The organism is Austwickia sp., assembly GCA_016699675.1.
In the GTDB taxonomy this organism is placed as follows: Bacteria; Actinomycetota; Actinomycetes; order Actinomycetales; family Dermatophilaceae; genus Austwickia.
In genome coordinates this window covers 1,899,300-2,360,672 of the sequence record CP064985.1, presented here as the reverse complement: position 1 = coordinate 2,360,672, position 461,373 = coordinate 1,899,300, and the positions used below count along the sequence as shown (strand labels likewise).

At 72.0% G+C, this 461,373-nt stretch carries 408 protein-coding genes, 17 pseudogenes and 2 riboswitches (1 of these 427 cut by a window edge); of the genes and pseudogenes, 218 read left to right on the top strand and 207 right to left on the bottom strand.

The window, feature by feature from the left end; all coding sequences use genetic code 11:
* The 11 genes and pseudogenes from IPK37_10805 to IPK37_10755 form a co-directional block, all read left to right on the top strand.
* Window positions 1-590, top strand: partial view of a flagellar assembly protein FliH gene (locus tag IPK37_10805; protein ID QQR99525.1) — the 3' portion only. Its footprint begins 58 nt before the window's first position; 590 of the gene's 648 nt are visible here — the last part of the coding sequence; its start codon lies off the left edge, out of view; its stop codon occupies window positions 588-590.
* An 8-nt stretch (window positions 591-598) separates the two neighbouring features.
* A complete protein-coding gene (locus tag IPK37_10800) occupies window positions 599-1,885 on the top strand; it encodes a FliI/YscN family ATPase (GenBank protein QQS02818.1) in 1,287 nt (428 codons plus the stop codon).
* Window positions 1,886-1,898: 13 nt separating this feature from the next.
* Window positions 1,899-2,336: a hypothetical protein gene (locus IPK37_10795; protein QQR99524.1), complete on the top strand. Its 438-nt coding sequence runs from the start codon at window positions 1,899-1,901 to the stop codon at window positions 2,334-2,336.
* Between the two features lie 272 nt (window positions 2,337-2,608).
* Window positions 2,609-3,469 carry a transglycosylase SLT domain-containing protein gene (locus IPK37_10790; protein QQS02817.1) on the top strand — a complete coding sequence of 287 codons (861 nt, stop codon included), beginning with the start codon at window positions 2,609-2,611 and terminating at the stop codon, window positions 3,467-3,469.
* The gene (locus IPK37_10785) at window positions 3,466-5,508 is read left to right on the top strand and encodes a flagellar hook-length control protein FliK (GenBank protein QQR99523.1); all 2,043 of its coding nucleotides are present in this window, start codon (window positions 3,466-3,468) and stop codon (window positions 5,506-5,508) included. The genes IPK37_10790 and IPK37_10785 overlap by 4 nt, the downstream gene beginning before the upstream one ends.
* A gap of 57 nt (window positions 5,509-5,565) precedes the next feature.
* Complete coding sequence (locus IPK37_10780; protein QQR99522.1) at window positions 5,566-6,213, top strand: hypothetical protein; 648 nt, start codon at window positions 5,566-5,568, stop codon at window positions 6,211-6,213.
* A gap of 95 nt (window positions 6,214-6,308) precedes the next feature.
* Window positions 6,309-7,361, top strand: a complete 1,053-nt coding sequence (locus tag IPK37_10775; protein ID QQR99521.1) for a flagellar hook-basal body complex protein — start codon at window positions 6,309-6,311, stop codon at window positions 7,359-7,361.
* 162 nt (window positions 7,362-7,523) lie between these two features.
* Window positions 7,524-7,775 carry a flagellar FlbD family protein gene (locus IPK37_10770; protein QQR99520.1) on the top strand — a complete coding sequence of 84 codons (252 nt, stop codon included), beginning with the start codon at window positions 7,524-7,526 and terminating at the stop codon, window positions 7,773-7,775.
* A gap of 1 nt (window position 7,776) precedes the next feature.
* Window positions 7,777-8,553 (top strand): motility protein A, encoded by a 777-nt coding sequence (locus tag IPK37_10765; GenBank protein ID QQR99519.1) that lies wholly within the window; start codon window positions 7,777-7,779, stop codon window positions 8,551-8,553.
* 1 nt (window position 8,554) lies between these two features.
* Window positions 8,555-9,421 carry an OmpA family protein gene (locus IPK37_10760; protein ID QQR99518.1) on the top strand — a complete coding sequence of 289 codons (867 nt, stop codon included), beginning with the start codon at window positions 8,555-8,557 and terminating at the stop codon, window positions 9,419-9,421.
* 110 nt (window positions 9,422-9,531) lie between these two features.
* A pseudogene (locus IPK37_10755) lies at window positions 9,532-10,935 on the top strand (IS1380 family transposase).
* 173 nt (window positions 10,936-11,108) lie between these two features.
* Here the strand turns inward: IPK37_10755 and IPK37_10750 are convergent.
* Together IPK37_10750 and IPK37_10745 are read right to left on the bottom strand one after the other, a co-directional pair.
* Entirely contained in the window at window positions 11,109-12,518 is a 1,410-nt protein-coding gene (locus tag IPK37_10750) for a hypothetical protein (protein ID QQR99517.1), read from the bottom strand.
* Window positions 12,519-13,168: 650 nt separating this feature from the next.
* The gene (locus IPK37_10745; GenBank protein QQS02816.1) at window positions 13,169-13,432 is read right to left on the bottom strand and encodes a type II toxin-antitoxin system Phd/YefM family antitoxin; all 264 of its coding nucleotides are present in this window, start codon (window positions 13,430-13,432) and stop codon (window positions 13,169-13,171) included.
* A 275-nt stretch (window positions 13,433-13,707) separates the two neighbouring features.
* Between IPK37_10745 and IPK37_10740 the strand changes: the two genes are divergently transcribed.
* Window positions 13,708-14,283, top strand: a complete 576-nt coding sequence (locus IPK37_10740) for a Uma2 family endonuclease (GenBank protein QQR99516.1) — start codon at window positions 13,708-13,710, stop codon at window positions 14,281-14,283.
* A gap of 291 nt (window positions 14,284-14,574) precedes the next feature.
* On the opposite strand, the gene IPK37_10735 is transcribed toward IPK37_10740, so the two are convergent.
* Both IPK37_10735 and IPK37_10730 read right to left on the bottom strand, forming a co-directional pair.
* Window positions 14,575-15,426, bottom strand: a complete 852-nt coding sequence (locus IPK37_10735) for a sigma-70 family RNA polymerase sigma factor (GenBank protein QQS02815.1) — start codon at window positions 15,424-15,426, stop codon at window positions 14,575-14,577.
* A gap of 908 nt (window positions 15,427-16,334) precedes the next feature.
* On the bottom strand, window positions 16,335-17,162 hold the full coding sequence (locus tag IPK37_10730; GenBank protein ID QQS02814.1) for a sigma-70 family RNA polymerase sigma factor: 828 nt from the start codon (window positions 17,160-17,162) through the stop codon (window positions 16,335-16,337).
* 351 nt (window positions 17,163-17,513) lie between these two features.
* On the opposite strand from IPK37_10730, the gene IPK37_10725 reads away from it, so the two are divergent.
* The 5 genes from IPK37_10725 (at window position 17,514) to csrA (ending at window position 20,489) form a co-directional block, all read left to right on the top strand.
* The gene (locus tag IPK37_10725) at window positions 17,514-17,927 is read left to right on the top strand and encodes a hypothetical protein (GenBank protein ID QQR99515.1); all 414 of its coding nucleotides are present in this window, start codon (window positions 17,514-17,516) and stop codon (window positions 17,925-17,927) included.
* Entirely contained in the window at window positions 17,924-18,925 is a 1,002-nt protein-coding gene (locus tag IPK37_10720; protein ID QQR99514.1) for an IS3 family transposase, read from the top strand. Before IPK37_10725 ends, IPK37_10720 begins: the two co-directional genes overlap by 4 nt.
* Window positions 18,926-19,118: 193 nt before the next feature.
* On the top strand, window positions 19,119-19,634 hold the full coding sequence (locus tag IPK37_10715) for a flagellar protein FlgN (protein QQR99513.1): 516 nt from the start codon (window positions 19,119-19,121) through the stop codon (window positions 19,632-19,634).
* Window positions 19,635-19,709: 75 nt separating this feature from the next.
* Window positions 19,710-20,114: a flagellar assembly protein FliW gene (locus IPK37_10710; protein ID QQR99512.1), complete on the top strand. Its 405-nt coding sequence runs from the start codon at window positions 19,710-19,712 to the stop codon at window positions 20,112-20,114.
* A 69-nt stretch (window positions 20,115-20,183) separates the two neighbouring features.
* On the top strand, window positions 20,184-20,489 hold the full coding sequence (gene csrA, locus IPK37_10705; GenBank protein QQR99511.1) for a carbon storage regulator CsrA: 306 nt from the start codon (window positions 20,184-20,186) through the stop codon (window positions 20,487-20,489).
* 98 nt (window positions 20,490-20,587) lie between these two features.
* On the opposite strand, the gene IPK37_10700 is transcribed toward csrA, so the two are convergent.
* Window positions 20,588-20,803 carry a helix-turn-helix domain-containing protein gene (locus IPK37_10700; protein QQS02813.1) on the bottom strand — a complete coding sequence of 72 codons (216 nt, stop codon included), beginning with the start codon at window positions 20,801-20,803 and terminating at the stop codon, window positions 20,588-20,590.
* A 309-nt stretch (window positions 20,804-21,112) separates the two neighbouring features.
* On the opposite strand from IPK37_10700, the gene IPK37_10695 reads away from it, so the two are divergent.
* The gene (locus tag IPK37_10695; GenBank protein QQS02812.1) at window positions 21,113-21,310 is read left to right on the top strand and encodes a DUF3073 domain-containing protein; all 198 of its coding nucleotides are present in this window, start codon (window positions 21,113-21,115) and stop codon (window positions 21,308-21,310) included.
* A gap of 121 nt (window positions 21,311-21,431) precedes the next feature.
* Here IPK37_10695 and IPK37_10690 read toward each other — a convergent pair whose 3' ends face one another.
* From IPK37_10690 to IPK37_10670, 5 genes are read right to left on the bottom strand one after another with little or no spacing between them, the layout of a single operon-like run.
* Entirely contained in the window at window positions 21,432-22,565 is a 1,134-nt protein-coding gene (locus tag IPK37_10690; GenBank protein QQR99510.1) for a phosphoribosylformylglycinamidine cyclo-ligase, read from the bottom strand.
* Window positions 22,562-24,166: an amidophosphoribosyltransferase gene (locus IPK37_10685; GenBank protein QQR99509.1), complete on the bottom strand. Its 1,605-nt coding sequence runs from the start codon at window positions 24,164-24,166 to the stop codon at window positions 22,562-22,564. The genes IPK37_10690 and IPK37_10685 overlap by 4 nt, the downstream gene beginning before the upstream one ends.
* Before the next feature lie 57 nt (window positions 24,167-24,223).
* Window positions 24,224-24,526 carry a hypothetical protein gene (locus IPK37_10680; protein QQR99508.1) on the bottom strand — a complete coding sequence of 101 codons (303 nt, stop codon included), beginning with the start codon at window positions 24,524-24,526 and terminating at the stop codon, window positions 24,224-24,226.
* A 4-nt stretch (window positions 24,527-24,530) separates the two neighbouring features.
* Window positions 24,531-25,424 carry an LLM class flavin-dependent oxidoreductase gene (locus tag IPK37_10675; protein ID QQR99507.1) on the bottom strand — a complete coding sequence of 298 codons (894 nt, stop codon included), beginning with the start codon at window positions 25,422-25,424 and terminating at the stop codon, window positions 24,531-24,533.
* A gap of 10 nt (window positions 25,425-25,434) precedes the next feature.
* Complete coding sequence (locus IPK37_10670) at window positions 25,435-25,803, bottom strand: hypothetical protein (GenBank protein ID QQS02811.1); 369 nt, start codon at window positions 25,801-25,803, stop codon at window positions 25,435-25,437.
* Between the two features lie 257 nt (window positions 25,804-26,060).
* Between IPK37_10670 and IPK37_10665 the strand changes: the two genes are divergently transcribed.
* The 8 genes and pseudogenes from IPK37_10665 to efeB all read left to right on the top strand — a co-directional run bounded on the left by IPK37_10665 (window position 26,061) and on the right by efeB (window position 36,433).
* Window positions 26,061-26,246, top strand: a complete 186-nt coding sequence (locus tag IPK37_10665; protein QQR99506.1) for a hypothetical protein — start codon at window positions 26,061-26,063, stop codon at window positions 26,244-26,246.
* Window positions 26,247-26,389: 143 nt separating this feature from the next.
* Window positions 26,390-27,439, top strand: coding sequence for a zinc-dependent alcohol dehydrogenase family protein (locus IPK37_10660; GenBank protein ID QQR99505.1), 1,050 nt, complete (start codon window positions 26,390-26,392; stop codon window positions 27,437-27,439).
* Window positions 27,440-27,443: 4 nt separating this feature from the next.
* Window positions 27,444-29,855 (top strand): molybdopterin-dependent oxidoreductase, encoded by a 2,412-nt coding sequence (locus tag IPK37_10655; protein QQR99504.1) that lies wholly within the window; start codon window positions 27,444-27,446, stop codon window positions 29,853-29,855.
* Window positions 29,856-30,003: 148 nt separating this feature from the next.
* Window positions 30,004-32,031, top strand: a pseudogene (locus IPK37_10650) (oligopeptide transporter, OPT family).
* 24 nt (window positions 32,032-32,055) lie between these two features.
* Window positions 32,056-32,868 carry a fused MFS/spermidine synthase gene (locus IPK37_10645; protein QQR99503.1) on the top strand — a complete coding sequence of 271 codons (813 nt, stop codon included), beginning with the start codon at window positions 32,056-32,058 and terminating at the stop codon, window positions 32,866-32,868.
* Between the two features lie 117 nt (window positions 32,869-32,985).
* On the top strand, window positions 32,986-33,858 hold the full coding sequence (locus IPK37_10640; protein QQR99502.1) for an FTR1 family protein: 873 nt from the start codon (window positions 32,986-32,988) through the stop codon (window positions 33,856-33,858).
* 32 nt (window positions 33,859-33,890) lie between these two features.
* On the top strand, window positions 33,891-35,099 hold the full coding sequence (locus IPK37_10635; protein ID QQS02810.1) for a peptidase M75 family protein: 1,209 nt from the start codon (window positions 33,891-33,893) through the stop codon (window positions 35,097-35,099).
* Window positions 35,096-36,433, top strand: a complete 1,338-nt coding sequence (gene efeB, locus IPK37_10630; GenBank protein QQR99501.1) for a deferrochelatase/peroxidase EfeB — start codon at window positions 35,096-35,098, stop codon at window positions 36,431-36,433. The genes IPK37_10635 and efeB overlap by 4 nt, the downstream gene beginning before the upstream one ends.
* 116 nt (window positions 36,434-36,549) lie before the next feature.
* Here the strand turns inward: efeB and IPK37_10625 are convergent, their stop codons facing one another.
* Window positions 36,550-38,709 carry a hypothetical protein gene (locus IPK37_10625; GenBank protein ID QQR99500.1) on the bottom strand — a complete coding sequence of 720 codons (2,160 nt, stop codon included), beginning with the start codon at window positions 38,707-38,709 and terminating at the stop codon, window positions 36,550-36,552.
* Between the two features lie 1,894 nt (window positions 38,710-40,603).
* Between IPK37_10625 and IPK37_10620 the strand changes: the two genes are divergently transcribed.
* The gene (locus tag IPK37_10620; protein ID QQR99499.1) at window positions 40,604-41,362 is read left to right on the top strand and encodes a TetR/AcrR family transcriptional regulator C-terminal domain-containing protein; all 759 of its coding nucleotides are present in this window, start codon (window positions 40,604-40,606) and stop codon (window positions 41,360-41,362) included.
* An 845-nt stretch (window positions 41,363-42,207) separates the two neighbouring features.
* Here IPK37_10620 and purL read toward each other — a convergent pair.
* From purL to purS, 3 genes are all read right to left on the bottom strand, one after another.
* Window positions 42,208-44,520: a phosphoribosylformylglycinamidine synthase subunit PurL gene (purL, locus tag IPK37_10615; protein ID QQS02809.1), complete on the bottom strand. Its 2,313-nt coding sequence runs from the start codon at window positions 44,518-44,520 to the stop codon at window positions 42,208-42,210.
* A gap of 114 nt (window positions 44,521-44,634) precedes the next feature.
* Window positions 44,635-45,306, bottom strand: coding sequence for a phosphoribosylformylglycinamidine synthase subunit PurQ (gene purQ / locus IPK37_10610; protein QQR99498.1), 672 nt, complete (start codon window positions 45,304-45,306; stop codon window positions 44,635-44,637).
* Window positions 45,306-45,767: a phosphoribosylformylglycinamidine synthase subunit PurS gene (purS, locus tag IPK37_10605; protein ID QQR99497.1), complete on the bottom strand. Its 462-nt coding sequence runs from the start codon at window positions 45,765-45,767 to the stop codon at window positions 45,306-45,308. The genes purQ and purS overlap by 1 nt, the downstream gene beginning before the upstream one ends.
* A gap of 110 nt (window positions 45,768-45,877) precedes the next feature.
* Between purS and IPK37_10600 the strand changes: the two are divergent.
* Window positions 45,878-47,838 (top strand): annotated as a pseudogene (locus IPK37_10600) (potassium transporter Kup).
* A 16-nt stretch (window positions 47,839-47,854) separates the two neighbouring features.
* Here the strand turns inward: IPK37_10600 and IPK37_10595 are convergent.
* Both IPK37_10595 and purD read right to left on the bottom strand, forming a co-directional pair.
* A complete protein-coding gene (locus tag IPK37_10595) occupies window positions 47,855-48,787 on the bottom strand; it encodes a phosphoribosylaminoimidazolesuccinocarboxamide synthase (GenBank protein QQR99496.1) in 933 nt (310 codons plus the stop codon).
* Window positions 48,784-50,073, bottom strand: coding sequence for a phosphoribosylamine--glycine ligase (purD, locus tag IPK37_10590; GenBank protein ID QQR99495.1), 1,290 nt, complete (start codon window positions 50,071-50,073; stop codon window positions 48,784-48,786). Before purD ends, IPK37_10595 begins: the two co-directional genes overlap by 4 nt.
* Before the next feature lie 593 nt (window positions 50,074-50,666).
* On the opposite strand from purD, the gene IPK37_10585 reads away from it, so the two are divergent.
* A complete protein-coding gene (locus IPK37_10585) occupies window positions 50,667-52,958 on the top strand; it encodes a UvrD-helicase domain-containing protein (GenBank protein ID QQR99494.1) in 2,292 nt (763 codons plus the stop codon).
* A 217-nt stretch (window positions 52,959-53,175) separates the two neighbouring features.
* On the top strand, window positions 53,176-54,807 hold the full coding sequence (locus IPK37_10580) for a long-chain-fatty-acid--CoA ligase (GenBank protein QQR99493.1): 1,632 nt from the start codon (window positions 53,176-53,178) through the stop codon (window positions 54,805-54,807).
* Window positions 54,808-54,915: 108 nt separating this feature from the next.
* Here the strand turns inward: IPK37_10580 and IPK37_10575 are convergent, their stop codons facing one another.
* The 3 genes from IPK37_10575 to IPK37_10565 all read right to left on the bottom strand — a co-directional run bounded on the left by IPK37_10575 (window position 54,916) and on the right by IPK37_10565 (window position 59,152).
* On the bottom strand, window positions 54,916-55,809 hold the full coding sequence (locus IPK37_10575; GenBank protein QQR99492.1) for a hypothetical protein: 894 nt from the start codon (window positions 55,807-55,809) through the stop codon (window positions 54,916-54,918).
* A gap of 215 nt (window positions 55,810-56,024) precedes the next feature.
* Entirely contained in the window at window positions 56,025-57,815 is a 1,791-nt protein-coding gene (locus tag IPK37_10570; GenBank protein QQR99491.1) for a lysine--tRNA ligase, read from the bottom strand.
* A 41-nt stretch (window positions 57,816-57,856) separates the two neighbouring features.
* A complete protein-coding gene (locus tag IPK37_10565) occupies window positions 57,857-59,152 on the bottom strand; it encodes an adenylosuccinate synthase (GenBank protein ID QQR99490.1) in 1,296 nt (431 codons plus the stop codon).
* Window positions 59,153-59,409: 257 nt separating this feature from the next.
* Here IPK37_10565 and IPK37_10560 point away from each other — a divergent pair, with 257 nt between their 5' ends.
* The 5 genes and pseudogenes from IPK37_10560 to IPK37_10540 all read left to right on the top strand — a co-directional run bounded on the left by IPK37_10560 (window position 59,410) and on the right by IPK37_10540 (window position 64,764).
* Entirely contained in the window at window positions 59,410-60,786 is a 1,377-nt protein-coding gene (locus IPK37_10560) for an extracellular solute-binding protein (protein ID QQR99489.1), read from the top strand.
* A gap of 4 nt (window positions 60,787-60,790) precedes the next feature.
* A complete protein-coding gene (locus IPK37_10555) occupies window positions 60,791-61,078 on the top strand; it encodes a hypothetical protein (GenBank protein QQR99488.1) in 288 nt (95 codons plus the stop codon).
* Window positions 61,079-61,430: 352 nt separating this feature from the next.
* Window positions 61,431-62,009 carry a transposase gene (locus IPK37_10550; protein QQR99487.1) on the top strand — a complete coding sequence of 193 codons (579 nt, stop codon included), beginning with the start codon at window positions 61,431-61,433 and terminating at the stop codon, window positions 62,007-62,009.
* Window positions 62,010-62,057: 48 nt separating this feature from the next.
* Window positions 62,058-63,329, top strand: a pseudogene (locus IPK37_10545) (IS3 family transposase).
* 187 nt (window positions 63,330-63,516) lie between these two features.
* Window positions 63,517-64,764: a glycoside hydrolase family 32 protein gene (locus tag IPK37_10540; GenBank protein ID QQR99486.1), complete on the top strand. Its 1,248-nt coding sequence runs from the start codon at window positions 63,517-63,519 to the stop codon at window positions 64,762-64,764.
* Here the strand turns inward: IPK37_10540 and IPK37_10535 are convergent.
* Window positions 64,724-65,767: pseudogene (locus IPK37_10535) on the bottom strand (LacI family DNA-binding transcriptional regulator). The gene IPK37_10540 and the pseudogene IPK37_10535 sit on opposite strands and share 41 nt — an antisense overlap.
* Here IPK37_10535 and IPK37_10530 point away from each other — a divergent pair.
* A complete protein-coding gene (locus IPK37_10530; protein QQR99485.1) occupies window positions 65,724-66,374 on the top strand; it encodes a DUF1905 domain-containing protein in 651 nt (216 codons plus the stop codon). The pseudogene IPK37_10535 and the gene IPK37_10530 overlap by 44 nt on opposite strands.
* A gap of 41 nt (window positions 66,375-66,415) precedes the next feature.
* Here IPK37_10530 and IPK37_10525 read toward each other — a convergent pair whose 3' ends face one another.
* The 7 genes and pseudogenes from IPK37_10525 to IPK37_10495 form a co-directional block, all read right to left on the bottom strand.
* Window positions 66,416-66,850, bottom strand: coding sequence for a DUF3151 domain-containing protein (locus IPK37_10525; GenBank protein ID QQR99484.1), 435 nt, complete (start codon window positions 66,848-66,850; stop codon window positions 66,416-66,418).
* Window positions 66,851-66,854: 4 nt separating this feature from the next.
* Window positions 66,855-67,877, bottom strand: a complete 1,023-nt coding sequence (gene fbaA, locus IPK37_10520) for a class II fructose-bisphosphate aldolase (protein ID QQR99483.1) — start codon at window positions 67,875-67,877, stop codon at window positions 66,855-66,857.
* Window positions 67,878-68,045: 168 nt separating this feature from the next.
* Window positions 68,046-68,830: pseudogene (locus IPK37_10515) on the bottom strand (hypothetical protein).
* 166 nt (window positions 68,831-68,996) lie between these two features.
* Window positions 68,997-69,365, bottom strand: coding sequence for a transcription initiation protein (locus IPK37_10510; protein ID QQR99482.1), 369 nt, complete (start codon window positions 69,363-69,365; stop codon window positions 68,997-68,999).
* Window positions 69,366-69,542: 177 nt separating this feature from the next.
* Window positions 69,543-69,950 (bottom strand): annotated as a pseudogene (locus IPK37_10505) (VOC family protein).
* 100 nt (window positions 69,951-70,050) lie between these two features.
* A complete protein-coding gene (locus IPK37_10500; GenBank protein ID QQR99481.1) occupies window positions 70,051-70,416 on the bottom strand; it encodes an MGMT family protein in 366 nt (121 codons plus the stop codon).
* A gap of 25 nt (window positions 70,417-70,441) precedes the next feature.
* Window positions 70,442-71,113 (bottom strand): RNA methyltransferase, encoded by a 672-nt coding sequence (locus IPK37_10495; GenBank protein QQR99480.1) that lies wholly within the window; start codon window positions 71,111-71,113, stop codon window positions 70,442-70,444.
* 84 nt (window positions 71,114-71,197) lie between these two features.
* Between IPK37_10495 and IPK37_10490 the strand changes: the two genes are divergently transcribed.
* Window positions 71,198-71,650, top strand: coding sequence for a hypothetical protein (locus IPK37_10490; GenBank protein QQR99479.1), 453 nt, complete (start codon window positions 71,198-71,200; stop codon window positions 71,648-71,650).
* 45 nt (window positions 71,651-71,695) lie between these two features.
* Window positions 71,696-72,376: a VTT domain-containing protein gene (locus IPK37_10485; protein QQS02808.1), complete on the top strand. Its 681-nt coding sequence runs from the start codon at window positions 71,696-71,698 to the stop codon at window positions 72,374-72,376.
* A gap of 4 nt (window positions 72,377-72,380) precedes the next feature.
* Here the strand turns inward: IPK37_10485 and IPK37_10480 are convergent, their stop codons facing one another.
* The gene (locus IPK37_10480) at window positions 72,381-72,650 is read right to left on the bottom strand and encodes a hypothetical protein (protein QQR99478.1); all 270 of its coding nucleotides are present in this window, start codon (window positions 72,648-72,650) and stop codon (window positions 72,381-72,383) included.
* Window positions 72,647-72,895, bottom strand: coding sequence for a hypothetical protein (locus IPK37_10475; GenBank protein ID QQR99477.1), 249 nt, complete (start codon window positions 72,893-72,895; stop codon window positions 72,647-72,649). Before IPK37_10475 ends, IPK37_10480 begins: the two co-directional genes overlap by 4 nt.
* 125 nt (window positions 72,896-73,020) lie before the next feature.
* Here IPK37_10475 and IPK37_10470 point away from each other — a divergent pair, with 125 nt between their 5' ends.
* Window positions 73,021-73,713, top strand: a complete 693-nt coding sequence (locus tag IPK37_10470; GenBank protein QQR99476.1) for a TetR/AcrR family transcriptional regulator — start codon at window positions 73,021-73,023, stop codon at window positions 73,711-73,713.
* Between the two features lie 45 nt (window positions 73,714-73,758).
* Here the strand turns inward: IPK37_10470 and IPK37_10465 are convergent, their stop codons facing one another.
* Together IPK37_10465 and IPK37_10460 are read right to left on the bottom strand one after the other, a co-directional pair.
* Window positions 73,759-74,304, bottom strand: a complete 546-nt coding sequence (locus tag IPK37_10465) for an orotate phosphoribosyltransferase (protein ID QQS02807.1) — start codon at window positions 74,302-74,304, stop codon at window positions 73,759-73,761.
* A gap of 316 nt (window positions 74,305-74,620) precedes the next feature.
* Window positions 74,621-75,415, bottom strand: coding sequence for an SDR family oxidoreductase (locus IPK37_10460; protein QQR99475.1), 795 nt, complete (start codon window positions 75,413-75,415; stop codon window positions 74,621-74,623).
* Between the two features lie 189 nt (window positions 75,416-75,604).
* Between IPK37_10460 and xth the strand changes: the two genes are divergently transcribed.
* The 7 genes from xth (at window position 75,605) to IPK37_10425 (ending at window position 81,666) form a co-directional block, all read left to right on the top strand.
* Complete coding sequence (xth, locus tag IPK37_10455) at window positions 75,605-76,396, top strand: exodeoxyribonuclease III (protein QQR99474.1); 792 nt, start codon at window positions 75,605-75,607, stop codon at window positions 76,394-76,396.
* Window positions 76,397-76,429: 33 nt separating this feature from the next.
* A riboswitch (TPP riboswitch) is annotated at window positions 76,430-76,534 on the top strand.
* On the top strand, window positions 76,523-77,353 hold the full coding sequence (gene thiM / locus IPK37_10450; GenBank protein QQR99473.1) for a hydroxyethylthiazole kinase: 831 nt from the start codon (window positions 76,523-76,525) through the stop codon (window positions 77,351-77,353). Its footprint overlaps the riboswitch before it by 12 nt.
* Complete coding sequence (gene thiE, locus IPK37_10445; GenBank protein QQR99472.1) at window positions 77,350-78,177, top strand: thiamine phosphate synthase; 828 nt, start codon at window positions 77,350-77,352, stop codon at window positions 78,175-78,177. The genes thiM and thiE overlap by 4 nt, the downstream gene beginning before the upstream one ends.
* Window positions 78,178-78,187: 10 nt before the next feature.
* On the top strand, window positions 78,188-79,015 hold the full coding sequence (gene thiD / locus IPK37_10440; protein QQR99471.1) for a bifunctional hydroxymethylpyrimidine kinase/phosphomethylpyrimidine kinase: 828 nt from the start codon (window positions 78,188-78,190) through the stop codon (window positions 79,013-79,015).
* On the top strand, window positions 79,012-79,671 hold the full coding sequence (locus IPK37_10435) for a TenA family protein (GenBank protein QQR99470.1): 660 nt from the start codon (window positions 79,012-79,014) through the stop codon (window positions 79,669-79,671). Before thiD ends, IPK37_10435 begins: the two co-directional genes overlap by 4 nt.
* An 88-nt stretch (window positions 79,672-79,759) precedes the next feature.
* On the top strand, window positions 79,760-80,083 hold the full coding sequence (locus IPK37_10430; protein ID QQS02806.1) for a hypothetical protein: 324 nt from the start codon (window positions 79,760-79,762) through the stop codon (window positions 80,081-80,083).
* Between the two features lie 17 nt (window positions 80,084-80,100).
* Window positions 80,101-81,666, top strand: a complete 1,566-nt coding sequence (locus tag IPK37_10425; protein ID QQS02805.1) for a DHA2 family efflux MFS transporter permease subunit — start codon at window positions 80,101-80,103, stop codon at window positions 81,664-81,666.
* Between the two features lie 3 nt (window positions 81,667-81,669).
* Here the strand turns inward: IPK37_10425 and clpB are convergent, their stop codons facing one another.
* The 7 genes from clpB to IPK37_10390 all read right to left on the bottom strand — a co-directional run bounded on the left by clpB (window position 81,670) and on the right by IPK37_10390 (window position 89,877).
* Window positions 81,670-84,303 carry an ATP-dependent chaperone ClpB gene (clpB, locus tag IPK37_10420; GenBank protein QQR99469.1) on the bottom strand — a complete coding sequence of 878 codons (2,634 nt, stop codon included), beginning with the start codon at window positions 84,301-84,303 and terminating at the stop codon, window positions 81,670-81,672.
* Between the two features lie 254 nt (window positions 84,304-84,557).
* Window positions 84,558-85,829 (bottom strand): MFS transporter, encoded by a 1,272-nt coding sequence (locus IPK37_10415; GenBank protein ID QQS02804.1) that lies wholly within the window; start codon window positions 85,827-85,829, stop codon window positions 84,558-84,560.
* Between the two features lie 240 nt (window positions 85,830-86,069).
* Window positions 86,070-87,485 carry an MFS transporter gene (locus IPK37_10410; GenBank protein QQR99468.1) on the bottom strand — a complete coding sequence of 472 codons (1,416 nt, stop codon included), beginning with the start codon at window positions 87,483-87,485 and terminating at the stop codon, window positions 86,070-86,072.
* Entirely contained in the window at window positions 87,482-88,090 is a 609-nt protein-coding gene (locus IPK37_10405) for a helix-turn-helix transcriptional regulator (protein ID QQR99467.1), read from the bottom strand. Before IPK37_10405 ends, IPK37_10410 begins: the two co-directional genes overlap by 4 nt.
* Window positions 88,091-88,232: 142 nt before the next feature.
* Window positions 88,233-88,949: a hypothetical protein gene (locus IPK37_10400; GenBank protein ID QQR99466.1), complete on the bottom strand. Its 717-nt coding sequence runs from the start codon at window positions 88,947-88,949 to the stop codon at window positions 88,233-88,235.
* Between the two features lie 250 nt (window positions 88,950-89,199).
* Window positions 89,200-89,652 carry a hypothetical protein gene (locus IPK37_10395; GenBank protein ID QQR99465.1) on the bottom strand — a complete coding sequence of 151 codons (453 nt, stop codon included), beginning with the start codon at window positions 89,650-89,652 and terminating at the stop codon, window positions 89,200-89,202.
* 75 nt (window positions 89,653-89,727) lie between these two features.
* Complete coding sequence (locus tag IPK37_10390; protein QQR99464.1) at window positions 89,728-89,877, bottom strand: hypothetical protein; 150 nt, start codon at window positions 89,875-89,877, stop codon at window positions 89,728-89,730.
* 46 nt (window positions 89,878-89,923) lie between these two features.
* On the opposite strand from IPK37_10390, the gene IPK37_10385 reads away from it, so the two are divergent.
* Window positions 89,924-91,285, top strand: coding sequence for a cache domain-containing protein (locus IPK37_10385; protein ID QQR99463.1), 1,362 nt, complete (start codon window positions 89,924-89,926; stop codon window positions 91,283-91,285).
* Here the strand turns inward: IPK37_10385 and IPK37_10380 are convergent.
* The 4 genes from IPK37_10380 to IPK37_10365 all read right to left on the bottom strand — a co-directional run bounded on the left by IPK37_10380 (window position 91,222) and on the right by IPK37_10365 (window position 95,848).
* Window positions 91,222-91,899, bottom strand: coding sequence for a hypothetical protein (locus IPK37_10380; protein QQR99462.1), 678 nt, complete (start codon window positions 91,897-91,899; stop codon window positions 91,222-91,224). The two genes, IPK37_10385 and IPK37_10380, sit on opposite strands and share 64 nt — an antisense overlap.
* Window positions 91,900-91,939: 40 nt before the next feature.
* Window positions 91,940-92,758 (bottom strand): hypothetical protein, encoded by an 819-nt coding sequence (locus IPK37_10375; protein ID QQR99461.1) that lies wholly within the window; start codon window positions 92,756-92,758, stop codon window positions 91,940-91,942.
* Window positions 92,759-92,877: 119 nt separating this feature from the next.
* Window positions 92,878-95,037 (bottom strand): hypothetical protein, encoded by a 2,160-nt coding sequence (locus IPK37_10370; protein QQR99460.1) that lies wholly within the window; start codon window positions 95,035-95,037, stop codon window positions 92,878-92,880.
* Between the two features lie 103 nt (window positions 95,038-95,140).
* Window positions 95,141-95,848 (bottom strand): DUF2848 family protein, encoded by a 708-nt coding sequence (locus IPK37_10365; GenBank protein ID QQR99459.1) that lies wholly within the window; start codon window positions 95,846-95,848, stop codon window positions 95,141-95,143.
* A gap of 120 nt (window positions 95,849-95,968) precedes the next feature.
* Here IPK37_10365 and IPK37_10360 point away from each other — a divergent pair, with 120 nt between their 5' ends.
* On the top strand, window positions 95,969-97,327 hold the full coding sequence (locus IPK37_10360) for an MHS family MFS transporter (GenBank protein QQR99458.1): 1,359 nt from the start codon (window positions 95,969-95,971) through the stop codon (window positions 97,325-97,327).
* A gap of 23 nt (window positions 97,328-97,350) precedes the next feature.
* On the opposite strand, the gene IPK37_10355 is transcribed toward IPK37_10360, so the two are convergent.
* A complete protein-coding gene (locus tag IPK37_10355; protein ID QQR99457.1) occupies window positions 97,351-97,980 on the bottom strand; it encodes a GntR family transcriptional regulator in 630 nt (209 codons plus the stop codon).
* Window positions 97,981-98,006: 26 nt separating this feature from the next.
* Here IPK37_10355 and IPK37_10350 point away from each other — a divergent pair, with 26 nt between their 5' ends.
* The 3 genes from IPK37_10350 to IPK37_10340 all read left to right on the top strand — a co-directional run bounded on the left by IPK37_10350 (window position 98,007) and on the right by IPK37_10340 (window position 100,140).
* On the top strand, window positions 98,007-98,783 hold the full coding sequence (locus IPK37_10350; GenBank protein ID QQR99456.1) for a carbon-nitrogen hydrolase family protein: 777 nt from the start codon (window positions 98,007-98,009) through the stop codon (window positions 98,781-98,783).
* A 102-nt stretch (window positions 98,784-98,885) separates the two neighbouring features.
* Window positions 98,886-99,677: a GntR family transcriptional regulator gene (locus tag IPK37_10345; protein QQR99455.1), complete on the top strand. Its 792-nt coding sequence runs from the start codon at window positions 98,886-98,888 to the stop codon at window positions 99,675-99,677.
* A complete protein-coding gene (locus IPK37_10340) occupies window positions 99,670-100,140 on the top strand; it encodes a polyketide cyclase (GenBank protein ID QQR99454.1) in 471 nt (156 codons plus the stop codon). The genes IPK37_10345 and IPK37_10340 overlap by 8 nt, the downstream gene beginning before the upstream one ends.
* Before the next feature lie 69 nt (window positions 100,141-100,209).
* On the opposite strand, the gene sulP is transcribed toward IPK37_10340, so the two are convergent.
* Together sulP and gdhA are read right to left on the bottom strand one after the other, a co-directional pair.
* A complete protein-coding gene (sulP, locus tag IPK37_10335) occupies window positions 100,210-102,054 on the bottom strand; it encodes a sulfate permease (GenBank protein ID QQR99453.1) in 1,845 nt (614 codons plus the stop codon).
* A gap of 36 nt (window positions 102,055-102,090) precedes the next feature.
* Window positions 102,091-103,434: an NADP-specific glutamate dehydrogenase gene (gdhA, locus tag IPK37_10330; GenBank protein QQR99452.1), complete on the bottom strand. Its 1,344-nt coding sequence runs from the start codon at window positions 103,432-103,434 to the stop codon at window positions 102,091-102,093.
* Window positions 103,435-103,685: 251 nt separating this feature from the next.
* Here gdhA and IPK37_10325 point away from each other — a divergent pair, with 251 nt between their 5' ends.
* Together IPK37_10325 and IPK37_10320 are read left to right on the top strand one after the other, a co-directional pair.
* Window positions 103,686-104,882, top strand: a complete 1,197-nt coding sequence (locus tag IPK37_10325; protein ID QQR99451.1) for an aminotransferase class I/II-fold pyridoxal phosphate-dependent enzyme — start codon at window positions 103,686-103,688, stop codon at window positions 104,880-104,882.
* On the top strand, window positions 104,879-105,856 hold the full coding sequence (locus IPK37_10320) for a D-glycerate dehydrogenase (protein ID QQR99450.1): 978 nt from the start codon (window positions 104,879-104,881) through the stop codon (window positions 105,854-105,856). Before IPK37_10325 ends, IPK37_10320 begins: the two co-directional genes overlap by 4 nt.
* Before the next feature lie 193 nt (window positions 105,857-106,049).
* Here the strand turns inward: IPK37_10320 and IPK37_10315 are convergent, their stop codons facing one another.
* The 6 genes from IPK37_10315 to dnaK all read right to left on the bottom strand — a co-directional run bounded on the left by IPK37_10315 (window position 106,050) and on the right by dnaK (window position 113,226).
* The gene (locus IPK37_10315; GenBank protein ID QQR99449.1) at window positions 106,050-107,735 is read right to left on the bottom strand and encodes a polysaccharide biosynthesis C-terminal domain-containing protein; all 1,686 of its coding nucleotides are present in this window, start codon (window positions 107,733-107,735) and stop codon (window positions 106,050-106,052) included.
* A gap of 57 nt (window positions 107,736-107,792) precedes the next feature.
* Window positions 107,793-108,467, bottom strand: coding sequence for a class II aldolase/adducin family protein (locus IPK37_10310; GenBank protein QQR99448.1), 675 nt, complete (start codon window positions 108,465-108,467; stop codon window positions 107,793-107,795).
* Window positions 108,468-108,682: 215 nt separating this feature from the next.
* On the bottom strand, window positions 108,683-109,204 hold the full coding sequence (locus IPK37_10305) for a helix-turn-helix transcriptional regulator (GenBank protein QQR99447.1): 522 nt from the start codon (window positions 109,202-109,204) through the stop codon (window positions 108,683-108,685).
* A 1-nt stretch (window position 109,205) separates the two neighbouring features.
* Window positions 109,206-110,294 carry a DnaJ domain-containing protein gene (locus IPK37_10300; GenBank protein QQR99446.1) on the bottom strand — a complete coding sequence of 363 codons (1,089 nt, stop codon included), beginning with the start codon at window positions 110,292-110,294 and terminating at the stop codon, window positions 109,206-109,208.
* Window positions 110,295-110,440: 146 nt separating this feature from the next.
* On the bottom strand, window positions 110,441-111,172 hold the full coding sequence (gene grpE / locus IPK37_10295) for a nucleotide exchange factor GrpE (protein QQR99445.1): 732 nt from the start codon (window positions 111,170-111,172) through the stop codon (window positions 110,441-110,443).
* A 119-nt stretch (window positions 111,173-111,291) separates the two neighbouring features.
* Complete coding sequence (gene dnaK, locus IPK37_10290; GenBank protein ID QQR99444.1) at window positions 111,292-113,226, bottom strand: molecular chaperone DnaK; 1,935 nt, start codon at window positions 113,224-113,226, stop codon at window positions 111,292-111,294.
* Window positions 113,227-113,686: 460 nt separating this feature from the next.
* Here dnaK and IPK37_10285 point away from each other — a divergent pair, with 460 nt between their 5' ends.
* Window positions 113,687-114,082, top strand: coding sequence for an NUDIX domain-containing protein (locus IPK37_10285; protein QQR99443.1), 396 nt, complete (start codon window positions 113,687-113,689; stop codon window positions 114,080-114,082).
* On the opposite strand, the gene IPK37_10280 is transcribed toward IPK37_10285, so the two are convergent.
* Entirely contained in the window at window positions 114,079-115,467 is a 1,389-nt protein-coding gene (locus tag IPK37_10280) for a glycosyltransferase family 1 protein (GenBank protein ID QQR99442.1), read from the bottom strand. The genes IPK37_10285 and IPK37_10280 overlap by 4 nt on opposite strands.
* A gap of 28 nt (window positions 115,468-115,495) precedes the next feature.
* Here IPK37_10280 and IPK37_10275 point away from each other — a divergent pair, with 28 nt between their 5' ends.
* Both IPK37_10275 and IPK37_10270 read left to right on the top strand, forming a co-directional pair.
* Window positions 115,496-116,845 (top strand): IS256 family transposase, encoded by a 1,350-nt coding sequence (locus IPK37_10275; GenBank protein ID QQS02803.1) that lies wholly within the window; start codon window positions 115,496-115,498, stop codon window positions 116,843-116,845.
* 23 nt (window positions 116,846-116,868) lie between these two features.
* Window positions 116,869-118,031 (top strand): annotated as a pseudogene (locus IPK37_10270) (IS3 family transposase).
* A gap of 83 nt (window positions 118,032-118,114) precedes the next feature.
* Here the strand turns inward: IPK37_10270 and IPK37_10265 are convergent.
* The 4 genes from IPK37_10265 to IPK37_10250 all read right to left on the bottom strand — a co-directional run bounded on the left by IPK37_10265 (window position 118,115) and on the right by IPK37_10250 (window position 121,715).
* Window positions 118,115-118,846, bottom strand: coding sequence for a MerR family transcriptional regulator (locus IPK37_10265; protein ID QQR99441.1), 732 nt, complete (start codon window positions 118,844-118,846; stop codon window positions 118,115-118,117).
* A gap of 125 nt (window positions 118,847-118,971) precedes the next feature.
* Window positions 118,972-119,202 carry an XRE family transcriptional regulator gene (locus IPK37_10260; protein QQS02802.1) on the bottom strand — a complete coding sequence of 77 codons (231 nt, stop codon included), beginning with the start codon at window positions 119,200-119,202 and terminating at the stop codon, window positions 118,972-118,974.
* 189 nt (window positions 119,203-119,391) lie between these two features.
* Entirely contained in the window at window positions 119,392-120,174 is a 783-nt protein-coding gene (locus IPK37_10255) for an ATP-binding protein (protein QQR99440.1), read from the bottom strand.
* Entirely contained in the window at window positions 120,171-121,715 is a 1,545-nt protein-coding gene (locus IPK37_10250) for an IS21 family transposase (GenBank protein ID QQS02801.1), read from the bottom strand. Before IPK37_10250 ends, IPK37_10255 begins: the two co-directional genes overlap by 4 nt.
* A gap of 359 nt (window positions 121,716-122,074) precedes the next feature.
* Between IPK37_10250 and IPK37_10245 the strand changes: the two genes are divergently transcribed.
* Complete coding sequence (locus tag IPK37_10245; GenBank protein QQR99439.1) at window positions 122,075-123,361, top strand: IS256 family transposase; 1,287 nt, start codon at window positions 122,075-122,077, stop codon at window positions 123,359-123,361.
* Window positions 123,362-123,383: 22 nt separating this feature from the next.
* Here the strand turns inward: IPK37_10245 and IPK37_10240 are convergent.
* Window positions 123,384-123,628, bottom strand: a pseudogene (locus IPK37_10240) (type II toxin-antitoxin system RelE/ParE family toxin).
* Between the two features lie 124 nt (window positions 123,629-123,752).
* Complete coding sequence (locus tag IPK37_10235; protein QQR99438.1) at window positions 123,753-124,376, bottom strand: thioredoxin domain-containing protein; 624 nt, start codon at window positions 124,374-124,376, stop codon at window positions 123,753-123,755.
* Between the two features lie 140 nt (window positions 124,377-124,516).
* On the opposite strand from IPK37_10235, the gene IPK37_10230 reads away from it, so the two are divergent.
* From IPK37_10230 to IPK37_10220, 3 genes are all read left to right on the top strand, one after another.
* A complete protein-coding gene (locus tag IPK37_10230; protein ID QQR99437.1) occupies window positions 124,517-124,741 on the top strand; it encodes a hypothetical protein in 225 nt (74 codons plus the stop codon).
* A 70-nt stretch (window positions 124,742-124,811) separates the two neighbouring features.
* On the top strand, window positions 124,812-125,387 hold the full coding sequence (locus IPK37_10225) for a hypothetical protein (protein QQS02800.1): 576 nt from the start codon (window positions 124,812-124,814) through the stop codon (window positions 125,385-125,387).
* Entirely contained in the window at window positions 125,384-126,376 is a 993-nt protein-coding gene (locus IPK37_10220) for a nucleotidyl transferase AbiEii/AbiGii toxin family protein (protein QQR99436.1), read from the top strand. The genes IPK37_10225 and IPK37_10220 overlap by 4 nt, the downstream gene beginning before the upstream one ends.
* A 362-nt stretch (window positions 126,377-126,738) precedes the next feature.
* Here IPK37_10220 and IPK37_10215 read toward each other — a convergent pair whose 3' ends face one another.
* The 6 genes and pseudogenes from IPK37_10215 to IPK37_10190 all read right to left on the bottom strand — a co-directional run bounded on the left by IPK37_10215 (window position 126,739) and on the right by IPK37_10190 (window position 131,065).
* Window positions 126,739-127,074 (bottom strand): DUF3703 domain-containing protein, encoded by a 336-nt coding sequence (locus tag IPK37_10215; GenBank protein ID QQS02799.1) that lies wholly within the window; start codon window positions 127,072-127,074, stop codon window positions 126,739-126,741.
* A gap of 8 nt (window positions 127,075-127,082) precedes the next feature.
* Complete coding sequence (locus tag IPK37_10210) at window positions 127,083-127,790, bottom strand: cation transporter (GenBank protein QQS02798.1); 708 nt, start codon at window positions 127,788-127,790, stop codon at window positions 127,083-127,085.
* Between the two features lie 44 nt (window positions 127,791-127,834).
* Entirely contained in the window at window positions 127,835-128,743 is a 909-nt protein-coding gene (locus tag IPK37_10205) for a cation transporter (protein ID QQR99435.1), read from the bottom strand.
* The gene (locus IPK37_10200; protein ID QQS02797.1) at window positions 128,740-129,090 is read right to left on the bottom strand and encodes a winged helix-turn-helix transcriptional regulator; all 351 of its coding nucleotides are present in this window, start codon (window positions 129,088-129,090) and stop codon (window positions 128,740-128,742) included. Before IPK37_10200 ends, IPK37_10205 begins: the two co-directional genes overlap by 4 nt.
* 160 nt (window positions 129,091-129,250) lie before the next feature.
* Window positions 129,251-129,667: a winged helix-turn-helix domain-containing protein gene (locus IPK37_10195; GenBank protein QQR99434.1), complete on the bottom strand. Its 417-nt coding sequence runs from the start codon at window positions 129,665-129,667 to the stop codon at window positions 129,251-129,253.
* Window positions 129,668-129,791: 124 nt separating this feature from the next.
* Window positions 129,792-131,065 (bottom strand): annotated as a pseudogene (locus IPK37_10190) (IS256 family transposase).
* A gap of 194 nt (window positions 131,066-131,259) precedes the next feature.
* Here IPK37_10190 and IPK37_10185 point away from each other — a divergent pair.
* Window positions 131,260-132,374, top strand: a protein-coding gene (locus tag IPK37_10185; GenBank protein ID QQS02796.1) for an IS3 family transposase whose coding sequence is annotated in 2 segments (ribosomal slippage) — window positions 131,260-131,533 and window positions 131,533-132,374 — 1,116 coding nt in all. Because the reading frame shifts where the segments join, the coding sequence is not laid out codon by codon here.
* A gap of 245 nt (window positions 132,375-132,619) precedes the next feature.
* Here IPK37_10185 and IPK37_10180 read toward each other — a convergent pair.
* Window positions 132,620-132,796 carry a TetR/AcrR family transcriptional regulator gene (locus IPK37_10180; GenBank protein QQR99433.1) on the bottom strand — a complete coding sequence of 59 codons (177 nt, stop codon included), beginning with the start codon at window positions 132,794-132,796 and terminating at the stop codon, window positions 132,620-132,622.
* Window positions 132,797-133,240: 444 nt separating this feature from the next.
* On the opposite strand from IPK37_10180, the gene IPK37_10175 reads away from it, so the two are divergent.
* From IPK37_10175 to IPK37_10145, 7 genes are all read left to right on the top strand, one after another.
* The gene (locus IPK37_10175) at window positions 133,241-133,507 is read left to right on the top strand and encodes an antitoxin (protein QQR99432.1); all 267 of its coding nucleotides are present in this window, start codon (window positions 133,241-133,243) and stop codon (window positions 133,505-133,507) included.
* Window positions 133,504-133,950 (top strand): PIN domain-containing protein, encoded by a 447-nt coding sequence (locus IPK37_10170; GenBank protein ID QQR99431.1) that lies wholly within the window; start codon window positions 133,504-133,506, stop codon window positions 133,948-133,950. Before IPK37_10175 ends, IPK37_10170 begins: the two co-directional genes overlap by 4 nt.
* 43 nt (window positions 133,951-133,993) lie before the next feature.
* Entirely contained in the window at window positions 133,994-134,587 is a 594-nt protein-coding gene (locus tag IPK37_10165) for a helix-turn-helix transcriptional regulator (GenBank protein ID QQR99430.1), read from the top strand.
* Window positions 134,580-135,398 carry an SRPBCC domain-containing protein gene (locus IPK37_10160; protein ID QQR99429.1) on the top strand — a complete coding sequence of 273 codons (819 nt, stop codon included), beginning with the start codon at window positions 134,580-134,582 and terminating at the stop codon, window positions 135,396-135,398. Before IPK37_10165 ends, IPK37_10160 begins: the two co-directional genes overlap by 8 nt.
* Before the next feature lie 164 nt (window positions 135,399-135,562).
* The gene (locus tag IPK37_10155) at window positions 135,563-135,808 is read left to right on the top strand and encodes an AbrB/MazE/SpoVT family DNA-binding domain-containing protein (GenBank protein QQR99428.1); all 246 of its coding nucleotides are present in this window, start codon (window positions 135,563-135,565) and stop codon (window positions 135,806-135,808) included.
* Window positions 135,795-136,217 (top strand): type II toxin-antitoxin system VapC family toxin, encoded by a 423-nt coding sequence (locus IPK37_10150; protein ID QQR99427.1) that lies wholly within the window; start codon window positions 135,795-135,797, stop codon window positions 136,215-136,217. The genes IPK37_10155 and IPK37_10150 overlap by 14 nt, the downstream gene beginning before the upstream one ends.
* Before the next feature lie 157 nt (window positions 136,218-136,374).
* Window positions 136,375-137,211, top strand: a complete 837-nt coding sequence (locus IPK37_10145; protein QQR99426.1) for a hypothetical protein — start codon at window positions 136,375-136,377, stop codon at window positions 137,209-137,211.
* Between the two features lie 152 nt (window positions 137,212-137,363).
* Here IPK37_10145 and IPK37_10140 read toward each other — a convergent pair whose 3' ends face one another.
* From IPK37_10140 to IPK37_10125, 4 genes are all read right to left on the bottom strand, one after another.
* Window positions 137,364-137,879 (bottom strand): SRPBCC family protein, encoded by a 516-nt coding sequence (locus IPK37_10140; GenBank protein QQR99425.1) that lies wholly within the window; start codon window positions 137,877-137,879, stop codon window positions 137,364-137,366.
* Window positions 137,880-138,183: 304 nt separating this feature from the next.
* Window positions 138,184-139,365, bottom strand: coding sequence for an MFS transporter (locus IPK37_10135; protein ID QQS02795.1), 1,182 nt, complete (start codon window positions 139,363-139,365; stop codon window positions 138,184-138,186).
* Window positions 139,366-139,486: 121 nt separating this feature from the next.
* Window positions 139,487-140,017, bottom strand: coding sequence for a hypothetical protein (locus tag IPK37_10130; GenBank protein ID QQR99424.1), 531 nt, complete (start codon window positions 140,015-140,017; stop codon window positions 139,487-139,489).
* A 426-nt stretch (window positions 140,018-140,443) separates the two neighbouring features.
* A complete protein-coding gene (locus IPK37_10125) occupies window positions 140,444-141,478 on the bottom strand; it encodes a hypothetical protein (GenBank protein ID QQR99423.1) in 1,035 nt (344 codons plus the stop codon).
* Window positions 141,479-141,825: 347 nt separating this feature from the next.
* Between IPK37_10125 and IPK37_10120 the strand changes: the two are divergent.
* Window positions 141,826-141,996: pseudogene (locus IPK37_10120) on the top strand (DUF2200 family protein).
* Window positions 141,997-142,014: 18 nt separating this feature from the next.
* On the opposite strand, the gene IPK37_10115 reads toward IPK37_10120, so the two are convergent.
* Window positions 142,015-143,562, bottom strand: coding sequence for an IS1634 family transposase (locus IPK37_10115; GenBank protein ID QQR99422.1), 1,548 nt, complete (start codon window positions 143,560-143,562; stop codon window positions 142,015-142,017).
* Between the two features lie 134 nt (window positions 143,563-143,696).
* Between IPK37_10115 and IPK37_10110 the strand changes: the two genes are divergently transcribed.
* Complete coding sequence (locus IPK37_10110) at window positions 143,697-144,062, top strand: DUF2200 domain-containing protein (GenBank protein QQR99421.1); 366 nt, start codon at window positions 143,697-143,699, stop codon at window positions 144,060-144,062.
* Here IPK37_10110 and yaaA read toward each other — a convergent pair.
* The 6 genes from yaaA to IPK37_10080 form a co-directional block, all read right to left on the bottom strand.
* Window positions 144,044-144,832, bottom strand: coding sequence for a peroxide stress protein YaaA (yaaA, locus tag IPK37_10105; protein QQR99420.1), 789 nt, complete (start codon window positions 144,830-144,832; stop codon window positions 144,044-144,046). The two genes, IPK37_10110 and yaaA, sit on opposite strands and share 19 nt — an antisense overlap.
* A 143-nt stretch (window positions 144,833-144,975) precedes the next feature.
* Window positions 144,976-146,727: a pyruvate dehydrogenase gene (locus tag IPK37_10100; protein QQR99419.1), complete on the bottom strand. Its 1,752-nt coding sequence runs from the start codon at window positions 146,725-146,727 to the stop codon at window positions 144,976-144,978.
* A 141-nt stretch (window positions 146,728-146,868) separates the two neighbouring features.
* Window positions 146,869-147,945: an alkene reductase gene (locus IPK37_10095; protein QQR99418.1), complete on the bottom strand. Its 1,077-nt coding sequence runs from the start codon at window positions 147,943-147,945 to the stop codon at window positions 146,869-146,871.
* A gap of 144 nt (window positions 147,946-148,089) precedes the next feature.
* Window positions 148,090-149,097: an NADP-dependent oxidoreductase gene (locus IPK37_10090; protein ID QQR99417.1), complete on the bottom strand. Its 1,008-nt coding sequence runs from the start codon at window positions 149,095-149,097 to the stop codon at window positions 148,090-148,092.
* Window positions 149,098-149,101: 4 nt separating this feature from the next.
* Window positions 149,102-149,524 carry an organic hydroperoxide resistance protein gene (locus IPK37_10085; GenBank protein ID QQR99416.1) on the bottom strand — a complete coding sequence of 141 codons (423 nt, stop codon included), beginning with the start codon at window positions 149,522-149,524 and terminating at the stop codon, window positions 149,102-149,104.
* 154 nt (window positions 149,525-149,678) lie between these two features.
* A complete protein-coding gene (locus tag IPK37_10080; protein ID QQR99415.1) occupies window positions 149,679-150,107 on the bottom strand; it encodes a MarR family transcriptional regulator in 429 nt (142 codons plus the stop codon).
* Between IPK37_10080 and IPK37_10075 the strand changes: the two genes are divergently transcribed.
* Together IPK37_10075 and IPK37_10070 are read left to right on the top strand one after the other, a co-directional pair.
* Window positions 150,106-150,636: an ankyrin repeat domain-containing protein gene (locus IPK37_10075; GenBank protein ID QQR99414.1), complete on the top strand. Its 531-nt coding sequence runs from the start codon at window positions 150,106-150,108 to the stop codon at window positions 150,634-150,636. The two genes, IPK37_10080 and IPK37_10075, sit on opposite strands and share 2 nt — an antisense overlap.
* A 121-nt stretch (window positions 150,637-150,757) precedes the next feature.
* On the top strand, window positions 150,758-152,932 hold the full coding sequence (locus IPK37_10070; GenBank protein QQR99413.1) for a catalase: 2,175 nt from the start codon (window positions 150,758-150,760) through the stop codon (window positions 152,930-152,932).
* Window positions 152,933-153,008: 76 nt separating this feature from the next.
* Here IPK37_10070 and IPK37_10065 read toward each other — a convergent pair whose 3' ends face one another.
* The 5 genes and pseudogenes from IPK37_10065 to IPK37_10045 form a co-directional block, all read right to left on the bottom strand.
* The gene (locus tag IPK37_10065; protein ID QQR99412.1) at window positions 153,009-154,676 is read right to left on the bottom strand and encodes an acyltransferase; all 1,668 of its coding nucleotides are present in this window, start codon (window positions 154,674-154,676) and stop codon (window positions 153,009-153,011) included.
* A 136-nt stretch (window positions 154,677-154,812) separates the two neighbouring features.
* Window positions 154,813-155,151: pseudogene (locus tag IPK37_10060) on the bottom strand (acyltransferase).
* Window positions 155,152-155,336: 185 nt separating this feature from the next.
* Window positions 155,337-156,182: an endonuclease/exonuclease/phosphatase family protein gene (locus IPK37_10055; GenBank protein ID QQR99411.1), complete on the bottom strand. Its 846-nt coding sequence runs from the start codon at window positions 156,180-156,182 to the stop codon at window positions 155,337-155,339.
* A gap of 75 nt (window positions 156,183-156,257) precedes the next feature.
* A complete protein-coding gene (locus IPK37_10050; protein ID QQR99410.1) occupies window positions 156,258-157,988 on the bottom strand; it encodes a tannase/feruloyl esterase family alpha/beta hydrolase in 1,731 nt (576 codons plus the stop codon).
* A 121-nt stretch (window positions 157,989-158,109) separates the two neighbouring features.
* The gene (locus IPK37_10045; GenBank protein QQS02794.1) at window positions 158,110-158,862 is read right to left on the bottom strand and encodes an alpha/beta hydrolase; all 753 of its coding nucleotides are present in this window, start codon (window positions 158,860-158,862) and stop codon (window positions 158,110-158,112) included.
* A gap of 264 nt (window positions 158,863-159,126) precedes the next feature.
* Between IPK37_10045 and IPK37_10040 the strand changes: the two genes are divergently transcribed.
* The 5 genes from IPK37_10040 to IPK37_10020 all read left to right on the top strand — a co-directional run bounded on the left by IPK37_10040 (window position 159,127) and on the right by IPK37_10020 (window position 164,039).
* Window positions 159,127-159,396: a metal-sensitive transcriptional regulator gene (locus IPK37_10040; GenBank protein QQS02793.1), complete on the top strand. Its 270-nt coding sequence runs from the start codon at window positions 159,127-159,129 to the stop codon at window positions 159,394-159,396.
* Window positions 159,393-161,726: a copper-translocating P-type ATPase gene (locus IPK37_10035; protein QQR99409.1), complete on the top strand. Its 2,334-nt coding sequence runs from the start codon at window positions 159,393-159,395 to the stop codon at window positions 161,724-161,726. Before IPK37_10040 ends, IPK37_10035 begins: the two co-directional genes overlap by 4 nt.
* Before the next feature lie 54 nt (window positions 161,727-161,780).
* A complete protein-coding gene (locus IPK37_10030) occupies window positions 161,781-162,053 on the top strand; it encodes an antitoxin (protein QQR99408.1) in 273 nt (90 codons plus the stop codon).
* Complete coding sequence (locus tag IPK37_10025; protein ID QQR99407.1) at window positions 162,050-162,481, top strand: PIN domain-containing protein; 432 nt, start codon at window positions 162,050-162,052, stop codon at window positions 162,479-162,481. Before IPK37_10030 ends, IPK37_10025 begins: the two co-directional genes overlap by 4 nt.
* Before the next feature lie 178 nt (window positions 162,482-162,659).
* On the top strand, window positions 162,660-164,039 hold the full coding sequence (locus tag IPK37_10020) for a tryptophanase (protein QQR99406.1): 1,380 nt from the start codon (window positions 162,660-162,662) through the stop codon (window positions 164,037-164,039).
* 56 nt (window positions 164,040-164,095) lie between these two features.
* On the opposite strand, the gene IPK37_10015 is transcribed toward IPK37_10020, so the two are convergent.
* The 5 genes from IPK37_10015 to IPK37_09995 all read right to left on the bottom strand — a co-directional run bounded on the left by IPK37_10015 (window position 164,096) and on the right by IPK37_09995 (window position 168,279).
* Window positions 164,096-164,356: a type II toxin-antitoxin system RelE/ParE family toxin gene (locus IPK37_10015; GenBank protein ID QQR99405.1), complete on the bottom strand. Its 261-nt coding sequence runs from the start codon at window positions 164,354-164,356 to the stop codon at window positions 164,096-164,098.
* A gap of 1 nt (window position 164,357) precedes the next feature.
* Window positions 164,358-164,636, bottom strand: a complete 279-nt coding sequence (locus tag IPK37_10010) for a type II toxin-antitoxin system Phd/YefM family antitoxin (protein QQR99404.1) — start codon at window positions 164,634-164,636, stop codon at window positions 164,358-164,360.
* A gap of 73 nt (window positions 164,637-164,709) precedes the next feature.
* Window positions 164,710-165,894 (bottom strand): phosphoglycerate dehydrogenase, encoded by a 1,185-nt coding sequence (locus tag IPK37_10005; GenBank protein ID QQR99403.1) that lies wholly within the window; start codon window positions 165,892-165,894, stop codon window positions 164,710-164,712.
* A gap of 31 nt (window positions 165,895-165,925) precedes the next feature.
* Window positions 165,926-167,008 (bottom strand): 3-phosphoserine/phosphohydroxythreonine transaminase, encoded by a 1,083-nt coding sequence (gene serC / locus IPK37_10000; protein ID QQR99402.1) that lies wholly within the window; start codon window positions 167,006-167,008, stop codon window positions 165,926-165,928.
* An 83-nt stretch (window positions 167,009-167,091) separates the two neighbouring features.
* Window positions 167,092-168,279 (bottom strand): helix-turn-helix domain-containing protein, encoded by a 1,188-nt coding sequence (locus IPK37_09995; protein QQR99401.1) that lies wholly within the window; start codon window positions 168,277-168,279, stop codon window positions 167,092-167,094.
* 179 nt (window positions 168,280-168,458) lie between these two features.
* Between IPK37_09995 and IPK37_09990 the strand changes: the two genes are divergently transcribed.
* From IPK37_09990 to IPK37_09980, 3 genes and pseudogenes are all read left to right on the top strand, one after another.
* Window positions 168,459-169,940, top strand: coding sequence for a nitronate monooxygenase (locus IPK37_09990; protein ID QQR99400.1), 1,482 nt, complete (start codon window positions 168,459-168,461; stop codon window positions 169,938-169,940).
* Window positions 169,941-169,995: 55 nt separating this feature from the next.
* A pseudogene (locus IPK37_09985) lies at window positions 169,996-171,283 on the top strand (low temperature requirement protein A).
* A gap of 48 nt (window positions 171,284-171,331) precedes the next feature.
* Window positions 171,332-171,991, top strand: coding sequence for a GNAT family N-acetyltransferase (locus IPK37_09980; GenBank protein QQR99399.1), 660 nt, complete (start codon window positions 171,332-171,334; stop codon window positions 171,989-171,991).
* Window positions 171,992-172,066: 75 nt separating this feature from the next.
* On the opposite strand, the gene IPK37_09975 is transcribed toward IPK37_09980, so the two are convergent.
* The 8 genes from IPK37_09975 to IPK37_09940 all read right to left on the bottom strand — a co-directional run bounded on the left by IPK37_09975 (window position 172,067) and on the right by IPK37_09940 (window position 180,764).
* A complete protein-coding gene (locus IPK37_09975) occupies window positions 172,067-173,413 on the bottom strand; it encodes a TrpB-like pyridoxal phosphate-dependent enzyme (protein QQR99398.1) in 1,347 nt (448 codons plus the stop codon).
* A 359-nt stretch (window positions 173,414-173,772) separates the two neighbouring features.
* Window positions 173,773-176,151 (bottom strand): FtsX-like permease family protein, encoded by a 2,379-nt coding sequence (locus IPK37_09970; GenBank protein QQR99397.1) that lies wholly within the window; start codon window positions 176,149-176,151, stop codon window positions 173,773-173,775.
* A gap of 7 nt (window positions 176,152-176,158) precedes the next feature.
* Window positions 176,159-176,965, bottom strand: a complete 807-nt coding sequence (locus IPK37_09965; GenBank protein QQR99396.1) for an ABC transporter ATP-binding protein — start codon at window positions 176,963-176,965, stop codon at window positions 176,159-176,161.
* A 202-nt stretch (window positions 176,966-177,167) separates the two neighbouring features.
* Window positions 177,168-178,520 (bottom strand): HAMP domain-containing histidine kinase, encoded by a 1,353-nt coding sequence (locus tag IPK37_09960; protein QQR99395.1) that lies wholly within the window; start codon window positions 178,518-178,520, stop codon window positions 177,168-177,170.
* On the bottom strand, window positions 178,517-179,215 hold the full coding sequence (locus IPK37_09955; GenBank protein ID QQR99394.1) for a response regulator transcription factor: 699 nt from the start codon (window positions 179,213-179,215) through the stop codon (window positions 178,517-178,519). The genes IPK37_09960 and IPK37_09955 overlap by 4 nt, the downstream gene beginning before the upstream one ends.
* Window positions 179,216-179,290: 75 nt before the next feature.
* Window positions 179,291-179,857, bottom strand: a complete 567-nt coding sequence (locus tag IPK37_09950) for a TIGR03086 family protein (GenBank protein QQR99393.1) — start codon at window positions 179,855-179,857, stop codon at window positions 179,291-179,293.
* Window positions 179,854-180,372, bottom strand: coding sequence for an SRPBCC family protein (locus IPK37_09945; GenBank protein QQR99392.1), 519 nt, complete (start codon window positions 180,370-180,372; stop codon window positions 179,854-179,856). The genes IPK37_09950 and IPK37_09945 overlap by 4 nt, the downstream gene beginning before the upstream one ends.
* A gap of 68 nt (window positions 180,373-180,440) precedes the next feature.
* Complete coding sequence (locus IPK37_09940; GenBank protein QQR99391.1) at window positions 180,441-180,764, bottom strand: winged helix-turn-helix transcriptional regulator; 324 nt, start codon at window positions 180,762-180,764, stop codon at window positions 180,441-180,443.
* Window positions 180,765-180,883: 119 nt separating this feature from the next.
* Here IPK37_09940 and IPK37_09935 point away from each other — a divergent pair, with 119 nt between their 5' ends.
* The 3 genes from IPK37_09935 to IPK37_09925 all read left to right on the top strand — a co-directional run bounded on the left by IPK37_09935 (window position 180,884) and on the right by IPK37_09925 (window position 183,220).
* Window positions 180,884-182,164 (top strand): methyltransferase domain-containing protein, encoded by a 1,281-nt coding sequence (locus IPK37_09935; GenBank protein ID QQR99390.1) that lies wholly within the window; start codon window positions 180,884-180,886, stop codon window positions 182,162-182,164.
* Window positions 182,165-182,231: 67 nt separating this feature from the next.
* Window positions 182,232-182,630 carry a PadR family transcriptional regulator gene (locus tag IPK37_09930; protein QQR99389.1) on the top strand — a complete coding sequence of 133 codons (399 nt, stop codon included), beginning with the start codon at window positions 182,232-182,234 and terminating at the stop codon, window positions 182,628-182,630.
* Window positions 182,627-183,220, top strand: coding sequence for a hypothetical protein (locus IPK37_09925; GenBank protein ID QQR99388.1), 594 nt, complete (start codon window positions 182,627-182,629; stop codon window positions 183,218-183,220). Before IPK37_09930 ends, IPK37_09925 begins: the two co-directional genes overlap by 4 nt.
* Here IPK37_09925 and IPK37_09920 read toward each other — a convergent pair.
* On the bottom strand, window positions 183,177-183,476 hold the full coding sequence (locus tag IPK37_09920; protein ID QQR99387.1) for a hypothetical protein: 300 nt from the start codon (window positions 183,474-183,476) through the stop codon (window positions 183,177-183,179). The genes IPK37_09925 and IPK37_09920 overlap by 44 nt on opposite strands.
* Window positions 183,477-183,706: 230 nt before the next feature.
* On the opposite strand from IPK37_09920, the gene metA reads away from it, so the two are divergent.
* A complete protein-coding gene (metA, locus tag IPK37_09915; GenBank protein QQR99386.1) occupies window positions 183,707-184,645 on the top strand; it encodes a homoserine O-succinyltransferase in 939 nt (312 codons plus the stop codon).
* Between the two features lie 101 nt (window positions 184,646-184,746).
* Window positions 184,747-185,997 (top strand): PLP-dependent transferase, encoded by a 1,251-nt coding sequence (locus IPK37_09910; GenBank protein QQR99385.1) that lies wholly within the window; start codon window positions 184,747-184,749, stop codon window positions 185,995-185,997.
* Here the strand turns inward: IPK37_09910 and IPK37_09905 are convergent.
* From IPK37_09905 to IPK37_09895, 3 genes are read right to left on the bottom strand one after another with little or no spacing between them, the layout of a single operon-like run.
* Window positions 185,987-186,901: an ABC transporter permease gene (locus IPK37_09905; protein ID QQR99384.1), complete on the bottom strand. Its 915-nt coding sequence runs from the start codon at window positions 186,899-186,901 to the stop codon at window positions 185,987-185,989. The genes IPK37_09910 and IPK37_09905 overlap by 11 nt on opposite strands.
* Window positions 186,888-187,820 carry an ATP-binding cassette domain-containing protein gene (locus IPK37_09900; protein QQR99383.1) on the bottom strand — a complete coding sequence of 311 codons (933 nt, stop codon included), beginning with the start codon at window positions 187,818-187,820 and terminating at the stop codon, window positions 186,888-186,890. The genes IPK37_09905 and IPK37_09900 overlap by 14 nt, the downstream gene beginning before the upstream one ends.
* Window positions 187,817-189,037, bottom strand: coding sequence for a hypothetical protein (locus tag IPK37_09895; GenBank protein ID QQR99382.1), 1,221 nt, complete (start codon window positions 189,035-189,037; stop codon window positions 187,817-187,819). The genes IPK37_09900 and IPK37_09895 overlap by 4 nt, the downstream gene beginning before the upstream one ends.
* 126 nt (window positions 189,038-189,163) lie before the next feature.
* Between IPK37_09895 and IPK37_09890 the strand changes: the two genes are divergently transcribed.
* Entirely contained in the window at window positions 189,164-189,820 is a 657-nt protein-coding gene (locus IPK37_09890) for a response regulator transcription factor (GenBank protein QQR99381.1), read from the top strand.
* Window positions 189,817-191,256 carry a HAMP domain-containing histidine kinase gene (locus IPK37_09885; protein QQR99380.1) on the top strand — a complete coding sequence of 480 codons (1,440 nt, stop codon included), beginning with the start codon at window positions 189,817-189,819 and terminating at the stop codon, window positions 191,254-191,256. Before IPK37_09890 ends, IPK37_09885 begins: the two co-directional genes overlap by 4 nt.
* 76 nt (window positions 191,257-191,332) lie before the next feature.
* Here IPK37_09885 and IPK37_09880 read toward each other — a convergent pair whose 3' ends face one another.
* Window positions 191,333-191,974 (bottom strand): macro domain-containing protein, encoded by a 642-nt coding sequence (locus IPK37_09880; protein ID QQR99379.1) that lies wholly within the window; start codon window positions 191,972-191,974, stop codon window positions 191,333-191,335.
* A gap of 126 nt (window positions 191,975-192,100) precedes the next feature.
* On the opposite strand from IPK37_09880, the gene IPK37_09875 reads away from it, so the two are divergent.
* On the top strand, window positions 192,101-193,519 hold the full coding sequence (locus IPK37_09875; GenBank protein ID QQR99378.1) for an NAD-dependent malic enzyme: 1,419 nt from the start codon (window positions 192,101-192,103) through the stop codon (window positions 193,517-193,519).
* A gap of 42 nt (window positions 193,520-193,561) precedes the next feature.
* Here IPK37_09875 and IPK37_09870 read toward each other — a convergent pair whose 3' ends face one another.
* Window positions 193,562-194,032 carry an SRPBCC family protein gene (locus tag IPK37_09870; GenBank protein ID QQR99377.1) on the bottom strand — a complete coding sequence of 157 codons (471 nt, stop codon included), beginning with the start codon at window positions 194,030-194,032 and terminating at the stop codon, window positions 193,562-193,564.
* A 71-nt stretch (window positions 194,033-194,103) separates the two neighbouring features.
* Here IPK37_09870 and IPK37_09865 point away from each other — a divergent pair, with 71 nt between their 5' ends.
* Both IPK37_09865 and IPK37_09860 read left to right on the top strand, forming a co-directional pair.
* Window positions 194,104-194,853, top strand: coding sequence for a class I SAM-dependent methyltransferase (locus IPK37_09865; protein ID QQR99376.1), 750 nt, complete (start codon window positions 194,104-194,106; stop codon window positions 194,851-194,853).
* Window positions 194,850-195,698, top strand: coding sequence for a GNAT family N-acetyltransferase (locus IPK37_09860; protein ID QQR99375.1), 849 nt, complete (start codon window positions 194,850-194,852; stop codon window positions 195,696-195,698). The genes IPK37_09865 and IPK37_09860 overlap by 4 nt, the downstream gene beginning before the upstream one ends.
* A 39-nt stretch (window positions 195,699-195,737) precedes the next feature.
* Here IPK37_09860 and IPK37_09855 read toward each other — a convergent pair whose 3' ends face one another.
* Window positions 195,738-197,750 carry a methyl-accepting chemotaxis protein gene (locus tag IPK37_09855; protein ID QQR99374.1) on the bottom strand — a complete coding sequence of 671 codons (2,013 nt, stop codon included), beginning with the start codon at window positions 197,748-197,750 and terminating at the stop codon, window positions 195,738-195,740.
* Window positions 197,751-197,861: 111 nt separating this feature from the next.
* Window positions 197,862-198,905 (bottom strand): hypothetical protein, encoded by a 1,044-nt coding sequence (locus IPK37_09850; protein ID QQR99373.1) that lies wholly within the window; start codon window positions 198,903-198,905, stop codon window positions 197,862-197,864.
* Window positions 198,906-199,230: 325 nt separating this feature from the next.
* Between IPK37_09850 and IPK37_09845 the strand changes: the two genes are divergently transcribed.
* The 9 genes from IPK37_09845 (at window position 199,231) to IPK37_09805 (ending at window position 208,094) form a co-directional block, all read left to right on the top strand.
* Window positions 199,231-200,085: a sensor histidine kinase gene (locus IPK37_09845; GenBank protein QQR99372.1), complete on the top strand. Its 855-nt coding sequence runs from the start codon at window positions 199,231-199,233 to the stop codon at window positions 200,083-200,085.
* Window positions 200,082-200,786: a response regulator transcription factor gene (locus tag IPK37_09840; GenBank protein QQR99371.1), complete on the top strand. Its 705-nt coding sequence runs from the start codon at window positions 200,082-200,084 to the stop codon at window positions 200,784-200,786. The genes IPK37_09845 and IPK37_09840 overlap by 4 nt, the downstream gene beginning before the upstream one ends.
* A gap of 255 nt (window positions 200,787-201,041) precedes the next feature.
* The gene (nrfH, locus tag IPK37_09835; protein ID QQR99370.1) at window positions 201,042-201,521 is read left to right on the top strand and encodes a cytochrome c nitrite reductase small subunit; all 480 of its coding nucleotides are present in this window, start codon (window positions 201,042-201,044) and stop codon (window positions 201,519-201,521) included.
* A gap of 9 nt (window positions 201,522-201,530) precedes the next feature.
* Window positions 201,531-203,102 carry an ammonia-forming cytochrome c nitrite reductase subunit c552 gene (locus tag IPK37_09830; protein QQR99369.1) on the top strand — a complete coding sequence of 524 codons (1,572 nt, stop codon included), beginning with the start codon at window positions 201,531-201,533 and terminating at the stop codon, window positions 203,100-203,102.
* Window positions 203,103-203,384: 282 nt separating this feature from the next.
* On the top strand, window positions 203,385-204,098 hold the full coding sequence (locus IPK37_09825) for a tetratricopeptide repeat protein (GenBank protein ID QQS02560.1): 714 nt from the start codon (window positions 203,385-203,387) through the stop codon (window positions 204,096-204,098).
* Window positions 204,099-204,107: 9 nt separating this feature from the next.
* Complete coding sequence (locus tag IPK37_09820) at window positions 204,108-204,887, top strand: sulfite exporter TauE/SafE family protein (protein QQS02559.1); 780 nt, start codon at window positions 204,108-204,110, stop codon at window positions 204,885-204,887.
* Window positions 204,888-204,894: 7 nt separating this feature from the next.
* A complete protein-coding gene (locus IPK37_09815) occupies window positions 204,895-206,436 on the top strand; it encodes a cytochrome c biogenesis protein ResB (protein QQS02558.1) in 1,542 nt (513 codons plus the stop codon).
* 3 nt (window positions 206,437-206,439) lie between these two features.
* Window positions 206,440-207,399 carry a c-type cytochrome biogenesis protein CcsB gene (gene ccsB, locus IPK37_09810; GenBank protein ID QQS02557.1) on the top strand — a complete coding sequence of 320 codons (960 nt, stop codon included), beginning with the start codon at window positions 206,440-206,442 and terminating at the stop codon, window positions 207,397-207,399.
* Between the two features lie 8 nt (window positions 207,400-207,407).
* Window positions 207,408-208,094, top strand: coding sequence for a TlpA family protein disulfide reductase (locus IPK37_09805; GenBank protein QQS02556.1), 687 nt, complete (start codon window positions 207,408-207,410; stop codon window positions 208,092-208,094).
* A gap of 26 nt (window positions 208,095-208,120) precedes the next feature.
* Here IPK37_09805 and IPK37_09800 read toward each other — a convergent pair whose 3' ends face one another.
* Entirely contained in the window at window positions 208,121-209,260 is a 1,140-nt protein-coding gene (locus tag IPK37_09800; protein QQS02555.1) for a hypothetical protein, read from the bottom strand.
* Between the two features lie 280 nt (window positions 209,261-209,540).
* On the opposite strand from IPK37_09800, the gene IPK37_09795 reads away from it, so the two are divergent.
* Window positions 209,541-210,500 carry an AbfB domain-containing protein gene (locus IPK37_09795; GenBank protein ID QQS02554.1) on the top strand — a complete coding sequence of 320 codons (960 nt, stop codon included), beginning with the start codon at window positions 209,541-209,543 and terminating at the stop codon, window positions 210,498-210,500.
* A 318-nt stretch (window positions 210,501-210,818) separates the two neighbouring features.
* Entirely contained in the window at window positions 210,819-211,748 is a 930-nt protein-coding gene (locus tag IPK37_09790; protein QQS02553.1) for a right-handed parallel beta-helix repeat-containing protein, read from the top strand.
* Window positions 211,749-211,785: 37 nt separating this feature from the next.
* On the opposite strand, the gene IPK37_09785 is transcribed toward IPK37_09790, so the two are convergent.
* Together IPK37_09785 and IPK37_09780 are read right to left on the bottom strand one after the other, a co-directional pair.
* A complete protein-coding gene (locus tag IPK37_09785) occupies window positions 211,786-213,732 on the bottom strand; it encodes a hypothetical protein (protein ID QQS02552.1) in 1,947 nt (648 codons plus the stop codon).
* Entirely contained in the window at window positions 213,729-214,451 is a 723-nt protein-coding gene (locus IPK37_09780) for an ATP-binding cassette domain-containing protein (GenBank protein ID QQS02551.1), read from the bottom strand. The genes IPK37_09785 and IPK37_09780 overlap by 4 nt, the downstream gene beginning before the upstream one ends.
* A 651-nt stretch (window positions 214,452-215,102) precedes the next feature.
* On the opposite strand from IPK37_09780, the gene IPK37_09775 reads away from it, so the two are divergent.
* Window positions 215,103-216,989 (top strand): Na+/H+ antiporter, encoded by a 1,887-nt coding sequence (locus IPK37_09775; protein ID QQS02550.1) that lies wholly within the window; start codon window positions 215,103-215,105, stop codon window positions 216,987-216,989.
* Window positions 216,990-217,006: 17 nt separating this feature from the next.
* Here the strand turns inward: IPK37_09775 and IPK37_09770 are convergent, their stop codons facing one another.
* The 5 genes from IPK37_09770 to deoD all read right to left on the bottom strand — a co-directional run bounded on the left by IPK37_09770 (window position 217,007) and on the right by deoD (window position 221,223).
* A complete protein-coding gene (locus tag IPK37_09770; protein QQS02549.1) occupies window positions 217,007-218,263 on the bottom strand; it encodes a hypothetical protein in 1,257 nt (418 codons plus the stop codon).
* Window positions 218,264-218,268: 5 nt separating this feature from the next.
* Complete coding sequence (locus IPK37_09765) at window positions 218,269-218,823, bottom strand: hypothetical protein (GenBank protein QQS02548.1); 555 nt, start codon at window positions 218,821-218,823, stop codon at window positions 218,269-218,271.
* Between the two features lies 1 nt (window position 218,824).
* Entirely contained in the window at window positions 218,825-219,250 is a 426-nt protein-coding gene (locus IPK37_09760; GenBank protein ID QQS02792.1) for a hypothetical protein, read from the bottom strand.
* Between the two features lie 250 nt (window positions 219,251-219,500).
* Window positions 219,501-220,349 carry a hypothetical protein gene (locus IPK37_09755; protein QQS02547.1) on the bottom strand — a complete coding sequence of 283 codons (849 nt, stop codon included), beginning with the start codon at window positions 220,347-220,349 and terminating at the stop codon, window positions 219,501-219,503.
* A gap of 163 nt (window positions 220,350-220,512) precedes the next feature.
* Window positions 220,513-221,223, bottom strand: a complete 711-nt coding sequence (deoD, locus tag IPK37_09750; GenBank protein QQS02546.1) for a purine-nucleoside phosphorylase — start codon at window positions 221,221-221,223, stop codon at window positions 220,513-220,515.
* A gap of 237 nt (window positions 221,224-221,460) precedes the next feature.
* On the opposite strand from deoD, the gene IPK37_09745 reads away from it, so the two are divergent.
* The 12 genes from IPK37_09745 to IPK37_09690 all read left to right on the top strand — a co-directional run bounded on the left by IPK37_09745 (window position 221,461) and on the right by IPK37_09690 (window position 233,206).
* On the top strand, window positions 221,461-222,177 hold the full coding sequence (locus tag IPK37_09745) for a type 1 glutamine amidotransferase domain-containing protein (GenBank protein ID QQS02545.1): 717 nt from the start codon (window positions 221,461-221,463) through the stop codon (window positions 222,175-222,177).
* A 283-nt stretch (window positions 222,178-222,460) separates the two neighbouring features.
* Entirely contained in the window at window positions 222,461-223,672 is a 1,212-nt protein-coding gene (locus IPK37_09740) for a thiolase family protein (GenBank protein ID QQS02544.1), read from the top strand.
* A 168-nt stretch (window positions 223,673-223,840) separates the two neighbouring features.
* Complete coding sequence (locus tag IPK37_09735) at window positions 223,841-224,695, top strand: 3-hydroxyacyl-CoA dehydrogenase family protein (GenBank protein ID QQS02543.1); 855 nt, start codon at window positions 223,841-223,843, stop codon at window positions 224,693-224,695.
* A gap of 31 nt (window positions 224,696-224,726) precedes the next feature.
* Complete coding sequence (paaZ, locus tag IPK37_09730; protein ID QQS02542.1) at window positions 224,727-226,841, top strand: phenylacetic acid degradation bifunctional protein PaaZ; 2,115 nt, start codon at window positions 224,727-224,729, stop codon at window positions 226,839-226,841.
* Window positions 226,842-226,976: 135 nt separating this feature from the next.
* Complete coding sequence (gene paaA, locus IPK37_09725; protein QQS02541.1) at window positions 226,977-227,993, top strand: 1,2-phenylacetyl-CoA epoxidase subunit A; 1,017 nt, start codon at window positions 226,977-226,979, stop codon at window positions 227,991-227,993.
* A 33-nt stretch (window positions 227,994-228,026) separates the two neighbouring features.
* Window positions 228,027-228,371: a 1,2-phenylacetyl-CoA epoxidase subunit B gene (gene paaB, locus IPK37_09720; protein ID QQS02540.1), complete on the top strand. Its 345-nt coding sequence runs from the start codon at window positions 228,027-228,029 to the stop codon at window positions 228,369-228,371.
* Window positions 228,368-229,195, top strand: a complete 828-nt coding sequence (gene paaC, locus IPK37_09715; protein QQS02539.1) for a phenylacetate-CoA oxygenase subunit PaaC — start codon at window positions 228,368-228,370, stop codon at window positions 229,193-229,195. Before paaB ends, paaC begins: the two co-directional genes overlap by 4 nt.
* The gene (gene paaJ, locus IPK37_09710) at window positions 229,195-229,737 is read left to right on the top strand and encodes a phenylacetate-CoA oxygenase subunit PaaJ (protein ID QQS02538.1); all 543 of its coding nucleotides are present in this window, start codon (window positions 229,195-229,197) and stop codon (window positions 229,735-229,737) included. The genes paaC and paaJ overlap by 1 nt, the downstream gene beginning before the upstream one ends.
* On the top strand, window positions 229,737-230,927 hold the full coding sequence (gene paaK, locus IPK37_09705; protein QQS02537.1) for a phenylacetate-CoA oxygenase/reductase subunit PaaK: 1,191 nt from the start codon (window positions 229,737-229,739) through the stop codon (window positions 230,925-230,927). Before paaJ ends, paaK begins: the two co-directional genes overlap by 1 nt.
* A gap of 136 nt (window positions 230,928-231,063) precedes the next feature.
* Window positions 231,064-231,672, top strand: a complete 609-nt coding sequence (locus tag IPK37_09700) for a TetR family transcriptional regulator (GenBank protein QQS02536.1) — start codon at window positions 231,064-231,066, stop codon at window positions 231,670-231,672.
* A gap of 219 nt (window positions 231,673-231,891) precedes the next feature.
* Window positions 231,892-232,917 (top strand): hypothetical protein, encoded by a 1,026-nt coding sequence (locus IPK37_09695; protein ID QQS02535.1) that lies wholly within the window; start codon window positions 231,892-231,894, stop codon window positions 232,915-232,917.
* Window positions 232,918-232,927: 10 nt separating this feature from the next.
* Window positions 232,928-233,206, top strand: a complete 279-nt coding sequence (locus IPK37_09690; protein ID QQS02534.1) for a 2Fe-2S iron-sulfur cluster binding domain-containing protein — start codon at window positions 232,928-232,930, stop codon at window positions 233,204-233,206.
* Between the two features lie 108 nt (window positions 233,207-233,314).
* On the opposite strand, the gene IPK37_09685 is transcribed toward IPK37_09690, so the two are convergent.
* Window positions 233,315-234,184 (bottom strand): alpha/beta fold hydrolase, encoded by an 870-nt coding sequence (locus IPK37_09685; GenBank protein QQS02533.1) that lies wholly within the window; start codon window positions 234,182-234,184, stop codon window positions 233,315-233,317.
* A 366-nt stretch (window positions 234,185-234,550) separates the two neighbouring features.
* Between IPK37_09685 and IPK37_09680 the strand changes: the two genes are divergently transcribed.
* The 5 genes from IPK37_09680 (at window position 234,551) to fabG (ending at window position 241,711) form a co-directional block, all read left to right on the top strand.
* Window positions 234,551-236,065, top strand: coding sequence for an AMP-binding protein (locus IPK37_09680; GenBank protein ID QQS02532.1), 1,515 nt, complete (start codon window positions 234,551-234,553; stop codon window positions 236,063-236,065).
* A 3-nt stretch (window positions 236,066-236,068) separates the two neighbouring features.
* Window positions 236,069-237,715: a long-chain fatty acid--CoA ligase gene (locus IPK37_09675; GenBank protein ID QQS02531.1), complete on the top strand. Its 1,647-nt coding sequence runs from the start codon at window positions 236,069-236,071 to the stop codon at window positions 237,713-237,715.
* 70 nt (window positions 237,716-237,785) lie between these two features.
* The gene (locus IPK37_09670) at window positions 237,786-238,952 is read left to right on the top strand and encodes an acetyl-CoA C-acyltransferase (protein QQS02530.1); all 1,167 of its coding nucleotides are present in this window, start codon (window positions 237,786-237,788) and stop codon (window positions 238,950-238,952) included.
* On the top strand, window positions 238,952-240,847 hold the full coding sequence (locus IPK37_09665; protein QQS02529.1) for an alpha/beta fold hydrolase: 1,896 nt from the start codon (window positions 238,952-238,954) through the stop codon (window positions 240,845-240,847). Before IPK37_09670 ends, IPK37_09665 begins: the two co-directional genes overlap by 1 nt.
* Before the next feature lie 111 nt (window positions 240,848-240,958).
* Entirely contained in the window at window positions 240,959-241,711 is a 753-nt protein-coding gene (gene fabG, locus IPK37_09660) for a 3-oxoacyl-ACP reductase FabG (GenBank protein ID QQS02528.1), read from the top strand.
* Window positions 241,712-241,904: 193 nt separating this feature from the next.
* Here fabG and IPK37_09655 read toward each other — a convergent pair whose 3' ends face one another.
* The 3 genes from IPK37_09655 to IPK37_09645 all read right to left on the bottom strand — a co-directional run bounded on the left by IPK37_09655 (window position 241,905) and on the right by IPK37_09645 (window position 245,167).
* The gene (locus IPK37_09655; protein ID QQS02791.1) at window positions 241,905-243,248 is read right to left on the bottom strand and encodes a YbfB/YjiJ family MFS transporter; all 1,344 of its coding nucleotides are present in this window, start codon (window positions 243,246-243,248) and stop codon (window positions 241,905-241,907) included.
* Between the two features lie 75 nt (window positions 243,249-243,323).
* Window positions 243,324-244,898, bottom strand: coding sequence for a cation acetate symporter (locus IPK37_09650; GenBank protein QQS02527.1), 1,575 nt, complete (start codon window positions 244,896-244,898; stop codon window positions 243,324-243,326).
* Window positions 244,895-245,167, bottom strand: a complete 273-nt coding sequence (locus IPK37_09645; protein ID QQS02526.1) for a DUF485 domain-containing protein — start codon at window positions 245,165-245,167, stop codon at window positions 244,895-244,897. Before IPK37_09645 ends, IPK37_09650 begins: the two co-directional genes overlap by 4 nt.
* Window positions 245,168-245,753: 586 nt before the next feature.
* Here IPK37_09645 and IPK37_09640 point away from each other — a divergent pair.
* Window positions 245,754-246,920: a nucleotide sugar dehydrogenase gene (locus tag IPK37_09640; GenBank protein QQS02525.1), complete on the top strand. Its 1,167-nt coding sequence runs from the start codon at window positions 245,754-245,756 to the stop codon at window positions 246,918-246,920.
* A gap of 111 nt (window positions 246,921-247,031) precedes the next feature.
* Window positions 247,032-247,328: a DUF2249 domain-containing protein gene (locus tag IPK37_09635; GenBank protein QQS02524.1), complete on the top strand. Its 297-nt coding sequence runs from the start codon at window positions 247,032-247,034 to the stop codon at window positions 247,326-247,328.
* A gap of 35 nt (window positions 247,329-247,363) precedes the next feature.
* On the opposite strand, the gene IPK37_09630 is transcribed toward IPK37_09635, so the two are convergent.
* Window positions 247,364-248,065, bottom strand: a complete 702-nt coding sequence (locus IPK37_09630) for a helix-turn-helix domain-containing protein (GenBank protein ID QQS02523.1) — start codon at window positions 248,063-248,065, stop codon at window positions 247,364-247,366.
* Window positions 248,066-248,105: 40 nt separating this feature from the next.
* Here IPK37_09630 and IPK37_09625 point away from each other — a divergent pair, with 40 nt between their 5' ends.
* The 4 genes from IPK37_09625 to IPK37_09610 are packed head-to-tail and all read left to right on the top strand — an operon-like array spanning window position 248,106 to window position 252,843.
* Window positions 248,106-248,405, top strand: coding sequence for a DUF2249 domain-containing protein (locus IPK37_09625; protein ID QQS02522.1), 300 nt, complete (start codon window positions 248,106-248,108; stop codon window positions 248,403-248,405).
* Window positions 248,406-248,408: 3 nt separating this feature from the next.
* Complete coding sequence (locus IPK37_09620) at window positions 248,409-248,843, top strand: hemerythrin domain-containing protein (protein ID QQS02521.1); 435 nt, start codon at window positions 248,409-248,411, stop codon at window positions 248,841-248,843.
* A 2-nt stretch (window positions 248,844-248,845) separates the two neighbouring features.
* Window positions 248,846-250,024: a hypothetical protein gene (locus IPK37_09615; protein QQS02520.1), complete on the top strand. Its 1,179-nt coding sequence runs from the start codon at window positions 248,846-248,848 to the stop codon at window positions 250,022-250,024.
* On the top strand, window positions 250,021-252,843 hold the full coding sequence (locus IPK37_09610; protein ID QQS02519.1) for a multicopper oxidase domain-containing protein: 2,823 nt from the start codon (window positions 250,021-250,023) through the stop codon (window positions 252,841-252,843). The genes IPK37_09615 and IPK37_09610 overlap by 4 nt, the downstream gene beginning before the upstream one ends.
* Here IPK37_09610 and IPK37_09605 read toward each other — a convergent pair.
* On the bottom strand, window positions 252,840-254,906 hold the full coding sequence (locus IPK37_09605; protein QQS02518.1) for a S9 family peptidase: 2,067 nt from the start codon (window positions 254,904-254,906) through the stop codon (window positions 252,840-252,842). The two genes, IPK37_09610 and IPK37_09605, sit on opposite strands and share 4 nt — an antisense overlap.
* 77 nt (window positions 254,907-254,983) lie before the next feature.
* Entirely contained in the window at window positions 254,984-255,880 is an 897-nt protein-coding gene (locus IPK37_09600) for an EamA family transporter (protein ID QQS02790.1), read from the bottom strand.
* Between the two features lie 57 nt (window positions 255,881-255,937).
* Between IPK37_09600 and IPK37_09595 the strand changes: the two genes are divergently transcribed.
* The 3 genes from IPK37_09595 to IPK37_09585 all read left to right on the top strand — a co-directional run bounded on the left by IPK37_09595 (window position 255,938) and on the right by IPK37_09585 (window position 257,986).
* Complete coding sequence (locus IPK37_09595; protein ID QQS03043.1) at window positions 255,938-256,459, top strand: hypothetical protein; 522 nt, start codon at window positions 255,938-255,940, stop codon at window positions 256,457-256,459.
* Between the two features lie 56 nt (window positions 256,460-256,515).
* Window positions 256,516-256,875: an arsenate reductase gene (locus IPK37_09590; GenBank protein QQS02517.1), complete on the top strand. Its 360-nt coding sequence runs from the start codon at window positions 256,516-256,518 to the stop codon at window positions 256,873-256,875.
* A 121-nt stretch (window positions 256,876-256,996) separates the two neighbouring features.
* Entirely contained in the window at window positions 256,997-257,986 is a 990-nt protein-coding gene (locus tag IPK37_09585) for an SGNH/GDSL hydrolase family protein (protein ID QQS02516.1), read from the top strand.
* A 30-nt stretch (window positions 257,987-258,016) separates the two neighbouring features.
* On the opposite strand, the gene IPK37_09580 is transcribed toward IPK37_09585, so the two are convergent.
* The 6 genes from IPK37_09580 to IPK37_09555 all read right to left on the bottom strand — a co-directional run bounded on the left by IPK37_09580 (window position 258,017) and on the right by IPK37_09555 (window position 262,072).
* Window positions 258,017-259,069, bottom strand: a complete 1,053-nt coding sequence (locus IPK37_09580; GenBank protein QQS02789.1) for an aldo/keto reductase — start codon at window positions 259,067-259,069, stop codon at window positions 258,017-258,019.
* A 17-nt stretch (window positions 259,070-259,086) separates the two neighbouring features.
* The gene (locus tag IPK37_09575) at window positions 259,087-259,590 is read right to left on the bottom strand and encodes a MerR family transcriptional regulator (protein QQS02515.1); all 504 of its coding nucleotides are present in this window, start codon (window positions 259,588-259,590) and stop codon (window positions 259,087-259,089) included.
* 108 nt (window positions 259,591-259,698) lie between these two features.
* Window positions 259,699-260,154, bottom strand: a complete 456-nt coding sequence (locus IPK37_09570; protein QQS02514.1) for a DinB family protein — start codon at window positions 260,152-260,154, stop codon at window positions 259,699-259,701.
* Window positions 260,155-260,217: 63 nt separating this feature from the next.
* On the bottom strand, window positions 260,218-261,099 hold the full coding sequence (locus tag IPK37_09565; protein ID QQS02788.1) for an SGNH/GDSL hydrolase family protein: 882 nt from the start codon (window positions 261,097-261,099) through the stop codon (window positions 260,218-260,220).
* 92 nt (window positions 261,100-261,191) lie between these two features.
* The gene (locus IPK37_09560; GenBank protein ID QQS02513.1) at window positions 261,192-261,770 is read right to left on the bottom strand and encodes a TetR/AcrR family transcriptional regulator; all 579 of its coding nucleotides are present in this window, start codon (window positions 261,768-261,770) and stop codon (window positions 261,192-261,194) included.
* Window positions 261,771-261,829: 59 nt separating this feature from the next.
* Entirely contained in the window at window positions 261,830-262,072 is a 243-nt protein-coding gene (locus IPK37_09555) for a hypothetical protein (GenBank protein QQS02512.1), read from the bottom strand.
* A gap of 130 nt (window positions 262,073-262,202) precedes the next feature.
* Between IPK37_09555 and IPK37_09550 the strand changes: the two genes are divergently transcribed.
* From IPK37_09550 to IPK37_09540, 3 genes are read left to right on the top strand one after another with little or no spacing between them, the layout of a single operon-like run.
* Window positions 262,203-262,820, top strand: coding sequence for a hypothetical protein (locus IPK37_09550; GenBank protein ID QQS02511.1), 618 nt, complete (start codon window positions 262,203-262,205; stop codon window positions 262,818-262,820).
* Window positions 262,821-262,850: 30 nt separating this feature from the next.
* The gene (gene rpiB, locus IPK37_09545; GenBank protein QQS02510.1) at window positions 262,851-263,315 is read left to right on the top strand and encodes a ribose 5-phosphate isomerase B; all 465 of its coding nucleotides are present in this window, start codon (window positions 262,851-262,853) and stop codon (window positions 263,313-263,315) included.
* Window positions 263,316-263,365: 50 nt separating this feature from the next.
* Window positions 263,366-264,823 (top strand): trypsin-like peptidase domain-containing protein, encoded by a 1,458-nt coding sequence (locus tag IPK37_09540; protein QQS02509.1) that lies wholly within the window; start codon window positions 263,366-263,368, stop codon window positions 264,821-264,823.
* A 7-nt stretch (window positions 264,824-264,830) separates the two neighbouring features.
* Here the strand turns inward: IPK37_09540 and IPK37_09535 are convergent, their stop codons facing one another.
* Genes IPK37_09535 through IPK37_09520 form a run of 4 tightly spaced genes read right to left on the bottom strand, consistent with a single transcriptional unit; the run spans window position 264,831 to window position 268,018 of the window.
* Window positions 264,831-265,988 (bottom strand): ATP-binding cassette domain-containing protein, encoded by a 1,158-nt coding sequence (locus IPK37_09535; protein QQS02508.1) that lies wholly within the window; start codon window positions 265,986-265,988, stop codon window positions 264,831-264,833.
* Window positions 265,985-266,788 carry a molybdate ABC transporter permease subunit gene (gene modB, locus IPK37_09530; GenBank protein ID QQS02507.1) on the bottom strand — a complete coding sequence of 268 codons (804 nt, stop codon included), beginning with the start codon at window positions 266,786-266,788 and terminating at the stop codon, window positions 265,985-265,987. Before modB ends, IPK37_09535 begins: the two co-directional genes overlap by 4 nt.
* Window positions 266,785-267,627, bottom strand: a complete 843-nt coding sequence (gene modA, locus IPK37_09525; protein ID QQS02506.1) for a molybdate ABC transporter substrate-binding protein — start codon at window positions 267,625-267,627, stop codon at window positions 266,785-266,787. Before modA ends, modB begins: the two co-directional genes overlap by 4 nt.
* Window positions 267,590-268,018, bottom strand: coding sequence for a helix-turn-helix transcriptional regulator (locus IPK37_09520; GenBank protein ID QQS02505.1), 429 nt, complete (start codon window positions 268,016-268,018; stop codon window positions 267,590-267,592). The genes modA and IPK37_09520 overlap by 38 nt, the downstream gene beginning before the upstream one ends.
* A 279-nt stretch (window positions 268,019-268,297) precedes the next feature.
* Between IPK37_09520 and IPK37_09515 the strand changes: the two are divergent.
* Both IPK37_09515 and IPK37_09510 read left to right on the top strand, forming a co-directional pair.
* A pseudogene (locus IPK37_09515) lies at window positions 268,298-269,750 on the top strand (MFS transporter).
* A gap of 124 nt (window positions 269,751-269,874) precedes the next feature.
* The gene (locus tag IPK37_09510; protein ID QQS02504.1) at window positions 269,875-270,729 is read left to right on the top strand and encodes an alpha/beta hydrolase; all 855 of its coding nucleotides are present in this window, start codon (window positions 269,875-269,877) and stop codon (window positions 270,727-270,729) included.
* A 43-nt stretch (window positions 270,730-270,772) separates the two neighbouring features.
* Here the strand turns inward: IPK37_09510 and IPK37_09505 are convergent, their stop codons facing one another.
* From IPK37_09505 to IPK37_09495, 3 genes are all read right to left on the bottom strand, one after another.
* The gene (locus IPK37_09505) at window positions 270,773-272,014 is read right to left on the bottom strand and encodes a hypothetical protein (GenBank protein QQS02787.1); all 1,242 of its coding nucleotides are present in this window, start codon (window positions 272,012-272,014) and stop codon (window positions 270,773-270,775) included.
* The gene (locus IPK37_09500; protein ID QQS02503.1) at window positions 271,948-273,387 is read right to left on the bottom strand and encodes a 2-hydroxyacyl-CoA dehydratase; all 1,440 of its coding nucleotides are present in this window, start codon (window positions 273,385-273,387) and stop codon (window positions 271,948-271,950) included. The genes IPK37_09505 and IPK37_09500 overlap by 67 nt, the downstream gene beginning before the upstream one ends.
* Window positions 273,388-273,540: 153 nt before the next feature.
* The gene (locus IPK37_09495; protein ID QQS02502.1) at window positions 273,541-276,213 is read right to left on the bottom strand and encodes a 2-hydroxyacyl-CoA dehydratase; all 2,673 of its coding nucleotides are present in this window, start codon (window positions 276,211-276,213) and stop codon (window positions 273,541-273,543) included.
* Window positions 276,214-276,403: 190 nt separating this feature from the next.
* On the opposite strand from IPK37_09495, the gene IPK37_09490 reads away from it, so the two are divergent.
* Window positions 276,404-277,696: a helix-turn-helix domain-containing protein gene (locus IPK37_09490; GenBank protein ID QQS02501.1), complete on the top strand. Its 1,293-nt coding sequence runs from the start codon at window positions 276,404-276,406 to the stop codon at window positions 277,694-277,696.
* A gap of 170 nt (window positions 277,697-277,866) precedes the next feature.
* Window positions 277,867-279,384 (top strand): MFS transporter, encoded by a 1,518-nt coding sequence (locus tag IPK37_09485; protein ID QQS02786.1) that lies wholly within the window; start codon window positions 277,867-277,869, stop codon window positions 279,382-279,384.
* Between the two features lie 57 nt (window positions 279,385-279,441).
* On the opposite strand, the gene IPK37_09480 is transcribed toward IPK37_09485, so the two are convergent.
* Window positions 279,442-280,473 (bottom strand): Gfo/Idh/MocA family oxidoreductase, encoded by a 1,032-nt coding sequence (locus IPK37_09480; GenBank protein QQS02500.1) that lies wholly within the window; start codon window positions 280,471-280,473, stop codon window positions 279,442-279,444.
* A complete protein-coding gene (locus IPK37_09475; GenBank protein QQS03042.1) occupies window positions 280,470-280,952 on the bottom strand; it encodes a hypothetical protein in 483 nt (160 codons plus the stop codon). Before IPK37_09475 ends, IPK37_09480 begins: the two co-directional genes overlap by 4 nt.
* 78 nt (window positions 280,953-281,030) lie before the next feature.
* On the opposite strand from IPK37_09475, the gene IPK37_09470 reads away from it, so the two are divergent.
* The gene (locus tag IPK37_09470; protein ID QQS02785.1) at window positions 281,031-281,243 is read left to right on the top strand and encodes a transposase; all 213 of its coding nucleotides are present in this window, start codon (window positions 281,031-281,033) and stop codon (window positions 281,241-281,243) included.
* Entirely contained in the window at window positions 281,240-282,190 is a 951-nt protein-coding gene (locus IPK37_09465; GenBank protein ID QQS02499.1) for an IS3 family transposase, read from the top strand. Before IPK37_09470 ends, IPK37_09465 begins: the two co-directional genes overlap by 4 nt.
* Here the strand turns inward: IPK37_09465 and IPK37_09460 are convergent.
* Window positions 282,125-283,534, bottom strand: a complete 1,410-nt coding sequence (locus IPK37_09460) for a hypothetical protein (GenBank protein QQS02498.1) — start codon at window positions 283,532-283,534, stop codon at window positions 282,125-282,127. The genes IPK37_09465 and IPK37_09460 overlap by 66 nt on opposite strands.
* Before the next feature lie 296 nt (window positions 283,535-283,830).
* Here IPK37_09460 and IPK37_09455 point away from each other — a divergent pair, with 296 nt between their 5' ends.
* Genes IPK37_09455 through IPK37_09445 form a run of 3 tightly spaced genes read left to right on the top strand, consistent with a single transcriptional unit; the run spans window position 283,831 to window position 285,362 of the window.
* Window positions 283,831-284,082, top strand: a complete 252-nt coding sequence (locus IPK37_09455; GenBank protein ID QQS02497.1) for a helix-turn-helix transcriptional regulator — start codon at window positions 283,831-283,833, stop codon at window positions 284,080-284,082.
* The gene (locus IPK37_09450; protein ID QQS02496.1) at window positions 284,079-285,113 is read left to right on the top strand and encodes a DUF1016 family protein; all 1,035 of its coding nucleotides are present in this window, start codon (window positions 284,079-284,081) and stop codon (window positions 285,111-285,113) included. The genes IPK37_09455 and IPK37_09450 overlap by 4 nt, the downstream gene beginning before the upstream one ends.
* 33 nt (window positions 285,114-285,146) lie before the next feature.
* Window positions 285,147-285,362 carry a hypothetical protein gene (locus tag IPK37_09445; protein ID QQS02495.1) on the top strand — a complete coding sequence of 72 codons (216 nt, stop codon included), beginning with the start codon at window positions 285,147-285,149 and terminating at the stop codon, window positions 285,360-285,362.
* Window positions 285,363-285,598: 236 nt separating this feature from the next.
* On the opposite strand, the pseudogene IPK37_09440 reads toward IPK37_09445, so the two are convergent.
* From IPK37_09440 to IPK37_09415, 6 genes and pseudogenes are all read right to left on the bottom strand, one after another.
* Window positions 285,599-286,989, bottom strand: a pseudogene (locus IPK37_09440) (IS1380 family transposase).
* A 120-nt stretch (window positions 286,990-287,109) separates the two neighbouring features.
* Window positions 287,110-288,159, bottom strand: a complete 1,050-nt coding sequence (locus tag IPK37_09435; protein ID QQS02494.1) for a DDE-type integrase/transposase/recombinase — start codon at window positions 288,157-288,159, stop codon at window positions 287,110-287,112.
* The gene (locus tag IPK37_09430) at window positions 288,156-288,524 is read right to left on the bottom strand and encodes a transposase (protein ID QQS02493.1); all 369 of its coding nucleotides are present in this window, start codon (window positions 288,522-288,524) and stop codon (window positions 288,156-288,158) included. Before IPK37_09430 ends, IPK37_09435 begins: the two co-directional genes overlap by 4 nt.
* A 30-nt stretch (window positions 288,525-288,554) precedes the next feature.
* Window positions 288,555-289,328, bottom strand: a complete 774-nt coding sequence (locus tag IPK37_09425) for a Gfo/Idh/MocA family oxidoreductase (GenBank protein ID QQS02492.1) — start codon at window positions 289,326-289,328, stop codon at window positions 288,555-288,557.
* A 37-nt stretch (window positions 289,329-289,365) separates the two neighbouring features.
* Window positions 289,366-291,291 carry a 3D-(3,5/4)-trihydroxycyclohexane-1,2-dione acylhydrolase (decyclizing) gene (gene iolD / locus IPK37_09420; GenBank protein QQS02491.1) on the bottom strand — a complete coding sequence of 642 codons (1,926 nt, stop codon included), beginning with the start codon at window positions 291,289-291,291 and terminating at the stop codon, window positions 289,366-289,368.
* A gap of 122 nt (window positions 291,292-291,413) precedes the next feature.
* The gene (locus tag IPK37_09415; protein QQS02490.1) at window positions 291,414-292,487 is read right to left on the bottom strand and encodes a transaldolase family protein; all 1,074 of its coding nucleotides are present in this window, start codon (window positions 292,485-292,487) and stop codon (window positions 291,414-291,416) included.
* A 208-nt stretch (window positions 292,488-292,695) separates the two neighbouring features.
* Here IPK37_09415 and IPK37_09410 point away from each other — a divergent pair, with 208 nt between their 5' ends.
* Window positions 292,696-293,604, top strand: coding sequence for an ornithine cyclodeaminase family protein (locus IPK37_09410; GenBank protein ID QQS02489.1), 909 nt, complete (start codon window positions 292,696-292,698; stop codon window positions 293,602-293,604).
* 70 nt (window positions 293,605-293,674) lie between these two features.
* On the opposite strand, the gene IPK37_09405 is transcribed toward IPK37_09410, so the two are convergent.
* Complete coding sequence (locus tag IPK37_09405) at window positions 293,675-294,535, bottom strand: alpha/beta hydrolase (GenBank protein QQS02488.1); 861 nt, start codon at window positions 294,533-294,535, stop codon at window positions 293,675-293,677.
* A gap of 497 nt (window positions 294,536-295,032) precedes the next feature.
* The gene (locus tag IPK37_09400) at window positions 295,033-295,974 is read right to left on the bottom strand and encodes a ferritin-like domain-containing protein (GenBank protein ID QQS02487.1); all 942 of its coding nucleotides are present in this window, start codon (window positions 295,972-295,974) and stop codon (window positions 295,033-295,035) included.
* Between the two features lie 93 nt (window positions 295,975-296,067).
* Between IPK37_09400 and IPK37_09395 the strand changes: the two genes are divergently transcribed.
* Entirely contained in the window at window positions 296,068-296,922 is an 855-nt protein-coding gene (locus IPK37_09395) for an aminoglycoside phosphotransferase family protein (GenBank protein ID QQS02486.1), read from the top strand.
* 95 nt (window positions 296,923-297,017) lie between these two features.
* On the opposite strand, the gene IPK37_09390 is transcribed toward IPK37_09395, so the two are convergent.
* The 7 genes from IPK37_09390 to IPK37_09360 form a co-directional block, all read right to left on the bottom strand.
* On the bottom strand, window positions 297,018-297,479 hold the full coding sequence (locus IPK37_09390) for a DUF1810 domain-containing protein (protein ID QQS02485.1): 462 nt from the start codon (window positions 297,477-297,479) through the stop codon (window positions 297,018-297,020).
* A gap of 61 nt (window positions 297,480-297,540) precedes the next feature.
* The gene (locus IPK37_09385) at window positions 297,541-298,389 is read right to left on the bottom strand and encodes a MurR/RpiR family transcriptional regulator (protein QQS02784.1); all 849 of its coding nucleotides are present in this window, start codon (window positions 298,387-298,389) and stop codon (window positions 297,541-297,543) included.
* A gap of 20 nt (window positions 298,390-298,409) precedes the next feature.
* Complete coding sequence (locus tag IPK37_09380) at window positions 298,410-299,729, bottom strand: N-acetylmuramic acid 6-phosphate etherase (GenBank protein ID QQS02783.1); 1,320 nt, start codon at window positions 299,727-299,729, stop codon at window positions 298,410-298,412.
* Between the two features lie 1,136 nt (window positions 299,730-300,865).
* On the bottom strand, window positions 300,866-302,461 hold the full coding sequence (locus IPK37_09375; protein QQS02484.1) for a glycoside hydrolase family 3 protein: 1,596 nt from the start codon (window positions 302,459-302,461) through the stop codon (window positions 300,866-300,868).
* Between the two features lie 298 nt (window positions 302,462-302,759).
* Entirely contained in the window at window positions 302,760-303,530 is a 771-nt protein-coding gene (locus tag IPK37_09370; protein QQS02782.1) for a carbohydrate ABC transporter permease, read from the bottom strand.
* Window positions 303,531-303,661: 131 nt separating this feature from the next.
* On the bottom strand, window positions 303,662-304,501 hold the full coding sequence (locus tag IPK37_09365; GenBank protein QQS02781.1) for a sugar ABC transporter permease: 840 nt from the start codon (window positions 304,499-304,501) through the stop codon (window positions 303,662-303,664).
* A 107-nt stretch (window positions 304,502-304,608) separates the two neighbouring features.
* On the bottom strand, window positions 304,609-305,928 hold the full coding sequence (locus tag IPK37_09360; GenBank protein QQS02780.1) for a sugar ABC transporter substrate-binding protein: 1,320 nt from the start codon (window positions 305,926-305,928) through the stop codon (window positions 304,609-304,611).
* Window positions 305,929-306,100: 172 nt separating this feature from the next.
* Between IPK37_09360 and IPK37_09355 the strand changes: the two genes are divergently transcribed.
* A complete protein-coding gene (locus tag IPK37_09355) occupies window positions 306,101-307,459 on the top strand; it encodes a hypothetical protein (GenBank protein ID QQS02483.1) in 1,359 nt (452 codons plus the stop codon).
* A gap of 698 nt (window positions 307,460-308,157) precedes the next feature.
* Here IPK37_09355 and IPK37_09350 read toward each other — a convergent pair.
* Window positions 308,158-308,697, bottom strand: a complete 540-nt coding sequence (locus tag IPK37_09350) for a GNAT family N-acetyltransferase (protein ID QQS02482.1) — start codon at window positions 308,695-308,697, stop codon at window positions 308,158-308,160.
* Between the two features lie 254 nt (window positions 308,698-308,951).
* Between IPK37_09350 and IPK37_09345 the strand changes: the two genes are divergently transcribed.
* The 4 genes from IPK37_09345 to IPK37_09330 all read left to right on the top strand — a co-directional run bounded on the left by IPK37_09345 (window position 308,952) and on the right by IPK37_09330 (window position 311,753).
* On the top strand, window positions 308,952-309,584 hold the full coding sequence (locus IPK37_09345) for a methyltransferase domain-containing protein (protein ID QQS02481.1): 633 nt from the start codon (window positions 308,952-308,954) through the stop codon (window positions 309,582-309,584).
* A 240-nt stretch (window positions 309,585-309,824) separates the two neighbouring features.
* On the top strand, window positions 309,825-310,838 hold the full coding sequence (locus IPK37_09340; protein ID QQS02480.1) for a COX15/CtaA family protein: 1,014 nt from the start codon (window positions 309,825-309,827) through the stop codon (window positions 310,836-310,838).
* A 398-nt stretch (window positions 310,839-311,236) separates the two neighbouring features.
* Entirely contained in the window at window positions 311,237-311,428 is a 192-nt protein-coding gene (locus tag IPK37_09335; protein ID QQS02479.1) for a hypothetical protein, read from the top strand.
* Window positions 311,429-311,489: 61 nt separating this feature from the next.
* Window positions 311,490-311,753 (top strand): hypothetical protein, encoded by a 264-nt coding sequence (locus IPK37_09330; GenBank protein ID QQS02478.1) that lies wholly within the window; start codon window positions 311,490-311,492, stop codon window positions 311,751-311,753.
* Between the two features lie 100 nt (window positions 311,754-311,853).
* Here the strand turns inward: IPK37_09330 and IPK37_09325 are convergent, their stop codons facing one another.
* Window positions 311,854-312,486, bottom strand: a complete 633-nt coding sequence (locus IPK37_09325) for a TetR family transcriptional regulator (GenBank protein QQS02477.1) — start codon at window positions 312,484-312,486, stop codon at window positions 311,854-311,856.
* A gap of 169 nt (window positions 312,487-312,655) precedes the next feature.
* Between IPK37_09325 and IPK37_09320 the strand changes: the two genes are divergently transcribed.
* Window positions 312,656-313,294, top strand: coding sequence for a protein-L-isoaspartate carboxylmethyltransferase (locus IPK37_09320; GenBank protein QQS02779.1), 639 nt, complete (start codon window positions 312,656-312,658; stop codon window positions 313,292-313,294).
* A 114-nt stretch (window positions 313,295-313,408) separates the two neighbouring features.
* Here the strand turns inward: IPK37_09320 and IPK37_09315 are convergent, their stop codons facing one another.
* The 4 genes from IPK37_09315 to IPK37_09300 all read right to left on the bottom strand — a co-directional run bounded on the left by IPK37_09315 (window position 313,409) and on the right by IPK37_09300 (window position 319,191).
* Window positions 313,409-314,842 carry an 8-oxoguanine deaminase gene (locus IPK37_09315; protein QQS02476.1) on the bottom strand — a complete coding sequence of 478 codons (1,434 nt, stop codon included), beginning with the start codon at window positions 314,840-314,842 and terminating at the stop codon, window positions 313,409-313,411.
* Window positions 314,843-314,932: 90 nt separating this feature from the next.
* Complete coding sequence (locus tag IPK37_09310; GenBank protein QQS02475.1) at window positions 314,933-316,057, bottom strand: PadR family transcriptional regulator; 1,125 nt, start codon at window positions 316,055-316,057, stop codon at window positions 314,933-314,935.
* 280 nt (window positions 316,058-316,337) lie between these two features.
* On the bottom strand, window positions 316,338-317,174 hold the full coding sequence (locus IPK37_09305; protein QQS02474.1) for a hypothetical protein: 837 nt from the start codon (window positions 317,172-317,174) through the stop codon (window positions 316,338-316,340).
* A 607-nt stretch (window positions 317,175-317,781) separates the two neighbouring features.
* The gene (locus tag IPK37_09300) at window positions 317,782-319,191 is read right to left on the bottom strand and encodes a GntP family permease (GenBank protein QQS02473.1); all 1,410 of its coding nucleotides are present in this window, start codon (window positions 319,189-319,191) and stop codon (window positions 317,782-317,784) included.
* Window positions 319,192-319,343: 152 nt separating this feature from the next.
* Between IPK37_09300 and IPK37_09295 the strand changes: the two genes are divergently transcribed.
* Window positions 319,344-320,120, top strand: coding sequence for a 3-hydroxybutyrate dehydrogenase (locus tag IPK37_09295; protein QQS02472.1), 777 nt, complete (start codon window positions 319,344-319,346; stop codon window positions 320,118-320,120).
* Here IPK37_09295 and IPK37_09290 read toward each other — a convergent pair.
* Together IPK37_09290 and IPK37_09285 are read right to left on the bottom strand one after the other, a co-directional pair.
* Window positions 320,050-321,675, bottom strand: coding sequence for an amidase (locus IPK37_09290; GenBank protein QQS02471.1), 1,626 nt, complete (start codon window positions 321,673-321,675; stop codon window positions 320,050-320,052). The two genes, IPK37_09295 and IPK37_09290, sit on opposite strands and share 71 nt — an antisense overlap.
* Window positions 321,676-322,122: 447 nt before the next feature.
* Complete coding sequence (locus tag IPK37_09285) at window positions 322,123-322,689, bottom strand: hemerythrin domain-containing protein (GenBank protein ID QQS02470.1); 567 nt, start codon at window positions 322,687-322,689, stop codon at window positions 322,123-322,125.
* A gap of 184 nt (window positions 322,690-322,873) precedes the next feature.
* On the opposite strand from IPK37_09285, the gene IPK37_09280 reads away from it, so the two are divergent.
* From IPK37_09280 to IPK37_09255, 6 genes are all read left to right on the top strand, one after another.
* Window positions 322,874-324,391 (top strand): MFS transporter, encoded by a 1,518-nt coding sequence (locus IPK37_09280; GenBank protein QQS02469.1) that lies wholly within the window; start codon window positions 322,874-322,876, stop codon window positions 324,389-324,391.
* A gap of 106 nt (window positions 324,392-324,497) precedes the next feature.
* Window positions 324,498-326,081: a wax ester/triacylglycerol synthase family O-acyltransferase gene (locus IPK37_09275; GenBank protein QQS02468.1), complete on the top strand. Its 1,584-nt coding sequence runs from the start codon at window positions 324,498-324,500 to the stop codon at window positions 326,079-326,081.
* A gap of 26 nt (window positions 326,082-326,107) precedes the next feature.
* Entirely contained in the window at window positions 326,108-326,488 is a 381-nt protein-coding gene (locus IPK37_09270) for a hypothetical protein (protein ID QQS02467.1), read from the top strand.
* Window positions 326,489-326,497: 9 nt separating this feature from the next.
* Window positions 326,498-328,255, top strand: a complete 1,758-nt coding sequence (locus tag IPK37_09265; GenBank protein QQS02466.1) for an NAD-binding protein — start codon at window positions 326,498-326,500, stop codon at window positions 328,253-328,255.
* 56 nt (window positions 328,256-328,311) lie between these two features.
* Window positions 328,312-328,767 carry a redox-sensitive transcriptional activator SoxR gene (soxR, locus tag IPK37_09260; GenBank protein QQS02465.1) on the top strand — a complete coding sequence of 152 codons (456 nt, stop codon included), beginning with the start codon at window positions 328,312-328,314 and terminating at the stop codon, window positions 328,765-328,767.
* Window positions 328,768-328,887: 120 nt separating this feature from the next.
* Window positions 328,888-329,718 carry an alpha/beta fold hydrolase gene (locus tag IPK37_09255; protein QQS02464.1) on the top strand — a complete coding sequence of 277 codons (831 nt, stop codon included), beginning with the start codon at window positions 328,888-328,890 and terminating at the stop codon, window positions 329,716-329,718.
* On the opposite strand, the gene IPK37_09250 is transcribed toward IPK37_09255, so the two are convergent.
* From IPK37_09250 to IPK37_09235, 4 genes are all read right to left on the bottom strand, one after another.
* Window positions 329,719-330,504 (bottom strand): DeoR/GlpR transcriptional regulator, encoded by a 786-nt coding sequence (locus IPK37_09250; GenBank protein QQS02463.1) that lies wholly within the window; start codon window positions 330,502-330,504, stop codon window positions 329,719-329,721.
* Between the two features lie 38 nt (window positions 330,505-330,542).
* Window positions 330,543-332,525, bottom strand: coding sequence for an ATP-dependent zinc metalloprotease FtsH (gene ftsH / locus IPK37_09245; GenBank protein QQS02462.1), 1,983 nt, complete (start codon window positions 332,523-332,525; stop codon window positions 330,543-330,545).
* A gap of 164 nt (window positions 332,526-332,689) precedes the next feature.
* On the bottom strand, window positions 332,690-333,952 hold the full coding sequence (locus IPK37_09240) for an amidohydrolase family protein (protein ID QQS02461.1): 1,263 nt from the start codon (window positions 333,950-333,952) through the stop codon (window positions 332,690-332,692).
* On the bottom strand, window positions 333,949-334,944 hold the full coding sequence (locus tag IPK37_09235) for an SIS domain-containing protein (protein QQS02460.1): 996 nt from the start codon (window positions 334,942-334,944) through the stop codon (window positions 333,949-333,951). The genes IPK37_09240 and IPK37_09235 overlap by 4 nt, the downstream gene beginning before the upstream one ends.
* A 331-nt stretch (window positions 334,945-335,275) precedes the next feature.
* On the opposite strand from IPK37_09235, the gene IPK37_09230 reads away from it, so the two are divergent.
* From IPK37_09230 to IPK37_09220, 3 genes are read left to right on the top strand one after another with little or no spacing between them, the layout of a single operon-like run.
* Window positions 335,276-336,565, top strand: coding sequence for an extracellular solute-binding protein (locus IPK37_09230; GenBank protein QQS02459.1), 1,290 nt, complete (start codon window positions 335,276-335,278; stop codon window positions 336,563-336,565).
* Window positions 336,562-337,476, top strand: a complete 915-nt coding sequence (locus tag IPK37_09225) for a sugar ABC transporter permease (GenBank protein QQS02458.1) — start codon at window positions 336,562-336,564, stop codon at window positions 337,474-337,476. The genes IPK37_09230 and IPK37_09225 overlap by 4 nt, the downstream gene beginning before the upstream one ends.
* The gene (locus tag IPK37_09220; GenBank protein QQS02457.1) at window positions 337,473-338,375 is read left to right on the top strand and encodes a carbohydrate ABC transporter permease; all 903 of its coding nucleotides are present in this window, start codon (window positions 337,473-337,475) and stop codon (window positions 338,373-338,375) included. Before IPK37_09225 ends, IPK37_09220 begins: the two co-directional genes overlap by 4 nt.
* A gap of 54 nt (window positions 338,376-338,429) precedes the next feature.
* On the opposite strand, the pseudogene IPK37_09215 reads toward IPK37_09220, so the two are convergent.
* Window positions 338,430-339,412: pseudogene (locus IPK37_09215) on the bottom strand (DUF2332 domain-containing protein).
* Window positions 339,413-339,849: 437 nt separating this feature from the next.
* Window positions 339,850-340,503, bottom strand: coding sequence for a TetR/AcrR family transcriptional regulator (locus IPK37_09210; protein ID QQS02456.1), 654 nt, complete (start codon window positions 340,501-340,503; stop codon window positions 339,850-339,852).
* Between the two features lie 70 nt (window positions 340,504-340,573).
* Between IPK37_09210 and IPK37_09205 the strand changes: the two genes are divergently transcribed.
* From IPK37_09205 to IPK37_09170, 8 genes are all read left to right on the top strand, one after another.
* Entirely contained in the window at window positions 340,574-341,584 is a 1,011-nt protein-coding gene (locus IPK37_09205; GenBank protein ID QQS02455.1) for an ABC transporter ATP-binding protein, read from the top strand.
* The gene (locus IPK37_09200) at window positions 341,581-343,164 is read left to right on the top strand and encodes an ABC transporter (GenBank protein ID QQS02454.1); all 1,584 of its coding nucleotides are present in this window, start codon (window positions 341,581-341,583) and stop codon (window positions 343,162-343,164) included. Before IPK37_09205 ends, IPK37_09200 begins: the two co-directional genes overlap by 4 nt.
* 282 nt (window positions 343,165-343,446) lie before the next feature.
* Window positions 343,447-344,340 carry a universal stress protein gene (locus IPK37_09195; GenBank protein ID QQS02453.1) on the top strand — a complete coding sequence of 298 codons (894 nt, stop codon included), beginning with the start codon at window positions 343,447-343,449 and terminating at the stop codon, window positions 344,338-344,340.
* A 41-nt stretch (window positions 344,341-344,381) separates the two neighbouring features.
* Window positions 344,382-344,960: a hypothetical protein gene (locus IPK37_09190; GenBank protein QQS02452.1), complete on the top strand. Its 579-nt coding sequence runs from the start codon at window positions 344,382-344,384 to the stop codon at window positions 344,958-344,960.
* A 358-nt stretch (window positions 344,961-345,318) separates the two neighbouring features.
* Window positions 345,319-347,346, top strand: a complete 2,028-nt coding sequence (locus IPK37_09185; GenBank protein QQS02451.1) for a HAMP domain-containing histidine kinase — start codon at window positions 345,319-345,321, stop codon at window positions 347,344-347,346.
* Between the two features lie 996 nt (window positions 347,347-348,342).
* Window positions 348,343-349,413 carry a PAS domain-containing sensor histidine kinase gene (locus IPK37_09180; protein ID QQS02450.1) on the top strand — a complete coding sequence of 357 codons (1,071 nt, stop codon included), beginning with the start codon at window positions 348,343-348,345 and terminating at the stop codon, window positions 349,411-349,413.
* A gap of 92 nt (window positions 349,414-349,505) precedes the next feature.
* Window positions 349,506-350,462: an alpha/beta hydrolase gene (locus IPK37_09175; protein ID QQS02778.1), complete on the top strand. Its 957-nt coding sequence runs from the start codon at window positions 349,506-349,508 to the stop codon at window positions 350,460-350,462.
* A gap of 627 nt (window positions 350,463-351,089) precedes the next feature.
* Complete coding sequence (locus IPK37_09170) at window positions 351,090-352,715, top strand: hypothetical protein (protein QQS02449.1); 1,626 nt, start codon at window positions 351,090-351,092, stop codon at window positions 352,713-352,715.
* Window positions 352,716-352,821: 106 nt separating this feature from the next.
* Here IPK37_09170 and IPK37_09165 read toward each other — a convergent pair whose 3' ends face one another.
* Window positions 352,822-354,819 (bottom strand): MFS transporter, encoded by a 1,998-nt coding sequence (locus IPK37_09165; protein QQS02777.1) that lies wholly within the window; start codon window positions 354,817-354,819, stop codon window positions 352,822-352,824.
* Between the two features lie 254 nt (window positions 354,820-355,073).
* On the opposite strand from IPK37_09165, the gene IPK37_09160 reads away from it, so the two are divergent.
* Both IPK37_09160 and IPK37_09155 read left to right on the top strand, forming a co-directional pair.
* Window positions 355,074-355,685, top strand: a complete 612-nt coding sequence (locus IPK37_09160; protein QQS02448.1) for a TetR family transcriptional regulator — start codon at window positions 355,074-355,076, stop codon at window positions 355,683-355,685.
* A gap of 4 nt (window positions 355,686-355,689) precedes the next feature.
* Window positions 355,690-356,154 (top strand): DUF4440 domain-containing protein, encoded by a 465-nt coding sequence (locus IPK37_09155; GenBank protein QQS02447.1) that lies wholly within the window; start codon window positions 355,690-355,692, stop codon window positions 356,152-356,154.
* A gap of 30 nt (window positions 356,155-356,184) precedes the next feature.
* On the opposite strand, the gene IPK37_09150 is transcribed toward IPK37_09155, so the two are convergent.
* Entirely contained in the window at window positions 356,185-356,988 is an 804-nt protein-coding gene (locus IPK37_09150; protein QQS02446.1) for an NAD-dependent protein deacylase, read from the bottom strand.
* A gap of 209 nt (window positions 356,989-357,197) precedes the next feature.
* On the opposite strand from IPK37_09150, the gene IPK37_09145 reads away from it, so the two are divergent.
* On the top strand, window positions 357,198-359,324 hold the full coding sequence (locus tag IPK37_09145; protein ID QQS02445.1) for a hypothetical protein: 2,127 nt from the start codon (window positions 357,198-357,200) through the stop codon (window positions 359,322-359,324).
* A gap of 400 nt (window positions 359,325-359,724) precedes the next feature.
* Here the strand turns inward: IPK37_09145 and IPK37_09140 are convergent, their stop codons facing one another.
* Entirely contained in the window at window positions 359,725-361,035 is a 1,311-nt protein-coding gene (locus IPK37_09140; protein ID QQS02444.1) for an MFS transporter, read from the bottom strand.
* Window positions 361,036-361,226: 191 nt separating this feature from the next.
* On the opposite strand from IPK37_09140, the gene IPK37_09135 reads away from it, so the two are divergent.
* The 9 genes from IPK37_09135 (at window position 361,227) to IPK37_09095 (ending at window position 370,542) form a co-directional block, all read left to right on the top strand.
* A complete protein-coding gene (locus IPK37_09135) occupies window positions 361,227-361,724 on the top strand; it encodes a hypothetical protein (GenBank protein QQS02443.1) in 498 nt (165 codons plus the stop codon).
* A gap of 70 nt (window positions 361,725-361,794) precedes the next feature.
* Complete coding sequence (locus tag IPK37_09130) at window positions 361,795-363,135, top strand: DUF4921 family protein (GenBank protein QQS02776.1); 1,341 nt, start codon at window positions 361,795-361,797, stop codon at window positions 363,133-363,135.
* 64 nt (window positions 363,136-363,199) lie between these two features.
* Complete coding sequence (locus IPK37_09125; protein ID QQS02442.1) at window positions 363,200-364,063, top strand: thioesterase family protein; 864 nt, start codon at window positions 363,200-363,202, stop codon at window positions 364,061-364,063.
* 1,059 nt (window positions 364,064-365,122) lie between these two features.
* Window positions 365,123-365,956 carry a hypothetical protein gene (locus tag IPK37_09120; protein ID QQS02441.1) on the top strand — a complete coding sequence of 278 codons (834 nt, stop codon included), beginning with the start codon at window positions 365,123-365,125 and terminating at the stop codon, window positions 365,954-365,956.
* On the top strand, window positions 365,956-366,141 hold the full coding sequence (locus IPK37_09115) for an LPXTG cell wall anchor domain-containing protein (protein QQS02440.1): 186 nt from the start codon (window positions 365,956-365,958) through the stop codon (window positions 366,139-366,141). Before IPK37_09120 ends, IPK37_09115 begins: the two co-directional genes overlap by 1 nt.
* A gap of 236 nt (window positions 366,142-366,377) precedes the next feature.
* Window positions 366,378-367,829 (top strand): glycosyltransferase, encoded by a 1,452-nt coding sequence (locus IPK37_09110; GenBank protein ID QQS02439.1) that lies wholly within the window; start codon window positions 366,378-366,380, stop codon window positions 367,827-367,829.
* Window positions 367,826-368,368, top strand: coding sequence for an archaeosortase/exosortase family protein (locus IPK37_09105; GenBank protein QQS02438.1), 543 nt, complete (start codon window positions 367,826-367,828; stop codon window positions 368,366-368,368). Before IPK37_09110 ends, IPK37_09105 begins: the two co-directional genes overlap by 4 nt.
* Complete coding sequence (gene wecB / locus IPK37_09100; GenBank protein QQS02437.1) at window positions 368,365-369,684, top strand: UDP-N-acetylglucosamine 2-epimerase (non-hydrolyzing); 1,320 nt, start codon at window positions 368,365-368,367, stop codon at window positions 369,682-369,684. Before IPK37_09105 ends, wecB begins: the two co-directional genes overlap by 4 nt.
* A gap of 9 nt (window positions 369,685-369,693) precedes the next feature.
* Window positions 369,694-370,542 (top strand): PhzF family phenazine biosynthesis protein, encoded by an 849-nt coding sequence (locus IPK37_09095; protein QQS02436.1) that lies wholly within the window; start codon window positions 369,694-369,696, stop codon window positions 370,540-370,542.
* Between the two features lie 96 nt (window positions 370,543-370,638).
* Here the strand turns inward: IPK37_09095 and IPK37_09090 are convergent, their stop codons facing one another.
* From IPK37_09090 to IPK37_09080, 3 genes are all read right to left on the bottom strand, one after another.
* Entirely contained in the window at window positions 370,639-371,346 is a 708-nt protein-coding gene (locus IPK37_09090) for an energy-coupling factor transporter transmembrane protein EcfT (protein ID QQS02775.1), read from the bottom strand.
* Window positions 371,347-371,471: 125 nt separating this feature from the next.
* Window positions 371,472-373,016, bottom strand: coding sequence for an ATP-binding cassette domain-containing protein (locus tag IPK37_09085; protein ID QQS02774.1), 1,545 nt, complete (start codon window positions 373,014-373,016; stop codon window positions 371,472-371,474).
* 137 nt (window positions 373,017-373,153) lie between these two features.
* Window positions 373,154-373,819, bottom strand: coding sequence for an ECF transporter S component (locus tag IPK37_09080; protein ID QQS02435.1), 666 nt, complete (start codon window positions 373,817-373,819; stop codon window positions 373,154-373,156).
* A 68-nt stretch (window positions 373,820-373,887) separates the two neighbouring features.
* Window positions 373,888-373,992: riboswitch (TPP riboswitch) on the bottom strand.
* 98 nt (window positions 373,993-374,090) lie between these two features.
* On the opposite strand from IPK37_09080, the gene IPK37_09075 reads away from it, so the two are divergent.
* Window positions 374,091-374,369 carry a DUF4235 domain-containing protein gene (locus IPK37_09075; GenBank protein QQS02434.1) on the top strand — a complete coding sequence of 93 codons (279 nt, stop codon included), beginning with the start codon at window positions 374,091-374,093 and terminating at the stop codon, window positions 374,367-374,369.
* Here the strand turns inward: IPK37_09075 and IPK37_09070 are convergent.
* Window positions 374,362-374,874: an Lrp/AsnC family transcriptional regulator gene (locus tag IPK37_09070; protein ID QQS02433.1), complete on the bottom strand. Its 513-nt coding sequence runs from the start codon at window positions 374,872-374,874 to the stop codon at window positions 374,362-374,364. The genes IPK37_09075 and IPK37_09070 overlap by 8 nt on opposite strands.
* Window positions 374,875-375,201: 327 nt before the next feature.
* Between IPK37_09070 and pdhA the strand changes: the two genes are divergently transcribed.
* Genes pdhA through IPK37_09055 form a run of 3 tightly spaced genes read left to right on the top strand, consistent with a single transcriptional unit; the run spans window position 375,202 to window position 378,921 of the window.
* Complete coding sequence (gene pdhA / locus IPK37_09065) at window positions 375,202-376,347, top strand: pyruvate dehydrogenase (acetyl-transferring) E1 component subunit alpha (protein QQS02773.1); 1,146 nt, start codon at window positions 375,202-375,204, stop codon at window positions 376,345-376,347.
* Window position 376,348: 1 nt separating this feature from the next.
* Entirely contained in the window at window positions 376,349-377,389 is a 1,041-nt protein-coding gene (locus tag IPK37_09060; protein ID QQS02432.1) for an alpha-ketoacid dehydrogenase subunit beta, read from the top strand.
* Complete coding sequence (locus tag IPK37_09055) at window positions 377,389-378,921, top strand: 2-oxo acid dehydrogenase subunit E2 (GenBank protein ID QQS02431.1); 1,533 nt, start codon at window positions 377,389-377,391, stop codon at window positions 378,919-378,921. Before IPK37_09060 ends, IPK37_09055 begins: the two co-directional genes overlap by 1 nt.
* A gap of 411 nt (window positions 378,922-379,332) precedes the next feature.
* Here the strand turns inward: IPK37_09055 and IPK37_09050 are convergent, their stop codons facing one another.
* Complete coding sequence (locus tag IPK37_09050) at window positions 379,333-381,168, bottom strand: hypothetical protein (GenBank protein QQS02430.1); 1,836 nt, start codon at window positions 381,166-381,168, stop codon at window positions 379,333-379,335.
* A 94-nt stretch (window positions 381,169-381,262) separates the two neighbouring features.
* On the opposite strand from IPK37_09050, the gene IPK37_09045 reads away from it, so the two are divergent.
* Window positions 381,263-381,973 carry a Type 1 glutamine amidotransferase-like domain-containing protein gene (locus IPK37_09045; GenBank protein ID QQS02429.1) on the top strand — a complete coding sequence of 237 codons (711 nt, stop codon included), beginning with the start codon at window positions 381,263-381,265 and terminating at the stop codon, window positions 381,971-381,973.
* 86 nt (window positions 381,974-382,059) lie between these two features.
* The gene (locus IPK37_09040; GenBank protein QQS02428.1) at window positions 382,060-383,463 is read left to right on the top strand and encodes an AI-2E family transporter; all 1,404 of its coding nucleotides are present in this window, start codon (window positions 382,060-382,062) and stop codon (window positions 383,461-383,463) included.
* Between the two features lie 36 nt (window positions 383,464-383,499).
* Here IPK37_09040 and IPK37_09035 read toward each other — a convergent pair whose 3' ends face one another.
* The 5 genes from IPK37_09035 to hutH form a co-directional block, all read right to left on the bottom strand.
* Window positions 383,500-384,156, bottom strand: a complete 657-nt coding sequence (locus IPK37_09035) for a CoA pyrophosphatase (GenBank protein ID QQS02772.1) — start codon at window positions 384,154-384,156, stop codon at window positions 383,500-383,502.
* A gap of 98 nt (window positions 384,157-384,254) precedes the next feature.
* Window positions 384,255-384,986 carry a glycosyltransferase family 2 protein gene (locus IPK37_09030; protein ID QQS02427.1) on the bottom strand — a complete coding sequence of 244 codons (732 nt, stop codon included), beginning with the start codon at window positions 384,984-384,986 and terminating at the stop codon, window positions 384,255-384,257.
* The gene (locus IPK37_09025; protein QQS02426.1) at window positions 384,986-385,561 is read right to left on the bottom strand and encodes a GtrA family protein; all 576 of its coding nucleotides are present in this window, start codon (window positions 385,559-385,561) and stop codon (window positions 384,986-384,988) included. The genes IPK37_09030 and IPK37_09025 overlap by 1 nt, the downstream gene beginning before the upstream one ends.
* On the bottom strand, window positions 385,558-387,429 hold the full coding sequence (locus IPK37_09020) for a hypothetical protein (protein QQS02425.1): 1,872 nt from the start codon (window positions 387,427-387,429) through the stop codon (window positions 385,558-385,560). The genes IPK37_09025 and IPK37_09020 overlap by 4 nt, the downstream gene beginning before the upstream one ends.
* A gap of 31 nt (window positions 387,430-387,460) precedes the next feature.
* A complete protein-coding gene (gene hutH, locus IPK37_09015; GenBank protein ID QQS02424.1) occupies window positions 387,461-389,053 on the bottom strand; it encodes a histidine ammonia-lyase in 1,593 nt (530 codons plus the stop codon).
* 91 nt (window positions 389,054-389,144) lie between these two features.
* On the opposite strand from hutH, the gene IPK37_09010 reads away from it, so the two are divergent.
* The 4 genes from IPK37_09010 to IPK37_08995 all read left to right on the top strand — a co-directional run bounded on the left by IPK37_09010 (window position 389,145) and on the right by IPK37_08995 (window position 392,049).
* Window positions 389,145-390,380 carry a hypothetical protein gene (locus IPK37_09010; GenBank protein ID QQS02423.1) on the top strand — a complete coding sequence of 412 codons (1,236 nt, stop codon included), beginning with the start codon at window positions 389,145-389,147 and terminating at the stop codon, window positions 390,378-390,380.
* A gap of 139 nt (window positions 390,381-390,519) precedes the next feature.
* Window positions 390,520-390,939, top strand: a complete 420-nt coding sequence (locus IPK37_09005) for a hypothetical protein (protein QQS02422.1) — start codon at window positions 390,520-390,522, stop codon at window positions 390,937-390,939.
* A gap of 43 nt (window positions 390,940-390,982) precedes the next feature.
* On the top strand, window positions 390,983-391,252 hold the full coding sequence (locus IPK37_09000) for a hypothetical protein (protein ID QQS02421.1): 270 nt from the start codon (window positions 390,983-390,985) through the stop codon (window positions 391,250-391,252).
* Window positions 391,249-392,049: an IclR family transcriptional regulator gene (locus IPK37_08995; GenBank protein QQS02420.1), complete on the top strand. Its 801-nt coding sequence runs from the start codon at window positions 391,249-391,251 to the stop codon at window positions 392,047-392,049. Before IPK37_09000 ends, IPK37_08995 begins: the two co-directional genes overlap by 4 nt.
* A 36-nt stretch (window positions 392,050-392,085) precedes the next feature.
* On the opposite strand, the gene IPK37_08990 is transcribed toward IPK37_08995, so the two are convergent.
* Window positions 392,086-393,120, bottom strand: coding sequence for a hypothetical protein (locus IPK37_08990; GenBank protein ID QQS02419.1), 1,035 nt, complete (start codon window positions 393,118-393,120; stop codon window positions 392,086-392,088).
* Window positions 393,121-393,277: 157 nt separating this feature from the next.
* Here IPK37_08990 and IPK37_08985 point away from each other — a divergent pair, with 157 nt between their 5' ends.
* Both IPK37_08985 and IPK37_08980 read left to right on the top strand, forming a co-directional pair.
* Complete coding sequence (locus IPK37_08985) at window positions 393,278-393,901, top strand: NTP transferase domain-containing protein (GenBank protein QQS02418.1); 624 nt, start codon at window positions 393,278-393,280, stop codon at window positions 393,899-393,901.
* Window positions 393,902-393,971: 70 nt separating this feature from the next.
* Window positions 393,972-394,955, top strand: a complete 984-nt coding sequence (locus tag IPK37_08980) for an NAD(P)H-quinone oxidoreductase (protein ID QQS02417.1) — start codon at window positions 393,972-393,974, stop codon at window positions 394,953-394,955.
* Window positions 394,956-395,327: 372 nt separating this feature from the next.
* Here IPK37_08980 and IPK37_08975 read toward each other — a convergent pair whose 3' ends face one another.
* Complete coding sequence (locus IPK37_08975; GenBank protein QQS02416.1) at window positions 395,328-396,593, bottom strand: hypothetical protein; 1,266 nt, start codon at window positions 396,591-396,593, stop codon at window positions 395,328-395,330.
* A 179-nt stretch (window positions 396,594-396,772) separates the two neighbouring features.
* Between IPK37_08975 and IPK37_08970 the strand changes: the two genes are divergently transcribed.
* Window positions 396,773-397,150 carry a phage holin family protein gene (locus tag IPK37_08970; protein QQS02415.1) on the top strand — a complete coding sequence of 126 codons (378 nt, stop codon included), beginning with the start codon at window positions 396,773-396,775 and terminating at the stop codon, window positions 397,148-397,150.
* Between the two features lie 64 nt (window positions 397,151-397,214).
* Here the strand turns inward: IPK37_08970 and IPK37_08965 are convergent, their stop codons facing one another.
* The 4 genes from IPK37_08965 to IPK37_08950 form a co-directional block, all read right to left on the bottom strand.
* Window positions 397,215-398,033, bottom strand: a complete 819-nt coding sequence (locus IPK37_08965; GenBank protein ID QQS02414.1) for an HAD family hydrolase — start codon at window positions 398,031-398,033, stop codon at window positions 397,215-397,217.
* Window positions 398,034-398,413: 380 nt separating this feature from the next.
* Window positions 398,414-401,116, bottom strand: a complete 2,703-nt coding sequence (locus IPK37_08960) for a pyruvate, phosphate dikinase (GenBank protein QQS02413.1) — start codon at window positions 401,114-401,116, stop codon at window positions 398,414-398,416.
* Between the two features lie 185 nt (window positions 401,117-401,301).
* Window positions 401,302-401,892: a Uma2 family endonuclease gene (locus tag IPK37_08955; GenBank protein ID QQS02412.1), complete on the bottom strand. Its 591-nt coding sequence runs from the start codon at window positions 401,890-401,892 to the stop codon at window positions 401,302-401,304.
* 159 nt (window positions 401,893-402,051) lie between these two features.
* A complete protein-coding gene (locus IPK37_08950; protein QQS02411.1) occupies window positions 402,052-403,455 on the bottom strand; it encodes a M18 family aminopeptidase in 1,404 nt (467 codons plus the stop codon).
* Between the two features lie 149 nt (window positions 403,456-403,604).
* Between IPK37_08950 and IPK37_08945 the strand changes: the two genes are divergently transcribed.
* The 4 genes from IPK37_08945 (at window position 403,605) to IPK37_08930 (ending at window position 409,847) form a co-directional block, all read left to right on the top strand.
* Window positions 403,605-405,110, top strand: a complete 1,506-nt coding sequence (locus tag IPK37_08945; protein ID QQS02410.1) for a PQQ-binding-like beta-propeller repeat protein — start codon at window positions 403,605-403,607, stop codon at window positions 405,108-405,110.
* 434 nt (window positions 405,111-405,544) lie between these two features.
* Window positions 405,545-407,845 (top strand): MMPL family transporter, encoded by a 2,301-nt coding sequence (locus tag IPK37_08940; protein ID QQS02409.1) that lies wholly within the window; start codon window positions 405,545-405,547, stop codon window positions 407,843-407,845.
* On the top strand, window positions 407,842-409,230 hold the full coding sequence (locus IPK37_08935; protein ID QQS02408.1) for a sensor histidine kinase: 1,389 nt from the start codon (window positions 407,842-407,844) through the stop codon (window positions 409,228-409,230). Before IPK37_08940 ends, IPK37_08935 begins: the two co-directional genes overlap by 4 nt.
* Window positions 409,227-409,847, top strand: coding sequence for a response regulator transcription factor (locus tag IPK37_08930; GenBank protein QQS02407.1), 621 nt, complete (start codon window positions 409,227-409,229; stop codon window positions 409,845-409,847). Before IPK37_08935 ends, IPK37_08930 begins: the two co-directional genes overlap by 4 nt.
* 52 nt (window positions 409,848-409,899) lie before the next feature.
* Here the strand turns inward: IPK37_08930 and IPK37_08925 are convergent, their stop codons facing one another.
* Window positions 409,900-410,262: a DUF2249 domain-containing protein gene (locus tag IPK37_08925; protein ID QQS02406.1), complete on the bottom strand. Its 363-nt coding sequence runs from the start codon at window positions 410,260-410,262 to the stop codon at window positions 409,900-409,902.
* A gap of 194 nt (window positions 410,263-410,456) precedes the next feature.
* Here IPK37_08925 and IPK37_08920 point away from each other — a divergent pair, with 194 nt between their 5' ends.
* On the top strand, window positions 410,457-411,248 hold the full coding sequence (locus tag IPK37_08920; protein ID QQS02405.1) for a MarR family transcriptional regulator: 792 nt from the start codon (window positions 410,457-410,459) through the stop codon (window positions 411,246-411,248).
* A 106-nt stretch (window positions 411,249-411,354) separates the two neighbouring features.
* Window positions 411,355-411,954, top strand: coding sequence for a CBS domain-containing protein (locus tag IPK37_08915; GenBank protein QQS02404.1), 600 nt, complete (start codon window positions 411,355-411,357; stop codon window positions 411,952-411,954).
* A 151-nt stretch (window positions 411,955-412,105) separates the two neighbouring features.
* Here IPK37_08915 and IPK37_08910 read toward each other — a convergent pair whose 3' ends face one another.
* The 5 genes from IPK37_08910 to IPK37_08890 all read right to left on the bottom strand — a co-directional run bounded on the left by IPK37_08910 (window position 412,106) and on the right by IPK37_08890 (window position 416,672).
* Window positions 412,106-412,528: a hypothetical protein gene (locus IPK37_08910; protein ID QQS02403.1), complete on the bottom strand. Its 423-nt coding sequence runs from the start codon at window positions 412,526-412,528 to the stop codon at window positions 412,106-412,108.
* A gap of 185 nt (window positions 412,529-412,713) precedes the next feature.
* The gene (locus IPK37_08905) at window positions 412,714-414,111 is read right to left on the bottom strand and encodes an AI-2E family transporter (protein ID QQS02402.1); all 1,398 of its coding nucleotides are present in this window, start codon (window positions 414,109-414,111) and stop codon (window positions 412,714-412,716) included.
* Between the two features lie 66 nt (window positions 414,112-414,177).
* On the bottom strand, window positions 414,178-414,789 hold the full coding sequence (locus IPK37_08900; protein ID QQS02401.1) for a hypothetical protein: 612 nt from the start codon (window positions 414,787-414,789) through the stop codon (window positions 414,178-414,180).
* A 48-nt stretch (window positions 414,790-414,837) separates the two neighbouring features.
* On the bottom strand, window positions 414,838-416,328 hold the full coding sequence (locus IPK37_08895; protein QQS02400.1) for a hypothetical protein: 1,491 nt from the start codon (window positions 416,326-416,328) through the stop codon (window positions 414,838-414,840).
* Complete coding sequence (locus IPK37_08890) at window positions 416,325-416,672, bottom strand: hypothetical protein (GenBank protein QQS02399.1); 348 nt, start codon at window positions 416,670-416,672, stop codon at window positions 416,325-416,327. The genes IPK37_08895 and IPK37_08890 overlap by 4 nt, the downstream gene beginning before the upstream one ends.
* 201 nt (window positions 416,673-416,873) lie before the next feature.
* On the opposite strand from IPK37_08890, the gene IPK37_08885 reads away from it, so the two are divergent.
* The 9 genes and pseudogenes from IPK37_08885 (at window position 416,874) to IPK37_08845 (ending at window position 430,563) form a co-directional block, all read left to right on the top strand.
* Window positions 416,874-418,106, top strand: coding sequence for a toxic anion resistance protein (locus IPK37_08885; GenBank protein ID QQS02398.1), 1,233 nt, complete (start codon window positions 416,874-416,876; stop codon window positions 418,104-418,106).
* A 109-nt stretch (window positions 418,107-418,215) separates the two neighbouring features.
* Window positions 418,216-418,755 (top strand): annotated as a pseudogene (locus IPK37_08880) (hypothetical protein).
* 442 nt (window positions 418,756-419,197) lie between these two features.
* A complete protein-coding gene (locus IPK37_08875) occupies window positions 419,198-421,105 on the top strand; it encodes an AAA family ATPase (GenBank protein QQS02397.1) in 1,908 nt (635 codons plus the stop codon).
* Window positions 421,102-422,349, top strand: coding sequence for a hypothetical protein (locus IPK37_08870; protein ID QQS02396.1), 1,248 nt, complete (start codon window positions 421,102-421,104; stop codon window positions 422,347-422,349). The genes IPK37_08875 and IPK37_08870 overlap by 4 nt, the downstream gene beginning before the upstream one ends.
* Before the next feature lie 136 nt (window positions 422,350-422,485).
* Window positions 422,486-423,652 carry a hypothetical protein gene (locus tag IPK37_08865; GenBank protein ID QQS02395.1) on the top strand — a complete coding sequence of 389 codons (1,167 nt, stop codon included), beginning with the start codon at window positions 422,486-422,488 and terminating at the stop codon, window positions 423,650-423,652.
* The gene (locus tag IPK37_08860; protein QQS02394.1) at window positions 423,649-426,063 is read left to right on the top strand and encodes a protein kinase; all 2,415 of its coding nucleotides are present in this window, start codon (window positions 423,649-423,651) and stop codon (window positions 426,061-426,063) included. Before IPK37_08865 ends, IPK37_08860 begins: the two co-directional genes overlap by 4 nt.
* A 611-nt stretch (window positions 426,064-426,674) precedes the next feature.
* A complete protein-coding gene (locus IPK37_08855) occupies window positions 426,675-427,985 on the top strand; it encodes a protein phosphatase 2C domain-containing protein (protein ID QQS02393.1) in 1,311 nt (436 codons plus the stop codon).
* A gap of 82 nt (window positions 427,986-428,067) precedes the next feature.
* Window positions 428,068-429,345 carry a VWA domain-containing protein gene (locus IPK37_08850; protein QQS02392.1) on the top strand — a complete coding sequence of 426 codons (1,278 nt, stop codon included), beginning with the start codon at window positions 428,068-428,070 and terminating at the stop codon, window positions 429,343-429,345.
* Between the two features lie 78 nt (window positions 429,346-429,423).
* Window positions 429,424-430,563 (top strand): FHA domain-containing protein, encoded by a 1,140-nt coding sequence (locus IPK37_08845; protein QQS02771.1) that lies wholly within the window; start codon window positions 429,424-429,426, stop codon window positions 430,561-430,563.
* A 103-nt stretch (window positions 430,564-430,666) separates the two neighbouring features.
* Here the strand turns inward: IPK37_08845 and IPK37_08840 are convergent, their stop codons facing one another.
* The gene (locus IPK37_08840) at window positions 430,667-431,323 is read right to left on the bottom strand and encodes a methyltransferase domain-containing protein (GenBank protein QQS02391.1); all 657 of its coding nucleotides are present in this window, start codon (window positions 431,321-431,323) and stop codon (window positions 430,667-430,669) included.
* Window positions 431,324-431,450: 127 nt separating this feature from the next.
* Window positions 431,451-432,674 carry an arginine deiminase gene (locus IPK37_08835; protein ID QQS02390.1) on the bottom strand — a complete coding sequence of 408 codons (1,224 nt, stop codon included), beginning with the start codon at window positions 432,672-432,674 and terminating at the stop codon, window positions 431,451-431,453.
* A 444-nt stretch (window positions 432,675-433,118) separates the two neighbouring features.
* Between IPK37_08835 and IPK37_08830 the strand changes: the two genes are divergently transcribed.
* The 10 genes from IPK37_08830 to IPK37_08785 all read left to right on the top strand — a co-directional run bounded on the left by IPK37_08830 (window position 433,119) and on the right by IPK37_08785 (window position 444,969).
* Complete coding sequence (locus IPK37_08830) at window positions 433,119-434,573, top strand: cytochrome ubiquinol oxidase subunit I (protein QQS02389.1); 1,455 nt, start codon at window positions 433,119-433,121, stop codon at window positions 434,571-434,573.
* Between the two features lie 36 nt (window positions 434,574-434,609).
* Window positions 434,610-435,662 carry a cytochrome d ubiquinol oxidase subunit II gene (gene cydB / locus IPK37_08825; GenBank protein QQS02388.1) on the top strand — a complete coding sequence of 351 codons (1,053 nt, stop codon included), beginning with the start codon at window positions 434,610-434,612 and terminating at the stop codon, window positions 435,660-435,662.
* A gap of 284 nt (window positions 435,663-435,946) precedes the next feature.
* Window positions 435,947-437,599 (top strand): thiol reductant ABC exporter subunit CydD, encoded by a 1,653-nt coding sequence (gene cydD, locus IPK37_08820; GenBank protein QQS02387.1) that lies wholly within the window; start codon window positions 435,947-435,949, stop codon window positions 437,597-437,599.
* A gap of 134 nt (window positions 437,600-437,733) precedes the next feature.
* On the top strand, window positions 437,734-439,452 hold the full coding sequence (cydC, locus tag IPK37_08815; protein ID QQS02770.1) for a thiol reductant ABC exporter subunit CydC: 1,719 nt from the start codon (window positions 437,734-437,736) through the stop codon (window positions 439,450-439,452).
* A gap of 64 nt (window positions 439,453-439,516) precedes the next feature.
* The gene (locus tag IPK37_08810) at window positions 439,517-440,266 is read left to right on the top strand and encodes a hypothetical protein (GenBank protein ID QQS02386.1); all 750 of its coding nucleotides are present in this window, start codon (window positions 439,517-439,519) and stop codon (window positions 440,264-440,266) included.
* 234 nt (window positions 440,267-440,500) lie between these two features.
* Window positions 440,501-441,790 (top strand): DUF4282 domain-containing protein, encoded by a 1,290-nt coding sequence (locus tag IPK37_08805; protein QQS02385.1) that lies wholly within the window; start codon window positions 440,501-440,503, stop codon window positions 441,788-441,790.
* A gap of 20 nt (window positions 441,791-441,810) precedes the next feature.
* Window positions 441,811-442,317 carry a low molecular weight phosphotyrosine protein phosphatase gene (locus tag IPK37_08800; protein QQS02769.1) on the top strand — a complete coding sequence of 169 codons (507 nt, stop codon included), beginning with the start codon at window positions 441,811-441,813 and terminating at the stop codon, window positions 442,315-442,317.
* A gap of 69 nt (window positions 442,318-442,386) precedes the next feature.
* Window positions 442,387-443,796 (top strand): adenylosuccinate lyase, encoded by a 1,410-nt coding sequence (gene purB, locus IPK37_08795; protein QQS02384.1) that lies wholly within the window; start codon window positions 442,387-442,389, stop codon window positions 443,794-443,796.
* Window positions 443,797-443,899: 103 nt separating this feature from the next.
* The gene (locus tag IPK37_08790; GenBank protein QQS02383.1) at window positions 443,900-444,382 is read left to right on the top strand and encodes a barstar family protein; all 483 of its coding nucleotides are present in this window, start codon (window positions 443,900-443,902) and stop codon (window positions 444,380-444,382) included.
* A 137-nt stretch (window positions 444,383-444,519) separates the two neighbouring features.
* Complete coding sequence (locus tag IPK37_08785; GenBank protein ID QQS02768.1) at window positions 444,520-444,969, top strand: hypothetical protein; 450 nt, start codon at window positions 444,520-444,522, stop codon at window positions 444,967-444,969.
* Between the two features lie 40 nt (window positions 444,970-445,009).
* On the opposite strand, the gene IPK37_08780 is transcribed toward IPK37_08785, so the two are convergent.
* The 10 genes from IPK37_08780 to IPK37_08735 all read right to left on the bottom strand — a co-directional run bounded on the left by IPK37_08780 (window position 445,010) and on the right by IPK37_08735 (window position 454,674).
* A complete protein-coding gene (locus IPK37_08780; protein ID QQS02382.1) occupies window positions 445,010-445,651 on the bottom strand; it encodes a VOC family protein in 642 nt (213 codons plus the stop codon).
* Between the two features lie 37 nt (window positions 445,652-445,688).
* Window positions 445,689-446,519 (bottom strand): RNA methyltransferase, encoded by an 831-nt coding sequence (locus IPK37_08775; protein ID QQS02381.1) that lies wholly within the window; start codon window positions 446,517-446,519, stop codon window positions 445,689-445,691.
* Window positions 446,520-446,947: 428 nt separating this feature from the next.
* Window positions 446,948-447,208, bottom strand: coding sequence for a hypothetical protein (locus IPK37_08770; protein ID QQS02380.1), 261 nt, complete (start codon window positions 447,206-447,208; stop codon window positions 446,948-446,950).
* 264 nt (window positions 447,209-447,472) lie between these two features.
* Window positions 447,473-448,375, bottom strand: a complete 903-nt coding sequence (locus IPK37_08765; protein ID QQS02379.1) for an HAD-IIB family hydrolase — start codon at window positions 448,373-448,375, stop codon at window positions 447,473-447,475.
* A 310-nt stretch (window positions 448,376-448,685) separates the two neighbouring features.
* Window positions 448,686-449,984: an ABC transporter permease gene (locus IPK37_08760; GenBank protein QQS02378.1), complete on the bottom strand. Its 1,299-nt coding sequence runs from the start codon at window positions 449,982-449,984 to the stop codon at window positions 448,686-448,688.
* Window positions 449,981-450,862 (bottom strand): ATP-binding cassette domain-containing protein, encoded by an 882-nt coding sequence (locus IPK37_08755; GenBank protein ID QQS02377.1) that lies wholly within the window; start codon window positions 450,860-450,862, stop codon window positions 449,981-449,983. Before IPK37_08755 ends, IPK37_08760 begins: the two co-directional genes overlap by 4 nt.
* 233 nt (window positions 450,863-451,095) lie before the next feature.
* On the bottom strand, window positions 451,096-451,458 hold the full coding sequence (locus IPK37_08750; GenBank protein ID QQS02376.1) for a hypothetical protein: 363 nt from the start codon (window positions 451,456-451,458) through the stop codon (window positions 451,096-451,098).
* Between the two features lie 71 nt (window positions 451,459-451,529).
* Complete coding sequence (locus IPK37_08745; GenBank protein ID QQS02375.1) at window positions 451,530-452,363, bottom strand: response regulator transcription factor; 834 nt, start codon at window positions 452,361-452,363, stop codon at window positions 451,530-451,532.
* Window positions 452,360-453,802 carry a sensor histidine kinase gene (locus IPK37_08740; GenBank protein ID QQS02767.1) on the bottom strand — a complete coding sequence of 481 codons (1,443 nt, stop codon included), beginning with the start codon at window positions 453,800-453,802 and terminating at the stop codon, window positions 452,360-452,362. The genes IPK37_08745 and IPK37_08740 overlap by 4 nt, the downstream gene beginning before the upstream one ends.
* 62 nt (window positions 453,803-453,864) lie before the next feature.
* Window positions 453,865-454,674: a FadR family transcriptional regulator gene (locus IPK37_08735; GenBank protein ID QQS02374.1), complete on the bottom strand. Its 810-nt coding sequence runs from the start codon at window positions 454,672-454,674 to the stop codon at window positions 453,865-453,867.
* A gap of 156 nt (window positions 454,675-454,830) precedes the next feature.
* Here IPK37_08735 and IPK37_08730 point away from each other — a divergent pair, with 156 nt between their 5' ends.
* Together IPK37_08730 and IPK37_08725 are read left to right on the top strand one after the other, a co-directional pair.
* Complete coding sequence (locus tag IPK37_08730; protein QQS02766.1) at window positions 454,831-455,313, top strand: gluconokinase; 483 nt, start codon at window positions 454,831-454,833, stop codon at window positions 455,311-455,313.
* A 110-nt stretch (window positions 455,314-455,423) separates the two neighbouring features.
* Window positions 455,424-456,470 carry a hypothetical protein gene (locus IPK37_08725; protein ID QQS02373.1) on the top strand — a complete coding sequence of 349 codons (1,047 nt, stop codon included), beginning with the start codon at window positions 455,424-455,426 and terminating at the stop codon, window positions 456,468-456,470.
* A gap of 9 nt (window positions 456,471-456,479) precedes the next feature.
* On the opposite strand, the gene IPK37_08720 is transcribed toward IPK37_08725, so the two are convergent.
* The 8 genes from IPK37_08720 to IPK37_08685 form a co-directional block, all read right to left on the bottom strand.
* On the bottom strand, window positions 456,480-457,400 hold the full coding sequence (locus IPK37_08720) for a hypothetical protein (GenBank protein QQS02372.1): 921 nt from the start codon (window positions 457,398-457,400) through the stop codon (window positions 456,480-456,482).
* Window positions 457,401-457,500: 100 nt separating this feature from the next.
* A complete protein-coding gene (locus tag IPK37_08715) occupies window positions 457,501-457,695 on the bottom strand; it encodes a hypothetical protein (GenBank protein QQS02371.1) in 195 nt (64 codons plus the stop codon).
* 78 nt (window positions 457,696-457,773) lie between these two features.
* Window positions 457,774-457,986, bottom strand: coding sequence for a hypothetical protein (locus IPK37_08710; GenBank protein ID QQS02370.1), 213 nt, complete (start codon window positions 457,984-457,986; stop codon window positions 457,774-457,776).
* Complete coding sequence (locus IPK37_08705; protein QQS02369.1) at window positions 457,983-458,432, bottom strand: hypothetical protein; 450 nt, start codon at window positions 458,430-458,432, stop codon at window positions 457,983-457,985. The genes IPK37_08710 and IPK37_08705 overlap by 4 nt, the downstream gene beginning before the upstream one ends.
* Window positions 458,425-458,751 carry a hypothetical protein gene (locus tag IPK37_08700; protein QQS02368.1) on the bottom strand — a complete coding sequence of 109 codons (327 nt, stop codon included), beginning with the start codon at window positions 458,749-458,751 and terminating at the stop codon, window positions 458,425-458,427. The genes IPK37_08705 and IPK37_08700 overlap by 8 nt, the downstream gene beginning before the upstream one ends.
* A 6-nt stretch (window positions 458,752-458,757) precedes the next feature.
* Window positions 458,758-459,222, bottom strand: coding sequence for a hypothetical protein (locus IPK37_08695; protein QQS02367.1), 465 nt, complete (start codon window positions 459,220-459,222; stop codon window positions 458,758-458,760).
* A 355-nt stretch (window positions 459,223-459,577) separates the two neighbouring features.
* Entirely contained in the window at window positions 459,578-460,444 is an 867-nt protein-coding gene (locus IPK37_08690; GenBank protein QQS02366.1) for a hypothetical protein, read from the bottom strand.
* Window positions 460,445-460,455: 11 nt separating this feature from the next.
* Window positions 460,456-460,797, bottom strand: a complete 342-nt coding sequence (locus tag IPK37_08685) for a hypothetical protein (protein ID QQS02365.1) — start codon at window positions 460,795-460,797, stop codon at window positions 460,456-460,458.
* Window positions 460,798-461,373: the final 576 nt, after the last annotated feature.

Here is a 461,373-nt window from a genome sequence, read left to right as displayed (position 1 = left end):
TCGTGGACCCGCACCTGGAGGCGGTCGTCGAGCAGGCGGCCATGGAGGCCCGGGCGCGGGGGTTTCGCGCGGGGCACTCCGCGGGGTACGCCGCGGGCCGCCAGGAGGGCCTGGCCCTGCTGGAGGAGCAGCGCCGCGAGCTGGCCGAACGGGACGAGATCGACCGGGCCCGGCGCAAGGGCTACCTGGAGGACCTTCTGGAGCAGGCGCGGACCGCGGTGCGCCAGGCGCTCACAGTGCACACGCCCACGCTGGAGGAGCTGTATGACGTCATCGCCACGATGACCGTCGAACTGGCCGAGGATCTCGTGGGTCACCACCTGGAGATCGACGGCCACGGGGCGAAGGACGCCCTGGTCCGGGCCATGGCACAGGCGCCCGTCGGCGCCGACGTGACGGTGCGGCTCAACCCCGTCGACGCCCAGGAGATCGCCGACTTCGCGGCGACGGTGCCGGAGTGGGGGGCGGTGCGGATCGTGCCCGACCCGAGCGTGGAGCCGTGCGGTGCCGTGGTCACCGCGGAGAACCTGGAGATCGACGCCCAGTACGGGCCGGCCTTCGAGCGCGTTCGCAAGGTGATTCGCCCGTGAGGGCCCTGCTGGAGCAGCTGCGCGACGCCGCGAGGCCGACGATGAGCGGCCGCGTGGTGAGCGCGGTGGGCCTGTCCATCGAGATCGCCGGCCTGGAGCTGGGCGTGGGCGAGGCCGTGCGCATCATCGGCGACGAGGGACCCATCATGGCCGAGGTTGTGGCCCTGGGTGACGGTCGAGCTACCTGTATGCCGATTTCCGACTTGCGCGGCGTACGCGCGGGCTGCCCCGTGCAGTCGACCGGCGGCCCGCTGCGGGTGCCGGTGGGGCGCGGTCTGCTCGGCCGTGTCGTCAACGCGCTCGGCGAGCCGATGGACGGCCGCGGCGGGCTGTCCGGCGTCCAACTCGTGAGCTCGACCGGCCTCCCGCCGGCCGCGATGGAGCGCGACCGCATCGACACGCCGATGCCGCTGGGCGTCCGGGCCATCGATTCGCTGATCCCGTGCGGCCGCGGCCAGCGGCTGGGCATCTTCGCCGGCTCCGGCGTCGGCAAGTCCAGCCTCCTGTCGATGATCGTCAAGGGCACCACGGCGCCGGTCTGCGTGCTGGCGCTGGTGGGGGAGCGCGGCCGCGAGGTGCGCGAGTTCGTCGAGGGAGACCTGGGCCCCGAGGGTCTGCGGCGCGCCGTCGTCGTCGTCGCGACCTCGGACGAGCCCGCCCTGGTGCGGCTCCGGGCGGCGTTCACGGCGACCCGCATCGCCGAGTGGTTCCGGGACCAGGGCGAGGACGTGGTCCTGTGCATGGACTCCGTCACGCGCGTCGCGATGGCCCAGCGCGAGGTCGGCCTGGCCTCCGGCGAACCGCCGGCGACCCGCGGCTATCCGCCGAGCGTGTTCGGCCTGATGCCGCGCTTGCTGGAGCGAGCGGGTACGGCGGCGCGGGGCAGCATCACCGGCCTCTACACCGTCCTGGTGGACGGGGACGACCTCAACGACCCGATCGCGGACAACGTACGCTCCATCCTCGACGGCCACATCGTGCTGTCCCGGCGGCTCGCGACGTCCGGGCACTTCCCGGCCGTCGATGTGCTGGAGTCGATTTCCCGGGCCGAGAAGGCGATCACGACCAGGGAGCAACGGGCGGACTCGATCACGATTCGTCAGCTGCTCGCGGCCAAGCGCGACGCCAAGGACCTGATCGAGATCGGTGCGTACGTCGCGGGTAGCAACCCCACCGTCGACCGCGCGCTGCGGCAGGCGGGGGACATCGACGCGTTCCTGCGGCAGGACCTGGAGGACCTGACGCCCGCGGAGCAGACCTGGTCCTGGCTCCACGAGCTGGCTGCGGCCGGCTGAGGGTGAGCGGCTGATGGCGAAGACCTCGCGGGAGAAGCAGCTCGACACGTTGCTGCGCATCCGCAAGATCGAAGAGGACCTGGCCAAGGGCGAGCTCGCCCAGGCCAACGCCGCCACGCGGACGGCGTACGCGCGCCTGGAGCACAGCAAGGCGACGTACGAGCGCGAGGCGACCCCGCCGGAAACCTGCGACGTCACCGGCTTTCGCGCCCACCTGGCGCACATGAACTCCGTGGCGGGCATGGTCCGCGGCGCCGAGCGCGGCGTCGACACCGCGGAGGAGGAGGCCGGGCTCGCCCGGGGCAAGGTGGCGCGGGCGCGCATCAAGAGCCAGGGGCTGGAGCGGTTGGTCGACAAAGTGCGGGACGCGGCTTTCGCCGAAATGCTCGCGGCCGACCAGCGCACTGCCGAAGAGAGTAGGGCAGGCGTCCGTCCGAAGGGAGCCCGATGACCGTCGACATGACCGGTATCGCCGCGTGCCAGGCGCGCATCGCCGAGCTGCAGTCCCGTTTCTCGGGCGGCGCTGGGCCGACGCAGCCCGGCAGGTACCGTGCCGACGGCTCGCTCAACGGCCGCACGGCCTGGAACTACAAGCTGCAGGACCTCGTCGGTGTCCGCAGCTACGACAACACCAAGAAGCCCTGGTCGGGCGTCGACGTCTCGCCGTACAACACCACCGCCGGCAACGGCCTGGGCGGCACCTTCACCTCGGGCACCACCCGCATGTCTCCCAAGGCCGCGGTGGCTGGCGCGCTGGCGACCGCACCGGGCGCGAGCGGGCAGGCGGTCGTGCAGGCCGCGTCAAAATACCTCGGCGTCCCGTACGTCTGGGGCGGCACCACCGCCGCCGGACTCGACTGCTCGGGGCTGGTGCAGAAGGCGTACGGCGACCTGGGCATCACGATGCCGCGGGTGGCCGCCGACCAGGCCCGGATGGGCACGCCGGTCGCCTCGCTGGCCCAGGCGAAGCCCGGCGACCTCCTCGCCTTCGGCAGCCCCGTGGACCACATCGCGATCTACGCCGGCGACGGCAAGATGATCGCGGCGCCCCAGCCGGGGGAGAACGTCAAGGTCCAGAGCGTCTACGCGACGCCCGTCGCGATCCGTCGGATCGTGTCGGACGGCGACGCCGCGGTGCGCCTGACGGGCGCCTCTGGCCCGGCGGGGGCCTCGGGGGTTCCCGCGGGTTCCGCGCTCGCCCAGGCGCCGACGCAGTACGCCGCGTTGTTCCGGCAGGCCGAGGCCAAGTACGGCGTGCCGGCGACCCTGCTCGCGGCGGTGGCCAAGCAGGAGAGCGCGTTCAACCCGAGCGCGGTCAGCTCCGCGGGCGCCATCGGACTCATGCAGATCATGCCCGCGACGGCGAGCGGGCTCGGAGTCAATCCCCGAGACCCGGCCCAGGCCGTCGACGGCGCCGCCCGGCTGCTCCGCGACGGACTCAAGACCTTCGGGTCGACCTCGCTCGCGCTCGCGGCGTACAACGCCGGGCCGGGCGCGGTGCAGCGGTACGGGGGCATCCCGCCGTACGCCGAGACCCGTGACTACGTCCGCCGCATCACCGCCGACCCAGGAGTCACCGCATGACGATCCGCATCGTGCAGGACCCGACGACTCCCGTGGCGGCAGGCGCCTCAGGCTCTGCGGGGGGCGCCAACCAGCCCACCGACGACGGCTTCGCGGCGGCGCTGCGGACCAAGCTGCGCTCCGACGAGCGCCCCGAGCCGGACCCGTCGGCCCGACAGACGGCAGCCCGCGCCCGGCACGCCGAGCAGCGGTCGACCCACCGTCCGGACGCGCCGCGAGCACGCGCGGCGGAGGATCAGGCTGCGGCACGCGACCACCGGGTGTCGTCCGCGAACTCGTCGATCGAGCAGGAGCAGGAAGCGCGCGTCGGCGGTGCATCGGCCGACGAGCAGCCCGCGACCGCTTCCGCGCAAGCGGCCGTCGCGGCTCAGGCCGCGATGGTTTCTGCGACCACGGCACCCGATTCCTCGACGGCGCCAGCCGATCCGGCGCTCGACGGGGTGACAGGGGTGGCGGCGTCGGCTCCGTCGTCCGCGGTGCTGCCGGCCCCGTCCGCCTCCTCCCTCGTGGCCGCGGCCAACGCGGCCCAGGCCGAGGCCGCCGCCGTCGCATCCGCCGAGATGGCCGTCACGACGCAACTCCAGCAGTCGGCGGTCGGCCAGGCGATCATCGACGCCGAGACAGCCGCAGCGCGCGGTCCGATCCCCACTGCGGCCGTCACGCCAACCGTCGTTCCCGCCGTCGCCCCGCCGGTCCCGCGGCCCACCGACCTGGTGACGGCTGTGACCGAGGCGGCCATCGTCGGCTCGGCCGGCGAGGTCGGCCCGCTTGCGGACCCGTTGTTCCGGGCCGCCGCGGAGCTCGCCGCCAAGACGGCCCCGGTCGACCCGGCGGCCCCGGACGCCGGTCCGGTGGCGCAGGAGATGCGGTCCTCGGCCTTCGGCGGTGCGGCGATGCTGGGGGGTCGGCCGTACGCCGAGCCCTCCGGCGGCAGCACCGGCACCGCCACCGCGGCCGATGGCGCCGCGGCCCAGACTGTCGCGTCGCCGTTATCGGCGCCCGCGCCCCTGGTCGCGCCCGACTCGATCGGCGCCGCTAGCGGCGCCGCGTTCCCGGCGCCCGTGGCGACAGCTCCTGCCGGAGCGGGCACGCCGGACGTAGGGTCGTCCTCGGCGGTGGGCGCGGCGGGTGGTTCGTCGATCGACGGCGCGTTGGCGACGGGCCTGGCGGGCGGTCCGACGGCCGGGACCGGCACGGACTCAGGAGCGCCGAGCCTCGCGCTCAGCGACCCCGCGGCGCCGTTCGCGCCGCCGGAAGCCGCAGCGGCGCAGCACGCCGTGGCTCGCGCGGTCGTGGACTCCGCCCTCGCGGAGAAGCCCCTGACCGAAACCCGCCTGACGGAGACCCCCTCGGCCGCGGCTCCCGCGGCGACTGCACCGGAGCCGGTCAGCGCCGCGCCGGACAAGGCGGCTGCACCGTCGGCCCCACCGGCCTCGGCAGCGCGTCCCGCCGAGCCGGCGGCGCCACCGCCCGCGCCGGTGCCCGCCCCGCCCGCACATGCCCCCGCGGTCACGCCCGCGGCTCCCAGCACGCCGGCGGCGGCCCCGCCGCCGGCGGTCCACAGCCAGATCCTGTCGGCGGTCACCCCGGCTCTGCACCGCCGCGACGGCTCGTACAGCGTGGAATTGCAACTCGACCCGGCGAGCCTGGGTCGGGTGCGCGTCCAACTCGCCATCTCCGGCGGGGAGGTCTCGCTGCAGCTGGCCTCCGGTGACGCAGCGACGCGCGACCTGCTGCGCCAGCACATGGACCAGCTCCGTCAGCAGCTCGCGGACTCGGGCTTCGGCCGCTCGTCCGTCGATGTCGGCGACGGGTCGCGCGGCAACCCTTGGCAGGACGCGCAGGGCCGCCAAGCCGCAGCTCAGGCCGGCCAGGGGCAAGGTCAGGGCCAAGCCCAGGGACAACAGGCGGGCCGGGGCGGCCCGGGTGCGCGCACCCTTGCCGATCAAGGGCCCGCCGACGAGCACGATCACCACGAGCAGGTGCGCCGCGCGACCCGGGAGAACCGTGGCGACGGCCCACTCGACGTACATGTCTGAGCTTGTAGCCGCACGCGGTTTCCGTCTGCGGCACGGCGTTCAACCGAAGGGAACTTCATGACCATCAGCGGCGACGTCTCGGGGTCGACCTGGGACCCGACGTACAAGGGCGTGACGATCGACGGCAAGACGTACAAGCCGCCGACGACCGAGTACCTCAAGGACAAGGACGGAAACCCCGTCCTGGACAAGTTCGGCCGACCGGTCGTGGTCACCAAGCCCGCCGAGGGCATGGAGAGCTTGACCGGCCGCAACACGAAGGGCAAGTCGCAGACCGAGTTCGACGGCGAGACCTTCCTCAAGCTGCTCGTCACCCAGCTGAAGTTCCAGGACCCCAGCAAGCCGGCCGACTCCAGCCAGATCATGCAGCAGACCGCGACCCTGTCGATGGTCGAGCGGATCAACCAGATGGTGACGTCGAACGAGAACATCCAGAAGACGTACACGTCCATGCTTGCCGAGCAACGGATCTCGTCTGCGGTCGGGCTCGTGGGCCGCACCGTGGAGTACGTTCCCGATGCCGCCAAGCCCGACGACAAGGCCACCGGGATCGTCGATTCCGTCAAGTTCGACGGGACCGGGCCGATTCTGTCCGTAGGTGGCAAGAGCGTCCCCTACCAGGACGTCACCCAGGTCAAGGCGGCCACCGCGCCCAGCGGCACGCCGTCGACCACGAGTCCGACCACGGGCTCGCCCACCGCCTGAGCGGCCCCCCACGCCTCGGCAGCACGTTTCACCGCATCACCCGCTGGCAGCAGGGCCTGAAGAGGGCTCGCCTCAGACGAAGGACACCACACCCCATGCTTCGTTCGATGTACTCGGCCGTCTCCGGTCTCCGCGTCCACCAGACCATGCTGGACGTGACGGGTAACAACATCGCCAACGTCAACACGTTCGGGTTCAAGACCGGCCGCGCCGTGTTCGAGGACAACCTGTCCCAGATCATCCGCGGCGCGTCCGCGCCCGTACCCGCAGCGGGCGGGGGTCCCGGCGTCGGCGGCATCAACCCCGCCCAGGTCGGCCTCGGCGCCCGCCTCGGTGCGATCACCAACATCTTCAGCCAGGGTGGTCTGCAGGTCACGAACCAGACCACGGACCTAGCCATCCAAGGTGATGGCTTCTTCATTGTCGAGAAGGCAGGGGCGAACTTTTGGACGCGTAACGGCGCGTTCAACTTCGACACCGACGGCAACCTCGTGACCAGCAATGGCTCGTATGTCCTCGGTTACGAGTTCTTGGCAGGTAACGCAGTGACATCCGGTATGACGAAGGACGAGATCTCGACCGCGCTCAAAGACAACGCGTCCGCACTCAAGGAGGGCGCGCCCCTGGATCCCGCCAGCACCTCGGACAAGGACCTGCCCGTGGCGCAGCGAATCATGCTCCCCAGCGCCCTCGCGGCGCTCGCGGACGACCCCAACATCGGGACGATGCCGCAGGAGTTGCAGGATGCGGCGGCGGCGTGGAAGACGTATATGGAGAACGGCGGTAAGCCAATCTCGATGGAGTCCTTCCAGATCAATCCTGATGGCAAGCTCGTCGGGTCGTTCTCTGACGGCACGAAGCGCATCTTCGGCCAGGTGGCGCTGACCACGTTCAATAACCCGCCCGGCCTGGAGAAGGTCGGTGGCTCGATGTACCGGCAGACGACGAACTCGGGCGTACCGGAGACCGGCCGCGCGGCGAACAGTGGTCGCGGCACGATCGAGTCCGGAACGCTCGAGATGAGCAACGTCGACCTGGCCCAGGAGTTCACCAACCTGATCGTCGCCCAGCGCGGTTTCCAGGCGAACTCCAAGGTCGTCAGCACCTCCGACGAGGTGCTCTCCGACCTCATCCAGATGAAGCGCTGATAACGCCAGCGCGCCACATCTTCGCAGCTCAGGGCGACGCGTCCACCGGTAAAGGTGGGCGCGTCGCCTTGTGTCGCAACTCAGTTCACCAGGTCGGCTGTCGATAGGACTGTGCAGGCCGCCAGGCGGCCGACCTCAGCACGACTCCACGGATGGATACCCATGATCACTGTGACGCGGCGGAACGGTACGACGTTCGCGCTCAACCCCGATCTCATCGAGCGGGTTGAGGCGACGCCGGACACCGTCGTGACCCTGGTCAGCGGGACGAAATACGTCGTGGCGGAGAGCGTCGACCAGATCGTCGCCGAGGTCTGCAACTTCCGCGCCGCCGTCCTGATGGCGTCGGCCTCGCCGCAGGTGGACACGGTGCCCCCGGTCCGGCTGCACTCGGTCTCGACGACGGAGCGCTGACGTGGATCTCGGAACGATTGTCGGTGTCGGCCTGGTGACGGTGGCCGTCTTCCTCTCGGCCATCCTCGACGGTGTCGCCATCAGTCACCTGCTCCTGCCGGCGCCGCTGGTGCTGATCTTCGTCGGTGGCTTCGGCGCCTCCGCGGGTGGCCTGCTGATGTCCGAATACGGCACCGCGCTCAAGAGTCTGCAGCGGGCGTTCACCGCGAAGGCGCCCGACGGCAGCCAGCTGGTCGAGGTCATCGTCAAGATGGCCGACCGCGCCCGTCGCGAGGGCCTGCTCGCGCTCGAAGACATGGCGAAGGAGATCGAGGACCCCCTGCTCAAGGAGGGGATCCAGATGACCGTCGACGGCACGGACGCGGCCGAGATCGAAGAGCTGCTGCAGATGCGCATCGACTCCAAGAAGGACCAGGACAAGATCGCAGTGGCGTTCTGGGAGTCCATGGGTGGCTACGCCCCCACGATCGGCGTCGTCGGCGCCGTCCTCGGCCTGATTCACGCCCTCGGCAACCTCGACGACGTCGCGGCGCTCGGCGAGATGATCGCCTCCGCGTTCGTGGCGACCATGTGGGGTGTGTTCGTGGCCAACGGCTGGTGGCTGCCGCTGTCCGCCAAGCTCAAGCGCCTGTCCCAGCTCGAGGTGAAGAACATGGAGATGATCGTCGAGGGTGTCCTCGCGGTCGCCGCCGGCACCTCGCCGCGGGTCGTCGAGCAGAAGCTGCGCAGCTCCCTGCCGGCCGGCTCCGGCAAGGGCAAGGACGCGAAGGCGGCCTGACATGGCGAAGAAGAAAAAGGCGCCCGAGGCGGAGGCGCACGCCAACCACGAACGGTGGATGATCAGCTACGCCGACATGCTCACGCTGCTCCTGGCGCTGTTCATCGTCATGTTCGCGATCAGCAAGGTGGACCAGCAGAAGTTCATCGAGTTCGCCCAGGGTGCCAACCAGGCGTTCGGGGGCAACGGGCAGGTCGTCCTCAACGGGCAGGGCGGCTCCGAGATGGGCTCCGACGGGATCATGCAGAACAACAAGCCGCCGGCCACCGACGGCATGGCCGTGGACCCCGGCAAGGCCTCCCAGATGATCGCCGCGGAGCAGGCCCGCCAGCAGGCGCAGGCCGCGGAGAAGCAGCGGCTGGAGGGCCTCAAGCAGCAGCTCGACAAGGAGCTCGCCCGCAAGGGCCTCAAGGAGGCCGTGCAGATGTCCATCGACGAGCGTGGCCTCGTCGTCAACATCATCACGGACAAGGTGCTGTTCGACACCGGACAAGCGACCCTGCGCAGCGACGGCGTACAGGTGTTGGACCTCATCGCGCCTACCGTCAAGGCCCTGCCCAACAAGATCGCCGTCGAGGGGCACACCGACAACGTGCCCATCAAGACCGCGCAGTTCCCTTCCAACTGGGAGCTGTCCCAGGCGCGCGCCGCGAGCGTTCTGCAGCGGTTGATCGCCGACGGCCTCGATCAGGGCCGACTGTCGCTGGCGGCCTACGGCGAACAGAAGCCGATCGACAGCAATGCGACTGAGTTCGGCCGGTCCCGCAATCGCCGCGTCGCGATCGTCATCCTGGCCAACATCGCGCAGCCCTTGGCTGCCCCGACCCCGATCGCTTCGCCCGCGCCGGCCGAAGCGCCCTCCCACTAGCCCGGAGATTTCACGGCGGTGAGCGTGCCGTGACGTGAAAAGTGCCCTTGAGCTGCGAGGATGTCGATTGTCTAGGCCGATATCCGCGTGGTTCGAAGGGCACTTCCCAGGTGAGTAAGCGTAGCGGTCCCTATCCCCTTGTCCGAGTCGACACCGCGGCAGTGCCCGCGGTCGCGCACGCGGGGGGTGTGCTGCTGACCCGGACCGCGACCACCTCCGGGCTGGTCGGGGCGTTGAGTGCGGCGCTGACGCCGTGGCGTAAGTCGCTGGCCCGGCATGACCCGGCCAGGTGCTGCTCGATCTGGCGATCTCGCTGGTCCTGGGTGGGGACGCCTGCCGTGATGTGGCGCTCATCCGCTCCGAGCCGGGCCTGTATGGCCTGGTGGCCTCTGATGCCACGATCTCGCGCACGATCGCGGCCCTGGCCGGCGACGTGGCCGCCGTGGAGAAGGCCGTGGACGCGGCCCGAACCGCGGCCCGCGCCCACGTGTGGCATCGGGCCGGAACCCATGCCCCGAACCACGCAGCCTCAGCAACCGATCCGCTGGTCATCGACCTTGACGCGACGCTGATCACGGCCCACTCCGAGAAGGAGAACGCCGCCGCCACGTTCAAACATGGCTACGGCTTCCACCCGCTGTGCGCCTTCCTCGACCACGGCAAGACGGGCACCGGCGAACCGCTCGGCATGCTGCTGCGAGCGGGGAACGCTGGGTCGAACACGGCCGCTGACCACATCGCCGTGACCAAGACGGCGCTGGCGGCGGTGCCCGGGATCAACCCCTCCCGGCCCGGCAAGAAAGTCTTGATCCGCACCGACGGCGCCGGTGGCACCCGGGAGTTCCTGACCTTCCTGGACCGGCGCGGCCTGTCGTACTCCATCGGGTACACCCTGCCCACCAGCACGCCCCAGCTGTACGCGCTGATCCCCGAGACCGCCTGGCAGGTCGCCCTCGACGCCGACGGCGACGTCCGGGACGGCGCGGCCGTCGTCGAGCTCACCGACCTCCTCGCGGCTAAGGGTCTCCTCACGGGGTACCCGGCCGGGATGCGGGTCATCGTCCGACGCGAACGACCCCACCCCGGCGCCCAACTCCGCTTCACCGACGTCGAGGGGTACCGGCTGACCGCTTTCGTCACCAACACGACCCGTGGGCAACTGGCCGACCTGGAACTACGCCACCGGCGCCGGGCCCGCTGCGAAGACCGGATCCGCATCGCCAAAGACACCGGCCTGACCAACCTGCCCCTGCAGGGCTTCGCCCAGAACCGAATCTGGCTCCTGATCGTGCAACTCGCGAACGACCTGATCGCGTGGATGGGCATGCTGGCCTACCCCGAGCACCGATGCCCGCCGCTGGGAACCCAAGACGCTACGGCTGCGGCTCTTCACCATCGCAGCCACCCTGGCCCACACCGGTAGGCAACGCCTGCTCCACCTCAAGGTCACGGCGCCCTGGGCGGGACTCTTCACCACCGGATGGGACCGCCTCGCGATCCTGGCCCCGCCCTGAGCAACGCCACCACCCCGCCCCGACAACCCGCAACACAGCCCTCGTCCGTGGAAGACGACGCCCACCGGAAGCGCCGCCCCGGGACATTGTCATACCCACCGGCCAGAATCAGCCCCACCGAGGCGTCAACGACGGCCCGGCCCCCACCAGCAAGCCCCCATGCAACATCCGGGCTAAGCGTTGCCGTTGGGCAGGAGCTTGAGGACGTGCTGCGGCAGCTGATTGGCCTGGGCCAGCATGGAGACGCCGGCCTGGGCGAGGATCTGATCCCTCGTCAGCTTCGACATCTCCAGCGCCATATCCGCGTCGCGGATGCGGCTCTCAGACGCGGCCATGTTCTCCTCACCGACGCTGGCCGACCTGGCGGCGTGTTCCAGCCGGTTCTGGTAGGCCCCGATGTCCGCGCGACCCCGGCTGACGATGTCGATGGCCCGGTCGATCATGCCGAGGGCCTCGCTGGCCCCCGACGGCCACGACGTCGTCGTGGGCGGAACGGTCACCGTCTGCTTCGGGATGGTCACCGTCGTCTTCGGGATGTACGAACCGGTGCCGAAGCCCGTACTCTGCCCTCCCGTCTCGTACGACGTGCCGCCCGTCGTGTAGGAATATCCGGGCGTGGTGGTGCTGCCCCCCTCCTTGGTGAGGTCCACCATGCCGACGAGGATCTCGGACGCGTGGTAGCCGAGGAACCGCTCGGGCTTCGCCGGGATCTCAGGGATCTCGGGGCGACCGGCGTACCCGGGGTCAACTTGCTCCCACGACGAACCCACACCAGTGAGGCTGACCTGTCCGTAGCCGGGCGTTTGGGACTCCACGATGAGGTTCACGTCGTTGAAGTACTGGGGGCCTTCGATGCTGTACGACGACGTCCGGGCCGTGAAATTGGCGGCGAATCCGGCATCCTGCTGAAGCACGGCGACGAGCTCCGTGACCGACGTCGGCCCCGGAGTCGGCATGACGACGGCGACCGATTTCTTGACGCCCGCCACCGTCTGCTGAATGGAAACCGTGGAGCCGGCGGCTGGGAGACCCTTATCGACGTCCCACAGAGCCGTCGCGGCGGGCAACGGCGGAACCGCAGGAACCGCTGGGACCAGCGGAGTCGCCGGAATCCGCTGGCTGTAGATGTCGACCTGCATGGTGTCGCCGGCGTTGGCGCCGATCTGCAATTGCTTGTCGTGGAAGCTGCCGTTCAGAAGTGTCATGCCGTTGAACTGAACACCGTCGGCGACGTGATCGATCTCGGCGGTGAGCTGATTCATCTCGGCCTGAATCTGGCGGAGGTTCTCCGCGCTATTGGTGCCGTTCGCGGCCTGCACGGCCAGCGTGCGCATGCGTTGGAGCAGCGCGTGCGTCTCGGTGAGCCCGCCATCGCCGGTCTGCATGACGGATACGCCGTCCTGGATGTTCCGCTGCGCCTGATTCAGGCCGTTGACCTGGGTGCGGAGCTTCTCTGAGATCGCCAGCCCCGCGGCGTCGTCAGCCGCGCGATGGATGCGCAGGCCAGAGGACAGCTTCTCCAGCGTGCTATCCACCCGACTTTGGGTCTTCTTCAGGTTGTTGTACGCCGCCAGCGCCGACATGTTGGTGTTGAGTACGACGCCCACCCGAAGCTCCTCCGCCGTTCCACGAATCCGTCCCTGGACCCGGCAGCCGAGTCAGCCAGACCGCACTCCCCCATCGGCAGTGAACCGTGAACACCTAACGGTGCGGTAAGCGGGACTTACTCGATTTTGCCGAACCCCAGCTGCCCTCCGCCAGCAGGAGCAGATCCACGAAGATGGGCGCCGAACACGCGCCTCCGCCGGACTGGACGTCCTCGGCCATGTGCGGGCTGTCATCTCGGTCGAGGCGCTGGCGCACAGACGTGGAGACCGATCCAGCGAGAAGCCTCGGCGAGCTCGTAGTCGTACGTCACGAGCTCGACCGCCTCCACCCGCAAGGCCGTCGCCAGGTGGATCGCGTCGGCACTGCACAGTCGCCACATCGAGCTGGCCGCGCGCCAGGTCGGCACGCTCGACATCGATGACCGTCAGCCCATCGAGCACCGCCTGCACGTCTGCGGGATCGATGGCCGACCGCCGCTGAGCGGCGCTGCGCATCTCGGCGTGCAGTGGCCACGACGCGACCAGCCTGTCGCCTCGCGCGGCGGACCTGGTCAGATCGCTTGCCAAGACCGGCGACTCGGCCTCCTCCACGAGCTTCAGGGCCGCAGATGTGTCGACGTACCGGATCACCGGTCGCCGCGCAGATCATCGAGAATGCTGCGCGAGGACTCGCCGACCGCCCGAGTCACCACGGTGAAGTCAACGGACGATGTGCGCGGCGGCCGCGTCCGTCCCGATTCATCGAGCCGATCGGGTTCGGATCGCCCGGGAGGCGACAGGACCGCAACGGGCACGCCGCGATTCGTGACGAGCAGAGCCTCCCCGCCCGCCACTCGCGCGAGCACCGCGCTGCTCCTTTTACGGAGCTCCCGATGGGTAATGGACTCCACGGAAACCTCCATGACCTCGCAGCGAATGCTCGCCTCGTGCTCCAGACCGAGTATGTAGCTCTCGTAGCACTCGTAGCACTCAACGGCATGTCCGGAGGACCGTCCATCGTCACGGCGTCAAACAGGTCTCGCGCGGCTCATCCACACCCCGCGTCGTCGCGCTGAGAGATCCACAGGCCTCGACTCACGACCGGCGCCGCCGGCCGACCCTGCTCGTAGGCTTCCCGAAGCCGGGCCACCGGCGGATAATCCCGCGCATGGGAAGGAGTGACGCGATGAGTATCGTCACCGCCGCGCTGCAGCAGTGGACGATCGAGGATTGGCACGCCGAATTCAGCCACCGCGAGGACGGCCGGTACGAGCTGGTCCGCGGCCGATCGATCATGACCCCCACCGAAGCCAACCGAAACCTGTCGTCTGGAGCCGCCCTCCTGGCCCTGCTGCACCCCCGGCTCAAGCCTGACTGGCAAACTATCGCCAACACCAGCATCCGACTGAGCGACGTCGACCAGCCCACCATCCGCGTCCCCGACCTCACCGTCATCCGCGCCGACGTCGACCCCAACGCCTGGCTGAACAACCCCACCGACGTCGCGCTTGTGGTCGAGTTCGTCTCGCCGGGCTCCGCCGAGACCGACTGGATCGCCAAACGAGCCGAGTACGCCGCCGCCGGCATCCCCGCCTACCTCATCGTCGACGTCACCAGCAACCCGCCGTACGTCGTGCTCCTCGACACCCTGATCGACACCCCCGACGGGCCGAACTACGCCGACCCCGACACCGACGGCAGCACCGCCACCCTCCACATCGGCGACCACACGATCACCCTCACCGCCGCCGAGCTCGCGTGACAGCTGCAGCAAGGGTGCAGCTCAGGACGTGACGCACCCCCTGGCATCGTGAAATCTGGATCTCAGCGCTGACGAGGTCGCGTCGTCGCGATGCTGGCGACCGGCTGGCAACTCTCCCCTGCCTCAGACAGAAACCCGACGCGCCGACCCAACCACAAAGAAGGCCCCGCTTGCGGGTGCAAGCGGGGCCTGTCGGCACTACCGGTGATTGTGACCGCCGGGGGGCTGAGGCGGATAAGGATCTCGTGGTGCCCGCCGCGCACGCCGTACGGCCTGCGCAGCGGAAGTCAATCAGGCCGTCCGCGCGGAGCGGTCGCCGCCGTTGTCCACCCGGGTCCGCGAGGGCGCCTCGGTGGAGGTCGGCATCGAGAGGCGGTCCTTGTACGACGAGCGGGCCGCGATCTGGGCGTAGTACGCCGCCTTGCGCCGCGCCACGGCGCCACCGGCGTTGGCCGGCTCCGTGATCATCGCCGGGTCGAGCTGGGCATTCATGCCCTCGCGCAGCATCTTGAGCGCCTCGGCGCGCATCTGGGATATCCGCGACTCCGTCACGCCGAGCTCGTCGGCCAGCTCGCGCATCGGGCGGTCCTCGAAGAAGCAACCGCGGATGACGACCTGCAGGCGCTCGGGGAGCACCTCGATTGCGTCGCGCAGGTAGGCCTGCCGCTCGCGGGCGACGAGCGCCGCCTCGGGGGTGTCGGCCGTGGAGGGCAGGACGGAGTCGGCGCCGACGGTGTCGGTGATGACGTCGAGGCGCAGGACTACGGAGGAGTGCAGGTCGGCGTCGAGCCGCTCCAGCTCGGAGACCTCGACGCCCATGGCGGCGGCGGTCTCGGTGTCCGACGGACGACGGCCCAACTGCGCCGCGAGCTCGTCGTGCACGGCGTCGCGCTTGCGCACCTTGGCCCGCAGGGACCGGGTCGCCCAGTCCGCGCTGCGCAGCTCGTCGAGCAAGGCGCCGCGAATACGGCGGACGGCATAACGGCCGAACGGTACGCCGAGCGAGGCGTCGAAACTGCGCGCGGCCATCGCCAGCGCGGCCATTCCGGCGGAGATCAGGTCGTCGGTGTAGACGTGGCCCGGAAGGCGCGAAGAAATCGCGCGAACCTCGAAGTGCACGAGGGGCAGGTGCTCGCGGCACAGATCGTCGACATCGACCGGCGAGGGCGTGTCGTTGATGGCGGGGATCTCAACAGAAGCGGTCACGAATTCAAGGTAAGAAGTAGGTAAAGAAAGGTTCAAAGCCTGTCTGCACTCTGAGACCTTGCAGGTCACAGACGCGTTCTTTGCCAAAACTATACCTCTATGGACATCTGCTTAGATACAAGTATCGCCTCAAAACCGGCGTTCCCGGGGTCTCCGACCAGCCAGTTTTACCAGCCTCTTGCCTAACGGCCCCGACTCCCGGTCGGTCGTCCGATCGTAAAGGGAGGCTCTGCGTTGGGCGCGAACGCCGACGAGAAGGGAGCCGGCGGGGAGGAAGAGCGTGACCACTTCTGGACTCGCCGACACCTGGAACATCGTCCGTCTAGACCAGGCATCCAAGTCGGTTTACCAAAACTTTGCCTTGGGCAAGGATTGCTTGAATGGTCAATAGCCGGGCGCGGCCGAGCAACAAGTCCCCGACACACGACGAGAGCCTCCTGGTGATGGGGCATCCGCTCGCTCATCACCAGGAGGCTCTCGGTAAGCCAGTCGGGGGGCCTGGCCGGGCGAAATCGCCCATTCCGTGAACCTCGGAGCGGTTGGGGACCACTCCGGTCCTACATGGGACGGCTTGGGGAACCATCCCTGGCGCCTCAGCGGTGGGGACCGCCTGCGCGCCTGCCGGTCCGCCCTGGGGAGAGACGGGGTCCGGCGTATTGACCGGTGGGGGCCGGTCGATGGGTCGTCGAGGCTGGGGACCTCGGTCGACCCTCTCGACCACCGGCGGGGACCGGTGGCCCACGGGCGGCGCCGCGCGTAGCGGCGCGTCCGCGTTCAGGTGTATGGAGTTCTCAAGTCCCTCATCGGCAGGACTGGCGCGGAGTTGAGGGCTTCTGGACGCCGGCTCAAGCCGAGCGTCCGACGCCGTTGGCCGGCTGCCCGTCCTCTGGCTGCGGGGTGAGCCGATCCCGGTACGACGAGCGGGCCGCGATCTGCGCGTAGTACGCCGCCTTGCGCCGGGCCACCGCTCCCCCGACATTGGCCGGGTCCGCGAACGTGCCCGGATCCAGCTGACTGTTCAGCCCCTCCCGGAGCATCCGCAGCGCCTCGGCGCGCATCTGGCTGATCCGTGACTCGGTCACCCCGAGATCGTCGGCCAGCTCGCGCATCGGCCGGTCGTCGAAGAAGCAGCCGCGGATCACAGCCCGCAACCGCTCCGGCAGGGTGTCGACGGCGTCGCGCAGGTACGCCTGCCGCTCCCGCGCCACCAGCTGCGCCTCGGGGGTGTCGTGCGTGGCGGGCAGCACCGCATCGGCGCCGACGGTGTCGGTGATGACGTCGAGGCGCAGCACCACCGAGGAGTGCAGGTCGACCTCGAGCCGTTCCAGATCCGTGACGTCCACGCCCATCGCCTGGGCCGTCTCCGCGTCGGTGGGCCGCCGGCCCAGCCGGGCGGCCAACTCGTCGTGGACGGCGTCGCGACGGCGTACCTTCGCGCGCAACGACCGCGTGGCCCAGTCCGCGCTGCGCAACTCGTCCAGGAGCGCGCCGCGAATACGCCGTACGGCGTAGCGGCCGAACGGCACTCCCACGGTCGGGTCGAAACTGCGCGCCGCGAGGACCAGGGCCGCCATCCCGGCCGACACGAGATCGTCCGTATAGACGTGCCCCGGGAGTCGCGCCGAAATCGCGCGAACTTCGAAGTGAACCAACGGAAGATGGGCCCGGCACAACTCGTCGACGACAGTCGGGGACGAGCCGGCGACGGGCGCGCTCGAATCGATGGAAGCGGTCACGAATCCCACGTTAAGAAGGCACCTGGGGGCGGTCCAAAAGGGACCACCTAATGAGAACAAGCTGATCAGAGGCCATTTCTTTACCCTTACTATACCTAGTTGGACGCTCGTTTAGATGCAACATGGACGTCCGACTTGGCTCTTGCCGAACGGCTCCGAAAGGGCGTCACACCGGGGCCACAAGGGCCCCGTCAAACCGGCCCGCCGCCCCCCCTGTGCGTCAGGCTGAGGTGAGACACCCCTTCTGAGTTCTTTCCCTCTGCACGGGGCGGAGAAGCGAGACACCTGATGACCATGACGTTGGCTGATGCCGCCCGCCTCGATGATGGGGTGGTGACCCCGAGAGCTGACCAGCCCAAGCGTCGGATGTTCACCGCGGAGTACAAGGCGCGGATCCTGGATGAGTACGACACGGCGGACCGGGGTGAGCGGGGCGCGATCCTGCGCCGCGAGCACCTGTACTCATCCCACATCACCGAGTGGCGCAAGGCTGCCGAGGCCGGTGCGACCGCGGCGCTGGGACCCAAGTGCCCGAAGACCCGGGACCGCCGCGACCGGGAGGTCGAGCAGCTGCGAGCCCGGGCAGAGAGGGCCGAGGCCGAGCTGGTCCGGACGAAGGCGGCGTTGGAGATCGTGGGAAAAGCACACGCGCTCTTGGAGATGCTCTCCGAGAGCACGAACCTGCCGAAGCGGCCGCGGTGATCAACCCCGCCGTCGACGAGCTCGCCGAGCAGGTCGGGGTGAAGCACGCCTGTGCGTTGCTGGGCCGGCCCCGCGGCAGCCACTACCGAGCGAAGAAGCCGCCGGCCCACGGACCGGCACCCAAGCGGCCCACGCCACCCAACGCCCTCACGCTGGCCGAGCAGGCCCAGGTGCTGGCCGTGCTGACCAGCGAACGGTTCTGTGACAAGAGCGTCTCCCAGGCCTGGGCCACGCTGCTGGACGAGGGCACCTACCTGTGCTCGATGTCCACGATGCACCGGATCCTGCGCCGCAACGACGCAGCTGGGGAACGTCGCCGGCAGGCGGTCCATCCGGCGAAGAAGAAGCCCGAACTGCTGGCCACCAAGTCCGGGCAAGTCTGGTCGTGGGACATCACCAAACTCCGCGGCCCCGGCCGTGGGATCTGGTTCCAGCTCTACGTCGTGCTCGACATCTTCTCCCGCTACGTCGTGGCCTGGACCGTCCAAGCCTGCGAGGACTCGCAGATCGCCAAGACCATGCTCGAGGAGGCATTCGGCCTGCACGGCATCCCCGACGCGGTCCACGCCGACAGAGGCACCTCGATGACCTCCAAGCCCGTCGCCCAGCTCCTGCTCGACCTGGGCGTGGACCGCTCCCACTCCCGACCACGGGTCAGCAACGACAACCCCTACAGCGAGTCGGCGTTCAAGACCTTGAAGTACGCCCCCGTGTTCCCCGACGCGTTCGGCTCTCTGGCCGACGCCCGCACGTTCTGCGAGGCGTTCTTCACCTACTACAACCACGAGCACCGACACTCCGGGATCGGACTTCATACCCCCGCGTCGGTCCACTTCGGCACCGCCGCCGAGATCCGCGCCCAGCGCCAGGCCACCCTCGACGCCGCCCACGCCACCCACCCGCACCGATTCGGCAACCGCCGACCCCAGGCACCCAAACTGCCCCAGGCCGCCTGGATCAACCAACCCTCACCGGAGGCCCTCATACAGACCGCGTAACGACACGTGTCTCAGACTGCTTGACATCTTCCGCCCCGACACCGATTCCCTACGCGCGCAATACGCTTCGCGCCCTCACTCGGAGCCGCAGGCGAAGCCTTTTGCATCCCAGCAGCACTCCTTCGCGGGACAAAGGTCCTCAGTTCACCGCACCCCGGGTCGATTGAGCACCCGTGATGGAGAGGAGTTCCGTGTGACTGACCCCAAAACGGACGGTGCCCAGGTGGCCCTATCGGACCTGTCAACGGGCCTCTGGCGCATTCAGGAGCTGCTCGAGAACCTGCTCTACAAGCTTGAGGTGCAGAGCGTCCTGATTGAATCCGGCCGATCTCGTTGGCTCGGCCGCTCAACGAGCGACATCGAGTCCGTCATCGAGTCGCTGCGCGAGACCGAACTCCTGCGGGCCGTCGATGCGGCGCCCGTGTGCGACGTGCTCGGGCTCCCCGCGGACACCCCGCTGAGCCAGATCGCGCAAGCCGCCCCGTCACCGTGGAATCACGTCCTCGAGGAGCACCGGGTGGCACTGTCCCACGCCACCCATGAGCTGTCCCTGCTGTCCCGCAGCAACGGCGAGATGCTCGAAATCTCCTATCGGGCCGTCCAGGACACCCTGGAACGGTTCAACCACTCCGCCGAGGGCGCGACCTACACGGCACGAGGAGCCCGCGAGAACTCCCGGGCGCACCACCTCATCGATCACGTCGGCTGACAGGTCGACGTACCGCTGCAGTTCAACCCCGGTGCGCACGCGTTCCGGGCCTCAACCCCTAGGGAGAAAGTCCCCATGACCATGACCGCCGAGCGCACCACCTCCTCCGTCAACCTGCACCTGCCGACCGGCATGGTGGGGTTCCCGGAGTCCACCGAGTACTCGTTGTCCGAGATCGAGTCCGGCGTCTACGAGATGCTGAGCGCGGATGACCAGGAATTTGGTTTCGTCGTGATCGAGCCCGACTCCTACTTCCCGGACTACAACCCCGTCATCGACGGCGCCACCGCCGAGCGGCTGGGCATCTCCTCCGTCGACGACGCCCTCATGCTGCTGGTGGTCAACATCGGCACCGACGGCGAGCCGCCGGTCGCGAACCTGCTCGCGCCGATCGTCGTCAACAAGTCGACCAAGACCGCGACACAGGTCGTCCTGGCCGACCAGGACTACCCGCTTCGTGGGACGATTCCCCTCGGCTGACAAAGGATTTCAGCCTCCCGCCCGTCGGACACGGCTGGTGCGGCGACCGTCGAGGATAAGGAGCACACCGTGCTCGTGCTCAGCCGCAGACCGCAGCAGTCCCTGCTCATCGGCAACGACGTCGTCGTGACGGTGCTGGAAGTCAACGGCGACACCGTGCGGATCGGCATCACCGCTCCGCCGGAGGTCGACATCCACCGCGAAGAGGTCTACCTCGACCTCAAGAAGTCCAACGCGGAGGCCGCGGCCGCCGCGCCGGGCGCCGCCGCGGCACTGTCGCACCGCCTCAAGGGCAAGGACCACGCAGCCCCGACGGACGCCGACCCCGCCGCTCCGGCCGCCGGTCCGACCGGCACACCCGGCGCGGGCGGCTGAGGCACCCACCTCCCGCGACCACGGCGACTCCTGTCGCCGCAGGACGCAACGTCACCAGGGCCGTACCGGCCGCTCGCCGGTACGGCCCTGGCGTTTCGCTATTCGGCGCGCGGACCGACCGGGGCATGCCAGCCGGCGGCATCGAGGAGGGCATAGACCTCCTCGGCGCGATACCGACGATGGCCACCCAGGGTGCGCAGGGAGGTCAACTTGCCCGAGACCGCCCATCGAGTGACGGTTTTGGGGTCGACGCGGAACAGAGCCGCGACCTCCGCGGGGGTCAACAACTCCCCTCGCGCATCTGAGGGATCCATGGTCGGCATGTGGGGGTGGCCTCCTACGCGTGTGGGCTCAGCGCATGTCGGTTTGATCGATGCTAATCGACCGCCGCCTGAACGCCGCTACCGGCGCGCTCTCGGAGACCGTGGCCAGCGCCGCGCGGTTGTCCTGAAACATCGCGATTGTGGCTCCGGCGGGACCATCGGCGGTTCCGGCGATTCGCCCGGAGCATGTACGGTAGGCACCACGAACAGAAAAAATCCCTGGAGCCGCTCCGTGCCGACCGTCTGCGACAGATGGCCGGCGCGATGCGCCTCCGGCAGACGCGTGAGGGGGTCGACGCCATGGGGCGCGGCCGGGCAAAGGCCAAGCAGACGAAGGTCGCTCGGGAGCTGAAGTACTACAGCCCCAGCACCGACTTCACCTCGCTTGAGCGTGAGCTCCACGGAGCTCAGTCGAAGGATGTCGAAACCGACCCTCACGACGACGCGGACGACGCGGACGATGACGAATACGAATCGTGGGGCGGCGGGCGTCGTTAAGACGCCGCCAACAGAGCACTAGCGCCATCCGGGCAGACGCGAGTCGAGCCCGGATTTCGCTGTGCCGCGCCGCCGCTCAGGGCGACACCGCCACTTCGACGGCTGAGGCAGCGCAAGCCGCTCAAGCGGTGGGGTGGACGCCGACGAGCTGAACCGCGCCGCCGTCGACGCCCTTCGCGCCGCGAACCACCTCGTGCGCGGGGTCCGGCTCGTACGTCGTGTCGGCGAGCACCTCGCCGAGCACCCACGCGCCGAGACCCAACGCGTCGAGCTCCGCCAGCGCCCGGTCGGCGCCGTCCGGGGCGACCAGCGCCACGAAGCCCACGCCCTGGTTCAGCGTGCGCTCCAGGTCCGCCTGCGGCACCCGCCCAAGGGCCTGGATGACCTGGAACACCGCCGGCGGCGTCCACGTGCCGCGGTCGACCCGCGTGGTCATCCCCTGAGGCAGGACGCGGGCCAGGTTCGCGGCCAGGCCGCCGCCAGTGACGTGGGAGAGCGCATGGACGTCCACGCCGTCGGCCCGGATCAGCGACAGCAGCTCGGCCGCATAGACGTGAGTGGGGGTGAGCAGCTCCTCCCCCAGGGTGCGGCCGAACTCCGCGACGTACCGGCCGTAGTCCCAGCCCGCGTCGGCGACCACCCGGCGGACGAGCGAGAACCCGTTGCTGTGCAGCCCCGAGCTCTCGATGCCGAGCACCACGTCCCCGGCGCGGACCCGCTGCGGGCCGAGGATCGCGTCGTACTCGACGACGCCCGTGACGGCGCCCGCGACGTCGTACTCGTCCTCCCCCAGCAGCCCCGGGTGCTCTGCGGTCTCGCCGCCCACGAGGGCGCAGCCGGCGGCCGCGCACGCGGCGGCGATCCCGGCGACGATCGCCGCGATCCGCTCCGGGACGACCTTGCCGCAGGCGATGTAGTCGGTGAGGAAGAGCGGCTCAGCGCCGCAGACGACGATGTCGTCGACGACCATGCCCACCAGGTCGAAGCCGATGGTGTCGTGCTTGTCCATGGCGCGGGCGATGGCGACCTTGGTGCCCACGCCGTCGGTGGAGGTGGCCAGGACCGGGCGGCGCATGCCGGCGAGGGCACTGGCGTCGAATAGCCCGGCAAAGCCGCCCAGCCCGCCGAGGACCTCGGGGCGCTGCGCCCGCGCGACGTACTCCTTCATCAGCGCCACGGCCTTGTCGCCGGCCTCCACGTCGACGCCGGCGGCGGCGTACGTGATCGGGGCGCTGGTGGGGGCGGGGTGCGTCATGGCCGTCCTCCAGCGGGTACGGCGGGGCGGGTGGGCCGCGTCACGGACGCGTCGGGGTTGCCCGGCAGGAAGCCGTGGCCGGCGGGGTCGGGGGCGTTCGACGGTACGCCGGGAGGGGGGGCGGTCCGACCGCTCTTACCGCCGGGCTCCAACACCGTCTTGCCGAGCTGCGACTCGTCCAGGTCCACGGGGTATTGACCGGTGAAGCAGGCCAGGCACAGCTCCGAGGCGTCCTGCCGGGTGGCCGCCACCATCCCCTCCTCGCTGATGTAGCCCAGGCTGTCGGCGCCGATGCTGCGACAGATGCCCTCGATGTCCACGCCGTTGGCGATGAGCTCCGCGCGGGAGGCGAAGTCGATGCCGAAGAAGCAGGGCCAGCGCACCGGCGGGCTGGAGATCCGCACGTGCACCTCGACCGCGCCAGCCTCGCGCAGCATCCGGACGAGGGCGCGCTGGGTGTTGCCGCGCACGATCGAGTCGTCCACGACGATGAGGCGCTTGCCGTGGATGGTCTCCCGCAGCGGGTTGAGCTTGAGGCGGATGCCGAGCTGGCGGATGGTCGGGCTGGGCGAGATGAAGGTGCGGCCCACGTAGGAGTTCTTCACCAGGCCGTGGCCGAAGGGGATGCCGGAGGCCTCGGCGTACCCGATCGCGGCCGGCACGCCCGATTCCGGGGTGGGCATGACCATGTCGGCGGCGACCGGGTGCTCGCGGGCGAGCGTGCGACCCATCTCGACGCGGGCCGCGTAGATGCCGCGGTTGCGGATGGCGGTGTCGGGGCGGGCGAGGTAGACGTACTCGAACACGCAGCCCTTCGGCTTCGGCTCGGCGAACCGGCGGCTGCGCAGGCCGTCCGCACCGATGACCACCAGCTCGCCGGGCTGCACCTCGCGGACGAAGCTCGCGCCCACGATGTCGAGGGCGGCCGTCTCGCTGGCGACCACCCAGCCGCGGTCGAGACGGCCGAGCACGAGGGGGCGGAAGCCATACGGGTCCCGCGCCGCGTAGATCGACTGCTCGTCCATCCACACGAAGCAGAAGGCGCCCTTGACCTTGGGCAGGACCGCGGCGGCGCGGTCTTCCAGGCTGGGCTCCGGATGGTCGGCGAGGAGCGCCGTGACGATGGCCGTGTCCGAGGTCGCGCCGCGCGCGATCTCGGCGTGGCCGTGGGCGCCGCGCTCGGTGGCCTCGAGCTCGGCGCGCAGTTCGGCGGAGTTGACGAGGTTGCCGTTGTGGGCGAGGGCGATCGTGCCGAGGTCGCTGTCCGACAGCGTCGGCTGCGCGTTCTCCCAGGTGGAGGCGCCGGTGGTCGAGTAGCGGGCGTGGCCGATGGCGAGATAGCCGACCAGGGGGCTCAGGGCGCGCTCGTCGAAGACCTGGCTGACCAGGCCCATGTCCTTGTAGACGAGGACGCGGTGCCCATCGCTGGCCGCGATGCCGGCCGACTCCTGTCCGCGGTGCTGCAGGGCGTAGAGGCCGTAGTAGGTGAGCTTGGCGACCTCTTCACCGGGGGCGTAGACCCCGAACACGCCGCACGCGTCCTGGGGACCCTTCTCGCCGGGAAGGAGGTCATGGCTCAGCTGTCCGTCACCGCCTGGCACCTGGCCAGTCTCGCACACGGCGTCGGGCCGCCTGGGCCGACGGCTGATCTGGCCCGCTCAGCGGGAGGACAGGAACTTGTCCACGGCGACCACGACCGTCGCCGCGACGGCGACGCCCGCCATGGCGCCGAGGACGAGGAAATAGGCCAGCGAGACGCCCGGGGAGTACGGCGCGGTGCAGCCCGCGCCGGCCGCCTTGGCGCACCCATCGGGGCCGAAGTAGTCGACGCTGAACCCCACGAGCGCGCCAACGACGGCACCGGTGACCAGGAACGCCCAGATGTTGGGGGCGCGCCGCACACGGTAGCGAAACACACCGGTGCCGGCCTGGTCTGGCTGGGTGCTGGTCTCGTCGGCCACGGGCTCAGCCTACTGGGGCGGGCGGCCGCAGCCGGGGCAGGACCTCCGCCGCGACGCGCTCCAGGGTGGCCAGGCTCCCGGCGTACGGGCCCTCCGGTCGCGGCCAATGTGTCACCACATCCGAGAACCCCAGGTCCGCCGCGAGCCCGACCGCGTCCTCGAAGGCGGCCACCGAATCCAGCGAGAAGCGCGGCCCGGCGTCGAGGGAGAGGTAGGTGTCGAAGCCGTCGCCGCGACGCCGGCCGTGGCGCTCCAGCACCTCATCCAGTCGCCGGACCAAGGCCGCCACCCCCTCCCACCACTCCTGCGGCGTCTCGCCCCCCGCCCCCGTGGTGACCCAGCCCTGGCCGTGGCGCGCCGCGACCGCCATCGCGCGGGGCCCGTTCGCGGCGACGAGGAACGGGACGCGGGGGCGTTGCACGCAGCCTGGCAGGGTGCGCACGTCGGCCGCCGAGAACCAGCGGCCGGTCGCGGTGACGTGATCCTGCAGGAGCAGGCCGTCGAGCAGTCCCAGGAACTCCTCGAGGCGGTCCACCTTGTCCCGCGGGCTCAGGGGCTCCTGGCCGCAGATCGTCGAATCCAGGTTGCCGCCGGAACCCACCCCCAGCAGGAACCGCCCGCCCGAGATGTCGTCCAGCGCCAGGATGTCGCGCATGAACGGGACGGGGTGGCGGTAGTTCGGGCTCGACACGAACGTGCCCAGCCCGATGCGCTCGGTGACGGTGGCGGCCGCGGCGAGGGTGGGCGTGGTGCCGTACCAGGGCGAGTCCTGCAGGCCGCCCCACACGATGTGGTCGTAGGTCCACGCGTGGTCGAAGCCCAATTCCTCGGCGCGGCGCCACAATCCGGCGGCGATCGACCACGGGTGTTCGGGCAGGATGACGATGCCGACGCGCATGGGCGGCAGCCTACGCGGGGAGCAACGGAAGGTACGTCGAGACGTCCGCGCGCTGCCCACTGGCCCGCAGCCGCCCCTCGGCCACGACCCCCGGCCAGGTCAGCCGCCCGGTGGCCAGGCCCAGCCAGGTGTCGGCGTCGGTCTCGACCGCGTTGGGTGGCGTGCCCCGGGTGTGCGTCGGCCCCGCGACGCACTGCGTGGCCCCGAACGGGGGCACCCGCACCTCCACGGTCCGACCTGGCGCCCTCTGGGCCAGCTCCTCCAGGGTGTAGCGGACGGCGGTGGCTCGCGTCGTACGGTCCGCGGTCGCGGGATCCGCCGCCCAGGCGCGGACCGCGGCGGCCCCGGCGGCGGGATCGACACGTCGGCGCGGCGGCATGGCGCCCATGGTCTCACCCCCCTCCTCGCCCATGAGATACTGGCTGCGAGCGGGATCTTCCCTCGTCGCGGAGGGTGTGAGCGCGGTCACCAGGAGAACGTGATCTTCGCCCCACTGCGTGGCGAATCCGAAACCTGGCGGCCTGTGCGCCGATCGTATCCATGACCCGACTCACCGATCGCCGTCGATCGCCAACCCGACATCACCGGGCTGGCCTTGCCGACCGGCGAGCAGCCCCTCACCATCCGGAGAACCCGATGAGCACCATCCTGACCGGCCCCACGACGCCGCGAGCGTCCACTGCCGCCCCCACGACACCCCGCGGGCTGATCCACGGCCCGACGCACCTGCGCTCGTTGTCGCACCCCCTCTCGCACGACGAGGCCCTGGAGATGTTCGCCCGCCACGAGTTGGCCGAGGCGTTCGCCCGCAAGTGCGCCTGAGCGCCGTCACTCCCGTCTGACTGAGCACTGCCCCCGAGCACTACCAGCGTGACCTGAGCGCTGCCCCCTGAGCACGGCCACCGCACCGCCTGACCCTTGGCACCGCCCGAGGGGCGCGGGCGGCGCGGTGGCAGGATGACGCCATGAAGGCGACCATCCTGCACGCCCCCCGCGACATCCGCCTCGACGACGTCGCCGACCCCACGATTCTGGCCCCGACGGACGCAATCGTCCGCGTCGTCGCGGCCTGCGTATGCGGCTCCGACCTGTGGCCCTACCGGGGCATCAACGAGGTCCCCGAGCCCCGCGCCATCGGCCACGAGCTGGTCGGCGTCGTCGAGGAGGTCGGCGCCGACGTGCGCAGCCTGCGCGCCGGTGACTTCGTCATCAGCCCCTTCACGATCAGCGACAACACCTGCCCGCACTGCCAGGTCGGCATGCAGTCGGCGTGCGACAACGTCGCGTACTTCGGGTCGGAGGACCGCGCCGGGCTCCCCTTCGGCGCGGCGCAGGCGGAGTTCGTCCGCATCCCGCTCGCCGACGGCACCCTCGTCGCGCTGCGCGACCAGCCCGACGCCGCGATGGTCCCGAGCCTGCTCACGCTCGCCGACGTGATGGGTACCGGTTGGCACGCCGCGGTCTCTGCGAACGTCCGCGAGGGCGACACGGTCGCCGTCGTGGGCGACGGGGCCGTGGGGCTGCTCGGCATTCTGTCGGCCGCCCGGATGGGCGCCGAGCGCATCATCGCCATGTCGCGGCACGCCGACCGGCAGGCGCTGGCGCGGCGATTCGGCGCGACGGACGTCGTCGAGGAGCGCGGGGACGAGGGCGCCGCCCGGGTGCACGACCTCACGAACGGTGTCGGCGCCGACACGGTTCTGGAGTGCGTCGGCACCAAGGACGCGATCGACCAGGCCTTCGCGTGCGCCCGGCCGGGCGCGACGGTGGGTTTCGTCGGCGTGCCGCACGGCGTCGAGCCCCCGGTGGAGCGGATGTTCCGGAAGAACATCGGGCTGGCGGGCGGAATGGCGCCGGTCCGGCAGTACATCCCGACGCTGCGCGACGACGTGCTGGCCGGGGTCATCGAGCCCGGGCTGGTCTTCGACCTCACGCTGCCGCTGGCCGAGGTGGCCGAGGGGTACGCCGCGATGGACGAGCGCCGCGCCATCAAGTCGATGCTCCTGACCCGCTGACCCGGTGACGGCGTACCAGGCGTACCAGCAGGCGTCGCACTGGGGGACGTACGCCGCAACGGCCACCGCCGACGGGCGCGACATCGGCGCCCTCACCCCGTGGGACGGCGACCGAGACCCCTCGCCGCTGCTCGGCAACCTGCCCGGGTCGGTCACCCATCGCAGCCGGGTCCCCGCTCCCGCCGTACGGCGTGGCTGGTTGGCGAACGGACCCGGCCCGAGCGGCGACCGCGGAACGGGCCGCGCCGGCGGCACCGGACCCGGCGACTACGTGCGCGTCGGGTGGGACGAGGTGCTCGATCGGCTGGCCGCCGAGCTGCGCCGCGTTGTCGACGAGTACGGCAACGAGGCGATCTTCGGCGGCAGCTACGGCTGGGGCTCGGCGGGGCGGTTCCACCACGCGCAGAGCCAGGTGCACCGGTTCCTCAACGGGCTGGGCGGGTACACGCGCAGCGTCAACACCTACTCGACCGGTGCGCTGGAGGTCTTCCTGCCGCGGGTCGCCTGCGCGGAGGTCACCGCCAGCCAGCGCTCCACCTCGTGGTCCGAGATCGTCGAACACACCGAGGTCTGGCTGGCGCTCGGCGGCGTGCCCGCCAAGAACACCGCCATCAACCACGGCGGGACCGGGGACCACCCGACGCGGCAGTCGCTCGCGGCCTACCTGGCTCGGGGCGGCCGGCTCGTCGGCGTCACCCCGCTGCGCGACGACCTCCCCACCGGCGCCGGGGTCGAGTGGCTGCCCGCGCGGCCCGGCTCGGACACGGCGCTGATCCTCGCGCTGTGCCACACGCTCATCGCCCGCGGGCTGGTCGACCACGACTTCGTCGAGAGCCACACGGTGGGCTACGCCGACCTCGCCGCCTACCTGCTCGGCGAGCGCGACGGGCAAACCAAGGACGCCGCCTGGGCGGCGCCGCTGTGCGAGCTGCCCGCCGCGACCATCGAGGCCCTCGCCGTCGACCTCGCCACGCACCGCTCCCTCGTCACCGCGACCTGGTCGGTGCAGCGCCAGCAGTACGGCGAGATGGCGCTCTGGGCCGTCGTCGCCCTCGGCGCGCTCCTGGGCCAGATCGGTGTGCCGGGTGGGGGATTCGGCTTCGGGTACGGCTCGATGAACTCCCCCGGCCTGCCCGCCGTACCGTTCCGCCTGCCCACCCTGCCGCAGGGCCGCAACCGCGTGGCGACGCGCGTGCCGGTCGCCGCCATCGCCGACCTGCTGCTCGACCCGGGCGCGAAGATCGGCTACGACGGCGGCCACGTGAGCTTCCCCGACATCCGGCTGGTCTATTGGGCCGGCGGCAACCCGTTCCACCACCAGCAGGACCTCAACAAGCTGCGGGCGGCCATGGCCCGGCCGGACACGATCGTGGTGCACGACCCGTACTGGACCTCCATGGCCCGGCACGCCGACATCGTGATCCCGTCGACCACGGCAGTCGAGCGCGACGACCTCACCGGCAGCCGCAACGGGGCGGTGCTGGTCGCGATGCACGCGGCGGCGAAGCGGTACGCCGAGAGCCGCGACGACTACGACACCTTCGCCGCGCTGGCCGACCGGCTGGGGTTCGGCGCCGCGTTCACGGAGGGCCGCACGAGCGAGGGCTGGCTGCGCCACCTGTACGACGAGTGGCGCGAGGACCTGATCGCGGGCCGGATCGTGCCGCCCGGATCGCTGGGCCCCGACGGGGCGGCGTGGCACGCCGGGCTCCCGACGTACGACGAGTTCCGCGCCCGCGGCGTCCTGGAGCTGCCCACGCTGCCGCCCAGCCCGCTGCTCGGCCAGTGGCGCGCGGACCCGGCCACCCACCGCCTGCCCACCCCCAGCGGCCGCATCGAGCTGGCCTCCCCGACCGTGGCCGCGCTGCGGTTGCCGGACTGCCCGGGCGTGCCGACGTGGTTCGCGCCGCAGGAATGGGCGTCGGCGGATCGCTACCCGCTGCACCTGATCGCCAACCAGCCCCGCACGCGGCTGCACAGCCAGCTCGACCACGGCGCGACGAGCCAGGCCAGCAAGGTCGCGGGCCGCGAACCGATCCGGCTGCACCCCGCGGACGCAGCCGCCCGCGGCATCGCCGCCGGCGACGTCGTGCGGGTATTCAACGACCGCGGCCACCTGCTCGCCGGGGCGGTCCTCGACGACGGGCTGCGGGCCGGGGTGGTGCAGCTGGCGACCGGGGCCTGGTACGACCCCGCCGACCCCCCGCCCGTGCCGCTCGACGGGGCGCCGCTCGACCCGCTGTCCAAGGGCGCGCTCGACGTGCACGGCAACCCCAACGTGCTGACGTCGGACCGGCGTACGTCCGCGATGGCCCAGGCGACGACGGGTCAGCTCGCCCTGGTGGAGGTGGAGCGGTACGACGAGGATCGGTGGGGCCCCGCGCCCGACGTACGAGCCTTCGAACCGCCCTGCTGACCCGACCTGCCGACCGAATCGCCCGACCCACGCTGCCGAGCCGGGTCGCGAAAGTCGCCAATCGCCCCAAACGGCGCGGGCATTCCGGCGGCCGTAGGTATCGTGACCCGTCGGCAGGCGCCACCGCGCCGCCGGAAAGGAGGGTGCGATGAGCGCACCTGCAGCGCCGACCCCCGCCGCCACCCACGCGGCCGGGGAGATCCGCGAACTGACGTTTCGTGGGGTCATCATCGGCGGCATCATCACGCTGGTCTTCACGGCCGCGAACGTCTAACTGGGGCTCAAGGTCGGCCTGACCTTCGCGACCTCGATCCCCGCCGCTGTCATCTCGATGGCGATCCTGCGGTTCTTCCGTGACCACTCGATCGTCGAGAACAACATCGTGCAGACCATCGCCTCCGCGGCGGGCACGCTGTCGGCGATCATCTTCGTGCTGCCTGGGCTGATCATGCTCGGGTACTGGTCGGGGTTCCCCTACTGGACCACGGCCGCCGTGTGCTTCCTCGGCGGGGTGCTGGGCGTCATGTACTCGATCCCGCTACGCCGCGCCCTGGTCACCGGGTCCGACCTGCCCTACCCCGAGGGCGTCGCCGCCGCCGAGGTGCTGCGGGTGGGCGACTCCCAGACCGGGGCCCAGGAGAACAAGCGCGGGCTGCGCGTCATCGTGACGGCCGGGCTCGCGGCGTTCGGCTTCGTGCTGCTCACCAAGATCAAGCTGGCCGCCGAGGGCATCACCAAGGCGATCAAGGTCGGTTCGGGCGGCACGATGGTCGGCTCCAGCCTGTCGCTGGCCCTCATCGGCGTCGGTCACCTCGTGGGGATCACCGTCGGCATCGCGATGATCGTGGGCGTCCTCATCTCCTACGGCGTCATCCTGCCGATGAAGACCGGCGGGCACCTGCCCGCGGACGTGAGTCTGCTCAAGGGCGTCACTGCGGTGTTCCGCAGTGACGTGCGAATGATCGGCGCGGGCGCCATGGGCGTCGCGGCGCTGTGGACCCTGCTCAAGATCATCGGCCCCATCGTCAAGGGCATCCGCGACGCGCTGGCGTCCAGCAACGCCCGCGCCGCCGGGCAGGACGTCGCCCTGACCGAGCGGGACCTGTCGATCAAGCTCGTCGGCGGCGTGACGCTCGCGTCGATGGTGCCGATCGGAGCCCTGCTGTGGCTGTTCACGCGGGGCACGCCGCTCGAGGACGGCGCGGCCGGGCTGGTGCTCACCTCGATCCTCTACATCCTGGTCGTGGGCCTGTTCGTCGCCTCCGTCTGCGGCTACATGGCCGGGCTGATCGGCGCGTCGAACTCGCCGATCTCGGGTGTCGGCATCATCGTCGCGGTGACCGCGGCGCTGCTCATCAAGGCCGTGCACGGCGCGGGCACGGGCAGCCAGACGGAGGCCCTGGTGGCCTACACCCTGTTCACGACGGCGGTCGTCTTCGGCGTGGCCACCATCTCGAACGACAACCTGCAGGACCTCAAGACGGGCCAGCTCGTCGGCGCCACGCCGTGGAAGCAGCAGGTGGCCCTCATCATCGGGGTGGCGTTCGGGTCGGCGATCATCCCTCCGATCCTGGAGGTCATGAACCACAGCTTCGGCTTCCTCGGGGCTCCCGGGGCGGGCGAGGGCGCGCTGGCCGCGCCGCAGGCCTCGCTGATCTCCACGCTGGCCAAGGGCGTCCTCGGCGGTGGCCTCGACTGGGGTCTCATCGGGCTGGGCGCCGCCATCGGCGCGGTCGTCGTCGCGGTGGACGAGGCGCTGAAGGCCAGCAGCGGCGGACGCCGCTCGCTGCCGCCCCTCGCCGTGGGCATGGGCATGTACCTGCCGATCGACCTCACGCTCATGATCCCGGTGGGTGCGCTGCTGGGTCTGGCGTACGACCGCTGGGCCGAGCGTCGGGAGAACCCCGAGACCGCCAAGCGCCTCGGCGTACTCCTCGCGACCGGCCTCATCGTCGGCGAGAGCCTGTTCGGGGTGCTGTTCGCCGGCCTGGTCTACCTCACGAACAAGGAGGCCCCGCTGGCCCTCCTGCCGGAGAGCTTCGAGTCGGTCTCGGAGATTGTCGGCGCGGTGCTGTTCGCGGCCATCGTCGCGGTCCTGTACCAGTGGGTGAAGAAGGTCGCGGCGCACGCCCCGGCCGAGAGCGTCGACTCCGGGGCTGCGGCGGCTCCTCGCTGAGTCGGTACGCCGTAGCCTGCCGGGATGGAGCCCAGCACGGTCACCTTCGCGCGCGACGAGCGCGGCGGGGTGACGGTGCTGCTCGACGGGCATCAGCAGTCGTACGTCGATCCGGCTGACCCGACCGTCCTGGCGTTCGAGTACGTCGCCCAGATGGGCCTGGCGCTCGATGCCCTGGCGCCCCCCGGACCGCTCGCGGTCACGCACGTGGGGGGCGCCGGGCTCACGCTGGCCCGCTACGTGGCAGCGACCCGGCCTGGGTCGCCGCAAATCGTGCTGGAACCCGACGAGGCGACCACGTCCGCCGTACGCCGCGAGCTTCCCCTCCGCCGTGGGCACCGCATCCGGGTGCGCGCGGTCGACGGGGCGGCGGGGATGCGCGTGCTTGCTGCAGCAAGCGCAGGGGTCGTCTTCCTGGACGCGTACGCCGCCGGACGGGTGCCGCCCGAGCTGGGCGCGGTCGAATTCCTCGGTGACGTGGCCCGCGTGCTCGGACCGTGGGGCCTGCTGATCGCGAACTTCGCCGATGAGCGGGACGGGCGGTACGTCGCCCGGGTGGCGGCGGGGTGCATCGCCGCCGGGCTCCCGGAACTCGCGCTCCTGGCGACCCACGACGTGCTCAAGGGCCGCCGGTTCGGCAACCGGGTGCTGGTCGCGTCGGCGACGACGTACGACGTGGGCAAACTCCGCCGGGCCGCGGCGCGTTGCCCGCATCCGACCGGGGTGCGCGCCGGCGGCGAGCTGGCGCGCCGGCTGGGTGGAGTGGCGCCGTTCACCGCCGCGGACGCCGAAGCCTCACCCCAACCGCCAGACCCCTCAACCTGGCGCCGCACCTGAGCCGTCCGCGCGACGACGGGGCATGACCCGCGTCACCGGCACCCGCAAGCGGGTTGCTAATTAGGTATGCCTAACCTAAGCTCCTGCCGACCCCAGCCGGCCTTTCCTAGGAGCCCCGTGTTCGCCAACTACCTCATCGGCCTCCGCGAGGGGCTCGAAGCCGCGCTGGTGGTCGTCATCCTCGTCGCCTACCTGGTGCGCTCCGGGCGCCGGCCGCTGCTTCCCGCCATCTGGACCGGCGTCGCGGCCGCGGTCGCGGTGTCGCTCGGGGTCGGCGCGCTGTTGACGTTCGGCCCGCGCGGCCTGACCTTCGAGGCGCAGGAGGCCATCGGCGGCGGGCTGTCGATCGTCGCCGTCGGCTTCGTGACCTGGATGATCTTCTGGATGGCCCGGTCGGCGCGGGCGCTGTCCGGCGAGCTGCGCCGCGCCGTCGACACGGCCGCCGCCGCGGGCCGGCGCAGCCTGGTCGTCGTCGCCATGCTGGCGGTGGGCCGCGAGGGCCTGGAGACCGCGCTCTTCCTGTGGGCCGCCACGAAGGCCGCCGCCCGCGACAACGCCTCGACCACCGCGCCGCTGTTCGGCGCCCTGCTGGGGCTCCTCACCGCCGTCGCCCTGGGGGTGCTGATCTACCGGGGCGCCCTCAAGCTCGACCTCGGCCGATTCTTCGCATGGACCGGCGGATTCCTCATCTTCGTGGCCGCCGGGGTCCTCTCCTACGGCGTCCACGACCTGCAGGAGGCCGGCCTGCTGCCCGGCCTGCACGCCCTGGCCTTCGACGTCAGCCACGTCATCGAGCCCGGTTCGCTGCTCGGGGCGCTGCTCAAGGGCGTCTTCAACTTCTCGCCGGCCACGACCTGGCTCGAGGCCGCCGCGTGGTGGGCCTATGTCGTGCCCGTCCTCACCCTGTTCATCCGGGCCATCCGGCGCCCGGCCACCGTCCCGGCGGCCCGCGTGCGCCGCCGTACCGTCGAAGGAGCCACCTCCGCATGACCCGCCCGACGCGCATGACCCGCCCGACGCCCATGTCCCGCTTGACCCGCGTGACCACCTCGCCCGCCGCCCGCCTGAGCACCCCCGCGCTGGCGATCACCGCCGCCCTGGCGCTGTCGGCGTGCACCTCCAACGCACCGTCGGCGACGAACGCCGCCGCCACCTCCGGCGCCGCGAGTGGACAGCTCACCGTCAGCTCGACCGACACCGCCTGCACGGTCTCGGCGGCCACCGCGCCGTCGGGGACGGTGGTCTTCCGCGTGACCAACGACGGCGCGAAGGTGACCGAGTTCTACCTGCTCGCCGAGGACGGGCTCCGGATCGTCGGCGAGGTGGAGAACATCGGGCCCGGCCTGACCCGGGATCTCGTGCTGCGGGCGGCGCCGGGGAAGTACTTCACGGCCTGCAAGCCCGGGATGGTCGGCGACGGCATCCGCGCGGCGTTCACGGTCACCGATTCCGGGAAGGACATCGGGCCGGCCGGGGCGGACAAGGAGCTGGTGGACGCGGCGAACGCGCAGTACGCCTCGTACGTCAAGGACCAGACCGAACAGCTGAAGGCGCAGACGGCGCGGTTCGTGAAGCTCTACACGGCGGGCCAGGACGAGGCGGCGCGGGCCCTCTACCCGCGGGCCCGCCAGCATTGGGAGCGCATCGAGCCGGTCGCCGAGTCGTTCGGGGACCTCGATCCGCGGATGGACCTGCGCGAGGCCGACCTGGAGAAGGGTCAGAACTGGACCGGCTGGCACGTCATGGAGAAGGACCTGTGGCCGCCGAAGACCGGCTACACCGCGCTCACCCCCGCGCGGCGGGCCACCCTGGCCGACCAGCTCACGAAGGACACGGACGAGCTGTATCAGCGCACGCGCACGATCACCTTCACCGCCGACCAGATCGGCAACGGCGCCAAGTCGCTGCTCGACGAGGTCGCCACCGGAAAGGTGACGGGTGAGGAGGAGATCTGGAGCCACACCGACCTCTACGACTTCCAGGCCAACGTCGACGGCGCCCGGGTCGCCTGGGAGGGCCTGCGGCCGCTGCTGAAGAAGAAGGACGCCACGCTCGACAGCCAGCTGCAGCTGCGCTTCTCGGCGCTGCAGAAGCTGCTGGACCAGCACAAGCAGGGCGACGGCTTCGTCGGCTACGACGCCCTCGACAAGACCCAGGTCAAGGCGCTGGCCGACGCGGTCAACGCCCTGTCCGAGCCGCTGAGCAAGCTCACGGCGGCGGTGCTGGCGTGAGCGCTGGCGGCGGGGTCAGCCGGCGGGGACTGCTGTCCCTGGCCGGAGCCGGGGCGGCGCTCGGGGCGGCGGGGTTCGCGGGGGGCAGGGCGAGCGCGGCCGGTGGGCCGCTGGCGCCCGGGGGCGCCGGGTCGTCCGGCGGTGCGGGGTCCGGCGGTGCGGGGTCGCCTGGGGGTACGCCGAGCGGGGCGGGCCCAGGGCCCACGACGTACCCCTGTCACGGCGACCACCAGGCGGGCATCGTCACGCCGGCGCAGGACCGGTTGCACTTTGCCGCGTTCGACCTGACGACGACGTCGCGCGAGGATCTGATCGCGCTGCTGCGGGCGTGGACCGCGGCGGCCGCGGAGATGACCGCCGGACGGCCCGTCGGGAGCGCCCCGACCAGCTACGACGCGCCGCCGAACGACACCGGCGAGGCCGACGGGCTGCCCGCGAGCCGGCTGACGCTGACGTTCGGGTTCGGGCCGTCGCTGTTCCGGGACGGGGCGGGGCGGGACCGGTTCGGGCTGGCCGGGCGGCAGCCCAAGGCCCTGCAGCGGCTGCCGCATTTCCCGGCCGACAAGCTGGACCCCGCGCGCAGCGACGGCGACCTGTGCGTTCAGGCCTGCGCCGACGACCCGCAGGTGGCGGTGCACGCGGTGCGCAACCTGGCGCGGATCGCGTTCGGGACGGCGGCGCTGCGGTGGAGCCAGCTCGGCTTCGGGCGGACGTCGTCCACGTCGACTGCGCAGGCCACGCCGCGAAACCTGTTCGGGTTCAAGGACGGCACCGCCAACGTCAAGGCCGAGGACGCCGACCTGCTGCGCGACCACGTGTGGGTGGCGCGCGGGGATGATGCGGGCGCGGACTGGCTGGCCGGGGGGTCCTATCTGGTGGCGCGGCGCATCGCGATGAACATCGAGACCTGGGACCGGGCCTCGCTGCGCGAGCAGGAGACGATCGTGGGCCGCGACCGGCCGCAGGGGGCGCCGCTGTCGGGTGGGGACGAGTTCACCGCGCCTGAGTTCGGTCGGCTGGGGCGCGGGGACGCGCCGCTGATCGCCGAGCGCTCGCACGTGCGGCTGGCTCATCCGACGCAGAACGGCGGGGCCCGCCTGCTGCGCCGCGGCTACAACTACACGGACGGCAGCGACGGGCTCGGCCGCATGGACGCCGGGCTGTTCTTCGTGTGTTACGTGCGGAACCCTTTGACGCAGTACGTGCCCATGCAGAACCGGCTGTCGCGTGACGACCTGATGATGGAATACCTGCAGCACCGCGCGTCGGCGCTGTTCGCCGTGCCGCCCGGGGTGCGCGACGGCGGCTACGTGGGCGAGGCGTTGTTCGCTTGAGTCCGGTCGCGTGAGCTGGTCGCTGGAGGCCGGAGCCGTCAGGCGGTCTGCGCCTGACTGGGGCGTTATGCGTGCCAGGGAACGCATAACGCCCCAGTCACATCGGCCACTCGGCCTCAGGGGCAGGCCACCAGCGGAGCGCAGCGGCGGCGCCGCGCGTCGACGTACGCCTCCGGCTTCGCCACTCGCACCGCACCGCCGGCGAGCGGCAGGCTGAACCGGAACGTCGTGCCGCCGCCTCGGCGCGGTTCGGCGCAGATCGTGCCCCCGTGCCGCTCGATGACCTGGCGGCAGATGGCCAGGCCGAGGCCGGTGCCGGGGTACGCCCCGACGTGCTCCGGGACGCGGTGGAACGGCTCGAAGATCCGCTGCTCCTGACCTGCGGGGATCCCGACGCCACGGTCCTGCACGAGGATCGTGGCGCGGCCGTCGCCGCGGTCGTAAGCGCGGATCTCGACCTCGGCGAGGTGGCCGGGCGCGCGGTACTTGGCCGCATTGCCCAGCAGGTTGTCCAGCACGCGGGACAGGAGCCGCTCGTCGGCCTGCACCCAGACGTCGGCCTCGACGCGGACGTCCAGCGCCGGGGCGCCCGGCTCACCGGCGCGGGCGGCGGCGGCGCGCTCGACGTACTCCTGCAGGTACACCGGCCGCACCGCCAGGTCCCCGTCGCCGGCGAGGGAGTAATCGGCGACGTCGCGCAGCAGCTGGGCGGCGCGATCGCCGCTGCGGGCGATGGCGGCCATCATCTGCGCGGCCCCGTCCGTGTCCCCGTCGACCAGGGCGCTCGCGGCCAGCTCGCTCGACAGTTGGATCCCGGAGAGCGGGTTGCGCAGATCGTGGGCAACGGTGCGGGCGAAGTAGCGCAGGCCGTCGGTACGCCGTCGCTCACCCGTGACGTCTTGCAGGAAGACCACCGCCCCCGCCCGGCCGGCGTGACGCATCGGGAAGGCGCGCAGCGACAGGATGCGGCCCTCGCCGCTCGAACTGGGCAGGGTTACGTCGACCACGCACGCCCGGCCCTCGTCGAGGACGGGGGCAAGCCGGTCGAGGCCGTCGAGCCGGTCGAGACTGTCGAGCCGGTCGAGACCGTCGAGCCGGTCGAGGCCGTCGACCGGGACCAAGCCGTCGCCCGATGCCGCAAAGCCCGTGCCCGATCCGGCGGCGAGGAGCCCCGCGACCGACGTCCCGCACTGCGCCGCCAACGTCTTCGCGGCGTCGTTAGCCAGGACGACGTTGCGGTGGACGTCGAGGGTGACGACCGCGTCCTGGGTGGCCGCGATGACGGTGCTGAGCAGCCGCGCCTCCTCGACGGCCTCGCGGGTCCGCGCCGTCACCTGCGCCAGGAGGGCGGCGCGCTCCTCGCGGGCGCGGACCAGCGTCAGGGAGACGCCCACGAACACGAGGACAACGGTGTTCGCGGTGAGGGTCTGGTCGGCGAGACCACCGACGGCGAACGGGCCGGTTCCTTCCGGGGCCGAACGCAGCGCCAGGACGAGGGCGGCCACGACGTACGACGCGGTTCCCCGCACGGTCAGCGTGGAGGCCGCCCACACCAGGAGCGGGATCAACAGGTAGAGGCGCTGGTCGGCGAGGACCTCGACGACGCCGACGACGGCGGTGGCGGCCAGCAGCGGGACGATGCGCACGACGCGGGTCGTGCTGAGGGCGCGGGTGCTGCGCTCCAGGAGCGCGGGGCCGAGCAGGACCGGGCCCACGATGCCCGCCGTCGCCTTCGCCGCCCAGGCCAGCCAGACGACGGGGGGCAGGTCCGGCTGGGCGATCACCGCGGTCAGGCCCAGCGCCGGCAGCACGGCGACGAAGCCGGTGACCAGCAGCCGCCAGACCCCCGCCACCGCACCGCCCCGGCGGGGGCGAAGGAGGCGGCGCCACGTCAGCACGGTGGTGCCAGCGAGGATGAGGGCGACGGGCCCGTGCTGCCAGGCCGTGCCCGCGGGTTGTCCGGTGGCGATCAGCAGGCAGGGGCCGGCCAGCAGGATGATCGCGACGGCGGTCCACGCCGTACGGTCCGGGCGTCGCCGGGTCCCGCCGGCGTAGGTCGACAGCCAGAGCGCCGCCACCCCCGGCGCCGGATCGACGAGGAAGGACGCGACGCCGCGGGGCGTGATGGCGAGGGCGGCGCAGAGGGCGAGGACGTACGCCGTCGCGGCGGCCAGCACGAAGGCCCAGGGCGCCGCGTCCCGCACGCGGTCGAGGTCACGAGGCCACGGCGTGACCGTGCTCGTCCCCGCCGCACCGGTCGGACTGATCGCCCACATCGTGGCCCCCTTCGACGTACCTCGCCGTGAGCGTCCCCAACCACGTACTCCGGCAAGGCTACTCGCGCCCTGCCGACTTCATCGGCTGAAATGACATCGGTGTGAGTCTCACCGGGTACGGATTGGTCGACGGGCGCCTGCGGAGCCGCGGTGCCGCTAGCCATCGCGAGTCTGGACGCACCCGAACCCTGACACCGCGTCGGGCCGTTGTGCAGCACCAGGGCCACCAGCGCGCCGAGCAACATGATCGCGGCCGCGACGAGATCGGCGGCGTGCATGCCCACGACGTACGCCTCGCGGGCCGCCCGCAGCAGCGGCTCCCCCTGCGCCCCCAGCTGAGCCGCCACCACGGTGGCCTCGCCGATGGTGCGGGCGGCGGCATCGATCACCCCCGCGGGAAGACTCCCCAGGTCGGGCGCGGCGTGGAGTCGGTCGGCGTACCGGGCGGACATCACGCTGCCCAGCACCGCCATGCCCACGGCACCGCCCAGCTCCGCCGCGGTCTCGACGAGGGCCGCCACCGATCCGGCCCGGTCGGCCGGCGCCACGCTCACGGCGTAGTCGGTCACCAGGGTCGCGACGGCGACCGTGCCGACGGCGACGAGACCGGCCGCCGACAGGACGAGAGCCAGGGAGGAGTCGCTGCCGGTCGTACGCATCGCCACGAACCCCGCGCCCGCCAGCAGGCACCCGAGCGCCATGACGATCGGCCGGCCGAGGGCGCGAGACAGGAGCGCGGATCCGGGGGCGGCGAGCCCGACGCCGACGGACGGCGCGAGGCTCCACAGCGCCGCGGACAAGACCGACATGCCGAGCACCGACTGCAGGTAGGCGGTCATGAGCACGGCATTGCCCATCACCCCAAACATGGCGATGACCTGCAACAGGAGGGTCGCCGGGAACGCGGGACGGCGCAGCAGCGACAGGTCGACCATCGGTGCCGCGACCCGCGATTCGCGGCGGACGAAGAGCGTGAGGGCGCCGACCCCGACCGCGAGCCAGGGCAGGTGTCCGGTCGGCGACCAACCTTGCGTGGTGGCCGACTTCAGCACGTGGACCAGGGGCAGGATCCCCGCCAGCAGCAGCGCCGACCCGGCCAGATCGACGCTCGACCGGGGCGCCCGGGATTCGGGCAGCAGCCGCGGGCCGAGGACGAGGAGCAGGGCCACCACGGGCAGGTTGACCACGAACACCGAACCCCACCAGTAACGCTCGAGCAAGACCCCGGCGAGGACCGGGCCCAGCCCCACGCCGCCCGACATCACCCCGGACCAGATCCCGACCGCGAGCGCCCGCTGCCGCTCGTCCCGGAACAGCGTGCGGACCAGCGCAAGCGTGCTGGGCATCAGGGTGGCGCCGCCCACGCCGAGGAGCGCCCGGGCGGCGATCAGGGCGGCGGCGGTGGGCGCGTACGCCGCAGCGAGCGAGGCCACGGCGTACAGCGTCGCGCCCCCCAACAGCACGCGGCGCCGCCCGAGGCTGTCCGCGAGCGACCCCATCGTGATGAGGAGACCCGCGAGGACGAACCCATAGATGTCGAAGATCCAGAGCAGCTCGGTGGCGCTCGGGCGCAGGTCGGCGGCCAGGTGCGGCGCCGCGAAGAACAGGATCGAGGTGTCCATCGTGACCACCAGCAGGACGAGGCAGAGCACCGCGAGGCCGGCCCAGGCGCGCCGGTCGGCGGGGGCGGGCGGGGTGGCGGGGCCGGATGTGGTGGTTGCGGCGACTGGCGCCGGCGGGGTTGGCGGGTGGTCCGCGGGGGTGGGCTGGGACGGGTTTTCGGTGGCGCGAGTCATCGCGTGGCCTTTCTGCGTACGTCGTATTCTGTGTATGACAGACGCAGAGTAGGTCGGCAACTGTGTACGTGGCAAGCCTTTTGATAGAGTTCCAGGTCATGATTGATGACCCCGTTCCCGAGGACCGGGCGGCGACGCGCCTCCCGCGCTACCTCCAGCTGCTCTGGGAGCGGGAAACGCCGGGTCGCCGCGGCCCCCGCCCCGGCAAGACCATCCACGAGATCGGCGCCGCCGCCGTCGCCATCGCCGACGCGCACGGCCTGGACGCCGTCTCGATGAAGAGCGTCGCCGCGCGGATCGGGCTCACCCCGATGTCGCTCTACCGGTACGTCGACGGCAAGGACGAGCTCATCGCCGTGATGCGCGACATCGCCATGGGCCCGCCGGACTATGCGCGCCCGGGCTCGGGCTGGCGGGACGGGCTGACGGCGTGGGTGCGCGCCGCGACCAACGTACGGTTGGCCCATCCCTGGCTGGTCGAGGCCGACACCGGCGCCCCCCCGCTGACCCCGAACGTGTTGTCCTGGACCGACGCCGGGCTCGCCGAGCTCGCGGACACCCCGCTGACCAGCCAACAGCGGTTCTCGACGCTGCTGGCCGTGGACAGCTGGGCGCACCAGCACGTGCAGCAGTCGTTGCAGATGGGGCTGCTCGGGGAGACCGATCCGGACAGCCCCGCGGGACGGTACACGCAGGACATCGGCCTTCTTGTCGATCCCGCGCGGCTGCCCCACCTGGCCCGCGAGCAGCGCCTGGTCACCGACGACGCGCCGTTCTTTGAGGAGGAGTTCGCGTTCGGGCTGGCCCTCCTACTCGACGGGCTCGCCGCGCTCATCGAAAGGCGGTCGGCGGGGTGATCACCGGCGGCCCGGGTCCGGTTATCCGAGTCAACCGAGGCGACGCGTCAGGCCAGGTCGCCGGGGCCGCCGATCACGAGCGCCGAAGTCATCGCGGGTCCTGACTGCAGCGCTTGCGACCCTAGCCGGGCCGACCGACAACGCTCGACGAGATTTCCGCGCGGCGGTCAATTGATGCGGCACCAGTAAGTCACGGTGGCGCCCCCCAGCTTCACGACCGCTCACGACCTGGGCAAAGGGTGCCACGGCACCCTTTGCCCAGGTCACGAACGGTCACTCCCACCCTGGTGACGACCGATCTCTGGCGCACGGGGCGGGCGCCGGGCCCAGGAACCGACCCCTATCCGATCCCCGTGGCGCGGACTAGCCTGAGCGGCATCGAAGGGAGTCGCGATGCCCGCCAACCCGATTCCGAAGGTTCTCCGCCGCGCTGAGGATCGGCTGCGGCTCATCCCCCGCCAGCCGCGAAGAGCCCGCCGCCCGGAGCCACCGACCGACTGGTTCGGCGACGACGGCACGGCCGGCGTCCGGGAGCCCCGCCGCCCGAAGCCCCACCCGCCGGGCCTGGCAGCCAGGGCGTTGCCACCGGCCCCCGCCGAGTTGCTCGACCTGGTCGCAGTCTAGGTCTGCGCCCGGGCTCGTCAGATGCCCTCGTAGCGGCGCTCGCGGTTGCGGTAAGCGCTGACGGTTCGGGCTTCAACCGCAACGGTGAGCGTTACCCGCAACCGTCAGGGCGACAACCACAACCGTGAGCCCTACCCGCGACCGTGAGGACGGGAATCACCACGAGCGCGCGGCCGAGCGGGCGGTGCGCCACGTCGCCCGGCTTGGCTGCGTGGCTGGAGCTAGTGGGCCAGGGCCGCCGGGATCGTCGCGCGGTTGGCCGCCGACAACTCGGCGACCGGGATCTCGAATTCCCCTGCCACGGACACCGTTTCGCCGCCCGTCTCGCCGACGGCGACGCACGGTACGCCGTGCTCGGCGGCCAAGGCCCACACCTCGTGGACGAGCTCGGGCCGTACGGCGAGCAGGGCGCGCGCCCCGGACTCGGCGTACAACGCCTCGAACATCCCGACCCCCGCACCCGGCGCGCAGTCGGCGACCAGCTCGTGCAGCGAGAGCCGCGCGCCGACGCCGTGCCGCATCGCGCCCTCAGCCACCGCCACCGCGAGCCCGCCGTCGGACAGGTCGTGCGCCGCCGCGAAGAGCCCCCGCCCGGCGCCCTCGACCAGCACCGCCGCCAGCGCCCGCTCACCAGCCAGGTCCACCCGGGGCGGCAACCCGCCAAGGTGCCCGTGGCACACCGATGCCCACGCCGACCCGCCGAACTCCGCCCGCGTCGCCCCGAGCAGCAGCAGCGCCAACCCCGACTCGCGCCAAGCCGACGGCGTCCGCCGCGCCACGTCGTCGATGACCCCCAGCACCCCGACCACCGGCGTCGGGTGGATGGCCACGTCCCCGGTCTGGTTGTAGAACGACACGTTCCCGCCGGTCACCGGGATGCCCAGCTCGCCGCACCCCTCCGCCAGCCCGCGGACGGCCTGCTCGAACTGCCACATCACGCCCGGATCCTCGGGCGATCCGAAGTTCAGGCAGTCGGTCACGGCCAACGGCCGCGCCCCGGCGGTGGCGACGTTACGGTGCGCCTCCGCGAGCGCGAGCTGCGCCCCGGCGTACGGGTCGAGCTTGCAGTACCGCCCGTTGCAGTCCGTCGCCAGCGCCACCCCGCGCCCGGTCGTCTCGTCGATGCGGATGACGCCCGCGTCGTCGGGCTGCGCCAGCGCCGTGTTGCCCTGCACGTAGCGGTCGTACTGGTCGGTGATCCAGCGCTTGTCCGCCAGATCCGGCGAACCGACCAACGCCCGCAGCACCTCCGCCAGCTCCGCGTCGCCGGCCGGCCGCGACAGGCCGGCGGCATCCACCGAATTGGCCTGCAGCTCATCGAGATACGCCGGCCGAGCGATCGGCCGCTGGTAGACCGGTCCGTCGTGCGCCACCGAGCGCGGCGGCACGTCCACGATGATCTCGCCGCGGTAGAACACCCGCAGCCGCTCCCCCGCGACGACCTCGCCGCACACCGTCGCCTCGATGTCCCACTTCCCGCAGATGGCCAGGAACTCCTCGAGCCGCGAAGGTTCGACGACCGCCATCATCCGCTCCTGAGACTCGCTCATCAGGATCTCTTCGGGCGCCAACGTGGGGTCGCGCAGCGGTACGTCGTCCAGCCACACGTCCATCCCGCCGTCGCCGGCGCTGGCCAGCTCGGACCACGCGCACGACAGGCCGGCCGCCCCGAGATCCTGGATCCCGTCGACCACGCCCGCGGCGTAGAGCTCCAGGCAGCACTCGATCAGGATCTTCTCCTTGAACGGGTCCCCGACCTGGACCGACGGCCGCTTCGTCGGCCCGTCCGCGTCGAACGTCGCCGACGCGAGCACCGACGCCCCGCCGATCCCGTCGCCGCCGGTGCGCGCCCCGAAGAGCACCACCTTGTTGCCCGTGCCGCTCGCGTGCGCCTTGTGGATGTCCTCGATCCGCATCTTGCCCACGCACAGCGCGTTGACCAGCGGGTTCCCCTGATAGCACGGGTCGAAGACGACCTCGCCGCCGATGTTGGGCAGCCCGAGGCAGTTGCCGTAGCCGCCGATTCCGGCCACGACCCCCGGCAGCACCCGATGCGTGTCGGGGTGATCGAGTGCGCCGAACCGCAGCGGGTCCATCACCGCGACCGGCCGCGCGCCCATCGCCATGATGTCGCGCACGATGCCGCCGATGCCTGTGGCCGCGCCCTGGTAGGGCTCGACGTACGACGGGTGGTTGTGCGACTCGATCTTGAACGTGACGGCCCAGCCGTCGCCGATGTCCACGACCCCGGCGTTCTCGCCGATGCCGACCAGCATCTTGGCCCGCATCTCGTCGGTGAGGTTCTCGGCGAAGTGCCGGAAGTGCACCTTGGAGGACTTGTAGCTGCAGTGCTCGGACCACATCACCGAGTACATCGCCAGCTCGCCACCGGTCGGCCGGCGCCCGAGGATCTCGCGAATCCGCGCGTACTCCTCGTCGTTGACGCCGAGTTCGCGGTGCGGCAGCTCCCGGTCCGGGGTGCGCCGCGCGTTCTCGACGGTGTCGAGCTGGGTGGACGTCGGGGCGGCGATGATCGTCGCCTGCTGGTCGGTCACGGGTTCATTCTCCACATGAGGGTCGAGGTTGCGGCGGGTGTGTCGTGCTCGGGCCGTACGCCGGGCGGTCGCGAGCGATCACCGGGCACGCGGTCAGGCCGCCACGAGCGTGTGCAGGATCGAGGTGAAGAAGGGCACGCCGTCCGTCGACGGACCGAACAGCGGGTCGATGCAGTGCTCGGGGTGCGGCATCAGTCCCACCACGTTGCCGCGGTCGTTGCAGATCCCGGCGATGTCGGCGTAGCTGCCGTTGGGGTTGCCCCCGACGTACCGGAACACCACTCGCCCCTCACCCTCGATCCGCGCGATCGTCTCGGGGTCCGCGACGAAGCAGCCCTCCCCGTTCTTGAGGACGATCGTGATCTCCTGGCCCGCCGCGAAGTCCCGGGTCCAGGCCGTCTCGGCGTTCTCCACCCGCAGCCGCTGGTCGAGACACAGGAACTGGCGCCCTGCGTTGCGGGACAGCGCCCCCGGCAGCAGGTGCGATTCGCAGAGCACCTGGAACCCGTTGCAGATCCCCAGCACGGGAAGCCCACCCTGCGCGGCGGCCACGATCGGCGCCAGCACCGGCGCGAACCGCGCGATCGCCCCGGCCCGCAGGTAGTCCCCGTAGCTGAACCCGCCCGGGAGGACGACCGCATCGACGCCGTGCAGGTCGGCGTCGGCATGCCAGAGCGGCACCCCTTCGCCGCCCGCAGCGCGCACCGCGCGCAGCGCGTCCTGATCGTCGAGCGTCCCCGGGAAGGTGACGACGCCGATCCGCATCAGTCGTCGTCCTCGTCGCCGTGGTAGGCGCCGGTGCCGGGCAGCGCGTCGAAGTCCTCGATGGAGACGGGGCGCCGGTACGCCGGGACGGGCGTCGATTCACGACGGACGTCACCCTCTGCCACGTGGTCGTTGGCGCCCCAGTGGTCGGGCAGCTCGTCGTCGTCCCAGTCGTACCCCGCCAGCGTCGCGGCCGACGGGAGCTGCTCAGGGGCGTCGTCGGCCCGCACGGACACGACGTCCTCGATCACCGGGTTGGACAGCAGCACCTCGGCCGCCTTCCGCGCCGCGTCCAGCACTTCCGGCGTCACGGCTCCGTCGACCTCCAACGCGAACCGCTTGCCCTGGCGGACGGCGGTGAACTGGCCGAACCCGAGGCGGGGCAGCGCGCCGGCGACCGCCTGGCCCTGCGGGTCGAGGATCTCCGGCTTGAGCATCACGTCCACGACGACGGTTCCCATGTTGGCGTCTCCTGTGGGGGCGGGGTGGGTTGAGCCCCAGCCTACTGGCGCGGGACACGGCCCGACGGTCCTCGCGCCCAGCGGGCTGCCGGTCAGCCTGCCGTGTCACGATGTGCGGCGTGACCACCGACGACGTGCCGCAGAGCGCGGCTTTGGCACACCCCACCTCGGCGCCCGGCGACACGGCCGGTCATCGGCCCGGCCCGGTGGCTCCGCTGATGCTGGCCGCCCTCGGGGTCGTGTTCGGCGACATCGGCGCGAGCCCGCTGTACTCCCTGCAGACCGTCTTCAGCATCGACCACAACGCGGTCGACGCCACCCCCGACGACGTGTACGGCGTGATCTCGCTGGTCTTCTGGTCCGTGACCACGATCGTCAGCGTCAAATACGTCAGCCTCGTCATGCGCGCCGACAACGGAGGCGAGGGCGGCATCCTGGCGCTGACAGCGCTCCTGCGCGGCTCGTTCCGCCGGCCCGGTCGGCGTACGTCATCACGCTGCTCGGCGTCATCGGCGCCGCGCTGTTCTACGGCGATTCGGTCATCACCCCGGCGATCTCGGTGATGTCGGCCGTCGAGGGCCTCGGGGTCGCCAACCCCGCGCTGGAGGAGTTCGTCCTGCCCGTCTCGGTGGTGATCCTCAGCGTGCTCTTCTTCGTGCAGCGCTTCGGAACGCAGGTGGTCGGCAAGGCATTCGGGCCGGTCATGGCCCTGTGGTTCCTCACCATCGCCGCGCTCGGCGTGCCGCAGATCATCGCGCACCCGCAGATCCTGACCGCGCTGCTGCCCACCAAGGCGCTGGCGTTCGCAATCGACCGGCCGGTCGTCGGGTTCATCGCGATGGGCGCCGTCGTCCTATCGATCACCGGCGCCGAGGCGCTGTACGCCGACATGGGGCACTTCGGCGCCAAGCCGATCCGGCTGGCCTGGTTCGCGCTGGTGTTCCCCTGCCTCACGCTCAACTACCTCGGCCAGGGCGCGCAGATCCTCGCCGATCCGCGCACCAAGGACAACCCCTTCTTCCACCTCGCGCCCGACTGGGCCATCATGCCGCTCGTCGTCCTGGCCACCCTGGCCACGGTGATCGCGTCGCAGTCGGTGATCTCCGGCGCCTTCTCGGTCTCCAACCAGGCCGTCCACATGAGCCTGCTGCCCCGGCTGACCGTCCGGCACACCTCGAAACACGAAGGCGGCCAGATCTACGTCCCCACGATCAACTGGCTGCTCTACTTCGGCGTGTTGCTGCTCATTGCCGGATTCCAGAGCTCGGCCGCGCTGGCCAACGCGTACGGCCTCGCGGTGACCGGCACCTTGATCCTGACCACGGTGCTGTTCCTCGGCCTCGCGGACAAGGTGTGGCACTGGCCGATGTGGCTGTTGGTGCTGATCATGGTGGTCGTCGGCGGGCTGGAGGGCTCGTTCTTCGCCGCCAACCTCACGAAGATCCTGCACGGCGGGTGGCTGCCCGTCGTCATCGCGGTGGGCATCGTCTTCCTCATGACCACCTGGCTGCGGGGCCGGTCGCTGGTGGCTGAACGCCGCAGCGAGATCGAAGGGCCGCTGCGGCCCTGGATCGAGAAGCTTCGCGACCGGGACATCCAGCGGGTCCCCGGCACCGCGGTCTTCCTGCACGCCAACCCCGACACGGTCCCGCTCGCCCTCAAGGAGAATCTGCGGTTCAACCAGATCCTGCACGAGCAGATCGCCATCGTCACCGTGGTGGTGCAGAACATCCCCCACGTCAGGCACGTCGACCGGGTCAGCTTCGACGACCTGGGCTACACCGACGACGGCATCTGCCACGTCCAGATCAGGCTGGGCTTCAACGACTCCCAGGACGTGCCGGTGGGCTTGTCGTGGGGCAAGGGCAAGAGCGAGCACTTCGACATCGACGCGGACACCGCGCGCTACTTCGTCTCGGTGCTCCGCATCAACGCCACGCACGCGCGGGGCCTGCGCGGCTGGCGGCACAAGATCTTCGTGTGGCTGACCCACAACGAGGGTGACCGCACGGTCTCGTTCCACCTGCCCCCGAGCCGGACCGCGGTCATGGGCGGCTCGCTGTCGATCTGATCAGCAGGCCGTCTGATCAGCTGGTGAAGCGTCGGCCGGTGAGGGCCTCGTACGCCGCGACGTACGTCTCCCGCGTCCGCGCCACGACCTCCTCCGGCAGCGGCGGCGGCGCGTCCCCGGAGCCGCGGTCCCAACCGCTGGCGGGCGAGGTGAGCCAGTCCCGCACGTATTGCTTGTCGTAGCTGCGCTGGGTGCGGCCCGGTTCGTACGCCGCAGCCGGCCAGAACCGCGAGCTGTCCGGGGTGAGCACCTCGTCCGCGAGCAGCAGCTCGCCGTCCTCGGCGACGCCGTACTCCACCTTCGTGTCCGCGATGAGGATCCCGCGCGGCGCCGCGATCTCGCCCGCGCGGGCGAGGATCGCGGTGGTCAACTCGGCGACCTGAGCCGTGCGCTCGGGACCGATCAGCTCGGCCACCTGCGCGGCCGTCATCTGCTCGTCGTGCGCGCCGAGCGGCGCCTTGGAGGTCGGGGTGAAGATCGGGTGGTCGAGCTTGCTGGCCTCCCCGAGCCCGGCGGGCAACGGTACGCCGCAGACGGCGCCCGTGGCCCGGTAATCGGCCAACCCGTTGCCGGTCAGGTAGGCCCGCGCGATGCACTCTACCGGGAGCATGGCCAGCCGCCGGACCAGCAGCGCGCGGCCGGCGACCGACGCGGGCACCTCCGGTCCGTCGGACGCCAGCACATGGTGCCCGACCAGGTCGGCGAGCTGGTCGAACCACCACAGGGACAGCTGGGTGAGGATCGTCCCCTTGTCGGGGATGACGGAGTCGAGCACGAAGTCGTACGCCGAGATCCGGTCGCTCGCCACCAACAGGAGACGGTCCGTGGCCGGCTCGCCGGTGGCGGCATCGAGCGGGGCGTAGAGCTCGCGCACCTTGCCGGAGTAGACGTGGGCGTAGCCGGGGATCTCCGGCGCCTCCGCCGGGCCGTGCGAGGCCGTGCCGGTCATCCGTGGAACCCCTCCGGGACATGGACCAGCCCCTCGTGGGCGGCCAACGCGATGTCGGTGCGGTGGTGGCTCCCGCGCAGGGAGATCCGCTCGACCGCGGCGTACGCCTTCTCCCGCGCCTCGCCCAGGTCCGCGCCGAGCGCGACCACCGACAGCACCCGGCCACCCGCGCTGACGAGCTGGCCGCCGGTGCGGGCCGTGCCGGCGTGCAGGACGTACGCCGTGTCGCCCACATCCTCCAGGCCGCCGATGGGGTCGCCCTTGTGCGGGCCGGCGGGGTAGCCCTTGGCGGCGACGACCACCGTGACGGCGTAGACGTCGCGCCAGGCCAGGGGGGCCAGCTCGCCCAGCCGGCCGGTCGCGGCCGCCATGAGCAGCGCGCCGAGCGGGGAGCGCAGCCGCGCCAAGACGACCTGGGTCTCCGGGTCGCCGAATCGCGCGTTGAACTCGACGACCCGTACGCCGCGCGAGGTGAGCGCCAGGCCGACGTAGAGGATGCCGGCGAACGGCGTACCGCGGTGGCGCATCTCGTCGATCGTGGGCTGCGCGACGCGGCTGACGACCTCCTCGACGAGGCCGGCGGGGGCCCAGTCGAGGGGCGAGTACGCGCCCATGCCGCCGGTGTTGGGGCCCTGGTCGCCGTCGAGGGCGCGCTTGAAGTCCTGGGCGGGCGCGAGGGGAACGACCGTCTCGCCGTCGGTGACGCAGAACAGGGAGACCTCGGGGCCGTCGAGGTATTCCTCGACGACGACGGTGGCCCCTCCACCCCGGTTGAGGCACTGGGCCGCGTGCGCGAGGGCGGTCATGCGGTTGTCGGTCACCACGACGCCCTTGCCGGCGGCGAGACCGTCGTCCTTCACGACGTACGGCGCGCCCAGCGCGTCGAGCGCGTCCGCGACCTGTTCGGCGGAGGTGCACACGTGCGCCAGGGCCGTCGGCACCCCGGCGGCCGCCATGACCTCCTTGGCGAAGGCCTTGCTGCCCTCCAGGCGGGCCGCCGCGGCGGACGGCCCGAAGCAGGCGATGCCACGCTCGCGGATCGCGTCCGCGACCCCGTGGACGAGCGGATCCTCGGGCCCGACCACGACCAGGTCGACGGCGAGGGACGCGGCCAGTCGAGCCACGGCGGGACCGTCCGTCAGCGCCGCCAACGGGTGCAGGGTGGCCTGCGGCGTCATGCCGGGATTGCCGGGCGCGGCGTGGATCTCATCGACATCCGGGTCTTCGGACAGCGCATGGACCAGGGCGTGTTCGCGGGCGCCGGAACCGACGACGAGGACCTTCACGCGGACCACCCTAGCGGCGGACGAGACCGGCCGCGGGCCGCGCTGACGGACTCCAGGGGGTGGTCGGGCGCGGCGGCTCGGGGGTGGTGGAGGCATGCCGGGCCGACGGTGGCCGGGGCGCGGGGCGGACGACGCCGCGGTCGGATGACGCCGTGGTCGGATGACTCGGCGGCAGGGCGCACTGCGGCACTGGTATGGGCGCCGCAGACGCCCCCGAGGAACAGGGGGGTCCTCCCCGGGGTGCGTCCGCGGCCCTCGGCCCGTCAGGGGGGTTCGGGCCGGGGTGTCGGCGAGCTTTCGCTACGTCGCACACGCTCAGCGTCGCAAAAGAAGGGCCCCAGGTAAAGCCGGCAAGGCCGCGCCCGGGAGTTTCTTGGCAATCCAGACCCTATGCAGGGCAACGGGATTCGTATTCCAGGGGGGCGACGGCGAGGCGGGGCCACCGATGCGGGCGACCGACTGTTCGCACACCTGACTCGGGGTGCTGGCGCGGTCACCCCGGCAGGGCGTGCGAATCCGCCCCGATAGACTGACCCACTCAACCGAACGGGCCGTGCGGCACCGCCGGCACGGCACGGACGACAAGGGGTGGGATGGGGTACGTCGAGGCGGACCGGGACGCACTCGCGAACGAGCTCGCCATCGAGCAGGCGCACGTCGACCGGGTCTACGCCGAGCTCGTCACGGCCGGGGAGCGCGCGGCCCTCGTCCAGGAGGACGGGCTGGCCCGCGGGCGCACCGATCGGACGGGCGATGTCCGCGACGAGGAGACCACCGGGCTGTTCGAGCGCGACGCCCTGGTCTACCGGGCGGCGCGGCGGCGGGCCGACCTCGATCGTGAGCACGAGGGGCTCGTGTTCGGTCGGCTGGACCTGCAGCATTCGCCGGAGTCGGGCGGCTCCGGCGGGCGCGGGCCGGCTGGCCGGGAGGTCCGGTACGTCGGCCGCCTCGGCGTCCGCGACGACGACTACGAGCCGCTGGTCATCGACTGGCGCGCCCCCGCCGCGGAGCCGTTCTACCGCGCCACGCCCACGGCACCCATGGGGGTTCTGCGGCGCCGCGTCCTGCGCTGCCGCGGCCAGAAGGTGATCGGCGCCGAGGACGACCTGATGGTCGCCGAGGCACCGGACGACCTGGTGGTACTCGGCGAGGGCGCCCTGCTCGCGGCCCTGGCCCGGAGCCGGTCGGGGCGGATGCGCGACATCGTCGCCACGATCCAGGCGCACCAGGATGAGGCGATCCGGGCTGCGGCCACGGGGGTCGTGGAGATCACGGGTGGGCCCGGCACCGGCAAGACCGTCGTGGCGCTGCACCGTGCGGCGTACCTGCTCTATTCCGACCGGCGCCGCTTCGAACGCGGCGGGGTCCTCGTGGTGGGGCCGAGCGCGGCGTACACGGCGTACATCGAACGCGTCCTGCCCTCCCTCGGTGAGGATTCCGTCGTCTTGCGGTCGGTGGGCGACGTGGTCGACGCGGTCACGGCCACGCGCGTCGATCCCCCGGCGGTCGCCGCGCTCAAGGGCTCGCTGGCCATGCGGCGGGTGTTGGCGCGGGCCGCGCGCGACGTCATCCCGGGCGCCCCGCAGGCCCTGCGGGTCATGGTGACCGGGCGACCGGTGCACCTGGACCGCCGCGCCCTGGACCGGCTCCGCACCCAGGTGCTGCGCCGGCATCACCGCAACTCTTCGCGCGAGGCCATGGCGGCCGCGCTCGCGCAGGCGGCGTGGCGGCAGGTGAACGACGGCGACCGCGACGAGTTCCTCGACGTCTTCGCCGACCACCGCGACGTGGAGCGGTTCCTCGACGAGTGGTGGCGTCCGGTGGACCCGCGCGAGGTGCTGTTGTGGTTGGCGGACGCGGGGCGCACGGGGCGGTACGTGGCCGGGGTGTTCTCGGCCGCCGACGGCAAGGCGCTGGCGGCGTCGTACCGGCTGGCGCTGGACACCGGCACGTGGAGCGTCGCGGACGCGGCCCTGGTGGACGACCTGTCGGCGCGGCTCGGGCTCGTGCCGGAGCGCACGGACGTGGAGCGCGGGTTCTACGAGGTCGAGCTGCTCGACGAGGTGGAGGCCGAGGCGGTGGCGCTGGGGTCGCTGCGCGGCGACGGGGACGGGGCCGGCACGGGCGGCGGTGATCGTGGGCTGGGATATCGCGAGCGTACGGCGGGGGCGGCCGGTCCCGGCGGCGGGCTGGACGCCGAGGGGCGGCGGGACCTGCTGCTCTGGGGCCGGGTGGGCCGCCCGGGCGACTACGCGCACGTGCTGGTCGACGAGGCGCAGGACCTGTCGCCGATGCAGTGGCGGATGCTGGGGCGGCGTGGCCGATCGGCGTCGTGGACCGTGGTCGGGGACGCCGCGCAGGCCTCGTGGGGCGACGCCGCGGAGGCGGCGGTGGCGCGCGACGACGCGTTCGGCCGCAACGCGCGCCGGCAGTTCCACATGGGCACGAACTACCGCAACGCCCGGGAGATCTTCGACTACGCGGCAGCCGTGATCCTGCCGCTGGTTCCCGATGCGGACATCCCCGAGGCGGTGCGCGAGGTGGGTGTGCAGCCCGTCGAGGTGGCCGTCCCGGCGTCGGAGGACGCGGTGGTCGCGGCTTCACGGGAGGCCGTGGCTGCGCTGACGGAGCAGGTCGAGGGGGCGATCGCCGTGATCGCCCCGGCGCGGTGGTCCTCGGCGCTGGCCGGCGTCATGGATGGGGACGCCGGGGGGGCGGGTCGCGTCACGGTGACGGACCCGCTGACCGTGAAGGGGTTGGAGTACGACGCCACGGTGGTCGTCGACCCCGACGAGATCGCGGCGGAGTCGCCGGGCGGGGCGCGGGTGCTGTACGTCGCGCTGACCCGCGCCGCCCACCGCATGCACGTGCTGCGGTGCGAATGAGGCGTGCGCTGCGGTGCCCATGATGCCGACCTTGCGGCGCATCTGACCGTTCGTGACCTGCACTTTGGGTGCCATGGCACCCTTTGCGCTGGTCACGAACGGTCGGCTTGTGGATAACCTCGCGGAGAGGCGGCCCCGGTCGCGCCCTTGACGCCGCGAGCCGCGCCACGGTAGGCCAGGACATCCCCGCTGCCGTCCCGGCGAAAGGCGTTCCCCCGTGACCGATGCCGTGTATTTCACCCCGTTGACCCCGCTGTCCTTCCTCGACCGCTCCGCTCGCGTGTTCCCGGACAAGACGGCGATCGTCTACGGCACCCGGCGTACGACGTACCGTCAGTTCGCGGACGACGCGACCCGGCTCGCGGGGGCCCTCCAGGCGCACGGCATCGGCGCGGGCGACCGCGTCGCGTACCTGCTGCCCAACGTTCCCGAGATGCTCGTCGCGCACTTCGGCGTGCCGCTGGCGGGCGGGGTGCTGCTGGCGCTCAATACGCGGCTGTCGCCGATGGAGATCGGCTACATCCTGGACCACGCCCAGGCGCACGTTCTCGTCGTGGACTCGGGCTTCCTGCCGATCGTGCCGGCCGCCCTGCGGGACGCCCCGGCGGTCGAGCGCGTGGTCGTGCTGGAAGATGACCAGGCCGGCGTGGAGTTCCCGCAGTCCGCGTGGGATGCCTTGGGCGACAAGGCGATGCGCTATGCGGACTTCGTGGCGGCGGGGTCGGACGAGCCGCTGCCGTGGGCGGTCGCGGACGAGATGGCGCCGATCACGCTCAACTACACCTCGGGGACCACGGGCAAGCCGAAGGGCGTCGTCTACCACCACCGCGGCGCGTACCTGAACAGCTTCGGCGAGATCATCCACTCCGCGTTCACGTCGTCGAGCGTCTACCTGTGGACGCTGCCGATGTTCCACTGCAACGGCTGGTGTACGCCGTGGGCCGTGACCGCCGTCGGCGGCACGCACGTCTGTCTGCGCGAGGTGCGCGGCGACGTGATCTGGGGGCTGCTGGACGAACACGGGATCACGCACCTCAACGGCGCGCCGACCGTGATCTCGGCGATCATGGTGGCCCCGCAGCGGCGGGAGCTGAGGTCCCCGGTGTTGGTGACGACGGCCGGCGCGCCGCCGGCGCCGACCACCATCCTGCAGATGGAGCAGATGGGGTTCGGGATCCGGCACGTGTACGGGCTGACCGAGGTCTACGGGCCGTACACGGTGTGCGAGCCGCAGGCCGAGTGGGCCGGGCTGGAGCCGGCCGAGCGGGCGCGGGTCCAGTCGCGGCAGGGCGTCGGGATGATTCAGACCGACCCGGTGCGGGTCGTGGACGCGTCGATGAACGACGTACCGGCCGACGGGAATTCGCTCGGCGAGATCGTGATGCGGGGCAACAACGTGATGCTCGGGTACTACCTGGACGAGGGCGGCACCAGGACGGCTTTCGAGGGCGGCTGGTTCCACTCCGGCGACCTGGGGGTGATGCACCCGGACGGATACATCGAGCTGCGCGACCGCGCCAAGGACGTCGTGATCTCCGGCGGCGAGAACATCTCGACCGTCGAGGTGGAGCAGGCGCTGATGAGCCACCCGGCGGTGTTCGAGGTGGCGGTCGTCGGCGTACCGGACGAGAAGTGGGGCGAGCGGCCCAAGGCGTTCGTGGTGACCCACGAGGGCCAGACCGCGACGGAGGACGAGCTGATCGCGCACGTCAGGGAGCAGATCGCGCACTACAAGGCGCCGCGGGCGATCGAGTTCCTGGCCGAGTTGCCGAAGACGTCGACCGGGAAGATCCAAAAGTTCCAGCTCCGCGAGGTGGAATGGGCCGGGCGGGAAAAGCTGATCCACTAGGCGATCGGCGCAGGACGACCGTCGTTTTCTGCCGCGCGCAGCTGGAGTTATCCACAAGACGACCGTTGGTGACCTGCGCATTTGGTGCCATGGCACCCTTTGCGCAGGTCACGAACGGTCGTGTGCTTCGCCGGCCTGCGCGATCCAGTGCCGGCTGGCGTGTTCGGTGAAGTAGTCACGCCAGGCCGGGTCAATGCGCGGGGCCACCGCGCTGTTCTCGTTGATCGCGAGCGCGACCCGGGCAAGCACCCCGCCCGGGGCGCCGTACAGCTCCTCGGCCCTCACCACGACGAACCGCCACCCCAGAAGGTCGCTCAGCCGCCCCCGCCGTACCTCGTCCGCCGCCTGCTGGGCGGGCAGGAGATGGTGCTTGCCGTCGTACTCCACCGCGACGCGCCGCCGCGGGAACGCCAAGTCCAGCAGGTACGTCGCCCCGGTGAGCGGATCCCGGACCGCATGCTGTACGACGACGTCGCGCAACCCCGCGAAATGCAGCAACACCCGAACCAGGCTCTCGGGGAGAGACCCGGACCCGGGGACGACCAGGTCGAGGGCCTCCTCGAATCGGTGCAGGCGGCCTGGCCGCAGTTCGTACGCCGCGGCGAGATCCGCGCGAGTGAACGCGCCCCCCGCCACGATGCTGTCGAGGAGGCCCACCAGGTACGGAAGGCGCAACGAGGGCGCCAGCTCCAGTCCCACCTGCACCGGATCGGACACCCGGAGTCCGGCCAGCCGCCGTACCCTAGCGTCCTTGCTCCCCCGGTGCACGGCAAACGGAACACCGACCTCCCGACGGCGCCCGGGGAGCACACTGACGTCGATCGCCGCGGAGTCCGGCACGCGCAGGCCCTGGAGTCTCGCGGCGGTGAAATGGCTGATGTACGACCCAGCCGGCGCGATGAGCAGCGCGGTCTGACACCGCGTGAGGAGGCCCCCGGCGTCCAGGGCTGAGGAGTAGAGGTCCTGGTGATAGCGGGCGAGTTCGGGGTCGAGATAGCGCATGGACCCGACCCTGTCCTGACCGCCACGGCCTCGCCGGCCCAGTCGAGGAGGCTGTGTATAACTGGCTGCGAGCCTTGGGTTGGGGATCTTGGCAGCCGCCCGCTTATCCACAGGACGACCGTTCGTGACCTGCACAAAGGGTGCCATGGCACCAAAAGAGCAGGTCACGAACGGTCGTGCGCGCGGTCAGGAGTGAGCGTGTCCGAGTAGCGACGTCAGCGGCCCAGCAGGGTGCGCACCCTTTCCGGGCCGATGCAGAGCAGCAGCGTCGGGATGCGCGGGCCGGTGTCCGTGCCGAGCAGCAACCGGTAGAGCAGCGCGAAGAACGCCCGCTGGTCGGCCTTCACCTCGGGCGGCAGCTTCTTCTCGCCGACATCGAAGCCGGCCTGCCGCTTCGGGATGCCGTAGACCAGGGTGGTCAGCCCGTCGAGCGTCCAGTCGACCTCAAGATCGCCAGCCAGCAGGTCCAGGGCCGCCCGCTGGTGCTCGGTCAGCGCCGCGAGGCCCGCGGCGTCCGGCTCGGCCCGCACGACGGTCCGGTCCTCCGGGTCGGCCTGCGTCGCCACCCACGTCGCGGCGCGGTCCAGCCGCGGCCGGGCGTCGTCCAGCCCCGTGATCCGCGCGTCCATGGCCGCCAAGATCCGCAGCTCCTGATCGGCCACGCCCCCGGTCAAGTCCACCACCGAACAGAGCGCCCGATACGCCAGCGGCACCGGCGTACCGGCCAGCTCCGCCTCCGCGGTGGAGGTCGAGCGCAGGTACGCCGCGTTGTCCCCCGGCTGCCCCTTCCCGCCGCGAACCTTGCGGACGAGTGCGTCCCATTCGTCGTACAGCCGGTGGATCTCGTTGTTGAACGCCACCGTGAAGGCCTGGTTGGGCCGCCGCCGCGCGTACAGCCACCGCAGCACGTGCGGCTCCATGATCGCCAGCGCGTCCGCCGGGGTGGGCACGCCGCCCTTCGACGAACTCATCTTCGCCATGCCGGCGATGCCGACGAACGCGTACATCGGCCCGATCGGCCGCTCCCACCCGAAGATCGGCGCGAGGAACTCCCCGACCGCATAGCTCGATCCCGGGCTCTGGTGGTCCACGCCGCTCGGCTCGAACAGCACCTTCTCGTGGGCCCACCGCATCGGCCAGTCGACCTTCCAGACCAGCTTGCCGCGGTTCTCCCGGGACAGGTCGAGCGCATCCACATGGCCGCACTTCGTGCAGCGGTAGGTCAGCGTGGTGGTGGCGTCGTCGTACGCCGTGACCTGGGTGAAGTCGGTCTCGCAGGCATGGCAGTAAGGCTTGTAGGGGAAGTACGCCGTGCCCTCGCCGGCCCCGTCGTCCTCCTCCGCCGCGCCCGATCCCTCGGCCGCCGCGGCCTCCGCCGCCTCCGCGCTGTCCCCCGCCGTGCTCGGGTCGGCTCCGGTGCTGCCTCCAGCAAGCGGTACGTCGGAAGCGACAAGCGACGGTACGTCGGAGCAAGCATCAGCCCCCTTGGTGCGGTACCGACCCAGGATCTCGTCGATGGCGCCGCGCTCGCGCATCGCGAGCAGCACGGCATCCCGGTAGACCCCGGCGCCGTACTGTTCGGTCTGGCTGATGCCTCGGTACGTCACCCCCAGCTCGGCCAGCGACGCCTCCATCGCGGCCCGGAAGTGGGCCCCCCAGCTCGGGTGGGACGAGCCGCGGGGCGGCGGCACCGACGTCAGCGGCTTGCCCATGTGTTCGGCCCAGGACTCGTCGGCGCCCTCGACGCCGTGCGGCACCTTGCGAAACCGGTCGTAATCGTCCCAGCTCAGCAGGTGTTCGCAGGCCCGGCCCCGGCGCTTGATCTCGTCGGCGACGAAGTGCGGCACCATGATCTCGCGCAGGTTGCCCAAGTGGATCGGCCCGGACGGGGAGATGCCGGAGGCGCACACGATCGTCTCGATCCCGCGGGCGTCGGCGGCCTCGATGACCTCGTCCGCCAGCCGGGTCACCCAGTCCTCGACCGGCCCGGCTGCGGGTCCGGTCACCGCTCCGGTCACGGGGGCGGCGCCCGCACTCGGCGTACCGCTCACTCCCCCGCACCCGTCATGTCGTGCCGCACGATGACCTCGTCGCGCCCGGGACCCACCCCGATCACCGAGATCCGCGCCCCCATCAGCTCCTCCAGCCGCAGCACGTAGTCCTGCGCGGCGGCGGGCAGGTCCGCGAAGGTCCGCGCCCCGCGGATGTCCTCGGTCCAGCCGGGCATCTCCTCGTAGATGGGCGTCGCGTGGTGGAAGTCGGACTGCGACACCGGCATCTCGTCGTGGCGCACGCCGCCGACGTCGTACGCGACGCAGATCGGCACGTACGCCAGCCCGGTCAGTACGTCGAGCTTCGTCAGCACATAGTCGGTGACGCCGTTGATCCGCGTCGCGTACCGCGCCACGACCGTGTCCGCCCACCCGCACCGGCGCGGCCGCCCGGTCGTGGTGCCGAACTCGAACCCCGCGTCACGCAGGAATTCGCCCTTGTCGTCGTGCAACTCGGTCGGGAACGGACCCTCGCCGACCCGGGTGGTGTAGGCCTTGTGCACCGCCACCACCCGGTCGATGCGGGTCGGCGCCATCCCGGAGCCGGTGGCCGCGCCGGCCGCCACGCACGAGGAGGACGTGACATAGGGGTACGTCCCGTAATCGACGTCGAGCATCGTCGCCTGCCCCGCCTCGAACAGCACGGTCTTGCCGGCGTCCAGCGCCTCCGAGATCTCCAGCGAGGAGTCCACGACCATCGGCGCCAGCCGGTCGGCGTAGCTCAGCAGTTCCTGGGTGACCTGCTCAGGATCCACCGCGCGCCGGTTGAAGATCTTCACCAGCATGTGGTTCTTCTCGTCGAGCGCCGCCTCGACCTTCTGGCGCAGGATCGAGGGGTCGAACAGGTCCTGGACGCGGATGCCGATGCGGTTCATCTTGTCGGCGTACGTCGGGCCGATGCCGCGCCCCGTCGTCCCCAGCTTGCGTTTGCCGAGGAAGCGTTCGCGGACCTTGTCCATGGCGATGTTGTACGTCGGGATCACGTGGGCGTTCGCGCTCACCTTGAGGCGGGAGACGTCGACGCCGCGCGCCTTGAGCGCGGTCAGCTCGTTGAACATGACGGCCAGGTCGATGACGACGCCGTTGCCGATGATCGGGGTCACGCCCGGGGTGAGGATGCCGGAGGGGAGCAGGTGCAGCGCGTACTTCTCCCCGCCGATCACGACCGTGTGCCCGGCGTTGTTGCCGCCGTTGAACTTGACGACGTAGTCGACCTTGCTGCCCAGCAGATCCGTCGCCTTGCCCTTGCCCTCGTCGCCCCACTGGGCGCCGACCAGCACGATCGCCGGCATCGCGGCCACCTTCCCTCGTGACGGCGCGCGGGGCGCCCTCGGCACATGCGTGAAGCCCACGACGTACGGCGACGTCGGGGCTCGTACTGCGCAAGTCTACCGGCCCGCCGATCCCTGGCTCGGAGGCGTCAGCGGCATGCCTGGGCGACCCGGCACCACGGCGTTAACGGGGTCCAGGGTGACCCCTTGACGCTGCGATCCGACGGTGCCAAGCTCGGCTAACCTAAAACGTTTTAGGCCCCTCAAAGGGGAGAATGATGGCCGACATCACTCGTCGGGCACAGTTGGGGCTGGTCGGCCTCGGCGCGGTTGGTTCGGTCGCCGCCTCGTGGCCACGATTGAGCGCTAGCGACATCCCAGGCCGCGGGAGCAACGCGTTGAATGTCGCGATCCTCGGCACGAATCAGGACGTCGCGGCTCGCCGGGCCCTCGTTGACGCCTTCCGCGCCCAACACCCGGAGATCGAGGTCCGGATGCAGGCCATCCAGGGTGCGGACTGGTCGAACTTCTTCGCCAAGATTCTGACGATGGTGGCCGCAGGCACGCCGCCGGACGTGTGCGTGGTCGCCACCGAGGGGGCGCAGCTGTTCGCCGATCGGCTGGCCGAACCGCTCGATGCGTACGTCCAACGCGACCAGGGGCAGATGCGCGACTACTTCTCGGACGTGCACCCCAGCCTCATCGAGGCCTTCATGTACCGCGGGAGTCTCTACCAGCTCCCCATCGACTTCAACGCCGCGAACATGTACCTCAACAGCAGCGCCCTGGCCAAGGCTGACATCGCCTATCCCGCGGCCGACTGGACGCACGAGGACTTCCTGTCGATGGCCAAGGCGATGCGGCGCGCCAACACGGGATCGTTCGTGCCGTATTACTGGACCAACCGGCTCTGGGGCGGCGTCGTCCCCTGGCTCTACATCAACGACACCAGTTTCCTCAAACAGGAGAAGGCAACCGGGGGCGACTGGCTCTGGCGCATCTTCTACGGCCAGGACCCGGCCGCCGCGGGGCGCTCCGGCGGGTATCTCTGGGAACAACCCAAGGCCGAAGACCCCCGGGTGCTGGAGTCCTTCGACTTCCTCCGCGAGATCGTGACCACCGGCCTCGGGACCAGCCCCGCCCAGGGCGGCGGCAATGAACTCGTGGCGCAGTTCGCGGGCGGCTCGATCGGAATGACGCCCGCCGGTGGGTTCTGGGTGCAAGGCCTGTCCGACGCGGGCATGACCGCTCGCGACTACGACGTCCAGTTCTTCCCCCGATGGCGCAGCCAGCGACACCAGCTGGGAGCCGCGGGCTACGCCATCATGCGGACGTCGAAGCGCAAGGACGAGGCGTGGGAGTGGATGAAGTTCTGTACGTCGCGGGAGGGCATGAAGCTCGCCTTCCCGACGCCAAACACAACCCCGACGCGACGCAGCATGTGCAACGACGCCTTCTACTCGGCCAAAGGACCGACCCACTGGAAGGTGTTCCCCTCCGTGCCAGCCTGGGGTGAGACCACTCGGTTCGAAAGTTGTGTAGGACCGTGGAGGGCACGACCCGTGAGGACTTGCCATGATCATGACTCAGGCCGACCGTCCGGCCCAGCCTGCTCGCCCCCAGCGTCGCGTGTTCACAGCTGCCCAAAAGGCTGAGTTTGTGCGGGACTACGATGCCACCCCGGAAGGGAAGAAGGGCGCTTTTCTGCGCGGGCATGGGTTGTATTCCAGTCATATCACCAAGTGGCGTGCCCAGCCCGAGCGTGAGGCTGCGCGGGCGCAGCGCAAACGCGCCGACCGGGTCGCCACGTTGCAGAATCGGGTGTCTGCTTTGGAGGCGGAGCTGGCGGCTTCTCAGCGGACGGTGGCGACCCTGGGAAAAGCGTTCGAGCTCTTGGAGCAGATCTCCGAGAGCTCGGCGCTCACGACCAGGTCCGGACGGCGTTAACATCCTGCGTGGATGACCTCGCTGGCGACCTATCCACACGGGCAGCCTGTGAGTTGGTGGGGTTGTCTCGGGCCGGGAAATACCGCGCCGCGCAACCTCAACGACTCCATCATGGTCCGGCGTTACCCCGGCCGACGCATAATGCGCTGGCCCCGGCAGAACGTGACCAGATCATCGAGGTCTTGACCAGTGCAGAATTCGTCGACAAGGCACCGGTCCAGGTCTACTACACGCTGCTGGAGCGCGGCTGCTACCTAGCCTCCCCACGGACCATGTACCGCGTCCTGGCCGCCGCGGACCTGCTCACCGAGCGCCGATCCCAGGCCAAGCACCCCCGCGGGCGGTGCCCCACTTGCACGCGACCGGACCGTGCCAGGTCGCTTCTCGGGACATCACTGCATTCCTTGGTCCCCGCCGCGGCCACTACTACTACGGATTCATGATGATCGACATCTTTTCCCGACTGATGCCCGCCGCACGGTCATACCCCGGGCCCCGGGAAGAGTACGTCGAGGAATTCATCACAGCCTGCATCGAAGGATTCGCCGGTGTCATTCCAGCGATGATTCACTCAGACAACGGTTCCGCGATGATCGCAGGAACTGTCACTGATCTCTACGAACGGCTCGGGATCACCCGGTCGTTGTCCCGGCCGCGTGTCTCGAACGACAACCCGTACTCCGAAGCGCTGTTCAAGACCACGAAATACTGCCCGGCCTATCCCGGTTCCTTCGACTCCATCAAGGAGTCACAAGAATTCCTCGACGACCTCCGAGAATACTACAACAACCACCACTACCATTCCGGGTTGAAGTTCTACACACCGGCCAGCGTGCACAACGGCACCTGGCCCCACATCCAATACCTGCGCCAACAAACACTGAACGCCGCATACGCCACCAATCCGCACCGATTTACCCGGTCACCCTGAACCGCCCCGGCATGTCCGGAGACTTCGAACCTTGGGAAGGTTGGAGTCATGCCAGGAGACACACACAAGCGGTACCCGCCTGAGCTGAAGGAGCGGGCGGTGCGGATGGTCGGTGAGATCGCCGAGGATCAGGGCTCGGAGTGGGCGGCGATGTCGCGGGGTGGCCGAGTTGCTCGGGGTCGGGACGCCGGAGACGGTCCGCAAGTGGGTCCGTCAGGCGCAGGTCGACGCCGGTGCCCGACCGGGGACCACAACGGAGGAGTCGGAGCAGGTCCGCCGGTTGAAGCGGGAGGTCGCCGAGCTCCGGCGGGCGAACGCGATCTTGAAGGCGGCGTCGGCTTTCTTCGCGGCCGAGCTCGACCGGCCCTGCCGGTGATCGTGGACTTCATCCGCGAGCACGCCGACCGCCGTGAACCCGGTGGCCTGCGCTGGGGTGTCGAGCCCATCTGTGCCGTGCTCACCGAGCACGGTCTACCGGTGGCCCCGTCGACCTACTACGAGCACGTCGGGAAGTCCCCGACTGCCCGCGAGCAGCGCGACCTCTATCTGGTCGGTGAGATCCGGCGGCTGCATGCCGCCAACTACGGGGTGTACGGCGCCCGCAAAGTCTGGCTGCAGCTGAACCGGGAGCAGATCCCGGTCGCGCGGTGCACCGTCGAACGCCTCATGAAGGCCGACGGACTCAGCGGCGCGGTCCGCGGGAAGGTCAAGCGCACCACCATCGCCGACCCCGCTGCGGAGCGGGCGCGCGACCTGGTCGGACGCAATTTCGCCCCCAGCGCGCCGGACCGGCTGTGGGTCGCCGACATCACGTACGTCTCAACCTGGTCAGGGTGGGTGTACGTCGCGTTCGTGACCGACGCCTACGCCCGCCGGATCCTGGGCTGGCGATGCGGGACATCGATGACGGCCCAGCTGGTCCTGGACGCCCTCGAGCAGGCCGTGTGGGCTCGGCAACGCGACGGGCGATCGCTGGATTCCGTTGTGGCACATACCGACCGCGGTTCGCAGTACGTCAGCATCCGCTACACCGAGCGGCTCGCCGAGGCGGGCATCGCCGCTTCGGTCGGGACCGTCGGTGACAGCTTCGACAATGCTCTGGCCGAGACGGTCAACGGCCTGTACAAGACCGAGCTCATCAAGCCGCGCAAGCCGTGGAAGTCCGTCGACGACGTCGAGTACGCGACCGCCGAGTGGATCGACTGGTTCAACCACCGCCGGCTCTACGAGTACTGCGGCGACATCCCGCCCGTCGAGGCAGAGGACCTCTACTACGCTCGAATCCAAGCCCAGCAAGAGCTGGAGCCGTCAAACCAGTAAGTCTCCGGACATGCCGGGGCGGTTCACCCCTCGCGCCAGCACCTCCCGCCGAGGCCTGGATCAACCAGCCCCCCGCCACCATCACCACCACCAACCCCAAGGAGACACAGACACAGAAATCCTGACCAGTGGTCTCACCGCCGTTGACAATCACCGTGACGGCCGGCAGCCACCGGTGACGCCGCACATGACCCCGTCGTCCCCCCGACTCACCCTGCCCCGGTACCACATCCGACCGGTACACGGGTGGCTGAACGACCCCAATGGCCTCTGTCACATCGATGGCACCTGGCACGTGTTCTACCAGCACTATCCCGAACGACCCCTCCATCACCTGATCTCCTGGGGGCATGTGTCGAGCCCCGACCTGTTGCACTGGCGCCACCACCCGGTCGCGTTCGGCCCCACGCCGGACGGGCCGGACGCATTTGGCTGCTGGTCCGGGGTGTTCTTACCAGGACTCGACCGTCCGGCCGTCGCCTACAGCGGCCTCTGCCGGGCCACCGAGGACGACCCCGGCGGCAGCACCGTATGCGTGCGGCGAACGTCGCCCGACGATCCCGGCAGCCTGGATCGTTGGGACGAGCCGATCGTCGTGGCGCGCACGCCTGACGTCGACGGGGTGCGCGTCATGCGCGACCCCTTCCTGTTCTCGCACCGTGGCGTCAGTTGGGCGCTGCTCGGGGCTGGCCTACACGACGGCAGCCCTGCCGTCCTGCTCTTCGACGCGAGCGACCCCGATCGCTGGACGTACGCCGGGCTCTTTGCGACCGGACGCGACCCCCTCGCCAGCGGTCTCCCGCCGGCCGACATCTGGGAATGCCCGCAATTGGTGCGTTGCGGCGACGCCTGGCTCCTTGTGCTCTCGCTGCAATACCAGGGCCGGTTCGGCACCGTCGAAGGGATCGTCGGTGATCTCGCCGACGCCGGGCGCCCTCGCTTCGTCGCGCACGGTCACGCCCGGCTTGACGACGGCGACAGCTTCTACGCGCCGCAGGCCCTGGCCGACGGAGATGGAGCCCTCATGTTCGGGTGGATCCGGGAAGCACCGCAAGAGAACCCCGCGGCCCGGGTCGCGGGTTGTCTCACGCTGCCACGCCGGGTCACCATCGTCGGCGACAAGGTGCGTGTCGCGCCCGACCCGATCGTCGACGCCGGCTTCGGGCCCGCCGAGCTCGCCGGGCCCGACCCGGAGAGAGACGGACCGCCCCGCGCGTGTCGCCTGGAACCGCTGAGCCCGGGGGCCATGTTGGAGGGCGCCGGCCGGGTGGTGCCGCTTCCGGTCGGCTGCCGCGTTTACCTCGATGGGAATGTCGTCGAGGTCTATCGCGAGGCCGGGGTGCCGGCGACCTACCGCCTCACAGACGAGCAAGGGTGGCGCGTCCGCGGCTACGTCAGGGCGCACGCGTGGGCGGGGCCGTCGATGCCCGAATGACCAGAGGGGTGGACAGGCGCGACGCCTTCCCCTCGACCGGCTCCCCGGCCAGCATCCGCAGAAGCGAGCGCATGGCGAGGGTCCCGATCTCCCGGTGGGGTAACCCCATGGTCGTCAGCGGCGGGACCACGTTCGCGGCCAGCTCCTCCTGGTCATCCATGCCCATCACGGACAGATCCTCGGGCACCCGAAGTCCTAGGCGGGTCGCCGCCAACAGCACGCCGGTCGCGACACGATCCGTCACCGCCCAGATGGCGCTCGGTCGCTCCGCCACGGGCGCGGCCACCCCGGTACCGTCGGCCAACACCCGCAGCGCCGCTCGGTAGCCGTCGTCGATCGACCACCCGGCCCGGACCACAGGAGACTCCCGGGCCGAAACGCCAAGATGCGTCATCTCGGCGCGAAAGGCCCTCGACCGCATCGGTCCGGCGATGTTGCCAGTTCTGCGCGGGTGCGGCCCCGGCCCGGTGAGCATGACGATCCGGCGATGCCCGATTTCGACGAGGTGGCGCGCCGCCTGCCGGCCGGCCATCGCCTCATCGGGGATGAAGCTCGGGATGTCGGCACCGTCGACCCAGCAGTCCGCCAACGTCAGAGGGAGCCCGGTCGGTGGCCGCGCGTCCAGACGCCGCAGCCCCATGGAGGCATACACGACCCCCTCCACCCGCAGATGCGCGAGCTCGTCGAACGCGTGTCGTTCGCGGTCAGCTCTCGCTTGACTGTCCACGATGAGCACCGCGTAGTCAGCCTCCGCCGCGGCATCCACGGCGCCAGCCACGATGCGACCGGCGAACGCGGAACTCGCGATCGAATCGGTGACCAGGCCCACCGCCTGCGTTCGCTGTCGGCGCAGGGAGCGGGCCACTGTATTGGGCCGGTAGTCCAGGTCACGGGCCGCTGTCAGGATGCGCTCCCGGGTGCTCGGGGCGACGTTGCCCGCGTCCACCCCGTTGAGCACCATGGACACCGCGGTCGTGGAGGTCCGGGCGCGGCGGGCGACGTCCGTCAGCCGGGCCGTCGCTTTCACGCAGAACCCCTTCGGTGCAGGCCATCCCGCCCACGACACACGGAGGCGATACAGACATTCTACCGGCCCCGGCTCGAGGCCGGCCCGGGCCTCCGGTCACCGCGGAGACTGCCGTCCGTCACCGGGTTCTGCCAGGCTGGGTGGAAGGGAGATCACGCTGCCGCTGGAGCTCGTGTCCGGCCAGAACGCCGGCTTCGTCATCCCAGACGAGGCCGTCGCCGAACTCCGCGGGGGCGGCCACCCGAAGGTGGTTGCGACCGTGGGAGAGGGCGAGGTCCGGACATCGATTGCGCGCATGGCGGGTCGCTACCTGCTGGGCGTCAACAAGGCCAACCGCGCCGCCACCGGCGTGCAGGTCGGCCAGGAGTACACCGTGCGGATCGCGCTCGACGAACAGGAGCGCACCGTCGAGATCCCGCCGGACCTCGCCGAGGCGTTCGGGGACGAGTGGACCGCCGAACACGCCTGGCAGAGTTGGAGTTACACGCGGCGTCGGCAGGCGGCCGAGGCCCTGACCGGGGCGAAGCAGGAGGCCACCCGGGAGCGCCGGCTGGCCAAGCTCCTCCAGGAGCTGCGCGGCTGAGCTCTGCCGCGCAACCCGCCGAAGGGCAGAGTCGAGACCGCCTAGAGGCCCAGCGCGTCGGCCGCCTCGGCAGAAGAGTCCCGCAAGAACTTCCGGCACCGCTCGGCCTCGTCGGCTTCGCCGAGCGTCTCGGCCGCCCGGGCCAGCGCACCGAGCGCCCGCAGGAAGCCCCGGTTGGGCTCGTGGGCCCACGGAATGGGTCCGGCGCCCTTCCAGCCGGCGCGTCGGAGCGCGTCGAGGCCGCGGTGGTAGCCGGTGCGGGCGAAGGCGTACGCCGCGACCGCCCGCGTCGCGTCGCCCACCGCCACCAGCAGCGCCTGCTCGGCGAGGACCGCCCAGGCCAGGCTGCTCGCCGGGTGCTGCGCCGCCGCCTCGTACGCCGACGACCCGGCCGCGAGAAGCGTCGCGGCCGGGTCGGCGGGCAGCTGGGTGGCGGGCGTGGGGAGCAGGTTGTGCCGGTGCTCGTCGCCTGCCATCAGATCACTTGTGGGTGCCGGCGGAGCGCAGGTCGTTGCAGGCCTGGATGACGCGCTCGGTCATGCCCTGCTCGGCGGACTTGCCCCACGCGCGCGGGTCGTACTGCTTCTTGTTGCCGACCTCGCCGTCGATCTTCAGGACACCGTCGAAGTTGCGCATCATCCACTCGGCGATGGGCCGGGTGAACGCGTACTGGGTGTCGGTGTCGACGTTCATCTTCACGACGCCGTAGTCCACCGCGTCGGAGATCTCCTGCGGCAGCGACCCGGAACCGCCGTGGAAGACCAGGTCCAGCGGCTTGTCGCCGGTGTTGTACTTGGCCTTGATGGCGTCCTGGCATTCCTTGAGGATCTCGGGGCGCAGCTTGACGTTGCCCGGCTTGTAGACGCCGTGCACGTTGCCGAAGGTCAGCGCGGCCATCCAGCGGCCGTTCTCGCCCAGGCCGAGCGCCTCGACGGTCTGCAGCGCGTCCTCGGGGGTCGTGTACAGCTGGTCGTTGATCTCCGCCGCGACACCGTCCTCCTCGCCGCCGACGACGCCGATCTCGACCTCGAGGATGATCTTGGCGGCCTTGGCCAATGCCAGCAGCTCCTTGGCGATCTCCAGGTTCTCGCCGAGCGGCACGGCCGAGCCGTCCCACATGTGCGACTGGAAGATCGGCAGGCCGGTCTTGTCGACCGACTCCTTGGAGGCCTGCAGCAGCGGCCGGACGAACTTGTCGAGCTTGTCCTTCGGGCAGTGGTCGGTGTGCAGCGCGATGTTGACGTCGTAGTTCTTGGCGACCTCGTGCGCGTACGCGGCCAGCGCGAGCGCGCCGGTGACCATGTTCTTGATCGACGGGCCGGACAGGTATTCCCCGCCACCCGTGGACACCTGCACGATGCCGTCCGAGCCGGCCTCGGCAAAGCCGCGGATCGCGGCGTTCAGCGTCTGGGAGGAGCTGATGTTGATGGCCGGGTAGGCGAAGGATCCCGCCTTCGCCCGGTCGAGCATGTCGGCGTAGACCTCGGGGGTTGCGATGGGCACGGTGGTTCCTCCTCGTCGAACGGACCTCTGCTCACCCCGGCCGACGCGCGCCGGCATGCGCCCAGCGTGCCGACCGGTGCTTCGGCCAGCCTAGTGGGAGACGCGGCCGCGTCGAGGGGTCCGAACGGCCGGGATTCCCCGGTCTGCCCTGGCCGTGACCCGGTCGCCTCAGTCGGGTGGCAGGACGGCGCGGCGCCGGGTCAGGTGCGCACGTTTGGCGTGCCGGCGGGAGTGCTGGAACAGCTCCAGGGCGAGAAGCGCGACGAGCACCGGTTCCCGGGGGCCGCCAGCAGCACGCGCACCAGGCGGATCGCCTCGCCGGCGAGGTCCAGCCGCACGGGGTCGGGGCCGCTGCTGGGGGCATAGCCGGCGGTGAAGGCGAGGTACGCCGTCTGGGCGAGCGTATCCAGCCGGTCGGGCAGCGCGTCGAGCCCGGGGATGGCGAAGGGGATGCCGGCCGCGACGATCGTCTTCTTGGCGCGGGTGAGCCGCGCCGCCATCGTCGTCTCGCTCACCAGGAACAGCCGAGCGATGTCGGCCGTGCTGATCCCGAGCACGAGCCGCAGGGTCAGGGCAGCGGCGGCCTCCGGGGCCAGCGCCGGATGGGCGCACATGAGCGCGAGGCGCAGGACGTCGTCAGCCACGAGGTCCCCGGGGTCGGCGCGCACGGTCGCGGCTTCCGCGCGCCGTTGGGCCTCGGCGATCACCAGCGGGGTTCGCCGTTGGCGGGCCGTCTCCGACCGCAGCCGGTCCAGGATCCGTCGACCGGCGACCGTGACGAGCCACCCGGCGGGGTTGTCGGGGACGCCGTCGACGGGCCAGCGCAGCGTCGCCGCCTCGGTCGCGTCGGCCAGCGCGTCCTCGACCAGGTCGAGACGCCGGTAACGCGCCAGGAGCAGGGCCACAAGCCGGCCCCAGTCGTGGCGCACCACCTGTTCCAGTACCGCCGTCACGAGGCCATGCTGCCGGGTGCCACGGCGTTGGGGTACCGCGGCGTCGGGGGTTCCGAAGGGGCGCGGCGCCGCGACGGTCAGGTGCCGCCGGTGTCAGCTGCCGCCGTCAGAAGCCGCCGGCGTCAGATGCCACCGCGCCCGATGCCGCGGACAGGCGCCGGCGTCGTCAGTCGTCGGACGCGTCCGTGCCACCTGCCAGCCGGCGCAGCTCGATGAGGTCCCCGGTGCTGGCCAGCTGCTCGCAACACCGGCGCAGCCCGGCCTCGTCCTCCGACTCGATGAGGTAGAAACCCACGATCTGCTCGACCGATTCGGTGAACGGGCCGTCGGTGACCAGCGTCCCCCCGTTCCCGTCCGGGCGCATGGAGACGGCCTCCGCGCTGGGCCGCAGGGGGGCGGCCACCACCACCCTGTGTCCCCCGTCGCGCAACTCCGCGTTGAACCGTTGGTTCGCTGCCATGCCGCGCTCGTGCGTCTCGGGTGGAAGCTCGGCCCACTGCGCCTCGGGCGCGGGCAGCAACACCAGGTACCTCATGCTCGGTCCTCCTGGATGCCGATGTGCGTGCGCATGGTCCCATCCTTTCGATAGCCGTCCGGGCCGCGCCTCGATGTGGGCGGCCTCACCCCCATGACGGGTGACCTCGCCCGCGATCGACAGGGAGCGCGCGGATGTCGACGGCGGCGATCTCCGGTCGGGACCGCGGCGCCTCGGTCAGGCGGCCGACGTGGCGATGTTGACGTGCCAGGCGATGCCGAACTTGTCGATCAGCAGCCCGTAGACGTCGCCCCACATCTGGCGCTCCAGCGGCATCACGACCTGGCCGCCCTCGCCGAGCGCGTCCCAGTAGCCGCGCAGCGCGGCCTCGTCATCCCCGGACATGCTGATCTGCAGGTTGTTCCCGACGACCAGGTCGGGGCTCATGCCCGGGGCGGTGTCGCTCGCGTACAGGTGAAAGCCCTGCGGCGTCTCCAGGGCGGCGTGCATGACCCCGTCGAGGTCCATCCCGGACTCGCGGAAGGACATCGAGCGCACCGTGCCGCCGAGCGCGGCCGCGTAGAACGCCATCGCCTCGGCGGCATTGCCGGCGAAGGTGAGTTAGGGGTTGAGTTGCTGCGGCATGACGCCTCCTGGCCTGAAGCGGGTTGGGAGCAGTCATCGTGCCAGACCGAGCTGTCACCGTCAGGACCGCGAGGCGGTTCGACGTCAGCCGCTACGGACGTCATGGCTGTGGTGGCTGGCCGCGCCGGTACGGCGGCAGATCGCCCGCTGCCTCGGCGTACGCCGTCTCCCACTCCGGCAGGTCGACGCCGTAGACGGCGATCGAGCAGCCCCGCCGGTTCGGCTTCCAGGCGATCCCTTCCGCGGCCCAATGCTCCCGGACCGCGGCTTGCAGGTGCGCCGGCACGTCCCCGGCGGCGTTGACGACCCGCCACCAGGCCACGTTCGAACCGTAGTGGCGCAGGACCGAGCCGACCTGGCGCGCGGTGCCTCCCATGAGGGCGGCGATCGCTCCGTACGAGGTCACTCGCCCCGGCGGCACCGCCTCGACGGCCCGCAGCACGTGCTCGACCATCAGGTCGTCCATCACCCGTCCTCCGTCGGAACCGCGATCATGGGCCGGCGTGGGCGCGCATCCAGGCGTGCATCGCGATCGCCGCGGCGGCCCCCGCATTGATCGAGCGCGTCGAGCCGTACTGAGTGATGTGCAGGACCGTGTCCGCACCGGCCAAGGCCTCCGCCGACAGCCCGGGCCCTTCCTGGCCGAAGACCATCACCGCGCGGCGCGGCACGGCGTACGTCTCGATCGGCACGCTGCCCGCCACGTTGTCGATCGCGAGGACGGCCAGCCCCTCCGCCCGCGCCCAGCCGAGCAGGTCGGCGACCGAGGCGTGGTGGCGTTCGTGCTGGTAGCGGTCGGTGACCATGGCACCGCGCCGGTTCCAGCGACGCCGCCCGACGATGTGGAAGGCCGCCACATTGAAGGCGTTGGCGGTGCGGATGATGGACCCGATGTTGAAGTCGTGTTCCCAGTTCTCGACGGCGACATGCAGGTCGTGCCGGTGCGTGTCGAGGTCGGCGACGATCGCGTCGTGGCGCCAGTACCGGTAGCGGTCCGCCACGTTGCGCGCGTCACCATGGGTGAGGAGCTCCGGGTCGTACGCCGGGAGCAGCGCGCCGCCCGGATCACGCGGCCACTCGGCCTCTCCCCCCGGCCACGGTCCGACCCCGACGGTGCGCTCCTCATCCCGCGCGCCCTTCGACGTCGCCCCGCTGCTGCCCACGGCGCGAGTCTAGGCAGCCGAGCCGAGACGCCGGAGGGCCCCCTCGCGCGCGCCAGGACCGGGTGCTCGTGCCACAGTGAGGTGGTGAGCCTGCACTGCCCAGCGACGATGCTGATGGTCCCGGACAGCGTCGTGCCCGCCGACGGAGCCCCGGACGACCGCGCCGAGGAGCTCGTGGGGGCCGTCGCAGACCTGCGCGTCGCGACGGTCTACGCCGACGACGACCCTCGAGCCGGGCAGTGGGCCGCGACCCTCGCGGGTCGGATCGGCGCGACGCACCGGGTGGTCGCCGACCTCGCCACGAGCGACCCGGCGGCGGCGCGCGTCGCCGTGGAGACGATCGCGGACGTCCACCGCGGCGAGCACGTCCTCGCTCTGGTGCCGGCCGCCTGGTTCCCCGCCGTCGTGTCGCGGTTGGCCCCCACGGCGGGCGGCGCGGCCGGCACCGGACCCACGGTGCTGGAGTGCGGCGACGACGGCTGGTTCCTCCGTCCGTGGCCCGGGCGACCCGCCGGCAACGACGCGGCGGACGGCTAGCCCTCAGGGAACTCCCAGGGTCGCCCCGGTAGCCTCGTATGCGTGATGCCTGCGCTCGGTCCCGACTGGATGGACCCTCAATATCTGCTCAGCCAGTTCGGCACCCAGTTTTTCTGGGTGAGCGTGGCCATCGTTTTCATCGAGTGTGGCTTGCTCTTCCCGATCCTGCCCGGCGATTCGCTGCTGTTCAGTGTGGGCCTGTTCATCAAGCGCGGCGATGTCGACATGCCCATCGTGCTGGCCTGCGTGATCCTGTCCGCCGCCGCATTCCTGGGCAATGTCGTGGGCTACGAGATCGGCCGGTTCATCGGGGAACCCCTCTACCAGCGAGACGGCCGAATTCTGAAGAAGAAGTACTTCGACCAGACGATCGCCTTCTTCGACACGCACGGAAACAAGGCGCTGGTCATCGGCCGATTCGTGCCGATCGTGCGCACGTTCATCACCGTCGTGGCGGGCGTCGGACGGATGGATCGGCGTCGGTTCTTCACCTGGAGCTTCGTCGGCGCCGTGCTGTGGGCGGTCGGCATCACCCTGCTGGGCTATTTCCTCGGCAACATCGCCTTCATCCACGATCACCTCGAGGCGGCGATCCTGCTCATCGTCTTCGTCTCGGTGCTGCCAATGGTGTTCGAGTTCCTGATGCACCGCCGCCGCGCCCGCGCCTTGGCCGGCGAGTTGCACGACGCCGTGGACGACTCGATCCAGACCCGCCGCGAGAACTGACCGCTCATCGACCTGCCCAAAGGGTGCCATGGCACCAAAAGGGCAGGTCACGAACGGTCATCGGGCGGCGAACAGTCGCCGCGCACGGCCGTGTCGTGATCGTTGCCGGCAGCTCGCCGACCAGGTCGCCGTCGGACCAGACCTCCCCGGCGTCGCGCACGGTCAGCGTCGCGGCCAGGAATGTGCTCACCTCGCGACGCCGTACGTGGTCGCCGCGGAACATCCCGGCCAACACGGCCGGGAACGCCCGCTTGCGGCCCGCGATGCAGGTCACGTCGAGCAGCCCGTCGTCCAGGGCTGCGGCGGGGCAGACGTGCAACCCCCCGCCGGCCAGCCGGACTGCCCCACCGCCAGCTCCAGCCCGGACCACGGCCGCCGCTCGCCGTCGACCTCCAGGACGTAGGCCTGCACCGGGCACGAGCGCAGCGTGCGGACGGCCGCGACGTGGTAGGCCCACGGGCCCGGCACGCTGGAGGCCAGCCTGGCGTGGGAGGTCCGCGCGGAGTAGCCGATGCGCACCAGGCCCGCTCCTGCCCATGTCGTGCCTCCGTCCGCCGCCTCGGCGCACAGCGCGCGAAAAAGCCTGAATCACACCATGGCACACGGGCGACCCGCACCCCCAACAACCATGGAACGATGGCGTAATGCCGCACGGGCCAACGGAACTGGTGAGGCCGGACGAGCTGGCCCCACGACGATCTGACGCGCCGTCGACCGACGGGCCCCTGGAGGAGCCCGGAGTCACCTCGAGCGACGTCGATCGGTCCCGCGAGCGCCTGCTCGCGGCCGTCCGCGCCGAGGTCATCGAAGCCGGGATCGACAAGGTCTCGGCGACGTCCGTGGCGCGCCGGGCTGGGCTGGCGCGGATCACGCTGTACCGGCGCGGCGGCGACGTGAAGCGCCTCATCCTCTCCGCGGTGACGGTCGAGGCTGAGTCGGTGATCTCCGCGGCGCGCTGCGGCCTGCCGGAGGGGACCGGTCGCGCCCGCCTGGTGGAGCTGGCGGTCCGCCTGGTGCGCGGGGTCGCCGGCTCCGAATTCGTCGGGGCCATCGTCCGCGGGAACCCTGGACTTCTGGAGCCGTACCTCACCGATCATCTCGGCTCGAGTCAGCGCGCGCTGCTCGCGGCGGCCGGGCCCGAACTGGCGCGGGGGATGGCGGACGGGTCGATCCGCCCCGCCGACGCCAGGGTGGTGGGAACCTTTCTGCTGCAGGCGCTCACGCCGTTCGCGGTCGCGGCCAGCATCGCGGAACGCGAACTCGGTGAGGACGTCGTGGATCGGGAACTCCGCCGCCTGGTGGACGGTTACCTGCGGCCGACCGAGGCGCCGCTGTAGTTGGCCTGTCGGCGTGAGCCGCGAGGGACTGAGACCCCTGTGAGGTCAGGCCAGGCCGAGGTCGGACAGGCCGTAGGCGAACCGGTACGGCAGGCCGCTCTCGCTCTGAATGCGCTCGGCCGCACCGGAACTGCGGTCGGCGATGACGGCGACGGCGACGACCTCGGCGCCCGCCTCCCGGCAGGCCTCGACGGCCGCGAGGGGCGAACCGCCCGTCGTGGAGGTGTCCTCGACGACCAGCACGCGGCGGCCGGAGACCGCCGGGCCTTCGATGCGTTGCTGCAGTCCGTGGGCCTTCTCGGCCTTGCGCACGACGAACGCATCGAGCCGCTGGCCCCGTCGTGCGGCGGCGTGCAGCATGGCGGTCGCCACCGGGTCGGCGCCCATCGTGAGGCCACCGACGGCGTCGTACTGAAGGTCCTCCGTCAGGTCCAGCATCACCTCACCGACCAGCGGGGATGCCTCGCCGTCGAGCGTGATCCGGCGCAGGTCGACGTAGTAGTCGGCCTCCTTGCCGGAGGACAACGTCACCCGTCCGTGCACGATGGCCTTGGCCTTGACGAGGTCGAGGAGCTGGTTCTTGGCTGACAGGGCGGGCTCGGCGAGGGTCACATCCTCAGCCTACTGCCGCCCTCTGGCCCCGACTCCCGCCCCACTTCGCGCCCACTGGCGCCCGGGTGCCCCGACTGCCGCCCTCTTCTTGCGACTGCCGCCCCATTACCCTCACTGGCGCCCCTCTTGAAGCCTGGCGCCAGTCGCAAAATCAGGGCGGAAGTCGCTCAACGGGGGCGGCAGTCGCAAAAAGAGGGCGGCAGTCCCGGTGATGCGCAATCAAAGAACGGGGCCTACCCGAGGCGGCGCGCACCAGAAACAGAGCGCCAGTCGAGGGGGGGTGGGGGTGAGAACGTCAGCGGCCGTTGCGTTCCGCCAATCGGCCCTTCTCGCCGGCGAGGAGGCCGGAAAGACGCCGTACGGCGCCGCGCGGCAGCACCCCGGTCGCTAGCTCGGCGGCCTTGTAGACGAGGCCGGGGGTGCTCAGCACCTTCCCGGCCGCGGCGTCGGCCAGGGCCGTGCGGACCAGCGCGTCGGCGTCTAGCCACAGCGCGCCGGGGATGGACTTCATCGAGGCGCCCATCCGCTGGTGGAACTCGGTGCGCGTGTAGCCGGGGCACAACGCGGTGGCGCCCACGCCGGTGCCGGTCAGGTCGTTGGCCAGCGCTTGGGTGAACGTCGTGACCCACGCCTTGCACGCCGAGTAGGTCCCCATCGTCACGAACGACGCCACGCTGCTCACGTTGAGGATGTGCCCGTGGCCGCGCGCGACCATGGCGCGCCCGGCGGCGTGGCTGAGGACCAGCACGGCCTGGCACAGGACGGCGAGCTGGCGCTCCTCGTCGGCGATCTCGGACTGCAGGAACGTCGTCTTGAGCCCGAACCCGGCGTTGTTGACCAGCATGTCGATGGCGCGCTCGCCGTCCTGCGCCAGCCGGTCCGCGACGGTCTGCAGCTGGGAACGGTCGGACAGGTCGGCAGCAAGAACCTCGCAGCTCACGCCGTACGTCGTGCCGAGCTCGGCCGCCGTCGACTCCAGCCGCGCCGCGTCCCGGGCGACGAGGACCAGGTCGTGGCCGGTACGGGCGAGTTCCTCGGCGAACGAGCGACCGATGCCGGCGGTGGCGCCGGTGATGAGGGCGGTGGTCATACCGGCCAGGTTACCGGGGGGTTGTCTAGACCGCCCGCCCGTTCCGACGCCCCGGACCAGCGGGGGCGACGGCTGCCGGTCGGCAGAAGCGGAGGGCGCCGGGACCCCGAAGCCACCCCACGACGACGATCCGAGCCGGACGATCCGAGCCGGCGGAGCGCTGTCGGACGCCCGCACTAGGCTCGGCGCGTGCGCATCGCTACCTGGAACTGCAACTCCATCCGCAGCCGCGTGGACCGCGCGGTGGCTCTTCTCGAGCGCCACGAGATCGACGTCCTGGCGCTGCAGGAGACCAAGTGCAAGGACAGCCAGTTCCCGGAGATGCCGTTCCAGCAGGCGGGTTATGAGGTCGCGTACCACGGCCTCAACCAGTGGAACGGCGTGGCGATCGCCTCCCGGGTCGGCCTGGCCGACGCCACGCTGGGCATCCCCGGGATGCCCGAATGGGGCGAGCCGGAGGTCGCGGCGGAGGCTCGGGCGCTGGGCGCGACCTGCGACGGCGTACGGGTCTGGTCCCTCTACATCCCCAACGGGCGGGCCCTCGGCGACCCGCACTACCACTACAAGCTCGACTGGCTCGCCCATCTCGCGGCCGCCGGGCGGGGGTGGCTCGCCGAGGACCCCGCCGCGCAGGTGGTCCTCATGGGCGACTGGAACGTCGCGCCGCAGGACGACGATGTCTGGGATCCCGCGTTCTTCGCCGGCAAGACGCACACCAGCGAGCCGGAGCGGGCGGCGTTTGCGGGGGTGGTCGAGGCGGGGTACGCCGACGTCGTGCGGCCGCACTGCCCCGGGCCGGGTGTCTACACGTACTGGGACTACACCCAGTTGCGGTTCCCCAAGAAGCAGGGCATGCGGATCGATTTCGCGCTCGGTTCCCCCGCCCTGGCCGCGCGGGTGACGGGCGCCTTCATCGACCGGGAGGAGCGCAAGGGCAAGGGGGCCAGCGACCACGCCCCGGTGGTCTTCGACCTGGCCTGATACGCACGGCCTCCCGCCGACGGCCTAGACTGGGCGCTCGACGCGGGGTGCCCGGCGCCACCACCGGCCTGGGCTGAGATCACACCCGTCGAACCTGATCTCGTTCGACCGAGCGAAGGGACGTCCATGCCCGGCCAGACCGCTCCCCCCACCGACACCAACACTGTCACGCCCCAGGCCTGCGCGAACGCTCTGCGCTCCCTACGCGAGACCGGGCCGCTGGTGCAGTGCCTGACGAACATCGTCGTGGCGAACTGGACCGCCAACGTCCTGCTCGCGGTCGGTGCCGCCCCCGCCATGGTCGACAACCCGCACGAGGCGGATCGGTTCGCCCGGGCGAGTTCGGCGGTGCTGGTGAACCTGGGCACGCCGTACGACGACACGGCCGCGGCCATGCGCGCAGCCGTCGAGGGCGCGACCGCCGAGGGCACCCCGTGGGTCATCGACCCGGTCGGTGCCGGGGGGCTGCCGTGGCGCACCGACCTGGCCCGCGACATCTTGGCGGCCGGTCCCCCGTCGTCGATCCGCGGCAACGCCAGCGAGATCCTCGGCCTGACCGGCGGCGCCGGGGGCCGCGGCGTCGACTCGGCTGACTCCCCCGAGGGCGCGGCGTCCGCGGCCAAGCTGCTCGCGCTCCAGCACGACTGTGTGGTCGCGATCAGCGGGCCCGTCGACCTCATTACGGACGGGCGCCAGATCGTCCGCGTCGCCAACGGGCACGAGTGGCTGACCCGCGTCACGGGCGTCGGCTGCTCGCTCGGCGCGCTGATGGCGGCGTTCTCGGCGGTGTCCGAGGGTTGCCTGGTGGCCGCAACGGCGGCGACGGCGACGCTGTGTGTGGCCGCGGAGGACGCGGCGGCCGTGTCGGCGGGGCCGGGGTCGTTCGCGGTGGCGCTGATGGACGCGCTGTACGCCCTGACGCCCGAGAAGCTCGCCGAGCGCGTCCGGCTCTCGTGAGCCGGACCCACGACGCGCCGGCAGCAGCGGGTTCGGACGGGACGGGTCGGGCGGGCAGGCCGCGGCTCGACCTCTCGGTCTACCTGGTCACCGACACCGCGCAGTGCGGGGATTTGGGGGTCCCGGAGACGGTACGGCGGGCGGTGTCCGCCGGGGTCACGCTCGTGCAACTGCGCGACCCGGACTGCTCCGACGACGAGTTCGTCCGGCTAGGCCAGGCCGTGGCTGGGGCGCTCGCCGGCTCCGGCGTACCGCTGCTCCTCAACGACCGCGTCCATCTGGTCGCCGCGGTCGGGGCGGACGGGGCGCACGTGGGGCAGGGTGACATGCCGGTACGCCGGGCGCGCGAACTGCTCGGCCCGGATGCGCTGCTGGGCCTCTCGGTGAACACCGCCACCGAACTGGCGGCGGCCCGCGCCGACGACCCGACGGGCGAGGTCATCGACTACCTGGGGCTCGGGATCTATCGAGCCACCGCGACGAAGCCCGACCACGCCCCCGCCGAGGGGCTGGCCAACATTCGCGCGCTGGCCGCCGCCAGCCCCTGGCCGACCTGCGCCATCGGCGGGGTGAAGGCCGCCGACGCGGGCGCGCTGCGCGGCGCCGGCGTCGACGGGATGGCCGTGGTCAGCGCCATCTGCGGCTGCCCCGACGTCGCGGCGGCCACCCGCGAGCTGGCGCAGGCATGGGCCGCGGCCGGCGTACGAACGGGATCGCCGGCTCGCCCCGACGTACGAACGGGGTCGCCGACCGGACCCGACGTACGAGCCGGGTCGCCGACCGCACCCGACGTACGGCCCGACGCACCCGACGGACGAGCCTGAAGGAGCCGCCATGAAGCCCCCCGTCGCCCTCACGATCGCCGGCTCCGACCCCTCGGGCGGGGCCGGGATTCAGGCGGACCTCAAGACGTTTTCGGCGCTGGGCGCCTACGGGACCTCGGTGATCACCGCGCTGACCGCGCAGGCGACGACGGGCGTGACCGGGGTCCACGAGGTGCCGGTGGAGTTCGTCCGGGCGCAGCTGGACACGCTGCTGGCCGACGTGCGGATCGACGCGGTCAAGGTCGGGATGCTCAGCTCGGCGGCGTTGGCGGGGGCCGTGGGCGAATACCTGCGGGGGCCGTTGGCGGGCAAGTTCCGGGTGCTCGACCCGGTCATGGTCGCGACGTCGGGGAGCCGGTTGCTGGCCGACGACGCGGTGGACGCGGTGCGCGCGCTGTTGCCGTCGGCCGATGTCGTCACCCCGAACCTGCCCGAGGCGGCCGTGCTCACCGGGCGGGACCACGCGACGACCGTGGCCGGGATGCGCGACCAGGCGCGCCTGCTGCGCGAGGAGCTCGGCGCCGCGCGGGTGCTGATCAAGGGCGGCCACCTCGAGGACACCACCGACGCCGTGGACCTGTTTCTCGACGAGGACGGCGAGCGCCTGTTCGCCGCCCCCCGCGTGCCCACCAGCAATACGCACGGGACCGGCTGCACGCTGTCGTCCGCGCTGGCGGCGCTGCGGCCGCGGCGCCCGGACTGGCCGAGCGCGGTCGCCGATGCCAAGGCCTGGCTCACGGCCGCGCTGCGCCGGGCGGACGACCTCGACATCGGCGCCGGCCCGGGGCCGGTGCACCACTTCCACGAGCACGAGACCCCAGGGGGACGCTGGTCATGACCTTTTCGTCGGAGTGCTGGGAGGCCATCGCGCCGGTGCGCGCGGCCATCGACGCGCACCCGTTCCTGCGGGGCCTGGAGGACGGGACCCTCGATCGGGACCTGTTCGTCGGCTACATGGCGCAGGACGCGATCTACCTGGACGCCTACGCCCGGGCCCTGGCGGCGGCCGCAGCCCAGGCGCCCACCCCGGACGAGGTGGTGTTCTGGGCCACGAGCGCCCGGGAGGCGATCCTCGTCGAGCGCGAGCTGCACGCCGGACACGTCGCGGACTTCGCCGCGGCCGTGGCCTCGCCGACGACCACGGCGTACACCAACCATCTGCTGGGCCTCGCCGCCGGCGGCTGCTATGAGGCCCTCGCCGCCGGCCTCCTGCCGTGCTTCTGGATCTACGAGGACGTGGGTACGCGGCTCAAGGACCGGGTCACCGCCGCGCGCGGCGGCCTGGACGGGCATGCCTTCGGCGACTGGATCGGGCAGTACGGCGATCCGGCCTTCGCGCAGACCACCCGGGAGGCCGTCGCGCTCGTGGATCGGCTGGCCCAGGCCGCGCGCGAGGCCACCCGGACGCGCATGCGCGCGGCGTTCGTTACCGCCAGCCGGTACGAGTGGATGTTCTGGGACGCCGCGCACCGCGCCGAGACCTGGCCGGTCTGACCGGGGCACGTTCACCCGTCGGCTACCTCGGCCTGACAGGGTGGCCGCCATGACCCGCGACCAGCTGCTCGACCTCACCGTGGGGGTGATGGCGACGGCCACGGTCGGTTTCGCCGTTGCCGCCGTCGCCAAGCCGTCCGCGCTCAGTGGCGAACCGGACACGGCGGGGCAGCGGTACTACGCCCGGATGTACGCCGCGCGCGCCCTGCCCCTGGCCGTGGCGACCCTGGCCGCGGTGGCGGCCGGCGCCAAGTCCCACGAGGCACGCTGGGCCCAGGTTGTGCTGGCCCTCGCCGCGACGGCGCAGGTGGGGGACGCTGCGGTCGGGATAGCGAGCGGGAAGCCGGGCCAGGTCGTCGCCCCGCTCCTGGGCGCCGCCGCCTTCGCGGCCCGGGCTACTGTCGTCCCGTGACGGACAACCCCAACCCGATGCCCACGGCGGCGCAGGCGGCAGCGGCGCAGGATCAGCACGAGAACCCGTGGCCCGCCCTCTGGGCGCTGGTCATCGGCTTCTTCATGATCCTGGTCGACTCCACCATCGTCTCGATCGCGACGCCCGCCCTGTCCCGGGCGTTCTCCGCCGACGTCACGAGCGTGCTGTGGGTGACGTCGGCGTACCTGCTGGCGTACGCCGTACCGCTGCTCGTCACCGGGCGTCTGGGCGACCGGATCGGGCCGAAGCGCGTCTACCTGGCCGGCCTGGTCGTGTTCACTCTCGCCTCGTTGTGGTGCGGTCTGACCACGACGATCGGCGGGCTCATCGCGGCCCGGGTCGTGCAGGGGCTCGGTGCCTCGATGATGACCCCGCAGACGATGGCGGTCATCACCCGCACCTTCCCCGCGGCCCGGCGCGGCCAGGCGATGGCGCTGTGGGGCGCCACCGCGGGCGTCGCGACGTTGGTGGGCCCGATCCTCGGCGGCGTCCTGCTCGACACCCTCGGCTGGGAGTGGATCTTCTTCATCAACGTGCCGGTCGGCGTCGTCGCGTTCCTGCTGGCCGCCCGCCTCGTCCCCAGCCTGCCGACGCATGCGCACAGCTTCGACTGGGTGGGCGTGGCGCTGTCCGCGATCGGCCTGTTCTGCGGCGTGTTCGCGACCCAGGAGGGCGAGTCGTACCACTGGGGCACCATCACCGGGCCGATCTCCGTGCCGCTGCTGCTCGGCATCGGCGCCGTGATGTTGGTGGCGTTCGTGTGGTGGCAGGGCCGGGTGCCCGCGGAGCCGCTGGTGCCGCTGGCGCTGTTCCGGGACCGCAACTTCTCGCTGGCGAACATCGCGATCACCACGGTCGGCTTCGCGATCACCGCGATGATGTTCCCGTTCGCGATCTACGCGCAGGTCGTGCGGGGTCTGGACCCGACGCATGCCGCCCTGCTGTTGGCCCCGCAGGCCGTCGTGTCCATCCTGCTGGCCCGGCCGACGGGGCTGCTCGTGGACCGGGTTCACCCACGCGTCATGGGTGGGATCGGCCTGCTGCTCATGTCCGTCGTGATCGTGGTGCTGTCGCGGGTCATGACACCGACGTCCGAGGTGTGGCAGATCCTGCTGGCGGCGGTGCTACTCGGGGTGGCCAACAGCTTCGTCTGGGGGCCGCTGTCGACCAGCGCGAACCGGAACCTGCCGCGGCATCTCGCCGGCGCGGGATCCGGGGTCTACAACACCACGCGGCAGATCGGCTCGGTGGTGGGGAGCGCAGCGATCGCCGCGCTGATGACCTCACGGATCGAGGCGCACCTGCCGGGAGCGGCGGCCACGGCCGGCGCCAGGGCCTCCGGGGCCGGTGGTGGCGGGATGCCTCCGGCGGTGGCCGAGGCCATCTCCGCGGCGCTCGCGGACTCCATGCTGCTGCCCGCCGCGGTCGTGCTGCTCGGCTTCGTGGCCGCGTTGTTCTTCGAGACGCCCCGGCACCTGGCGGCTCCCGCGGCAACGCCCACGCAGGCCACCGCCGCGCAGGGGACGGCCGACGACGCCGTGGCGCCGCCGGCCGTCCCCTGACGGTCAGCGCTCGATGGCCTGCGGTTCGACGGTCTCCGCATCCACGACGTCCTCGGGCGCCCGCTCGCCGGAGCGGACCACCGGGAGCAGCCGCAGCGCGTCCGCCGAACCGTCGCGGTCCACCACGACCGTGTCGCCGTCGCGGACCTCCCCGGCAAGCAGCGCCCGCGCCAGCCGGTCGCCGATCTCGACCTGGACGAGCCGGCGCAGCGGACGGGCGCCGTACGCTGGGTCGTGCCCCGTCAGCGCCAGCCATTCGCGCGCCGCGTCGGTGACCTCGAGCGAGATCCGCCGGTCGGTCAGCCGCTTCGCCAGCGCCGCAACCTGCAGGTCCACGATGCGCGAGAGCTCCTCCAGCGACAGTGCCTCGAAGATCACGGTCTCGTCGAGCCGGTTGAGGAACTCCGGCTTGAACGCAGCCCGCACCGTCCGCATCACCGCCTCGCGCTTGTCGGCCTCCGACAGCGTGGGGTCGATCAGGTACTGCGACCCCAGGTTCGACGTCATCACCAGGATGACGTTGCGGAAGTCCACGGTGCGGCCCTGCCCGTCGGTCAGGCGGCCGTCGTCCAGCACCTGCAGCAGGATGTCGAAGGTCTCTGGGTGGGCCTTCTCCACCTCATCGAGCAGCACCACCGAATAGGGACGCCGCCGCACGGCCTCAGTGAGCTGGCCGCCCTCGTCGTACCCGACGTATCCCGGAGGTGCCCCGATGAGCCGCGCCACCGCGTGCCGCTCGCTGTATTCGCTCATGTCGATCCGGACCATCGCCCGCTCGTCGTCGAAGAGGAAGTCCGCGAGCGACTTGGCCAGCTCGGTCTTGCCGACGCCGGTCGGACCGAGGAACAGGAAGGAGCCCGTGGGCCGGTCCGGGTCGGCGATGCCAGCCCGCGACCGCCGTACGGCGTCCGAGACGGCCCGCACGGCCGCGGCCTGCCCGATGAGGCGTTGACCGAGCCACTCCTCCATGTGCAGGAGCTTCTCGGTCTCCCCCTCCAGCAGCCGTCCCGCGGGGATGCCGGTCCAGGACGAGATGACGTCGGCGATGTCGTCGGCGCCGACCTCCTCCTTGACCATCTGCTCGGCCTCGTGGCTGGCCTCGGACGCCTGGGCCTCGACCAGTTCACGCTCCACTGCGGGGATCTCGCCGTACAGCAGCCGCGAGGCCCCCGCGAAGTCGCCCTCGCGCTGCAGCCGCTCGGACTGGCCGCGCAGCTCGTCCAGCTTGGCCTTGAGGTCGCCGACTCGGTTGAGGCCGGCCTTCTCCATCTCCCAGCGGCTGGTCAACGCCGCCAGCTCGGCCTGCCGGTCCGCGAGGTCGGCGCGCAGCCGCGCCAGCCGGTCGCGGGAGGCGTCGTCGGTCTCGCGCGAGAGGTGCAGCTCCTCCATCTTCATGCGGTCGACCTGCCGGGACAGGGTGTCGATCTCGACGGGCGAGGAGTCGATCTCCATGCGCAGCCGGGAGGCCGCCTCGTCGATGAGGTCGATGGCCTTGTCGGGGAGCTGGCGGGACTGGATGTAGCGGTCGGACAGCGAGGCCGCCGCGACCAGGGCGGAGTCGGCGATGGCGACCTTGTGGTGCGCCTCGTACCGCTCCTTGAGCCCGCGCAGGATCGCGATGGTGTCCTCGACGGAGGGCTCCCCCACGTAGACCTGCTGGAAGCGCCGCTCCAGCGCCGCGTCCTTCTCGATGTGCTTGCGGTATTCGTCCAGCGTCGTCGCGCCGACCAGGCGCAGCTCGCCGCGGGCCAGCATCGGCTTGATCATATTGCCGGCGTCCATCGAGCTCTCGCCGCTGGCCCCGGCGCCCACGATGGTGTGGATCTCATCGATGAACGTGACGACCTTGCCGTCGGACTCGCGGATCTCGGTCAAGACGGCCTTGAGCCGCTCCTCGAACTCGCCGCGGTACTTCGCCCCGGCCACCATCGCGCCCATGTCGAGCGCGATGAGCCGCTTGTCCCGCAGGGACTCCGGGACGTCGCCGGCGACGATCCGCTGCGCCAGCCCCTCGACGACGGCGGTCTTGCCGACGCCGGGCTCGCCGATGAGGACGGGGTTGTTCTTCGTACGCCGGGAGAGCACCTGGATCACCCGCCGGATCTCGGCGTCCCGTCCGATGACCGGATCGAGCTTGCCCTCGCGGGCCCGCAGGGTGAGGTCGCTGCCGTACTTGGCCAGCGCGTTGAAGGTGTCCTCGGGGTTCTCGGAGTCGACCTTGCCCCCGCCGCGCATCGCCGGGATGCGCTGGTCGATGGCCTCGGCGTCCAGGCCGAACCGGCCGGTGCGGGCCAGCGCCAGGAGGAGGTGATCGGTGGAGACGTAGCTGTCCCCCATGGCCTCCATGACCTGGCGGGCCTGCTCCAACACCGTGGAGAACGACCGGCTGGGGGTGGCCTGGGTGACGGTGGACCCGCTGACCTTGGGCAGCTTCGCCAGCTCGGCCTCCGCCGCGCGGCGGGCGGCGAGCAGGGAGCTGCCGGTGGCGTCGAGCAGGGGGCCCGTGGTGGTGTCGGGCTGCTCGGTCAGCGCGAGCAGCAGGTGCGCCGGTTCGACGTGGGGGTGCCCCGACGCCGCAGCGTTGCGGGCGGCGCCAGCGAACGCCTCCTGCGCCTTGGTGGTGAGCTGAAGCGACATGCATGCTCCTCGGGGATAGTGCTGGTCAGGGCCGGCCGCCGTCGACTCGGGATCGTCGAACGGCCGTCACCCTTGGCAACGCCCAGCAAAGTTGAGTCTATTCCGCTCAACTTGCCGATCCCGTGGAGCCTTGCCCATCACCATGGTGACGAGATCCGGCGCGTCTGCCGTCACCATGGTTGCGGGATCCCGGGCCCCAGCCGTCACCATGGTTGCGGGATCCGGGGCCCCAGCCGTCACCATGGTGACGCGGGTCAGGCGGAGGCGGAGCCGGAGGCGGAGCCGGCGGCGGAGCCGGAGCCGGCGGCGGAGCTCAGCCGGCGCCAGCCCGGGATCGCCAGCGGGGCCAGCGCCAGCGCCGCGTACGCCACCCCGCAGACCAGCAGCGCGTGCGCCCCGCCGATGTCGGTGATGAGCAGGCCGCCCAGCACCCCACCGAAGGGGATCAGCATCCAGCAGAGCGAGGTCTGCAGCGAGGAGACGCGACCGACCAACGCGCCCGGGATCCGCCCGAAGACGACCGCGCCGATCACGGGGTTGAGGAAGCCGCTCGCGAACCCTGCGAGGCACACCAGGGCGAGCAGCACCGGCCGGGGGGCCCCGACCGCGAGGGCCAGGTAGCGCGGCGGCCCGGTCAGCAGGAAGGCGAGCACCGCCGTGGCCAGCTTCGGCAGCCGCTCGGCGACGGCGGTGGCGAGGGCCGACCCGGCCACGGCCGCGGCCGTGTACGCACCGAAAATCAGGCCCACGACCTCGACGCCGTGGTCGCTGCGCACCGCCCACTCCGGGACGAGCACGGCCAGGTACGCCTGATCGAGCAGGTTGGTCAGCGCCACGAGGACGGTGATCGACACGAGGACGGCGTCGTGCCGCCAGAACGCGAAACCCTCGCCGAGCTGGCGCCAGTACGAGGGGCGACTTTCGGACCCGCGCGGCCCCGATGCCGGTCGCGCGACAGCGGCGCTGGGTTGCTCGGCCCGCGCAAGCAGGGGGCCCACCCCGAGGCCGAGGAGCAGCGCAGCCGCAGAGAAGGTGCCGCAGGACAGCAGGAGCGCGAGGGGCGCACCGACGGCGGCGATCACGAGACCGCCGAAGGCCGCACCGACGGCACTGCCGACGCGATCCACGGTGTTGGCCAGGCCGGTGACGCGCTCCAGGGGCCGGCCGGCGGCGGCGGAGAGGCGGGGGCAGAGCGCGTACTTGGCCGAGTCCCCGGGTCCGCGCAGCGTGCCCTCGATCGCGGCGATGACAAGCAGGAGTGGCCACGACAGCAATCCGGCGCCGTGGAGCAAGGGAACCGCAGCGACCGCCAGACAGCTGGCCAAGTCGGCGGTGACCGCGACCCGGACCGCGCCGACACGGTCGATGAGGGGCCCGGCCAGCATCTTGGCGGTGACCATGGGCGCCATCTGCGCGAACGCGGCCACCCCGGCGAGGGTGGCCTCGCGCGTCGTGACGAGCACGAACCACGGCACGGCCACGTTGATGAGCCGGGTCCCGGCCATGCCGACGACCTGGGCCAACATCCACAGGATCAGCACCTGTCCCCGGTGCGTGGGCGCCAGGGGCCTGACCGTCGTTCGTCGCGGCGCCATGGCTATGGACGCCTCGTCCGAGCGAGTCACACGGCCTCCCGAGATCATCCGCGCGGGCTGAGCGCGGCGTGATGCCCCGCAGCGTCCCGGTTTTCGTCCGCTCGGGCGCCGCGGTTCGAGATGGACATTACCCCCTGCCGGGCCCCCGGAAAACCACCTAAAGCACGCCGTTTATGCCGGTTGAACTGGACAGATGTCCTGAACGGGTGTACTCGGTGACGGCTTTGGCCCGGCTCCGACCACACGGTCACCAGGCGTCTCACCCGCCCCATCGCGCGGCATACCCATCTCGCGGAAAGCCGGCAGCACGGCGGGCGCGAGGGTCACGACCAAGTACAGCGCGCCGGCGATCGCCAGCGCCGGCGACAGCCCGAACAACACGACGAGCCCGCCGCCCAGCAGACCGCCGAACGGCATGGTCGACCAGGCCAGAGAGGTGTTCAGCGAGGAGACGCGGCCCAGCATCGCCGGAGGGATCCGGCCGAACGTGATCGCCCCCAGGATGGGATTGAGGAACCCGCTCGCGAAGCCGGCGACCGCGATGACGGCCAGCAGCGTCGAGTGCGGCGCGTCCATGGCCAGCGCGAGGAACCGCGGGAGTCCGGCGAGCACGAACGCCACGACGTACGTCGGCAGCCTGGGCAGGCGGTCGCCGATCCACGCCGCCACCAGCGACCCCAGCACCGCGGTGCCGGTCATCGTCGCGAACAGCGCCCCGACCAGGTCGGCGCCGTGCCCGCCGCGAATGGCCCACTCCGGCACGAGGATGACGATGTATGCCTGGTCCAGCAGGTTCGTGGCCGCCACCATGATCGTCAGCGCGACCAGCACCGGGTCGCGCCGCCAGAAGTCCCAGCCCTGCCGGAGGCTGGTCAGGTACGTCGGGCGCCCGGCGCCCCCGGCCGCCTCGACCGGTGCGCCGCCGGTCGCGTCGACCGCTGCGCCGTCGGTCGCGTCGTGGGTCGCGGCGGTCTGCGCCTCGCCCTCGGCCGGACCGTACGGCGAGAGCCGCGGGCCCACGACGTACCGGACGATTCCCGCCGCCGCGACGAAGGTGACGCACGAGCACACCAGCGCCGCGGGCGCCCCGAGCGCGGCGATGACCAGCCCCCCGAGCCCCGCGCCCACCGCGCCGGCGAGCCGGTCGACGGTGTTCGCGTGCCCGGTGATGCGCTCGAGGGGCCGGCCGCTCGTGGCCGCGATGCGGGGGCAGAGGGAGTATTTGGCCGCGTCGCCGGGGCCTCGCAGCGCCCCCTCGATGGCGACGACCGCGAGGAGCGCCGGCACGCTCAGGTGGCCGGTGGCGTGCAGGATCGGTACGGCGGCGACGGCGGGCGCGCTGAGCAGGTCGGCCGCCACGGCGACGCGGACCGGGCCGACGCGGTCGATGATCGGGCCGGCCAGTGCCTTGCACAGGACCAGCGGCGTCATCTGAACGAGCGCGACGATTCCGGCCAGCGCGGGATCGCGCGTGGTGACCAACACGAACCACGGGATGGCGATGTTGATCAGGCGGGTTCCGGCGACGCCCACCACCTGGCCGACCACCCACCCGGCGATCAGGCCACCGCCCGACGGGGCGGTCATGACTCGGACTCGTCGCGGTGGGCGAGCCCGCCGGGCCGGGGGAAGGCGTGCACCTGAATCATGAAGTCCTCGGCACCAGGAGCCGCGGCGCCAGGAGCCTGCGCACCGCGGTCCGGCTCGGCCGCCAATACTTCGTCGATCACCGCGCAGACCCGCACGACCAGTTCGTGGGCCTGGGCGGCGGTCAACCGGAGGCACCAGTCGCTGTTCGTGCCGGCCGCGCGCCAGGCGTCCGGGAGCTCGGCGTGTTCCTGGACGGCGGCCTGCACCCACTGGAACTGGTTGACGACGGCCGCCTGGTGGAAGGCCGCCGAGGTGTCCGGGTCGAGCTCGCTGGACCGGCTGCGGGTCGAGCGGTGCAGCGCGCGCCAGTAGCGCTCCCGCCCGGTCCCCAGCCCCTGGGCCTCCGCGATGAACCCGTACTGCGCGAGCTGCCGCAGGTGGTAGCTCGTCTGCCCGGTGTTGACCCCGAGCGCGGTCGCGAGATCGGTGGCCGTCTGGGGGCCATCGAGCCGCAACCGACCCAGGATCCGCATGCGCAGCGGGTGCGAGATCCCGCGCAGCTGCTCGGGGGACGGGGTGATCGAGGCGTCGTCGGCGGGCACAGCGCAAAGATATCTTTGCAAAGACCTATATGCAAACGTCTGTCTGCAGTGCGCTGTGCACCAGAGCGCGCCGTGGACGCACGAAGGCGCTCCGACCCGGATGGGGTCGAAGCGCCTTCCCTCCGTCAGTTCGCCCTGCCGGTCAGGCGGTCGGGCAGTTCACGGTGTAGGTCCAGGCGGTTCCGCTGTACGGGCCCGTGACCACGACGGTGACCTGAGTGCTCTTTCCAGCAGGCACGGCCACGGTGACCGACTTCTGCTGCCCCACCAGCCCGGTGTCCAGAAGGGTCTGGCCTTCGTAGGTCACCTGGATTTGATCGGGGATGGAGTAGGTGTCGTACGCGAGAACAAAGGTTGTCGGACCCGGTCGACCGAGCTCATGCACTGTGGTCGTCACGCCCTGACCGCCGGAGTTGGTGGCTTGATTGCACGGCTGAATGATGACCGGGCTCTTGGACGTCACCGAATACAGTACGACGTAAGAAATATCTTGCACCTTGCCGTTCTTGTTGGTGCTCGTGCTGGCGCCAGTCGTTCCCTTGCCCACATTCACGTTGGTGCTGCTCTTCACGCACCATGAAGCGTCCACCAACGTGACGGCCGGGTCGACGGGGGTGACCGTGAAGGAAGTCCCCGAAATCGTCACGACTACCTGGATGGGCTGCCCCGTCCTCGTATCGACGACGGTGACCGTGCCAGGGCTCGAAGTGGATTCGACCTTGGCCGCCGTCGAGTGGTCGACGCAATGGGCCGTGACGGCCGCCAGTTGGGGAACGGCGGCCTGAGCGGCCGTCAAGGGGAGCATCCCCGCAGACAACAGACCTGCTAATGCAAATACCGTGAGAAACCGCGATCGCATTTGCCCTCCTCGGCGTAGTTATGTGGCACGGCCGCGCAGCCCCCTGGGCAACCATCGGGCCCGTCGACACACCGAAAGTGCCACGCGAGGCACACGTTAGACCGGGCCAAGGCGGTAATCTAGGCGTCGCAAATGTCATTTCGTGGCCATTTCAAGGACACCGAGAGGTCCACCCAATGCGTCTCGCGGCGCACGGGAAGGGCGCCCGACCCTGAGTGGGATCGGGCGCCCTTGACGTCGGCGTACGCGCTCAGGGGCGCGGGGGCAGCGGGTCGCGCCCGTCGCCGGTCCCGGGGCGATAGGCCCCGGTGTCCCGCTCGGTCGCTTGACGTTCGGCCGCCAGCCGGCGGGCGTCCTCCTCGCGGCGCCGCTCGGCCTCCGCGGTGGTCTCGCGCTCGCGCCCCAGCTTCGCGTTGGTCGCGGCGAGCGCCCGCTCGTGTTCCCGCTTTTCGCGCTCGAGGTCCTTGCGCTCGCGTCGGCGGGACAGGCCGCGCTTGGTGCCGTATTTCATCATCCACCAGCCGGCCCAGAGCAGGCCCATGCTGATCATGCCGAGGACGATCAACGCCATGGGGGACAGTTCCAAGTTGAGCCCGAGCGGGCCGTTGAGCTGAAGGAGGGCGTGGTCGCCGGACGTGGCCCACAGGCCACCCAGGCCGATGAGCACCGCCAGCAACACCAGGATGATGCCGAGCATGATCATGGGGTGAGATCCTCTCGTCGGGCGGCCCCACGGGGTAGTCCCCGAGCTGTTTCGGGCCGGTCCATCGCGAAGACCCTACCCGCGCATCGACACTCCGAAACAGGCCACACGCTCGACGTACGGGGCGTTGTCCGCCTTGTCCGCGTTGTCCGCCCGCCGGTCGACCCGCGGGTCTTTTCCCGCCTCGATGCCGGCCACCGACGCCGCCTCAGGAACGTTGTTCACCCGTCGACTAGGGGGCGAATGCACCACCCGCAGAGGGAGAGTCGCCATGTGGTCGCGCATCGGAGGAGTCAGCATCTCGGTGCGGCTGCTCGGCTTCCTCGTGCTGAGCCTGATCAGCACCGCCCTGCTCGTCGGACTTTCGATCGGGGTGGTCCGGGACGAGGTCGCCCAGCAGAAGGCCGACGCGACCAAGGCAGTGGTCGACGTCGCCACGAAGGTCGTTGCCGGCTACGGCGAGCGCGCCAAGTCGGGCGCGATGACCCCAGAGCAGGCCAAGGCCGCGGCCCTCGACGCGCTCAGGAGTCTGCGGTACCACGAGACCGACTACTTCTGGGTCCAGGAGTTCGACGGGCGGGTCCTCATGCATCCGACGAACGCCAAGATCATCGGGCTCGACCCGTCCCAGACCAAGGACCCGTCGGGCCGGCCCATCTTCATCGAATTCGGCGAGGCCGCCCGATCCGGCGGGAACTTCGTGGCGTACGACTGGCCGAAGCCGGGCAGCGACGCCCCGCAGCCCAAGATCTCCTACGTCGCGCCGTACCAGCCCTGGGGCTGGGCGATCGGGTCCGGGGTCTACGTCGACGACGTGGACGCCGCCGCCAAGGCCGCCGGGCTCCGGCTCGCCCTGTGGGGCGCGGGCATCGCGCTGTTGAGCCTGGTGCTGGCCCTCGTCGTACGGCGCAGCATCACCACCCCGCTGCGGCAGGTGGTCGACATCCTGCGGCGCCACGACCTCAGTTACCGGTTCCCCACCACCAATCCACGCAACGAGCTCCACCAGCTCGGGGGCGCCCTCAACGCCACCCTCGACGGGATGCAGCAGGTGGCGACCGACGTGGCAGACCAACCTGCTGGCCCTCAACGCGACCATCGAGGCGGCCCGCGCCGGCGACGCCGGCAAGGGCTTCGCGGTCGTCGCCAACGAGGTCAAGGAGCTGGCCCGCGAATCGGCCCGCGCCACCGAAGACATCTCCGCGAAGGTGAGGGTCATGCAGGCCGACGTGGCCGCGGCCGTCACCGACATCGAGAACATCGCGCGGGTCATCCGCGAGATCAGCGACTACCAGGGCGCGATCAGCGCGGCGGTGGACGAACAACACCGTACGACGGGTGCCATCAGCGCGACCGTCCTCGGGGCCGCCCGCGCGACCGGCAGGGCGGCCGATTCGGCGGCGGCGATGTCTGGCCAGGCCGCGACGACCTCCGCCGACGTGGGCGAGATGCGCACCGCCATCGAGGGCCTCGTGCGGCTCTCCGGCGACCTGCACCAGACGGCGGGGCTCCTGGGCGGCCAGGCGTAGCCGCAGGTGGTGGCCAGGCGTCCCTCAGGGCAGCCCGGCTTCACCCCGAGGCGTCGTCGCTCCAGGCGGCGGGCCCGTACGCCCAGCCGTTGGCGTCCCGATAGGTGACCGTCTCGCGGTAGCGCCGGAAGTCGCCCTGCGCACGACGTACCGCCGCACCCACCACGCTCAGCAGCGAGCCGGGGATCACCGTGCCCGGGGACCGCAGCAGGTCGCCGAGGCTCTGCGAGGCGTGCGCGATGAGCAGCAGGTCCAGGGCTCGCTCGGGGAAGTGGTCCCCCGCGGGCAGCAGGTCCAAGAGGGCCTCCCGGCGGCGGCGGACGGCGCTGGTGTCGACGACGCCGTACAGGTCGGGCGTCCGCTGATGCCGGTAGACCAGCGCGATCGCCCGAGACACCAGGTGGTCGGCCGTCTGCCGCCAGGCGTCCTCCATCAGCGCGTCGAGACAGAACCGCGCGGGCAGCGCGCTGTCCGAGCCCGCGTAGTCGATCAATGCGTCGTGCCAGCCCAGCAGCGGCGGCTTGCAGCGGCACGGCCCGGTGACGATCAGCACCGCGTCGGCCCCCTGCCCGCGCCAGGCGACCTCCTGGGCCCGTTCCAGGTCGCGGACCACCGCCATCGCGGTGCCGAGCAGCGCGGGGGTCGAGGGCTCGGGCACCAGCTGCGACCCGGTGGTCAGCAGCCAGTACTCCTCGACGAGGAGCAGATCACCGCGCATGGGTGCCACCTTAGGGCTCCGCGCGCCGACCACCTGCGCGTCAGAGCGAGACCACCATCTGCGGGCGGGCGGCCGGGTCGAGCCAGCGCAGGATGCTCACCAGGCTCGCCTGGTCGATGGCGACGCAGCCGGCGGTGGGCCGACCGTCGGTGACGTGCAGGAAGAACGCGCTCCCGCCGTACGGCACCCGATTCGGGTTCACCGCCATGACCACCGCGTAGTTGTAGACCCAGCCCGTGGCCAGCAGGTTCTCCCCCTCGATGGGCACGGTGCTGCGGACGTGCGTGTTGTACGTCGAGAGCCCGGAGCGCCCATCCCAGTAGTCGGTCGGACCGGCCACGAAGTACGGCAGCTTGGTCCCGGGGTTGGCCAGGATGCCGAACGCGCCGGGGAGGTCCCACGTGCCGAGCGGGGTCCGGGCCGAGCCCTCGGCGGCGGTCCCGACGCCCTCGGCGCCGATCTTGGCGCGCACGGGTCCGGTGGCGGGAACGTACCGCCCGGAGCCGAGGCCGGTCCACGCCTGCAGGGTCGCCGAGGTGCAGGTGCGGCAGTCGGCCTTGACCGTGATGACCTGCCGCGACGCCCCGGCGTACGGGACCGGGAGCGCCTGACCGGCCGGTGCCGCCGGCGCGGGTTTCGCCGCGGGTGCCGCAGGCGCCGCGACGACGGGCTGCTTGGCGGGCACGGGCGCCGCCTGGGCGACGGCCCCGGGTTGCTTCGCGGGCGCCGCCTGCTGCGCTGGCGTGGCGCTGCGCGCGGTCCCCGGCCCGGACGACAGCATCGTCAGGCCGGCCATGAGCACGTTGAGGAGCAACAGCGTGGCGTAGCGCAGGAAGTCCGTGCGCCAGAAGGGGGGCATCGGCGCGTCTCCTCCGATCGGGGGGCGGGTCGAGGGGGCCCGCTGGTGATCGACGGTAGCGGCCCCGCCCGCCGCGCGAAAACCCGTGCGGACGCGGGATTCCCGGGCTCGCGGGACGATCAGGGGTACGGCGCGTCGGCCTGCGGCTTCGTCGCGCGCGCGGAGGTGACCTCCGGGAGCGGGGCCGTCGTCGCCCGCCGGGCCGCCAGGGCCTGCCGCCAGGTCGCCAAGGCGAGGAGATCGGCCGAGCTGGGTTGGGCGGTCGGCACGGTGAACGCGACCTGCAGCCCGCCGTCCGCCCGGTTGGCGGCCGCGATGGTCCCCCCGTGCCGCTCGATGATCCGGCGGCAGATGGCCAGGCCGAGCCCGGTGCCCGGGTACTGGTCGCGGTGCTCGACGACCCGGTGGAACTCCTCGAAGATCTTGGCCTCCTGGCCGGCCGGCAGGCCGATGCCGCGGTCGGCGACGACGACCTCCTGCATCCCGTCGCGCACCGGGCCGAGGGTCAGGCTGACCTCCGGGGGGCGCCCGGCGGCCGAGTACTTGATGGAGTTGCCGACGAGATTCGCCACGACCTGGCGCAGCGCGGCCGGGTCGACCCGCACCCAGGCGTCGGCGGCCACGCTGATCAGCGGGCTGCGGCCGTCGATCACGCGGTCGCCCTGGGCGTCGGCGATGTCGCCGCAGATCTCGTCCAGGTTGGTCACGGTCGTGGCCAGCTCCCCGCCGCGCACCACGGAGTAGGCCAGCAGATCCTCGATGAGCACGTTCATGCGTACCGCGGACCCCTCGACGCGCCGCAGCATGTCGCGCGCCATCGGCTCGGTGACCTCATCGCCCAGGGCGTCGAGCCACCCGCGCAGCGCGGTCAGGGGGTTGCGCAGGTCGTGGGCGACGACGCCGGCGAAGTTTGCGAGCTCCTCGGTGCGCCGGCGCTCCTCCGTGACATCGCGCAGGACGGCCACCACCTGGCTGCCTTCGGCCGAGACGAGCGGGGACGCGGTGACCGTGACAATCCGGGCCCCGCCGTCGGGGTCGGCCAGGACGACGTCGGAGGTCACCAGCTCCGCGGTGCGCAGGGCCTCGTTGACCGGCGCGGGGGTCGCAAACGCGCCGTCGAAGATCGCCTCGGGCAGCTCGGGCGTGTCCCGCGGCTGGCCGAGGATCGCCCAGAGCTGGGCGTTGCCCAGCCCGATCTGACCCATGCTGTCGACGAGGACGACGCCCTCGTTGAGCGAGTGGACGATCCGGTCCAGCAGCTCGGCGTGCTGTTCGGTGGCCAGCCGGTTGGCCTCGAGGCGCCGCTCCAGCCGGTGCCGGTCCTCGCGGTCCAGCACGATCGTCATGGCGACCATCGCCAGCACGATCACGAAGCACTGCACCACCAGCGCCCGGATGTTCGGCGGGTGCCCCATCAGCGGGCCGTGGCCCACGATCGTGATGGCCAGCATGACGGAGCTGACGGTGATCGTGTGCCAGACCGTGGTGCGAACGTCGGCCCACAGCGCGGTCGCCATGCTCACCGGCACGAGCAGGAAGAGCAGGACGTCGTCACCGAGCCCCACGACGAGGAGGTAGGCGGCGACGGTGGCGACGACGACGGTGAGGTAGACCACCGGTCGGGGCTTGTCCAGCACGCGTACGCCGTGGCTGATGAGCCGGTACCACAGCAGCCCGAAGATCAGCGCCCCCGCCGTATTGCGCATGCCCCACTCGACCGGCGACATCCAGGTGGAGGTCACGAAGAGCCGCAACAGGGCGGAGCCGACCAGCCCGCTTGCGAGGCCGCCGCCGAGGCAGGCGAGAAACAGCTTGTAGAGCTTGGCCGGGGTGTCGAGCCGGGCGTACCAGTCCCAGTTGCTCCCGCGGCGCAGGATCTCCGCCGAGACGATGCCCATCGCGGAGTTCGCGACGCAGTAGACGGCGGTGGCCTTCGGCGAGGCCGCCGTCGCGAGGTTGACGCAGACCGTCGACGCGACGAGCAGGGCGACCGCGCGCCACCCGCGGCGCCACCGGTGCCGCGCGTGCGGATACAGCCACACCATCGACACGCCGGCGGCGGGCCACACTATGCTGGGTCCGCCCGCGACCGCGGTCGACCGGCCGACGAGCATGGCGGCGACGTACATCACCGTCATCAACGGATCCCAGCCGGCGGGCGTGAGCGCCCAGCCGCGCAGCCGCTGCGCCGTCCGTCCCAGTGCGGTCCGGTCGAAGGCGTGACGCAGTGCTGCCGGCCCGTGCCGTAGCCACCACTGCCACCGGTTCAGCGTCGTCACCCCGCGCGGATAGGGGGGCGCTGTGTTGCACCCCGCAGCTCCCCCATCGCCAGGCAACGACCCAAGCTGAGCCCCAACGGGCCGACAGGCCAACCGGTTCCGGTCAGTCCCAGGCGTCCGGGAGCTGCTCGACGCGGTAGGTCACGCGGCTCACCGTGCCGCTGGCGTCGGCGAGCTCGACGCGCCACCCGTCCGCGAACTGATCCACCCCCGCGATCATCGGGATCGTCCCGCTCATGAAGATCGTGCCTGGTTGGAGCAGCTCCGCGGCACCGAGCTTGTCGATCCAGTAGCCGGGGCCGAGCAGCTGCGCCGGCGTACCGTCCTGGATCAGCCGCTCCCCCTCCGGCCCGGTGACCCACGCGCGCAGCGTGAACGCGTCGAACGTCTCCGCGACGTCCCCCCAGCGCCAGGCGACGTCGCCGAGGAAGTCCGGGGCCGACTGCTTCGACCAGGCGACGCCGTGGGTCTCCAGCGCCCGGTCGGTGTGATCGCAGGCCGCCGTGACCAGGTAGTCGGCGGGACCCGCGGCGTCCTGCGGGACCACCAGCGCCCACTCGGCCTCGCCGGAGGTGCGGTCGTGCGGCACCGCGACCCGCTCGCCCTGCACCGCGAGGTAGTCCGACAGCGGATACATCGTGGGGATCCGATCGGGGCCCGGCACGCCGAGTTCGGCCAGTTCGTCGATGTGTGCCTGCACCTCCGCCGTGTCGCGACCGGCGTAGCCGCCGTTCAGCACGCGGCTGACCTGCACCTCGACCTCTTGCGTGCCGCCGTCGGCACCCGCCACCCGAAACCGCAGTGTTCCCATGACCCCTCCTGGATGCGCCGTTATCGACGCCTCGCCCGGTAACAATTCCCGCCAGGGTATTGCCCTGGACGACTGTATACAACGAGTATGACGTGACTCGTTTCGAAAGGGGAGCGCTTCGTGACCTCCACACAGACCTCCGCGCACCGGGCCCACACGCCCACGGAGCGCCGGGCCCTGCACAAGGCCTTCGCCGCCAGCCTGTCCGGAACCGCGCTGGAGTGGTACGACTTCGCGCTCTTCGGGGCCGTCACCGGAACCGTCTTCAACAAGCTCTTCTTCGCGGGCGACGACCCCGCGATGGACACCGTCAAGGCGTTCATGATCTACGGCGCCGGCTACCTGGCCCGCCCCGTCGGTGGCGTCTTCTTCGGCCGCCTCGGCGACGTGATCGGCCGCAAGCGGGTCCTGGTCTGGACCCTGCTGCTCATCGGCCTCGCCACGGCAGCGATCGGCGTCCTGCCGACGTACGGCAGCGTCGGCCTCTGGGCGCCCATCCTCCTGGTCACCATGCGCTTCCTGCAGGGCGTGGGCGTCGGCGGCGAGTGGGGCGGCGCGGTGCTGCTGTCCAGCGAGTTCGCCCGCCCCGGGACGCGCGGGCTCTGGGCCTCCGCCGCGCAGACCGGCGTGCCCCTGGGCAGCTTCCTGGCCAACGGGCTCGTCCTGATCATGACGGCCACCATGAGCACCGAGACGTTCGTGTCCTGGGGCTGGCGGCTCGCGTTCGGGCTCTCCCTCGTGCTCGTCGGCTTCGGGCTCTACATCCGGCACAAGCTCGAGGAGACCCCGGTCTTCCAGCGCCTCGCCGAGCAGGGCGAGGCCCCGAAGGCCCCGGTCACCGAGGTCTTCCGGACCCAGCTGCGGGCGCTGATCGGCGCCATCCTGGTGCGCTTCGGTCCCGACGTGCTCTACGCCTTCTTCGCCGTCTACGTCATCACCTGGCTGCAGTCCGGGCCCAACAAGCTCACCTACGCCCAGGCGATCACCTGCACGATGAGCGCTGCGTTCCTGCAGATCTTCTGCATGCCGTTCGCCGGGTGGGTCTCGGACCGGATCGAACGCAAGAAGCTGTACGCCGTCGCGGCGATCCTCGGCGGGATCTGGATCTTCGTGTTCCTCGGCATGCTGCAGACCCGCAACTTCGCCCTGGCCTTCGCCGGCGTCATCGTCGGCCTGCTGCTGCACTGCTTCATGTATGCCCCCCAGGCGGCCCACATCGCCGAGCAGTTCCACGCCCGGCTGCGCTACACCGGCAGCTCGCTGGCCTACACCTTCGCCGGCATCTTCGCGGGCGGCCTCGCCCCGACGATGTTCGCGCTGTTCGACAAGGACTGGAAGAACAGCTGGCTCATCGGCGTGTGGGTGGCCGCGGCCTGCGCGATCACCCTGATCGGCCTCGCCATGGGCCGGGCCGTCGTGGACGACGCCGACCTGGTGCTGGAGGATCACGCGCCGGCGGCCGCCGAACGTCGGGGCTGACCGCCGGGATGCCGATGATCCCCTCAGCTGCCGACGAGCCGGCGCCGGGTCGCCTCCAGGTGGGCCGAGATGGCCGCGTCCACCAGCGCCGGGTCGCCGGCCTCCAGGCCGTCCACGATCGCCACGTGCTCCGCCAGGACGTCCTCGAGTCGCGCGCCCGGTCGGCGTACCGCCGTGACCCCGATCAGGACGTGCCGGACGCGCAGCCCCTCGTACATGTCGTCCACGACGTCGTTGCCCGCCGAGGCGATCAGCAGGGCGTGGAAGTCCCGGTCGGCCTCGATGAATGCCTTGGCGTCGCCGCTGAGCCCGCGCTGGATCTCCACTGCCGCGCGCATCTTGGCCACCGGGGCCCGGCCCCGCGCGATCGCCGCGCGGGCACACCACTGCTCGATCATCTCGCGCGCCGCGAAGACCTGACTGGCCTGCGCCCCCGTCAGGGTCGGCACGAAGGCCCCGCGGTGCGGCACGAGCTGCACCAGGTGTTGCGCCGAGAGCATGAGCAGCGCCTCGCGCACGGGCGTGCGGGAGACCCCGACCGCCTCCGCCACGTGCTGTTCGTTGATGAACGTGCCGGGCAGGTCGGGGTCGGACAACAGCTCGGCGCGCAAGTATTCGTACGCCCGGTCGCGTCCGCTGGGCACGTTCGGCATACCCCTTGTATTACAGGAGATCGGCCATGAATTCACCCCACCTGCGCCTCGCCGCTGCACAGATTGCCGCCACCGAGGACCCCGAGACGAATCTGCGCACGATCGTCGCGGCCGCCGAACGCGCCGCCGGCGCCGGGGCCCAGATCGTCGTCTTCCCCGAGGCGAGCATGGCGTGCTTCGGCACCGCGCTGGCGTCGGTGGCCCAGCCGCTCGACGGCCCGTTCGCGAGCGGCGTGCGGGCCGCCGCGGGCCGGCTCGGGATCGCCCTGGTCGTCGGCATGTTCACCCCCGCCCCGGGTGGCCGGGTCCACAACACGCTGCTGCTGACCGGCCCGGACGGCGAGGTGAGCTACGCCAAGATCCACCTGTACGACGCGTTCGGCAGCCGGGAATCCGACACCGTCGCCCCGGGCGACCAGCTGGTGACCACCACCGTCGCCGGCGCCCGGGTGGGCCTGGCGACGTGCTACGACCTCAGGTTCGCCGGGCAGTTCACGGAGCTGGGCCGGGCCGGCGCCGAGCTGATCCTGGTGCCCGCTTCCTGGGGCGACGGGCCGGGCAAGGCCGAGCAGTGGGACCTGCTGACCCGGGCCCGCGCCATGGACGCGCAGGCCTACCTGCTCGCCTGTGGGATGGCCTGGCGTCCGCCGCAGGGCGCCGACCCGCTCGGCATCGGCCGGTCCGTGCTGGCCGACCCCCTGGGGCGCGTCTGCGGGCGGCTGGGCCACGAGGAGGGGCTGCTCCTCGCCGAGGCCGACCTCGGGACGGTCGCGCCGATCCGGGCGCGGGTGCCGATTCTCTAGGCGGGCCCGTAACCGGCGATTCTCGCCGATCCTCGCGGCTGCCAGGCCCAGGGATGGATGCCCCCTTGTGCGGGGGCGAGGCTTCCCCCCACGATGGCGGGCATGTCCGCGCGCTCCCCTGCCACGCCGGTGATTCGCCGTGCGCTGCAGGACGAGGTGTACGACGCGGTGCTCGCGATGTTGCTCGGCGGGGAGATCGCGCCCGGGCGACCCGTCGGCATCGATTCGCTGGCCATGCGCCTGGGGGTCTCCCAGACGCCGGTCCGGGAGGCCTTGGCCCGACTGGAGGGCACCTCGCTGATCGAGCGGTCCGCGATGCGCGGCTATCGGGTGGTCTCGCCGATGGACCCCGGCCAGGTCAGGGAGTACTTCGACGCCCGCGTCCTCGTCGAGGTCGCTGCCGCCAAGCGGGCCTACGCCCACCGCGAGCACGTCGTCCCGGCGCTCACCCTCGCCGCACTGACCCATGCCGAGCTGGTACGTGGCCTCGCGCTGTCCGCGGAGGCGCAGGTCGCGGCGCCGGGCGCGCGGGCGGTACTGATCCGACGGTGCATGGAGGCGGACATGGCCTTCCACCGGGTGCTCGGCGAGCACTGCGACAACCGCTACCTGCGGGACATGACCGGGCGGCTGGCGACGTCGCCGCTGCGGATGACCCGGCTGGCCACCCTCCAACCCGCCGAGGCGGACCGCACCGTGGCCGAGCACGACCGCATCACGCGCGCGTTCGCGGACGGCTCCCGGGAGGAGGCGCAGGACGCCGTACGGCGGCACGTGCTGGCCGCCCGCGACCGCGTACTGGCCGAGCCGCACCGCAAGGCGCACGGCGCCAAGGCCGGCCATCGCGACGTGGCGCGGGATCCCGCGGTCCGCAAGACTGGCCCGCATGAGTGATGACCAGAAGATCACCGTCAGCCGCGTCATCGACGCCCCCGCCAAGGACATCTTCCGGGTGCTCTCCGACCCGCAGAACCACGCGCTCATCGACGGCACCGGAATGATCGTCTCCGACGAGAAGACCGACCGGATCACCGCCAACGGCCAGGTGTTCCGGATGAACATGCACAACGAGCGGTTCAACGACTACCAGATGGACAACCGGGTCACGGGGTACGCCGAGAACAAGCTCCTCGCCTGGATGCCCGGCATGGTGGGCTACAACGACGGCGCACCCGGCGGCTGGGAGTTCGTCTACGAGCTGGCGGCCCAGGGCGCGGACGCCACCGAGGTGACGCTGACCTATGACTGGAGCAAGGTCACCGACAAGGGCATTCTCAAGACCCTGTCGTTCCCGGTGCTGTCGGCCGAGCAGCTGGAGTCCTCGTTGGCCCGGCTCGCCGAGGCCGTCGCCTCGTAGGGGCTGAACGCAGGAGCCGGGGCAGCGGGCGAGCCGGCCGGGCCAGGAAGGCAAGCCGCGCCGCCGGCCTCACTGGCCCGGACCCGGCCCCTGCGTAACCTCGGGGTGGATCGGGGGCAGCGGGTCCGGCAGCCCCGGCGGCGGAGCGCCGTGCCGCGCCGTGAAATACGCGACGTAGGCGTGCACGGCGCTCGGCAGCGTGGCGAAGACGTACTGCTCCCCCACCCGGTCCGTGAATCCCGCCTTGGCCAGGTCGTCGGCCAGCTCGTGCTTGACGCGGGCCATCGCGAACGTGACCCAGCGCTCCGCGAGCGCCGCCCGCAGGCTCTCCAGCGCGTCGAGCGCGGTGAGATCGATCTCGTTGATGGCCTCCGCGTTGAGGACGAACCACTCGGGCTCGCCGACGCCCTCGTCGAGCGCCTCCAGCGCCCGGCGCCGGAAGTTGTCGGCATTGGCGAAGAATAGCGGGCTGTCGTAGCGGTAGACGATCAGCCCCTGGATCTGCTGGGCCGTCGGGTAGTCGTCGATGTCGTGCATCCCGGCGCGGCCCGGGACGTAGCCGAGCACCCCGTCGTGCGGGTCGCCGATGCGACGCAGCAAATCGATCACGGACAGCACGATCGCGATGCCGATCCCGGTGAGCACGTCGAAGACGACGACCCCGGCGCCCGTGGCAACGGCGAGCCACAGCTCGCTGAGCCGGAAGCGCCACAGCCGGCGCAACTCGGGCACGTCGATGAGGCGCAGCGCCGCGTAAACCACCACGGCACCGAGCGCCGCCGTCGGGAACGCCGCGAGGACCGGCCCGCCGACGTACATCGTCAGCACGATCCCGACGACGGCGACGAGGGAGTACAGCTGGGTGCGGCTGCCCATCGAGTCGCCGAGCACCGCACGGCTGCCGGAGCTGCTGACGGGGAAGCCGTGGGTCAGGCCGGCGGCGATGTTGGCCAGCCCGAGGGCCGTGAACTCGGTGTTGGCGTCGATGCGCTCCTTGCGGCGCTCGGCGAGCGCCCGCCCGGTGAGGACGTTGTCGCTGTAGCCGACGATCGCCAGCCCGAGCGCCGCGGGCACGAGCTGACCGACCGAGATCCCCGTCAGGTCGGGCAGGCGCGGCGCGGGCAGGCCGGCCGGTACGGCGCCGACGGTCCGCAGCCCCGCCTCGCGCAGCGGGGTCCAGGCCACGGCGGCCGCGCAGGCGAGCATCACGACCAGCGGCCCCGGCGCCAGGGGGACGAAGCGGCGCAGGAGCAACAGCGCCACCACCGACATGATGGCCATGACCAGCGTCGGGACGTGGATCTGGTCGAGGTGGCTGGCGGCGTCGGCGACCTGGCCCAGCGCCCCGTCGGCGGCGATCTTGCGACCCGTGATCTTGCCCAACTGGCTCGCGATCATGAGGACCGCGATCCCCGCCATGTAGCCGACCAGCACCGGCCGGGACAGCAGCCCGGCCAGGAAGCCCAGCCTCCCGAGCCCCCCGAGCACGCAGAAGAGCCCCACCAGGAGGGCCAGGGTGGCCGCCACGTCGGCACGGCGGTCGCCCCCGAGTGCCCCGGCAACGCCCGCCAAGGCCACGGCCGTCATCAGGGCGGTGGTGGACTCCGGGCCGACCGACAGCTGCCGCGAGGTGCCCGCGAAGGCATAGACCACCAGCGGGCCGAGGCAGGCCCACAGCCCCATGACCGCGGGCAGCCCCGCCACCTCGGCGTACGCCATCACCTGCGGGATCAGGTAGGCGGCCACCGTGATGCCCGCGAGGAGGTCGCCGCGCAGCCAGCGGCGGTCGTAGCGCCGCAGCACGACGTACCCGGGCAGGTAGCGCTCGACCGGGCGCCGCCGATCCGGGACGTGGTGATGCGACCGCGGCCTCCCCGCGTGGGAACCTCGGCGAACCGCCTCCCGCCAGCCCATACGTTCGACGGTACGCCGGGGCGAACCGCGCCGGCGCTAGATCACGCCGAACGCGAGCATGGCGTCCGCGACCTGCGTGAAGCCCGCGATGTTGGCCCCGGCGATGTAGTCGCCCGGCATGCCGTATTCCTCGGCGGTCATCATGCAGGACCCGAAGATGTTCTGCATGATCTCCTTCAGCCGGTTGTCCGCGTATTCGAACGACCAGCTGTCGCGAGACGCGTTCTGCTGCATCTCCAGGGCGGAGGTGGCCACGCCACCGGCATTGGCCGCCTTGCCCGGGGCGAACTTGACCCCGGCCTCGCGCAGCAACCGGGTCGCCGACGGCGTGGTCGGCATGTTGGCGCCCTCCGCCACGATGCGGCAGTCGTTCTTGATGAGCTCGCGCGCGCCCGAGTCGCCCAGCTCGTTCTGGGTGGCGCAGGGCAGGGCCACCTGGCAGGGAACGCTCCAGACCTCGCCGCCCGCGACGTACGTGACCCCCCGTTCCTCGGCGTAGTCGCTGATCCGGCCGCGGCGGACCTCCTTGACCTCCTTCATGAGTTCGAGGTCGACCCCGGCGTCGTCGACGATGTAGCCGCCGGAATCGGACATGGCCACGACGGTGCCGCCCAGCTCGATGACCTTTTCGGCGGCGTAGATCGCGACGTTGCCCGAGCCGGAGACGACCACGCGCTTGCCGTCCCAGTCGGTGTGGTCGGCGCGCAGCATCTCGTCGGCGAAGTAGACCAGCCCGTAGCCGGTGGCTTCCTTGCGCACTTGCGAGCCGCCCCAGGTCAGGCCCTTGCCCGTGATGACGCCGGCCTCGTAGCGGTTGGTGATGCGCTTGTACTGGCCGAACAGGTAGCCGATCTCGCGGCCGCCGACGCCGATGTCGCCGGCGGGCACGTCGGTGTATTCACCGAGGTGACGGTAGAGCTCGGTCATGAAGGACTGGCAGAACCGCATGATCTCGCCGTCCGACTTGCCCTTGGGGTCGAAGTCCGAGCCGCCCTTGCCGCCGCCGATGGGCAGCCCGGTGAGGGCGTTCTTGAAGATCTGCTCGAAGCCCAGGAACTTGATGATCCCGAGGTAGACGCTGGGGTGGAAGCGCAGGCCGCCCTTGTAGGGCCCGAGCGCCGAGTTGAACTCGACGCGGAAGCCGCGGTTGATCTGCACGTGGCCCGTGTCGTCGATCCAGGGCACCCGAAAGATGATCTGGCGCTCCGGCTCGCAGATGCGCTCGATGATCGACGCCTGCACGTATTCGGGGCGCTTGTCCACGACCGGGTTCAGGCTCTCCAGCACCTCGAGGACGGCCTGATGGAACTCGGACTCCCCGCCATTGCGTCGCAGGACGGTCTCGTAGACGGGCTGGAGCTGGGGGTGTAGGTCGGTCATCTCGGCCTCTCCGGTGAACAGGTGTATTTGTCCAACCTATTGCCTGGAATCGGCTGCGCGATGCGCACGCGGCTCGTAGCTTCGGCCACAACGGGGCGAATCGTTCGGCGCGCGAGCACCTCGACGCGGCTGGCCTGCGACGTCGGGACGCGCCCCGGCGACCGTTCGGCGATGGCCGGTCCGAGCCGACCAAAACCGCTGCGCTCTAAAGAGGGACAAGTTAAGCTGACTTTGGCGAAAGGAGCCCCGACATGGCGCTTGCGAAGCGGCTGCAGAACCTCGGAACCGAGACCGCCTTCGCGGTCTCCGCGACGGCGGCCGGCTGGGCCGCCCGCGGCAACACCGTCTACCCCTTCCACCTGGGCGACATCGACCTCGCCACCCCCGCGAACATCGTCGAGGCCATGACCAAGGCCATCGCCGACGGCAAGACGGGCTACTGCCCCGGGCCCGGCATCCCGCAGCTGCGCGAGGCGCTGGCGGCCGACATCAACGGCTTGCGCGGCACCGACTACGGCCCCGACAACGTCATCGTCCAGCCCGGCGGCAAGCCGGTCATCACCAAGTTCCTCCAGGCCGTCATGGATCCCGGCGACGAGGTGCTCTTCCCCAACCCGGGCTTCCCGATCTACGAGAGCCAGATCGAATACCTGGGCGGCGTCGGACTGCCCTACGGCTACGTCCCCACCGAGACCGGCTTCCGCCTCGACTTCGACCGGATCCGCGCGCAGGTGACGCCCAAGACCAAGGCGATCATCTACAACGACCTGCAGAACCCCATCAGCGCCGAGTCCACCGACGCCGAGCGCGAGGAGGTCGCGAAGTTCGCCCAGGAGCACGACCTGTGGGTGCTCTCCGACGAGGCGTACTTCGAGACCCGTTACTCCGGCACCAGCAAGTCCATCGCGTCCCTGGACGGCATGAAGGACCGCACGGTCATCCTCTACACGTTCTCCAAGAAGTTCGCGATGACGGGCTGGCGCCTCGGCGCCGCGATCGCGCCGGCTGAGGTGGCCAAGTACATGTCCACCATGAACACCAACAACGAGTCGTGCACCACGCACTTCGTGCAGTACGGCGGCGTCGCCGGGCTCACCGAGGACCAGGGCGAGGTCAAGAGGATCCTCGAGGTCCTCAAGGGGCGCCGGGACGCGGCGTACGACGCCTTGACCGCCATCCCCGGCGTGAAGCTGGCCAAGCCGGAGTCGACGTTCTATCTGTTCCCGGACGTGACCGAGACCATGGCGCGGGTCGGCATCGACGACCTCGCCGCGTTCGCCGAGGGCGCCCTGCACCATGCCGGCTGCTCGTTCTGCACGCGCAACCACTTCGGCCGGCCGCTGCCGGGCGAGGACCGCAAGTTCATCCGCATCGCCTACTCCGGCATCTCCGCCGAGCGGATCGCCGAGGGCCTGGGCAAGCTCAAGGAATGGGTGGAGAGCAAGTGAGCCGCATCGTCATCGCCAACCGCATCCCCGCCTCCGCCGTCGAGGCGCTCCAAGCCCGCCACGACGTCGACTACCACGACTCCGAGGAGACCATCACCCGTGACGAGCTGCTGCGCCGCATCGCCGGCGCGGACGCCGTGGTGACGCTGCTGACCGAGAAGGTCGACGAGGAGTTCCTCGCCGCCGCCGGTGACCAGCTCAAGGTCGTGGCCAACGTCGCGGTCGGCTTCAACAACATCGACGTGCCGGCCTGCGACGCCCACGGCGTGGTGGCCACGAACACCCCCAAGGTGCTCACCGAGACCACCGCGGACACCGCGTTCGGGCTGATGCTCATGGCGACCCGCCGGTTCGGCGAGGGCGAGCGCATCATCCGCTCCGGCACGCCGTGGCAGTGGGGCATGTTCTACCTGCTCGGCATGGGGCTGCAGGGCAAGACCGTGGGCATCGTGGGGATGGGCCAGATCGGCCAGGCGATGGCCCGCCGGTGTGTGGCCTTCGGGATGGACGTCGTCTACAGCGACGAGTTCGAGCTCGACGCGGCGACGGCGGCGGCGCTCGGCGGGGCCCGGAAGGTGTCCGTCGACGAGCTGCTGGCCACGGCCGACGTCGTGTCGCTGCACTGCCCGCTGATGGACTCGACCAAGCACCTCATCAACGCCGAGTCGCTGAGGAAGATGAAGCGCACGGCGTACGTCGTGAACAGCGCCCGCGGTCCCGTCGTCGACGAGGCGGCGCTGGTCGATGCGCTGAAGAGCGGCGAGATCGCCGGCGCGGGGCTCGACGTGTTCGAGAACGAGCCGGCAGTCCACCCCGGGCTGCTGGAGTGCGAGAACGTCGTCCTCCTGCCGCACCTGGGCTCGGCGACGACCGAGACCCGCACGGCGATGGCCGACCTGGCGGCGCAGAACGTCCTCGCGCTGCTGGACGGCGGCGAGGCGGTCACCCCGGTGACGAAGAAGACCCGCCTGTAAGAAACCGGCCGCACGGACCAGCGGCCGCACGTAACCACCCGGCCGCACGTGACCACTGCCGCACTAGCGGTCGGCCGCACCTGGCCATCGGCCGAGCAACGACCGTTCGTGACCTGCGCGTTTGGTGCCATGGCACCCTTTGCGCAGGTCACGAACGGTCATGGGCGGTGGCGGGCGGGCTCGGACCCGTGGGTCAACGCACGAGACGCCGTACGCCGGGGACGCGGCGCGCCGCCTCGCGGAGCTGGGCGACGCCGAAGACCGCGACGAGGTAACCCAGGAAGCCGGGCGCGGCCAGGAGCCCGCACGCGAGCAGCCCCGCCGCGCCGCGCGGCAGGTGACTGTGCACGAGCATCTCGAGGCCGAGCGTCACCGCCGCCGCCGCGGCGGCCCAGCCCCACGGGATCGACCGGCCGAACCACTCGATCGGCGTGCCCAGCTTCCGCGGCGCCGCCCAGGACAGCCAGGCCGCCGAACCGACCTGTGCGGCCGCCGTGCCCGCCACCACGCCCAGCATCCCGAGGGTGACCCACCCGACGATCGACAGCACGACGTTCAGGGTCAGGCCGATCAGGGACGAGCGCAGGCTGAGCCCGGGCTGGCCCAGCGTGAGGCACCACATGTTGAGGACCGACCCGAGCATGGCGACGACGGCCCCCGCGAACAGCACGGTCGCCACCGGCGCGGAGGTGGGCCCGAAGGAGTCGCGCAGCCAGGTGGCCACCCCGTAATACGTGGCCGGCAGGCCGACGGCGCCGTAGCCGACCAGCGCGCGCACCCACACCCGCTGGATCCGTTCCGCGGTCTGGCGGGCAGCCTCCGCTCCCTCGGCGCCGACCCGTTGGCCGATCATCGCCTGCAAAGGGCCGAAGGCGTTCAGCGGCATCATCTTGAGGTTCTGGGTGAAGTTGGCGCCCTGCCCGTACGGCCCCGACAGCTGCGCCCCCAGCATGCGGCCCGCGACCAGCTGGTCCTTCTGGGCGCTCGCCATCGCGATGAGGCCCGTGATCTGCACCTTCCAGGCGTACCCGAAGAACTCCCGCGCCACCGCCCGGTCCATCCAGCCGACCCCGCGCCGGTCGACGTACCGCAGTCCCGCCGGCACCGAGATCAGCGCACCAACGAGCTGTTGCGCCACGAACGTCGCGGCGACGCCGCGCAGGCCCCAGTCGGCGCGGATCGTGAGGATCATGCCCGCGACGTAGACGAGGTAGCCGGCGATGATCGCCGTCGAGGTGATCCGGAACCGGGCGTGCGCGAACAGCAGCGAGTTGTAGAGGTTGCGGATGAGGATGAAGGCGAGGAGGACGACGAGGACGCGCAGCAGCAGGGTCGTCTCGTCGAAGTACGCCGCGGACACCCCGAAGAACCGCAGCAGCGCCGGCGCGGCGAGGAACAGCGAGCCGAACACCACCGTCGTGCCCGCGGCGAAAACCGCGGAGACTGAGGTCAGCAGGCGCGTGGCGGCGGCCCGATCGCCGCTGCCCGCGTAGAGCGTGAAGAACCGCATCGACGCCTGGCCGAGGCCGCCGTCGAACTGCGCCAGCAGCATGGTGATCGTGTTGACCAGCAGAAAGATGCTGTAGCGGTCGTGGCCGAGGCCGACGATGAAGTACGGCGTGAAGCCCAGGTTGATGACCACCGGCACAAGCTGCGCCAGCGTCTGCCAGGCGGTGCCGCCGGCCAGCGCGCGCCCCACCCCGGGACCAGGTCCACGCGCGGGGCCGGCCCCGGCGGCCGTGACCGTCTCTTCGGCGGCCGCCTCCTGGATCGCGTACTCCTGCGCGAAGGCCTCGTCCTCGGGAGCGCGCCGGGCCGGCCCGCGGCCACGGAACGAATTCCGTTGGCGACGTGCGTTGCTCGCGAGGCGGCGGGTCACCCGATCAGGGTACGTGGGCGGCTGGACGTCGCCGACACGCGACCCGCTCGCCCCCACTCACGTGGCCTTGGGCCCCGGCGCCCGTTGGCCGTAGCCCGCGATCTTCGCGGCGACCTCGGCGATCGCGCCGTCGGGCAGGATCCGCGGTTCCCCGGCGGCGCGGGTCCGCAGGTAGAGCTCGCAGAGCCATTCGAGTTCGAGCGCCAACGTGTACGCCGTCGCCAGGTCCGGGCCCGCGACCACGCTGCCGTGGTTGGCCATGAGCGCGGCCCGGCGGGGCGGCGGCCCGGTGAGGGCGCGCTCGACGTTGGCGGCGAGTTCGGCGGAACCGTACGTCGCGTAGTCAGCGACTCGTACGTCGGGGCCGCCGAAGAGGGCGATGTAGTAGTGGACCGCCGGCAGGGCCGTGACGCCCACGAGGCTGGCCACTGCGGTGGCGGCCGGCGAATGGGTGTGCACCACCGCCGCCTGGCCGGTAGCCCGCAGCGTGGCCAGGTGCAGGTCCAGCTCGCTGGCCGGGCGCAGCGGGCCGTCGACCTGCTCGCCGGTGGCGAGGTCGACGACGGCGACGAGGTCGGGGCGCAGGTCCTCGTACGGCAGCCCGCTCGGCGTGATCGCCAGCAGCTCCCCCTCGCGGATCGAGAGATTGCCGGCGGTGCCGACGATCAGTCCATCCGGGCCCAGGCGGGCACAGGTGGCGGTGATCAACTCGCGCGCGTCCTGCAGCATCATGGCGCCATCGTCCTCCACGCCGCTGCTCGACTGCCGCCCCGCTCCATGCACTGGCGCCCCACTTTCGGCACTGCCGCCCTATTACCCCGACTGGCGCCCCTCTTCAAGCAGGGCGCCAGTGAGGGAAAGAGGGCGGCAGTCGGAGAAGCAGGGCGCCAGTCGGGGAAAAAGGACGGCAGTCGGGCCGAGCGAGGTAGCGGTTCCGACGCCGCGTGCTACCGCGTGGGGCGCCAGAGCATCAGCGCCTGGGAGTCGGCGCTAGACCCGCGGCGGGGTCGCTGACCAGGCCGTACGGCGACGACCTCGCCATGCCGGCCGGCCGCGAACACGCGCTGCCCAGCACCGAGGAGGCCGGCCGCCCGGGCGGCCTCCGCCTCCAGATCGGCGACGCGGCGACGGAGCCGGTCGATCTCGTCGGCCATGGCCATGATCCGCTGGATTCCCGCGAGGCTCACGCCCTCCTCCTGGGAGAGTCTCTGCACCTCGCGGAGCTTGGTCACGTCGTAGCTGCTGTACCGCCGTCCCCCGCCGCGGGTCCGTTGGGGGGTGACGATGCCGAGGCGGTCGTACTGGCGCAGCGTCTGGGCGTGCATCCCGGCCAGCTGGGCGGCCACCGAGATCACGAACACGGGGGCGTGTTCGTCGTGTACGAACGCGATCTCCGGCGCGTGGTCCGCACGAACGTAGGCGACGTCCGGACCGGTGCGCCGGGCCCTGCCGTTGGACTCGCCGGCCATGTTAGTCGGTCCTGGCCTTGCGGGTCAGCTCCTCGCGCGGATCGTAGCCGGCGTCCTGCCGCTGCAGGACCTCCACCGCGTCGCGGGCCTCGTCGGACAGCCGCTGCGGGACGACCACCTGCACCTTGGCGAGCAGGTCACCCGACGTACCGTCCTTGCGGTGCACCCCGCGGTCCTTAACGCGCAGGACCCGGCCTGAGGGCGTCCCCGGCGCGATCTTGACCTTGACCGAGCTGCCGTCGAGCGTGGGGACCGGGACGGTCGCGCCGAGTGCCGCCTCGGCAAACGTCACCGGAAGGTCCAACTGCAGGTTGTCGCCGTCGCGGGTGAACACCGCGTGCGGCCGTACCGTGATCTTGAGCAGCAGGTCGCCGGGCTCGCTGGAGATGCCGGTCGGGGGCTCGCCCTTGCCGCGCAGCCGGATCGTCGCGCCGTCCTTGACGCCGGCGGGGATCCGCGCGGTGATGGTCTTGCCACCGACGCCGCTGATCGTCACGGTGTCGCCGTTGACGGCCTGCTTGAACGACAGGGTTGCGGTGGCGTGCAGGTCGCGGCCCTTGCGCGGGCCGCGCCGCGGGCCGGTCTGGGTCGTGCCGCCGGCGCCCGGGTAGAAACCGCCGCCCGGTCCGCCAGGAGCGCCAGCCCCACCGAAGCCGCCCGCCGCGCCGAACATGCCCAGCAGGTCCTCTAGGTCGGGGGCGTCCTGCGACGTCGTACCGCCGAAGCCGCCCCGCCCGCGCCCGTAGCGCGGGTTGCCCTGGGCAGCGCCACCCCCGAAGAACTGGCTGAACACGTCCTCGAATCCGGCGGCGCCGCCCGGGCCGCCGGCCCCCGCGGTGAACCGGGCGCCGCCGCGGCTCATGGCCCGCACGGCGTCGTACTGCTTGCGCTGCTCCGGATCGGAGAGCACCGCGTAGGCCTCGCCGATCTCCTTGAACCGCTGCTCCGCGCCGCTGTCCCCCGGGTTGGCGTCCGGGTGCAGGTCGCGGGCGAGCTTGCGGTAGCGCTTCTTGATCTCCTTGGGGTCAGCGTCGGAGGGGACGCCGAGAATGGAATAGAAGTCCTTCTCGAACCAGTCCTGGCTGGCCATCTCGCCTCCTTAGTCTGCCTTTGGGGTGATCGTCTCGGCCGCCCTCATCCTGAGGGCATCGCCGCTGGTGAAACCGCGGGTGGGCGGCAAATGTTCCGTACGTCGGGCGCCGGCACGACACCGTACGCCGAGCGCCGGGCGCCGCCTCAGGACGGGTCCGCCACGGCGACCATGGCGGGCCGGACCAGGCGGTCGCCGATCCGGTAGCCGGGCTGCATGATTTGGACCACGGTCATCTCGGTGGTCCCCGGCGCGAGCTCGGCCTGGACGTGCATGACCGCCTCGTGGACCATCGGGTCGAAGGTCTCGCCGGGCTCGCCGTACCGCTGCACGCCGTACTTGGCCAGCACGCCCTCGAACTTCTCCGCGATCTTGGCGAACGGGCCCGTCTCGAGGTCGCCGTGCAGGCGCGCGAGGTGGATCTCGTCCATCACGGGCAGGAGGGCCTCGACGAAGCCGGCGATGGCGCGCTCGGACTCCACGGCCCGGTCGCGGTCGACGCGGCGCTTGTAGTTGACGTATTCGGCCTGGAGGCGCTGCAGGTCGGCGAGGCGCTCGGCGGCCAGCTGGGCATCCGAGCCGCTTGCGGCCTGCGCGGCAGGGGCATCGGCGGCCTGCGTTCCGGGAGTCGGCGCCTGCGCAGCGTCGCCCAACGGCGCCTCGGTGAGCTCCGGCGATTCCTCGGTGGGCACCGCCGTCGCCGGGGAATCGTCGCCGGCTGGCGGGGTGGCCTCGGTGTTCGCCTCGGGGTCCACGCCCTGGATGGGGTCGGCCGACTGCGGCGGCGGGACCTTGCTCTCGCCGCCGGTGCTGGCCTGGACGTCCTCGTACGCGCCCCGGGCCGCCGCCTGCTGGGCCGGGGTGTGGTTCTCGCTCATCGCCTTAGTCTCCTTGCCGAACTCGCTCGCGGCGCTTCAAGTGTGCCCTGGCGGGGCCGCCCTGCTGCGGACGGCCCCGCCAGGAGGGGATCTGACGATCCCAGGTGGTGCGGGTCAGCTCACTTCTTCGGCTCGTCGTCGTCGACGACCTCGGCGTCGACCACGTCGTCGTCACCGGCGGAGGAGCCGTGGGCGTGGCCGGCACCCGCCGTACCGCCCTGCTCACCGGCACCGGGCGCACCCGCGCCCGCGCCCGCGTCGCCGGCCGCCTGCTCGGCCTGCGCGGCCGCGTAGATCGCCGAGCCCATCTTCTGGGACTCCTCGTTGAGCTTGGTCACCTTGGCGTTGAGGTCCTCGACGCTGGGGGCGTCGTCGCCGGTTTTGGCGAGCGCGGCCTTGAGGTCGGCCAGGGCCTCCTCGACGGGGGTCTTGGTCTCGGCGGGCACCTTGTCGCCCGAGTCGGCCAGGAACTTCTCCGTGGAGTAGGCCAGCTGCTCCGCGGTGTTGCGGGCCTCGGCCTCCTCGCGGCGCTTCTTGTCCTCCTCGGCGTGCTGCTCGGCCTCGCGGACCATCCGGTCGATCTCCTCCTTCGGCAGCGCGCTGCCGCCGGAGATCGTCATCGACTGCTCCTTGCCCGTGCCACGGTCCTTGGCGGAGACGTGGACGATGCCGTTCGCGTCGATGTCGAAGGTGACCTCGATCTGCGGGATGCCGCGCGGGGCCGGCGCGATGCCGGTGAGTTCGAACGTGCCGAGCGGCTTGTTGGCGCTGGCCAGCTCGCGCTCGCCCTGGAAGACCTGGATGAGCACCGACGGCTGGTTGTCCTCGGCCGTGGTGAACACCTCGGAGCGCTTGGTCGGGATGGCCGTGTTGCGCTCGATGAGCTTGGTCATCAGGCCGCCCTTGGTCTCGATGCCGAGCGAGAGCGGGGTGACGTCGATGAGCAGGACGTCCTTGCGCTCACCCTTGAGGACACCGGCCTGCAGCGAGGCGCCGATGGCGACGACCTCGTCCGGGTTGACGCCCTTGTTGGGCTCCTTGCCACCGGTGAGCTTCTTGACCAGCTCGGTCACAGCCGGCATGCGGGTCGAACCGCCGACGAGGACCACGTGGTCGATGTCGGACAGCGAGATCCCGGCGTCCTTGATGACCTGCTCGAACGGGGACTTGCAGCGGTCCAGGAGGTCCTGGGTCATCTGCTCGAACTGCACCCGGGTGAGGGTCTCGTCCAGGTGGATGGGGCCGTTCTCGGACATCGACAGGTACTGCAGCGAGATGTTCGTGCTCGTCGAGGAGGACAGCTCCTTCTTGGCCTGCTCGGCGGCGTCCCGGAGGCGCTGCATGGCGATCTTGTCGTTCGCCAGGTCGACGCCGGTCTGGTTCTTCACCGTGGTGAGCAGGTGCTTGACGATGCGGTCGTCCCAGTCGTCGCCGCCGAGGCGGTTGTCACCGTGGGTGGCGCGCACCTGGATCGTGGAAAAGCCGTCCTCGGGGTCCTTGCCGACCTCCAGGAGGGACACGTCGAACGTGCCGCCACCAAGGTCGAAGACGAGGATGAGCTCGTCCTCCTTGCCCTTGTCGAGGCCGTAGGCCAGCGCGGCCGCGGTCGGCTCGTTGACGATGCGCAGCACGTTGAGGCCCGCGATCTCGCCGGCCTCCTTGGTGGCCTGGCGCTCGGCGTCGTCGAAGTACGCCGGGACCGTGATGACCGCGTCCGTGACGGGCTCGCCCAGGTAGGACTCGGCGTCGCGCTTGAGCTTCTGCAGCACGCGGGCGCTGATCTCCTGCGCCGTGTACTTCTTGCCGTCGATCTCCGGGCTAGCCCAGCTCGTGCCCATGTGGCGCTTGACCGAGCGGATCGTCCGGTCGACGTTCGTGACGGCCTGGCGCTTGGCGATCTCGCCGACCAGCACCTCGCCGTTCTTGGAGAACGCGACGACGGACGGGGTGGTCCGGCCGCCCTCGGCGTTCGCGATGATGGTCGGCTCGTTGCCCTCGAGGACGGAGACGGCCGAGTTGGTGGTACCGAGGTCGATGCCTACTGCACGAGCCATGTGTGGTTCTCCTGGTCGTTGTGGTACGTCGGGTGGTCTGTGGTCGCCCGGGTGGATGGGCGGGACGCCACTCGTTCGGGGCTCTCGGGGGAGGTACGCCGGGTGCCGTCGGCACTCGTCGTACGGCCTCCGCACAGACCAGCTCGGATCGCTTCCATCCCTGGAGGAAGCGGGCCGCCGGCCGTCGTACCCGGACGAGAGGCATCACGCCCGGCTGCGCCGGACTTGATACGTCGAGACTCAATCTCCGGGTCGGTCGCGGCCCTTGTCAAGCTCACGCTCACCGAAGTTGAGTACATCTGACTCAACCTCGACTGGCCGCCCAATGTTCCCGGGCGACTGTGACGTGCGCCACAGGTGAGGGTCGCTCCTCGATAAACATGTCGTTGTTTCACGTTCGTGTCGCAGGTTTGCGCTATCTCGCCCAGACGTCCGCGGTCGACTTGGGAGGCTGGCAAGCATGGAGGTCAAGATCGCCGTAGCAGCGCTGGTGCGCGACGGACGAGTACTCCTCGGCCACCGCCACCCGCAACGCCGGTGGTATCCCGACTGTTGGGACTTGATCGGCGGACATGTAGAGGCAGGCGAGTCCGCGAAGGAGGCCGTGCGGCGCGAGTGCCGAGAGGAACTCGGCGTAGAGATCGAGGTCGCCGTACCGGTCGACATCGGGTTCAACGACCCGAACCTCACGATGACGGCCTTCGTGGTAACGCGATGGCGAGGTGAGCCAACGAACGCGGAGCCCGACGAGCACGACGACCTGCGATGGTTTACGCCGGAGGAGATCGGCGATCTCACCCTCGCCGATCCAGGCACTCGCTCCGCCTTGCAGGACGCAGCCAGGCGCTCCGCCTAGAGCAGCGGAGAACTGGACAAGCACTTCTGTGCCGTAGGTGGCCCAAAGGGATCCGCATGCCAACGAGGCATGCACCGGCTGCCCGCTGGGTCGAATGCTGGGGGCCTGCGAAAGTCAAAGCGCAGACTCCAGCCATGCGGCGAGGGTCGCGGCGCCGTCGTCGGCGCGTTCCTGGGCGGCGAGCTCGGCTGCGCGGGGGCGAGACGTGGCGCTTCATGGACGGCGGCCGTCACATCGTCGCCGGTGAGGTCGAAGAACGGTACGGGTCGCAACCCCACGCCGAGCTCGTGCATTCGCCGGGCGAAGTAGGGCTGGTCCGTAGCGATGGGGGTGACCAGTTGCGGTACGCCCGCAGCGAGGGCCGTGGCCGTAGTGCCGGAGCCCCCGTGGTGCACTACGAGCGAGCAGCGCGGGAACAGCTTGTCGAAGGGCGCCTCGTCAATGAGGTGGACACGATCGTCGACGTCACCGGGCTCAAGTCCGGTGCTGGTGGAGGTCACGACCCTGGCGCCCGCGCCCAAGGCGCCCCGGACCCGGGCGCGGAGCAGGGGGCGCATGTCGTCGGCCGACAGCGTGCCGGCGCCGAGGAAGACCGGTGGCGTGCCGGCATCGAGAAAACTCAGGAGGGCGGGGTCAAGATCCTCGGAGGACGCCAGCCGCAGGAACCCCGTCGCCGGGGTCCGTCTGCCGGAAGCCGGCGCGACCCGGCGGCTGACCGCGAAGGCCGTCCGCGGGATGTGTCGCAGCGTGGCCCAGGCCCGCCACGGCGGCTCGCCGTAGTGGGCGAGGGCGGCGCGTGCGGCCGGCATGATGTACGGCACCACGCTCGTGCCGGCCCGCAGCGAACCAGCGAGGTTTCGCAAGGACGGGCCTGCCTCGGGGGCATAGAAGGAGCTGTCGCCACGGAGCCCGACGCCGAAGGGCGAGAACGCGATGAGGGCGTGCGGCTTCGGGATATGACGCTGCACGACGATACCGCCGTACAGCAGCATCCCGGTCAGGATGACGGCATCGGAGCGCTCGTATGCCCGAACGAGGGCGGGCATAGCCTGGTGGGCGGTCGCCTGCATGGCGTCGCGAATCGCCTCATCTGCCCGACCAGGAGAGGCGAGCGCCTCGGTCGACCAGGACCAGTCGGCGAATAGGCGGTGGGGGTCGACGGCCACGCCGTACGAGCCGATCCAGTCGGCGTACACCTCGTCGGCCATGACCGTGACTGAACCGCCCTGGGTTTCGTTCCGTTCCTTTATCGAGAGGATGGGAACATGCCCGCGAAGTATCCGCAATCGTTCAAGGACCGTGCGGTCCGGATGGTGCTGGACAGGCTCGAGGCCGATGAGGAGGGCCTGTCCAGGGGGTGTCAGATTCTCTGTGTAAGGGGTCACTCCATCTGGAAGGAGAGACGCTATGAGCATGGTGAAGGTGAGTCCGGAGCGCCAGGAGCGTCGCCGGCAGCAGGCAGAGCTCGCGGAGCGGTTGGCGGCTTCGGGGGCGTTGGATGAGGTGTTCGCCCAGCTCGATGCCGGGCAGCCTCTGACCGGGGATCAGGGGGTGCTGGGGGCGATGTTGAAGGCCGCGCTGGAGCGGGGCCTGGATACCGAGCTGACCGAGCATCTGGGCTATGAACGCGGCGACCCGGACGCGGCGGAGTTCGCGAACTCCAGGAACGGGACCACGTCCAAGACGCTGGCGACCGAGGTCGGCCCGGTGGAGCTGGCGGTGCCGCGGGACCGGGACGGCTCCTTCACCCCGATGCTGGTCCCCAAGGGTGCGCGGCGCCTGGAGGGGCTGGACGCGATGATCATCAGTCTCTACGCCGGCGGCATGACGATCCGCGACATCGGCCATCATCTGGCCGCCACGATCGGCACCGATCTGTCGCACGAGACGATCTCCAAGATCGTCGATCAGATCAGCGAGGAGGTCCTCGCCTGGCAGCACCGGCCGCTGGAACCGCTCTACCCGGTGATGTACCTGGACGCGATCGTGGTCAAGATCCGCGACGGCGCGCACGTGTCGAACAAGGCCGCCCACATCGCCGTCGGGGTCGATTTCGACGGCATCAAGCACGTCCTGGGGATCTGGGTGCAGACCACCGAAGGCGCCAAGTTCTGGGCCGGGGTCTGCGCCGAGCTCGCCAACCGGGGCGTGTCGGACGTGCTGATCGTGTGCTGCGACGGGCTGACCGGCTTTCCCGACGCGATCGCCGCGACCTGGCCGGCGGCGACCGTGCAGACCTGCGTGGTGCATCTGATCCGGGCCGCGATGCGGTTCGTCTCCTACGGCGACCGCAAGGCCGTCGCCGCGGCGTTGAAACCGATCTACACCGCCGTCAACGAAGACGCCGCACTGGAAGCGCTGGGCACCTTCGAGGACTCGAACTGGGGCAAGAAGTACCCCTCGGCCGTCAAGACGTTCCACGACGCCTGGGACCGGTTCACCCCGTTCCTGGCGTTCCCGCCCGAGCTGCGCCGCGTCATCTACACCACCAACGCGGCCGAGTCGCTGAACTTCCAGCTGCGCAAGGTCACCAAGAACCGCGGCCACTTCCCCAACGACGCCGCCGCCGTCAAGCTGCTCTGGCTGGCGATCTGCAATATCGAAGACAAGCGAGCCCGAGAACGCGAGAAAGAACGCGGCCTGCCCGCCGAGAAGAGACGCGCCCCCGGCCGCCTCGTCGAAGGCCAAGTCGTCACCAACTGGAAGCAGGCCCTGGAGCAGCTCGCCCTGGCCTACCCCGACCGCATCAACCCACATCTGTGACCCAGATCACTTACACAGAGAACTTGACAGGCTCCCTGTCCAGCTACCAGGTGATCAAAGTCACTGCCCCGAAGTTGAACATCTCGGTCGAGTCGTTGCGCCGTTGGGTGGAGCAAGCCAGTATCGACCAGGGCGCGAAGCCTGGTGTCACTACCGATGCTCAGGCGGAGATTCGGCGGTTGAAGCGGGAGCACGCGGAGTTGCGGCGCGCGAATGAGATCCTCAAGACCGCGTCGGCGTTTTTCGCCGCGGAGCTCGACCGGCCCACGCCGAGATGATCGCGTATATCGACATGTATCGCGCTCAGTTCGGGGTCGAGCTCATCTGTCGCACGCTCGCTGCGACAGAGGGTGGGTTCCTCACCTCTCGCGGATACCGGGCGGCGAAGACCCGACCGGCGAGTGACCGCCAGCTCCGCGACACAGAGTTGATCCCGGTGATCGAGCGGATCCATGCGGACAACTACGGCGTCTACGGGGCGAGGAAGATCTGGCACGCGATGCGACGCGAAGGGTGGGACATCGGCCGCGACCAGGTCGCCCGCCTCATGCGCACCGCCGGCCTGAACGGTGTGATCCGGGGCCGCAAGCCACGCACCACGATCCCCTCACGGACCCCAGATGATCGCCCGGACCTGGTCGAGCGGCGCTTTGTCGCGGACCGCCCGAACCGGCTCTGGGTCGCGGACATCACCTACGTCCGCACCACGGCCGGGTTCTGTTACACCGCGTTCGTGACCGACGTGTTCAGCCGCAAGATCGTGGGCTGGGCCACGCGCACCACGATGCGCACCGAGGATCTTCCCCTCGAAGCGCTCGAGCACGCCCTCGTGTCCGCGAAAGACCAGGCGTTGGAAGGGCTGGTCCATCACTCCGACCGCGGCAGCCAATACGTCTCCATCCGCTACTCCGAACGCCTCACCGAAGCCGGAATCACCGGCTCGGTCGGCACCGTCGGCGACAGCTACGACAACGCCCTCGCCGAAGCAGTGAACGGCCTCTACAAAGCCGAACTCATCCACGCCCGCCCCGCCTGGCCATCGGTCACCGAGGTCGAATTCCAGACCATGAACTGGGTGGCCTGGTGGAACACCCAGCGCCTGCACGAAGCCCTCGACTACGCCACCCCAGCCGAGGTCGAAGCCGCCTACTATCAATCACGAGACGCCGCCCCGGCGCTCACATAGCGATCGGAACAGAACCCAGGGCGGTTCAACATTGATCATCTGCCGAGAGTCGGGCGTCCGGGGCCATAGGGCTCAGGGAGGCATTAGCCCTGGTAGAGCCAGATCCAGTTGCCGTCGAGATCAGTGACTGCGCTGGTGCGCGGCATCCCTTCGGCCTCGGTGATCGGTACTGTTTCGGTCGCCCCCGCTGCGACGGCTTGGTGGTGGGCGGCGTCGAGGTCGGGCACGAGCACGCCGAGGGTACTGCGTCCGGGACAGTCGAAGTCCGTGTCGTCGACCAGAAGTAGCAGGAAGAAGCCTGGCTGACCGTAGTCGCCGAACAGGTAGCCGTCGTAGTCGGCGTCCTCGGTGTGGCGGATCACCCGTTCGGCCAGGCCGAACGCGTCCTCGTAGAAGCGCCGTGCTCTCCCCTTGTCGGCGACGCGTATCTTCAGTTGGACCGGGACAGCGGTGCTGGCGATAGTGGGCATAGGTACTCCTTCGAAGGCGTAGGCGCTGCACTGGGCGATCTGCTGATCGAGATGGTTGCGGGCGCGAACGAGGCGGTCGGCATGTGTCTTGAGCAACGCCCGCGCTCGGTCCGAGGAGGGGTCCGCGACGATATCGCGAACGTCGTGGAGGGGGACGTCGAGCCAGCGCAGATCGGCGATGAGCCTTGCGGTCGTGAGCAGGCTGGTGGAATAGCGGCGGTAGCCGGTGTCGGGGTCGACTTCGGTGGGCTTGAGCAGGCCCACCGCGTCGTAGTGGCGCAGCGCATGCACGCTGAGCCCTGCGCGCTTGGCGAACGGCCCGACGTTGAGGAGATCGTCACTCACAGCTCAAGAGTCGAGCTTCGGGTTGCCCGAGAGTCAACCCCCGTCCCGGGCGGTCTTTGGGGTCACTGATGGTCGTCCCCAGGCGTGACTCGTCCGAGCTGACGCACGCTATCTCCGCACCTGTGTTATGCGAGTTGGAAGGTTTCGTCGCCGACCTGGACTTCGAGTTTGAGTTGCCCGCCGAGGGCGGCGATGTAGCGACGCAGGGTGTCCACTTGGGTTTTGTCGAGGTCGCCGCGTTCGATGGCGGAAACCCGGTTCTGGGAGACGTCGAGTTCGGCGGCGAGTTCGACCTGGGTGAGGTCGAACTGTTCGCGCAGTTCCCGCAACCGCCAGGCGCGGGACTCCGCGATCATGCGTTCCTTGTGGGCCTCGACCACGTCACGGCGGCCGGGCCGACGCTGCTTGAGCTGTTCCAGTGTCAAGGGACAGTCGGAACTGCCCAGTGGCGGACATGAAAGCTGCCCGCTGACGGTCACGAGATCTGCCCGGTGGTGGCCACGGGATCTACCCAAGGGGGTTGTGGCCACCACCGACCAGGGTGGTCAGTTCAACGGGCTCACCCCTTGACCGGCGAGTGCTTGGGTGAGCCGGACGCTGTCGCCGCTGGTCTGGCAGACGTGGGCGTGGTGGAGCAGTCGGTCCACCGTGGCGGTGGCCAGCGTCTTGGGCATCAGCTCGTCGAACCCAGAGGGGTGGAGGTTCGAGCTGATCGCGACTGACCGCTTCTCATAGGCGGCGTCGACGAGTCTGTAGAGCCCCTCGGCGGCGTCCGCGGCGACCGGCAGCAGGCCGATGTCATCGACGATGACCAGGTCGGCGCGCAGGACCCGGGCGATGGCCTTGGTGACAGTGTCGTCCGCACGGTGCCTTCGGAGTAGGACGCCGAGGTCTTCCAGGGTGAACCAGGCGACCTTCAACCCGGCCTCGACGGCTTGCTGGCCAAGGGCCTCCAGCAGGAACGTCTTCCCGGTGCCCGACGGGCCGCAGACCACGAGGTTCTCGCGGCGGTGGACCCATTCCAGGGTGCGGAGCGCCTGCTGGGTCGGGACTGGGATCGAGGATGCCTCGGGCTGCCACGCGTCGAAGGTCTTCCCGGTGGGGAAGCCCGCCGACGCTCGCCGGGTGACAAGTGCGGAACGCTCCCGGCCGGCGACCTCCTCGGCGAACAGCGCCTTCAACACCTCGGCGGGCTCCCAGCGTTGGGCTTTCGCGGTTGCGACGACCTCGGGTGCGTGACGACGGATGTGCGGCAGCCGCAACCGGCGCAACAGCTCCTCCAGTTCGGCTGGCAGCGGCGGTGCTGACGCCGTGCTTCTCGTCGTCATCGGGCCACCTCGTTCCCGTCGCGGCCGTCGTGCTGGCCGACCTGTTCACCGAGCCGTGCCCATGCGCTGGTGCCCTGGGTCAGCGAGGAGTCCTCGCTGGCCCGGTGCTCACCGGCTTTCGGTGCTCGGGCGTGGTGGTCCAGGATCGAGGACAGGTCTGCTTCGGCGAACCGGCCGTGCACGGCGGCGTGGCCCAGTGCCCAGTCGACCTCGACGGGGTCGAACAGCTTGGCCAAGCTGAGGGCTTCGGCCATCTTGACGCGCATCCGTGGTGTGCCTGCGGCGGCGGCCTCGATCAGCCACAACCTCGCGCCCTCGCCCAGGTCGAGGAAGTCGGACTCGGCCGGGTTCTTCGCACGGGGCTGGCGGTCCAGTGGCCCGGACGGCTGGGCTGGGAAGTGCTCGTCATCGATCTTCGGGGTGCCGGGTGTGGCCCGGCGGTGGCGGGCGACTTCGAGGGGACCGTCCTGGCCGACGTGGACGATGACGACCCACTCGTCCTCGCCGACACCATGGGCACGGACCCACACCGTCGCACCCAGCAGGGCATGCGGGACCGAGTACTGGCCGGACTCGAACATCACCATCGGTGTGTTGCCCGGCACCACCCGCGTGGTGCCGAACGCGACCGTGTGCGGGGTCATCGGGACCGGGTGCAGCCGGACCCGTTCCTCGGCGAGCATCTCGATCGGTGGCCGACGAGTGACCCGGTGCGCTCGGGTGTTGACCTTCTCGCAGAACTCCACGCACGCCGCCTCGAGCTCGGCGAACGAGGCGTACCCCTCGCGCAGGTTGGTGTCCTTGGGGACCAGGTCGGCCTTGCTGATCTTCACCGACGACTCGGTGCCGCCCTTGGACGCCGGATCGGCCGGGACGCAGGTGTGCACGACCATCGAGTAGTGCTCGGCGAACGCCACCAGCTGCGGATTCCGCACCGGAATTCCGGCGATGTGCTCGACCGTGACGGTCTTCTCGTTGTCGGTCAACACATAGGTCGGCACCCCACCCAGCCGCCGGAACGTCACGTCCAGGGCAGCGAACACCGAGGGCATCGTCTTGTCGCGGATCGGCAACACGACCCGGAACCGCGACCAAGCCAGCCAGGCGACGAACAGCACGGTCTTGACGCCGTCGACGACGGGGCCATCGCCGTAGTCGTACTGCAACCACATCCCCGGCTCAGTCACCCAGGGACGGTGCACCCGCACGTGTCCGGCCCGGTAGGACTTCTTGACCTTCGCGACCGCACGGCGGGTGGTGCGCTCCGACCCTCCGTAGCCCAGGGCGAGCAGCTTCTCGTGCGCCACATCGGCACGGACCTTCCCGACCGACCGCTCGACCCACTCCTCGACCTTGGGCAGATACTCATCGATCAACATCGGCCGCACCGCCGCCGCCGGCAACTCCCCGCCGCCAGCACGGCGATCCACGTACCGCTTCACCGTGTGGTGGGAGCAGCCAGCCAGCTCGCCGGCATCGCGCAACGAACCTGTTAGGTCGTAGGCATCCAACATTTCCATGATCTCCTCGGCAGACTTCAACTCATCCCTTCCTCGGGAGCGATAGGGCGCATCAGCACCGCTCATCGCACCCGAGGAAGGGGCCTCAACCGCGCAGGTCGGCGAGGCAGACGACGTCGTGTCGGGCAGATCCCATGACCGTCAGTGGGCAGTTCTCACGTCCGCCAGCGGGCAGCTTCGTGGCCGTCTCCGGGCAGTTTCTCGTGGCCGCCGACATTCCAGGTTGGTCATGTCAGCCCTCCTTCAGGAGCAATGATTAGAACCTGTGGATGGCCCTCGGCCTGGTGACGTGAAGGGGCGCACCTTCCCGAGGATGATCTGAAGTCCAAGAAGCTCTGATCAGGACCGGCGTTGGAGCGCTGGTTCGGGAAGGCACGCCCATGCTCACGGTAGTCCACGATGCCGCACAGCCAAACGAGGACGACGCGGCGCTTGGGGCGTCGTTGCTGGATGAGATCGTTCGCGATGGTGCCCGCAAGATGCTCGCGGCGGCGTTGCAGGCCGAAGTCGCCGCCTACATCGAGGCGCATGCGGACCAGGTCGACGAGCACGGTCACCGGTTGGTGGTCCGCAACGGCTACCACGCCGAACGGCGGGTCACCACGGCCGCGGGCGCGGTGACGGTGCGCCAGCCCCGCGTGAATGACAGGCGCACGGACGAGGGCACTGGGCAGCGGATGCGGTTCTCCTCGACGATCCTGCCGGCGTGGGCGCGCAAGTCGCCGCGGGTCACGGAGGTGCTGCCGCTGCTGTACTTGCACGGGCTGTCCAGTTCCGACTTCGCCCCGGCGTTGGAGCAGTTCCTCGGCACCAGTCATGGCCTGTCGGCGGCGACGATCACCAGGTTGACCAGCCAGTGGCAGAACGACGCGCGCGCGTTCGCGGCCCGGTCGCTGGCCGACGTCGACTACGTCTACCTGTGGGTCGACGGGATCCACCTGAAAGTCCGGCTCGAGCAGGACAAGGTCTGCCTGCTGGTGATGATCGGGGTCCGCGCCGACGGCACCAAGGAACTGGTCGCGCTCGCCGACGGGTTCCGCGAATCATCCGAGTCGTGGGCCGACCTGCTGCGGGACTGCAAACGCCGCGGCATGCGCGCCCCGGTCCTCGCAGTCGGCGACGGCGCGCTCGGGTTCTGGAAGGCACTGCGTGACGTCTTTCCCGACACCCGCGAACAGCGGTGCTGGTGGCACAAGATCGGCAACGTGCTGGCCGCGCTGCCGAAGTCGGCGCACCCGGGAGCGAAGAAGGCGCTGGCCGAGATCTACAACGCTGAGGACCGTGACCACGCCGTCGCCGCCGCCAAGGCGTTCGCCGCGGCGTACGGCGCGAAGTGGCCGAAGGCGGCCGCCAAGATCACCGACGACCTCGATGTGCTCCTGGCGTTCTACGCCTACCCGGCCGAGCACTGGATCCATCTGCGCACCACGAATCCGATCGAGTCAACCTTCGCGACGGTCAGGCTCCGGCAGCGAGTGACCAAGGGCCCCGGCTCCAGAGCGGCCGGGGTGGCGATGGCGTTCAAGCTCATCGAGTCGGCCCAACGCCGGTGGCGGGCCGTGAACGCACCCCACCTGGTCGCCCTGGTCCGTGCCGGCGCCAAGTTCGAGAACGGCAAGCTCGTCGAACGACCCGACGAATCAGGAGGCGATGCTCACGCCGCGTGACACGCCGATCCACAGGTCTTGACTATTCCTCCTCCTTCAGGGACTCCAGGTGATCGTCGAAGCGTTGGTCGGCGATCGGAATGTTGCGGGCATACCAGCGGCTCCAGTTCCGGCTCTTGTCACCGGCGACCAACAGGATCGCCCTACGGCGCGGGTCGAATGCGAACAGGATCCGAACCTCGGAACGCCCCCCGACCCTGGGCGTAGTTCCTTCATGTTCTTGTGCCGCGAGCCCTTGATGGTGTCGACCAGCGGTCGGCCTTGCATCGGTCCCTCGGCTTGCAGTACTTCCAGCGCGGCGAGGATCAGGTCGTAGTCATCGTCGGACAGGCCGACCAGCCAGTCCTCGACGAGTCCGACCTCCACCTCCCACACACGCCTAGACTACAACTTAAGGGTTGTAAACCCCAAGCATTGTTTCGAGGATCAGGTCGGTCCTGCCAGACCTGCCCTGCACCCCGAGGGCGAGCCCGTCCTGGCGGTCCCTCTCGACCCGCGCGGCGGTGGCCGGGTCGGCGACCGCCTTGTCGTAGGCGGCCATGTCCAGGCCGAGGTCCTCGGCGAAGCCACGGAAGACGGCCGCCTTGGAGTCCTGCTGCTCGCCCCACTGGTCCTGGGTGTCGTACATGCGCTGGTACATGGCCTCGAACTTGCCCTGCTGGGCGGCGGCCTCGACGGCGACGGCGGAGTTGACCGCGTTGGCGTGGCTGGGGATGGGGAAGTAGCGCACGACGAAGTCGACCTTGCCGGCGTACTTGGCCCGCAGGTCCTCCACGACCGGGTACGCGGCCCGGCAGGACTCGCACTCGAAGTCGAGGAACTCGACCAGGACGGCCTTGCCGGTCCCGGCCGGCCCGAGTCGGTGGCTGTCGGCGCGCACGAGCCGCCCGGCGGTGCTCGCCGTGCCGGCGCCGGCTTCGCTGGCGTCGGCCGGGTCGGCGGCCCGGGGGCCCAGGGTCAGGGCGGCGGCGAACAGGGCCACGACGATCGCCGAGATGACGGCGTTGCGCTTCACAGGTTTTCAGCTCCGGGCAGGTGTCAGGGACGGGCAGGGCAGTGCAGGGTTACGTCGGGGGCTAACGGGCGGGTGCGCGGTCAGGTTCCGTGCGAACTCGGGCGGGCGCGGGCGCGGGGTAGACCCTGTTCGGTCGAAAGATGGAGGTGGTAGACGACGATGACGTTGACGACGAGGAGCACGACGAGCAGGTCGATGATGAGCACGATGAAGGCGATGAAGGCGATGATGAGGGCATGAGCGTCGACGTGACGGTGCTGCGTTTCGCCGGCTGCCCCAGCCGGCAGACGGCGCTGGCGCGCGCGCACGCGGCGGCGGAGCTGGCAGGGCGTCCGCCCGTGGGTTACCCACATGGCACAATGTAGGAAAATGCGAACAGTTATAGGCCGACTGACTGCATAGTCCTACATCCTGGGAGGGGCCGTGACGAGCGAGCTGGACCAGCAGGCGCTGCGCCTGCTTCCCACGACTTTCCGGTACAGCGAGGCACGCACCCTGCTCAACGAGCGCAGGTTCCGCGAGCTGCTGGCGCACAACCTCATCATCCGGGTGAACCACGGCCTCTACCGGAAGGCCGACGCCGCCGGCGACGAGGACCTCATCGACATCGCGGGGAAGCGGCCGCGGGCCACGCTCTGCCTGCGCACGGCCCTGGCACGTCACGACCTCATCGACGACATCCCGGCGGAGCTCGACATCGCGCTGCCACGCGGAACCCGTCCAGCGGACACCATCGCTCCCGTCGCATGGCACCAGTTCGACCCAGACACCTTCGACATCGGCAGAGAGACGCTCACCCTGGACGACGCAACAGCCATCGGGCTCTACAGCCCCGAACGGTCCATCATCGACGCGTACCGGCTGCGCGAGACCGAAGGACCTGAGCTGGGCAACGAGGCGCTGCGCCGCTGGCTGCGCAGGGGCGGTCAGCCCTCTACATTGCTCCGCATGTCCACCCACTTCAGCAAGGGAGCGCCAGCGCTGCGGCACGCCCTGGAGGTCCTGCTGTGAAGGACGTCTCGAGGGCGACAGCGGCCGGTCGCGCCTACTTGGACCTCAAGGCCAAGGCGCGAGCCGAGTCCCGGCTCACCGACGAACTCATCCAGCTGTACGTCCTCGAGGGGTTCCTGGCACGCGTAGCGGTGAGCGACCACGCGCAGCAGCTCGTCCTCAAGGGCGGCGTGCTGCTGGCCGCGTTCGGTACGCGACGCCCCACCAAAGACATCGACTTCGCAGGCCGCGACCTGGACAACGACGCCCAACAAGTCCTTGCCGTCCTGCGCGACATCGCCGCCGGCAAGCCCCAGGAAGATGACGGCTTGGTCTTCGATGCCGACAGTGCTACCGCCGAGGTCATCCGCGACGATGACGAGTACTCCGGCGTGCGTGTGTCGATGGGTGTTGAGCTGGCCACAGCCCGGACCCGCTTTCACATCGACCTCAACGTAGGGGACCCAGTCTGGCCGGCGCCGGGCCAGGTTGAGGTTCCGCGACTGCTCGGCGGGAAACCGCTTCACCTGCTCGGCTACCCGCTTGTGATGGTGCACGCGGAGAAGGTCGTGACCGCTGTCCAACGGGGCACGGCCAACACCCGGTGGCGAGACTTCGGTGACATCTGGACCCTGTCCGGCGGACACCCCGTGGACGGAAACACCCTGCGGACCTCGATCACGCAGGTGGCGGCATACCGCGATGCCGACATGTCGCTGCTGCGGGACGTGCTCGACGGCTACCCAGCCATCGCACAGGCAAAGTGGGCGGCGTGGCGGCACAAGCAGAAGCTGGACCAGCTCCCTGAGCGCTTCGCCGACCTGCTCGAGGACGTCTACGCCTTCGCCGACCCCGCCATCGCCGACGAGGTGACTGACATGACCTGGGTGCCATCAGCCAGAGCTTGGGCGGCCCGAGGGCACGTGCTGCGAGCCAACTTGGGCCGCCCCACTGGCGGAAACCGCCGGAGGGTGCCTGACGTCAACGGAGACGGGACGACATCGGCTTAGCGCGGGACGGACAACCGGGGGGCGCCGGGTACACGCAGGTCAGACCCGACGGGCAGTGGCTAACCGATCGTCGGGGCAGCCCGCCAACCGGTGTCGCCGAATCGAAATAGCCGACCCCTCCCGGCCACCCGGGAGGGGTCGGCTCGTCGCTCTCGGTCGTCAGCGTCGGCTTGCGAGCGGCAAAGTGGCTACGAGTTGCTGCAACATTGCCCTCGGCTCCAAGCGCCAAGGTAACGGCTTGCGCTTGACGTGGGCCGCGGGGGTGTCAGCTCCAGGGCAGGGGTGACGGCAGGGTGAGGGCTGCGGGGGAAGCGGGGTTCGGTGGACGAAAGGGGGTCGGGCTGGTTCCACCGACGAGTGCGTCAGCGGGCGGCGAGGATGTCGGCGAGGTCGGCCGGTATCGGCATCGGCTGCGTCAGGGGCACGCGGGCGCGTCCGGTGTTGCCCTCGGGGTAGCGGCCCAGCGCGGAGCCGGGCGCGGCGACCAGGAGGCGGATCACCTGGCCGGCGGCTTCGCGGCGGTCGTGCTCACGCCATGCGAGCGCGAGCATGACGGCGTGCGCGCGGGTGTGCGGCCACGCCCACGGCTGGGACAGGATGTGGGCCCGCTCGAGCGCGGCCCAGCGCTGCTCGCCGGTCATGGCGGCGCGCGCGGCGGCCAGCTCGGTCTCGAACGCGGCGCGGACGGTGTCCGGCATGCGACGGCTCATCGGGAGCCCTCCTTCTGCGGGTCATCTGACGTGGTCGGGGCGGTGGGGGTGCAGCAGGCGTCGCCGGCGCAGCTTCCGGCCTCACCCTCGTCGTCGGCGGCGGTGGGGCCAGTGGCGGTCAGCGCGGCAGGGGCGCAGCAGTCCTCGCCGTTCCAGTTCTCCCAGCCCTCGCGGGTGGCGACGGCGGCGATGACCAAGGCGGCGACCGGGTCGGCCCAGGACCAGCCGAGGGTGGCGTTCAGGACCAGGCCGACGAGCAGGACCGCGGACAGGTAGGTGCACAGCAGCGTCTGGGTGCCGTCGCCCTCGACGGCGGCCGAGCCGAGCTCGCGGCCGGTGCGGCGCTGCCACCGGCTCAGCAAGGGCATGACGGCCAGGGACGCCACGGCCAGGGCGATGCCGACCGGGCTGTCCTCGGGTTGTGCGCCGGTGAGCAGGGCGTGGCCGGCCTCGATGGTGAGGTAGGCGGCGAGGGCGAAGAAGGACAGCGCGATGAGCCGCTGCGCGGCCCGTTCTCTGGACTCGGGCAGGGCGTGGCGGAACTGCCAGAGGATGACCAGGCCGGAGGAGACCTCGACCAGGGAGTCCAGCCCGAACCCGACGAGGGCGGAGGACCCGGCGAGGTTGCCGGCGGTGATGGCGATGGCGCCCTCGACGAGGTTGTACGCCACCGATGCGGCGGCGAGCAGCTGCGCGCGCCGCATGAGGGTGGCACGCCGCTGCGGGCTGGCCAGGGTGGTCCAGGTGCTCACCAGGTCATCTCCTTGCACTGGGTGTGGGTGGTGGGCTCGACCTGCAAGGTGGCGTGCTCGACGCCGAACTGGGTTCGCAGCAGCTGCCCGGCCTGGTCGAGGACAGCGTGGGCGTCGGTGTCGGTGTTGGTCATCAGGTGTGCGGTGGCCACATTCATCCCCGACGTCAGGGTCCACACGTGCAGGTCGTGCACGTCGGTGACACCGGGCACCGAGGCCAGGGCGCCGGTCACCTCCTCGGGGTTGACGCCGGCGGGGGCGTGCTGGCCGAGGACGACCAGGACCTCGCGGCCGAGCATGACCGCGCGGACGGCCACGAACGCGGCGATCGCCAGCGCGATGCCGGTGTCCCACCAGGCGTTGCCGGTGGCGGCCACCAGGACGCCGGCGGCGATGACCCCGACCGAGCCGAGCGTGTCGGCGACCACCTCGAGGTAGGCGCCCTTGACGTTCAGTGACTCACCGACCCCGCCGCGGAGCAGGACCAGGGCGACCAGGTTGACGGCCAGTCCGATGGCACCAACGACGAGCATCGGGCCGGAGGCCACCTCGGCTCCGCCGCCGATGCGGCCGACGGCCTCCACGGCGATGTACACCGACACCCCGAGCATCAGCAGGACCGCCAGGCCGGAGGCGAACACCTCGGCCCGGTACGAGCCGAACGTTCGTCGTCCGGTGGTGTCCTTGCGGATGGCGATGCGGGTGGCGACCAGGGCCGCGCCGAGCGCGACGACGTCGGCGGCCATGTGCCCGGCGTCCGAGAGCAGCGCCAACGACCCCGACGTCAGCGCGGTGACGAGCTCGACGACGAAGAATCCGGCCACCAGGACGAACGCGAGCTGCAGCCGCCACCGGTGCGCGCCGCCGGCATGCCCGCTGGGACCGTGGCTGTGGCCGCCGCTCACGACTTGGCCTCGCTGCCGTAGCGGGGGCAGAGGACGACCGCGTCACCGGTAGCGGCCAGGAGCCGCTCGGCCGCGGCGAGCAGGTCCAAGGTGGCCTGCGGGTGCGCCAACGAGTACACCGACGCCCGGCCCTGGGCGCGGACGTTGACGATGCCGCAGTCGAGCAGGCAGGCCAGGTGCTTGCTGACCGTCGACTGCGCCAGCCCCAGGTGGCCGGTCAGGTCGACGACCCGGTGCTCGCCGAGGGCCAGGTGCTGGACGATGGACAGCCGGGACCGGTCGCTGAAACCGTGGAACAGGCACGCGGCCGCCGCCAGCGCGGCCGGCTCATCGGGCACCGACGTCATGGAGGGAAGAGCGCTGGTCGCCGCCGGAAGAGCGCCGGTCGCCGCTTTCATCGTCATGTGGCGATGATAGTCCCCCTGGGTGGCTGCGACGCAAGTGGCCCCCGTCGTGCCCGGCCCCAGGCGGACCACGCGGCAGGGAGTCCCGGGCTCCGGCTGGCCGCTACCGGCCCGGTGCCGGGCGGTCCAGGCGGGGCATGAAGCGGTAGCCGGCGCCGACGACGGTCTGCACGATGCGCGGGTGGCGCCGGTCGGCTTCGAGCTTGGCCCGTAGGTCGCGCACGTGGGAGTCGAGGTGCGTTCGTAGCCTCCCGGGCGAGCTGCGCCACTCGACCCTTCGAGAGTTGGGTCGCCTCGGCGATGCGGTCGTAGCTCCACCCCTGCCGGCGCAGCTGCGCAACCGCGCGCAACCGAGGCAGCGCCAGCTCGGCCAGCGCATCGTCCAGCGAGGCGAACACGTCGCCCACGGCGGCGATGACCACCAACGGTTCCTCAAGGTTGCTGACCCGCTGTGCCTCGTCGGCAATCGCCTCACGCAGCTGTGGCCCAGCCGCCGGTCAGCGTCCTCGTCACGACTCATCCCCGCAGCAGGCGGGCCGCCGAGTCACCACCACAGCCCAGCTCGCGACGCACCTGCCACGCTGACGCACCCTCCTCACGCCTGTCGCGGGTCTGTCCGATGAACGGTGTTTCCGGCGTTCATCTCAGAGGTTCTCCGCGGCCGGCATGCGGTCGGCGAAGGTGACGGCGAAAGCGTTGAGCGCGGGCTTCCACCGCATGGTCCATCGTGCCTGGCCGGTGCCCTTGGGGTCCAGGCCCCTGGTGACCAGGTACAGGCACTTGAGGGCGGCCTGCTCGGTCGGAAAGTGCCCGCGCACGGTGACCGCGCGCCGGTACCTGGCGTGCAGGGACTCGATGGCGTTGGTGGAGAACAGCACCCGGCGGATCTCCACGTCGTAGGCCAGGAAGGGGATGAACTCCTCCCACGCCGCTCTCCACATCTTGGGGATGGCCGGGTAGGGCTTGCCCCATTTCTCCTCCAGCTCCTCGAACGCCGCCCATGCTGCCTCGACCGAGGGTGCGGTGTAGATGCGGCGCAGGTCCTTGGCCAGCTGGTCCCAGTATTTCCGCGAGGCGTAGCGCAGCGTCGCCCGGATGAGGTGGATCACGCAGGCCTGCACGATCGCCTGGGGGAAGACGGCGTTCACGCTGTCGGGCAGTCCTTTGAGGCCGTCGCAGACGATGAAGAACACGTCGCGCACGCCGCGGTTCTTCAGGTCCGCCAGCACGTTCATCCAGAACTTCGCCGACTCACCACCTCCCTGCCCGGCCCACAGGCCCAGGACGTCTCGCCGGCCGTTCAGGTCGACGCCGATCGCGGCGTAGAAGGGTTGGTTGCCGACCTGCCCGTCGCGAACCTTGACGTAGATCGCGTCGATGAAGATGGCCGCGTACACCGGTTGCAGCGGCCGGGAGGACAGGCGGCCATCTCCTCGAGCACCTTGTCCGTGATCCTCGAGACCGTGTCCTTGCTGATGGAGGCGCCGTACACCTCGTGGAAGTGCGCGCTGATCTCACCGGTCGTCAGGCCCTTGGCGAACAGGCTGATCGCGACCGCATCCACGTCCGAGAGGCGCCGCTGTCGCTTCTTGACGATCACCGGCTCGAACGTGCCGGCCCGGTCCCGGGGGACCGCGATCGTCACCTCTCCGGCGGCGTCGGTCAGCACCGTCTTGGGTCGGGTGCCGTCGCGGATGTTGCCGTTCTCCGCGGTGGGTACCTGGTGCTTCTCGTGGCCGAGGTGCTCGGTCAGCTCCTCTTCCAGCGCTGTCTCCAGGACGGTGGCGGTGATTGATTTGAGCAGCCCGTCCGGGCCGGTCAGGTCCTCACCACGGGCCCGGGCGGCTTTGACCAGCTCCCGGACCGCAGCCTGCTCGGCCTCGCTGCGCGAGGTCGTCTTCTTCACCTTCTTCGGCATCGAGCTCACGCTCGTGATCTTCTCGGTCATCACATGACCTTCCCCGCCAGCTGGGCCAGCGTGTCAGGCCAGAAACACCGTTTGGCGGACAGTCCCGATTGTCAGCCTGCTGATTGGCGTGACCCCCGTTGGTTGGTCCGGGTGGTGTGAGAGTCCTTACGGCCCACGAGGGTGGGCAGGAAGGCTTTATCACCATGACAACGAGGAAGCGACACACGCCTGAGCAGGTCGTGCGCAAGTTGGTCGAGGCCGACCGGTTGCTGGCCGGGGGCGCTGACACGGCCGAGGTTGCCCGGCAGCTCGGTGTCTCCGAGCAGACCTACTTTCGGTGGCGTAATCAGTTCGGCGGGCTGAAAGCCGAGGACGCCAAGGAGCTGAAGAAGTTGCGTGCCGAGAATCAGCGGCTCAAGCGTCTGCTTGCTGATGCCGAGCTGGACAAAGACATGCTCCGCGAGGTCGCCAAGGGGGAATTCTGAGCCCGGCCCGCCGACGCGCGGCCGTTGTTCACCTGCGTCGAGTCTTCGACGTCAGCGAACGGCGTGCGTGTCGGCTGGTCGGGCAGCACCGATCCACCCAACGCCACACCCCGCCCGCGCAGACTCCTGATGATCCCGACGCTGGGCTGCGGGCCTGGCTGCGCGCCTACGCCGGGGCCCATCCCCGGTGGGGACACCGGCGCGCCTACCACGACGCCCGCGGCCAGGGCCGGGTCGTGAACCACAAGAAGCTCCAGCGGCTGTGGCGCGAAGAAGGGCTACGTGTGCACGTGCGACGCCGCCGTAAACGGGTCGGATCCTCGACCGTGCCACCAGTCCCGACCGCCACCTCGGCCAACGTGGTGTGGGCGATCGACTTCCAGTTCGACTCCACCACCGACGGCCGACCGATCAAGATCCTCTCCGTCGTCGACGAACACACCCGCGAAACACTGGGCGGCCTTGTGGAACGCTCGATCACCGCCGAGGCCCTGGCCGCCGAGCTGAACCACATCGTGGCCGCCCGTGGCGCCTCGCCGGCGGTGCTGAGGCTCGACAACGGCCCGGAGATGATCGCGGCAGCACTGGCCCAGTGGGCCGGCACCCAGACCGGGATGCTGTTCATCCCACCCGGCGAGCCCTGGAAGAACCCCTTCATCGAATCGTTCAACAGCAGGCTGCGCGACGAGTGCCTGAACATCAATCTGTTCTGGTCGATGACCCACGCCCAGGTCGTCATCGGCGACTGGAAGACCGAGTACAACCACGACCGTCCGCACTCATCCCTGGGCTACCTCAGCCCGGTGGCCTACGCTGCGGTCTGCACCCATTGATCGGACTCTCACACGACCTGGACCGATCCACGGGGTCCTGCCATGATCACCTTGGCAATTTGCGGCTTCGAAGGGTTCCAAGCCTTCACCGCTGGCTCCAACTCCGAGGCCGGGTTACTTGCGGCGCTGTTCTGCCTAGCTCTCGTTGGCTTCGCGTCGAAAGTAGGTAAGGCCCGCCGCGACCGGGGTATCACCTCGCTCGCTCATGCCGCTGGTCTCGCGCAAGGTGGGTCCATTCCTGGCCGTCACCCCGGGGCCAAGTGGGGTTGACATAGCCAGGCGACCGTGCCGACGGAGACGCCGGCCGCCTGGGCGATCTGCGGGATGGTAGTCGATGCGTAACCCTGCCTCGGGAACAGCGTGGCCGCGGCCGTGAGCACCCGCTCGGCAGTGGCGGACTTGGCCTCGGCGCGCGCGGTCATGCTTCCTCACTGAATAGATTCACTGAATTCGTTCACCCTACCGCTATACGTGGCGGCAGGCTAGGTTGAGGCACTCTCACGCCCCGCTCACTCTCGATGACCTCGCGTGCCACCGTGGTTGACGAGCCAGTCCCCACCGCTGCGCGAGCGAAGCTACGGGGGATTGCGACAAGATCGTGAGACACGCCGCCCTCGCTGGCACCTGTCGCATCGCAGGTCACAGACCCGGGAGAGCGTCAGGAAACGCGGAATCCTACACGCTGCGGGCACCGTAGGGATCCCTTTCACACCGCTCCCTCTCCCGGGCTTCTCGGCCGCTCGCGCACGCCGGATCAGCGTGCGCACTCAGGACGACCAGGTCCGCCATGAACGGCCTGACAGCGATTGGCCGCCAGCGACGCCGGCTGGCTGCTGGGAATATGGCAATCCAGTAATATGGGCGCTGTGAAGACGACGCTGGAGTTGCCCGACGACCTCTTCCGGGCGATCAAACTCAAGGCCGCCCGCGAGGACCGGACGATCAAGGACGTCACGGCCGAGCTCCTGCGCCGAGGGCTCGCCAGCCCTCCTCCTGGCACCAGCGCACGACGTACGGCGTTCCCCCTCATCACGTGCCCGCCCGGCCGCCCGACGGGGCTGGCCCCCGACGAGGTCGCGGCGACGCTCCTGCAGGCCGACGTAGACACCCTTGCCGAGATGGAACCGGAGTGACGCGCTTCCTGGCCGACACCAACGTGTGGCTGGCCCTTTCGATCGCCTCCCATCGCCACCACCGTGCTTGCTTGGAATGGCTGGACGGCATCGACGAGCCCGGCGCGGTGGTGATGCCGCGAATGGTGCAGCTCGCCGTGTTGCGCCTGGTCACTACGACCGCCGTACTCGCCCCGCATGGCCGCCCGGCCCTCACCAACGACGAAGCGTGGGCCGTGATCGACGCCATCGCCGCCGACGAACGCGTGACCATCGAGATCGAGGAACCGCCGCTCGATCCGGCGTGGCGATCGTGGACGCGCCGTACGACGGCCTCCCCGAACCTGTGGATGGATGCCTACCTGGGCGCCTACGCCACCACCGCCGGCTACACCTTGGCCACGCTCGACGCAGCCTTCGCCCAGTTCCAGGACTTGGCGTGGCTCAACCTGGCCCCCACGTAGGGGGATATTGACAACCGCAACTGTCAAATAGAGGATGACTCGCGTGCAGGATCTCGCGGTCATCGACGACTCGGCTGTGGCGGCCGTCGTCCTCGACCCCACTCGAGCCCGGATCCTTGCCGAGCTTGCCGAACCGGGCTCCGCGACAACCGTGGCCGCCGCGCTCAGCCTCCCTCGCCAGCGGGTCAACTACCACCTGCGCGCCCTGGAGGACGCCGGTCTCGTGAGCCAGGTGGCGACGCGGGCCCGACGCGGGCTCACAGAGCGACTGGTCCAGGCCACGGCCGCCAGCTATGTCGTCGCCCCGCCCAACGTCGGGCGCGACCTGGCCGACCCCGCGCGGCTCGGCAGGCTCTCGGCCCGCTACCTCATTGCGCTCGCGTCGCGGATCGTCCGCGAGGTGGCCGCGCTGTCTCGCCGCGCCGACGAGGCCGGGCGACCGCTCGCCACGCTGGCGCTCGACGTCGACATTCGATTCGGTAGCGCGGCCGACCGAGCGAACTTCACCCGCGAGCTGACCGAGGCGGTCACGGCCTTGGCCAGTCGCTATCACGACGAGTCAGCACCGGCCGGACGCTGGCACCGCCTCATCCTGGCCGCCCACCCTCGACCCCGGACGGAGTCAACTCATGAGTGACCTCACCACGCCGGAAGGCATCCCCCAGCCGATCCTTCACCCCGACCCGGGGCGCCGCGAGATCCGGATGGAGATCGAGGTCCCCGGCACGGTGGAGGAGGTGTGGCAGGCCATCGCGACGGGCCCTGGCATTTCGTCCTGGTACGTCCCGCACACCGTCGAGGAGCGCCCCGGCGGTGCGGCGACGGCGCGCTTCGGCCCCGGTCCCGAGATGGAGGTCCCCGGGCGGGTGGAGGTGTGGGACCCGCCGCACCGCATCGTCTTCGCGGGCGTCGACGCCGCGCCGGGGCTGGCCTTCGAGTGGGTGGTCGAGGCCCGCGGTCAGGGCAGTTCCATCGTCCGGCTGGTCAACTCCGGGTTCGGCACGGGCGAGCCGTGGGACGACCAGTACGACGACATGATCGGCGGCTGGACCCTCTTCCTGCGCAACCTCTGGCTGCACCTGCGCTACTTCCCCGGCCTGGTGGCGAGCGCTGCGATTCCGATGGGGATGTGGCCGGGCAACCCCGCGGCGTCGTGGCCGGATCTGCTCAAAGCGCTCGGCCTGCCCGAGGCGCCGGCCATCGGGAGTCGCGTGGCCACGTACGGCTCCGGCGTACCCCCGTTGGCCGGCACAGTTCTCGACGCCGGCCGCAACAGCCTGGCTCTGCTGCTCGACGAGCCGGCACCGGGCACCGGCCTGCTCGCTGCGGAGGGCGGCGGTGACGCCTGCGCCGTGTCGGTGTGGGCCTATCTCTATGGCGCCGATGCCGACGAGCGGGCGCAGGCACACACGAACGCCTGGGGAGCGTGGCTCGCCACCCCGCGGTGAGGCGTGGAAGCCGACATCCGTCGCCCGGTCCGCACGGATGGCCGCCCGTTAGCGACCCGACCCCGAAAGGGGTTCTGGACGCGGGCGCGCTCCCGGGAGGGCCCGGCTCTGCTCGGTGGTCGGGACCACCTCGGCGAGGGGGGCCAAATGGTAGCGTGGATGGCATGCTGGCATCGCTAGACAAGGCGGGGCGCGTGGTCATCCCCAAGGAGGCCCGCGATCAGCTGGGGCTCGGGCCGGATGCCCAGTTCGAGGTCACCGTGACCGGAGACGGCCTGCTCCTGACCCCGTTGCGCCGGTCCGCGCGGCGGATCGTGGAGGTCGACGGGTGGCCGGTCATTGAAGCCGTCCGGGGCGTGAGCGTGACCGACGCCGACGTTCAGCGCTGGCGAGACGATGGCCAGCGCTGACGGCTGGGCGGTCGACACCAGCGTCGCGGTCGCGGCGTTGGATTCCGGCCACACGGCGCACGGTCCGTGTGTGGCCGCCGTACGGCAGCACCGTCCGGCCCTGGCCGGGCACGCGGCGTACGAGCTCTTCGCCGTCCTCACCCGACTCCCCGGTCAACTGGCGATCGACGCGGGCGATGCCGCCAGCCTGATCGACCGCGTCTTCCCCGAGGTGGTGTGGCTCTCGGCAGGCGCAAGCGCCACCCTGCGCGCCCGGCTGGCCACGATCGGCATCATCGGCGGCGCCGTCTACGACGCCCTGGTCGGCGAGGCCGCCAGGACCGCCGGCCGACGGCTGCTCACCCGGGACCTTCGGGCGCGCCGGACCTACGACCTGCTGGGTGTGGACTACGAGTTCGTCGGCCCGTGACCCTGCCTGCCGGGCCGTCCGTCCGTCCTCGGGTTGGATGGCATCCCCGATGACGTCCCTGATGCTGCTGCCCCGACAACAGCAAAGGTGCCATCACGGGGGATGTCAGGGACTCCCCGGATAGGCGCGAGCCCCGTCGCGCTCCTAGCGTGGTCGAATGCGCGACGATGCTCAGCGGTGGTACGTCCCAGCGGAGTTCGACCTTTACGAGTACGACGACGCGTACGTCGAGTCGGGTGGCCGTCCGGGCCGCGACGACGGGCGGGGCCGACGCTGGTTTCTCGTCCACCACGGGAGCCTCGGCAGACTTGCCGACGAGGTGCACCTGACGTGGAGTAACGGCGCGGCCATCGCCACGTCCTGGGTCGCGCGACGTCAGGGCGACGCGCCGCAGGTCCAGGCCCGGATCACCGCGGCCATGGCGGCGCTGGACGGCCCGTTGGCCTGGTTTATGCAACAGGGGCCGCCGGGCGCCAGCTCCGCGGCGGTCTGTGCCCATGCGGACGCGTTGGAGGCATGGAGCCCTGCCGAACTGACCATCGACGGGGTCGCCCACCGGGGTTACGGCACGGACATCGAGGGGGTCCGCGTCGCCTACGCGGTACTCGATGATCTCGTCGTGGGCCTGGCCTGCCACGGCGGGCCAGACACCCGAGTCGCCAGCATCGGGGTTGCGGGCACCGGCGACGCGGGCACCGGCGACGCGGGCACCGGCGACGCGGGCACCTGCGGCGCGGGCACCGGCGGCGCGGGCACCGGCGGCGCGGGCACCGATCCGCAGAACCGGGACACCGAGGACCTCGACCCGTGGGAAGCGGCCGCGCAAACCGGTAGGGCCGCCCCTCCGACGGCCGGGCCCCTCGCCCTGCGTACCCTTGCCGATTGCACGGCGTACTCCCTCGATCCCCGGCGCCCCCACTCCACCGCGGATAACGCCGCGGAGTGGGCGCGCTTCCTGCGCGCCCACGGCATCCAGGACTTCGAGCCGCGCTGAGCCGCGAAGGACGGCGGGGGGCGGCTGGCTCGCCCGGTTGGGATCGCGCACGTTCCTCGCGATCCAGCGGCCGAGACCCCCTCGCCATAAGACGAGTCCCGCCACCCCACGAGCCCGCCCGTCCTCGCGCGGCCGCTGAGTGACTTTGCTGGTCAGCCCGCGGCTTCGGCCAGTGCGGCCAGCCGGTCCACCGACGCCGCGAGCCGTTCGGGCGTCGTGGAGCGTGCCCGCGCCAGGCGGGCGGGATCGTCCAGCTCGGTCCAATCGTAGGTGTGCGTCACGCGGCAGCGGTCCGGGCCGAGCGGCACGATCTCCCAGCGCCACAGGTGTCCGGGCGGTCGCTGTTCGACCTCTGAAGGGCGCCAGGCGATCCGCCGGCCCTCCTCGAATTCGACGACATGATTGACGCGCTCGGGCGGTCGATTCGCCCTCGAACCTGGTCCCGGCGGGTAGGCGCTGCCGTCCATCTGCCGGCCGCTCACCAGGGTCGTGAAGGCGTCGCCCACGGCACGCACCCGCTGACCTGGAGCGGCGGACCCGAGGTTGTTGTTGCCATCCCAGCGGGGCTGCTGCGCGGGGTCGGCGATCAGCTCGAACACGACCGCCGCCGGCGCCGCCATCTCGCGGGTGAAGCACACGACGCGTGGAGCGTCGTCGGCAATATCCATGCGCTCAGGCAACCAGTCCCGGCCGCCCACGCCAAGCCCCGTCGGCTAGGGGGATGGTCGGCGCTCTGCCCCCGTGCCCGTGACGGCACCTCCGCCCCGGACCGCCGAGAGGTCGACCTCATGGTCGAGGGACCGCAAGAGCCAGGCCGACGGGCTCGTCACGGTGGTGGATAGCGCTCACGGTCGCGGTGACAACCACCACCGTGAGCGCTAAGCACACCCGTCAGCGCGAGCACCCCGCAACTGTGGGCGCTCAACACACCCGTGAGCGCGGGACCCCCGGGGGCTCGGCACGACGCGCCGGCTATCGGCCGCGGCTCGCCAACCGGAGAGCGCGCACGAGCAGGATCAGCGCCGCGAGTTGCGCCACGGCGACGACCGCGCTGAGGGCCGGGACGGAGCGGTCCAGCAGCAACCCCACGACCAGGCCGCCCACGATGGCCAGCGCGCCTTGGATTGCGGCGAACACGCCGTACGCCGACGCCAGCCGCTGCGTCGGCACGAGGTCCGCCACGAGAGCCTTGACGGTGGAGTCCTGAATGCCGGAGACCGCGCCCCACAGCCCGACCCCGGCGGCCGCCGCCGCGACCGTGGGGGCGAACGCCGCGATCGGCACGGCCGCCACCAGCACGGGCACCGCGAGCAGGACCAGGGCGCCGACCCGGTCGTACGCCCGGCCCGTGCCGAGGGCGGCGACGGCCTCCACGAGCATGGCCGCGGCGTACCAGAGCGGCACCGCCGCGGCGGGCACGCCGAGGTCGCGGGTCAGGTGCACCGCGATCAGCGCGAAGCCTGCCAGGCCACCGGTCGTGAGCGCGGCGGCTACGGCGTACCAGAAGAACTCCCTCGGAAGTCCCGCGCCGACCATGTCGCGCCACCACGGCCCCGCCGGAACGCGCTGCGCGGGAGGCGGGCCAGGGCCGAAGGCGTTGGCGGGTCCAGGCGCGTCGTCCGCGCGCGGATCCGGCAGCCGCGCCCGCAGCGCGAGCAGGATCGCCATCGCGATCGCGCCCGGTATCGCCAGCCAGCCGAGCGCCGGCCACAGCGCCCCGCCGGACGCCGCCGCGACCCCGGCGACCAGCAGCGGTCCCGCGAAGGCCCCCACCTGGTCGAGGGCCTTGTGGATCCCGAAACCGCTGCCGCGGCCGACCCGGCGCGCCGCGACCGCGAGGAGCGCGCTCTTCGACGGCGAGCGCACCGCCTTGCCAGTCCGCTCCAGCAGGATCATGGCCGTCGCGAACGCCAACCCGAGCCCACCGAGCGCGGGCGCCACCGCAAGCAGCGGCACGCAGACGGCGGTCGTCGCGTAACCGGCGATCGTGAACGACCAGTGCGAGCCCCGTCGGTCCGCTACGGGCCCGGCGATCAGACGCAGCACGAGCGCCATGGCCTCCCCGGCCCCGGCGACCAATCCAACCAGCGCGGCCGACGCGCCGAGGGAGAGCAGGACGGGGCCGTAGAGTGACCGGGCCCCCTCGTACACCATGTCCGCGAACAGGCTGACCAGCCCGAACCCCACTACGGCACGCAGCGGCGACAGCGGCAGAGTCCGACGCGGCTCGCCGTGCGCCCCCTGACCGCGCTGACCGCCCTGCTCGCCGGGCACGTCAGCCGCCACGGCTGCGCCGGCGGTGCGCGTACGCCGCCACGCTGACCAGTTCCAGCGGACCCCACAGCAGGATCGGTGCGTAGCACGCCGCCATCACCACCAGCGGCCAGCCGGTGACCAGCCCCGCGTCGGGTCGACGGCCCTGCAGGAGAGCGCCGACCATGCTGATGTCGAAGAGCCACGTGACCGCCAGCCCGCCCAGGGCCCCCGCAATGACCACCGGCAGCACGGGCACGGCGCGCCCCCACAGCCGGCGCCCCCACGGCCTTACCAGCCCCACCGTGAGATAGCCGCAGGCCAGCTGCACGATGCTCAGCCCGAAGACGTAGCTGTAGGCCAACGCGGCGCTGCCCGCCAGCTCGTACGCGCGCAACTCCGCCGTCCCCGGCATCAGCCCGACGATCATCAGCACGCGCCAGATCGCCGACGGCACCGTCACCGCGAACGCCGCCCAGGCGACCACGCGTTGCCAGCGCGGGATGGCGCCGGTTCGTGGCGCCTCGAGCGCGTACGTCGCCCCCGTCGTCATGAGACCAGGCTGCCGGTACGCCGAGCGAGCCGCCACCACCGGGGGGGTCTGCCCGGTGACTCCGCGGTGGCTGGGGATCCAGCCCAGACCGCGCCTGAACACTCACGGTGCTGGGTAGCGCCCACGCTGGCGGATAGCGCTCACGGTCGTGGATAGCGCTCACGGTCGTGGATAGCGCTCACGGTGGTGGTAACAACAGCAACGGCGAGCGCTAACCCCACCCGTGAGCGGTAACCACCCCGAGCGCTAGGCCCACCCGCGAGCGCCCACGGTGGTGGCAAGTAGCGCTCACGGTCGTGGATAGCGCTCACGGTGCTGGTAACAACAGCAGCGGTGAGCGCTAACCCCATCCGCGAGCGCCAAGCCCACCCGCGAGCGCCCAGGGCAGCCGGGGAACGCGCGTACGCCGTACGGGGTCGGCCCTGATCACCATTCCCGGGGCGCGATCGGCGCGATCTGCAGGCCCGGCCGCGGTGTGGCCTGGCTCAACACGGCCGCAGGGAGCTTGCGACCGACCCGCGCAACCAGCAGCTCGCGGCGCCGGGCGGAGGACAGGTCGGCGTGGACCGCCCGTTCGAGCTGGTGACCCAGCCTCCGGATCGCGTCCTCGCGGAGCTTTTCGGCGGCCAGGCGACGCGACAGGTCGGCGCCCCTCTCGCCGTCCAGGGCGTACTTCGTCAGGCCGTCGAACTCGACGAGCAGGTACCGGCCCGACCCGATCTCCCAGCCCAGGTCGGCGTAGAAGGTCGTGCCCTCGGCCACGACCGGGATCTGGAGCTGCGGGACCGGCAAACCCGCCGCGAGCAGCATGGCGCGGGTGCGGGATTCGCCCGCGGACTCGGCAAGCGGGTCGGCGACGGCGAGCACGGCCCGAGCCCGGGGACGACCCCGCCGCGGGCCAGCCGCCTCCAGGTGCCCGAGCCACTCGGCCTGGTACGGTTCGGCGGCCCGACGCGCCCGATCCGGATCGCGCCGATCGGCCCGCGTCACGCGGCGCAACGCGCTGTCCGCGACGGCCAGCCCCCAGTCCGCCGGGAGCATGGTCAGGGAGTCGACGACGGTGCGCTGCAACGTCGTCACTCGGAGCCCACCCACGGTCGTGATCTCGGCAGGGTCCAGGGGTCGCCGGTGCCGCAGCACCGGGTCCGGTCGCTGCGGGGTCGACGGCCGCGCATAGGGCTGCGTCACGTGGAGGGACCGGGTGGCCGGCACCCACAGGCCGTGCACCAGGGCCGCGGTGGTGTGGCTGATCACGGTCGCGGGACCCGAGCGCCGCTGCAGCGCCGCACACCGGGCGAGCAGTTCGGTCCGCGCGCGCTCCCAGGGCTGGGTCTGCGGTGGATGCACCGGCAGATAGGTGTCGTAGCCGACCCGCACTAGAGTCCCCGCGCGCACCGCCTGGCGCAATGCGCTCGAGCCGACGATGGCGTTGCCGTAGGGGGCGTACGACGTCAGGACCATGACCTCAGGGTCGCCACCGCGCGCCGTCGTACGCCGCGTCCGCGGCGCGGGCTGTGGATCACACCCGTGGGTCGCCGGGGTGTGGACAGACCGAGCCGCCGAGCCGCCGCCGCACGGTTGCGGCTATCGCTCACACGGTGGCGGCTGTCGCTCACGGTTGCGGTTATCGCTCACCGTCGCGGTTATCGCTCACGGTCTCGGCCACAACCACCACCCCGAGCGCCACCCGCAACCGTCAGCGCCGGGCGCCGTCACACCCGCAACCGTCAGCGCCGGGCGCCGCCACACCCGCAACCGTCAGCGCCAGTCAGTGCCGCACCCGCAGTCAGATCCCCGAGGATGAGCCCATGGCCGAGCACCGCATCTTCCGTACGCCGTTCGCCGACATCTACCCCCTCTATCTGGCGAAGGTGACCCGCAAGGGCCGCACCGAGGACGAGCTGGTCACCGTGCTGACGTGGCTGACCGGCTACGACGAGGCCGGCCTGCGCCACGCCGTCGCCGAGGGGACCGACCTCCGCCCGAGTTGCACAGGTTTAGTGGGTCGCCTTGTGGATGACGGCTTGGATGTCGTCGGGGATCGCGGGATGGGCGGTGATGGTCTGGCCAGCGATGGCGATGGTCACATCGCGCAGGGGTCGCAGGGTCTGGATGATCTTCTTGATACTCATCCCTGTGCTGTTCTGGAGGTGGCGGGCCACTGCCAGGGCGGTGAAGACGATGGTCAGGTGGGCCTCGATGGCGTCGCGGTTGTGGTGGAAGATGGGGCGGGCTCGCAGGTCGGCCTTGCTCATCCGGAACGAGGCTTCGACCTGCCACAGGTCGTGGTAGCTGGCGATGACTTCGGCCGCGGGCATGACGTTGGTGGGGATGTTCGTCACGTACCCTTTCAAGCCCACGAGGCGTCGGGCTCGAGCCAGGGACGCCTCGTCCAAGGACTGGGTGCCGTTCTTCGTGGTGACGAATCGTGGTGTGCGCGCGGCCTTCTCGCCGGCGACGACGGCCCGGGCGCGGTTTTCCTGCAGCCTCATGGTGTGCCCGTCGCGGGTGGCTCGTTTGCGGGAGTACGCCCACACCGCACGCCATGAGCGGGTGTGGACTGCCGGGTCCCACACCGGCTCGGGCCGCTGGGAGCTGTCATTGACGCAACGCGCGGCGGCGGTGGCCACGCGCGCGGTGATCGTGTCGATGAGCTGCCCGTCGGTGAACGCGTCTCCGTGCCACCGGAAATGCGAGGCCAGATCAGCTGGGGCCTTGGTGACCCGGGACCCGACGATGAACCGCAGTCCGGCCTCGTCGAGGCCCTTCAAGTTGCCCGCTGACAGCATCCCGGCGTCAGCGACGACCACCATGTCGCTCAGGTTGTGCCGGGCCTGGAACCCCTTGACGATCGGGACGATCGTGGTCGTCTCTGCCTTGTTGCCTTCGTAGCACCCAATCTCTAGGGGAAACCCGGCCCGGTCGACCAACAACCCGACGACGATCTGAGGATCGACCCGGCGTTCTTTGGAGAAACCGACCTTGCGCAGGTCATCCTCGTGCTCCGCCTCGAAGTAGAGGGTCGTCACGTCGTACAGCACCAAGGACACGTCCCCACTGGTGGCGGCCTGGGTGAAGCAGGCGGTCGCGATCTGGTCGCGGTATCCGCGCTGCCCACACCGCTTCAACGTCGCGGTGAACGTGTTGCGGTGCGCCGCAGCCAATCCCAGTTCGGTCAGCACCCGCACCGAATCGGCCTTACTGGTCGGCTCCACCAGGCGCGCGAGCACCAGCTGGAAGAACGCCTCGTCCCCGACAACGTCGAACCCGAGCTGTCGCCAAGCTCCCTCAACCACCTCGATCAGGACCCGCGAGCGTTGCCCGACCACGACCGCCTCACGCGAACCGCGCTCTCCCAGGCCCAGATCCAGCTCGCCCTGGCCCTCATGCATCTTCTGGCGGCCGGCCTGCATCAACACCGCCAGCTCAGCCTCCGAATGCGCCGACCCAAGATGCTCGATCACCTTGTCCCGCCCGCCAACACGCTCAGCGATCTGCACCGCCGTCGCTCCCGACGCCGTCCGCACCTTCCGCAGGAACACCACGAGAAGGCACGCTACCCACCCGGTTAGTGTGTCAACGCCCAACCCCGCACATCCCTGACCAGGACAAACGCGAGCCCGACCGCAGAATCACACCCGACATGTGCAAGTCAGGTCAGATCCCCGAGGATGAGCCCATGGCCGAGCACCGCATCTTCCGTACGCCGTTCGCCGACATCTACCCCCTCTATCTGGCGAAGGTGACCCGCAAGGGCCGCACCGAGGACGAGCTGGTCACCGTGCTGACGTGGCTGACCGGCTACGACGAGGCCGGCCTGCGCCACGCCGTCGCCGAGGGGACCGACCTCCGTGGCTTCTTCGACCAGGCGCCGGCGATGCATCCGAACGCCGCCCTGATCACGGGCGTGATTTGCGGGCATCGCGTCGAGGACATCGAGGACCCGCTCATGCAGCGGATCCGCTGGATGGACAAGCTGGTCGACGAGCTGGCCCGCGGAAAGAAGCTCGCGTCGATCCAGCGGAGTCAGCCGCCGGTGCGGTGACGCCGAAACACCGGCGCCTCGGGGCGGGAGAGCTCCGGCACCAGTCCATAGCCACCCTCGTCGAAATCAGACAGGGCCCGCACCGAGCGCACCCGGTGCTGCACCATCCAGCCCGCCATCAGCCCCCGCGCCCGCTTGGCGCTGAACGAAACCACCTTCCAGTCCCCACGCGGTCCCTGGTCCTCGAACCGCGGCGTCACGACCCGCGCGTCCAGTCCGTCGAGGTCGACCGCCGAGCTGTACTCCACCGACGCCAGGTTCACCACGACCGCGGGCCCGGGCGAGGCCGCCAGATCCTCGGCCAGCAGGTCGGTCAGCCGCGAACCCCACCATCGATAAAGCGAATCCCCGCGGGCCGTGGCCAGGCGGGTGCCCATCTCCAGGCGGTACGGCGCGATGAGGTCCAGCGGCCGCAGCACGCCGTACAGGCCGGAGAGGATCCGGAGCGTCTTCTGCGCCTCGGTGTAGTCCCGGGCCTCGAACCGGCCCGCCGCGTCCATGCCCCGATAGACGTCACCGGCGAACATCAGCACTGCGGGCCGCGCGTTGCGGGCGGTGAAGGGCGTCGCGAACGCGGCGTAGCGGGCCACGTTCAGCTCGGCCAACTCGGGCGAGAGCCCCATCAGCTCGCCGATCTCCTCCGGCGACTTGCCGCGCAGGATCTCGATCAGCTGCTCCGTCTCCGGCAGCAGCCGCGGCTGGCTGTGCCGGCGCGTCGGCAGCGGTGAGTCCAGATCCAGCGTCTTGGCCGGCGCGAGCAGGGTCAGCACAGGGGCACCGTACCCCTGCGGCCCCGACACCCCACCCGCTTCCGCCTCGGCGGCGCCGCTCAAGCCCGGACCCGAGCCCCGACCGCGCGCGGGGTGCAGCCCGCCGGACCCGACCGCACCCGCCCGCTTCCGCCCCGCCCGCCTCAGAGCTTGAAGCCGCGCGGGATGTTGCGCAGGTTCGAGCTGGCCATCGCGACGACCTCGGCGGCGCCCCCGTTCATCACGACCTTGCTCATCGCCGTGGCGAACCCGATCATCTGCTCACCGGTCACCTGCGGCGGCAGCGACAGGGCGTTCGGATCAGTGAGCACCTCGACCAGCGCCGGCCCGCGGTGCTCCAGCGCGGCGCGCAGGGCCGGCTCGATCTCCCCGGGCTCGCTGACGCGGGCGCTGTGGAAGCCCAGGGCCTGCGCGACGCCGCGATAGTCGGCCGCGGGGACGTCCACCCCGTAGTCCGGCAGGCCCTCGACCAGCATCTCCAGCTTGACCATCCCCAGCGTCGAGTTGTTGAAGACGACGACGGTGAGCGGGAGCCGGTACGTCGCCACCGTGATCAGCTCGCCCAGCAGCATGGACAGGCCGCCGTCGCCGGAGACCGAGACCACCTGCCGCTGCGGGTAGGCGAACTGGGCGCCGATCGCGTGCGGCAACGCGTTGGCCATCGACCCGTGCAGGAACGAGCCGATCAGCCTGCGCCGGCCGTTGGGCGTCACGTACCGGGCGGTCCACACGTTGCACATGCCGGTGTCCGCGGTGACGATGGCGTCCTCAGCCAGGAGGCTGTCCAGCGTCGCCGCGACCAGCTCGGGGTGCAGCGGGGCGTCCTTCTTCGGCTTCTTCGTGTACGCCCCGACGGTGCTCGTCATGAGCTTCTCGTGCCGCTTCAGCGTCTTGTCGAGGAACGTGCGGTTCTTCTTGCGGGTCACCTGCGGCAGCAGCGCCGCCAGGGTCGGCTGCAGGTCGCCGTGGACGGCGAGGTCGACGGCGGTACGCCGACCGATGCGGGCAGCCTCGCGGTCGACCTGCACGGTCTTGACGTCGGGCAGGAACTGGTCGTACGGGAAGTCGGTGCCGAGCAGCAGGAGCAGGTCGGCGTCCTCCATGCCGTAGGCGGCGGCCCCATAACCGAGCAGGCCGGTCATGCCCACGTCGTACGGGTTGTCGTATTGGATCGCGTCCTTCCCCCGCAGCGAGTGCCCGATCGGGGCGCCGATGAGGTCGGCGAGGGCGAGGATCTCCTCCCGGGCGCTGCCGGCCCCGATCCCGGCGAAGATCGCGACCTTGTCGGCCGCGTTGATCAGCCCCGCCATCTCAGCGACGGTCTCGGCGCCCGGCACCAGGGTCGCCGGCCGCGCTGGCGACCAGGCCGGCGTCGGGGAGCTGGCCTCCAGGTCCGCCACGTCGCCGGGCAGCGTGATGACCGCGACGCCGCCCTTGGCGAGCGCGTGCTTCATCGCCGAGTCGACGACCCGCGGGGACTGCGCCGGATGGGTCACCATCTCGGAGTAGACGCTGCACTCGCTGAAGAGCCGGTCCGGGTGGGTCTCCTGGAAGTAGGCCATGCCGATCTGCGGGCTAGGGATGTGGCTGGCGATGGCCAGGACGGGGGCGCCGGAGCGGTTCGCGTCGTACAGGCCGTTGATCAGGTGCAGGTTGCCGGGCCCGCAGGAACCGGCGCAGACCGCCAGCCCGCCCGTCAGTTGGGCGTCGGCGGCGGCCGCGAACGCCGCGGCCTCCTCGTGCCGGACGTGCACCCAGTCGATGCCGCCCTTGGCGGAACCGCCGGTACGGCGTACGGCGTCCACGATCGGGTTGAGTGAGTCCCCGACGATCCCGTAGATGCGCCGCACCCCTGCCTGGCTGAGCTGGGTGACGATCTGTTCGGCGATGTTCATGCTGGCCTCCCCGATGACGAAAACACGGCCTGGTGAATGCAACTCGCGTGAGTCGAGCTTAGGGACGCCGCGCCGGGAGGGCGAGGGGGCCCTGGGCTCCCCCGCCCTCCCGGCGGGCTCCCGGCGCGGGCCGGCCGTAGCTCAGCTGGCCGCCAGCGTCGGGTAGTCCGTGTACCCCTCCGCGCCCGGGGTGTAGAACGTGGCCTGTCGCGGCTCGTTGAGGGCCGCGCCGGTGCGCCACCGCGTCGGGAGGTCCGGGTTGGCCAGGAACGGCCGGCCGACCGCCACTGCGTCCGCCAGGTCGCGGCCCAGGATCGCGGCGACGTCGTCCAGCGTGGTCACCGAGCCGAAGCCGGAGTTCAGGATCACCGGGCCGCCGAACCGGCGGCGCAGGTCCTGGGTCAGCGCGCCGTCCGGCGGGGCGAGGATGCTCAGGTAGGCCAGCCCGAGGTCGGCGATCCCGTCGAGCAACGCACCGTACGTCGCCGCCACATCCGCCGGGTCGTCCTCGATCACGCCCTGGATGTTGTGCGCCGGCGAAATCCGCAGGCCGACCCGCTCGGCGCCGATCGCCTCGGCGACGGCCCGGGTGACCTCGACGGTGAGCCGGGCGCGACCGGCGGGCGAACCGCTGTACGGGTCGGTGCGCTCGTTGCTGGACGGCGCGAGGAACTGGTGCAGCAGGTAGCCGTTCGCCGAGTGAATCTCGACGCCGTCCAGACCCGCCTCGACGGCGCACCGGGCGGCGTGCACGAATTCCGCGACGATGCCCGGGATCTCGTCGGTCTCCAGGGCCCGCGGCAGGGCCGGTTCCTGGGGACCGGACGGGGTGACGATCGTGCCGGGGGCGCGCAGCGCGCTCGGCGCCAGCGACTCCAGGCCGCCCTTGTTGTCCGGGTGGGCGATGCGCCCGGCGTGCATGAGCTGGACGACGATGCGCCCACCCGCCACGTGCACCGCGTCGGCGACGTGCCGCCAGCCGGCGACCTGCTCGGTGGTGTGGACGCCCGGCGTGCGCAGGTAGCCCTGGCCGACGGCGCTGGGCTGGGTGCCCTCGGTGATGATCAGGCCGGCCGTGGCGCGCTGGGCGTAGTAGCGCACGTGCAGGTCGGTCGGTACGCCGTCGGCGCCGGCCCGGTTGCGCGTCAGCGGCGCCATGACGAAGCGCTGCGGCAGCTCCCAGGCGCCGATGCGAACGGGCTCAAAGGGGGTGGACATGGTGAGGCTCCTCAGGATCCAAAGGGGGTGGTTCGGCAGGTACGTCGTGCGTGCTGCAGCAAGCGGGGCCGGCCGTGGGCGCCGGTAGGCGCCACCGTGCGAGAGGCGGCGAGGGCGCCAGCGGCTTGAGATGCGGACGACGCGTCAGAGGCGGACGAGCATCTTGCCCCTGTTCGCGCCGCGCATCATCTCCAGGAACGCGGTCGGCGCCGCGTCGAGGCCGTCCCGGAAGGTCTCGTCGTACCGGATCTGCCCGCCCGCGAGCCAGCCGGACATGTCGGCGACGAACTCGCCGCGCATCCCGGCGTACTTGGCGACCACGAACCCGCGCAACGTGAGCCGCTTGCCGATGGCGAGGGCCAGGTTGCGCGGCGCGGCGCGCGGGGTGGCGTCGTTGTACTGCGCGATGGCGCCGCACATGGCGACCCGACCGTCCACGTTGAGCCTGGTCAGGGCGGCCTCAAGGTGGTCGCCGCCGACGTTGTCGAAGTAGACGTCGATGCCGTCGGGCGACGCCTCGCGCAGCCGGTCGACGACCGGGCCGTCGTGGTAGTCGAACGCGGCGTCGAAGCCGAGGTCGAGCAGCCGCGCCACCTTGGCGGGCGAACCGGCGCTGCCGACGACCCGGGAGGCTCCCTTGAGTTTGGCGATCTGGCCGACGAGCGAGCCGACCGCACCGGCGGCGCCGGACGCGAACACCGCGTCGCCCGGCTGGAATTCGCCGGCGGCGAGCAGGCCCGCGTAGGCGGTCAGCCCGGGCATGCCGAGGACTCCGAGGTACGCCGAAGCGGGGGCCACGTCGACGTCGACGGCGGTGGCCGAGGACGCGGGCACGATGGCGTGCTCGCGCCAGCCGAGGCCGTGCAGGACGGTGCTGCCGACGGGCAGGGCGTCGCTGGTGGAGGCGATGACCTCCCCGACGGCGCCCCCGTCGAGCGGGGCATCGATCTGGAAGGGCGGGATGTAGGACTTCACGTCGTTCATCCGGCCGCGCATGTAGGGGTCGACCGACATGACCAGGTTGCGAACCAGGACCTGGTCCGGCGCCAGGTCGGGGAGGTCGACGCTCTCGGTGCGGAAGGTGTCCTGCGTGGGCCAGCCGGTGGGCCGCTCGGCGAGGACGATCTGACGGCTGCTGGTGGGGGTGCTCATGGCCTCAGTCCTGCGCGACAGTGACGGTCACGTCGATGTTGCCGCGGGTGGCGTTGGAATAGGGGCAGACCTGGTGCGCCTGGTCGGCCAGGGCCTGGGCCTGCTCGTGGGGCAGGTCGGGGACGATCACCTCGAGGGCGACGGTCAGGGCGAACCCGCCCGCGTCGTTCGGGCCGATGCCGACGGCGGCACCGACGCTGGACTCGCCGAGGTCGACCTTGGCCTGGCGCGCGACGAGCTGCAGGGCCGAGTGGAAGCAGGCGGCATAGCCGGCCGCGAACAGCTGCTCGGGGTTGGCGCCGTCGCCGCTGCCCCCCATCTCGGTGGGGATGGCGAGCTGAAGGTCGATGCGTCCGTCGGGGGTGCGGGTGCGGCCGTTGCGGCCGGCTCCGGTGGCCAGAGCCTGCGCGGTGTAGACGGGTTTCATGGTTCTCCTCATGTGGGGCAAATCCGTGGATCGGGCGGCTGGCATCGCCGGCGATCGTGGTCTGTGATGGTGTTCTCGGTCGTTCCGGACGTCGCCGGCACCGCGCGCTGACCTCTCGCGACGTTGCGACGAGGCGGCAGGCACGCCGCGCAGCTCAGTGGTCGCTGGCGGCGTAGAACCGCCGGGCGAGGGAGCGCAGCGTCGCGATCTCCTCGGGTGTCATGTCGAGCCGGCGGTAGAGCTGGCGCTGCACGTCAGCCACGCGTGGCTGCAGGTCACGCCCGGCGTCGGTCAGGTGAATCGTCACCCGCCGCTCGTCGCTGCTACTGCGGCGACGCTCCACCATCCCCGCCTCGGCAAGGCGGCGGAGCAGGGGCGACAGGGTGCCGCTGTCGAGGCGCACGCGGTCACCCAACTCAGACACGCTCTGGCCATCGGCTTCCCAGAGGGCCAAGAGCACGAGGAACTGAGGGTACGTCAGACCCAGCTCCCCGAGCGCCGACCGATAGGCCCCCGCCGCGGCGCGCGCGGCGGCATTGAGCGCGAAGCAGAGCTGGTTGTCCAGGGTCAGCTCGGCGTCCATGGCTCGATTGTTGCACACGATTACCTTGTGCACAACTCGATTGCGTCCTAGAGGCCGAAGCCGGGCGCCGAGCACTGCAGCGACGAGGGGTCCCGGGGTTGGCGAGCCGTCGGGTGGGTACGCCCAGGTCGTGACCAACGAACCCACCGAACTCTCCGAGGCGGAGCTGGACGTCCTTGCCCAGGCCTTCGACCTGGCCCGCACCGGGCACCTCGGCCTTCTCGACGTCATCGACCGGGGCTTGCCCGTCAACCTGACCAACCACAAGGGCGACACGCTGCTGATCCTGGCGATGTATCACCGCAACGTGGACCTCGTCCGTGGCCTGCTGGCGCGCGGGGCCGACACCGAACGGCGCAATGACCGGGGCCAAACCGCCCTCGGTTGCGCGGTCTTCGTGCAGTCGCAGGACGGCGTCCGGGCCCTGTTGGAGGCGGGCGCCGACCCCGACGGAGGGGGGCCCTCCGCCCGCGAGATCGCCTCCCACTTCGACCTTGGGGCGATGCGCGCGCTGCTGGACGAGCACTGAGTCGTACGTCCGAAGTGTCGCCGGGTGGCGGCACCGGCCCGCCCCTAGGGTGGGCGGATGCGGGTCGAACAGCCGGCCCGACATCCCTGGCCTTTCCCCGGGCCGGCGAGCCGAGGACCCCATGTCTCCTGAGATTTCGACGAATTCCCCACGCCCCGACGATTCCGGCGTCTCCCGCCGCCGGGTGCTCCAAGGCGCCGCGGTCAGCGCCGGCCTAGCGGTGGCCGCCACCACGGTGGCACCGAAGGCGAAGGCCGCCGCCGCGGTCAACTCCGCCGTACCTGCCGCGGCCGCCGGGCTCCCCCTGGACGACACGTCGTACGTCGCAGGCGGTGACCGCATGACGACGAACCAAGGCGTGCCCCTGTCCACCGACGAGAACACCCTCAAGGCCGGCAGCCGCGGGCCCTCGCTCCTCGAGGACTTCGCCTTCCGGGAGAAGATCACCCACTTCGACCACGAGCGGGTGCCCGAGCGGGCCGTCCACGCCCGCGGCGCCGGGGCCCATGGCGTCTTCACGCTCAGCAAGTCACTCGACGCGTTCACCTCCGCGAAGGTGCTGACCGAAGTGGGCGTCGACGTACCGGTCTTCGTCCGCTTCTCCACCGTGAACGGCTCGCGGGGCTCGGCGGACACCGTCCGCGACGCGCGAGGCTTCGCGACGAAGTTCTACACCTCCGAAGGCAACTGGGACATCGTCGGCAACAACATCCCGGTGTTCTTCATCCAGGACGCGATCAAGTTCCCCGACCTCGTCCATTCCTTCAAGCCCCAGCCCGCGCGCGAGATCCCGCAGGCCAGTACGGCGCACGACAACTTCTGGGATTTCATCTCGCTGGCCCCGGAGACCATGCACATGGTCATGTGGGCGATGTCGGACCGGGCCATCCCGCGGAGCTTCCGGATGATGGACGGTGCGGCCGTCCACACGTTCCGCCTGGTCAAGGGCGGCAAGGCCACGTTCGTGAAGTTCCACTGGCGGCCCAAGCTCGGCGTTCATTCGCTCATCTGGGACGAATCCAACAAGGTCATGGCGGCCGACCCCGACTTCCACCGGCGGGACCTGGCCGACGCCATTGCGGCGGGCGCCAAGCCGCAGTGGGATCTCGCGGTCCAACTGCTGGCCGAAGGGGACGTGGGCAAGCTGGGCGTCGACGTGCTCGATCCGACCAAGCTCTGGCCTGAGGAGAGCGTGCCGCTCCAGGTCGTGGGGACCATGACCCTGGACCGCAACCCGAGCAACTTCTTCGAGGAGACCGAACAGGTCGCGTTCTGCCCCAGCCACATCGTGCCGGGCATCGACATCACGGAGGACCCGCTGCTGCAGGGTCGCCTGTTCTCCTACCTGGACACCCAGGTCAACCGCTTCAACAGCGCGAACTTCGCCCAGCTGCCGATCAACCGGCCCCGGGCCAATGTCAACAACTTCCAGCAAGACGGCTACATGCGGTATGACAACCGCGACGGCGACGTGAACTACTCGCCCAATTCCCTGGGTGCCCAGGTGCCGGCCAAGAACGGGTTCGTCAGCTATCCGGGGGTGCTGTCGGGCGGGAAGACCCGCGAGCGCAGCGAGACCTTCGGCGACCACTTCAGCCAGGCGCGGATGTTCTACGTCAGCCTCGCCGACTGGGAGCAGCTGCACATCGTCCAGGCCTTCCAGTTCGAACTCACCAAGGTCATGTCGGCGGACGTGCGCAAGCGCGTGCTCACGTTGCTGGCCAACGTCGACGCAGACCTGACCAAGAAGGTGGCGGACTACCTCGGCTTGCCCGCCCCCGCCGGCAAGCCGAACACCTCGGTGCAGCCCTCCCCCTCGCTGAGCATGGCCAAGCAGCCGTCCTCCGCCGCGACCCGCAAGGTGGCCGTCCTGGTCAGCGACGACGTCAAGGAGTCCGACGTCAAGGCCGTGCAGGACGCGTTGAAGGCGGCAGGCGCGACCTGGGAGGTCATCGGCACCCACCTCGGTCCCCAGAACGAGGCCAAGGGGGTCGTTGCGACGCAGACCTACGACACGACGATGTCCGTCCTCTACGACGCGGTCTTCGTCCCCGGCGGTCAGAAGGGCCGAGCCCTGCTCAGCAATGGCAAGGCCGTGCACTTCATCGAGGAGGCCTTCGCGCACTTCAAGCCCCTCGCGGTCGCCGGCGAGACGAAGGACATGGGCCGGGTCGCGGCGAAGAAGGAGACTCCCGGGGTCTTCGTCGGCGCCGACGGCGCGGCGGTCGCGAAGGACTTCGTGGCCGGTCTGGCCACGGGACGCTACTGGAATCGGGACGTCTCCGCCGTCTCGTGATCCACGACCGCGCACAGCGCTGACCGGGCCGGTTCCACCGGCCCGGTCAGCCATGGTGGCGGCACACCCCAGGTGGTCAGCGCAAGACCTGGAGCCGCGCCACCAGCGGGTCCGTAAGCAGGGTGGACTGGGCCACGCTGAGGTGCGAGGCGTCCCGATAGCGCAGCAGGTCACCCGCGTGCGTCGCGCAGACGCCATCGGGGCAGAGCTGCGCCCAGGTGTCCCACTCCGCCACCGCGGCGCCTTCTCCTGCATCGGCGCGCGCAGAGGCGACGCCGGCAGAAGGGGCACCTGCCGAGGCGACGGCCTCCCGGACGGCGGACCGCGCCATGCCCTGCTGGGCCTCGGCGTCGGCAACCGTCATCGACGATCGGCAGGATCCGGTCAGGACGCCGACCGTCGTGCAGGCATCGGGCGTCCAGGCGTGCGCGCCCACCCACTTGGGCGTGCTCTGGACGACCAGGACCCGGTGGCCCGCGGCGCGCAGGCTGCGGATGGTCCGAGCGAGTCCCTCCCTCAGCGCGACGCCCTTGGCCGCCGCGTCGTGGCTCAGGGCGCCGCCCGACGGGCCCATCGCGATCTCGGGCTTGTCCCCGTGCACGTCGCTGTTCGCGAGCACGATCGTGCCCGGTCGAACCGTTGAGGCCGCGGTCAGGGTCTCCTGGACGTAGCGGGCACAGGCGGCATTGCGCGACGCCCACTCGGGGCGGTCGTCGAGGAATGCCACGTCCAAGAACGGACAGGCGTTGGTCGTCGCGACCGTCACCGGTCGACCGAGCACGCGCCCGGCCCCGATGACCGCCTCACTGAAGTGGTCGGCGTTGCTGTCGCCCAGGAGATAGAGCGGCGCGCCGGGCGCTTCGACGCCCCAGGTGCACTCCGGGCCTACCTGCGCCAACGGCACCCGCTGGTCACACCCGCGCTCTCGACCCGCATGCGGCGTCGCCACCGCGTCGACGTACTGCCGCACCGTCGGCGACCACCAGCCGCGGCCGCTCCCGACGTACAGTCCTGCCGCCAGCAGGACCGGGGGGACGGTCGCGACCGCGATCGTCCGCGCGAGGCGTCGCCCCCCGAGCCGGGGATCGCGCCGCAGGGGTTGCTCGAGGAGGCGGTACGACGCGACGGCCGGGAGCACCGACAACACGGCGGCGACCAGGCTGGCGCCGGTGCGATGCGGCCACAGCATCGTGGCCGCCACGACGAACGGCCAGTGCCAGAGATAGAGCGAATACGACCAGTTCCCCACCGTCACAGCCGCCGGCGTAGACAGGGCGAGGGTGACGATGTTGCGTGCTCCGCGGGCGTCGGCCCCGGCCGCGATCACGGCGGCCGTGCCCAGCACCGGCAGCAGCGTGACCGGACCCGGCCACGGCGTGCCCGCGCCGATGACCCCCAGCGACAGCAGCACGGCCGCCATGCCGAGCGCGCCGAGGAGGGTGGCCGCCGAACCGCGGCCGAGAAGGCGCGGCACAGGGGTGAGCGCCACCAGCGCTCCGACGGCGAACTCCCACGCCCGGGTGAACGGGCTGTAGAAGCCGAGGAGGACATCGGGGCCCGGCGCGGGCCGGCCGGAGGCGCCCCACAGTGCCGCGGCGAACGACAGCGCCCCGACCACCCCGACGGCGACCACGCCCCCGCGCCGGCCGAACCGCCCCGACCCTGCACGACGGACGTCGCCCCGCGGGCCCACCCAGGCGAGCGCGAGCAGCGCGGGGAAGAACACGTAGAACTGTTCTTCCACCGACAGCGACCAGGTGTGCAGCAGCGGGTTGGTCTCGGCGGGCGCGTCGAAGTAGCCCGCCCGTGGTGGCGGCGATGACGAAGTTCGCGACGAGCAGCACGGCCCCCAGACCCGTCTGGGCCGCCACGGCCTGAGTTCCGAAGGGGCCGAGCAGGGCCGCCGACATCAGCATCGTCACGGCCAGCATGAGCGCGAGGGCGGGGGTGAGCCGCTTGAACCGGCGCAGGTAGAACCGCCGGAATCGGATCCGGCCGTTGGCCGCCAGCTCGCGGACCAGCATGGCCGTGATGACGTACCCCGAGATGACGAAGAAGACGTCCACCCCGGCGAAGCCTCCGGGAATGGGCAAACCCGCGTGGTAACCCATCACCGCCAGGACGGCCAGCGCCCGCAGCCCCTGGACGTCCGGCCGGCGCGCGCCGGGTTCACCCGCGGCGTTCGCCAGTTCCGCCTCGGCCCGCACCGAACTCGTCATGGATGACCCTCCAGGCCGTGGGTCCCCTCCCCGCTCACATGAAAAGTGCTGTGCGCGAATGGAATCGGGGTCTCGACTGGCGGCACTCTAACCCCGGGGGATGCGCGAGCCAGCGGGGCGACACGCTGCGCGGGGCACGGACGCTCGGCGTCCGCACAGCCGCCGGCCGCCGCCGCTCTGGCCGGTCAGTGGGCGCGCAGCCAGACGGCCAGCGCCGAGTGGTCGGTGAGCCCCTGCTCGCGAGGATGGTGGTCGATCTGCGCGGCGAGCACGTCCAGGCCCCGCCCCAGCGCGTGGTCGTAGCGGCACCCCACCCCCGAGTGATCCACCCACGTCACATGGCTGCCGCCGGTCGACGGGATGCCGCCGGTTCCGGGGCAGCCGCCGGTTCCGGGGTTGCCAACCGTCCTTGGACTGCCACGCGTCCCGCTGCTGCCACCCGCCCCGCCGCCACCTAACGCGGCGACGCGGTAGGCGTCGACGAGCCCGGCGGCGATCAGCCGCTCATAGGCGTCCCGCTCCTCCAGCAGAACGTAGGGCAGCCCCTCCCGGTCGTCCGGGTCGACGATGTTGAGGTCGCCGGCCACCAGCAGCGGCCCCGGATCGGCCGCGGCCGCTTCGGCCAACCCCACGAAGTCCCGCAGCCAGGCGCGTTTGCGCTCCCGCTGCGCGGCGGAGCTGTAGCGGACCGGGTCGCTGGCGGCGCCGTACACCCCGATGACGACGACCGGCCCCGCCGGCACCCGGACCACCCGCGGGCCGGACGGGTACGCCGCCGCGCCCACCGAGAGGCCGGGGTCGCGGACCACGACCGCGACCCCGCGGTCCCGCCCCTGCATGGGGGCGACGGCGACCACGTACCCCGCCGCGCGACAGACCTCCAGCACCAGCCGGGATCCCTCGCCGCGGCTCACCTCGCTCAGCACGAGGACCTGCTCGTCGCGGGCCCAGAGGTACTCCAGCAGGCCCCGCGCCGCGGCCGGGGTCGGCGCCGCGAGGTTCAGCGCCAGGACGCCGAGGTCAGTCGCCACGCCTCACCGCCTCGGCGCGCCTGGCCGCGACGCCGCGCCGGACCGCCTCACCTGCCGCCGGCCGTTCCCCGCTGGTCAGGACGCCGCGCACTGGAAGGACGCGGCGGTTGTCGGGTCGCCCCCGACGTACCGCGGCCAACTCGGCCACGCACACAGGGGGCGCGTCCGCAGGGCACCGGTCCCGTTCCGGTCCCCGACCACCTGCGGCCCGGGCGGGGTCACGTTCTCGACCCACGCGGTGAGCGCCGCCAGCGAGTCCCATTGGGCGGTGAACCGGTTGCTCACGGCGTGCCCGTAGCCGGGGATCTCGTAGTACCGCAGGAAGCCCGCCGTCGTCGCGGCGCCGAGGCGGTCGGTCACCCGCCCGACGAAGGCCTGGCTCGCCCGGTTGCTGACCAGCGCGTCGTGGACGCCGTGCGCCATCAGGATCTTGCCGCCGCGGGCCGCGAAGGCCCCGAGGTTAGCGATGTTGTCGCTGGTCACCTCGCCGATCGCGGAGACCTCCTGGATGCGGCGCTGCCAGCGGCCCGGCGCGGCCGGATCGAGCCACAGCGCGTCGAACGCCGGGTCGCGCGTCACCAGGTGGCGCACGAACTCGTCCCAGAACGTCGAGCCGTACGGCGGGTTGGTGCCCGCCGGGCCGACGACGGGCATGGGGGAGACGGGCTGCTTGGTCCCGAGTGCCAGGTCGGTGACCACCGCGGCGACGGGGGTCGCGGCCTTGACGCCGAAGTCGGTGCCCCAGGTCGTGAAGCCGGGATAGGACCGCTCCCCCGAGGCCAGGCGGTAGCCGTAGTCCAGCGGCGCGTTGATGACCTCGAAGGACTCGATCTTCGCGTCGGAGAGGCAGCCGGGTCCGCGGTCCTTCCCGGCCGGGCAGCGCAGCCGGGTCTGGCCGACGCGCGCCTTGGTCGGGTCGAAGACCTGGTCGCAGCGCTTCTGGTTGGACACGATCCCGTCGCTGAGCCCGTCCAGGCCATCACAGGTCGCCAGGACGGCGTCCAGAAGCAGCTGTCGATCCTGCTGGGTGGGGTAGGCGCCGGGCTTGGCGAGCTGGCGGGTCATCTCGCCGAACTTCAGGTCCAGGGAGATGGCGTCCCAGGCCGGATAGAGGACGATGGCGCCCTCGTAATCGCCCGGCCAGCGACTAACCGCCAGCAGCGCCTCGCGGCCGCCGGTGGAGCCGCCGGCGACGTACCGGAACGTCGGCCCGGCGCCGTACCGCTGCTTGACCAGCGCCTGCGCGACGTCGTTGGTCTTCTTGAGTGCGTCCCCGCCGAAGTTGCGCAGCGCCTCGTCATTACGGCCGAACGAACCGTCGCGGCTGCCCGCGGGGCCGGCCTGGTGGCCGGAGTCAGAACCGTACGTCGCGTAGCCGGCGGCCAGCGGAGTGGGCACCGTCGGGGACCCGGCGGGGACCTGTCCGTCGCCTCGGGCGATGGTCCCGTTGTAGCCGCCCCCGCCGAACAGCATGGTGCGGCCGTTCCACGCGGCGGGCAGGTTGACCTGGAACTGGATCGCCGGCGCCGCCGGGTCGACGGGGTGGATGGCGCCGAGGACCCGGCAGTACTCGGGCTGCGTCGCGGTCGCCGCCACCACCTCGGCCGAGCTCACCCGCGCGCCCGTCGTGGGCAGGCCGATGCGGTCGGCGGGGACGCTGGCGCCCCGCAGGTCGGCGCACGGCACCGGCAGTCCGGCGGCTCCCGCTGGCGCATTCGCGGCGAGCGCTGGGTTCGTCACGGTGACGGCCGGGGCGGCGACGAGGGCGGCCGCGGCCGCCAACGACAGCACACGATTCGGGCGCATGGCGGGCCTTTCGGCGGTCGGGAGGCAGGGCGCCGGGTGCGCGCGTTGCCAGGGGTGGTGCCGGCGATGCGGGGCTCTGCGTGGTGCGGGCTCTGCGTGGTGCGGGGTGTGGCCAGCGAGCCTAGGGCGCAAGGGGACCCGCGGCAATCGCTGCCTCGCGCAGCACCGCCGCGACCTCGTCGCGATGGGTGAGCGGCGCCAGGTGCGAGGCCCGCGGGATGATCCGGACGCGGCCGTCGCGGCACGCGCGCGCGTAGCGCCTGATGTCGATGCGCAGCTGGTCGAACTGGCCCGCCACCAGGTACGCCGGGCAGGTCACCTCGGTGAGCTGGTCGGCGCGGGCCTCCTCGACGACGGCGGCCCAGGCCTGCGGCGTCACGGCGTACCCGGTCGCGTCCGGGATGTCGTGCGCCGCCAGCCCCAGCCGGCGCAGCGTCGCATTGGCCAGCACCGCCATCCGCTCCGCGCCGACGATCGGGAGCAGGCGAGCGAAGCCCAGGTAGGTGTGCACGAGCAGCGGGTGCCGGGAGGGGTCCGCCGTGGCCCCGATGATCACCAGTCCGGCCAGCGCGCGGGGGTGGCGGTGCGCGTACGCCGCCGCGACGTACCCGCCCAGGCTGTGCCCGGCCAGAACCACCGGACGGCCCCGCGCGCCCGGCGCCGCCAGCGCCTCCTTGACCACGGCCAGCGCCGCCTCGGAGCTGTACGGCTGCCCGGCCCTGGTGCCGTGCCCCGGCAGGTCGAGGGGCACCAGGTCCGCCTCGGGGATCCGCTCGGCGTAGCCGTCCCACTCGCGGGCGTCGAAGCGTGTGCCGGGCAGCAACACGAGGAGCGGCCGAGGGGTCACGCCGCCCACGCTAGTGCGCGCCCGCAGCCTGCCGGGCGGTCGCGTCGAGGAACGCGGGCCAGTGGTCGTACCGGCGTACGCCTTACCGGGCCTACGCCCTATCGGGCTACGCCTTACGGGGCCTGCCCTGCCTTCGGAATACCCCACGGGGGTATGGTGTTGGCCGGATACCCGTCCGAATGGAGCCCTTCCATGATCGCCCACTCCGACGCCCACGCCGCGGCGCCCGTCGCCGACCCGCAGCTCGTCGGCCCCGCAATCGACGACTCCAGCACTGTCGACCCGGGCTACATGCGCCACAAGCAGGACTACCTCAAACGGCTGCGGCGCATCGAGGGCCAGGCCCGCGGGCTGCAGCGGATGGTCGAGGAGGAGAAGTACTGCATCGACATCCTCACCCAGATCTCCGCGATGACCCGCGCCCTGCAGTCGGTGTCGCTGGGGCTGTTGGAGGACCACCTCGGCCACTGCGTCCTCCACGCGGCCGCCGCGGGCGGTCCCGAGGCCGAGGACAAGATCGCCGAGGCCGCCGAGGCCATCGCCCGATTGGTGCGCTCATGACGACCGTCGAGACCGGTGAACGCCACGTCGAGCTCGCCATCGGCGGCATGACCTGCGCGTCGTGCGCCAACCGCATCGAACGCAAGCTCAACAAGGTCGATGGCGTGACCGCCACGGTCAACTACGCCACCGAGAAGGCCACGGTCAGCTACCCCACCGGGCTGACCCCGGCTCAGCTCGTCGAGGTCGTGGAGCAGGCCGGGTACACCGCGCACCTCCCCGCGGCGAAACCGGCCGGCGAGGCATCGGTCCCGCCCGCCGACGGCGCGGCCGAGGCGGTACCAGGCGGCGACAGCGCCGCGGCCCCGGACCGCGACGAGCTGGCGGCCCTGCGTCAGCGACTGATGGTCTGCCTGGTCTTGAGCGTCCCGGTCATCGCGATGGCGATGATCCCGCCGCTCCAGTTCACCTCGTGGCAATGGCTGTCCCTCACGCTGGCCGCGCCCGTCGTGGTCTGGGGCGGCCTGCCGTTCCACCGGGCGGCGTGGGTCAACCTGCGCCACGGCGCCACGACCATGGACACGCTGATCTCGGTGGGGACGCTGGCCGCGTTCGGATGGTCCCTGTATGCGCTGTTCTTCGGCACCGCGGGCGAGCCGGGGATGCGGCACGCGTTCGAGTGGACCGTGCACCGGGGCCACGGCGCCGGCAACATCTACCTGGAAGCCGCGGCGGGGGTCACCACCTTCATCCTCGCCGGCCGCTACTTCGAGGCCCGCGCCAAGCGCCGCTCCGGCGCCGCGCTGCGCGCCCTGCTCGACCTCGGGGCGAAGGAGGCCACGGTCCTGCGCGACGGGGTGGAGACGCGCGTCGGGGTCGACCAGCTGGTGGTCGGCGACCGGTTCGTCGTCCGTCCCGGGGAGCGGATCGCCACCGACGGCGTCATCGTTGAGGGCACCTCGGCGGTGGACGCGTCGATGGTCACCGGCGAGTCGGTGCCGGTGGACGTCGGGCCCGGTACGCCGGTCGTGGGCGCCACCGTCAACGCCGGCGGACGCCTGGTCGTCGAGGCGACTCGAGTCGGCGCCGACACCCAGCTCGCCCAGATGGCCCGCCTGGTCGAGCAGGCGCAGACCGGCAAGGCCCAGGTCCAACGGCTGGCGGACCGGATCTCGGGGATCTTCGTACCGGTCGTCATCGCGTTGGCGATCGCGACGTTCGTGGTCTGGCTCGCGATCGGCGGCGGTCCCGCCGCCGCGTTCACCGCGGCCGTCGCAGTCCTCATCATCGCCTGCCCCTGCGCGTTGGGCCTGGCCACGCCCACGGCCCTCATGGTGGGCACGGGTCGGGGCGCCCAGCTCGGTCTGCTCATCAAGGGCCCCGAGGTGCTGGAGTCCACCCGCCGCATCGACACGATCGTGCTCGACAAGACCGGCACGGTCACGACCGGCGAGATGACGCTGATGGACGTCGTGGCGGCCGAGGGCGAGGACGCCGAACGCGTCCTGCGCCTGGCCGGCGCGGTGGAGCACGCCTCCGAACACCCCATCGCCGCCGCCGTGGCGCGGGGGGCGACCGAGCGGGTGGGCGCCCTCGCCCCGGTCCGCGACTTCGCGGCCGTGGCCGGCCTGGGCGTGCGCGGCACGGTCATCGAGGGCGCCGACGAGCCCGCGACGGCGTACGACGTGCTCCTGGGCCGTCCCGAGTTCCTGGCGACGCACGCGATGACGCTCGACGCGCGACTTCAGGGAGCCTTCGACGAGGCGACCGCGAAGGGCCACACGGCGGTCGCGTTCGGCTGGGACGGCCGAGCGCGCGGGGTGCTCACCGTCGCCGACGCGATCAAGCCGACGTCGGCGGAGGCCGTCCGTCGACTGCGCGGGCTGGGACTGACGCCGGTCCTGCTCACCGGCGACAACGCGGCGGTCGCCAGGACCGTCGCGCAGGCCGTCGGGATCGATCCCGGACCCGACACGGTCATCGCCGGGGTACTGCCCCAGGACAAGGTCGACGTCGTCGCGCGCCTGCAACGCGAGGGCAAGACCGTGGCCATGGTCGGGGACGGCATCAACGACGCGGCGGCGCTGGCGCAGGCCGACCTGGGGCTGGCCATGGGCACCGGCACCGACGTGGCGATCGAGGCCTCGGACCTGACCCTGGTGCGCGGCGACCTGCGGGCCGCCGCGGACGCGATCCGGCTCGCCCGGCGCACCCTGGCCACGATCAAGGGGAACCTGTTCTGGGCCTTCGCCTACAACGTGGCGGCGCTCCCGCTGGCCGCGGCGGGCCTGCTCAACCCGATGATCGCCGGCGCGGCGATGGCCTTCTCATCGGTGTTCGTGGTGACCAACAGCCTGCGGCTGCGCGGCTTCCAACCCTCTTACCGCTGAGGTACGACTGGGATGCATCTTGATGTCACCCCTCGTCTGCATCATGATGGTCTTGTGCGTACAACGTTGACCCTCGAACCAGACGTCCAACGCCTCGTCGAAGACGAGATGCACCGCCGCCGTGCCGGGATGAAGACGGTGGTGAACGAAGCGCTTCGCCAGGCGCTGACGAGCAGGCTTCCTGTGGCCGACTACGAGCCACCCGTTCACCACAGCGGGCTCGCGCCCGGGGTGGACCCGCTGCGCCTCAACCAGCTGGCCGACGAGCTGGAGGACGAGGAGCTGACGGCGAGACTGTCGATGTCGAGGGGTCTCACGACGTCGTGATCATCCCCGACACGAACCTCTTGCTCTACGCCACCGTGGACGCGTTTCCCGTCCATGACCAGGTCCGGACCTGGTGGCGATCTGTGTTGCGAACCACCGAGGAGGTGGGGATCGCACCAGTCTGCGGCATGGCCTTCATCCGCATTGCGACACGACGGGGGGTCCTCGCGGAACCTATGACCGTCAGTTTCGCCGTCGCTGCGGTCCGCAGCTGGCTGTCCCTGCCCCAGGTCCGCGTCCTGCCCGCGGATGGCACGCACTTCGCCTCGGCAATGGCGCTCGTCGAAGCGACCGGTGCGGCCGGAAACCTCACGACGGACGCGCAGATCGCCGCGCACGCCTTAGCGCTCGACGCGACTGTCGCCACTAACGACTCGGACTTTGCCCGTTTCCCAGGCGTCAGGATGATGAATCCGGTCCGAGGGTGATTCCCCGGGAGTCCGCGGTGTGATCCGGCATCGGCGGCTAGCGTGAACGGCACGCCCTGCGGGCCGCGCTGATCGCCGGCCGGCTACGGCGTCCCGCCCCCGCCGCCCGACGGGTGGCCCGCCGAGCTGCACGAGGAGCTGCGCGACCCGCAGCCCGGACCGGAAGAGGACGCGCGCGATGAAGTACATCCCCGAGCCGTTCAAGATCAAGATGGTCGAACCCATCCGGATGACGACCGAGGCGGAGCGCCGGGAGAAGATCGCCGCCGCGCACTACAACGGGTTCGCGCTGCGCGCCGAGGACGTCTACATCGACCTGCAGACCGACAGCGGCACCGGCGCGATGAGCGACGGGCAGTGGGCGGCGATGCTGCGCGGCGACGAGTCGTACTCCGGTGGCCGCAGCTACTACCAGCTCATCGACACCGCGCGCGCGATCTTCGACTACGAGTGGATCCAGCCCGTCCACCAGGGCCGCGCCGCCGAGAAGGTGCTGTTCCCGGTGCTCATCGAGCGGCCCGGCCAGCACGTCATCGCCAACACCTTCTTCGACACCACCCGCGCCCACGTCGGCCTCGCCGGCGGCCACCCGATCGACTGCGTCTGCCCCGAGGGTCTCGACTCCGGCCTCGATGCGCCGTTCAAGGGGAACATGGACGTCGCGGGCCTGGAGCGACACATCGCCGAGCTGGGCGTCGACAGCGTCGCCGGCATCGTCATGACGATCACCAACAACTCGGTCGGCGGCCAGCCGGTCTCGATGGCAAACATGAAGGCCACCGCCGAGGTCGCGCAGCGCCACCGGATCCCGCTCGTCATCGACGCCGCCCGGTTCGCCGAGAACGCGTTCTTCATCAAGGAGCGCGAGGCCGGCTACGCCCAGCGGACCACCCACGAGATCACCCGCGAGTTCTTCGCGTGCGCGGACATCTTCACGATGAGCGCGAAGAAGGACGCGATCACCAACATGGGCGGCCTTCTCGGGGTACGCGAGGAGGGCGAGCACGTCCCGGACGTGAAGAGCCTGGTCATCTCCTCGGAGGGGTACGTCACGTACGGCGGCCTGTCCGGGCGCGACCTCGCCGCCCTGGCCGTGGGCCTGGAGGAGGGCCTCAACGAGGACTACCTGCGCTATCGGGTCGGCCAGGCCCGCTACCTCGCCGATCGCCTCGACGAGATCGGCGTCCCCTACCAGCGGCCCGCCGGCGGGCACGCGGTCTTCGTCGACGCGGGCAAGCTGCTGCCGCACATCCCGTGGCACCAGTTCCCGGGGCATGCGCTGGCGGTCGAGCTGTACGTCGAGGCCGGCATCCGGTCCTGCGACATCGGCAGCTTCCTCATGGACCGCGACCCCGGGACGGGTGAACCGCAGCAAGCACCCCTGGAGTTCACCCGACTCGCGATCCCCCGCCGCGCATACACCCAGGGCCACCTCGATGTCATCGCCGAGGCGCTGAGCGAGGTCAAGCAACGCGCCGATCAGGTCAAGGGCTACGAGATCACCTGGGAGCCCAAGGTGCTGCGCCACTTCACCAGCAAACTACGCACCGTGGGCTGAGTGCCTCGGACACCCTACCGTTACGTCGGCGGCCCGGTGGCGCTCGGAAGAATCCACTAACGGTACGCGTGAGCGCGATGGTCGACGCGCACGATCCGCACCACAGCGTCGGCTTCGTCGACAGCGATCAAGATCCGGTAATCCCCGTTTCGGGCCCCTCGCAGCTGGGAGAGCTCTCCCGTCAGCCGCTTGCTCAGCCGCACCGGATTGATCGCCAGGCGCTCGTCAACATAGGTCATGACCGCTAGGGCCACCTTGAGGGGCAGCCTCGCCATATCCCTGCGGGCAGGCGGGGTCCACTCGACGCGATACGACATGCTAGGGCGCGGCGGGTAGCCCGAGGTCTCTGCGCAGCTCCTCGCTGCTCATGGTCTCGCCCAGGGACACGGCTCGCTCCGCCTCGGCGAGAGATTCTCGGAGCCCGGGTCGGCTCAGCCAGTACATCGTCTCGTGCAGGGATTCGAGGTCGTCGGCCGACATCAGCACCGCGGCTGGGCGCCCGTGTCGCGTGATAGTCACGATCTCGTGGGTCTCATCGACGTCATCGATGAGACCCGAGAGCTTGTCCTTTGCTTCGGATAGGGAAACACTCCGCATCGCTCGAGTCTAGCTCGTGACATAGCCGATGACTAGCCAGAAGTCTGGCTAGTCATCGGCTGGATGGGTAGCGTCAGACCACGCGGGCGCTGAGCACTCCCTCGAGGGCCCGGATGCGGTCGACGAGATCGGCGGGTACGCCGTTGTCGAGGTCGACCAGCGTCACGGCCAGGTCGCCGCGCGAGGCGTTGAGCATGTCGGCGATGTTCAGGCCGGCATCCGCCACCGTGGTCGTCACCCGGCTGACGATGTTCGGCACGTTGCTGTTGGCGATGACCACGCGGGTCGTGCCCTCCGCCCGGGGCAGCCGGGCGTTGGGGAAGTTCACGCTGTTGCTGATCTCCCCCTTCTCCAGGAAGTCGCGCAGCTCGTCGGCGGCCATCGCGGCGCAGTTGTCCTCGGCCTCGGCCGTGGACGCGCCGAGGTGCGGCAGCGCGAGCACCTTCGGGTGCCGGTTGAGTTCCGGCGCGGGGAAGTCACAGATGTAGTTGCGCAGGTGGCCGGCGTCGAGCGAGGCCACCACGGCGGCCGTGTCGACGATGCCGCCGCGGGCGAAGTTGAGCAGCACGGACCCGGGCCGCATCATCGCCAGTCGCTGCGTGTTGACCAGACCCTTCGTCGCCTCGATCAGCGGCAGGTGCAGGGTCAGCACGTCCGCCGCGCGGAAGACGTCGTCGATGGACTCGGCGCGCTCGACGCTGGCGGAGAGCTGCCAGGCGTGCCGCACGGTGATCTGGGGGTCGTAGCCGACGACCTTCATGCCCAGCGCCAGGCCGGCGTTCGCGACCTGGACCCCGATCGCGCCGAGGCCGACGACGCCCAGCGTGCGACCCGGCAGCTCCCACCCGGCGTACTTCTTCTTGTTCGCCTCGACGACCTTGTCCATCTCGGCCTCGTCCATCGTGCCGTCCTCGGGAGCGAGGTCCCGGACGAACGAGGCGGCGGCGAACAGGTTGCGGGCCCCCATGAGCGCCCCGGCCAGCACGAGCTCCTTGACCGCGTTGGCATTCGCGCCGGGGGTGTTGAACACCGGGATGCCGCGGGCGGAGTACTCGGCGATCGGGATGTTGTTGGTGCCGGCGCCGGCGCGGGCGACCGCGAGCACCGACTCGGGGATGGGCTGGCCGTGCAGGTTGGCCGAGCGCAACAGCAGCGCGTGCGGCTCCTCGACGGCGTTGCCGACCTCGTAGGTGTCGGAGGGCAGGCGGGACAGTCCGCTGGGGCTGATCGCGTTCAGGGTCTGGATGCGGTACGTCATGGCGACGGGAGCGCTGGGGAAAGGGCCGCCCTCAGGCCCGGGTGCGCTCGAACTCCTTCATGAAGTCGATGAGGGCCTGGACACCTTCCATGGGCATCGCGTTGTAGATGCTCGCGCGCATCCCGCCGACGGACCGGTGCCCCTTGAGGTTCGTGAGCCCGGCCGCCTGCGCCTGCGCGAGGAAGTCGCCGTCGAGGTCTGGGTTCGCCAGGATGAACGGCACATTCATCCACGAGCGGCTGTCGACCGCCACGGGATTGCGATAGAAGTCCGAGCCGTCGATGGCGGCGTACAGGGCCTGCGCCTTGGCGCGGTTGCGCTCGCCCATCGCGGCCAGACCGCCGTCCCCGTGGATCCACTCCAGGATCAGCCCGAGCAGGTAGATCCCGAAGGTCGGGGGCGTGTTGAGCATGGAGTCGTTCTCGGCCATCTGCTGCCAGTCCAGGATGGACGGCGTGCTCGGCCGGGCCCGACCGAGCAGGTCGCGGCGGACGACGACCACGCACAGGCCGGCGGGCCCCATGTTCTTCTGCGCGCCCGCGTAGATGACGCCGAACCGGTCCACGTCGATCGGCCGGGACAGGATCGTGCTCGACATGTCCGCGACCAGCGGCACGTCGCCGGTCTGCGGGACGTAGCCGAATTCCACGCCGCCGATGGTCTCGTTGGGGGTGTAGTGCAGGTACGTCGCGCCCGGGCTCACGGCGTACGATCCGGCGGCCGGCGTCGTCGTGTAGTTCGACGCCTTCTCGTCCGCGACGACCGTCACGTCGATCTCCTGGCGCTTGGCCTCGGCGAGCGCCTTCTTGGACCACGAGCCGGTGTTGATGAGGTCGATCGAGTCGCCGGGAGCGGTGAGGTTCATGGGGATCGCCGCGAACTGCCCACTGGCTCCGCCCTGCAGGAAGAGGACGGCGTAGTCGTCGCCGATGCCCATCACCGTGCGCAGGAGCTGTTCGGCCTGAGCCGCGCACGCCACGAAGGCCTTCCCCCGGTGACTCACCTCCGTCACGGACATCCCGGAGCCCTGCCAGTCGATCAATTCGGACTGGGCCCGCTCCAGGACGGGCAGGGGGAGCATCGCGGGACCGGCGGAGAAGTTGTAGACGCGCACGCTGGGATTCTTTCACGCCCCGGCAGGCCCGAATCGCCACGACCACCGGGGAACTGGCAGGTCAGGCGATCGCGTGATGAGGCTCACAGGATGGGGTCGCCGCCACCGCCGCCGTCCGCCCTGCCGATTCCGCCGCCGATCCCACGGCCGACCAGGGCCATGGTGAGGGCGAACCGCCGGTCCGGATCTTCCAGCGCCGACCCGAAGACCTTGCGGAGTTCGGCGAGTCGGTAGCTGACCGTCTGCGGATGCACGCCCAGGGCCCGTCCGGTCGCGAGGCGGTCGCCGTGCTGCAGCAGCCAGGTCCGCAGGGTCTCGGCCAGCACCTCGCGTCGGGCCGGCGCGACCTCGCCCAGCGGTCCGAGCTGGCTGTCGACCAGGCCCGACAGGAGCCGTCGATCCGCATGCAGCACGAGCAAGGGCAGGTGGGTCGTGGCGGACACGACGGCGCGGTCGGGGACCAGGCCGCGGATCGCGAGCCGCCGCACCGCCCGCGCATGCGCCAGCGACACCGGCGCCTCGGCGAGCGGCCGGATCGTCCCCAGGTAGGCGCGGGGTCCCTCCGGCCGCAGTTCCTCGATCCGCTGCGCGCAGGCCTCGACCGCCCACTCGGGCAGGACCGCGTGCCACTCGTCGCCCCGGTCGGTGACCAGCACATCCGGGTGCAGAATCGGCACCGCCGCCGCGGGCCCCTCGCCGCGCCGGACGAAGACCGCGACGGCGGCAGCGGCCGGCACGGCCCACTCGGCGCGACTGGCCAGCTCGGCGACCCGTGGCGCGGCGGTCCCCGACTCGCCGGCGAGGAGGGCGTCCGCGAGCTCGCGACGCAGCAGGTCGCGCTGCGACGCCCTGGTGAGTTGCGCCTGCGCGAACCCCATGGCGCTGGTGGTGGAGAGCTCGTCGATGTAGACGAAGATCGCCTCGGCGAGCCGCACCGTGGTCACCTGGGAGACGTGGTGCGCGAGCGCCGCCTGAGAGAAGAGCCGCCAGGCGCCCCGGGCGCCGTCCCGGTACGCCGCGAGGAGCGTCGCCATGGACCGCCCCCGCCGATCCTCCCTGGCGCCGAACGAGGCGAAGACTCCGGCGAGCTCATCGTCGAGTGCCGGGAGATCGGAGCCCAGGAGGTCCAGGAACCGGGTGAGCGCATCCTGGATGCCCCCGCGCATCCCCTGGCCGTATCGGCCGGTCAGATCGGCGCCGAGGTCGGGATAGCGCCGAGCGATGTCCTCGATGGTGTGGTCCACCAACGCGGGCAGGACAGGCTTTAGCACCGCGGCTATCCCCGGATCGATCGTTTTCCAGGGACGATCGGATTCGGTTATCACCTGGTGATAATTGCAGCCGGACAGGTCCGTGCCAACCGCTCTTCACCCATCCGCCGATGCCCCTGAGACTGAAGAAGACTCGTTACCGCCCCGGGGCGAGCCGTCAGCGATCGACAGGCGCCGCCATGAGCACACCAGACCAACGGTCCCTCCCGTCCCCCGCCACCGCGGGGCCCCGTCGCGCGAACCCCCCGACCATCATTCAGGGCGGCATGGGCGTGACCATCTCCGGCTGGCGACTGGCGAAGGCCGTCGCCCGCACCGGCCAGCTCGGTGTCGTCTCAGGCACCGCCCTGGACGTCGTCTGCGCGCGCCGCTTGCAGGACGGCGACCCCGGCGGCCACGTCCGCCGCGCGTTGGCCGCCTTCCCCGTCCCCGAGATCGCGGCCCGCGTCCTGGAGACCTACTTCGTCCCCGGCGGCATCGGCCCGGACGCCGCCTATCGACCCGTGCTGCGGCACACCCTGTCCTCGGCCCGGCCGCTCCAGGAACTCACGGTGGTCGCGAACTTCGTCGAGGTCTGGCTCGCCAAGGAGGACCACGACGGCGTCGTCGGCATCAACTACCTGCACAAGATCGACCTGCCGCTGCCGGCCTCCTGCTACGGCGCGCTCCTCGCCGGGGTCGACTACGTGTGCGTCGGTGCCGGCAGTCCCGCCGACATCCCGGAGCTGGTGCGCACCCTCGCCCGCCACGAGCCGGCGGTGCTGGACGTGCGGGTGGTCGGCGCCCGCGCCGACGTCCAGGTCCGCTTCGAACCCGCGGACATCATTCCGCTCCCGGCCGCGCCACCGCTCGCCGTGCCGCACATCCTCGCCATCGTGGCGTCCGTGGACCTTGCGGAGGCGCTGGCCGCCGATCCGCTGCTGCGGCCCGACGGGTTCGTCGTCGAGGGTCCGCTGGCGGGCGGCCACAACGCGCCGCCGCGGGGGCCCCGCGAAATGGACGAGCGCGGCCAGCCCGTTTACGGCAGCCGCGACGAGGTCGACGTCCGCCGGATCGTCGCGCTCGGCCTCCCCGTGTGGCTGGCGGGGGCGTGCGCGTCGCCAGCGGGCGTACGTCGCGCGCTCGAGCTGGGCGCCACCGGCGTCCAGGCCGGCACGCTCTTCGCCCTCAGCGACGAATCCGGCCTGGCGCTGCACCTCAAGGAGGCGGTCCGCGACCAGGTCGACCGGGGTGATCTGCAGGTCCGCGCCGACTGGCGGGTCTCGCCGACCGGCTTCCCGTTCCGGGTCGCCGAGCTGGCGGGCACCTGGACCGACCCCGCCGTGGCGGCGGACCGCCGGCCCGTGTGCGACCTGGGCTTCCTGCGCTCGGCGTACCTCGCACCCGACGGCAAGGTGGACTTCCGATGCCCGGCCGAGCCCGAACAGGCTTACCTGCGCAAGGGCGGCCGCGAGGCGAACCGAGCGGGCCGCGCCTGCCTGTGCAACGCGCTCCTCGCCGCCTGCGGGCTGGCCCAACGCCGCGGCGACGGACGCACCGAACCCGCCCTCGTCACCACGGGCGCGGACCTCACTCCCGTCGCGGAACTGCTGCGGGACAACGCGACCGGCTCGTACGCCGCCGCGGACGCCGTCCGCTATCTGCTGGCGGCCGGCTCCTAGAGTTGCGCCTGTGAGTGAGAGCAGCCTCGGCACGTCCCCACGATCCCCGGAAGGGCTGCGGCGCGCCCGCGCGCGCGACCCGCACGAGCGGCATCGCGTGGCGACGCCCCTGGAGCTGCTCTACGACCTCACCTTCGCGGTGGCGTTCGGGCAGGCGGGCGGGCTGTTCGCGCACGAGGTGATGCAGGGCCACCTCGCGACCGGCACGAAGGGTTATCTCATCGCGTCCTTCGCGATCCTGTGGGCCTGGACGAACTTCACCTGGTACGCCTCCGCCTTCGACCCCGACGACTGGCTCCACCGCCTCCTGACGACGGTCCAGATGATCGGGGTCGTGGTCCTCGCGCTGGGCATGGCGCCGTTCTTCCATTCCCTGACCGAGCCGCATCCCGACAACGCGCTGATGGTCGCGGGGTACGTCGTCATGCGGGTCGCGATGGTCGCCCAGTGGGCGCGGGTCGCCGCGCAGGATCCGGCGCACCGGCCGGTGGCGCTGAAGTTCGCCGGCTACATCCTCCTGGTCCAGCTCCTGTGGGTCGTCCTGCTCGTCGCCCAGACCAGTTGGACCGCCTTCGTAGTCGGGGCCGCGGCAGCGATGGTGGTGGAGGTGGGTACGCCGGTGCTGCTCGAGCGCCGCTACGGCACCCCGTGGCACCCCCATCACCTGGCGGAACGGTATTCGCTGCTCGCGATCATCACCCTCGGCGAGGGGCGTCATCGGCACGGTCGCCGCCCTGGCCAGCGCCCGTCGAAGAGCATGGCGGCTGGTCACGGGACGCCGTCCTCGTCGTTGTCGCCGGCATCGTCCTGACGTTCGGGATGTGGTGGAGTTACTTCACCGTCGATTTCGCGCGGGCTCTGGAGATTCGCCGCGACGCGCTCCCGGCCTTCATCCTCGTCCACCTCGTGGTCCTCACGGCCGTCGCGGCGACGGGGGCGGGGCTGCACGTGGCGGGTACGTGCTGTCCGGCGAGGCCACCATCGATGCGGCCACCTCGATCTGCGCGATCGCGTGGCCGGTATTCCTCTTCTACCTCGGGCTCTACGGTCTCTACACCTTCTTCGTGCCCGAGGCCGACCTGCGCCACATCGTGCTGGTCTCGCTCACCGCGGCGATCCTCATCGGGTCGGTACTGCTCGCCCGCGCCGGGGCGCCGCCCGCGGTGTGCCTGGCCGTGCTGATGACGTCCACCGTGCCGACGGTCGTGGGGTACGAGTGGTTCGGCCACGCTCACCAGCGCGCTCAACTCGACCGGCTGGCGGAGCGACACGAGGCCGCTGGCCGCGCCGAATCCTCGATGCACCGGGACTCAGGTCGCCAGCAGGGTGATACTCGACCGTAGGGTTCGATCACGCAGCCCGACCACGCTGGACTCTTGAAACGAGACCGGATGTCCGACGAAGCGATCGACGAGGCAACGAAAGACCAGCTCAGCGACCGGGACATGGCAAAGGTGACGTTGCGCGACGGCACCGTGGCGTGGACCCGGCCGCTCCGTCGGGACGACCGCGCCGCGTTGGCGGCGGAGTACCAGGCGCTCTCGCCGCACTCGCGCCGCCTCCGATTCCTCGCGAGTGTGCCGCAGCTCACAGACGCCATGCTGGACCGCCTGGTGGACGAGGTGGACGGCGTCGAACATGTCGCGCTCGTCATGGTCGTGGAGACGGCCGACGGCCCGCTCGACGTGGCCATCGGCCGCATCGTGCGGTATCGCGATCTCCCCGATGCCGCCGACGTCGCCGTGACCGTGAAGGACGCCTGGCAGGGCAAGGGGGTGGCGTCGGCCCTGCTGCCCCTGCTGGTGGAGCGCCGGCCGCCGGGCGTGACCTATCTGTTGACCGAGGTGGCCGCCGACAACCCGGCGTCCCTGGCAATGCTCCGCCGGATCGGCGAAACCCAAGCCCACGTCTCGGCGCCAGGCGTGCTCGATGTCGAGGTCAACCTGACCAATGACGGCATGCGACACCGCCCGCCCGCCGAGGGGGTGCGGCTGCACCCGGCACTCGACGTACCGCATGCCCGCTGCCGCGTCCGCCGCGGTGCCTCATAGGCGACCTCCCGCCGGAGGCGACCCACGTCGCGAGGCGGGCCGCCCACCGTCAGGGGACAGCCGGCCGCTTCGCGATCAGGCGTCGATCATGTCCCCGCTGAGGTACTCGGCGTAGGCCGGCAGGTCCAGCTGACCCGACCCGGACACCCCGATGAGGATCACCGGGGAACTGCCGTCGGCCGCCGCCGCGCGGGCCTGCTGCAGCGCACCGGCGATGGCGTGGTTGGACTCCGAGGCGGGCACGATGCCCTCGGCCCGGGCGAAGAGCACGCCCGCCTCGAAGGCCTCCCGCTGCTTGATGGCCACGGCGCGGATCATCTTCTCGTGGTAGCAGTGGCTGACCAGGGGCGCCATCCCGTGGTAGCGCAGGCCGCCCGCGTGCACCGGGTCGGGGACGAAGTCGCTGCCGAGGGTGTACATCTTCAGCAGCGGCGTCATGCCCGAGGAATCACCGAAGTCGTAGCGGTACTCGCCCTGGGTCAGCGACGGCGCGGCCGCCGGTTCGCACGCGACGATGTCGACCTTCGCCCGGCCCTCAAGGTTCTCCCGCAGGAACGGGAAGCTGAGCCCCGCCAGGTTGGAGCCGCCGCCGGCACAGGCGAACAGGTAGTCGGGCATCTCTTCGCCGAAGACCGAGAGCTGCTTGAGCGCCTCCTGGCCGATGACGGTCTGGTGGAGCGCCACGTGGTTGAGCACCGAGCCGAGCGCGTAGGAGGCGTTCGGGTCCTGGACGGCGAGTTCGATGGCCTCGGAGATCGCCATGCCGAGCGAGCCGGTCGTGCCGGGGAACTTGGCCTGCAGCGCCCGGCCCGCCTCCGTGGTGTCTGAGGGAGAGGGGGTGACGGTGGCCCCGAAGGTCCGCATGAGCAGGCTGCGGTACGGCTTGTTCTCGAAGGTGTTGCGCACCTGGAAGATGTCGCAGGTCATCCCGAAGACCTGGGTGGCGAAGGCGAGCGCGGCGCCCCACTGGCCGGCGCCCGTCTCCGTGGTGAGCCGGGTTTTGCCCTCGACCTTGTTGTAGTACGCCTGCGGCACCGCGGAATTCGTCTTGTGCGAGCCGACCGGGGACTCGCCCTCGTACTTGTAGTAGATCCGCGCCGTCGTGCCCAGCGCCTTCTCCAGCCGGCGCGCCCGGTGCAGGGGGGAGGGCCGCCACAACCGATAGATCTCCTGCACCGCCGCCGGGATCTCGATCCAGCGCTCCGTGCTCGCCTCCTGCGCGATGAGCCCCACCGGGAAGATCGCCGTCATGTCCTCCGGCGCCAACGGCTCCCTGGTGCCGGGGTGCAGGTGCGGCGCCGGCGGGGTCGGCAGGTCGGCGACGATGTTGTACCAATGCGTCGGGATGTCGGCCTCGCCGAGGAACACCTTGGTCGCCTCGGTCGTCGCGGTCTGCTCGTTGGCTGCGGTGGTCTGCGTCACGAGGGTCACTGTAGGACGAGGCGAGCCGGCGGCAACACCGTGGCGAGTTTCCCAACGAGTTCGGGGGCTAACTCGACACGGCTCGGCGCCCCGCGTAGCACGTTCCAGGTGGTACACAGTGTCGCCCGGTGCTGCACAGCCCGGGCCGCCCGCGAGCTACGGGTGCCCCCGGCGCCCGCCAAGCCATGAGCCAGCCATGCCCGAGCCATAACCGAGGCGGCGCCCACCCAGCCGTGACCCCAGGCGCACCCGCCATCCCGTGACCCAAGCGACCGTTCGTGACCTGCACAAAGGGTGCCATGGCACCAAAAGGGCAGGTCACGAACGGTCGGCCTGTGGATAAATCGGACCGCAGCGGGCTAGACCTCCTGGAACAGGCTGTACGGCGTGATCCGGCGGATCCGCGAGGCCCGCGCCACGATCAAGGCCGCCGCGAGGCCGACGATCCCGAGGACGAGCGCGGTCACGACGTACGGCTCCAGCGTCATCGACAAGGTCCGGATTCCCGCGCCGCGCAGCAACCCGACGAGCGCCGGTTCGACGAGCACCAGGCCGAGCGCGGCACCGACCAGAGCGCCGACCACGACGACGGGCAGGTAGGTCATGACGGTCTGCCCCACGAGTTGCCGCGTCGTGAACCCCAGCGCCTTGCGCACCCCCAGCGAGCGCCGGGTACGCACGATCATCGTGGCCGTGACCAGGCCCATCACCAGGGCGATCACCACGCCGGTGCCCGTCAGGATGCCGACGGCAAGGTAGCCGCACATCTCGATGTAGACGTCCATCTGGCTCGCCAGGAACTCGGCGGAGTCGTTGACGGCCGCGATCTGGGGGGCGCTGGCGGGGTCCAGCGCGGCCCGGAAGTCGCCGACCGAGGTGCCCTGGTTGAGATAGACGTTGAGGTAATCGGGCTGGTAGGCGGGGATGAGCCGCCGGTAGCCGTCGGTCGTCAGGTCGGCCTTCATGCCCATGAAGTTGATCGTGGAGAGCAGGCCGGTCACGACGAACGACCGCTTCGCCCCGCCCACCTCCACCGCGACGGTGTCGCCGATGGCGCGCCCGAGCCGCTCGGCCGCCCGCCCGCCGAGGGCGATCTCGTTGTCGTGGCGGGGTTCCCGGCCGGCGTAGATCGAGCTGTAGTCCTGCCGCGCGAAGTCCTCGGTGACGGCCAGCTGGAGCGGCACGCCCTCGGCGGAGACCCCGCGGTTGTCGTAATAGAACGCCTTCCGCACGCCCTGCGTGGCCGCCACCTGCCGCAGCAGGTCCGCGCGGGTCGCCGCGTCCCGGGGCCTGCTCCGGTCGGCGGCCAGCTGCACCTGCACCGGCGGCATGTCGCCGATCATCAAGTGCGTGAACGCATCCCGGCTGCCGAGCACGTTGGTGTAGAGCCCGGCCGAGAACATCCCGGCGAAAGTCACCAGCGCGATGACCGCGGCGACCATGACGTTCTGCGAGGCGTGCTGGACGGCCTGCTTGAGCCCGAGCAGCGCGCCGAGGGGGCCGCGGGTCGTGGCGAGCGGGAAGACCGTACGCCGGAAGCTGTGCGCGCTCTCCCCGCCACGCACGGCCTGCACCGGCGTCACGCGGCGGACCTTTCGGGCCGCCAGCAGGGCCGTTCCCGCCGCCACGGCGACGAGGAGCAGCACCGCCGAGGCCGCCCCGAGCGCGCTGACGCCGGGCGCCCAGCGGATTCCGGTCTGGGCGATGAGGGAGTCGCGGAGGCCGGGCAGCACGGCGTACGACGTGGCCACCCCGACGACGGACCCGACCAGCGCGGTCGCGACCATGGGCAGGGCGATCCCCCACAGGGACTGCGCGGCGGTGCACCCGGTCGCGGCGAGCGTCCCGATGCCGGTCATGTCCTGCAGCACCGCGGTGCGGATGACGAAGCGGACGACGACCACCACGACCAGGGCGATGAGGATCGCGAACGCGACGAGGCTGGCGGCGTAGATGCCGGGGCCGGTCATGGCCGCGACCTCGACCAGGTCGTAGGGATCGCTCCACAGGGCAGGGGGCTCCAGGCCACGGGCGACGTACTCGGCCTTCACCTGGTCCGTCGCCGCCGTCGCGACGGCGGCCGCCTGGGCGACCTCCGGGAGCCGGACCTCCAGGATGCTGCCTGCAGCAAGCGGGTCGGCGCCGGCGCCCAGCGCGTCGAGCTGGTCGGCCGTGACGCCGAGCCCGGAGAAGCCCATGGTCATCATGCCGAAGTACGGGTTCTCGTAGAACCCCTTGACCTGGAAGGTGCGCGCGCCCGCGGCGGTGGTAACGCGGAAGTCGTCCCCGAGCCGGTAGCCGCCGCCGACCTTGAAGACGTACGGCAGCCAGACCGGGTTGGGATAACTGCGGTCTGCCTGCTCGACGATGTCCGACCGGCCGAGGTCGGTGGCGGTGTCAGGGACGAAGAAGACGAGGTTGGTGGGGGTGGTACCGCCGTTGTACGTGATGCTCCCCCAGGTCTCGCGCGAGGGACGCTCGTCGACGCGGGCGACGCGCTCATCCGCGCGCAGGTGGCCGGCCATGGAGGCCAGGGCGGCGCGGTCGGTGCCGTGAACCTGCAGTTCGGCGGTGTCGAGGCGGTGGGCGACGCCGCGTTGGGCGGCCGGGTAGTCCGTGGCGCAGATGACGCCGAGGTTGACCATCATCGCGGCCAGGGCCACGAGCAGCAGAGTGGTGACGAGCTGGAGGCGCTGACGCCGTACGGTCCGGCGCGCGAGCAGCAGGACGGTGGCCATCGGCGGGTCACCAGCCCATCTCGGCGAGGAAGCCGGCCAGCTGGTCCTGGCGGGAGGCGTCCTCGGCGGCGTACCGGGGCAGCGTCAGCTCGCCGACGATGCTGCCGTCGCGCAGATAGAGGATCCGGTCGCCCCGCAGCGCCGAGCGCAGGTCGTGGGTGACCATGACGATGCTCTGCCCGTCGCGGTGCAGCATCGTGAGCAGGTCGAGCACCCGCTGGCCGAACTCGGAGTTGAGCTGGCCGGTCGGCTCGTCGGCGAACAGCACGGCCGGCTCGTTGATCATCGCCCGCACGACGGCGGCCCGCTGCGCCTCGCCGCCGGAGATCATGCTGGGGAACTTGTTCCGGGTCGCCTCGTCCAGCCCGACCCGGTCGAAGAGGTTGGCAGCCCGGCGGCGTACGTCGTGGCGCCGTCCCGTCAGCAGCCCCACCGCCAGCACGTTGTCCTGGAGGGACAGGGCATCGAGCAGGTGGATCTGCTGGAAGACGAACCCGCACCGACGCCGCCGGAAGACGGCGAGGCGGTCCGGGGAGTACCGCGAGATGTCCTCGCCGTCGAAGGTGATGGTGCCCAGCGTCGGGGCGTCCATGCCGGAGAGGGCGTAGAGGAGCGTGGACTTGCCCGCGCCCGAGGGGCCCATGATGACGGTGAAGTCGCCGGCGCGGATCTCCAGGTCGAGGTTGCGTAGGACGTGCTGCTGTACGCCCCCGTGCGAGAACGTCTTCGAGAGGCGCATGGCCTCGATCACCAACTCGCGCCGCGTCGCCGCTGCGCGCCCGGGTGTGTCGGCCTGCGTCTGCGTGCTGCTCATGTCCTCACGGTAGGAAGCGGCCCTGACGCAGTCCTTGCGAGTTCCCTACATCTCTCCTAAGTCCGCCTGGCCGCTCCCTGCCCAGGGTCGCCACCCTCGCGATATGGGTCGACGCGCAGGACATTGCGGGGCTCATCGGCCCATTTCGCGATGGTCGCGGTACCCGCCCCCAAGCGGCTCGCCGGCTCACCGGTTCACCGGTTCACGCCAACCGGAATTCCAGCACGGCCGCGAAGCCGTCCGTGGCGTTGTGGCAGGTCAGCGAACCACCCATCCGCTCCATGAGCCAGGCCGAGGTGAACAGGCCCAGACCGAAACCCGGCGCGTCGGCGGCGTTGCTCCCGCGGAATCGCTGAGCCGTCAGCCGGGGCAGTTCGTCAGGCGGTACGCCGGGGCCGCGGTCGCGGATCGTCACGGCGTACAGGCCGGCTTCGACCACCCCGGTGACCGTGACGGGCGGGGCGCCGTACTTCGCCGCGTTGCCCAGGACGTTGTCGAAGACCTGCTGCGCCCGGCGCGGGTCGACCTCGACGAGCGCGTCCGGGAGGTCGATCGCGGCCACCATCCCCGTGGCGTCGGCGCGGTGGATGAGCTCCCTCAGCTCCGGGGTGCCGACGGGCACCGGCGCGACCGGGAGGGCCTGGAGCTGCTCGGCGTTCGCGTCGAAGAGCTCGTCGACCAGCGCGTCGATCTGGCCCACCTTGGCCAGGACCACGGCGAGGCGCTCCCGGCGCACCGGATCAGACTCCCCCACCGCGAGCAGCTCGGCGGTGGCGCCCAGGCTCGCCAGCGGGGTGCGGATGTCGTGGCCGAGCTGGCTGACGAGGGTCCGCTTGCTCTCGTTCGCCGCCCGCTCGGCCTCGCGGGCCCGCGTGAGCTGGGCCCGCAGCAGGTCGAAGCTCTCGGTGAAGGCCCCGAAGAGATGCGACCGGTCCATCCGCAGCGGCGCATCGAGGCGACCGGCCGCGATGTCGGCCGCAAACTCCTGCAAGCGCCCGAACGGCGCCACCACCCGACGGCGCAGCCAGAGCAGCCAGGCAGTCCCGACCGCGGCGATCGCACCGATCGCCAAGGCGGCCACCCGCGCGACGAATCCCAGCCGGTCGGCCGCGGCGGCCGTGCTCGGGTCGGCGACGTAGACGCGGCCCAGGGTCTGGTCGCCCCGGTTCACGTCGAGCGACACCGCCCGGGCGCGCGCCGCGGCGAACTGATCGGTGACCGGGGCGCCGCGGGCGGCCAGGACGTTCCCGGCCCGATCCACCACCGTGTAGTCCACGCCCACCCCGTCCAGGGCCGCGGTGTCGAGCCTGCCCCAGCTGCGCTCGGCCGTGCGGGCGAGATCGTTCGCGGCGGCCACGTCCACCGCCGGCAGGGGCCGCGTCACGGTCCACATGAGCACGCCGACCGCGAGGGCGGCCAGCACCCAGAGGCCGAGCAGCATCGGCCACGTGCGCAGCCGCTGGCGCGAATCGGGCCGCACCCCGACAACCCGCGCGCCCCCGGCCCGTCGTACGCCGTCGATCTGGCCCACCGCGCCGGCGCGTTCCCCCCTCACCCGCCCGGCCCCTCGAAGAGATAGCCGCGACCCCAGACCGTGCGCAGGTAGGTGGGATGCTCGGGGTCGGGTTCGATGCGGGTCCGCAGGCGCCGGACGTGCACAGTCAGGGTGCCCTCGCCGGTGATGGCGTCCCCCCAGACCCCGACGAAGAGGTCCCGCTTGGTCAGCACCTTGCCGCGGTGTTCCAGGCAGTAGCGCAGCAGCCGATGCTCCATGGCCGGCAGCACCAGCTCGCAGCCCCCGACCCAGAAGCGGTCCGCGGCGGGGTCCCAGCGCAGGTGGCCGTCGTCGTACCCCGTCGGCGCGGCCCCCGCGTCGTCGAGGCGGGTCAGGATGCGGCGGACCTTCGCCAGCAGCACCGACAGCGAGAACGGTTTGCGCAGGTAGTCGTCCCCGCCGAGGCTCAGCGCGAGGATCTCGTCGTCGTCGCTGCGCCGCGCCGAGAGGAAGACGATCGGGGTCTGCGCGGTGCCCGCGTCGGTGCGCAGCCGCCGGCACAGGTCGAACCCGGTCAGACCGGGGAGGTTGACGTCGAGCAGGATGAGCCGCGCGTCGTCGCGGCGCAGGCGCCCCAGGGCGTCCTCGGCTGAGCCGGCCCAGGTCGCGGCGAGGCCGAACGCCGCCAGATAGTCCACCGTGCTGCGGGCCAGCTCCTCCTCGTCGTCGACGATGAGGACGTCGTACGTCGTCATCGCGCACCTCCCGCGGGTGAGCCCGGCCCTGCCCCGAGGCTACCCGCGCCCAGGCCGGCGGCGGCTGACGCCGACTCAGCGGCGCCAGGACGGATCGCGGCCGAGGAAGGCGAACAGCCGGTCCTGTTCGGTCGCGTCGTCGGGCACGGGCTGGCGCTCCCCGAACTGCCCCGAGGGCCGCAGGACCTCCTCTGCCGCGGTCATGCCGACGAGCGCCTCATGGACGTACGCCGGGTCGAGCCGGTCATCCAGGCCGTTGGAGCGGGCCAGGTCCCAGGTGTGGAAGAAGACGTCCCCGGTGTAGATCCGGTCGATGAGCACGGGCACCGGGTTCTCGCCGGTGTGCGCGTGCCGATGGATGATCGCCATCGTCGCGGGGTCGTCGAGCAGGCCCTGGATGGCGCCCGCGAGCGCCGCCCAGCTGGCGACCGGATCACTTGCGGCCGAGGGGATCTCGCCCAGGTCGACGCAGTCACCGAGCACGTCCTTGATCCAGGTGAGGTGGGCCACCACGTCCCGCGCGACCCACTCCTTGACCGGCGTGGGGGCGTCCCAGTCGGTCACGGCGTCCACCCGCGCGGTGAATCCGGCGGCGACCGTGCGGAACTTGTCGGGGATGGCCTGCTGCGGCAGCGCGGTCACGCCGGGCTCCCCTCGGCGAGCAGCGTCGGGAGCAGGGCGTCGAGCTTGGCGTACCCGTCATTGACGCCGGTCTCCATCCCGCTGTCCAGCCAGGCGTCGCGGCCCTCGAAGGAGTCGACGAGGGACTGGGCGTGCAGGCGCGTCCAGCCGTCGCCGAGGTCCTCGAACGTCAGGGTCTCCAGGGACACGCCGTCCGGCTGGCCCTCCCAGGTGAAGGTCTGGACGATGCGATCCGGCCGGACCTCGTGGAAGCAACCGTGAAAGCCGTACTCCTCCAGCGCATCCCCCTCGCCCCGGTGGTTGACGAAGCGCCAGCTCCCGCCGGTGCGGGCGTCCCAGTGCTCGATGCGGGTGCCGATGTCGGCCGGGCCGACCCAGCGGGCGTAGATCTCGGGATCGGTGTGCGCCCGGAACAGCTGGGCGGGCGTGGCCTGGAAATCCCGGGTCATGCGGATCAGGGGAACCTGCGCGTCGGCCTCGATCCGGGCGGCGGTCAGGTGCTGGGTCGTGGTCATGGCTGCTCTCCTTGCTCCGTGGGGTGAACATGGGTCGGGACAAGCGGGTCGTACGTCGGGTGACCGCGTCACTCGTCGCCGAGCTGGGCGAGCACCGCCGCCAGGCGGCCGTACCGCTCCTCCGCCCGGCGCTGGTAGCGATCGATCCATTCGGTCATGGCGCGCAGTGCCGCCGCCTCCAGATGCACGGGACGGCGTTGCGCCTCGCGGGTGCGCGAGACGAGCCCGGCGGCCTCGAGCACCTTGAGGTGCTTGCTGACCGCCTGCAGGGTCATGTCGTAGGGGGCGGCCAGCTCCGAGGGGGTCGCGTCGCCGATCGCGAGCCGCGCGACGAGGTCTCGGCGCGTCGGGTCGGCGAGGGCGGCGAACGCCTTCGACAGCTGATCGTCCATGCGATCCTTTCTCAACCAAGTGGTTGATTAAGACGCTAGCCCCCGTCCTTGACGGTTTTCAACCAAAAGGTTGAATAAGCGATGCGGCGGCCGATCGCAGCGGGCGGCAGAATCGGGTCGTGCGGTGTGGGTACTTCGAGGCGGGCGCCTGTGGTTCCTGTGTCCGGCTCGCGACGCCGTACGCCGCGCAGCTGGCCGCCAAGGACGCCGCCGCGCGGCGGCTTCTCGGCGAGCACGCGGATCTGGCCTGGTCGGCCCCGTGCGCCTCGGCGGAGGACCGCTTCCGCGCCAAGGCCAAGATGGTCGTCGCCGGCACGCCGCAATCCCCCACGCTCGGGATCCTCGCCGCGGACGGGTCGGGTGTGGACCTGCGCGGCTGCGGCATCGTCGGGCCGTACGCAGCCGCAGCCCTGCCGGTCCTCGCGGGCTTCATCGCGCGGCTGGGCCTGCGGCCGTACGACGTGGCGGCCCGCACCGGGGAACTCAAGGGCATCCAGGTCATCGAGACGCCGCCCTCCGACACGCAGGGCACCCGCGAGACCCCCGACGACTCGAATGGCGCTGGCATCACGGCCGGTTCGGCACGACCCGAGGGCGCCGAGGCGATGATCCGCTTCGTGCTGCGCTCCGAGGGCCAGCTCGGCAAGATCCGGCGGGGGCTGCCCGACCTGGCCGCGGACCTGGTCGCCGCCGGCCTCCGCGCCCCGCACGTCGTGTCCGCCAACCTGCTCCCGGCCCACGCGGCATTGGCGGAGGGCCCGGGTCCGGACGTGATACTGACCGACGAACACACCCTCCCGATGCGGGTCGGGGACGTCACGCTGCACCTGCACCCGGGGGCGTTCCTACAGACCAACACGCAGGTCGCGGGGGCGCTCTATCGGCAGGCCGCTGACTGGATCGCCTCCGCCGCGCCCCAGTCGGTCCTCGACCTGTATTGCGGCGTGGGCGGATTCGCCCTGCACGCGGCGCGGGCGCTGGGCGGGGCCGCCCCGGACGCGCCTACCCACATCACCGGCGTCGAGGCCGCCGAGGCGGCCGTGGCCGGGGCAACGGCCGCCGCCCACAGCGCCGGCCTGGCCGCGCGGTTCGTGCCGGGCGACGCGACGGCGTACGCCGAGGCGCTTCGCCGACACCCGGACATGGTGATCGTCAATCCGCCCCGGCGCGGCATCGGCCCCCGCCTGGCGGCCTGGCTCGAGGACAGCGACGTGGCGACCGTCGTCTACTCCAGCTGCAACCCGGTCACTCTCGCGGCCGACCTGGCGCGGATGCCGTCGCTCCGACCGACCCGCGCCCGGCTCTTCGACATGTTCCCGCACACCGACCACGCCGAGGTGCTGGTGCTGCTGGAGCGTCGTGACCAGACCCGGAAGGTGAGCTCCGGCCCCTGTCGCTGATACGCCTCCCGATGTATCGTGGGACGTAGTAGTTGCCGTCAGCGGAGCCGCACAGAGAGGGACACGCATGGCCGACCCCACCACCTTCGGCGGCCCCCGAGCGCTGGTCCTGACCTCGCTGTCCGGCGGCCCCAAGCACGGCTACGCGATCATCGAGGATGTCGCCGCGCTCTGCGGCGTGACGATGGGGCCCGGGACCCTCTACGGCGCGCTCACGGCGCTGGAAGAGCAGGGCCTGATCGCGCCGCTGCCCCCGCAGGGCCGGCGCCGCCCGTACGAGCTGACCCCGGCCGGGCGCACCGTCGCCGCCGAGCACGAAGCGGCCTGGCGGCTCCTCGTGGCCGCCCTGGACGAACGCGGCGGCCGAGCGCCGACCCGCCGAGCCGCGGGCGCCGGCCCCGCACGGCGTACGTCGCGTCCCGGCCGAGCAGCGCACGGCCTAGCCCTGCCGGGAGGTGCGACATGAGACGCCTCCTCCTGGCGCTCTACCCGGCGAAATGGCGGCACCGCTACGGCGCCGAATACCTCGACCTGCTGCGCGAATTGCCCCTGTCCCCCAGACTCGTCGGCGACGTCCTGCGCGGCGCGGCACGGGAACGCGTCAGGGCGATCTCCACCTTGGCCCCGGCGGCGAAGTCAGCCCTCCTGGTCGCCGCGGGCCTCGTGCTCACCTGCCTGTTCTGGGCCTGCTGGCACGACATCTACGCCGAGGCCGACGCCGGCAGCGAGTGGCGCGCCGCGACGGTGACTGCGGTGCTGCTGGGCCTTATCGGTCTGTTGTGGGTGTGCCGCCGGGACCGCGCGACCGCGGCACCGGGCGTCCTCATGGTGGGGGCGTCGGCGCTGGCGCTGTCTTGGCAGTACGGCGTGGGGGGCATGCCGGCTTGGTCCGCCGCGGTCTTCCCGCTACAGGTCGCCCTGACGGCCTACGCCGTCGCGCTCGCCGGTGCGCTGGCGGTCTTCGTGCGCGACGTACGCCGTGAGCTGCGCAACGCCACGGCGACCGCGACGGCTACTTCGGCGCCGCCACCGGGCGCGACACCGGCGCCTGGCTGACCGTCGGGGCGGGGGCGGCTGCGGCCGCCGATGGGGCGATAGTGGCTGCTGACGACGCCCCCGCCGGCGGGGCGAGCCGTGGGCGATTCCAGACGGCGACCGCGAGCCCGAGGAGCCCGATCGCGAAGAGCACCACCCAGGCGCCGACGCTGCGCGTGGCTACCCCGAGCATGATCGCGGCCAGCATGGCGACGACCCCGAGCCAGAAGAGGCATTTGGCGGTGCGTTCCGACGCCTCGCTGTAGTGCTTTCCCATGGCTCTCCCTCGCTCGGACGGCTGCGGTCGCCGGTGTTCGTGCCCTTGCCGGACACGACTCGCCGGCCCGCGCAACGGATATCCCGCGGGCGCTCCAGGGAGACGCTCCGATGCTAGCTGCCCACGGTGAGATACGCCTCTGCGCGGCCAGCCCCGCACGCCGTACCCTCGTCTCCCGCACTGCCGCTCCCGCACGCGAGCGGCGCACCGCCGGCCGGAGGAGGGACCAGGTGCCCGTCAAGATTCCCCGCGATCTGCCCGCACGCGCCACGCTGAACGCGGAGAACGTGTTCCTCATGTCGGAGGACCGCGCCGGCCACCAGGACATTCGCCCGCTGCGGATCGCCATGGTCAACCTCATGCCCACGAAGGTGGACACCGAGACACAGGTGTTGCGGCTGCTGAGCAACTCGCCGCTGCAGGTGGAATTCACGCTCGTGCGGATGCGCTCGCGGGAGTCGACGCACACCTCGAGCGAGCACCTCGAGGCGTTCTATACGACGTTCGACCGGGTGCGCGACGACAAGTTCGACGGCCTCATCATCACCGGCGCCCCCGTCGAGCTGATGCCGTTCGAGGACGTCGACTACTGGCCCGAGCTCGTCGACATCATGGAGTGGTCCAAGGAGCACGTGTTCTCCACGCTGCACACCTGCTGGGGCGCCCAGGCCGGGCTTTACCACCACTTCGGCGTGCCCAAGTTCGAGCTGGCGGAGAAGATGTTCGGCGTCTTCGAGCACCGGGTCCTGGAGCGGCACGCACACATCGTGCGGGGCTTCGACGAGGTCTTCCCCGCGCCGCATTCGCGCCACACGGGCGTCGGGCGGGAGGCGATCCTCGCCGCGGACGGGCTGGAGCTGATCGCGGAGTCCGACGTGGCCGGCGTCTACCTGGCCACGAGTCGCGACCAGCGGCAGCTCTTCGTGACCGGTCACCCGGAGTACGAGCGGCGCACCTTGCAGGCCGAGTACGACCGCGACGTGGCCCGCGGGCTGCCCATCAAGGTGCCGGTCAACTACTTCCCGGGCGACGACCCCACCCAAAAGCCCCTGGTCACATGGCGCAGCCACGCGTTCCTGCTCTACTCGAACTGGCTGAACTACTACGTCTACCAGCGCACGCCGTACGATCTGTCCGCCATCCCCAAGCCCGCCGCGCCGCCGGAGTAAGCCCGGCGGCCCAGCCGGCGGCGGCGGGGCGACCGAACTCACCGGGACGGATCTGGCCAATCCGGTTGCCGCTCGTCGGCGCGCCCTGGACAGTGGCGAGCATGGACGACGTCATGAGGCTGGAGACCCTAGCCGTGCACGCCGGCCGTGCAGACCTGGTGACCCTGGGGCTCCACGTGCCGCCCATCGACCTATCCAGCACCTACCCGGTGCCGTCGGTCGCCGCCGGTGGCGCGGCGTACGACCTGCTCGCCTCGGGTCGCGTGCCCGACCCGGGGCCGGAGTCCGGCGGGCTCATCTATCAGCGCCTCTGGAATCCCGGCGTCGCCCGCTTCGAGACCGCGTTGGCCGCGCTGGAGGGGACGGCCCAGGCGGTCGCGTTCGCCTCCGGCATGGCCGCCGTCGCCGCGGCCATCCTCGCCGCCCGGGAGCAGGGCTCGGCCGCTGGGCGCGGGGCGCACGTCGTGGCGGTCCGGCCGCTGTACGGCGGCACCGACCACGTGCTCGCCACGGGGCTGCTGGGAACGGAGACGACGTTCTGTACGCCGGACGGCGTGGCCGCCGCGATCCGGCCGGACACCTGTCTGGTGATCCTGGAGACGCCGGGCAACCCCACGCTGGATCTGGTCGACATCGCCGCGGTCGTCGCGGCGGCGGGCGGCCGCGCGAATGGAAAGGGTACGGCGGGTGCGGGCGAGGTGCCCGTGCTGGTGGACAACACGTTCGCCACCCCGGTGCTGCAGAACCCGGCGGCGCACGGCGCGACGCTGGTGCTGCACAGCGGCACGAAATACCTCGGCGGTCACGGCGACGTGGTCGCCGGCGTGGTGGCGTGCGACGACACCTGGGCCGCGGCGCTGCGCCGGGTCCGCGCCGTCACCGGCGGGCTGCTGCACCCGCTCTCGGCGTACCTCCTGCACCGCGGCCTGCAGACGCTGCCGATCCGCGTCCGGGTGCAGCAGGAGACCGCCGCCCGGCTGGTCGACTGGCTGGCGACGGACGCCCCGCACGTGGCCGGGGTCCGCCACCCCGGCCTGCCCGGCTGCGACCCGCACGGGCTGGTCGGCTCCGAGGGGCAGATGCGGGGGCCCGGGGCGATGATCGCCGTCCAACTGGCGGGCGGTCCGGAAGAGGGTTTCCGGCGGGCCAGCGCCGTCGTCGAGCGGGTCCGGGTCTTCACGCACGCCGTGTCGCTGGGCGGGGTGGACTCGCTCATCCAGCACCCGGCCGCGCTCACCCACCGTCCGGTCGCGGCGGAGGCCAAGCCGGGCCAGGACGTGCTGCGGCTCTCGATCGGCCTGGAGTCGTATGAGGACCTCCGCGCCGACCTGGAGCGCGCCCTCAGCTCGTGATGTCCTTCCCGGCGAACCGGGCCCACGCGAGCGCCCAGAAGAAGATGGCATAGCAGAGGTCGACGAGCAGGCCACGCCCGATGGCCTCGGTCGCGATCGGGTCCCGGAGCAGGTCGCCGAACGCGAGCCATTCATGCACGATCAGGTATGGCGCAAGCCAGTCGACCTGCGGGATCGCATCAAGGATCCACGACACGATCGTGACGATCATCAGGGCCACCGCGGCGGCCATCGGCTGCTCGGTGAGGGTCGAGATGAACAGGCCGACGGCCGCCAGCGCGGCGAGCCCGGCGCCCAGATAGAGCACCACCAGGATCAGCCTGACCACGGCCGTCGAGAACGGCAGCTGGCTGCCCGACAGGCTCGTCAGCGGACCCGTCCCGAACATGACGATGCCGACGATGGCGCCCACGACGGCGACGAGCGTCACGGCCCAGACGGCGGCGACCACCAGCGACAGGTACTTCACCACCAGCAGCCGGGTCCGCCCCACCGGCACCGTCAGGAGGTACCGCAGGGTGCCGATGTTGGCCTCGCCGGCAACCGAGTCGCCGGAGACCATGGCGATGGCCAGCGGAAGGAACATCGTCATCTCGACCGTGAGCGCGGCGAACGCGACGAACAGGCCGTTGGCCGTGATCGAGGAGAGGAAATCGGGGCCACGGCCCGCCCGGGGTTGGCTCACCTTGACCGCGATCGCCATGATGATCGGCACCGACGCCAGCACGGCAAGCCCGGCCTGATTGCGCCGCCGACCTGCGATGAGGGCCAGTTCGGAACCCAGGAGACGCCAGGGGCTCAGCCGGGGCCGCGCCGTGCCGGCAACCGCCGCCCCGGTCGGCGCGCGCTCCGGCCCCCGACCGCTGGCGGGCGCCCCTGTGGCGACCGTGTCAGGCGTCGACATCGAATCCCTCCCCGGTCAGCGACACGAATACGTCCTCCAGGCTGGGCGCGGCGGCGACGAATCCGCGGACGGGCACGCCGGCGGCAACGAGCGCGGCGACGATCGCCTCGGGTGCAACGGCGGCCGGTACGCCGGAGGCGGCGGAGGCCGAGGTCCTGACCTGTTGCACCCCCAGCCGGCGCAGCACGGCTGCCGCCTCGCCGGGGTCCGAGGTGTCGACGCGGACCTGCGACGCCCCCCTCGGCAGCACGTCGCGCACCGGCCCCTGGGCGACGAGGCGGCCGGCACGCATGATGCCGAGGTGCGTGCACACCTGCTCGATCTCCGCCAACAGGTGACTCGACACGAAGACCGTGATGCCGTCGGCGGCGAACGACGCGATCAGCGAGCGAACCTCTCGGGTGCCCTGGGGGTCCAGGCCGTTGGTCGGTTCGTCGAGAATCATGAGGTCCCTGGGGACGAGCAGCCCCGCCGCGAGCGCGAGGCGCTGCTTCATCCCGAGTGAGTAGGCGCGATAGCGCTTGCCGGCCGCGTTCGCCAGGCCCACGCGATCCAGGGCCGCGCCGATGCGCGCCCTGCTGGTGCGCCGATCGGCGCGCGCGTCGGCCGCGTCGAGACGAGCCAGATTGGCCCGCCCCGACAGATAGGGATGAAACGCCGGGCCCTCCACCAGAGAGCCCACCCGATGCAGCACCGCCGTCGGCTCGCGCAGCACGTCGACGCCGAGCACCTCGGCCGACCCGTGCTGCGGCCGGATCAGCCCCAGCAGCATGCGGATCGTGGTGGTCTTGCCCGAGCCGTTGGGGCCGAGGAAGCCATAGACCGCGCCTCGAGGCACCGCCAGGTGCACGTCGTCGACAACCGTGCGATCGCCGAACCGCTTGGCCAGTCCCGTCGTGGAGACCGCCAGTTCGCTCATCGACTCGACAGCGCCTCGTAGAGCTTGCTCGGCGCGACCGCGCCCACGGCGTACCGGCCGTCACTCGTGATCACCGCGCACAGCAGGTTCGTCTCGAGGAGGCGACCCGACCCCCAGCTCCCCGAGACCTCGGGCAGCGTGGCCATCAGGCTCTGGAGCTGATCAGCCGCCGCGCCCTTGTCGCCGGTGCCGCCCCTGCCGTCCGGGGTGCCCACCGAGGACTGGCCGGTGGCCGTTGGCGCCGGCATCGTTCCCGTCACGACCGACGTCCAGCCGGTGCCGACGATCCGTGGCCGGGCGGCCGCGGGGTTGGCAGAGGCAGAGTTGGTCGCCGCGGGGGCACGCTTCGCGGCGCCGTCGGGATGCTGCGCGGCTTGCTCCAGGCTGGCCTCAGTCACGGTGGTGTCCGGCGGTGGCGTAAACGTGAACTGCCGCGCGTCCGGCGTGCCGAAGTCGACGGCCGTGAAGCCCACGTCGATGGCGGCCTTGCTGGGGTTGGCGGCCTTGCTGCCGAAGACCTGCACGCGCAGCGGGACGCGCTTCTCGCCGTCGATGGCGATGTGCACGCTGCTGACCAATGCCGCGCGATCGCGAGGGGTGAGGACGAGTTCGTACGCCGAGCGACCCGCGACCGTGGCCGTCCCGCCGGTGCTGACCTCGGTCGACGGGTCGAGCTTCGCCAAGGCCAGCTTGGCCGCCTCGTCGGGCGTCGCGGGCATCGTCACGCCCGACGGAAGGGCGGGCGGTGTGGGGTGGCTCTTGGCAGTCGCCTCCGCGGGCAGCCGGTAGTGCACGGCCTTCTTGTCCCTGCTGGACCACAGCCACACGTCAGGGCCGTTGCGGATGACGTCGCTCTCGCCCAGTTCGGTCACGAGCGCCAGCCGGCTCGCGGTCGGCCCTGCCGACCAGACCCGCCAGGTATGCGATCCGGTGCCGAGCGCCAGGAGGCCCTCCGTGGAGGCGAGGTCCCCCGCGGCGGCCTTGGTCGGCAGAGCCGGAAGGCCCAGGTCGGCGGATTGCACGACGGTCCCGGAGAAGCTGGTGACCTGAGTCTTCTGGACGTCGGCGATGAGGTCCGCGGCCGTTCGGTCGGGCAGGCCCGCCTCAGCGACGGCCGGGCGGGCGACCACCGCCGCCCCGCCCGCGATCACGGCGGCGACGACGCCGGGGACGAGCCAGCGGCGATTCGGTCGGTCGGCGAAGAAGGCTGCGCTCATGGACCCATCCTCACCCACCCCGGCTGAAGTGCTCCTGAAAGTCGCTGAACGGACGCTGAAGCCGACGGCTTCCGGGTCATCCCCGCCCACCGCGGGCCGGGTCGGCTGGTGTGTCAGGGTGATCCTGTGCGACTGCTCGTGGTCGAGGACGAGCCCGGCATGGGCAAGGCGCTCCGCCGCGGCCTGGAGGCGGAGGGATTTGCCGTCGATGTCGTCCGTGACGGAACGGCTGGGTTGGGCGCGGCCCGCTTCGGCGGCTACGACGCGGTGATCCTCGACATCATGCTGCCCGGCTTGTCGGGGTATGCCGTGCTGCGGACCCTGCGCGAGGAGGGCAACTGGGTCCCGGTGCTGATGCTGTCGGCCAAGGACGGCGAATACGACCTGGCCGACGCCCTCGACTACGGCGCCGACGATTACCTCACCAAGCCGTTCAGCTTCGTCGTGCTGTTGGCGCGGCTACGCGTGCTGCTGCGTCGCGACCCCGTGCCGCGGCCAGCGCTCCTGACGGTGGGGGCACTCAGCCTCGACCCGGCCGCCCGGCAGGTGACGCTCGACGGGACACCTATCGGCCTGGCCCGGCGCGAGTTCGCGGTGCTGGAGGAGATCATGCGGGCGCACCCCGCCCCGGCAGCCAAGGAGCACCTCCTCGACCGGGTCTGGAGCAACTCGGACGACATCCACCCCAACATCGTCGAGGTCTACGTCCGCCACCTGCGCCGCAAGCTCGGCGCGGCGACGATCGAGACGGTGCGCGGCGTGGGCTACCGGATCGCCGCATGAGCCGCGACGGCCGCAAAGACCGCGGCCAACGCGGCCCCGTCGGCCCCGGTCCTGCCCCGGCAACCACCGCCTGGGCGCGGTTGTCGCTGCGGTCTCGTTTGATGGTCATCGGCGTTTGCGGCGTGGCGACGGCACTGCTCGCCTTCGGGCTCCTGCTGTACGGCGCCGTGGCCCGCCTCGGGGCCGACGCCACGACCGGGCGGGCGCGGACCTCGGCCCGGGACGTGGCGGTGCTCGTCGAGGCGGGGCGGCTTCCGGACCCGGTGCCGGTCACCGGCGCGATCGCCGTCCAAGTGCTGGACCCCGCTCACCGGGTGCTGGCGGCGTCGTTCGGTGCCGATCGACTCACCCCGCTGCTCGACGTTGGCGATCTGAACCGCGCGCTCGGCGGCGCGGCGGTCGCTGCGCCAGGCCACCGTTCGGGCCTGTCCGGCGAACTCGTCGTGGTCGCCGTCCCGGCCGACTTGGTCACCCCCGCGCTGGGCAGTCAGCGCGTCAGCGTCGTGGCGGCCGTGCCGACGCAGGACACCGAAGGCACGCTGCAGATGCTGCGGCTCGGCATGGCCGTCGCGTTTCCCCTGCTCCTAGCCATGCTGGCGGCCATCGCGTGGCGGGTCATCGGCTCCGCGCTGGCCCCCGTAGAAGCACTGCGCTCGGGCGCCGAACGGATCCGGGGCGACGGCCGGCCGGGGCATCGCCTGCCCGTGCCACCGGCCGGCGACGAGATCCGGGCGCTGGCCATCACCCTCAACGAGATGTTGGCGAGGCTGGATCAGGCCCAGGTGAGCCAGCGGGCCTTTGTTGCCGACGCCGCCCACGAGTTGCGGAGCCCCTTGGCGACGCTGCGGACCCAGGTCGAGGTTGCCCGCCGCGTCGGGGATGCAGCAGACCTGGCGGACGACCTCCTCCCCGAGATCGACCGGCTCGCGGGGCTGGTGGAGGACCTGCTGACGCTCGCCCGGGCGACGGACGGGGCCCGCGAGCTGCGGCCGGAGACGATCGACGTGGCGACGTTCGCCGCGGAACTGGTGGACCGGTACGCCGACGCCCGCGTTCCAGTCCTCGTGGGTGCCTCCCCGGCGACGCAGTGGTACGCCGAGCGCGGCGACGTCCTTCGAATTGGGAGGAACGTGCTGGACAACGCCGTACGCCATGCCCGCACCCAGGTGCGCGTGGACGTCGGGGGACGCGCTCTGACGATCCGGGACGACGGCGACGGGATCCCTGTGGCGGAACGCGAGCGGGTCTTCGAGCGGTTCACCCGGCTCGACGAGGCTCGCGCGCGCGACGGGGGCGGCTCTGGGCTGGGGCTCGCGATCGCCCGCGAGCTCTGCCGCCGCAACGGCGGGACGATCACCATGTCCGACGCCGCCCCGGGCCTGGCCGTGACCCTGTGCTTCCCAGCACCGCCGGTGGAGTCGCCGCAACCGGTGTGATAGCCGCCGCCACGGTGTCGCCAAGTCCGCAGCGTCACAAGGACGCAGGGCGCAGCGCGCCGTCTCATCGCTGGCGTCAGCCGCGCGCGAGGTTCCGGTGCCGGGCCATCGCCGCGGCCATGTCGGGAGGCGGCTCGCCCGCGCCGTACCGCACCTCCTCGATCGCCGCCCGGACCTGCCGCGCGCACGCCTCCGGGGCCATCCGGCCGGTGCCGGTGCCGAGCCCGGGTAGGGCGAGGCGCCGTATGGCGTCGCGCACCGGCCGGCGGGCCCACTCGCCGTAACCCTCCGAGTCCGCCGGGAACACGCCGTACGCAACGAGCCGCAGCGCCGCGCGGGCGGCGAGGTAGGCGTTGACGGTGCCGTCGATCCGGCCCGGCACCCGCATCGTGGGCGCGACGAGGAGCCACGGGATCGGGCCGTGCCCCGGTACGTCGGACGTGGCGGCGATCTCGGCGCAGCCGACCGGCAGCTCACCGCCCCAGCGGGCCGCTATGCCCGTCCGGACGCGCCGCTCCAGGCCGGCGCCGAAGCCCCGCGCGTACGCCAGGTCGATCCCGCCGCCCATGAAGCCGAACGAGTTGGCGGGCGAGACGACCGCATCGCAGGCCACCGCCAGGATGTCCGCCGTCGTGACGGTCACGCCCACCATGTCGCCGCACGTCCGCTCCCACGCGGCCGTCAGCTCCGGCTCGCGGCCCACCAGCACGATCTCCACCCAGCACCTCCCTGATCGCGCCACGCTGCCCGGCGCCCGGCACCGGCCGGGCCACTCGGCAGGAGCCGGCCACAGCGCATCGACCCGCTGCTCACGAGCCTGACCGCCTGGGATATTTTCGCTGTCATGTCAGCGAAGTCGCCCTCCCCCGCCTACTCCATCCGCATCCGCGTCCGCCTCGCGGACCGACCGGGAACCCTCGGCCACCTCGCCGTGGCCATCGGCGAGGCCGGCGGCAACATCAACGCCTTGGAGGGCTTCGAGCTCAAGACGGCGTACCTGACCGAGGACGTCATCGTCTACTGCGAGAGCGAAGCTCACCAGCAGGAAGTCCTGGCGGCCGTCGAGGGTGTCGAGGGCGCGGAGGTCCTGGAGTGGGAGGACCGCACGTTCGCGCTGCACACCTCCGGCAAGATCCAGGTCGACTCCTCCGTCGAGATCCGGGGCATGGACGACCTGGCGATGGCGTACTCCCCCGGCGTGGCCCGGGTCTGCTCGGCGATCGCGGCGGACCGGGAGCTCTCGCACGAATACACGATCCGCAAGAACACCGTGGCGGTGGTGTCGGACGGTACGGCGGTGCTCGGGCTCGGCGACATCGGGCCGCACGCCGCGATGCCGGTGATGGAGGGCAAGGCCCAGCTGTTCAAGCGGTTCGGCGGCGTCGACGCCTTCCCCATCTGCCTGGACACCAAGGACCCCGACGAGATCGTCTCGATCGTCACCGCGCTCGCGCCCACCTTCGGCGGGATCAACCTCGAAGACATCGCCGCCCCAGGGGCGTTCGACATCGAGGCGCGCCTGGTGGAGGCGCTCGACATCCCCGTGTTCCACGACGACCAGCACGGCACGGCGATCGTGACCGTCGCGGGCCTGGAGAACGCTCTCAAGATCGTCGGCAAGCAGCACGGCAACCTCAAGATCGTGGTGGCCGGCGTCGGCGCCGCCGGCGTCGCGGTGAGCAAGATGCTCATGGCGGCGGGCGTGGACAACATCATCGGCGTCGACCGGCGGGGCGCCGTGCACACCGGCCGCGAGGACCTCAACGCCAGCAAGCAGTGGTTCGCGGAGAACACCAACCCCGAGAAGCTGGCCGGCACGATCACCGACGTGATCCGGGGGGCGGACGTGTTCGTCGGGCTGTCCGGGCCGGACCTGCTCACCGTCGACGACGTCAAGTCGATGACGAAGGACCCGCTGGTGTTCGCCATGGCCAACCCCGACCCAGAGATCCGGCCCGAACTCATTCAAGACATCGCCGCCGTGATCGCCACGGGCCGTAGCGATTTCCCGAACCAGATCAACAACGTGCTCGCCTTCCCCGGCATCTTCCGCGGGGCGCTGGACGCGGGCGCCACGAGGATCACCGAGAACATGAAGCTCGCCGCCGCGCGCGCCATCGCGGACGTGGTCGGCGACGAGCTGCACCCCCGCTACATCGTGCCGATCGCCTTCGACCACCGGGTGGCGCCGGCCGTCGCGGAGGCCGTACACGCCGCGGCCGTGGCGGACGGGGTGTGCCGCCCCGCACGTCGTACGCCCTGACCCCGCCGCGGCCGGCTCGGCCGCCGGCTCAGGTCGCCCGGGTCAGCCGGACTCGGCGATCCGCTTAATCGCGGCCAGCGTGGCCGGGATTCCGCTCAGCGCGGCCTCGCGGCGCTGTTCAAGTTGGGCGTTGGCGTCGTCGCCGTACTTGTGGGCGAAGAACTCGACCCCGCTGGGCAGCACCGCCCAACTCTCGGTCAGCCACGTGCGCCTTCCGTCGTCGAGCGGCTCAAGGTCGTAGCCCCAGCGCGCGACGTTGCCGCCGACGACCCACGCGAACTCGCGGGGGCGGTCCGCCGCCACCACGTCGGACTCGGTCTGCCACTCCCGCTGCGGAGTGACGTTCTTGCCGACGATGACCGCTCCCACGCGGGGGCCGCCGTCGTCCTTGTACCAGCTCTCCTTGCACACCGGACTCCACTGCCCGGTGCGCGACACGTCTGTGACCAGGTCGTACACGACCTCCGGCGAGGCGTCGATCTCGATGGACTCGCGGTGCGTGAGGGACTCCATGCCCGCCATCCTGGCCGAGCCCGGCGAAATTGTCTTGAGGTCGACACCCCCGCCGGGAAACACTCGCGACCATGCGCGGATTCGACCCGGCCACCAGCTTCGGCCCCTCGGTGACGGCCCACTACGACGACGCACCCCGCGGCGACGAGGACATGGCCGTCGACTTCCTCGCGGACGCGGCCCGCCGCTGCGACGGGACATTCGGCGCCGCCCTCGAATTCGCGATCGGCACCGGCCGGGGCGCCCTCCCCCTCGCCGCGCGGGGGGTGTCCGTTGACGGCATCGACCTCTCCCGACACATGGTCGCCCGGATGCGCGAGAAGCCGGGTGGCACCGCACTCGACGTACGGATCGGGGACATGAGCCGGCTCCGGACGGGCCGCACGTACCGGCTCGTCTACCTCGTCTTCAACACGCTGAGCAACCTGCTCACCCAGGACGAGCAGGTCGACTGCTTCCGCAATGCCGCCGCGCACCTCGAGCCCGGCGGCCGGTTCGTCGTCGAGATGGCGGTGCCGTCCGCCTGGCTGCGCGGACGCCAGTACGTCGACGCGGAGCGGGTCGACGCCGACGTCCTGGTGCTCGACGTGAACCGGTACGACCCCGCCACCCAGCGGCTCGACGAACAGCACGTGCGGATCACCGCGGACGGCGTCCGGCTTGGCCCCATCAGCCAACGCCTGTGTTGGCCCAGCGAACTCGACCTCATGGGGCGCCTGGCGGGGCTGCGGCTGGTGGAGCGGTGGGGCGGCTGGGAACGTACGCCTTACACCGGCGAGGGCCCCGCGGTCTCCGTGTACGAGCGGGAGCAGGCGGCGTGACCACCAATGCGGCCCTGTTGGCCGCCTACGACGCCCAGCTGCGTGACGTCGCGGAGGTGCCCGGCGCCGACTCCTGGGTGCGGATCGGCCCGGTGATCGCGGCCCGGTACGGCGGCGGGCGCGGCTTCATCACCTACGCGGCGCTGGTCGCCCCCGACGGCACACCGCTGGACGGGCCGGCGATCGCGGCCCTGGTGCGCGCGGTCGCGGCCCACTTCGCCGGCCAAGACGACGTCACGCACGTCGAATGGAAGACCCGAGGCCACGATCACGCCCCCGGGCTGGCGCAGGCCCTGGCCGACGTGGGGTTCGTCGCCGAGGAGACGGAGTCGGTGATGATCGGCGCGGCGGCCGCCCTGGCCGTCGACGTGCCCCTGCCGCCAGGGGTCGCGCTGCGCCGGATCACCGCAGAGGACGACGTACGTCGGATGGCGCTGCAGGAGGAGGTGTTTGGCGAGCCGATGCCCGGAATGACCGAGGACCTGCTCCGTCGGCTGGCCACCGAGCGGGATGACCTTGAGCTGTGGATCGCGGAGGATTCCACGGGCGAGATCGTCAGCGCCGGGCGCCTGGAGCCCGTCCCCGGCACCGAGTTCGCCGGGCTCTGGGGTGGGTGCACCCGGGCGCCCTGGCGGCACCGCGGCGTCTACCGCGCCCTGACGGCGCAGCGGGCCCGGGCCGCCGTGGCGCGCGGCGCGAGATATCTGCACTCGGACTCGACCGAGTACTCGCGCCCGATCCTGGAGCGGTCCGGGTTCCGGAAGGTGAGCACGACGACGCCGTACCGGTGGCGCCGCCCGTCCGCGGACTCCGATCGGAGCCCCGACGTCCCAGCGCGCCGATAGGACACCGATCGGAGCGCTGGGACCGGCAGGCTCGGCAGGCTAGACGCGGAACTGACCGGCCAGGCTTGAGAGCGACGCGGCGAGGTCGCCGATCTCGCTGGCCACCTCACGGGTCTGGACGCTGCTCTCGGAGGTGCCGCGCGCGCCGGCGGCGACCCCGTGGACCACCTGGGAGATCTGGCTGGAGCGCTCGGCCGCCGTGGCCGCCCCCCGGCTCATCTCGGTGGCCGTCGCGCTCTGCTCCTCGACGGCCGAGGAGATCGCGGTCTGGGCCTCGTTGACCTGCTCGATGACGGCCGTGATCTCGGCGATGGCCGAGACGGCGTCCGCGGTGTCGGTCTGGATCGTCGCGACCAGCTTGCCGATCTTCTCGGTCGCCGAGCCCGTCTCCTGGGCCAGGTCCTTGACCTCACCGGCCACGACGGCGAAGCCCTTGCCCGCCTCACCGGCCCGGGCCGCCTCGATGGTCGCGTTCAGGGCGAGCAGGTTGGTCTGCTCGGCGATCGCCGTGATGGCCTTGACGACGTCCCCGATCTGGACCGAGGAGGCGCCGAGTCGTTCGATGGTGCGCTCCGCCGCGCGGGCCCGCTCCACCGCCTCGCCGCCCGCGCCGGCGGCGAGGCTGACGCTGCGGCTGATCTCCTGAATGGAGGTGCCGAACTCCTCGGCGCCGGCCGCGACGGTCTGGATGCTGTCGGAGACCTCGGCGACGCCCGCGGACGCCTCGTCGGTCTGCCGCGACGAGGCGGCCGCGCCGTCGTTAAGCTTCGCGCTGACGTCGCCGAGTTGCTGCGCGGCGTCGCGCAGTTCGGCAGCCCGGCCCTGGATCTGCGCCACCATGTCCGCGATCTTCGCGGTGAAGCGGTTGAACTCCCGACCCAGCTGCCCGACCTCGTCCGAGCGGGACTCATCGACCCGTTGGGTGAGGTCCCCGTCGCCCGAGGCGATCTCGGCCATCCGGCCGCGCAGGTCGACGATCGGGCGGGTCATGGAGCGCGCCAGCAGCCAGACCAGGATGCCCGCGACGATCAGGCCCAGGAGGGCCAGCAGAATCACGAGCGTCTGGAGCTGGCCGGCGGCGGCCTGTGCGCTGGAGTCGGGCACGCTCAGGGCCAACACCCACGTCGAGCTCTCGGCCAGGCGGATGGGCTGGTAGACCGTGAGCGCGGCCTCGTGCAGGTACGGGTCGTCACCGGAGACCACGACCGGCTTGCCGGTGCTCGCGGCCTCCGCGGCGGCCTTCTGCGCAGCCCCTTCGAGCGACTTGCCGAGCTTGCCGGCGTCCGGGTGGGCGACGATCGCACCGGAGGAGGTCGCCAGGGTGGCGTAGCCGGTGCCGTAGGGCTTGATCTTGGCCACGGTCTGGCTGAGGCTGGACAGCCGCACGTCGGCGGTCGCCACCCCGGCGAACTTGCCGTTGATCTTGACGGGCGCCACCGCAGTGGTCATGAGGATCTCCTCGTTGCCCACCTTGTAGACGAACGGGTCGACGACCATGTCCTTGCCGGTCTTGCGGGGCAGGAGGTACCAGTCGCCGACGCCCTCCTTCTCGTAGTCCGCCAGGGGCGCGACCGCGAGCTTGCCCGCGTCCCAATACCAGTACGGGATCACCCGGCCAGTCGCGTCGGACTCGGCGCTCCCGGCATAAGTGGCGTCCTTGCCGTCGAAGGCGTTGGGCTCCCAACCGGTTGAGATCCCGATGAGCTCGGGATGCGCCTCGGCCACCCCGCGGACCATCGCGCTGACCGCGCCCCGAGACACCGAACCGGCCTGCTGCAGCGCGGCGAGCGAGGCGGCCATGCCGCGGACGGTGTCCAGCGGGGCCCCGACCTCCCGGCCGATCGAAGAGGCTTCGGCCGCCGCCGTCTGCTCGGCGACGCGGCGGGCGTCGTCAGCCGCCATGGTGCGGGTGCGCACGGACACCACGGCCAGCGAGGCCAGGAGGATGCCGGCGATGATCGCCAGCACCGTGATGACGAGGCGGGACCGCAGCGACGACGTCCACGCCGCGGCGAGGCGGCGGGGAATGCGGAAGGCAGTTGACGGGGCCATGCCGCGCCGATCGGCCCCGGCCGCGCACCGACCAGGAAGTTACACCCGTTCATTGCGTTTTTCAGGCGCTCGAGGGCGGATTAGGCCGCTCGAAAGCCCCTGCACGCGTGTTCACTTCGGCCGTCGGGCCGCCACCACGGTGCGTTCCGTCACGCCGTCCGCCGCCACCAGATGCGCCTCGGCGAAACCCGCCTGACCGATTAACTCCAGCAAGCGCTCGGGGCTCATCGTGGCCCGACCGCCCGGGCGCAACATGTGCTTCAGGGCCGAGGTCGCCGCACGCAGGCGGTCGGTCCAGTTGCCCCGAATCAGCACCCAGCCGCCGGGTCGCAGCGCCGCCCAGACGTTCCGAAGGACGGCGAGCGCCTCCTCCGCCGGCTTGCCGCCAAGCACGAGGAAGAGGAACGCCACGTCGTATCCCTCGCCGAGGTCGTCGGTCTCGAGGTCGACCGTGCGGGTGGCGAACCGCGCAGCGACGCCGTGGCCGGCCGCGTTCTCGGCAGCCAGCCGCGTGGCGTCGGTCCGGTCGGCCAGCACGGCCGTCCACGACGGCCACGCCGACAGCACCCCGATCGCGTCCATGCCGTGACCGCCACCGGCATCCAGCAGTCGGCCGGCGCGCGACGGCGCATCGGGCAGGACCGCGCAGAGCGCCCGGAGCGTCTCCGGGGTCCGAGCCCGCGCCACCTCCCCCAATCCCTGGTGTTGGGCGGCGGACAGCCCCCTGCGGCGGCGGTTGAGTCGTTCCTCGTCGTCGGCGGCAGGATCGGCGCGCAGCGCCTCCGCGAGCCCGGCGAACCCGACGTACTTGGTCTGTTCGCTGGCCACCCAGTGGCCCAGTGGGTACGACGCGTCCGGGACCAGGTGGGCGGCGGCTAGCGGGCCGGCGACGTACCCATCGCCCTCCTCGACGAGAAGCCCGAGACCGACCAATCCCTCGCAGAGCACGAAGCAGCGCTCGGGCGCCACACCCCCGGCCGCCGCGATCACCGCCAGGGGAACCGGCCGGCCGTCCGGATCCAGCGCATCGAACAACCCCAGGCGCGCGGACGTGATCAGCACCTGCGACTCGCGGTAGGCGTGCAGGATCCGGTCCAGGGCGATCGGGTCGGCGGCGGGATGCGGCGGTCCCGAAATCGGGGACGGAGTGCTCACGACCGACAGCCTGCCACCGGCGGCCGCCGGTGCCGCGATGGTGCGGCGCGCCGTTCGGACCGCAGCCCCCCGCGGCACGGAAGATACAGACAGGGCACAGGACTGATACAGAAATCGGTCCGGTGCGTACCCGAGGCAGCGCCTCGCAGAGCTAATATGCAGGAGTCGATCGACGCGAGGCTCGATCGATCCGAGGAGGCACGGCGTGACCGGCTGGCACCAAGGCGGCACTCGCCCCCGCGAAGGCTCTCCCACACAAGGGGATATGCCGCTCGCGCCGGAGTGGCTCGTCCATGAGGGCGACCGCTTCCGTGGCCTTGCTCTGGTGGCTATCGTCGCGCCCGTCCTCTTTATTGCCCTCATGGCCCTCGCCGGCCGACGGATCGCCGAGGCGATCTGGCCGGGCCATGCCCCCCTGCTGATCGACATCCTCACGGCCGCCGCCGCCACGACGTTCGGTGTGACGATGGTCATGGTGGTGCGGCGGGACCGGCGGCGGCTGCTCGACCAGACCCGCTACGTGGCCACCGTGCAGGAGCGCGAGCGGATCGCACGGGAGATGCACGACAGCCTCGCGCAGGTGCTCGGCGCCGCCCACCTGCGGCTGCGAGCCCTGTCCGATCGCCCCCAGCTGGCCTCGAACCCGCCGCTGCGCACCGAAATCGATGCCCTAGCCGAGCTGTGTCAAGAGGCCTATCGGGACGTCCGAGAAGCGATCGTTGGTCTACGCGCCACCCCCCGCGCCGATCGGGGGCTCCTGGAAAGCCTGAACCGATACGTCGGCTGCTACGCCCGCCAGGCCGATCTCCCGGCCGTCGTCGAGACCGAACTGACCCAGGACCCCGCGCTGTCGCCTCATAGCGAGGTCCAGGTGATCCGGGTGGTGCAGGAGGCCCTGACCAACGTGCGCAAGCATGCCGAGGCGACCCGGGCCGTCGTCCGGGTGGCCGAGCGGGGCGACGAGGTGGCCGTGGAGATCGAGGATGACGGCCGAGGCTTCGACGCCTGTTCGCGGGTGGTCGAGGACCCGGCGGGGTACGGCTTGCGGTCCATGCACGAGCGCGCCGCCCTGGCGGGGGGAAGCCTGTTGGTCGAGAGCCGACCTGGATCGGGCACCCGGGTGCGCATGGTCGTGCCGCGCTGCCGCACCGCAGCCGTCGCCGGGGCGGCGAGCGCATGATCTGCACCCCCAAACCACGCCAGGACGGCGAACCGGTGCGCGTCCTGCTCGTCGACGACCAGCAGCTCTTCCGTGGTGCGATCGCCGGCCTCATCGCGCAACAACCGGACTTCGACGTGGTGGGCGAGGCCGGCAACGGCCTGGACGGCGTCGAACAGGCCCGCGCGCTGCGGCCGGACCTCATCGTCATGGACGTGGAGATGCCCGTCATGGACGGGGTGGAGGCGGCTCGCATCCTGCGCGAGCAGATGCCCGCGACGAAGATCATCATGCTCACCGTCTGCGACGAGGACGAGCGGCTGCTGACCGCCATTCGCCTGGGCGTCCATGGCTATCTCCTCAAGGACCTGCGGCCCGAGCAGCTCTACGAGATGCTCCGATCGGTGATGCGGGACGAGACACCGGTGTCCCCAGCGCTGGTCGGGCGGCTGCTGGCGGAGCTCCGGGACGGTGGCCGGGCACCGCATGCCCCTGCCGGAACGAGCCCTGCCGACCCCGGCCTGTCCCACCGCGAGCTGGAGATCATGCGGCTCGTCGCGGACGGCCTCACCAACAAGGAGATCGGCGTCCGACTGTCGATCACCGAAGGCACCGTGAAGAACCACGTGCACAACGCCCTGCACAAGCTCGACATGGACAACCGCATCCAAGCGGCGGCGTACATCGTCCGTCAGGGCTTGGGGCTCCCCGCGCGGACCTGAGCACAGCCCCCATCCGGAGCGTCGACCGGATTCTTGTCCACCCCCACCCCGACGGCATACCGGCAGGTACCGAGGGGGTGATAACGGGTGTACCGGATTTCTACCTGCCGACGGATGGTCGAGCACCCCCGCCGGCGCGGACGATGGCCACGATGGGTGGTCCCGGTGGGCTGCCCTCCCCCGGCGGTGTCCCGCCGACGGGGGCGGCTGCAGGCGAGCGCGACGGGCGCAGGTGGGGCGGCGATGCTGAAACGGATGCTCCGAACGCTACGACGGTGGATGCGAACCCCCTGGGGCTGGGTCTACCTCGCGGCGATCTTCGTCGTGGGCTCGCTGGTGGGCGTGGGCACGTTCACGTTCGGCTACGCGAACGGGGCGGCGTACCTCAGCAACGACCCCAAGGCGTGCATCAACTGCCACGTGATGAAGGACCAGTACGACGGCTGGATGAAGTCCAGCCACGGCAAGGTCGCCGTCTGCAACGACTGCCACGCCCCGCACAACCTGGTCAACAAGTACTACACGAAGGCGCTCAACGGCTGGAACCACGGGCTCGCCTTCACCACGGGTAACTACCCGGAGAACATCCAGATCACCCCGCGAAACCTCGAGATCGCCGAGCAGGCGTGCCTGGGCTGCCATGAGCAGATCACCTCGACCATCCGGGCCGTGCGCCCAGAGCACAGCCAGCAGATCTCGTGCTTGTCCTGTCACAAGAACGTCGGGCACATGTAGGTGGACCCCATGACCGAGACCAACCCTTCAGCTCGCGGCGGTGAACCCCGTTCGGACGGGGCGAGCGGCGCCGAGCCCAAGACCAGCCACAAGCGCCACGTCGGGCTGCTCGTCACCGCCGTGGCCATCGTCGCGCTCCTCACCGCGGGACTGACGGCGCTGCTGGTCAACATCATTCAGCGCAAGGAGGAAGCGCACACGCCGTTCGTTCAGGTGGTGCAGCTCGACGACAAGACCGTCGACCCGGCCATCTGGGGGCGGAACTTCCCGATCCAGTACGACATGTACAAGAAGACCTCCGATCAGGAGCGCACCAAGCACGGCGGGTCGGAGGCGCTGCCCAAGGACCCCAAGAACCCGCAGTCCTCCGTCGTGTCGCAGAGCAAGATCACCGAGGATCCGCGGCTGCAGAAGATGTGGGCCGGCTATGCCTTCGCCACCGACTTCCGTGAGGAGCGGGGCCACGCCTACATGCTGCAAGACCAGCGGGACACCCGCCGGGTCACCGACTTCAAGCAGCCTGGGGCATGCCTGAACTGCCACGCGTCGACGTACGTGCTGCAGAAGTACGAACTCGGCAACGGCGACCTCAAGGCCGGCTTCGATGCGATGAACAAGATGACGTACGCCGACGCGACCGCCAAGGTGCAGCACCCGGTGTCCTGCATCGACTGCCACGACCCGGCGAACATGCAGCTGCGGATCTCGCGGCCGGCCTTCATCGAGGGCATCAAGAAGCTCAAGGCCACCCAGGGTGTCAAGGACTTCGACGTCAACAAGAACGCGACCGCGCAGGAGATGCGCTCGTTCGTGTGTGGGCAGTGCCACGTGGAGTACTACTTCAAGGGCGACGCCAAGACGCTGACCTTCCCCTGGGACAAGGGGAGCAAGGCCACGGACGCGCTGGCCTATTACGACGAGGTCGGCTTCAAGGACTGGCAGCACAAGATCACCAACGCTCCGGCGCTCAAGGCGCAGCACCCGGAGTTCGAGACCTGGCAACAGGGCGTGCACTACCGCGCCGGCGTCTCCTGCGCCGACTGCCACATGCCCTACACCCGGACGGGCTCGGCCAAGGTCAGCGACCACCAGGTCCGCAGCCCGATGCTGAACGTCAACCGGGCCTGCCAGGGCTGCCACAACGCCCCCGAGGCCGAGATCAAGGATCGCGTCGAGCAGATCCAGCTGCGGTTCATCTCCAGCCGCGACGTCGCGTTCAACGCCCTCATCGAGCTGATCGACGACATCGCCGCGGCGCAGACCAAGGGTGTCCCGGCCGCCCAGCTCGACAAGGCGCGGGACTTCCAGCGCAAGGGATCCTTCCTGATCGACTACGTCGAGGCGGAGAACTCGGCGGGATTCCACGCCCCGGGCGCGACCCTGGACACGCTTAACCGCGCGACGGACTACATCCGGCAGGGCCAGCTGGCGCTGCTCGGCAAGGAGAAGTCGCCGTCGGCGCCGCTGCCGCCGACCCCTACTGGCCCGGTGTCGGCCACGCCGAGCACCGCGCCGACCAGCACCCCGGCGCCCGCCCCGGCCGGCACCGCGACCACACCGGCTGCCACGACGAGCCGGTAGCCACCCGGCTCGACCCGGGTCCACCACCCCACGGCGGGGGAGGAACACCTGTTCCTCCCCCGCCGTCGGCTGTGCGGGGGTCCGCCCCGGGTACAAGGTCCTGGGTGGGCCGGTACACCGCCGGCCTATATCCATCGATTCGGCGGCTGTGCCCCCATCGGCGACGGTCTACCGGAAACGTGCCGGGCGGCGGATGGCTCGCTGGCGGCCCCGCGGGCGATGGTGGGATCGCCAATAAAAGGACGTGGCGACGTGGCCACCCAAGGATTAGCAGGAGCGCCGATGAGCACCGGTCGAGGCACCGCGCAGCGTGGCGGTCCGGCGTACAACGAGCTGGCCGCGTTCCTCGATACAGCCCCGGATTCACTGCGCGACTGGGCCGACGACCAGCTGTCCGCCGCCCGCGGCGGAGCTGCTGCCGGCAGCAAGCGGGGCCGGTCTGCGTTGCTCGTCCCCTTCCTCGCCTTCCTGCTCGTCGTCGCCGTGGTGTACGGCGTGTGGGCCGCGGGCCGCCCGGCCCCGTCCGCGGCGTCGACCGCCAGTGCGACGACGGCAAGCGCGCCGGTGCTCAACGAGGCGCGGGTCGCGGAGCTCACGGCCAAGGTGCAGGCCAACCCCAAGGACGTGACGGCGCTGCGCGGGCTGACCGATGAGTACTACTCCGTGGGCGACTACGGCAAGGCGGCCCAGTGGCAGACCAAGGTCGTCGAGCTGCAGCCGAATGACGTGACCTCCCGCCTGGTGCTCGGCGCGGCGCTGGCCAACTCGGGCGACTCGGCGCAGGCCGAAGCGCAGTGGACGAAGGTCACCCAGCTGGATCCCAAGCAGGCAGAGGCCTGGTACAACCTCGGCGTCCTCCACTTCTCGGCCACGCCCTCGCAGGACGACAAGGCGCGCGCCGAGTGGGCCAAGGTCGTGGAGATCGATCCGAACTCCGAACTCGCCAAGAACGTCACGAGCCACCTGAACCGGGTCGGCGTGGCGACGACGAAGTAAGGCGCGGACATGTCGGGCATCACCGTGCCGCTCGCGCTGGCCGCCGGCGTGGTGTCGTTCGCGTCGCCCTGCTTCCTGCCCATCGTGCCGGTTTATGTCGGCTATCTGGCGGGTTCGGGGGCGGGCACGCCACCGGTCGCCTCAGGCCCCGCTGCTGGCTCAGCATCGCTGGTCCCCGGCTCCGGCGCGGCGTCGACGAGGGTGCTCACCCGCGCGCGTCGGGCCACCGTCACGCAGGCGTGCGCCTTCGTGGCCGGCTTCTCGGTCGTGTTCGTTGCGCTGTGGGCCTCCATCGGCCTGGTGGGCTACGCGGCCGGGGATTACCGCGACCCGCTCCGGGTGCTCGGTGGCGCGGTTCTGGTCGTGATAGGGCTCCACGTCGCCGGACTGATCGACATCCCGGTCCTGTCCCGAACGATGCGGCCCGTCCAGGCCCCGGTGCACGCTCCGGCAAGCACCCGCCGCTCGATGCTGCTCGGGGTCGCCTTCGGCGCCGGCTGGTCGCCCTGCATCGGCCCCATCCTGGGCGGGGTCATCGGTCTGGCGTCGGTGAGCGCGACGGTCGGTGAAGGAGCCGCCCTCCTCGCGGCGTACTGCCTCGGCCTCGGCATCCCCTTCGTCCTCGTCGCCCTCGGTGCGGACGAACTGCACCGCCGGATGCACCTGTTCGCCCGGCACGAGATGGCGGTCGGCCTGATCTCCGGCGCGCTGCTCGTCACCGCGGGGTTCCTGATGATCACCGACCTCTTCGGCCGCCTTTCCGGTGCGCTGCCCCCGATCGGACTGTGAGAACGCGATGACCCACGACGTACGTCCCCGACCCGCGTCGACCACCCGCGTCGACGGGGCCGCCGACCCAGCGTCGGACCACGGGTCCGACCTCGCCGGCGCCTCCCGAGCCCCCGGCGGCGAGCCCACGCTGCGCGACCTCTTCGCGCGCGTCAACGCGTTCTTCTACGACAAGCGCACGGGCCTCGGCCTCATCCTGGCCATGGCCTTCCTGACCCTGATGGGCACGCTGCTGGAGCAGGCGCCCGACGGCGTCATCGGCGACCAGCGCGCCTGGGACGGCTGGGTCGCGTCGGTGCGTCCTCGGTACGGCGGCTGGACCTCGATCCTCGCCGCGACCGGGGCCCTCACGGTCTTCACCTCGATCTGGTTCCGCGCCGTGGTGGTCCTGCTCGCGCTGTCGATCATCGCGTGCACCTGCCATCGAGTGCCGCAGCTGTGGCAGCGGGCCAAGCATCCGCACCTCCAAGCGGGTCCCGGCCTCTTCGAGCACGCCGGGCTGCACGACCGCATCGCGCTGGACGCCCCGCCCGAGGCGGCGCTGGAGCGGGTTCGTGCGGCGCTCACGGCCCGGCACTACCGGATCGTCGCGGCCGACCCGGGCGGGGCCGACCCCGGCGCACCCGCGCACGCCCTGTATGCGGACCGCTTTCGCTGGGCCCCGTTCGGCACTGCGGTGGCCCACGCCAGCTTCGTCATCATCCTGATCGGGGTGCTCGTCAGCACGTCCTTCGGATTCAAGGACGCCGACCTCGCCGTGCCGGTCGGCGGGACCGCCGTGCCGATCGGGCATGGCACCGGACTGACCGTCGAGGCGCGCGGGTTCGCGGACAAATACACCGACGCCGGCCGACCCCTGGACTACGCCTCCGACCTCGTGCTGCTCAAGGACGGCCGGCAGGTCGCCGCGCAAACGGTCCGGGTCAACAGCCCCCTGCGCTACGACGGGGTCTCGATCCACCAGGCGTCCTATGGCATCGCCACCCAATTGCTCGTCAAGGACCCCGGCGGCGCTCCGGTGTTCGCGGGGGCGATCCCGCTGACGTTCAGCAACGACACCAAGACGCGCTCGTTCGGCAAGACCCGCCTGGACGGAGCGGACCTCACCGTATACGTCGGCAGCGCCGCGTCAGGCGCCCGCGACCCGCAGGTGGGCCCCGGCCAGGCGCTGATCGAGGTCTACCGTGGGTCCGCCGAACGGCCCCTCGCGAGCCGCGTCGTCGACCAGGGCAAGACGGTCCGCATCGGCGACCTCGACTACACCTTCGAGCGGGAACGGCAATACACCGGGCTGATGGTCGTCCGTGACCCCGGAGCCACGTTCGTCTGGGTCGGTTCGGTGCTCATGGTGCTCGGCCTCATCGCGACGATGTTCCTGCGGCATCGCCGGATCTGGGCCCGGATCGAGTCCCGGGACGACGGCGGCGCCGACGTACGACTCGCCTCTCCCGAACGGCAGGACACGGCGTACGAACGAACCTTCCGGCAGCTGTCCGCAGCCATCTCCGGACGCGCCGCCATCGACCACGACCCGACCCGCGAGGACTGAACCATGCTCGATCTCTCCCAGTACCTGCTGGTCGCCACCACGATCCTCGTGGCCCTGGCGCTGGTTGCCGACATTGCGGTCGTCGCGCTGCGGCGCAGCGCCGCACCCGCACCCGCGGCGCGCGCCCGGGTGACCGCCGGGGCGCCAAGCCGCGGCGCCGGCGTCGCCGACGACGTCCTGACCGGTGACGATGCCCCGCCGCCGGGGTACGGCGCCCTGCCGTCCGGGTCCGTCCCGCCGCCGGCCCGCGCGCCGCACACCGTGGGCTGGTTCGGGACCTGGCTCGGCCGCTGCGCGCTGCTCGCGCTCACCGGTTCGCTGGCCGCCCGCGCCCTCGCGACCGGGCACGGACCGTTCGCCAACCAGCACGAGTTCGCGGTGTCCTTCGCCTGGGGCATCCTCGCGGCACACGCGTACTTCGAGTGGCACTACCGCATCCGCGCGCTGGCGCTGCTGGTCCTGCCGACCGTCATCGCGATGCTCATGTACGCGCAGGCCATCGACGCCGACGCGGAGCCGCTGGTGCCCGCGCTGCAGAACAACCTGCTGCTCACCGTGCACGTGGCGACGGCGGTGCTGAGCTACGGCGCGGCGGGCATCGCCTTCGGCGCGGCGGCGCTCTACCTGCTCTCGCCGTACGTCTCGATCAAGGCGATGCCCAGGCCCGCCGTGCTCGACGAACTCGGCTACCGCGCGGCGGTCATCTCCTATCCGCTGATGACGGTCATGATCATCCTCGGCGCGGTGTGGGCCGAGATCGCGTGGGGCACCTACTGGAGCTGGGACCCCAAGGAGACCGCGGCGCTGGTCACGTGGCTGATCTACGGGGCCTACCTGCACGCGCGGGTGACCCGCGACTGGCGCGGCCGCAAGGCGGCCTGGCTGCTCATCCTGGGGTTCGTCGCGGTGCTCTTCACCTACTTCGGCAACCTGTTCTTCGGCGGCCTGCACAGTTACGCGTGAGGTGCGAGATGACGCAAACGGATGACCGTACGGCGAGCGCCGCCTCCCCTGGCGGTGCCGCGGTCGCCGACGGCGATTGGCGGGCGAGGCTTCGGTCGAGCCGGTTCGGCACCGTGGCGGTGCTGGCGATCACGCTGGCGTTGGTGCTGGTGGGCTCGTATCTGCTGACCGGTCGCTCCGGCGACCAGGCCGGCACCGCGGGGGACGGCACCGAGAAGGTGTCTGCGGTCCAGCTGCAGAAGGCGCCCGCCGGGCCGCCCCCCGAGGTCGGCAAGGCGGCGCCCGATTTCACCGCGACCACGACGGAAGGGGCCAAGCTCACCCTGTCGGGGCTGCGCGGGCGACCCGTCTGGCTGACGTTCGGCGCCTCGTGGTGCTCCTCGTGCCGCGCCGAGTTCCCGGACATCCAAGCCGCACACGCGGCCGCCTCGACCGCCGGCGCGAAGCCGGGCGGGCTCGCCGTGGTCGGGGTCCACCTGTCCGAGGACGCGGCCACCGTCACGGCGTACGCCAAGCGCATCGGCCTGACCTACCCGCTGGTGCCGGATCCCCAGACGGCGGTGGCCTCGACGTACCGCGTCATGGGCGTGCCCGCACACGTCTTCATCGACTCCGAGGGCGTGATCCGCTCGATCGACATGGGCATCCTCGGCCCCGACCAGCTGCGCGACCGCCTGGCCAAGATCGGCGCCTGACGCTCGGTTGCCCCAACCACCTGCATTCAGGGCGTGGTGCGCGTCGACGTGCCGGCGCACTTGTCCGGTGCCCCGCCGAACGCGCTGAGCCGCACCGTGATCGGTTCCCCAAGCCGAATGGCCTCAGGGGGCAGCTCACGCAGGTGCACGTACTTTCCCGGGGTCGCTGCCAACGCGGCCGAGATGCTGTTTTGACGGGGAGTGCGAACGCCAGAGATCTCGAAGTCCTTGCCGATGTCGCAAGCCCCCCGCCCAATCCCGATCCAGTCATCGAAGGCGCCATCGGGTCCGACCATGATCGGCTCCAACGAGGTGACGCTCTGAGTGGTGCTTCCCACAGACCTCACAGTGAGCCAGAGCAGGTGTCCGTCCGGCACTGACACGTTGCCCTTGACCAACACGTCGTGGGGCACCGACTCGCCTGCGCGGGGGACCATGAAACTCAGGACTCCGGGCGCTGAGGCAGATGCCGGAGTGGCCTGCGATGCACCGTCTGCCTCCGCAGTGTGCGTACCGAGCCCGCCTTGCACGGCCGCATGAGGCGGGTCCGAGTCATGCATCAGAACAATCGCCACGACTGCGGCAACCGCCACCGGCCCCGTGATCCATCCCGCGAGCCGGATCCAACGGCGCCGCGGCGCGGCGGAGTAGGCAGGCGTGTGCGGGCCGGTCCTTGACGCCACGATCGCCGGCCACCGCAGAACGAGGTCCTTTCCAGGGCCGGCGGCGTCTCCCGCGTCCGGCAACGCACTGCTGATGACCGGCTCGTCGTCCTCCACGACCTCGGCGTCAACGATGTTCTCTTGCGGCGATACGGGTCGACCGGTGCGGGTTTCTTCAGCGGCCCGCCTATGCAGGTCCCGCCAGTAGCCCTCCGGCGGAATACGGGGCGGGCGAACGCCGAGACGGCGGGCGTTTCGCTCGGCGTGCTCAGCCAAGACCTGCACGACCGCCAGGAGGACCTCACTTTGCTGCGGGACCCGATTTCCGACGATCCATTCCTGACACCGCTGCCGGCCCAGTCGATTCATCGACCGGATAGCGGGCGGCAAGACTTGTTTTGCCGCATCGCTGACGCGCTGATAACTCGGACAACCGGCCGCGTCGTAGAGCTCCGCTAACGCCTTCCGTAGCTCTTCGCGGTGGGGGCTCAACGGGTCGCTCACGGCCCCGTGCTCCTCGTCGTCTTGGGCGCGAACGCCCCGCCAGAAAGACGGGCTCAGTTTACGACTGTTGCCGCGGTCCTCCCCGCGGCACGCCGACGTGGTACACGCCGGACGCTCGGCGTGCAGGAGTCTGTCCGCATGCGGACAGGCTTTTCCTGCGGCGTTAGTGTCCGCCTCTCGGGCGCCCCACCCATCACGCCAGGGTGAGGGCCGGGTCGGCGCACATGCCGCCAGGCAGCAGCTCCGGCTCGCCCCATGTCAACCACCCTTGGAGGTCCTCGTGTACACGCGCCTCACGACCCATGCGCTCAGCAACTCTTGGCGTCGCAACCTCGCGACGGTAATGGTCAGCGCGTCGCTGCCGCTGGCACTGGCGGCATCGGCCGCCGCCACCCCTGCTGGCCACGGCGCTGGCCAGCGGACGCGGGACGTTACAGCTCTTGCTGCTCTTGATGCGCCGACGACCTCGGTGAACTTGGCCGCCAGCCGCACCGTGGCAAGCCTCCGGATAGGAGGGGTGCCCGCCCGTGTGGTGACGGACAAGGGCAGCCCGCTCAACGTCCGGGAGATGCCCTTCGTGGGCGCCCCCTATGTCACCTCGGCCAGCAGAGGTGACATCATCCAGATCTACTGCAGCACCAGCCGATTCGCGAGTCCCCTGTTCCCGCGGAAGTGGTACATGACAAACAGTGGTTACGCCTACAGCGCGTTTCTTCAGCCGCTCTACGGGGACGCCCCGGAATGCTCGCTGCCCGCCGCGAATGTCGGAAACGTTCGCCAGCCGTCCCGATTCAGGGCGATCGTCGAGAACCGGGTGACTGAGCTGAGCCTATCTGCATCAAGGCCCCGACCATTGGCGCGCATCGAAACCGCCTTGGGTCAGGAGATCTACTTCACCACCACGGCAGGCTGGAATGGTTGGGCGCAGTCCCTGGAGTCGTTTTTCTACCCGGGCTACTACCTGCGCCACCAGGATTACCGCGTCAAACTTCAAACGCCTTTCAAGATGAACAGTCGTGACATACCTCTGTTCCAACTGGATAGTAGCTTCCTGGTGCACACTGTCCGTGCTGACCTGAACCCAAGCGGCCGCGGTGGCAGCCGCTTCCAGTCGGTCAACTACCCCGACCGCTACATCCGCCATTACCGAGGCATCGTCGAGGTGAGCAGCGCGAGCGACCCGCGAGACGACCGACGCACCACACCATTCCTGAACGACAGCACGTGGCTGCCCAGTTAATCACGTGGCTGCCCAGTTGATAAGGGACAGGCATCCGCCGGTGCCCTTCGCCCGGCGTCGGCGCCCGGGGCCCGGGGCCCCCACACGGGTGCCCCGGGTTCCGGCCAACCCATGGGAGGGGCCACCGGGCCGTCCCGGGCATCCCGGTCAGCCCAAACCCCTCTCAACCCCTCAACCCCTTCGAGTGAACCTCCGGAGATCCTCATGAGTTCCCCCCTCGCCCGACGCGCGATTCTCGGCTCAGCTTTCGCTACAGGGGCCGTCCTGGTTCCTCGTCCGGCCGACGCAGGTCCGCTCCCCGCCACGGCCCCTGTTGGTATGGGCTGGACCGCGGTGGGCCCTACTGAGTCCATCCAGAAGGCACTCGACGCCGGGGCGCGGGCCGTCCTGTTGGGCCCCGGCGAGTACCGCCTGACCAGCCCACTGTCGCTGCCGGCCGGAAGTACCGTCGTGGGAGCGGGACAACTCACCCGACTCATCGCGACGAAGGCAATGCCGGCGGTCGTCCAGATCGGCCAGGGCGCGGCCGCAGACGGGGTGCAGCTCGCTGCGCTCGTCGTGGACTGCGCGAGCCAGAGCGCAACGGGTATCGACCTCAACATCTCCGGAACGAGCGGCAACTATCAGGGCGAGCCCGACGCGGTGTGCCGGCTCGACAACCTGTGGGTTTACGACGCCGGGCAGGATGGCGTCTCCTACCGCGGCTCCGACGCCCAAGGCATCACGACGACCCGGGTCCGGGTCCGACGAGCGGCCCGGCACGGATTCTCGATCACCGCACCGGACAACTGGTTCTCCGAGTGCGAGGCGACCACCTCTCGCCTCGGCGGCGCGGGGTTCTTCATCGGCGGTGCGAACTGCCTCGTGACTGGCTGCAAGGCGTGGTACTGCCGCGGCTACGGCTTCCAGGTGACGGGCGTGCGCAATCAGCTCATCGGCTGTTGCGCCCAGGACTGTGCGAACCACGGCTTCCTGCTGCAGACGGGAAAGAACCTGCTCAGCGCCTGCCTAGCCGATTCCTGCTCCGCTGCGGCCACCGGCGGGACGCCGAACGCCGCCGATGGCTTCTACGCGACATACGACGATTCGACCGCGCTCGTCGGCTGCCAAGCCTTCGATCGCCGGGCGGGCGGACGGCCAGCGCAGCAGCGCTACGGCTTCAACGTGCCACGTTCCATGGTGGAACGCGGCACGCTGGCAGCACCCACCGGGTACGACAACGTGTCGGGCCTAGTGCGTGCGCGGTGACGCCCTTCGCCTACCAAGCGCCAGGGCGGGCCGCGAGCTACGTCGTACGAATCAGCTCCGGACGCAGCCTCGGGTTCGCAACGACCGCGGTGAGCAGCGCGAGGAGCCCGGAACCGAGCAGGACGGCAACGGTCAGGCCCAGGCTGACCGAGGCAGGCACCTGGGGCCGTTGCATCGCGGGCCACCCGAACATCAGGTAGAGGTCGCCCACGAGGCGACCCAGGCCGATCGCGAGGAGGGAGCCGGCCACGAGCGGCGTGGCCATTTCCCACAGGTGACCGATCCGCAGGACCGAGCGCGGCGCGCCGAGCAGCTGTAGGCCCACGACCTCGGCGCGGCGCTCGGCGAGCCGGTCGACATAGGCGATCGCGAACGCGAAAAGCCCCAACACCGTCGCGAGCAACGTGACCCCGAGGGTGAGCTGGCGCTGCGGGCCGAGCACCGCCTCGCTCGCCTGCCAGACGTACCGGCCCTCCACCGCAATGCCCCGCGAGCGCAGGTAGTCCCGGGTCGAGCTCCCGAAGTCCGCGGTGAGGTGGAGCACGCGCCCCTCGACCGACCTGACGGCCGCCAGCTCGGGCGCATCGGGCGGCAACAGGATCCCGGCGAAGCTCTCGACCGGCGGCCCCGTCAGGGTCAGGCTCTGGGTGGGCGCCCGGAATGTCGCCGTGGCCTCCGCTGCATGCACCGGCTCGCGATCGGGGACCCACGGGCGCCGCAGCGTCAGCGTCGCCGGCAGGGGGGCCGACAGATCCACCCCGTCGGCGTTGAGGCGCTTGAGGCGGTAGGGCTGCCCCTCGACACACCCGCTGGCCGAGGGTTCCACGGCGGTCAGCGCAGCGCAGGTGGCCACGAGGACGGGCGTGCAATCTACGCCCGTGGCGTCGCAGCCCGACAGGTAGCCGTAGCGGGTGACCTGCCGGACGCCCGGAGCATCGCGCAGGATGGCGCCGTCGCGATCGATCGCGTCGATGTGGTCGCGGTGAGTGACGTAGAGCACCTGCTCCGCGGCCTCCTCGGCCGGCACCCATCGCGTCCCGAGCTGCTCCTGCGCGGCGACCGTGGCCTGCGCGGCCGTCCCGCGGAAGAGGGCCACGAGCAACGTGGCGAAGACGCGGTGGGCGGCGGCGGGCTGCGCCTGGAGCTGCCGACCGGCCACCAGTGCGGCCGGCCGGCGCTTCCCCACCCGGACGAGCAGATCGCCCAGGAGACGGACCACGACCGGCGTCGCCGTCACCAGGCCGAGGGCGATCACCACCACGCCCGCGGCGAAGAGCAGCACCGGTACGGCGGCGCGAGCGCCCCCCTGTGCGCTCGCTGCCGCCAACGCCAGGAGACACATCGCCAGACCCGTCGCCAGCGGGAGAACCCGCAGCCAGGACCGGAGGCGCGGCGGCACCCGGCGTACCGTCGCCGTCGCCACCGCCGACCGCCCGCGCACCGCGAGGAGGGAGGGCAGCACGGCGGCGCCGAGCACCAGGGAGCCGATGACCAGGCGGTTGCCGACCCGATCGGCCGCGTGGATGTCGCCCGGCGGCCAGGACAGCCACGGGAGCGGCACAAGCAGCCCCAGCCCACCGAGGTGGTCCGCGCCCAGAAAGCCCATTGCGATCCCGGCGAGCGCGGCGACCGCCAACTCCGCGGCGGCGACCAGGCGGACCCGCCCCGCGGTGCGGCCGAGCAGCCGCAGGGCGGCGAGGCGCCGCTCCCGCGACTCCGCCGCCATGCGCCCCGCGACCCCGACCAGAACCAGGGCGGGCACGACCGCGCACGCGAGCAGGAGCACCGGAGCGGCGAGGTCGATGAATCCCGGGGCATACCGCGGGTTCCGGGACAGCGTGCTCAGCGCGATCCGCTCGGTCGCCGCCACCACGGCGGTGCCGATGGCGCAGGCCAGGGCGAGCAGGACCGTACGGCGCCGCCCGCCGTCCCGCCAGCGGTCGCCCCAGGCGAGGCGAAGACCCAGGCCGATCGCGGACCTCATAGCGTCTCCTCCTCGGTCGTGATGCCGTCGCGGATGGTGACATGCCGATCGAGATGGGCGGCCATCCGGTGGTCGTGGGTGACGACCAGCAGCGCGGAGCCCATGGCCCGGGCGCGGGAGACCAGGGTGTCCATGACCTGGTCGGCGTTCACCGAGTCGAGCGATCCGGTGGGCTCGTCCGCGAGGATCGCGGCTGGGCGCCGCACGAGCGCGCGAGCGACGGCCGCGCGTTGAGCCTGGCCCCCCGACACCTCGCCCGCCCGCCGGTCGGCGACGTCGGCCACGTTCAGCGCGGCGAGCGCCTCCAGGGCCTCGACGCGGGCGGCGTGCCGGCCCGCTCCGGTCAGGCGCAGCGGCAGCTCGACGTTCTCGACGAGCGTGAGTTCGCGGACCAGGTCGCCGTACTGGAAGACCATGCCGAGGTGCGCCAGCCGCAGCCGGCTGCGCTCGGCGTCGGGGAGGGCGTGGAACGGCGTACCGAGCAGGTCGACCGCGCCCTCGTGCGGGGTGAGGATGCCCGCGAGGCAGTGCAGCAGCGTGGACTTGCCCGAGCCGGACGGCCCCATGATGGCCACGCTCTCACCGGCGTACAGGCGCAGGCTCGCGTCGGCGAGGGCGGGCGTGGGGCCGTACCCGAACGCGAGCCTCCGGGCCGCGAGGATCGGCGCGTTGTCCCACCGGCAGGTCGGCGCCGCGGCGAGGGTCGCGCGCGGCCTCATCGCCGACCCCGGGGCTCATCCTGAACCGAAGCCGGCCGGGGGCGGTCGCCGGCGTCGATGCCAGCCGCGCCGCGGCCTCCTCGATCCAGCGCAGGTCGGCGTCGAGGTGGGCCAGCTCATAGGTGAGCGCCATGTCCGCCAGCGGCAGGGCGCCCACGCGGCTGCGGGTGAGCTCGCGCATCCGGGCCAGGTGGCTGGCGCGCTGGCGATCGAGCACCTCGGCGGCGTCCCGACCGGACATCAGCGCCACCGACACGCGCGCGAACAGCGTGCTGGTCGCGAACACCCCCGGCGGTTGCGGCTCATAGACCCAGGTGTCGAGCACGGTGACCCCCTCCCCGGTGATCCGGTAGCGCTTGCGGTCCGGCCCCTCCCCGGCCTCCACGTCGACGACCTCGGCCCAGCCCTGCCGCTCGAACCGCGCCAGCGAGGCATAGACCTGGCCGAACGCGAGGGGCTTGGTGTGGGCGAAGCGCTCGTCGTACTGGCGCTTGAGCGTGTAGCCGTAGGCCGGCGCCGGCTCCAGGAGTCCGAGGAGGGCGTGTGCAGCGGACATGTGGGGACTCTACACCCGAGGTATACACAATGTGAATAGCAGCCAACTTCCGGTCGGGTGTCCCGCCGTCCGCGACCGCCGCGATAATGCGCCGCGTGGAACTCGTCCTCACGTTGGTGGCCGTGACCCTCGTCGTCATCGTGGTCGCACGGCTCTGCGAGCCGATCCGCTTCCCGGCACCCCTGGCGCTGCTCGCCGTGGGCATCCTGGCCTCGGTCGCCGCCCGCGGTCCGCTGATCACGTTGTCGCCGGACGTGGTCCTCTTCGGGCTGCTGCCGCCCCTGCTGTACGCCGCCGCGATCGGCACCTCGCTGTTCGACGTCAAGGCGCACCTCACGCCGATCCTGGGCCTGAGCTTCGGACTGGTGCTATTCACCGCGTTCGGGGTGGGCCTCGTCGCGTGGTGGCTGCTCCCGGTGCCGTTCCCGGTGGCCTTCGCGCTCGGGGCCATCGTGGCCCCTCCCGACGCCGTGGCCGCCACGGCCGTCGCCCGCGGCATCGGCCTGCCCCGGAACATCACGACGATCCTGGAGGGCGAGTCGCTGCTCAACGACGCCACGGCCCTGGTGTCGCTGCGGACGGCGGTCGCGGCGGCCGGCCTCGCCGTGGGGACGCACGAGCAGGTCACCGGCGGGTCGGTCGCGCGCGACTTCGCGTGGGCCGTGGCCGGCGGCATCGGCATCGGCGTCGTGGTCTTCCTGGTCGTGGGCTTCATCCGCAGGCAGCTGACCTCCACCGCGGCCGACACGGCGCTCTCCTACGCCGTACCCTTCGCGGCGTACGCGCCCGCCGAGCACGTGCACGCCTCGGGCGTCCTGGCCGTGGTAATCGCCGGCCTGCTGTTGGCGCATCGTGCGCCGGTCCTGCAGAGCGCGCCGTCGCGACTCTCCGAGCGCGTCAACTGGGCCAGCATCACCTTCCTGCTCGAGAACGCCGTCTTCCTGCTCATCGGGCTGCAGATGTGGGGCATCGTCCGGGATGTCGTCGAGGGCCCGATGAGCACGGACCGCGGCCTGTTGGTGTCCGTCGCCGTGCTCGCGGCGGTGCTGCTGCTGCGTCCGGCGTACATGATTCCGTTCACGCTGCTCACCAACCGCCGACAGGGCGACCTGCGCACGCGACTGCGCAGCACGCTGGTGGGTTCCTGGGCCGGCATGCGCGGCGTGGTCACGCTCGCGGCAGCCCTGAGCCTGCCGGTCGACACCCCGCAGCGGCCGACCCTCATCCTGGTCGCCCTCGTCGTCACCGTCGGAACGCTGCTGCTCCAGGGCACCACGCTCCCGGCGGTGGCCCGGGCGCTTGATGTCCGCGGCCCCGACCCGCGCGAGGACGCCCTCCAGGAAGCCATGCTCGTGCAGGCCACGACAGGCGCGGGGCTGCGGGCCATCGAGTCCGAAGGGGCGACCGAACCCGGCGCCCGGCAGGTCGTCGAGACGATCCGCACGCAGGCGACCATGCGGGTCAACCGGGTCTGGGAACGCCTCGGTCAGCGGGGCGACGGCGCCGCCGAGACGCCCAGCGAGACCTACCGGCGACTGCGGCTGACCATGCTCACCGCCGAACGAGACGAGCTGCTGCGCGTCCGCACCAGCGGCGGCGTGGACTCCGCGATCCTCGACGGGGTGCTCCGCACCATGGACGCCGAGGAGTCGGCCCTCGCCTGGAGCGCCGATCGGCAGCGGCGCCTCGACGCCGCGGAGCTGCGCACCCCGGAGGCCGTGGCCGGGGCGTGCGAGCACTTGGCGGCGGCCGGCGACTGCGCCACCCCCCGCACGCCCGAGGGCTGTGCGGAGTGCCTGCGGGCCGGTACGTCGTGGGTGCACCTGCGCGTCTGCCTGGCCTGCGGACACGTCGGCTGCTGCGACTCCTCCCCAGGCCGCCACGCCAGCGCGCACTACGCGGCCTCGGGTCACCCGGTCATGCGCAGCCTCGAACCGGGCGAGGTGTGGCGCTGGTGCTTCGTGGACGAGGTCTTGGGCTGATTGTTGCCTCGCACCCGCTAGACGACCGCGCCGCGGATGCCCCAGCCGCCGGCCGGCGCCTTGCCGACGTCGAGGCGCTGGAGCTCCGCCAGGACATCGGGGTCTTGAGCCTCCAGCCAGTCGACCAGCTGCCGGAAGGACACGAATCGGACCCCGGGCTTGGCCGCCATCGCCCGGACCGCGTCCTCCACCGCGTCCATGTAGATCCCGCCGTTCCACTGTTCGAAGTGGTTGCCGATGACGTACGGCGCCCGGTTCCCGGCGTACGCGCGGTCGAAGCCGGCCAGCAGCGCTTCGGTGGCCTTGGTGCGCCAGGTCAGCCGCTGCGCCGCCGACCCGGCGTTGATGTCGCCGCGACAGAACTGGTACATGAAGTTGTAGTCCATAGCCAGAACCTCGCGGTGGCCCAGCGGAATCGTGGCCATCGACAGGTCCCATAGGCCGTGCGCGTCCTTGCTCGGCCAGGTCTGGCGTCGGGTGCCGCTGGAGTCGTACCGCCACCCGAGCCGCGCGGCCACCGGCAGCAGCCGGGCGCGCCCCTCCAGGCAGGGCGTGCGCGCCCCCACGAGCTCGGCCCGGTAGTCGAACGGAAGGGCCGGCAGGTCGGTGAATCCGGTGAGGGTGCGCCAGGACGACACCAGCCGATAGGCCTCGTCGATCTCGACGCGCCAGTCGTCCTCGCTGAAGGCGGCCACCCCGCGCGGCCCGCAGAAGTGCCCGTTGAAGTGGGTCCCGATCTCGTGCCCCTCCAGCCACGCCTCGCCGATCCCGACGATCGTGCGCCGAACGCTGGCCTCGGTGAGGAAGGGGATGTCGGAGGCGCCTGGCGCGCGGCGCGGCGGACGGTACGCCGTGTGCCGGCTCTCGGGGAGCATGTAGATCCCGGACAGGAACAGGGTCATCGCGCCGCCCACGTCCTGGGCCACCCGGCGAAACCTCGTGAGCAGCCCGGACGGCAGCTCCGCCGCACCGTCCCAGGAGACGACGACGAACTGCGGCGGCCGGGTGAGACCGTCGAACCGCTCGGGACGCGGCTGGTGCGGCTGCGGGCCCGTGCGCGCCGTCGAGCCGTCGCCGATGAGCTCCTGGGGGCGGGAGGCGGCAAGATCCCGTGGGGCGCCCGCCCCGTCGTCCGACAACTGCGCGGCCGCCTCGGCGGTCCCGCCGGTGCAGCCGGAGGTCGCGCCCGTCAGACCCGCAGCCGCCGCCAAGCCGAGCCCGAGCGCGCCGTACCGCAGCAGGTCCCGTCGCGGCCAGCCGCCCCCGCCCTCCACACCGTTCAGTGTCGGGGCGAGGAACCGCCACTCGAGTCAGACACGCTGGACGGTGCGTCGGCGTCGGCGCCAATCGTCGCGCACACCAACATGATCCCGACCAGGGCCAGGAAGCCGGGAACCAGCGGTGGAGCGATGCCCGCGCCGCCGGTCGCGGCCTGCCAGAGCCGCTCGCCCGGGGACAGGGCATCCCACTTGGTGGCCCACGCCACGGACAGCGGCGCCGTCTCCATGTTGCCCTCGATGTGCTGCCACACACCGACCGCCGACGCGAGCGCGCTTACTCCGGCAAGCACCCGAGCCACGCGGACGGCGGTCCGCGTGGCGGCATCGCGCCACAGCAGCGCGCTCGCGGCGAGCAGCGCCACGACCACCACCCAGGGCACGAGCTGGATCGGGCCCTTCCAGTGCCGCAGCATCGTGAGCTCCGCGAGCAACCCGGCCAGCGTCAGCACCGCGATGAGCACGATCGCCCGGCGCAGTCGCCGGATCAGCGCGGCGTCGCCACGAGCCCCTTCTGCGCCGTGGGGACGGCCCGCCCGATGAGGCGCCGGGGGCACCTCACGACACCTTGAGCGTGGCCAGAATCTTGGTCAGGGTGGCCTGGTCGATGCCGTACTTGCCCAGCTCCTTGCCGAGCTTGTCCGCCATGTCGGCGCCGGTGTACGGCCGGTACTCCTCGATCTCCTTCGCCCACCGCCCGGCGTTCGCCACCCCCGCCTTCTCCAGCGCGGTCTGGATCTCGGAGACGGAGGCCTTGTTGGCGTCCACCTGCGCGCCGGCCGCGGCGGTGGCATTGCCGATCGCCGAGGAGGCGGCGCTCGACGCGCCGGTCGCGGCCTGGGACCCGGCGGACGACGCGGCCGAGGCGACATTGCTCGCCGCGGACGACGCGCTGGACGTCGTCCCGGAGCTACACGCCGCGAGGCCGACCGTCGCGGCGACGGCGATCGTGGCGAGCCCGGCGCGGCGGGCGAGGCGGTTCATGAGGGGGATCGAGGGGGCCATGGCGGTCCTCCAGGTCGTCGGGTCGGAGTCGGATTCCGTACGCCGAGTGGGGAATCCCCTCCGGCGCTCGGAACCCGACCCCTGTCATAGCCCAGCTTCCTGTGGTTGAACTGTCAACCGCTCGCGGCACGCCGACCGCGCCCTGACTGGGGCACTATGCGCTCCCGGGCTCGCATAGTGCCCCAGTCAGCGAAGAAGCGCTGGCCAGCACGAAGGATCAGCCCAACCGTCAGGCCTTGGCGGTGGTCTTGGCCTTGGCGGCCAGCTTGGCGGCGACGGCCTCGGCCTGCGTGGCGGCCTTGGCAGCCACCGCAGCCCCGCGGTCGGCCTGGACGGCCTTGACGTACGCCCGCTGCGCGGCGACGTACGCCCTCGCGGCCGCCTTCTCGGCCTCGATCGCGGCCTTGAGGTCCGCACTGGCGGTCGCGGCCGTCGCCTGCGCGGCGGCGAGGGCGGCCTTGGCGTCGGCCAGCGCCTTCGCCGCCGCCGTCGACTCCGTCCCGGCGGCGGTCAGCGCCGTCCCCGCAGCCGTGGCGCGGGCCTGGGCGTCGGTGACCGCCTGCTGCAGCGTGGCATCGTCCGGGGTCGCGGCAAGCGCCGCCTGGGCGTCCGCGAGCGACGTGGCGGCGGCGTCCGCCTCGGCCTGCGCGGCCGTGCGGGTGGACTCGGCGGCGGCGACCCGAGCCTCGGCATCCGCGACCGCCGTGACCAGTGCGGACAGGTCAGTGCCGCCGGACTTGGCGGCCGCCGCCTTGACCGCGGCTGCGGCGGCCTGCAGCTGCGTCTTGGCCTTGTCGCGGGACGCCTTGAGGGCGGTCGCGTCGGTCTGGTCGGCGACGCCCTGCAGCCGGGTGGCCTCGGCGCGCAGCGCGGCGGCTCGGGCTGCTGCCCGCTGCGCGGCGGCCGCCGCCTTGGCCTTGGCGGCGGCCTTCGTGGTCGAAACCTTGTCGGCGGCGGCACGCGCGGCGCTGGCAGACGTCGTCCGATCGGCCGGCGCGGCCTGGGCGGTCAGCGGGGCGCCGATGCCGACCGCCGCGGAGACGACGGCGGCGAGCACGGTGGTGGTGCGGTGCTTCATGGGGTGTCCTTCTCGGTCGGGGGATTGCTGCATCCACCCGTTCGTCCACCCCGGTCGCCTTCTTGAACGGACGCCCGAATTCTCCGCCGCCCCAGTCCCGCCCCCATCTCATTTCGCGAGACGAGCGGCCGCAGGCACCCTCAGCGGCCGGTGCCTGCCCTGCTCAGCAGAACGCCGCCGCGACGGCCAGGTCGAGCGCACCGGTGAACCGGGTCTCCCGCTCGGCCGCGCTCATGTCGGAGCTGCCGTCGAGGAGATGATCGCTGACGGTGAGGATGGCCAGGGCCTGCCGGCCGAACTCCGCCGCCACCCCGAACAGCCCGGCGGCCTCCATCTCGACGCCCAGGATCCCGTACTGCCCGTACAGCTCCAGATCCGCGAACGGCGACGCGAAGTAGAAGTGGTCCTTGCTCACCACGGTCCCCACGTGCACCCCGTCGCGGCCCTGCGCCGCCCGCATCGCGGCGGCGGCCAGCTCGAAGCTCGCGACCGCCGAGAAGTTGAGCCCGGGCAGGCGGTGTTGGTTGATCGAGGAGTCGGTGTGCGCGCCCGTCGCGACGATCACGTCGCCGACGGCCACCCGTCGGGAGATGCCGCCCGTGGTGCCGACCCGAACGATGCGCTCGACGTCGTAGAACTTGTACAGCTCCGTCGCGTAGATCGTCGCCGACGGCATCCCCATCCCCGAACCCATCACCGACAACGCCCGCCCGTCCACGGTGCCCGTGTAGCCCAGCATCCCCCGGACGTCCGTGACCAGCCGCGCGTCGGGCATCAGCTGTTCGGCGATGCGCTGCGCGCGCTTCGGGTCACCGGGCATGAGGAGGGCCGGAGCGAAGTCGCCCGGCTCGGCGGAGATGTGCGGTGTGGCCATGGAGGCTCCCCTTTCGTGGGTGGTCGGGTGCCGCGCGCAGCCGACGTACGGCGCGTCGACGACGTACGACGTACGCCGCGGCCCCCCGCGAGCCTACGGAACCCGCCCCCCGCTCCCAACCCTGCGCACCTGTGGCAGATGTAAAGACCGGCCCCGGGCACGGGCGCGCATGGCGCCTCGCCGGGCTGGGTACAGCGCCCGCGGGAGGTCCCTGAACCCCGGCGAAAGAGGCACCTCATGGCCAAGCAGTCCACCCCCAGCGGCAAGCGCGTCCTCGCCGTGACGACAAGCACGCCGGAGTACGCCTCGGTCGGATACCGCACCGGGCTCTGGCTCGGCGAACTGACGCACTGCTACGACGTCCTGACCGACGCTGGGCACGACGTGACCATCGCGTCCGTCGCCGGCGGGCTGGTCCCGCTGGATCCGGAGAGCCTCGGCACGCTGATTCTGAGGCGGGGCGGGACGCACAAGCGCTACGCGGACCGCGACTTCATGAACCTGCTGAGCGACACCCCCAGCCTGGCCGACGTCGTCGACCGTCCGTTCGACGCGATCTACCTCACCGGCGGGCACGGCACGATGTTCGACTTCCCCAGCTCGCCGGAGCTGGGCCGACTCATCCAGCGCATCGACACAGAGGGGGGCATCGTCTCTGCGGTCTGCCACGGCCCCGCCGGACTCCTCGCCGCCCAGGCGGCGGACGGCACGCCATGGCTGCGCGGCCGCAAGGTCACCGGCTTCAGCTGGCCGGAGGAGAAGCTCGCGAGCAGGGCCGATGCGGTGCCGTTCCGACTCGACCACGCGCTGACGGAGCAGGGCGCCGACTACACGAAGGCGCTGCGACCCATGGTGAACAAGGTCGTCGTCGACGGCCGGCTCGTCACGGGACAGAACCCCATGAGCGCCACGGGCGTCGGCGAGGCCGTGGCCAAGCTGCTCCGCAAGAGCTGACGCGGGCGCGCCGACGCGGGGGCTGACGAGGGACGACGCGACCTGGCGACGGCGCCGCTCGGCGAGCGGCCTCCGATCGGGCGGATCGTAGGGTGGCGCGGGTTACGCGCTTGTGTAGTATTAGCTGAACGTTCGGTCGGTAATCCCGCGCGCCGACGGATGGGGCATCACATCCGAACTGGCGCGCGAGCCGCTGAACCCCGCCGCGCATCCGACGCGGCGTGCGCTTGCACGTGTTCCCCTACCGATGTGTCTTTCTACTACCGAGAAAGAGGCTCGATCCATGGTCGAAGCAATGCTCGTGGGCGGCGTACGGACGCCGGTGGGACGCTACGGCGGCGGCCTGTCGCCGGTGCGTCCAGACGACCTCGCCGGGCTCGTGGTCCGCGAGGCGGTGACGCGGGCGGGCGTCGATCCGGAGCTGGTCGAGGAGGTCATCCTCGGCAACGCGAACGGCGCCGGCGAAGAGAACCGCAACGTGGCCCGGATGGCTTGGCTGCTCGCCGGATTCGGCGACAGCGTCCCGGGCATCACGGTCAACCGGCTCTGCGCCTCCGGCATGTCGGCCATCCTCATGGCCTCGTACATGATCAAGGCCGGCGCCGCCGACGTCGTGCTGGCCGGCGGGGTCGAGTCCATGTCGCGGGCGCCCTGGGTGCTGGCCAAGCCCGACAAGGCGTTCGCCAAGCCCGGCGAGTCTTTCGACACCTCCATCGGCTGGCGCTTCGTCAACCGGCGGTTCGCCAAGGGCGACCTGTCCCGCGACGGCAAGATGACCTACTCCATGCCGGAGACGGCCGAGGAGGTCGCCGCGGTCGACGCCATCACCCGCGAAGACGCCGACGCCTTCGCGGTCCGCTCGCACGAGCGCTCGCTCGCGGCCATGGCCGCCGGCCACTTCGACGCCGAGATCCTTCCCGTCACCGTGCCCGGCAAGAAGGGCGACACGATCGTCAGCAAGGACGAGGGCCCCCGCGCCGGCACGACGATGGAGGTCCTGGCCGGGCTCCGGCCGGTCGTCAAGCCTGGTGGCGTCGTGACCGCCGGGAACTCCTCCTCCCTCAACGACGGCGCCTCGGCGATCATCGTGGCCTCGGACGCGGCCTGCGAGCGGCTGGGGCTGACCCCGCGGGCGCGGATCGCGGGCGGGGCCGCCGCCGGCGCGCCGCCCGAGATCATGGGCATCGGCCCGGTCCCCGCGACCCAGAAGGCCCTGGCCGGCGCCGGCTGGACCATCGACGACATCGGCGCCGTGGAACTCAACGAGGCCTTCGCCACCCAGTCCCTCGCCTGCGTCCGCAGACTGGGGATCGACGAGGACATCGTCAACCGCGACGGCGGCGCCATCTCCCAGGGCCACCCCCTCGGGTCCTCCGGCTCCCGCATCACCGTGACCCTGCTGGGCCGGATGGAGCGCGAGGGCGTCAACCGTGGGCTCGCCACGATGTGTGTCGGCGTCGGCCAGGGTGTCGCCCTCCTCGTCGAGCGAGTCTGACCCACCGACAGCGGCCCTGCGCCCCGGCGTAGCGGCCGTCCCCGATCGGGGACGCGCTCCGGCGCCGCACCCCGGCGAACGACCGCCGCCGTCGACCTTGCGTCGACGACACTCCAGCAGCTCGCACCACCCCCTTCCTGCATGAGACCCCTAGGAGAACGGCTGACCATGACGGCTCCCGCGCAGCTTCCCGCCCGCGTCGGTGTCCTCGGCGGCGGACGCATGGGCATCGGCATCGCCCACGCCTTCCTGACCTCCGGATCCTCGGTGGTCGTCGTCGAGCGCGACTCGGCGGCGGCCACCTCGGCCGCGGAGAATCTTGAGAAGGCGCTGCTCCGCTCCGTCGAGCGCGGCTCCCTCGACAACTTCGACGTGGCCCTGGAGCGCACCACGGTGTCCGCGGACAGCGCGGACTTCGCCGGCTGCGACCTGGTCGTCGAGGCGGTCCCCGAGGACCTGGAGCTCAAGACCTCGGCGCTGCAACTGGTGGAATCGGTCCTCGGACCGGAGGCCTACCTCGCCTCGAACACGTCGTCCTTGTCCCTGGACGACCTGGCCGGCTCGCTGGCCCGCCCGGAGCGGTTCATCGGCCTGCACTTCTTCAACCCGGTGCCGGCCTCCACCCTCGTCGAGATCGTCGTGGGCGCCGCCACGGCGCCCGACCTCGTCGAGGCGGCGCAGGCCTGGGTCGGCGCCATCGGCAAGACGCCGATCACCGTGAAGAACTCCCCCGGCTTCGCCTCCTCGCGCCTCGGCGTCTTCCTCGCCCTGGAGGCCATGCGCATGGTCGAAGAGGGCGTCGCCGACGCCAAGGACATCGACATCGCCATGGAGCTGGGCTACAAGCACCCGGCCGGCCCCCTGAAGACCACGGACATCGTGGGCCTCGACGTACGGCTGGGGATCGCCGAATACCTCGCTTCCACCCTGGGCGACCGATTCGCCCCACCCCAGATCTTGCGGGACAAAGTCGCGGCCGGGGAGCTCGGCCGCAAGACCGGCAAGGGCTTCTACGACTGGTGACCCGCTCCGTCCCGACCAGAAAGGTCCCGACATGACACTGACCGCAGACCGCAGCACCGCAACCATCGTTCCCAGCTACGTGATGGGGTCGTGGTGGACCCCCGAGCAGGTCGGCAAGGCCGCCGACGTGTTGGACGCCAGCACCGGCGAGACCCTCTTCAAGGTCAGCACCGAGGGCCTCGACATCGGCGCCGTCGTCGACTACGGCCGCACCGTGGGCCAGGCCGAACTCGCCAAGATGACGATCCACGAGCGGGCGCTGCTGATGAAGCAGCTCGCGCAGTACCTCACCGAGCGCCGCAAGGAGCTGTACGCCGTCTCCATGCGCACCGGTGCCACCAAGGTCGACAACTTCATCGACGTCGACGGCGGCATCGGCGTGCTCTACACGATGTCGTCCAAGGGCCGCCGGGAGCTACCCAACTCCAACGTGGTCTTCGACGGGCCGCTGGAGCCGCTGTCGAAGGACGGCAGCTTCCTCGGCACGCACATCTACACCCCGCTGGCCGGCGTCGCCGTCCAGATCAACGCGTTCAACTTCCCCGTCTGGGGCATGTTGGAGAAATTCGCCCCGGCGTTCGTCGCCGGTGTGCCGACGATCGTCAAGCCGGCGACGCCGACGGGCTATCTCACCGAGGCCTGCGTGCGGATGATGCTGGAGTCGGGCCTGCTCCCGGACGGCTCCTTGCAGCTCATCTCCGGGTCGGCCCGCGATCTGCTGGACCACCTGGACTACCGCGACTCGGTCGCCTTCACGGGCTCCGCCAGCACCGCCAACACGCTGCGCCGGCACGTCAACGTCCTCGAGGGCGGCGTCCGGTTCATGGCCGAGGCCGACTCCCTCAACTGCGCGATCCTCGGCCCCGACGCCACGCCGGACACCCCGGAGTTCGCGGCGTACGTCAAGTCGGTCGTCGCCGAGGTCACGACCAAGGCGGGCCAGAAATGCACGGCGATCCGGCGCGCCATCGTGCCCGCGGGGCAAGTGCAGGCGGTGGTCGACGCGGTGACCGACATGATCGCTCAGCGCGTCGTCGTGGGCGACCCGCGGGTCGAGGGCGTCACCATGGGTGCCCTGGCGTCTCTGGACCAGCTCCGCGACGTCAAGGAGGCCGTCCAGCGGCTCATCGACGGCGGCGGCCGGATCAACGGCAGCCTGGAGGCCCCGGCGGTCCGCACGGCCGACGGCGTCGCCGTGGTCGACGGTGGCGCGTTCATGGCGCCGGTCATCCTCACCTGGGACGACCCGGACTCCGACGCGGTGCACACGATCGAGGCCTTCGGGCCGGTCACCTCGGTGCTCGGCTACGCCGACCTCGACGACGCCGTCCGCCTTGCCGCCAAGGGCTCCGGCTCGCTGGCCGCGACGGTCTGCACCAACGACCCCGAGGTCGCGCGACGTCTCGTCACCGGGATCGCGGCCCACCACGGCCGGGTGCTCACCCTGAACCGGGAGGACGCCAAGACCTCCACCGGCCACGGCTCGCCGATGCCGCACCTGATCCACGGCGGCCCCGGCCGCGCGGGCGGCGGCGAGGAGCTCGGCGGCGTGCGCGCCATCAAGCACCACATGCAGCGCACGGCCGTGCAGGGTTCGCCCAACATGCTGACGGCGATCACGGGGATCTGGCAGGTCGGCGCGGACCGGGTCATCGCCGGGTGCGAGAAGTTCGGCGGTGACCCCGCGCGCAAGCACCCCTTCCTCAAGGACCTCGCCGAGCTGAAGATCGGCGACTCCTACGTCTCCGACCTGCGGCACGTGTCCCTGCAGGACATCACGGACTTCGCCAACGAGACCGGCGACAAGTTCTACGCGCACACGGACGCCGAGGCCGCCGAGGCGAACCCCTTCTTCCCCGGGATCGTTGCGCACGGCTACCTGATCATCTCGTGGGCCGCCGGCCTGTTCGTCGCTCCCGGCCGCGGGCCGGTCCTGGCCAACTTCGGCCTGGACAACCTGCGGTTCATGGCGCCGGTCGGGATCGACGACTCCATCCGGGTCGAGCTGACGGCCAAGCGCATTACCCCTCGCGTCACCGACGACTACGGCGAGGTGGCCTGGGACGTCCTCGTCATGAACCAGAACGAGGAGATGGTGGCGCGTTACGACCTGCTCACCCTGGTGGAGAAGAACTACGCGGGTTAGCGTCGAAAGCACACGTCCGAGCGGCGGACCGGGGCTTCAATCGAGCCCCGGTAGGCCGTATATTCAGACCAAACGTTCGGTAAATGAGAGGCGGCGCCTCGCGCCGTTGGCACGTGACCGGAAAGGTGACGCCACATGACCCAGAACCCCACGCTGCGAGCGGTTCCCGATGCCCCCGACGAGGGCGCGGCCGCGACGCCCGACACCAGCGCCGAGCAGGCGCTGTTCGACAAGCTCATCGAGGACGACTCGCGGGTCGAGCCGCGCGACTGGATGCCGGCGGACTACCGCAAGACCCTGACCCGGCAGATCAGCCAGCACGCCCACTCCGAAATCATCGGCATGCAGCCGGAGGGCAACTGGATCAGCCGCGCGCCGTCCCTGAAGCGCAAGTCGATCCTCATTGCCAAGGTGCAGGACGAGGCGGGCCACGGGCTCTACTTGTACTCGGCCGCCGAGACCCTCGGCACCCACCGCGACGAGCTGAACGAGCAGCTCCTGACCGGCAAGGCCAAGTACTCCTCGATCTTCAACTACCCGGCGGTCTCGTGGGCCGACGTGGGCGCCATCGGCTGGCTGGTCGACGGTGCTGCCATCTGCAACCAGGTGCCGCTGTGCCGGTGCAGCTACGGGCCGTATGGGCGGGCCATGGTCCGGGTCTGCAAGGAGGAGAGCTTCCACCAGCGGCAGGGCTGGGAGATCCTGTACTCCCTCTCGCACGGCACCCCCGAGCAGAAGCAGATGGCCCAGGACGCAGTGGACCGCTTCTACGGGCCCGCGCTGCAGATGTTCGGTCCGCCGGACGCGGACTCCCCGCACAGCAAGCAGTCCATGGACTGGAAGATCAAGCGGTTCTCCAACGACGAGCTGCGCCAGCGCTTCGTCGACATGATCGTGCCGCAGGCCGAGGCTCTCGGCCTCACGCTGCCCGACCCCGACCTGAAGTGGAACGAGGAGCGCGGGCACTACGACTACGGCGAGCTGGACTGGGCCGAGTTCAAGGAGGTCGTCGCCGGCAACGGGCCGTGCAACGACCAGCGCATGCGGCACCGGATCAAGGCCCACGAGGACGGGGCCTGGGTTCGCCAAGCGGCCGCGGCGTACGACCAGAAGATGGCCGACCAGGCCAGCACCGCCGTCAAGCACGTCTGAGCCCCCCGACCCCCTGAACTCCAGGAGAGAGACATGAGCGAGTACACCGCCGGCCCCGACCAGGGCGCCGCGCAGGCTGCCGAACAGGGCGAATCCAAGCCGCTGTGGCCGCTGTGGGAGGTCTTCGTCCGCGCTTCGCGCGGCCTGGCCCACGTGCACGCCGGGTCGATCCACGCCCCCGACGCCGCGATGGCCGTCCGCAACGCCCGCGACCTCTACACCCGCCGCAACGAGGGCGTCTCGGTGTGGGTCGTGCCCGCCGACGCCATTACCACCTCGGACCCCGACGCCAAGGGGGCCTTCTTCGAGTCGCCACAGGGCAAGTACTACCGCCACGCGACGTACTACAAGCAGAGCGAGGGGGTGCCTCACCTGTGACCGCCGGAGGCTTCGACAGCGCCACCAGGATCAGTGCCGGCAAGGCGCTCACGGCCGAGGACATCCAGGCCGCGGGCCTGTCGGCGTCCGAGGATGTCGCCCGCTACGCCCTGCGGCTGGCCGACGACTCGCTGATCCTCTCCCAGCAGCTCGGCTGGTGGATCTCCCGCGCGCCGGAGATGGAAGAGGACATCGCGCTCGGCAACATCGCGCTCGACCTGCTCGGCCACGCCCGCTCGCTGTACACCTACGCGGGCACGGCGTGGGGCAAGTCCGAGGACGACCTGGCCTACTTCCGCGACGAGGAAGACTTCGTCTGCTGCCAGCTGGTCCAGGTGCCCAACGGCGACTTCGGGCAGACCATCGCGCGTCAGCTGCTGTTCAGCATCTACGCCGAGGCGCTCTACGCCGAGCTCGCCACGTCGACCGACGAGACGCTCGCGGCGATCGCCGCCAAGGCCGTCAAGGAGGTCGAATACCACGTCGACCACGCCTGGCAGTGGGCGCTGCGCCTGGGCATCGGCACCGATGAATCCCACCGGCGCATGCAGGCGGGCCTCGACACCGTGTGGCCCTACCTGGACGAGCTGTTCGAGGACGACGAGCTCATCGATGCCCTGGACGGCGTCGCCGTGCGCCCCTCAAGCCTGCGCCCCCGCGTGGAGGCCGGGCTGCGGCAGGCGCTGCTGGAGTCGAGTCTCGCCATCCCGACGACGAAGCGCGCCCGGACCGGCGGACGCTCGGGCCGGCACCGCGAGAACCTCGGGTTCATCCTCGCGGAGATGCAGTCGCTGGCTCGCAAATTCCCCGGGGCGGAGTGGTGATGCAGGCGCCGGCGGGGCCCGTCGAGGGCGCGGCGGCGCGCCCCGCGGATCCGGCCGCCGCCCGCGTGTGGGACCTCGCCGCCACCGTCGTCGACCCGGAGGTGCCCGTCGTCACGATCGAGGACCTCGGCATCCTGCGGTCCGCCGCCGTCGCCGGGGACGGCGGCGCCCTGGTCGAGCTCACCCCCACCTACTCGGGGTGCCCCGCGATGGGCCTGCTCCGGGACCAGGTCGCGGCGGTGCTGGCGGACGCCGGCTACGCCCCGGTCGAGGTGCGACTGGTCCTGTCGCCCGCGTGGACGACGGACTGGATGACGCAGGCGGGCAAGGACAAGCTCACCGAGTACGGCATCGCGCCCCCCTCAGGGCAGGCCGCGGTCGGGCACAACCGGACGTCGGCGCGTCTGTCGCTGGCGGTCAAGTGCCCCCGCTGCCACTCCCTGAAGACTCGCGAGATGGCCCGCTTCGGGTCGACCGCGTGCAAGGCCATGTACGTGTGCCAGGACTGCCTGGAGCCCTTCGACTACTTCAAGGTGCACTGATGACCGACGTCGACACCACCCCCGACACCAGCCCGCAGGCCGAGGAGGGCGCCCCCTCGCGACGGGCTCGATTCCACCCGCTCACCGTGTCGTCCGTGCGGCACCTCACCGACAAGGCCATCGAGGTCACCTTCGCGGTCCCCGAGGAGCTGTCCGGCGAGTTCGACTACGTGAGTGGCCAGTACGTCGCCCTCCGCGCGGATCTCGACGGCACGGAGGTACGCCGTAGCTACTCGCTGTGCGCCTCCCCCATGCCCGGCGAGATCAAGATCGCGATCAAGCGCGACCTGGGCGGCCTCTTCTCCAACTGGGCCAACGACAACCTCAAGGCCGGCACCGTCATCGACGTGATGAGCCCGACGGGGGCCTTCATCTCCAAGCACAAGATGACGGCGCTCAACGACCCCGAGCAGATCTCCCGCGACGCGGGGGCGGGGCTCGCGCGCTACGTCGCGTTCGCCGCGGGGTCCGGGATCACGCCGATCATGGCGATCATCCGGCACCTGCTGGCGAACAACCCGCAGGCCTACGTCAACCTGGTCTACTCCAACCGGGTCGCCCTGGACGTCATGTTCGTCGACGACATCGCCGACCTCAAGGACCGCTACCCGGCCCGGCTCGCCGTGCACCACCTCTTGTCGCGGGAGCAGCGCCTGAGCCCCACGCACACGGGCCGCCTCGACGCCGACAAGATCGACGCCATGTTCGGCACGGTGTTCCGCCCGGAGGTCGTCGACGAGTGGTTCCTCTGCGGCCCGTACGAGCTGGTCCAGCTGATCCGGGACCGGTTGGCCGAGATGAACGTCCCGGCGGAGAAGGTGCGGTACGAGCTGTTCAGCACCGGCAAGCCCGGCGAGGCCAGCGCCGGGAACACGGGCCGACCGGTCACGGTCGACCCGACCGGCGACAACTTCGACATCACCTTCACGCTCGACGGGCTGGAGGGCGAGGTCCAGAGCCCCAAGGCCGCGCGGGAATCGATCCTCAACGCCGCGCTGCGCAACCGCCCCGACGTACCGTTCGCGTGCGCCGGCGGCGTCTGCGGGACCTGCCGCGCGAAGCTGGTCTCCGGCGAGGTCGACATGGACGAGAACTACGCCCTGGAGGCCGACGAGATCGCCAAGGGCTACATCCTCACCTGCCAGGCACACCCGAAAACCGACCAGGTGGTCGTGAATTTCGACTCCTGACCGCACCTCTCGACCCGGTCGCCCACCGGCGACCGGGTCGAATTGCGTTCCCTAGCAAGCGTCTTCAATCGGTGCGGCGCGGGTCACATCCGATCGACGTGCGGCACCCTACGCAGGTGCGATAGATACTGACTCCATGGTGACCCACGCCCCACCGACCCGGACGCGGCGCGGACGACCCGGCCACGACCTCGAGTCGGTGGTGCAGGGCGCGGTGCGCGTGTTCAACGAGCGCGGCTACGACGGCACCGCGATGGAGAACCTGTCCCACGAACTGGGCATCAGCAAGTCCGCCATCTACCACCACGTGGAGAGCAAGGAACAGCTCCTGACGCTCGCCACCGACCGGGCCCTGGACGCCCTCTTCGCCCTGCTGGACGAGGTCGACCATCTGCCCGGATCGGCCTTCCACCGCCTCGAGGAGCTCGTCTATCGCGCCAGTCTGCTCCTGCTGAACGAGCTGCCGTTCGTGACGCTGCTCCTGCGGGTGCGCGGCAACACCCGGGCCGAGCGGCAGGCGCTGGCCCGGCGCCGCGAGTTCGACCGGCACGTCACCGTGCTGGTGGCCCAGGCCCGGGACGAGGGTCACCTGCGGGCGGACGTGGATCCCGCCATCACGGCCCGGCTCCTGTTCGGCATGGTCAACTCCGTGGTCGAGTGGTATCGGCCGCGGCGTGGGGACCGACCGGAGGAGCTGGCGGCGAGCATCAAGAAGATCGCGTTCTCCGGGGTCGCCACACCGTAAGCCGAAAGCCCGTTCCAGGCTTCGCGCTCGCAGCGACGCACCACCCAGCCCTCCTCCTGTCGAGGGTTCAGCTTTCCGTGCCCCGACCCCTTTAACCGACCGTTGATTCAGTAATAGAGTGGTGATGCGCCGCGCGGGGCTCGCACGGCGGGTCACGACCAGCCGCCCGCACGAGACGGGCCGCGGACGCCCAACCGCTGCCTGTGAAGAGGAGAAGACGTGTCCCGACACGAGAAGATCGCCCACCTGCAGGAGTTCCCCCCGGACACCCCCCAGCCCAACATCTACCCGCTCAGCTGGCCCACCGGCACGGCCGCCATGGAGGACATCTGGCGGAAGGCCCAGCAGGAGCTGTGGGATCCCACGCAACTGCCCTGGAAGGACTTCAAGCCCGAGCACTACACCTGGGAGGAGCGCGAGGCCATCGGCTACTGGTGGACGCTGCTGTCCGCCTTCGACGCCTCCGCCCCGCCGGTGTTCGCCTCCGCGCTGATCAAGGCCTACAGCGTCCACGAGGAGGACGTCGTCCGCCGCTGCTTCATGAGCATCACGCGCGACGAAGGCATTCACGAGCAGATGTGCCGACTCGCGGTCCAGGCGATGCTCGGCCACAACGACCCGCTCACCTACGAGCCGCGCACCGAGCTCGGCAAGCGCCTGCAGAAGAACGTCCGCTGGCTCTTCTACAACGGCGGCCGCTACTGGGAGGGCTTCCAGACCGCGCTGCCGCAGTACGACCTCGCGGTCCTCTTCTCCTCGTTCCTGATGGGCGAGATCGCCGCCGCGACGATCTTCCACCAGCTCGCGACCGCCTGCACCGAGCCCGTCTTCCAGGACGCCTTCCGCAGGATCGGCCGCGACGAGGGCCGCCACATGGGCATCTGCCTGACGCTCATGGAGCGCGACTACCCCAAGCTGGCCCCCGAGGACTACGCGCTGATCACCAAGCAGATCCGCGCCGGCTACCTCTTCCTGTCCTGCGTGCTGTTCGAGCCTCCAGCGGACTTCTGGGACCTGCCCGACGACTTCATCCCCAACCAGCGCGCCGCCGAAGAGGTCTGCCGCAAGGCGGGCTTCGGCGTCCCGGAGTACGAGGCGAAGAAGCGCAACTGGCGCCGCGCGATGCTTAACCTCAAGAGCGTCCTGGATCGCTACGAGATCCCGTTCCCGGCGATTCCCGAGGTCGACATCAGCGGCCAGGAGGTCACGGACGTCGACATCAACGACATCGTCCCGGTGTTCTGAGCGGGCCAGCATGGCGCGCATCGTGCTGTATCCGTCCGGGCAGGTCGTTCCGTACGAGTCCGGCCAAAGTGTCCTGGAGGCGCTCGAGCGCGCCGGCTTCCGCCCACCCCACAACTGCCGCTCCGGGGCCTGCGGCGAATGCAAGATGAAAGTCCGCGCCGGGGAGTACGACCAGGGCTTCGTGCTCGACTTCGCCCTGGAGCCCGAGGATCGCGCGGCGGGCTTCGCGCTGATGTGCAAGGCCACGATCGAGGGCGGCGAGCTGGAGATCGACTACGCGGCACCCTAGGCGCCGTGCCGCGCGGCGTGCGTACGCCGTACGGCGGGAGGGCACCCCGTACGGCGTACGCAACGAGAAGGGCCACCGACCCGGTCGGTGGCCCTTCTCGCGCGCTGGCTACTGCTTGCCGGAGCGCTCCCGGTTGCGGTCTTCCTTGGGGTGACCCTCGCGCAGGAACCGCCCGATGACCGGCCCGACGCGCTCGGCGCTGTCGAACAGCATCAGGTGGCCGCCGCCCGGCACGATGTGCAGCTTCGAGTGCGGGATCATCTTCTCCATGATCCGGTGGTTCATGAGGCGGGTGACCGGGTCGTCGTCACCACACACGATGAGCGTCTCCTGGCGGATCGCCCACATCCACGGCAGGGATGACCAGGCCCACAGGGCGCTGCCGCGGTAGAGGAAGTGCCGCAGGCTGGCCGGCCTGCTGACGTGCAGGCCGCCCATGAGGTGCGGCTCCTCGCGCAGCCGGCCGCCGAACATGGGGCCGGCGACCTTGTCGGAGTGCTCGGGCTTGTAGCTGTTGGGGTTGCTGAAGTGGTAGAAGGCCCGCATGCTGCCCGGCAGCGCGAACCCACCGAACGACGTCGAGACCAGCACGAGCCGGTCGACGTGGTTGGGGTGCATCAGCGCCATCTGCTGCGCGACCGCGCCGCCGAAGGAGCCGCCGAGGACGTGCGCCTTCTTGATGCCGAAGACGTCGAGCACCTGGGTGCCCAACTCCGCCAGTGAGAACATGTTCATGGGGAACTTGGGCAGCTGCGACTTGCCGATCCCGGGGGGGTCGAAGGCGATCGTGCGGAAGCCGGCGAGATAGGGCAGGACGGGCTCCCAGAGGTCGACTTCGCCGAAGATCCCGGAGTACAACAGGAGCGGCGGACCCTCGCCCTGGAGCTGGACGTGGATGTCGAGGCCGCGAAGACGAATCTGCTCATGCGTCACCTCGGCCGTGGAGATCCCGGCCAGCAGGTCGGAGACTTCGGACATGCTTCCTCCTTGCAAGCAGTGCGCGGTGGAACACGTGCGTCCCGTCTAGGATCGCACGGCCGGCCCGAAAAAGCGCTCGCCCGGCGGTCCCCACGTCGGGACGCCTAGGGGTAGTATACCGAACGAACGATCGGTCATGTGAGCAAGCTAGTTCCCTCTTCACGGCGGAAATCGGACGGTTGACTCTGATCCGGGTCCTCGCTAGCTTGGCTCACACTGACGGCGCCGTTCGCTGTTCGATGACTCTCGCCCCGCGAGGTCGCCGCGTTAGCTCTGGGAGCCACCGTCCGCCCATCCATCCGGCCGGCGGCCTTCCCTATGTCACCGCCCGCGTCCGCATCTACGACCTCTCGGAGGCGTCCAACGATGTACACCTTCGCCACGCCGCTGGAGCGCGCGCTCCGCACCAATCCCGACGCCATCGCGACGTACTGCGAAGGTCGTGTGCAGACCTACGCCCAGTTCGCGCGTCGCTGCCGCAAGCTCGGCGGCGCGCTGCGCGCCCTCGGCCTCAAGCCCGGCGAGCGAGTCGGCATGGTCGGCCCCAACTCCGAGCGCTACTTCGAGCTCTACTTCAGCGTCCCCGCCAGCGGGTTCGTCTTCGTCCCCGTGAACTGGCGACTGGCCGGCCCGGAGATGACGGCGGTCCTGGAGGACGCGGGCGTGAAGGTCCTCTTCCTCGACGGGGACTACCCGGTGCCGGACAGCGTGGAGCACGTCATCCGGATGCCGCAGGATTACCACGAGTTCGTGAAGGGCGGCGAGGAGATCGCCCTCGGCGAGGGCGTGCACGAGGACGACCTGGCGGTGCTTTTCTACACCTCGGGCACGACAGGCGTCGGCAAGGGGGCCATGCACACCCACCGCAGCCTGCTGGCCAGCACGATGCACTTCCTGGCGACGTGGCCCTACGACGCGGACTCGAAGTGGATGGTCTGCTCGCCGATGTTCCACACCGGCGGCACGCTCGCGATCATGGCCGTGGTCTGGGCCGGCGGCTCGCACGTCATCCTGCCGCAGTTCGATCCCGAGACCGCCTGCGACCTGATCGAGCAGCAGAAGGTCACGCACACGCTGATGGTGCCCACGATGCTGTCGGCCGCGAGCAAGTCGCAGCGCGCGAACCCGCGCAACGTGTCCTCGCTGAAGTACCTGAGCCACGGCGCCTCGCCCATCTCGGTAGAGACCCTGCGGGCCACCCGCAACGCCTTCCCCGACGCGGAACTGTTGCACGTCTACGGCACCACCGAAACCACCCCGTGCACGCTCTTCCTCAAGCACGAGGAGGACCTCATCGAGACGCCGCTGGTGAAGTCCTGCGGCCAGCCCGCCATCGGTGTCGAGGTCCTCATCGTCGACATGAGCACCGGCGAGGAGGCTCCGACCGGCACGGTCGGAGAGCTGTGGACGCGCACGCCCAGCACGATGAAGGGCTACTGGAACAAGCCCGAGGAGACCGCCGCGGTCCTGGTCGAGGGCGGCTGGTATCGCACCGGCGACCTGGGCTACGTCGACGCGGCGTCGCACGTGTTCCTCGTGGACCGCGCCAAGGACATGATCGTCACGGGCGGCGAGAACGTCTATTCCGTGGAGGTCGAGGTCGCACTGGCCTCGCACCCCGCGGTCGACGAGGTCGCGGCCTTCGGCATTCCCGACAGCAAGTGGGGCGAGGCGGTGTACGCCGTGGTCATGGCGACCTCGGACATCACCGCAGAGGAACTGATCGCCCACTGCAAGTCGCAGATCGCGGGCTACAAGGTGCCCAAGCAGATCGAGGTCTGGTATTCCCCGCTGCCCAAGTCGGCCGCCGGCAAGATCCTCAAGCGCAACCTCCGCGATCCCCACTGGGCGAATCAGCAGTCCTCAGTCGCAGGGAGCTAACTCATGTTGAGCACGATGCCTGACTTCCCCCTCACCCTCAGGCACATCTTCGAACACGGCAGAGACACCTATCCGGGCAGCCGGATCGTCACGCTCACGGCCGACGGCTACGCCGAGATCACGTTCGCTGACCTGGCCAAGCGGGTGGGCAAGCTGGCCAACGCGCTCGCCCGAGCCGGGGTGGGCCCCGATGACCGGGTGGCCACGTTCGCCTGGAACAACCAGGAGCACCAGGAGGCCTACTTCGCGGTGCCCTGCTCGGGCGCCGTGTTGCATACCGTCAACATCCGGCTCGCGCCGGCGGACATCGAATACATCGTCAACCACGCCCAGGACAGGGTCCTCCTGCTGGATGCGGCCCTGGCCGCGAACATCGCTCCGGCCCTGCCGAACTGCCCGACGCTGGAGAAAATCGTCGTGTTCGGCGAGGGCGACCGGTCGGTCCTGAGCGTGCCCTTCGTCGAGTACGAGGACTTCATCGCCGACGAGGCCGAAGACTTCGACTGGCCCGACCTGGACGAGAACTCGGCCGCCGCCATGTGCTACACGAGCGGTACGACCGGGCGTCCCAAGGGCGTCGTCTACAGCCACCGGTCGACGTTCATCTTCACGCTGGGCATGGCCTCGGGTGAGTCCCTCAAGATGAACTACGAGGACCGGGTTCTGCCGATCGTGCCCATGTTCCACGGCAACGCCTGGGGCCTGCCCTACATCTGCTGGATGGTGGGCGCGGATCTGTACCTGCCCGCGACCTACGCGCACGCTCCGCGCATCGCGCGCACCATCACCGACGAGAAGATCACGGTGGCGGGCGCCGTACCCACCGTCTGGTGGGACGTCCTCAACCTGGGCGACGACCCCGACAAGGCCCCTTACGACCTCGCCAGCCTGCGCATGATCCTGTGCGGCGGCTCGGCGTCGCCGCGGAGCCTCATCGAGGCCTACCAGAAGAAGTACGGCGCGACGTTCGCCGCCGGGTGGGGGCTCACCGAGACGCACCCCATCGCGTCGCTGGCCTTCCCGCCGCGCGACGCCACCCCCGACGAGGCCCTGGACTACCAGGCGACCGCGGGCCAGGTGCTTGCCGGCGTCGAGGTGCGCATCGTCGACGCGGAGGATCAGCCGCTCCCGCGCGACGGTGAGTCCGTTGGCGAGATCGAGGTGCGCGGGCCGTGGGTGACCACGAGCTACTACCTGGATCCCGCCGAGGACAAGTTCCACGACGGCTGGCTGCGCACCGGCGACGTCGGCACGATCGACGAACGCGGCTACCTGCGCATCACCGACCGGGCCAAGGACGTGGTGAAGTCGGGCGGCGAATGGATCTCGTCGCTGGAGCTGGAGTCGGCGCTGACCCACCACCCCGACGTCAAGGAGGTCGCGGTCATCGCGTCCCCCGACACGCGCTGGGGCGAGCGGCCGCTGGCCTGCGTCGTCCTTCGCGAAGGCTCGACGGTCACCCCGGATGAGCTGCGCGAATTCCTGGGCGACAAGGTCGCCAAGTGGTGGCTGCCCGACCTGTGGACCTTCATCGAGAACGTGCCGCGCACGGGCGTCGGCAAGTACGACAAGAAGTTGCTCCGGGACAAGCTCGCCCAGGGCGGGCTCGACGTCGCCACCGTCGGCGGCCGCCCCAGCGCCAAGGACTGACCAGCACGTTCCCTGACCCTACGAATGCGTTCCTGACCGAAGAACCCCCGACAGAGTGGGAGTAATGACCATGCCTGAAGCAGTCATCGTCGCCATTGGCCGTTCGCCGATCGGGCGTGCCGGCAAGGGGGCGCTCGTCAACGAGCGCCCCGACAACCTCGGCGCGTACGTGCTGGACAAGGTGCTGGAGAAGATCCCGGCCTTCGACCGCACCGAGATCGAAGACGTCATCGCGGGCTGCGCGCTGCCGGGCGGCGAGCAGGGCCACAACCTGGGCCGCATCGTGTCGATGCTCGCGCGCGTCGACGCGCCGGGTTGCACGGTTAACCGCTACTGCTCCTCCTCGCTGCAGGCGGTGCGCATGGCGTTCCACGCCATCAAGGCCGGCGAGGGCGACGCGTTCGCCGCCGTGGGCATCGAGATGGTGACGCGTTCCCCGCTCGGCGTCTACGCCGACCAGCCGGAGACCATCAACCACCGCTTCGACCGCGGCAACGCCGAGGGCCTGGACCAGGCGTACATGCCGATGGGCCTGACCGCGGAGAAGGTCGCCGACCAAGAGGGCATCACCCGCGAGGACATGGACCGCTTCGCGGTGCGCAGCCAGGAGCGCGCCGTCGCCGCGCAGAAGTCCGGCTTCTTCGACGCCGAGATCATCCCGATTCCGCTGGCGAGCGGCGAGATGTTCACCAAGGACGAGGGCCCCCGCGACGGCACCACGATGGAGTCCCTGGGCGGCCTGCGACCGGTGTTCAGCAAGACCGGCCGGATCACGGCCGGCAACGCCTGCCCGCTCAACGACGGCGCCGCGGCCACGATCATCATGTCCGACACCCGCGCCAAGGAACTCGGCCTGACCCCGATCGCCCGCATCGTCTCCACCGGTGTCAGCGCCCTGAGCCCCGAGCTCATGGGCCTCGGTCCCATCGAGTCCACGAAGCAGGCCCTGGCCCGCGCCAAGATGACGGCCGACGACATCGACATCCTGGAGATCAACGAGGCCTTCGCAGCCCAGGTGATCCCGTCGGCCACCGGCATCGGCATCGACCCGTTCGGGGACAAGCTCAACCCCAACGGCGGCGCCATCGCCCTGGGCCACCCCTTCGGCATGACCGGCGTGCGCATCCTCGCCACGCTGCTCAACGGCCTGAAGGCGGCCGACAAGACCATCGGCGTCGAGACCATGTGCGTCGGCGGCGGTCAAGGCATGGCCATCGTCGTGGAGCGGCTGTCCTGATGTCCTCGACACGTGGGTCGGGCTCCTCGACGGACAAGGAGCTCGGCTCCGACCCCGCGCAGGTGCCCGCCCACGTGCCGGCGGCCGCCGTTGAGGATCTGCAGGCCTCCGGCGAGGCGGCGCCCATCGCGGCCGATGAGGACCGCGAGGGTTTCGACGCTGCTGCAACGGGCGACACCGGCGGCGAAACGGCCGACGACGACGCCGTCGAGCACCCGGAGTTTGCCGAGGAGGCCGCGCTGCTCGCCGGCGGCGCTGGGGCCGTGGTCGGCCCCAGCCCGTTCGTGGGGTTCGGGCCCAAGGACGCCCTGGACGGGCTGCTGACCCTCGGCAAGAAGACCCTCACCAACCCGCTGGCTATCGCGGGCGCCGCGCCGCGCACCGCGGCGAGCCTGTTCCGCATCGGGACGGGACGCTCGGCCATCAAGCCGGACCGCACTGACAAGAGGTTCCGCGACCCGGCTTGGGAGGACACCCGCCTGCTCAAGGCGCTGATGCAGGTGTACCTCTATGCCGGCGGGGAGATCGACACGTTCGTCGAGAGCCTCGGACTCCCGGAGAAGGATGTCGAGCGCGTCGAGTTCGTCGTCCACCTCATCCGCGAGGGGCTGGCCCCGACCAACAACCTGGTGCTCAACCCGGCCGCGCTGCGCAAGGCCAAGGAGACCCGCGGGGAGTCCCTCGCCCGGGGGCTCGGCAACCTGATCCACGACCTGCGCACCAACCACGGCATGCCCTCGCAGGTGAACCGGGCGCCCTACAAGGTCGGCGAGAACCTCGCCGTCACACCCGGGGCGGTCGTCTACCGCGACGACATCATGGAGGTCATCCAGTACCAGCCGCAGACCGAGACGGTCGGTTCCCGTCCGTTGTTGGTGATCCCGCCGCAGGTCAACAAGTACTATGCGCTGGATCTGGCGCCCGGCCGCAGCATGTACGAGTACCTCATCCAGCAGGGCATCCAGCTGTACGGCGTGAGCTGGCGCAACCCCACCGCCAAGGAACGCGACTGGAACTTCGACACGTACGCGGACGCGGCCCTGCGCGCGATCGAGGTCGTCTGCTCGATCTCGGAGTCGCCCGACCTCAACATCATGGGCGGCTGCGCGGGCGGAATGATGGTCTCCATCCTCACGTCGCTGCTGGCCAGCCGTGGTGAGACCCGCATCAATTCGACGACGATGCTGGTCACCCTGCTGGACAGCCGGGTCGACGCCGAGATCCTGCTGTTCGCCTCGCCGCAGACAGTGAAGGCGGCCAAGCTTCAGTCGAGCCGCACGGGCTACCTCGACGGGTGGCGCATGGCTCAGGTGTTCGCCTGGCTCCGGCCGAACGAGCTGGTCTGGAACTACTGGGTGAACAACTATCTGCTGGGCAATGACCCGCCGACGTTCGACATCCTCGCCTGGAACGCGGACACCACGCGCCTCCCGGCCGCCCTGCACCACCAGCTCCTCGACATCGTCACCGAGAACCAACTGGCCAAGCCGGGCACCGCCAACATCCTCGGCACGCCCATCGACATCGGCCAGATCGCCACGGACACCTACGTGGTCGCGGGCCTGACCGACCACATCACGCCGTGGGCCGGGTGTTACCACACCGCGCACATGGTCTCCGGCGACTGCCGGTTCGTGCTGTGCTCCAGCGGCCACGTCCAGACGCTGGTCGCCGCGCCGGGGCACAAGGGCATGCACTACTTCACCAACCCGGACACCTCAGGCGACTACGAGACGTGGTTGGCGGGCGCCGAGCGACACGAGGGGTCCTGGTGGGAGGACTGGGTGGAGTGGCTCAGCCCGCGCTCCGGACCGCCCCAGCAGGCGCCCGAGACTCTGGGCAGCGAGGAGTACCCCGCGATGGAGCCGGCCCCCGGCACCTATATCCACACCTGATCTCGGGGGTGCGGACCGGCCCACCCCGTGCGCCCCGCACCCGACGTACATCCCTCACCACACGCAGCACGTATACGTCAGCGACACACGAAGAAATGGAGAACCGAAGCGATGAGTGAGAACGAAGCCCGGGTGGCTCTGGTAACCGGCGGCACGCGGGGGATCGGCTCCTCCATCTCCTTGGTGCTGGCTCGCGCCGGCTACAAGGTGGTCGCCGTGTGCAACAGCCACCGCAGCGAGGCGGACGCCTTCGCCGCATCGGCCAAGTCCGGCGAGGGCCTCGACATCGAGGTCCGCCAGGCCAACGTCGCCAACCCGGCGGACTGCGAGTCCGTCGTGAACGGCGTCCTCCGCGACCACGGACGCCTGGACGTCCTCGTCAACAACGCCGGCATCGTGCGCGACCGGTCCGCCCTGAAGATGCAGCTGCTCGACTTCGACCAGGTGATGAAGACCAACCTCTACGGCCCGTTCTTCATGGCCAAGGCCGCCCTGCCGTCGATGATCGAGAAGGGCTACGGCCGGATCATCAACATCAGCTCGTTCGTCGGCGAGACCGGCCGTATCGGCCAGTCGAACTACTCGGCCAGCAAGGCCGGCCTGTTCGGTCTGACGAAGACCCTGGCGCTGGAGACCGCCCAGAAGGGCGTCACCGTGAACTGCATCATCCCCGGCGCGATCGAGACCGAGATGTCCGGCAGCCTGCCCGCCGAGATCCTGCAGTCCGTCATCGACATGGTGCCCATGAAGAAGATGGGTCAGGGCGAGGACATCGCGGAGGCAGTCAAGTACCTGGCGTCCGCCGAGGCCGGCTACGTCACCGGCGCGCTGCTGCCGGTCGCCGGTGGCCTGCTCATGATGTGACCCGAACACGCCGTACGGCGCAGGCCCGGTGGTCGTCCTCGCGGACGGCCACCGGGCTTCGTCGTTGGGTTTGCTGCCTCGGGCGGCGCCGATCTCCGGTCGGCGAGCCATCGTTTGGTGACGGGGGCGCGATGTGGTGCCCCGGAACGCATCACGCCCCAGTCAGGGTGTCAGTCCGAACAGCACGCGTTGGTCAGCGCGACGCGGGCTGGGCCGGGGGCCGCAGCGCCAGCGACAGCGCGAGACCCACAGCGGCCAGCACCGCCGCGAGGACGAAGGCCGCGGAGAAGCCTCCGGTGCGTTCGGCGATAGCCCCGGCCACGACCGGGCCGACGGCCTGGCCGATGCCGAAGGCCACGGTCAGCGTGCCGAACACGCTCGCGGCCGCCGTCGGCGGCAGGTAGTCCCCCACCGCCGCCACCATGATGCCGGGGATCGCGAAGGCGGCCACCCCGAACAGGATCACCGAGGCGTAGACCCCCCACAACGGCAGGGACTGGCTGATGGCCACGTAGGAGAGGCCGTGCAGGGCAAACACCGTGGCGAGGCCGATCCCCCGGCCGGCCCGGTCGGACAGCGCCCCGAACGGCGGGCCCGACAACATGCTGCATGCCCCGACGATGACCCAGAAGAACCCCGCCTCGCGCTGGCTGAAGCCGTGCTCCTGGACCAGCGCGGTGACGATGAAGGTGATGTACACGACGTACGTGCATCCGAAGAGGAAGTAGATGGCGCCGAGGTGCAGCATGGGCCGCAGCGCGCCCCGCGAGAGGCTCTTCGCGGCCCCGGCTGAGGCGCCCGCTACGGCTCCGCTGCGGGCCGCGGCGGCGGGGGCCGAGTGGCCCGAGCCCGCGGCGGCGTCGGCGCTGTGCGTGTGGACGTCGAGCCCCAGTTCGGAGGGGTGGTTACGCACCCACAGCCCCACGACGAGGGCGACCAGGGCGACGATCGCCCCGAGGATGACCCAGCTCGTGCGCCACCCGGGAGCTCCCCAGCGGCCGATCACCAGCGGAACGAGCAGCCCGCTCAGCACGATGGCCGGCCCGCTGCCGATCACGAGGATGCCGGCCGCCCGGCCCCGCAGGCGGCGGGAGAACCAGTGCGGAATGAGCCCGGAGGCGGCGACGTACGCCGTACCGGATCCGAGACCCGTCACCAGATAGAACGGCCACACCAGGGCCACGGAGCTGGCCGAGGCCACCAGCAACAGGCTCACGGCGATCATCACGAGACCGCCGACGATAACCGTCCGCGCGCCGAACACCCGGACGATCCGACCGCACACCAGCGCGGCGACCAGGTAGCCCACGAAGTTGCCGGTGCTGATGAGGCCCATGTCGGTGTACGACAGGTTGAGATCGGTCCGCATGGCCGGGAGCAGCATGCCGAGGGAGAACCGCGCGACGCCCAGGGAGGCGAACGTGGTGGCCATGCCGAGGACGGCGACGATCCAGCCGTAGTGGATGCGCCCCTCGGCCAGCCGTGCGCCCGGGGGGATGGTCTTCGTCGGCGGAGTGGTGCGGTCCGAATTGCTCATCATGCGTCCTCCCTAGCGCACCCGGGCCGGTCGACGCACGCGTCGACCGGCCCGGGGGAACGGTGTGCGAAAGAGTCAGGCCCGATGCGCCGCGGCCTGGACCTCCTCTGCGGGGGCCTGCAGCGCCCGCGGGTCGTAACCCGTGACCGCCTGGATGTGGATGCGCTCGAACAGTTCGTCGGCGTGCGCGCGCTCCTCGCCCTTCGGCTGCGTCGCCAGCGAGACCAGCCACATCACGAGGAAGCCGACCGGGATGGAGAAGATGCCCGGGCTGCTCAGCTTGATGAGCGCAGAGTCCGCCGACTGGAAGGCCGGGCTCATGAAGATGATCGCGATGGCGGTCACGAGGCCCGCGACCATGCCCACCGCGACCCCGGTGGCGGTGGCCCGCCGCCAGTAGATCGTGAAGAGCAGCGCCGGCAGGTTGCTGCTGGCGGCCACCGCGATGGCGAGCGTCGCGAGGAAGGCGACGTTCTGCTTCTGGGCAGCGAGCGCGATGAGGGCCGGCACCAGCACGCTGACCACCGTGGCGAGGCGCGCAATGCGCAGCTGCGCGTGGTGCTCGACGTCGCCCTTCATGAGGAGCTTGGCGTACAGGTCGTGGGAGACCGAGCCCGTCGTGGCGATGACCAGGCCGGACAGCGCCGCCAGGATGGTCGCGAAGGCCACCGCCGAGACGAACGACAGCAGCAGGTCGCCACCGAGCAGGTTCGACAGCTGGGGAACGGCCAGGTTGCCGCCCGCGCTCTTCTTCTTGATTTCGGCCTGCCCGACCAGGAGCATCGCGCCGTACGACAGGACCGGGAGCGTGATCAGGAAGACCGCGAAGATCCAGATGGCCGACACAGCCGACGTCCGGGCCTCGGCGCCGTTCTTGACGGTGAGGAACCGGATCATGACGTGCGGCAGGCCGAGGACACCCAGGGTGACCCCGAAGATCATCGAGAACTGCTCCCACTGCGGGACCGTCCCGGCCCGCGTCGGCAGGATCGCCTTGTTGTTCGGCAGGGCCCCGGCCGCCTGCTGGAAGACGTTCATGGGGTTCCAGCCGAACTTGCTCAGCACGAGCACCAGGAGCAGCGCGCCGCAGAAGAGCAGGATCGCGGTCTTCACGATCTGGATGTAGGTGGTCGCGATCATGCCGCCGAACAGCGTGTAGACGAGCGTCAGGACGCCGATGGCGACGGCCGCGATCCAGTATTCGATGCCGAACAGCAGCTGGATCAGCAGGGCCGCGCCGACGAACTGGGCGACGATGTAGAGCAGCGACACGACGATCGAGGCCGTCGCGATGACGCCGCGCACGTTGTTGCCGGGGAACCGCGTGGCGAGGACGTCACCGAGGGTGAACTTGCCCAGGTTTCGCAGCGGCTCGGCGACCAGCAGCATGCACAGCAGGTAGGCGATGGGGATGTAGACGGCGAGGTAGAAGCCGTTGAACCCGCCCAGCGCGATGGCGCCGGTGGTGCCGAGGAAGGTCGCCGCCGAGATGAAGTCGCCGGCGATCGCGACGCCGTTGGCCCGCCCGGAGATCGCGCCCTTGGCGACGAGGTGCGACTCCACGCTCTTGTTGCGCTTGCCGGCCCAGTAGGTGATCCCCAACGTGACCGCGACGAGGACGAGGAAGAGGATTGCCGCTGGCGCGCTCACGCGTGGCCACCCCCATCCACGGCGAGGGCGTGCGTGGGCTTGTAGGGCTCAAGCTCCTGCTCGACCTTGCGCATCCGGCTGCGGTAGATCGAGGTCAGGATGACCACGAAGAAGAACTGGGCGAACGCGTAGATGTAGGCCCAGCTCATGCCGCTGAAGGCGATGCCGTCCAGCGCCGAGGTGAAGTTCGTGAGGATCTGCTGCAGGAAGAAGAAGACCAGCGTGCTGATGACCAGGGGGGTCACCAGCTTCTTTCGGGCTTCGACCATGCCTCGGTAATAACGGTCGTGCTGTGGATCGTGGGGCATAGCGGTGTGGTTCCTTCCCGCCCCGGCGTCCCCTCATGGTCGAGGTCGCCCGAGGCGTCGGTGACGGGGAGCGACGACGTAGCCACAAGGTCGCGGCTCGGCCCGAGCGGCGTCCCGTGAGGTCGGATCACGACCCTGCGACGTCCACCGGGGATCCTCGCGACTATTCGTCTGCGGGGCGTGATCGACCCGGTCGTCGGGTTCGACGTCGATGTCTTTCGCGACCCTGTGCCGGGCGTGCGGTGAGCGGGACGACGGTGCGCGGTTGCCCTGCTCCGCGTTGTCCAGCTCACATACAGCTCGGCGACGCCTTAGTATTCCCGACCGAACGTTCTGGTGTCTAGGGTGACCACATCATCACCCTGACCAGGGGTTCGACCCGATCGGGCCGGAGAAGGACGAACGGTCGGCGTACGGCGCCGTACGGCGTTTCGGTGCGACGACCGACCCTCGCCGGGGACCCGTCGTGCGCCGACCGGACGATCGCCCAGAACGGGCGCCCCGGGCCGGTCCGTCCACCCCGTTCGGCGGAACTAGGCTGGCGGGCATGAAGATCGCCGTCGCCGGGCTGGGTTATGTCGGCCTCGCCAACGCCGTCATCCTCGCTCAGCACCACGAGGTGGTGGCCGTCGATATCGACCCCCGCCGGGTCGACCTCGTCAACGACCGCAAAGCGCCGATCGTGGACGCCGAGCTCGAGGACTACCTGGCGACCCGGGAGCTCAACCTGTGGGCCACCACCGACGCGGAGGCGGCGTACGCCGACGCCCATTACGTCATCGTGGCCACGCCGACCAACTACGACGAGAAGCTCAACTTCTTCGACACCAGCAGCGTCGACGCGGTGCTCGCCGAGATCGAGCGGGTCGACTCGCGGGCCGTGGCCGTCATCAAGTCGACGATCCCGGTGGGGTTCACGCGGAGCGCCCGCGAGCGGTTCCCCGGACTGCGGATCATGTTCAGCCCCGAGTTCCTCCGCGAGGGCCGGGCGCTCTACGACAACCTGCACCCTAGCCGCATCATCGTGGGGGGCACCGGCCCGGAGGCCGACAAGCTCGCCGCGCTCTTCCGCGAGGGCTCGCTGGATCCCGACACCCCGGTGCTGCTGACCGGCTCGACCGAGGCCGAGGCCATCAAGCTGTTCGCCAACACCTACCTGGCGATGCGGGTGAGCTACTTCAACGAGCTGGACACGTACGCCGCCACGCGCGGGCTCAACACCCGCCAGATCATCGAGGGCGTCGGGCTGGACCCCCGCATCGGGCTGCACTACAACAACCCGAGCTTCGGCTACGGCGGCTATTGCCTGCCCAAGGACACCAAACAGCTCCTGGCCAACTACGAGCAGGTGCCGCAGACGCTCATCAGGGCCGTCGTGGAGTCGAACACGACCCGCAAGGATTTCATCGCCTTCGACATCCTCGCCAAGAACCCGCGGGTCGTCGGCATCTACCGGCTGACGATGAAGGCCGGCTCCGACAACTTCCGGTCCTCCTCGATCCAGGGGATCATGAAGCGGATCAAGGCCAAGGGCATCCCGGTGATCATCTACGAGCCCGGCTATGCCGAGGACGAGTTCTTCCACTCCGAGGTCGTGCGCGAGCTGGACGACTTCAAGGCGAGGGCTGACGTGATCATCGCCAACCGGCACTCCCCCGACCTGGCCGACGTCGAGGACAAGGTCTACACCCGGGATCTGTTCGGTTCGGACTGACCCGCGGGCTGGTCCCGTGAAATTTCACGGAATTGACCCGCTATCGAACCGGCCCGTACGGTCGATGAGGAGTCATGACGAGGACCCCCAGGACCCCCGGAAGGACCGGTCATGACCGACGCAGCAATCGCGGCCGAGGGCACGTCGAACGAGGGTGCTTGCGAGAGGCAGCAGGCGGACGAGATCCCCGAGGTCGACGCGCGGCTCATCCCCCCGACGGTCCGGCACGGGGCCATCCTCGGCGCGCTGAGCGTGGTGCAGCCCGGCGACTCGCTGATCGTCGCGGCCCCGCACGATCCGTTCCCCTTGCTCGCGCAGATCGACGAGCGCGAGGGCGACAACGTGCGGTACAGCTACGTCCAGCGCGGCCCCGACGTGTGGCGGGTCCTGCTGGAACGCGTCGCTTAGAGCGGTCGGCTCAGGTAATCGGCCCAGGTAGTCGGCTAGGGCAGCCGGAGGACGCACGCCCCCGGTTCGGCGAACGCGTGCAGTTCCCCGCCGGCGTCGGCCCCGCCGTACGCCGCGGAGGCGCCCTGCACCAGGCCGAGGTGGACGTGGCACAGCACCTCGGGGTTGGCGCGCGCGGCCTCCAACAGCGGACAGGTGCGCAGGGCGACGTCCCCGTCGGGGCGCCGCAGCGGCGAGAAGCCGAGCCCGTCCAGGAGCGTGACCAGCTGCTCCTTCGGCGGCTGGGTCGCCGGACGCTGCGCGGCGAGCGACCGGCCCCAGCTGCGCCCGATGGTCAGCGCCTGGTCGGCCGGCGTCTCCGAGCGTTCGGCCAGGTCGGTCGCGAAGGCGGCGGCCATCCCCAGGTACTCCCCGGAGATCGGCGCCGTGGCCGCGGCGAGGCCGGCGCGACCGGACGGGGTGACGGCGTAGCTGGTGGACGGGCGCCCGCGGCCGCGGCCGGCAGTGCTGGTCGGCTGGGGGGCCGTCGGGGTAGCCATGCCGTCCTCGACGAGGGCCTCGAGATGCCGGCGCACCCCGTTTGGATGCGCCCCGACCAGGGCGGCGACGTGCGCCGCGGTGCCGGGCTCGCCGCGATCGACGCCCTCGGTGAGGGCGCGCAACACTCGCAGCCGGGCCGGTCCGAGGTGGCTGGCGTCCGGAGTTGACGCGGGACCGTAGCCCGGCGTAATTTCCACACATCGAGTGTACAAAGCGCGTCCCCGGAGGGCCAGCCGCATGACCGAACAGAAGTCCATCCCCCTGACCGAGACGACGAGCACGGGCGGCTGCGCGTGCGGCCACGACTCCGCCACCCCCGAGCTCGACGCCCGCCAGATCCCGCACGCGATCCGGCACGGGGCGATCCTGGGCGCGCTGGGCCAGGTCCGTCCCGGCCACGCCATGATCCTGGTCGCTCCCCACGACCCCCTGCCGCTCCTGGCCCAGATCGAGGACCTCGAGGGCGACGCCGTACGGCGCAGCTACCTCGAAGAAGGCCCCGACGCGTGGAAGATCCTGCTGGAGCGGGTGTCCTGATCGGTGTGCTCCTACTGCGGGTGTGACGCGGTCGAGTGCGTCGGCCGGTTCATGGACGAGCACGTCGAGATGGTCAACCGCATGGGCGCGCTGCGGCACGCCTGCGCCGACGGTTCCCCGGACGCGGTCCGGGCCGCCGCCGAACACCTCGATGCGCTGCTCACCCCGCATGCCCACGCGGAGGAGAGCGGCCTGTTCACGGTGCTGCACCCCAAGGAGGAATTCACCGCGACGATCGATCGCCTGATCGGGGAGCACCGTCGGATCGACGAGCTGCTTGCTGCAGTTCGCGCCGACCCCGCCACCTTTGCCGAATTCGAGATCCTCGTGCGCGACCACTTCGACCGCGAGGAGAACGGGCTCTTCCCCGCCTCGGCCATCGAGCTGGCCGACGGCGAGTGGGAAGAGGTCCACGAGTTGACCCCGCCCGCCGCCTGATCATGCCCACCGCCCGGGCGCGCACGCTCTTCCTGCTCGTCCCCGGCTTTTGCCTGCTCGCGGGGCTCGACGCCGCGCTGCTGCTGCTCGGTGTCTGGGCCCCCGTGCCCGAGGCTGCCGCCGCGCACCTCCCGAGCCGGCACGGCATGCTCATGGTGCTCGGGTTCCTCGGCGCCCTGATCGCGCTGGAACGCGCCGTCGCGCTGCGCACGCCGTGGGCCTATGCCGCCCCCGCCTGCCTGGGACTCGGCGGGCTCGCCCTCGTGGCGCCGCTCCCCACCCCGCTCGGGGCCATCCTCCTCGCGGATGGCGCCGCGCTCCTGCTCGCGACGTACGCCGCGCTCTACCGGCGCCGCGCCGACGCGACGGTGGCCATCGAGGCGCTCGGCGCCCTCGCCGCGCTGGTCGGCGCCCTCCTGTGGCTGCGCCTCGACGTCGCCGCGCTGGTGCCCTGGCTCGCCACGTTCGTCGTGGCCACCATCGCCGCCGAGCGCGTCGAGCTGGCCCGGCTCGCGCTCCCCCGGCACGCGGAACACACGGCGCTCGCCTTCGCGGTGGCCCTGGTGGCCGCCGCGACCTCGACCCTCCTCGCCGCGTCGTGGGGGTTCCGGGCCTGTGGCCTGGTGATCGTCCTCCTGGTCGCGTGGCTGGCCCGCCACGACGTGGCCCGTCGTACGGTCCGGTCGGTCGGGCTGCCCCGCTACAGCGCCGCCGCGATGCTGCTCGGCTATGGCTGGTTGGCCCTCGCCGGCGCGATCTGGCTGGTCGGCGGCCCGCCGACGGATCAGGGCCGGTACGACGCGACGGTGCACGCGACCTTCCTCGGCTTCGCCATGTCGATGGTGCTGGCACACGCCGCGGTGATCCTGCCCGCGATCGTGCGTCGCCCACTGCCCTACCACGCGGCGCTCTGGGCGCCCCTGGTGCTGCTGCACGCCGGTCTCGCGGTGCGCGTGGGCGGCGACCTGGTCGGAAGCCGTACGCCGTGGGTGGTCGGCTCGGTCGCTACCGTGGTCGCTTTGCTCATGCTGCCGCCCGTGCTGGTGACGCTCGCGGCGCGCGCCCCCCGGCGCGGACGAACGGGTGCAGGTTATCCACCGGGTCGACCGCTCACGACCAGCACTTTGGGTGCCATGGCACCAAGAGCGCAGGACGACGAACGGTCGGAGGCCGCGCGATGACCCCCACCGGGGGCGGCGCCTCGCCTGCTCGAGAGGCGCGCACCTGGCCGCTGCGCGACTACACGTCCGTGGCGTGGCTGATCCTGGCCGCCGCGGTGGCGCTGGTGCACCGCAACGTGCCGGAGGCCCGCTGGCTGATGGTGCACCTGGTCGTCCTCGGCGCCCTGAGCCACGCCATCGTCGTGTGGAGCACCCACTTCACCCAGGCCCTGCTCAAGACGCCCACCAGCATCGACGACCGGAGCGCCCAGTCGCGTCGGCTCGTCGCCCAGCTCGCCGGGGTCACCGCGGTCCTGCTCGGCGTTCCCACCGGCTGGTGGTGGCTCGTCGTGGCGGGGGCCGTGGTGTTCGCGGGCGCGATCGGGCTGCACGCCTGGGCCCTCGTGCGTCGGCTCCGGGCCGCGCTGCCGGGTCGCTTCCGCATCACCGTGCGCTACTACCTCGCGGCGGCCGCGTGCCTGCCGGTCGGCGCCACCTTCGGGGCCTGGCTCGCCCACGGCGTCACCGAACCCTGGCGTGGCCGCCTGCTGCTCGCCCACACCATGACGATGGGCCTGGGCTGGGTCGGGCTGACGGTGACCGGCACGCTGGTCACGCTGTGGCCGACGATGCTGCGCACCCGCATCGACCCGCGCGCGGAACGCCTCGCACGGCAGGGCCTGCCCGCCCTGCTCGCTGCCCTGGTCGTCCTCGTCGCCGGTGCCCTCGCCGGGTGGCGCTGGGTCGCCTTCGCGGGGCTGGTGGGGTACGCCGTCGCCTGGCTGTGGACCGCTCGCGCCCTGGTGGCGCCGGCGCGACAGGCCCCGCCCCGGTACTTCGCCACCTGGTCCGTCACCGCCGCCCTGGCCTGGTTCGTGGCGAGCCTCGCCGGCGTGGCCGTCGACCTGGCCACCGCGAGCGACTGGGCGCGCCTGCCCACGGCGTACGGCGTGATCACCCCGGCCCTCGTCGTCGGGTTCGCCCTGCAACTGCTGTGCGGGGCGCTCGCCCACCTCGTGCCGGTCGTCATCGGCGGGGGCGCCCGGGCCGTCCGGGCAGCGCAGGCCGCCTTCGACGCGTGGGCCGCCGCGCGCCTCATCGTCGTCAACGTCGGCCTGGTGCTCTCCCTGCTGCCGCTGCCGAGCTGGGTGAAGGTCACCTGCTCGGTGCTGGTCCTGCTCGCGCTGATCGGCTTCCTCGTCGCCACGTTGCGCGCGATCCGTGCGGCGCTGCGCGTCCGGGCCGAGGTGGCCGCCGAGCGGTCCGAGGGCCTCAGCGGCCCCCGCGAACGCCTCGAGCCCCAACCCGGCATCGGCACCCCCGGGCAACTGGTCGCGGCGACGTCGGCGCTGGTCCTGGCGGTGGCGCTGGGCGTCGCGGTCGATCCGGTGGCCGCCGGCGTCAGCTCCGCCGGCGTCGGGTCGGCCTCCGCGATGTCGGGGGCGTCGGGGATCGGGGCCGGAGCCTCCGGGGTAGGCGGCGGCGGCGCTGCTGCCGGGCGGCGACCCGGCGTACCCGCCACCGGCCACACGACCACGGCGCGCGTCGAGGCCAAGGGGATGCGGTTCATCCCGGACACGATCGAGGTGCCCGCGGGCGACCGGCTGGTCGTCGAGCTGACGAATACCGACCCGACGCAGACTCACGACCTGGTCTTCTCCTCCGGGACGCGCGGCACGAGGCTGGACCCCGGCGCGCACGAGACCATCGACGTCGGCGTCGTCGCCGCGGACACCCAGGGCTGGTGCAGCGTCATCGGCCACCGGCAGATGGGCATGGTGCTCACCGTCCGGGTCACCGGCGCCGACGCCGCCCCCGACGGCTCCGCCGGAGCCACGCCCGGTCCGACGGGCTCAGCGCATGACATGGCGGGAATGGGCGGTACGCCGGGCGCGGGAGCGAGCACACCCGGCGTACGGCTCGGCCAGGCCCCACCGGCGGACTTCCGCGCCGTCCCCGCCGAGCTTCCGCCGCTCACCCCCGACCGGGTGCGGAAGGTGACGCTGACCGTCGAGGAGGTCGAACTCGAGATCGCGCCGGGGGTCAAGCAGAAGCGGTGGACCTACAACGGATCGGTCCCGGGACCGGTCCTGCACGGGCGCGTCGGCGACACCTTCGAGGTCACCCTCGTCAACCACGGCACGATGGGCCACTCGATCGACTTCCATGCCGGCGACATCGCCCCCGATGAGCCGATGCGGACGATCCCGCCGGCGCAATCGCTGGTCTACACGTTCACGGCGAAGCGGTCGGGGATCTGGATGTACCACTGCTCGACCATGCCCATGTCCGCGCACATCGCGGCGGGGATGTTCGGCGCGGTGGTCATCGAGCCGGACGGGTTGGCGCCGGTGGCGCACAGCTACGTGCTGGTGCAGTCCGAGGCGTACGTCGACGGCGACGGCACCACCGCGCGCGAGGTGGACGCGGCGGCGGTGTCGGCGGAGCGCCCGAGCGCGGTGACGTTCAACGGGATCGCGAACCAGTACGATACCCGGCCGCTCACGGCGCGCGTCGGGGAGCGGGTGCGGTTCTGGGTGCTCGACGCCGGGCCGAACCGGGCGAGCAGCTTCCACGTGGTCGGTGGTCAGTTCGACACGGTCTATCTCGAGGGCCGCTACCTGCTACGCGAGGGCCGCGCGGCTGGGGAGGGATCCGCGGGTGCGCCGGGCGGAGCCGGTACGCCGGGCACGGCGGGGTCCCAGGCCCTGGGCCTGCTGGCGGCCCAGGGCGGCTTCGTTGAGATGGTGCCCACCCAGGCGGGCCACTATCCGTTCGTGTCCCACCTCATGGTGGACGCCGAACGCGGCGCGCACGGCATCCTGCAGGTGGGCAACTAGAGGTTGTCGATCGGCACCGGGTCGATGGCGTCCCCCGGCCGGTAGCCCCACACCTGCGCGAGGAAGCTGACCTCGGCCTCCAGCGCCCGGATCACGTTGGCCGGCTCGCGGAAGCCATGGCCCTCCCGGGCGAACTCGATCAGCGCCACCGGCACCCCCTTGACCCGCACCGCATCCGCCATGAGCCGCGCCTGGTCGGGCGGGACGACCTTGTCCTCCGAGCCCTGCAGCAGCAGCAACGGGGTGTCGAGCCGGTCCACGTGGTGGATCGGGGAGCGCTCGGCGTACGTCTCCTCCGCCTCTGGCCACGGCCCCACCAGCCGCCAGGTGTAGCGCGACTCGAACTTGTGCGTGTCGCGGGCGAGGGCGGACAGGTCGGAGATGCCGTACGACGAAAGGCCCGCCGTGAACACGTCGTGGAAGGTCAGGGCCGCCAAGGTGACGTACCCGCCGGCCGACCCGCCCCGCACCGCCAGCCGCGCTCCGTCGACGACCCCCGTGTCGGCGAGGTGTTGCGCGCCGCGGACGCAGTCGCCGGCGTCGACGATCCCCCAGCTTCCGGCGAGCCGCTCGCGGTACGCCCGCCCGTAGCCGGTCGAGCCGCCGTAGTTCACGTCGAGCACCGCGATGCCGCGCGAGGTCCAGTACGCCGTCGCCGCCGCCTGCATGGGGAACGTCGCCGACGTCGGGCCACCGTGCGAGAGCACCACCAGCGGCGGCAGCTGGTCGGGCGGCCCGGTCACCTCGGGGTGCGTGGGCAGGTAGAGGAAGCCGTACGTCGTCGCGCCGCCCTGCCCGGGCCAGCTCACCGGTCGGGGGTCGGCCACGAAACCCGTCGGCACCTGCTGCCCGTACCGCCAGAGCGGCTTCTCCGTGTCCTCCGTGCCCGTGTCCGGGTCGAGCGCGACGACGGCCGCGGGACGGTCCGAGTACGCCGACCGCAGCACCACCCGCGCCCCGCCGGGGCTCTCCCACACCGAGAGGTACCCCGCCAACGCGCGCCGTGGGCCCAGGTCACGGGCCGCCCCGGGGCTTCCGGCCAGGGCCGGGTCGAGCAGCGTGAGCTGGGCGAATCCGTCGATCCAGCGGACCGCGACGAGGCGACCGTCGGGCAGCGCCGTCATCGTTCGGGTCCGCGGGGTCCAGGGCGGCGCGCCGTACTCCTCCTCGACCGGATGGAGCGCGGTCGTCGCGCCGGTGCCGACGTCGATGAGGTACGGGTTGACCCAGCCGGTCCGCTCGTCGAGGACGGCGAGTCGGTCCGGACTCAGCCAGACCGGCTCGAACGCCGCGCGGTCCGGCCCGCCGGCCAGCAGGCGGGCGTCGTGGAGGTCGCCGCGGTCGTCGAGCTCGCCCACCCAGACCTCGGCGGCGTCCCAGGGCATGTGCGGGTGGCGCCACTGCACCCACGCCAGCCGGGCCCCGTCCGGGGAGAGCACCGGGTCGATGACGAAGTCGGGATCGGCTCCGGACTCCTGACCGGCCCGCCTCGCGATGGCCAGCGGCCGGCCGCGCTCCGCGTCGGGCAGATTATTGTCGGGCTGGGGGTCCAGCGGCACTCGGACCAGCGCGTTCACCGGTTCGGGGCGATGCTCGGGGACGCCCCGGTGGTCCTCGCGCACGACGTACGCGATCCCGCGCCTCGCGTCGATCTCCATGGCCGCGAAGCGGACCCGCGCATCCGGGGCCTCCGCGACCAGCGGCCGCGGCGTTCCGTCCAGCCGCCAGAGCCGCTGCGTGCTGCGCTCCACCGCCAGGATCACCCCGTCGCGGACGGCGTACTCGCCGCCGCCGTACTCGTGCACCCGGGAGACCACGCTGAACCCCGGCGGGCTGACCTCGCTGCCCATCAGCTCATCCGGGCTCGCGGCGAGCGGTCCCTCCAGCCGGACCAGGTGGGCCTGCGCGCCGGTGTCCGGGCGGGTGGCCAGCACGTACACGGCCGGCCCGTCGGCCCAGGGCGCCGGCCGGACGCTGGAGGCCGTGGTGAGCAGCTCGGCCGTGATGGGCGAGGGCCACGTGCCGTAGGGAAGGGTGCGGGGGTCGTCCTGCGAGCGCGTCACGCTCACATGCTGCCATCGGGCGCCAGCCCACGAGCACCGGCCAGCCGCGCCGCCGCGCCGCCTCCCGACCGCGGCGGCTAGCCCGGGAGTTCGGCGGCGTCGGCCTGCGGGGCCGTGCTGAGCAGCAGCGCCGCCCCCACGACCGCGGCGGCCCCGACGAGGGCGGCCGGGGAGAGCCGCTCGCCGAAGAGGAGGGCCGCGAGCGAGGCCGCGACCACGGGCTCGACCGAGGAGATCACGCTGGCGCGGGTGCCCGGCAGGTGGCGCAGGCCCGCCGAGTTGAGCGTGTAGGTGACGTAGGTGCACAGCACGCCCACCGCGACCAGGTTCAGCCACCCCCACGCCGAGTGCCCCTGCGGGTGCGCGACCGGCAGCAGGCACAGCGCACCGACCGGCATCATCACGGCGAAGAGGGCCGACGGGGCGTACGTGGGGAAGTAGCGGCGCCCGAACAGGTAATAGAGCGCGTAGGTGAAGCCCGCCGTCACCCCGGCGGCCACGGCGACCGGCGTCACCCGGACCCCCTCGCCACCGCCGGCGCTGATCGCGACGATGCCCGCGAACGAGACGACGACACCGACCAGCTCCCGTCGGCCCAACCGCTCGGACAGCAGGAGCGCGGACAGGACCGCCACGAACGCCGGCGCCGTGTAGAGGAGCACCGCCGCCAGGCTCGCCCCGCCGTCCCGGACCGCCACCTGATAGCTGCCGTAGAACACGCTCACCCCGACGACGCCGAACGCGGCCGTCACCGCCAGGTCTCGCCCCCGGGGAAGGCGGGCCCGCAGCAACGCGGCGTGCACCCCGAACAGGACCGCCCCGATCGTCGCCCGCCAAAAGCCCACCTCCAGCGGGGTGGCCCCCTCGGCCTGGGCCTGCTTGCCGAAGATCCCGAGGAAGCCCCACAGCACGGCGGCGGCCAGGACGAACGCGGGTGCCCAGCGTTCGGCCCCGTCCCGTCCCTGCCCCGGCATCGTCACGCGAGAAACTCTAGGCCCGGGGTCCGCAGCGGCGTCGGGCACCATGAGGGCATGAGACCGTCCCGCCGGGCCCTCCTCGGCGCGGCCGCCGCCGTCGGCGTGGCCCTCGCGGCACCCCTCCCGCTGGTGCTGGGCGACCGGCCGGACGCGCCGGGCACCAGCGACGCCGTTCTCGTCCTCGGGCCGCCGTTTCCCGAGCGCGTGAGGGTGGCTGAGGAGCTGATGGCTGCGGGGAGGGCGAAGGCTCTCGTGATTTCGGTGGACTCCACTTGGTCGGCGCGCAAGCTGCCGGCCTGCACCCAGCGGCGCGCCTACCCCGTGACGTGCTTCGAGCCGGAGCCGGGCACCACCCGCGGGGAGGGGCAGGAGCTGCGGCGCCTCGCCGAGGCGAACGGGTGGCACTCCGTGCAGGCGATCACCTTCCGCTGGCACGTCAACCGCGCCAGGGTGATTCTGGGCCGCTGCTTCGCGGGCGACGTGCGCGTGCTGGAGACCACCGAGGCGACCGGCCCGGAGGACATCGCGCACCACGTGGGCGGCTGGTACAAGGTGCCGTTCGAGCGCGAGTGCTGACCGACGGCGCCGACCGCGGCCGGCGACGGCGCGTCGGACTTCGGCAGACTAGGGCCATGAGCGACGTGCGACTGTTCCACAACCCCCGGTGCAGCAAGTCCCGGGCGGCCTTGACCGCCGTCCAGGCCAGCGGGACCGACGCGGAGGTGGTCGAGTACCTCAAGACGGCCCCCACCCGCGCCGACCTGCTCGATCTCCTCGGCAAGCTCGAAGATCCGCCGAGCGCCCTGGTCCGTCGCGACCCGGCGTTCGCGGAGGCGGGCCTGACCGACGCCGACGTGCAGACGGCCGAGCAGGTCGCCGACGTGCTCGCCGCGCGGCCCGCGCTCATGGAACGTCCGGTGCTGGTCCGCGGCGACCGGGCCATCATCGGCCGCCCCACCGAGCGGGTCGCCCCGTTCCTGGCCGGGGCCTGACCGCCCCGACGCGGACCGACGCTGATCGACGCGGGCCGACCACAGTGACTGCGGCGCGAGCGATCCCATGCTCCGGCGACGACTGACATCCGTCAGAGCATCGCCGCCCGGGCGTCGGCGCGTGCTCCTCCTCGCGCTCTGCGCGGTCGTCGTGGCCTGCGCTCTCGTCGCGGGCCTGCGGGCCTACCGCGGCACGCCCGAGGACGGGGCGCCGGCGGTTCGGGCGGCCGCGTCGCCGGCCGTCACCACCCGTTACCCCGCGCCGGGCGCAGCCGGTCTGGGCGGTTCCGGTGGTTCGAGTGCTCCGAGGGCCGAGACCCGCCGCGCCCGCGATCCCGGCCGCAACCGGGCCCGCCAGCCCACCCCGAGTCCGGGCGTGAGTCCCGGCGCCGGGACGCCCACCGGCCGGACCGTCCCCGGGACGTCCGGCTCCCGGGCCGACGCCGCCAGGGTGGTCGTCGGCCTCGGCGACTCCATCCCCGCCGGAGCCAACTGCCCGGGCTGTACGACGTACGTCGACGAGGTCGGCCACCGCTACGCCGCCGCCACCAGCAACGGCGCCGTGATCTACAACCACGCGGTCTCGGGCTACACCACCGGCGACGTCCTCGCCCAGCTCGCCGACGCCGGCCTGCAGCGCCACCTGGCGCGGGCCGACCTGGTGATCCTCACCATCGGCGCCAACGACGTCGACCCGGCCCTGCTCACCGACCCGAGGTGCGCCGACGCCGCGCTGGCCGGCTGCTTCGAAAAGACCCTGGCCACGATCCGCAGCGAGCTGGACCACATCGAGGAGCGGGTGGCCGCGAGCCTCAAGGCGGGTGCGCGGCTGGCCGTCACCGGCTACTGGAATGTGGTCACCGACGGCGCCGTGGGGCGGGCCGAGGGGCCGGCGTGGGTGAGCGGCAGCGCCGCGCTGACCCTGCGCGCCAATGCCGTCATCGAGGACGTCACGCGGTCGCGCGGGGGCACGTACGTCGAGGTCCGGACGGCCTTTCACGGCCCGGACGGCACCCGCGACATCACCGGCCTGCTCGCCGACGACGGCGACCACCTCAACGCCGCGGGCCACGCGCTGATGACCGAGGTCGTCATGGCGGCGCTGCGATGACCCGCGGCTGACCTGCGGCGTCGGGCCCGGTCATTCGCGATCGGCCGAGATCCAGCCCCGCTCGGTGAACGTCAGGTTGCGGGCGCCGACCACGGCTCGACTGGCCGCGTCAAGGCGCTCCAGCTGCGGGGCGGTGAGGGTCAGGGTCACCGCTCCCGCGTTCTCCGCGACCCGCTCGGCGCGGCGCGTGCCCGGGATAGTCACAACGGGCAGTCCGAGCCGCTCCCCCTGGGCGTAGAGCCAGGCCAGCGCGACCTGGGCCGCCGTCGCGCCGACCTCGTCGGCCACCGCTCGGACGGCGCCCACCACGGCCTGGTTGGCCTCGAAGTGCTCGTCGTACCGTGGCTGCCCCGCCAGCATCCCGCCGGCCACCTGCGCCCGAGTGAGCGTTCCAATCAGAAAGCCCCGGCCCAACGGCGAGTACGGCACGAACCCTGCGCCCACCTCCCGGGCCGCCGGCACGACGCCGGCCTCGACGTCGCGCGACCAGATGCTCCATTCGCTCTGGACGGCGGCGATCGGGTGGACGGCGGCGGCCCGGCGCAGCTCGGCGCCAGTGACCTCGGACAGGCCGAGATGGCGCACCTTTCCCGCCGCGACCAGCTCGGCCATCGCCCCGACGGTCTCCTCGATGGGCAGGGTGAGGTCGGGGCGGTGGCAGTAATAGAGGTCGATGACGTCCACCCCGAGACGGCGCAGCGAGGCGTCACACGCCGCGTGCACGTAGTCCCGGTCGCCGCGCACCCGCCGTACGTCGTCGACGGCCCGGCCGATCGCCCCCGTGATGCCGAACTTGGTGGCCAGCTGGACCTCCGCGCCGCGCGTCGCGAGGACCTCGCCGAACAGCTCTTCGTTGGTGCCGGCCGGGCCGGTGCTGCCCGGCCTGGGCTCGCCGTACACGTCGGCGGTGTCGAGGAAGGTGACGCCGAGGTCGATCGCGGCGTGCAGCGTCGCGCGGGCCTGCGCGGGGTCGGTCGCGCCGTAGACGCGCGTCAGGGCCATCCCGCCGAATCCCAGTCGGCTCGTGACCAGGGGATCGGCCACGCGCGCGTCGCGGGGGCCGAGGGCGACGGTGGGCAGCATGGTGGTCGGGTCGGTGCTCATCTGGTCCTCCGTTGTCGGTCCCGCAGGTCGGCGTTGTCGATGGGTCGCTCGCCGCAGTCCTGACCTGCGTCGATGAGGTGGGCGTAGTGCTGGATCTTCGCGTCGATCGCGGCCAGGTCGTCCGCGAGTTGGCGCTGCACGGCAAGCACGCGCAGCCGCTGGGCTTGCAGCAGGGCCATCCGCCGGCCGTGGCTGGCGGCGCCCTCGCCGAGCAGCTCGACGAACCGCTTCATGTCGGCGACCGGCATGCCGGTGCGCCGCAACCGCAGCAGCAGCTCGATGAGTCGAACGGTGGCGGCGTCGTACCGGCGCCGTCCGTCGCCGCCGCGCGACACCGCGGGGATGAGGCCCTCTCGCTCGTACCAGCGCAGCGTGTCCCGGGTCAGCCCCGTCGCCGCCGCAACGTCGGCGATCCCCACGGCGACCCCCGGGTCAGCCAGGTCGCCGGCCGGATCGGGTTCGCGGACGGCGGTCCGGGCGCCGCGTGCCGAGTTGTCCATGGCCGTGACGCTAAGCGCTGGAGTGGACTCCAACGCAAGTCACCATCCGGCCGGGGCCGCACCCGCCCGCGCCGACCAGCGCCGGGAGTCCGGCGCCCCAACCGCCGATCAGCTGCGAGCCTGTACGACGTCCCGCGTGACCTCCAGATGACCCAGGTGCTGGCAGAGCTCCTCGAACACGTGCAGGAGCACCCCGCCGGTCGTGCGCGCCCAGGGGCGCTCCCGCAGGTCGAGCCGCGCGGGCAGCGCCGCGGGCGCCTCGTCGCCAGGGACGGACCGCGCGTCGGCGGCGAACTGCTCCCGTACGCCGCGGGCGCGCGCCACCAGCTCCAGGACCGGCCCGGACGCGACGAACTCGGCGTCGCGGTCGCGGGGCACCGGCACCCCGAGGTTCACCGTGCTCGACCAGTTCCGGGACATCCCGAGGCAGTGGGAGACCAACATGTACGCCGTGTTGGCCCCCGGCGCCGGCCGGGCGTTGGCCTCGTCGTCGGTCAGGCCGGCCACCAGGTCGATCATGGCGTCGAGCTTGAGCAGGCAGAAGTCGACGAGCACGTCATCCATGGGCCTCTGGCATCAGCCGAGCGATGGCCGCGGCGGCACGGGTTAACGTCGGGTCACGGCGGGTCAGAGACGCGCGGCGAGGGCCCGGGCCCACACGGCGTACCCCTGCGGCCCCGGGTGAAAGCCGTCCGCCGCGAACCAGTCCGCCGTCGCGCGCTCCCCCGTCGCGTGGGCGGGGTGCGCACCGGCGTCGGCAGCAGCGTCGCCCGCGCCGCTGCCCGGTTGCTCGGCCGGAACGGCCATGACCTCGCGGGAGGAGACCCAGAGCACGCGGTCGCCGGCGAGTGCCGCCGTGCGCGCGTCGAGGGAACGGCCGTGCTGATCCAGGTACGCCGAGAGGGGCCGGGGCAGCGACGGAAAGTCGAGGAACGACGGCACGCCGGTGAGGACGACCCGGCCGCGCGGTGCGAGCAGCGGCAGCAGTCCGTCCCGGACGGCCTCGATGTCCTGCGCCCACCCGGCCGGAGCGCGCCGGGTGAGCACGTCGTTGACGCCGGCGAGCAGGACCACGAGGTCGTACCCTCCCGGGACCGCCACCACCTCGGGCAGCAACCGGTGCCGAATGCGCTGCAGGGTCGCGCCGCTGCGGGCGACCACGGTCCACTGCACCGGCTGACGGGTGGACTCGGCCAGCAGCGCCGCCAGGTGCCCGGTGAGGGCCTCGGCGTGGGTCTGCGCACCCACCCCCGCAGCCGTCGACTCGCCCAGCACGAGCAGCTGGAACGGGCCCGCCGCCGCGCCGGTGGTCTGCGCCGAGCTGGGCAGGTCCGACGCCCTATCCGGGGCGGCCACCAGACCCGTTCGAGGTCCCCCGGCCTCGGGCAGCACGACGGTCGTCCGCCGCACGCGCAGCCCCTGCCACGCGATCACGGGCAGAAGCCACGGCGCCACCCCGGAGCCGTCGCCGTCGGACGTCGACCCGGGCGTGCCGGGCGTCCCGGGCATCCCTGGCGGGACTGACATGTCGGGCGGCCTCGACGTGCTGGCGGACCATGGCAGCCTGGGCAATGCCGGCAGTCGGAGCCGGCCAGGAAGCTTCATGCCGAATCCTCCACGGCCGCACCCGGCGTACCGGGCTCGTCGACGAACTCCCGCAGCAGCGCGGCGACTGCCCCCTCGCTGCCCACCCGCAGGTCCGCGCCCACGGCCTGAAGGGTCATCACCAACGCCCCCCGCGCGAGGAACTCCCCGAGCCGCTCACGCGGCGCGCCCGTAGCGGCGGCGGCGGCCAGCCCCCCGGCCATGATCTGGCGACAGCGCCGGGCGATCTCGGCGTCGTCGCGCGCGACCGCGCACGCCTGCAGCCACAGCCCAGAAACGCTGCCGTCCGCGGCGAACTGCCGAAACGCGCCCCCGAGCGGCCCGAGGGCGTCCTCGTCCGGGACCACCGCGGCGCCGGCGAGGGTAGCCAGCATGCGTTCCTCGACGTGGTCGAGGCAGGCCAGGAAGTAGTCGCGTTGGCTCCCGAACAGCCGGAACAGGTAGGCCGAGGAGACGCCGACGTCGTCGGCGGCACGGCGTACGGCGGCGCTGCTCAACCCGAGATCCGCGAAGGCGCCGACGCCCGCGCGGACGGCGGCGGCGCTGCGATCGAGGGCGCTGGATCGCTGGGGCACGCGCGTCAGAGTAGGGAACTAAGCGATCACTGACAACAGGGCAGGCGCCGGGCGGCCCGTCAGCCCGCCGTACGGCGCCGGACGACCCCCTGGGCCTCCGCGACGAGGGCGCGCGCCAGCCCGCAGATCAGGTCACTCACCGACTGCCGGTCCAGCCGCAGCGTGGCCATGCACTCGTCGTCCTGCCAGACCGACAGCACGACCCGGTCGAACTCGGGGTGGCTGGACACGCGCAGGTAGCGCCCCGCGCGTTCCTCATCCGCGATCAGGGCGCCCGCGACCGGAAGCTGGGGCACCTTCATGGGAAGAGGATTCCAGGCGCAGGCGGGCTCAGGCAAGGGCCTGCGGGCCCTGACCTGGGTCGTCAACACCTAGCAGCCGTGGTTAAAGGCGCGGGGGAAACACGCGCCGCGCTGCCCCGATGGAGACCCCGTGAACTTCCTGCAGCGGCCGTCCCTCCCGCTCGACTACTTCCTCTGGGAGCATGCGCGTGGCCACGACCGGCGGTCCGCGGTGCTGGCTGTTCTGGCGGCGTACCAGAACGAGGACGGCGGATTCGCCGCGGCGATCGAGCCCGATCACTTCGCCGAGGCGTCGGGCGTGGTTGGCGCCTGCACGGCCATCGAGGCCCTGCGGCAGATCGACTGCTACGACCCGGCGGTGCCCGTCGTCGGCCGACTCGTCGATCACCTGATGGTGACCCGCGGGCGGGGCGGCCGCTGGGCGGCGGGCGAGAACGCGTTCGACCCCACCGCGACGTGCCTGGGCTTTCTGCTGCGCGCCGGGGAGCGCGTGGAGGTGGACATCGTGCGGGCGGTGCGTGCGTACGTCGTCGGCGGTCCCGTCACGATGCCGACGCTGCGCGGCCTGATGACCTTGGGCGACGACATGTCCGCGATGGGCATCCTGCACCCGAGCGGGTTCCGGGATCGGATCGCCCGCGATCTGGAGGCGCTGCTGCCGCCCGGTCCCGACGCCGACGCGGCGGCCCGGGACGCCGCCCAGGACGCGGTCTCGCGGCGGGTCACCTTGGCAGCCCTGCCCCGCTGACCCTCCGGGTCGGCGCCTAGGCTGAGCGCCATGAGGATCGGGCTGGGCAACGACCATGGCGCGTACGAGTTGAAGGTCGCCGTCAAGGCGCACCTGACCGAGCTGGGCCACGAGGTCGTGGACTTCGGCAGCGACACCCCCGACCGGGTCGACTACCCGGACTACGGGCACGCCGTGGGCCGGGCCGTGGTCGTCGGCGAGGTCGATCGGGGCATCGTGATGTGCGGCACCGGGATCGGCATCGGCCTGGCGGCCAACAAGGTGCCCGGGGTGCGGTGCGCGATGGTCTCCGAGGCGTACTCCGCCCGGCTGTCCCGCCAGCACAACGACGCCAACATGCTCTCGCTGGGCGGGCGGGTGGTCGCCCCGGAGTACGCCACCATGATCGTCGACGAGTTCCTGACCGCCTCGTTCGAGGGCGGCCGGCATGTCGCGCGGATCGCCAAGATCGAGGAGGCCGGCGGCTCGCCCAGCAAACTCACAGGGGCGCTGTAGGGCCGCCACAAGCGGGCGAGGTTTCCTGGGTCGTCACCCAGGAGGTCATCGTGTCCGACACATCCGCCGCCCCGGAGCCGCAGCGTCCTGCCTCGACCCCGGACCACCCGGCCCCGAGCCAGGCTCCCGCGACCCCGCCTGGCCCGACCCAGTACGGCGCGATCCCGCCCGCACCGTCCGGGAGCCGGCGCAGGCCCGCCGTGGTCGCGGCGAGCGCCCTCGCGTTGGCGATCCCGCCGGTGGCGGCGTTCGCGTACGTCGGTCACAGCGTCCACCCCGCCACCGTCACGGCGGAGCTGCCGCCGCCTCGCGCCGCGGGAGTGGGCGACGCGGATCCGGGGCAGGGCCTCGGACCGGACGCCGGGCAGCAAGGCGATGGGTCGGCGGGGGCCGGCGGCTCGTCGCGGCGCGGCACCCTCCCCTACGGTCAGGGCCGCAGCCGCGGCGGCACGTCCGGCGCCACGGCCGGTAGCGCGGTCAGCTCGGCCCCCGGCGTACTGCTCATCGACGGCACCGTGCCCGGCAGCGTGACCGGTGGCAACGGCGGGACCTCGGCCGGGACCGGCATGGTGCTGTCGGCCGACGGGTACGCCCTGACCAACTACCACGTCGTCGAGAGCACGGACAAGCTGCGCGTCACCGTCGCCGACACGGGCAAGAGCTACGCCGCCACGGTGGTCGGCGCCGACGCCACCCACGACGTGGCGCTCCTGCGACTGCAGGACGCGACCGACCTGACGCCCGTGACGATCGACCGCGACGACGTCAGCGTCGGGCAGGCGGTCACGGCCATCGGCAACGGCGGCGGCCAGGACCGGCTCTACCAGGCCAGCGGCACGGTCCAGCAGCTCGACGACGACATCACCGTCTCCGCCGACGCCACCAGCTCGGGTCACCAGCTCAAGGGCCTGATCCGGACGAACGCCGGTGTCGTGCCGGGCTATTCGGGCGGTCCGCTGTTCGACAAGCAGGGCGAGGTCATGGGCATCAACACGGCCGCGTCCTCGGGCGGCGCGCCGGAGGGCTTCGCGATCCCGATCCAGCAGGCCCTGACCATCGCCGACCAGATCAAGGCGGGCAAGACCAACGGGACGGTCCGGGTCGGCCCGCGCGCCGTCCTCGGCGTGCAGGTCGCCTCGTCGCCGCGCGCCGGGACCTCGAACCTCCCCGGCCGCGGTCGCGTCCCGCAGCAGTCCCCCGGATCGCAGGGCGGCCAAGACGCGCCAGGCGCGCAGGACGCGCCGGGCAGCGGCTCGGCCGGCGCGGCGGGGTCCGCGACGGGCGCGGCGGTCACGGGGGTCACCGACGGCAGCGCCGCGGAGTCGGCGGGCCTGACGGCCGGCGCGACGATCACGGCGGTGGATGGCACGCCGATCGCCGACGCCGCCGCGCTCCAGGCCGCGATCTCCGCCCACGCCGTCGGCGACACCGTCGAGGTGACCTGGATCGACGAGTCCGGCGAGCGCCACACGGCGAAGGCCACCCTGAAAGCCTCCCCGCTCAACTGAGTGGCCCTCACCGTTCGTAGAGGGTCACCTGGGTGGCCTTGACGACGAGCCGTACGTCGAGGCCGGGCCGCAGCCCGAGCTCCACGGCGGCGGCCGCGGTGAGGTCGGCGGCCACCGTCGCCTCGTCCCCGGGCGGCACCCCCTCGCCGTCGGCCAGCCGGGCGGTGACCCGCACGAGGGCCCCCCGCGGCTCGACGCTGGCGACGAGCGCCCGCAGGTGGTTGCGGGGGCTGCCGCCGGGATCGCCCAGGTGGACCGACACCGCGTCCGGGGGGAACGTGGCGAGCGCGTGCCGTCCCGGCCGCAGCGGCCGGTCCCGGCCCCCGGCGACCCCGGTGAGCAGGGCCGCCTCCTGACCGGTCGCCGTGGGCAGGGCGAGGGTGTCGGGCCCGCACGCCGTACCGGCGAGCAGGTTCACCCCCACGAGCTCCGCCAGGAACGGCGTGGTGGGCCGGGCGAGCATCTCCTCGACGCTCCCCTGCGCCGCGACGCGGCCGTCCTCCACGAGCGCGATCCGGTCCGCCAGGGCGAGGGCGTCCAGCACGTCGTGGGTGACAAGGACCGCGGTGCGCCGCGGCTCGTCGTGAGCCTGGTCGCGCAGGATGTCGCGCAGCAGCAGGCGCATCGCGGGGGCGACGCTGACGTCGAGCGCGGCCATGGGCTCGTCCAGCAGCAGCAGCCGCGGGTCGGTGGCCAGCGCGCGCGCCAGCGCCACCCGTTGCGCCTGCCCGCCGGAGAGCTGCCAAGCCCGCCGACCGGCAAGGTCGGCGCAGCCCACGGCCGCGAGCCGCTCGGCGGCCCGGGCGCGCGCCGGCCCCCGACGTACCCCCCTCGCCCGCAATCCGAACGCGACGTTCTCCAGGACGTCGAGGTGCGGCAGCAGCAGCGGCCGCTGCTCGAGGATGGCGACCTGGCGGCGGTGGACGGGGACGTACCGGCCCAGGCCGCTCATCACCGCGCCGTCGATGGCGACCGTGCCCGCGGCGGGGCGCAGCTGCCCGGTGACGCAGCGCAGCACGGAGGACTTGCCGGCGCCGTTGGGACCGACGAGCGCCAGGACGGTCCCGACGGGCACGTCGAGGTCCCAGCGCTGGCCGCGCTCGGGCACCTCGACGTGGACGGCAAGGGCCGGCGCCTGGCTGTCGTCGACGCGCGGGGCGGTCACGCGTGGACCCGGGTCGTCCGGCGGCCGATCACCGAGGTCAGCCCCACCGTCGCCGCCGCGAGCACGATGAGCACCAAAGCCAGCGCCAGCGCCGCGTCGGTGTCGCTCTCGCGCTGCAGGTAGATCTCCAGCGGCAAGGTCCGGGTCACGCCCTGCAGGGACCCGGCGAACGTCAGCGTCGCGCCGAACTCGCCGAGCGCGCGGGCGAACGCCAGCGCCGTGCCCGAGGCGACCGCCGGCAGCATCATCGGCAGGGTGACCCGGCGCAGCACGTGGGTCGGGGCGGCGCCGAGGGTGGCGGCGACGTCCTCGTACGCCGTACCGGCCGAGCGCAGCGCCCCCTCCACGGCGGTGATGAGGTACGGCATCGCCACGAAGGTCTGGGCGATCACGACCGCGGCCGTGGTGAAGCCGATCTCGATGCCCCAGGCCGACAGCGTCGAACCCAGGACGCCGCGGCGGCCGAGGGTCGTCAGCAACGCCAGGCCGGCCACGACCGGGGGCAGGACCAGCGGGATCGTGACCAACGTGCGGGCCGGCGCCGCCCACCGACCGCGCGCCCGGGCCAGCAGGATCGCCAGCGGCAGGCCCAACAGGAGGCTCAGCGCCGTCGCGGCGAGGCAGGTCAGCAGGCTCAGCCGCAGCGCGGCGACCGACGCTTCGGTGGTGAGCAGGGTGGGCACGTCCGACCAGGGGATCCGGACGACGATGCCGAGCAGCGGCACGGCCACGACGGCCAGGGCGACGCCGCCCGGCAGCCACAGCCAGCGGGGCAGTGCTCCAGACGCAGGCGGCGTCACGGCGCCCGGAAGCCGTAGCTGGTCAGGACGGCCGTGCCGCCTGGCGAGCGAACGGCATCGATGAACGCCCGGGCGCCGGCGGGGTTGGGGGCGCCCTCGACGAGGGCGATCGGGTAGTCGTTGACGACCTTGTCGGCGCCGGGGACGGCGACGGTTTCCACCTTCGCGCCCGAGGCCTTCGCGTCGGTCGCGTAGACCACCCCCGCGTCCGCCTCGCCCGACTCGACCTTGCCGCGTACGTCGGTCACCTTGGTCTCCTCCGAGACCGGCGTGAGGGTGACGCCGAGCTGCTGGGCGAGGGTCTTGGTGGCATTGCCGCAGGGTACGCCGGCCGCGCAGACGACCAGCTTCTTGCCGGTCAGGGTGTCGTTCAGGCCGGTGATCTTAGCCGGGTTGCCCTTCGGGACGATCAGCACCAGGACGTTCCTGGCGAAGAGCTGCGGGGTGCCGTCGATCAGGCCCTTGGCCGTCGCGGAGTCCATGTTCTTGGTGTCGGCGGAGGCGAAGACGTCCGCGCGCGCGCCGCCGGCGAGCTGGTCGACGAGGGTGTTCGAGCCGTCGAAGGAGAACCGGACGGGAGTCTCCGGGTGGTCCTTGGCGATCTGGGTAAACGCGTCCTTCAAGGAGGCCGCGGCGAAGATGGTGACGGTGCCTGCGCTCGACGTACCGGATCCGCTGGAGGTGCCGGCGCCGCTCGACGTACCCGCGCTGCTCTGGCCGGTCGACGCACCCGACGCGCAACCGGCGAGCAGAGCGGCGGCGAGGGCGGCGAGGGCGGTTGCGACGGTACGTCGGGGGTGGTCAGGCACGGGGTCCTCCGGGTGTCTCGATGCTGACATTGGTGGCCTTGACCAGCGCGGTCGCGAGCGCACCGGGCTCCAGGCCGAGGTCGCGGACGGCTTCGGTCGAGATGAGGGCGACGACGCGGTACGGGCCGCATTGGAGTTCCACCTGACTCATCACCAGATCGGACGTCACCCGCGTCACCAGGCCGGTGAAGTGGTTGCGGGACGACCGCCGCGAGTCGTGCCGCCCGTGGGTGTCGCTGGTGACGCCGGCGGCGACGGCGTACAGGTTCTCGGCGAACCGCGCGAGCTCCGCGCCGTCGATGACCTTGCGTCCGGAGGCGTCCGAGGTGGCCGCGAGCCGGCCACCGTCGACCCAGCGCCGCACGGTGTCGTCGCTGACCCCGAGCAGCTGGGCCGCCTCGGCAATCCGCAGTTGCGTCATGATTGCGAGGATACATCCGCACGTACGGCGTCGCTGGCGGATTTGCGCCGCACGCTGATACCGGTCCAAGACGACTCGGGGCCCAGCTCCGCACGCTTCCCCGTCACCATGGTTGCGGTTCGTGACCACCCGAGCACCTGCTCGGTGACAAACCGTCACCATGGTGACGGTTTGTCACCCGGCGGGGCGGGCGTGGTGACGCCGTTCGTCGCGGCCGGGGCCGCTGCCAGCGCAACGCCCCCGCGCGTTCTGCGCAGACGCTGGGCGACATCCGCCTACATGTCGTATACAGGACCTTGGCCCCGCGTGCCGAATTCTGCGTGGCGCCGTCACGACGTACGAGGAGGTACCCCCGTGACCAACGCCCCCACCGGCACCCATGCCCTGCCGCGCTCCGACGCAGCGGCCACCCGTCGGGCCATCGGCAACACCATCAAGGGCTCGCTCGGCAATCTCGTCGAGTGGTTCGACGTCTACACCAACACGGTGTTCGCGACGTACTTCGAATTCCAGTTTCTTCGACAAGAACGACCAGAACTCGACGATCTACATCTACGCGCTTTTCGCGGTGACATTCCTGATGCGGCCGCTGGGGTCGTGGTACTTCGGCCGGTACGCCGACCGGCACGGCCGCCGCGCCGCGCTGACGTTCTCGGTCTCGATCATGGCGGCGGCGAGCTTCGTGATCGCGATCATGCCGACGAAGAACACGATCGGCTCGGCGGCGGTCATCGTGCTCCTGCTGTGTCGGCTGGTGCAGGGGTTCGCGACCGGTGGCGAATACGGCACGTCGGCGACGTACATGTCCGAGGCCGCCACCCGCGAGCGGCGCGGCTTCTTCAGCAGCTTCCAATATGTGACGCTCGTCGGCGGGCACGTGCTCGCCCAGTTCACGCTGCTGATCCTGCTCAACGTCCTCACCAAGAACCAGATCTCAGACTGGGGCTGGCGCATCCCCTTCGCGATCGGCGGCGTCGCGGCGATCGTGGTGTTCTGGCTGCGTCGCACGATGGACGAGTCGCTCTCCGAGGAGCACATCGCGGCCGCCGAGCAGGGTGAGGACAAGCGGTCCGGCTCGCTGGCGGAGCTCTTCACGCATTACGGCAAGAACCTGCTGCTCTGCTTCCTCATCACCCTCGGCGGCACGGTGGCGTTCTACACGTACTCCGTCAATGCGCCCGCGATCGTCAAGACGGCCTTCAAGGACGACGCGATGACCGGCACCTGGATCAACCTGATCGGCCTGATCTTCCTCATGCTGCTGCAGCCCGTCGGCGGGATCCTCTCCGACAAGGTCGGCCGCAAGCCGCTGCTGGTGTTCTTCGGCGCCGCGGGCATGCTCTACACGTACGTGCTGATCACCTACCTGCCGCAGAGCAAGAACGCCGTGACGAGCTTCCTGCTGACGGCCGTCGGCTACACGATCCTGACCGGCTACACCTCGATCAACGCCCTGGTGAAAGCGGAGCTGTTCACGGCGCACATCCGCGCGCTCGGTGTCGGCCTCGGCTACGGCCTGGCCAACTCGGCGTTCGGCGGCACCGCGCCGCTGGTCTACCAGTACTGCAAGGAGAACAACGCGGTCCCGCAGTTCATCGCCTATGTGACGGTGTGCATCGCGATCTCGCTGTTCGTCTACATCAAGTACCTGACCAACAAGGGCGAGACCCATCTGGACCGCGAGCAGGGGCACGCCTACCAGCCGCTGGACGCGGTCACCACCGGCCGCTGACCGCGCCTTCCGACGGTTGCTTCGCGCCGGGCTCACCCTCTCGGGTGGGCCCGGCGCGATGAGTTCTCCGGCCGCCGCAAGTCGGTAGGTTCGACCAACGTTGCTCGACCATCAGGAGGCCGCGATGCCGAACCGCACCACGCCCACCACCTCGGGCTCGCGCCCGGAGACGGGGCCGAGCGCGACGAGCAGGGCACGGACGAGCGGGTACGCCGACGTCAACGGGCTGCACCTCTACTTCGAACGGTACGGCGACGCCGGGGCCGACCCGCCGCCGATCGTGCTGATCCACGGCGGTCTGATGACGATCGACCTGAGCTGGGCCAAGCTCATCCCGATCCTGGCCGCGGACCGCGAGGTCGTCGCGCTGGAACTGCAGGGTCACGGCCGCACCAGCGACACCGAGCGCGAGTTCACACCGGCGCACAACGCGGCCGACGTGGTGGCGCTCCTGGACCACCTCGGTATCGGCCGGGCCATCGTCATCGGGCACAGCACCGGCGCGGCCACGGCCCTGGAGCTTGCGGTGCATCACGGCGACCGGATCGCCGCCTGCGTGTCGCTGTCCGGCAGCGTCAAGCCCGACGCGGCCATCCCGGAGTTTGCGGACATGGAGGCCCTGATGGCCACCCCGCGAGTCCCCACCGCGCAGGAGATCGCCGCGATGCGCGAGGCCTACGAGCGCCTCTCCGCGACCCCGGAGCGGTTCGAGGAGTTTCAGGCAAAGATCGCCGGCGCCGACGACGGTTCGGGCTGGTCCGACGAGGAGCTCGCCGGGATCTCCTGCCCGGTCCTGGAGGTCCTCGGCGACCTGGACTTCACGACGTTCGCCCACCTGGACGTCATGCAGCGGCTCATCCCGTCCTGCCGGATCGGGGTCCTTCCGGGCACCCCGCACACCCAGGTCCCGACGCGGGTGGATCTGCTGGCGCCGATGCTGACCGCGTTCCTGGACGAGGTGGCGCTGCCCCGCGATTGAGGGCGGCACTGAGGCACTGAGCCGGCCCTGGGCACGGTCGCGGTCATCGCTCAAGGGTGCGGTTATCGCCCACGGTCGCTGTTATTACCACCACCGTCAGCGATATCCACCACCGCGACGTGCAGAGCAACACCCCACGATCACCACGCGAGCCAACCTGTGGCCACAAAACGCAACCATGGTGACGGTTTGTCACCACGGAACGGCGCGACTGGTAACGGCGCCCGGCAGCGTTACGGCCTTTCGGAGCACCCCGCACAGCCGGGGGCCGAGCCGCGTGGAGTTGGTGGCGCCGACGCCGACCGCGATCCTGGACGAGATGGAGTCGGCCCGCTCCTGAGCCCGGCTCCTGCGGCACCGGGTGCCGCCGTACGGGGTCGGCGGCGAGCAGCGCGGCGCCGTACGCCCCCATCAGCTGCGGGTACCGCGGCAGCCGCACCGGCGCACCCAACACGCGCCCCAGCAGCTCGACCACGGCGGCGTTGCGGGCCACCCCGCCGGAGAGCAGCAGCGGCTGGACCAGGCCCACCCCGCGGACCATCGCCGCGATCCGGTCGACGAGCCCGGCGTGCAGGCCCAGCAGGATGTCGTTCAGCGGCCGACCGCGTGCGACCAGCGAGATGACCTCCGACTCGGCGAACACCGTGCAGGTCGAGGACACCGGCTCGGCGCGCTCGGCTGCCAGCGCCTGGCCGCCGAGGTCGGCCAGCTCGACGCCCAGCCGCTGCGCCGTGTGCTCCAGGAACCTCCCGGTCCCGGCCGCGCACTTGTCGTTCATCGCGAAGTCCACCAGCGCGCCCCCGGCGCCGATCCGGATGACCTTGCTGTCCTGACCGCCGATGTCGACGAGGGTGCCGCCGGTGCCCAGGTCGGCGTACACCCCCCGCGCGTGACAGCTGATCTCCGTCACCGCGCGGGTGGAGCCGCCGACGAGCTTGCGCCCGTACCCGGTCGCCACCACCGGTACGCCGGCGCCCGACCCGCCGACGCCCGGCCCGCCCGCGCCCGACGCGCCGGCATCCACCTCGCCCACCGAACGCGCCGCCGCCAGCAGCCCCTCGGCCTGCTCGGCGACCCGCGGGTCCATCGGCTCAAGGCCCCAGACCACCAGCGCTCCCGCGGCGTCCACGCCGACCACCTTGCAGGTCGTCGACCCCGCGTCGAGGCCCAGCGCGACGACCCGCCCCGGCGCCACCCGCCGGACCCGATCGGCCGCACTCACCCGCGCTGCTCCATCATTTCCACGAACGACTCGATGCGGCCGAGGTTCTGCTCGGCCGACCAGACCCGCGGGTCGTTGTGGTCGGCCTCGAGCAGCAAAGCGGGTAGGCCGACCTCGCTGACCAGCCGATCCCGTTGGTCGATCTGACCCAGCGAATACGGCTTGCAGGACCGGTCCGAGTGCAGGATGACCCCGTCGATCGCGAAGTCCGCAACCATCGCCGTCATGGCCGCGAGCTTGTGCCCGGTGGACCGGTTGAGGATGGGGTGCAGGTAGGTCAGGGCGCTCGACGTCCACGGGTCGGCCGGGTCGATGAGCTCGGCCCGCTCGGCCCACGCGTACGTGTAGTTCGACGCGACCACGTTGACGCCCTGGGCCGCGAGCGCCCGGGACAGCGCGTTGAGCTGGTACCAGACCGGCAGGTTGTCCCACAGCACCCGGTACCGCTCGTCCTTGATGGCCCCCACACCGTCGCGAACCCGCTGGTCCAGCTCGGCGAGGACGGTCCGGTAGTACGCCGTGGTCTCCGGCCGCCCGCGCATGTTGACGACCGGCCCCATCAGCAGGAACGAGTCGAACGCGGTCATCGGCGCCGGCCGCTCCTGGCACCGCTCCAGGATCCGGCACCACAGCGCGCACGCGTCCCGCGCCTCGGTCATGGCCGACCGGAAGGCGGCCGGGGCGAGGCGCCGCCCGGCGACCCGCTCCGCCACGGGCGTCAGCTCCTCCTGAAGCTGGCGCCGCACATAGTCGACCTGGTGCGGCTGCGCCTCGCCGTACAGGAACGGCGTATCCACCACGACCAGCGGCACGTGGAAGTGGTCGGCCAGCACCTCGTACCAGTACTTCACCGTCTGGCAGATGTTCGTGCAGCAGACCAGCAGGTCCGGCGGCGGCAGCTGCCCGACCGGCGTCCGGCCCGTCGCCAGCGAGCCGAGGTCGGTGCGGACGTAGGAGCACTGGTCCTTGCCGTAGCCGTCGTCCTCGGCCGCGGCGCACAGCTCGCCGCTGATCTTGCGGGCGCCGCACAGGGCGGCGTGGTTCTCGGGGTAGATGAGCACGTACCCGAGCGCCTGCAGCACCTCCTCCGGCGCCCCGGACGTCACCCAAGCGACCTTGCGGACGCCCGGCGCGTAGCGCGCCTTCAGGTAGTGCCCGCTCATCAGCTCCTTGACCCAGGCCATGCTGGCCAGCGGCGGGCCCATCGGGCTGTCGGGCCGCGGCGGGGCGGACCGGGTCGCCCTCTCGTCGCGCAGCCGCTGGACGCGCAACGCCGTACGACCCACGACGTCGTACGCCACCGCCGAGCGCACCTGGGCGACCGCCGTCGCCGGAGCCGGAACGCCCGGTAGGGCGGGCCACGGCAGGTCGGCGACGGCGGCCCCGGCGCGCCGCAGGGGGTCGGGCAGCGTCGGCTTGGGCAACTTGGGGGTCATGACAGCGTCTCCACGAAGGCCTCGATCCGGGCGATGAGCCGGCGGCGGCGCTCTCGTGCTCGACGACCAACAGCGGTACGTCGTTCCTGGTCAGCGCGGCCCGCAGGCCGGGCAGGTAGAACTGTTCGGGCTCGCAGAAGGGCGGGTCGAAGATCAGCACCCCGCGGGCCCGGGACACCTCGACCAGGTGCCGGACGCGGTCCACCCGGTCGGCGACGGGATCGGCGCGGGTCGGGTCAGCGGACCCGCGCAGGAACCGGTCCGCCCACGCCTGGTGCGGGTCGGCGACGGTCGAGGCCGGCAGCAGCCGGCGGGAGCCGCAGCCCAGGTCGTCCGCGACGACCCGGGCCCCGCGTCCGCCAGGGTCTCCAGCAGCCAGGGCTCGGTCACGATGCCGGAGAGCACGAGCGGTACGGCGGGTGCCGGCACCACCGGGTCCCCGGCGGGCAGCGCCTCGGCGAGGGCGACGAAGTCCTCGGGCAGCAGGTACTCCCGGGCCCGCACCGCCCGGTAGAAGTCGGCGTCGGTCAGGGCCAGCCCGGCCCGGCGACGGTAGAGGCCGGCGAGGGCGTCGTCGGCACGGTCCTCCAGCTCCGCGGCCTGCGCCCAGGCGGCCGGATCCGGGTCGACGCCCGAGATCTCGGCCAGGCGCCGGCCCAGCTCGGCGAGCTCGGCGGCGAGGTGGTCGCGGTCCACGCGGCGCCGGCTCCGCGGCGGGTACAGGGTGCGCACGGGCGGCCGCGGCCCGACGAAGTCGGCGAGGACCGAGCCCATGCCCTGCAGGGCGTCGCAGCCATGCGGCACCAGCACGGCGTCGACCTGCGCAAACGCCTCGTCGAGGAGGAACGCGGTGCCCTGGCGCACGATCGGGCAGGCATAGGCCTGGAAGTGCTCGCCGCCGCGCGCGGCCGAGGCCCCCGGGGGCGGCCACACCTCGAGCGCGTGGAATCCGTGGGCCCGCAGCAGGGCCCGCGGGAGGTGGTACGGCAGCGCGGCGAGGGTCTTCAACCCGCGGTCGCGGGCGGCCTGCAGGGTCTCGTGCCGTCCCGGAACGGGGATGCCGGCGATCTCCATCGGGGCCATCAGTGCTCCTCCTCCGCCGTCGCGTCCGCACCCAGGTCCCAGGCCAGCCGGAATCCCGCGCCGGTGACGATCGGGGCGGGGACGTGCGGTACGGCGGCGGCCCCGCCTTCCGGCAGCACGATCCGGGCCCCGGCGCGGGCCAGGATGTCCCGCTCGATGTCGATGCCGGGGAAGACCATCGCCAGCTCCAGGCCGGCGGGCGTGAGCCGGAAGGCGCCGACGGTCGGTGACGTACCAGACCGTCTTGCCCGCGGCGATCTTCCGCTGCCCCGCGAAGGTGACCTCGCTGACCCGCTCGACGAACTTGCCCTCGCCGGGCTCGTCGATCACGACCTCGCCGTCGACCAGGTGAGAGCGCGCGTGCGCCGCGAACGACCCGCAGAAGCACAGGGTGCGGCCGAAGTGCGCGATGTCGGTGAACCCGCCGGGGCCGACGTAGTCGGCGGGCGTCGGGCCGCGCCGGCTGACGTTGACGTTGCCCTCGCCGTCGACCTCGAGGATGCCGAGGCAGGCCAGGTCCAGGCCCTCCTCGTAGCGGTGGAACACCCAGGCGCTGGTCTCATGCCGCTCGGCGTTGACGGCGCTGCCGAAGAACACTCCGCTGGTCGGGACCCCGCCGTAACAGCCGGTCTCGGTGCTCTGGCGCAGGTCGTCGTTGAGGCCTGCCTCGTACGTGTAGCGCGCCGCCTCCTCGGCGAGCCCGACGCCGATGTTGACCAGCGCGCCGGGCCGCAGGTGCCGCACCATGATCGAGGCGGCGAGGCGGGCGGTCGCCCCCTCGATCGGGGTGCGCCGCGCGGTGATCTTGAGGGTGTCGTTGATGAACTTCACGTCGGCCAGCGCGCGCTTCTCGTCCACCCGCCGGCCGGTGGTGAACATCGGCCAGAAGTGCCGCTGCGGCACGGTGATCGTCTGCTCGACCCGGTCGCTGACGACGATCGCGCTCATCCAGTCTGCGGGGACGTAGATCTCGTGTTCGGGCGTGGGATCGATGATCTCGGCCACGCAGGCGAGGACCAGGCCGCCGTTGGCGTGCACCGCCCGGGCGCCGTCGCGGATCTCGGTCAGGCAGGCCGCGTCGTGGACGTAGATGTTGCCGGCCCGGTCGGCGTACGGCGCGTTGAACACCGCGACCTCCAGCGGCGGCAGGCTGTACCGCAGCGCCTCCCCGTCCTCGGCCACCTCGATGAGCTGCCGGGTGGCGTGCGGGGTGACCGGCGACCCCGGGCCGACCCGCGGGTCGAGGAACGTGCCCACCCCCGAGGTCGAGGTGCGCGAGGTGTGGCCGTCGGCCTGGGCCTCGATGAGGAAGCCGAACTGCCCCTGCGGCAGGGTGTGCGCCTCTAGGACGCCGCGGTCGGCCAGCTTGAGGAAGCTGTGCAGCGATTCCAGGTGCCCGGTGATCAGCGTGGTGACCAGGCCCTCGACGCCCAGCTCCTCCAGGGTGCCGGGGATCTTCGAGGGGCCGCCCTGTCCGCCGACGGCGCACCACGTGAGCCCGGCCGGGTGCCCGGTCGCGCGGAACCGGTCCCGCATGGCCCAGTAGATCAGGGACGGGCGGTGGTGCCCGGCGAGGCCGGCCGACACGCAGACGGCCCCGTCGGGGATCAACTCGGCAGCGCGGCGGGAGCTGACGAAGAGCGGGCCGAGCCCGTCGGGGAGCTCGTCCGGGTCGTAGCGGTCCCACCCCAGCCGCCACTTCGCGATGTGCGCCAGCAGGTGCGCCTCGTGCAGACCGATCATGGCCATCCCCTCGGGCCGACGACGGGCGACGATGCCCGGTGACTCGATGGTTCGAGCCGCCCTGGGACGGGGTCAACGACGCTCCCCGGTACGGATGAGCCGCTTTGTCACAAGGTGATGAAGCGGTCGTGCCCCACGGGCCACCCCGAATGCGCGGACGTCGGGGTCACGCGGACCGCATCATGGCCGTATGACGCCCCGCAGCGGCTCCCCACCGGCAGCTTCATCGGCCGCCTCGCCGGACGCTGCTGCCTCGGGTGGGCCGGGGCGCCGCCGTACGGTCGCCGAGCAGGTCGGCGCCGACCTCGACCAGATCGTCGAGGCGTTCGTGCGCGAGGTGGTGCGGCAGATCCCGGCGTACGGCGTGCTGGGCCCGGACCAACTCGGCGACGTGCGACGCATCGCGCACTGGGGCATCGGGCGGCTGTTGTCCGCCTGGGCGCACGACGAGCGGTTGAGCGAGGACGACCTGACCACGTTTCGGCGGATCGCGCAGGCCCGCGCCGTGGACGGCCGGCCGCTCGCCGCCGTGCTGCGGACCTATCGGATCGCGGGGGTGCTGGTGTGGCGGGCCATCGTCGAGCGCGCCGGGGCGCACCTGGCCAAGGGGGACGTCCTGGCCTGGACGGAGCTGTGGCTGGGGACGATCGACGACGTCACGGAGGCGGTGCACGAGGGCTACGTCGCGGGGGCCGAGCGGCTGTCCGCCGACCGGGGCCGGGCGCGGGCCGACCTGCTCGACGACATCCTGCACGGCCGGCACGCCCGGGTAGGCGGCCTACCGGAGTACTGCGCGGCCCTGGGGTTCCGGCTGCCGGAGAGCGCCACGCTCGTCGTGCTGCGCCAGGGGGCCTCGCCCGACCCGGTGACCGCCGAGACGTTGACGGCGCTCGGGGCAGCCGCCGGCGTCGGCCCCGCGGACCTGCTGGTCCGGGCGTCGTCGGGGCGGGGCGTCGCGCTGCTGCCTGCCGGCGAGGGAGGTGCGGGGGATGGTGGCGGACCCGACGGGCTCGTGGCCCACCTGGCGGCCCGCGGCTGGCGGGGCGTGGTCATCGTGGGGCGGCCGGCCGCGGCGCTGCCGCGCACGTTCCGCCTCGCCGAGGACGCCCTGGCCGCCGCGCCGGAGTGGGCCTTCCCGGCGCACGGCTGCCTGGACGCTGGGGACGCGGAGCTGCTGGCGGTGCTGCACGCGCGGCCCGAGGCGGCCCCCGACCGGATGGTCGCCGAGCTGCTCGGCGAGTTGGTCGAGGCCGACCACGACCGGCTGCTGGCGGGGCTGGAGGCCTACGTGGTGACGGGTTCCGCGCTCGGGGCCGCGCGCCGGCTGGAGTTGCACCCGCAGACCCTGCGCTACCGGCTGCGCCGGGTCGCGCAGATCACCGGCCGGGACCCGCGCCTGCCGTGGAACCGGTTCGCGTTCGAGATCGCCCTGGCCACGCGGGCGGCGTGGGTCACCAGGCGAGCCGGCGTCCCGGCGCGGTGACGCCGCCGCGCATGCCGTCGACCGGTGCCGATGAGGTCGCCGTTCCCCGCGACGATCAATACCCCCGATTTCGCGCCGGTTCGCGCCGGGATTCCCCGGTATTGATCGCTCCGCGTGACCGCCGAGTCCGGCTGGCGAGGGCGGACACCCGCAACATGCGCCGCGATCTGATGCCGGGCAGCCAACGCCGCGCGGGAGACTGGGGCGTGCGGCGGCATCACGAGCGAGCGAATCCCCCGGCGGGACATGCGGTCCGGCTGGCGGGGGGCGAGCGGGTCTATGACCGCCGGCGGATCCTCATCGTCGTGCTGCTGCCGCTGGGGATGGCGCTCATGGCCGTCTCGGCGGTCAACGTGACGCTACCGACGATCGCGGCGCGCCTCGGTGCGGGGCCGGCGGACCTGCAGTGGGTGCTGTCGGGGTACGCGCTCGCGTTCGGCGTCGTGCTCGTCCCGGCCGGCCGCGCCGGAGACGTGTTGGGGCGCGGGACGGTCTTCCTCGCCGGGCTCGGGATCTTCGTTTTGGGCTCGCTGGCCTGCGGGCTGGCCGCCACGCCCGCGCTGCTCAACCTGGCCCGCGTCGCGCAGGGCATCGGCGCCGGCGTGTTCAACCCGCAGATCCCGGGGATGATCCAGGAGTACTTCTCCGGCCGCGCCCGCGCCAAGGCCTTCGCCCTCTTCGGCATGGTGATCAGCGTGGCGGTGGCGGTCGGGCCACTGCTCGCCGGCGGGGTCATCTCCTGGCTCGGGCCCGACCTCGGCTGGCGGGCGTCCTTCCTCGTGTACCTGCCCGTGGGACTCGCCGCGATCGGCCTGGGGGTGGCGTGGCTGCCGCTGGAGCGGCACCGGCTGCGGACCCGGATCGACCTCGACCCGGTCGGCTCCGTGCTGCTCGCGGCCGCGGTCCTGGCCGTCATGGTGCCCTTCGTGCTCCGGACCACGACCGGATGGGCGTTGCTCGCCGCCGCGCCGCCACTGGGGTGGGCGTGGCTGCGGTGGGAGCGCCGGTACGCGGCCCGGGGTGGCGAGCCGATGGTCGACCCGGGGCTGTTTGCGATCGCCTCGTTCGCCGCCGGCACGGCCGTGTCCGGCTGGCTGCTGCTCGGCCAGACGACCACCTTCGTGGTGCTGGCCCTCTACCTGCAGACACGGCTGGGGGTGAGCGCGCTCGCGACGGGCCTGGTCGGGCTGCCGAACGCCGTGGCCGCGGCGATCGCGGCGGGCTGGGCCGGCCGTCGCGTGCTCGAGCGCGGCCGGGAGATCGTCGTGGGCGGCCTGGTGGCGGCGGTGCTGGGGACGCTGGGGGCCGTGGCGGCGATGGCGCTGATCGAGTCGGCCGGGCTGAGCTACTGGTGGCTGGCGGTCCCGCTCGCGGCGGCCGGCGCCGGGATGGGCGCGATCAACCCGCCGAACCAGATGCTCACCCTGCTCGACGTACCGCTCGACCGCGCCGGCACGGCCGCGGGCGCCAAGTACACCGCCGAACGGATCGGCACCGCCGTCGGCACCGCGACGATCACCGGCGTGTACTTCGCGGTGCTCGGCGGGGGGAACTGGATGGCCGCGTTCGCGGCGGCGTACGGCGTGATCGCGCTGGCCACCCTCATCGCGCTGGTGGTGGCCGTCCGGGACGCCCGCCGCCACGCGGCCTCGGCAGCGGCTGCGACGACGGCCGCGAGGCCACGCTGACCACCCGGGCTGCCGGCGCTACGGGCCCGACCAGAGCGTGAGCGGTGGCGCGGATGCTCAGTTCAGGTCTTCCCCCACGAGGACGTCGCCGGTGCAGGCCCGAATCCGGTCCATCGTTTCCAGCAGGAGGATCGAGTCCGCCAGCGGGCGAATCGGCGAGTCCAGGCGGCCCTGCCCGATGCAGGTCGCGACGTGCACCGCCTGGTGGAACAGCGCGGCATGGGCGACGGTCGGCTCGTCGTAGCGCAGCTCCGTCCCATCCCGCCCCGCCAGCATGAACCCGCCGGGCTGATAGAACGGCCCGTCGACCCGCAGCAGGGCGTCGCTGCCGGCGACCGCCGCGGTCGTCGGCAGCTCCGTGTCGATCGACGCCTCCACCAGGCACTGCACCCCGGCCGGCGTCTGCAGCACCGCCGCCGTCCGGCTGACCACGCCGGAGTCGGCGCGCGACCCGACCGCGGCCACCTGGAGCGGCGCGCCGGCCGCCCACAGCGCGAAGGTCACGGGGTAGGTCGCCATGTCCATCATCGCGCCGCCGGCGAGCGCGGGATCGAAGATGCGGTGCGTGGGCGCGAACCACTCCCCGATGTCGGCCTGCACCGAACACAGCTCCCCCAACACGCCGTCGGCGAGGAGCCGGCCGAGCACGGCGTACTTCGGCAGGAACAGCGTCCACAGCGCCTCCATCGCGAACACCCCGGCCGCCGCGGCCGCGTCCGCCAGCCGCCGTGCCTGCGCCGCGGTCAGGCAGAGCGGCTTCTCGACCAGCACGTGCTTGCCCGCCGCGATGGCGAGCAGGGCGTGCTCCAGGTGGGCGTTGTGCGGGGTCGCGACGTACACGACGTCGACCTGCGGGTCGGCGACCAACGCGTCGTACGTCGGGTGCGCCGTGGCGATCCCGTGCGCCGCCGCGAACCGTGCGGCGCCCTCCGCCGACCGCGATCCCACCGCGGCCACGACCTGCGCCGTGTGCGCCTGCAGGGCCGCGACGAACCGGTCGGCGATCCAGCCCGTGCCGAGGATCCCCCAGCGCAGGGCCGGTGCAGCGTAGGGGTCGATCTCCGGAGGTTGCGGCAGGGCGGTGATCATCGCGGCCTCCTGGCCAGGTCGGGGGCTCGGTCGGGAATCTCGGCCAACGCGACGACGCGCCCCTCGACGCGAGACGTTTGGCACGCCACGGCGATCCGCAGGGCGGCGAGCCCGTCGGCGACGCTGCACGGCGACGCGATGGCGGATGGCGATGTGGCGGCGGACGGCGATGTGGCGGACTGCGCCGCGGCGGCGAAGGCCAGGAGCTCGGTGCCGTACGCCGCGCGGAACCGGTCGACGAAGCCCTGCACGGGCGACCCGCCGGGGTAGTCGATCCCCTCCTGCGCCGACCGCACCGGCGTCTCGTCGAACAGTCCCACCGCGAGGTCGCCGCTGGTGCCGTGGATCTCGGTGCGGACGTCGTGCCCGAAACCGTTGCAGCGGGTGCCGGCGAACGAGGCGAGGCTGCCGTCGTCGAGGGTGAGCACGCCCGCGACGGTGGGCGCGTCGCCGAGCTCGGTGATGTACGCCGGGCCCACCGTGCCGCCCGCGGCGTAGGCGGCGACGACCTCTCGGCCGGTCAGGTAGCGGATGACGTCGAAGAGACCAAGAAGCCGATCGCGCAGGTCGCGCGCGATCTCGGGGTGAACGAGGGCACGTTGGGGAACTGGGTGACCAGGTCACGCGCCGCGCGAGAGGGGACATCGAGCTTGTCCACGGGCGATTACGACGAGTTGAAGCGCCTGCGCGCTGAGGTCGCCGAGTTGCGGATGGAGCGTGATGTCCTCAAGCGATCCGTGGTCCTGTGGGTGAAGGAGGCGACGAAGTGAGCGTGGCACGCTTCATCGCTGACCAGAGGACCAACTACCGGGTGCCACACACGTTCACCTGCGCCCTGCTCGGGGTGAGCCTGGCGTGGTTCTACAAGTGGGTGGGCCGCGCGAACGGCCCGGCCGCGAGCTCAGGTCTGCACACCGATCGGGACCGGCGCCGGGACACGATCGACCGGGCCGTGGCGGTGATGTTCCGGAAGCGTCGCGGGCTGCACGGTTCTCCGCGGTTACACGCCGATCTGGTCGTGGACGGGTGGACGGTGAGTGAGAAGACGGTCGCTGACTCGATGCGCCGGCAGGGCCTGGTCGCGCGAAAGATGAAGCGCCGCAACGGATTAACCCGGCAGGACAAGGCGGCACCGAAGTTCCCGGACCTGCTGCGCCGGGATTTCACCGCTGAGCGTCCCAACGCCCGCTGGGTTGGGGATATCACTGAGATCCCGACCACGGGCGGGAAGCTGTACCTGGCCACGGTGATCGACTTGTACTCGCGGCGGCTGCTCGGTGCCGCGACTGGGATCCACCCGGACGCCGACCTGGCGTGCGCGGCGATCACGATGGCCGTCGCGGCCCGCGGCGGCATCGACGCGGTCAACGGCCCGAACTGGCGGGAAAACGAGTCGCAGCGGGTCATTTTCCACACCGACAGGGGCTCGACCTACACGGCGGACTCCTTCACCGGGCTGTGCCGCCGGCTCGGGATCCGTCAATCCATGGGACGCGTCGGATCGTGTTTCGACAATGCAGCCGCGGAGGCGTTCTTCTCCTCCCTGGAGTGGGAAGTCCTCTGCCGGAACGAGTTCACCACTACCCAGGCGGCCCAGGCCGTCCTGCTCGATTGGTGCTACGGGTTCTACAACCACGAGCGCCGACACAGCTCAGCAGGCATGATGAGCCCCATCGCCTACGAAACCACTGCGGCCACCGCCCGGGAAGCCGCATAGCCAAACCTCCACGATTCGGGGGGAACCACAGGCGGCCAGAGCGGCGCGCTGGGCGTCGAGGTCGCCCTGGCGGTTGACGCGGTCGAAGAGCGGCTTGAGGTCCACGGTGTCGGCGCCGGGGATGCTGGTACCGATACGACCATAGGGTCGGCCCTGCTCGTCGATACCGAACGTCGGGGCGATCTTGACCGGCTCGTCGCCGACCAATCCTCCGATGAGCAGCCAGGTCAGCCCGTAGAGCCGGTAGGCGCCATCGACGATGGCCTGGGTGGAGTCCACGATCGCGGGGAACGTGCTCGTGCACAGCCGGTCGCGGGTCTCCTCGACGGCGGCAAGGTTGGCCTGGCAGCCCTCCAGGAGCGCCTCGTGGTCACCCAGCCGGGCATCGAGCTGATCGACCAGGTCGTCGCGCTCACGAGAGACCTTGCTGCCGTCGGTGGCGATGGCCAGGTACCCCAGGGTGGGCATGACGTAGCCAGCGACGATAGCGATGAAGATCATGAACGTCGTCGTGCCGATGCTGGCCTCACCCAAGGTCATCAGTCCGCGCAGGATCATTCCGGCGGTGACGGCCGCAGTGACGGTGACGGCGGCGGCGACGATGAAGGCGTTCCGTCGGCGGTAGGCCTTCTCACCCTCGTGCCGGTTGTTCTCAGCGAACGCCTCACGGCCGTGGTTGTGGGCGGTTCCGGCGTGGTGGACCAGCCAGGTCTGCCCGATGATGATCGAAGCCACCAGGGCCACCGACAACGACCACGCCCCAAAGTCGCGCCAAGGCTGCAGGATCGGCACGTTCAACCAAACCGCGCAGAACCAGAGAAAGCCCACGAACTCGACCCACGGTAGCCACGGGGCGATCTTCTTCAGCCAGTACGGGGCGCGACGGTGGTGGTGCTTGCTGGCCTGCTCGTCGGCCTCGATCTTCTCGTCGCAGTCGTGCACCCGCAGCACAGCATCGGCGGGGGAGTAGCACACCCCGGACTCGGGGGTCAGCAACGGGTCCGTGCGACCTTCCAGTGCGTCCAGATCGGCCTTGATGTCCTCGATGCTGGCCTGAGAGGCCGCCAAGTCCTCGTCGACCTCTTCCTCCAGACGGGCAGTCATGTCCACGACCGCGTTCTCCACGAACGACTCGCTGATGCCACGGCCGATGTGCGGCGGCGGCGTCCACGCCGAGCGGATCGTCCCGCACGCGATGTGGTGCTCCACGGTCAAGCCGCGCCAGTGACACCCCTGCCGGTACTCGTCCTTGACATAGCCGAGCTGTCCGGCTTCCTTCTCGGTCAGGGCCGGGTTGCCCGGGTTCGACCCGGCCGGCTGGCTCTTGCTGGTGGTGACGGTCATGACGAACACCCTCCCTGGTCGAAGCTCCCGGACTCTCCGGACGCCGTACGACCAGTCCACCCCCCCAGCCATGCACCACGATTGCCCCCACCAACCACCCACCTTGCAACACCATTGCCCCCCACGACGATGCCCCCGCCTCCACAAGGAGGCGGGGGCACGAGCCAATGCTCCTCCCAGCGCGAGCGGTGGCAACTGACATAATCGATATTATCGGCGTTTAACGTCGGGAACGAAATACAGGCGCTTGAGTTCAGCGGTTGACGCTAAGGTAGCAGGTGGGCCAGGCTGGTGAGGTGATCGAGTGGCGGCTTCAGGTGTGCATGGCCCACGCCGGCGTCCGGTTCGCCTCGCAGCTGCACCGACGCCTGGTAGACGTGCTCGGCGATGCGGCCCCGTCGGAGGCCCACGTCTCACGGCTGGTCCGCACCCCACCCGAGCGGTTGAATCTGACCACGCTGGACGCGCTGTGCGTCGTCCTGTCGTGCAGCCCGGCCGACCTTCTCCAACACCACACCACCACCGACGGCTCAGAAGGCGCGTCATGAACGACGAGGTCGCCATCCAGTGTGAGCACGCCTACGAAGGGCTCGTCCAGGAGATCATCACGACCCTGCAGGAGGGTCAGGCGCGAGCGATCGCCTCGGTCGCCGAGCATCGGTTCAGGACCTACCACGCGATCGGGCGCGCCATCATCACCCGGCAGCAAGAGCGAGGCTGGGGAGCCCAGGTCATCAAACGCCTGGCCGCTGACCTGCGACTGCGGTTCCCCGAGCGCACAGGTTTGGGCGAACGGAACCTGCAGTACATGTGCACCCTGGCCCGAGAGTGGCCGGACCCTAATTGCGCAGCAGCTGCTGCGCAATTGCCGTGGGGCCACGTCATGGTCCTGCTCGACCGCCTCGACGACCCCGACGTGCGAGTCTGGTACGCCGCCCGGGCGGTCGCCGACGGGTGGAGCCGCGGCGTCCTGGAGGACCGCATCAAAGGCCGGCTGCACACCCGCGTCGGAGCCGCGCCCTCGAACTTCCCCAACCGCCTCCCGCCGGCCGACAGCGACCTGGCCCAGCAAGCCACCCGCGACCCCATCCTGCTGGACTTCCTCGGCCTGAACGGCCCCGTCCACGAGCACGCCGTCGAAGCAGCGATGATGGACAACCTCACCCGCACCATGCTCGAGCTCGGCGACGGGCTGGCCTTCGTCGGCCGCCAAGTCCCCCTACGTGTAGGAGATCACGAGTTCACCGCGGACCTGATCTTCCTGCAGTACCAACCCGCCGTTCGCTTCATCGTCGTCGAGCTGAAAGTCGGACGCTTCGAGCCGCGGGATGCCGGGCAGCTCAGCTTCTACGTAGAGGCCGTCGAGCGACACTTCCGCAACCCCTACCTGCACGCCGAGACCATCGGGATCCTGCTGTGCACCAGCCGCGACGACCAGGTCGTCGAATACTCTCTCGCCTCCACCGCCGCCCCGGTCGCCGTCGCCACCTACACCTACGACCAACTACCAGAGGACGTCCGCCAAGCCCTACCGCCAGCTGACTCCATCACCCGCGCCATCGACAACACCCAGCCTTAGCAGCCGGGCAGGCCGCCCCGAGGAGAGGATCTCGTGCCGCATCTCGACGATCGCATCGCGAAGTTCTGGACCGTGACCCCCGATGGGACATTGCACGCAGCGCTGCTGTTCGCCGGCGCCACCGAGACCTATTGCGGCATCTCTGCGCCTCACTGGCCCGTTGTCAACATCCCACCCGATGCCCCGCGGTGCCCGGAGTGTCTTCTGCTCGCCTGGGAAGCGAGCAACCGCAGCCAGACCATCAGGTGACTCGAACTCGCGGCTATCGAGAGGGCCTAACCCAGGCCTAACCCCCGCCTAACCCAACATGTCACCCGGTACGTGTCAAGGTGTTTGGGACATTTAGCCCCGGTCTTTCATGACGGTGCCGACGACGGCATCGCTGCGTGGGGTGAGTCGATGACGGTGCGCGGGTACGACATTGGGCCGGCTGGCGCTGCCGGGCTGCGGTTCTCCGGGTCGTGATGTCGTGGGCGGACGGGGGGTCAGGCGGGTTGTGGGATCGCGGCGATGTTGGCGAAGACTGCGACGATCGCGGCCGCCCATGGCCACGACTCGGGTATCCGCAAGCGTCGTCGGCGGGCGCTGTGAGTCAGCCGGGCTGGGACGTGAAGGAAGCGGTAGCGCAGCGCTTTCGGCTCACACGCCGCCAGCGACTTCGCGTCTCCGGTCAGTGCGAGGAGCCGGGTCCATGCGGTCAGGTCGGCAGCGATCTGCACCAGCATCAGCCACACCCGGTTGATCTCGAACTCCCGCGACGGGAACCGCCCCAGCCCCGAGTCCTTGGCGTGCCGGATCCGGTCCTCGACCCGAGCGTGCGCCCGATGCCGGGCCCGAGGAAAGCCAGTTGTCCGGTCGTGGTGTTGGTGACGAAGGCTTGGTAGCGCCAGCCGTCACGTTCCTCGAACAGCGACAGTTGGGCGCCGGGATGGGGTCGTTCGCGGCGCACGATGACGCGCATTCCGGTCGGCCAGCTGCTCAGGTCCAAGAGCCCGGTGAGCTCGGCGACGTCACCTCCTTCGCGGATCCCACCGTCGGCGTCGAGTGCCGGGGTCCAGACCTTCTTCGGGACCAGGTCGATGGCGTCGCGGATCTTCTCGGTGACCGCGAAACCCACGCTGTACTCCACGCTGCGGCCACGGACCCGGTTCTGCTCGGCAAGCCAGTCCAGCAGCTTGTGCGATGCGCCCGCGCCGTCGGAGCGGATGAGCAGCTTCTTGCGGTGCGTGCCGGGGATCTGCGCGATCGCGTCGGTGAGGACCTCGATGTGGTCGGCGGCGGTGTTCGAGCCGGCATTGCCAGCGCGGAGCTTGGCGGCGAGGAACTCACTCGTGTTGTCGCACCACACCCCGAGTGGGTGGAACCCGAAGGTCCGCTTGAACGTGGCCGCCGCGTTCTCCTTCTCGCTGTGGCTGATCACGATGGTCGCGTCGGTGTCGAGCACGATCAGATCGTCAAGATCGGTCCCGGCGACCTTGCTCGCCGGGACGCCGTCAGGCAGCTGGGACCAGACCTGGCGGCGGACCCGCGCCCGCGCGTTCTGGATCCTCTTCAACCGGCCAGGTGTGACCTCGTCCAGTGCCCGCCACACCGTCGGCGCCGACGCGACACGGCCCAGCACGCTGGACTGGTGGCGCAGCACGTCGATGTCGGCGATCGCCTCCCCGCCGTCGGCGAGCATCACCGCGACGTCGGTCAGCACCCTGCCGCGGTCGTGACCGGGGACGAAGTTGCGGCGGACCATCACCTTGGACAACTCGGACGTGAGGCCGACCCGGTCGGCCAGAAGGCGGGTGGCGACGCTGCCCGCATGGGCCACCACGCCGACACCATCGGAGGTCACGGACAAGCCGGTAGACCACGAAGTACGCTTCACCTACGGAGTGCCTTCCGGTTCGGAGATCTTGAGTCGTCGCAAACCCAAGTTTCCCTTGCTGGACAGGCACTTCCGTGCTTCTACGCGCCGATCACACCCGAGTCTCGTGAACGATCCGGGTTAGGCCGCTTCGGAAGTGTGGGAAGCGGAGCTGGTCTGGATGCTGGCTGGCGGCTGGTTGATCCAGGCCTTGGTCGGCACCTTGGGTGCCTGGGGGCGGCCGCCCGGGAAACGGTCGGGACGGGCCCGCCAGGCCGCGTCCAGGGTCTCTTGACGGGTCCGGCGTTGATCGCGCCAGGTCCCGTCATGGACGGAACAAGGGGTGTACAGCCCGATCCCGCAATGCCGGTGATGCTGGTTGTAGTAGCCGGCGAAATCGCGCATGAATATTTGCGCGTCGATCAGCGACCCGAAGTCGTCGGGGAAGGCAGGACAGTACTTGAGGGTTTTAAACGCCGCTTCGGAGTAGGGATTGTCGTTACTGACCTTGGGTCGCGACAACGACCTGGTGATATCCAGCGCCGACAGGAGCTGCGCGACGGTGCCCGAGGTCATCGGGCCGCCATTATCCGAATGAATGTATCGAGGCAGGACGCCGCGGTTCGCGCGGATCGCGGCATCGATGAAGTCGCGGGCCAACACCTTATCCTCACGGGTATGGACTTCGACGTGAATGATTTTCCGGGAGTAGATATCAATCATCACGTACGCGCTGTAGTACACCCCCTTGCTCGGGCCCTTGAGTTTGGTGATGTCCCAGCTGAACACCTGATCGGGGCCGGTAGCCAGCAGCTGCGGCTTGACCCGCGAGGGGTGGGAAGCGACCGCCCGCCGCTCACGAACTTGCTGGTGAGCACGCAGGATTCGGTACATCGTGGATACCGAGCACAGGTACCGGCCCTCGTCCAGCAGCGTGGCCCACACCTGCGCGGGGGCCTTATCGGCGAACCGGTCGCTGTTGAGGACCTCCAGCACAGCAGCCGTCTCAGCGGGGCTCAACGCCGAGGGCATCACCTTGGGTTTGGGCGCCCGAGACGGTCCGAACGGTTTCCTGTCCCGGGCCCGCCACCGATACACACTCGAGCGGGCAATCCCGGTCAACGCCGACGCAGCGCTGGTCCCGGCCAGGGCCTCGATCGCCTCGAACGCGGGCCACAGCACCGCGGTCACTGCTGCTTTCCCGGCGCGCTCTTGGACACCGTCTCCAAGAGCGCGTGTGCTTTTCCCATGACCTCCAACATCGATTTCGTCATGTCCAACTCGGCCTGCAACCGCACATTCTCGGCCTCTAACTGGGCCTGCCGCGAACGGTCCCGGCTCGGGGTCAGACCCGCAACCGGGGTATCCTGCAAACGGCCCTCCTCGACCGCTTTGCGCCACTTCTGCACATGAGAGTCATACAAACCCTCACGACGCAAAATCGCGCCCCGCGCCCCCGGACCGTCCGCCGCGTCATACTCCTGGACCACCGCCGCCTTAAACGCCGCCGTGAACCTACGCCGCGAAGACCGCGCCGGCCGATCCGCCTGACTCATCGTCACCGATCCATCTGCTCTCTCGCCCCGTCAACCACCACACAACCGGACCCACCGGCTGTCCCACTGCACCTTGACAGACAGGGCCTGGACAACGAGGTGCGGTTGATCGATGAGCTGCAGCAGGGACGCCAACAGCCCGGTCCACGCGCTGGGGGGCACATTTTCTCCGATGGGGATGGACAGGGCCGCTCGGTCGCGGATGTCACCTGGGAAGCGAGCCAGTCGCTGTTGCACGAGCAGTTTCTGCGTGGCGGTGACGTCGAAGTCGTGGATGCAGCAGTCGGCGAAGATCCCGCCGGACGCCGCGATATAGCTGGCCGGGGGCGGGGCGTTGTCCAGCGTCGCGGCCCGCACCGAGTGCACCGCGCCCAGCTCGCCCGACTCCACCGCCGCCCGGGCCCGGCGGTAGCCGGCATCGAACCGGCGCTGGAAGCCGATCTGTGCGAACGTGCCCGTCGCGCGCTCCAGCTCGGCCAGCTCGATGGTCTCGCCCAGGGCGGGGCTGACCGGCTTCTCGCAGAACACCGGCACCCCCTCGACCAGCGCTCGGCGCAGCAGGCCGGCGTGGGTGTCGGTGGCGCTGGCCACCACCAGCGCGTCGACGCCCGCGACGAACAGCTCGGCCGCGCCGGCGACGACGCGGGCTGTTGCCGGTGCACCCCCGGGGCCGGTCAGGCCCGCGGCCACCTGCGCCGCGCGGGCCGCGTCGAGGTCCGCGAGCAGCAACTCGTGCCCTGCCCCGGCCAGCGTGGCGGCGTGCAGCGCGCCGATGCGCCCGACGCCGGCGATCCCGATCCGCACGTTGACCTCCGGTGAGCTCGGCAGGGCCGATGGTCGGTCACAGGTAGTGGCGCTGCGCGGCCTTCTCGGCGGCGTACTCCGTGTAGGCCCGCTGCGTCGTGTCCACCTCGCTGACCTGGGCGACCGGCACGTCCCACCAGGCGCAGCCGGGCGGGTTCGGCCCGTAGAGGTCGGTCTCGATGTAGAGCAGCACCGGCCCGGAGTCCGGGCCCCCTGCGGCTGCCTTGGCGTAGTTCTCCCGGAACGCGGCCATCCCGTCGCAGCGCAGCACCTGCGCCCCCCAGCTCTCGGCGTTCTTGGCCAGGTCGATGGGGACGTTCGCGCCGTCGAGCCGCCCGCTCGCCGCGTCGCGGCGCCGGTAACGCGTGCCGAACCGCTGGCTGCCGCGGCTCTCCGAGAGCGCCCCGATCGAGGCGAACCCGTGGTTCTGCAGCAGCACGACGATGACCTTCAGACCCTCCTGCACCATCGTGGCGATCTCGGCGGGCAGCATCTGGTAGGTGCCGTCCCCGACGATCGCAACGACGTTGCGGTCGGGGTGGCCGGCCTCGTCGAGAGCCATCCGTACGCCGATGGCGGCGGGGATCTCGTAGCCCATGCAGGAGTAGGCGTACTCCAGGTGGTACTGCTCCGGCGTGCTCGCGCGCCACAGCGTCTGCAGGTCGCCCGGCATCGAGCCGGCGGCGTTGATGACGACGTCGTGCGGGGCCATCAGCTCGTTCAGCGCCCCGAAGACCTCGGTCTGGGCCGGCAGCGGGGTCTGGTCTCGGTGGTAGCACTCGTCAACGACGCGCTGCCACTCGGCGTACAGCTCCTGCCCCCGCTTGCTCCAGGCACCATCCGCGCGCCAGCCGGCCAGGGCGCCGCGAAGGGCGTCCAGCCCCTCGCGGGCGTCGGCGAGCAGCATCTGCGCCGAGTGCTTGGCGGCGTCGAAGCTGCCCACGTTGAGGTTGACGAACCGTACGTCGGGGTCGGCGAAGATCGTGTGACTCGCGGTGGTGAAGTCGCTGTACCGGGTGCCGATCCCGATGACCAGGTCGGCCTCGCGGGCCAGCGTATTGGCGGCGTTGTTTCCCGTGGAACCGACCCCGCCGACGGCGCACTCGTGGTCCCAGTTGATGGCGCCCTTGCCGGCCTGCGTGTCGGCCACGGGGATCCCCGTCGCGGCCGCGAACGCGCGCAACGCCTCGCTGGCGCCGGAATAGATCACGCCGCCGCCGGCGACGACGAGCGGCCGCTGGGCGGCGCGGATCGCCTTGACCGCGCGGGCCAGAGCCGCGGGCTCGGGCACCGGGCGGCCCACGTGCCAGACCCGCTTGCGGAAGAACTCGACCGGGAAGTCGTAGGCCTCGGCCTGGACGTCCTGCGGCAGCGACACCGTCGCCGCGCCCGTCTCGACGGGGTCGGTGAGGACGCGGCAGGCGCCGAGCAGGGCAGGGATGAGCTGCTCGGGGCGGCTCACCCGGTCGAAGAACCGGGACACCGGCCGGAAGGCGTCGTTGACGGTGACGTCGTAGGCGTACGGCTGCTCCAGCTGTTGCAGCACGGGATCGGGCTGGCGGGTCGCGAAGGTGTCGCTCGGCAGGATCAGGACCGGCAGCCGGTTGGTCGTCGCCAGCGCCGCGCCCGTCACCATGTTGGTCGCGCCCGGACCGATCGAGCTGGTCACGGCCATGGTCTGCAGCCGTTCGGTGGTCTTCGCCCAGGCCACCGCCGCGTGCACCCCGGCCTGCTCGTTGCGGATCAGATAGTAGGGCAGCTCGGGTTCGGGCGCCCCGCCGGGCGCGTCGGCCGCCAGCTCGGCCTGCAGCAGCGCCTGGCCGACGCCGCAGACGTTGCCGTGCCCGAAGATCCCGTAGACCCCCGCGAACAGCCGGCGCTCGACGCCGTCGCGCTCGGTCCACTGGTTTGCGAGGAAACGCACAACGGCCTGGCCGACGGTCAGGCGAACGGTCTGGGTCATCGGGACTCCCTCGTCACGGCGTTCATGGCTTCTCGCTCACAGCGACCGTTCGTGACCTGCCCTTTGGGTGCCATGGCACCCTTTGCGCTGGTCACGAACGGTCGCCCTGTGGATAACACGGCTCAGGCCTTGGGGACCAGCACGTCGACGACGATCTGCTCCAGCTCGGCGTCGGCGGCCAGGAACTGGCGCAGCGTCTTGCGGGTCGCGCCGAAGCTGTCGAACTCCTCCGGCGTCATGCCGTCCACGTCGTACGCCTTGCGGAACTCCGGCATCTGCGTCGACAGCGTCTCGACGACGGCGGGGTCGACCGGCACGTCCATCCTCGGCTGCGGGTCGATGCCGCTGCCCTGGAAGCGTTGCTGCCACGCGAACGGCGGGGAGAGCACGATGGCGCCGCCGACGAACTCCGTCCACTGCAGCGCGTTACGGTAGGCCGCCGCGAGCAGCCGGGCGCGCAGACCGCGCGCGCCGAACTCGGCGTACGCCTTCTTCATCACCGCGACGCCCGCCCACTCCAGATAGCCGGGGTCGAAGCAGAGCTTGTCGGCCGCGTAGCAGTCCTTCAGCCAGTCGTCGATCCGCCCGACCATGATCGTCACGACCGGCCCCATGTCCGCCACGGACTTGCCCTCGGCCTCGCGCCGCTTCAGCCCGCGCTCGATGGCCTCGCCCGCCTGGACGGCCTGGGCGACGGTGAAGGAGACGGTGACGTTGACGGACACCCCGCGGTACGTCGCGTCCTCGATGGCCACCAGGCCGACCGAGGTGGCCGGGATCTTGACGATGATGTTCTTGGCCAGGCCGTGGAAGTGTTCCGCCTGGTCGGCGAGGGCCTTGGCGTCGCGGTGCAGCCGCGGGTCGGTCTGCATGGAGAGGCGCCCGTTGACCCCGGCGTACTTCTCGAAGGCCGGCTCGAGCAGCTTGGCCGCGTCGATGGAGAGCTCCTCGACCACGCGCCAGCCGATCTCGGCCTCCCTCATGGTGGGGTGTTCGGCGGCGATCTCGGCGATGCGCTGGGTCCACCGGGGCATGTCGGCCTTGACGCAGTTCACCGCGATGACCGGGTTGCAGGTCGCGCCGACCGCGCCGTACGAGATGGACTCGGTCAGCTCCCTGGGGTCGGCGGAGTCGTTCCAGAGGACGGTGGGGCCGGCCTCGGTCATCGTGTTGAGCGGGCGCGGGTTGGGGCTCATCGCTGGACCTTTCGGCGGTCGTCGGCGGGCGGCGGAGGCGGTCCGGCTGGTGGTACGGCGGGCCTCGACCGCTCCATTCAAGCCGCGGGCCGCAGTCGCTGTCAACCTATTGTGCGAACATTCAGACAACTGAATTTGCGACCTTTGTCGGCCTCCTCACGGTCGGCCCAGGCCGATCCGGCCGGCCACCCCGGCAGAATCCTCAGACATGGCACGGATCATCGACGACACCTTCATCCGCACGGAGCTCGGGGCGCCGCAGGCCGTGGCGTGGATGCGCGAGGCGCTGGTCGCGCACTCCGCGGGCGACCTGGTCGGGCCGGCCAGGGTGACGGCGAACCTCGACGATGGCCTGCTGGTCTTCACGGCGGGACGGCTGCGCGGGGAGTGGTACGGGTTCCGGTCCTACGCCACCCTGCCGTTGCCGGGCGGCCGGGCCGCCGAGCAGCTGACCGTCGTGCACGACGAGGCGACGGGCGAGGTCCGGGGCATCGCCATCGGCCACGAGCTCGAGCCCCGCCGCACGGGCGCCCTCGGCGGGGTCGCTGCGGGGGCGCTGGCCCGGCGGGACGCGAGCACGCTGGCGCTGATCGGCACGGGCACCCAGGCGTACGCGCAGCTCTGGGCCATCAACGCCGGCCACACCCTCACCGAGGTGCGCGTGTACTCGCCCACGCCGGGCAAGCCGCAGGCGTTCGCCGGGCGCGCCGCGGCCGAGCTGGGCCTCGACGTACGGCCCTGCGCCACCGCCCGGGACGCCGTCGCGGGGGCCGACCTGATCGTGCTCGCGACGACGGCCAGGGAGCCGGTGATCGAGACGGCGTGGATCGAACCGGGGGCGTACGTGGCCAGCGTCGGTCCCAAGGCCCGCGGGGCCTCGGAGCTGCCCGCCGACCTCGGCGCCGCCTGCGACGTCATCGTCTCCGACTCGCCGCACCAGTGGGCGGACATGGCGCCGACCGCGCTCGGCGAGGACGGGCCGCCCGTCGAGGGGTTGGGCGACGTGGTGGCGGGCCTGGTGCCCGGGCGCACGACCGCGGCCCAGCGCACGCTCTACCTGTCGACCGGCCTCGCGGGGACCGAGGCCTACCTGCTGGCCCGGCTCGTCGGCCGCTGAGCGGCGTCGGCGGGCGGCCCCGCTGAGCGGCGGCGGTTTGGTCGGCCGCTGACGGGGGCGCCCCGGTCCGTCAGTCCGCGAGGGCCTCGGTGAGCACCTCGGCCAGCGCGGCCACGTCGGTGTACTGCGGGAACTGACCGGCGTCGAGCCGGCGCAGGCGCATGTGCTTCGCCTCCGCGAGCGGCGCGTGGTTCAGGTCGACGTTGCTGTCGAAGCCGTGCTCCAGGAACACGAACCAGGTGGGGACGGTCAGGCGGGTGTAGAGGTCGACGTCGGGGTAGTACTCGTGGTCGCGGTCCACCCGCTGCGCGGCGAGGACTGTCGAGGCCGTCGGGGTGTTCATCCACGTGTCGTCCGGGCCGAACACCAGCGAGTGCCCCACCTCGTCGTAGTAGCCGGCCCCGAGGTCGGTGAGCATCCAGTCGCGGGCCGCGGTGGCCACCATCTCGTGCTGGAACGTCTCCGCAGAGTCGCGACCCAGGCCCGTCTCACCGAGCCGGAACCGCTCCCGCAGGAGTCGCTCGAAGTGGGGGTCTTCGGCCAGGGGCACCGACTGGGCGATGCGGGTCATCGTGCCCCCGACCAGCATGAGACCGGAAAAGGCGTCGGGCTCCTTGATGGCGGCGACGACGGCCGCCCAGATCGACGTGTCGTGCGCGACCAGGAACGGCCGATCGAGTCCCGCCCCGCGCGCGGCGGTGGCCAGGTGGCGCCAGCTGTCGTCGGCGGAGCGCATCGGCACGGTCGAGTGGGCATGGCCCGGCAGGTCCAGCGAGAACGGCCGGCACCGGTCGCTGACCGTCTCGGCAAACGCCCGCCACTGGGGGCCGCAGAAGCCCACACCGTGCAGAAAGAGCACGTCACGACCACTTCCGCCGTACGACTGCACGGCGATCCGGCCGCCCGGCACCTCGACGAGCGTCTCCTGCATGGCCATCTCCTCACCGCTACCACCGGCAGCCATTCCACGATTCGTCGCGCCCGACATGGCTTTTCGGCTTTCTGATCGGCGCAGACGCTGCTCGCCGGAGATGTTTTCCGCAGCCGGTTCGCGGCTCCCCCCTGAGCCGTTCCGGCCCGTGTGGGCACTGACCCACGCTAGCCCAGCCCGGGGCGGTCTGCGCGATCCCCTGGCGCCATGTCGGACGCGTGTCCTACTCTGAAAACGGCCTCGTGGCCGACAACATCGCGTGTCACAGGGGGTGCCGCGGCCGGCCGAGGGGCGAAGGGGGCAACGAATGACCTGGTCGTCGATGCAACGTGGGGACGCCGACGACGCCGAAGAGCCGGGGCGCGGCCAGCAACCGCCCGCGCCCGAGCGCCCCGCCCGCTCTCGCGTTCCCCGGCACTGACGCGCTCCCCCGGCACGCACGCGTTTCCCGGCCCCGACGCGTCTCCTGGCCCCGACGCGCGGGGCATCGGCCGACGTTACCGGTGCGGCACCGGCGAACGACGTACGGCGCCGTCGCCGGTGACCGTTCCCGTCGCCCGCGGCACGGGCGAGGCTGCGGACGCCGTACGGCCTTCCGCCGCAACCCCGCTCGCCGCCATCTGCAACTTCCGGTGGGAGCGGAGGGAGGCGGCTCGGGCGTACGTCGCATGCCGTACGTCGCGGACGCTCGCCCACGCGGCCCGGACGGCGGCGCGTCGCGTCGTGCCGCACTCGCGCAGGACCGCCGAGTGGTCGAGAGCCAGGACGGCGGTCCCCCCGACCCCCGCCGCCCACCACAAGGCCCGCAACGCCCACTGTCGCGCCCGGCCCCACCGCGCCAGGTCCACCGCGATGCGCGACTCGACGAACGGGACGTGCCCCAGCTCGTCCGCGAGGATCCGGCGGGCCACCCCGCGGATGACCGGGTCGGGGGCTCCTTCGGCGAGGCGACCGTAGTAGACCAGCGCCACGCCCTCCGCGACCGCGATGACCGACAGCTCGGTCGCGACCCCCATGCTCCGGCGCGCCACCACGAACGCCGCGTCGCTCCAGTGCCGCTCGATCGGCACCGCCCCGAACCGCGCCAGCAGGACCCGGAGCAGCCGGGCGTGGCCACGCTCCTCCGCGACGAACGCGCGGGTGGCGGGCAGGACGTCGTCCTCCCAGCCGCGGGCGAGCTCCCCCAGCAGGTGGGCCCCGTCGCCCGACTCGCCGACCTGGAACCGTTGCAGCGAGGCGGCCCACGCGCGCTGCCGGTGGGTCGGCATCGTTACCGGCTCGCCCCAGTCGATCGCGCACTCCAGGGCGTCCTGCGTCGCGGCGTTCTCCTCGAAGTAGTCGGCCCAAGCAGCCCAGTCGGGTTCCCCGGAGGCCCGGTCGGGCACGGTGCGGGCCGGCGCCGAGGCGAAGGCCGGCATGAGGAGCGGAGTCAGGGTCATGCGCTGGACCGTAGGCGGCGCGGATGAGGGCAGCCTGTGCGCCATCCGCGAAAACCCGGTGCTGACTCGGGTTCGCTGGGGTTGACTGCCCGCATGGACACGGGGTCCCCGGGGCCGCAGGAGACGCCGCTGGCGGGCGGCCAGACGAGCGTGGTGGTCCGGGTCGGGGACACCGTCCGGCGCGGCGCCGGGCCCTGGACGCCCCTGGTGCACGCGCTGCTGCGGCACGTTCGGGCGCGCGGGTTCGTCGGGGTGCCGGAACCGATGGGGTACGACGCGTCGGGGCGGGAAGTCCTGTCGTACGTCGTGGGCGAGGTCGGGATCCTCGGCGGCGGGGTGGTGCTCGCGCCGTGGTTCCGCACCGGGCAGGCGTGTGCCGAGGTGGGGCGGTGGCTGCGCGGATTCCACGACGCCCAGGCCGGTTTCGACCCGTCGACCGTCGCGCTGCTGCCCGGCCCGGCGGGGGCCACGCGCACCTGGCGCCTGGCGCCGGCCGGACCGCTGGCGCCCGGCGAGGTGGTCTGCCATCGCGACGTCTCGCCGTACAACGCCGTCCGCACCCCCGACGCGCGCCTGGTCCTCCTCGACTTCGACTTCGCCCGGCCCGGTGACCCCGTGGAGGACCTGGCCTGGGCAGCCTGGCGCTGGGTGCCGCTGATGGCGGACGACGCGATGGTGCTTCGGGAGTACGGCGTCCTGCCCGGCATGCCGGAGCGGGCCGAGCGGCTGTTGGCGCTGTGCGAGGGCTACGGGGCGAGCGCGGTCCAGCGGCGTGGGTTGCTCGACGCGGTGCAGGAGGCCCAGCGCCGTGATGGCGCCGACCTGCGGGATCTCGCCGGGTCCGATCCCGCGTTCGCGGCGCTCGTCGCCGGTGGCGGGGCGGAGGCGGCGGACCGCGACGCGGCGTGGGTGGGCGGGCGCGCCGAGGAGCTGGGTGCTCTGGTGTGAACTCCTCGGCGTGGTCCCGGCGAGCCAGGGTCCCCCCGGCGGCCAGATCCGAGTCGGTGCAGGTGACTCGGCTTCGGAGCCGACGTCAAGGTCACTTAGAGGCGACGCAGCGTCTCCTCGTCGCGCTCGCCGCCGTAGTGGCGGTCCAGCACCTGGGCGAACACCGAGCCGTCGAGGACTGGCCGGCCCGGCTGATCTGCCGGGTCCGGCTGGTCGGCCGCGGCCGCCTCGAACAGGGTCATCGAGCTGCGCAGCTTCACCGCGTCGATGCCGCCGAGCAGGGCGCCGACGTCCCGAGCCGGCGCGTGAAGCGCCGCCTGCGCCGCCTCGACCAGCCGGGGGCCGAGGACGGGATGGGCCAGGTAGGCGCGGGCCTGGGCGAGGTCGGTGATCGCGTACCGCTGCGCCATCGCGCTGAATCCCAGCCCGCTGATCTGCGGGAACACGAACCACATCCAGTGGCTGGTCTTGCGCCCGCGGCGCAGCTCGGACAGGGCCGTCGCGTAGGTCCCGCCCGAGTCCTGCGCGGTGACGAAGTGTTCCAGGTCGCTGCTCATGGCCGCACAGTGCCCCGTGGTTGCGGCGCGCACACCTGTCCCCCCCGCCCCGCGTCCGGGGTCAAAGTGCCGTGGGGCGATGGCGTACGGCGTCGTACGTGGCCTCCAGCGCCCGTTGGCTCGCCGCGAACGTCCGCTGCGCGAGCCCCACGAAGACGCAGTCCACGACGGTGAGCTGGGCCAGCCGGGAGGCGGTGGCGCCGGACCGGAACATCGTCTCCGTGGCCGCCGTGAGCAGGACGTGGTCCGCGGCCCGCGCGAGGGGGGCGAGCGGGGAGTTCGTCACCGCGACCGTCGTCGCCCCCGCCCGGCGCGCCACCAGCAACGCGTCCAGCGTGTCGTTCGTCGCCCCCGTGTGCGAGATCGCGACCGCGACGTCCGCGGCGGTCAGGAGCGCCGCCGACGTCACCCCGAGGTGGGCGTCGCTGAACGCCGAGGCGAACCGCCCGATGCGGGTGAGCTTTTGCTGCAGGTCGGCGGCGACGATCCCGGAGGCGCCCACCCCGTAGAGGTCGATCCGGCGCGCGTCGGCCAGCGCGTCGATGACTCGTTCCAGCGCGACGACGTCGAGCGCGGCGGCGGTCTCCTGGACGGCCCGGACGTCGGCGGCGACGATCTTGGCGACGACCGAGGCGAGGTCGTCTCCGGCGCGGATATCACCCTCAGCCCCGGCCTCGCCGGCCCGCGCCGTACCGCCGGCCGCGTCCCGAGCGAGGGCCAGGCGCAGCTGGGGGTAGCCGTCCAGCCCCAGGCCGTGGGCCAGCCGAAGCACCGAGCTGGGCGAGGATCCCGCCGCGGTCGCGAGGTCCGAGATCGACAGGCCGGCCGCAGCGCCGGGGTCAGCGAGCACGACGGCCGCGACGCGCCGCAGGGCGGGGGCGAGGTAGTCGAGTTGACCCCGCAGGCGCACGGTGACCGGGGCGGCGTCGGTCACGGGGCCTCCCGCCCCTCTCGCCGTACCGCGTCCGCCGCCGCCCGGATCCCCGAGGGGTCGCCGCGACGCCCGGGATCGGCCGGGTGATCGGCCAGCGCCTCGGTGACGGCAGCCGACGCCGCGTCGCCGGGGGGCAGGCCGGCGATCAGGGCGACGAGCGCACGACGTACGTCCCCTCCCGCCGCCGCCAGCGCCGCCGCGCAGTCCTCCTCGGGGCGGCCGCTGCCTTGAGCAAGCATGCGTACGGAGCGAGCGCGCAGCTTCGCGTTGGTGGGGACCATGGCGATCATGAGGTTTCCGTAGGTCTTGCCGAGCCGCACCATCGCGGCGGTCGAGACCGCGTTGAGCACCATCTTCTGGGCCGTCGCCGCCTTCATCCGGGTCGAGCCGGTGACCACCTCCGGCCCGGTGTCCGGCAGGACCGCCACGTCGGCGAGGGCCGCCAGCGGCGCGGCCGGGTTGGCCGAGACGAGCACGGTGGGCAGGCCGCCGCGGCGCGCCCCCTCCAGCGCGCCGCGGACGTAAGGGGTCCGCCCGCTCGCGGCGATGCCGATGACCAGGTCGGCTGGCCCGAACGTCGCGGCGAGCGCCGCGCCCGCCGCGTCGTCGTCCTCCGCGCCCTCCGCCGCCCGGACCATCGCGTCGGCTCCCCCGGCGAGGTGGGCGCGGAAGGATTCGGAGCCGACGTGGTACGTCGGGAGCAGCTCGACCGCGTCCAGCACGCCCATCCGCCCGGAGGTCCCCGAGCCGACGTAGTGCACGACCCCGCTCGCGCGCAGGGTGGCCACGACGAGGTCGGCTGCGCGCGCGATGTCCGCGGCCACCGCCCGGACCGCGCCGGCGACGGTGGCATCCGCGTCGAGGATCACGCCGACGACCCCGGCCGTGTCGAGCGTGTCGATCGCCGCCGACGCGGCCAGGGGTTGCTCGGTGCTCCAGCCGAGGTCCGGCCCGTTCGCTTCCGTCTCGGTCTCCCCGGCCACCTCCGTCGCGGTCGCCCCGGCCTCCGTCGCAGTCTCCCCGGCCTCCGTCACCTCAGTCGCCGAGTGACCGTTCGTGACCTGCGCTTTGGGTGCCACGGCACCCTTTGCGCAGGTCACGAACGGTCGTTCCCCCGCCACGTCGGCTGCGATGACGAGCCGGGTCGGGGTCGCGGTCGGGCGCGGGGTGGCGAGGGCGGCGGCGAGGCCGCCGGAGACGTACGGCGGGGTCAGCGAGCCCAATACCGCCGCATGCCGCGCCCCGGTGACCGGCCCCCGCGGGCTGGTCAGCACGCCGGGTAGCCCGTGCACGGCCAGCCAACCGAGCACTGCCATGAGGTAGCCCTCCTTGGCGACGGCGGGCAGCCCGAGGTCGTCCGTGCTGAGCACCGGGATCCCGGCGAGCGCCCGGATCCGGGCCAGCAGCACCGGATTCCGCACGCCGCCTCCCGAGACGACGATCCGCCGGACCGGCTCGGGGCCACCGGCCGTCGTGATCGCCGCCACGACCGTGCGGGCGGTGAGCTCGACCAGCGTCGCCAGCAGGTCGGGGCCGACGAGCGCCGGGACCCCGCGCTCGGCCAAGAGTTGGGCGACGTAGCCGGCGTGGAAGTAATCGCGGCCCGTGGACTTGGGCAGCGGACGCGCGTAATAGGGGTCGCTGAGCAGCGCCGACAGCGCTCGTTCGTCGACCCGACCGGCGGCCGCGAGCCGACCGTCGATGTCGCAGGAGCGCCCCAGCTCGGCCGCCGCGGCGTCGATGAGTCCGTTTGCCGGGCCGGTATCGCCCGCCACGACGCCGCCGGCGGTGCCGACGATCGTGACGTTCGCGATGCCGCCGAGGTTGACCGCGGCCGTCGGGGCGGCGCCCAGCCAGAGCGCGTCGAGCAGGCTGGCCAGCGGGGCGCCCTGGCCACCCGCCGCGATGTCCGCGGCGCGCAGGTCGGACACGACGGGCAGGCCGGTGGCGGCGTGCACGTACGCCGCGGCGCCCACCTGCAACGATCCGCTGACCTGCTCCTTTTCGACGAGGTGGTAAAGGGTCTGGCCGTGGCAGGCCACCAGGTCCGCGGGCCCCAGCTCGCGCAGCGCGATGGCGCAGGCGGCGCCCAGCGCCCGGCCCACGTCGGCGTGCAGCCGGCACCACGTCTCGACGCCGACGCGGGTCCTGTCCGGCGTGGCTGGATTGGCCGGGTTGGCGAGGTCGGCGAAATTGGCGAGGTCAGCCGGGTTGCCGGGGTGGGTCGGGTTCCCGGGGTGGGTCGTGGTGGCGAGGTCGGCCGGGTTGGTCAAGTCGACCAGGCTCGGGCTGCTGCCGAGCCGCAGCAGGTCCTCCCGCAGACCCGCCAGCCAGGGCAGCTCCAGGTGGCCGAGTGGTGCCAGGCCAAGAGCGCCGCCCTCGGTCAGATCCAGCGCCGCGAGGGCGACGTCGATCGCGTCGACCGACGTACCCGACATCACCCCCAAGACTCTCACCGCTCCTCCCCGGTCTCGTCCGGCGCGGGTCGCGCGGCCGCCGGGCCGTCGCCGCCGCCCGCCGCGAGCAGGCGGACGAGCGCCTCCGCGTTCGCGGCCCCCTCGCCGAGGGTGCAGGCCAGGCGCGGTACGTCGGGAGCGGCCGCGACGACCCCCGTGTGCACGACCAGCGCGTCGGCTCGGGCGGCCAACACCGCCGCGAGGTCCGCGGCCTCCGCCCGGTCGGCCCGGGCAGCCCGAGAGATGACCGCCACGTCGCGTCCCACCGGTGCGACGTCCAGGGTCTCGGCGATCTCCGCGGGTCCGAGCGGCACGACGATCTCGGCGGCCACCCACATGCCGCGGACGGCGGACGCGAACGCCGCCGACGCCCGGCCCGCGGCGTGCGAGGGGTGTCGCCGCACGTCGAAGACGAGGGGCGGCCCGGTGAGGGCGACGCGCCCGCGTACCCGCAGCGCGCGCTCCGCCGCCTCGGCGCCCACGGAGGCCAGGTCGTCCTCCGCTCGCGAGGCCGCCTCGTGGAGTTCCTCAGGGTCCGGGGGCGCCCCGGTTGCAGCGGATTCCGGGGGATGCGGCGTCGCCCCGCGGCGCGCGAGCCGGGCGGTGCGGGCAGCCGAGCGGGCGAGTGCGGCCGGGTCCAGTCGCCCGGCCGCGAGCGCCTGGTCCACCGCCTCCACCGCCTCGGCGTACGTCGCCTCCGCGTCCCGCTGGTGCGGCGCGTCGAGGCAGAGCAGATCGGCGCCGGCGGCAAGGGCCCGTACGCAGGCCTCACCCAGTCCCATCAGGTCGGTGATCGCCCGCATCCCCAGCGCGTCGGTGACGATCACGCCGTCGAAGCCCGCGGCGCGCAGGCGCTGCGTCGCCCACCCCGACAGCGAGGCCGGATCGTCCCCCCTGGCGGTGGCCACCAGATGCCCGGTCATCACCGCGTCGAGGTCGGCGAACGCCGCCAGGAACGGCGCCTCGTCTCGGTCCCGGAGGGTCTCCTCGCGTACGCGCAGGACGGGCAGGTCCACGTGGCTGTCCTGGCGGGTCGAGCCGTGTCCCGGGTAGTGCTTGCCGCAGCAAGCAACGCCCGCCCGCGCCAGCCCAGCGGCGAACGCCCGCCCGTGTCGCGCCACCAGCTCAGGATCGGACCCGAAGGCGCGCACCCCGATCACGGGGTTCAACGGTTCGGACGCAACGTCCAGGCACGGCGCCAGGTTGAGGTCGATGCCGGCCAGCGCGAGGAGCGCCCCAAGCCGCTCCGCGCACCGCCCCGTGAGTTCCTCGTCGTCGACGGCCCCGAGTGCGGCATTACCGGGCAGCGCCGAACCGGCCCTGGCCTGCAGCCGGGTGACGTTGCCGCCCTCCTCGTCGATCGCGACCATCAGCCCAGCGGCCGGCCCAGCGCCGTACCCCGCCGCTCCGCCCATGGTCGTCTGGGCGGCCCGCAGCGCGTCGGTGAGCGCGCGCGTGGTCGGTACGTCGGGGGTGTTCTCCGCGAACAGGCACACCCCGGCCAACCCGTCGGCCAGCGCGGCGCCGAGCCAACGCGGCACCGACGTCCCCGGGAAGCCGGGCAGCAATACCCCGTGCGCGAGCCGGCTCACGTCGCCCACCGCTCGGTGTCGCCCGTGCAGACTGCCGCCCCATTTCCCGGCCCCCCGCCGACTGCCGCCCCATTTCTGCTACTGCCGCCCTTCTTGAAGGGGGGCGTCAGTGCGGGAAAGAGGGCGCCAGTCGCACAGTCGGCAGCATCCGACCCCAAAAAGAGGGCGCCAGTCGGGCCGTCGACAGCTTCCAACCCCAAAGAAAGGGCGCCAGTCGGACAGCCATCAACACTTGACCTAAAAAGCAGGGCGCCAGTCGCGGAGAAGCGACCACCGCCGGCGTCGATGAGCTGGCCGGTCATCCCTTCACCGCACCCGACGACAGGCCCGAGACCATGTTCTTCTGGATCAGCAGGAAGAACACGATGACCGGCAGGGTCAGCAGCGTCGACGCCGCCATGATCGGGCCCCACTCGGCGGTGTTCTCCCCGAAGAACTTCTGCAGCCCGATGGCCACCGTGTACTTGTCCTGGTCCTGCAGGAACGTCAGCGCGAAGATGAACTCGTTCCAGGCCGTGATGAAGCTGAACACGCTCGTCGCCACGAGTCCCGGCGCGACCAGCGGGAACAGCACCCGCCAGAACATCGACCACCACCCGCAGCCGTCGACGTACGCCGCCTCCTCCACCTCCACCGGCACCGCCGCGACAAACCCGCGCAGCTGCCACACCGCGAACGGCAGCGAGAAGGCGAGGTACACGATCGAGAGCCCCATCAGGCTGTTCAGCATCGCCATCGACCGCGCCTGCAGGAACAGCGGGATGACCAACGCTTCCAGCGGCACCATCTGGGCGATCAAGATCATCATCATGATCCCCGTGCGGAACCGGAACCGGAACCGCGCCACCGCGACCGCCGCCAGCAGCGCGACCAGCGAACTGATTGCCACCGTCACCAGCGCGACCAGCGCCGAGTTCGCCAGATACCTCGCGAACCCCGCCTTGCCCAGCACGTAACCGAAGTTCTCCAGGCTCAGCTGACTCGGCACGAGGGCGCCGCCGCGCTGCGCCGCGTTCGGGTCGAGCCCGGAGGAGATCATCCAGTACGCCGGGAACAGCGCGAACACCATCAGCGCCACAACCCCGAGGCCCTGGGCCAGGACGCGGCGGGTACGTCGTGCGCTGCGCCGCCTCGGCGTCGGGGTGGCGCCCGCGGCCGACGCGGCGTCGGGCGTCGGCGTACGGACCTGATTCGGCGCGCTCACAACTCCTCCTCGGCGAACAGGGTGCGCAGGTAGAGCGCCGTGATGCCCATGAGCAGGAGGGTGAGCAGGACGGCGATGGCCGAGCCCATCCCGTACTTGCCCTGCGCGAAGCTCGTGATGTAGCTCCACACCCCGAGGTTGAACACCTCGCGGTTCGTGCCGCCGCCGCCGGGCATGAGGTAGACCTGCGTGAACACCTTGAAGTCCCAGATGGTCGACAGGATCGTCACCACCGCGAACACCGGCTTGAGCACCGGCACCGTGACACTCCAGAACCGACGCCAGGCGCCTGCGCCGTCGATGATCGCGGCCTCGTACAGCTCGTCGGGCACCGTCAGCAGGCCGGCCAGCACGGTGACCGCGACGAACGCGAACCCGTGGTGGACCACGTTCAGCCAGACGATCGCGAAGAAGCTGAACCGGTCGAGGAACCAGTTGACCTGCCCGGTCTCGATGAGGCCCAGGCCGCCGAGCAGGTGCGTGACCAGGCCGTCGCCGGGATCGAACAGGAACACCCAGACGTACGTTCCCGTGATCGCCGGCACCGCCCAGGCGACCATGATGGCGCTGGCCGCGACGTACCGGACGCCCGTCGGCAGGGTCTTGAGGAACAGCGCGACGAGCGTGCCGAGCACGACCGTCGCGACGACGCAGGCGGCCGCGAACAGCACCGTGTTGGGGAGCGCGGTCCGCCAGAGGTAGCCGTCGCCGAGGATGTCGGCGTAGTTCTGGGTGCCGACGTAATTCGTCGTGCCGCGGTTGAGTTCGCGCAGGCCGTAGTTCTGCACTGAAAGCCACCCGACGCGGCCCAGCGGCCAGGCCATGAGCAGCGCCATGATGACCAGCGTCGGGGCGAGCAGGAGCCACGGCCGGCGCCGCTTCGCCGCGTGGAAGCTCTGCCGCCGGGCGACGCCGGAGTTCCCCCGCCGCGCCTCGGACGAACTCACTTGGCGGCGAAGACGTCGTTCATGTCCTTGGCCGCCGTCTCCGCCGCGGTCTTGGCGTCGGCCTTGCCGGAGAGGATCGACTGCATCATCGTCGGGATGACCTTCTTGGCCTGCACCTTGCCCCAGAGCGGGGTGACCGGCACGGTCTTGCCGCCCTCGGTGAACTGCTTGGCGAAGACCTTGGTCAGCTCGTCACCGGACTTGAGCTGCTCGTCGAGCAGGCTCTTCTGGCCGGGGAAGTAGTTGGACGCCTTGCCCCACTCCTTGGCCAGGTCGCCGGTGGCCATCAGCTTGACGAACTCCCAGGCCAGATCCTTGTTGGGGCTCTTCTCGAAGACCGCCAGGTGGCTGCCGCCGGTGAACGACTTCGCCATCCCGTCCTTGCCCGGGAAGGCGAACGCGCCGGTCTTCTTGGCCACCTCGGGCGCCTGCTTGCTCAAGGTAGCGGGGGTCCACGAGCCGGAGACGATCATGCCGACAGTGCCCTTGCCGTACGCCGTGAGGGCGTCCTTCTCGGTGCCCGTCGCGGCGGCGGGCGTCGAGCCGCCGTCCTTGACCGCGAGGTCGCCCAGGAACTGAATGCCCTCGACGGCCTTGGCGTCGTTGAGCTTGCTCACCCACTTGTCGCCGTCCTTGGCGGCCGTCTCGCCGCCGGCGCCCCAAATGAACGGGGTCGCGGTGAACTCGCTGTTGCCCGGCACGAAGAACGGCGTCACGGCGGGGTCGGACGTCTTGATCTTGGCGACGGCGTCCTTGAGCTCGGCCCAGGTCGTGGGCGGCGTGGTGATGCCGGCCTTGGTGAAGATGTCCTTGTTGTAGAAGAAGCTGCGGATCCCGGCGTACCAGGGCATCCCGTAGAGCTTCCCGTCGACCGTGCCAGCCTCCTTCAGGCCCGCGACCAGGTCGCCGTCGAGGTTCGCGTCCTTGACCTTGGCGGTCAGGTCGGCGAGCGCGCCCGCGTCGGCGAACTCCGGCGTCCACGTCGTACCGACCTCGGCGACGTCGGGGGTCGTGTTGCCCGCGATGGCCGTCGTGAACTTGTCCTTGGCGGCGGTCCAGGGCACGAGCTGTACGTCGAGGTCGGCCTGCGTCTTGTCCTTGAAGGCCTTCTTGACCTTGTCGAAGTACGCGGTGGAGTCCGGGTTCGTGCCCTCCATGATCCAGACCGTCAGCTTCTTGCCGGCGCCGTCAACCTTCCCGCCAGAGGCGGAGCCGGAGCCACCGGCGCTCGAGCTGCCGCCGGAGCCGGAGTTGCCGCAGGCGGCCATCGAGACCACCAGCACGCCCGTCGCCAGGCCCGTCACCACGGCGCTCATCGAGCGCGTCCGCCGCTTGCCCATCAGGTTCTCCTCGTCGAGTCGCCGAAACCCCATGTGGGAATTATTTTCATTCAACCGCTTGGCTGTGGAACTTATCACCAGATCTTGCGGTGCGGTAGGGCTACGTTCGGTGCGGCGCTTTGACCCCACCGGGGGGGCGCGTGTCACCATGCAGCGAAATCCGTTGTCGGAGCGGGCGTTCCGGGAGGAAACCATGGTGCTGCTCGGGGTGGACGTGGGTGGCACATCGATCCGGGCGGTGGCCTGTACGCCGGAGGGCGGCGTTCTCGGCCGCGGGTCGAGCCGCGGGGGGAACTTCCGCTCCTCGCCCGGAGATGTGGCCCAACGCCTCAGCGCCGCGATCCGCGCCGCCCTGGGCAGCGCCGCTGCACTCGACGGGCTCACGGTATGCGTGGGCGCCGCCGGGGCCGGACGAGCCCGCCGCGACGAGGTCGAGGCTCTGGTCCGTCGCGCCGTCGCCGCGGCCGTGCAGGCCGAGGTCGGCACCCCCGGGTCCGGCGCCCCCGACGCCCCCGCCGATCTGTCTGGTCCCGATGCGGGCCTATCTGGCGCCGATGCGGGGCCGCTCGACGGTCGCGACGGCCGTGCCCTGCTGCTGGAGGACCTCGACATCGCCTTCCGGAGCGCCGCCCCCGGGCCGGACGGAACGCTCCTGCTGGCCGGCACCGGGGCCGTGGCGGCCGCGTTCGCGCAGTGGCGGCAGATCCGGCGCCGCGACGGGCTGGGTTGGCTGCTCGGCGACACCGGGTCGGGGGTGTGGCTCGGGCGCCGCGTCCTGCGGGCCGTCGCCGCGCAGCTCGATCACAACGGCCCGGTCACCGCGATGACCCCGCACGTCTTGGCCATGTTGTCGCTGACCAGCGCCGAGCGCGCGGCCACTGCGGCGTACCCCCGCTCGGCGGCGCCCGAACAGGCGGCGCGGGAGCAGATCGCGAGCGGGCAGATCGCGCCGAATCAGTCGGCCTCTGAAGCGAGGACCGATCAGTTGGCGACGGATTCCTCCGGCGCCAACCAGACGGCGTCCCATGGGTCAGCGACGGACGTGGCGGCGTCCGAACAGCTCGCGGTCGATCAGATGGCGACCGAGTCGATGACAACCGAGGCGCACGTCCCCGACGATCCCGCCGTCGCCGACCCGCGGGGCCTCGGCCTGGACGTGGACCCACAAGACCTGATCCGGGCGGTGGACCGGCTGGCCCCGGCCGAGTGGGCGCGCTTCGCCGGCACGGCCCTCAACGCCGCGAAGACCGACCCCGTCGCGGCGGCGCTGGTCGACCAGGCGGCCGACGGCCTGTTGGCGACGCTGGCGTCGGCCCGGGCCGACGCGGGCGGACCGATCGTGCTCGCGGGTGGCCTCTTCGCGGCGGGGCCGCTGCGGGCCCGGATCGAGGCAGCTCACCCGGGCTGTGCCTACGCGCCATTCCCGGTGGTGGGCGCCTGTGCGGCCGCCGCCGAATTGGCCGGCCTGGAACTCGACCGCGAGGCCCTGACCGACGCGCTGCTCTAACCGAGGCGCTGCTCTCACCCGACGACCGTTCTGACTGACGCGTACCTCTCACCGACACGCCAATCTCACCGAAGCTGCTCTCACCGAGGTTGCCCTCAGCGGGCCGTCATCACGACAGCCGACCCCCCCGCGTTCCACTTTGGTCACCATGGTTGCGGGAGCCATCACCATGGTTGCGGAGATCATCACCACGCCGGCGCGCCCGTGCCTGATTCCCGTCACCACGGTTGCGGCAGTCATCACCGTGGTTGCGGAAGTCACCACCATGACTTGCGGAAGTCATCACCATGACTTGCGGAAGTCATCACCATGGTTGCGGAAATCGGGTACAGAAGGGGCTGCCTGGTAGCCACGCCGCCACACGCCGTACGTCGTACGCCCTAGGCGAGACATCGGATGCCAACAACCGGCGCTCCGCGGGCACTCACGAAGCGGGGCGAGGACTCGACCACGCCCGACGCCGACAGCCACCATCCGCAGCAGCCGCGCCCCGATGGCCATGGCGGAATCGTTGAGAGCGCACCCCTCGTACCCGCCCGAGATCGCCCTCGTCACATCGCCACCGCGGTCGTCTCCGCAACAGCAACGGGGCGATCACGGGGGCCATCACCGGGAGCGACTCCAACCACAGGCGGTGGCTCCGGATCGGTCGGCGGCCACTCAACGGTCGGTGGTCGGCGGCCCTCACCGATCGGCGGCTAGTGCGGACAGGGCACCGATCCGGCACGGGTCATCCGTAGGTCGACGGCGTCGTACGCCGGGTCCGCCTGCTCGACCCCGTCCAGCGCGAACCCGTACTTCCGGTAGAACGCCATGGCCCGCTCGTTGCCGGTCAGCACCCACAGGTACGCCGGGCCGTCCGGCAGCGCCGCCGCCATCAGGGCCTGCGCCGCGCCCCTCCCGTGGTGGGCGCTGGCCACGTTGAGCGACCACAGCTGCACGGGCGCCGGCGGATCGGCATCGCGCGGCGCGCCGACGCAGATCATCCCCACCGGACGCTCGGCGTACCGGGCCACGAGGCACCGCAGGGGACCGTCCCACCCGTCTCGGTCCACGCGCGCGGCGGCCGTACGCCATTGCTCGGCCCGCTCCGCCGGGTCGAGCGCATCGAGGTGGCGCTGCAGCAGCAGACCGGAGTACGCCGCGCGCCAGACCGCGACGTGCAGCTCGCCGAGCGCGGCGGCCTCGGCGACCCGCGGCGGGCTGACCTCGTACGCCGTCCGGAGTTGCGCCTCCATGAGCGGCAGCCTAGTCAGCACCTGCTCGGGGGCGAGGACCCGCGAGATCGCCCGCGAGGCCGGATCCCGACGGCTGGGCGGGACCCCGCGTACTCCGATCGGGGACTTCAGGGCGCTGGCAGACGTCAACACTCCGTTCGGAGCGGCGAAGCCAGGGGCGGACGCGCGCGGCGGGCGGAGCGCGGCCGCCAGGGGCCGAACGAGGCCGCCTGCGGGCGGAACGTGGCAGGAAGAGCGGTGGCAGGCTGGGCGCCATGCCCGTGCGCCCCGTGGATCTGGTTCTGTCCGACCGGTTCGTGGGGGGCTGGCGCCGCCTCGCGACGGCCGGTGCCCACGGAACCGTCGTAGAGTTCGGGTTCGGATCGGGGCTGAACCTGCCGCACTACCCCACGGCCGTCCGCGAGGTTCTGGCCGTCGAACCCGACGACGACGCCTGGGCCGCCGCGCTCGACTCGGGCCGCATCGACGCCTTCGCCCAGGCCCGGGGCGCCAGCCCCGCAACTGCCGTCCGCCGGGTCGGCCTCGACGCGGCCGAGGTCGACCTGCCCGACGGGTTCACCGACGCGGTCGTGGCCACCTGGACGCTGTGCTCGATCCCCGCGGTATCGCAGGCCCTCGCCCAGGCGCGCCGGCTGCTGACCCCCGACGGCGCGCTGCATGTCGTCGAGCACGCCCTGGCCCCATCCCCGCGCGTCGCCGCGGTTCAGCGCCGGATCCAACCCGCCTGGGGTCGGGTCGCCGGCGGATGTCACCTGGACCGCGACATCCCGGCTTTGCTCGAGGAGGCCGGTTTCGGCGCCGAGGGGCTGCGCCGCCGGTACGCCGTACGCGGTGCACCCCTGCGCCCCTGGACGTGGTTCGTCGCCGGCGCAGCGCGGCCTCGATAGCCCCCGCAGGCGAGCAGCCCAGCCAGCCGGCCGCCGGCCGACCCGAGCCGACCCGAGCCGAGCCGAGCCGGCCCCCACGGACCCGGGTGGACCCCGACCAAGCACCCCCAAGCTGGCGCTCCCGGCAGGCACCGCCCGGCGATTGCGACATTCGCCCAGGCCCAAAGTCACTACGGCACCGATCCCGCGGACCTACCGTCGGGCCGAGTGCCCCATTCACCCCTCGCTCAGGAGCGCGACATGAGCAGTTCCCCCGCGTCGTCCGGGTCCCCCGCGCCAGGCGCCCCCGCCGGGCCGGCCTCCCCCACCCCAGCCGGCGGCCCCAACAGCCCCGGCGGCACGCTGACCGTCTTCCGGCTGGCGACGCTGTTCACGCTGGGCGCGGTCGTCATGGGCTCGCTCGTCTGCGCCACCGAGTCCGGCCTCACCTGCCCGACGTGGCCCGGTTGCTATGTCGGCCAGGTGCATCCGCACGCGGACATCAACCCCTGGATCGAGTTCACGCACCGCGTGGTGTCCGTGCTCTCGGGGCCGCTTATTCTGGCCACGGCCGTGCTCGGGCTGCGCCGGCCGCGGCAGGAGCGGCTGGTGCGGTACCTGCCGTGGCTGACCCTCGTCGGGGCGCTCGCGGCCGCGGTGTTCGGTCGCCAGGTCGTCCTCTACGGCCTGCCGCCCGTCCTCGGGATGCTCGACCTGGGCCTGTCCCTCGTCGCCATGATCGCGATCACGACCGCGACGGTGGCGCTGAGCCGCACGCCGTACGCGCACGCGCCCAGCCGCGTCTCCCACCTGGCCTGGGCTGGCGTCGGCACGCTGCTGGCTATGCACGTCCTGGGCATCCTCACCGCGGGCAACGGCTCCTACACCCGCTGCATGGGCTGGCCCATCTGGCGGATCATCGATTCCGACCAGGCCGCCGGACTGCAAGGAGTCCGCATTGGCCTCGCCGCCGTCGCCACGCTGCTGATCTTCGGCTCGGCCTGGCTCGCCTGGGGCCGCACCGACCTTCGGCCGCTGGCCGCCACCCTGGTCGGCCTGTGGGTCGTGGAGCTCGCGGTGGGGCTCGCGATGGGCGGTCAACGCCTGAGCATGGCGGGCGCGGCGGTCTACTCCGCCGCGGCCGTGCTCATCGTCTTCACGATGGCCCTGTTGGCGGCCCGCTCCGCGATCGAGCGGGTGGTCCCGACCGGGGCGGCGTACTACGACGAGGACTCCGAATCCTGGATGGTGCAGCGGGTCGCCGGCCGCCGCTGACCGCCCGCGCCCCTCGGCCACCCACCGGTGACCGCGCGCGAACCCCCCGGCCACCCACCTTTCGTCGACTCGGCCGGCGCAGGCCTTCGACGCGCCGGGTCGACCCGCCATGGTGTGGGCCATGAGTATGGCGACGCCCTCCGAACCACACGCCCGCGCCCAGTCGACTGCCGCGTCAACGGTTTCCGCCCCACCCCAGTCCGCCGACCCCGCCGCCCCCGGCGTACCGTCGACGTCCCGTCGCTCCCGCGACGGGCGCGAGCGGAGGTTGTCCCTCCTCACCATGGGCCTGTTCGACATCGGCCTATCCCTGCTGCTCTACAACGTGGCGCGCAACAACGGCGTCAGCGAGTTCGGCGCCTACCTGCTCTCAATGATCGGCCCGCTGGTCAGCATCGGTGGAGTTCGCGCGGCACCGCAAGCTCTCGATGTTCTCGGTGTTCATCCTGACGCTGCAGGCCATCGCGGCCCTGGTCGCGCTCATCGGCAGCACCGACCCGAAGGTGCTGATCCTCAAGGACTCCTGCATGACGGGGGCGCTGGGCCTGGTCTTCCTCGGCTCCTGCGCGGTCGGCAAGCCGGTGACGTAACTACCTGGGCCAGAAGTTCGCCACCGACGGCAGCCCGGAGGGCGCCGGCGAGTGGGATCGGATGTGGCGCGAGTACCCGACCTTCCGCCGGACCCAGCGCATCGTCGGCCTGGTCTGGGGCGTCGCGTACCTCGTCGAGGCCGCCATCCGCGTCGTCGCGGTCTACACCTTGCCCTTCGACGTGGCCTTCAACGTGGGCGCGGTGCTGCCCCTCCTCGTCACGGGGCTCGTGATCGCGTGGACGTTCTGGTACGGCGCGCGCGCCCGTCGCCTCGGCGAGGCGCGCACGGCGGCCGCCCGGCAGGCGGCGGCGGGTCGGGCCTGAGAACGCCCCCGCCGTACGGCGGGTGCGGCCGGCGTCCGGTACGTCGGGTGCGGCCGGCGTACGCCGTACGGCGGGGGCCACGCGCACCCGACCGGCTACCTCACTCGCGAGCCGCGTCGGGCGCGTCCAGGCCGTGGAAGATGACCTTGACCAGCGAGTCCGCCAGGGCGGCGGCGGCGGTCGGGCCGCCGGGCCGGTACCACTCCACCAGCGAGTTCACCGTGCCGTAGATGAAGCGCGTCGTCGTGAGGGGATCGATGTCGCTGCGCAGCGCGCCCTCCCGGCACGCCTCCTGCACCAGCGCGGAGAACCGCTGGTCGAAGGCCCGCCGCCGCTCCAACGCCGCCCGCTCGACCTCGGTGTTGCCGCGGACGCGCAGCAGCAGCGTGACGTACGGCAGCTCCTCGTCCAGCACGAGCACGGCGTGGCGGACCACCAACTCCAGCCGCTCCCGCGCCGTCAGGCCGGCGGCGTGGTCCTCTTCGAGGGCCGACTCCAGGGCCCGCAGCGCCCGGTCACAGGCCCGCTGCAGCAGGTCTTCCTTGCTGGGCACGTGGTAATAGATGCCCGCCTTGGAGATGCCCAGATACTCCGCCAGCAGCCCCATCGAGGTGCCTTCGTACCCGTGCCGGTTGAAGACCTCGACGGCGACCGCCAGAATCGACTCGCCGTCATAACCCGGCCGCTTCCTGCGGGCCGATGCGACGGGGGCGGTGACGGCGGACTTGGTCATACGTGCGATTGTTCCAGTTCCGCCGAGAGGTTCGGGGCCGCAACGCTGACCGACTGGTCGGTGCGACGAACGGCGGCGAGCGCCGCGAGGTGACAGGAGCGGACTTGTGCAGCCCTCAGTCGGCGACCGGCACGCCGCCCGCGACGCGGACCCGCGCTCGGTTCCGGACGTGGGACCAGCCGCACACGTGGCCGCCGCGCTACACACCGTGCCGCGCGCCGCATTCCTCCCGCCGGAGCAGCAGTGCTGGGCCCACCTCGATCAGCCGCTGCCCATCGGGGCAGGGGCCACGAACAGCCAGCCGACGACGGTGCGCACGATGCTGGAACTCCTGGACCCTCGGCCCGGGCAGCGCGTCCTCGACGTCGGCGCGGGATCCGGCTGGACCACGGCGCTGTTGGCCCAGCTCGTAGGTCCGGACGGCTGGGTGCTCGGCCTGGAGCTCAACCCCGACCTGGCCGCCTGGGGTGCGGCCAACCTCGCGGCGTACCAGCAGTCCCTCGCCGCTAAGCCCGGCCCCGGAGCCGGCGCATCGGACCGGGGGGCGGGACCCGCGACCCTGGAGCGCGCCGACCCGGCCGTGTTGGGCCGCCCGTCGGCGGCGCCTTACGACCGGATCCTCGTCTCCGCCATGGCCACTCGGCTGCCGGAGGCGCTCGTGGTGCAGCTCGCGCCGGACGGGATCCTGGTGTGCCCGGTCGCCGGACGGATGGCGACCGTACGTCGAGTGCCGGGGCGGGCCGACCCCGACGTGAGCTGGCACGGCCACTACCGCTTCGTGCCGCTGGTGACGCCGCCGGAGCCCTGAGCCCTGAGCGCGAACCGTCGGCCCCGGGTGGCTCACGATGTCTGGGGCGTTATGCGGTCCGGGGCACGCATAACGCCCCAGTCCGATCGAATGGCTTCACCCGTCGGTGCCGCGCTACGACGCGGGCAGCCGCTGGATCCGGCGGGCGAGGCGATCGTGCGCGGCGAGATAGTCCGGCAGCCGCGGCGACACCAGCGCCCCGTCCCGCACGACGTACCGACCCGCGACGACCGTGTCCCGGGCGGCGACCGGCCCGCAGCGCAGCCACGCCTCGACCGGGTCGGCGACCGCGCCGGCGAACGAGGGCCCGCTCAGGTCCCAGACGGCCACGTCGCCACACGCCCCCACGGTCAGCTCGCCGATCTCGCCGACCCGACCCAGGCAGCCGGCGCCGCCGCGGGTGGCCCGCTCCAGCACGAACCGCGCGTCCACCGCGTCGGCCCCGCCGCGCAGCTTGGCCAGCAGCAGCGCCTCCCGGGCCTCCAGCCACAGGCTCCCGGCGTCCGCGGACGCGGACCCGTCCACGCCGAGCCCGACCGGGCACCCCGCGGCGACCAGGTCCGCGACCGGTGCCACCCCGGAGGCGAGGATGAGGTTGCTCGACGGGCAGTGCGCCACCCCGACACCGGCCGCGCCCAGGTGGCGCACCTCCTCCGGGTTCGGCCGCACGCAGTGAGCCACCCACGTCCGGGGCGCCGCCCAGCCGCAGTCGCGCAGATAGTCGTACGGCCGGCAGCCGAACCTCTCCAGCGAGAACGCGTCGTCCTCCGCGTTCTCGGCGAAGTGGGTGTGCAGGCGTACGTCGAGGCGCTCCGCCAGCTCCGCCGTACGAACCATGAGCTCGCGCGTGACCGAGAACGGCGAGCACGGCGCGAGCGCGATCCGCACCATCGCGCCGGGAGTCGGGTCGTGATAGCGCCGTACGGCGTCCGCGCAGGCCGCCAGGATCTCGTCGTCGTCCTGCACCACGTCGTCGGGCGGCAACCCACCGTCCTTGACCGACAACGACATCGAGCCACGCGTGGGGTGGAAACGCACGCCCAGGTCGCGGGCCGCGTCGATCTCCGCGCCGAGCAGGTCGCCCGCGCCGCGCGGGTGCAGATAGAGGTGGTCGGTGCTCGTGGTGCAGCCCGACAGAGCGAGTTCGGCGAGGCCGACCCAGGCCGACACGTGCACGGCCTCGGTGTCGATGGCCGCCCACAGCGGATAGAGCGTCTGCAGCCACCCGAACAGGGGCGCCGCGGTCATCGGCGGATAGGCGCGGGTGAGGTTCTGGTAGAGGTGATGGTGCGTGTTGACCAGGCCCGGCGTGACAAGGCAGCCGCTGGCCGCGATCCGCTCCGCGGCGGCCGGCTGCGGGTCGGTGCCGCGGCCGAGCGCCATGACCTGCCCGTCGCGGATGGCGACCCACCCGCCGGGGAGTTCGCGCCGGTCGGCGTCCATCGTGACGAGCAGCCGGGCGTCGTGGATGAGCAGGTCGGCACGGGTCAGATCGGCACGGGTCAGGTCGGCGCTGTTGCGGTCGGCGCTGTTCAGGTCGGGCGACATGACCCCAGCCTGCCGCACCACGACGCAGGGTCGACGCCCCAGTGGGGCGCCGACCCTGCGTCGGTAGCGAGTGACCCGCCGGGGCGGTGCTCAGCCGCGGGGCGTCCCGTCGTTCGGGCCGCCGGGGCCGTCCTCGACGATCTCGCCGTCGACGACAGCGTCGTCATCGGCGTGGTCGGCGCGGACCTCATCCTGGATGTCGTCCAGATCGTCCATGTCCTCGGCGCCCTCGTCGTCCTCGAGGTCGTCGGCGCCGTCCTGCGCGAGCAGCCGGTAGAGGCCGCGGCGCGACTCCTCCAGCAGCTCGACCGCCGCCCGGGTCACGTCCGGGTCACCGGCCTGCCCGACGGCGCGGGTGGCGAGCCCGAGCTGGCCCAGGGCCACCCAGAGCTCGGCAGTGCCGCCGAGGCCCTGTTCGGCCTGCGCCGTCACATCCTCCGCGACCCCCTCCCAGGGGCGGACCTTGTCGCCGAGCTGGTCGACGTGCGCCCGGCCGGCATCGGTCAGCGTGAACACCTTCCTGCCGCCGTCGACCGGGGCGATGAGCCCCTCGTCCTCCAGCTGCGCCAGCGCCGGGTAGATGGCGCCCGGGCTGGGCCGCCAGGCCCCGCCGGTGCGCGCTTCGAGCGTCCGGATCACCTGGTAGCCGTTCATGGTGTCCTCGGCGAGCAGGCCGAGGATCGCCAGCCGTACGTCGCCGCGGCGGGCCCGCGCGGCCCGCTGGCCCCGGTTGCCGCCACGGTGGCCGCGGTGGGACCGCCGGCCACGGCCGTCATCGTCGGGCCGGCCACCGCCGCCGACGTACCCGGCGCGGGGCTGACCCCGGAACGGGCCGCCGCGGCCGAAGGGGCCCTCCTCGCCGAACGGCCCGTTCGCCCCGAAGGGGCCGTTGGGGCCGAAAGGTCCATTGGGGCCGAACGCCCCATCGGGACCGAAGAAGGCGCCGAGGCCGCCGCCGAACTCGGGTCGGCCGCGATCCCGGTCACGGTCCCGATCCCTGTCGCGGCCGCGCTCGTGCGGGCCGCGGCCACCGAACTCGTCGCGCGGGCCACGCCCGCCGAATTCGTCGCGGGGGCCGCGTCCCGGGTATCCGCCGCGCGGGCCGCGCAGTCTAGGACCACCGTCGGGTCGCGCACCTCGTCGGTCGTCTCGGCGGTCGTCGCGCGACCAGCCGGGACCGCAGTTCCAGTCGTCGTAGTCGTTGTTGCCGTGCATGAGGATTCCTTCCCTGCCGGCGCGCCACAGCTGCGCTCGGCGGTGCTGGGGTGATGTGGGGTGGGCCATCCGCTGCTGCGGGGCCCCACTGGGTGGCGCGGGTCGTCTTTCGCGGGGACTCCGCGGCGCCGCTCGCGCTCGACCGGTCGGTTCGCCCGGGCCCTCGGCCCTGTCGATCGGCGATCCTGACCTTCACCTCAAGACGCCCTGTCGGCGCCTTGCCCCTTCATCATGCCTCGAGTATCGCGATACGTCAACGATATATCTAGATGGACTTGAGTCAGGCCGCCTGGGGCTCCGCCAGCAACCCCGCGAGGAGGCCGTCCGGCACCTCGGCGCCGCGCGTCGGGGCGGGCCCGGTGAGCGCGTCGACCACAGTGTCCGCCCTGACCACCAGGCGGTCCACGATCAGGGTGCCCGTGCCGGCGGCGTCGTGGACGAGGCCGGCTGCGGCGTACGGCGTCCAGGCCCACACCACGCGCCCCCCCAGGCGGACGGGCAGCAGGACCGCGCCGCCGGGACCGGCGCCGACCAGGTCGAGCCGCCCGGACGCGACGAGGATCGAGCCGTCGACCAGCAGTTCCCCGTCGAGGGGCGCCTGGCCGGGCGCGGGCAGCGCGCCGACGACGGCGCCGCGGCGCAGCGCCTTGAGGAGGCGCTCGTTCGCGGGGGTACGGCGAGCGCGGGCGAGCACATCGATGGCGGCGCGCTGCACGGCGACTGCGGCGGCACTGGCGCCGCAGACGTCGGCCACGGCCGCGACCAGGGCCGCCGCCACCCGGGTGTGGTCGTGCTCCGGGCGACCGGAGTCCCAGGCAGACCCCTCCGCGTAGCCGTGCGCCTGGGCCATCGCCGCGTCGACCCCGGCGTCGAGGAGCCCCCGCTCGGCCAGGTCGCGCAGGAGGGCGCGGACCCGCTCGGCCCGGCCGCCCGGCTCACCTGCCAGCGCGGCGAGCGCGGGGCCCACCAGCGCCGTCATGGGCTGGGTGAAGTCCGGACGCGGCCGATCGGCGGCGTCGTCCGCGAGGATCGGGGTCTGAGGCGTCTGCGGGGTGGGCGGGGCGTCGGTGGTGGACTGGGGCACGAACGGTGGCGCCAGCACGGTCTGAGCGGTCATTGCGGTTCTCCGGAGGTCAGCAGGGGCGGCGCCGCGCGTCGCGTGCTTCGGCGGATGTGGCGCGCGAAGCGGTGCGGGGCGCCGCGGCGGTGGGCAGAGTCGACGTCGAGGCGTCGGGGCCGGGTTCAGCGACAGAGCGCCGCGGAGACGCGACACGCGTCGATCCAGCGACGTCGAACCCGGCCGCCCTGCATTCGTCCCACCAGCGCACCTTCCTCGCCCTCGCGCCGCTCTCCGTGGCGGCGCTCACGCCCTGCTCATCGACCGAGCGTCAAGGCGTTATGAGAACAATAAGTACGCATTATTTCTCTGTCACGAGGCCATCCACATGGCGAGAAACTCCGCGCCGACCTGCTCGTCCGCCGCCAACTGCCGCCGCCGTCAGCTCGCCAGCAGCCGCGGGGCGTCCGGGTCGTTCCCTGCCAACGCTGGAGCGCGCGATCTCGAGCGCAGCACGTGGCCAACCGCCCTGAGGAGGTCACCAGCACCGTCGTACCCCCAGGGCCCAGGAAATGGGCCGACGCTCGGGAAACGGCGGGGGCCTTCGGCCCATTTCGTGACCGTCAGCGGGCATCCCGTCCCGGATCACCCGGTATCCCCGGTCCGATCAGTAGAGCCGGGTCAGGTAGTAGAACGCGATCACCACGAAGACGGCCAGCGTCTTGATGACGGTCATCGCGAAGATGTCCTTGTACGACGTCTTGTGCGTCAGCCCGGTGACGGCGAGCAGCGTGATCACCGCGCCGTTGTGCGGCAGGGTGTCCATCCCGCCGGAGGCCATCGAGGCCACCCGGTGCAGCACCTCCATGGGGATGTTCGCGGCGGCGGCGTTGGCCTTGAAGGTCTCCGCCATCGCACCGAGGGCAATCGACATGCCGCCGGACGCCGAGCCGGTGACGCCGGCCAGCGAGGTCACCGTGATGGCCTCGTTGACCAGCGGGTTCGGGATGCTCGACAGGCCGTCGGCGACAATCTTGAAGCCGGGCAGGGCGGCGATGACGCCGCCGAAACCGTACTCCGAGGCGGTGTTGAGCGAGGCCAGCAGGGCGCCGCCGATGGCGTCCTTGCTGCCCTCGGTGAAGTGCGTGCTCACCGGCTTCCAGGCCAGCGCCACCACCAGCAGGATGCCCAGCAGCAGCGCCCCCTCGACCGCCCAGATCGCGATATTGCTCGACACCGAGACGGCCACGTCCTTGGTCGTGCCAACGACGCCGTCCTTGAATTTGACCTCGTTCGGGAAGGCCTGCGGGATGACCCAGTTGGTCAGCGCGTAGTTGGCGATCGCCACGACCAGCAGCGGCAGGACCGCGACCAGCGGGTTCGGCAGTTTGGCGTCCTCGGCGAAGGACTTGGGCTCGTTCTTGTGACCCGTGCCGTAGCCCTCCCCGGCCGCTGCCGCCTTGCGGCGCTGCCACTCCAGGTAGGTCATCCCGAGCCCGAACACGAACAACGCCCCGACGATGCCCAGGATCGGCGCGGCGTACGACGTCGTCTTGAAGAACGTGGTCGGGATGATGTTCTGGATCTGCGGGGTGCCGGGCAGCGCGTCCATGGTGAAGGTGAACGCGCCCAGGGCGATGGTGCCGGGGATGAGTCGCTTGGGGATGTCGGCCTGGCGGAACATCTCCGCCGCGAACGGATACACCGCGAATACGACAACGAAGAGGGACACCCCGAAGTACGTCAGGATCGCGCCGACCAGCACGATCGCCAACATCGCCTGCTTGCCGACCACCCGGATCACGGCCGTGACGATCGAGCGGGCGAACCCGGAGATCTCGATGACCTTGCCGAAGATGGCGCCCAACAGGAAGACCGGGAAGTAGTTCTGCACGAAGCCCACCAGCTTGGCCATGAACAGGCCGGTGAACATCGGCGCCACCAACGCCGGGGTGGTGAGCAGGACCGCGCCCATCGCCGCGATCGGCGCGAACAGGATCACGCTGTGGCCCTTGTAGGCCATGAACATGAGGAATCCCAGCGCCGCAATGACGACGAGGAAGTAGTAGAGCGTCATCGATGACTCCCAAGAGTGGTTCCGGCGGCGTCGGCCGCGGCCCAGGGAACGTACCACCTGCGGTTGAGCGATCCCCGACCCGGCCGGGCTGGCCCGATGTTGCGCCGCGACTGCGGGCCTGCGGGCGCGGGCCGAGCCGCTAGCCTCGCGACATGACGCAGCCCGCTTTCCCCTCCCCCGACTACCACCGCGGCCGCCGCGCGCTCGTCACCGGCGCGGCCAGCGGCATCGGACTGGCCTGCGCGGAGAAGTTCGCCGCGCTCGGCGCGCAGGTCATCGCGGTCGACCTCAACGCCGAGGGCCTGGCCGCCCTCGCCGAACGCGTCGACGGGATCGTGCCCACCCCGTGCGACCTGTCCGACCTCGCCGGCCTCGCCGACGCCCTCCCGCACGACGTGGACATCATCGTCAACAACGCCGGCATCCAGCAGGTCGCCCCGATCGAGGAGTTCCCGCTGGAGAAGTTCGAGCTGATCATGAAGGTGATGCTGCACGCGCCGTTCTACATCGTTCGGCAGTCCCTGCCGCACATGTACGAGCGTGGCTGGGGTCGCGTGGTCAACCTCTCGTCCGCGCACGGCCTGTCCGCGAGCCCGTTCAAGAGCGCGTACGTCACCGCCAAGCACGGCCTCGAGGGCATGAGCAAGGTCATCGCCCTGGAGGGTGCGCCACACGGGGTCACCTCCAACACCGTGAACCCCGCCTACGTCCGGACGGCGTTGGTGGAGAAGCAGATCGCCGACCAGGCCAAGACCCACGGCATTCCCGAGGACGAGGTCGTGCAGAAGATCATGCTCGACCGGGTCTTCGTCAAGCGCCTCATCGAGCCCGAGGAGGTCGCCGACCTGGTCGCCTTCCTCACCGGCCCGGCCAGCGCGTCGATGACCGGCTGCAGCTACCCGATCGAGGGCGGCTGGACGGCGTACTGAGCACCGGCCGGCGGCCGCGCACCGCGCCCCCAGCGTGCGGCGCGGTCAGGGCGCCCGGGTTCCTCGGCAGCGTGTCCCGCCACGGGTCGGCCGCCTCGACGGCCGCGGCGAGGGCCAGCAGCGTCTCCTCCTCACCGAGCCGGGCGCCGAGCATCACGCCGTACGGCAGCTCCACCGCGTCGTTCGCGGAGCGCTCGCGGTGCAGCGGCAGCGAGATCGCCGGCCGGCCCGTGAGGTTGTAGGTGCTGGTCCAGGGCGTGAACGCGCACTGCGCATCGAAGTCGGCGGCCGGGTCGGCGTCGTCGCGCAGCGACCCGACCGGCGCCGGCGGCTGCGCCAGGGTCGGAGTGAGGATGACGTCGACATCGTCCCAGGCGGCCGCAGTCTCGCGGGCGAGCTGCTGGGTGGCGGCGAGCGCGGCGGCGTACTCCGCGCCCGTCACCGCCCGTCCCCGCTCCCGCAGCCAGCGGGTCAGCGGCGTCAGGAGCGGCTCCGCCTCCGGCGGGAGCGGGATGGACAACGCCAGCACCGACCACACCGCGGCGAACGCCTCCCAGCGCGCCGCCGGGAAGGGCCGCGGGGCCGGTTGCACCTGGTGGCCGAGCCCGCGCAGGACCGCGATGGCGCGCTCCACCGCATTCAGCGGGCCGGGCGCGACCTCGCAGTCCGCGATGATCGGCTCGGTCAGGACGCCGATCCGCAGCGCGCCGGTCGGGCGGTCGCAGGCATCGAGGTACGTCGTGCGCGGCGGCGGCAACCGGTACACGTCGCCCGGCCAGCCCTGCGCCAGCACGTCGAGGCCGATGGCGGTGTCGCGCACCGTGCGGGTGAGCACCCCGTGCGAGGCCAGGCCGGGGCCGTCGATGCCGAGCGGCCCCGGGCTGATCCGCCCGCGGGACGCCTTCAGCCCGACCAGGCCGCAGGCCGCGGCGGGGATTCGGATCGAGCCGCCGCCGTCGCTGCCGTGCGCGATGGACACGAGCCCGGCCGCGACGGCCGCGGCGGCGCCCCCGGACGACCCGCCCGCCGAGCGGCCCACGTCCCACGGCGTCCGGGCCGGCGGGGCGACGTCCGACTCGGTGTAGCAAGGAAATCCGAACTCCGGCGTGGCGGTCTTGCCGACGACGATGGCCCCGGCGTCGCGGAGCCGCCGCACCACCCCGTCGTCGGCGTCGGCCACGTTGCCGAGCATGGCGCGCGAGCCCGCGACGTACGGCATTCCGGCCACCGCATTGAGGTCCTTGATCGGGCAGGGCACGCCCAGCAGCGGGGGCGGCTGGGGGCCGGCGCCGCCGCTCGCGGCCGCGGCATCCAGCACGGTGTCGGCCGCCGCCGCCTCGCGTAGGGCCTGCTCCGCGGCGACGGCCACGAAGGCCCCCACCCGCGTCGAGTCCCGCTCGATCCGCCCCAGGGTGGCCTCGGTGACGGCGACCGCGGTGGTACGTCGGGAGCGCAGGGCCGCCGCGAGCTCCAGCGCCGTCGCGCCGGCGAGGTCGTCGGGAACGGCGGGAGCTGCAGTGCTGGGCAACTTCCCGGAGGCAAAGGGGCCGGCCATGGCCCGATCCTCGCAGAGGGGGCCATGGCCGGCGGGCCGCGGCGGGTCAGCGCGTGTGCACGACCCCGCGGGTGTGCACGACGCGCGTGTGTACGACGGAGCGGGCGTGGGTGTGGACGACGCGGGTGTGGACGACGGCGCGGCCCATGGAACCGGCAACGGCGTGAACGACGCTCATGGGGGATCCCTCCTGGGGTGACGCTGCTGACTTAACGCTCGCGGGAAGGGCACTACTGCGGAGCGACGACCGCCTGGCGCCAGCGGGGAGGGGTCGGGGCGAGACGAGGCGCGGTGCGATGGCGCGCTTGGCGTCTCTACCCCGGGACCGAGGAGCTGGTAGTCGTCCTTCGCGAACGGTGACGGGGAGGCCCGTCTCCTTCCTCTACGGTAGCCGCGCCACGATCCTTAGGACAACTAATTGCTTTAGATCAGTATTTCGGGGGACGCTCAGTCCTCCGGCTGATCCGGCAGCTCCGCCGGGATGACGCCGGCCTTGCGGGCGGCGGCGACCAGCTCGCGGACCTGGGTGAGGCTGCCGCATCCGGCGTCGAGCAGCTCGCCCCGCGCGGCCAGCCACGCCGCGCCGATGTCGCGACGCCGCTTCTCCGGCACCTCGCGTAGCGCCGGGCCGAGGATCGTCACCTCCTCCTCCGCGAGGTGGTGGTTGATGTACGCCGAGAGCTTCTCCAGCGCATCCTCGAACTTCTTCGTGGTCAGGCCCTTGCACTCCATGAGCTCCAGCAGCGCGGCCAGACCCTCGGCGTGCTCCTCGTGGCCGTGCTCGACCTCCTCCTGTCCGACGTCGTCGGCGGAGGCCTGCAGACGCCCGTACACCGCCCGCTCCTCACCCTCGGAGTGGGCGACGAGGGTCGCGGCGAACGCGGCGCGGGCGGCCTCCCGGTCGCAGACGCCCAGGCGGAGATCGCGCAGGAGCGCCTCCATCCAGCGGTGGTCGTCGAGGATGAGCGTGACGATGTCGCCCGAGGTGGGCCGGGGGATCGAGAAGTCGGACATGCTGGACACTCTACGCGGCGAGAGCCCGCCGAGGAGATACTCCCGAGAGGAGCCATCCCCCTCCGCCGATGGCGCGGGGAGACCCCCACGAGCGGCGTTGTCATAAGCGACGTCGCGCGGCAGCGACCCCGGACAAATACAAGGACCGTTGTCCTACACGGCTAGGCTCTCCTACCCTCAGCCCGTGGAGCCCACCCCGGGAGGCGGTAGCCTCCACACCCGCAGCGCCGGGCCGCGCTCGGGGCCGCTCGGTCCCGCGACGCCGGCTCGCCTGGCGGACCCCGCGGACCCCGCCTCCGCCTCGACCCACCTGGATCCGCGCGAGGCGCGCCCGGACCAGCGCCGCCCGCGGCCCTCGACGTACGACGCCCCGCCCGCGACGCCGACCCCCGCCGGCGGCGACGCGCAAGCACCCTGGCCGCTGCGCCGCAACCGACCGTACTGGCTGTTCTGGACCGGCGAGACCATCAGCGTGTTCGGCACCGAGGTCACCTCCCTGCTCATCAGCCTGCTGGCGGTGGTGGTGCTCGACGCCTCGCCGGTGTGGGTCGGGATCATCAACGCGGCACTGTGGCTGCCGTGGGTGCTGATCGGCCTGCCCACGGGCGCCTGGGTGGACCAACGCGCGCCCCGCTCGGTGATGGTGGCCAGCGACCTCGCGGCGGCCGCGGCCCTGCTGAGCATCCCGATCACCTGGTCGCTGGACATGTTGACCACGCTGCAGCTCGCGGTGGTGACCTTCGCCGTCGGCACCACCAACGTCTTCTTCCGGTCGGCCTATCCCAAGCTGCTCGCCACCCTGGTGCGCCGGGAGGACCTGCCGCCCGCGAACTCGTACCTGACCGGCAGCGAGTCCGTCGCCCAGGTCGGCGGGCCGTCCATCGGGGGCGCTCTCGCCGGGCTCTTCGCTCCGGCGGTCGCCGTGCTGGTGGACGCGGCGTCGTACGTCGTATCGGCCGCCTGCCTGCTGTTCATCAACGAACGGGAGAAGGACCGGGTGGCTCCCCCACCGACCACGGTCTCCCTGCGCGAGCGGATCGCGACGGGCTGGCGGTTCACGTTCGCCGACCGTTACCTGCGCTATTTCACGATCCAGGGCGCGCTGAGCAACACCGGGCTGACGGGATTCCAGGCCCTGCTGGTGCTGGTCCTCGTGCGCGAACTGGGCCTGTCCGGACCGCAGGTGGGCCTCGCGATCGCCGTTCAGGGCGTCGGCAGCCTGATCGGCGCGATGATCGCCCCCAGCGTGGGCCGCCGCTTCGGGTCGGCCCACGGCACCGTGTTCCTCTTCTGCGGCGTCGGGGTGGGCGCGCTGTTGCTGCCCTGGGGCGCGCCGGGGTGGCGGTCCGGCGTGATGCTGGCCGGTATGTTCCTCATCGGGGTCGGCGTGGTCTGCGCCAACGTCCTGCGCGGGGCGTGGCGGCAGTCGTACGTGCCGCTGAGCCTGATGGCCCGCACCAGCACCGCGACCCAGACCGTCAACTACTCGCTCATGCCGATCGCGGCCGTCCTCGCCGGCTGGCTCGCCCAGGAATTCGGTCTCATTCCGGCCGTGGGGGTCATGGCCGCCATCGTGGCGTTCGTCTCCTTCACGGTCCTCGTCTCACCGCTGCGCGGCCTGCGGGATATGCCCGGCTCGCCGAGCGAGGCGGCGCTGTCCGCCGCCAACGTGCCGCCTCCCGCCTGGCAGGACATGCGCTGAACCGCTGGTCGTGGTCGCCGGTCGGACAGACCTGCGCGCACGTCCCGACGGCGCTACCGTGGCCTTCAACCGCGGAAGTTACCAGCGAGTTGAGCCAGGGGTCCGGATGGAACTGATGACGAGCACGGAGCGCATCTTCCTACGCCTGGAGCGCGACGGGTTTCCGATCGATGTCGTGGGCGTGACCGTCATCGAGGCCGGCGAACTCGGCCCCGTGCCCTTCGAGATGGTGCAGGCGACGATGGCGCGCACCGTGGAGGCCGCGCCCTACCTGCGCCGGCGTGTGTCCGCCGCGCCGCTCGGCATCGGTGAGGACCACTGGATCTCGCAGCCCTCCATCGACCTCGACGCGCACGTGCACCGCACGACGTGCCCGGCGCCGGGGGACGATCAGGCGCTGATGAACCACGTCCTGGACCTGACCAAGGACCCCCTCGACCGGCGCAAGCCGCTCTGGGAGACCTGGTACATCGAGGGGCTCGCCGGCGGGCGCACCGCCCTCATCATGCGCGGGCATCACGCCCTCACCGACGGCATGGGCTTCATGAAGCTCTACCAGTCGCTGTTCGATGCCGATCCGCACGCCGAGCCGCCGGTGTTGCCGCTGGAGAGCGCCGACGTGACCGAGCCCGGCGACGCCGCGGGGGCGACCGCCAGCGGAGCCACGGGCGCCACCGCCGCCCCGACTCCCCCGGGCGAACGGGAGCCCAGCGCGCTGGTGCGGGCCGTCGCGGAGGTGCCCGAGCGCATGATCGTCAACGCGTTCACGGGGCTGCGGATCGCCCGCGCGGTGGCCTCGACCGCCCCGGAGGTCGCCTCCCGGGTGAGCAAGGGCATCGCGCGCCGGCTCGGCGGGGAGGCCGGTCAACGCCGAGAGAGCGCCCTACCGCGGCTCCCTCGCCTGCCCAGGTTCATCCCCTCGTTCACCTCGCATCCGCCGGTCACCCGCTTCAACCAGCACGTCAGCGACACCACCAAGAGCATGTCGGTCCTCTCGCTGCCGCTGGCCGAGGTGGAGGCCGCGCGGGCGGCGCACCCCGGCGCGACGGTCAACGACGTGATCCTCACCGTGCTCGCCGGGGCGCTGCGCAGCTACCTCGAGCCGTACGGCGAGGTCCCCGACAAGCCCCTCGTCACGACCTGCCCCGTCAACGTCCGGCGCAACCCCGGCCGGGAGACGTCGTCCACCTCGGGCAATGCCTTCACCGCCATCTGGATCGAGCTGCCGGTGCACCTCGACGACCCGGTCGAGCGGCTCGCGTTCGTGCACGCCGGCTCCTCGCGGGCCAAGAGCGGGCTCTCGCAGTCCAGGGCGTCGTGGGACCTGCTCTCCGACGTCGGCGACCTGATGCTGCCGAGCCTGGTCTCGGCGGCCATGGAGTTCGCCGGGTCGAAGCCGTTCCAATGGTTCCCGCCGACGCTGAACCTGTCCACGTCGACGCTGCGGGGCTCGGACCAGCCGCTCTATCTGTGCGGCCGCAAGGTGGAGCACATCTACGCGCGCACCATCATCTGCCCGCCGGTGCACCTGTTCGTCCACGCCATCACCTACGACGGCAAGGTCGACATGGGGGTGCTGTCGGTGCGGCAGATCGTGCCCGACCCGCAGCGGCTGACCGACGGGATGCGCGCCGAGCTGGACCTTCTGCTGGCCCTGGGCGCGCGGCGGCCGGTGGACGCCACCGGTTGAGCGACTCCGCGCCGTAAAGTCGGGACATGAATCTTGAGAAGGTCGTCTTCTCGTTCGTCGTCCTGCTCGCGGCGACGCTGAACTTCGGCTTCTTCATCGGGGATCTCGGGGACCCCGAGATGCACAGCCCCTGGGAGCTGTACGCCGCCGTGGTCGTCAACGTCATCGCGCTCATCCTGAAGTTCGGGGACCGCACCCAGGTCGGGGCGTTCCACCTGGCGACGTCCTTGGTCGCGGTGCTGCAACTCGCGGCGGCGGCCGGCTTCCTCATGTACTGGCAGACGCAGGGCGACCTCCCCCGTCAACACATGTCCACGATCGTCTCGTTGTCCGGCGGGGCCTTCCTGGCCAACGTCGTGTCGCTGATCCTGCTGCTGATCGAGACCGTGTCGGCGACGCGGCGCTGACCAGCCCCCATGGCCAACCCCCTGCTGTTGTTCCTGGCGCGGTCCGCGGAGCGGCGCCGGGTCGCGGTGCGGCGCCGCGCGGTGGCCGTGCCGCAGGAGGTGCCGACGACCGACGCGATCTTCCTGGCGCTGCGCCGGATCCGGGTGCCCCTCATCGTGCTCATCCTGATCTTCAGCATCGCCGTCCTGGGGTTGGTCCTCATCCCGGGCCGGGACGCCGACGGGGCGCCCACCCATCTGTCCGTCCTCGACGCCTTCTACTTCATCTCCTACACCGCGACCACGATCGGCTTCGGCGAGATCGTGCCGTTCACCCCCGCCCAGCGGATGTGGGTCACGTTCTCGATCTACCTCACCGTCATCGGGTGGGCCTACACGATCGGCACCTCGCTGTCGCTGCTCCAGGACGAGGCCTTCCGTGAGGCGCTGGGCACCCAGCGATTTCAGCGCCGGGTGCGCCGGCTGCGCGAGGGCTTCGTGATCGTCGCGGGCTACGGCCGGACGGGTCAGCTGGTGGCCCGCGAGCTCGACCAGGCCGGCCGCCGCGTCGTCGTCGTCGACCGGGATCGGGGCCGCATCGACCGGCTCGCCGCGGAGGCGCTGTATGCCGACGTCCCCGCGCTCGAAGCCGACGCCGCGCTGCCCGGGGTCCTGGGCATCGCCGGCCTCGGCAGCCCGCACTGCGCCGCCGTGCTGGCCTTGACCAACCACGACGACACCAACCTCGCGGTGGTGCTGGCGACGACCCTGCTGCGCCCCGACGTGCCCGTGATCGCGCGCTGCCACGACCGGCTGGCGGAGGACCACATGCGGGACTTCGGCGCGGCGGCGGTGATCAACCCCGCGGACCGCTTCGGTGGCTACCTGGTGCTCGCGCTGCAGCGGCCCGCGACGTACCGGCTGGTGACCTGGCTCATGGCGGGCGAGGACGCGCCCCTCCCCGAGCTTCCCGACGGGCTGGCGACCGGCCGATGGGTGGTGGCCGCGGGCGATCACTTCGCCGAGGAGGTCGCCAGCGACCTACGGTCCGCCGGCATGGCGGTGGACGTGGTGGACCCGCGCGCCACGCATCCGGACGTCACCGGCGCCGCGGGCTTCATCGCGGGATCCGAGGTGGACACCCTCAACATCGCCCTGGCTGAGCATGCCCGGCAGAGTGACCCGGAGGTCTTCGTCGCGGTGCGCCAGGCGACCGATGCGCACCGCTCGCTGGTGGAAGCGCTGGACATCGACTCGGTGTATACGCCCACCGATCTCGTCGCGAACGAGGCGCTGGCCCGGGTGGTCACGCCGCTGCTCTGGGGACTCGTCGAACACGCGCTGGGCGCGGAGAACGACTGGTCGGACGACATGCTCACCCGGCTGACCGATCGTTGCGGACCTACCGGGCCGCACCTGGTGGTGACGACCTTGGATCGAAGGTCGCCCGCCGCCCTCCGGTGGCTAGCGCACTCCCCGTTGACCCTGGGCGATCTGCTGCGCGATCCCGACGATCGGGACGCGCCGCTGGGCGTCGTGCCGCTGTTGTGGGAACGCGACGGTGAGCCGACCTACGCGCCCGGCGATGATGTCGCCCTGCAGCCGGGGGATCGGATCCTGTTCGCCGGCCGCCGGGACGACCTCGACCGGCTGCGGCAGACGCTGGATTACGAGTCGGTGGTGGAGTACGTCGTGTCGGGGCGGCGCCTGCCCGACGGCTACGTGTGGCGCCGCCTGGCCCGGGCCCGCAGCCGGACCGAGCAGCTGGAACGCGCGCGACGACGCTGACCCGGCGCGGGGTGGGTCATCCTCAAGTTCACCTGAGGTCGAATTAGACTCGGCCCATGCCGCGCCGGATGACCGCCCATGACCTGCTGCCCATCGGGGCCGTCGCCGAACGATCAGGCATCTCCGTGCCGACGCTGCGGTTTTACGAGGACTCGGGGTTGCTCACCGCGGAGCGCACGGCGGGCAACCAGCGCCGCTATCCCCGGCACGTGCTGCGACGCCTGGCCTACATCAAGGCGGCCCAGCGGTTCGGCCTGTCGCTGGCGGAGATTCGCGCGGCGCTCGACGCGCTCCCGCACGACGAGCCGCCTTCGAAGAAGGACTGGAAGCGGCTCTCGCAGTCGTGGCACGACGTGCTGCAGGCCCGCATCGACGAGCTGGTGGCGCTGCGCGACACGACGAATCAGTGCATCGCGTGCGGCTGCCTGTCCACCAAGAACTGCCCCATCTACAACCCCGAGGATGTCCGGGCCGACGAGGGTCCGGGCGCGCGCCGGTGGCCCGGCGCCTGAGGCGCCCACCCGGCTCAAGGCTCCGCCCCGGTGCGGACCCGATCCGGGAATCCCCTCGTCGCGCAAGAGATCCCGCCCCGGGTGGAGGCACTGTGGAGCCGGCCGCGTACGCTCGGGACCGTGGCGACCTTGCCCAGCACCCGCACGACGATCACGACGGAGGACGGCGCCCGGCTCGCCGTCCGGCAGCAGGGTGACCCCGGCGCGGACCCCTTGCTCCTCATCGCCGGGCAGTCGCTGTCGGGGGCGGCCTGGGATCCGGCCGTCGAGACGTTCGCGCGTCGGCACCTGGTGATCACCTACGACCATCGCGGCACGGGCGACTCCGACCTGATCTTTCCCGAGCAGGCGGGGGCGTGGTCCACGCGGCACGCCGCTCGGGACGCGGCGGCCGTGCTCGCCGGTGTCGGCGTGGCACGGGCCCACGTCTACGGCCATTCCATGGGTGGGCGCATCGCCCAGTGGCTCGCGGCGGACTCCCCGCAGCTGGTCGCGGCGTTGGTGCTCGGTGGGACGACCGGCGGCGATGCGCACGGCGCCCCCCGGCGGGACGAGGTGTCCGCTGTCCTGGCCGAGGGCGACCCCGCGGCGCTGGGGCCGCTGTTCTTCCGGTCGTCGTGGCTGGCCGAGCACCCGGACGACGCGCAGGTGCCCGCGCGGACCAGCTCCCCGGTGGCCCGCCGCGCCCACTTCGCGGCCAGCCAGTCGCACGACGCGTGGGCCGTGCTCGGCGACATCGCCGCCCCCACGCTCGTCGTGCACGCCCTCGACGACGAGATCTGCCCGGCCGAGAACGCGCGGCTGCTCGTGGCCGCGATCCCGGGCGCCGAGCTGCACCTGCTCGACAACGGCCGGCACGTCTACTACGCCGGCGGCGTCGAGGCCAACGAGGCCGTGCTCTCGTTCCTACGCCATCACCCGGTGCGCCAGGGCGTGGCCGGCCTGCCCTAGTCAGACCGTGACGACCTGCCACCCCGCGGCGCGCAGCGCATCGAGGGCGGCCGGGTCGGCACCGGAGTCGGTGATCAGCCCATCGACGGATTCCAGCGGGCAGATCCGGGCGAACGAGTGCCGCCGGAGCTTGCTGGAGTCGGCGACGACGTACGCCGTACGGGCCGCCTCCACGAAGGCGTTGTTCACGGCGGCCTCGGCGTCGTCGTGCGTGAAGATGCCCGCGGCGAGATCGATGGCGGACACCCCGAGGTACACCACGTCGATGTTGATCCGCGGCAGCACCAACTCGGACAGCGGCCCGGTGAGCTCGTAGGACTTCGGCCGAACCACGCCCCCGGTGACCAGCACCCGGGTCTGCGGCCGGACGGCGAGGTCGTTGGCGATGTTGACGGCGTTCGTCACGACGGTGAGCACGGCTTCGTCGGTGGGGTGCTCGGCGGAGAACCGCACGCCCACCTGGTAGGCGGCCATCGTGGTCGTCGTGCCCCCGTTGAACGCGACGACCTCGCCGGGACGGACGCGCGCGGCGACGGCGTCGGCGATGCGCGACTTGGCGGCGCCCTCGCGCGCGGACCGGTAGCGCATCGGCATGTCCCCGCTGGTCGAGTTGGCCACCGCTCCGCCGCGGGTGCGCCGGATGAGCTGCTGGCCGGCCAACTCGTCCAGGTCGCGACGCGCCGTGGCCTGCGAGATCCCGAGCTCGGCGACCGCCTCATCGACGTGCAGGCTGCCCCGCTCGGTGACGAGCTCGGCCAGTCGCGCGAGCCGGACCTGCTTGTTCATGGCCTCCTCCTGCGAATCGTTCGGCGCGTACCAGCGAGTCAGCGCCCCGCCGGCGTGTCCTCCGGCGCGCGCATGGGCAGCTCGGGTTCGGGGCCGCGGGGGATGCCCGCCGCCCGATACACCGCCGCCTCGTCGAGGGTCTCGTGCAGCAGCAGCTCGGCCACGATGGCCTCGAGTTGGCCGCGGTGCTCGGTGAGCTGCCGCTTCGCCTGCCGGTAGCACTCCTCCACGATCCGCCGAACCTCCGCGTCGGCCCGCCCCAGCATCTCCTCGGAGAAGCCGGCCGCGCGGACGTCGCCGTCGCTGGGATAGATCTGGACCGGCCCGACCGCGTCGGACATGCCCCACCGGCCGACCATCTGCCGCGCGATCGCGGTCGAGGTCTCCAGGTCGGACTCGGCGCCGGTGGTGATCACGTCGAAGATGACCTCCTCGGCGGCCATCCCACCCAGCGCCCCGATGACCCGCCCGCGCAGGTAGGCCTCGTCGTAGCCGTAGCGGTCGGTGTCCGGCGTCGACAGGGTCACGCCGAGCGCGCGGCCGCGGGGGATGATCGACACCTTCCGCACGGGGTCGGCTCCCGGTTGCAGCATCCCGAGGAGGGCGTGGCCCGCCTCGTGGTACGCCGTGCGCCGGCGCTCCTCCTCCGGCATCACCACCGCCCGCGCCGCCCCGAGCTGGATCTTCTCCAGCGCGGCGAAGAAGCCGGCCTGGTGGACCCGGTCCTGGCCGTCCCGCGCGGCGGCGATCGCCGCCTCGTTGACGAGGTTGGCCAGGTCGGCGCCGGTCATGCCGGGGGTCGACTTGGCGACCGCGTCGAGGTCCACGTCGGTCGCGAGCGGCACCTTGCGGGTGTGCACGCGCAGGATCTGCGCGCGTCCGACGGCGTCCGGCGCGTTGACCGTGATGGTCCGGTCGAACCGGCCCGGGCGCAGCAGCGCGGGGTCCAGGATGTCGGCCCGGTTGGTGGCGGCGAGCACCACGACGCCCTCGGCGCCGGTGAAGCCGTCCATCTCGGTGAGGATCTGGTTGAGCGTCTGCTCGCGTTCGTCGTTGCCGCCCATGGCGCGGCTTCCCGACCGGGCCCGGCCGATCGTGTCGATCTCGTCGATGAAGATGATGGCGGGGGCGACCTTGCGGGCCTCCTCGAAGAGCTGCCGGACCCGCTGGGCGCCGACGCCGACGATCATCTCGATGAACTCGCTGGCGCTCGCCGAGAAGAACGGCACCCCGGCCTCGCCGGCGGTGGCCCGGGCCAGCAGGGTCTTCCCGGTGCCGGGGGCGCCCGCGAGCAGCACTCCCTTGGGGGCGCGGGCCCCGAGCGCGGCGTACTTGCCCGGGTTCTTGAGGAAGTCGACGATCTCGGCGACCTCCCCCTCCACCTCGTCGATGCCGGCGACGTCGTCGAAGGTGACCCGCACGCTCTCGGGGTCGACCGGCTTCTTCTTGCCGCCGCCCCCGAGCAGACCGCCGCCCATCATGCGGGAGGCCTGGCGGCGCATGAACCACACGTACGCGCCGATGATGAGGACCCACGGCAGCAGCGAGATCAGCAGGTTCGCGAACAGCCCGCGCTGCTCCACCACGGGGGTCGCGACGACCTTGGTGTCCTGGGACTGCAGCTCGGCCAGCAGGTCGTCGCGGGCGAAGTCCGGGCGCTCGGTGACGAGCTTGGTGTACTTCTCCTCGGCGTGGTCCGGCACCTGCTTGGCCTCGCGCAGGGTGCCCTGGATCGTGTTGCCCTTGGCGTAGATCTCGGCGACATTGCGCGCCGCCACCTGGGCCTTGAACTCGGTGTAGGACACCGGGGTCGGTGACGGGTTCTGGCCGATGTCGAGCAGCCAGAAGACGATGAACACCGCGAGATAGGTGAGCAGCATCGTCCGCAGCAGCTTGAGCCAGTTGGGCGGCATCCGGCCGTCCTTGCCCGACCCCACCTTGTCCTTGTCCGCCTCGCGCAGACCCTCGGTGCGCCAGGGCTGCGGCGTATCGGTCTTCTTCTCGGTCGGCGTGCTGGCCATGGGCGCTCCGAATCGGGGGCGGGGGCTGGGCTGGCGGTACGGCGGGTGCTGCGGCGTGCTGGTCGGTGTGCTGCTCGATGTGCTGGTCATGCCCGCGAATTCCGCGAGGTGCTGCGAAGTTCCGCGAGAGGCAACTCTAGGGACAGCCCGCACCGGCGCGCACGTCAGGCCCGCACCCCGCGGCGGTAGACGGCCCGCAGCGCCAACGGGGTCGCGCGGCCGGTGGCCTCGTCGTACGCCTCCTCAGCGACGGCCAGGACGTCGGCCCGGGCACCCGCGGCGAGCGTTCCGACCCGGTGAAGCGCTCCCAGGCCCGTCACGCGCGCGGGCGTCGCAGTGGCGGCGGTGACGGCGTCCTCCAGCGGTACGCCGGCGGCGGTGGTCACCCAACGCAGCACGTCGAGCATCGTCGCGATGCTGCCCGCGATCGAGGATCCGTCCGCGAGCCGGCACACCTGATCGTCGACGACGATGTCGAGGTCGCCGAGGGTGTACCGCCCCGGCGGCATGCCGCACGCCGAGAGCGCGTCCGTGATCAGCGCGATCGCCTCCGGCCCGACGAGGTCGAACATCATCCGCACTGTGCCCGGATCGAGGTGCACGCCGTCGCCGATGACCTCCAGGACCAGCTCCCCGCGCCCGGCCGCCGCGAGGCAGCCCGCGATCGGCCCGGGGTCGCGGTGGTGCAGCGGCCGCATCCCGTTGAAGACGTGCGTGGCGAGGGCGCGGCCCTGCCTGGCACCCCCCGCGACGACCCGCTCGATCGCCGCCCGCGACTGGGCGTCGGTGGCGTCGGTGTGCCCGACCGCCCCCACGATGCCGTGCCGGGCCAGCTCGCCGGGCAGCGCGTCGGCGCCGGGCCGCTCGGGGGCGAACGTCATCTGCACCAACGCCTCCGGGGCGCCGGCCTCCGCCGCAGCGGCGGCAAGCCGTTCGACCAAGCCCAGGTCCACGTCGGTGAGCGCGGCCGGATTCTGCGCGCCGCGCCGGGCGTAGGACAGGAACGGCCCCTCTAGGTGCACCCCCTCCAGCTCGCCGGCCGCGACGAGCCCCGCGCAGGCGGTGACGCCAGCCGCCAGGGCGTCGGGGAAGTTCGACACCAGCGAGCCGACCAGCGTGGTCGAGCCGTGGGCGCGGTGGTGCGCGGCGGCGCGGCGGCCGGCCGCGGGGTCGGGGCCGTACTCGCCGCCTGCCCCGCCGTGGTGGTGGATGTCCACCAGCCCGGGCAGCAGCAGGACGCCGGGGTCCCAGCCCTCCGGCGCGCGGGCGGCCGCCGCGAGCTCGCGGGGCAGGTCGGCGGCGCGCCCGGCGTACGCGATGAGCTCCCCCGCGAGCACGACGCACCCCGCGACCGTACGTCGTCCGGCGGCGACGATCGTGCCGTCGAGCCGCGCTGGGGCGGAGGGAACCTCGGGGGAAGCAGTCACGACAAGATGATGGACCTGCTCAGGTGGCGTGGCTCGTCAGGGTCCAGACCCCGAGCCGCGGCCAGGGCCAGACAGAGCCGGTGGACGCGCACGAGCTCGGCCATCGGGTCGACGTCGCGGTGCTCGAAGTGGCCGCCGGTGGCGCGGACCTCCTCTGCCAAGCCCTCGGGGACCTCGCCGAGGGCCCAGGTCACCCGGCCGGGGGCGGCGATGCTGATGGGACCGTGCCGGTATTCCATCGCCGGATAGGACTCGGTCCAGAACTGGGCCGACTCCCGCAGTTTGAGCGCGGCCTCCTCGGCCAGGCCGACGGTCCAGCCGCGCCCGAGGAAGGTCACCTGCTGGGCGTCGAGCAGGTCCGCGAGCAGCTCGTCGTCGGCGGCGTCGACGACGGCGGCGGCATCGGCCGCGGCGGCCGCCACCGCGGCGGCGCCCCCGGCGCCCGCAGCGCTCCCCGAGGCACTCCCCACCGAGGCGCGCAGCAGGGCGAGCGTGGTGGTGGCGAACCGGGTCTGCACCACCGACTTCTCGTCGACACGGTCCAGCAGGATCACGTGCTGGGCACGCTCGGCGACCGGGGTGCCCGGGGTCGCGACGATCGCGACGTGCGGGATGCCGGCCGCGACCAGCTCCTCGACGACCTCGATGACCTCGCTGGTCGTCCCGGAGCGGCAGATCACGACCACCCGGTCGTAGCCCCCGGGGCCCCGCAGCAGGTGGTGCTCGCTGGCCGGGAAGGCGTCGGTCCACCCGTCGCCGGCGGCTTGCCGCAGCTCGGCGTACGCGCGGGCCATGAACACCGACGTGCCGCACCCGACCGCCGCCACGCGCTCTCCCGCGGCGGGCAGCAGGTCGGCGACCTCGGCAGCCCGTTGCGCGGCCCAGCGCCAGTCGTCGGGTTGGGTGCGCAGTTCCCGGGCCAGATGGGACTCCGCTGGGGACTTCGGGGGGGTCTCCAGGTGGGACTCCCCGTGGGAATCGGTGCTGCTCATCGCGACCTTCTTCCGTGCCCGCTTCGTCATGCCCGCGGCGCGAGGCGCGCACGCCCGTCCATCGTAACGCTTGATTTTGATCGGCTGTTGCCGGTTTCGTGCAACACCATGCAGGTGCCGGATCGCCGATCCCCTGGCCGCGACGAGTCGAAACGCCCCGCATGGCAGGCGACAGACCGGCCGGTGGTCGGCACGATGGAGGGATCGATCCAGAAGAGCGGGAAAAGGCTGTGGAGCGGAAAGGGCTGACAGCCCGCCCCGCCGGGAAGTATCGTAAGACGATCGAATCCTGGGGATATCGATCAGGATCACTCAAGCCGCAGGAGGCATCGTGAAGAAGCGACTGTCCATCGTCGCCGCCGGCACACTCGTCCTGGCCCTTGCCGCCTGTGGCGGCGGAACCGGCGCCGGAGGAGCCGGCGGAGGGAGCGCCTCGGGCTCGGGTTCCGGTTCCGGCGACGCGAACAAGGCCACCAAGATCAAGCTGGTCGCCGCCGAATACTCCAAGGACAACACCAAGGCGTTGTGGGACGCGTTCGCGAAGACGTACAAGGAGAAGTACGGCTACGACCTGGAGGTCCAGGTCGTCTCCTGGGACAACATCGACCAGCAGTCCTCGACGATGGTCCAGACCGGCCAGACCCCGGACATCCTCAACCTCAACGCCTACGCGAGCTACGCCAAGGACAACCTGCTCTACAACGCCGACGAGGTGCTGCCCGCAGCCGCCAAGTCGGACATCCTCGACGCCTTCGTGAAGTCGGGCACCTACAACGGCAAGATGTATGGCTTCCCGGACCTGTCCAGCGCCCGGGCGTTCTTCTACAACAAGACGCTCTTCTCGCAGGCGGGCATCGCGGCGCCGCCGAAGACCTGGGACGAATTCGTCGCCGCCGCCAAGAAGATCCAGGCTCTGGGCTCCGGGAACATCGGCTACGCGCTGCCGCTCGGCCCCGAGGAGGCGCAGGGCGAGTTCTCGATCTGGGCGTTCAACAACGGCGGGGACTGGAAGAAGGACGGCCAGTGGACGATCAACTCGCCGCAGAACGTCGAGACCCTCGCCTTCCTCAAGAAGCTCGCCGTCACGGACAAGGTCACCCAGAACAACCCCGGCAAGACCAACCGGGCGGACGCGTTCGACCTGTTCAAGTCCGGTAAGGCCGGCATGGTGGTGGGCTTCAGCCCGCTCGCCGCGGCGCTCGACAAGGACGCGAAGGTGCAGTACGGCGTGGCCCCGATGCCGACCAAGGACGGCGGGGCGGCCCAGACGTTCGGCGTCACCGACTACCTGATGGCCTTCAAGAAGAACAATGGCGCCAACCAGGACGCGGTGAAGAAGTTCTACGAGCTCTATTACCAGAAGGACCAGGTCAACACCTTCATCAAGAAGGAGGGCTTCCTGCCCGTGACTAAGTCCGGCATCGAGGCGTTCAAGGACGACGCCAAGCTCAAGGTCTACCTCGACACCCTGCCGAACATCCACCTCACCCCGACCGACGACCCCACCTGGGACAAGGTCAAGCTCGCCGTGCAGCAGAACCTGGGCGCGGCCGTCGCCGAGAACGGGGACCCCAAGGCGGTGCTCGACAAGCTCCAGCAGCAGGCCCAGGCCGGCAAGTGACCCGAGCCACGCGGAGCAGGGCGACGAACCAGCAACCCTGGTTCGTCGCCCTGCTGTGGTGCGGTCCGGCGCTGGCCCTGATCCTCGGCGTCGTGCTGTTCCCCGCGATCAAGCTGGTCGAGGCGTCGCTGGGGCGGTACTCCATCACGGGGTTGCGACTCGGCGACGCCGGCGGCGCGAACTACGCCAACCTGCTGGCGCATCCCGACCTGCCCGGCGTCCTGACTAACACGCTGGTCTGGGTCGTCGCGGTGGTGTTGCTGACCATTCTGATTTCGCTGGCGCTGGCGCAATTCCTCATCAAGGAATTCCGCGGCCGATCCCTGGTGCGCTGGGCGCTCATCGTGCCGTGGGCGGCGTCGCTGGTCATCACGTCGCAGCTGTTCGTGCTGATGTACGACTACAACTACGGCATGATCAACCACCTGCTGATGAGCCTGCACCTCATCAGCAGCCCCATTGATTTCCTGGGCAACGACAGCCTGACCATGGCGTCGATGGTGGCCGTCGGGGTGTTCGTGTCGATCCCCTTCACGACGTACACGTTCATCGCCGGCCTCAACGCGATTCCCGGCGACGTCTTCGAGGCGGCCCGCATCGACGGCGCTTCGCCGTGGCAGACCTGGCGGCGGATCACGCTGCCGCTGATGCGGCCGGCGCTGATGATCGCGAGCGTGCTCAACATCATCTACGTCTTCAATTCGTTCCCGATCATCTACACGCTGAACGACCGCAACCCCGGGTTCGGACACGACACGGCGATCACGTTCATGTACAAGCTCGCGTTCAAATCCCAAGAGAAGGACGTGGGCATGTCGGCGGCCGCCGGGGTCTTCAATCTCGTGCTGATTCTGCTGGTGGTCGTCGTCTATATGAAGCTCATCGACTGGCGGAAGGCGACGGAATCATGAGTACGGCGAGCGCGGTGGGCGCCCCAGGGGCCAGCGGTACGCGCCCCACGACGTACCCGCGTCGCCGCAAGACCGGCTATGCCGCGGCCCGGCCCTGGGTGTTGTCGCTGGCGGGGATCGTGGTGGCGCTGGCGTTCCTCGCGCCGTACGTCGTGATGCTGCTCGACACCTTCCGCACGAGCACCGACGTCAAGCGCACGCCACCCTCATTCTTTCCGCAGGAATGGCAGTGGGACACCTACGCGCAGGTGCTCGGGGACGGGCGATTCCTCAATTGGCTGACGACGAGCCTGGTCGTGGCGTTCGCGTCCACGGTCATCGTGCTCGCCGTGTCGGTGCCGGCCGCCTATTTCACGGCGCGATTCCGGTTCCCGGGTCGGGGCGCGTTCCTGTTTCTCGTGCTGGTCACCCAGATGTTCTCGCCCACGGCGCTGGTGGTCGGCATTTATCGCGAGTTCTTCGAGCTCAACATGATCAACACCTACGGCGCGCTGATCATCACCAATGCCGCGTTCAACCTGGCGTTCGCCGTGTGGATCCTGCACGGCTTCTTCTCGGCGATTCCCGCCGAGGTGGAGGAGGCCGCGCGGCTGGACGGGTGCGGCCGGGTGGCGACGCTGATGCGCGTCATGCTGCCGCTGACGCTGCCCGGGGCGGTGACCGCGACGATCTTCACGTTCATCGCGGCGTGGAACGAGTACGTCGTGGCGCTGACGCTGATGATCGACGACTCGAAGAAGCCGCTGACCGTGGGGATGCGCGCCTATGTCACCGGCTACGTGCAGCACTGGGACCAGTTCTTCGCCGCGGCGGTGATCGCCATCGTCCCGGTCGTCATCCTGTTCGCGCTGATCGAACGGCACCTGGTCAGCGGCATGACCGCCGGCGCCGTCAAGTAGGAACCGTCTACTCGGGTCGGGGCGTGCCCGGCTCCCTCGTGCGGTCATGCGAGGTCATGTCGGATAGGCGCTCAGGTGGCTGCCGTGGCCGTCCGCGAGCGCGTACGGGTGCCCATCGATAGCGGCGACGAACAGCGTCTGCGGGGTGGCGGGAGCCGTGCGTTCCAGGGCCGCAGCGTCGATCGCGGGGTCGATCCCCCTGCCCTCGAACCCGATCCGCCGCCAGGGCCGGCCGGCGAACACGGCCAGCGCCTGGTGGCGTTGCTGGTCGGTGAGGTAGGCCAGGGTCGCGGAATGGGTGACGACGAGGGTGGCGTCGGCGGGGGCCTCGGCGGCCAGCGTGGGGAGGTCGTGCAGGAGGTCACCCCGCCGCAGTTCCAGGTGGTGGGCGGCGGCGACGCCCGCCGCGATGGTCAACCGGCGGCGCCGGTCGTCCTGCTCGGGCCAGACCAACGCCTCGAGCCAGGCCAGGTCGGCCGGATTCGTCACGTCGAGGGGGTTGAGGTCCAACCGGCCCGCCACACGAGGTCGGGCATCGCGGTGGGTGGGGTCAGCCCGTCGTGGAGGGCGATCGGGATCGTGAGGGGGCTGGCGCCGTCCACCGGGTCCAGGCGGGTGCCGTCGCTGAAGGCGTACGAGTAGCGGTCGGGGATCAAGCAGAGCCCGGCCGCGGCGCCGACCTCGAGCAACGCGATCGGTCCGTCGATCTGCTGAAGGCCGATGAGCAGGGCGGCGCAGCGGGCAGCCTCGTTCGTCTGGGTCGAGCGGGCCTGGATCGTGGCGCTCACCTCGGGCCACCGGCTGGTGAGAATCTCCCGCAGCGACGCGGCTTCGCCCGGCGTCGCGCCGTGCACGCGGGCCGCGGCGAACACGAGGTTCGGTTGCTGCTTGCCGACCGGCAGCTCACCGATGCGGGCGAGCAGGTCGGGGTCGTGCGCGACGGCGTGGGCCCAGGCGTGGAAGGTCGGCGAGATCCCGGCGGCCTGCTGGTCGGCGAAGGCGCGGTAGCGCTCGGCGATCGGGCTGACATTCGGCATGACTCCAGAATCGGACCACGCCACGCGTCCGGCGAAAAGACGGCGAGCGCGTACGGGCGTTGCTGGTCGCCGCGCCGGCATGCGGCGTCCCGGCCTGCCGCTGCCCGCGGGGCCGCTTCACCCCCCGGTGGACAGCTGTCAGGACACGTTCCCCGTCGTGACCACGACCAGAACCATGTCCTGACACCTGCCCACACCGAACCAACCGGCCCGCCCGAACCCGGGAACGACCATCAGCGCCGCCCGAGCCCCCAGCCGTCGAACCGGAGTTGGGGTGGTCGCCGCGGTGAGGTAGGCCAGGGTCGCTGAATGCGTGACGACGAGGTGGCGTCGGCGGGGCCGGGAGGGCCGATTCGTCACGCTGGACCGGTCGATCCCGTTGCGGGCAGTGCCCTCCGCGGCTCCCCGGCACCTGACTTGCCTCTGACTCGTGTCCCTCAGCCCCGGCCGGACGTGGCCCAGGCTGGGCGGATGAGCTCGATCGCGGCCACCACATCGGATGCCAGGTCGCGGGTGGCTCCGTCGGCGTACCACCGCTCCAGCGCCCGGAACAACGCCGCCATCAGCGCGGCGGCGACCACCTCGTAGTCCTTGAGCGACCGACCCGACCGGTCCCCCGCGTGCATCAACGGGGCCAGCCGGGTGGCGAACTCGTCGAGGAACACGAAGCCCTCCGCCCGCACCGACGGGGTTTCGTGCCAGACCCGAATCCGGCGCAGCGAGAGGGCGTCGGCCACGAAGTGGGTCCCCTGCAGCAGGCCCATCGCCGTCCCCAAGGCCGTCCACGGATCGTGCTCGACGAACAGGCGCTCCGCGACGGCGAAGACCAGGTCGTCGTACTCGTCGTGCAAGACGAGGCGTTCCTTGGTGCCGAAGTATCGGTAGATCGAGCTGGGCGAGACCTCGGCGTGCTCGGCGATGTGCTCGATCGTGACGGCCGCGAACCCGTGCTCCTCGAACTGCTCGACCGCGACCTCCTGGATCCGCCGCATCGCCGCGGCCTTCTTGCGGGCGCGCAGGCCCATCCGAGGGGATCCGGGCAGCGCCTCGGCGAGCAGGTCGGCGAGGGCGGGGGCGAGCGGCTCGGACATCGCGGCAACCTCGGAACTTGATCTGATAGTGACTTCCAGAATAACGGCCTCTCGGCGTACAGTCGCTGTCATGCGAAAGTCACTGTCAGTTTTGGAACGCGGCGACGCACCCGTCGTCGCCGCCCGCGGGCTCGTCAAGCGCTACGGGCGCACGACGGCACTGGATGGCCTTGATCTGGAGGTGGCGGCAGGCGAGGTGCACGGCTTCCTCGGCCCCAACGGCGCCGGGAAGTCGACCACGATCCGCGCGCTCCTCGGCCAGATCCGCCTGGACGGCGGCGAACTCACCGTGTTCGGCGATGACCCGCGGAGCGACGCCGTACGCATTCACGACCGGCTGGCGTACGTCCCCGGGGACACCGCGCTGTGGCCGCAACTGACCGGCGGCGAATGCCTCGACCTGCTCGGCCGGTTGGGCGGCCACCAGGACCGGCGCCGCCGGGACGAGCTGGTGCAGCGGTTCGAGTTGGACCCCACCAAGCGGACCCGCAGCTACTCCAAGGGCAACCGACAGAAAGTCGCGCTGGTGGCCGCGCTGGCCGCCGACGTCGAGCTGCTGGTCCTCGACGAACCGACGTCGGGCCTCGACCCGCTCATGGAGGCGGAGTTCCAGGGCGCGGTGCGCGAGGCCGCGCAGGCCGGCCGCACCGTCCTGCTCAGCAGCCACATCCTCGATGAGGTCGAGGCGCTGTGCGACCGCGTCACCATCATCCGCGCCGGGGCCACGGTGTCCACCGGCACCCTGGACGAGCTGCGCCGCAACACCCGCAGCACCATCGAGACGGTTACCGCGGACCCGCTGCCCGCGGATCTTGTCGAGGCGACCGGCGTCACGGACGCGCACGGTACGCCGCACCCACGCGGCACCAAGACGACCTTGGTGGTGCTTCCGGAGGCCCTCGCCCGGGTCACCGCCGCGGTCGCCGCGCGGGAACCGTTGGCGCTCACGGTCCGGCCGCCGTCGCTGGACGAGCTGTTCCTGGAGCACTATCGCGCCGATCCCCGGACCGATCCCCCCGCCGATTCCCCGCAGGATGGTCGACGTCAGCGCCAGGCACGCCCTCGGGTGCCGGTCCGATGAGCCGGGCCTTTGCCGGTACGGCGACGCTACTCGGCGCCCAGCTCCGCGCCGGCGCCGCAGCCCTCATCACGTGGGCGCTCCTGATGGCGGGGCTGGTCACCGCCACCGCGTGGAGCATCGCCGCTCTATACGCCACCCCCGAGCAGCGCGCGGCGTACGCGGCCACTGCCGGCGTCTCCCCGGCGACGGCCGCCCTCAACGGCCGCGGCTACGAGCTGACCGAGCTCGGCGGGATCACGGCGTACGAGGTCGGCTTTCTGGGGTTGATCGCCTTCCCGGTCATCGCCATCCACCTGGCCATTCGGCTGACCCGGCACGAGGAGGACGAGGGCCGCATCGAGCTGGTCACCGCCGCTCGTGTCGGGCGACTGGCCCCACTGGCCGCGGCCGGCCTCACGCTGGCGACCACGCTGGCCGGCTTCGTGGTGGCCACCGCCCTCGGGTTACTCACGGCCGGATTGCCCGCGACCGGGAGCTGGCGCTACGCCCTCGGGCTCGGGCTGTTCGCCGCCGCGAGCGCCGCGGCGGGCCTGGTCGCCGCCGAGATCAGCCGGGACGCGCGGACGGCGTACGGCGTCGGCCTCTTCCTCGTGCTCGTCTCCTTCGTCCGCCGCGCCATCGTCGACGGACGCGGGCTCGACCCGTCGTGGTCGGGCCCGGCGGGTCAGCTCGCGGAGATCCGGCCGTGGGGACCGACCGACTGGCACCCCATGGCGACCTTCGGCGTCGCCGCGCTGCTCGGCTGGGGACTGGCCGCGCTGGTGCGGTGGCGGCGGGACCTTGCCGGGGGCCTGCTGGCGCCGCGGCCGGGACCGGCGTACGGCGCAGCGCGACTCGGCACCCCCGCGGGTCTGAGCTGGCGCTTCCTGCGCGCGCCGCTGCTGGGCTGGCTGCTCGGCACCGCCGCCTGGGCGGCCTGCCTCGGCGCGCTGGGAGGCCAGATGAGCGACATCGTCCGGGCCAACCCGAGCATGCAGGCGGCGTTCGCGGTGGATCGGCCCGAGGACCTCGTGACCGCCCTCGCGGTGCTGCTGGGCGGCCTGGGTGCAGCGTGCTTCGTGGTGGCCGCGATGACCCGCTGGGCGCGAGAGGAGACCAGCGGAAGGCTGGGCCTGCTGCTGGCGAGCGGTACGTCGCGACCGCGGCTGTGGTTGACGTGGGTGGCCGTCGCTGCTCTGGGGGCGGCGTCGATCCTGCTGGCCTCGGCGGCGGCGCTCGGCGTGAGTACGGCGCTGGCCACCGGGGAACCGGCCAACATCGGCACCGCGCTCGGCGCGGGCGCGGCGCTCGTGCCGCCGGTCCTCTTCATCGGGGCGGCGGCGGGCGCGGTGCACGCGCTCGCCCCGCGCGCCACGGCGGCCACCTGGCTGCTGGTCGGCTGGGCCATGGTCGTCGGGCTGCTCGCCGAAACGCTGCGGCTGCCGGACTGGGCCCGGTACCTGTCGCCGCTGTACGCCGCGGGCCGGGTGCCCATCGACGACCCCCATCACTCGGCGCTGGTCCTGCTCACCGGACTGACGATCGCGATGGTGGCCGCCGCCGTGCTCCGGTTCCGCGCCCGAGACCTGCTCGCCGGCTGAGCACCCCGGGAGGCCCTCGGACGCGGCGTACGAGTCCGGCGACCCCGGTGACGAGATCAGGCGACCGCTCACGACCTGCGCGAAGGGTGCCATGGCACCCAAAGCGCGGGTCACGAACGGTCACCGCCGGAAGCGTCCGGGAACGTCGGGCGGGGTGAGCACCCCCACAACGGAGGCCCTGGCCGCGCCGGGACGGCGGGGAGAGGATGGAGTCGACCGGTACGACACAACGCGGGGCCGGGCGCCGAACCCGGCCGAGCGCAAGGGAAGGCGGGGATCGGCATGGGCGACGAGTCGCCACGCGTGGCGGGTCGAGTGCTGGTGGGTAGTGACGGATCGGAGCCCGCCCTCGCGGCGGCCCGCTGGGCCGCGGACTGGGCTCGACTCCATGACCTGGGCCTCACCCTGGTGGCCGTGGTCCCGCCGATGCCAGTGCCGGCCCGGCCGACCGCCGTCATGCCGCTCCCGCAGGCCGCCGACTTCACGGACCGGGTGGCCGAGGCGGCCCGAGCCCACCTGAGCGATTCGGTGGCCGCCACCCACGCGTACGCCCCCGGCGTGGACGTCACGTCCGCCCTCGTCACGGGCCATCCCGCCGCGACGCTGGCGGAGCTCTCCCGCGAGGCGGGGCTGACCGTCCTGGGCGCGACCGGCGCGTCCGGGCTGCGCCGGGCCCTGCTCGGCGGGACGGTCTCGGCGGTCCTGCATCACGCCCAGGGCAACGTCGCCGTCGTTCCCGCCGCGGGGGGCGACCCGGCCGGGGCGGTGCTCGTCGGTCTCGACATCGACGCCCACGCCCCGGACGTGGCCCAGGCGGCGATCGCCGCCGCCCAGGCGCTCGACCGCCCGCTGCTCGCGGTCCAGGCCTGGGACCTCGTCCCGTACTACGCCAAGGACGGCACCGCTGTGCTCATGCGCGACGAGGCGGACATCGCCGCCGCCGCCCGCGAGTCGCTCGACGAGCTCACGGCGCCGGCGGCTGCTGCCGGGGTGACCGTCGAACGCGTGGTCCGTTTCGGCCGCGCCCAGGACGTGCTCGCCGACCTCGCGCCGGCGGCCTGCCTGCTGGTGGTGGGCAGCCGCGGGTACGGCGGGTTCACCGGCCTCCTCCTCGGATCGGTGAGCCGCGCCCTGACCACGCACCCGCAGACCCCCACGCTCGTCGTCCGGATGTAACGGCCCGGACCGGGTCGCTGCCGGGGTGGCACGATGGGCCCGTGAAGGTCGTCAACCACCACTCGGGCTGCTGCGGCTTCTACCCCGTCCGCCCGGACGGCGGCCAGTGGCCCCACGTGCTCGGCCTGCCCGGGGGCGCCTCGGTTCACGCGGACAGCCCCGGCGAGATTCTCGCCGAGCTGATCCCCGGGTACGCGGGCCTGCCGGACGACGCCGCACGGCGTACCGCTCGAGAACGGCACGCCATCGATGTCGGAACCCGCCACCAGCAGGCTCGCATCGACGCGGCCGTCGCGGACGGGGCGGTCGAGGCCGACGACCCGGCCGACGCCGACCTCATCGCCCTGCTGCGGGAGATCGCCTGCCGCCCCGTCGCCCTGGCGATCGCCGACGACGCGAGCGCGCCGGCCGGGGCGGGGCCGGGGATGGGTCGCGGGCCGCGCTGGGAGGGCGCGATCCGGCTGGTGTGCGTGCGTACGGCGTACGCGCCGTACGGCGAGCTGCCGCCCCCGCAGGGGAACGTCGACTGGATCGACCCCGTCGACGAGGAGGGCTATCTGGTGAGCCTGCGGCGGGCGGGGGCGCTCGACTACTGGTCCGAGGCGGTCTACGCGGACTGACCCCCGCCACGCGGGCCCGGTGCTTCCGGGTCACGCCGCGCTCGCGACCGGCCCAGGTTGTGCAGCCTGCGGCTTGTCACGGAAAAGCGCCCCGATCGAAGGATGACCATCAGGGCCACCACGAAGACCGCCACGAACACGAGGGTGAACGCCGCGTAGGCCAGGGCCAGTCCAGTGAGCACCCCTCGATGCTAGCTGCCGCAAGCGACCGCCGTACCATGCGGCGACGGCGCTTGAATTCGGCTGTCGCGGAGTCTTTTTCGTTTGCCCGCTTCAGGCGGCACAATGGCCGTCGACACTGCGCGCAGCGGCCGTGCCACGAGCCGCCGAGCACTGGGTCTCCAGGAGAGGGGGATCGGTGGCCTGGCCGTCGTCATCGCCGCTGCGCGAACCCCCGGTCGCCGTACCCGCGCTGTCCCCCGCCGTGGCCAGGCTGGTGCTCGGGGTCTCGGCCGTGCTCCTGGGCTGGGTGGGGTTCCGCTTCATGCCCGCCTCGGCGCCGGGCCTGTCCGGGTGCTGGGCGGTGGACGGCCTGTACCTGGTCGCGCTCGCCCTGGCCGCAGCGGCGCCGACCGGGCGCTCCCGGCCGTCAGCCGCCGGCAACGCCGCGGTCTGCACGGGCGGCTTCCTCGTCGGCGGGCTGCTCTCGGGCACCGCGGGCGGCCAGCTCGTCGCGATGGCCGCCGCAAATCTGGCCGTCGCCGCGGTGGCGGTCTGGGCTCATCAGCTGGGCACCGAACAGCGCTCCTGGGTGCCCCGCGACGCCCCTGAGGCGGTGTGGCTGATGCTCGTCATCGCTCCGGCGGCCGCGGTCGGCGCCCTGCTGGGGGCCTACCCGGGCAGCGGCCTGGGGACGCCGCACTCCGGCGAACAGATCCTGTGGGCGGCGGTGCGCCAGTTCAGCGTCCTGGCGATCACCGTGAACTGCGTTCTCCCGCTGCTGTTTCGGCGCGACCCCAGCGACGGAGATCGCCTGCCCGTCCGAGGGCCCCGCGCCCGCACGGTGCTGGGCCACCTGCCCGGGTACCTGATCGGCGTGGCCGCCTGCCTCACGCTGCCCCACCTCCTCCCGCATCAGCCCCTGTCGTGGCTCTTCATCGCGCTGGCCGCCTGGACCGGGCTGCTGTTCGGCATCCGCGGCACGGCGGTGCTGGCGTTCGCCATCACCATCGCGTTCATCGCCACGGCGTACCGAGACGTCGCGCCCCCCGTTGCGGGCGTCGCCGCGATCAGCCCGCAGCTGCTCGCCGACTTCACCCCGGCCTTCGTCACCCATGTCGCCCTGATGCTCGCGGTCTTCCGGGAGAACCTCGTGGCGCTGCGGGCCGAGGTGGCGGCGCGAGCCGCCGCGGAACAAGATCGCCGGGAGATCCTCGACGGCATCGTCCAGACCCTGTCCCACGGCCTGCTCCTCACCCGACCCGACGGGCGCGTCACCCTGTCCAACCGCGCCGCCGAACACCTGGTTGGCGACGTGCCCGACCGGGTCAGCACCGAATGGATCCGCCAGGTCGAGCTGCAGGCGACGGACGTACGCCGGGTGGTCGCGGCGACCGAGCACCCCTCCTCCGAGCACCGGCCGACCGGGCACCGACGACCGCTCCGGTTGAGCGTCACCAGCCAAGACCTGATCATTGGCGGCCAGCGCCTCAACCTGCTGCTACTGCGCGACGTGACCGCCGCCCACGATCGGCAACAGCAGCTGGAGACCTTCGCCGGGACCGTGGCCCACGACCTGAAGACCCCGCTCTCGGCGCTGACCGGGTGGATGGAAGCCGCCGCCGAGGAGTTCGTCGGGGACGACACCGACACCGGCCTGATGCTGCTGCATCGTGCCCAGGCCGCGGTCTTCCGCATGCAGAAGCTCATCGACGACTACCTCGCGTTCGCGGTCAGCCGGGGCGGGGCGATGACCGTCGTCGACGTGCCCCTGGCGGCGATCGTGAGCGACGTCGTGGCGGGGTACGACGCCCGCGGCCTGGCCGCCGCATCGGGTCCGTACTTCGCGGTCGACGTCCCGCACGTCGTCCGCGCGGACGAGGCCCTCACCCGCCAGCTCGTGGGCAATCTCGTGGGCAACGCGGTGAAGTACGCCCGGCCGGGCCGCCCGGCGCACATCGACATCCGCAGCGCGGAGGTCGAACCGGGCTGGATCGAGGTCGCCGTCGCCGACCGGGGTCGCGGCCTCGACCCCGGCGACGAGGAGCGCATCTTCACCGCGTTCAGCCGCAGCACGAAGGACGCGGCGGACGTCGAGGGGATCGGTCTCGGGCTGTCGCTGTGCCACGCCATCGTCACGCGGCACGGCGGCCGGATCGGCGCGGCGACCAACACCTGGGGCGGCGCGACGTTCCGCTTCACGCTGCCGGCCGGGACCGCGCCGTGATCCCCGCAGGGATCGCCCACCGGTTGAGGCCGCGGTGCCGGGCCGATGCCGTGATCCACCCCGAGCCGCCGCGGCGTCCCGTCAGCGTCACCCTCTTCGCCCTCTGGTTCGTCATGGCCGTCGCCACCGGCACCCAGTCCTACGTGCCCGAGCGGCATCTGAGTGACTCGTGGGCGGCGCCCGCGGTGCTCCTCGGCCTGCTCAGCCTGCTCTGGCCGCGCGACCGCTCGGCGTACCGTCGCTTTGCGAGCGTCGTGCTCGTCGCCGCCGCCGCCTTCGTCGGCGAGACCATGGCGACCGGGCTGCCCCCGGGGGACGCCCTGCGCATCGGGCTGGTGAACGTCGCGGTCCCGCTGGCGGCCTTGGCGGCGTACCACCGCGCCGTCCCCGCCTGGTTTCCCCGCGGCATCCCGCACGTGGTGCTGTACGCGTGCCTGGCCACAGGGGCCGCCGCCGCGATCGTCTACCTCGGCGGCATCCCCGGCGGCGGCCTGGGCGGGACGGGCGAGGCCCGGTACGACGTCGCGTGGATCATCCGGCTCCAGATCAACCTGGTCTTCACGGGGCTGGTCACCTTCGCGATCTGGCATCCGCCGCGCCCCACCTACTGCCGGCTCGAGTACCCGTCGTTCCTGCCGCTGCTCGCGCTGCTGGCCCTGTTCTGCCTGACCATCCCGTATCTCTATCCGCAGTACCCGCTCGCCTGGCTCGTCTGCGTCCCCTGGGTCTGGCTGGGTCTCGTCCTCACTCCGCGGGTGGCCGGCTGGGCCGCGATCGGCATGGTCCTGCTGCCGGCCGCCGTGGCGCGGACCGCGTGGTCACGCCTCGACGAGGCGGCGTGGCTGCCGTCCTCGCTGGTGATGGAGCAGCTGATGACCATCTCAGTGCTGCTCGGCTTCATCATCCTGGCGCTGCGCGAGAGCACCGCGCGGCTCAGCGCCCGCACCGCCGCCGCGGGCGGCGCAGGAGGCGGCCGAGAACGCCCTGCTCGAGACGGTGGTGCGCACCGTGGACGACGGGGTGATCCTGGCCGATCGGCGGGGTCGCATCCTGATCTCCAATCCGGCCGCGCGCCGGCTGCTCGGCCCACCCGCCGCGCCGCCGGGACCGGCAGGAGAGGCCGAGCCGCCCTGGCCCACGGCGTACGGCCTGCGCGCCCTCGACGGCACCGACCTCAGCCAGACCCAACTGACCCGCCTGGTCAACCCCACCCGCGAGCCCGTCCACGTCCGGGTGCGGCGGCCCGCGGGCGAGGGGCGTCGCGACGGGGCGGACCTCGTGTACGCCGTCGCCGCCCAGGCCCTCGGGCACCTCGACCCGCCGCTCACCCTGGTCGTGCTCTGCGATGTCACGGCTGAGGAGCGGCGCACCGCGCAGCTGGAGACCTTCGCCGCCGCCGTGGCCCACGACCTGAAGAACCCGCTCGCGTCGCTGGCGCTGTGGATGGACGTGGCCGAGGACGAGGTGGTCGCGGACGCCGCGCGCGGCCGCGAGGCCCTCGACCGGGCCCGCGAGGTCGGCTGGCGGATGCGCCAGCTCATCGACGACTATCTCGCCTACACGGTCACCCGGGAGGGCACGCTGCGGCCCGCGGTCGTCGACCTCGCCGGGCTGGTCCCGGAGGTGACGTCGATGTACGCCGTGGGCGAGCGGCAGGCCGAGATCGACGTCGACATCGACCTGGCGGCGGTGGTCATGGCCGACCCCGCCCTAGTGCGGCAGGTGCTGGCGAACCTCGTGGCCAACAGCGTGAAGTACGCCCGCCCCGGCGAGCCGCCCCGCATCCGCATCAGCACCGCGGCCGATGCGGCGCCCGGCTGGGTCCGCGTCAGCGTGGCCGACCGGGGGATCGGGATCGACCCGGCGGACCGCGAGCGGGTGTTTGCGCCGTTCGAACGCTCCGCGGAGGGCGCCGCCTCCGGGCGGTCCGGGATCGGCCTGGGGCTGGCCCTGTGCCAGGCGATCGTCACCCGGCACGGCGGCCGGATCAGCGCCGACGGGAACGCCTGGGGCGGCACCACCGTGACGTTCACGCTCCCGGAGGCGCGCGCCGCCGTCGCCTCGTGAGCGGGCCGGGCGTGGCGGGAGCGGCTGCGGGCAACCGGTAATCTGCCTGGGTGGGGACGGATTCGACGCCGGCGCTGGGCAAGCCCGAGGGCATGCGCACCGAGCCCGACGACGCCCTGCGCGCCTGGGTCGCCGCCCTTCGCGCCAGCGAACCGATGGCCGCCCGGATGGGCGCCGCGCGACTGCGGCTCGCCAGCCGGGCGAACGCCAAGGGCGCGGCCCCCGGACCGGAGCTGGCGGTCGTGGAGGACCACGACCTCGGCGACCATTTCACCGCGCGGCTCTACCGGCCCCAGCTGAGCACCCTGCCCGTCGTGGTCTACGCCCACGGCGGCGGCTTCGTCATGGGCGACCTCGACACGCACGACCGGCTGGCCCGCCGGTTGGCTTACCACGCCCAGGTCACCGTGCTCTCCGTGGACTATCGGCGGGCCCCCGAATACCGGGCCCCCGCCGCCGTCGAGGACGTGGTCCGCGCCTGCCAGTGGGCCGACGCGACGCTCGGTCTGCTCGGCGGCGACGAACGCGCCGGCGTCGGCCTCGCGGGCGACTCCGCCGGTGGCCTGCTCGCCGCGGCCGCCGCCGTCCGGCTGCGCGACGCCGCCCGGCAGGGCCTGGCCGAGCCCGCCGGCCACCTGCTGCTGATGACGCCCAACACCGACCTCACACTGACGTCGGCCAGCGTCGCCGAGAAGGGCCGCGGCTGGGGCCTGGAGCGGGACGACCTGCAGTGGTACGTCGAGCAATGGGTCCCCGCCCGGGCCGACCGGTTCGACCCGTGGGTCTGCCCGGCGTACGCGTCCCTCGACGGGATGCCCCCCGCCTTCGTCGTCACGGCGGAGCACGATCCCCTGCGCGACGACGGCCTCTGGTTCGCGGCGCGGCTGCGCGCCGCCGGGGTGCCCTGCGAGCACCTGCATTACGAGGACCTGGTGCACGGCTTCTTCCAGCTGGACCAGGTCTCCCCCGCGCTCGCGGACGCCGGGGACGGGGCGCTGCGCCGGTACGGCGAGTTCGTGCGGCACCTGTTCGCCCTCGACGAGGACTAGGACGGGGCGGCGATGGTTCGCGCGGGCTCTGCGCCGCTGCGCACGGCAGGCGCCCACACCACCCCGGCAAGTTATCCCCAGGACGACCGCTCACGACCAGGCCTTTAGGTGCCATGGCACCCTTTGCGCAGGTCACGAACGGTCACGCCACACCACCCCGGCAAGTTATCCCCAGGACGACCGCTCACGACCAGGCCTTTAGGTGCCCTGGCACCCTTTGCGCAGGTCACGAACGGTCCATCGGGAACCGCCGCATGCGACTGGACCAGAGGGCCGGCTCGCGCCGTGAGCGAGCCGGCGTCGATCGCATCTCGCGCCCGCGTCGGGCGACACATTGCTTGACTCGTGGGTAACATAGGGGTCACGAGGGTGACCACGCCGAGTACGGCAACCGGTGGCCCGAACGCATCAGCACGACGACCCTCAAAGCGGCGGGGTCGTTCCCGGTGGTCGGAGGGGGCGGACATGCAACCCACGGACGTCCCCGGACCCCGGCGGCCCCGGTGGGCCACCACCCGAAAGGCCACCGCGCCGAACAAGGCCGCCGCAGCCCTCGAGGCCGCGGCCGCGGAGCCTGCCGCTCCGGCGGCGCCGAGTCGTCGCGCGTCGGTTGGCGACCACGGGGCCGTGCCGGTAGGAGGGGCCGGCTCGGAAGGCGAGCCGGCGCACGACGTACTGCCGTCCGCGGCAAGGCAACCCGCGGCCGCGCAACCCGCGGCGACGCAGCCCGCGCCGGCTTCCGTCGCGGACGTCGCGAAGGCCGAACCGGTCGCCCGGCTGTCGAAGGCCCTCGACCAGGCGGCGACCGACCTCTCCGACGCGTTGGCGCGGTGCGCGGAGCTGCACGGGCAGTTCATCCGGCAGGCGGAGCGGCGCCGGGGGTGGGGACACATCGAGGAGACGCTGGCGGACGAGCTGCGGCACCGCCGGCTCAAGGTCATGCTCATGACCGTCGACGCCATGCCCGACCTGATGCGGGCCGAGGCCGCCCAGGCGGCCGCCCGGTTCCCGGAGGTCGACGTGAGCGGCCACCGGCTGCCGCTCGTCCCCAGCGGCGACAACCCCGAGGTGGTCGCCGACTGGTGGCACGACCTGAGCAACCCGGACCGGGCCGTCGTGATCGAGCGGCTCAGCCACTGGTGCGGCCGCACCGACGGCATCCCCGCCGAGGTGCGGCACCGTGCGAACATGGCGATCCTCGCCGAGGAGATCCACGCCCGCGCCGCCGGCATCCAGGACGAGATGGCCGCGGCGGCCGCGCCCGACTCGGGCCCGCTGCCCGCGGACGCCATGAGCGAGTCGGTCGAGGATCGGGAGCGGCGCGACCTGCGCGGGCTCCTCAAGCTGCGGGCGCTGCTCAGCCCGCCCGAAGAGGACCTCGGCGTGCCCGACTCGGTGGTGCCGGCCGAGTCGCTCGCCGCCCTCGACGAGATCACGACGCCGCTGCACCAGCGCGGCCTCTACCTGCTCGACGCGCGCGCCTACCCGCTGCGTACGGCGGTGGTCCTCGGCGACCTACCGCTGGCCCACACGGTGATCCTGCACGTCCCCGGCACGACGACCACCGTCGACCTGCGCCTCTACCGAGAGGCCACCTGGATGTCGGCGCTGCGGGAGGAGGCGGGCCGCATCGCTGGGGCCGCCCTGGGCGGCACCGACGGCGTGGCGGTCGTCGACTGGATCGGCTACCAGGCGCCGTACGACGTCGCCGCCCGACGCGCCCTCGGCGAGAGCGGGATTCGCTGGATCGTGCCGGGTGAGGCGGTCGACGACCGGTACGCGCGCGAGGCCGCGCCGCTGCTGGTGCAGTGCGCTAAGGGGCTGCGCGCGCTGGTCGGGCCGCACGTCCGGCTGGTGGCCTCCGGACACAGCTACGGCGCCTCCGTGCTCGGGCTGGCCATGCAGGAGACCGACGTGTTCGACGCCGCGATCATCACCGGCTGCCCGGGGCTGTTCACCGACACCGTGGACAAGCTGCTGCTGCCGGAGGGCAAGCTGTACGCCGCGGTCGCCACCGGCGACATCGTGACGCGGCTGCAGATCTTCGGGCCGGACGTGGCCAAGATGCCGGGCGTCAAGCTGCTGGGGGCGGTGCCGCATCTGGCGTCGTACCCCGACGGTGGCCGGACCTGGACCCGGCTCAACATGGGCCACGAGTCGTACTACGACCGGGGATCCTCGCTGCTCAACGACCTCGCGGCCGCCGCCGTCGGGGAGGACCCCCCGAGCCGCTGGCCGGCCTGGGCGACCTGAGCCGATTCCCGGTCACCATGGTGACGGTCTCCGCAACCATGGTGCCGGTTTCTGCCCCTCGGAGGGCGGTCGTGGTAACGGGCCCCGCAACCGTGGTTGCGAGGGGTCAGGTCGCCAGCATGTCCCGCATCCGGCGGATGTCCAGCATCAGTGCCGCCGTCAGGTCCGTGTTGACCGAGAACAGGCTCTGGAAGTCGACCCCCTCGTACCGGTCCAGCACCCGCGGCTCCACGGTCGTCAGCACCAGGTCCTCGGCCTGCCGCGCGGAGGCGGTCGCCAGCGTACGCCGCAGGTCCTCGGACAGCACCCCGCCCGGCCGTTCCCCTCGGGCGACGACCTCGGCGGCGTACTTCTCCGCCTTGGCCGCCGTGTCCACGTCCTCGGTGGTCAGCATCACCGCGGTCCGCCCCAGCAGCGCCACCCCGCGCTCCAGGTCGCCGTCCCCCAGGTCCGCGATGGCCTGGGCGAGCAGCGGCCGGTCGCCGCGCTGCGCCTCGTCAGCGAGGAGGCCGAGCTGTACGCCGAGCAGGCGCTCCTTCGTCCGCGACGGCGCGGAGTCCCGGCCCAGCGCCGGCACCAGGCCGTCCCCGGTCGGCGACGCCGAGCCCATCGCGTCGAGCATCTCCCGGCCGGTGTCCTCGGCCGAGTGGATCGTGTCGCGCAGCGGCATCGCCTTGATGCCGAGCGTCAGCACGAGCGCCACGGCGGCCAGCGGCAGGGCGGCCAGGAAGACGTCGTGCAGGGAGTCGGCGAGCCCACGACGTACGGCCTCTGCCACCACCGGCGGCAGCTTCGCGAGCGCGCCCGGATCGAGCACCGAACCGGCGTTGACCGAGCCCGGCTTCATCTGCGCGGCGACCTGCGGCGGCAGGTGGGTGGCGATCGCGCCGGGCATCCGCGTGGTCATGATCGTGCCGAAGACGGCGATGCCGACCGTCGAGCCCACGTTGCGGAAGAACTGGACGGCGGCGGTGCCGACGCCCATGTCGGCGCGCATCAGGTTGTTCTGCACGACGAGCGTGAACACCTGCATGCACGCGCCGAGCCCGACGCCGACGACGGCCATGGCGAGGGTCAGCTGGGTCTGGGTGGAGTCGTACCCCATCCGGGTCAGCAGGGAGTAGCCCACGCCCATGACGACGACGCCGAGGACGCACAGCTCCTTGTAGCGGCCGGTCCGGGTGATGATCATGCCGCCGAGGATGCCGACCACCACGAGCGCCACCATGAGCGGCATGAGGATGAGGCCCGAGTTGGTGGCGCTGACGCCGAGGACGCCCTGCGCGTAGACGGGGATGTAGATGATCGCCCCGAACATCATCATCGAGATGAAGAACGACGCCAGCACGGACAGCGTGAAGGTCCGGTTGCGGAACAGCCGCAGCGGCAGGACCGGCTCCTCGGCGCGGCGCTCGATGAACACGAAGGCGACGAGGAAGAGCGTGCCCACGACGTACGACGTGATGACCTCGACCGAGCCCCACGCCCAGGTGGACCCGCCGAAGCTCGTGGCCAGCAGGGTGAGCACGAGGCCGACGGTCAGGGTGCAGATGCCGGCCACGTCGATCTTGGCCTCGCGGCGCGGCTGGTCGAGCTTGAGGAAGGCGCCGATGACGAACAGCGCGACGATCCCGAACGGGATCGAGACGAGGAAGAGGTAGCGCCAGCCCCAGGTGTCGGTGATCCAGCCACCCGCGAGCGGCCCCGCGACCGAGGTCAGGCCGAACACCGAGCCCATCAGGCCCTGGTACTTGCCACGCTGCCGCGGCGGGATGATGTCGCCGATGATCGTCTGCGACAGCGGCATCAGCGTGCCCATGCCGAGGCCCTGGATGGCCCGGGCGGCGACGAGCATGCCGAAGTTCTGCGCCTGCCAGGCCACCAGCGAGCCCACCATGAACGTCACGAGGCCGCCGAGATAAAACGCGCGCCGCCCGTACAGGTCCGACAGCTTCCCCACGATCGGCACGGTGACCGCGGAGACGAGCATCGCGGCCACGGCGATCCAGCTGTAGTGGTCCATGCCGCCCAGCTCGGCGACGATCCGCGGCATGGCCGGCCCGACGATGGTCTGGCTGACCGAGGCCACGAACATGCCGATCATTAGGCCGATGAACACCCGGCGGTGCTCAGGGCTCAACCGGTACGGCGCGTCGGCGGCGCCGACCTCGGTCGGGGTGGTCTCGGGCGCGGCGGCGCTCACGGGGTCCTCCTGCAACGAAATTCGGTACGGCGGGCGCGGTGGCGCACCCGATCAGGGTACGGAGAAATTTGCAGTCGCTGCAACTTTGCAGTGCCTGCAGTTATTCCGGCACACTGGGGGCGCGTGACGACGACCAGACCCGGAGAGGAGGCGCCGTGAGCGACGAGGGCCTGCGGGAACGCAAGAAGCGCGAGACCCGGCGCCGCATCCACCTGGAGGCGCTCCGGCTGGCCGTGGCTCGGGGCGTCGAGGCGGTCACGGTCGACGACATCGCCGCGGCGGCCGAGGTTTCGCCGCGGACGTTCTTCAACTACTTCCCCACCAAGGAGGCCGCGCTGGTCGGCGCCCCGCCCGACCTCGCCGATCGGTTGGCCGACGCGTTCGATGACCGGCCGGCCGACGAGCCGCCGCCCGCGGCCCTGCGGGCGGTCCTCACCGAGCACCTGGTCGCGACCGCGGCCGAGCCCGAGCTGCGCCGGCACACCAAGCGCCTCATGGTCCAGCACCCGGAGCTGGCTGTGGCGATGGCCGGCGTGAGCCGCAACCTGCAGGAGTCGCTCACCGCGTCGGTGGCGCGGCGGGTCGGCGTCGACCCCGACGTCGACCCCTACCCCCGCCTCGTCGTCGCTGTCGCCCTGGCCGCCGTCGGCACCGCCCTCGCGCAGCGCCGGTCCCGCCACGCCACGACCAGCGACGACATGCGGGCCGACCTCGACACCGTCTTCGAGCTGCTCGAAGCGGGACTGCCCCAGCCCGTGCTGGGATAGGTCGATGGACCCGTACGACGTACCCACCGCGCCCGACGCGCTGCGCACCGAGCTGATGGCCCGGGAGCGGCTGCTGCACTTCCCGGGGCCGGGGACGTCGCGCGAGCAGTTCGAGTCTGGCGTCGTCGCCGGGTACTGGGAGGTCGGCGCCTCGGGCGGTAGCTTCGACGTGGACGTGATCTGGGACGTCGTACGGCGTCGCGCAGCCGGCGACCCGAGCGCCTACGGCGACCTGGGCACCGACCCGCCGTGGGCCACCGCCGAGGAGGAGCTGCGCGAGCTGGGCCCGGGCGTATACCTGCTCACCTACCTGCTCATCCAGGGCGAACGGCGGACCCGGCGCGCGACGATCTGGCGGCGAGGCGAGACAGCGGGCAATCCCGATTCGAGCGCCCTTCCGAGCGAGGCAGTCGGCGGCGCGTGGGTCTCGGCGTACCACCAGGGCACGGTCGTCACCGGCCGCTGGTGACGCGGCGCGGCCCCGTGCGGTGACTGGGGGTCAGGCCGGGTCGGCCGCCAGCACCGCGGCGACCAGCGCCGGTAGCGCGCGCCCGGCGGTCTCCCGCCAGACGTGGTCGACGCCCCAGGACAGCGCGGTGTCGTTGGGGTTGATCTCAACGACGGGTACGCCGTGGCCGCGCGCGATGTCGGGCAGGGCGCCGGCCGGTTGGACGATGCCCGACGTGCCGACGACCAGGCACAGGTCCGCCGCCAGCAGGGCGTCGAGCGCCGTGTCGAAGGCCCCCGCGGGGAGGCGCTCCCCGAACAGGACGATGTCGTGGCGCACGTTGCCGCCGCAGTCCGGGCACGCGGGCGGGTCGATCCGCTCGGGCATCGCCTCCCCCTCCTCCAGGGGCGTCACCTCGAGGTCGTAGCCGGCGTCGCAGTCGTGGCAGGAGAACGTGAAGAGGTTGCCGTGCAGGTGGGCGAGCACCTCCGAGCCCGCCCGTTCGTGCAGGTCGTCGACGTTCTGGGTGATCACGTCGACCCGGACCCGCCGCGCCCAGTCCGCGAGGGCGGCATGGCCGGCGTGCGGCTGCACCGCCCGCACCAGGCGGGCGAGCCACCAGTGCCAGCCCCAGACCAGGTCGGGGTCCTCTTCCCACGCCTCGCGGGTCACGAGGGAGTCCGCGTCGAACTTCTCCCACAGTCCCGTGTGGGCGTCCCGGAACGTCGGCACCCCGCTCTCGTCCGACATGCCCGCCCCGGAGAGGACGACGACCCGCCGGGCGCTCCGAGCCAGCGCCAGGATGTCCTCCGGGACGGCGATTGCGTCGGCTCCAGCGCTCTGGTCGGCAGTCATGGGCCCATCCTCGCGCACCCGCGGCGCGGTCGGCTCGGCGCGTCCTCTCGCCACGACGTCTGCTGGCGCACAAGGCGATTCAGCGGGCGTGTGGCCGCGCGACCGGCCCCGCGCGGCTAACCGAACCGGGGCGGCGGCCGATAGGAACCCCGAGGACGGCGACTGAGAGCGAACGGCATCCGGGCCCCGACAGTCGCCGGGAGGGACACATGACTTCGCGCGCCGACGAGCCGTACCTGGGCGAGACCCGCGCCGAGCGCCGCCGCCGGCTGCAGGCCGAGCAGTGGCACGGCGCGCAGCCACCGGCCGCCGCGCCCGAGCCGTGGGCGCAGGCGCTGACCGGCCCGTACGATCCCCGACCGTACGGCGTCCGCGCGTACCCCGACATCGAGGACGCCGTCCTCGCGGAGTACGTCGAGGAACCGCCCGCCCCGACGCCTGATCGGGCGCAGCCCGAGCCGATGCCCGCATCTGAGTCGGTGGCCACCCCGGCCGCGCCCGACGTACCGACCCTTCCGTTCCCCGACGCCGACGACGCGCTTCCCGCGGACCCGGACCCGGGACCGACGACGTCCGAGCCGCCGGTTCCGGCCGGGTCGCCAGGCGCGGACTCCGCCGACGCGCCTCGCCCGGATCGTCGCGACCCCGGTCCCGGCGGCGAGTCGGGCCCGTCGCGGCACGTGGCGCATCGCGCGTACGGCGGGGCGCCACAGACCGACGATCCCCCGGTGGCGCCTTTCGGCGCTGCCGGCGGGGCCGCCCCCACGCCGGCGCTGCCGAGCACACCGACCCCGGGGGACGCTCCGGCCCCGGCAGGCGCTCCGATCGCGGCGCGCATCCCCGCGACGCCGGACGCCCCGGACTCTTCGACCGGCGCGAAGTCGACGACCGGCGCGGCCTCGATGACCAGCGCGGCCTCGGCAGCCTCTGCGACCGGAGCGAAGCCGGCGGACCCGCCGCTCGCCGAACTTGTCGACGACGAAGACCCCGCCGCGGCCGCGGCCCGGTTGCAGCTGCTTGCCGCGCAGGCGGCGGCGGAACGCCTCGCGCGCCCCCGCAAGGCGATCGGCCAGAGCGCCGCGTCTCCGGCGACCCGGGCCGACCGCGAGCGGCGGGCGGCCGAGAAGATCGCCGCGGACAAGGTCGCCGCGGCGCGCCTGGCGGCGGTCCGCGCCGCCGCCGAGCAGCGGGAATCCAGCGCGGTTCGGGCGGCGCGCCTGGCGGCCCAGACCAACCGCGGGCCGCTCGGAACCGACGCCACCTCGTCGCTGGCGGCCGCCCCCGCAACCTCACCGCGCACTCCGCCAGCGGCGCCGGCTGTCCCGTCCGTGCCCTCCTCGGCATCCCCAACGTCCTCAACATCCACGCCGTCCTCCAGGAAGGCGCCCCCCGGCGCGGCGGGCCGCCCGCAGCACGACGGGCGGGCGTCCCACCCCAAGCAGCCGCGCAAGGTGACGCCGCGCTGGGCCAAGGTGGCCTACGCCGGAGGCGCGCTCGCGGTCGTGGCGGGAGGCCTCGCGCTCACGGTCCCCACGGTGGGCGCCCTGCTGACCCAGGCGCCGCCCGCCCCGGCCACGACCCCCACCGCTGCCGCCTCGAGCAGCGCCGCCAGCCCGACCACGAGCGGCACGGCCGCCGCGTCCGAAACGCCGGGTGCAACCGGACCGTCGGCCGCCTCCGCCGCCATGGCCTGCGATCCCGCGCAGTGGACGGACCAGGTCACCGGCGAGGCGCCCGAAGTGTTCACCGCCTCAGGCGTCGCCCAGGCTTATTGCCTCACCGGCGGCACCGTCCGGGATATCGGCTTCACGGACCTGGCCGCCAAGAAGACCGGCTACACCACGAACGACTTCGCGTTCGTGGCGCCGTACCTCTCCCCCGCCCTCAAGACCCAGTGGGACAAGGACGTGGCGGAGCTCGTGAAGTCGCAGGACATCGCCGGCGCCAGCGGCCGACGCATCTCCGCGCTGACGACCCTCGCGTGGGGCGACCGCGACGGGCTGAAGTTCGACCCCGCGGCCTCGGCTCGCGCGACGGACTTCGCCGTCGGCAAGCCGGTCACCTGGGTCGTGAAGGGCAGCGACGGGGTCAATCGCCTCGGCATGGGGTTCGAGACCGGGCTGATCACCCACATGGTCGACGGCGCCGGGCGCAGGCAGGACCGGATCCTCAAGCGCACATACAAGCTGCTGCTCGTCAAGGGCGACGCCGAGCACCCGTGGCTGATCGACGCCTACGAGATCGGTCAGTCGATGGCCGGGCTCAGCACCACCACGGTCGCGCCCACGGCGACCGGCTCGGCGCCCGCCACGCCGACCAGCCGCGCCACCCGCTGACCCCGTTCAGCCAATCGCAACACCCGGCTCGACCGACCGTTCGTGACCTGCGCTTTGGGTGCCATGGCACCTAACGTGCAGGTCACGAACGGTCACTCGGTGTGCAGGGCTGGGCTTCGACGCGCCGGGCCGGGCTTCGGTGCGAGTACACCGGGTATGGGGCCGGGCCGGCGTCACGCGCGACGATCAATACCTCCGCTGCCGGCCCGAAACCGGCGGATGCCCGGCACGGGTAGGGGTACGGAACGGTGCGGCGTCACGCGCGACGATCAATACCTCCGCTGCCGGCCCGAAGCCGGCGGATGCGCGGGTTATTGGTCGTCGCGGGTGACGGGCGACGGGCGACGGGTGACGGGCGGGAATCGCAGCCAGCCGCTCGCTCTTCGCCGGCCAGCCCGGGTCAGCCGTGGCGCGGCAGCGTCTCGCGCGCTGGGAGCCAGGCGACTAGCGCCGCGCAGGTCAGGACGCCGGTGAGGGCGAACGCCCAGCCGAAACCCCAGGAATCCGCGATGCGCCCCGCGAGGATCGGGCCGACGATCGCGCCGGCGTCCTGGGCCATCTGGTACGCCGCCACCACCTTCCCGCCGGACCGCTCGTTGCCGACGACGTCGGCGACCGCGGCCTGCTGCGCGGGGTTGAGGACTCCCGCCCCCAACCCGGCCACCAGCGAAACCGCCACGAGCACGGCCGGGTGCGGGAAGAAGCCCATGGCAGAGGTCGCCAACCCGTTGACGAGCAACCCCCCTATCAGGAACGGTTTGCGCCCCACCTCGTCCACGGCCCGCCCGGCCAGGGTGAGCGCCAGCCCGTTTCCCACCGCAAACACCGTCAGCGCGATGCCGGCCCAGGCGATGCCCAGCCCGGGGGTGACGGCCGCGAACAGCGGCAACAGCGCGACCCGGACGCCGAAGTTGGCCCAGCCGTTGGCGAATCCGGACACGAGCAAGGCCCGGTACGCCCCGTCCCCCATCGCCTCCCCTAGCGTCATCACCGGCAGCGGCGTGCTCCCGGGCGCCGGCCGCAACGACGTACCCGACAGGAACGCCGCCACCACGCCCGCCGCGGCCAACAGCGTGACCATGTAGATGACGAACGGCGTCCGGTAGCCGAGCCCAAGCATCAGGCTCCCGAGCACCGGCCCGAGGATGCTGCCGACGAGGAAGCCGGCGCCGTACAGGCTGGCCACCCGCCCGCGCAGCGTCGGCGGCGCGAGCCGCACGAGCAGCGCCACGCCCGAGACCGTGAACATCGTGGAGCCGATGCCGCCGAGCCCGCGGTAGAGCAGCAGGTGCCAGTAGTCGTTGGCGAGCGCGCACGCCCCGGTCGACAGAGCGACCACGACGAGGCCGGTCATGTAGATCGCGCGCTCCCCGAAGCGCCCGATCAGCGCCCCGCCGGCCGGCGCGAACACCAGGCGCATCAGCGCGAAAACGCTCACGATCGCGGCCGCCGCCTGCATGCCGACGTCGAAACTGCGCGCGTACGCCGGGAGCACGGGCGACACGAACCCGAACCCAATGGCGACGCAGAACGCGGCGGCGACCAGCACCCACACCTCGCGGGGCAGCCGCGCCCGCGCGGTCGCGGGCGGGGCTGCCCCGGCGGGCGCGGGCGGGGCTACCCCGGCGGTCGCGGCGGCAGGCTGATCGAGCTGATCCGGCAGTTCGGGCCGATCGGGAAGGTTGGGACGTTCGGGCTGCGTGGTCGGCATGGCGTGCCCAGTATCCCCGACGGACGGCCGGCCCCTCGTGAGGCCCCGGCACCCGCCGCGACCTGCCCGATCCCGCGCGACCGCGCGCGCCCACTCGGGCCGTTTCGCGAAAAAGCTTCAGTGGCAACCAAGTCCGTCGATGAGGCAGGTGTCAGTCCGCCATGCCGTCGTCCCCCCCCGGAGGCAGCACCATGAGAATTCCGCCGTCGCAGAACGTCCCCGCGACGTCCGTCGGGTCCGCCAGCAGCTCCTCGCGGGTGCAGCTCGTCCCGCTGTCGGGCACGCGGCCCGAGGAGGCCCCGGAGCGTTCCCAGCGCGCCGCCGCCACCGCCGCGACCCGCGCCGACAAGGCGAATCGCTTCTCGGTGCTCAACGACTACCGCTATCTCACGGACTCCGACAAGCACATGCTCGGCGAGGTGACCGGCGAGAAGATCGAGCCGGGCTTCACGGACCGGCCGGGTTCCGCGAGCGCGTTCGCGCTGCAGCTCGCCCTGGACCGGCGCACCGGCAACCTGGCCCCGCACCAGGAGGTCACGAGCGTCTACCTGCGCAACGCGGCTGCCGAGCTGCAGCAGCAGAACGCGGGCCGCGCCGGCTACCGCAACCCCTATTCGGGCGAGTTCATGGTCAAGGCGGTGTCCTGGCTGGACGCGCACGGCCGCTCGCGCGCCGACATCCGCATGTAGCGAAGGGCGCCCCGCCTAGGCTGAGAGCGTGCTCCAGCCGTACGCGCCGATGGCCGACCCGCTCGCCACCATGGCGGACGGGACCGTCAAGCAGGTCAACCCGTTCTCCGGCACCGAGGTCTGGACCGTCCCGGGCCGCGGCCACCGCCCGCTCGGCGTACCGCACCCCGACCCGCGGCCCCTCGACGCGACCCATCACGGCCGGTACTGCGCCTTCTGCGAGTGCCGCTACCTGGAGACGCCCCCCGAGAAGGCCCGACTGGTCCGGGAGGGCGGCGGGTACGGCGGGGCGGACAGCGAGCATTGGCGGATCCTGCGGCGGATCGACGCCGAGGACATCGGGGCCACCGTGGCCGAGTTCCGGCGCATCCCGAACCTCTTCGAGATCGTCTCCTACGACTACTGGCACCAGAACTACGGCTACACCATGCCGCCCGAGGCCGACGAGCACCGCCGCCGCTACCTGGCCTCGCCCGCCGGTCGCGAGCACGTCCTGCGCGTCGCGCACCAGCGCTGGTCGGCCGCCGGCCACACCGACGCCGAGTGGGCGGCCCGCAGCCAGGACGAGAAGCTGGCCGAGTGCGCCGGCTTCTTCGGGGGCGGCCACGACGTGATCGTCGCCAGGCGGCACTACGTCAGCGGCGCCACCACCGACGATCAGCTGGCCAGCTCGGGCACCCTGAGCCCCGCCGAGCACGCGGCGTACACGTCCTTCACGATCACCGCGCTGCGGGACCTGTACGACGCGAATCGCTACGCCCGTTACGTCGCCGTCTTCCAGAACTGGCTCAAGCCCGCCGGCGCCAGCTTCGACCACCTGCACAAGCAGCTCGTGGCCATCGACGAACGCGGCGTGCAGACCGAGCTGGAGCTGCAGCGCCTCCGCGTGAACCACAACCTCTACAACGAGATGGCCGTCGACTACGCGGGCTACCACAACCTCGTCGTGGCCGAGAACGAGCACGCGGTGGCCTTCGCCGGGTTCGGGCACCGCTACCCCACCCTGGAGATTTACTCGACCTCGCCGCGCTGCCGACCCTGGGAGCACACCGCCGCGGAGCAGCGCGGGATGTCCGACCTCATCCACGCCTGCCACGCCGCGACCGGCCCGGAGATCCCGTGCAACGAGGAGTGGCACTACCAGCCGCCGGACCAGGACCTGCCGATGCCCTGGCGGGTGGGGCTGAAGTGGCGGGTCTCGACCCTGGCCGGGTTCGAGGGCGGCACGAAGATCTACCTCAACACGATCGACCCGTGGAACCTGCGCGACCGCGTCGTCCCGGCGCTGCAGCGGCTGCGCGGCGAGGGCCGGATCGCGGACTCGATCCGGATCGCCACCGAGTGCGCCTGCCGGCCCAACTCGCTGCGCTACAACCCCGCGCTCCAGACGTCCCCGGCGGACCCGTCGTGAGCGACGGCGGGTTTGGGCACCGTCCAGGCCAGCATTAACGACCGTTCACCGTACGCCGTCCGGGATGCCGCGACGGCGCGGTCGGACCTCTGGCATCGTGACCCTCGTGACGCTGCCTGCCGACCTGCCCGAACTCGACGCCAGCACGCCGGCGTACTACACGCCGCTGGGCAACGAGGTCTACATGCCGACCCTGCACACGCAGGGCGCCTGGAACGCCCACGAGCAGCACATGGCCCCGGTGGCCGGCCTGCTCGCGCACGTCATGGAGTCCCACGACCCGCGCCCTGACCTGCAGCTGTCCCGGGTGACGTACGAGATTCTCGGCCTCATCCCCGCCGCGCCCTCGGCCATCACGGTGCGGACGATCCGGCCCGGCCGCACGATTGAGCTGGTCGAGGCCACCATGACCATCCTGGGACGCGACGTCGTGCGGGCCACCGGGTGGCGGCTGTCGCGCCAGGACACCGCGGAGGTGGCCGGCGGCTTCTGGGACGGGCTCCCGGCGCCCGACACCCTCGAGCCCTGGCCCGGGTCGGACACCTGGGACGGCGGGTACATCGCCTCGCTGGACTTCCGCACCGTGGCCGGCAACCAGCCGGGCAGCGGCATGGCCTGGATCAGCACCGACAAGGCGCTGGTGGCAGGCGAGGAGACCAGCCCCGTCGCGGGCTTCATCACGCTGGTCGACACGGCCAATGGCATTGCGACGCGCGCGCATCCGGCCGAATGGATGTTCCCGAACCTGGACCTCACGATCCACCTGTTCCGCAATCCCACGCCCGGCTGGGTCGGCTTCGACACCGAGGTCATCTTCGGGGAGACCGGGGTGGGGCTGACGTCCTCCAAGCTGTACGACGAGCGGGGCGCCGTCGGTCGATCCGAGCAGATCCTGACCGTTCGTGAGGTCCCCGTCCGGACGGCCTGAATCGGACATATCCGGCGCCGCGCGAGCCCCCGTGAGCTGCCTTCACATCGCTCATTAAGTTCCGGGTTTCGTAAGTTGACCTCAAATCCCTTGTGAACACAGGGCGATTGAAGATTAAATCCTTAACACTTTACGATGCCTTGACTAACCTTGCAGACCCTTGGGTGGACAGTGCGTGACAGACGTCCGACTATGGACACACGGCCTGGGGAAACCCTCCGTGAACAAGATCGTCACCGCATCGAGCGGCGCTTGCAGCGGTGACATTGGGGAAAACAGAAAACGTCCGGCCCTCGTTGGGGAACGAGCGAACGGACTCTGGGGAAGCACGGCCCGCGGCGCATCTGGGGAGAGGCGCGACGGGCACAGGGGAAAGCGCAGGCCGACGGATCGGCCAGTCGCAAGGCCACGAAGGCGCGGCCCACCGGATGGGGATCCGGTGGGCCGCGCCTCGTGGCATTTCCGGCCCCTTTAGGCCTCTGACCAGCACCGACTTGTATCCCAGATGAGCCCCGGACGGTTGTCCGGGACGCGCGTTCAGGCTACCGTGGAGTAGTCGGATGCGGCGGCGCAGGCATCCCGATCGAGGGCCACGGCCCCGGTCGGCCCGGATGGGGATTCGGGAAACGCCGGCGGCCACGATTCCCGCGGGGGATATCGACATCGATGCTTGGGGGAAAAGCATGTCCGCCATCACGGGGAATGGCCTTGACGTTTCACGCGACGCATTCGTCGCGCCCGCTCCGGCGTACGGACGCGGGGCTACTCACCGGCTGACCTGACCGCCGCAGCGGCAGCGCATTCGCCGGCCCGCCCGGTGCGCGAATCGCCGCCCGGTCTTTTCAATCCCAGCTCGGCTCTAGCGCCCTCGCGCCATCGCGGGGGAAGCCCGGTCGAATGCCCGCAGTCGCGGCATCCGGCCCTCACCGATCTTCACGCCCACGCCCCGTGGGCCTCGTCCCGTCATGCCGCCGGGGGCCCCGCCCTGCCCGGATGCGGCCGGAGGGATCGGCTCGCCACTCGCCCCGGAAACCTCCGGGCGGATCCAGGAGTACTCGCATGAAACGCAGCATCTCGCGCCTGCTCGGCGCGACCGCGGTGGTCACCGTCACCGGGCTGGCCGCCGCCCCGCTCGCCCTCGCGGCGGCTGGGCCCGGCGCGGCCACAGCCACCGGCTGGACCCTCGGCGTCCAGACCTCGCCGTTCAGCAGCAGCGGCACGGCGGCCACCGCCAACAGCGCCACCAACCCCGTCACCGACGCGGGCATCGGCAAGATCGGGCTCACCGGCAGCGGCCGCGCCAACATCTCGACGGGGCTGCAGTACGTCGAGGCGCAGTCGTACGCCGACTCGCCGTACCACACCCGCGCCTACGTCAAACTGGCCGCGCCGGTGACGGGAACGACCCGGGCTCAGACGTATTCGGCCAGCTCCAGCGTGCTGCGCGTGCAGTGCCTGAGCGACGCCAAGGGCACCCCGAGCGGGTCGGTGCAGATCGACGCCTCCGTGCCCGCCGGCATCGGCAACATGCCGGCGCCCGGCACCACCGTCTACTACACCGGCGGCAAGCCCTTCGGCACCACGGCGCCCACCGACAAGTGGGAGATCAAGGTCGTCTGGAACGAGCAGACCACCCTCGCCAACGGCCAGCTGCAGGTCATCGGCATGCACACCTACTACAACGTGCCGAAGAAGCTGCTCTCCGAGGCCATCACCGGCGACGTCGCGCTCGGCATCGTGACCTGCGGCAAGGTCACCAACGCCCCCGACCCCGAGCCGATCCCGGTCGCCGGCCCCAAGCTCGCGGGGGGCGCCGCGGCGCTCGCGCTGGCCGGCGGTACGGCGTTCCTCGTGACCCGCCGCCGCCCGGGCAACCAGGAGCAGGTGCGCTGATGTACGCGGGTGGTCTTCCCAGCTCCACGCCGACCCTGACCGGCGGCGCGACCGTCGCGGCCGGCGGCGCGACCCTGCTGCCCGTCACGGGGTCCGGGGTCATCGTGCTCGCGCTGCTCGGCGCCGTGCTGCTCGGCGCGGGCCTGCTCATGCTGAGCATCGTGAAGCGGCGCCACGGCGGCTGAGAGGCCATCGCCGGCCGGGCGCCACCACCGCCCGGCCGGCAGCCCGCACCCACGGCGTACCGTTCGCCCCTGCCGAACCGCCGATTTACGCAGACATTTACAGCATTCGTTCCCTCAGACTCGCCGCCCCTCCGGCATCGCACCCATCACCGGAAGGCCGCCCGTGTCCGCTCTCGCCTAACCTGCAGGCCCTCGCGTTCGTCCTACTCACCTCGTTCCTGCTGTACGTCGTGCTCATGCTCGTGCCCTTCCTGCGGCACCGCCCGGGCCCGACCGGCGACGCGACGGCGTACGACTGGCACTTCTTCGTCCCCTGCCGCAACGAACAGGCCGTCATCGGCGCCTCCCTGGCCCGGCTGCGCGAGTCCTTCCCACAGGCGCACGTCTGGGTCATCGACGACGCCAGCGACGACGACACCGCGGCCATCGTCGCGGCCGCCGCCGCTGCGGACGGGAACGTCCACCTGGTACGCCGTACGCTCCCCGAGGCCCAGACCGGCAAGGGCGACGCGCTCAACGCGGCGTACCGTGCCCTCTCGGCGTGGCTGACGCAGCGGCCCACGCCGGTGGATCACGGCCGCGTCGTCGTCGGCGTCGTCGACGCCGAAGGGGTGCTGGCGCCGGACGCGCTCGGCTACGCGGCGGGCGTCTTCGCCGACCCCGCCGTAGGCGCCGCCCAGTGCCAGGTGCAGATGTTCGCCGCGCCCGACGGGACCAGCCGGTTCGGGCGGATCCTGCGCGACTTCCAGGACGCCGAGTTCCGCACGACGATCGCCGCGATGCAGGTCCTGCGCGGCTACACCCTCTCGGTGGGCCTCGGCGGCAACGGCCAGTTCAGCCGGCTCGCCGCGCTCGACGCGATCGGCGCCACCGGCGCCGGGGCGGGTGGCCAGCCCTGGCACGGCTCGCTGCTGGAGGACTACGAACTCAGCCTGCACCTCATGCTCGCCGGCTGGCAGACCCGCTACCTGCACGAGGCCGTCGTCAGCCAGGAGGCCGTGATCACGCTGCGCGCCCTGATCCGGCAGCGCACCCGGTGGTGCCAGCGCGGCATGCAGTGCGTGCGCTACCTGCGCGAGGTCGCCGTCAGCCCGCACATCACGCCGGCCGCAACGCTGGAGATGGCGTACTTCCTCTCGACCCCCTTCCAGGAACTCGTCGGCATGGTCGTCTGGCCGCTGGTCGCGGTGGGCGTCGTGGCCCTCGGGATCGCCGGCAGCCCCGACCTGCTCACGTTCGCCACCAACGCCGCCTGGGTGCTGCCGCTCGTGCTGCTCACCGGGATCGCGCCGTTCGCGTCCTGGGGGGTCATCTACGGCCGCCAGCGCGGGTTCGGGCCGGCGCGCTGCGTGGCGCACGGGCTGGGCTACTGGCTGTATTCGTACCTGCCGCAGATCTACGTCGTCTCCTCCGTCTACCGGCTGGCCAAGGGCCGCACCGGCTGGGAGAAGACCGCCCGCCTCGCCGACGCCCAACCGGGCGTTCCCGGGGCCGGTGTCGGTGCCGAGCTTCCGGCGTCGGCCCCCGCGCCGTCCCCGGTCGAGACCGCCGCGCCGCGGCTGGCCCTGCGCCCCGCCGGAGGGCCACGCACCGCCCACGTCACCACCGCGACCGCGACCGGCCGCGCCGCCAAATCTGCCGACCCTGCCAACGCTGCCCACCTCGCCCTGACGCGAGCCCACCGATGAGCACCACCCGCCGCGCGCTGCGCCTGACCGGCGCCGCCGCCCTGCTGGCGGTCGCCGCCACCCTGCTGGTGTGCTGGTCGCGCCTCGTCCCGACCGAGACGAGCTGGACCGCCGCCGCGTTGCGCCCGTTGTTCGGCGCGGGCACCGGGGCGGCCGAGGACGTCGTCTGGACCGGCATCGGCACCGACGCGATGCTCGGCATGCGGCTGACGACCCTCTGCTCGACGATCGTCCTGCTCGTCCCGCTCGGCGCACTCGGCGCGGCCCTCCTGCTGTGGCTGCGCCGCAGCCCCGGCTGGCGCATCGGGGTGGGGGTCGGCTTCGCGCTGGCCGTGGCCGCCGCGGCCAACCAGCTGCGGCTCGCCCTCCTCGTCGTGCTGTGGCGCTGGCACGGCCAGCAGGGCTTCGACCTGGGCCACCGCTACCTCGGATCCCTGGAGGTCATCATCCTCTTCGGGCTGTCGATGTATCTGATGGTGCGGATCGCCACCGGCGGACGCCGTACCGTCCAGACCCGCAGCCAGGAGGCGACCGCATGACCCGCGACCAGCGGCCGCACGTGATGCTCGTGTACGGCACCCGGCCCGAGGCCATCAAGACCGCGCCGCTCGTGCTGGGGCTGCGCGCCCGCGGCGCCGTCCGGGTGAGCGTCTGCGTCACCGGGCAACACCGCGAGATGTTGCAGCAGGTCAACGACGTGTTCGGCATCGTCCCCGAGCACGACCTGGAGCTCTTCGAACCCGGTCAGGGCATCGAGTCCATCGTCGCCAAAACCCTGCTGCGGCTCACGCCGCTGCTCGCCGCGGGCAACCCGGACCGTCCCGACGCGGTGGTTGTCCACGGCGACACGTCCACGGCCAACGCGGCGGCGCAGGCGGCGTTCTATGCCGGCGTACCGGTCGTGCACCTCGAGGCCGGCCTGCGCACCGACGACCTGGCCTCGCCGTTCCCGGAGGAGGCCAACCGGCAGCTCATCGGGCGGCTGGCCACGCTGCACCTGGCGCCGACGGCCCGCAACCGCGCGGCGCTGCGCGCCGAGAACGTGCCCGCCGAGCGGATCGTCGTCACCGGCAACACCGTGATCGACGCGCTGACCCAGGTGGTGGCGCAGCTCCGCGAGGACGCTGCCGCGGCGGGTGCGGGGGGCGCGGCGTCGGAGGAGGGCGCGGGACCCGACGTACGGCGTCGCGTGCTCGTCACCCTGCACCGCCGCGAGAACCTCGGCGAGCGCATGGTCGGCATCGCGCGGGCGCTGCGCCGGGTGGCCCTGGAGAGCCCGGACGTCACGTTCGTGGTGCCGCTGCACCTCAACCCCGCCGTCCGCCGTGCGGTGCTGCCCGAGTTCGCGGGCGTGCCGACGATCGAGGTCCACGACCCGTTGGACCTGACGTTCGTGGGCGAGCTCGCGCGGTGCGCCATCGTCGTCACCGACTCGGGCGGCCTGCAGGAGGAGGGGCCCGGGCTGGGCAAGCCGGTGCTCGTCGCGCGGGACACGACCGAGCGGCCGGAGGCGGTCGAGGCGGGTACGGCGCGGCTGGTGGGCACGTCCGAGGAGAACGTGTACGCCGAGCTGCGGCGCCTGCTCGATGACCCTGCGGCGTACGAGGCGATGGCGACCGCGGTCAACCCGTACGGCGACGGGGCCGCGGTCCCGCGCTGCGCCGCCGCCATCGAGGCCATGCTCGGGGTCGGGGTCCGCGCGCGGAGTTCCGGTATCGTGCGCCGGCGGCGGCAGCTGCCCACGGAGTTGCGCCGGTGCACCCGGCGGCCCTTCCCGCCCCGTTGCGCAGGGCGGGCTGACCGCTCGCGAGCTGCCCCGACCGTTGCCGCTCCGCAGGGGCGGGTGGGGCAATAGGCTGCAGGAATGGACCTCAGCTTCCGACTCATCAACGTGTTTGCCGAGAGCAACGACCCCTTCTCCGGCAACGCGGTCGCCATCTTCGACAACGCCCCCGATGTGAGCGATGAGGACATGGCGTCCATCGCCCAGCAGCTCACGATGGAGACGGTCTTCGTCCGCAGCATCGACGGGCAGAGCGCGGACATCCGCCACGTCGGTTCGCACCCGCAGGCGCGGCTCGCGGGTAGCCCGGCGCTGGGCGCGGCGCACGTGATCGACGAGATTCTCGGCCACCCGCGCCAGGAGCTACGGCTCAGCGGCGGGCCGGACGCCGGGACGCTGACAATCCTGCCGTACGGCAAGGACAACTGGCGGATCCAGGCCCGCGCCGGTGAGGCCCGCAAGCTCAAGTCGAGCCCGCAGATCCTCGCCTCGCTGGTGGGGCTGCAGATGAACGCGATCAGCGACGAGGTCATGGTCATCGACTCGGGCCGCTCCGGGGTCGTCCTGCCCGTGAACAGCGTCGCGGACGTCGACAAGACGCACCTCGACGCGCGGATGCTGCACAGCTACGCGATGCTGCTGAACTGCGAGCCGCAGGTCTATGTGTGGGCGCGCAAGGACGACGACACGATCGTCTCCCGCATGTTCTTCGGGCCCGGCGGCGGCGTCTTGGAGGTCGCGGCCACCGGTTCCGGCGCGGCCAACCTCGGGCACTGGCTGTCCTCGCACGGCGAGACCGGCAAGTGGCGGATCTACCAGGGCGCCGCGGTCGGCCGCCCCTCGGTGCTCGACCTGGAGGTTCAGGACGGTGACGTGGTCTTCGTCGGCGGGCACGTCAACCAGATCGCCACGGGGACGATGACGATATAGCGACGCACACCCCGCTCCACGCCAAGGCCCCGTTCCGGTTGCTGGATTCACCGGGACGGGGCCTTCGCACGCCTGGACCGTCGCGGCGGCGGCCGGCTACGGCCCGGCCGCGGCCAGGATCGTCGGCAGAGCGGCCAGGGCCAGCGCCACAAGGATGAGAGCCGTGTCCCAGCGGGTCCACGGGGCGGGTTCGGCCCAGGTACGCCGCCGCCCGGTCCGCACCGGCGCCGAATAGCCCCGTGCCTCCATCGCGACGGTCATCCGCCCGGCCTGCCGGATCGCCTCGACCAGCAGCGCGAACGTCAGCCGGGCGTAGTGCCCGAACTGCGCCACCGGCGAGCGCGTGGGCCCGAGCCCGCGGGCCCGGCGGGACCGCTGTAGCGTGTCCCAGTCCTCGCCGAAGGCATCGACCCGCTGCAGCGCCGCCACCGCGGCGAGCACCGGACGCGCCGGCAGGCGCAGCCGCTGGCCGAGATGATCCCCCAGCGCGGCCGGATCGACGAACGAGGCCAGGACCAGTCCCGGAACCACGAAATAAGCGACCCGCACCCCGGCCACCACTGCGGCGTCGATCGACCGCGGCACCGCCAGCAGCCAGTTCGACCAGGCGACCGAGGCAAACGCCAGGAGCCCGGGCAGCAGCCGCCACCAGGGGAACGGCGTCCGCCCGACCAGCAGCACCAGCACCGCGATCTCGGCGCCGAACGCGATCAGCGCCGGCCGCAGCCCGGAGAGGGCTAGGCCGCCCACCACCAGCAGGAACGAGGCCCCCAGCAGAGCCAGCGGCCCGCAGCGCGCGAGCATCCCGATCGGGCCCCACCCGCCGCCACTCACGCCGGTCACGCCACGCTCGTCGCTCGTGCCGGTCGCCCGGTCCACGCCGGTCGCCCGGTCCGCGCCGTACGCCCCGTCCACGCCGTTCGGGCCGCTCATCCGGCACCACCTGACCGCCGCGCCACCCGGCCGCGACTCAGCTCGGTGGTCACGTCGGCGAGCGCGCTCAGCGCCGCGTCGTGGGTGGCCACCGGCGCCGCCGTACCGGCATTCGCCGCCCCCCGAACCAGCCCCGCGACCGCCGCCCACGTGTGTCGGTCCTGGCCGACCGTCGGCTCGTCCAGCGCCAATACGGCCGGCCCGTGCGCCAGCCCGGTCGCGACGGCCAGCCGCCGCAGCTCCCCCCCGGAGAGCCGGTGCGGGTCGCGGCCCGCCGCCGGGAGCAGGCCCAGCAGCTCCAGCAGGCCACGCGCCCGGGTCTGCGCCCACCGGTCGTCACGACCCAGCGCGCGGGAGGTCGCCAGGATCGAGTCGGCGACCGTCGCGCCCAGGACCGTCAGCTCGGCGCGCTGCGGCACCCAGCCCATCCGGTCGGCGAGCTGCGCCGACGTCCATGCGTAGGGGGCCTCGCCCGCCCCCCGGGCCAAAGCCGGCGCCGCGATCACGCGGCCGCTGGTCGGCCGGTCCAGCCCCGCCAACAGGCCCAGCAGGCTCGACTTGCCGGCCCCGCTGGCGCCGCGCAGCACGTGCATGGCACCGGCGGCGCAGGTCAGGTCGACGGCGTCGACGGCGAGAACGGGCGCCTGCCCGCGGCGTACGACGGAAAGCCCCGTCCGCGGCCGCCGCGCCAGCGAGACCCCCTCCGCGCGCAGGAGGGCCTCCGCCGCCGAACCCGCATCACCCGCCGCGCCGGACCCGCCGGCGACCAGCGGCGCCACCAGCTCGGCCGGTACGTCGCGGGGCTCCGGGTCCGGCGCGCCCGGCACCCAGATCCCCCGCGCCAGCAGGTCGTCGCGGCGATCGCGCAGCACGGCCGCGACCGGCCCGTCGGCCACGACCCGCCCCCCGTCGCCCAGGACGACGAGCCGGTCCACCACGTCGACCCAGCCCTCCAGCCGGTGCTCCACCACGACGAGCGTGCAGGCGTAGGCCTCCACGACCCGGCGTACGGCCTCGCGCACCGTCGCCGCCGAGTCCGCGTCGAGCATCGCGGTCGGCTCGTCGAGCAGCAGCGCACCTGGTCGCATCGCCAGCACCCCGGCCAGGGCGAGGCGCTGGGCCTCGCCGCCGGAGAGGGCGTCGGTGCGTCGGTCCGGACCGTACGGGAAACCCACCAGCTCCAGCGCCCACCCCACGCGCTCGCGGATCGCGGATCGCGGCAGGCCGAGGTTCTCGGGGCCGAACGCCACGTCGCGCCCGACCCGCCCGGCGACCCGGGCGTCGGCGGGATCCTGCACCGCCAGGGCGACCCGGCCGTCACCGGGGACGACGGGCCGCCCGTCCACCAGCACCTCGCCACGCAGGTCGCCGGGGTCGATCTCCGCCAGGACGCCCGCGAGAGCCCGCAGCAGCGTGGACTTGCCCGACCCGCTGGCCCCGACGAGCAGCACCTTCTCCCCCGGCGCGACGTCCAGATCGAGCTCGCGCACGACCGGCGCCCGTGCGCCGAGCGGGGTGAACGTCAGCCCGCGCGTCGTCAGCCGGGCGGGCGCCTCCGCGGCGGCGGCAGGGCGAGGGCTCTGCGCGGGCCGCGAGGACCCGGTGGTGCGGGTGGCGCCCAGCGCGCCGCCGGTGACGGCGGGCTGGGGCTGGTCGGCGGGGATGGCGGGGATGGCGGTCAGCGGGCCGCGGGGAAGGCGTCGTACGCCGGGTCCTCCGGGGCCGCCGCCAGCTCGGCGCCGGGCGGGAACGCCCGCAGGGCGCCGGCCCGGGCCAGGGCCCGGACGAGATAGTGCGCGCCGACGCCGGCCACGAGCACACCGGAGATCACCGAGAAGGCCAGCACGGCGAGCTTCCAGCCCCACGCGTACTCGGCCGCGTAGCTCCACCATTCGTAGAGCACGATCTCGAACACCGCGGCCAGCGCGCCCGCGATGACGGCGTGCGGCAGGCGCCAGCCCCGCCACCGGAACAGGGCGAAGGCCACCTCGACGCCGAGGCCCTGCAGCAGGCCGGAGATCAGAACGCCGGGGCCCCAGGGGTTGCCGAGCAGGTACTCCAGCAGCGCCGCGACCATCTCGACGAACAGCGCCGCGCCGGGCCGGCGGATCACCAGCGCGCCGGCGACCGCGGGCAGCAGCCACACCCCCAGGGCGAGGGAGCTGGCGGGCGGGAACCCCGCGGTCAGCGTGGACCACGGCGTGTTGAGCAGGTAATCCCAGCCGATGAAGGCGACCCCGAACGCGACCCCGAGGATCGCGGCGGTGACGAGGTCGACGGCCCGCCAGGCGAACGGGCCGCCGCGCGCGAGAGCGCGGTCGCGGGTGTAGGTGGTGGTGGTCATGGTGTCGTTCCTTCCCGTTGGCATCCTGGGGATCCCGAACGGGGGAGGCGCACGCCGCGGACGACGTACGACTGAGATTCCCGACTCCCTACGCCGGTGCGAACCGGATCAGGTGCGAGGGTCTGCGGAATTCCGCACTCTCAGCGCCGTGGGGCGCTCCCCTGTCGTGTACGCCGAGGTTAGCGCACGTCCCGGCCGCGCGGCGACCCGATAGCCCTGGCAGACTGGGCAGCGATCTGGGCACCAGTGAGGACGCGACAAGGAGTTCGGCGTGAACGATCGGATGTTCAAGCTCATCGGGACGGGGGCCGCGATCGGCGCGGCCGCGCTGGCCAAGCAGGTCAGCGAGAAGGGCTGGAAGGCCGTCATGGCGAGCGACCCGCCGGCCAACCCCGAGGACCCCGACACCGAGCTCTGGGAGGCCATCGCCTGGGCCGTGGCGTCCGGTGCGGTGATCGCGGTGGCTCGGATGATGGCGTCGCGGCAGTGGACGAAGTACTACACGAAGTCCACCGGCCACGCCCCCGCCAACCCCAACGAGGTCAGCTGACCTTCGGCGCCGCGGGCCCCGGCCGCTCCGACACGGAGCGCCAAGGGCCCGGCGTCTCGTGGTCGGCGAAGACCAGCCAGGTTCGCGAGTTGCGCACCCCCTTGATGGCCTGGAGCTGTTCGAGCACCACCTCGCGAAGGGTGGCATTGTCCGGCGCCCGGACCAGCGCGATCACGTCGAAGTCGGCGGCGACGAGGGCCACGTGCTCGACGTACGGCACCGCCGCCACCGCCTCGCGCACCTCGCGCCAGGTGTCCTGCTCGATGGACAGACAGACGTACGCCGTGGTCGACAGCCCCGCCTTCTCGTGGGCCACCCGCGCCGCGAAGCCGTTGATCACCCCGGCCTCCAGGAGGCGGTCCAATCGGGCGTAGGCGTTGGCCCGGCTGATGTGCAGCCGCTCGGCCAGGGCGCGCATGGACAGCCGCCCGTCGTCCACGAGCGCCGCGACGATCGCCCGGTCCGTCGCGTCCAGCACCTGCGGTGGCGACGACTGGTCGCGCATCCGCCCTCCTGAGGTCCAGTTGTCTCGCGTTCCCGGGTTTGCTTGAGCCGAGCGTACGATCCGCGCCACCATCAAGACCACCGATCCCCCGGACCCCGCCGCACCGCTCGCCGCCCCGGACACCTCAGCGCCCGGCACCCGGCCCCGGCCGCGCGCGGACAGGAAGGCGTCTCGATGGTGAGCACCCCCGCGAAGAAGACGGCAGCGGCGTCCGCGCCGAGCAAGCGCGCCCCGGCCAGCAAGCGCGCGGCCGCGAACGCCCGCGCCGCCAAGGCGGCGGCCCAGGCCGTCACCCACGACGAGGCGCACCCGCCGTTCCAGGCCGGGCTGATCCCCGCTCCCGAGCCGGTGCGCTTCCTCGACGAGCAGGGCGAGCGGGTCGCCCCCAACACCGACGACTACACGGCGCCCTCCGACGACCTGGCGCTGGAGTGTTACCGCCGCATGGTGCTGGGCCGGCGCTTCGACACCCAGGCCACGGCGCTGACCAAGCAGGGTCGGCTGGCGGTCTACCCCAGCTCCCGCGGCCAGGAAGCCTGCCAGGTCGGGTCGGTGCTCAGCATCCGCGCCGACGACTGGTTCTTCCCGACGTACCGCGACTCCGTCGCCCTCGTCTCCCGCGGCATCGACCCGGTCGAGGTGCTCACCCTGCTGCGCGGCGACCAGCACTGCGGCTACGACCCCGCGGCGACGTACACCGCCCCGCAGTGCACACCCCTGTCGACGCAGCTGCTGCACGCGGCGGGCGTCGCGTACGGCGAGGCGCGGCAGGGCCGCGACCGGGTGGCGCTGGCGTTCATCGGCGACGGCGCGACCAGTGAGGGCGACTTCCACGAGGCGCTGAACTTCGCCGCCGTCTTCAAGGCGCCAGTCGTCTTCGTGGTGCAGAACAACGGCTGGGCCATCTCCGTGCCGCTCTCCAAGCAGACCGCGGCACCGAGCCTGGCGTACAAGGGCATCGGGTACGGCGTCGTGTGCGAGCAGGTCGACGGCAACGACGCGCTCGCGGTCCTGGCGGTGGTCGGCAAGGCGGTCGACTGGGCGCGGTCGGGCAAGGGCCCGGTGCTGGTGGAGCTGCACACGTACCGGATGGAGGCGCACACGAACGCCGACGACGCCACGCGCTACCGCACCGCGGATGAGGTGCAGGAGTGGAGCGGGCGCGACCCCGTCGTGCGGCTGGAGGCCTACCTGCGCGCGATCGGTCGGCTCGACGACGCGGCGATCGAGGCGATCACGGCCGAGGGCGAGGCCGCGGCGGCGGCGCTGCGGGATCGGATGAACGAGGACCCGCCGGTGGAGCCGGCGGCGATGTTCGACCACGTGTACGCGGCGCTGACCCCGCAGCTGGCCGAGCAGCGGGCGATGGTGCTGGCCGAGATCGCCGCCGAGGCGCCGGAATTGGGCTCGGGTGGCGCGGGCGACGACGTACCCCCTGCGCCGCGCAGCGGCGACGTACGGAAGGGGCACTGACATGGCGCAGGTGACCTTTGCGGCGGCGCTCAACCAGGCGCTGCGCGACGCGCTCGCTGCCGACGACACCGTCTCGGTCTTTGGCGAGGACGTCGGCGTGGCCGGCGGGGTGTTCCGGATCACCGACGGGATCGCCCGCGACCTGGGCGACGACCGGTGCTTCGACACGCCGCTGGCCGAGTCCGGGATCGTCGGGTTCGCGATCGGGATGTGCATGGCCGGGCTGCGGCCCGTGGTGGAGATGCAGTTCGACGCGTTCGCCTATCCGGCGTTCGAGCAGATCACCTCGCACGTGGCGAAGATGCGCAATCGCACCCGCGGGCGGCTGTCGATGCCGATGGTGATCCGGGTGCCCTACGCCGGCGGGATCGGCGGGGTCGAGCACCACTGCGATTCGTCGGAGGCGTACTACGCGCACACCCCGGGCCTGCAGGTCTACACCCCCGGGACGGTCGAGGACGCGTACGTGCTGTTACGCGCCGCGATCAATTCCCCCGATCCGGTCGTCTTTTTGGAGCCGAAACGGCTGTATTGGTCGAAGGCAGAGACCGACCTGAAGGACCTCGCGGTCCGCCAGGACCTGCTGCCGCCGGGGCGGGCGGCGGTGCGGCGCCGTGGGGATGACGTGACGCTGGTGGCGTACGGGCCGTCGCTGCCGGTCGCGCTGGAGGCGGCCGAGGCCGCCGTGGACGAGGGTTGGTCCGTCGAGGTCGTGGACCTGCGCACGATCACCCCGTACGACGACGCGACCGTGGTGGACTCCGTGCGGCGCACCGGGCGCTGCGTGGTGGTGCAGGAGGCGCAGGGGTTCGCCGGGGTGGGCGCGGAGATCGCGGCGCGGGTGCAGGAGCGGGCGTTCCACGCGCTGGCGGCGCCGGTGCTGCGAGTGGCGGGCCTCGACATCCCCTATCCCCCACCGAAACTCGAGCACGTGCACCTGCCTGGGGTGGAGCGGGTGCTGGACGCCATCGCGCGGCTGCAGTGGGACGACCAGCCGGACCTGCGGTACGTCGAGGGCGCCCGCGCCGGGGGTCCCCGCTGATGGGCACCCAGACCTTCCTGCTGCCGGACCTCGGCGAGGGCCTGACCGAGGCGGAGATCATCTCGTGGGCCGTCGCGGTGGGGGACACGGTTGCCGTCGACCAGGTGGTGGTCACCGTGGAGACTGCGAAGGCCCAGGTGGAGGTGCCGTGCCCCTACGCCGGGGTGGTGGCCCAGCTGTACGGCGACGCGGGAGCCGTCCTGGACGTCGGCACGCCGCTGATCAGCGTGACCACCGCGGCGAGTGCTGGCGCTGGCGACTCGGCTGGCGGCGGAGGTGGCGCGGATCAGGCGTCGGCGCTGGTGCCGTCGGGGACGCCCGAGTCCGAGCGGGACCCCCGGGTGACCGAGGCGGTCACCGAGGAGCGGGGCGGGTCGGGCAACGTGCTGATCGGGTACGGGACCTCGGAGGCCAAGCGCGGCCGGCGCCGTCGGGTGGTGGCCGCCCGGGCCGAGGAGACCCCCGGGCAGGCGGCGCACGCGGCGTCGCAGCGGGAGTTCGCGTTCGGGGCGGCGAGCCCGGCCGGGTCTGGGCCTGCGGCTGGGACGCCCACCATGGGAGGTCGGGTGTCGGCCGAGGGCACGGCGCCGGGGTCGCGCCCTGGCGACGCCGTACGCGTGATCTCCCCGCTGGTGCGCAAGATGGCCGCGGAGCACGGCATCGACCTGCGCCGGGTGCGCCCGAGCGCTCCCGGCGGGATCATCACCAAGCGCGACGTGGAGGCGGCAATCGCCACCGCGCCTGCACCTGGTCCAGCGTTGTCCACAGGCGACCGTTCGTCGACCAGCACGTTTGGTGCCATGGCACCCAAAGCGCAGGTCACGAACGGTCGTGGGCTGGTCGAGGAGCGCATCCCGATCACCGGGATTCGCAAGGTCATCACGGACAAGCTCACCCAGTCGCGGCGGGAGATCCCCGACGCCACCACCTGGGTCGACGTCGACGCGACCGGGTTGCGGCAGCTCAAGGACGACCTGGCGGCGACCGTGCCGGAGGCGCGGATCGGCTACCTCGCGCTGCTCGCGCGCATCGTCGTGGCGGGGCTGACCCGCTACCCGGCGGTCAACGCGCGCGTCGACCTGGACGCGGGCGAGATCGTCCGCCTCGGTTCGATCCACCTGTCGTTCGCGGCGGACTCGCCGCGCGGCCTCGTCGTACCCGTCGTGCACCACGCCGAGCAGCTCACCACGACCGAGCTGGCCGCCGCGCTGCGCGACCTGGTCGAGCGCGCCCGCGCCGGCACGCTGACCCCGGCCGAACTGACCGGCGGCACGTTCACGCTGAACAACTACGGCGTGTACGGCGTGGACGGGTCGACCCCGATCATCAACCACCCCGAGGCCGGGATGCTCGGCGTCGGACGGATCGTGGACAAGCCATGGGTGGTGGGCGGCGCGCTGGCCGTGCGGCCGGTGACCCAACTGTCGCTGACCTTCGACCACCGGGTCTGCGACGGCGGGGTGGCGGGCGGGTTCATCCGGTACGTCGCCGACTGCGTCGAGCGCCCCGGCGCCCTGCTGGCCGGCCTCTGACCCGGCACGCGCCGGGTCGGCGGGTTGGCGGGCCGGCGGGCTGGCGGGCTGGCGGGCCGGCGGGCACTGCCCAGACAGATCTGGTGCCGCATCCGGCGACCCCACGCCCCGGCGGCCCGACGGCCCGACGCCCCGACGCCCCGACGCCCCGACGCCCCGACGCCCCGACGCCAGGTGAGGCGCCTCACCTCCATGCGAGAGGACTCGCGAACGTACGTGAGTCCTCTCGCACTCAGGTGAGGCGCCTCCTCCCGGGAGAGCAGGTCCGTGGGGCAGGCGCGGGCCTGGTCAGACGGGCCTGATGAGACGGGCCTGATGAGACGGGCCCGGGGAGACGGGCCAGGTGAGACGGGCCCGGTGAGACGGGCCCGGTGAGACGGGTCCTCTCGGGGACAGGGCAGAAAGCCGCGCTCAGCGCACGAGGACGTCCGTGTCCAGCCCCGTCCCGTCGGCGCTTACCCGGTGCAGCCGGTAACCCCGCGCCACCAGCTCGGCCGCTTGGCCGGACGACTCCCCCTCGCGGTGCGCGACCACGATGGCCTTCGCCCCATAACGCCTGGCCGCGGCGTCGAGGGCGGCGCCGCTGAGCCCGTCGTACGCCGCCGGCGAATAGCTCGCGCACTGCGCCCACCCGCCGAGGGCGTCGAGCCGGGCGGTCCACTCGCGGTACGCCGCGCCACCGTACGGCAGGTCCTTGCAGTCCACCACCACCCCCCGCTCCAGCGCGAGCTTGAGCTGCGGGCGGGCGGGGTTGAGCAGAACCTGTACGTCGGGGGCCAGGACCGCCCGGGCCCGGGCGCCCCACGCGCCCTCGGCGGCGCTGGCCGGCCAGCTCAGCGGCGCCGGCACCGCGCCGGTGAACCCCGCCGAGCGCACCACCAGCAGCCCGCCGACCGCCAGCACGGCCAGCACGGATCCGGCACACCGACGCCGTACCGGCGCGCTGCGGCCCGACCCGACCACCGCCGCCACTCCCAGCACGGCGACCAGCACCACCAGCGTGACCAGCGCCGCCGCGGTGAGCCGCCGGTCGGCCACGAACCCGGTCTTCATCCCGGCCGGCACCCCGGGGCTCGTGTAGAACACCGTCGTCGCCAGGGCACAGACCGCCGCGAGCACCCCCGCCGTCACCCTGGCCAGCACCCCGGTGCCGGACCGGATCCGCCGCCCCCGCCCCACCAGCACGAGGACCGGAGTCAACACCCCCCACACGGCGAACGGGAAGATCAGATTCCCCACCCGGTAGGCGTTGTACGCCTGCACCGCCCGCCCCAGCACCGGCACCCCGCGCCGGTCCGCCGCCATCGCCAGCACCAGCAGCACCGCCGGCACCCCGACGGCCAGCAGATACCGCCGCGGCCCGCCCCGACCCCCGGGCAGCGCCGCCGCCAGCAGCAGGCACAGCCCAGCCGCCGCGACCGTCGAGAGAAGCTGCCACAGGCTCCAGCTGCGGGCCGCGCAGTGGAACGGGATGTACCGGTCGCAGATCTCCACGAACGCCGCCGGGTCGCTGCCCACCGACCGCGCCCGCATGCCCCCCAGCGCGACGAGCGCGCCCAGCACCCACCAGGCCGCGGGCACCGCCAACCCCCGTCGCGCCGGACCGGGTCGAGTCCGCAGCCACGCCCGGGACCGCCAGACGTCGAACCCCCAGACCAGGGCCCCGGCCCCGAGGGCCAACACGCCCATCTGGATGTGCGCCGCGGCCGCCACCGGCAGCACGGCCGGCGCCCAACGCCGCCGGGTCAGCGCGGCGGCCAGAAACAGGTAACCCAGCGCGCCGCCGAGCACGTTGGGCAGCGCGAGCGGGCTGTTCAGGGTGTTGGTGCCGGCGAGATAGACGGCCTGGTACGCCGACAGCAGTCCCACCGTCAGCGACGCGAGGCCGGCCAGCCACGGCGTACCGCCGCACCACCGTCGCGCCAACAGCGCCGTCGCGACGCCGAAGACCCCCAGCGCGACGACGTAGTAGAGCAGCAACGCGACAGGCAGATTCCCCGCCGAGCGGCCCGCCCAGACCACCGCGTCGAACAGCCAGTGCGGCTGGGGTGCCTCGCGGGTGAACCAGTCCCCGGCGAAGGCGGTCGGGTCGGCGCGGTTGATGCCGTACGGCGTGAGGACCACGTGATCGTTCAGCCCCACCATGAAGCCCGGCCGGCCATCGCCCGACGTCAGCTCGTTGCCCACGCCGAGGCCGCCGGCCGCGAGGACCGCGCACGCCAGGCCCCCGAGCCTCCCGTTGGACACGGCCCCATTGTGGCCCACGGCCCGCGGGGAGGTGGCCCAGGCCACGGCTTCCTTCGCCCCCGCTGGCCCCCTGAAGCGGGATAGGTTCTGACGCATGACCACACACATCGTCGCGATGGGCGGCGGCGGCTTCTCCAGTTCGGAGGGGTACGCCGCGACGAGTCTGGACCGCTACATCTTGTCCCTGACGGACGCGAGCAACCCGCTGGTCTGCTTCGTGCCGACGGCGTCGGGTGACAACGGGCTCTACGTGTCGCGGTTCATGAACGCCTACAGCCACGCCCACGCCCGCACCAGCGTGCTCACGCTGTGGGAGGGCGCCGCGGCGTCGTTGTCGCGGCTCGATGAGGTCGATGTGTTCCTGGTCGGCGGCGGCAACACCGTCAACATGATGGCCCTGTGGGCGGCGCACGGGCTGTCCCGCAAGCTGCAGGACATCGCCCTGGACACCAGCCGCAACGTGGTCCTGGCAGGGTCCGGCGCCGGTGGCTCGGCGTGGTTCGAGGCCTGCACCACCGACGGCTACGGCGCGGGCATCTCGCCGTTCCCGCACGGCCTGGGCCTGGTCGAGGGCAGCTTCTGCCCGCACTTCGACGGCGAGGCCGACCGGCGGCCGCAGTTCAAGGAGTTCGTCGACACCAGCCAGCTGCCCTCCGGCTGGGGCGCCGACAACGGGGCGGCGCTGCACTTCATCGACGGTGAGCTGCAGGGGTGCTACGCCGAGCGCGACGGCGCCATGGTCTACCTGGTCGAGCAGGACGAGAACGGCGCGGAGATCAGCCCCCAGCGGATGACCGTCCTCTAACCCGCGGGGCCGTCGAGCGAGGCGGCGATCGGGCTGCGCGTGCGAGACTGGGCGCGTCCGAACACCGCGACCTCGACTGAGGAGTCATGCCCCTCTTCCGCCGCCCCGCTCGTCGTACCCCTCCGTCCCGCGGCACCGCGGCCGGCCCTGCCGCCACGACCGCGGCCGCTGCTCGCCGGGTGACGCCCGCGGCGACGAGCCTTCGGGACGCCACCCCCGTACGTCGGGACGCTGCCGCCGCCATCCCGTTCCAGCTGCAGGTGGCGGCGGGGTACGCGTGGCGCGTCATCGTCATCGCCGTCGCGCTGTGGGGCCTGCTGCAGGTCCTGGGGGCAACGACGACCGTCGTCATTCCGCTCGCGGTCGCCGCCCTGCTCACCGGGCTCCTGATGCCCGTCGGGGTGTTGTTCAACCACCGGCTGGGGCTCCCGCGCCACGCCGCCGCCGCCATCACCGTGCTCGCCTTCCTGGCCATCGTCATCGGGCTGCTCTCGCTGGCGGGCACCAAGCTGGTGACGGGCGTGACCGACCTCGTGCAGCAGGCCAACCTCGGCGTCGACCGGCTCACGGAGTGGCTCCAGAACGGCCCGCTGCACATCGGCGGGGACAAGCTCGTGGAGTACATCCAGACGGGCCGCGAGTGGGTCACCGAGAACAGCCAGACCCTCTCGCGGGGGGCGCTGCGGGCGAGTGGCACCGCCACGGAGTTCTTCGCCGGCGCGCTCATCGCGCTGATCTCGACGTTCTTCTTCCTCTCCGAGGGCGACCGGATCTGGTCGTGGATCGTGCGGCTGCTGCCGCGGGAGGCCCAGGCGCCGTTCCACGAGGGCTTTCGGCGGGGATTCGTCACGCTGGGCGCCTACGCGCGCACCCAATGCCTGGTGGCCGCGGTCGACGCGGTCTTCATCACGCTCGGCGCCTGGGCCCTCGGACTCCCGCTGCTCATCCCGATGGCCCTGATCATCTTCTTCGCCTCGTTCATCCCCATCGTGGGCGCGTTCGTCTCCGGCGCCCTGGCCGTCCTGGTCGCGCTGTTCGTCAAGGGCCCCGTCGTGGCGCTGATCATGCTCGGCGTCATCCTGGCCGTCCAGCAGATCGAGGGCCACATCCTGCAACCGGTGCTGATGAGCAAGGCGGTGGCCCTGCACCCGCTCGCCGTGATCCTCGGCGTCGGCACCGGGTCGTTCCTGTTGGGAATCGTCGGCGCCCTGTTCGCCGTACCGTTCCTCGCCGTCGTCAACACCACCGTGAGTTATTGGGTGGGCCACGACACGTTCCCCGGGCTGGCCCGCGGACTGTCCGCCGTGGGGGTCTCGCCCAAGAAGCTGGCGGGCGAGGGGGACGGCGACTCCACCGCCGACGACGTGGCGAAGGAGGAGAAGCGGCGCACGCGCCTGATCGGCTCGGCCAGCCCCGACGCGGCACGCCGGGAAGCGGCCCGCGAGGACGGCGCGCGCGACGCCGACGCACGTCAGGCCGACTCGCGCTGAGCCGACTCGCGTTGAGCCGACTCGCGTTTAAGCCGATCAGTCGCGGTAGCGGTCCGGGACGGGGCGGATGTCCGCGCGATCCCAGGGGCGGTTCAGGCCGCCCAGCGTGAGCACGTGGTCGAGCAGCATCGCGGTGAAGCCCCACACGTAGAGCCCGTCGACCTCGAATCCCGGTGAGCTGTACCCGTAGTCGGGCAGGCTCGCCGTGAACCGACAGTCCGGGTTCAACAGGTGGTCCAGGTCGGCGCGGACCACCCGGGCCACCTCGAACTCGTCTACGGCGTCGATGGGGTGCGGGTCGCGCCACCAGGCCAGCACGGGCGTGACGGCGTTCTGGGAGGGGTACATGTAGAGCCCCGGCAGGATGTCCACCACCGTGACGCTCGCCGGGTCGACCCCGACCTCCTCCTCCGCCTCGCGCAGCGCCGCGTCGATGGGCCCGTCGTCGCCGGGGTCCAGCTTCCCCCCGGGAAAAGAGACCTGGTGGGCGTGCGAGCGCAGGTGCGCCGAGCGTTGGGTGAGCACCACGTCGTAGCCCACCGTGTCGTCCGCACGCGGATGCCCCGCGAAGAGCAGCAGCACGGCCGAACGCACCCGCGGCCGCGGCGGCGGCACGAACTGCTCCCACCACTGCGGGACGTCCGCCTCCAGCGCCGGGCGAACGGCCCTCAGCCAGTCCGGCACCTCGGTCACGACTCGGGTCACGGCCCCGACTGTACGACGTGTGGGGCGGCCCGCGAACCGCCGTGCCCCGGCGCACCCCCGATCAGCCCGGACGCGAGTGACTCCCGTTACCGGGCGGCCCCGTGACCGAGCTGACCCGCCCGGCGGCGCAGCCGCAGCAGACCCAGGGCCATCTCCAGCACGTCCGAGACCTTGATGCGGGTGCCGCCGTCGTCGTCGCGCTCCCGCAGCGTGATCGGCACCTCGGTGATGGGCAGCCCCTGCAGGTGGGCCGCGTAGAGCAGCTCGGTGGAGAACAGGTAGCCGCCCTCGACGAGCCGAGGCAGCACCTCCCGCGCCCAGCCGGCCGGCACGAACACCGTGCCCTGCGTGTCGCCCACGTCGAGGCGCAGCACGATCCGGCGCAGCCAGGTGAACACGAACGTCATTACCCGACGCAGAACCGCCCGCGGTACGACGGAGTCGCGGTGCGCCTTGGACCCGATGACGATCCCCGCCGGGCAGCCGGCCGCCTCCCAGCCCGCCACGTCGGTCATCCCGAACGGCAGGTCGTCGGCCGTCAGCAGCACGAGGTCGCCCGTGGCGCGGCGCACCCCCTCGGCGTACGCGTTGCCCAGTCCCACCGCGGACTGGACGGCCTGCACCGGAACCAGCCACGCGCGGGCGGCCAGGTCCTGGGCGAGGCGCCAGGTGCCGTCCCGGGACCCGTTCTCCACGAGGATCACCTCGGCGCCGGGCAGGTCGGCCAGCGCACAGGTCAGGGTCTGCACGCTGTGCTCGAGGACGGGCCCGCTGTTATGGGCCGGGACGACGACGGACAGCGCCGGTCGCTCGCTCATCAGGCCACCCGCCCCGGGTCCGGGGTGGGACCGGGCTCGCCCGACTGGTCTTGGCCCGAGGCGCTCGAGGCGCCTGACGTGGCGGCCCCGCTGGGCCCGATGTTGGCCACGACCCGCACACGGTGTACGGCCCGCTCGTGCCAGGCCACCGTCTCCTCATCCGCGGGCAGGGGGTGGCTCCGGTCGACGTACACCCAGTGCCGGTAGGCGAAGTAGTTCCAGACGGTGATGATCCCGGTGGCCAGGATCTGCCGGCGGGCGGTGCCGAGGCCGAGCGCGCTGCCCAACTCGTGCAAGGGGATCTGGGCCAGGGTGTTCACCCCGGCCAGCACCAGGTAGCGGGCCATCGATCCGTTCACGCCCGCCTCGGAGCGGAACGTGAAGACGCGCTGCAGCGTGTAGGCCACCCCGAAGGTCAGCAGGAACGCCGCGGGCGCCGCGACCCGCTCGGGGTCCCAGTGCAGGTGCACGATCAGGATGTTGAGGAGCAGCACGTTGACGGCGAAGCTGAGGCCGCCGACGACGAGGTAGCGCATGGCGCTGTGCCGCAGGACGCGCTTGACCAGCTCCATCATGGACTGGACGTCCTCACGCCAGGATCCGCAGGCGCAACCCCCGGTCGCAGCAGGATCGCCGAGTCGATGGTGTCGACCTTGACGTGGTAGTAGCTCCAGCCCAGGGCGGTCAGGTCACGCACCTGGTCGCGGCCCTCATCATCCTTGGTGATGATGGCGTCGGCGCCGTACCGGTCCGCGACCGCGACGAGTTCGCGGGCGGGCATCGTCGTGAAGTAGGTGTCGTGGAGGCAGTGCTCCCACCCGCCGACCGCGTCGAGCCGCTCCTTCCACTCGCCGTACGCCGGGCCGCCGTACGGGATGTTCTTGCAGTCCACGACCGAGCCACGCTGGGAGTTGAGGCGGAAGCCGATGCTGTACGGCGACGCCAGGTATTGGGAACCCGGGGGCAGGATCTTGCGCGCCTGCACGCCCCAGGCCGCGCCCGCCTTGCCGCCCCAGACCGTGGCGGACGGGTGCCGCTGGAAGTACATGGCGGTGCCGAAGGCTGCGACCAGCACCCACACGCAGAACGCGGCGAGGACGGCGCCGTTGAACCGGCGGCGCTGCTCGTGCGTCCGGTGCAACCCGCCGGCGGCGACGACCGCGAGCACGACGTACGCCGCGATCAGGGCCAGATCCGTGGCGCTGTAGTGGAACTTGCCCTGGCCGAAGTCGATCTTGCCCGTGCCCGCGGAGTGGAACAGGGGCATCGCCACGCACACCACGGCGACGGCGAGGCGGCGTTTGAGCGTGAACGCCGGGCGCAGGAACGGCAGGACCAGTCCCCACATGGCGTAGGGGTACATCGCGAGGCCGACCCGGTAGCCGTTGAGGGCCTGCATGAGCTCGCCCAGCACGGGCACGTGCAGCCCGTCGAGCACCATGGCGATCACCGTGCCGACCGCGCACACCCCGATGGTGCCGAGGAAGATCGGGCGGCGCACGGGGCGGACGTAGACGGCGCAGGCCAGCGTCAACGTGCAGCAGGCCAGCACCGCGACGACGGAAGCGGCCGGCCACTGGCTCGCCGAGCAGTGGTAGGGGATGTAGTTGTCGCAGATCTCGACGAAGTCCTTGCGGTCGGCGGCGACCGATCGGGCCTTCATCTCGGCCAGGACGATCACGGCCGAAAGGACCCAGACGCCCGCGTAGAGGCCGACCCGGCCGCGCGGCGGCTGGACCTTGCGCAGCAGCGGGACACAGGCGATGGCGCCGAGCAGGCTGACCGCGAGCGCGATGGCGCCGATCTGCACGTGCACCACGGCCAGCACCGGGAGGATCACCAGCGTCCAGCGGTAGCGGCCGGCAATCACGCAGGCCGAGAGCAGGTAGAGCAGCGCCCCGCCGAGCATGTTGGGGACCGCCGACGGGTAGCCCATCCACGTGGACCCGGCCACGGCGAACGGGATGATCCCCGACAGGAGGCCGCACGCGAGCACCGCGCCCCAGGCGTGCTCGCGCCCCCACGGCCGCGCGAGGACGGCGGTCGCCATCCCGGTGATGAAGCAGCCGAGGACCCAGTAGGCGAAGAGCACCAGCGACAGGTGCCCGGACTGCCAGCCGAACTTGATGAGGTAGTCGAACAGCCAGTGCGGCTGGGGAGCGTTCTGCATGAACCAGTCGCCGGCGAAGGCCTGCGGGTCCGCCCAGTGGATGCCGAGCGGTGCGAGCACCACATGGTCGCCGGTGCCGAGGGAGAGGGACCCGCGGGTCATGCTGGGGAAGTACTCGCAGATCACCGCCAGGATCGCACCCCCGACCGCGCTCATCGCGAAGAACTCGAACCGCGAACCCCAGCGGGAGCGTCCCCCCGCGGCGGTGGGGTGGCTGGGCGCGTCGCCGGTGGTCGAGGCGGGAGCCAGCGGCTCGACGTCGGGGACGGTCACGTCCGAAATCTTAACGGCCGCACCAGGCGGGTCAGGCGAGCACGCCGACGACCGCCTCGACGGCGCCGACGAGCGCGCCGGACCGGACGACGGCGTACGCGTCCTCGATCTCCGGCGCCAACCACCGGTCCGGGCCCGCCCCGGGCCACCCGCCGGCGCGCAGCGCGGCGACCGCGGCCGCCCCCGCCGGACCCGGGACCAGGGGCGCCCGCAACTCGATCCCCCGCGCGGCGGTGAGCGCCTCGATGGCCAGGACCCGGCCCAGCCCGTCCACAGCGCGGCGCAGCTTGCGCGCGGCGGCCCAGCCCATCGAGACGTGGTCCTCCTGCATGGCCGAGCTGGGGATCGAGTCGACGCTCGCCGGCGCGGCGAGTCGCTTGAGCTCGGCGACGATGGCCGCCTGCGTGTACTGCGCGATCATGTGCCCCGAGTCCGTCCCCGGGTCGTCCGCGAGGAACGGCGGCAGGCCCGCGTTGCGAGCCCGGTCGAGGAAGCGGTCCGTCCGTCGTTCGCTCATGCTGGCCACGTCGGCGGCGACGATCGCGAGGAAGTCGAGGACGTAGCCGAGCGGCGCGCCGTGGAAGTTGCCGTTCGACTCCACCCGCTCGCCGAGGGTGACGACCGGGTTGTCGATGGCCGCAGCGAGCTCGCGACCGGCCACGACCCGGGCGTGGGCCACGGTGTCCCGGGCCGCGCCGTGCACCTGCGGCGCGCAGCGCAGGCTGTAGGCGTCCTGCACGCGGGTGCAGGCCGCCGTGGCGTGGCTGGCCCGAATCGGGCTGTCGGCCAGCATGGCCCGCAGGTTGGCGGCGGAGGCGGCCTGGCCGGGGTGCGGGCGCAGCGCCTGCAGGTCCGCGGCGAAGACGTGGTCGGTGCCGAGCAGTCCCTCGACGCTCATCCCCGCGGCGACGTCGGCGGCCGTCAGCAGCCCGGTCAGGTCCGCGATGGCCAGGCAGAGCATCCCGAGCATGCCGTCGGTGCCGTTGATGAGCGCGAGGCCCTCCTTCTCGCGCAGCTCCAGCGGCGCGATGCCGGCGGCGGCCAGCGCCGGGGCCGCGGGCCGCAGCTCGCCGGTCGCGTCGCGCACCTCGCCCTCCCCCATCGCGGCCAGCGCGCAGTGAGCGAGCGGGGCGAGGTCACCCGAGCAGCCGAGGCTGCCGTACTCCCGCACGACCGGCGTGATCCCCGCGTTCAGGAGGGCGGCGTACGTCGTGGCCGTCCGCTCCTGCACGCCGGTGCGCCCGGTGGCCAGCGTGGCCAGTCGCAGCAGCATGAGCGCCCGGACCACCTCCCGCTCGACCTCCGGGCCGGAGCCCGCGGCGTGGCTGCGAATGAGGCTGCGCTGCAACTGGGCTCGCTTGTGCGGCGGGATCGAGGTCGTGGCCAGCGCGCCGAAACCCGTGGAGATGCCGTAGTGCGGTACGTCGTCGTCCGCGAGCGCGTCGACGACCGCTCGGGTCCGCCGGATCCGTGCCAGGGCCTGCTCGGCCAGCCGCACCGGGGCGTCGTGGCGGGCCACCGCGACGACCTCCTCGATCGTCAGCGGCGCGTCCGCGCCGACGACGACCGTGGCCGGCGGCGTGGATCCGGGCGGGGCGAACGGCGTACGGCTCATGCCTTTCATGGAAACCCGCGCGGCGACCCCGGACCGCCCCGGCGCGCCCGGATCTGTCTCGCCGGCGAGACCCCGGATCGGCGCGGCTACGCTGTCCCGCGTGAGGACCGAGATGCTGCGCGGGCGGCGCTGGCGCGGCTGGGCGGTCGTCGGCGTGGCCCTCGGGTATGCGTTCCTCAGCTGGCTGCCGGTGGGCTACCTGTCGTACGGCGACACGGTCCCGCACGGCCTCGGCCGCCGGCTGTGGTGGCCGTTCTGGAACCCGGCGTACACCCTCGTGATCAGCGCGGCGGCCTTCGCGGCGGCCTGGGGTCTGCACCGACTCGGATCGCGCCGCTGGCTGACCGCGCTCGCGCTGGCCGGGTCGGTCGCGTGCGTGCTCGCGGCGTACGTCTTCTATCGCGGCTCGGCCGGCCACTACGCGGCGGCCACCGACCGGGCGACCGCGTTGCAGTACGGGGCCGAGGAGCTCCTCGCCGGGCGCAACCCGTACTACCGGCACACCCAGCTCGGCAACACCATCAGCCCGATGGTGGGCGGGCTGCTCCTGGCGGTGCCGTTCGTGCTCACCCACGGCGACCTCTACTGGCAGGGCCTCGTCTGGTTCACGCTCCTGATCGGCGGGCTGACCTGGTGGTGCGGGGCCCGGGCCGGCGCCGTGACGGCGGCGCTGCTCTTCCTCAGCCCGGCGTTCCGGTTCGAGCTGGCCATCCAGTCCGACGGGTGGGTCAACGGCGCCGCGCTGGTCGTGACGGGCACCGCCGTGTACCTCCTCGCCGGGCGGTATCGCGCGTCCCGGTGGTGGACGACGGCGTACGTCGTGGCGGCGCTGCTCTTCGCGCTGGCCTTCTCCTACCGCTTCATCTACGCCGTGCTCGCCCTCCCGCTGCTGGTGCTGCTCTGGCGGCATTACGGTCGCCGCGCCGCGCTGACGGCCGCGATCCCGGCCGGGCTGGCGTCGGCGGTGCTGATCTTCGGGCCGTATCTCGCCGACCCGGCCGTCTACGCGCCCTTCACGAAGGCGGGCCTCGGCACCAGCGAGACCACCGTGCCGGGCCTGCCGCTCATCACCGCGGTTGCCTGCATCGGGGTGACCGTCGTCGGCACGCTGCTGATGCGCTCGCTGGCCGGGGTCTGGGGCACCATGTTCGCGGTCAGCCTGGTCTTCATCGCCCTGACCGGGTGGGGCCAGCACCAGTGGTACCAGTACCTGACCTACGCCTACAACGGCGCCGCCCTCGTCTTCGGCCTGGTCGCGCTGGCGCTGCCGACGAACGCGCCGGAGGGCGTCCGCCGCGACCGTTCGCTGCTGGCCGGCCTGCGCCGCGGTCGATAGGGCCGAGCCGGCCAGCGGGCCGCCGTACGGGCGGTGGCTCCGGGATCAAACCGGGCGCCCGCGGCGTTGACGATAGCGACGCGGCCACCCGGCCGCGCACCCCGCGACACCGCCCCGGCGGAGGAGCTGATCAGGCCCGATGACCGAGCCCCGTTTTGCCTCGCCCATCCCGCCCTACCAGGCCCAGGGCGGACCCCAGGACGCCCCCACGCGCTCGCCCGGATACCAGGGGCGGGGCTCCGCGCCCCTCGAGGGCGTCGTGCTGGGTGGCCCCGGCGCGTCCCGGGCCCGCAGCGCCTTCGGGCCGGTCCGGCCGCGCTACGTCCGGCAGAAGTCGCTGCTGCTCGCCGGCCTGCTGGCGTTCATCTTCCCGCCGATCGGGATGCTCTACGGCACGATCTTCGGCACCCTGGTGATGACCTTCATCAGCATCCCCGTCGCCATCATCACCGCAGGCCACGGCCTCGCCGCGCTCTGGCCGTTCTGCGTCCTGTGGGCGGTCTGGGGGGCCCACCGCACCAACCAGCGACGGCTCGCCTGGGCAGCCCTGGGCCTGTAGCTCCGGTCCGGGGACGCCGGTTGGGCTGGTCTACCCTCGACCCATGAGCCGAGAGAAGGATCTCGCCAACCTGATGGCCCAGGCCCGCGACGCCTACGAGCGCGGCCTGCCGGTCTTCGCCGCCAAGCTCAAGATCAGCGCCTGGTCGCCTCCGGAGCACGGCGACGTCGCGGTGTTCTCGGAGAGCATCGCCGCGGTCGAATCGCTCGGCTGGCGGCTGTCGAACTGGGCGGTCGCGGCCGACTCCGGCGGCGCGGCCTGCGGCTACCCCCTCTTCCGCCGCGACACGGCCCTGATCCAGGACCAGGTGTGACGGCCGGGGCGGCGCCGGCGGCAACGCCCGACCCGCCCGCTGCCGTCCAGGCCCTCGCGGTGCTGCGGCTCCTGGCCCGCCATCTCGAACCCCTCCCCGCAGCAGCCATCGCGCGAGACCTCGATCTCCCGCGGAGCACGACGTACAAGCTGCTCGCTGCCCTCGGCGACGCGGGTTTCGTCACGCACGTCCCCGAGACCGGCCGGGACGGGCTGGGGTTGGCGGCGTTCGGGCGCGGCTGGGCGTATGCGCGGCAGGCGCCCCTCGCGCGCGTCGGCCGGCCCGTCATCGCGCGGCTCGTCGACGCGCTCGGCCACACGGGTCACCTCGCCGTGTTGCACGGGAATCAGGTGCTGTACGTCGTGGAGGAGCGCGCCTCGGGCGAGCCCGCGCTGGTCAGCGACGTGGACGTCCGGCTGCCCGCGCACCTGACCGCCAGCGGGCTGGCGATGCTCGCGGCCCTGCCGCCGGCCCAGATACGGGCGTTGTTTCCCGGCCGGTCGGCGTTCGTCCAACGGCACGGCGTGGGCCCCGACTCACCGAGCCGGCTGAGGGCGGCGCTGACGGCGGTGCGGACGGCGGGGTACGCGCACGAGAACGGCAGCGTCACCCCCGGTTTCGAGTCGGTCGGGGTGCCCGTGCTCGACCGGCACGGGCACCCGGTCGCCGCCGTCGCGGTGACCTGGCGGACCGGGCACCTGCGGGCCGACCGCGACGGTCCGGGCGGGATCGTGGCGCGGTTGCGCGCGGCGGCGGCCGAGGTGTCGCGGCGGCTGGGGGCGCCGCTCGCGCTCTGACGCTGCGTTCAGACCCCGCGCCCGGTCGCTTGCCGGTCAGTTCTTCACGGTGAGAACGAGCTTGTCCCCCTCGATCGCGCTGCACGTGAAGCTGAGGTCGCCGACGCGCGCGGACTCGCCCTTCTTGCAGGACCTCTCGGTGCCGTCGACGGAGTACTTGGCGGTGTCCCCGTCGATGCCCTGCTGGGAGATGACCTTTTCGCCCTTGGCCGTCTTGAGGTTGACGGTCGCGCGCTCGTGGATGAGCGTGAGCTCGCACTGCGTGTTGTTGCAGGCGGCCGTCGCCCGCTGCCGCCCGATGAGGCTGTAGATCAGCAGCCCTAGGAGCATCAACAACACCAACCCCGCGGCCAGGAGGGCGAGGACTTTGGCGTTCATCGGCTTGCGGGTCTTGGTCGCGGGCGCACCCCAGGGAGCCGACGCTCCGGCCTGACCCGGTTGACCCGGCTGACCCGGCTGACCCGGTTGACCCCACGGGCCCGGCCGGCCGGGCTGATAGGGCTGCCCCGGCTGGTTCTGCTGCCCGGGCTGACCCCACTGGCCCGGCTGGGTCGAGGCGCCGTACGCACCGGGTGCCTGCTGCGGCCACTGCCCCTGCGGCTGCTGTCCCCACGGAGCCTGCTGCGGTTGACCGGGCTGGGACTGCCCGTGCGGGGGCTGACCCTGCTGAGGCGGCTGGCCCCAGGGCTGCTGCCCGCGCCCTTGGTCGCCCCACGGCTGGGGCCCCTGTCCGCCCGGCCCGCCCGGCCCGCCCTGCCCGGGCTGTCCCCACGGCTGCTGTCCCTGGCCGGACTGCTGCCACTGCGGGTAGCCCTGCTGCCCCTGCTCACCCCAGCCACCCCGCGGGGACTCACCCTGGGGCGACGGCTGCTGGGCCCACTGGCTCGGCGGCGGGGAACCGGGCTGGCCCCAGGACTGCTGGCCCTGCGGGGCACCGGGCGGCGTCAGCGGCAACGGCGGAGGCGTCTGCGGCATCGGCCGGGTGGCGTCGAACGCCCCCGGTTCGCTGGGGGCGGTCGCGTCGGGATAGACGCCCTCGCTCGGCTCGTCGCGGCGCTGCTCGTCCGACATGGGTCCTCCGGCTCTGAGACGCTGCCCTGGCGCGGTCGGGTGACGCGCGTTCGGGCCGCGGGCTTGCGCCGGCCGCTCGCCCGGCGTCTTGCGTCATGGTAACTGCGGCCCGTCCCCCGTTCGTGAAGGTCAGCGCAGGTTGTGGACAATGGACGGCATGCCGCAGGCCACCGCGATCGTGTTGTGCGGGGGTCAGTCGCGACGGTTCGGGGGCACCGACAAGACCCAGGCACCGGTCCACGGTGAGCCGCTCCTCGCCCGGCTCGTCCGCACGCTGCCGCCGGACTGGGACGTGGTCTGCGTCGGGGTGGCCCGGCCGCTGCCCAGGGCGGTGCGGTGGGCCCGGGAGGATCCCCCCGGCGGCGGCCCGGTCGCGGGGATCGCTGCGGGATTGGCCCAGGTCGCCACGCCGTACGTCGTCCTGCTCGCCGGCGACCTGCCCTTCGCGGGGGAGGCCGCCGCGGCGCTGGTCGCCGCCCTCGCGGCCGAGCCGACCAGCGTCGATGGGGTGCGCGCGCTCGATGGGGAGGGGGAGGAGCAGGCGCTGCTCGCGGCGTACCGCACCGCGCGCCTTCGTGCCGCGGTGCCGGCGGGTGCGCGGGACGTGGGGGTACGCCGTACGTTGGCGGGCCTGACCTGCGCCACCCTCGCCGTACCGGCGCATGCCGCCTGGGACGTGGACACGGCGGAAGATCTGGCGCGGGCGGCCGACCACGCCGATCACGCCGGCCGCGACGGCCGCGACGAGCAGGCCGACCAGGACACCCGCGACCCGGCGTGAGCGGCCGCCGCTGATCGAGGGCCCCGGCCCGGGCCGCTTCGCCGCGGGGGCGCGGCCCTAAGGTGATGCCATGCGGGCCATCACGATTCCCACCCCCGGCGAGAACATCGACGCACTGGTGCCTGACGAGGTCGAGGACCCCTCGCCCGCCGCGGGGGACATCGTCATCGACGTAGCCGCCGCCGGCGTCAACCGCGCCGACCTGCTGCAGCGCCGCGGCTTCTACCCGCCGCCGCCCGGCGCCTCGGAGCTGCCCGGGCTGGAGGTGGCGGGCACCGTCTCCGCCGTGGGCGCGGACGTCACCACCTGGCGGGTCGGCCAGGAGGTCTCCGCGTTGCTGGCGGGGGGCGGCTACGCGGAGAAGGTGGCCGTGCCGGCCGGCCAGGTGCTGCCCGTGCCGAGCGGGCTCAGTCTCGTCGAGGCCGCCGCGCTGCCGGAGGTCGCGTGCACGGTGTGGTCCAACGTGTTCATGACCGCGCACCTGCGGCCGGGCGAGACGGTGCTGTTCCACGGCGGGTCGTCCGGGATCGGCACGATGGGGATCCAGCTCGCGCGCGAGGTCGGAGCCACGGTCGCGGTGACCGCGAGCAGCACCGCCAAGCTGGAGGCCTGCCGGGGGCTCGGCGCGGAGATCCTCATCAACTACCGGGACGCGGACTTCGTCGAGGAGATCCGGCGGGCAACTGGTGGGCGAGGCGCGGACGTGATCCTCGACCTGATCGGGGCGAAGTACCTGGACCGCAACATCAAGGCCCTCGCCACCAACGGGCGCCTGGTGATCATCGGGATGCAGGGCGGCACCAAGGCCGAGCTCAACATCGGCGCACTGCTGGCCAAGCGCGGCGCCGTCATCGCGACCTCGCTGCGGGCCCGGCCCGACGAGGAGAAGGCTGCCATCGTGGCCGCGGTTCGCGAGCACGTCTGGCCGCTGGTCGAGGCTGGCCGCGTCGTACCGCTGGTCCACGAGACGGTTCCCCTCGAGGAGGCGGCGCGGGCCCACCAGATCCTCGAGGACGGCCAGCACATCGGCAAGGTGATCCTGACCGTCGCCTGACTCGGACGGCCCGCGAACGGCTCACGGTCGCGATTGACGCTCACGGTTGCGGTGAGCGCTCACGGATGGGGTTAGTGCTCGTGGTCGCGGTTGACACTCACGGTTGCGGGGACAACCACCACCGTCATCGGTAACCGCAACCGTCACGGCGAGCGCTCACGGTCGCGGTTGCCGCTCACGATTGCGGGGGGCGATCGACCAATCGTGAGCTGCCCTGCGGCCGAACCCGACGCCGTGGAGGCGTTCCCCGCAACGATCAATACCCCGTCCCGCGCGCGCCTGCGCCGCCAAACAGGAGGTAATGATCGTCGGCAGTGACGAGTTTGGCGGCCCCACCCCATCGGCCATCCCTCAAGGCCGGCCCAGCGCCCCTTAGAAGAGGCGCGCCGTGTCGCCGGTCACCGTGAAGCCGTGCCCCGACAGCGGGTCGGTGCAGGTCACACCGCTCATGGCGGCCGTACAGGTGACCTGGCCGGTCGTGAGGGTACGCCCGAAGGCCAGGCCGGCCGCCTCGCCGTACTGGGTCCGGATGGTCGGATCCGACCCCTGCCGCTGCCAACGGGGCGCGGTGTTGCCCGCCGCCTCCCGGAACGGGGCGCCGGAGGTGCAGCCGTACGCCGCGGTCCCGTTGCGCAGCACCACCGCGTCGACGGTCCCGCACCCGGGGTCCCCCTCCGGCTTCCACGAGGGCTGCGACGCGGCGCAGGTCACCTTCGTCCCGTCGAGGGTGCATGCGATTTTGCCGGTGGGCGTGACGAACGAGCTGGTCCCGGCCCCGTCGACGATCGTGGTCTGCCCCAGCGACCGGCCGCGCTCGGTGGGCGCGAAGCTCAGCGTCGAACCGCCCAACGACAGCAGGTTCTCGAACGGTCGCTTGTCGTGACCCTCCCCCTCGTAGGCGACCCAGTCCACGGCGAGCCCGCCGTCCGTGGGGCGCCACGCGGTGACGTGGGCGTGGTCGGTCCTCGCAATGTCGCCGAGCTTCACGTTGCCGATGACCTCGCCGCCGTGCTTGACGATCACCACCATGGCCGGCCACGTCGTGCCGCCTGCGTTGCAGGTGTATTGCGCCACGACCTCCTTGGCCCCATCGCCGTTGACGTCGGCCAGAACGGGAGACTCGGGGCCCGTCATGGACAGCTCGCCATACCCCGATGCGCCCGTCCGGGACGCCCCCGGCGGCCGGCCCGGACGCCAGGCGTTCGCGGAGCCGCCTGAGCTGGTCGCGGAGGAGCCGGCCGTACTCGCCGAACTGGTCGACGTCCTGGCACTGCTGGCGCCCTCACCCGGACTCGTCGACGGTTCCGAGGTGGGGCCGATCGTGCCGTTGTGCAGGCGGGTGGGGGGCTGCTGGCAATACGCGGGGACCACGATGTCGCTCAGGTCGGCCAGGGTGGCATCCGGTGGAGCGGGCGGCTTGGTCGGCTCCGCTGACGTCGACGTGGAGCTGGCCGGCGACTTGGCCGAGCTGGGCGAGGACGAGGCGCTGGAGAGGCTGACGCCGGAGCAACCCGCGGTGAGGCCGGCCAGCGCCGTGGCGGCGAGGAGAAGCGCCGGCGTACGCCGTACGCGGCTCCGCGACCCCCCGGACAACCCAGCGGCGGACACGGCGCCGCGCCGCGTCCCCCGTGCGCTCATCGCGATCCCCTCCCGTAGCCGGCGAGCCGGCCCTCGATGCCTTGAGCCCGCTGATCGCGCAGTCCCTCCTCACGGTAGGGACCATCTCGGCGGCCGTCCAGGATCGGGGCCGCGGCGCGCGCGAATCGTGATCCGTGCCACAGGGATCCACCGACGCGGCGCCGTGTGAGGATGAGGGCGTGGCCTTCATCGTGCGTACCGTCGCCGTTGCCGTCGCGACCGGGCTGGCCGCCTGGCTGGTCCCGGGAATCGAGGTGAGCGGCCGCGACAATGCGGCCGTCGCGCTGACCCTGCTGGGGGTGGCGGTGCTCATCGGGGCCGTCAACGCTCTCGTCAAACCCTTGGTGACGGCGGTGACGAGCTGCCTGGTGATCCTGACCCTGGGACTGTTCCTGCTGGTCATCAACGCGCTGATGCTTCAGCTCGCCGCGTGGCTCGCGGGCCAGCTCGGGTTGGGGTTCCAGGTGAGCGGGTTCTGGCCCGCGGTGTTCGGGTCCGTGATCATCAGCCTGGTCAGCGGGGCCCTCTCCGGCATGCTCACCCCGAGCCGGCGGTGATCCCGACCACTGCCTGAGCCCCGCGAGCCGGCGGCGCTCAGGGCCGGCCCTCGGGTCCGGCCGCTCAGTCGCGGCGGAGGCGCTCCGCCACCAGCGGGACGACGTCCGCGATCGAGTCGGCCACCCGCGTGGGCCGGTATGGGAACGTCTCCACCTGCGCCGCACTCGTCGATCCGGACAACACGAGAATCGTCCGCATGCCTGCCTCCAGGCCGCTGACCACGTCGGTGTCCATCCGGTCGCCGATCATCACGGTGTGCTCGGAGTGCGCCTCGATGCGGTTCAGGGCGGTGCGCATCATGAGCGGGTTGGGCTTGCCCACGTAGTACGGCGTACGTCCCGTCGCCGCCGTGATCAGCGCCGCCACCGAACCCGTGGCCGGCAGCGTGCCCTCCTGGCTGGGGCCGGACACGTCGGGATTGGTCGCGATGAACCGTGCGCCGGCCTCCACCAGCCGGATGGCGCGGGTGATGGCCTCGAAGGAGTACGTGCGCGTCTCCCCCAGTACGACGTAGTCGGGGTCGCGGACGGCCATCGTGTACCCCGCCTCGTACAGCGCGGTCGTCAGACCGGCTTCGCCGATGACGTACGCCGTACCGCCGGGCCGCTGGTCCTTCAGGAAGCGCGCGGTCGCCAGCGCGGAGGTCCAGATGTTGGCCTCCGGCACGTCGATGCCGCTGCCGAGCAGGCGGGCCCGCAGGTCACGCGGGGTGAAGATCGAGTTGTTGGTGAGGACCTGGAACCGTACGCCGGACGCCTTGAGCGCCTCGACGAAGTCGGCGGCGCCGGGGATCGCGTGCTCCTCGTGAACGAGGACGCCGTCCATGTCGGTGAGCCAGGCGTCGATGTACGGCGGGTCGAGTGGTGGTGCGCTGATGGCCATGGTCGCCATTCTGGCGTGGTCCGATCCCCCCCGCCCTGAGTGCGTTCCCGTCCTGACCGTGTCCCGTCCTGAGCGTGTCCCGCCCTGACCGTGTCCCGCCCGAGTGCGTTCCCGCCCCGAGGTGAGGCGCCTCAGCTCACGTCGAGACAGCACACGTACATACGTGTGCTCTCCCGCCTCCAAGTGAGGCGCCTCATCTGAGGGCGGGGTAGGCGGGGCGGGCGGGGTAGGCGGGCGGGGTAGGCGGGCGGGGCAGGCGGGCGGGGCGGGCGGGCGGGGCGGGCGGGGTAGGCGGGTGGGCACGTCGCGCGGCACGGCAACGGCCCGCCCCGACGTACGTCGTGCGTACGCCGGGGCGGGCCGTAGTTGGTGTCAGAGCCTCAGCGGTTGTCGCTGCCCGCCGCCGTGCCCGCGGCGCGGCCGGCCTCGAGGCGGGCGACCGGAACGCGGAACGGGCTGCAGGAGACGTAGTCCAGACCGACCCCGTTGAAGAAGTGGATCGACTGCGGGTCGCCGCCGTGCTCGCCGCAGACGCCGAGGTGCAGCTTCGGGTTGGCCGCCTTGCCCTCCCGGCAGGCGAGGTCGACGAGGCGACCGACGCCCTGCTGGTCCAGGGACTCGAACGGGCTGACGCCGAAGATGCCGGCCTCGAGGTAACGGCTGAAGAACGCCGCCTCGACGTCGTCGCGGCTGAAGCCCCACGTGGTCTGCGTGAGGTCGTTGGTGCCGAAGCTGAAGAACTCGGCGGCCTCGGCGATGTCGGCGGCGGTGAGGGCCGCGCGCGGGAGCTCGATCATGGTGCCGATGGGGGTGTCGGCCACGTTCTGGCCGGACCCCTCGGAGACCTGGTCGGCCACCTTCTGGATGGCCTCCTTCATGATCTCCAGCTCCTGGACGGAGCCGATCAGCGGGATCATGATCTCGGGCACCGGGTTCTTGCCCTGCGCCTTGAGCTCGGCGGTCGCCTCGAGCAGGGCCTTCGCCTGCATCTCGAAGAGGCCCGAGATGACCAGGCCGAGGCGTACGCCGCGCAGACCCAGCATCGGGTTCTGCTCGTGCATCCGCTCGACGGCCGAGGCGACCTTCTTCTCCTCGTCGGAGAGCTGCTCGCCCTTCGACTCGGCCACGGCCTGCTTCGCCGCGATCTCGACGTGGCTGGGCAGAAACTCGTGCAGCGGCGGGTCGAGGAGCCGCACGACGACAGGCAGCCCGTCCATCGCCTCGAGGATCTCCAGGAAGTCGCCCTTCTGCAGCGGCTCCAGGCCACCGAGGGCGTCGAGGCGCTCCTGCTCGCCGTCGGCGAGGATGAGCTTCTCGACCAGCGGGCGCCGGTCGCCGAGGAACATGTGCTCGGTGCGGCACAGGCCGATGCCCTGGGCGCCGAACCGACGGGCGCGGGCCGCGTCCTCCGGGGTGTCCGCGTTCGCGCGCACGCCCAGGCGGCGGGTCCGGTCGGCGGTCTTCATGAGGCGGTCCACCGCGCGGACCAGCTCGTCGGCCTGGATCTCCTCGTCGGAGAGCTGGCCCTCGAAGTACTGCACGACGGGCGGCGCCACGACCGGCACCTCGCCGGTGAAGACCTCGCCGGTGGTGCCGTCGATGGAAATGATGTCGCCGGCGCGCAGGACCTCGCCGTTCGGCAGCTTCATCGTGCCCTCGCGGACATCGATGTCGAGCTCCTCGGCGCCGCAGACGCAGGTCTTGCCCATGCCGCGCGCGACAACGGCCGCGTGCGAGGTCTTGCCGCCGCGGCTGGTGAGGATGCCCTCGGCGACCATCATCCCGGACAGGTCGTCGGGGTTGGTCTCGCGACGGACCAGGATGACCTTCTTGCCGGCATCGGTCGCCGCGACGGCGTCCGGGCTGGAGAAGCAGATCTCGCCGACGGCGGCACCCGGGGAGGCGTTCATGCCCTTGGCAACGCGCGTCTTGTCGGCGGCCGCGTCGAACTTCGGGAACATGAGGTTGACGAGCTGGTCGCCGTTGACGCGCTGGAGCGCCTCCTCCTCGCTGATCTTGCCCTCGTCGACGAGCTGGCAGGCGATCTTGAAGGCCGCCTCGGCCGTGCGCTTGCCGACGCGGGTCTGCAGCATCCACAGCTTCTTGTTCTGGACCGTGAACTCGATGTCGCAGAGGTCCTTGTAGTGGCCCTCAAGCGTGTTCATGATGCCCATGAGCTCGTCGTACGCGGCCTTGTCGACCCGCTCCATGTCCGCCAGCGACATCGTGTTGCGGATGCCGGCGACGACGTCCTCGCCCTGCGCGTTCTGCAGGTAGTCGCCGTAAACGCCGGAATGGCCGCTCGCGGGGTCGCGGGTGAACGCGACGCCGGTGCCGGACTCCATGCCAAGGTTGCCGAACACCATCGAGCACACGTTGACCGCGGTGCCCAGGTCGGCCGGGATGCGCTCCTGGCGGCGGTAGAGGACGGCGCGCTCGGAGTTCCAGGACCGGAAGACCGCGCGGACCGACTCCAGCAGCTGCTCCTTGGAGTCCTGCGGGAAATCCTTGCCGGTCTCCTCCTTGATGATGCCCTTGAACTTCTCGACGATGCCGCGGAAGTCGTCGGCGTCGAGGTCCATGTCGGAGGAGGTGCCCTTGGCGTTCTTGGCCTCGTCCATCACGTCTTCGAACCGGATGCCCTCGATGTCGAGCACCGTCTTGCCGAACATCTGCAGGAGGCGACGGTAGGAGTCCCAGGCGAACCGCTCGTTGCCGGTGACCTGCGCGAGGCCGTTGACCGACTGGTCGTTGAGGCCGATGTTGAGGACGGTCTCCATCATGCCGGGCATCGAGAACTTGGCCCCGGAACGCACCGACACCAGCAGCGGGTCGTTCGCGTCGCCGAGCTTCTTGCCGTTCTCTTCCTCGATGGCTGCGACGGCCGCGTCGATCTGCGCGGACATCTCGTCGGGCTCGCTGCCCTGCTCCAGGTAGGCCTTGCACGCTTCGGTGGTGATGGTGAAGGTCGGGGGCACGGGGAGGCCCATGTTGTGCATCTCCGCCAGGTTGGCACCCTTGCCACCCAGCAGATCCTTCATGTCCTTGTTCCCCTCGGAGAGGGCGTAGACGAACTTGCTCATGAGTACCTTCCCAATCGCGTTATCCCCGTACGTCGCAGTCGGGGCCGCCCACAGCCTAGGGGCTGTGATCCACGCTACTGGTGGGTCAAACGTCCTCTTTCGACCGGCGGACCTGCGAATTCATCGTCTGGACGCCCGATGGGCGATTTTCCCGGCCCACTCCCCGGATCTCGCCGTGACACCGGTCACACGGTGTGGCCGGGCTCTCCCTGGGGCTCGGTGCCCGCGAGTTCATGCGGGTCGACGCGCAGGAGCGCGCCCAGGAGCGGTACCTCGACGGCGGCGGCCACCCGCGTCTCGGCGTACCGTCCTTCGACCGGGCGGGTGAAGAACCCGACCTCGCCGCGGTGCCGGTCGACGACGAGGTAGGCGGGGATGCCGGCTGCGGCGTACTCGTCGCGCTTGACCACCCAGTCCTCCTGCCGGCTGGAAGGGGAGACCACCTCTACCACCAGCAGCAGGTCGGCGCTGTCCAGCCGCGGCACGTCGCCGGGCCACCGCCGCAGCCCGCTCACGTCCGGGCAGCGCACCGTGGGGCAGTCCGGGTCGGCGTCGACCGTGACGTCCATGTCGCAGACCACCTCGACGCCGGGCACGGCGTCCAGCAACCGCACCAGTCGGGTCACGATGCGCCGATTGCCGGACATTTCGCTTGCTGCCATGATCAGGACGCCCTGGACCAGCTCGTACCGCTCCTCGGTCTCGCCGAGGGCATCCCACTGCGGCAACGTCATGGCGGAGCCAACCAGCTCGCGTGCGGTCACGCTCATCGTCATCGGGCCTCCTCCTCCCCCAGTGTCGCGCGGGCCGTCGCGGGACGGAACCCCGCCAGGCTAGGCCCGCACGACAGCGCCCCCCGGAGGTTATCCACAGGGCCGACCGTTCGTGACCTGCCCTTTTGGTGCCATGGCACCCTTTGCGCTGGTCACGAACGGTCAGGCCGGCGCGAGGAAGGCGGTCAGCAGCGCGGCGTAGGCCGCCATGTCCGCCGCGCCGGTCAGCTCGCGCGCGGAGTGCATCGACAGCATCGGGGCGCCCACGTCGACGGTGACCGCGCCGGTCAGGGACGCGCTCATCGGCCCGATCGTCGAGCCGCACGGCAGGTCGCCGCGGGTCACGAACGCCTGGAGCGGCACCCCGGCCTGCTCCGCGGCGAGGCGGGCGGCGGCGATGCCGGTGGCGTCGGAGGCGTACCGGGCCTTGCTGTTCACCTTCACCGCCGGGCCGTGGCCGAGCAGCACCTGATGCTGCGGCTCGGCCCGATCGGCGTAGTTCGGGTGGACGGCGTGCGCCATGTCCGCCGAGCAGATCAGCGACCCCGCCAGGGAGCGCAGCACGTCCTGCCGGTCGCCGCCGCGCGCCAGGACGATCCGCTCCAGTACCGCGGGCAGGAACTGGGAGTCCCCGCCGCGGTTCGTCCGCGATCCCACCTCCTCGTGGTCGAAGAGGACGAGGAGGGGCACGTACGGCGCCCCGCCCGTCGCCGCCGTCGTACCGCCCGCGGCGATCCGTTCGCACGCCTCGACCAGCGCCTGTGTCCCGGCCCAGCACGAGCCGAGGTTGTCGAGGCGCGGCGCGGCGATGAGGTCACCGGTGCGACCCAGGCGCGTCGACGCCGTGAGGTCGTGCGTCATGAGGTCCCAGGCGAGAACGTCCGCGGGCGGCACGTCAAGCTGCTCGGCGAGCCAGTCCCGGAACGCCGGGGCCGCGCCGGTCGCCCCCCACACCGGCACGAGGTGGGCCTGCGGGTTCAGCGTCAGGCCGTTCTCGTTGACCCCGCGCTCCAGGTGGATGGCCAGCTGCGGGATGCGCAGCAGCGGCTCGCCGTGGCGCCAGAGGAGGAGCTGTACGCCGTGCGGCGCGGCGTCCCCCTGCCGTGCGCCGGCACGCACGGCGACCCGCCCCGAGAGGCCCAGATCGCGGTCGAGCCAGGAGTTCAGCAGCGCACCGCCGTACGCCTCCAGCCCGAGCTGGTCCCAACCCAGGCGCGTCACGTCAGGCTGGGGGCGGACCCGCAGGTTCGGTGAGTCGGTATGCGCGCCGACAAGCCGAAACGCCGGGACCGGCGCGGCGGGGGAGCCGGCGGAGCCGGGAGCGGCGGCCGAGCCGGGAGCTGGTGCCGTCGCCGGCAGGTGCACGGTGGACCAGGCGGCGAGGCTGCCCTCGCGGACCACGACGTACCGGCCCGGCTCCCCCGGCCACTCCTGCGTCTCGGCGAGCTCCACGAAGCCGGCCGCGACCAGCGCCGCGCGCGCGGTGGCGACGGCGTGGTACGGCGAGGGCGAGGCGTCCACGAACCGCAGCAGGGCGGCGGCGTCGCGATCGACGGAGTGCTCCATGTCGCCACTGTAAGTCGGCGCCGGGCCGAGCCGGTGGCCGTTCGAGCGCGGCGGCCAAACCGCTTGGGAATGCACGCTGCCCGCCGATTCGGCTGGTGAGAGCGCCGGGCCGACAGGTGGGCCCGGGCCACAGGGGAATCGGGGGCGCGATGACGGCGGACGCCACGCACCCCGCCGCGCACGCCCCCGTGTCGCGGGCGGCCCACCGGACCACGACGAGGGGACCGGGGGGTTCCGGGGTGTCCTCGGCCCGCCTCCTGCGCGTCGGCGTCATCGCCGCCACACTGGCCGGGCTGGCCGGCGTGGGTGCGTACGCCGTACCCCGGTTGGCCTCCCGCGCCGAACCGGCGGTCGTGTCCGCGCGCGACCTGGCCCCGGCGACTCCCACGACGTACGGCGTCGTGCGCGGCGGCGACCGCCCGCGACAGGTGCGCTGGAGCACGACCGCGGAAGACCTCCTGAACGATCCGGGCGCGATGACGCCCCGCATTCAGGTCATCACGGCGGGACCCCCCGCGGGATCGGACGACCGGCCCGACGGCCCGGTGCTTGCGCTGGCAAGCGGCGTCGGGGGCCTGGGGGCGCAAGCGACGGCGACCGCGCGTGTTGCCGGCATCGACTCCGCAACCGGTGAGATCCGCTGGCGGGGGCCGGTGTTGGGGGATGTCCCCGAGTGCGCCGCGACGGCGAGGCTGCTCGCCTGCGGGGAACGTACCGCGGACGCGGGTCGCGTCGTTCTCCTCGACCCCGGCGACGGCCGGGAGATCGGCCGCGTGCCCGTGCCCGGCCGGGTGGCGCGGATCGCGGTGGCGGGCGAGACGACGTACGTCGTGTCGGCGACCCCGGACGCCGACGGGACCCGCATCGATCTCACCCGGGTCGAACCCACCGGCGACGTCACCTGGACCCGCAGCGAGCACGGCGCCCCGGGCAGCATGCCGGGCGCGGTCCTCGTCACCGGCGGGGCCGTCGCCGTGACGGGCGTCAGCGTCGCAGGGCGGGAGTTCGTCGCCGCGGCCGCGGACGGGACGCTCGCCGCGGATCGGCGCCCCGGGGCGGCGATCGTGCCGCTCGAGGGGTCGGCCCAGCCCGTCGCCGCCAACGAAGGCGAGTGGTCGGCGGTCGCGGGCGGACCCGCCCTGGCCGGCATCCCCGCCGTCGTGGGCGCGCACGACGACGCCACGCGGCTGCCACTTCTGGCCAGCCGCTGGGCGAGCGCGGGCGGAACGGGGTCGGCGGCGGGTGAGCTGGTCGCGTACGCCGATGCCCGACACGCGCAGCCCGCCTGGACCATGCCGGCGGCCCGTCCGCTGGCCGCCTGCGGGGGTCGCCTCGTGGTGGCCAGCGCGGGGACCGCCGGGCCGGAGCTCGCGGCGATCGAGCCGGCCACGGGGGCCGAGATGTGGCGCGCGCCGATCGACGGGCAGGTCCCCACGTCGGCGGTGTGCACCTCCGGCACCGTGATCGTCAGCGGACGCGGCGGGTCCGGGAGCGTGACCGCCCTGCGGTTGGACACCGGGGCCGTGTCCTGGGCGTCCGCGCCGACCGGGCTCGCGCCCGCCGACGCCGAGCCGGCCCGGTTGACCGCGCGCGGTGAGGACCTGCTGGTCGCCTCGCGCCTGACCGGGTCAGCCCGGCTCGACTGCCTGGGCTGACGTCCGCCGGGGAATCCCGACTCCTGTCGAGTGCCCGGCAACCGAGGCCCCGTCCGGCGATCGACCGTTCGTGACCAGGCCTTTGGGTGCCATGGCACCAAACGCGCTGGTCGTGAGCGGTCGCCTTGTGGATAACCCCACAGCGGGATCACCAACCCAGCTTGGGTCACGTCACCCGGGGCGGCGGACCCCTCGAGCCATCGACCGTTCGTGACCAGGGCTTTGGGTGCCATGGCACCAAACGCGCTGGTCGTAAGCGGTCGCCCTGTGGATATCTTCCACATCGCATGAAAACCCCAGCTGATGAAACCCCAGCGGAGTTCAGCCGGCGGCACGTCCGCTGGGGCGGCCGTCGGCGCTATCCATCGAATGGTTGATGCCCGCCCGGTCACGCGGTCGATGCGCCCAAGCGCCCCAACGGGTGTGCTGGACACATGACGCTGGCCGATACCGACCCTTCCGCACAACCCGCCCCTGCTCCGGCTCCCACCCCACGCCGGCGCGGGGCTTCCCGGCCGACTCCCGACCCCGGCGGCGGCGCGCGCGGCACCCGCCGTACCGTCCCCGCGGCCCTCACCCGCCGCGGCGCGTGCGTGGCCCTCGCGATCGCGGTGCTGCTGACCGCTGGCCTGTTCGGCCTGCTCCGCGGCGCCACGAACGGCACCACGTCGGCGGCGGTCCCCCCGGATGCCGAGTCGGCGCGGGTGGCCGCCACAGCGGGACGGTTCCCGGACGCGGGCGTCGGCACCGTCGTCGCCGTCGTCACGCGCACCGACGGAGGCGCCCTCACGCAGGCCGACCTGGCGGGCGCGACGTCCCTGGCGACCCGGCTGGGGACGCAGGTCGACCGGCCGGTCCGCCCACCGGTACCCAGCCAGGACGGTCACGCGGCCGCCGTGCTCGTACCCCTCGTGACCGCCGACACCAACTCGGCAACCGGCGAACGGATCGAGGCGCTCCGCGCGGTAGCCCGGGCCGCCGCGACCCCCGGCACGCAGGTCCAGATCACCGGCGGGCCGGCGTTCGGTGCGGACATCGCGGGGGCGTTCTCGGGCGCGAACGTGCGGCTGCTGCTGGCCACGATCGGGATCGTGGGACTGTTGCTGCTGATCACCTACCGCTCCCCGATCCTCATGCTGCTTCCCCTGGCCGTGGTCGGCACGGCCGATCAGATCGCCGCGGCCTTGGCCGCGCGACTCGGGGACCGGCTCGGCTGGCAGTTCGACGCCGGCATCCTGTCCGTGCTGGTCTTCGGCGCGGGCGCCAACTACGCCCTGCTACTCATCTCGCGCTACCGCGAGGAGCTGCGCCGTACGGCGGACCACCGGGTCGCCCTGGCCACGGCGTGGCGGGGCACCGCCGGCGCGATCGTCGCCAGCAACCTCACCGTGGTGCTCGCCCTGCTCACCCTCGGGCTCGCCGCGCTGCCCGCCACCCGCGGCTTGGGGCTGGCCAGCGCGGTCGGGCTGGTGGTCGCCCTACTGGCCGTCCTGTTCGTGCTCCCCCCGCTCCTCGCGGTCATCGGGCGCCGCGCGTTCTGGCCGTTCGTGCCCCGGGCGGCCGCCGCCGGTGATGCCGGCCCCGCCGCCGCCGATGACGCCGTAGCCGCCCACCCCGCTGACTCGCCCACGACCGGCGTCTTCGGCCGCGTGGCGCGAACGGTCGTACGGCGCCCCGCGGTCGTCCTCGCCGCGAGCCTGGCGCTGCTCGCCGTCTTGGCCACCGGGCTGTTCGGCACCCGGGTCGGCCTCACCCAGGTCGAGAAGTTCCGGGTGGCCTCCGAGTCCGCCACGGGCCTCACGACCCTCGCCGAGCACTTCCCCGCCGGCGAATCCCAACCGCACGTCGTCGTCGCCCGCGCGGACCAGGCCCAGGCGGTGACGCAGGCGGCGGCCGCCGTACCGGGCGTCATCCGCGCCAGCCCCGTCGCCACGGCACCGGCCACGGCGACCGACCCCGGACTCGTGCGCATCTCCGTCGTCGGCTCGGCCGCGCCGGATACCACGGAGTCGTTCCGGGTGGTGGAGGAGCTGCGGGCCGCCACGCACGCCGTACCGGGCGCGGATGCCCTCGTCGGGGGTCCCACGGCCACGGAGTTCGATGCCCGCGCCACGAACGCCGCCGACCTGCGCCTGGTCGCGCCGCTCGTGATCGGGGTCGTCCTCGTCGTCCTGGCCGTTCTGCTGCGGGCGCTGGTTGCCCCGGTGCTCCTAGCCCTGGTCAACGTCGCGAGTGCGCTGGCGGCGCTGGGCGCGGGGACGTACGTCGGCACCCACCTGTTCGGATTCCCGGGGCTGGACGCCCAGCTCCCCCTGCTGGCGTTCCTCTTCCTCGTGGCCCTCGGCATCGACTACACGATCTTCCTCGCGCATCGGACCCGCGGCGAGGCGGCGACCTGGGGCACCCGCGAGGGCACCGTCCGGGCGGTCGCCGCCACCGGCGGGGTCATCACCAGCGCCGGCCTCGTGCTCGCGGGCGTCTTCGCCGCGCTGGGCGTGCTGCCGCTGGTCGTCCTCGGCCAGTTGGGCCTCATCGTCGGCCTCGGCGTGCTCATCGACACGCTGCTGGTGCGCACCGTCGTCGTACCGGCGCTGTTCGCCCTGGTCGGCGACGTCATCTGGTGGCCCGGCACCGCCCGGAACAACGCCGCCCGGACCAGTGCCGTCCGGACCGGCACCAGCCGGACCAGCGACGGCGCGGCGGCGGACGGCGGCACGGCTACCGTGAGGGAATGACCGAGCCGGCCGTGGCCCTGGCGGCGAGCGCCGAGCGCGTTGGGCGAGCGCACCGCACCGCCGGCTCGAGCGCGGGGCGGGCGCTCATCCTCGGCCAACACGGGCTGTTCGTCGCCCTCATGGTCGTGGCGACCGCGCGGGCCCTGCTCGGCGCGGCGCCGTCGGCCGCGGTGGCGCCGCTCGCGGGGGCTACGGCCGCCTGGTACGCGGCCGGAATTCCCCTCGGCCGCCGGGCCGCGGCGGGCGCGGCCCCGGCGTGGACGGGGTACGCCTGGTTCGCCGGCCTGGTCGCCCTCTGGGTCGGCCTGGTCGTGGCCTCGGCCGAGTACTCCTGGGTCGCCTTTCCCCTCTATCTCCTGGCGCTGCACCTGCTCCCCCGCCCGTGGGGGTGGGCGGCGGTGGCCGCGCTGGCGGTGGTCGTCATCGCGGTGCAGCTCACGTCCGGCACGGCGCCCGGCGGCCCCGGTCAGGTCCTCGGCCCGGTCATCGGCGCCCTGGTGGCCGTCGGCGCCGTGGTCACGTACGAACGCGTGGTCGCCGAGGCGGACGAGCGAGCCCGCCTGCTCGCCGAGCTCGTCGCCGCGCAGCGGGACCTGCTCGCCGCCAACGAGGACCTCGCGGCCGCGCAGCGGCAGGCCGGCGCGCTCGCCGAACGCGCCCGGCTCGCCCACGACATCCACGACACCCTCGCCCAGGGCTTCTCCTCGATCGTCCTGCTCAGCCGGGCTGGGCAAGGACGAGACGGTACGTCGGGGGCCGGCGCCACCCCGGACGTGCTGGCGCAGATCGAGGCCACCGCGGTGGAGAACCTGGCGGAGGCGCGCCGCGTGGTCGCGGCCCTCGCCCCGGCCGATCTCGATCAAGCCCCGCTGGCCGCGGCCCTGGGGCGATTGCTCGACCGCTTCGGTGCGCAGACCGGCGTGCGGACGTCGCTGTCCGTCGACGGCTCCCCCCTCGACGTGCCGACCGGACACGACGTGGTGCTGCTGCGGATCGCGCAGGGTGCGCTCGCCAACGTGCGCCAGCACGCCGGGGCCCAGCGGGTGGGGATCTCACTGAGCTATGCCCCCGACGCGACGACCCTGGACGTCGTGGACGACGGGCGGGGCTTCGATCCCGACGCGACGCTGCGCGACGCGGTCGGCCGGCCGCGCGGGCCGGCCCGGCTGCGGGCCGACGGCAGCGGTTTCGGCCTCGCGGCGATGCGCGCCCGGCTCGCCGACGTGCGCGGCGAGCTGGTCATCGAGTCCGAGCCCGGCGACGGGACCGCGGTCTCGGCGACGATTCCGCTGCCCGCTCCCGCCCGGGCCATCGCCCAGGCGACTGCTGCGATGGCTCGCGCGCCGGTTCCCTCGCCGGAGGCCGACGGAAAGGCGGACGCATGACGCCGCGGGTGTTCCTCGTGGACGACCACCCGGTGGTGCGCGCCGGGCTCGCCGCGCTGCTCGCCGGGGACCGGGTCTACGTCGTCGGCCAGGCGGCCTCGGGCGAGGAGGCCCTGGCCTACGTGCCGGCCGCTCGCCCCGATGTGGTGCTCATGGACCTGAGGCTGGGGCCCGGCATCGACGGGGTGACCGCCACCGCGCGCTTGCTCGAGTTGCCGGAGCCGCCGGCGGTGCTCATCCTCACGACGTACGACACCGACGCCGACATCATTCGCGCCGTCGAGGCCGGCGCCGCCGGGTACCTCCTCAAGGACGCCCCGCTCGAGGCCATCCTCGGCGCGGTGGAGGCCGCCGCCCGCGGCGAGACCGTCCTCGCGCCCAGCGTGGCCGAGCGGCTGGTCACCGCGCTACGCAAGCCGCCGGCGGCCCTGTCCGACCGGGAGCTGGACGTGCTGCGCGCGGTCGCCGAGGGCAAGGCGAACCGGGCGATCGCCCGCACGCTGTTCATCTCCGAGGCGACGGTGAAGACCCACCTCGTGCACGTCTTCGAGAAGCTCGGGGTGGACAACCGTACGGCGGCGGTCACGGCCGCCCGCGATCGGGGCCTGTTGCCCTGAGGGGATCGAACCGGTTCCTCGCCCCGCCCTTACCGAGTCGTGAGGTGCGGGCTCACGCGCGGGCGAAGGTCACCCGGTAGGCGTCGTCGTCGGAGGTCTCGGTGCTGACCTGGTATTCCCCTGGAAGTCGCTCGTGCAAAAGGTCCGCGATCGGGGCCGGGTCCTCGTGCGTGACGATGGTCACGGAGCCGGCCGGCGGGAGCCCCACCAGGACGCCGAAGATCGCAGACTGCCTGATCACGGGGTCGATGGTGCGGGCGTCAAGCATCGGCGTGCCGGTGGCTGCGTGGCCGCACGAGCCTCCGCCATGGCCCCCGCAGCCGCCGTGTCCGTCGCAGCCGGGGACGGTGCCGCACGACTCGCCCGTCGCCGTGACCTCGCCTGTTGCGCTGCCCTCGCCGTTCACGGCAGTCATCTCGGACGGCGGTGTGTCCGAGGAGTCATTTGTCACGGGGGCTACGGAGTCCGTCATCGTGATATCCCTTCACGGAGGCGATTACGTCGGGGGCGAGCCGCACGCCAGATCGTACCCCCCTCCTGGTGAGGCCCCTGGACGGGCCCACCAAAAATATCCTAGAGTGTTCCCGTGAAAAAAGGGGGTCGGGACTCGTGAGCGCTGCACCCGCCATTGACACCACGCTCGGGCCGCGCCCGGCCACGCCGCGCCGGGATCCGTTGACCCATTTGTCCGTGCCCCGGGCGTTCGTGCTCGAGAAGCTTGGGCAATTCGCCCACCCGACCACCGTCGCCGATCTCGCCGACGCCTGTGATCAGCATCCGAACACAGTTCGGGAGCACCTCGACGCGCTGATCCGGGCGGGCCTGGTCACGCGCACCACCGCCCCGGCGCGCGGCCGGGGCCGGCCCGCCATTCTGTACCAGGCCGAGCCGCTCGATGCGCGCCGCCCGCAGGTGCGTGAATACGCCGTCCTGGCCACCGCGTTCGCCCTCGAGATCGAGGCGACCCAGGAGGACCCGAAGGCGTGGGGCCAGGCCGCCGGCGTCCGGCGGGGGCTGGGGCTGGTCACCCCCACGGGCGAAGGAGCGGCCGCGGCTGAGGTCGCCACCCGGGAGATCCTGGTCCGGCACCACTTCGATCCGGTCGACGCCGCGGACGGCACGATCCGGCTGCGCCAGTGCCCGCTGTTGGACGTCGCGCGGGTCCACACCGACGTGGTGTGTTCGCTGCACCAGGGCGTCCTCACCGGGATCTACCAGGCGCACGGGGTCGCGGAGCGCGCCATGCGGCTGACGCCGTTCGCCCTACCCGGCTGCTGTCTGATCGAGTTTCCCCCGGATCCCGGCGCCGGTCCGCCGGTGCCGCCCGCGCCCGAGCCGTCTCGGCGGAAGCGGCGGACGGCCTCTCGGGACGACGCGGCCGGCCCGCCCGCGGCCCCCTGAGGCCCGGCCGCCGTCTTCGTCGAAACACCCGCTGACGCGACGGGTGGCGACCTGACACACTGGGCCCGACAGCGACCACCTCTTCCCCGATCCAGGAGAGTCCCTGATGCTCGTCCGCGAGATCATGACCGCGCCGGCTTACAGCGTCCACGAGGGCGACGAGCTTGACGGGGCGCTTCGACTACTCGCGGAACGCAAGATCACCGCGATCCCGGTGGTGGACGACGAGCACCACGTGATCGGCGTGCTCTCGGAGGTGGATCTGCTTCGTCGCGCGGTCGAGCCGGACACCCGGGCCCACGCGACGCCCCTGCACGAGGGACCGCCACTGCCCAAGAGCATCGGCGAGATCATGACGCGGGATCCGCGCACCACCACCGAGGGCGCCGACGTCTCCGACCTCATCGACCTGTTCATCACGACGTCGTTCAAGAGCCTCCCCGTCGTGCGCGCGGGCAAGCTCGTCGGGGTGGTCAGCCGCAGCGACGTCGTCCGCGCGCTGTGGCGCACCGACGACGACCTGCGCGACGACCTGGTGGCCGCGTTCCACGACTATGGGCAGGACCACTGGCACATCACGGTGCAGCACGGCGTGGTCGAGGTGGCCGGCGTCGGCAACGCCATGGAGCGCGACGTGGCGAATGCGATCGCGCGGTCGGTTCTCGGGGTTCGACGCGTCCACGTCGTGGTGGTCGAACCCGACTGAGCGAGCCCCACCGAGCGACCGACTGAACGAGCCAGGTTCAGCGAGTCAGGCTGACTCAACCAGACTGGCCGAAGGCGCCTGCCGCGGGACATGCGGCGGCGCCGGGTGTACCCCCCGAGTGGACACCCGGCGCCGCGGTCAAAGGGTCAGCTCAGGCGACGAGCGAGTCGTCGCGCGCCTCCGCGTCCTGCCGGGCGAGGTCCTTGCCGACGAGGTACGCCAGCGCCAGGTCGAGCAGCTCACCGGAGAAGGGATTGCCCTCCGGGCAGTTGTCCTCGTACGTCGTGTAAACGCGCTCCATGTATTCGATGCTCGCGTCCTCGCCGTCGCGCAGCGGCCCGGCGATGCGGTCCAACGCGATCTGCAGGGCGAAGAAGCTCACCCGGACACCGACGCCCTCGACGTGCTCGGGGAACAGCTCACCCGTCACGACGGCGATCAGGTCGCGGTCGGAGCTGGTGAGGGCGTCCAGGTCGTGCGGTCCGGCGTACAGCCAGCGCAGGTCGCCGGACACCGGTGCGCCAAGAGCGGCGGACGCCGCGCGCAGCAGGGGGGACAGTCCGTAGGTCGACATGTCGGGCTCCTTCTTGCCGTGGGTTGCACGTGGGGTGCAGTGCCCCGATGCTCCCTACATCGGCACCCCACGGCAGACCTGTAGGCACATACCTGGAAACCTCTGCCGGAGAAGATATTTCGTGACATTGGGCCGGCGTCGACGGCCCCGCGACGCCGTACGGCGTGCTTGCCCGGGAGGGCGCGTCAGCGCGCGACCTCGCCGATGACCCCCGAAGCGGCTCCGCCCTCGCCCGCCCCGGCCTCGGGATGCCCGGGCCCGCCGGCGGCGGTCTTCCCCGACCCCGGGCCGGTCTTGGCCGGGGGGAGGTGTGCGGGCGGCCCGGAGGAGGCCGGTACGCCGGGCGCACCGTGCGCTGTCGTGGATCCCCCGGTCTCCTCCATCGCCTCCTCGACCACCGACCCGGCGCGGACCATCTCCGGCGCCGGCGCGGCCGCGCCCTGTTCGGCCGCGGAGCCCCGCACGGCGGTGAGCACGTTGTTGATGATGGCGACGAACGGTACGGCGACGAAGGCCCCGAACGGTCCCCCCACGAGGGTGCCGCCCGTGACGGTGGCGAGGATCGCGAGCGGGTGGATGCTGACGGCCTTGCCGAGGATGTACGGGTTGAGCAGGTTGCCCTCCAGCTGAATCACGAGGAACAGCGCGATCCCCATGACCAGTGCCGTGACGGGCCCCTGCATGACCAGCGCGACCAGCATGAGGACCGCCCCGGCCGCGAGCATGCCGATCATGGGGATCAGCGACCCGATGAACAGCAGCACCGCCAGCGGCACCACGAGGTCCATCGCGGCGAACATCATGATCGGGACCATCGTGAGCGCGTTGATGAGGGCCAGCACGATCGTGCTGCGCATGTAGGCGACGAGCGTGCGCCAGGCGACGGCGCCGGCGACGAGGATGCGCGGCTGCTCCCGGCTCGGGAACAGGCCGACCACCCAGTTCCAGATGGTGCCGTCGTCGAGCAGCAGGAAGAGCAGGGCGAACAGGCACAGGATCGACCCGGTGATGATGCCGACGACGCTGGTCGCCGTCGCCAACGCGCCCGACGCGAGGTCGCCGCGGGCGTTGGTCAGCCGGCCCGCGAGATCGGTATAGGCGTTGTTGGCCTGCTCGGGGGACATGTGCGCCGGGCCGTTCTGCAGCCAGCCGAGGATCGCCGCGCTCGCCTCCTGTAGGCGGGTGGTGATCGTGTCCATGTTGGCCGTGATCTGGCTGACGACGAACCACATCGCGATGCCGATCGAGCCCACCCCGAGCAGGAACACGACGGGCGCGGCCAACGGTCGCGGAAATCCCGCGTGGACGGCCGAATTCACCAGCGGGCGAAGGATGGCGCTGAGCATGATCGCGACGGTGATCGTGATCGTGACCAGGCTGATCTGGTTGAGGAGCAGGAGCAGGACATAGAAGAACGCGATGACGATCAGCAGTCGGCCGGCGATCGCGGCCGCATAACGCAGCGCGTCTTCCGGGGCGGTCGCGGGGCCCTGGTGCGGCGGCGGCGCGTGCTCTTCGCGGGGGCGCAGGAACCGCGGCAGCCGAAGGCCTCGGGTCTTCTCGATCGGCTCCCGGGGGTCCACGGGGCTACGGTACGTCGTTCGACCGACAGCTCACACCCCCGGGCGGTTCACAGCCGGCCAGGGTGGTTACTGGGCGGACTGGCAGTAGGTCCACAGGTCCGTCTGTGCCTCGGTGAGGGCGGCCCCGTCGACGTCCTTGTTGCTGCCGTAGTCCGCCGCGACGGCCTTGAGCTGGGTGGCGACCGCGTCGGTGAGCTGGATCAGGCGGGTGTCCTCGCTCTCCTTGGCGACGGGCGCGATGGCGGCCGCGGCCTTCGTCATCGCGTCGGCGGCCTTCCCGGCGGCGGCCGCGTCGCCGGTGGAGGCCGTGTTCCAGGCGGTCACCGGTTCCGTGATGAGCGGGTACATCTTGCGGCACGCCACATTGGCCTTCGTGGAGCCGGTCGGCAGGATCGGCGGCAGCGACGTCGCGGTGATGCCCGGCGCGGTCGCGCCGGACCCAGGCGGAGGGGTGCTGGTCGCGGCCCGCGAGCTGCTCGTCGTTCCGCTACCGGTCGCAGCATGCTCATCCGAGCAGGCGGCCAGTGCGCCCGCGAGCGCCACGACCGTCAGCGTGGTGGCGGCGACTCGGCGGCCGGCGCGGCCTGCGCTGCGGTCTGCGGTACCGCGGACGACGGCGGAAATGGCGGCGTGGCGGGCGGCCGGCTGCGGCACCGGGCGGATCATCCGGGGCGTCATCGGCGGCGTCCTCTCCTCGGCGTACGGCGTCTCGACCCCTCCACACTCTCACGCCGGCGCCAGCCGCAACTCCACCCTCGTGATCGTGGCCGTGGCCCCGCCGGTTCCGGAGGCTGACGGCGCGGCCACGCCCAGCTCGCGCATTCGCCCCACGAACGACGCCGCCCGCGGGTCGTGCTCCTGGTCCACCCGGGCTGCCGCCGCGACATAGCCGTCGAGGTCGTGTGCCCCTGGTGCGGGCAGGTCCGGTGGCCGCGCGCCCGGCTCCGTCGGGCCGTCGGCCGGGGCGAAGGTGACGGTGCTGCGGGACTCGCCGTCGAGATTGCGGCGGCCGTCGAGCGCGGGGACGCCGTCGCCCGCGTTTTCCAGGGCGAGCACCGGTACGCCGGGGGCCGGTGCGGCCATCGCCCCGGTCGGCGATCCCGCCGTCAGCACGCCACCGACCCGGTAGCGCGCCAGCAATAGCGGGTCGGCCGCCGCCGCCCGCGCGGTCATCCCGCCCTGGCTGTGCCCGACGAGGACGACGGTGGCCCCGGCCGGGACGCCCGCCGCGGCGAGGGCCTCCGGTAGGGCCGCGACCTCCGCCGTGGCGTTGCCCGACATGAGCTGCAGGTTCGCCTGCAGGGTCCGCACGTGTGCGGGGTCGGCGGTCCGCCCCGGGGGCGACCAATCGGTGGTGCCGGGGAGCGCCACGACGTACGCCGTGCGGGGTCTGCCCTCGGCATCCGAGGTGCGCACGGCGACGACGTCGACCCGGCCGGGCGGCGGCGGGCCGGTCCCGGCCCGCCCGGCGACCAGCGCAAGCAGGCCGGCGACGCCACGGGGCGGCGGCACCTCGCCGAGGTCGGTGGCGGGCCCGACGGTGGCGGTGCGACGCGGGTACAGGGCGGCGAGTGGGCCGGCCGCCAGCTCGGGCAGCGAGTCTGCGTCGGCCAGCGAGCCAGCGGCGGCCGGCGAGCCGGCGTCGGCGGTGGACCGCGCTCCGCCGACGGCCTCGACGCAGGCGTCCGCCTCGGCGCCGGGGTCGAGCACCGAGTCGGGTGGGGCGCCCCCGTCGGCGACCCGCCCCGCGACCGGCTTGCGGCCGGCGAGCCGCTCGACGTACCCCAGCGCCTGGCCCGCCTCCCGCACCGCCGCCGCGGCGCCGGACTCGGCGTCGACGTACCGGTCCGCGGCCCACACCACCCGCAACCCCAGCGCGGCGAGTCCCGCCGCGGCGCCGGCCGGCAGGGCGGACGCCGTCAGCAGCGCCGACGCGGCGCCCGGGGCCCGCCCGAGCGCACCGAGGTCGGGACCCCGCCCGACGCTGCCCAGCGTCGCCAGCGCGAGGGCCGCCTCGGCACGCAGGCAGGCCGTCGCCACCTGCGAAGCGACGCGATCCGTGGCGGTGGCGAGGAGACGGCAGGTGGTGGAGAGGGCGTACAGGTCGTCGACGTCGACGTCGGTGCCGCCGTGGACCGTCCACTCCCCCGCGAGCGGCGTGGGGACGGGGGGCCGCGGTGCGCGCGCCGGCATCGCGGGGTGCGCTGGCGTGCTCACGAGGGGCCACCCGACCGGCCCGCCGGCAGCCCGCCCGCCGGCAGCCCGCCCGCCAGCTGCTCACCCGACAGCCGCTCGCCGGCGGCTCGCGCCGCGTCGCCGGCCTGCGCGCACGCGTCCGCCGCGCGGGCCAACAGGCCGGCCAGCCGAGACCCCTCCTCCCGACAGGCCCGGGCGGCGTCGGAGCGCCACCGCACGGCGTCGAGGGCACGCACGAGACGGTCCCGGTCCCGGCGGAGCTCGGTCGCCTGCGCGGCGAGCTGGGTGGCGGCCGCGAGTGCCTCCTGGGCGGCCCGGCGGCGGGCGGCCTCCAGGGGATCGAAACGGAGCGAGGACACAGTCATGGGGTCAGCGTGCGACGACGTACGGCCGGGCGGGGCCCGTCCACAGGGAGGCCGCGCCGACGCCCGGAACCCGCTCGGGTGTGGACAACCCGGGAGTCTCGGTGGACCCGACGCCGCAGACCGGTTTGAATGAGGGAGGTGTCCGTGAACTCGGGGTCGGCCCCCAGAGCCGCCGGGACGCCAGACGAGGACGGAGACGAGATGACCCAACCGCTGCAGCCGCCGCCCGGCATGGCCGCCACGGCCCCCTCGGTGCTCACGCTCGAGGCGCCCCCGCCGGCCCAGGCCGTCACCGCGACCGCCGCGCCGAAGATGGCCCCCGCCGTCGACCCCGCCGTGGCCCCGCAGCTGGACCAGAAGGTCGAGTCCTTCCTCACCGGGCTCAACGCCGCAGCGACGAAGAGCCCCGAGTTCGAGGCGCGCGCCGCCGACATCCGCACCATGGGCGACGTCGACATCCGCCAGGCGGCCGAGAGCTCGAACCGGCTGCTGAAGTCGCCGGTCAAGGCCCTGCAGGAGGGCGGCGTCTCCAAGGAGAGCAAGGTCGGCAAGACGCTGGTCGACCTGCGGCGTACGGTCGAGGACCTCGACCCCGGCAAGGCCAAGGGCGCGCGCAAGATCCTCGGGATGATCCCGATGGGCGACAAGCTGACCGACTACTTCCGCAAGTACGAGTCGGCGCAGTCCCACCTCGACGGGATCCTGCACGCGCTGCGCTCCGGCCAGGACGAGCTCGCCAAGGACAACGCCGCCCTCAACATGGAGAAGCAGCAGCTCTGGACGACGATGGGGCGGCTGAACCAGTACGTCTACATCGCCGAGCGCCTCGACGCCAAGCTCGCCGCCCAGGCCGCCGAGCTGGACATGACCGACCCGGAGAAGGCGAAGGCGCTGCGCGAGGACGTCCTGTTCTATGTGCGGCAGAAGCACCAGGACCTGCTGACGCAGCTGGCCGTCTCGATTCAGAACTATCTGGCGATCGACATCGTCATCAAGAACAACTTGGAGCTCATCAAGGGCGTCGACCGGGCGACCACCACGACGGTCTCGGCGCTGCGCACGGCGATCATCGTGGCCCAGGCGCTGAACAACCAGAAGCTGGTGCTGGAGCAGATCACCGCGCTGAACCAGACGACGAGCAACCTCATCGAGTCGACCTCGGTCATGCTTCGGGACAACTCCGTGAAGATCCAGGAGCAGGCGGCCTCGGCGACGATCGGGCTGCCGCAGCTGCAGGCGGCGTTCTCGAATATCTACCAGACCATGGACGCGATCGATCAGTTCCGGGTGCAGGCGCTGGACTCGATGGCGCAGACCATCGGCGTCCTGGAGACCGAGGTCGCCAAGAGCCAGACGTATCTCGACCGGGTGCAGAAGCACGACATGCGACTCGGCAGCGGCGCGCTCGACCTCGGCGGCCGGTCGCCGCGCTGAGGCGCCGACAGGCGAGACGACGCGGGGTGGGCGAGGCTGGACCAGGCGAGCGGACGACGCGAGACGACGCTGACCGGGCGAGCGGGACCAGGCGAGGGGAAGGGCACTGATGGCGCTGGGGGATTTCTTCGCCAAGCTCGGCGGGGGCGGGGACAAGCCCGCGCCCGAGCCGGCCGCGCCACCCACGCCGCCGGCCCCCACCCGGGACGACCTGGGCGCGGCGCTGGACCGGGTGGAGGCGATGGTGGCCGGCGGGGCCGTGCCGAGCTGCGTCACGGCGCGCGTCGAGCGGGTCACCCACGTCGTCCGCGACACGGTGCCCCGGCTCGGGACGATCCGCGGCAGCGCGAGCGCGTACTCCGTCGTCGCCACCGCCACCGACTACCTGCCCGAGGCGCTCGGGGGCTACCTGCGACTGCCGCGCCGGTTCGCCGACAGCCGGCCGGTGGACGGCGGGCGTACGTCGTTGATGGTGCTGGTCGATCAGCTCGACCTGCTCGGCGCGACGATGGACCAGGTCTTCGACGCGGTGTGCCGCGACGACGCGACGGCGCTCGTGGCGCACGGGCGGTTCCTGGAGGAGAAGTTCGGGCACGCCTCGACGGGGGGCGAGCTGAACGTCGGTACGTCGTACGCCGTGCCGCCCCCGCCCGGCATGCTCGGCGAGACCCCAGGGGCGCCCGAGAGCACGCCCGCCGAACCGGCGGCTGCGGCTGCGGCTGCGGCGGCGGCTGCGGCTGCGGCTGCGACCGATCCCGCGACTGCGGCACCAGCGCCGGCCGCTGTCCCCGAACCGGAGCCCGAGGCGGCCGACGCCGAGCCGGTCCAGGCCGAGGCGCCGACGCCAGCACCACCGGGGACACCGCCGGGATCCGGCGCCCCGGAACCGGCCCCGCCCCCCGCGCCACCGGCCCGGTCGATGCTCGACCTCGACAGCCCAGACCCGGGGTCGCCGGAACCGCAGCGGCTGGCCCCGCCGTCATGGCCATGACGGATCAGGCCGCGGACCTCGACGGCCCCCGACGTACGGCCTGGCGACCCTTGGCGCACCGCGCCAGCCGAGCTGCCGCGCGCGGCAGGAAGGACACCCGATGACCGGCCCCGCCCCCACGAACCGGCTCGCCGACGCCCTGGACGCGCTGGTCGCGGCGGGCGAAGGGGCCGGGCTCGACGCCCCGTCCGCGCGCGCGGAGGGGCTCGCCCTGTCGGCGGCCGTGCTGGAGACCGGCGGCCCGAGCGGCGCGCCCGCGGGCTGGGCGGCGGCGGTGGGCCGCACGGTGGGCGAGTTCTTCGAGAACGCGCCGCGGGGACGGCGCTACGCGGCCGGGGCCACCCCGCTGCTCGCGGGGCTGGCGGGGCAAGCGGGCCAGGCGGCGGCGAAGGCGTACGCGTCGGCGCTTGCCGAGGTCGCGGTCGCCGCCTGCACGGTCGACGGGGCCCCGGTCACCGCAGTCGGCAAGGCGACAGTGTCGGGCCAGGCCCAGCTCGCGGCCGCGGGCGTCGCGGCGGGGCCGGTGAATCTCCCACGCGAGGGCGCTCCGCCGGTGACCCCGCCCATGGCTCCCCCGGGCGACGGGAGCGGTGTGGCTGCCGGTGGCGTGGGTGGCAGCGGCGGTACGCCGGGTGCCGCTGGATCGGCGCGGTTCCCGGGCCGGGATCCCTTCGACCTGTCCGACCTGCCCAACGCGGGGGCGATCCCCGGCCTGGACAAGGCGCAGCTCGATGCCCGCTCGGTGCTCGGCCAGCTCAGCGCGCTGCAGGAAGCGACCCGCGACGTGCTCCGGCGCGGATTCCCGAACCCGTTCGGCGCGGGGACGGCCGATGAACCGCTCACGACCAACCCTTCGGGTGCCATGGCACCCAATGCGCAGGTCACGAACGGTCAGCCTGTGGATGGTCCGCCTGTGAATAGTCAGCCCGCGGACGGCGTACCGGCGCCCGCCCAACCCGCGGACGGGACCGCCCCGGCGACCCCGGCCGAGCCCCCCGAGCCCGAGAAGTCCCTCGACGAGCTGATGGCCGAGCTGGACGAGCTCATCGGGCTGGCGGCGGTCAAGAAGGAGATCCACCGGCAGGTCGCGCTGCTCAAGATCGAGGCCAAGCGCGAGAAGGCCGGGCTAAAGTCCGCGGCGCTCACTCGGCACCTGGTCTTCGTCGGCAACCCCGGCACGGGCAAGACGACGGTCGCGCGGCTGGTCGGCGGCATCTACCGGGCGCTGGGGCTGCTCGCCAAGGGCCAGCTCGTCGAGGTGGACCGGTCCGAGCTGGTGGCCGGCTACCTCGGCCAGACCGCCCAGAAGACCATCGAGGTCACCAAATCGGCGCTGGGCGGGGTGCTGTTCATCGACGAGGCGTACACGCTCAAGGGCGACCAGTACGCCCAGGAGGCCGTGGACACCATCGTCAAAGAGATGGAGGATCACCGCGACGACCTGGTGGTGATCGTGGCGGGGTACCCGGAGCCGATGGCCGAGTTCATCGAGCAGAACCCGGGTCTGGCGAGCCGGTTCCGCACGACGATCACGTTCGAGGATTACACCGACGACGAGATCACCGACATCCTGAAGTCGCTGGCGGCGAAGAACGACTACGACCTCGCCCCGGAGGCGGTGACCCGGTTCCGCGAGATCCTCGCCGCCACGCCGCGCGGCGACGGGTTCGGCAACGGGCGGTTCGCCCGCAACACCCTCGAAGAGGCGATCGGCCGGCACGCCTGGCGCCTGCGCGACGAGGAGGATCCCAGCCTGGAGCAGCTGCGCACCATCGAGCGGATCGACCTCGAGGACCGCCCCGACGGCGAGCTGCCCCCCATCGCGCCCCTGCCCAGCGAGGACGATGCGGCAGCCCCAGCAGGCGCCGAGTCCCCGGCCGAGGTGCCTGACGCGGGCGAGCTGCCGGACGAGAGTGAGCCGCCGGACTCGGCAGCGATGCCGGACCCGGCAGCGACATCCGACCCGGCGGAGCCCACCACACCGACCGACGACGGGGGCCGCCCGTGACCGCCATGGCACCGCAGCCGCAGCGCCAACCGCAGGCCCAGCCGGCTCCCGGCGTACCGGCTCAGCCGCCCCGGCAGGGCCAGGCCCAAGCGCAGGCCGCGCAGCGGCAGGGTCAGGTCGCGCAGGCCAATGCCCAGCCCAGCCCGCCCGCTGCGGCCCGCGGTCGCGCGGCGTCGAGCACCCCGCGCCAGCTCCGGATCGCCCGCGGCCTCGCCGCGACGGCCTGCCTGCTGCCGGGCCTCGTGGGCATGGTCGAGATCGCCAGCGCGGCGACGGCGCCGGTCAGCTCGCCGACCCAGACGTACGCTGAGCTGCGCGCGGGAGCCGCGACGTACCAGGCCCGCGCCGCCTCCGCCGTCGTGGCGGGCGAACCCGGCGACCAGCGCGCGAGCCTCGACCTGGCCCGGGTGCAGAACCAGGTCGGCGCGGCCGCGCTGCTCTACCCGGACCGCTCGACCGACCTCTACCGGGTCAGCGACGAACTCGCCAAGCGCCAGGCCCAGCTCGTGCCGAGCAAGGCGGCGACCGCCACGAACCCGACCCCGCCGGCGCCCAGCCAGGAGCTCAGCAACGCGCTGCTCCGGCTCGAAGACCCGCCGACCGCCCTGTCATTGGTCAACCGCCAGCACGTCGTCATCGCGGGCGCCGTCGGCCTGGCCGGGCTGCTCGGCGCGTCGATCTGGCTGGCCCGCAAGACCCGGCGCATCGTCAACCCCGGCCTGCTGGCCGGGGCCCTGCTGACGGCCGGGGTTTCGGCCCTGGGCTACCTGGCGCTCACGACGAGCAGCGCCGCAGGGGCGGTGGACGACATCGCGAAGGTGCGGGCCAACGCGGCCCAATCCGTCGCGGTCGAGGCGGAGTCGCTGTACGCGGCGACCCCGAACGGAGCGGCGCTGGAGGGCAAGGCTAAGGGGTACGTCGATGCCGCCAACACCCTCGTGCGGGACAACGCCTCGATTTGGGGCGGGACCGCCCAACCCAGCTGGTCGGCCTTCCAGGGCAAGGCCCTGACCGCCGCCAAGCTGGGCACCGGGACCGTCGCCGAGCGCCAGAAGCTGGTCGCCGCGCGGGTGGCCGACCTCGACACGCTGACCGGGCGGCTCGGGACGCTCGGCAAGGAGTACGGCGCCGGTTCCGACCGCAGGCCGAACGCGTGGGCGGGGTACGGCGTCTTCGCCCTCTCCCTGGTGGCCGGGGCCCTGGCCTGGACGGGCGTGGGCCGGCGGGTGGCGGAGTACCGATGAGCCCCCGCCAGCCCTTCGTCACCATGGTTGCGGAGTTACGTCGGGTTCCCATCACCATGGTTGCGGAGTTACGTCGGGTTCCCGTCACCATGGTGACGAGGGTTTGTCAGAACCACTCGCAGACCCCGGGGCGCGCATGAACACCCAGTTCGCGGTCGCCCCGCAGGCCCCCGGCGCGCTCGGCGAGGACGTCGAACCGCAGGCCCTGTTCGCCTACCTGACCGAGCTGGGCCAGTGGCGCGACCGGCGCCGCGCCGAGCTCGACAGCCTCGACGAGGCGTCCCTGCATTCCCCCGAGCGCAACGCCCTGACCAGCGACGTCCTGCTCTCGATGACCCTGTGGAAGGCCGTCAGCGACCGGCACGACCTCCTCGTCGCCACCTGGGACTCGGGCCGCGTCCTGGAGCCCGAGCGCCGTCGCATGAGCACCCTCATCTGGGGCAGCCTCGACACCGGCGCGCAGACCGGCTCGGCCCTCGCGGTGTCCCTGGCCGAGGCCTGCCGGCTCTCCGACTCCCTCGCCGCGTCGCTGCGGGGGCGGCTGCGGCTGGAGGGATCGGAGCCGGACGTCGACAACCGGGTCCGCGACGTGCGCGCCACGGTCGAGCGGATCCGTGACCAGATCGCCCTGGTGCCCCGCGCGGCGCGGGCGAACGTGCAGGGGGTGTACGACGCCCTCGACGCCCGCGCCACCGATGTCGCCGAGCGGGCCAAGCGGGGCGCCGACGTGGGCGGGCTGCTGCCGGCCCTGGAGCTGGACGCCGCGACGGCCGAGCGGGACCTGATCGTCGGGGCCGCCCGGCGCACCGAGGCCAAGCAGGACGCCGTACGGGCTGGTGAGCTGCGCGATCAGCTGGAGGCCCGCAGCCACGCGATCACCCAGCTCGCGGCCCGGGCGGTCGCCGAGGTGAGCCCGGCGCCGCGCCTCGGCGTACCCAATCCCGACGCCCTCGGCGACCCGCCCACGGACCCCGACGGCGTGAAGGCCTACCTGGCCCGCCTCGACCAGGTGGGCCGCGCGCTCGACCAGTGCCAGGCCGCCTACGCGGGGGCGCTGGAGCGGCGCGACGAGCTGGTGGGACAGGCGGAGGCGTACGCCGTGCGGGCCGCCGCCCTCGCCGAGCAGCAGCCGGCGCTCGCGGACGACCTGGGTGAGCTGGGCCGGCGATCGACGGCCGCCCGCGCCGCGGCCCCGGTCGACCTCGGGCGCCTCGCCGCCCTCGTCGCCGCCCAGCAGGCCTACGTGGCCGCCGCCGGCCAGCACCCGACCCGACCCGCGACCGACAGGGGGAACCGCCCGTGAGGTGCACGGAACCGGGCTGCAGCGGCAGCTATGTCGACGGCTACTGCGACGTGTGCGGCTCGCCCGAGACGCCGTCGAGCTTCCCGACGGGGCCCGCGGGTGGGTCGGGGGCGACGAGCGAAGCCGGTACGTCGAGCGCGGCCGGTACGTCGAGCGCGGCTGGCGCCACGACGGCCTCGGCGGGGGCGGCGACGCCGTACGGCGCTCCCGCAACGTCAGGGGCACCCGCCCAGGGCACCCCGCTGGCTCCCGGACCGGACGGATCCGCGCTGGTCCCGGGCACCGCGGCGAGCGCGCTCGGGCCGCAGCAGGCGGCCGTCACCCCCGCGCCCGCCGCGCGTCCGGGCGGGACCAGGTTCGGCGCGGGTGGGGCGACCGTGCTCGGCTCGGCCCGCGGCACGAAGGCGACGCGCCGATTCGGCACGACCCAGCGGACCCGCGCCAGCTCCCTCGGCGCGGGCCTCACCAAGGTCCCGCCCGTCCCGGTCGGCGACCCGGCCGCCGCCGTTCTGGCCGACCCGAAGGTGCCCGAGGAGAAGCGCAACTGCCCCACCTGCGGCGCGGCCGTGGGGCGGGCGCACGACGGGCAACCGGGCCGCGAAGAGGGGTTCTGCCCGCAGTGCCGCAGCCCGTTCAGCTTCCGCCCGAAGCTCGCCAAGGGTGACCTGGTCGCGGGCCAGTACGAGGTTGCCGGCTGCCTCGCCCACGGCGGCCTCGGCTGGATCTACCTGGCCCGGGACAAGAACGTCTCGGACCGCTGGGTCGTGCTCAAGGGCCTGCTCAACGCTGGCGACCCCGACGCGCTGGCGGCGGCGATCGCCGAGCAGGAGTTCCTCGCGCAGGTCTCCCACCAGCTCATCGTCGAGATCTACAACTTCGTGACGCATGACGGGGCGGGCTACATCGTCATGGAGTACGTCGGTGGGACCTCGCTCAAGGAGCTGCTCAAGCAGCGGATGGCCAAGGTCGGACGCTACGACCCGCTGCCCGTCGACCAGGCGCTGGCCTACATCCTGGAGATCCTGCCGGCGTTCCAGTACCTGCACGATCAGGGCCTGCTCTACTGCGACTTCAAGCCCGACAACCTGTTGCAGACGGGCGACGAGGTGCGGCTCATCGACCTCGGCGGCGTGCGCCGGATCGACGACCTGGAGTCGCCGATCTACGGGACGGTCGGCTACCAGGCGCCGGAGATCGCCGAGGTCGGGCCCACGATCGCCTCCGACATCTACACCATCGGGCGGACGCTGGTCGTGCTGACCAGCGAGTTCCGAGGGTACCAGTCGACGTACGCCACCTCCCTGCCCCCCATGCAGCAGGTCCCCGCGTTCGTGGCGCACCCGGAGTTCTACCAGCTCGTCGCGCGGGCCTGCGCGCTCGCGCCGGCCGACCGGTTCACCTCGATCGAGGAGCTGCGCGTCCAGCTGTACGGCGTGCTGCGGCGCGTCGTCCTCGACCGGCGCGGCGCCCCCGCGGCCCAGCAGACCCGACCCTCGCTGTTCTTCGACCCGCCCGCGCCGAGCGGGGAGGACTTCGGCTGGTGGGAGCTGCCGACGCTGCGCCCGGATGAGGCCGACCCGATGATGGGCTGGCTACAGACGGTGCAGACGCAGGACCCGCAGGGGCGGTACGAGCAGCTAGCCAAAGCGCCCGTCGTCACGGCCGAGGTGCTGCTGGAGCAGGCCCGGACGGGGACCCGGGGGCGCCGGCACGACCTCGCCACCAAGGCCACCGAGGCCCTCCTGGCCCAGGACCCCTGGGACTGGCGGGCCGTCTGGCTGGTGGGCCTCGACGCGCTGTCCCGCGACGAGCTGCCGCAGGCGCGGGCGGCCTTCACCTCGGTGGCGGCGCAGGTGCCCGGTGAACTCGCGCCGGTGCTGGCTGTCGCGCTGGCCGCCGAGCTGGCGGGGCAGGGCGGCCCGGCCGAGACGGCGTACCAGACCTGCCTGCGGGTCGACTCGGCGTACGTGCCCGTCGCCGCCTTCGGCCTGGCCCGGCTCCGCGCGACGGCCGGGGATCTGCGGGGGGCGATCACGGCGCTGGAGTACGTGCCCGCCAGCAACCGCGCCCACCCCCGCGCCCAATGGCTGCGGGCGCAGATGCTCACCCGCATCGGCGACGGCGGGCTGGAGACGCTGGCCCAGGCCCTGGAGACGGTCCGCGGGGCGGACCTGGACCGGGCCGAGCTGACCCGGTTCCGGGCCGACGTGCTCGACCGCGCGCTGGCGACGGTACGGCGCTCCGGCGCCCAGCCCAACGTCAAGGTCGACGGCGTGCCGTGCCGGGCCCCCGAACTGCAACGGGCCCTCGAGACCCACCTGCGCGATCTCGCCCACCTGACCCCCGACGAAGCCAGCCGCGTCCAGCTCGTCGACCGCGCCAACTCCGTCCGACCGTGGAGCCTCACATGACCACTCCTCCGCCGCCCACCGGCGCCGAGCCCCCGCGCCGCGACGACCCCGAGCCCGACCGGTCGTGGAACCCGTTCCGGCGCCTGAAGGAGGCGTTCGGCCACGACGACGACCGGGCGGACAAGCCCGAGAAGCCCCGCCAGCCCGACGAGGCGCGGCTGGGGCCGGCCGAGCCGACCGGGTTCGACTGGCTGGAGACGCCGGCGGCCGGACCCGGCCAGACACCCCCGGCCTCCCCCGGCCCCTCTCCGGCCCCGGCACCAGCACCGGCCCCAGCCCCCACCGCCGAACCAGCCCCAGCCCCGGAGCCGCTCACGACCAGCCCAAAGGGTGCCATGGCACCAAACGCGCAGGTCACGAACGGTCAGCCTGTGGATAACCCCGTCGACCAACCATCCCAGTTGCCCACAGGGGGACCGCTCACGACCAGCCGAAAGGGTGCCATGGCACCCAAAGTGCAGGTCCCGAACGGTCAGCCTGTGGATAACGCCGTCCAACAACCCGCCCCGGTTGCGCCGGACGTACCGGTTGCGGCGGAAGTACCGGCTGCGCCCGGCGTACCGGTCCCCCCCGAAGTACCATCCGCGCCCGACGTACCAGTTGCGCCCTACATGCCCGTCGCTCCTGGCGCAGCGGCGTCGGTCAACTCACCCATGCTCGGCGCGTCCCGCGCGTCGGGGGGCATCGCCGGACGGGACGCGGACGGGCTGCTGGTCCTGGGCGGTACGCCGGGGGCGGCGGCGGGAGCCCCATCCGCGCCGGGAGCCGGAGCAGGACCAGCCCCGCAACCCGGCAGCGGCCTGTGCGCCGAGTGCGGCGGGACCGTCGATCCGGACGGGTACTGCGAGAACTGCGGCGCCAAGGCGCCCGACCCCCGGCACCACTACCGGATCACCGCGACGCCCTGGTTGGCCGGCGTCTGCGACCGCGGGGTGAAGCACCCCGGCAACGAGGACGCGCTGGCGATCCGCGGCGGTGACACCCCCGACGGGCAGCGCGCGGCGATCGTGGTCTGCGACGGGGTCTCCTCGGCGCCGCACTCCGCGCAGGCCAGCGAAGCCGCCGTCGAGGCGGCCGTCGAGGTGCTCACCTCGGCGGGCGGGCACGGCGTCGCCGGAGTCCCCGCCGCGCTGATCGGCGCCCTTGGCAAGCGGCTGGAGCTCGCCGCGGACGCGGCGGCCCAGGCCGTGCTTGACGTGTCGGCGAGGATGTCGACCGGCGCCGACGGCGCCCCCGGCGGGGGGCCGTCGAGCACATTCGTCGCCGCCATCGTCGAGGACGGCGCGGGCGTCGTGGGGTGCGTGGGCGATTCGCGGGCGTACTGGTTCGGCGACGACGGCAGCGCGCTCCGACTCACCGAGGACGACTCCTGGGCGGCCGAGCAGATCCGCGCGGGCAGTTCGCGCGCGGAGGCCGAGGCCGGGCCGCACGCCCACACGATCACCCGCTGGCTAGGTGAGGACTGCCCGGACCACGCCCCGCGGCTCACGACCCTGGACCTGAGCCGGCCCGGCTGGCTGCTGCTGTGCTCCGACGGGCTGTGGAACTACGCCTCAGAGCCCGAAGCCCTGGCCGCCGTCTTCCGCGAGCGCGCCGCCGCCGTGCCCCCCGACCGCGGGGCGCGCCAGCCGGCGGCGGAGTTGGCGCTGGCCCTCGTCGACTGGGCCAAGGCCCAGGGCGGCCACGACAACATCACGGTCGGGCTGGCGTACCTGCTGCCCCGCTCCGCCCCGGCAACCCCAGGGGCCCCGGCGGCGCCTGAGGCCCACCAGGCGCCCGGGGTGCCCGACTCACCAGGGGCGCCCGGGGCGCCCGCGGCAGCCGAGGTGCCCACCCCGGAAGGCGCCGGGGCGGCGCCCACACCCGACGTACCATCGCCCGCACCCGACGTACCGTCAACCGCCCCCGACCAGCCTCGCTAGGCGATGACACTGAAACCGCAGGTGACGTACGGTCACCCACCCCACCCGGCGTACGCTCGCGGGTGCGCCCGAAGGAGGAGTAGTGGCCGATTTCACGGCGTCCGTCTACCAGAACGAGTTCCTGCCCGAGGGGGGCACCGACGCGCACGCGATCGTGACCGTCGCGTGCTCCGGCGCGGGCGGGGCGGGGCAGACCGGCTCCGGTGACGCGGGCGAGATCATCGTCGTCGACACGTCGCGCTCGATGGAGGCGGCGGGGGTGGCGGCGGCGCAGTACGCCGCGGCGGCCGCGCTCGACCAGATCCTCGACGGCGTGTGGTTCGCGATCGTGGCGGGCAATCATCAGGCGCGGCTGTGCTATCCGGACGGGTACTCCGCCGCCATGGTCCGCATGAACCCCCAGACCCGGCAGGCCGCGAAGGACTCGTTGCGGCAGCTGCGGGCGGACGGCGGTACGGCGATGGGCACCTGGCTGCTCGCCGCCGCGCAGCTGTTCGACACCGTGCCGTCGCTGGTTCAGAAGCACGTCATCCTCCTGACCGACGGCGAGAACCAGCACGAGTCGCCCGAGCAGCTGACCCGGTCGATCAACACGGTCCGCGGGCGGTTCCAGTGCGACTGCCGCGGGTTGGGCGCGGCGTGGCAGGTGGATGAGGTACGCCGCATCGCGCAGGCCCTCATGGGCACCGTCGATCTGATCCCGCGCCGCGAGGACATGGCCACGGAGTTCGAGTCGCTGATGCGGACGTCGATGGGCCGCGGCGTGGCGGAGGCGACGCTGAACGTGTGGGCGCCGCAGGGCGCGCAGGTGCTGTTCGTCCGGCAGGTCTCGCCGACGCTGGAGGACCTGACGGCGCGGCGCAGGGAGGTGAACCCGCTGACCGGCGCGTACCCCACCGGCTCCTGGGGCGACGAGACCCGCGATTATCACGTCGCGGTACGGCTCGCGCCCAAGGCGGTCGGCCAGGAGCAGCTGGCGGCGCGGGTCCAGCTCATGGTCGGCGGCCAGCTGGTCGCGCAGGGGCTGGTCAAGGCGAAGTGGTCCGGCGACTCCGGGCTGACGACGCAGATCAGCCCGGAGGTGGCGCACTTCACGGGGCAGACCGAGCTGGCCTCGTCCATTCAGGAGGGGCTGGCCGCGAAGGCCGTCGGCGACGACGCGACCGCGACGAGCAAGCTGGGCCGGGCTGTCCAGCTCGCCGCGCAGACCGGCGACGAGGCCGCGACCGACCGGCTGCGCCGCGTCGTGGAGATCGACGACGCCGCGACCGGCACGATCCGGCTGCGCCGCGACGTCGCCAAGATGGACGAGATGGCCCTGGACACCGCGTCGACCAAGACGACGCGCGTGAAGAAATGAGCTGATGCGCCCGTGAGCACCTGCCCGAACGGCCACTCCTCGACCGCGACCGATTACTGCGACACGTGCGGGTCGCCGATGGTCGCGGCGAGCGCGCCGCCTCCGTGGGCCGGCTCGTCGGGCGCGGGGTCGGGTGGGTCGGGTGGAGCCGGTACGTCGGGGGCGGGCGGCGCCGGTACGTCGGGCGCCGGTGGTGACCCCAGCGGTGAGGCGGCGGAGCCCGGCTCTCGGGTGTGCCCGAACTGCGGCGCGACGTCCGGGCCCGCCCACCTGTTCTGCGAGGACTGCGGGTACGACTTCACGACCGGCGCGTTGCCCCGCCCGCTGACCGAGGGCCTCGCTGCGGTGGACACGCGTGTCCCGGCTCCCGCGGCCACCGGCAGTGCATCGGCGCCCGAGGCGACACCCGCCGGCGCGCCGGTGGTTCCGTCTGCGCCCGATCAGGCCGCCGCCGCGCGGCCAGAGGTCGAGTCTGCCCCCGAGCCGACATCCGCCGCGCCGCCAGAGGTCGAGTCTGCGCCCCAGCCGACACCAGCCGCCGCACCCGACGTACCGCTCACGACCAGCGCAAAGGGTGCCACGGCACCTAAAGCGCAGGTCACGAACGGTCACTCCATCGGCTCATCAGGGCCTGAACCCGCGCCCGCGGCTGAGCCCGCGCGCGCTGCCGATCCCGAGCCCGCGCCTGCCGCGCCCGCGCCCGCTCCCGCGCCTGCTGCCCCTTCGGCTCCCCAGCCGCTGGATCCGCCCAGCGCGCCCGCGACCGGGGCGCGGCCCACCAATCAGGCCCCCTCGCGCCGCGCAGTCGGCGATTGGGTGGTGGAGGTGTGGATCGACCCGGCGTGGTACGAGGTGCAGAGCAGCGACGAGGCGTGCCCCTCGCCCGCAGTACCGGACATCGTCCGCATCAGCGGCCGCGCCCTCGTGGGGCGGCACTCCGCGAGCCGGCGCATCGCTCCGGACGTGGACTGCGGCGCGGATTCCGGCGTGAGCCGCCGGCACGCGGAGTTCACGACGGACGGGCGTCGCTGGTGGGTCGAGGATCTGGGGTCGAGCAACGGCACGTACCTCGGACCGGCCAGCGGCCCGCTCCCGAACGACCCGATCACCGCTGGTCAGCGGGTCGAGATCGACGATGACGACCGCATCTACGTCGGCGCGTGGACCCGACTCGTCCTGCGCCGGGCCACCGACAGCGAGGTCGCCGGCACCGGCTGACCCGGCTGATCCGACCGATCCGCCCGCAACGGCTGATCCGTCCGCTCCGATCGGTGACTTCGGGGCGCTGGGAGGCGCCAGCGCTCCGACCGGAGTACCAGGGTCAGCCGAAGTTGAAGCCACCCTTGCCGACCTCTTTGCGGCGCGCCCGGAAGAGGACGTCCCAGGCGACCCGCGGGCCATCCTCGGTGTCGACCTCGCGGGCCACCCGGTCCGCCCGCTCCACCTCCAGCAGCCCCGACGCGATCATGTCCTGCAGGTCGCTGGCCACGTCCTTGGCCGAGTAGAGCACCTCGGGGTCCTGCGGCCCGCCGTACCCCTCCGCCAGGTTCGAGGCGTCGTGCCCGACGACCAGCAGCGTGCCACCCGGGGCGAGGGTCCGAGCCGCGGCCCGCAGCAGCGGCGTCCGCTCGTACTCCTCCAGGTGCACATACGACACCAGCGCGAGGTCGTACTGATTCGTCACGACCCCCTCGTCCGTGATGTCGGCCTGGACCCACGTGATGTCGAGCTCGCCCGCGGCCTGCGCGGCCTCGGCAGCGGACTCCCGGGCGCGCTCCAGCGCGACCCCGGAGAAGTCGACGGCGACCACCGACCAACCCTGCTCGGCGAGCCAGATGGCGTTGCGGCCCTCGCCGCAGGCCGCGTCGATGGCCCTGCCGGGCGCGACCCCCGACAGCTCTTGGACCACCCACCGGTTCGGCTCGCTGGACCACATCCGGCCGGCGCTGTACCGCGCGTCCCAGTCCGTCGCTTCCACGCTTCAACCTCCGATCGTCGGCGTCGCCCCCGGCGCCGTTTCCCCCGCAGTCTTGCGGACGGCACCGACGGTGACCAATGACGCGGGTCACCCGGTACGCCGTACGGGCTCGCGGCACGCGACCCGGCTAGAGCGGGTCCCGTTCGATCGGGCAGGTCATGCACCGTGGGCCGCCCCGACCGCGGCCCAGCTCGGACCCGGCGATCGTCAGCACCTCCACCCCGTGTGACCTCAAGAAGGCGTTCGTCGTGGTGTTCCGCTCGTACGCCACCACCACGCCCGGCTCCAGCGCGAGCACGTTGTTGGCGTCGTCCCACTGCTCGCGTTCGGCCGCGCGCGGGTCCTGCGAGGCCGTCAGCACCCGCACGGAGTCGCGGCCCATCGCCCGGGCGATGACCGTCATCATCTCCGCCGGCTCGTGCGCTGCAACCGCCAGGCGGCCGGGTTCCTCCCCCGCCGTGAGAACGAAACTGCGCAGGTCCGGCAGCCCGGCATACCGCGTGAACGTCTGCTCGTCCACCATCGTCATCACCGTGTCGAGGTGCATCAGCGCGCGGGCCTTGGGCATGTCGAGGGCGACCACCGTGTGCGCCTGACCCGAACCCAGCACCCGCCCGGCCAGGCGCTCGACGCCCTGGGGTGTGGTGCGCTCGCTCACCCCGACCAGCAGCACACCCGGACAGATCGTGAGGATGTCGCCGCCCTCGGTGGTGGCGGGGCCCGCGGCGCTGCCCTCCCCCCACCAGGAGAACCGCTCGCCGGCGAACAGCGGGTGGTAGCTGTAGATCGCCTCGAAGTGCACGCTCTCGCGCTGCCGAGCGGGCTTGCTCATCGCGTTGACGGTGACGCCGCGGCCGACCCAGGCGGAGGTGTCGCGAGTGAACAGGTGGTTGGGCAGCGGCGGCAGGACGAGGCCATGCGGCTCCAGCTCGACGTACCGCAGCGACGCCGGCGGCGGCACGTGCTCGGCGAGTTCGGCCTTCGTCATCCCGGCGACGAGGGTGGCGGCGAGGTCGGCGTCGCTCAGCTCGTCCAGCGCGGTGCGCAGGGCGTCGGCCAGCACGGCCCCGAACACGCGGTCATCGAGCGCCTCGGCGAAGACGTGCTTGCGGGCGGCCGGATGGGCCAGGGTCTCGCGGAGCAGGTCGGTGAGGTAGAGCACCTGGACCCCGCGGTCGACCATCAGCTGGGCGAACGCGTCGTGCTCGCGCTGGGCCTGCTCCAGCCAGAGCACGTCGTCGTACAGGTAGTCGTCCATGTTGCCGGGCGTGAGCCGGCTCATCTCCGGGCCTGGACGGTGCACGATCACGCGCCGCAGGCGGCCGACCTCGGACTCGACAGACAGGGTCATGCGGTCATCTTTCGACAGGACCGGCCGCGCCGGCGAGCTGTCGCCAGCTCGGCTCGGCGGGTCGGCAGGGCGCGCCACGAGGTCCGCGACTCAGCACCAAGGCTGCCATGGTGTCAAGGGGAGAGTGTGCGAGTTCACGCTGGATGTGACGGTTACCGTTCAGTACGCCGCGCGGCGGTCGATAGGGGATCGGTGGCCTCACGCGCGCGCCGAACGGTCGTCCAGGACGGACCACCGGTACGTCGTGTGACGTGCGGCAATGCGTCGTTCCAGCTGTTACCGGACGGTTGAACAGTTGAAAGGACCTTGGTCCCGCCGCTCGGCGCACGGCGGACTGACCCTGTGGTCAAGGACGGCACTCGCCGTACCGTCCGACGTTCCCCGCGACCCGGGGCAGGGGTGCCCCACGAAGGCCCCCGGGCCGCTTAGATCGACAGGAGAGCCATGGACGCGCTCGATCTCGCGCGATGGCAGTTCGCCATCACGACGGTGTATCACTTTCTCTTCGTACCGATCACGATCGGCATGTCCGCCATCGTGGCTGGATTCCACACCGCTTGGGTGCGGACGCACAACCCGCAGATGTACCGGTTGACGAAATTCTTCGGCAAACTTTTCGTCATCAACTTCGCGCTCGGGTTGGTCACGGGCATCGTCCAGGAGTTCCAGTTCGGCATGAACTGGTCCGACTACTCCCGGTTCGTCGGCGACATCTTCGGCGCGCCGCTGGCGTTCGAGGCCCTGCTGACGTTCTTCCTGGAGTCCACCTTCCTGGGCCTGTGGATCTTCGGCTGGGGCCGGATCCCCGAGAAGCTGCACGCCGCCACCATGTGGCTGGTGCACATCGGCACCGTGATGAGCGCGTTCTTCATCCTCGCCGCGAACTCGTTCATGCAGAACCCGGTCGGCTACACCTTCAACGAGAAGACCAACCGGGCCGAGCTCACCGACTTCGTCGCCGTGCTCACCAACAAGGTGCAGCTCGTGACGTTCCCGCACGTGCTCACCGCCGCCTACATGACCGGCGGGGCCGTGGTCATGGCCGTCGCGCTGTGGCACCTGCGCCGCCCGATGGTCGGCGACAACGCGCCGATGTACCGCTCCGCCGCCCGCGTCGGCGCCATCATCACGCTGGTGGCCTCGCTCGGCGTCGTCGTCACCGGCGACCTGCAGGGCAAGGTCATGACCGAGGTCCAGCCCATGAAGATGGCCGCGGCCGAGGCGCTCTACGAGACCCAGGCCCACGCGCCGTTCTCGGTCCTGTCCGTCGGCCCGCTCGACGGCTCCAAGGCGACCCGCGTCATCGAGGTCCCCGGCCTGCTGAGCTTCCTCGGCCACGGCAACTTCGACGCCGAGGTGCAGGGCATCAACCCGCTGAAGGATGAGTACGCCAGCAAGTTCAGCCAGGGCAAGTTCACCAAGGACTCGGCGACGTCGTACACGCCGAACATCCCCACGACGTACTGGACCTTCCGGCTCATGATGGGCCTAGGGTTCGTGGGCATCGCGATCTCGCTGCTCGTTCTCTGGGGCACCCGGCGCGGCGCCGCGGAGGGCCAGCTCGCGCCGAAGTGGTGGCACTGGGCCGCCGTCGCGGCGCCGTTCATGCCGCTGTTCGCGAACTCGTTCGGCTGGATCTTCACCGAGGTCGGCCGGCAGCCGTGGATCGTGCACAACCTCATGACGGTGGAGCACGCGGTGTCGCCGCGGGTCAGCGCCGCCGAGGTGGCGGTGTCCATGGTCGTCTACACGCTGCTCTACGCGGCCCTGGCCGTCGTCGAGGTGAAGCTCTTCCTGAAGTACGTCCGCCTCGGCGCCGAGGCCATCAGCGACCCCGCCGACTCAGGCGCCGACACCGTGAGCGAGGACGCCGACGCGCCCCTCGCCTACGCCTACTGATCGCCGCAGCGACGTCGACGGCGAAGGAGAACTGACATGAGTTACGAGCTGCTGCAGAACCTGTGGTTCCTGCTGATCGCGGTCCTGTGGATCGGCTACTTCTGCCTCGAGGGCTTCGACATGGGCGTCGGCATGCTCATCGGGCTCATCGGCAAGGCCAAGAACGGCGACCCCGAGGACACCGAACGGCGCAAGCGCCTCATGCTGACGACCATCGGCCCGCACTGGGACGGCAACGAGGTCTGGCTGCTCACGGCGGGCGGCGCGACGTTCGCGGCATTCCCGCACTGGTACGCCACCCTGTTCGCCGGCTTCTACCTGCCCCTGCTGCTCATCCTCGTGGCGCTGATCCTGCGCGCCATGGGGTTGGAATACCGCGGCAAGGGCGACTCGGACGCCTGGCGGCGCAACTGGGACATCGCAATCATGGTGGGCTCGTTCCTGCCGGCCCTGCTGTGGGGCGTCGCGTTCGCGAACATCGTCAACGGGGTGCCGCTGACGGGGAGCGCGCCCGCGCTGGAGTACGCCGGGACGCCCGTGCTCTCGCTTCTTAACCCGCTGGGCCTCATCGGCGGGCTGACCACGCTGTTCCTGTTCCTCACCCACGGCGCGCTGTTCGTGGCGCTGAAGACCGACGGTGAGATCCGGCACGACGCCCGCGCGTTCGCGCTGAAGTCGGGTCTGATCACGGCGGTGCTGGCCGTGGTGTTCCTGGGCTGGACCAACCTCAACACCGGCAACGCCCTGTCCTGGGCGCTCACCGTCGGTGCGGCGGGGTGCCTGCTCGGCGCGCTGGCCGCGGTCAAGGCGCGCCGCGACGGATGGGCGTTCACGGGCACCTTCGTCTGCACGGCGCTGGCGGTGGCCAGCCTGTTCGTGGCGCTGTTCCCGGATGTCATGCCCAACTCGATCGCCGGCGGACCGTCGCTGACCATCGCGAACGCCTCCAGCTCGCAGTACACCCTGCAGATCATGACCGGCGCGGCCCTGGTGTTCGTGCCGATCGTGCTGGGATACCAGATCTGGACGTACTGGGTGTTCCGGCGCCGCCTCACCACCCGCCACATCCCGGCGGCGGCGCACTACTGAGCCGGCGTCCGGTCCCGGCACGCCAGGGCCGTTCGGGCCGCTCGAGCGGCTCGGGCCATCGAGCCGCCTCCCGTGACTGAGTGACGGCGCCTAAGCGTCGCGCTCGGGCCGCCGGGTCGTCCATCCAGGGCGGCCCGGCGGCCCTCCTGTGTCCCCACCGGCCGGTCGCGCCCGCGGGTCGGATTCGCCGATTCCCACAATCGTCGGTGAGACTCGTTGAGGCGCACTCGCATTGGCGTGCCGTCTGGACCCGCGAAACGACCCCCGGCCCTGAAGGATCGACCGTGAAGCCCTTCGACCCGCACCTGCTGCGGATCGCCCCCGAGGCGCGCGCGGGGATCGTGGGGCTCTTCGTGCTGGGAGCCGTCCAAGGACTCGCCACCATCGGCCAGGCGTTCGCGCTCGCCGCCCTCGTCGTGGCCGTGGTGCGGGACGCCTCATGGGTCGGCCCGGCGGTGGCTGCCGGGCTCGCGTTCACGGTCCGGGCCCTCGCGGCGGGGGGCGCCGAGTGGCTGGCGGCGCGAACCGGCGCCGCCGTCTCGACCACCGTACGGCGCCGCGTGCTGGAGGCCGCGCTGACGCGCGACGCCGCCGAAACGGACGCCACGGGTCGTCTCGTCACCTTAGCCGGGCAGGGGGCGACGAGCATCGAACCGTACGTCGCGCGCTACCTGCCGACCCTTGCCGCCGCGGCGATCCTGCCCCCGGCCGCCATCCTCGCCATGCTGCTGCTGGACTGGCGAACCGGCCTCATCCCGATCCTCACCGTGCCGCTGCTGCCGCTCTTCGCGGCGCTCATCGGCTCCGCCACGGCCGACGCCACGAACCGCCGCTGGCGGACCCTCGCCCGGCTGTCCGGCCACTTCCTCGACGTGATGCGGGGCCTGCCGACCCTGGTGTCCTACGGCCGGGCCGAGCGTCAGGTCGACGTCATCCGATCGGTCAGCCACGACCACCGCCGCGCCAGCGTGGCCACCCTGAAGCTGGCCTTCCTCAGCTCCGCCGCCCTGGAGCTGCTCGCTACGATCTCCGTCGCGATCGTCGCCGTCTGGGTCGGGATTCAGCTCGCGCAGGGGTCGATGCCGCTGGAGCTAGCGATGCCGCTCATCCTGCTGGCGCCCGAGGCGTACTGGCCGATCCGCCGGGTCGGCGCCGAATTCCACAATGCCGCCGACGGCGCGGCCGCCCTGGCCGACGTGGTCACCGAGCTCGACGTACCGGACGGGACCCCCGGGCCCGACCCGCGCGAGGACAGCGCGGAAGGCGAGCCCAGCGCGGAAGGCGAACCGCGCGGCGGAGGCCAGCCGAGCGCAGCGGGCGGAGTGCGGCTGCGGGACGTGAGCTACGCGTACGCCGCGGACGCGCCGCCGGTGCTGCGTGACGTCACCGCCGACTGGCCCAGTCCCGGGTTCACCGTCGTGACCGGGCCGTCCGGGGTGGGCAAGACGACCCTGCTGGAGATCGTGGCGGGGCTGCGCGAGCCGCGCTCCGGGGAGGTGGCGGGTCCGCACGGCTACCTCGTCACCCAACGCCCGTTCCTCGCCCCCGCGTCGCTGCGCGACAACCTCCTGCTGGGCGTGCCCACCCGTGAGGGCCGCACCCTGACCGACGGGCACCTCAACAAGGCGCTGGCCGACGTCGGCCTCGCCGATTTCGTCCGCAGCCTGCCGAACGGGCTGAGCACCCCGATCGGCGACGACGGCTTCGGGCTGTCGGCGGGCCAGCGCGCCCGGGTGGCCCTGGCGCGAGCTCTCCTCGCCGATCCCGCCGTCCTGTTGCTCGACGAGCCGACCGCCCACCTCGACGATGAGGCGGAGCGCATCGTCGCCGGGGTCCTCGGCGAGTTGGCCTGCTCCCGAGCCGTCGTCGCCGTCACGCATCGACCCGGCCTCCTCGACCGCGCCGACCATCGGCTCGACCTGGAGCCCGCATCGTGAGCCCGACCCGAGCCGAGCGCCCGCCCAGGGCCGCCGGAGCCGACGGCGTCGCCGCGTCGGTGGCGGGGGCAAGCCTGGCCAGGAGCGGCGGTGCGGGGACGGGCGGAGCGGCCGGTCCGGGCGTGGGGGTCCCCATCCGACCGTACGGACGGCCCCGCCTGGTCCGCGGCATCTTCCCCGCGGCGCTCGTCGGCGGGCTGGCGCTGAGCTGCGGTGTCGCGCTCACGACCACGGCCGGCTGGCTGATCGTCAAGGCCGCGGAACGGCCGCAGATCCTCACCCTGCTCGCGGCGATCGTCCTCGTCCGCGCGTTCGGGATCGCGCGGCCGGCATTGCGGTACGTCGAGCGGGTGCGCAGCCACGACGCGGCGCTGGCCTACCTCGCGGAGGAGCGGGCCGAGACCTACCGCCGGTTGATCCCGTTGACCCCCGCCCGGCTCGGCCGGCGCAGCCGCGGCGACATCCTCGCGGGCGTCGTGGACGACCTCGACGACATCGCCTACGCCCAGGTGCGGGTCGTGGTCCCCCTCGTGGCCCTGGCCGTGACCGGGCTGCTGGCGACGTTCGTGACGGCGCTGTTCCTCTACCCGGCCATCCCGGTCGTGCTCTCGCAGATCGGCTGCACCCTCCTGGTCGCCTGGGGGGAGTTTCACGTGGAACGTCGCGCGCATCGCGCCGTGGTCGCGGCGCGGGCCGAGGTGTCGCGGCTGACCACCCTGACGACGAGCCATGCGGCCGAGCTGGCCGCGATCGGCGCGGGGCCTCAGGCCCTGGCCTGGCTCGACGCCGCGCAGCGCGACCTGAGCGCGGCGCTCGTCCGGCAGGGTCGTGGCCGTGCCGTGGGGGTGGCGGCCATGCCGGTGCTGACCGTCGGACATGCGATCGTCATGGCGGCCGTGTGCGCGCCCTGGGTCCCCGCGTTGTCGCCAGCGATCGCCGCCTTCCTCGTGCTGGTCCCGGTGGCCATGGGCGAGGTGGTGGCGGGGATCCCCGATGCCGTGGGCGCACTGGCCCGGGCGCGCAGCGCCGGCCGCCGACTGGACCGCCTGCTCGGCCAGCTTCCCGCCGTCAAGAACGCCGTCGAGGCCGTCGGTCACGAGCCGTCGATCCCGGCGTCCGCGGCCGGGTCGACGCCGGAATCCGAGTCGGGCGGCGGCGGCCAGCCGGAGTCGGCCCCGCTCCTGGCGTTGAACAGCGTCACGGCCAGCTGGGACGGTCAGCGAGCCGCCCTCCCGCGGCTGAGCTACTGCTTCCCGGCGGGACGTCGCGTAGCGGTCGTGGGCCCCAACGGCTCCGGAAAGTCGACACTGCTCGCGGTCCTCTCCCGACACCTCGACCCGGACGGCGGCAGCTACACGTTCGATGGGGTGGACGTGACCAAGCTGCCGCTGCCGCGCACCCGGGAGCGGCTGGCCGTGGTGGGCGACGAGCCCCACGTGTTCTCGACCACCCTGCGCGAGAACCTCCGGTTCGCCCGGCCGAACGCGGCGGACGCCGACCTCGAGCAGGCGCTGCGGCTGGCCGGCTTGCAGGGCTGGTACGCCGCACTCCCCGACGGCCTCGACACGGCGCTGGGCGCATCGGCTCGGGGCGTATCCGGCGGCGAGCGTGCCCGGTTGGCCATCGCCAGGGCCTTGCTCTCGAAGCGCCCGGTCCTGCTGCTCGACGAGCCCGTGGCGCACCTGGACCATCCCACGGCGATGGCGGTGCTCGCCGACCTGTGGGAGGCGACGGGCGGCCGCACGGTCGTTCTCGTCGCGCACCGCCCCGAGGGCATCGAGGCCGTCGACGAGGTGCTCCGGCTGGGCCGGCCGGACCACGCGGCCGCGCCGCCCGTCTCCGGCCCGCGATAGGACCGGGCAGCAGGCCGTCCGCCGGCGAGGTGCGCCATGCGGGCGCCCACGTCATGATCGGTCCATGAGCGCGTGGACCGAGGCCCTGCCACCCCTGGCCGAACTGGCCGACATCGCCGAGCGCGTCGACGCCGACCCCAACGTTCTCGCGGTCCTGCTCACCGGGTCCTTCGCCCACGAGATGGCCACGGATGACTGCGACGTCGACTTACACGTCGTACTGGAGCGGCCGGACGAGTCGTGGCGCAGCGACACCACCGGCCGGGTCGACCTGCGGGTGGGCGACCGCCGCATGTACCGCCGGATCCCCGCGCACCCCTCCACCTGGTGGGACCGCTATCGCATCGCCCGCGGCCGGCTCCTCCTCGACCGGACGGACGGCGACTTCGACGCCGACCTGCGGACCTGGGGACAGCTCACTGCGGAGGAGAAGTCCGACGCCCTCGACTACTACCTGGACCCCTACCTGACCTACGCCATGCGGTCCCTGCATCAGGATCGCGCCGGGGAGCACCGAGCCGCGCACCTCGACGCGGTCGAGTCGATCCCCTGGGCGCTCCGGCTCGTGTTCGCGCTGCACGGCCGGGTCCGCCCGACGAACCGCTACCTGGAATGGGAGCTGGCCCACCACCCGTTCGAGGATCCGGCGTGGGACGGAACCTGGCTGCTCGGCATCGTCGCGGCCCTGTTGCGGGACGGCTCGCCCGCCGCCCAGCGCGAGCTCTTCGCTCGGCTCGAAGGTCCGCTGCGGGCGCTCGGCTTCGGCGGGGCCCTGGACGGGTACCCGAAGGCGATGCGCTACCTGCACGAGTAGCTGCCCCTGGCGGGGTAGCTGCGCCTGAACCCGGAGCTCCACCTGCCCACGGCGCTGCCCCGTCACCACGCGCGTCCTCCAGCGCCTGAAAACCATCACCATGGTTGCGGAAATCGTTCCCTGCAGCCTGCCTCTGGTGATGGTGCTGACGGCCCCGCCGGGGAGGCGGGCGGGCTCATGGGCCGCTGTGTGCCAGAGTTGGACTCAATCCAGCCGCCACGGGAGGAGCGGGCCATGAGCCACGAGGAGCACGACGCGGGCCAGCGACGCGACGAGCACCACCACGACGGGCGCGACCAGCAGTACGACGCCCCACGCGAGCCCTACGACCAGCAGGGTGCCGAGCAGTTCGGCGACGCAGCGACCGAGGGATCGTACGGCGGAGCGTCGCCCGAGCCGTCGTACGGCGACACCCCCGCCCCGGGTCCGTACGACCAGGCGGCCGCGACCGACTCGTACGGCGAGACCCCCGCGTTCGACTCGTACGTCGACGCGGCCGCCGACCCGAGCTACACCGACCAGGCGCAGGAGCCGCTGGCGCACCCGGGGTGGGAGCAGCAGCCGCAGGCGAGCTACGAGGCCGGGAACTCCGGCGGCTGGGGCGGCCCGGGCATCGCCGAGACGGGCCCCCTGCACCTCACCTCCGAGGCGAACCCGTCGCCCGGCGATGACGACGCGCAGCAGTCCACCGGCGACGCCGGCGGGTACGCCGACGCAGGGACCGGCGAAAGCACCGGGTCGGCGGAAGCGCGGGCCGTGTTCGACGCCGACCCGGTGACCGACACATCGATCTACCAGTCGGGTAATCCGACGCCGTACGCCGCGGCAGCCGGCCAGCAGCCCCCGCCCGACCCGTCCCCGTACGCACCTCCGGCCGGCGACCGGTCCCCCGCGGCGGGCCACGGCGCCGCGCCGTACTTCGCCGCCGGGCCCGCACCGACGGCACCGGCCGGACCGCCATACGGCGGCTACGCCCCCGCATTCGGCGGCGGTTTTGCCGGCCCCGGGACGCCGCCGCCCTCCATCGCTGGTCCGACCGGCCCGTCTGGACCGACCGGCGGACCGACCGGTCCCGGCGGCGCCTACGCCTGGACACCCCCCGGCGGTCCCGGCGCCCCAGGTCCCGGCGCCCCAGGTCCAGGCGGTCCCGGTCCGAACGGCCCCCGGCCAGGCGCACCCGGCCCCGGTGGACCCGGCGGGGCGTTCGGCGCCCCCTGGCAACGCCCCGCCGCGCGCCCGTCCGGACTCGCGGCGGTCTTCGACTTCTCGTTCGTCGCGAGCGCGACGCGGACCCTGGCCCGACCGCTGTTCTGGCTGGTCGTGGCCCTGGTCGTCATCGACGTCGTCGCGGTCCTGGTGACGCTGTTGACCACCCGCGGCTACGCCCCGAGCGCCGGCACGGTGTTCTTCACGTTCCTGCAGACCCTCCTCACGGGCGCCGTGAAGATCGCCCTGGCGAGGCTCTTCTTGGAGCTGTGCGTGAACGTCGCCGACATGGCGCAGCAGCGCACCGGGCAACGGTGAGCACCCACACGCCGTACCGCATCTGCGTCGTCTGCTCCGGCAACATCTGCCGCTCGCCCATCGGCGAGGTCGTCCTGCGCGCCCAGCTGGAGGAGGCGGGCCTCGGCGACCGGGTGGTCGTGGACTCCGCCGGGACCGGCGGGTGGCACGTCGGCGACGGCGCGGACCGGCGGGCGCTGGCGACGCTGCGGGCGGCGGGGTATGACGGGTCCGCGCACCGCGCGCGGGAGTACGACGTGGGCTGGCTGGCCGAGCACGACCTGGTGCTCGCCGCCGACAACGGCCACCTGCGCACGCTGAAGCGGTGGGCCACGGCGGAGGGCTATGCGGTCGGCCCGCCGGAGGACGGCGGCGACGTGGACATCCGCTTGCTGCGCGAGTTCGACCCGCAGGCCGCCGCAGCGGGCACGCTCGAGGTGGACGACCCCTACTACGGCACCCAGCGCGACTTCGAGCGGGTGCTCGCCGAGGTGGAGGCGGCCGGCGCGGGCCTGGTCGAGCACCTGCGCGACACGCTGCCCGGCTGACCGGAACCGACCCCCACCGCCGCGGCGCGACCCGCCGTACGGCCCCTCCCGCGGTGGGAGGATGACCGCATGGGTACCCTCGCCGACGCCACCCCCCCGATCGCCCTCGGCGCGCTCGACGGCCGCTACCGCGCGGTCGTCGCGCCGCTCGTGGACCACCTCAGCGAGGCGGCCCTGAACCGCGAACGGGTGTACGTCGAGGTCGAGTGGCTCGTCCACCTCACGTCCCGCGGCGTGGTTCCGGGCGTGCGGGCGCTCACCGACGAGGAGAAGGCCCACCTCCGCGACGTGGTCAAGCACTTCGGCCCCGCGGACGTCACCGAGCTGGCCGAGATCGAACGCGAGACGGTGCACGACGTCAAGGCGGTCGAGTACTACCTCAAGCGGCGCCTCGCCCGCATCGCCCCCGACGAGCCGGGCCTGGCCGAGCTGATCCACTTCTGCTGCACGAGCGAGGACGTCAACAACCTCTCGTACGCGCTGATGCTCCGGGGCGCGGTCGGCCAGGTGTGGCTGCCCAAGGCGACCGGCCTGGTGGATCAGATCGCCGAGCTGGCGCGCGATCTCGCCGACGTACCGCTCCTCGCCCACACCCACGGCCAGCCCGCGACGCCCACGACGATGGGCAAGGAGCTGGCCGTCCTCGCGCACCGGCTGCGGCGGCAGCTCGCCCGCATCGAACGCCAGGAATACCTGGGCAAGCTCAACGGCGCGACGGGCACGTACGGCGCGCACCTGGCCGCGGTCCCCGAGGCCGACTGGCCGGAGGTCTCCCGCTCCTTCGTGGCCGACGTGCTCGGGCTGACCTGGAACCCGTTGACCACCCAGATCGAGAGCCACGACTGGCAGGCGGAGCTGTACGCCGACGTCGCGCGCTACAACCGGATCCTGCACAACCTCTGCACGGACGTGTGGAGCTACATCTCGATGGGCTATTTCGCCCAGGTGCGCGGGCAGGGCACCGTCGGGTCGAGCACCATGCCGCACAAGGTCAACCCCATCCGCTTCGAGAACGCCGAGGCCAACCTGGAGGTCAGCAACGCCCTGCTCGACGTCCTCGGCGCCACGCTCGTCACCAGCCGGCTCCAGCGCGACCTGACCGACTCCTCGATGCAGCGCAACGCCGGCACCGCGTTCGGGCACAGCCTGCTGGCCCTCGACAACGTCGGCCGCGGGCTTGCGGGGCTCGACGCCGTCCCGGCCGCGATGGCCGCCGACCTCGACGCGAACTGGGAGGTGCTCGGCGAGCCGATCCAGTCGGCGATGCGCGCCCTCGGCGCCCGCGGGGTGCCCGGCATGGACAACCCGTACGAGCGGCTCAAGGACCTCACCCGGGGCCGGCGCATCGGTCAGGACGAGCTGGTCGAGTTCCTCCAGCAGCTCGGGTTGCCCGCGGACGTCGAGGGGCGGCTCGCGGGACTGACGCCGCAGTCGTACGTCGGATTGGCGGCGCGCCTCGTGCGCGACTACCTGGCCTGAGGCCCGGGTCGCCGGGGTCCTCGTCGTCCGGCCGCGAGGTTGCGCCGGGCGAGTCCCGCCGATTGGTCGGAGGGGGCCCGCGGCGGCCCGTTACGCTGGCGCTATGTCGGCCCCGGCGTTGCCCTACCTCGCGGACGTCGTCCCCGGGCTGCGGGGGCGCGGCGTGGTCTTCGCGGACCGCTCGGACTTCGCCGACATCGCCCTCGCCCTGCTGTCGGCGGGCTTCACCGTGTGTGAGATCGACGGGACCGACATCGTCGGTCGGCGGCGGGCGCTGCCCGCCCTGGCCGCCGCGCTGCGCCTGCCGGGGGCGGCGGACCACAACCTGGACGCGCTGATGGACACGCTGCGGGACCTGCCCGACCTCTTCCCCGGTGTGGACCGGCTCGCGCTGCTCTGGCGGGCTGCGGAGCAGTTCATCGAGGGTGAGCCAGCGGCGTGGGAATCGGTCCGGGAGATCCTGAGCGCCGCCACCCACGAGCTGCACCCGGCGGGGATGGCGTTCGAGACGGTGGCCTTCGTGGAGGGGTACGACGTGGCGCCGCTGCTGCTCGGCGTCCCGACCGATCGCGAGCCACGCCGGTGATCACGGCGCTGACGAGCCGCCTGCGGCAGGTGCTGGGCAAGCCCGCGCTCTGGCCGCTCTGGGGCATCCTCGTGATCGGGGCGATCCTGCTCCTGGGCCGGTGCTCCGCAGACCCGCAGGTCGGCGCGACGTCCTCGGTGGTGACGGTGACCAAGACGGTCACGGCGCCGCCCCGCGCGGGCGGTGGGACGTCGGGGGCCACGCCGTACGCCGGGGGCGCTGGAGGCACCGGCGGCACCCTGACCCGCGGACCAGGCGGCGCGCCGATCACGGCGACCGACCGGAGCGTGGCCCGGTGCGACGTGGACCGGCTGTCGGCGCAGGCCCGCGTCACGATCGACCTGGTCCGCGCGGGTGGCCCGTTCCCGTACCCGCGCAACGACGGGGTGACCTTCCGCAACAACGAGCGCCGGCTGCCGAACAAACCGGAGGGCTACTACCGCGAATACACGGTCATCACGCCCGGCGAGTCCTCGCGCGAGATGCGGCGCATCGTGACCGGCGGCGACCCGCCGACGCAGCCGAAGCAGTGGTACTACACCGGCGACCACTACGACACGTTCTGCCAGGTCACGGGCCTGGGCTGACGGCCCGCCGGCGCCGTTCGGGCGCCGACCTCCCGACTGCTCAGATCGTGATCTGGCCCGTCGGGGTGTCGAAGGTGACCGACAGCAGGCCGGCGTGGCCCTTCGGAGCCAGGAACGTGAAGTCGATGACCGACGAGGTCTGGTCGGCGGGCAGGCCCAGCCAGTGACAGACCCGCTGCGGGTCGCCCGCGATGGTCAGGCCGGCGATGTTGACGCTCGGCTCGATGTCCAGGGCGCCGGAGGGGTGCAGATCCGGGTTGAGGAACTGGATGAAGAACGGCAGCTGCGGGTCGTTGAGCAGGCCATTGATCCCGACCTGGCGCCACTCCAGCCGGCGCCCGTCGGGAAACACGCGGTGGCCGCAGGCGGCCTCGCGGCCGAGACGCTCCTCGATGGGCGCGATGTCGTCGACGCGAATGACCCAGCCCAGCCAGCCGCCGCCCTCGCCGCAAGCCGACTTTACGGCCTTGCCGAACGGGGCCTTGTCCGTGGCCGGATGGTCGAGCGGCTCGACCACCTCGACGTACCGTTCGTGCGCCATCGGCAGGATCATGTTCCGGGTGCCGAAGGAGGGGTGCACGCCCCCGTTGACCGCCCGCACCCCGAGCTGCTCCGCCAGCCGATCGGCGGTCGCCCGCACCCCGTCCGGTTCGGCGGCATAGGACACATGGTCGACTCGCATGCCGCCATCGTGGCACATCACGAGGGTGACCCCAGAATCACCCCTGAGGGCGCCGATGCTGCCCGGTGAGGCGCTGCCGGACCGCCTCGTACAGGACGATCGCGGCCGACGTCGCCACGTTGAGCGAGTCGGCGCGGCCGGCCATCGGGATCCGAACGCGGTACGTCGCAGCCGCCAGCGCCTCCCCCGTCAACCCCGTCTTCTCGGCCCCGACGGCCACCGCGACTGGGCCGGTGTAGTCCACGTCGGTGTGCAGCAGGCCCGTGTCCGGCGTGGTGGCGACGACCGCGACGCCACGCTCCGCGAGCCACCCGAAGGCCGTCCCGGTGTCGGTCGCAACCACCGGCAGCGCGTAGACGGTGCCCTTGCTCGCCCGGACCACGTTCGGGTTGCCCCAGTCGGTCACCGGATCGGCGGCGACGACGGCGGCCACCCCCGCGGCGTCGGCGGTGCGCAGCATCGCCCCGAGGTTGCCCGGCTTCTCCACGCCCTGGCTGAGCAGCAGCAGGGGGGCGGCGGGCAGCGTGAGGTCCGCGAGGTCGCGGCCCGGCGCCGGCGCGACCGCCAGGACGCCGTCGGGACCCTCGCGGTAGGCCACCTTCTCGAAGACGGGACGCGACAGCCGTACGACGTCGCCGCCGCCGGCCCGGACCCGCTCGGCCAGCGCGGCCGCGGCGCCGGGCGCGGCCATCAGGTCCTCGCAGAGGTAGAGCTCCCGCGGCGCTGCCCCAGCCCGCAGGGCCAGCTCGGTCTCGGCCAGGCCCTCCAGGAGGGTGACCCGCTCGGCGTCGCGGGTGCGGCGGCGGCGCAGCGCGAGCAGGGCCTTGACGCGCGGGTTCGCCGCGCTGGTGATCGTGAGCTCGGCCATGGTGTCCGCATCATCCCAGACGACGCGACGGGGCCCCAGCAAACCCCGCCCATCGCCCTGGCGCCACGCGACTGACGCTTCGCGATCAGGTTTCGGTCCGTCACCGAGCGAGGAGACGCTGCCGACGCGGGCGCTGTCGTGATGGTGGGCGCCATCCCGCACACCCAGTGGCTGGGCGGGCAGGTGGCCCTCGACGAGTTCCGAGCGGACATCTGTCAGGACACGTTATCTGCGGCGATCACGACACGGAACGTGTCCTAATAGCTGCCCACTCGCACCCGCCGGGCGGGTCGCGACCGGGGGACCCCCGGCCGAGCGCCCTCAGCCGTACCGACGGGGGCACCACCGCCACCCGCACGCGACGAGGGGGCGGCCACCGTTGTGGTGGCCGCCCCCTCGTGGGTACGACGTGTGCGGGGAGGTCCCCGTCAGCGACGCGGGTCCGGGCAGAACGGCCCGCCCGGGCACATCTCGCCGGCGATCAGCGCCTCGGACAGGTCCGACATGGCCCGCGCGTAGCCGCGCAGGTAGTCGTCGTCCGGCCCCGTCCCGTCGGTGTGCGTCTCGGCCAGGAGGCGCTGCGACAGGCTCGCGGCAAAATCGGCGATCCGTAGGTGGTTGGCAAAGACCGGATCTGCTGCCGTGGCAGCGTCCGGGCCGTAGCCTCGGGTATCGGCGGAAATCAGCAAAGCTCCTCCTTTCGAGAACCTTCGGTAGGGTTTCTGGCACTGGATCAATCGACCCCAGCGGTCTCCCGTCAAGCATTCTCGCGACACAAAATTACAACTGAGATCTATCCGCGTTTTCGCAGCTCAGGGCGTTGCCTGACGCCACTTTTGGCCATTCCGAACGACTGACAATGGGGTCAAAATTTCGGGTTGCGTCCAATACGGACGGCCGTTCTGGACGCCGTGAATTGAATAGTTTCGAGCGCGGATCGACACCAATCCGACTCAGGCGCAACACGTTCCGGTCGCGTTGCTGGGCAGCGCCCGCAACACGTCGGCGAGCCCGTCCTGAAGCACGTGCGCGGCGACCAGGTCCGCGCTGGCCTTCACCTCGTCGGGCGCGTTGCCCATCGCGACCCCGCAGGCGGCCCAGGAGAGCATCTCGCAGTCGTTGCGCTGATCGCCGACGGCGACGGTGCGCGAGCGCGCGATCTGCTCCCAGCTCCGGACCCGCTCCAGTCCCGAGGCCTTGCTGACGCCCTCGGCGGCGATGTCGAGCCAGGCCGTGAAGCCAACCGCGTAGTTGACGCCCTTGAGCCCGACCCGCTCCACCAGCGCCAGGAAGTCCTGCGCCGTGCCGCTGGGGCTGCGGAAGGTCACCCGCGTGGCTGGCCCGGAGATCAACTCGTCCCAGTCCACGACCCGGATGCGCCCGTCGAGCTCGCCCGGATCGAACTCGGCGCTCACCTTGAACCCGAGCCCGACCTCCTCGACAGCCACCCGGGCGTCCGGCCAGGAGCCGCGCAGCGCGGCCAGCGCCGGCGCGGGATCGAAGGTCTCGGTGAGCACGATGCGCGCACCGTGGGCTGCCGCCTCGTCGAGCTCGGCGACGACCGCGCCGTTGCTGGTGACGAGGTAACCGTCCGTCAGCCCAAGCCGCCGCGCGACCGGCAGCGCGGACAGCAGCGACCGGCCGGTCGCGATGACGACTTCGTGCCCCGCGTCGCGGGCCCCGGCCACCGCGTCCGCGACGACCGGGGAGAGCGTGCCGTCGTGGTGCAGAATCGTGCCGTCGATGTCGAGGGCGACCAGGTGGCGGCCGACCGGGGTCGGCAGCAGACCGGGGGTGCACAGGTGGACCGGCCCGCGCCGCGGGGCGCCCGCCCCCGGGAGGGTCTCCACCCGCATCCTGTCCTCCTCGTCACCGATCCCGACGTACGCCGTCGTCGCGCGCCGCTCGCTTCGCCGGCACCGAAAGGTGAGGCGGGACGGCCGTTGTCGGCCGCCCGCAGCGCCCACCTATCGGCGCCGGCACTCGCGATGTGACCTGCTCGAGCGCATCGCACCGGTCGTCCGCGGCCGCCGCGTGCTGCGGGGGCGCCCAGTTTTCCGGCGCCGCGGGACCGCGTCAAGACCGTTTCGGGACCGTTCTCGCGCCGTTCGTCGGCCAGTCCCCTGGAAGCCGACCGACGCGTCGGCCGCCCTCAGTACGCCGCGCTCAGTCCGCCGTCCGCAGCGCCTGCCGCCACGAGACGCGTCCGCCGCCGGCGAGGATGCTGCGCCGGTAGATCTTCTCCCCGATCAGGATCGCGAACCCGGCGAAGACCAGGGTGATCACGAGCGAGGCGAGGGGCTGCCAGAGAGGCACGTCGCCGGCCAGCATCCGCATCGGCATGGCGACGCCCGAGATGACCGGCACGAATGACAGCACGGTCTGCACCGTTCCCTGCGCGAACGTGCCGCCCATGAACGTGGCCAGCAACAGCATCTGCATCGGCTGCGAGGTCGTCGACAGATCCTCCTGCCGGCTCGAGAGGGACCCCGCAACCGCCCAGAGGCAGGCCAGCGCCACGAACCCCACGAGGAAGAACGCGACGAACCACCCGGCTGGGCCGCTGACCGCGGCGACGTACTGCTTGTACGGCGTGAACTGGAGACCGATGAGTCCGGCAGCCACGAACAGGATCATCTGGCCCAGCGCGAGCACGGTGCTGCCGACGACCTTGCCGGTGAGCAGCTGCCGCAGCGGGATGGCGCTGGCGATGATCTCCACGATCCGGGACTGCTTCTCCTCGATGACGCTCTGCGCGATGGCCAACCCGAACATCAGGCTGACCATGTAGAACATCACGCCCAGCGCCAGCCCCGTGAGCATCCGGACGAGCATCTCGGTGCCGCTGCCCTCCAACTGATCGGTCTGCACCTGGGTGCCGCGGGTCAGGGCCTCGGCGGTGGTACCGGCCGCTCTGGCGTTCCGGTCCAGGACCTCGGCGCGCACCACCTGCTGCGTCACGGCCTGCAGGGTCGAGGGCGGCGTGTCGTTCTTGGTGGTCAAGACCCAGCTGCCGCCGTCCTCGTGCAGGTAGACATCGGCGGCGCCGCTGCGCAGCTCGCCCCGGGCGGCCGCATCGTCGCCGGCGCGCCGGACGACCACGGAGTTCTTGTCGTCGGCGGCGTGCGCGGCGACGCCGATCCGCCCGGCGAGGTCCTGGCCCTGCTGGGTGGTGGCGACGACGGTCCACTGCGAGCCCTTGCCGGCGATCCACCCCTGGATGGCGAACACGCTCAGCATGATCACCATGGTCATCACCGTGGAGACCAGGAAGTTCTTGTCGGTGACGCGGGCCTGGACCTCGCGGACCGCGACGATCGGCCAGGCCCGGATGGACTCCCGGTTCGCGCCGCTGCGGGCCGCATCGCCGCGGTTCCTGCCGCGACTGGTCGCACCCCTCCGGGTCGCGTCGCCGCTCATCGCGTCGTGGGGGCCCGCGTCGCCGCGGGTCGGCGTCGTGGTCATGCCGTCACCTCCCGGTAGATCTCGGACAGTGGCGGGACGATCGGCCCGAACTCGGCCACGTCCCCGCGCCGCAGCGCCTCGGTGAGCAACGCCCGGTCGGCCCCCGGCGCCAGGAACTCCAGCACGGCCTCGCGGCCGTCGACGTCGATCACGCTGACCCCGGGCACGTCGCGGGTCCAGCCGGCGTCCCCGGCGAGCACCAGCCGGTGCCGCACGGTGCCGGAGCGGCGCAGGTCGCCGACGGTCCCGCGGGCGGCCACCCGGCCCCGGGCGAGCACGACGAGGCGGTCGCAGAGCCGCTCCACGAGGTCGAGCTGGTGGCTGGAGAAGAGCACCGGGACGCCCTGCCGGGTGCGCTCGCGCAGCAGCCCCACCATGGCGTCCACGGCGTCGGGGTCGAGCCCGGAGAACGGTTCATCGAGGACGAGCGCGGTCGGGGTGCCCAGCAGCGCCGCGATGATCTGCACCCGCTGCTGGTTGCCGAGGGAGAGCTTTTCGACCTTGTCCTTGGCGCGGTCGCCGAGACCGAACCGCTCCAACGCGTCGGTGGCCTCGCGGCGGGCCTGGCGCTGCTCCATGCCGTGCAGCCGACCCAGGTACACGAGCTGGTCGATGACGGGTTGCTTGGGGTAGAGGCCGCGCTCCTCGGGCATGTACCCGAAGTGGCGCCGATCCAGCGCCGTGATCGGCCGGCCCCGCCACCGGACCTCGCCGTGGTGGATCCCGAGGACCCCCATGATCATCCGCATCGTCGTGGTCTTGCCGGCGCCGTTGCCGCCGACGAAGCCCACCAGCTCCCCGGGCGGCACCTCGAAACTCACGGCGTCCACCGCCACGAGTTCGCCGTAACGCCGGGTCAGCTCGTACACCTCGAGCATGGTCTCGCCCCTTCCGTACGGTTCCTGTCAAGACCGTACGGCGGGTGCCCGGCGCGCCGGATCGGCGGCAAGATGGAGAGCCGGGGGGAGCGGACCCCCATCGAGGGGTCGGCGTCTCCCCCGCAAGGCGGAGTCGCGCGGCGGCCCGAGTCGCCCCGGGCCCAACGCCCCGGGGGCGCGAGTCGCCCCGGGGCGGCCCAGCCGACCGTCAGGGCGAGGCTTCGCCCGAACGGTCAGGCGTCGGCGCTGCCCGCCGCGGCGCCGTCGGCGTCGTCCCCTGCCGCCGCCTCGCCCGACTCATCGCCGCCACGAGCCTTCGCCGTGCCCGTCCGGCTCGTGCTCGACCGCCCGCCGCGCGCGGTCCGCGCCGCCGCGGACGCACCCTGCGCGAACGCCCCGAAGAGGGCCTGCTGGGCGGCGCCCATCGGCGTCAACCAGTCCTTCATGATGGCCGTCGGCGACATGTGGTCCATCGCGCTGATCATCCGTCGCTGCATCTCGGTGAGGACCGCCTGCTGCATGGGTTCCAGGTCGGGCAGGCCCATGAACGTGCGCAACTCGTTGGGCGTGCAGTCCAAGTCCACGGTGATCTTCATGGCCCCTCCTCGGTGCGTCGGCGCCGAAAGCATCGCCGAGAGTGTGCGGCCCACAGTAGCGCCGGGGCGGGCTAGTCTCCGGGCGCGACCAGGCCGCCCTCGTACGCCGTCACCACGGCCTGCACGCGGTCGCGCACGCGCAGCTTCGCCAGGCAGCTGCTCACGTGGGTCTTCACGGTCGCCTCGCCCAGGAACAGCGACCGCGCGATCTCGGCGTTGCTCAGCCCCTTCGCGACCAGCCCCAGGACCTCGCGCTCCCGGTCGGTGAGCAGCGCGAGCCGGGCGGCGGCCGACGGGTCGGTCGGGCCCGCAGCCGAGGCCGCGCCGGTGCCGCCGGGTGTCGTCCCGCCAGCCTTCCCCTCGCGCGACGCCGATGCCCCAGACCCCGACCCCGGCACCCCAGGTCCGGACGCCCCCGGTCGCACCGCCTCGCCGGCCGAGGGCGCACCGGCGGCGGTCTCGGGCCGGCCGGCGACCATCTGCGCGATGACCCGTCGGGTGACCTCGGGGGCGAGCAGCGCGTGCCCATGGCCTACGGCCCGCACGGCCTCCACCAGATGCTCCGGATCGGCGTTCTTCAGCAGGAACCCGCTCGCCCCGGCGCGCAGCGCGTCGAAGAGGTAGTCGTCCCGGTCGAACGTCGTCAGCACGATCACCTTCGCCAGGTCCTCCTCGACGACGAGCGCCGTCGCGGCGATGCCGTCCATGACCGGCATCTGCACGTCCATGAGGATGACGTCGGGGCGCAGGTCGCGGGCCTGGACCAGCGCGGCCGCGCCGTCGGCCGCCTGGCCGACGACCTGGATGTCGTCCTCGACGGACAGGATCAGCGAGAACCCGGACCGCACCAGTTGCTGGTCGTCGACGAGCAGCACCCGCAGTGGCTCGTCGGTCGCGTCCGTCACGAGGCCGCCCTCTCGCTGGTCTGCCCGATGCTCTGCTCGCTGATCCGAGCGCGGCTCTGGGGGGTCTGCCCGCGCGGATCCCGCGCCTCCCGCGACGGCGTACGGTCCAGGGGGAACCGCACCCGCACCCGGTAGCCGCCCCGCAGTCGCGGCCCCGCGTCGAGCTGCCCGCCGTGCGACGCGATCCGCTCGCGCATCCCGAGCAGGCCCAGCCCCGTCCCCGAGGTCGCGCCGAGGGGACGGCCGTCGTCGACGACCTCGGCCTCGACGTACCGGTCCCGTTGCGTGTCAACGCGGACCACCACGCTGACCCGGGTCGCCGAGGAGTGCTTACGCACGTTGGAGAGGGCCTCCTGGACGATGCGGTACGTCGAGAGCGCGAGCGGCGCCGGGACCGCAGCCAGCGCATCGGGGACGTCCTGGACGAGCTCGTACGTCGGGCGGAAGCCGGGCCCCTCCGCCGCGGCGACGAGGCCGGCCACCTCGGCCAACCCGGGATCCGGCGCACGGTGGCTGTCGTCGACGCCGTCGGCGCCCCGCGGCTGCGCGCTGGAGTCGCGCAGCGTGCCGAGCAGCGCCCGCATCTCCCCGACCGCCGACCGCGACGACTCCTCCACCGACGCCAAGGCCTGCGCCGCGGCGTCCGGATCCCGGGTGAGGACGCGCCGCGCCGCCGCTGCCTGGACCCCCATGACCGAGACGTGGTGCGCCACCACGTCATGCAGCTCGCGGGCGATCCGCAGCCGCTCGTCGACGACGGCCTGCTCGCGCAGTCCAGCCGCCTGGGTTTCGATCGTCGCGGCCTGGTCGCGGAGCTCCGCCAGCTGGTGGGCCGACCGCCACGCGCTGCGCCCCCACAGCAGCGCACCACCGAAGAAGGCCGCGTTGATGAGCAGGTTGTAGATGATGCTGGCGGCGAAGCGCCCGATGAGACCCTCGCCGTCGGGCAGCCGCTGCGCCATGATCGAGTCGTACGCACTACCGAGCGCGAACGACCACGCGAACCACCCGGTCATGAGGATCAGGACGGCGCCCACGGCGTACATGAGGGCTCGTCGGTCCCGGGCCCACGCCACCCCGCTGAACAGGGCGAAGAAGTAGACGATCTGCATCGTGAACTGGTAGGCGACCGCGTCCAGCCACACCCCCGCGGCGAACAGATGCGCCTGCAGCAGGAGCATCACCAGGATCGGGTAGCGGCGGCGCCACATCAGCGGCAGGGTGCCCAGCGCAAGGACGAGGTATTGCGCGGCGACCGGCGACGTCGCCTCGTGCAGCACGCCCATGCTGCGGGTGAGCTCGAGGCCGATCGCCCCGAACCCGAAGAGTGCGAGCGCGATCCAGGCGTCGGCGCGCATCCCGTCGCGGCCCGGGTTCGGCCGGGTCCAGTCGACGTCGACATCGAAGAACCCGGTGACTGCCTCGCCCGCGCGACGCATCCGCGATTCCCCCTCGGCCATAAACCTGAGGGTAACGGGCGGCCTTGGGATGGGGGCAATCCTCAGCCGGCGGCACCCTCCGCGGGGACTCCTTCCGCGACGGCGCTCCCCGCGGGGGATCCCTCCGCGACAGCGCCCTCCGCGGCGGCGATCTCGGCCACGGCCTGCTGGGCCTCGTCGACGATGGCGCGCATCGCGCTCTCGGCGCGGTCCTCGTCGCCGCTGGCCACGGCCGTCGCGACCGCGGCGTGCAGGGCCACGGCCAGCGGCTCCGGGGTGGCCGGCATCAGGTCGTGATGGGTGCGCCCCGCCAGCACCTCGCCGACGACGGGGGCCAGGGCGGCCATCATCTCGTTGCCCGAGGCGGCCAGCAGCGTGGTGTGGAAGACGATGTCGTGCTGGAGGTATTCGAGCAGGTCCGGCACCCGAGCGGTGTGGGCCATCCCGCCCGCCGCGGCGGAGAGCTCGCGGACCTGATCGGCCGTGGCCCGCCCCGCGGCGAGCCGGGCGGCCAGGGGCTCCACGGCGCGACGGAGCTGGCTGATCGACGTGAGTTGGGCCAGGCGTTCGGGGCCGGCCAGCCGCCAGCGGATCACGCGGGGGTCGTAGACATTCCAGCGGTCCATCGGCTGCACGGTCACCCCGACCCGCCGACGACTGGCGACGAGCGCCATCGACTCCAGCACCTTGACGGCTTCCCGCACGACCGTGCGCGAGACGCCGTACCGCGCCTCCAGCTCCTCGATCCGCAGCACCGTGCCGGGGGGATGGTCACCGTGCACGATCGCCTCACCCAGCAGCCCCAGGACCCGTTCGTGGAGGGGGCCCGGGGGCCGCGCCTGGGGCGCGCCGGTGGGTGGCTGGGGTGACATGAGTCGAGGATATCGACCCTTATCATCACGTGTTTCCAGGAAACCCCTTGAAAAGATCATATCTTTGCCCCATAGTCGGAATGTCGCCGGCAAACGGCGGCGGTCACCGTCGACCAAGGAGGTCCCGTGGGCAACGACGCTCCCCTCATCGTCGTCATGGGCGTGTCCGGCTGCGGCAAGAGCACGCTAGGCGAGGCGCTCGGGCGCGCGCTGGCCGTGCCATACGCCGACGCGGACGACTTTCACCCCCAGGCCAACATCGACAAGATGACCGCCGGGATCCCCCTCGACGACGCCGACCGGGCCCCCTGGCTCGACGCGATCGGCGCTTGGCTGGCCGAGCGGGTCGACACCGGGGCCGTGGCCACCTGTTCAGCCCTCAAGCGCGCCTACCGGGACCGCCTGCGCGGCGCCGCACCGGGGGCCTACTTCGTGCACCTTGGGGGCGAGCCCGAGGTCGTGGAGCGGCGGGTCGCGGCCCGCGCCGACCACTTCATGCCCGCGTCGTTGGTCGCCTCCCAGTACGCGACGCTGGAGCCCCTGCAGCCCGACGAGGCGGGGGTCACCCTCGACTTCGCGCTTCCGCCGCAGACCCTGGCGGATCAGGCCCTGGACGCCGTACGCCGCGCGCGCGGCTAAGACCCGAGCCACCCTCGACCCACTCCGGAACCACCCCGCCCGGCCCGTACGTCGGCGCCCGGCGGACCCATCCCACCTCGCGGCCGCAGCCGCTCGATCAGGAGTACCGCATGTCCTTGCTCACGACAGCCTCGGTCGCCGTCACGGCTGCAGCTTCGGCCGCACCCGTGGCGCTGGAGCCCTTCGCCGACCCGGTCAAGGCTCCCGCAGGCCAACTCGTCCTCGCCGCCCTGGCGGGCATCGGCCTGCTGGTGCTGCTCATCACGAAGTACAAGCTGCACCCGTTCCTCAGCCTGACCATCGGGTCCTTGCTGGTCGGAGTGGTCGGCGGCCTGTCGGTCTCCGCCACGACGGACAGCTTCACCAAGGGCGTCGGCTCCACCGTCGCCGGCGTCGGCCTGCTCATCGCCCTCGGCGCCATGATCGGCAAGCTCCTCGCCGACTCCGGGGGCGCCGACCAGATCGTCGACACGATCATCGGCAAGGCGAGCCCGGCCGCCCTGCCATGGGCTATGGGCCTCGTCGGCGCGATCATCGGCCTGCCGATGTTCTTCGAGATCGGCCTGGTGCTGCTGATCCCCGTCATCCTCATGGTCACCCGGCGCTCCGGCCTGCCCCTGATGAAGATCGGGATCCCGGCGCTCGCGGGCCTGTCCGCGATGCACGGCTTCGTGCCGCCGCACCCCGGCCCGCTCGCTGCGGTCGACGCCCTGAAGGCCAACCTGGGCCTGACGCTCGGCCTCGGCGTGCTCGTCGCCATCCCCGTCGTCATCGTCGCGGGCCCGCTGTTCAGCACGCTGGCCGCGCGGTGGGTGCCGGTCGGTGCCCCCGACCTGTTCCTCGGCGTCGAGGAGCGTACGGCGACTGCCGGCGCCGTCAGCGCCTCGGGCCCGGCCGCTACCGGCTCCGACGTACCGGCCGTCGACGGCCGCCGGCGCCGCCCCAGCTTCGGCGCGACCCTGTTCACCGTCCTGCTGGTGCTGGCCATCGGCGCCGGTTCGGTCTTCTTCAGCCACGTCAACGACGCCGGGTTCTGGCTGGTCAAGGAGTACTTCGGCCTCGACGTCGGCCAGAACCTCAAGACCTGGTCGGTGATGGAGACGGTGATCTCGGTCGTCGGACTTCTCGTGGTCCTGGTCGCGTCGCTCTTCGTCTAGCGGCGGCGCTCAGAACCGCGGCATCCGCCCCTGCGGCAGCAGCAGCTTCGCCTGCGCGGTGACGACCCCTTGGGCCTCGGCGACGGGGCTCTCGGGCAGCCGCACGGTGTAGATGGCGACGGCGTACCGGCCCCGGTCGACGTACCCCACGCTCGGCGTACCGACGACGTCGCGCGGGTCGGTGTCGCCGCCCCAACCCTGCTTCACCACGGCGGCCGAATCGGCCGCGCGCAGGCCAAACATCTGGCTGGTGCCGTCGGCGGCGGTCGGCGCCATCTGCACGAGCGCGTCGATCAGCCACGTCCCCACCTTGGGGTCGCGGTAGGCCGCCGTCAGGAAGGTCACCATGGCGAACGGGGTGACCTGGGTGCTGCCCCACTGGCCCGCGCCGCGGACGGGCGGCGTGCCGGGGTCCATGAGGCCGTACCGGGTGCCGACCCAGCCGATGAGGGCGTCGCCGCCGACTCCGGCGTAGAGGGAGCTGGCGGCGGCGTCGTCGGAGAGGGTGAGCATCCGCCGCGCCGTCGCCGCGTTGTCCGGGGTCATCGTGCCGTCGGTCAGCATGCGCGCGGCGATGAAGAGCTTCACGGTGGACTCGGCGCGGAAGTAGCCGTCCGCGTCACCGGCCTTCGTGGTCTCGCCGGTGACCAGGTCGCGGATGACGATGCCGGAGCGCCAGCCGCGCGATTGGGCGTAGTAGACGGCCTGGTCGGCGGCCCGCTGACGCGCGCCGGGCGCGATGTCGAAGGCCGCCGTCGTGGCCGGAGAGGTCGGCGCGGAGGGCTTGCCGGTGCCGCCGGCCGTGGCGGTCGTCACCGTGAGGGGTGCGGCGAAGGGCCCTACCTCCGGAAGGCGCTCGGGAGCGAAGACGGCGACGCCCATGCCGGCGACGGCGGCCAAGCCCCACGTCACCAAGGCGGAACACCACAAGCGTGCGGTCCTCGTCGGGATCCTCCCCCTCTCCCTTCCCCTCTCGTCCGGGGGGGCGCAACCCTGAGGGGTCGGCGGGTGGTGGTCGCCGACCGCCGGCTCAGAAGTCGTCGCGGACCGCGACCCACGCGTCGCCGGGGGTCGCGGCCCGGATCGTGCGGGCGGCCCGCCCGCCGCCGTCGACGGTGATCGTCACCGGGCCACCCGCGCAGACTCGTCGGGCTCCACGACGTACGGCGTCCCGCTGCCCGACCACGAACACCCGCGCACCCACCTCAATCGAGGTCGTCCACACGCGGTCTCCGCCCCGCGGCAGGACCGGGGTGACGCCACTGAAGCCACTGGGCACGCGCGGCAGCCACCGATACCGCAGTCAGTCGTGGGCGCGGAAGCACAGCCCGAACGGGTTGTCCGGCTCGACGCGCGCAACGGACAGTTCGGCCTGCGCGGCGGCGGCGTGCGCCGCGAGGCGCGCTCGCATCGCCCACCAGGACAGGCCCAGGGTGGGCACGAGCAGCCCGACCCGGCGCCGGCGCAGCGCCGCCGCGCGCTGCCGCAGCACGAACCGGGCCTCCTGCGCCGTCAACCCGGTCCCCTCGGTCGGATCTGCGACGACGAGCACCGCCGCGTCAACCACGCGCGGCCGGCGGCGAACGTCCCGCGCTCCAGCTGCACGCTGTCCGGCCTGGCCCAGAGCACCTCGTCGGGCACGTGCTCCCTGGGGATGGCGCAGCCGACCTGACGCCCCGAGGCCGGGTCGGTGCACAAGATCACGGTTCCCCTGGGCACGTACACCGCGCCGTGCCACTCCCAGGAGTAGACCGTGCCGTCATCGAGGGTGAACTCGTGGTGGTCGATCCACCGGTCGTACGTCGGATCCCCACTGGAGTGCCGGATCTTGCGCACCTCGAAGGCCGTGCGGGCCCGAACGATCCGCTCGGCCGGGTCGACGACGCGGCCGGGGGCGAGCGGGGTCCGCGGGCGATAGGCCCGCAAGAGTCGCTCGGCCTCCGTGCGGTCCAGCTCAGCCATCCGGGTGCCCAGCGTGCGCGCCGTCGGCACGCCGGGCCGGCTCGTGCGGCTCGACCACCACGACGTCGCCCGCGGGGGTGGGGACGACGAGCCGTACCTGTTCTCCCGTGGCGGCCCTGGTGCTCCAGGCGGACGTCCCCATCGCGGGCCAGTGCTCCATCGTCACGGACCAGGTCAGACGGGTCCCGTCCGCCCTCCGTACGGTCACGTCGGCGCGGCGGGGGGCGTACGCCGAGGGCGGCTCGGAGTCGATCGTGACGATCTCCAGCGGTACGTCGGGGGCGGTGGCGCTCCGAAGCTTGCCGTGCGCCAAGCCCACCCGAGCCTAGCGCTCGTCGACGCCGTCGGGCGGCTCGGGCGGCGGCGGCCCGAGCGGGGCGATGACGAGCGGCCTGCGCCGGTCGTGGGCGCCGGGGAGCTGATCCTGCACCGCGCGCGAGAGCATCGACCGCGGCACCGCGCCAGGCGGGATTACCAAGCGGGGGGCCGTGGTGCCCACGATGGCCTCGCCGCGCAGGAGCACCGGATTCCAGCGGACGCCGAGGAGGCGACGACCCTCCCGCGGATCGACGCACCAGACTTCATCCCCTGCATCGACGGCGGCGCCCTTGTCGTCGGCGAGGGCCACGGCCAGGATGGCGCCATCGGGGCGCCGGATGCGCAGGCCGCGCCCGGCGACGCCGTACGGGTGGACGACCCGGCACGCCACCATCGGGCCGTCGATGGCCAGGGGCCGCATGGCGACGCGCCACACGACGTACGCGATCCCGCCGTACACCAGCGGCAGCAACTGCTCGGGCTGAACCGACGCAGGGACGCGAAGCTCACGGCGGAGACGACGGCCCCCAGCAGCACGACCACGGCGAGCGCCACCATCCCGATCTGCTGCTGCCGGCGCCGCGCCTTCAGGGCCGTCCTCAGTTCGCGCCGGGCCTGCGCTTCGTCGATCTGACCAGCGTAGATCGGGTCGTCGCCGACGTCCGGCGGAAGCGTCACCATGGTTGCGGAGTCATCACCACACGTGCCTCGCCGCGGCCCAAACCCTCACCATGGTTGCGGAGTTATCACCATGGTTGCGGGGAGCGTCGCGGCGCCGGGCGACGAGTTCCGCATGGATCCGACCCAGCACCTGGGAGCCGCGCGGGTCACTCGGCGACGGCGCGGTCCTGCGGCCAGACCAGCTCGGCCCGGCGGCCGCCATCGGTGAGCACCACGAGCACGACGTACAGCCCGTCCAGCGGGCGCGTCGCCCACACCCGGGCGCCGGCGCTCAGCAGCACGACCCCGCTCCGGATCGGCCAACCCAGCAGGCCGCCGTCCGCCGTCCGAACCCGCAGGCGTTGGCCCCACACGGCGTCCACCTCCACCAGCTCCAGCGCCGGCTCACTGCCGACCTCCGCCACGACCGCGCGACGACGCGGGGACATCTTCACCGGCCCGCGGAGCAACCCGAGCCGGTGCCGCAGGAACGCCTCCGCCTGCTCCCGCGTCAGCGTCTCCGCGGGGCCGGCTTCGCCCGCCGGCACGACGTACGTCGCGGACGCCGGCCGGTAGAGCCGACAATCGCGACCGGTCACCCCCTCGAGACGCCCGGTGCGCTGGTTCGTCACCGCCACCGCCACCGGACCCTCCCGCGGTTCAGCCAGGGTCACCACCTCGCCCTCCGGCAACAGCGCGCCCGGGTCCGGTTCCACGTGAAACCCCCAGAGGGCGCCGTCGTCGAGGCGAACGACGACCTCTCCGGCGTGAGACCGCGACACGACCCCGCGCCGCACCGCCCCATCGGGGAACGAGTTGCGTCCGCGCCAAGCCACCCCCGCCAGGGCAACGATGACGGCCAGGCCGGCGGCCCGGAGCTCCACCGGCGCGGCGATGTTCCCGGCCATCGCCATCGCGATGAACGCGTGCCACCACTTGACGGGGCTTCCCGGATCCCAGGCGGCACGGAGCACGCGCCGCGCCTCCCCGTCGGGATCCCTGGGGGCCGGGTCGTCGGGGCCGGGATCCGGCACGGCGGGGAGGGTCACGGCGCGCCGTCGGGGAGAACTGGGCTCGCCGGGGAGAGCGGCTCGTTCGCCACGGCCGGGCCGGTCGGCCAGATCACCTCGGCCCGCCGGCCCTCGTCGGTCACGGTCACCAGTACGACGTACAGCCCCTCCTCGACCCGCGTGGCCCAGACCCGCTTGCCCTGCCCGAGCAGCACGGCGTCGCGCGCGAGCGGCCACCCAAAACGGCGCCCGTCGCCGGTGCGAACCTCGGCGCGGCGGCGCCGGTACTCCGCGATGACCACCACCTCGAGCAGAGGCTGCGTCCCGATGTCGGCGAGCACCCGGCGCCGCCGCGGGCTGACCTTGCGGCCCAACAAAGCGATGCGGTGCTCGAGAAGGCCCGGGCCTGATCCTCCGACAGTTCGCTGTGCCCGTCGCCGTCGAGGGCGGCGACGGGAGCGACGTACGCCGCGGGGGCCGGCCGATACAGCCGGCAGCCCTTGCCGGCGAAGCCCTCTGGGCTCCCCGGCAGCGTGCTGGCCAGCGCGGCGACCACCGGTCCCTCCGTCGGGTCGGGCAGCACGAGCACCGCGCCCTCGCGCAACCGCGGCAGGATGTCGGGCGCCACCCGGAACCCCCACAGCGCCCCGTCGTCGAGCCGGATGATCACCTCGCCCAGCGCGGCCTGCTCGACGATCGCCCGCCGGAGTGGCGCGTCCGAGCGGAACCGTCGGCGGCTCGCCCAGCGGCCCGTGAGCCACGCCAGGACCAGCGCGAGGGCGACAACGCGCACCCATGTCGAGGTGTAGAAGTTGACCGACATGATGAGGATCGGGACGAGCTGGATTCACGAGTAGCCCCGGCTTCGGTCCCACGCGGCCTTCAGCGCGCGGCGGGCCTCCGCGTCGCCGCTCTCGCCGATCTCGCCCGGCCTGTCCAACTCGCCCGTCTCG

Bases quoted from the DNA above. Each gene is read 5' to 3' on its own strand.
- IPK37_10795 (QQR99524.1), top strand. From the start codon at position 1,899: ATGGCGAAGACCTCGCGGGAGAAGCAGCTCGACACGTTGCTGCGCATC.
- IPK37_10790 (QQS02817.1), top strand. From the start codon at position 2,609: ATGTCTCCCAAGGCCGCGGTGGCTGGCGCGCTGGCGACCGCACCGGGC.
- IPK37_10785 (QQR99523.1), top strand. From the start codon at position 3,466: ATGACGATCCGCATCGTGCAGGACCCGACGACTCCCGTGGCGGCAGGC.
- IPK37_10780 (QQR99522.1), top strand. From the start codon at position 5,566: ATGACCATCAGCGGCGACGTCTCGGGGTCGACCTGGGACCCGACGTAC.
- IPK37_10775 (QQR99521.1), top strand. From the start codon at position 6,309: ATGCTTCGTTCGATGTACTCGGCCGTCTCCGGTCTCCGCGTCCACCAG.
- IPK37_10770 (QQR99520.1), top strand. From the start codon at position 7,524: ATGATCACTGTGACGCGGCGGAACGGTACGACGTTCGCGCTCAACCCC.
- IPK37_10760 (QQR99518.1), top strand. From the start codon at position 8,555: ATGGCGAAGAAGAAAAAGGCGCCCGAGGCGGAGGCGCACGCCAACCAC.
- IPK37_10750 (QQR99517.1), bottom strand. From the start codon at position 12,518: ATGTCGGCGCTGGCGGCGTACAACAACCTGAAGAAGACCCAAAGTCGG.
- IPK37_10740 (QQR99516.1), top strand. From the start codon at position 13,708: ATGAGTATCGTCACCGCCGCGCTGCAGCAGTGGACGATCGAGGATTGG.
- IPK37_10725 (QQR99515.1), top strand. From the start codon at position 17,514: ATGACCATGACGTTGGCTGATGCCGCCCGCCTCGATGATGGGGTGGTG.
- IPK37_10710 (QQR99512.1), top strand. From the start codon at position 19,710: ATGACCATGACCGCCGAGCGCACCACCTCCTCCGTCAACCTGCACCTG.
- IPK37_10700 (QQS02813.1), bottom strand. From the start codon at position 20,803: ATGGATCCCTCAGATGCGCGAGGGGAGTTGTTGACCCCCGCGGAGGTC.
- IPK37_10695 (QQS02812.1), top strand. From the start codon at position 21,113: ATGGGGCGCGGCCGGGCAAAGGCCAAGCAGACGAAGGTCGCTCGGGAG.
- IPK37_10690 (QQR99510.1), bottom strand. From the start codon at position 22,565: ATGACGCACCCCGCCCCCACCAGCGCCCCGATCACGTACGCCGCCGCC.
- IPK37_10675 (QQR99507.1), bottom strand. From the start codon at position 25,424: ATGCGCGTCGGCATCGTCATCCTGCCCGAACACCCGTGGTCGATCGCC.
- IPK37_10670 (QQS02811.1), bottom strand. From the start codon at position 25,803: ATGCCGCCGCGCCGACGTGTCGATCCCGCCGCCGGGGCCGCCGCGGTC.
- IPK37_10665 (QQR99506.1), top strand. From the start codon at position 26,061: ATGAGCACCATCCTGACCGGCCCCACGACGCCGCGAGCGTCCACTGCC.
- IPK37_10660 (QQR99505.1), top strand. From the start codon at position 26,390: ATGAAGGCGACCATCCTGCACGCCCCCCGCGACATCCGCCTCGACGAC.
- IPK37_10645 (QQR99503.1), top strand. From the start codon at position 32,056: ATGGAGCCCAGCACGGTCACCTTCGCGCGCGACGAGCGCGGCGGGGTG.
- IPK37_10635 (QQS02810.1), top strand. From the start codon at position 33,891: ATGTCCCGCTTGACCCGCGTGACCACCTCGCCCGCCGCCCGCCTGAGC.
- IPK37_10625 (QQR99500.1), bottom strand. From the start codon at position 38,709: ATGTGGGCGATCAGTCCGACCGGTGCGGCGGGGACGAGCACGGTCACG.
- IPK37_10620 (QQR99499.1), top strand. From the start codon at position 40,604: ATGATTGATGACCCCGTTCCCGAGGACCGGGCGGCGACGCGCCTCCCG.
- purQ (QQR99498.1), bottom strand. From the start codon at position 45,306: ATGCGGATCGGCGTCGTCACCTTCCCGGGGACGCTCGACGATCAGGAC.
- purS (QQR99497.1), bottom strand. From the start codon at position 45,767: ATGGGAACCGTCGTCGTGGACGTGATGCTCAAGCCGGAGATCCTCGAC.
- IPK37_10595 (QQR99496.1), bottom strand. From the start codon at position 48,787: ATGACCGGCACGGCCTCGCACGGCCCGGCGGAGGCGCCGGAGATCCCC.
- IPK37_10585 (QQR99494.1), top strand. From the start codon at position 50,667: ATGGGGTACGTCGAGGCGGACCGGGACGCACTCGCGAACGAGCTCGCC.
- IPK37_10575 (QQR99492.1), bottom strand. From the start codon at position 55,809: ATGCGCTATCTCGACCCCGAACTCGCCCGCTATCACCAGGACCTCTAC.
- IPK37_10565 (QQR99490.1), bottom strand. From the start codon at position 59,152: ATGCCGGCGATCGTGCTGGTCGGCGCCCAGTGGGGCGACGAGGGCAAG.
- IPK37_10560 (QQR99489.1), top strand. From the start codon at position 59,410: ATGGCCGACATCACTCGTCGGGCACAGTTGGGGCTGGTCGGCCTCGGC.
- IPK37_10540 (QQR99486.1), top strand. From the start codon at position 63,517: ATGACCCCGTCGTCCCCCCGACTCACCCTGCCCCGGTACCACATCCGA.
- IPK37_10530 (QQR99485.1), top strand. From the start codon at position 65,724: ATGGACACCGCGGTCGTGGAGGTCCGGGCGCGGCGGGCGACGTCCGTC.
- IPK37_10525 (QQR99484.1), bottom strand. From the start codon at position 66,850: ATGGCAGGCGACGAGCACCGGCACAACCTGCTCCCCACGCCCGCCACC.
- IPK37_10510 (QQR99482.1), bottom strand. From the start codon at position 69,365: ATGAGGTACCTGGTGTTGCTGCCCGCGCCCGAGGCGCAGTGGGCCGAG.
- IPK37_10500 (QQR99481.1), bottom strand. From the start codon at position 70,416: ATGGACGACCTGATGGTCGAGCACGTGCTGCGGGCCGTCGAGGCGGTG.
- IPK37_10485 (QQS02808.1), top strand. From the start codon at position 71,696: ATGCCTGCGCTCGGTCCCGACTGGATGGACCCTCAATATCTGCTCAGC.
- IPK37_10470 (QQR99476.1), top strand. From the start codon at position 73,021: ATGCCGCACGGGCCAACGGAACTGGTGAGGCCGGACGAGCTGGCCCCA.
- IPK37_10460 (QQR99475.1), bottom strand. From the start codon at position 75,415: ATGACCACCGCCCTCATCACCGGCGCCACCGCCGGCATCGGTCGCTCG.
- thiM (QQR99473.1), top strand. From the start codon at position 76,523: ATGCCCGGCCAGACCGCTCCCCCCACCGACACCAACACTGTCACGCCC.
- thiD (QQR99471.1), top strand. From the start codon at position 78,188: ATGAAGCCCCCCGTCGCCCTCACGATCGCCGGCTCCGACCCCTCGGGC.
- IPK37_10435 (QQR99470.1), top strand. From the start codon at position 79,012: ATGACCTTTTCGTCGGAGTGCTGGGAGGCCATCGCGCCGGTGCGCGCG.
- IPK37_10430 (QQS02806.1), top strand. From the start codon at position 79,760: ATGGCGACGGCCACGGTCGGTTTCGCCGTTGCCGCCGTCGCCAAGCCG.
- IPK37_10425 (QQS02805.1), top strand. From the start codon at position 80,101: ATGCCCACGGCGGCGCAGGCGGCAGCGGCGCAGGATCAGCACGAGAAC.
- clpB (QQR99469.1), bottom strand. From the start codon at position 84,303: ATGTCGCTTCAGCTCACCACCAAGGCGCAGGAGGCGTTCGCTGGCGCC.
- IPK37_10415 (QQS02804.1), bottom strand. From the start codon at position 85,829: ATGTTGGCCCAGGTCGTCGGCATGGCCGGGACCCGGCTCATCAACGTG.
- IPK37_10410 (QQR99468.1), bottom strand. From the start codon at position 87,485: ATGACCGCCCCGTCGGGCGGTGGCCTGATCGCCGGGTGGGTGGTCGGC.
- IPK37_10400 (QQR99466.1), bottom strand. From the start codon at position 88,949: ATGCGATCGCGGTTTCTCACGGTATTTGCATTAGCAGGTCTGTTGTCT.
- IPK37_10395 (QQR99465.1), bottom strand. From the start codon at position 89,652: ATGATCATGCTCGGCATCATCCTGGTGTTGCTGGCGGTGCTCATCGGC.
- IPK37_10385 (QQR99463.1), top strand. From the start codon at position 89,924: ATGTGGTCGCGCATCGGAGGAGTCAGCATCTCGGTGCGGCTGCTCGGC.
- IPK37_10380 (QQR99462.1), bottom strand. From the start codon at position 91,899: ATGCGCGGTGATCTGCTCCTCGTCGAGGAGTACTGGCTGCTGACCACC.
- IPK37_10375 (QQR99461.1), bottom strand. From the start codon at position 92,758: ATGCCCCCCTTCTGGCGCACGGACTTCCTGCGCTACGCCACGCTGTTG.
- IPK37_10365 (QQR99459.1), bottom strand. From the start codon at position 95,848: ATGGGAACACTGCGGTTTCGGGTGGCGGGTGCCGACGGCGGCACGCAA.
- IPK37_10355 (QQR99457.1), bottom strand. From the start codon at position 97,980: ATGCCGAACGTGCCCAGCGGACGCGACCGGGCGTACGAATACTTGCGC.
- IPK37_10350 (QQR99456.1), top strand. From the start codon at position 98,007: ATGAATTCACCCCACCTGCGCCTCGCCGCTGCACAGATTGCCGCCACC.
- IPK37_10345 (QQR99455.1), top strand. From the start codon at position 98,886: ATGTCCGCGCGCTCCCCTGCCACGCCGGTGATTCGCCGTGCGCTGCAG.
- IPK37_10340 (QQR99454.1), top strand. From the start codon at position 99,670: ATGAGTGATGACCAGAAGATCACCGTCAGCCGCGTCATCGACGCCCCC.
- sulP (QQR99453.1), bottom strand. From the start codon at position 102,054: ATGGGCTGGCGGGAGGCGGTTCGCCGAGGTTCCCACGCGGGGAGGCCG.
- gdhA (QQR99452.1), bottom strand. From the start codon at position 103,434: ATGACCGACCTACACCCCCAGCTCCAGCCCGTCTACGAGACCGTCCTG.
- IPK37_10325 (QQR99451.1), top strand. From the start codon at position 103,686: ATGGCGCTTGCGAAGCGGCTGCAGAACCTCGGAACCGAGACCGCCTTC.
- IPK37_10310 (QQR99448.1), bottom strand. From the start codon at position 108,467: ATGATGCTGCAGGACGCGCGCGAGTTGATCACCGCCACCTGTGCCCGC.
- IPK37_10305 (QQR99447.1), bottom strand. From the start codon at position 109,204: ATGGCCGGCGAGTCCAACGGCAGGGCCCGGCGCACCGGTCCGGACGTC.
- IPK37_10300 (QQR99446.1), bottom strand. From the start codon at position 110,294: ATGGCCAGCCAGGACTGGTTCGAGAAGGACTTCTATTCCATTCTCGGC.
- grpE (QQR99445.1), bottom strand. From the start codon at position 111,172: ATGAGCGAGAACCACACCCCGGCCCAGCAGGCGGCGGCCCGGGGCGCG.
- dnaK (QQR99444.1), bottom strand. From the start codon at position 113,226: ATGGCTCGTGCAGTAGGCATCGACCTCGGTACCACCAACTCGGCCGTC.
- IPK37_10285 (QQR99443.1), top strand. From the start codon at position 113,687: ATGGAGGTCAAGATCGCCGTAGCAGCGCTGGTGCGCGACGGACGAGTA.
- IPK37_10275 (QQS02803.1), top strand. From the start codon at position 115,496: ATGGTGAAGGTGAGTCCGGAGCGCCAGGAGCGTCGCCGGCAGCAGGCA.
- IPK37_10260 (QQS02802.1), bottom strand. From the start codon at position 119,202: ATGATCGCGGAGTCCCGCGCCTGGCGGTTGCGGGAACTGCGCGAACAG.
- IPK37_10255 (QQR99440.1), bottom strand. From the start codon at position 120,174: ATGACGACGAGAAGCACGGCGTCAGCACCGCCGCTGCCAGCCGAACTG.
- IPK37_10245 (QQR99439.1), top strand. From the start codon at position 122,075: ATGCTCACGGTAGTCCACGATGCCGCACAGCCAAACGAGGACGACGCG.
- IPK37_10230 (QQR99437.1), top strand. From the start codon at position 124,517: ATGGAGGTGGTAGACGACGATGACGTTGACGACGAGGAGCACGACGAG.
- IPK37_10215 (QQS02799.1), bottom strand. From the start codon at position 127,074: ATGCCGGACACCGTCCGCGCCGCGTTCGAGACCGAGCTGGCCGCCGCG.
- IPK37_10210 (QQS02798.1), bottom strand. From the start codon at position 127,790: ATGCGGCGCGCGCAGCTGCTCGCCGCCGCATCGGTGGCGTACAACCTC.
- IPK37_10200 (QQS02797.1), bottom strand. From the start codon at position 129,090: ATGACGTCGGTGCCCGATGAGCCGGCCGCGCTGGCGGCGGCCGCGTGC.
- IPK37_10195 (QQR99434.1), bottom strand. From the start codon at position 129,667: ATGAGTCGTGACGAGGACGCTGACCGGCGGCTGGGCCACAGCTGCGTG.
- IPK37_10180 (QQR99433.1), bottom strand. From the start codon at position 132,796: ATGACCGCGCGCGCCGAGGCCAAGTCCGCCACTGCCGAGCGGGTGCTC.
- IPK37_10160 (QQR99429.1), top strand. From the start codon at position 134,580: ATGAGTGACCTCACCACGCCGGAAGGCATCCCCCAGCCGATCCTTCAC.
- IPK37_10155 (QQR99428.1), top strand. From the start codon at position 135,563: ATGCTGGCATCGCTAGACAAGGCGGGGCGCGTGGTCATCCCCAAGGAG.
- IPK37_10150 (QQR99427.1), top strand. From the start codon at position 135,795: ATGGCCAGCGCTGACGGCTGGGCGGTCGACACCAGCGTCGCGGTCGCG.
- IPK37_10145 (QQR99426.1), top strand. From the start codon at position 136,375: ATGCGCGACGATGCTCAGCGGTGGTACGTCCCAGCGGAGTTCGACCTT.
- IPK37_10140 (QQR99425.1), bottom strand. From the start codon at position 137,879: ATGGATATTGCCGACGACGCTCCACGCGTCGTGTGCTTCACCCGCGAG.
- IPK37_10135 (QQS02795.1), bottom strand. From the start codon at position 139,365: ATGGTGTACGAGGGGGCCCGGTCACTCTACGGCCCCGTCCTGCTCTCC.
- IPK37_10130 (QQR99424.1), bottom strand. From the start codon at position 140,017: ATGACGACGGGGGCGACGTACGCGCTCGAGGCGCCACGAACCGGCGCC.
- IPK37_10125 (QQR99423.1), bottom strand. From the start codon at position 141,478: ATGGTCCTGACGTCGTACGCCCCCTACGGCAACGCCATCGTCGGCTCG.
- IPK37_10110 (QQR99421.1), top strand. From the start codon at position 143,697: ATGGCCGAGCACCGCATCTTCCGTACGCCGTTCGCCGACATCTACCCC.
- IPK37_10100 (QQR99419.1), bottom strand. From the start codon at position 146,727: ATGAACATCGCCGAACAGATCGTCACCCAGCTCAGCCAGGCAGGGGTG.
- IPK37_10095 (QQR99418.1), bottom strand. From the start codon at position 147,945: ATGTCCACCCCCTTTGAGCCCGTTCGCATCGGCGCCTGGGAGCTGCCG.
- IPK37_10090 (QQR99417.1), bottom strand. From the start codon at position 149,097: ATGAGCACCCCCACCAGCAGCCGTCAGATCGTCCTCGCCGAGCGGCCC.
- IPK37_10085 (QQR99416.1), bottom strand. From the start codon at position 149,524: ATGAAACCCGTCTACACCGCGCAGGCTCTGGCCACCGGAGCCGGCCGC.
- IPK37_10075 (QQR99414.1), top strand. From the start codon at position 150,106: ATGGCTCGATTGTTGCACACGATTACCTTGTGCACAACTCGATTGCGT.
- IPK37_10080 (QQR99415.1), bottom strand. From the start codon at position 150,107: ATGGACGCCGAGCTGACCCTGGACAACCAGCTCTGCTTCGCGCTCAAT.
- IPK37_10070 (QQR99413.1), top strand. From the start codon at position 150,758: ATGTCTCCTGAGATTTCGACGAATTCCCCACGCCCCGACGATTCCGGC.
- IPK37_10050 (QQR99410.1), bottom strand. From the start codon at position 157,988: ATGCGCCCGAATCGTGTGCTGTCGTTGGCGGCCGCGGCCGCCCTCGTC.
- IPK37_10040 (QQS02793.1), top strand. From the start codon at position 159,127: ATGCGCCACAAGCAGGACTACCTCAAACGGCTGCGGCGCATCGAGGGC.
- IPK37_10035 (QQR99409.1), top strand. From the start codon at position 159,393: ATGACGACCGTCGAGACCGGTGAACGCCACGTCGAGCTCGCCATCGGC.
- IPK37_10020 (QQR99406.1), top strand. From the start codon at position 162,660: ATGAAGTACATCCCCGAGCCGTTCAAGATCAAGATGGTCGAACCCATC.
- IPK37_10015 (QQR99405.1), bottom strand. From the start codon at position 164,356: ATGTCGTATCGCGTCGAGTGGACCCCGCCTGCCCGCAGGGATATGGCG.
- IPK37_10010 (QQR99404.1), bottom strand. From the start codon at position 164,636: ATGCGGAGTGTTTCCCTATCCGAAGCAAAGGACAAGCTCTCGGGTCTC.
- IPK37_10005 (QQR99403.1), bottom strand. From the start codon at position 165,894: ATGACGTACCGCATCCAGACCCTGAACGCGATCAGCCCCAGCGGACTG.
- IPK37_09990 (QQR99400.1), top strand. From the start codon at position 168,459: ATGAGCACACCAGACCAACGGTCCCTCCCGTCCCCCGCCACCGCGGGG.
- IPK37_09980 (QQR99399.1), top strand. From the start codon at position 171,332: ATGTCCGACGAAGCGATCGACGAGGCAACGAAAGACCAGCTCAGCGAC.
- IPK37_09970 (QQR99397.1), bottom strand. From the start codon at position 176,151: ATGGCCACCGTCCTGCTGCTCGCGCGCCGGACCGTACGGCGTCAGCGC.
- IPK37_09965 (QQR99396.1), bottom strand. From the start codon at position 176,965: ATGAGCAGCACGCAGACGCAGGCCGACACACCCGGGCGCGCAGCGGCG.
- IPK37_09955 (QQR99394.1), bottom strand. From the start codon at position 179,215: ATGACGACGTACGACGTCCTCATCGTCGACGACGAGGAGGAGCTGGCC.
- IPK37_09945 (QQR99392.1), bottom strand. From the start codon at position 180,372: ATGACCACGACCCAGCACCTGACCGCCGCCCGGATCGAGGCCGACGCG.
- IPK37_09940 (QQR99391.1), bottom strand. From the start codon at position 180,764: ATGGACGATCAGCTGTCGAAGGCGTTCGCCGCCCTCGCCGACCCGACG.
- IPK37_09930 (QQR99389.1), top strand. From the start codon at position 182,232: ATGGCCGACCCCACCACCTTCGGCGGCCCCCGAGCGCTGGTCCTGACC.
- IPK37_09925 (QQR99388.1), top strand. From the start codon at position 182,627: ATGAGACGCCTCCTCCTGGCGCTCTACCCGGCGAAATGGCGGCACCGC.
- IPK37_09920 (QQR99387.1), bottom strand. From the start codon at position 183,476: ATGGGAAAGCACTACAGCGAGGCGTCGGAACGCACCGCCAAATGCCTC.
- IPK37_09910 (QQR99385.1), top strand. From the start codon at position 184,747: ATGGACGACGTCATGAGGCTGGAGACCCTAGCCGTGCACGCCGGCCGT.
- IPK37_09905 (QQR99384.1), bottom strand. From the start codon at position 186,901: ATGTCGACGCCTGACACGGTCGCCACAGGGGCGCCCGCCAGCGGTCGG.
- IPK37_09900 (QQR99383.1), bottom strand. From the start codon at position 187,820: ATGAGCGAACTGGCGGTCTCCACGACGGGACTGGCCAAGCGGTTCGGC.
- IPK37_09895 (QQR99382.1), bottom strand. From the start codon at position 189,037: ATGAGCGCAGCCTTCTTCGCCGACCGACCGAATCGCCGCTGGCTCGTC.
- IPK37_09885 (QQR99380.1), top strand. From the start codon at position 189,817: ATGAGCCGCGACGGCCGCAAAGACCGCGGCCAACGCGGCCCCGTCGGC.
- IPK37_09875 (QQR99378.1), top strand. From the start codon at position 192,101: ATGTCAGCGAAGTCGCCCTCCCCCGCCTACTCCATCCGCATCCGCGTC.
- IPK37_09870 (QQR99377.1), bottom strand. From the start codon at position 194,032: ATGGAGTCCCTCACGCACCGCGAGTCCATCGAGATCGACGCCTCGCCG.
- IPK37_09865 (QQR99376.1), top strand. From the start codon at position 194,104: ATGCGCGGATTCGACCCGGCCACCAGCTTCGGCCCCTCGGTGACGGCC.
- IPK37_09855 (QQR99374.1), bottom strand. From the start codon at position 197,750: ATGGCCCCGTCAACTGCCTTCCGCATTCCCCGCCGCCTCGCCGCGGCG.
- IPK37_09840 (QQR99371.1), top strand. From the start codon at position 200,082: ATGATCTGCACCCCCAAACCACGCCAGGACGGCGAACCGGTGCGCGTC.
- nrfH (QQR99370.1), top strand. From the start codon at position 201,042: ATGCTCCGAACGCTACGACGGTGGATGCGAACCCCCTGGGGCTGGGTC.
- IPK37_09830 (QQR99369.1), top strand. From the start codon at position 201,531: ATGACCGAGACCAACCCTTCAGCTCGCGGCGGTGAACCCCGTTCGGAC.
- IPK37_09825 (QQS02560.1), top strand. From the start codon at position 203,385: ATGAGCACCGGTCGAGGCACCGCGCAGCGTGGCGGTCCGGCGTACAAC.
- IPK37_09820 (QQS02559.1), top strand. From the start codon at position 204,108: ATGTCGGGCATCACCGTGCCGCTCGCGCTGGCCGCCGGCGTGGTGTCG.
- IPK37_09815 (QQS02558.1), top strand. From the start codon at position 204,895: ATGACCCACGACGTACGTCCCCGACCCGCGTCGACCACCCGCGTCGAC.
- ccsB (QQS02557.1), top strand. From the start codon at position 206,440: ATGCTCGATCTCTCCCAGTACCTGCTGGTCGCCACCACGATCCTCGTG.
- IPK37_09805 (QQS02556.1), top strand. From the start codon at position 207,408: ATGACGCAAACGGATGACCGTACGGCGAGCGCCGCCTCCCCTGGCGGT.
- IPK37_09790 (QQS02553.1), top strand. From the start codon at position 210,819: ATGGGCTGGACCGCGGTGGGCCCTACTGAGTCCATCCAGAAGGCACTC.
- IPK37_09785 (QQS02552.1), bottom strand. From the start codon at position 213,732: ATGAGGTCCGCGATCGGCCTGGGTCTTCGCCTCGCCTGGGGCGACCGC.
- IPK37_09780 (QQS02551.1), bottom strand. From the start codon at position 214,451: ATGAGGCCGCGCGCGACCCTCGCCGCGGCGCCGACCTGCCGGTGGGAC.
- IPK37_09760 (QQS02792.1), bottom strand. From the start codon at position 219,250: ATGAACCGCCTCGCCCGCCGCGCCGGGCTCGCCACGATCGCCGTCGCC.
- IPK37_09755 (QQS02547.1), bottom strand. From the start codon at position 220,349: ATGAAGCACCGCACCACCACCGTGCTCGCCGCCGTCGTCTCCGCGGCG.
- deoD (QQS02546.1), bottom strand. From the start codon at position 221,223: ATGGCCACACCGCACATCTCCGCCGAGCCGGGCGACTTCGCTCCGGCC.
- IPK37_09745 (QQS02545.1), top strand. From the start codon at position 221,461: ATGGCCAAGCAGTCCACCCCCAGCGGCAAGCGCGTCCTCGCCGTGACG.
- IPK37_09740 (QQS02544.1), top strand. From the start codon at position 222,461: ATGGTCGAAGCAATGCTCGTGGGCGGCGTACGGACGCCGGTGGGACGC.
- IPK37_09735 (QQS02543.1), top strand. From the start codon at position 223,841: ATGACGGCTCCCGCGCAGCTTCCCGCCCGCGTCGGTGTCCTCGGCGGC.
- paaZ (QQS02542.1), top strand. From the start codon at position 224,727: ATGACACTGACCGCAGACCGCAGCACCGCAACCATCGTTCCCAGCTAC.
- paaA (QQS02541.1), top strand. From the start codon at position 226,977: ATGACCCAGAACCCCACGCTGCGAGCGGTTCCCGATGCCCCCGACGAG.
- paaB (QQS02540.1), top strand. From the start codon at position 228,027: ATGAGCGAGTACACCGCCGGCCCCGACCAGGGCGCCGCGCAGGCTGCC.
- paaJ (QQS02538.1), top strand. From the start codon at position 229,195: ATGCAGGCGCCGGCGGGGCCCGTCGAGGGCGCGGCGGCGCGCCCCGCG.
- paaK (QQS02537.1), top strand. From the start codon at position 229,737: ATGACCGACGTCGACACCACCCCCGACACCAGCCCGCAGGCCGAGGAG.
- IPK37_09700 (QQS02536.1), top strand. From the start codon at position 231,064: ATGGTGACCCACGCCCCACCGACCCGGACGCGGCGCGGACGACCCGGC.
- IPK37_09690 (QQS02534.1), top strand. From the start codon at position 232,928: ATGGCGCGCATCGTGCTGTATCCGTCCGGGCAGGTCGTTCCGTACGAG.
- IPK37_09685 (QQS02533.1), bottom strand. From the start codon at position 234,184: ATGTCCGAAGTCTCCGACCTGCTGGCCGGGATCTCCACGGCCGAGGTG.
- IPK37_09680 (QQS02532.1), top strand. From the start codon at position 234,551: ATGTACACCTTCGCCACGCCGCTGGAGCGCGCGCTCCGCACCAATCCC.
- IPK37_09675 (QQS02531.1), top strand. From the start codon at position 236,069: ATGTTGAGCACGATGCCTGACTTCCCCCTCACCCTCAGGCACATCTTC.
- IPK37_09670 (QQS02530.1), top strand. From the start codon at position 237,786: ATGCCTGAAGCAGTCATCGTCGCCATTGGCCGTTCGCCGATCGGGCGT.
- IPK37_09665 (QQS02529.1), top strand. From the start codon at position 238,952: ATGTCCTCGACACGTGGGTCGGGCTCCTCGACGGACAAGGAGCTCGGC.
- fabG (QQS02528.1), top strand. From the start codon at position 240,959: ATGAGTGAGAACGAAGCCCGGGTGGCTCTGGTAACCGGCGGCACGCGG.
- IPK37_09655 (QQS02791.1), bottom strand. From the start codon at position 243,248: ATGAGCAATTCGGACCGCACCACTCCGCCGACGAAGACCATCCCCCCG.
- IPK37_09645 (QQS02526.1), bottom strand. From the start codon at position 245,167: ATGGTCGAAGCCCGAAAGAAGCTGGTGACCCCCCTGGTCATCAGCACG.
- IPK37_09640 (QQS02525.1), top strand. From the start codon at position 245,754: ATGAAGATCGCCGTCGCCGGGCTGGGTTATGTCGGCCTCGCCAACGCC.
- IPK37_09635 (QQS02524.1), top strand. From the start codon at position 247,032: ATGACCGACGCAGCAATCGCGGCCGAGGGCACGTCGAACGAGGGTGCT.
- IPK37_09625 (QQS02522.1), top strand. From the start codon at position 248,106: ATGACCGAACAGAAGTCCATCCCCCTGACCGAGACGACGAGCACGGGC.
- IPK37_09615 (QQS02520.1), top strand. From the start codon at position 248,846: ATGCCCACCGCCCGGGCGCGCACGCTCTTCCTGCTCGTCCCCGGCTTT.
- IPK37_09610 (QQS02519.1), top strand. From the start codon at position 250,021: ATGACCCCCACCGGGGGCGGCGCCTCGCCTGCTCGAGAGGCGCGCACC.
- IPK37_09600 (QQS02790.1), bottom strand. From the start codon at position 255,880: ATGCCGGGGCAGGGACGGGACGGGGCCGAACGCTGGGCACCCGCGTTC.
- IPK37_09595 (QQS03043.1), top strand. From the start codon at position 255,938: ATGAGACCGTCCCGCCGGGCCCTCCTCGGCGCGGCCGCCGCCGTCGGC.
- IPK37_09590 (QQS02517.1), top strand. From the start codon at position 256,516: ATGAGCGACGTGCGACTGTTCCACAACCCCCGGTGCAGCAAGTCCCGG.
- IPK37_09580 (QQS02789.1), bottom strand. From the start codon at position 259,069: ATGCTGCCCACCGTCGCCCTCGGCCCCCGCGACGCGCGCGTGGCCGAT.
- IPK37_09575 (QQS02515.1), bottom strand. From the start codon at position 259,590: ATGGACAACTCGGCACGCGGCGCCCGGACCGCCGTCCGCGAACCCGAT.
- IPK37_09570 (QQS02514.1), bottom strand. From the start codon at position 260,154: ATGGATGACGTGCTCGTCGACTTCTGCCTGCTCAAGCTCGACGCCATG.
- IPK37_09565 (QQS02788.1), bottom strand. From the start codon at position 261,099: ATGCCCGGGACGCCCGGCACGCCCGGGTCGACGTCCGACGGCGACGGC.
- IPK37_09555 (QQS02512.1), bottom strand. From the start codon at position 262,072: ATGAAGGTGCCCCAGCTTCCGGTCGCGGGCGCCCTGATCGCGGATGAG.
- rpiB (QQS02510.1), top strand. From the start codon at position 262,851: ATGAGGATCGGGCTGGGCAACGACCATGGCGCGTACGAGTTGAAGGTC.
- modA (QQS02506.1), bottom strand. From the start codon at position 267,627: ATGTCAGCATCGAGACACCCGGAGGACCCCGTGCCTGACCACCCCCGA.
- IPK37_09520 (QQS02505.1), bottom strand. From the start codon at position 268,018: ATGACGCAACTGCGGATTGCCGAGGCGGCCCAGCTGCTCGGGGTCAGC.
- IPK37_09510 (QQS02504.1), top strand. From the start codon at position 269,875: ATGCCGAACCGCACCACGCCCACCACCTCGGGCTCGCGCCCGGAGACG.
- IPK37_09500 (QQS02503.1), bottom strand. From the start codon at position 273,387: ATGACCCCCAAGTTGCCCAAGCCGACGCTGCCCGACCCCCTGCGGCGC.
- IPK37_09495 (QQS02502.1), bottom strand. From the start codon at position 276,213: ATGATCGGTCTGCACGAGGCGCACCTGCTGGCGCACATCGCGAAGTGG.
- IPK37_09490 (QQS02501.1), top strand. From the start codon at position 276,404: ATGACGCCCCGCAGCGGCTCCCCACCGGCAGCTTCATCGGCCGCCTCG.
- IPK37_09485 (QQS02786.1), top strand. From the start codon at position 277,867: ATGCCGGGCAGCCAACGCCGCGCGGGAGACTGGGGCGTGCGGCGGCAT.
- IPK37_09480 (QQS02500.1), bottom strand. From the start codon at position 280,473: ATGATCACCGCCCTGCCGCAACCTCCGGAGATCGACCCCTACGCTGCA.
- IPK37_09460 (QQS02498.1), bottom strand. From the start codon at position 283,534: ATGACCGTCACCACCAGCAAGAGCCAGCCGGCCGGGTCGAACCCGGGC.
- IPK37_09450 (QQS02496.1), top strand. From the start codon at position 284,079: ATGAACGACGAGGTCGCCATCCAGTGTGAGCACGCCTACGAAGGGCTC.
- IPK37_09430 (QQS02493.1), bottom strand. From the start codon at position 288,524: ATGAGTCAGGCGGATCGGCCGGCGCGGTCTTCGCGGCGTAGGTTCACG.
- iolD (QQS02491.1), bottom strand. From the start codon at position 291,291: ATGACCCAGACCGTTCGCCTGACCGTCGGCCAGGCCGTTGTGCGTTTC.
- IPK37_09415 (QQS02490.1), bottom strand. From the start codon at position 292,487: ATGAGCCCCAACCCGCGCCCGCTCAACACGATGACCGAGGCCGGCCCC.
- IPK37_09410 (QQS02489.1), top strand. From the start codon at position 292,696: ATGGCACGGATCATCGACGACACCTTCATCCGCACGGAGCTCGGGGCG.
- IPK37_09405 (QQS02488.1), bottom strand. From the start codon at position 294,535: ATGCAGGAGACGCTCGTCGAGGTGCCGGGCGGCCGGATCGCCGTGCAG.
- IPK37_09400 (QQS02487.1), bottom strand. From the start codon at position 295,974: ATGACCCTGACTCCGCTCCTCATGCCGGCCTTCGCCTCGGCGCCGGCC.
- IPK37_09395 (QQS02486.1), top strand. From the start codon at position 296,068: ATGGACACGGGGTCCCCGGGGCCGCAGGAGACGCCGCTGGCGGGCGGC.
- IPK37_09390 (QQS02485.1), bottom strand. From the start codon at position 297,479: ATGAGCAGCGACCTGGAACACTTCGTCACCGCGCAGGACTCGGGCGGG.
- IPK37_09380 (QQS02783.1), bottom strand. From the start codon at position 299,729: ATGGCAGTGCTCGGTTGGCTGGCCGTGCACGGGCTACCCGGCGTGCTG.
- IPK37_09370 (QQS02782.1), bottom strand. From the start codon at position 303,530: ATGGTGTTCGCGCTGTTCCCGGCGTACTGGATGATCTCCTCCGGGCTC.
- IPK37_09365 (QQS02781.1), bottom strand. From the start codon at position 304,501: ATGGCGCTGCTCATGGCCTGGCCGCTGGGCCGCGTCGGGTGGCTTTCA.
- IPK37_09360 (QQS02780.1), bottom strand. From the start codon at position 305,928: ATGAGCGCCGTGGTGACGGGCCTGGCGACGGGCGTGCTGGTGGTCTCG.
- IPK37_09355 (QQS02483.1), top strand. From the start codon at position 306,101: ATGCAGCGAAATCCGTTGTCGGAGCGGGCGTTCCGGGAGGAAACCATG.
- IPK37_09350 (QQS02482.1), bottom strand. From the start codon at position 308,697: ATGGAGGCGCAACTCCGGACGGCGTACGAGGTCAGCCCGCCGCGGGTC.
- IPK37_09345 (QQS02481.1), top strand. From the start codon at position 308,952: ATGCCCGTGCGCCCCGTGGATCTGGTTCTGTCCGACCGGTTCGTGGGG.
- IPK37_09340 (QQS02480.1), top strand. From the start codon at position 309,825: ATGAGCAGTTCCCCCGCGTCGTCCGGGTCCCCCGCGCCAGGCGCCCCC.
- IPK37_09330 (QQS02478.1), top strand. From the start codon at position 311,490: ATGTGGCGCGAGTACCCGACCTTCCGCCGGACCCAGCGCATCGTCGGC.
- IPK37_09325 (QQS02477.1), bottom strand. From the start codon at position 312,486: ATGACCAAGTCCGCCGTCACCGCCCCCGTCGCATCGGCCCGCAGGAAG.
- IPK37_09315 (QQS02476.1), bottom strand. From the start codon at position 314,842: ATGTCGCCCGACCTGAACAGCGCCGACCGCAACAGCGCCGACCTGACC.
- IPK37_09310 (QQS02475.1), bottom strand. From the start codon at position 316,057: ATGCACGGCAACAACGACTACGACGACTGGAACTGCGGTCCCGGCTGG.
- IPK37_09305 (QQS02474.1), bottom strand. From the start codon at position 317,174: ATGACCGCTCAGACCGTGCTGGCGCCACCGTTCGTGCCCCAGTCCACC.
- IPK37_09300 (QQS02473.1), bottom strand. From the start codon at position 319,191: ATGACGCTCTACTACTTCCTCGTCGTCATTGCGGCGCTGGGATTCCTC.
- IPK37_09295 (QQS02472.1), top strand. From the start codon at position 319,344: ATGACGCAGCCCGCTTTCCCCTCCCCCGACTACCACCGCGGCCGCCGC.
- IPK37_09290 (QQS02471.1), bottom strand. From the start codon at position 321,675: ATGGCCGGCCCCTTTGCCTCCGGGAAGTTGCCCAGCACTGCAGCTCCC.
- IPK37_09285 (QQS02470.1), bottom strand. From the start codon at position 322,689: ATGTCCGACTTCTCGATCCCCCGGCCCACCTCGGGCGACATCGTCACG.
- IPK37_09275 (QQS02468.1), top strand. From the start codon at position 324,498: ATGGAACTGATGACGAGCACGGAGCGCATCTTCCTACGCCTGGAGCGC.
- IPK37_09270 (QQS02467.1), top strand. From the start codon at position 326,108: ATGAATCTTGAGAAGGTCGTCTTCTCGTTCGTCGTCCTGCTCGCGGCG.
- IPK37_09265 (QQS02466.1), top strand. From the start codon at position 326,498: ATGGCCAACCCCCTGCTGTTGTTCCTGGCGCGGTCCGCGGAGCGGCGC.
- soxR (QQS02465.1), top strand. From the start codon at position 328,312: ATGCCGCGCCGGATGACCGCCCATGACCTGCTGCCCATCGGGGCCGTC.
- IPK37_09250 (QQS02463.1), bottom strand. From the start codon at position 330,504: ATGAACAAGCAGGTCCGGCTCGCGCGACTGGCCGAGCTCGTCACCGAG.
- ftsH (QQS02462.1), bottom strand. From the start codon at position 332,525: ATGGCCAGCACGCCGACCGAGAAGAAGACCGATACGCCGCAGCCCTGG.
- IPK37_09235 (QQS02460.1), bottom strand. From the start codon at position 334,944: ATGAGCAGCACCGATTCCCACGGGGAGTCCCACCTGGAGACCCCCCCG.
- IPK37_09220 (QQS02457.1), top strand. From the start codon at position 337,473: ATGAGTACGGCGAGCGCGGTGGGCGCCCCAGGGGCCAGCGGTACGCGC.
- IPK37_09210 (QQS02456.1), bottom strand. From the start codon at position 340,503: ATGTCCGAGCCGCTCGCCCCCGCCCTCGCCGACCTGCTCGCCGAGGCG.
- IPK37_09205 (QQS02455.1), top strand. From the start codon at position 340,574: ATGCGAAAGTCACTGTCAGTTTTGGAACGCGGCGACGCACCCGTCGTC.
- IPK37_09200 (QQS02454.1), top strand. From the start codon at position 341,581: ATGAGCCGGGCCTTTGCCGGTACGGCGACGCTACTCGGCGCCCAGCTC.
- IPK37_09195 (QQS02453.1), top strand. From the start codon at position 343,447: ATGGGCGACGAGTCGCCACGCGTGGCGGGTCGAGTGCTGGTGGGTAGT.
- IPK37_09175 (QQS02778.1), top strand. From the start codon at position 349,506: ATGCGCACCGAGCCCGACGACGCCCTGCGCGCCTGGGTCGCCGCCCTT.
- IPK37_09165 (QQS02777.1), bottom strand. From the start codon at position 354,819: ATGATCGGCATGTTCGTGGCCTCGGTCAGCCAGACCATCGTCGGGCCG.
- IPK37_09155 (QQS02447.1), top strand. From the start codon at position 355,690: ATGGACCCGTACGACGTACCCACCGCGCCCGACGCGCTGCGCACCGAG.
- IPK37_09150 (QQS02446.1), bottom strand. From the start codon at position 356,988: ATGACTGCCGACCAGAGCGCTGGAGCCGACGCAATCGCCGTCCCGGAG.
- IPK37_09145 (QQS02445.1), top strand. From the start codon at position 357,198: ATGACTTCGCGCGCCGACGAGCCGTACCTGGGCGAGACCCGCGCCGAG.
- IPK37_09140 (QQS02444.1), bottom strand. From the start codon at position 361,035: ATGCCGACCACGCAGCCCGAACGTCCCAACCTTCCCGATCGGCCCGAA.
- IPK37_09135 (QQS02443.1), top strand. From the start codon at position 361,227: ATGAGAATTCCGCCGTCGCAGAACGTCCCCGCGACGTCCGTCGGGTCC.
- IPK37_09130 (QQS02776.1), top strand. From the start codon at position 361,795: ATGGCGGACGGGACCGTCAAGCAGGTCAACCCGTTCTCCGGCACCGAG.
- IPK37_09125 (QQS02442.1), top strand. From the start codon at position 363,200: ATGCCGCGACGGCGCGGTCGGACCTCTGGCATCGTGACCCTCGTGACG.
- IPK37_09120 (QQS02441.1), top strand. From the start codon at position 365,123: ATGAAACGCAGCATCTCGCGCCTGCTCGGCGCGACCGCGGTGGTCACC.
- IPK37_09115 (QQS02440.1), top strand. From the start codon at position 365,956: ATGTACGCGGGTGGTCTTCCCAGCTCCACGCCGACCCTGACCGGCGGC.
- IPK37_09110 (QQS02439.1), top strand. From the start codon at position 366,378: ATGCTCGTGCCCTTCCTGCGGCACCGCCCGGGCCCGACCGGCGACGCG.
- IPK37_09105 (QQS02438.1), top strand. From the start codon at position 367,826: ATGAGCACCACCCGCCGCGCGCTGCGCCTGACCGGCGCCGCCGCCCTG.
- wecB (QQS02437.1), top strand. From the start codon at position 368,365: ATGACCCGCGACCAGCGGCCGCACGTGATGCTCGTGTACGGCACCCGG.
- IPK37_09095 (QQS02436.1), top strand. From the start codon at position 369,694: ATGGACCTCAGCTTCCGACTCATCAACGTGTTTGCCGAGAGCAACGAC.
- IPK37_09090 (QQS02775.1), bottom strand. From the start codon at position 371,346: ATGCTCGCGCGCTGCGGGCCGCTGGCTCTGCTGGGGGCCTCGTTCCTG.
- IPK37_09080 (QQS02435.1), bottom strand. From the start codon at position 373,819: ATGACCACCACCACCTACACCCGCGACCGCGCTCTCGCGCGCGGCGGC.
- IPK37_09070 (QQS02433.1), bottom strand. From the start codon at position 374,874: ATGCGCGACCAGTCGTCGCCACCGCAGGTGCTGGACGCGACGGACCGG.
- IPK37_09060 (QQS02432.1), top strand. From the start codon at position 376,349: ATGGCGCAGGTGACCTTTGCGGCGGCGCTCAACCAGGCGCTGCGCGAC.
- IPK37_09055 (QQS02431.1), top strand. From the start codon at position 377,389: ATGGGCACCCAGACCTTCCTGCTGCCGGACCTCGGCGAGGGCCTGACC.
- IPK37_09045 (QQS02429.1), top strand. From the start codon at position 381,263: ATGACCACACACATCGTCGCGATGGGCGGCGGCGGCTTCTCCAGTTCG.
- IPK37_09040 (QQS02428.1), top strand. From the start codon at position 382,060: ATGCCCCTCTTCCGCCGCCCCGCTCGTCGTACCCCTCCGTCCCGCGGC.
- IPK37_09030 (QQS02427.1), bottom strand. From the start codon at position 384,986: ATGAGCGAGCGACCGGCGCTGTCCGTCGTCGTCCCGGCCCATAACAGC.
- IPK37_09025 (QQS02426.1), bottom strand. From the start codon at position 385,561: ATGATGGAGCTGGTCAAGCGCGTCCTGCGGCACAGCGCCATGCGCTAC.
- hutH (QQS02424.1), bottom strand. From the start codon at position 389,053: ATGAAAGGCATGAGCCGTACGCCGTTCGCCCCGCCCGGATCCACGCCG.
- IPK37_09005 (QQS02422.1), top strand. From the start codon at position 390,520: ATGACCGAGCCCCGTTTTGCCTCGCCCATCCCGCCCTACCAGGCCCAG.
- IPK37_09000 (QQS02421.1), top strand. From the start codon at position 390,983: ATGAGCCGAGAGAAGGATCTCGCCAACCTGATGGCCCAGGCCCGCGAC.
- IPK37_08990 (QQS02419.1), bottom strand. From the start codon at position 393,120: ATGTCGGACGAGCAGCGCCGCGACGAGCCGAGCGAGGGCGTCTATCCC.
- IPK37_08985 (QQS02418.1), top strand. From the start codon at position 393,278: ATGCCGCAGGCCACCGCGATCGTGTTGTGCGGGGGTCAGTCGCGACGG.
- IPK37_08980 (QQS02417.1), top strand. From the start codon at position 393,972: ATGCGGGCCATCACGATTCCCACCCCCGGCGAGAACATCGACGCACTG.
- IPK37_08975 (QQS02416.1), bottom strand. From the start codon at position 396,593: ATGAGCGCACGGGGGACGCGGCGCGGCGCCGTGTCCGCCGCTGGGTTG.
- IPK37_08965 (QQS02414.1), bottom strand. From the start codon at position 398,033: ATGGCCATCAGCGCACCACCACTCGACCCGCCGTACATCGACGCCTGG.
- IPK37_08960 (QQS02413.1), bottom strand. From the start codon at position 401,116: ATGAGCAAGTTCGTCTACGCCCTCTCCGAGGGGAACAAGGACATGAAG.
- IPK37_08955 (QQS02412.1), bottom strand. From the start codon at position 401,892: ATGACGATGAGCGTGACCGCACGCGAGCTGGTTGGCTCCGCCATGACG.
- IPK37_08950 (QQS02411.1), bottom strand. From the start codon at position 403,455: ATGGAGCACTCCGTCGATCGCGACGCCGCCGCCCTGCTGCGGTTCGTG.
- IPK37_08945 (QQS02410.1), top strand. From the start codon at position 403,605: ATGACGGCGGACGCCACGCACCCCGCCGCGCACGCCCCCGTGTCGCGG.
- IPK37_08940 (QQS02409.1), top strand. From the start codon at position 405,545: ATGACGCTGGCCGATACCGACCCTTCCGCACAACCCGCCCCTGCTCCG.
- IPK37_08935 (QQS02408.1), top strand. From the start codon at position 407,842: ATGACCGAGCCGGCCGTGGCCCTGGCGGCGAGCGCCGAGCGCGTTGGG.
- IPK37_08930 (QQS02407.1), top strand. From the start codon at position 409,227: ATGACGCCGCGGGTGTTCCTCGTGGACGACCACCCGGTGGTGCGCGCC.
- IPK37_08925 (QQS02406.1), bottom strand. From the start codon at position 410,262: ATGACTGCCGTGAACGGCGAGGGCAGCGCAACAGGCGAGGTCACGGCG.
- IPK37_08915 (QQS02404.1), top strand. From the start codon at position 411,355: ATGCTCGTCCGCGAGATCATGACCGCGCCGGCTTACAGCGTCCACGAG.
- IPK37_08910 (QQS02403.1), bottom strand. From the start codon at position 412,528: ATGTCGACCTACGGACTGTCCCCCCTGCTGCGCGCGGCGTCCGCCGCT.
- IPK37_08900 (QQS02401.1), bottom strand. From the start codon at position 414,789: ATGACGCCCCGGATGATCCGCCCGGTGCCGCAGCCGGCCGCCCGCCAC.
- IPK37_08890 (QQS02399.1), bottom strand. From the start codon at position 416,672: ATGACTGTGTCCTCGCTCCGTTTCGATCCCCTGGAGGCCGCCCGCCGC.
- IPK37_08885 (QQS02398.1), top strand. From the start codon at position 416,874: ATGACCCAACCGCTGCAGCCGCCGCCCGGCATGGCCGCCACGGCCCCC.
- IPK37_08875 (QQS02397.1), top strand. From the start codon at position 419,198: ATGACCGGCCCCGCCCCCACGAACCGGCTCGCCGACGCCCTGGACGCG.
- IPK37_08865 (QQS02395.1), top strand. From the start codon at position 422,486: ATGAACACCCAGTTCGCGGTCGCCCCGCAGGCCCCCGGCGCGCTCGGC.
- IPK37_08855 (QQS02393.1), top strand. From the start codon at position 426,675: ATGCCCGTCGCTCCTGGCGCAGCGGCGTCGGTCAACTCACCCATGCTC.
- IPK37_08845 (QQS02771.1), top strand. From the start codon at position 429,424: ATGGTCGCGGCGAGCGCGCCGCCTCCGTGGGCCGGCTCGTCGGGCGCG.
- IPK37_08835 (QQS02390.1), bottom strand. From the start codon at position 432,674: ATGACCCTGTCTGTCGAGTCCGAGGTCGGCCGCCTGCGGCGCGTGATC.
- IPK37_08830 (QQS02389.1), top strand. From the start codon at position 433,119: ATGGACGCGCTCGATCTCGCGCGATGGCAGTTCGCCATCACGACGGTG.
- cydB (QQS02388.1), top strand. From the start codon at position 434,610: ATGAGTTACGAGCTGCTGCAGAACCTGTGGTTCCTGCTGATCGCGGTC.
- IPK37_08810 (QQS02386.1), top strand. From the start codon at position 439,517: ATGAGCGCGTGGACCGAGGCCCTGCCACCCCTGGCCGAACTGGCCGAC.
- IPK37_08805 (QQS02385.1), top strand. From the start codon at position 440,501: ATGAGCCACGAGGAGCACGACGCGGGCCAGCGACGCGACGAGCACCAC.
- purB (QQS02384.1), top strand. From the start codon at position 442,387: ATGGGTACCCTCGCCGACGCCACCCCCCCGATCGCCCTCGGCGCGCTC.
- IPK37_08790 (QQS02383.1), top strand. From the start codon at position 443,900: ATGTCGGCCCCGGCGTTGCCCTACCTCGCGGACGTCGTCCCCGGGCTG.
- IPK37_08780 (QQS02382.1), bottom strand. From the start codon at position 445,651: ATGCGAGTCGACCATGTGTCCTATGCCGCCGAACCGGACGGGGTGCGG.
- IPK37_08775 (QQS02381.1), bottom strand. From the start codon at position 446,519: ATGGCCGAGCTCACGATCACCAGCGCGGCGAACCCGCGCGTCAAGGCC.
- IPK37_08765 (QQS02379.1), bottom strand. From the start codon at position 448,375: ATGCGGGTGGAGACCCTCCCGGGGGCGGGCGCCCCGCGGCGCGGGCCG.
- IPK37_08760 (QQS02378.1), bottom strand. From the start codon at position 449,984: ATGACCACGACGCCGACCCGCGGCGACGCGGGCCCCCACGACGCGATG.
- IPK37_08755 (QQS02377.1), bottom strand. From the start codon at position 450,862: ATGCTCGAGGTGTACGAGCTGACCCGGCGTTACGGCGAACTCGTGGCG.
- IPK37_08750 (QQS02376.1), bottom strand. From the start codon at position 451,458: ATGAAGATCACCGTGGACTTGGACTGCACGCCCAACGAGTTGCGCACG.
- IPK37_08740 (QQS02767.1), bottom strand. From the start codon at position 453,802: ATGCGTCGCGCGGGCGAGGCAGTCACCGGGTTCTTCGATGTCGACGTC.
- IPK37_08735 (QQS02374.1), bottom strand. From the start codon at position 454,674: ATGTCACCCCAGCCACCCACCGGCGCGCCCCAGGCGCGGCCCCCGGGC.
- IPK37_08730 (QQS02766.1), top strand. From the start codon at position 454,831: ATGGGCGTGTCCGGCTGCGGCAAGAGCACGCTAGGCGAGGCGCTCGGG.
- IPK37_08725 (QQS02373.1), top strand. From the start codon at position 455,424: ATGTCCTTGCTCACGACAGCCTCGGTCGCCGTCACGGCTGCAGCTTCG.
- IPK37_08705 (QQS02369.1), bottom strand. From the start codon at position 458,432: ATGGCTGAGCTGGACCGCACGGAGGCCGAGCGACTCTTGCGGGCCTAT.